This is a genomic window from Metabacillus sp. KUDC1714, from assembly GCF_014217835.1.
Lineage (GTDB): Bacteria > Bacillota > Bacilli > Bacillales > Bacillaceae > Metabacillus > Metabacillus rhizosphaerae.
This window is the reverse complement of record NZ_CP055263.1, coordinates 850,687-1,312,059: the sequence shown is the minus strand read 5'-3', so window position 1 is coordinate 1,312,059 and position 461,373 is coordinate 850,687. Positions and strand designations below refer to the sequence as shown.

General features: G+C 36.1%; 413 protein-coding genes, 33 tRNA genes, 5 rRNA genes, 1 other RNA gene, 8 pseudogenes and 5 riboswitches (2 of these 465 cut by a window edge). Of the genes and pseudogenes, 362 read left to right on the top strand and 98 right to left on the bottom strand.

The genetic code is table 11. From position 1 onward, the window contains the following. The 21 genes from HUW50_RS06400 to HUW50_RS06300 all read left to right on the top strand — a co-directional run. Positions 1-2,924 (top strand): 23S ribosomal RNA (locus HUW50_RS06400) (it extends 6 nt beyond the left edge of the window). A 77-nt stretch (positions 2,925-3,001) separates the two neighbouring features. Next, positions 3,002-3,117, top strand: a 5S ribosomal RNA gene (gene rrf / locus HUW50_RS06395). Positions 3,118-3,162: 45 nt separating this feature from the next. Further along, a tRNA-Glu gene (locus HUW50_RS06390) sits at positions 3,163-3,237 on the top strand. A 3-nt stretch (positions 3,238-3,240) separates the two neighbouring features. Continuing rightward, positions 3,241-3,316: transfer RNA gene (locus HUW50_RS06385), tRNA-Val, on the top strand. 14 nt (positions 3,317-3,330) lie between these two features. Further along, a tRNA-Thr gene (locus HUW50_RS06380) sits at positions 3,331-3,406 on the top strand. Between the two features lie 165 nt (positions 3,407-3,571). Next, a tRNA-Lys gene (locus HUW50_RS06375) sits at positions 3,572-3,644 on the top strand. Between the two features lie 15 nt (positions 3,645-3,659). Beyond that, positions 3,660-3,742, top strand: a tRNA-Leu gene (locus HUW50_RS06370). A gap of 18 nt (positions 3,743-3,760) precedes the next feature. After that, a tRNA-Leu gene (locus tag HUW50_RS06365) sits at positions 3,761-3,849 on the top strand. A 135-nt stretch (positions 3,850-3,984) separates the two neighbouring features. Next, a tRNA-Arg gene (locus tag HUW50_RS06360) sits at positions 3,985-4,061 on the top strand. A gap of 6 nt (positions 4,062-4,067) precedes the next feature. Continuing rightward, positions 4,068-4,144 (top strand) — tRNA-Pro (locus HUW50_RS06355). A 35-nt stretch (positions 4,145-4,179) separates the two neighbouring features. Then, positions 4,180-4,272 (top strand) — tRNA-Ser (locus HUW50_RS06350). Between the two features lie 187 nt (positions 4,273-4,459). Continuing rightward, positions 4,460-4,536: transfer RNA gene (locus HUW50_RS06345), tRNA-Met, on the top strand. Between the two features lie 73 nt (positions 4,537-4,609). Next, a tRNA-Asp gene (locus HUW50_RS06340) sits at positions 4,610-4,686 on the top strand. A 166-nt stretch (positions 4,687-4,852) separates the two neighbouring features. Beyond that, positions 4,853-4,928: transfer RNA gene (locus HUW50_RS06335), tRNA-Phe, on the top strand. 34 nt (positions 4,929-4,962) lie between these two features. Then, positions 4,963-5,046: transfer RNA gene (locus HUW50_RS06330), tRNA-Tyr, on the top strand. An 8-nt stretch (positions 5,047-5,054) separates the two neighbouring features. After that, positions 5,055-5,128, top strand: a tRNA-Trp gene (locus HUW50_RS06325). A 15-nt stretch (positions 5,129-5,143) separates the two neighbouring features. Then, positions 5,144-5,219, top strand: a tRNA-His gene (locus tag HUW50_RS06320). A 7-nt stretch (positions 5,220-5,226) separates the two neighbouring features. After that, positions 5,227-5,300 (top strand) — tRNA-Gly (locus HUW50_RS06315). Positions 5,301-5,311: 11 nt separating this feature from the next. Then, positions 5,312-5,385: transfer RNA gene (locus HUW50_RS06310), tRNA-Ile, on the top strand. Between the two features lie 19 nt (positions 5,386-5,404). Beyond that, positions 5,405-5,475: transfer RNA gene (locus HUW50_RS06305), tRNA-Arg, on the top strand. Between the two features lie 495 nt (positions 5,476-5,970). Continuing rightward, positions 5,971-6,114: a hypothetical protein gene (locus tag HUW50_RS06300; protein WP_185653784.1), complete on the top strand. Its 144-nt coding sequence runs from the start codon at positions 5,971-5,973 to the stop codon at positions 6,112-6,114. 408 nt (positions 6,115-6,522) lie between these two features. On the opposite strand, the gene HUW50_RS06295 is transcribed toward HUW50_RS06300, so the two are convergent. Further along, the gene (locus HUW50_RS06295; protein WP_185653783.1) at positions 6,523-7,899 is read right to left on the bottom strand and encodes an aminotransferase-like domain-containing protein; all 1,377 of its coding nucleotides are present in this window, start codon (positions 7,897-7,899) and stop codon (positions 6,523-6,525) included. A 159-nt stretch (positions 7,900-8,058) separates the two neighbouring features. On the opposite strand from HUW50_RS06295, the gene HUW50_RS06290 reads away from it, so the two are divergent. The 6 genes from HUW50_RS06290 to HUW50_RS06265 all read left to right on the top strand — a co-directional run bounded on the left by HUW50_RS06290 (position 8,059) and on the right by HUW50_RS06265 (position 16,668). Continuing rightward, positions 8,059-8,961, top strand: a complete 903-nt coding sequence (locus HUW50_RS06290; protein WP_066335640.1) for a DMT family transporter — start codon at positions 8,059-8,061, stop codon at positions 8,959-8,961. A gap of 561 nt (positions 8,962-9,522) precedes the next feature. After that, a complete protein-coding gene (gene lmr(B) / locus HUW50_RS06285) occupies positions 9,523-10,974 on the top strand; it encodes a lincomycin efflux MFS transporter Lmr(B) (protein WP_066335624.1) in 1,452 nt (483 codons plus the stop codon). Positions 10,975-11,334: 360 nt separating this feature from the next. Continuing rightward, positions 11,335-12,765, top strand: coding sequence for a PTS mannitol transporter subunit IIBC (locus HUW50_RS06280; protein ID WP_066335621.1), 1,431 nt, complete (start codon positions 11,335-11,337; stop codon positions 12,763-12,765). A gap of 224 nt (positions 12,766-12,989) precedes the next feature. After that, positions 12,990-15,095, top strand: a complete 2,106-nt coding sequence (locus HUW50_RS06275) for a BglG family transcription antiterminator (RefSeq protein WP_066335618.1) — start codon at positions 12,990-12,992, stop codon at positions 15,093-15,095. Between the two features lie 3 nt (positions 15,096-15,098). Then, positions 15,099-15,530: a PTS mannitol transporter subunit IIA gene (locus HUW50_RS06270; RefSeq protein ID WP_066335615.1), complete on the top strand. Its 432-nt coding sequence runs from the start codon at positions 15,099-15,101 to the stop codon at positions 15,528-15,530. Position 15,531: 1 nt separating this feature from the next. Next, positions 15,532-16,668, top strand: coding sequence for a mannitol-1-phosphate 5-dehydrogenase (locus HUW50_RS06265; RefSeq protein WP_066335613.1), 1,137 nt, complete (start codon positions 15,532-15,534; stop codon positions 16,666-16,668). A 213-nt stretch (positions 16,669-16,881) separates the two neighbouring features. Here the strand turns inward: HUW50_RS06265 and HUW50_RS06260 are convergent, their stop codons facing one another. Continuing rightward, positions 16,882-17,562: a GntR family transcriptional regulator gene (locus tag HUW50_RS06260; RefSeq protein WP_066335634.1), complete on the bottom strand. Its 681-nt coding sequence runs from the start codon at positions 17,560-17,562 to the stop codon at positions 16,882-16,884. 488 nt (positions 17,563-18,050) lie between these two features. Here HUW50_RS06260 and allD point away from each other — a divergent pair. The 7 genes and pseudogenes from allD to HUW50_RS06225 all read left to right on the top strand — a co-directional run bounded on the left by allD (position 18,051) and on the right by HUW50_RS06225 (position 24,939). Continuing rightward, a pseudogene (allD, locus tag HUW50_RS06255) lies at positions 18,051-19,063 on the top strand (ureidoglycolate dehydrogenase). A 19-nt stretch (positions 19,064-19,082) separates the two neighbouring features. Beyond that, positions 19,083-20,033 carry a sugar kinase gene (locus HUW50_RS06250; RefSeq protein ID WP_066335605.1) on the top strand — a complete coding sequence of 317 codons (951 nt, stop codon included), beginning with the start codon at positions 19,083-19,085 and terminating at the stop codon, positions 20,031-20,033. A gap of 20 nt (positions 20,034-20,053) precedes the next feature. Then, entirely contained in the window at positions 20,054-20,692 is a 639-nt protein-coding gene (locus HUW50_RS06245; RefSeq protein WP_066335603.1) for a bifunctional 4-hydroxy-2-oxoglutarate aldolase/2-dehydro-3-deoxy-phosphogluconate aldolase, read from the top strand. 67 nt (positions 20,693-20,759) lie between these two features. Continuing rightward, positions 20,760-21,779, top strand: a complete 1,020-nt coding sequence (locus tag HUW50_RS06240; protein WP_066335600.1) for a TRAP transporter substrate-binding protein — start codon at positions 20,760-20,762, stop codon at positions 21,777-21,779. 67 nt (positions 21,780-21,846) lie between these two features. After that, complete coding sequence (locus HUW50_RS06235; RefSeq protein ID WP_066335596.1) at positions 21,847-22,362, top strand: TRAP transporter small permease; 516 nt, start codon at positions 21,847-21,849, stop codon at positions 22,360-22,362. Then, a complete protein-coding gene (locus HUW50_RS06230) occupies positions 22,359-23,633 on the top strand; it encodes a TRAP transporter large permease (protein ID WP_066335594.1) in 1,275 nt (424 codons plus the stop codon). Before HUW50_RS06235 ends, HUW50_RS06230 begins: the two co-directional genes overlap by 4 nt. Before the next feature lie 571 nt (positions 23,634-24,204). Further along, positions 24,205-24,939 (top strand): IS110 family transposase, encoded by a 735-nt coding sequence (locus HUW50_RS06225; protein WP_185653782.1) that lies wholly within the window; start codon positions 24,205-24,207, stop codon positions 24,937-24,939. Positions 24,940-24,979: 40 nt separating this feature from the next. Here HUW50_RS06225 and HUW50_RS06220 read toward each other — a convergent pair whose 3' ends face one another. From HUW50_RS06220 to HUW50_RS06210, 3 genes are all read right to left on the bottom strand, one after another. Continuing rightward, positions 24,980-25,399 (bottom strand): GNAT family N-acetyltransferase, encoded by a 420-nt coding sequence (locus HUW50_RS06220; RefSeq protein ID WP_066335589.1) that lies wholly within the window; start codon positions 25,397-25,399, stop codon positions 24,980-24,982. Between the two features lie 53 nt (positions 25,400-25,452). Next, positions 25,453-25,962 carry a DUF6886 family protein gene (locus HUW50_RS06215; protein WP_066335583.1) on the bottom strand — a complete coding sequence of 170 codons (510 nt, stop codon included), beginning with the start codon at positions 25,960-25,962 and terminating at the stop codon, positions 25,453-25,455. 94 nt (positions 25,963-26,056) lie between these two features. Beyond that, positions 26,057-27,088, bottom strand: a complete 1,032-nt coding sequence (locus HUW50_RS06210; RefSeq protein WP_066335580.1) for a S66 family peptidase — start codon at positions 27,086-27,088, stop codon at positions 26,057-26,059. A 149-nt stretch (positions 27,089-27,237) separates the two neighbouring features. On the opposite strand from HUW50_RS06210, the pseudogene HUW50_RS26970 reads away from it, so the two are divergent. Continuing rightward, a pseudogene (locus HUW50_RS26970) lies at positions 27,238-27,345 on the top strand (AAA family ATPase); the annotation flags it as partial. A 264-nt stretch (positions 27,346-27,609) separates the two neighbouring features. On the opposite strand, the gene HUW50_RS06205 reads toward HUW50_RS26970, so the two are convergent. Continuing rightward, complete coding sequence (locus HUW50_RS06205) at positions 27,610-28,902, bottom strand: aminotransferase class I/II-fold pyridoxal phosphate-dependent enzyme (RefSeq protein ID WP_066335578.1); 1,293 nt, start codon at positions 28,900-28,902, stop codon at positions 27,610-27,612. 421 nt (positions 28,903-29,323) lie between these two features. On the opposite strand from HUW50_RS06205, the gene cls reads away from it, so the two are divergent. The 3 genes from cls (at position 29,324) to HUW50_RS06190 (ending at position 33,295) form a co-directional block, all read left to right on the top strand. Continuing rightward, entirely contained in the window at positions 29,324-30,772 is a 1,449-nt protein-coding gene (gene cls, locus HUW50_RS06200; RefSeq protein ID WP_066335576.1) for a cardiolipin synthase, read from the top strand. A gap of 291 nt (positions 30,773-31,063) precedes the next feature. Next, entirely contained in the window at positions 31,064-32,011 is a 948-nt protein-coding gene (gene manA / locus HUW50_RS06195) for a mannose-6-phosphate isomerase, class I (protein WP_066335574.1), read from the top strand. 261 nt (positions 32,012-32,272) lie between these two features. Continuing rightward, positions 32,273-33,295 (top strand): substrate-binding domain-containing protein, encoded by a 1,023-nt coding sequence (locus HUW50_RS06190; RefSeq protein WP_066335572.1) that lies wholly within the window; start codon positions 32,273-32,275, stop codon positions 33,293-33,295. Between the two features lie 154 nt (positions 33,296-33,449). Here HUW50_RS06190 and HUW50_RS06185 read toward each other — a convergent pair whose 3' ends face one another. Then, on the bottom strand, positions 33,450-33,890 hold the full coding sequence (locus HUW50_RS06185; RefSeq protein ID WP_066335564.1) for a cell wall hydrolase: 441 nt from the start codon (positions 33,888-33,890) through the stop codon (positions 33,450-33,452). A 678-nt stretch (positions 33,891-34,568) separates the two neighbouring features. Continuing rightward, complete coding sequence (locus HUW50_RS06180) at positions 34,569-35,417, bottom strand: TetR/AcrR family transcriptional regulator (protein WP_066335561.1); 849 nt, start codon at positions 35,415-35,417, stop codon at positions 34,569-34,571. Positions 35,418-35,606: 189 nt separating this feature from the next. Between HUW50_RS06180 and HUW50_RS06175 the strand changes: the two genes are divergently transcribed. The 17 genes from HUW50_RS06175 to HUW50_RS06095 all read left to right on the top strand — a co-directional run bounded on the left by HUW50_RS06175 (position 35,607) and on the right by HUW50_RS06095 (position 56,935). Further along, the gene (locus HUW50_RS06175; protein ID WP_185653781.1) at positions 35,607-38,792 is read left to right on the top strand and encodes an efflux RND transporter permease subunit; all 3,186 of its coding nucleotides are present in this window, start codon (positions 35,607-35,609) and stop codon (positions 38,790-38,792) included. Between the two features lie 296 nt (positions 38,793-39,088). After that, positions 39,089-39,712, top strand: a complete 624-nt coding sequence (locus HUW50_RS06170) for a DUF47 domain-containing protein (RefSeq protein ID WP_066329298.1) — start codon at positions 39,089-39,091, stop codon at positions 39,710-39,712. Positions 39,713-39,887: 175 nt separating this feature from the next. After that, on the top strand, positions 39,888-40,640 hold the full coding sequence (locus HUW50_RS06165) for a DeoR/GlpR family DNA-binding transcription regulator (protein ID WP_066329297.1): 753 nt from the start codon (positions 39,888-39,890) through the stop codon (positions 40,638-40,640). Positions 40,641-41,217: 577 nt separating this feature from the next. Then, positions 41,218-42,189, top strand: coding sequence for an ABC transporter substrate-binding protein (locus HUW50_RS06160; protein WP_185653780.1), 972 nt, complete (start codon positions 41,218-41,220; stop codon positions 42,187-42,189). Positions 42,190-42,266: 77 nt separating this feature from the next. Further along, positions 42,267-43,823: a sugar ABC transporter ATP-binding protein gene (locus HUW50_RS06155; RefSeq protein ID WP_260445665.1), complete on the top strand. Its 1,557-nt coding sequence runs from the start codon at positions 42,267-42,269 to the stop codon at positions 43,821-43,823. A gap of 6 nt (positions 43,824-43,829) precedes the next feature. Next, positions 43,830-44,816: an ABC transporter permease gene (locus HUW50_RS06150; RefSeq protein WP_066329286.1), complete on the top strand. Its 987-nt coding sequence runs from the start codon at positions 43,830-43,832 to the stop codon at positions 44,814-44,816. A 108-nt stretch (positions 44,817-44,924) separates the two neighbouring features. Next, on the top strand, positions 44,925-45,092 hold the full coding sequence (locus HUW50_RS06145; RefSeq protein WP_157094321.1) for a hypothetical protein: 168 nt from the start codon (positions 44,925-44,927) through the stop codon (positions 45,090-45,092). A 133-nt stretch (positions 45,093-45,225) separates the two neighbouring features. Next, positions 45,226-46,812 (top strand): peptide chain release factor 3, encoded by a 1,587-nt coding sequence (locus HUW50_RS06140; RefSeq protein WP_066329283.1) that lies wholly within the window; start codon positions 45,226-45,228, stop codon positions 46,810-46,812. A gap of 118 nt (positions 46,813-46,930) precedes the next feature. Continuing rightward, the gene (locus tag HUW50_RS06135) at positions 46,931-47,371 is read left to right on the top strand and encodes a GNAT family N-acetyltransferase (RefSeq protein WP_066329281.1); all 441 of its coding nucleotides are present in this window, start codon (positions 46,931-46,933) and stop codon (positions 47,369-47,371) included. Between the two features lie 33 nt (positions 47,372-47,404). Next, on the top strand, positions 47,405-47,638 hold the full coding sequence (locus HUW50_RS06130) for a CsbA family protein (RefSeq protein WP_066329279.1): 234 nt from the start codon (positions 47,405-47,407) through the stop codon (positions 47,636-47,638). A 411-nt stretch (positions 47,639-48,049) separates the two neighbouring features. Continuing rightward, positions 48,050-50,035, top strand: a complete 1,986-nt coding sequence (gene uvrB / locus HUW50_RS06125) for an excinuclease ABC subunit UvrB (RefSeq protein ID WP_066329276.1) — start codon at positions 48,050-48,052, stop codon at positions 50,033-50,035. Between the two features lie 7 nt (positions 50,036-50,042). After that, positions 50,043-52,916 carry an excinuclease ABC subunit UvrA gene (uvrA, locus tag HUW50_RS06120; protein WP_066329274.1) on the top strand — a complete coding sequence of 958 codons (2,874 nt, stop codon included), beginning with the start codon at positions 50,043-50,045 and terminating at the stop codon, positions 52,914-52,916. Between the two features lie 154 nt (positions 52,917-53,070). Continuing rightward, entirely contained in the window at positions 53,071-53,394 is a 324-nt protein-coding gene (locus HUW50_RS06115; RefSeq protein WP_066329272.1) for a magnetosome magnetite crystal formation protein family, read from the top strand. Positions 53,395-53,660: 266 nt separating this feature from the next. Beyond that, a complete protein-coding gene (locus tag HUW50_RS06110) occupies positions 53,661-54,746 on the top strand; it encodes a DUF4097 family beta strand repeat-containing protein (protein ID WP_066329270.1) in 1,086 nt (361 codons plus the stop codon). 11 nt (positions 54,747-54,757) lie between these two features. Beyond that, positions 54,758-54,955: a PspC domain-containing protein gene (locus HUW50_RS06105; RefSeq protein ID WP_066329269.1), complete on the top strand. Its 198-nt coding sequence runs from the start codon at positions 54,758-54,760 to the stop codon at positions 54,953-54,955. Between the two features lies 1 nt (position 54,956). Then, positions 54,957-55,319, top strand: a complete 363-nt coding sequence (locus HUW50_RS06100) for a phage holin family protein (RefSeq protein WP_066329268.1) — start codon at positions 54,957-54,959, stop codon at positions 55,317-55,319. A gap of 113 nt (positions 55,320-55,432) precedes the next feature. Continuing rightward, entirely contained in the window at positions 55,433-56,935 is a 1,503-nt protein-coding gene (locus tag HUW50_RS06095) for a metallophosphoesterase (RefSeq protein WP_066329267.1), read from the top strand. Positions 56,936-56,981: 46 nt separating this feature from the next. On the opposite strand, the gene HUW50_RS06090 is transcribed toward HUW50_RS06095, so the two are convergent. Next, the gene (locus HUW50_RS06090) at positions 56,982-57,677 is read right to left on the bottom strand and encodes an N-acetylmuramoyl-L-alanine amidase (RefSeq protein WP_185653779.1); all 696 of its coding nucleotides are present in this window, start codon (positions 57,675-57,677) and stop codon (positions 56,982-56,984) included. A gap of 209 nt (positions 57,678-57,886) precedes the next feature. On the opposite strand from HUW50_RS06090, the gene hprK reads away from it, so the two are divergent. The 13 genes from hprK to hisIE all read left to right on the top strand — a co-directional run bounded on the left by hprK (position 57,887) and on the right by hisIE (position 68,793). Next, complete coding sequence (gene hprK, locus HUW50_RS06085; protein WP_066329263.1) at positions 57,887-58,822, top strand: HPr(Ser) kinase/phosphatase; 936 nt, start codon at positions 57,887-57,889, stop codon at positions 58,820-58,822. A gap of 119 nt (positions 58,823-58,941) precedes the next feature. Continuing rightward, positions 58,942-59,760: a prolipoprotein diacylglyceryl transferase gene (gene lgt / locus HUW50_RS06080; RefSeq protein ID WP_066329261.1), complete on the top strand. Its 819-nt coding sequence runs from the start codon at positions 58,942-58,944 to the stop codon at positions 59,758-59,760. A gap of 29 nt (positions 59,761-59,789) precedes the next feature. Further along, positions 59,790-60,737, top strand: coding sequence for a nucleoside recognition domain-containing protein (locus tag HUW50_RS06075; RefSeq protein ID WP_066329259.1), 948 nt, complete (start codon positions 59,790-59,792; stop codon positions 60,735-60,737). Next, positions 60,727-61,368, top strand: coding sequence for a pyrophosphatase PpaX (gene ppaX, locus HUW50_RS06070; RefSeq protein WP_066329256.1), 642 nt, complete (start codon positions 60,727-60,729; stop codon positions 61,366-61,368). The genes HUW50_RS06075 and ppaX overlap by 11 nt, the downstream gene beginning before the upstream one ends. Position 61,369: 1 nt before the next feature. Beyond that, positions 61,370-61,894, top strand: a complete 525-nt coding sequence (locus tag HUW50_RS06065; RefSeq protein ID WP_066329254.1) for an acyltransferase — start codon at positions 61,370-61,372, stop codon at positions 61,892-61,894. A 478-nt stretch (positions 61,895-62,372) separates the two neighbouring features. Further along, positions 62,373-63,539 (top strand): ATP phosphoribosyltransferase regulatory subunit, encoded by a 1,167-nt coding sequence (locus HUW50_RS06060; RefSeq protein WP_066329250.1) that lies wholly within the window; start codon positions 62,373-62,375, stop codon positions 63,537-63,539. A gap of 25 nt (positions 63,540-63,564) precedes the next feature. Beyond that, positions 63,565-64,170: an ATP phosphoribosyltransferase gene (gene hisG / locus HUW50_RS06055; RefSeq protein ID WP_396652621.1), complete on the top strand. Its 606-nt coding sequence runs from the start codon at positions 63,565-63,567 to the stop codon at positions 64,168-64,170. Positions 64,171-64,174: 4 nt separating this feature from the next. Further along, positions 64,175-65,443 carry a histidinol dehydrogenase gene (hisD, locus tag HUW50_RS06050; protein ID WP_066329248.1) on the top strand — a complete coding sequence of 423 codons (1,269 nt, stop codon included), beginning with the start codon at positions 64,175-64,177 and terminating at the stop codon, positions 65,441-65,443. A gap of 13 nt (positions 65,444-65,456) precedes the next feature. Then, entirely contained in the window at positions 65,457-66,047 is a 591-nt protein-coding gene (hisB, locus tag HUW50_RS06045; RefSeq protein ID WP_066329247.1) for an imidazoleglycerol-phosphate dehydratase HisB, read from the top strand. A gap of 1 nt (position 66,048) precedes the next feature. After that, entirely contained in the window at positions 66,049-66,672 is a 624-nt protein-coding gene (gene hisH / locus HUW50_RS06040) for an imidazole glycerol phosphate synthase subunit HisH (protein ID WP_066329245.1), read from the top strand. Positions 66,673-66,674: 2 nt separating this feature from the next. Then, positions 66,675-67,412: a 1-(5-phosphoribosyl)-5-[(5-phosphoribosylamino)methylideneamino]imidazole-4-carboxamide isomerase gene (hisA, locus tag HUW50_RS06035; RefSeq protein ID WP_066329243.1), complete on the top strand. Its 738-nt coding sequence runs from the start codon at positions 66,675-66,677 to the stop codon at positions 67,410-67,412. Then, positions 67,409-68,167, top strand: coding sequence for an imidazole glycerol phosphate synthase subunit HisF (gene hisF, locus HUW50_RS06030; protein WP_066329241.1), 759 nt, complete (start codon positions 67,409-67,411; stop codon positions 68,165-68,167). The genes hisA and hisF overlap by 4 nt, the downstream gene beginning before the upstream one ends. Continuing rightward, positions 68,164-68,793 carry a bifunctional phosphoribosyl-AMP cyclohydrolase/phosphoribosyl-ATP diphosphatase HisIE gene (gene hisIE, locus HUW50_RS06025; protein ID WP_066329239.1) on the top strand — a complete coding sequence of 210 codons (630 nt, stop codon included), beginning with the start codon at positions 68,164-68,166 and terminating at the stop codon, positions 68,791-68,793. Before hisF ends, hisIE begins: the two co-directional genes overlap by 4 nt. Positions 68,794-69,040: 247 nt before the next feature. Here hisIE and HUW50_RS06020 read toward each other — a convergent pair whose 3' ends face one another. Next, positions 69,041-69,526: a hypothetical protein gene (locus tag HUW50_RS06020; protein WP_066329236.1), complete on the bottom strand. Its 486-nt coding sequence runs from the start codon at positions 69,524-69,526 to the stop codon at positions 69,041-69,043. A 405-nt stretch (positions 69,527-69,931) separates the two neighbouring features. Between HUW50_RS06020 and HUW50_RS06015 the strand changes: the two genes are divergently transcribed. The 13 genes from HUW50_RS06015 to HUW50_RS05955 all read left to right on the top strand — a co-directional run bounded on the left by HUW50_RS06015 (position 69,932) and on the right by HUW50_RS05955 (position 83,969). Beyond that, entirely contained in the window at positions 69,932-70,642 is a 711-nt protein-coding gene (locus tag HUW50_RS06015; RefSeq protein WP_066329231.1) for a GntR family transcriptional regulator, read from the top strand. 292 nt (positions 70,643-70,934) lie between these two features. Next, positions 70,935-72,032 carry an amidohydrolase/deacetylase family metallohydrolase gene (locus tag HUW50_RS06010; RefSeq protein WP_185653777.1) on the top strand — a complete coding sequence of 366 codons (1,098 nt, stop codon included), beginning with the start codon at positions 70,935-70,937 and terminating at the stop codon, positions 72,030-72,032. Next, complete coding sequence (locus tag HUW50_RS06005; protein WP_185653776.1) at positions 72,010-73,116, top strand: DgaE family pyridoxal phosphate-dependent ammonia lyase; 1,107 nt, start codon at positions 72,010-72,012, stop codon at positions 73,114-73,116. Before HUW50_RS06010 ends, HUW50_RS06005 begins: the two co-directional genes overlap by 23 nt. 1 nt (position 73,117) lies before the next feature. Next, positions 73,118-73,873, top strand: a complete 756-nt coding sequence (gene dagF / locus HUW50_RS06000; protein ID WP_185653775.1) for a 2-dehydro-3-deoxy-phosphogluconate aldolase — start codon at positions 73,118-73,120, stop codon at positions 73,871-73,873. Continuing rightward, positions 73,866-74,882, top strand: a complete 1,017-nt coding sequence (locus HUW50_RS05995) for a sugar kinase (protein ID WP_185653774.1) — start codon at positions 73,866-73,868, stop codon at positions 74,880-74,882. Before dagF ends, HUW50_RS05995 begins: the two co-directional genes overlap by 8 nt. Before the next feature lie 139 nt (positions 74,883-75,021). Continuing rightward, positions 75,022-76,347: a GntT/GntP/DsdX family permease gene (locus HUW50_RS05990; RefSeq protein WP_185653773.1), complete on the top strand. Its 1,326-nt coding sequence runs from the start codon at positions 75,022-75,024 to the stop codon at positions 76,345-76,347. A gap of 248 nt (positions 76,348-76,595) precedes the next feature. Beyond that, positions 76,596-78,050 (top strand): tetratricopeptide repeat protein, encoded by a 1,455-nt coding sequence (locus HUW50_RS05985; protein ID WP_066329210.1) that lies wholly within the window; start codon positions 76,596-76,598, stop codon positions 78,048-78,050. A 271-nt stretch (positions 78,051-78,321) separates the two neighbouring features. After that, entirely contained in the window at positions 78,322-79,272 is a 951-nt protein-coding gene (trxB, locus tag HUW50_RS05980) for a thioredoxin-disulfide reductase (RefSeq protein WP_185653772.1), read from the top strand. A gap of 974 nt (positions 79,273-80,246) precedes the next feature. Next, on the top strand, positions 80,247-80,705 hold the full coding sequence (locus HUW50_RS05975) for an 8-oxo-dGTP diphosphatase (RefSeq protein WP_066329206.1): 459 nt from the start codon (positions 80,247-80,249) through the stop codon (positions 80,703-80,705). A gap of 117 nt (positions 80,706-80,822) precedes the next feature. Continuing rightward, positions 80,823-81,728, top strand: coding sequence for an RNase adapter RapZ (gene rapZ, locus HUW50_RS05970; RefSeq protein ID WP_083964509.1), 906 nt, complete (start codon positions 80,823-80,825; stop codon positions 81,726-81,728). 3 nt (positions 81,729-81,731) lie between these two features. Beyond that, positions 81,732-82,700: a gluconeogenesis factor YvcK family protein gene (locus HUW50_RS05965; protein ID WP_066329204.1), complete on the top strand. Its 969-nt coding sequence runs from the start codon at positions 81,732-81,734 to the stop codon at positions 82,698-82,700. Between the two features lie 29 nt (positions 82,701-82,729). After that, positions 82,730-83,680 (top strand): DNA-binding protein WhiA, encoded by a 951-nt coding sequence (gene whiA, locus HUW50_RS05960; RefSeq protein WP_066329200.1) that lies wholly within the window; start codon positions 82,730-82,732, stop codon positions 83,678-83,680. Positions 83,681-83,711: 31 nt separating this feature from the next. Further along, positions 83,712-83,969, top strand: a complete 258-nt coding sequence (locus HUW50_RS05955) for an HPr family phosphocarrier protein (RefSeq protein WP_066329198.1) — start codon at positions 83,712-83,714, stop codon at positions 83,967-83,969. A 110-nt stretch (positions 83,970-84,079) separates the two neighbouring features. Here HUW50_RS05955 and clpP (HUW50_RS05950) read toward each other — a convergent pair whose 3' ends face one another. Next, positions 84,080-84,676, bottom strand: coding sequence for an ATP-dependent Clp endopeptidase proteolytic subunit ClpP (gene clpP, locus HUW50_RS05950; protein WP_066329197.1), 597 nt, complete (start codon positions 84,674-84,676; stop codon positions 84,080-84,082). A gap of 367 nt (positions 84,677-85,043) precedes the next feature. Between clpP (HUW50_RS05950) and HUW50_RS05945 the strand changes: the two genes are divergently transcribed. From HUW50_RS05945 to HUW50_RS05825, 26 genes and pseudogenes are all read left to right on the top strand, one after another. Continuing rightward, positions 85,044-85,119 (top strand) — tRNA-Arg (locus tag HUW50_RS05945). A gap of 143 nt (positions 85,120-85,262) precedes the next feature. Continuing rightward, positions 85,263-85,511, top strand: a complete 249-nt coding sequence (locus HUW50_RS05940) for a hypothetical protein (protein WP_066329195.1) — start codon at positions 85,263-85,265, stop codon at positions 85,509-85,511. A 224-nt stretch (positions 85,512-85,735) separates the two neighbouring features. After that, positions 85,736-85,823: riboswitch (cyclic di-GMP riboswitch) on the top strand. Between the two features lies 1 nt (position 85,824). After that, a complete protein-coding gene (locus HUW50_RS05935) occupies positions 85,825-89,676 on the top strand; it encodes an EAL domain-containing protein (protein ID WP_066329193.1) in 3,852 nt (1,283 codons plus the stop codon). A 321-nt stretch (positions 89,677-89,997) separates the two neighbouring features. Beyond that, positions 89,998-91,290 carry an RNA polymerase factor sigma-54 gene (gene rpoN, locus HUW50_RS05930; protein ID WP_066329192.1) on the top strand — a complete coding sequence of 431 codons (1,293 nt, stop codon included), beginning with the start codon at positions 89,998-90,000 and terminating at the stop codon, positions 91,288-91,290. 39 nt (positions 91,291-91,329) lie between these two features. Beyond that, positions 91,330-91,563, top strand: a complete 234-nt coding sequence (locus HUW50_RS05925) for a glutaredoxin family protein (RefSeq protein ID WP_066329190.1) — start codon at positions 91,330-91,332, stop codon at positions 91,561-91,563. Between the two features lie 146 nt (positions 91,564-91,709). Beyond that, positions 91,710-92,729, top strand: coding sequence for a sugar-binding transcriptional regulator (locus HUW50_RS05920; RefSeq protein ID WP_066329188.1), 1,020 nt, complete (start codon positions 91,710-91,712; stop codon positions 92,727-92,729). A 117-nt stretch (positions 92,730-92,846) separates the two neighbouring features. Next, positions 92,847-93,854 carry a type I glyceraldehyde-3-phosphate dehydrogenase gene (gap, locus tag HUW50_RS05915; RefSeq protein ID WP_066329186.1) on the top strand — a complete coding sequence of 336 codons (1,008 nt, stop codon included), beginning with the start codon at positions 92,847-92,849 and terminating at the stop codon, positions 93,852-93,854. A 339-nt stretch (positions 93,855-94,193) separates the two neighbouring features. After that, positions 94,194-95,378: a phosphoglycerate kinase gene (locus HUW50_RS05910; RefSeq protein WP_066329183.1), complete on the top strand. Its 1,185-nt coding sequence runs from the start codon at positions 94,194-94,196 to the stop codon at positions 95,376-95,378. Between the two features lie 399 nt (positions 95,379-95,777). Beyond that, a complete protein-coding gene (gene tpiA, locus HUW50_RS05905; RefSeq protein WP_066329182.1) occupies positions 95,778-96,539 on the top strand; it encodes a triose-phosphate isomerase in 762 nt (253 codons plus the stop codon). Beyond that, positions 96,532-98,067, top strand: a complete 1,536-nt coding sequence (gene gpmI / locus HUW50_RS05900; RefSeq protein ID WP_066329181.1) for a 2,3-bisphosphoglycerate-independent phosphoglycerate mutase — start codon at positions 96,532-96,534, stop codon at positions 98,065-98,067. Before tpiA ends, gpmI begins: the two co-directional genes overlap by 8 nt. A gap of 14 nt (positions 98,068-98,081) precedes the next feature. After that, positions 98,082-99,374: a phosphopyruvate hydratase gene (gene eno / locus HUW50_RS05895; RefSeq protein WP_066329179.1), complete on the top strand. Its 1,293-nt coding sequence runs from the start codon at positions 98,082-98,084 to the stop codon at positions 99,372-99,374. A 237-nt stretch (positions 99,375-99,611) separates the two neighbouring features. Beyond that, positions 99,612-100,571: a nuclease-related domain-containing protein gene (locus HUW50_RS05890; protein WP_185653771.1), complete on the top strand. Its 960-nt coding sequence runs from the start codon at positions 99,612-99,614 to the stop codon at positions 100,569-100,571. Between the two features lie 282 nt (positions 100,572-100,853). Further along, positions 100,854-101,087, top strand: coding sequence for a preprotein translocase subunit SecG (gene secG, locus HUW50_RS05885; RefSeq protein ID WP_066329173.1), 234 nt, complete (start codon positions 100,854-100,856; stop codon positions 101,085-101,087). 363 nt (positions 101,088-101,450) lie between these two features. Further along, positions 101,451-102,191: an alpha/beta hydrolase gene (locus HUW50_RS05880; protein ID WP_066329171.1), complete on the top strand. Its 741-nt coding sequence runs from the start codon at positions 101,451-101,453 to the stop codon at positions 102,189-102,191. Between the two features lie 15 nt (positions 102,192-102,206). Next, positions 102,207-104,564: a ribonuclease R gene (gene rnr, locus HUW50_RS05875; RefSeq protein ID WP_185653770.1), complete on the top strand. Its 2,358-nt coding sequence runs from the start codon at positions 102,207-102,209 to the stop codon at positions 104,562-104,564. Between the two features lie 403 nt (positions 104,565-104,967). Continuing rightward, positions 104,968-105,435, top strand: coding sequence for an SsrA-binding protein SmpB (gene smpB / locus HUW50_RS05870; RefSeq protein WP_066329164.1), 468 nt, complete (start codon positions 104,968-104,970; stop codon positions 105,433-105,435). A 204-nt stretch (positions 105,436-105,639) separates the two neighbouring features. Then, positions 105,640-105,979: a transfer-messenger RNA gene (gene ssrA / locus HUW50_RS05865) on the top strand. 341 nt (positions 105,980-106,320) lie between these two features. Further along, positions 106,321-106,497 (top strand): annotated as a pseudogene (locus HUW50_RS26965) (aldo/keto reductase); the annotation flags it as partial. Between the two features lie 366 nt (positions 106,498-106,863). Beyond that, on the top strand, positions 106,864-108,099 hold the full coding sequence (locus HUW50_RS05860) for an ABC transporter substrate-binding protein (RefSeq protein WP_066329162.1): 1,236 nt from the start codon (positions 106,864-106,866) through the stop codon (positions 108,097-108,099). A 17-nt stretch (positions 108,100-108,116) separates the two neighbouring features. Next, positions 108,117-109,871 (top strand): sensor histidine kinase, encoded by a 1,755-nt coding sequence (locus tag HUW50_RS05855; RefSeq protein ID WP_066329160.1) that lies wholly within the window; start codon positions 108,117-108,119, stop codon positions 109,869-109,871. Next, a complete protein-coding gene (locus tag HUW50_RS05850) occupies positions 109,872-111,044 on the top strand; it encodes a response regulator transcription factor (protein ID WP_066329158.1) in 1,173 nt (390 codons plus the stop codon). It abuts the gene before it with no gap. Between the two features lie 369 nt (positions 111,045-111,413). Further along, a complete protein-coding gene (locus HUW50_RS05845; RefSeq protein ID WP_066329156.1) occupies positions 111,414-112,793 on the top strand; it encodes an extracellular solute-binding protein in 1,380 nt (459 codons plus the stop codon). Between the two features lie 68 nt (positions 112,794-112,861). Then, positions 112,862-113,803: a carbohydrate ABC transporter permease gene (locus HUW50_RS05840; RefSeq protein WP_066329151.1), complete on the top strand. Its 942-nt coding sequence runs from the start codon at positions 112,862-112,864 to the stop codon at positions 113,801-113,803. Continuing rightward, positions 113,800-114,633, top strand: coding sequence for a carbohydrate ABC transporter permease (locus tag HUW50_RS05835; protein WP_066329150.1), 834 nt, complete (start codon positions 113,800-113,802; stop codon positions 114,631-114,633). Before HUW50_RS05840 ends, HUW50_RS05835 begins: the two co-directional genes overlap by 4 nt. Positions 114,634-114,645: 12 nt before the next feature. Then, complete coding sequence (locus tag HUW50_RS05830) at positions 114,646-116,079, top strand: glycoside hydrolase family 32 protein (RefSeq protein WP_083964507.1); 1,434 nt, start codon at positions 114,646-114,648, stop codon at positions 116,077-116,079. A gap of 392 nt (positions 116,080-116,471) precedes the next feature. After that, entirely contained in the window at positions 116,472-116,798 is a 327-nt protein-coding gene (locus HUW50_RS05825) for an MFS transporter (RefSeq protein WP_066329144.1), read from the top strand. Here the strand turns inward: HUW50_RS05825 and HUW50_RS05820 are convergent. Beyond that, positions 116,795-117,256, bottom strand: a complete 462-nt coding sequence (locus HUW50_RS05820) for an AraC family transcriptional regulator (RefSeq protein WP_066329142.1) — start codon at positions 117,254-117,256, stop codon at positions 116,795-116,797. The two genes, HUW50_RS05825 and HUW50_RS05820, sit on opposite strands and share 4 nt — an antisense overlap. A 190-nt stretch (positions 117,257-117,446) precedes the next feature. On the opposite strand from HUW50_RS05820, the gene HUW50_RS05815 reads away from it, so the two are divergent. From HUW50_RS05815 to HUW50_RS05795, 5 genes and pseudogenes are all read left to right on the top strand, one after another. Beyond that, positions 117,447-117,932: an HIT family protein gene (locus HUW50_RS05815; RefSeq protein WP_066329140.1), complete on the top strand. Its 486-nt coding sequence runs from the start codon at positions 117,447-117,449 to the stop codon at positions 117,930-117,932. A gap of 308 nt (positions 117,933-118,240) precedes the next feature. Then, positions 118,241-118,647, top strand: a pseudogene (locus tag HUW50_RS05810) (NUDIX hydrolase). A gap of 515 nt (positions 118,648-119,162) precedes the next feature. Then, positions 119,163-120,497 carry an amidohydrolase family protein gene (locus tag HUW50_RS05805; RefSeq protein WP_185654041.1) on the top strand — a complete coding sequence of 445 codons (1,335 nt, stop codon included), beginning with the start codon at positions 119,163-119,165 and terminating at the stop codon, positions 120,495-120,497. 46 nt (positions 120,498-120,543) lie between these two features. Further along, on the top strand, positions 120,544-121,356 hold the full coding sequence (locus HUW50_RS05800; protein ID WP_185653769.1) for a purine-nucleoside phosphorylase: 813 nt from the start codon (positions 120,544-120,546) through the stop codon (positions 121,354-121,356). 15 nt (positions 121,357-121,371) lie between these two features. Further along, positions 121,372-122,655 (top strand): NCS2 family permease, encoded by a 1,284-nt coding sequence (locus tag HUW50_RS05795; RefSeq protein WP_083964506.1) that lies wholly within the window; start codon positions 121,372-121,374, stop codon positions 122,653-122,655. A gap of 124 nt (positions 122,656-122,779) precedes the next feature. On the opposite strand, the gene HUW50_RS05790 is transcribed toward HUW50_RS05795, so the two are convergent. Next, the gene (locus HUW50_RS05790) at positions 122,780-123,541 is read right to left on the bottom strand and encodes a TrmB family transcriptional regulator (RefSeq protein WP_066329132.1); all 762 of its coding nucleotides are present in this window, start codon (positions 123,539-123,541) and stop codon (positions 122,780-122,782) included. A gap of 463 nt (positions 123,542-124,004) precedes the next feature. On the opposite strand from HUW50_RS05790, the gene HUW50_RS05785 reads away from it, so the two are divergent. The 7 genes from HUW50_RS05785 to HUW50_RS05755 all read left to right on the top strand — a co-directional run bounded on the left by HUW50_RS05785 (position 124,005) and on the right by HUW50_RS05755 (position 132,309). Continuing rightward, a complete protein-coding gene (locus tag HUW50_RS05785) occupies positions 124,005-125,996 on the top strand; it encodes a 5'-nucleotidase C-terminal domain-containing protein (RefSeq protein ID WP_185653768.1) in 1,992 nt (663 codons plus the stop codon). A gap of 427 nt (positions 125,997-126,423) precedes the next feature. After that, positions 126,424-127,701, top strand: a complete 1,278-nt coding sequence (locus HUW50_RS05780; RefSeq protein WP_185653767.1) for a NupC/NupG family nucleoside CNT transporter — start codon at positions 126,424-126,426, stop codon at positions 127,699-127,701. Positions 127,702-127,909: 208 nt separating this feature from the next. Continuing rightward, positions 127,910-129,088: a phosphopentomutase gene (gene deoB, locus HUW50_RS05775; protein ID WP_066329126.1), complete on the top strand. Its 1,179-nt coding sequence runs from the start codon at positions 127,910-127,912 to the stop codon at positions 129,086-129,088. A 49-nt stretch (positions 129,089-129,137) separates the two neighbouring features. After that, entirely contained in the window at positions 129,138-129,608 is a 471-nt protein-coding gene (gene rpiB, locus HUW50_RS05770; protein ID WP_066329124.1) for a ribose 5-phosphate isomerase B, read from the top strand. A gap of 214 nt (positions 129,609-129,822) precedes the next feature. Then, positions 129,823-130,113 (top strand): hypothetical protein, encoded by a 291-nt coding sequence (locus HUW50_RS05765; RefSeq protein ID WP_157094319.1) that lies wholly within the window; start codon positions 129,823-129,825, stop codon positions 130,111-130,113. A 126-nt stretch (positions 130,114-130,239) separates the two neighbouring features. Then, entirely contained in the window at positions 130,240-130,791 is a 552-nt protein-coding gene (locus HUW50_RS05760; protein WP_066329114.1) for an acyl-CoA thioesterase, read from the top strand. 429 nt (positions 130,792-131,220) lie between these two features. After that, a complete protein-coding gene (locus HUW50_RS05755; protein WP_066329107.1) occupies positions 131,221-132,309 on the top strand; it encodes a GerAB/ArcD/ProY family transporter in 1,089 nt (362 codons plus the stop codon). Between the two features lie 148 nt (positions 132,310-132,457). Here HUW50_RS05755 and HUW50_RS05750 read toward each other — a convergent pair whose 3' ends face one another. Together HUW50_RS05750 and HUW50_RS05745 are read right to left on the bottom strand one after the other, a co-directional pair. Further along, the gene (locus HUW50_RS05750) at positions 132,458-133,711 is read right to left on the bottom strand and encodes a multidrug effflux MFS transporter (RefSeq protein ID WP_083964512.1); all 1,254 of its coding nucleotides are present in this window, start codon (positions 133,709-133,711) and stop codon (positions 132,458-132,460) included. Positions 133,712-133,886: 175 nt separating this feature from the next. Then, complete coding sequence (locus HUW50_RS05745) at positions 133,887-134,243, bottom strand: hypothetical protein (protein WP_083964504.1); 357 nt, start codon at positions 134,241-134,243, stop codon at positions 133,887-133,889. A 338-nt stretch (positions 134,244-134,581) separates the two neighbouring features. Here HUW50_RS05745 and HUW50_RS05740 point away from each other — a divergent pair, with 338 nt between their 5' ends. The 6 genes from HUW50_RS05740 (at position 134,582) to HUW50_RS05715 (ending at position 142,624) form a co-directional block, all read left to right on the top strand. After that, positions 134,582-135,862: a Gfo/Idh/MocA family oxidoreductase gene (locus HUW50_RS05740; protein ID WP_066329098.1), complete on the top strand. Its 1,281-nt coding sequence runs from the start codon at positions 134,582-134,584 to the stop codon at positions 135,860-135,862. A gap of 292 nt (positions 135,863-136,154) precedes the next feature. Continuing rightward, positions 136,155-138,608 (top strand): glycosyl hydrolase, encoded by a 2,454-nt coding sequence (locus HUW50_RS05735; RefSeq protein WP_185654040.1) that lies wholly within the window; start codon positions 136,155-136,157, stop codon positions 138,606-138,608. Between the two features lie 273 nt (positions 138,609-138,881). Next, positions 138,882-139,346, top strand: coding sequence for a MarR family winged helix-turn-helix transcriptional regulator (locus tag HUW50_RS05730; protein WP_083964503.1), 465 nt, complete (start codon positions 138,882-138,884; stop codon positions 139,344-139,346). Between the two features lie 246 nt (positions 139,347-139,592). Beyond that, the gene (locus tag HUW50_RS05725; protein ID WP_066329088.1) at positions 139,593-140,078 is read left to right on the top strand and encodes a nitroreductase family protein; all 486 of its coding nucleotides are present in this window, start codon (positions 139,593-139,595) and stop codon (positions 140,076-140,078) included. A gap of 60 nt (positions 140,079-140,138) precedes the next feature. Beyond that, entirely contained in the window at positions 140,139-140,777 is a 639-nt protein-coding gene (locus HUW50_RS05720; protein ID WP_066329083.1) for an O-methyltransferase, read from the top strand. 1,166 nt (positions 140,778-141,943) lie between these two features. Beyond that, positions 141,944-142,624 carry an aspartate/glutamate racemase family protein gene (locus HUW50_RS05715; RefSeq protein ID WP_066329081.1) on the top strand — a complete coding sequence of 227 codons (681 nt, stop codon included), beginning with the start codon at positions 141,944-141,946 and terminating at the stop codon, positions 142,622-142,624. 291 nt (positions 142,625-142,915) lie between these two features. Here the strand turns inward: HUW50_RS05715 and HUW50_RS05710 are convergent, their stop codons facing one another. Both HUW50_RS05710 and HUW50_RS05705 read right to left on the bottom strand, forming a co-directional pair. After that, a complete protein-coding gene (locus HUW50_RS05710; protein WP_066329079.1) occupies positions 142,916-144,154 on the bottom strand; it encodes an ATP-binding protein in 1,239 nt (412 codons plus the stop codon). Positions 144,155-145,010: 856 nt separating this feature from the next. Next, a complete protein-coding gene (locus HUW50_RS05705; RefSeq protein WP_066329076.1) occupies positions 145,011-145,991 on the bottom strand; it encodes an aldo/keto reductase in 981 nt (326 codons plus the stop codon). Between the two features lie 190 nt (positions 145,992-146,181). Here HUW50_RS05705 and HUW50_RS05700 point away from each other — a divergent pair, with 190 nt between their 5' ends. The 4 genes from HUW50_RS05700 to HUW50_RS05685 all read left to right on the top strand — a co-directional run bounded on the left by HUW50_RS05700 (position 146,182) and on the right by HUW50_RS05685 (position 151,503). Next, positions 146,182-147,084 (top strand): AraC family transcriptional regulator, encoded by a 903-nt coding sequence (locus HUW50_RS05700; protein WP_066329075.1) that lies wholly within the window; start codon positions 146,182-146,184, stop codon positions 147,082-147,084. Positions 147,085-147,424: 340 nt separating this feature from the next. Then, entirely contained in the window at positions 147,425-148,858 is a 1,434-nt protein-coding gene (locus HUW50_RS05695) for a spore germination protein (RefSeq protein WP_185653765.1), read from the top strand. A 265-nt stretch (positions 148,859-149,123) separates the two neighbouring features. Continuing rightward, entirely contained in the window at positions 149,124-150,176 is a 1,053-nt protein-coding gene (locus HUW50_RS05690) for a hypothetical protein (protein WP_066329073.1), read from the top strand. A 580-nt stretch (positions 150,177-150,756) separates the two neighbouring features. Beyond that, positions 150,757-151,503, top strand: coding sequence for a MerR family transcriptional regulator (locus tag HUW50_RS05685; RefSeq protein WP_066329071.1), 747 nt, complete (start codon positions 150,757-150,759; stop codon positions 151,501-151,503). Between the two features lie 328 nt (positions 151,504-151,831). On the opposite strand, the gene HUW50_RS05680 is transcribed toward HUW50_RS05685, so the two are convergent. After that, on the bottom strand, positions 151,832-152,257 hold the full coding sequence (locus HUW50_RS05680) for an SRPBCC family protein (RefSeq protein WP_066329066.1): 426 nt from the start codon (positions 152,255-152,257) through the stop codon (positions 151,832-151,834). A gap of 421 nt (positions 152,258-152,678) precedes the next feature. On the opposite strand from HUW50_RS05680, the gene HUW50_RS05675 reads away from it, so the two are divergent. The 8 genes and pseudogenes from HUW50_RS05675 (at position 152,679) to HUW50_RS05640 (ending at position 160,309) form a co-directional block, all read left to right on the top strand. Beyond that, positions 152,679-153,557, top strand: coding sequence for an alpha/beta fold hydrolase (locus HUW50_RS05675; protein WP_066329060.1), 879 nt, complete (start codon positions 152,679-152,681; stop codon positions 153,555-153,557). Positions 153,558-153,665: 108 nt separating this feature from the next. Beyond that, positions 153,666-153,857: pseudogene (locus tag HUW50_RS05670) on the top strand (isocitrate/isopropylmalate family dehydrogenase); the annotation flags it as partial. 538 nt (positions 153,858-154,395) lie between these two features. Beyond that, on the top strand, positions 154,396-156,504 hold the full coding sequence (locus HUW50_RS05665; RefSeq protein WP_066329057.1) for a BglG family transcription antiterminator: 2,109 nt from the start codon (positions 154,396-154,398) through the stop codon (positions 156,502-156,504). A gap of 107 nt (positions 156,505-156,611) precedes the next feature. Beyond that, positions 156,612-156,920 carry a PTS sugar transporter subunit IIB gene (locus HUW50_RS05660; RefSeq protein WP_066329056.1) on the top strand — a complete coding sequence of 103 codons (309 nt, stop codon included), beginning with the start codon at positions 156,612-156,614 and terminating at the stop codon, positions 156,918-156,920. A 36-nt stretch (positions 156,921-156,956) separates the two neighbouring features. Then, positions 156,957-158,246 carry a PTS sugar transporter subunit IIC gene (locus HUW50_RS05655; protein WP_066329055.1) on the top strand — a complete coding sequence of 430 codons (1,290 nt, stop codon included), beginning with the start codon at positions 156,957-156,959 and terminating at the stop codon, positions 158,244-158,246. 31 nt (positions 158,247-158,277) lie between these two features. Continuing rightward, a complete protein-coding gene (locus tag HUW50_RS05650; protein ID WP_066329054.1) occupies positions 158,278-158,673 on the top strand; it encodes a hypothetical protein in 396 nt (131 codons plus the stop codon). 51 nt (positions 158,674-158,724) lie between these two features. Beyond that, entirely contained in the window at positions 158,725-159,591 is an 867-nt protein-coding gene (locus tag HUW50_RS05645; RefSeq protein WP_066329053.1) for a class II fructose-bisphosphate aldolase, read from the top strand. Between the two features lie 112 nt (positions 159,592-159,703). Beyond that, positions 159,704-160,309 carry a P-loop nucleotide/nucleoside kinase family protein gene (locus HUW50_RS05640; protein WP_066329051.1) on the top strand — a complete coding sequence of 202 codons (606 nt, stop codon included), beginning with the start codon at positions 159,704-159,706 and terminating at the stop codon, positions 160,307-160,309. A gap of 474 nt (positions 160,310-160,783) precedes the next feature. Here the strand turns inward: HUW50_RS05640 and HUW50_RS05635 are convergent, their stop codons facing one another. Further along, positions 160,784-161,716 (bottom strand): LysR family transcriptional regulator, encoded by a 933-nt coding sequence (locus HUW50_RS05635; protein WP_185653764.1) that lies wholly within the window; start codon positions 161,714-161,716, stop codon positions 160,784-160,786. Positions 161,717-161,849: 133 nt separating this feature from the next. Here HUW50_RS05635 and HUW50_RS05630 point away from each other — a divergent pair, with 133 nt between their 5' ends. Further along, positions 161,850-162,428 carry a LysE family translocator gene (locus tag HUW50_RS05630; RefSeq protein ID WP_185653763.1) on the top strand — a complete coding sequence of 193 codons (579 nt, stop codon included), beginning with the start codon at positions 161,850-161,852 and terminating at the stop codon, positions 162,426-162,428. Between the two features lie 201 nt (positions 162,429-162,629). On the opposite strand, the gene HUW50_RS05625 is transcribed toward HUW50_RS05630, so the two are convergent. Both HUW50_RS05625 and HUW50_RS05620 read right to left on the bottom strand, forming a co-directional pair. Next, positions 162,630-163,388: a YibE/F family protein gene (locus tag HUW50_RS05625; protein ID WP_066329045.1), complete on the bottom strand. Its 759-nt coding sequence runs from the start codon at positions 163,386-163,388 to the stop codon at positions 162,630-162,632. Then, on the bottom strand, positions 163,385-164,494 hold the full coding sequence (locus HUW50_RS05620) for a YibE/F family protein (RefSeq protein ID WP_066329316.1): 1,110 nt from the start codon (positions 164,492-164,494) through the stop codon (positions 163,385-163,387). Before HUW50_RS05620 ends, HUW50_RS05625 begins: the two co-directional genes overlap by 4 nt. A 396-nt stretch (positions 164,495-164,890) precedes the next feature. Here HUW50_RS05620 and HUW50_RS05615 point away from each other — a divergent pair, with 396 nt between their 5' ends. The 12 genes from HUW50_RS05615 to HUW50_RS05560 all read left to right on the top strand — a co-directional run bounded on the left by HUW50_RS05615 (position 164,891) and on the right by HUW50_RS05560 (position 175,672). Then, a complete protein-coding gene (locus HUW50_RS05615) occupies positions 164,891-166,393 on the top strand; it encodes a spore germination protein (protein ID WP_232328995.1) in 1,503 nt (500 codons plus the stop codon). Continuing rightward, a complete protein-coding gene (locus tag HUW50_RS05610; protein WP_083964501.1) occupies positions 166,390-167,568 on the top strand; it encodes a Ger(x)C family spore germination protein in 1,179 nt (392 codons plus the stop codon). The genes HUW50_RS05615 and HUW50_RS05610 overlap by 4 nt, the downstream gene beginning before the upstream one ends. A 17-nt stretch (positions 167,569-167,585) precedes the next feature. Then, positions 167,586-168,689: a GerAB/ArcD/ProY family transporter gene (locus HUW50_RS05605; RefSeq protein WP_066329043.1), complete on the top strand. Its 1,104-nt coding sequence runs from the start codon at positions 167,586-167,588 to the stop codon at positions 168,687-168,689. 812 nt (positions 168,690-169,501) lie between these two features. After that, complete coding sequence (locus tag HUW50_RS05600) at positions 169,502-169,915, top strand: IDEAL domain-containing protein (protein ID WP_185653762.1); 414 nt, start codon at positions 169,502-169,504, stop codon at positions 169,913-169,915. 26 nt (positions 169,916-169,941) lie between these two features. Next, positions 169,942-170,112 (top strand): Fur-regulated basic protein FbpA, encoded by a 171-nt coding sequence (locus tag HUW50_RS05595; RefSeq protein ID WP_083964500.1) that lies wholly within the window; start codon positions 169,942-169,944, stop codon positions 170,110-170,112. A 459-nt stretch (positions 170,113-170,571) separates the two neighbouring features. Next, positions 170,572-170,970 (top strand): DoxX family protein, encoded by a 399-nt coding sequence (locus HUW50_RS05590; protein WP_185653761.1) that lies wholly within the window; start codon positions 170,572-170,574, stop codon positions 170,968-170,970. Positions 170,971-171,117: 147 nt separating this feature from the next. Beyond that, positions 171,118-172,056, top strand: coding sequence for a ring-cleaving dioxygenase (locus HUW50_RS05585; protein WP_185653760.1), 939 nt, complete (start codon positions 171,118-171,120; stop codon positions 172,054-172,056). A 24-nt stretch (positions 172,057-172,080) separates the two neighbouring features. Further along, positions 172,081-172,689 carry a flavin reductase family protein gene (locus HUW50_RS05580; RefSeq protein WP_066329030.1) on the top strand — a complete coding sequence of 203 codons (609 nt, stop codon included), beginning with the start codon at positions 172,081-172,083 and terminating at the stop codon, positions 172,687-172,689. Positions 172,690-172,724: 35 nt separating this feature from the next. Continuing rightward, complete coding sequence (locus tag HUW50_RS05575) at positions 172,725-173,675, top strand: ring-cleaving dioxygenase (protein ID WP_260445702.1); 951 nt, start codon at positions 172,725-172,727, stop codon at positions 173,673-173,675. Beyond that, positions 173,672-174,277: an alpha/beta hydrolase gene (locus HUW50_RS05570; protein ID WP_185653758.1), complete on the top strand. Its 606-nt coding sequence runs from the start codon at positions 173,672-173,674 to the stop codon at positions 174,275-174,277. Before HUW50_RS05575 ends, HUW50_RS05570 begins: the two co-directional genes overlap by 4 nt. Before the next feature lie 332 nt (positions 174,278-174,609). Continuing rightward, entirely contained in the window at positions 174,610-175,011 is a 402-nt protein-coding gene (locus HUW50_RS05565) for a hypothetical protein (RefSeq protein WP_066329020.1), read from the top strand. Between the two features lies 1 nt (position 175,012). Beyond that, complete coding sequence (locus HUW50_RS05560; RefSeq protein ID WP_185653757.1) at positions 175,013-175,672, top strand: PspA/IM30 family protein; 660 nt, start codon at positions 175,013-175,015, stop codon at positions 175,670-175,672. Positions 175,673-175,749: 77 nt separating this feature from the next. Here HUW50_RS05560 and HUW50_RS05555 read toward each other — a convergent pair whose 3' ends face one another. Next, positions 175,750-176,589: an AraC family transcriptional regulator gene (locus tag HUW50_RS05555; protein ID WP_066329015.1), complete on the bottom strand. Its 840-nt coding sequence runs from the start codon at positions 176,587-176,589 to the stop codon at positions 175,750-175,752. Between the two features lie 136 nt (positions 176,590-176,725). Here HUW50_RS05555 and HUW50_RS05550 point away from each other — a divergent pair, with 136 nt between their 5' ends. From HUW50_RS05550 to HUW50_RS05535, 4 genes are all read left to right on the top strand, one after another. Then, the gene (locus HUW50_RS05550; protein ID WP_185653756.1) at positions 176,726-178,744 is read left to right on the top strand and encodes a beta-galactosidase; all 2,019 of its coding nucleotides are present in this window, start codon (positions 176,726-176,728) and stop codon (positions 178,742-178,744) included. Between the two features lie 293 nt (positions 178,745-179,037). Then, positions 179,038-180,633, top strand: a complete 1,596-nt coding sequence (locus tag HUW50_RS05545) for an FMN-binding glutamate synthase family protein (RefSeq protein ID WP_066329012.1) — start codon at positions 179,038-179,040, stop codon at positions 180,631-180,633. A 117-nt stretch (positions 180,634-180,750) separates the two neighbouring features. After that, a complete protein-coding gene (locus tag HUW50_RS05540) occupies positions 180,751-182,385 on the top strand; it encodes an acetolactate synthase large subunit (RefSeq protein ID WP_185653755.1) in 1,635 nt (544 codons plus the stop codon). A 19-nt stretch (positions 182,386-182,404) separates the two neighbouring features. Beyond that, the gene (locus HUW50_RS05535) at positions 182,405-183,844 is read left to right on the top strand and encodes an aldehyde dehydrogenase family protein (protein ID WP_185653754.1); all 1,440 of its coding nucleotides are present in this window, start codon (positions 182,405-182,407) and stop codon (positions 183,842-183,844) included. Positions 183,845-183,907: 63 nt separating this feature from the next. Here HUW50_RS05535 and HUW50_RS05530 read toward each other — a convergent pair whose 3' ends face one another. After that, on the bottom strand, positions 183,908-185,287 hold the full coding sequence (locus tag HUW50_RS05530; protein WP_185653753.1) for a Glu/Leu/Phe/Val family dehydrogenase: 1,380 nt from the start codon (positions 185,285-185,287) through the stop codon (positions 183,908-183,910). A 225-nt stretch (positions 185,288-185,512) separates the two neighbouring features. Between HUW50_RS05530 and HUW50_RS05525 the strand changes: the two genes are divergently transcribed. Further along, positions 185,513-185,869, top strand: a complete 357-nt coding sequence (locus HUW50_RS05525) for a globin domain-containing protein (RefSeq protein WP_066329000.1) — start codon at positions 185,513-185,515, stop codon at positions 185,867-185,869. A gap of 69 nt (positions 185,870-185,938) precedes the next feature. Here HUW50_RS05525 and hmpA read toward each other — a convergent pair whose 3' ends face one another. Then, complete coding sequence (hmpA, locus tag HUW50_RS05520; RefSeq protein WP_185653752.1) at positions 185,939-187,189, bottom strand: NO-inducible flavohemoprotein; 1,251 nt, start codon at positions 187,187-187,189, stop codon at positions 185,939-185,941. A 376-nt stretch (positions 187,190-187,565) separates the two neighbouring features. On the opposite strand from hmpA, the gene HUW50_RS05515 reads away from it, so the two are divergent. Continuing rightward, complete coding sequence (locus tag HUW50_RS05515) at positions 187,566-188,777, top strand: MFS transporter (protein ID WP_260445664.1); 1,212 nt, start codon at positions 187,566-187,568, stop codon at positions 188,775-188,777. A 134-nt stretch (positions 188,778-188,911) separates the two neighbouring features. Here HUW50_RS05515 and HUW50_RS05510 read toward each other — a convergent pair whose 3' ends face one another. Then, complete coding sequence (locus HUW50_RS05510; protein ID WP_185653750.1) at positions 188,912-189,913, bottom strand: histidinol phosphate phosphatase domain-containing protein; 1,002 nt, start codon at positions 189,911-189,913, stop codon at positions 188,912-188,914. Further along, complete coding sequence (locus tag HUW50_RS05505; protein WP_066328982.1) at positions 189,910-190,704, bottom strand: DeoR/GlpR family DNA-binding transcription regulator; 795 nt, start codon at positions 190,702-190,704, stop codon at positions 189,910-189,912. The genes HUW50_RS05510 and HUW50_RS05505 overlap by 4 nt, the downstream gene beginning before the upstream one ends. Positions 190,705-191,150: 446 nt before the next feature. Between HUW50_RS05505 and HUW50_RS05500 the strand changes: the two genes are divergently transcribed. The 33 genes from HUW50_RS05500 (at position 191,151) to HUW50_RS05340 (ending at position 214,315) form a co-directional block, all read left to right on the top strand. Next, entirely contained in the window at positions 191,151-192,359 is a 1,209-nt protein-coding gene (locus HUW50_RS05500) for a metallophosphoesterase family protein (protein ID WP_066328979.1), read from the top strand. Positions 192,360-192,427: 68 nt separating this feature from the next. After that, positions 192,428-192,613 carry a twin-arginine translocase TatA/TatE family subunit gene (locus HUW50_RS05495; RefSeq protein ID WP_066328976.1) on the top strand — a complete coding sequence of 62 codons (186 nt, stop codon included), beginning with the start codon at positions 192,428-192,430 and terminating at the stop codon, positions 192,611-192,613. Positions 192,614-192,958: 345 nt separating this feature from the next. Further along, positions 192,959-193,660, top strand: a complete 702-nt coding sequence (locus HUW50_RS05490; RefSeq protein ID WP_066328973.1) for a response regulator transcription factor — start codon at positions 192,959-192,961, stop codon at positions 193,658-193,660. Continuing rightward, on the top strand, positions 193,657-194,628 hold the full coding sequence (locus HUW50_RS05485; RefSeq protein WP_066328967.1) for a sensor histidine kinase: 972 nt from the start codon (positions 193,657-193,659) through the stop codon (positions 194,626-194,628). The genes HUW50_RS05490 and HUW50_RS05485 overlap by 4 nt, the downstream gene beginning before the upstream one ends. Before the next feature lie 406 nt (positions 194,629-195,034). Then, a complete protein-coding gene (locus HUW50_RS05480) occupies positions 195,035-195,805 on the top strand; it encodes an ABC transporter ATP-binding protein (RefSeq protein ID WP_066328964.1) in 771 nt (256 codons plus the stop codon). Further along, complete coding sequence (locus HUW50_RS05475) at positions 195,780-197,690, top strand: FtsX-like permease family protein (protein WP_185653749.1); 1,911 nt, start codon at positions 195,780-195,782, stop codon at positions 197,688-197,690. The genes HUW50_RS05480 and HUW50_RS05475 overlap by 26 nt, the downstream gene beginning before the upstream one ends. A 22-nt stretch (positions 197,691-197,712) precedes the next feature. Then, positions 197,713-198,330, top strand: coding sequence for a DedA family protein (locus HUW50_RS05470; protein ID WP_066328952.1), 618 nt, complete (start codon positions 197,713-197,715; stop codon positions 198,328-198,330). Positions 198,331-198,333: 3 nt separating this feature from the next. After that, on the top strand, positions 198,334-199,164 hold the full coding sequence (locus tag HUW50_RS05465; protein WP_066328950.1) for an undecaprenyl-diphosphate phosphatase: 831 nt from the start codon (positions 198,334-198,336) through the stop codon (positions 199,162-199,164). 81 nt (positions 199,165-199,245) lie between these two features. Continuing rightward, positions 199,246-199,968 carry a polysaccharide deacetylase family protein gene (locus tag HUW50_RS05460; protein ID WP_066328949.1) on the top strand — a complete coding sequence of 241 codons (723 nt, stop codon included), beginning with the start codon at positions 199,246-199,248 and terminating at the stop codon, positions 199,966-199,968. 106 nt (positions 199,969-200,074) lie between these two features. Further along, complete coding sequence (locus HUW50_RS05455) at positions 200,075-200,767, top strand: AIM24 family protein (RefSeq protein ID WP_066328948.1); 693 nt, start codon at positions 200,075-200,077, stop codon at positions 200,765-200,767. A 540-nt stretch (positions 200,768-201,307) separates the two neighbouring features. Next, positions 201,308-202,519: an MFS transporter gene (locus tag HUW50_RS05450; RefSeq protein WP_066328944.1), complete on the top strand. Its 1,212-nt coding sequence runs from the start codon at positions 201,308-201,310 to the stop codon at positions 202,517-202,519. Between the two features lie 529 nt (positions 202,520-203,048). After that, positions 203,049-204,598, top strand: a 16S ribosomal RNA gene (locus HUW50_RS05445). Between the two features lie 231 nt (positions 204,599-204,829). Next, positions 204,830-207,760, top strand: a 23S ribosomal RNA gene (locus HUW50_RS05440). Between the two features lie 209 nt (positions 207,761-207,969). Then, positions 207,970-208,085 (top strand): 5S ribosomal RNA (gene rrf / locus HUW50_RS05435). Together the 16S, 23S and 5S rRNA genes with 14 tRNA genes alongside form the textbook arrangement of a ribosomal RNA operon. A gap of 55 nt (positions 208,086-208,140) precedes the next feature. Continuing rightward, positions 208,141-208,229, top strand: a tRNA-Leu gene (locus tag HUW50_RS05430). 10 nt (positions 208,230-208,239) lie between these two features. Next, positions 208,240-208,316 (top strand) — tRNA-Arg (locus HUW50_RS05425). 32 nt (positions 208,317-208,348) lie between these two features. Further along, positions 208,349-208,424: transfer RNA gene (locus HUW50_RS05420), tRNA-Ala, on the top strand. Positions 208,425-208,451: 27 nt separating this feature from the next. Then, positions 208,452-208,528 (top strand) — tRNA-Met (locus tag HUW50_RS05415). Positions 208,529-208,532: 4 nt separating this feature from the next. After that, positions 208,533-208,609: transfer RNA gene (locus tag HUW50_RS05410), tRNA-Ile, on the top strand. 16 nt (positions 208,610-208,625) lie between these two features. Next, positions 208,626-208,718, top strand: a tRNA-Ser gene (locus tag HUW50_RS05405). 171 nt (positions 208,719-208,889) lie between these two features. Next, positions 208,890-208,966: transfer RNA gene (locus HUW50_RS05400), tRNA-Met, on the top strand. A 3-nt stretch (positions 208,967-208,969) separates the two neighbouring features. After that, positions 208,970-209,046 (top strand) — tRNA-Asp (locus HUW50_RS05395). Between the two features lie 174 nt (positions 209,047-209,220). Beyond that, positions 209,221-209,296 (top strand) — tRNA-Phe (locus HUW50_RS05390). 27 nt (positions 209,297-209,323) lie between these two features. After that, positions 209,324-209,399: transfer RNA gene (locus HUW50_RS05385), tRNA-His, on the top strand. 7 nt (positions 209,400-209,406) lie between these two features. After that, positions 209,407-209,480: transfer RNA gene (locus tag HUW50_RS05380), tRNA-Gly, on the top strand. Between the two features lie 12 nt (positions 209,481-209,492). Then, positions 209,493-209,569: transfer RNA gene (locus HUW50_RS05375), tRNA-Ile, on the top strand. A gap of 14 nt (positions 209,570-209,583) precedes the next feature. After that, positions 209,584-209,658: transfer RNA gene (locus HUW50_RS05370), tRNA-Asn, on the top strand. Positions 209,659-209,744: 86 nt separating this feature from the next. Beyond that, positions 209,745-209,818: transfer RNA gene (locus HUW50_RS05365), tRNA-Arg, on the top strand. 245 nt (positions 209,819-210,063) lie between these two features. Then, positions 210,064-210,459 (top strand): DUF2089 domain-containing protein, encoded by a 396-nt coding sequence (locus HUW50_RS05360; protein ID WP_066329703.1) that lies wholly within the window; start codon positions 210,064-210,066, stop codon positions 210,457-210,459. Continuing rightward, positions 210,440-210,823: an SHOCT-like domain-containing protein gene (locus HUW50_RS05355; protein WP_066329960.1), complete on the top strand. Its 384-nt coding sequence runs from the start codon at positions 210,440-210,442 to the stop codon at positions 210,821-210,823. Before HUW50_RS05360 ends, HUW50_RS05355 begins: the two co-directional genes overlap by 20 nt. Positions 210,824-210,828: 5 nt before the next feature. Beyond that, positions 210,829-211,107, top strand: a complete 279-nt coding sequence (locus HUW50_RS05350; protein WP_066329705.1) for a hypothetical protein — start codon at positions 210,829-210,831, stop codon at positions 211,105-211,107. A 93-nt stretch (positions 211,108-211,200) separates the two neighbouring features. Next, entirely contained in the window at positions 211,201-212,721 is a 1,521-nt protein-coding gene (locus tag HUW50_RS05345) for an MDR family MFS transporter (protein ID WP_185653748.1), read from the top strand. A gap of 193 nt (positions 212,722-212,914) precedes the next feature. After that, the gene (locus tag HUW50_RS05340; protein WP_157094338.1) at positions 212,915-214,315 is read left to right on the top strand and encodes an aldehyde dehydrogenase; all 1,401 of its coding nucleotides are present in this window, start codon (positions 212,915-212,917) and stop codon (positions 214,313-214,315) included. A gap of 85 nt (positions 214,316-214,400) precedes the next feature. On the opposite strand, the gene HUW50_RS05335 is transcribed toward HUW50_RS05340, so the two are convergent. From HUW50_RS05335 to HUW50_RS05325, 3 genes are all read right to left on the bottom strand, one after another. Next, the gene (locus HUW50_RS05335) at positions 214,401-215,051 is read right to left on the bottom strand and encodes a TetR/AcrR family transcriptional regulator (protein WP_066329707.1); all 651 of its coding nucleotides are present in this window, start codon (positions 215,049-215,051) and stop codon (positions 214,401-214,403) included. Positions 215,052-215,138: 87 nt separating this feature from the next. Beyond that, entirely contained in the window at positions 215,139-216,167 is a 1,029-nt protein-coding gene (locus HUW50_RS05330; protein WP_066329713.1) for an ABC transporter permease, read from the bottom strand. After that, positions 216,164-216,895, bottom strand: coding sequence for an ABC transporter ATP-binding protein (locus HUW50_RS05325; RefSeq protein WP_066329715.1), 732 nt, complete (start codon positions 216,893-216,895; stop codon positions 216,164-216,166). Before HUW50_RS05325 ends, HUW50_RS05330 begins: the two co-directional genes overlap by 4 nt. A 378-nt stretch (positions 216,896-217,273) precedes the next feature. Between HUW50_RS05325 and HUW50_RS05320 the strand changes: the two genes are divergently transcribed. From HUW50_RS05320 to HUW50_RS05230, 19 genes and pseudogenes are all read left to right on the top strand, one after another. Continuing rightward, a complete protein-coding gene (locus tag HUW50_RS05320) occupies positions 217,274-217,816 on the top strand; it encodes a glycerol-3-phosphate responsive antiterminator (protein ID WP_396652604.1) in 543 nt (180 codons plus the stop codon). 370 nt (positions 217,817-218,186) lie between these two features. Continuing rightward, positions 218,187-219,110 carry an alpha/beta hydrolase gene (locus tag HUW50_RS05315; protein WP_066329719.1) on the top strand — a complete coding sequence of 308 codons (924 nt, stop codon included), beginning with the start codon at positions 218,187-218,189 and terminating at the stop codon, positions 219,108-219,110. A 111-nt stretch (positions 219,111-219,221) separates the two neighbouring features. Then, entirely contained in the window at positions 219,222-219,653 is a 432-nt protein-coding gene (locus tag HUW50_RS05310) for an SRPBCC family protein (RefSeq protein ID WP_066329721.1), read from the top strand. Beyond that, complete coding sequence (locus tag HUW50_RS05305; protein WP_066329722.1) at positions 219,653-220,027, top strand: ArsR/SmtB family transcription factor; 375 nt, start codon at positions 219,653-219,655, stop codon at positions 220,025-220,027. Before HUW50_RS05310 ends, HUW50_RS05305 begins: the two co-directional genes overlap by 1 nt. A 68-nt stretch (positions 220,028-220,095) precedes the next feature. Beyond that, entirely contained in the window at positions 220,096-221,178 is a 1,083-nt protein-coding gene (locus tag HUW50_RS05300; protein ID WP_066329723.1) for a DNA alkylation repair protein, read from the top strand. A gap of 348 nt (positions 221,179-221,526) precedes the next feature. After that, positions 221,527-222,702, top strand: a complete 1,176-nt coding sequence (locus HUW50_RS05295) for an AGE family epimerase/isomerase (RefSeq protein ID WP_066329724.1) — start codon at positions 221,527-221,529, stop codon at positions 222,700-222,702. Beyond that, positions 222,699-223,880 carry a glycoside hydrolase family 130 protein gene (locus HUW50_RS05290; protein ID WP_066329729.1) on the top strand — a complete coding sequence of 394 codons (1,182 nt, stop codon included), beginning with the start codon at positions 222,699-222,701 and terminating at the stop codon, positions 223,878-223,880. Before HUW50_RS05295 ends, HUW50_RS05290 begins: the two co-directional genes overlap by 4 nt. 284 nt (positions 223,881-224,164) lie before the next feature. Beyond that, on the top strand, positions 224,165-225,181 hold the full coding sequence (locus tag HUW50_RS05285) for a substrate-binding domain-containing protein (RefSeq protein WP_066329730.1): 1,017 nt from the start codon (positions 224,165-224,167) through the stop codon (positions 225,179-225,181). Positions 225,182-225,380: 199 nt separating this feature from the next. Then, entirely contained in the window at positions 225,381-225,980 is a 600-nt protein-coding gene (locus tag HUW50_RS05280) for a YesL family protein (protein WP_066329733.1), read from the top strand. 461 nt (positions 225,981-226,441) lie between these two features. After that, a complete protein-coding gene (locus HUW50_RS05275) occupies positions 226,442-227,797 on the top strand; it encodes an ABC transporter substrate-binding protein (RefSeq protein WP_066329734.1) in 1,356 nt (451 codons plus the stop codon). Positions 227,798-228,015: 218 nt separating this feature from the next. Further along, positions 228,016-228,891, top strand: a complete 876-nt coding sequence (locus HUW50_RS05270; RefSeq protein ID WP_066329738.1) for a carbohydrate ABC transporter permease — start codon at positions 228,016-228,018, stop codon at positions 228,889-228,891. A gap of 2 nt (positions 228,892-228,893) precedes the next feature. Further along, on the top strand, positions 228,894-229,724 hold the full coding sequence (locus HUW50_RS05265) for a carbohydrate ABC transporter permease (protein ID WP_066329741.1): 831 nt from the start codon (positions 228,894-228,896) through the stop codon (positions 229,722-229,724). Positions 229,725-229,859: 135 nt separating this feature from the next. Further along, positions 229,860-230,789, top strand: a complete 930-nt coding sequence (locus HUW50_RS05260; RefSeq protein WP_066329743.1) for a glycoside hydrolase family 113 — start codon at positions 229,860-229,862, stop codon at positions 230,787-230,789. A gap of 312 nt (positions 230,790-231,101) precedes the next feature. Beyond that, positions 231,102-233,564, top strand: a complete 2,463-nt coding sequence (locus tag HUW50_RS05255; RefSeq protein ID WP_066329746.1) for a beta-mannosidase — start codon at positions 231,102-231,104, stop codon at positions 233,562-233,564. Positions 233,565-233,747: 183 nt separating this feature from the next. Further along, positions 233,748-234,815: a LacI family DNA-binding transcriptional regulator gene (locus tag HUW50_RS05250; RefSeq protein WP_066329750.1), complete on the top strand. Its 1,068-nt coding sequence runs from the start codon at positions 233,748-233,750 to the stop codon at positions 234,813-234,815. Positions 234,816-234,843: 28 nt separating this feature from the next. Further along, positions 234,844-235,163, top strand: a pseudogene (locus HUW50_RS05245) (acetylxylan esterase); the annotation flags it as partial. A gap of 54 nt (positions 235,164-235,217) precedes the next feature. Next, the gene (locus tag HUW50_RS05240; protein ID WP_185653747.1) at positions 235,218-236,195 is read left to right on the top strand and encodes a glycoside hydrolase family 113; all 978 of its coding nucleotides are present in this window, start codon (positions 235,218-235,220) and stop codon (positions 236,193-236,195) included. An 18-nt stretch (positions 236,196-236,213) separates the two neighbouring features. Continuing rightward, complete coding sequence (locus HUW50_RS05235; protein ID WP_083964534.1) at positions 236,214-236,837, top strand: SGNH/GDSL hydrolase family protein; 624 nt, start codon at positions 236,214-236,216, stop codon at positions 236,835-236,837. 603 nt (positions 236,838-237,440) lie between these two features. Beyond that, on the top strand, positions 237,441-238,388 hold the full coding sequence (locus HUW50_RS05230) for a nuclease-related domain-containing protein (RefSeq protein WP_066329758.1): 948 nt from the start codon (positions 237,441-237,443) through the stop codon (positions 238,386-238,388). A 5-nt stretch (positions 238,389-238,393) separates the two neighbouring features. On the opposite strand, the gene HUW50_RS05225 is transcribed toward HUW50_RS05230, so the two are convergent. Further along, on the bottom strand, positions 238,394-239,860 hold the full coding sequence (locus HUW50_RS05225) for a potassium/proton antiporter (protein WP_157094339.1): 1,467 nt from the start codon (positions 239,858-239,860) through the stop codon (positions 238,394-238,396). A gap of 337 nt (positions 239,861-240,197) precedes the next feature. Here HUW50_RS05225 and HUW50_RS05220 point away from each other — a divergent pair, with 337 nt between their 5' ends. The 16 genes from HUW50_RS05220 (at position 240,198) to HUW50_RS05145 (ending at position 258,832) form a co-directional block, all read left to right on the top strand. After that, complete coding sequence (locus HUW50_RS05220) at positions 240,198-240,878, top strand: sigma-70 family RNA polymerase sigma factor (protein WP_066329760.1); 681 nt, start codon at positions 240,198-240,200, stop codon at positions 240,876-240,878. Positions 240,879-240,907: 29 nt separating this feature from the next. Next, a complete protein-coding gene (clpP, locus tag HUW50_RS05215; RefSeq protein WP_066329765.1) occupies positions 240,908-241,492 on the top strand; it encodes an ATP-dependent Clp endopeptidase proteolytic subunit ClpP in 585 nt (194 codons plus the stop codon). A 444-nt stretch (positions 241,493-241,936) separates the two neighbouring features. Next, complete coding sequence (locus HUW50_RS05210; RefSeq protein WP_066329767.1) at positions 241,937-243,235, top strand: C40 family peptidase; 1,299 nt, start codon at positions 241,937-241,939, stop codon at positions 243,233-243,235. 388 nt (positions 243,236-243,623) lie between these two features. Further along, positions 243,624-244,814 (top strand): GTP-binding protein, encoded by a 1,191-nt coding sequence (locus HUW50_RS05205; RefSeq protein ID WP_066329769.1) that lies wholly within the window; start codon positions 243,624-243,626, stop codon positions 244,812-244,814. A gap of 45 nt (positions 244,815-244,859) precedes the next feature. Then, positions 244,860-245,009, top strand: coding sequence for a 50S ribosomal protein L33 (rpmG, locus tag HUW50_RS05200; protein ID WP_066329771.1), 150 nt, complete (start codon positions 244,860-244,862; stop codon positions 245,007-245,009). A 118-nt stretch (positions 245,010-245,127) separates the two neighbouring features. Further along, a riboswitch (cobalamin riboswitch) is annotated at positions 245,128-245,316 on the top strand. Between the two features lie 213 nt (positions 245,317-245,529). Next, positions 245,530-247,545, top strand: coding sequence for a DUF4430 domain-containing protein (locus HUW50_RS05195; protein ID WP_066329772.1), 2,016 nt, complete (start codon positions 245,530-245,532; stop codon positions 247,543-247,545). A 285-nt stretch (positions 247,546-247,830) separates the two neighbouring features. Further along, positions 247,831-248,676: a DUF4430 domain-containing protein gene (locus HUW50_RS05190; RefSeq protein WP_066329774.1), complete on the top strand. Its 846-nt coding sequence runs from the start codon at positions 247,831-247,833 to the stop codon at positions 248,674-248,676. Then, positions 248,676-249,563 (top strand): energy-coupling factor transporter transmembrane component T, encoded by an 888-nt coding sequence (locus tag HUW50_RS05185; protein ID WP_066329775.1) that lies wholly within the window; start codon positions 248,676-248,678, stop codon positions 249,561-249,563. The genes HUW50_RS05190 and HUW50_RS05185 overlap by 1 nt, the downstream gene beginning before the upstream one ends. After that, positions 249,536-251,185 (top strand): ABC transporter ATP-binding protein, encoded by a 1,650-nt coding sequence (locus tag HUW50_RS05180; RefSeq protein WP_185653746.1) that lies wholly within the window; start codon positions 249,536-249,538, stop codon positions 251,183-251,185. Before HUW50_RS05185 ends, HUW50_RS05180 begins: the two co-directional genes overlap by 28 nt. Further along, positions 251,164-251,853, top strand: a complete 690-nt coding sequence (locus HUW50_RS05175) for an ECF transporter S component (protein WP_396652619.1) — start codon at positions 251,164-251,166, stop codon at positions 251,851-251,853. Before HUW50_RS05180 ends, HUW50_RS05175 begins: the two co-directional genes overlap by 22 nt. Positions 251,854-252,044: 191 nt before the next feature. Continuing rightward, positions 252,045-253,172: a histidine kinase N-terminal domain-containing protein gene (locus tag HUW50_RS05170; RefSeq protein ID WP_066329789.1), complete on the top strand. Its 1,128-nt coding sequence runs from the start codon at positions 252,045-252,047 to the stop codon at positions 253,170-253,172. 224 nt (positions 253,173-253,396) lie between these two features. Next, positions 253,397-254,281, top strand: a complete 885-nt coding sequence (locus tag HUW50_RS05165; RefSeq protein ID WP_066329790.1) for a 6-phosphofructokinase — start codon at positions 253,397-253,399, stop codon at positions 254,279-254,281. Beyond that, positions 254,281-256,293, top strand: coding sequence for a transketolase (gene tkt, locus HUW50_RS05160; protein ID WP_066329791.1), 2,013 nt, complete (start codon positions 254,281-254,283; stop codon positions 256,291-256,293). Before HUW50_RS05165 ends, tkt begins: the two co-directional genes overlap by 1 nt. A gap of 324 nt (positions 256,294-256,617) precedes the next feature. Beyond that, complete coding sequence (locus tag HUW50_RS05155; RefSeq protein ID WP_066329797.1) at positions 256,618-257,562, top strand: DNA-binding transcriptional repressor DeoR; 945 nt, start codon at positions 256,618-256,620, stop codon at positions 257,560-257,562. Between the two features lie 166 nt (positions 257,563-257,728). Then, positions 257,729-258,253: a type 1 glutamine amidotransferase domain-containing protein gene (locus HUW50_RS05150; protein ID WP_066329798.1), complete on the top strand. Its 525-nt coding sequence runs from the start codon at positions 257,729-257,731 to the stop codon at positions 258,251-258,253. Positions 258,254-258,427: 174 nt separating this feature from the next. Continuing rightward, positions 258,428-258,832 carry a GNAT family N-acetyltransferase gene (locus HUW50_RS05145; RefSeq protein WP_157094340.1) on the top strand — a complete coding sequence of 135 codons (405 nt, stop codon included), beginning with the start codon at positions 258,428-258,430 and terminating at the stop codon, positions 258,830-258,832. A 123-nt stretch (positions 258,833-258,955) separates the two neighbouring features. On the opposite strand, the gene HUW50_RS05140 is transcribed toward HUW50_RS05145, so the two are convergent. Next, a complete protein-coding gene (locus HUW50_RS05140) occupies positions 258,956-260,056 on the bottom strand; it encodes a GerAB/ArcD/ProY family transporter (RefSeq protein ID WP_066329805.1) in 1,101 nt (366 codons plus the stop codon). Positions 260,057-260,389: 333 nt separating this feature from the next. On the opposite strand from HUW50_RS05140, the gene HUW50_RS05135 reads away from it, so the two are divergent. Further along, positions 260,390-263,419, top strand: a complete 3,030-nt coding sequence (locus HUW50_RS05135; protein WP_066329807.1) for an efflux RND transporter permease subunit — start codon at positions 260,390-260,392, stop codon at positions 263,417-263,419. 73 nt (positions 263,420-263,492) lie between these two features. Here HUW50_RS05135 and HUW50_RS05130 read toward each other — a convergent pair whose 3' ends face one another. Beyond that, positions 263,493-264,581 (bottom strand): sugar ABC transporter substrate-binding protein, encoded by a 1,089-nt coding sequence (locus tag HUW50_RS05130; RefSeq protein WP_083964537.1) that lies wholly within the window; start codon positions 264,579-264,581, stop codon positions 263,493-263,495. Further along, positions 264,581-266,287 (bottom strand): methyl-accepting chemotaxis protein, encoded by a 1,707-nt coding sequence (locus tag HUW50_RS05125; RefSeq protein ID WP_185653745.1) that lies wholly within the window; start codon positions 266,285-266,287, stop codon positions 264,581-264,583. The genes HUW50_RS05130 and HUW50_RS05125 overlap by 1 nt, the downstream gene beginning before the upstream one ends. A gap of 351 nt (positions 266,288-266,638) precedes the next feature. On the opposite strand from HUW50_RS05125, the gene HUW50_RS05120 reads away from it, so the two are divergent. The 4 genes from HUW50_RS05120 (at position 266,639) to HUW50_RS05105 (ending at position 271,671) form a co-directional block, all read left to right on the top strand. Further along, entirely contained in the window at positions 266,639-268,669 is a 2,031-nt protein-coding gene (locus HUW50_RS05120) for a methyl-accepting chemotaxis protein (RefSeq protein WP_185653744.1), read from the top strand. A 193-nt stretch (positions 268,670-268,862) separates the two neighbouring features. Further along, a complete protein-coding gene (locus tag HUW50_RS05115; RefSeq protein ID WP_066329812.1) occupies positions 268,863-269,153 on the top strand; it encodes a DUF3817 domain-containing protein in 291 nt (96 codons plus the stop codon). 629 nt (positions 269,154-269,782) lie between these two features. Beyond that, complete coding sequence (gene ltrA, locus HUW50_RS05110) at positions 269,783-271,042, top strand: group II intron reverse transcriptase/maturase (RefSeq protein ID WP_185653069.1); 1,260 nt, start codon at positions 269,783-269,785, stop codon at positions 271,040-271,042. Positions 271,043-271,344: 302 nt separating this feature from the next. Next, positions 271,345-271,671, top strand: coding sequence for a metal-sensitive transcriptional regulator (locus HUW50_RS05105; protein WP_066329813.1), 327 nt, complete (start codon positions 271,345-271,347; stop codon positions 271,669-271,671). 79 nt (positions 271,672-271,750) lie between these two features. On the opposite strand, the gene HUW50_RS05100 is transcribed toward HUW50_RS05105, so the two are convergent. From HUW50_RS05100 to HUW50_RS05085, 4 genes are all read right to left on the bottom strand, one after another. After that, positions 271,751-272,410: a PspA/IM30 family protein gene (locus tag HUW50_RS05100; RefSeq protein WP_066329818.1), complete on the bottom strand. Its 660-nt coding sequence runs from the start codon at positions 272,408-272,410 to the stop codon at positions 271,751-271,753. After that, on the bottom strand, positions 272,410-272,910 hold the full coding sequence (locus tag HUW50_RS05095; protein ID WP_066329822.1) for a COX15/CtaA family protein: 501 nt from the start codon (positions 272,908-272,910) through the stop codon (positions 272,410-272,412). Before HUW50_RS05095 ends, HUW50_RS05100 begins: the two co-directional genes overlap by 1 nt. A gap of 293 nt (positions 272,911-273,203) precedes the next feature. Continuing rightward, on the bottom strand, positions 273,204-274,580 hold the full coding sequence (locus HUW50_RS05090; RefSeq protein WP_083964538.1) for a sensor histidine kinase: 1,377 nt from the start codon (positions 274,578-274,580) through the stop codon (positions 273,204-273,206). Continuing rightward, the gene (locus HUW50_RS05085) at positions 274,570-275,244 is read right to left on the bottom strand and encodes a response regulator transcription factor (protein WP_066329827.1); all 675 of its coding nucleotides are present in this window, start codon (positions 275,242-275,244) and stop codon (positions 274,570-274,572) included. Before HUW50_RS05085 ends, HUW50_RS05090 begins: the two co-directional genes overlap by 11 nt. Positions 275,245-275,501: 257 nt before the next feature. Here HUW50_RS05085 and HUW50_RS05080 point away from each other — a divergent pair, with 257 nt between their 5' ends. The 3 genes from HUW50_RS05080 (at position 275,502) to HUW50_RS05070 (ending at position 280,245) form a co-directional block, all read left to right on the top strand. Further along, entirely contained in the window at positions 275,502-276,281 is a 780-nt protein-coding gene (locus HUW50_RS05080; protein ID WP_066329829.1) for a GNAT family N-acetyltransferase, read from the top strand. Positions 276,282-276,767: 486 nt separating this feature from the next. Further along, a complete protein-coding gene (locus HUW50_RS05075) occupies positions 276,768-278,669 on the top strand; it encodes an endonuclease MutS2 (protein WP_185653743.1) in 1,902 nt (633 codons plus the stop codon). Positions 278,670-278,916: 247 nt separating this feature from the next. Beyond that, complete coding sequence (locus HUW50_RS05070) at positions 278,917-280,245, top strand: FAD-dependent oxidoreductase (protein WP_066329833.1); 1,329 nt, start codon at positions 278,917-278,919, stop codon at positions 280,243-280,245. An 88-nt stretch (positions 280,246-280,333) separates the two neighbouring features. Here the strand turns inward: HUW50_RS05070 and xylE are convergent, their stop codons facing one another. Both xylE and xylA read right to left on the bottom strand, forming a co-directional pair. After that, on the bottom strand, positions 280,334-281,728 hold the full coding sequence (gene xylE / locus HUW50_RS05065) for a D-xylose transporter XylE (RefSeq protein ID WP_066329834.1): 1,395 nt from the start codon (positions 281,726-281,728) through the stop codon (positions 280,334-280,336). 340 nt (positions 281,729-282,068) lie between these two features. Beyond that, positions 282,069-283,400, bottom strand: coding sequence for a xylose isomerase (xylA, locus tag HUW50_RS05060; protein WP_066329836.1), 1,332 nt, complete (start codon positions 283,398-283,400; stop codon positions 282,069-282,071). Positions 283,401-283,723: 323 nt separating this feature from the next. Between xylA and fumC the strand changes: the two genes are divergently transcribed. Beyond that, complete coding sequence (gene fumC, locus HUW50_RS05055; RefSeq protein ID WP_066329838.1) at positions 283,724-285,112, top strand: class II fumarate hydratase; 1,389 nt, start codon at positions 283,724-283,726, stop codon at positions 285,110-285,112. Between the two features lie 115 nt (positions 285,113-285,227). On the opposite strand, the gene HUW50_RS05050 is transcribed toward fumC, so the two are convergent. Together HUW50_RS05050 and HUW50_RS05045 are read right to left on the bottom strand one after the other, a co-directional pair. Continuing rightward, entirely contained in the window at positions 285,228-286,574 is a 1,347-nt protein-coding gene (locus HUW50_RS05050) for a sensor histidine kinase (RefSeq protein ID WP_066329843.1), read from the bottom strand. Beyond that, positions 286,571-287,236: a response regulator transcription factor gene (locus HUW50_RS05045; RefSeq protein ID WP_066329846.1), complete on the bottom strand. Its 666-nt coding sequence runs from the start codon at positions 287,234-287,236 to the stop codon at positions 286,571-286,573. The genes HUW50_RS05050 and HUW50_RS05045 overlap by 4 nt, the downstream gene beginning before the upstream one ends. Before the next feature lie 142 nt (positions 287,237-287,378). Between HUW50_RS05045 and HUW50_RS05040 the strand changes: the two genes are divergently transcribed. From HUW50_RS05040 to HUW50_RS05005, 8 genes are all read left to right on the top strand, one after another. Then, the gene (locus HUW50_RS05040; protein ID WP_066329849.1) at positions 287,379-287,597 is read left to right on the top strand and encodes a hypothetical protein; all 219 of its coding nucleotides are present in this window, start codon (positions 287,379-287,381) and stop codon (positions 287,595-287,597) included. Positions 287,598-287,636: 39 nt separating this feature from the next. Beyond that, the gene (locus HUW50_RS05035) at positions 287,637-288,875 is read left to right on the top strand and encodes a S1C family serine protease (protein ID WP_066329851.1); all 1,239 of its coding nucleotides are present in this window, start codon (positions 287,637-287,639) and stop codon (positions 288,873-288,875) included. 201 nt (positions 288,876-289,076) lie between these two features. After that, on the top strand, positions 289,077-289,232 hold the full coding sequence (locus HUW50_RS05030) for a hypothetical protein (protein WP_185653742.1): 156 nt from the start codon (positions 289,077-289,079) through the stop codon (positions 289,230-289,232). Positions 289,233-289,352: 120 nt separating this feature from the next. Continuing rightward, positions 289,353-289,556 carry a YozQ family protein gene (locus HUW50_RS05025; protein ID WP_066329853.1) on the top strand — a complete coding sequence of 68 codons (204 nt, stop codon included), beginning with the start codon at positions 289,353-289,355 and terminating at the stop codon, positions 289,554-289,556. Positions 289,557-289,898: 342 nt separating this feature from the next. After that, positions 289,899-290,003, top strand: coding sequence for a YjcZ family sporulation protein (locus tag HUW50_RS05020; RefSeq protein WP_083964539.1), 105 nt, complete (start codon positions 289,899-289,901; stop codon positions 290,001-290,003). Positions 290,004-290,319: 316 nt separating this feature from the next. After that, a complete protein-coding gene (locus HUW50_RS05015; RefSeq protein ID WP_066329856.1) occupies positions 290,320-291,774 on the top strand; it encodes a PAS domain S-box protein in 1,455 nt (484 codons plus the stop codon). 108 nt (positions 291,775-291,882) lie between these two features. Beyond that, the gene (locus HUW50_RS05010) at positions 291,883-292,323 is read left to right on the top strand and encodes a GNAT family N-acetyltransferase (RefSeq protein WP_066329859.1); all 441 of its coding nucleotides are present in this window, start codon (positions 291,883-291,885) and stop codon (positions 292,321-292,323) included. A gap of 162 nt (positions 292,324-292,485) precedes the next feature. Beyond that, positions 292,486-293,283, top strand: coding sequence for a DUF2935 domain-containing protein (locus HUW50_RS05005; RefSeq protein ID WP_066329861.1), 798 nt, complete (start codon positions 292,486-292,488; stop codon positions 293,281-293,283). Between the two features lie 336 nt (positions 293,284-293,619). Here the strand turns inward: HUW50_RS05005 and HUW50_RS05000 are convergent, their stop codons facing one another. The 3 genes from HUW50_RS05000 to HUW50_RS04990 are packed head-to-tail and all read right to left on the bottom strand — an operon-like array spanning position 293,620 to position 294,866. Further along, on the bottom strand, positions 293,620-293,937 hold the full coding sequence (locus tag HUW50_RS05000) for a DMT family transporter (RefSeq protein WP_066329863.1): 318 nt from the start codon (positions 293,935-293,937) through the stop codon (positions 293,620-293,622). A gap of 4 nt (positions 293,938-293,941) precedes the next feature. Further along, the gene (locus tag HUW50_RS04995; RefSeq protein ID WP_066329864.1) at positions 293,942-294,283 is read right to left on the bottom strand and encodes a DMT family transporter; all 342 of its coding nucleotides are present in this window, start codon (positions 294,281-294,283) and stop codon (positions 293,942-293,944) included. Between the two features lie 4 nt (positions 294,284-294,287). After that, positions 294,288-294,866: a TetR/AcrR family transcriptional regulator gene (locus HUW50_RS04990; protein WP_185653741.1), complete on the bottom strand. Its 579-nt coding sequence runs from the start codon at positions 294,864-294,866 to the stop codon at positions 294,288-294,290. 218 nt (positions 294,867-295,084) lie between these two features. Here HUW50_RS04990 and HUW50_RS04985 point away from each other — a divergent pair, with 218 nt between their 5' ends. The 6 genes from HUW50_RS04985 (at position 295,085) to HUW50_RS04960 (ending at position 302,723) form a co-directional block, all read left to right on the top strand. Then, the gene (locus HUW50_RS04985) at positions 295,085-296,266 is read left to right on the top strand and encodes a D-alanyl-D-alanine carboxypeptidase family protein (protein ID WP_157094342.1); all 1,182 of its coding nucleotides are present in this window, start codon (positions 295,085-295,087) and stop codon (positions 296,264-296,266) included. Positions 296,267-296,376: 110 nt separating this feature from the next. Then, positions 296,377-296,547 carry a twin-arginine translocase TatA/TatE family subunit gene (locus HUW50_RS04980; RefSeq protein WP_066329867.1) on the top strand — a complete coding sequence of 57 codons (171 nt, stop codon included), beginning with the start codon at positions 296,377-296,379 and terminating at the stop codon, positions 296,545-296,547. Positions 296,548-296,739: 192 nt separating this feature from the next. Continuing rightward, a complete protein-coding gene (locus tag HUW50_RS04975; RefSeq protein WP_066329977.1) occupies positions 296,740-298,524 on the top strand; it encodes a M3 family oligoendopeptidase in 1,785 nt (594 codons plus the stop codon). 73 nt (positions 298,525-298,597) lie between these two features. Further along, positions 298,598-299,830, top strand: a complete 1,233-nt coding sequence (locus tag HUW50_RS04970) for a dicarboxylate/amino acid:cation symporter (protein WP_066329869.1) — start codon at positions 298,598-298,600, stop codon at positions 299,828-299,830. A 515-nt stretch (positions 299,831-300,345) separates the two neighbouring features. After that, a riboswitch (cyclic di-AMP (ydaO/yuaA leader) is annotated at positions 300,346-300,504 on the top strand. Between the two features lie 236 nt (positions 300,505-300,740). Continuing rightward, a complete protein-coding gene (locus tag HUW50_RS04965) occupies positions 300,741-301,397 on the top strand; it encodes a potassium channel family protein (RefSeq protein ID WP_066329872.1) in 657 nt (218 codons plus the stop codon). Positions 301,398-301,400: 3 nt separating this feature from the next. Then, positions 301,401-302,723 (top strand): TrkH family potassium uptake protein, encoded by a 1,323-nt coding sequence (locus HUW50_RS04960; protein WP_185653740.1) that lies wholly within the window; start codon positions 301,401-301,403, stop codon positions 302,721-302,723. Between the two features lie 43 nt (positions 302,724-302,766). Here the strand turns inward: HUW50_RS04960 and HUW50_RS04955 are convergent, their stop codons facing one another. Both HUW50_RS04955 and HUW50_RS04950 read right to left on the bottom strand, forming a co-directional pair. Continuing rightward, a complete protein-coding gene (locus HUW50_RS04955; RefSeq protein WP_066329984.1) occupies positions 302,767-303,492 on the bottom strand; it encodes a ZIP family metal transporter in 726 nt (241 codons plus the stop codon). 130 nt (positions 303,493-303,622) lie between these two features. Further along, the gene (locus HUW50_RS04950; RefSeq protein WP_066329874.1) at positions 303,623-304,627 is read right to left on the bottom strand and encodes an ABC transporter substrate-binding protein; all 1,005 of its coding nucleotides are present in this window, start codon (positions 304,625-304,627) and stop codon (positions 303,623-303,625) included. Between the two features lie 156 nt (positions 304,628-304,783). Between HUW50_RS04950 and HUW50_RS04945 the strand changes: the two genes are divergently transcribed. From HUW50_RS04945 to HUW50_RS04925, 5 genes are read left to right on the top strand one after another with little or no spacing between them, the layout of a single operon-like run. Beyond that, complete coding sequence (locus HUW50_RS04945; protein ID WP_066329876.1) at positions 304,784-305,788, top strand: FecCD family ABC transporter permease; 1,005 nt, start codon at positions 304,784-304,786, stop codon at positions 305,786-305,788. Next, positions 305,785-306,840 carry a FecCD family ABC transporter permease gene (locus HUW50_RS04940; protein WP_066329879.1) on the top strand — a complete coding sequence of 352 codons (1,056 nt, stop codon included), beginning with the start codon at positions 305,785-305,787 and terminating at the stop codon, positions 306,838-306,840. The genes HUW50_RS04945 and HUW50_RS04940 overlap by 4 nt, the downstream gene beginning before the upstream one ends. 44 nt (positions 306,841-306,884) lie before the next feature. Next, on the top strand, positions 306,885-307,703 hold the full coding sequence (locus HUW50_RS04935) for an ABC transporter ATP-binding protein (RefSeq protein WP_066329882.1): 819 nt from the start codon (positions 306,885-306,887) through the stop codon (positions 307,701-307,703). Beyond that, positions 307,696-308,442: an IucA/IucC family C-terminal-domain containing protein gene (locus tag HUW50_RS04930; protein ID WP_066329884.1), complete on the top strand. Its 747-nt coding sequence runs from the start codon at positions 307,696-307,698 to the stop codon at positions 308,440-308,442. The genes HUW50_RS04935 and HUW50_RS04930 overlap by 8 nt, the downstream gene beginning before the upstream one ends. 20 nt (positions 308,443-308,462) lie before the next feature. Continuing rightward, entirely contained in the window at positions 308,463-308,717 is a 255-nt protein-coding gene (locus tag HUW50_RS04925; RefSeq protein ID WP_066329887.1) for a YusU family protein, read from the top strand. Between the two features lie 286 nt (positions 308,718-309,003). Here HUW50_RS04925 and HUW50_RS04920 read toward each other — a convergent pair whose 3' ends face one another. Together HUW50_RS04920 and HUW50_RS04915 are read right to left on the bottom strand one after the other, a co-directional pair. Continuing rightward, a complete protein-coding gene (locus HUW50_RS04920) occupies positions 309,004-309,351 on the bottom strand; it encodes a spore coat protein (protein ID WP_066329888.1) in 348 nt (115 codons plus the stop codon). A gap of 11 nt (positions 309,352-309,362) precedes the next feature. Beyond that, the gene (locus HUW50_RS04915) at positions 309,363-309,641 is read right to left on the bottom strand and encodes a hypothetical protein (RefSeq protein WP_066329893.1); all 279 of its coding nucleotides are present in this window, start codon (positions 309,639-309,641) and stop codon (positions 309,363-309,365) included. Between the two features lie 230 nt (positions 309,642-309,871). Between HUW50_RS04915 and HUW50_RS04910 the strand changes: the two genes are divergently transcribed. After that, positions 309,872-310,789, top strand: a complete 918-nt coding sequence (locus HUW50_RS04910) for a proline dehydrogenase family protein (RefSeq protein WP_066329894.1) — start codon at positions 309,872-309,874, stop codon at positions 310,787-310,789. 64 nt (positions 310,790-310,853) lie between these two features. Here the strand turns inward: HUW50_RS04910 and HUW50_RS04905 are convergent, their stop codons facing one another. Next, positions 310,854-311,009 (bottom strand): YuzL family protein, encoded by a 156-nt coding sequence (locus HUW50_RS04905; RefSeq protein ID WP_185653739.1) that lies wholly within the window; start codon positions 311,007-311,009, stop codon positions 310,854-310,856. 186 nt (positions 311,010-311,195) lie between these two features. Here HUW50_RS04905 and HUW50_RS04900 point away from each other — a divergent pair, with 186 nt between their 5' ends. The 28 genes from HUW50_RS04900 to HUW50_RS04765 all read left to right on the top strand — a co-directional run bounded on the left by HUW50_RS04900 (position 311,196) and on the right by HUW50_RS04765 (position 339,681). Continuing rightward, a complete protein-coding gene (locus tag HUW50_RS04900) occupies positions 311,196-313,580 on the top strand; it encodes a 3-hydroxyacyl-CoA dehydrogenase/enoyl-CoA hydratase family protein (protein WP_066329900.1) in 2,385 nt (794 codons plus the stop codon). Between the two features lie 42 nt (positions 313,581-313,622). Further along, complete coding sequence (locus HUW50_RS04895) at positions 313,623-314,798, top strand: acetyl-CoA C-acetyltransferase (RefSeq protein WP_066329902.1); 1,176 nt, start codon at positions 313,623-313,625, stop codon at positions 314,796-314,798. 63 nt (positions 314,799-314,861) lie between these two features. Continuing rightward, entirely contained in the window at positions 314,862-316,646 is a 1,785-nt protein-coding gene (locus HUW50_RS04890; RefSeq protein ID WP_066329907.1) for an acyl-CoA dehydrogenase family protein, read from the top strand. Between the two features lie 452 nt (positions 316,647-317,098). After that, the gene (locus HUW50_RS04885; protein WP_066329908.1) at positions 317,099-317,458 is read left to right on the top strand and encodes an arsenate reductase family protein; all 360 of its coding nucleotides are present in this window, start codon (positions 317,099-317,101) and stop codon (positions 317,456-317,458) included. Between the two features lie 139 nt (positions 317,459-317,597). Next, complete coding sequence (gene gcvH, locus HUW50_RS04880) at positions 317,598-317,981, top strand: glycine cleavage system protein GcvH (protein WP_066329910.1); 384 nt, start codon at positions 317,598-317,600, stop codon at positions 317,979-317,981. Between the two features lie 126 nt (positions 317,982-318,107). After that, entirely contained in the window at positions 318,108-318,344 is a 237-nt protein-coding gene (locus tag HUW50_RS04875; RefSeq protein ID WP_066329914.1) for a YusG family protein, read from the top strand. 257 nt (positions 318,345-318,601) lie between these two features. After that, positions 318,602-318,949 (top strand): toprim domain-containing protein, encoded by a 348-nt coding sequence (locus HUW50_RS04870; protein ID WP_066329919.1) that lies wholly within the window; start codon positions 318,602-318,604, stop codon positions 318,947-318,949. Positions 318,950-318,971: 22 nt separating this feature from the next. Continuing rightward, positions 318,972-319,286: a thioredoxin family protein gene (locus HUW50_RS04865; protein WP_066329920.1), complete on the top strand. Its 315-nt coding sequence runs from the start codon at positions 318,972-318,974 to the stop codon at positions 319,284-319,286. 208 nt (positions 319,287-319,494) lie between these two features. After that, positions 319,495-319,812, top strand: coding sequence for an SCP2 sterol-binding domain-containing protein (locus HUW50_RS04860; RefSeq protein ID WP_066329921.1), 318 nt, complete (start codon positions 319,495-319,497; stop codon positions 319,810-319,812). 141 nt (positions 319,813-319,953) lie between these two features. Next, a complete protein-coding gene (locus HUW50_RS04855) occupies positions 319,954-321,267 on the top strand; it encodes an O-acetylhomoserine aminocarboxypropyltransferase/cysteine synthase family protein (protein WP_066329923.1) in 1,314 nt (437 codons plus the stop codon). A gap of 367 nt (positions 321,268-321,634) precedes the next feature. Further along, a riboswitch (SAM riboswitch) is annotated at positions 321,635-321,743 on the top strand. Between the two features lie 133 nt (positions 321,744-321,876). Then, positions 321,877-322,902: a methionine ABC transporter ATP-binding protein gene (locus HUW50_RS04850; protein WP_066329925.1), complete on the top strand. Its 1,026-nt coding sequence runs from the start codon at positions 321,877-321,879 to the stop codon at positions 322,900-322,902. Next, complete coding sequence (locus tag HUW50_RS04845) at positions 322,895-323,563, top strand: methionine ABC transporter permease (RefSeq protein WP_066329927.1); 669 nt, start codon at positions 322,895-322,897, stop codon at positions 323,561-323,563. The genes HUW50_RS04850 and HUW50_RS04845 overlap by 8 nt, the downstream gene beginning before the upstream one ends. A gap of 11 nt (positions 323,564-323,574) precedes the next feature. Further along, on the top strand, positions 323,575-324,420 hold the full coding sequence (locus HUW50_RS04840; RefSeq protein ID WP_066329934.1) for a MetQ/NlpA family ABC transporter substrate-binding protein: 846 nt from the start codon (positions 323,575-323,577) through the stop codon (positions 324,418-324,420). Positions 324,421-324,702: 282 nt separating this feature from the next. Next, positions 324,703-325,074, top strand: coding sequence for a carboxymuconolactone decarboxylase family protein (locus HUW50_RS04835; RefSeq protein WP_066329940.1), 372 nt, complete (start codon positions 324,703-324,705; stop codon positions 325,072-325,074). A 261-nt stretch (positions 325,075-325,335) separates the two neighbouring features. Then, positions 325,336-325,515: a YuzK family famiily protein gene (locus tag HUW50_RS04830; RefSeq protein WP_066329942.1), complete on the top strand. Its 180-nt coding sequence runs from the start codon at positions 325,336-325,338 to the stop codon at positions 325,513-325,515. 340 nt (positions 325,516-325,855) lie between these two features. Beyond that, on the top strand, positions 325,856-326,641 hold the full coding sequence (gene sufC / locus HUW50_RS04825) for a Fe-S cluster assembly ATPase SufC (protein WP_066329944.1): 786 nt from the start codon (positions 325,856-325,858) through the stop codon (positions 326,639-326,641). Between the two features lie 23 nt (positions 326,642-326,664). Then, a complete protein-coding gene (gene sufD, locus HUW50_RS04820) occupies positions 326,665-327,966 on the top strand; it encodes a Fe-S cluster assembly protein SufD (RefSeq protein ID WP_185653738.1) in 1,302 nt (433 codons plus the stop codon). After that, positions 327,966-329,183 (top strand): cysteine desulfurase, encoded by a 1,218-nt coding sequence (locus HUW50_RS04815; RefSeq protein WP_066329947.1) that lies wholly within the window; start codon positions 327,966-327,968, stop codon positions 329,181-329,183. Before sufD ends, HUW50_RS04815 begins: the two co-directional genes overlap by 1 nt. Continuing rightward, a complete protein-coding gene (gene sufU, locus HUW50_RS04810; RefSeq protein ID WP_066329948.1) occupies positions 329,176-329,613 on the top strand; it encodes a Fe-S cluster assembly sulfur transfer protein SufU in 438 nt (145 codons plus the stop codon). The genes HUW50_RS04815 and sufU overlap by 8 nt, the downstream gene beginning before the upstream one ends. A gap of 48 nt (positions 329,614-329,661) precedes the next feature. Further along, positions 329,662-331,059, top strand: a complete 1,398-nt coding sequence (gene sufB, locus HUW50_RS04805; protein ID WP_066329949.1) for a Fe-S cluster assembly protein SufB — start codon at positions 329,662-329,664, stop codon at positions 331,057-331,059. Between the two features lie 194 nt (positions 331,060-331,253). After that, positions 331,254-332,126, top strand: a complete 873-nt coding sequence (locus HUW50_RS04800) for a DUF72 domain-containing protein (protein ID WP_185653737.1) — start codon at positions 331,254-331,256, stop codon at positions 332,124-332,126. A gap of 5 nt (positions 332,127-332,131) precedes the next feature. Continuing rightward, positions 332,132-332,959 carry a sulfite exporter TauE/SafE family protein gene (locus HUW50_RS04795; RefSeq protein WP_066329952.1) on the top strand — a complete coding sequence of 276 codons (828 nt, stop codon included), beginning with the start codon at positions 332,132-332,134 and terminating at the stop codon, positions 332,957-332,959. Between the two features lie 72 nt (positions 332,960-333,031). Then, positions 333,032-334,432: a bifunctional metallophosphatase/5'-nucleotidase gene (locus HUW50_RS04790; protein WP_066329956.1), complete on the top strand. Its 1,401-nt coding sequence runs from the start codon at positions 333,032-333,034 to the stop codon at positions 334,430-334,432. Positions 334,433-334,502: 70 nt separating this feature from the next. Further along, on the top strand, positions 334,503-334,805 hold the full coding sequence (locus HUW50_RS04785) for a YunC family protein (RefSeq protein ID WP_066329985.1): 303 nt from the start codon (positions 334,503-334,505) through the stop codon (positions 334,803-334,805). Between the two features lie 83 nt (positions 334,806-334,888). After that, entirely contained in the window at positions 334,889-335,629 is a 741-nt protein-coding gene (gene yunB / locus HUW50_RS04780) for a sporulation protein YunB (RefSeq protein ID WP_066329958.1), read from the top strand. A gap of 73 nt (positions 335,630-335,702) precedes the next feature. Further along, positions 335,703-335,881, top strand: a riboswitch (Lysine riboswitch). 197 nt (positions 335,882-336,078) lie between these two features. Continuing rightward, positions 336,079-337,629, top strand: coding sequence for a Na+/H+ antiporter NhaC family protein (locus HUW50_RS04775; protein ID WP_066329959.1), 1,551 nt, complete (start codon positions 336,079-336,081; stop codon positions 337,627-337,629). A 433-nt stretch (positions 337,630-338,062) separates the two neighbouring features. Further along, positions 338,063-339,574, top strand: a complete 1,512-nt coding sequence (locus HUW50_RS04770; RefSeq protein WP_066330364.1) for a sodium-dependent transporter — start codon at positions 338,063-338,065, stop codon at positions 339,572-339,574. Next, positions 339,574-339,681, top strand: coding sequence for a methionine/alanine import family NSS transporter small subunit (locus tag HUW50_RS04765; RefSeq protein ID WP_083964563.1), 108 nt, complete (start codon positions 339,574-339,576; stop codon positions 339,679-339,681). Before HUW50_RS04770 ends, HUW50_RS04765 begins: the two co-directional genes overlap by 1 nt. Positions 339,682-339,733: 52 nt before the next feature. Here the strand turns inward: HUW50_RS04765 and HUW50_RS04760 are convergent, their stop codons facing one another. Next, positions 339,734-340,690, bottom strand: coding sequence for a M23 family metallopeptidase (locus tag HUW50_RS04760; RefSeq protein ID WP_066330374.1), 957 nt, complete (start codon positions 340,688-340,690; stop codon positions 339,734-339,736). A gap of 318 nt (positions 340,691-341,008) precedes the next feature. Here HUW50_RS04760 and lipA point away from each other — a divergent pair, with 318 nt between their 5' ends. Further along, positions 341,009-341,905, top strand: a complete 897-nt coding sequence (lipA, locus tag HUW50_RS04755; RefSeq protein ID WP_185653736.1) for a lipoyl synthase — start codon at positions 341,009-341,011, stop codon at positions 341,903-341,905. Positions 341,906-341,966: 61 nt separating this feature from the next. Here lipA and HUW50_RS04750 read toward each other — a convergent pair whose 3' ends face one another. Next, complete coding sequence (locus HUW50_RS04750) at positions 341,967-342,656, bottom strand: YhcN/YlaJ family sporulation lipoprotein (RefSeq protein WP_066330362.1); 690 nt, start codon at positions 342,654-342,656, stop codon at positions 341,967-341,969. A 116-nt stretch (positions 342,657-342,772) separates the two neighbouring features. Here HUW50_RS04750 and HUW50_RS04745 point away from each other — a divergent pair, with 116 nt between their 5' ends. Continuing rightward, on the top strand, positions 342,773-343,048 hold the full coding sequence (locus tag HUW50_RS04745) for a YutD family protein (protein ID WP_066330361.1): 276 nt from the start codon (positions 342,773-342,775) through the stop codon (positions 343,046-343,048). Between the two features lie 41 nt (positions 343,049-343,089). On the opposite strand, the gene HUW50_RS04740 is transcribed toward HUW50_RS04745, so the two are convergent. After that, complete coding sequence (locus HUW50_RS04740) at positions 343,090-343,356, bottom strand: DUF3055 domain-containing protein (RefSeq protein WP_066330360.1); 267 nt, start codon at positions 343,354-343,356, stop codon at positions 343,090-343,092. A gap of 268 nt (positions 343,357-343,624) precedes the next feature. On the opposite strand from HUW50_RS04740, the gene HUW50_RS04735 reads away from it, so the two are divergent. The 3 genes from HUW50_RS04735 to HUW50_RS04725 all read left to right on the top strand — a co-directional run bounded on the left by HUW50_RS04735 (position 343,625) and on the right by HUW50_RS04725 (position 346,329). After that, positions 343,625-344,935, top strand: coding sequence for an EAL domain-containing protein (locus HUW50_RS04735; protein WP_066330359.1), 1,311 nt, complete (start codon positions 343,625-343,627; stop codon positions 344,933-344,935). 71 nt (positions 344,936-345,006) lie between these two features. Then, positions 345,007-345,450: a DUF86 domain-containing protein gene (locus tag HUW50_RS04730; protein ID WP_066330358.1), complete on the top strand. Its 444-nt coding sequence runs from the start codon at positions 345,007-345,009 to the stop codon at positions 345,448-345,450. Between the two features lie 99 nt (positions 345,451-345,549). Beyond that, on the top strand, positions 345,550-346,329 hold the full coding sequence (locus HUW50_RS04725; RefSeq protein WP_185653735.1) for a TIGR01457 family HAD-type hydrolase: 780 nt from the start codon (positions 345,550-345,552) through the stop codon (positions 346,327-346,329). A gap of 202 nt (positions 346,330-346,531) precedes the next feature. Here the strand turns inward: HUW50_RS04725 and HUW50_RS04720 are convergent, their stop codons facing one another. Next, a complete protein-coding gene (locus HUW50_RS04720; RefSeq protein WP_066330356.1) occupies positions 346,532-347,032 on the bottom strand; it encodes a phosphatidylglycerophosphatase A family protein in 501 nt (166 codons plus the stop codon). 274 nt (positions 347,033-347,306) lie between these two features. Here HUW50_RS04720 and yutH point away from each other — a divergent pair, with 274 nt between their 5' ends. The 5 genes from yutH to thrB all read left to right on the top strand — a co-directional run bounded on the left by yutH (position 347,307) and on the right by thrB (position 352,939). Next, positions 347,307-348,308, top strand: coding sequence for a spore coat putative kinase YutH (gene yutH, locus HUW50_RS04715; protein WP_066330355.1), 1,002 nt, complete (start codon positions 347,307-347,309; stop codon positions 348,306-348,308). Between the two features lie 148 nt (positions 348,309-348,456). After that, positions 348,457-349,431 (top strand): 2-hydroxyacid dehydrogenase, encoded by a 975-nt coding sequence (locus HUW50_RS04710; protein WP_066330354.1) that lies wholly within the window; start codon positions 348,457-348,459, stop codon positions 349,429-349,431. Positions 349,432-349,665: 234 nt separating this feature from the next. After that, positions 349,666-350,964 carry a homoserine dehydrogenase gene (locus HUW50_RS04705; RefSeq protein WP_066330353.1) on the top strand — a complete coding sequence of 433 codons (1,299 nt, stop codon included), beginning with the start codon at positions 349,666-349,668 and terminating at the stop codon, positions 350,962-350,964. Next, a complete protein-coding gene (gene thrC / locus HUW50_RS04700) occupies positions 350,964-352,022 on the top strand; it encodes a threonine synthase (RefSeq protein ID WP_066330373.1) in 1,059 nt (352 codons plus the stop codon). The genes HUW50_RS04705 and thrC overlap by 1 nt, the downstream gene beginning before the upstream one ends. Continuing rightward, positions 352,019-352,939 (top strand): homoserine kinase, encoded by a 921-nt coding sequence (thrB, locus tag HUW50_RS04695; RefSeq protein WP_066330352.1) that lies wholly within the window; start codon positions 352,019-352,021, stop codon positions 352,937-352,939. The genes thrC and thrB overlap by 4 nt, the downstream gene beginning before the upstream one ends. An 87-nt stretch (positions 352,940-353,026) precedes the next feature. Here thrB and HUW50_RS04690 read toward each other — a convergent pair whose 3' ends face one another. After that, the gene (locus HUW50_RS04690) at positions 353,027-353,263 is read right to left on the bottom strand and encodes a NifU family protein (RefSeq protein WP_066330351.1); all 237 of its coding nucleotides are present in this window, start codon (positions 353,261-353,263) and stop codon (positions 353,027-353,029) included. A gap of 203 nt (positions 353,264-353,466) precedes the next feature. Here HUW50_RS04690 and HUW50_RS04685 point away from each other — a divergent pair, with 203 nt between their 5' ends. Next, on the top strand, positions 353,467-353,787 hold the full coding sequence (locus HUW50_RS04685) for a YuzD family protein (protein ID WP_066330350.1): 321 nt from the start codon (positions 353,467-353,469) through the stop codon (positions 353,785-353,787). A 52-nt stretch (positions 353,788-353,839) separates the two neighbouring features. On the opposite strand, the gene HUW50_RS04680 is transcribed toward HUW50_RS04685, so the two are convergent. Then, the gene (locus HUW50_RS04680; RefSeq protein ID WP_066330349.1) at positions 353,840-354,907 is read right to left on the bottom strand and encodes an NAD(P)/FAD-dependent oxidoreductase; all 1,068 of its coding nucleotides are present in this window, start codon (positions 354,905-354,907) and stop codon (positions 353,840-353,842) included. A gap of 347 nt (positions 354,908-355,254) precedes the next feature. On the opposite strand from HUW50_RS04680, the gene HUW50_RS04675 reads away from it, so the two are divergent. Continuing rightward, positions 355,255-355,491: a YuzB family protein gene (locus HUW50_RS04675; protein ID WP_066330348.1), complete on the top strand. Its 237-nt coding sequence runs from the start codon at positions 355,255-355,257 to the stop codon at positions 355,489-355,491. Positions 355,492-355,610: 119 nt separating this feature from the next. Here HUW50_RS04675 and HUW50_RS04670 read toward each other — a convergent pair. Next, a pseudogene (locus HUW50_RS04670) lies at positions 355,611-356,257 on the bottom strand (DUF2225 domain-containing protein). 261 nt (positions 356,258-356,518) lie between these two features. On the opposite strand from HUW50_RS04670, the gene dapF reads away from it, so the two are divergent. From dapF to HUW50_RS04655, 3 genes are all read left to right on the top strand, one after another. Beyond that, positions 356,519-357,379 carry a diaminopimelate epimerase gene (gene dapF / locus HUW50_RS04665; RefSeq protein ID WP_185653734.1) on the top strand — a complete coding sequence of 287 codons (861 nt, stop codon included), beginning with the start codon at positions 356,519-356,521 and terminating at the stop codon, positions 357,377-357,379. 57 nt (positions 357,380-357,436) lie between these two features. After that, positions 357,437-357,799: a HesB/IscA family protein gene (locus tag HUW50_RS04660; protein ID WP_066330346.1), complete on the top strand. Its 363-nt coding sequence runs from the start codon at positions 357,437-357,439 to the stop codon at positions 357,797-357,799. Positions 357,800-357,976: 177 nt separating this feature from the next. Next, positions 357,977-358,180, top strand: coding sequence for a hypothetical protein (locus HUW50_RS04655; RefSeq protein ID WP_066330345.1), 204 nt, complete (start codon positions 357,977-357,979; stop codon positions 358,178-358,180). A 66-nt stretch (positions 358,181-358,246) separates the two neighbouring features. Here the strand turns inward: HUW50_RS04655 and yumC are convergent, their stop codons facing one another. Next, positions 358,247-359,239 carry a ferredoxin--NADP reductase 2 gene (gene yumC / locus HUW50_RS04650; RefSeq protein ID WP_066330344.1) on the bottom strand — a complete coding sequence of 331 codons (993 nt, stop codon included), beginning with the start codon at positions 359,237-359,239 and terminating at the stop codon, positions 358,247-358,249. A 444-nt stretch (positions 359,240-359,683) separates the two neighbouring features. Between yumC and HUW50_RS04645 the strand changes: the two genes are divergently transcribed. From HUW50_RS04645 to HUW50_RS04625, 5 genes are all read left to right on the top strand, one after another. Continuing rightward, positions 359,684-360,907 (top strand): NAD(P)/FAD-dependent oxidoreductase, encoded by a 1,224-nt coding sequence (locus HUW50_RS04645; RefSeq protein WP_083964562.1) that lies wholly within the window; start codon positions 359,684-359,686, stop codon positions 360,905-360,907. Between the two features lie 256 nt (positions 360,908-361,163). Continuing rightward, positions 361,164-361,649 (top strand): NUDIX domain-containing protein, encoded by a 486-nt coding sequence (locus HUW50_RS04640; protein ID WP_066330342.1) that lies wholly within the window; start codon positions 361,164-361,166, stop codon positions 361,647-361,649. A gap of 147 nt (positions 361,650-361,796) precedes the next feature. Beyond that, positions 361,797-361,922 (top strand): YuiA family protein, encoded by a 126-nt coding sequence (locus HUW50_RS04635; RefSeq protein ID WP_185653733.1) that lies wholly within the window; start codon positions 361,797-361,799, stop codon positions 361,920-361,922. Between the two features lie 75 nt (positions 361,923-361,997). Then, entirely contained in the window at positions 361,998-362,318 is a 321-nt protein-coding gene (locus HUW50_RS04630; protein ID WP_066330341.1) for a YuiB family protein, read from the top strand. A gap of 218 nt (positions 362,319-362,536) precedes the next feature. Continuing rightward, positions 362,537-363,265, top strand: a complete 729-nt coding sequence (locus HUW50_RS04625; RefSeq protein ID WP_066330340.1) for a 3D domain-containing protein — start codon at positions 362,537-362,539, stop codon at positions 363,263-363,265. Positions 363,266-363,290: 25 nt separating this feature from the next. Here HUW50_RS04625 and HUW50_RS04620 read toward each other — a convergent pair whose 3' ends face one another. Then, a complete protein-coding gene (locus HUW50_RS04620; RefSeq protein WP_066330339.1) occupies positions 363,291-364,091 on the bottom strand; it encodes a cobalamin-binding protein in 801 nt (266 codons plus the stop codon). A 36-nt stretch (positions 364,092-364,127) separates the two neighbouring features. Beyond that, on the bottom strand, positions 364,128-364,610 hold the full coding sequence (locus HUW50_RS04615; protein WP_066330338.1) for a divergent PAP2 family protein: 483 nt from the start codon (positions 364,608-364,610) through the stop codon (positions 364,128-364,130). Between the two features lie 236 nt (positions 364,611-364,846). Here HUW50_RS04615 and HUW50_RS04610 point away from each other — a divergent pair, with 236 nt between their 5' ends. Then, a complete protein-coding gene (locus HUW50_RS04610) occupies positions 364,847-366,352 on the top strand; it encodes a leucyl aminopeptidase (RefSeq protein WP_185653732.1) in 1,506 nt (501 codons plus the stop codon). A gap of 463 nt (positions 366,353-366,815) precedes the next feature. Further along, complete coding sequence (locus HUW50_RS04605; RefSeq protein ID WP_066330336.1) at positions 366,816-368,150, top strand: Na+/H+ antiporter family protein; 1,335 nt, start codon at positions 366,816-366,818, stop codon at positions 368,148-368,150. A 238-nt stretch (positions 368,151-368,388) separates the two neighbouring features. On the opposite strand, the gene HUW50_RS04600 is transcribed toward HUW50_RS04605, so the two are convergent. After that, a complete protein-coding gene (locus HUW50_RS04600; RefSeq protein WP_157094355.1) occupies positions 368,389-368,541 on the bottom strand; it encodes a hypothetical protein in 153 nt (50 codons plus the stop codon). A gap of 183 nt (positions 368,542-368,724) precedes the next feature. Here HUW50_RS04600 and HUW50_RS04595 point away from each other — a divergent pair, with 183 nt between their 5' ends. Then, positions 368,725-369,276 carry a DUF6241 domain-containing protein gene (locus tag HUW50_RS04595; RefSeq protein WP_066330334.1) on the top strand — a complete coding sequence of 184 codons (552 nt, stop codon included), beginning with the start codon at positions 368,725-368,727 and terminating at the stop codon, positions 369,274-369,276. Positions 369,277-369,347: 71 nt separating this feature from the next. Here HUW50_RS04595 and HUW50_RS04590 read toward each other — a convergent pair whose 3' ends face one another. Then, positions 369,348-369,935 carry a biotin transporter BioY gene (locus tag HUW50_RS04590; protein ID WP_066330333.1) on the bottom strand — a complete coding sequence of 196 codons (588 nt, stop codon included), beginning with the start codon at positions 369,933-369,935 and terminating at the stop codon, positions 369,348-369,350. Positions 369,936-370,045: 110 nt separating this feature from the next. Here HUW50_RS04590 and HUW50_RS04585 point away from each other — a divergent pair, with 110 nt between their 5' ends. Further along, entirely contained in the window at positions 370,046-370,645 is a 600-nt protein-coding gene (locus tag HUW50_RS04585) for a sulfite oxidase-like oxidoreductase (protein ID WP_066330372.1), read from the top strand. Positions 370,646-370,742: 97 nt separating this feature from the next. Here HUW50_RS04585 and HUW50_RS04580 read toward each other — a convergent pair whose 3' ends face one another. From HUW50_RS04580 to HUW50_RS04560, 5 genes are all read right to left on the bottom strand, one after another. After that, entirely contained in the window at positions 370,743-371,189 is a 447-nt protein-coding gene (locus HUW50_RS04580) for a YndM family protein (protein ID WP_066330332.1), read from the bottom strand. A 143-nt stretch (positions 371,190-371,332) separates the two neighbouring features. Beyond that, complete coding sequence (locus HUW50_RS04575; protein WP_232329008.1) at positions 371,333-371,515, bottom strand: YjfB family protein; 183 nt, start codon at positions 371,513-371,515, stop codon at positions 371,333-371,335. 45 nt (positions 371,516-371,560) lie between these two features. Next, positions 371,561-371,806, bottom strand: a complete 246-nt coding sequence (locus HUW50_RS04570) for a DUF2164 domain-containing protein (RefSeq protein WP_066330330.1) — start codon at positions 371,804-371,806, stop codon at positions 371,561-371,563. Between the two features lie 97 nt (positions 371,807-371,903). Further along, positions 371,904-373,037, bottom strand: coding sequence for an alanine dehydrogenase (ald, locus tag HUW50_RS04565; protein WP_066330329.1), 1,134 nt, complete (start codon positions 373,035-373,037; stop codon positions 371,904-371,906). Positions 373,038-373,592: 555 nt separating this feature from the next. After that, a complete protein-coding gene (locus HUW50_RS04560; RefSeq protein ID WP_066330328.1) occupies positions 373,593-374,828 on the bottom strand; it encodes a sporulation transcriptional activator AdeR in 1,236 nt (411 codons plus the stop codon). Between the two features lie 183 nt (positions 374,829-375,011). Here HUW50_RS04560 and HUW50_RS04555 point away from each other — a divergent pair, with 183 nt between their 5' ends. The 7 genes from HUW50_RS04555 (at position 375,012) to HUW50_RS04525 (ending at position 381,532) form a co-directional block, all read left to right on the top strand. Then, positions 375,012-375,764, top strand: a complete 753-nt coding sequence (locus HUW50_RS04555; RefSeq protein ID WP_066330327.1) for a (S)-benzoin forming benzil reductase — start codon at positions 375,012-375,014, stop codon at positions 375,762-375,764. Between the two features lie 275 nt (positions 375,765-376,039). Next, positions 376,040-377,311, top strand: coding sequence for a sensor histidine kinase (locus HUW50_RS04550; protein ID WP_066330326.1), 1,272 nt, complete (start codon positions 376,040-376,042; stop codon positions 377,309-377,311). 228 nt (positions 377,312-377,539) lie between these two features. Next, the gene (locus HUW50_RS04545) at positions 377,540-378,070 is read left to right on the top strand and encodes an HD domain-containing protein (protein ID WP_066330325.1); all 531 of its coding nucleotides are present in this window, start codon (positions 377,540-377,542) and stop codon (positions 378,068-378,070) included. A gap of 602 nt (positions 378,071-378,672) precedes the next feature. Further along, complete coding sequence (locus tag HUW50_RS04540) at positions 378,673-379,353, top strand: zinc metallopeptidase (protein ID WP_066330324.1); 681 nt, start codon at positions 378,673-378,675, stop codon at positions 379,351-379,353. A gap of 322 nt (positions 379,354-379,675) precedes the next feature. After that, positions 379,676-380,791 carry an AI-2E family transporter gene (locus HUW50_RS04535; protein ID WP_066330323.1) on the top strand — a complete coding sequence of 372 codons (1,116 nt, stop codon included), beginning with the start codon at positions 379,676-379,678 and terminating at the stop codon, positions 380,789-380,791. 111 nt (positions 380,792-380,902) lie between these two features. Then, positions 380,903-381,124, top strand: a complete 222-nt coding sequence (locus tag HUW50_RS04530; RefSeq protein WP_066330322.1) for a spore germination protein — start codon at positions 380,903-380,905, stop codon at positions 381,122-381,124. Positions 381,125-381,283: 159 nt separating this feature from the next. Then, positions 381,284-381,532, top strand: coding sequence for a YueH family protein (locus tag HUW50_RS04525; RefSeq protein WP_066330321.1), 249 nt, complete (start codon positions 381,284-381,286; stop codon positions 381,530-381,532). 42 nt (positions 381,533-381,574) lie between these two features. Here the strand turns inward: HUW50_RS04525 and hpaB are convergent, their stop codons facing one another. Then, positions 381,575-383,029 carry a 4-hydroxyphenylacetate 3-monooxygenase, oxygenase component gene (gene hpaB, locus HUW50_RS04520; RefSeq protein WP_157094354.1) on the bottom strand — a complete coding sequence of 485 codons (1,455 nt, stop codon included), beginning with the start codon at positions 383,027-383,029 and terminating at the stop codon, positions 381,575-381,577. A gap of 765 nt (positions 383,030-383,794) precedes the next feature. Then, entirely contained in the window at positions 383,795-384,487 is a 693-nt protein-coding gene (locus HUW50_RS04515; protein WP_066330320.1) for a TerC family protein, read from the bottom strand. A gap of 265 nt (positions 384,488-384,752) precedes the next feature. Between HUW50_RS04515 and HUW50_RS04510 the strand changes: the two genes are divergently transcribed. From HUW50_RS04510 to HUW50_RS04470, 9 genes are all read left to right on the top strand, one after another. Then, positions 384,753-384,977: a hypothetical protein gene (locus tag HUW50_RS04510; protein WP_066330319.1), complete on the top strand. Its 225-nt coding sequence runs from the start codon at positions 384,753-384,755 to the stop codon at positions 384,975-384,977. Between the two features lie 371 nt (positions 384,978-385,348). Continuing rightward, entirely contained in the window at positions 385,349-385,489 is a 141-nt protein-coding gene (gene degQ / locus HUW50_RS04505) for a degradation enzyme regulation protein DegQ (RefSeq protein ID WP_066330318.1), read from the top strand. A 166-nt stretch (positions 385,490-385,655) separates the two neighbouring features. After that, positions 385,656-386,579 carry a polyprenyl synthetase family protein gene (locus HUW50_RS04500; RefSeq protein WP_083964560.1) on the top strand — a complete coding sequence of 308 codons (924 nt, stop codon included), beginning with the start codon at positions 385,656-385,658 and terminating at the stop codon, positions 386,577-386,579. 15 nt (positions 386,580-386,594) lie between these two features. Further along, entirely contained in the window at positions 386,595-386,753 is a 159-nt protein-coding gene (gene comX, locus HUW50_RS04495; RefSeq protein WP_083964559.1) for a competence pheromone ComX, read from the top strand. 30 nt (positions 386,754-386,783) lie between these two features. Beyond that, complete coding sequence (locus HUW50_RS04490; protein WP_066330317.1) at positions 386,784-389,090, top strand: histidine kinase; 2,307 nt, start codon at positions 386,784-386,786, stop codon at positions 389,088-389,090. A gap of 117 nt (positions 389,091-389,207) precedes the next feature. Beyond that, on the top strand, positions 389,208-389,858 hold the full coding sequence (locus HUW50_RS04485) for a response regulator transcription factor (protein WP_066330316.1): 651 nt from the start codon (positions 389,208-389,210) through the stop codon (positions 389,856-389,858). Positions 389,859-390,149: 291 nt separating this feature from the next. Next, a complete protein-coding gene (locus HUW50_RS04480) occupies positions 390,150-390,497 on the top strand; it encodes a PadR family transcriptional regulator (RefSeq protein WP_066330315.1) in 348 nt (115 codons plus the stop codon). Then, the gene (locus HUW50_RS04475; protein ID WP_185653731.1) at positions 390,484-391,494 is read left to right on the top strand and encodes an HAAS signaling domain-containing protein; all 1,011 of its coding nucleotides are present in this window, start codon (positions 390,484-390,486) and stop codon (positions 391,492-391,494) included. The genes HUW50_RS04480 and HUW50_RS04475 overlap by 14 nt, the downstream gene beginning before the upstream one ends. 446 nt (positions 391,495-391,940) lie before the next feature. Beyond that, entirely contained in the window at positions 391,941-392,333 is a 393-nt protein-coding gene (locus HUW50_RS04470) for a hotdog fold thioesterase (RefSeq protein WP_066330313.1), read from the top strand. A gap of 60 nt (positions 392,334-392,393) precedes the next feature. Here HUW50_RS04470 and mnhG read toward each other — a convergent pair whose 3' ends face one another. Genes mnhG through HUW50_RS04435 form a run of 7 tightly spaced genes read right to left on the bottom strand, consistent with a single transcriptional unit; the run spans position 392,394 to position 398,154 of the window. Beyond that, positions 392,394-392,750, bottom strand: coding sequence for a monovalent cation/H(+) antiporter subunit G (mnhG, locus tag HUW50_RS04465; protein ID WP_066330312.1), 357 nt, complete (start codon positions 392,748-392,750; stop codon positions 392,394-392,396). Then, positions 392,734-393,018 carry a Na(+)/H(+) antiporter subunit F1 gene (locus HUW50_RS04460; RefSeq protein ID WP_066330311.1) on the bottom strand — a complete coding sequence of 95 codons (285 nt, stop codon included), beginning with the start codon at positions 393,016-393,018 and terminating at the stop codon, positions 392,734-392,736. The genes mnhG and HUW50_RS04460 overlap by 17 nt, the downstream gene beginning before the upstream one ends. Then, positions 393,018-393,494, bottom strand: coding sequence for a Na+/H+ antiporter subunit E (locus HUW50_RS04455; RefSeq protein WP_066330310.1), 477 nt, complete (start codon positions 393,492-393,494; stop codon positions 393,018-393,020). The genes HUW50_RS04460 and HUW50_RS04455 overlap by 1 nt, the downstream gene beginning before the upstream one ends. 5 nt (positions 393,495-393,499) lie before the next feature. Next, positions 393,500-394,981 (bottom strand): Na+/H+ antiporter subunit D, encoded by a 1,482-nt coding sequence (locus HUW50_RS04450; protein ID WP_066330309.1) that lies wholly within the window; start codon positions 394,979-394,981, stop codon positions 393,500-393,502. After that, positions 394,974-395,315 carry a Na(+)/H(+) antiporter subunit C gene (locus tag HUW50_RS04445; protein WP_066330308.1) on the bottom strand — a complete coding sequence of 114 codons (342 nt, stop codon included), beginning with the start codon at positions 395,313-395,315 and terminating at the stop codon, positions 394,974-394,976. The genes HUW50_RS04450 and HUW50_RS04445 overlap by 8 nt, the downstream gene beginning before the upstream one ends. Continuing rightward, entirely contained in the window at positions 395,315-395,737 is a 423-nt protein-coding gene (locus HUW50_RS04440; RefSeq protein ID WP_066330369.1) for a Na(+)/H(+) antiporter subunit B, read from the bottom strand. Before HUW50_RS04440 ends, HUW50_RS04445 begins: the two co-directional genes overlap by 1 nt. 11 nt (positions 395,738-395,748) lie before the next feature. Further along, on the bottom strand, positions 395,749-398,154 hold the full coding sequence (locus tag HUW50_RS04435; protein ID WP_066330307.1) for a Na+/H+ antiporter subunit A: 2,406 nt from the start codon (positions 398,152-398,154) through the stop codon (positions 395,749-395,751). A 320-nt stretch (positions 398,155-398,474) separates the two neighbouring features. On the opposite strand from HUW50_RS04435, the gene HUW50_RS04430 reads away from it, so the two are divergent. Next, positions 398,475-398,702: a hypothetical protein gene (locus HUW50_RS04430; RefSeq protein ID WP_066330306.1), complete on the top strand. Its 228-nt coding sequence runs from the start codon at positions 398,475-398,477 to the stop codon at positions 398,700-398,702. Positions 398,703-398,932: 230 nt separating this feature from the next. Continuing rightward, the gene (locus HUW50_RS04425; RefSeq protein ID WP_066330305.1) at positions 398,933-399,490 is read left to right on the top strand and encodes a YufK family protein; all 558 of its coding nucleotides are present in this window, start codon (positions 398,933-398,935) and stop codon (positions 399,488-399,490) included. 46 nt (positions 399,491-399,536) lie between these two features. On the opposite strand, the gene HUW50_RS04420 is transcribed toward HUW50_RS04425, so the two are convergent. Both HUW50_RS04420 and HUW50_RS04415 read right to left on the bottom strand, forming a co-directional pair. Next, the gene (locus HUW50_RS04420) at positions 399,537-399,950 is read right to left on the bottom strand and encodes a thiol-disulfide oxidoreductase DCC family protein (protein ID WP_198165144.1); all 414 of its coding nucleotides are present in this window, start codon (positions 399,948-399,950) and stop codon (positions 399,537-399,539) included. A gap of 25 nt (positions 399,951-399,975) precedes the next feature. Beyond that, the gene (locus tag HUW50_RS04415; protein ID WP_083964558.1) at positions 399,976-401,793 is read right to left on the bottom strand and encodes a transglycosylase domain-containing protein; all 1,818 of its coding nucleotides are present in this window, start codon (positions 401,791-401,793) and stop codon (positions 399,976-399,978) included. 652 nt (positions 401,794-402,445) lie between these two features. Between HUW50_RS04415 and kapD the strand changes: the two genes are divergently transcribed. After that, positions 402,446-403,069, top strand: a complete 624-nt coding sequence (kapD, locus tag HUW50_RS04410) for a 3'-5' exonuclease KapD (RefSeq protein ID WP_083964557.1) — start codon at positions 402,446-402,448, stop codon at positions 403,067-403,069. Between the two features lie 107 nt (positions 403,070-403,176). Here the strand turns inward: kapD and HUW50_RS04405 are convergent, their stop codons facing one another. Then, a complete protein-coding gene (locus HUW50_RS04405; protein ID WP_066330302.1) occupies positions 403,177-403,566 on the bottom strand; it encodes a kinase-associated lipoprotein KapB in 390 nt (129 codons plus the stop codon). Positions 403,567-403,814: 248 nt separating this feature from the next. Here HUW50_RS04405 and HUW50_RS04400 point away from each other — a divergent pair, with 248 nt between their 5' ends. After that, the gene (locus HUW50_RS04400) at positions 403,815-404,018 is read left to right on the top strand and encodes a hypothetical protein (protein WP_066330301.1); all 204 of its coding nucleotides are present in this window, start codon (positions 403,815-403,817) and stop codon (positions 404,016-404,018) included. 70 nt (positions 404,019-404,088) lie between these two features. Continuing rightward, positions 404,089-404,655, top strand: coding sequence for a superoxide dismutase family protein (locus HUW50_RS04395; RefSeq protein WP_066330300.1), 567 nt, complete (start codon positions 404,089-404,091; stop codon positions 404,653-404,655). A gap of 84 nt (positions 404,656-404,739) precedes the next feature. On the opposite strand, the gene HUW50_RS04390 is transcribed toward HUW50_RS04395, so the two are convergent. Beyond that, complete coding sequence (locus tag HUW50_RS04390) at positions 404,740-405,906, bottom strand: MalY/PatB family protein (RefSeq protein WP_066330299.1); 1,167 nt, start codon at positions 405,904-405,906, stop codon at positions 404,740-404,742. 435 nt (positions 405,907-406,341) lie between these two features. On the opposite strand from HUW50_RS04390, the gene HUW50_RS04385 reads away from it, so the two are divergent. Continuing rightward, positions 406,342-406,602, top strand: a complete 261-nt coding sequence (locus tag HUW50_RS04385; protein ID WP_185653729.1) for a DUF1871 family protein — start codon at positions 406,342-406,344, stop codon at positions 406,600-406,602. Between the two features lie 53 nt (positions 406,603-406,655). Here the strand turns inward: HUW50_RS04385 and HUW50_RS04380 are convergent, their stop codons facing one another. Further along, positions 406,656-407,489 carry an alpha/beta fold hydrolase gene (locus HUW50_RS04380; protein ID WP_157094353.1) on the bottom strand — a complete coding sequence of 278 codons (834 nt, stop codon included), beginning with the start codon at positions 407,487-407,489 and terminating at the stop codon, positions 406,656-406,658. A gap of 213 nt (positions 407,490-407,702) precedes the next feature. Here HUW50_RS04380 and HUW50_RS04375 point away from each other — a divergent pair, with 213 nt between their 5' ends. From HUW50_RS04375 to yugI, 5 genes are all read left to right on the top strand, one after another. After that, entirely contained in the window at positions 407,703-408,203 is a 501-nt protein-coding gene (locus HUW50_RS04375) for an Lrp/AsnC family transcriptional regulator (RefSeq protein WP_066330296.1), read from the top strand. Next, positions 408,200-409,369 carry an aminotransferase gene (locus HUW50_RS04370; RefSeq protein ID WP_066330295.1) on the top strand — a complete coding sequence of 390 codons (1,170 nt, stop codon included), beginning with the start codon at positions 408,200-408,202 and terminating at the stop codon, positions 409,367-409,369. The genes HUW50_RS04375 and HUW50_RS04370 overlap by 4 nt, the downstream gene beginning before the upstream one ends. Before the next feature lie 243 nt (positions 409,370-409,612). Beyond that, a complete protein-coding gene (locus HUW50_RS04365) occupies positions 409,613-410,173 on the top strand; it encodes an RNA polymerase sigma factor (protein ID WP_185653728.1) in 561 nt (186 codons plus the stop codon). Next, positions 410,166-411,845: a hypothetical protein gene (locus HUW50_RS04360; protein ID WP_066330293.1), complete on the top strand. Its 1,680-nt coding sequence runs from the start codon at positions 410,166-410,168 to the stop codon at positions 411,843-411,845. The genes HUW50_RS04365 and HUW50_RS04360 overlap by 8 nt, the downstream gene beginning before the upstream one ends. Positions 411,846-412,047: 202 nt before the next feature. Next, positions 412,048-412,449: a S1 domain-containing post-transcriptional regulator GSP13 gene (gene yugI, locus HUW50_RS04355; RefSeq protein ID WP_066330292.1), complete on the top strand. Its 402-nt coding sequence runs from the start codon at positions 412,048-412,050 to the stop codon at positions 412,447-412,449. Between the two features lie 120 nt (positions 412,450-412,569). On the opposite strand, the gene HUW50_RS04350 is transcribed toward yugI, so the two are convergent. Further along, positions 412,570-412,797, bottom strand: coding sequence for a DUF378 domain-containing protein (locus tag HUW50_RS04350; RefSeq protein WP_066330291.1), 228 nt, complete (start codon positions 412,795-412,797; stop codon positions 412,570-412,572). Positions 412,798-412,940: 143 nt separating this feature from the next. On the opposite strand from HUW50_RS04350, the gene HUW50_RS04345 reads away from it, so the two are divergent. The 3 genes from HUW50_RS04345 to HUW50_RS04335 all read left to right on the top strand — a co-directional run bounded on the left by HUW50_RS04345 (position 412,941) and on the right by HUW50_RS04335 (position 416,270). Continuing rightward, the gene (locus HUW50_RS04345; protein WP_185653727.1) at positions 412,941-414,104 is read left to right on the top strand and encodes an iron-containing alcohol dehydrogenase; all 1,164 of its coding nucleotides are present in this window, start codon (positions 412,941-412,943) and stop codon (positions 414,102-414,104) included. A gap of 188 nt (positions 414,105-414,292) precedes the next feature. Then, positions 414,293-415,645 (top strand): glucose-6-phosphate isomerase, encoded by a 1,353-nt coding sequence (locus HUW50_RS04340; RefSeq protein ID WP_066330289.1) that lies wholly within the window; start codon positions 414,293-414,295, stop codon positions 415,643-415,645. Between the two features lie 217 nt (positions 415,646-415,862). Then, the gene (locus HUW50_RS04335) at positions 415,863-416,270 is read left to right on the top strand and encodes a YugN-like family protein (RefSeq protein WP_066330288.1); all 408 of its coding nucleotides are present in this window, start codon (positions 415,863-415,865) and stop codon (positions 416,268-416,270) included. On the opposite strand, the gene HUW50_RS04330 is transcribed toward HUW50_RS04335, so the two are convergent. Then, positions 416,260-417,255: a potassium channel family protein gene (locus HUW50_RS04330; protein ID WP_066330287.1), complete on the bottom strand. Its 996-nt coding sequence runs from the start codon at positions 417,253-417,255 to the stop codon at positions 416,260-416,262. The genes HUW50_RS04335 and HUW50_RS04330 overlap by 11 nt on opposite strands. A 6-nt stretch (positions 417,256-417,261) precedes the next feature. Continuing rightward, the gene (locus HUW50_RS04325) at positions 417,262-417,507 is read right to left on the bottom strand and encodes a hypothetical protein (RefSeq protein ID WP_066330286.1); all 246 of its coding nucleotides are present in this window, start codon (positions 417,505-417,507) and stop codon (positions 417,262-417,264) included. 435 nt (positions 417,508-417,942) lie between these two features. On the opposite strand from HUW50_RS04325, the gene HUW50_RS04320 reads away from it, so the two are divergent. Together HUW50_RS04320 and HUW50_RS04315 are read left to right on the top strand one after the other, a co-directional pair. Beyond that, entirely contained in the window at positions 417,943-418,338 is a 396-nt protein-coding gene (locus HUW50_RS04320; protein ID WP_066330285.1) for a secondary thiamine-phosphate synthase enzyme YjbQ, read from the top strand. Positions 418,339-418,544: 206 nt separating this feature from the next. Next, positions 418,545-418,784, top strand: coding sequence for a DUF2651 family protein (locus HUW50_RS04315; protein ID WP_185653726.1), 240 nt, complete (start codon positions 418,545-418,547; stop codon positions 418,782-418,784). 194 nt (positions 418,785-418,978) lie between these two features. Here HUW50_RS04315 and HUW50_RS04310 read toward each other — a convergent pair whose 3' ends face one another. Continuing rightward, positions 418,979-419,740, bottom strand: a complete 762-nt coding sequence (locus HUW50_RS04310; RefSeq protein WP_066330283.1) for a protein-glutamine gamma-glutamyltransferase — start codon at positions 419,738-419,740, stop codon at positions 418,979-418,981. Between the two features lie 208 nt (positions 419,741-419,948). After that, the gene (locus tag HUW50_RS04305; protein WP_185654038.1) at positions 419,949-420,746 is read right to left on the bottom strand and encodes an MBL fold metallo-hydrolase; all 798 of its coding nucleotides are present in this window, start codon (positions 420,744-420,746) and stop codon (positions 419,949-419,951) included. A gap of 205 nt (positions 420,747-420,951) precedes the next feature. Here HUW50_RS04305 and HUW50_RS04300 point away from each other — a divergent pair, with 205 nt between their 5' ends. The 11 genes and pseudogenes from HUW50_RS04300 to HUW50_RS04250 all read left to right on the top strand — a co-directional run bounded on the left by HUW50_RS04300 (position 420,952) and on the right by HUW50_RS04250 (position 434,175). Then, entirely contained in the window at positions 420,952-421,413 is a 462-nt protein-coding gene (locus HUW50_RS04300; RefSeq protein WP_066330282.1) for a MarR family winged helix-turn-helix transcriptional regulator, read from the top strand. 3 nt (positions 421,414-421,416) lie between these two features. Further along, complete coding sequence (locus HUW50_RS04295) at positions 421,417-424,542, top strand: MMPL family transporter (RefSeq protein WP_185653725.1); 3,126 nt, start codon at positions 421,417-421,419, stop codon at positions 424,540-424,542. 291 nt (positions 424,543-424,833) lie between these two features. Further along, positions 424,834-425,031 (top strand): cold-shock protein, encoded by a 198-nt coding sequence (locus tag HUW50_RS04290; RefSeq protein WP_066330280.1) that lies wholly within the window; start codon positions 424,834-424,836, stop codon positions 425,029-425,031. Positions 425,032-425,264: 233 nt separating this feature from the next. Continuing rightward, positions 425,265-425,975 (top strand): response regulator transcription factor, encoded by a 711-nt coding sequence (locus tag HUW50_RS04285; protein ID WP_066330279.1) that lies wholly within the window; start codon positions 425,265-425,267, stop codon positions 425,973-425,975. Continuing rightward, positions 425,965-427,371 carry a sensor histidine kinase gene (locus tag HUW50_RS04280; protein ID WP_066330278.1) on the top strand — a complete coding sequence of 469 codons (1,407 nt, stop codon included), beginning with the start codon at positions 425,965-425,967 and terminating at the stop codon, positions 427,369-427,371. Before HUW50_RS04285 ends, HUW50_RS04280 begins: the two co-directional genes overlap by 11 nt. A gap of 104 nt (positions 427,372-427,475) precedes the next feature. Continuing rightward, a complete protein-coding gene (locus HUW50_RS04275) occupies positions 427,476-428,372 on the top strand; it encodes a peptidylprolyl isomerase (protein ID WP_066330277.1) in 897 nt (298 codons plus the stop codon). Positions 428,373-428,709: 337 nt separating this feature from the next. Continuing rightward, a complete protein-coding gene (gene trpB, locus HUW50_RS04270; protein WP_185653724.1) occupies positions 428,710-429,876 on the top strand; it encodes a tryptophan synthase subunit beta in 1,167 nt (388 codons plus the stop codon). A 349-nt stretch (positions 429,877-430,225) separates the two neighbouring features. Then, a complete protein-coding gene (locus HUW50_RS04265) occupies positions 430,226-430,873 on the top strand; it encodes a sensor histidine kinase (RefSeq protein ID WP_185653723.1) in 648 nt (215 codons plus the stop codon). Between the two features lie 5 nt (positions 430,874-430,878). After that, on the top strand, positions 430,879-431,538 hold the full coding sequence (locus HUW50_RS04260) for a response regulator (RefSeq protein WP_260445663.1): 660 nt from the start codon (positions 430,879-430,881) through the stop codon (positions 431,536-431,538). A 39-nt stretch (positions 431,539-431,577) separates the two neighbouring features. Next, positions 431,578-433,296: pseudogene (locus tag HUW50_RS04255) on the top strand (PAS domain S-box protein); the annotation flags it as partial. Positions 433,297-433,452: 156 nt separating this feature from the next. Next, positions 433,453-434,175, top strand: a complete 723-nt coding sequence (locus tag HUW50_RS04250; protein WP_185653722.1) for a Crp/Fnr family transcriptional regulator — start codon at positions 433,453-433,455, stop codon at positions 434,173-434,175. 269 nt (positions 434,176-434,444) lie between these two features. Here the strand turns inward: HUW50_RS04250 and HUW50_RS04245 are convergent, their stop codons facing one another. From HUW50_RS04245 to HUW50_RS04235, 3 genes are read right to left on the bottom strand one after another with little or no spacing between them, the layout of a single operon-like run. Beyond that, entirely contained in the window at positions 434,445-436,103 is a 1,659-nt protein-coding gene (locus HUW50_RS04245; protein ID WP_185653721.1) for a b(o/a)3-type cytochrome-c oxidase subunit 1, read from the bottom strand. Next, positions 436,103-436,573, bottom strand: a complete 471-nt coding sequence (locus tag HUW50_RS04240) for a cytochrome c oxidase subunit II (protein ID WP_066330273.1) — start codon at positions 436,571-436,573, stop codon at positions 436,103-436,105. The genes HUW50_RS04245 and HUW50_RS04240 overlap by 1 nt, the downstream gene beginning before the upstream one ends. Positions 436,574-436,590: 17 nt before the next feature. Continuing rightward, the gene (locus tag HUW50_RS04235) at positions 436,591-436,716 is read right to left on the bottom strand and encodes a cytochrome C oxidase subunit II (protein ID WP_066330272.1); all 126 of its coding nucleotides are present in this window, start codon (positions 436,714-436,716) and stop codon (positions 436,591-436,593) included. Between the two features lie 162 nt (positions 436,717-436,878). Here HUW50_RS04235 and HUW50_RS04230 point away from each other — a divergent pair, with 162 nt between their 5' ends. Further along, on the top strand, positions 436,879-437,055 hold the full coding sequence (locus tag HUW50_RS04230) for a cupin domain-containing protein (RefSeq protein ID WP_260445662.1): 177 nt from the start codon (positions 436,879-436,881) through the stop codon (positions 437,053-437,055). Positions 437,056-437,142: 87 nt separating this feature from the next. On the opposite strand, the gene HUW50_RS04225 is transcribed toward HUW50_RS04230, so the two are convergent. Beyond that, positions 437,143-437,460 (bottom strand): winged helix-turn-helix transcriptional regulator, encoded by a 318-nt coding sequence (locus HUW50_RS04225; protein ID WP_066330271.1) that lies wholly within the window; start codon positions 437,458-437,460, stop codon positions 437,143-437,145. 212 nt (positions 437,461-437,672) lie between these two features. Here HUW50_RS04225 and HUW50_RS04220 point away from each other — a divergent pair, with 212 nt between their 5' ends. The 3 genes from HUW50_RS04220 (at position 437,673) to HUW50_RS04210 (ending at position 440,647) form a co-directional block, all read left to right on the top strand. Further along, positions 437,673-438,620, top strand: a complete 948-nt coding sequence (locus HUW50_RS04220; RefSeq protein WP_066330270.1) for an aldo/keto reductase family protein — start codon at positions 437,673-437,675, stop codon at positions 438,618-438,620. A gap of 13 nt (positions 438,621-438,633) precedes the next feature. Then, the gene (locus tag HUW50_RS04215; RefSeq protein WP_185653720.1) at positions 438,634-439,485 is read left to right on the top strand and encodes an NAD-dependent epimerase/dehydratase family protein; all 852 of its coding nucleotides are present in this window, start codon (positions 438,634-438,636) and stop codon (positions 439,483-439,485) included. A gap of 271 nt (positions 439,486-439,756) precedes the next feature. Then, positions 439,757-440,647: a 50S ribosomal protein L11 methyltransferase gene (locus tag HUW50_RS04210; protein ID WP_066330268.1), complete on the top strand. Its 891-nt coding sequence runs from the start codon at positions 439,757-439,759 to the stop codon at positions 440,645-440,647. A 142-nt stretch (positions 440,648-440,789) separates the two neighbouring features. Here HUW50_RS04210 and HUW50_RS04205 read toward each other — a convergent pair whose 3' ends face one another. Together HUW50_RS04205 and HUW50_RS04200 are read right to left on the bottom strand one after the other, a co-directional pair. Then, positions 440,790-441,473 carry a response regulator gene (locus tag HUW50_RS04205; RefSeq protein ID WP_066330267.1) on the bottom strand — a complete coding sequence of 228 codons (684 nt, stop codon included), beginning with the start codon at positions 441,471-441,473 and terminating at the stop codon, positions 440,790-440,792. 24 nt (positions 441,474-441,497) lie between these two features. Beyond that, positions 441,498-443,075 (bottom strand): ATP-binding protein, encoded by a 1,578-nt coding sequence (locus tag HUW50_RS04200; RefSeq protein ID WP_066330266.1) that lies wholly within the window; start codon positions 443,073-443,075, stop codon positions 441,498-441,500. A 1,189-nt stretch (positions 443,076-444,264) separates the two neighbouring features. Between HUW50_RS04200 and HUW50_RS04195 the strand changes: the two genes are divergently transcribed. The 3 genes from HUW50_RS04195 (at position 444,265) to HUW50_RS04185 (ending at position 447,650) form a co-directional block, all read left to right on the top strand. Next, positions 444,265-445,326: a DctP family TRAP transporter solute-binding subunit gene (locus HUW50_RS04195; protein WP_066340354.1), complete on the top strand. Its 1,062-nt coding sequence runs from the start codon at positions 444,265-444,267 to the stop codon at positions 445,324-445,326. A gap of 105 nt (positions 445,327-445,431) precedes the next feature. After that, positions 445,432-446,349: a patatin-like phospholipase family protein gene (locus HUW50_RS04190; RefSeq protein ID WP_066340349.1), complete on the top strand. Its 918-nt coding sequence runs from the start codon at positions 445,432-445,434 to the stop codon at positions 446,347-446,349. A 323-nt stretch (positions 446,350-446,672) separates the two neighbouring features. Beyond that, the gene (locus HUW50_RS04185) at positions 446,673-447,650 is read left to right on the top strand and encodes an LCP family protein (RefSeq protein WP_066340345.1); all 978 of its coding nucleotides are present in this window, start codon (positions 446,673-446,675) and stop codon (positions 447,648-447,650) included. Between the two features lie 147 nt (positions 447,651-447,797). Here the strand turns inward: HUW50_RS04185 and HUW50_RS04180 are convergent, their stop codons facing one another. From HUW50_RS04180 to HUW50_RS04165, 4 genes are all read right to left on the bottom strand, one after another. Beyond that, positions 447,798-447,992, bottom strand: a complete 195-nt coding sequence (locus HUW50_RS04180) for an IDEAL domain-containing protein (RefSeq protein ID WP_066340342.1) — start codon at positions 447,990-447,992, stop codon at positions 447,798-447,800. A 139-nt stretch (positions 447,993-448,131) separates the two neighbouring features. Next, positions 448,132-450,240 (bottom strand): carbohydrate-binding domain-containing protein, encoded by a 2,109-nt coding sequence (locus tag HUW50_RS04175; RefSeq protein WP_185653719.1) that lies wholly within the window; start codon positions 450,238-450,240, stop codon positions 448,132-448,134. A gap of 109 nt (positions 450,241-450,349) precedes the next feature. Further along, positions 450,350-451,033 (bottom strand): DUF4956 domain-containing protein, encoded by a 684-nt coding sequence (locus HUW50_RS04170; RefSeq protein ID WP_066340326.1) that lies wholly within the window; start codon positions 451,031-451,033, stop codon positions 450,350-450,352. A 29-nt stretch (positions 451,034-451,062) separates the two neighbouring features. After that, positions 451,063-451,764: a polyphosphate polymerase domain-containing protein gene (locus HUW50_RS04165; RefSeq protein ID WP_185653718.1), complete on the bottom strand. Its 702-nt coding sequence runs from the start codon at positions 451,762-451,764 to the stop codon at positions 451,063-451,065. Positions 451,765-452,129: 365 nt separating this feature from the next. Here HUW50_RS04165 and HUW50_RS04160 point away from each other — a divergent pair, with 365 nt between their 5' ends. From HUW50_RS04160 to HUW50_RS04145, 4 genes are all read left to right on the top strand, one after another. Continuing rightward, a complete protein-coding gene (locus HUW50_RS04160; protein ID WP_066340321.1) occupies positions 452,130-453,431 on the top strand; it encodes a dicarboxylate/amino acid:cation symporter in 1,302 nt (433 codons plus the stop codon). A gap of 102 nt (positions 453,432-453,533) precedes the next feature. Then, complete coding sequence (locus HUW50_RS04155; protein WP_066340320.1) at positions 453,534-454,622, top strand: NAD(P)H-dependent flavin oxidoreductase; 1,089 nt, start codon at positions 453,534-453,536, stop codon at positions 454,620-454,622. Between the two features lie 150 nt (positions 454,623-454,772). Continuing rightward, positions 454,773-455,702, top strand: a complete 930-nt coding sequence (locus tag HUW50_RS04150; protein ID WP_066340317.1) for a manganese-dependent inorganic pyrophosphatase — start codon at positions 454,773-454,775, stop codon at positions 455,700-455,702. A 293-nt stretch (positions 455,703-455,995) separates the two neighbouring features. Further along, the gene (locus HUW50_RS04145) at positions 455,996-456,769 is read left to right on the top strand and encodes an alpha/beta hydrolase (RefSeq protein ID WP_066340314.1); all 774 of its coding nucleotides are present in this window, start codon (positions 455,996-455,998) and stop codon (positions 456,767-456,769) included. An 87-nt stretch (positions 456,770-456,856) separates the two neighbouring features. Here HUW50_RS04145 and HUW50_RS04140 read toward each other — a convergent pair whose 3' ends face one another. The 3 genes from HUW50_RS04140 to HUW50_RS04130 all read right to left on the bottom strand — a co-directional run bounded on the left by HUW50_RS04140 (position 456,857) and on the right by HUW50_RS04130 (position 457,758). Next, the gene (locus tag HUW50_RS04140) at positions 456,857-457,132 is read right to left on the bottom strand and encodes a YkvA family protein (protein ID WP_066340310.1); all 276 of its coding nucleotides are present in this window, start codon (positions 457,130-457,132) and stop codon (positions 456,857-456,859) included. A gap of 99 nt (positions 457,133-457,231) precedes the next feature. Continuing rightward, a complete protein-coding gene (locus HUW50_RS04135) occupies positions 457,232-457,618 on the bottom strand; it encodes a sporulation protein (protein ID WP_066340307.1) in 387 nt (128 codons plus the stop codon). Between the two features lie 17 nt (positions 457,619-457,635). Next, positions 457,636-457,758 (bottom strand): FbpB family small basic protein, encoded by a 123-nt coding sequence (locus HUW50_RS04130; protein ID WP_083964817.1) that lies wholly within the window; start codon positions 457,756-457,758, stop codon positions 457,636-457,638. Between the two features lie 537 nt (positions 457,759-458,295). Here HUW50_RS04130 and HUW50_RS04125 point away from each other — a divergent pair. The 3 genes from HUW50_RS04125 to HUW50_RS04115 all read left to right on the top strand — a co-directional run. Beyond that, on the top strand, positions 458,296-459,582 hold the full coding sequence (locus HUW50_RS04125; protein ID WP_066340304.1) for a uracil/xanthine transporter: 1,287 nt from the start codon (positions 458,296-458,298) through the stop codon (positions 459,580-459,582). A gap of 262 nt (positions 459,583-459,844) precedes the next feature. Further along, complete coding sequence (locus HUW50_RS04120) at positions 459,845-460,567, top strand: (Fe-S)-binding protein (RefSeq protein WP_066340303.1); 723 nt, start codon at positions 459,845-459,847, stop codon at positions 460,565-460,567. A gap of 2 nt (positions 460,568-460,569) precedes the next feature. Further along, positions 460,570-461,373 carry the 5' portion of a LutB/LldF family L-lactate oxidation iron-sulfur protein gene (locus tag HUW50_RS04115; RefSeq protein WP_066340301.1) on the top strand. Its footprint extends 621 nt past the window's final position, so 804 of the gene's 1,425 nt are visible here — the first part of the coding sequence; it begins with the start codon at positions 460,570-460,572; its stop codon lies off the right edge, out of view.

Genomic DNA, 461,373 nt, shown 5'->3' with positions numbered 1-461,373 from the left:
GTTGTTAAGGGCGCACGGTGGATGCCTTGGCACTAGGAGCCGATGAAGGACGGTACTAACACCGATATGCTTCGGGGAGCTGTAAGTAAGCTTTGATCCGGAGATTTCCGAATGGGGAAACCCACTGCTCGTAATGGAGTAGTATTTTTACCTGAATACATAGGGTAATAAAGGCAGACCCGGGGAACTGAAACATCTAAGTACCCGGAGGAAGAGAAAGCAAACGCGATTTCCTGAGTAGCGGCGAGCGAAACGGAATTAGCCCAAACCAAGAGGCTTGCCTCTTGGGGTTGTAGGACACTCTATACGGAGTTACAAAGGAACGAAGTAAATGAAGAGGTCTGGAAAGGCCCGTCAAAGAAGGTAACAACCCTGTAGTTGAAACTTCGTTCCCTCCAGAGTGGATCCTGAGTACGGCGGGACACGAGAAATCCCGTCGGAAGCAGGGAGGACCATCTCCCAAGGCTAAATACTCCCTAGTGACCGATAGTGAACCAGTACCGTGAGGGAAAGGTGAAAAGCACCCCGGAAGGGGAGTGAAATAGATCCTGAAACCGTGTGCCTACAAGTAGTCAAAGCCCGTTAATGGGTAATGGCGTGCCTTTTGTAGAATGAACCGGCGAGTTACGATCCCGTGCAAGGTTAAGTTGATGAGACGGAGCCGCAGCGAAAGCGAGTCTGAATAGGGCGAAAGAGTACGTGGTCGTAGACCCGAAACCAGGTGATCTACCCATGTCCAGGGTGAAGTTCAGGTAACACTGAATGGAGGCCCGAACCCACGCACGTTGAAAAGTGCGGGGATGAGGTGTGGGTAGCGGAGAAATTCCAATCGAACCTGGAGATAGCTGGTTCTCTCCGAAATAGCTTTAGGGCTAGCCTTGAATTTAGAGTCTTGGAGGTAGAGCACTGATTGGACTAGGGGCCCCCAACGGGTTACCGAATTCAGTCAAACTCCGAATGCCAAAGACTTATATTCAGGAGTCAGACTGCGAGTGATAAGATCCGTAGTCAAGAGGGAAACAGCCCAGACCACCAGCTAAGGTCCCAAAGTATACGTTAAGTGGAAAAGGATGTGGAGTTGCTTAGACAACCAGGATGTTGGCTTAGAAGCAGCCACCATTTAAAGAGTGCGTAATAGCTCACTGGTCGAGTGACTCTGCGCCGAAAATGTACCGGGGCTAAACGTATCACCGAAGCTGTGGACTGTTCTTTTAGAACAGTGGTAGGAGAGCGTTCTAAGGGCTGTGAAGCTAGACCGTAAGGACTAGTGGAGCGCTTAGAAGTGAGAATGCCGGTATGAGTAGCGAAAGAGGGGTGAGAATCCCCTCCACCGAATGCCTAAGGTTTCCTGAGGAAGGCTCGTCCGCTCAGGGTAAGTCGGGACCTAAGCCGAGGCCGAAAGGCGTAGGCGATGGACAACAGGTTGAAATTCCTGTACCACCTCCTCACCATTTGAGCAATGGGGGGACGCAGAAGGATAGGGTAAGCGCGCTGTTGGATATGCGCGTCCAAGCAGTTAGGCTGACAACGAGGCAAATCCCGTTGTCACATAAGGCTGAGCTGTGATGGCGAGGGAACTATAGTACCGAAGTTCCTGATTCCACACTGCCAAGAAAAGCCTCTAGCGAGGTGAGAGGTGCCCGTACCGCAAACCGACACAGGTAGGCGAGGAGAGAATCCTAAGGTGAGCGAGAGAACTCTCGTTAAGGAACTCGGCAAAATGACCCCGTAACTTCGGGAGAAGGGGTGCTTTTTAGGGTGAATAGCCCGGAAAAGCCGCAGTGAATAGGCCCAGGCGACTGTTTAGCAAAAACACAGGTCTCTGCGAAGCCGCAAGGCGAAGTATAGGGGCTGACGCCTGCCCGGTGCTGGAAGGTTAAGGGGAGAGGTTAGCGTAAGCGAAGCTTTGAACCGAAGCCCCAGTAAACGGCGGCCGTAACTATAACGGTCCTAAGGTAGCGAAATTCCTTGTCGGGTAAGTTCCGACCCGCACGAAAGGCGTAACGATCTGGGCACTGTCTCAACGAGAGACTCGGTGAAATTATAGTACCTGTGAAGATGCAGGTTACCCGCGACAGGACGGAAAGACCCCGTGGAGCTTTACTGTAGCCTGATATTGAATTTTGGTACAGCTTGTACAGGATAGGTAGGAGCCTGAGAAGCCGGAGCGCTAGCTTCGGTGGAGGCGTCGGTGGGATACTACCCTGGCTGTATTGAAATTCTAACCCACAGCCCTTATCGGGCTGGGAGACAGTGTCAGGTGGGCAGTTTGACTGGGGCGGTCGCCTCCTAAAATGTAACGGAGGCGCCCAAAGGTTCCCTCAGAATGGTTGGAAATCATTCGTAGAGTGTAAAGGCACAAGGGAGCTTGACTGCGAGACCTACAAGTCGAGCAGGGACGAAAGTCGGGCTTAGTGATCCGGTGGTTCCGCATGGAAGGGCCATCGCTCAACGGATAAAAGCTACCCCGGGGATAACAGGCTTATCTCCCCCAAGAGTCCACATCGACGGGGAGGTTTGGCACCTCGATGTCGGCTCATCGCATCCTGGGGCTGTAGTCGGTCCCAAGGGTTGGGCTGTTCGCCCATTAAAGCGGTACGCGAGCTGGGTTCAGAACGTCGTGAGACAGTTCGGTCCCTATCCGTCGTGGGCGTAGGAAATTTGAGAGGAGCTGTCCTTAGTACGAGAGGACCGGGATGGACGCACCGCTGGTGTACCAGTTGTCTTGCCAAAGGCATAGCTGGGTAGCTATGTGCGGAAGGGATAAGTGCTGAAAGCATCTAAGCATGAAGCCCCCTCAAGATGAGATTTCCCATAGCGTAAGCTAGTAAGATCCCTGAAAGATGATCAGGTTGATAGGTCTGAGGTGGAAGCGCGGTGACGTGTGGAGCTGACAGATACTAATCGATCGAGGACTTAACCTAATAAAAGCGTTAAATGAAGTGAATTGAATTGTAAATCGTTATCTAGTTTTGAAGGAACAACCTTTCAATTAAATTTGTCTGGTAATGATGGCGAAGAGGCCACACCCGTTCCCATGCCGAACACGGAAGTTAAGCTCTTCAGCGCCGATGGTAGTTGGGGGTTTCCCCCTGTGAGAGTAGGACGTTGCCAGGCAAAAGCCCCTTATTCGGGGCTATTATTTTGTTTGTTTTTGTAATTGGCCCGTTGGTCAAGCGGTTAAGACACCGCCCTTTCACGGCGGTAACACGGGTTCGAATCCCGTACGGGTCACCATTTGGAGGATTAGCTCAGCTGGGAGAGCATCTGCCTTACAAGCAGAGGGTCGGCGGTTCGATCCCGTCATCCTCCACCATCTAAATTTATTGTGCCGGTGTAGCTCAACTGGTAGAGCAACTGACTTGTAATCAGTAGGTTGGGGGTTCAAGTCCTCTTGCCGGCACCACTTTATTATTTATATATGAGCCATTAGCTCAGTTGGTAGAGCACGATCGAATAAGCATCAAAGCGATACTTCAGCGCACATATTGAACTACTACTTGATTAGACTTTCTGAAATATGGGCGTCATCACAAGTGCAAAACAACATAATACTACTCATTTTTATAATGAGCCATTAGCTCAGTTGGTAGAGCATCTGACTTTTAATCAGAGGGTCGAAGGTTCGAGTCCTTCATGGCTCATCATATACACATCTTGCGGGTGTGGCGGAATTGGCAGACGCGCTAGACTTAGGATCTAGTGTCCTTGTGACGTGGGGGTTCAAGTCCCTTCACCCGCATTTCTACATTAGCAAAGTGCCGGGGTGGCGGAACTGGCAGACGCACAGGACTTAAAATCCTGCGGTAGGTGACTACCGTACCGGTTCGATTCCGGTCCTCGGCACCACTTAGAAAAGCGGAGAAAGCCCGCTTAAACCGATAGGATGTTGGAGCTTCTGAGAAGGAGTCGTTGTTTGACTCCGCAGGAAGAAGTGAAACAGCCGTACGGTTTGGCTTTCGTAGCTAGACAAATATATTTAATGCGCCCGTAGCTCAATTGGATAGAGCGTTTGACTACGGATCAAAAGGTTAGGGGTTCGACTCCTCTCGGGCGCGCCATATAACCGGGAAGTAGCTCAGCTTGGTAGAGCACTTGGTTTGGGACCAAGGGGTCGCAGGTTCGAATCCTGTCTTCCCGACCAGTCAAAGTTTTTGGTTATATAAGGTCCATATACTTGGAGGAATACCCAAGTCCGGCTGAAGGGATCGGTCTTGAAAACCGACAGGGGTGTCAAAACCCGCGGGGGTTCGAATCCCCCTTCCTCCTCCATACTTTTTTTAATTAAAATTTATATTTCTATTATCGCGGGGTGGAGCACGAACGAATATGCTTCATTGATTAACATCAGCGTACCGATTGAACAGCATCTTGAATTTACTTCCTGAAATCGGGACGGTCCGTATAAGCAGAAACAATATGCATAGGATATCTTTATTATTTTTATTATTTTTATTATCGCGGGGTGGAGCAGTCTGGTAGCTCGTCGGGCTCATAACCCGAAGGTCGCAGGTTCAAATCCTGTCCCCGCAACCAAATTCAGTTGACGAAACTCCGTTGCTCTTACTTCTTAGCAAGGAAACATAGGAGTGCTTTAGTGCAACCAAATGGTCCGGTAGTTCAGTTGGTTAGAATGCCTGCCTGTCACGCAGGAGGTCGCGGGTTCGAGTCCCGTCCGGACCGCCATTTTTATTTTTAAAACTCCCTTGTCTCAAGGAGAAGGGTTTCAATAAGCGAGAAGGTCGAGGAAGCGACTGAGCGAACACCGGAGCGTATGTAAATACGTGAGTGAGGATGTGAGCGATGGAGCTGATGAAGAGATTCGAAGCTTAGTGGAAGCCGTAAACTAAATGGCTCGGTAGCTCAGTTGGTAGAGCAATGGACTGAAAATCCATGTGTCGGCGGTTCGATTCCGTCCCGAGCCACCATTTAACATAAATTATCTAAATATTGAAAATACGTGGAGGGGTAGCGAAGTGGCTAAACGCGGCGGACTGTAAATCCGCTCCTTAGGGTTCGGCAGTTCGAATCTGCCCCCCTCCACCATTTAAAATAGGGGCATAGTTTAACGGTAGAATAGAGGTCTCCAAAACCTTTGATGTGGGTTCGATTCCTACTGCCCCTGCCAGTTTAAAATATAGTGGCGATTGTGGCGAAGTGGTTAACGCACCTGATTGTGGTTCAGGCATTCGTGGGTTCGATTCCCATCAGTCGCCCCATTTACTTGCGGGTGTAGTTTAGTGGTAAAACCTCAGCCTTCCAAGCTGATGATGAGGGTTCGATTCCCTTCACCCGCTCCAATTTTTAAAATGGGCCTATAGCTCAGCTGGTTAGAGCGCACGCCTGATAAGCGTGAGGTCGATGGTTCGAGTCCATTTAGGCCCATCATTTAATATTTTATTTTGTGCCTTTAGCACTGGATAGAGCAACAGCCTTCTAAGCCGTCGGTTAGAGGTTCGAAACCTCTAAGGCACGTTTAAACTAATCTAACTTGGATTAGTTTTTTTTTGCATTGAATTCTCTTTACAAAGCTGTAGATCGCAAATAAGAATAAACCTTTATAAGGGGAGACGTTTATTTCTTTAAATCTTCACTTTTAAATATTCTAACAATGTCTTTTCGCAGAAGTCCTTATGTGTCTCCTCCGACATCGGTCTTTAGCTATCGCTTCCAGCACGATCTCCAAAGCCATCCACTCAATTCGAAGTATTCTTACAATCATTCTCAGCATCAGCCATGAATTTCCCGATTTTTCTCTTAAAACTTGCAAAATTTTTTTCTGAAGAAATAGAAGGAATATCAGATCGAAGAGGGTGCAAATGAATAAATTTAATAAAATAACAGCCATCGCATCGAAGTACTTGCTTTGTTTTTCGTAGAAAATTTATAAAGATTTTTTATTTTATATGTATAAGATATTAATAGTTTGGGAATCATGTAGATAAGAATAAAGAAGGGAGACATGTATTGATGGAGAAAAAACATATTTTATCTGATTTTGTTAAGGGAGACCGATTTGAATTAAATTCTTATTTAACTTATTTATTTGATAAATTTAATGCTGATGTTAAGGATCATTCAAAAGATAAGCTGGTAAAACAATGGATTAACTGAACTGAAGGGAAAAAATTATGAGTGTAGAAATCGTATAAGCGACCTTTTTATTCTGATTAGAATAGAAATGGTCGCTTTGTTGTTTTTATTATATTTAGGAAATCTGCTGCAATTAAGATAGGTGATGAAGTGAAACTTACATTAGTTGAAAGATGTTACATTGGAACAGCTGATACTACCACCTCGTTTAATGTGCAAATCGGTAATGAGAATAAGCTTGGTAGAAATAACTCAAACTAACCTCAAAAGATAGAGTCGAGAAATGGAGTGCCTTTGAATAAGCTGATAAATAGATTGCAATAATATATCTTTTCAACCTAAGTTTCATAGACAACTGTTTTAAGCATATTTTCTTAGCGTTGAAAATCCGCATAATCCTGATGCTACCCTCAATTAAACTCACCCATACTACAAGAGTAAAAAGTTATTTGGAGTAATATGATTTTTTCTACTGTTAATTAAAGAAATACAATGAGCCAATCGCTCTACCCCTAGTTTAATTTGACTCTCGTTCACTTGTGAGATGCTTAATCGAAGGAGATTTTCCTTTTTATATTCTGGCAAAAACATTCTAGAGGCATCATCAACAAATATACGCTGCTCGTTTAGCATATGAACTACCTGTTTTGCTGTCACATTTTCGGGCAAACTGATGGATAGATAGAATCCTGAAGTCGGTTTTGAAAAATGAGTATCAGCCGGTAGCAATAACTCACAGGCTTCTTGAAGGATTTGCATTTTAGTATGGTATACCTCTTTTATTTTTTTGAGATGGCTAGTAAACATTCCACTTTTTAAATAGATTTCTAGAGCACCTTGTGAAAGTGCTGAACTATTAAAATCCGAACTAAATTTATATCGTAAAAAATTGTTAATCATTAATGTAGGAAGAACGATTGTAGCAATCCTTAACCCTGGGAGGAATATTTTCGAAAAGCTTTTAATATAAATCACTCTCCCTGAAGGATCGAAAGAAAATAAAGGATCGGATTTTGCATTTGGGTCAAGGTCTCCTAAAAAATCATCTTCCACTATATATACATCGTATTTTTCAGCTAACTCAACGATTTTTTTCTTTTCGCTATTCGAGTAACAATGTCCAAGTGGATTGTGAAATCTCGGGATTATATAGAAAAACTTTATATCGTTATTTCGAAAAATGTATTCCAGACGATCGAGATCAATGCCTTCCATCGATAACTCAATTCCAAAAGTATTAGCTTTTTGTATATTGATGGACTCAATGAATCCGAAATAAGTAGGCTGTTCAATTAGAATATTGTTTTTTCCATTTGGAAACGGCATAGAAACTAATAAATTAAGTGCTTGCTGCGAACCAGAAACAACAACTACTCTATCTGGTTGAGTGAACACCTGTAGATTCTGCAAATATTTCACTAACTGTACTCGTAATGAGTAAAGCCCTTGTTGATCAGAGTATGTAAAAAGCTCTTCTTTATATTGTTCAATTGCTTGATTCATACAATGTTGAAATTCAACATAAGGCATAACGTTTTTATCTGGACCAGCAGACAAGAAATCAATCACGTCATTTTCATTGGTCGCATGTTGAAATTCATTCAAAACAAAGTAGCCACTTTTAGGAACAGAATAAATTAAATGCTCTTTTTCTAGTTCTTCGTATGCTTTAATGACAGTATTTTTGCTACATGAAAAATGCTCAGATAGCTGACGAACAGAAGGAAGTTTACTCCCTGCAATAAGCGACCTATCTGCTAGCTGAAGCTTAATTTCTTCCATTATCTCAATATATTTTGAGCTCATACATTTATCCTCCTTCAACTGTACCAGTACAGATGGATAAAAAATGGTTTATTTTTATTGTGTGTACCTATTAATATGTTAATTATATCAGAACTGTTTTTTAAGAAAAGCAGAAAATGGTACAGATATAATACGAAGTAAAAAGGTAGGTAGGATATGATGCAGAGTGAAACCAGAGAGAAATTTGGGTTATTGTTAGGATTAGTAGGTGTTATTTGTTTTAGCTTAACGCTCCCTTCTACAAGTATTGCAGTAGAGTATTTTGGGACCATGGTCGTCGGTTTAGGAAGAACAGTTGTTGCCGCAATTTTAGTTGCTGGTGTATTCATTGTTCGTAAAGAAAAGCTCCCTTCTCTTCGCCAATTCAAAAGTCTACTTATTGTTGCTTTTGGTGCAGTTTTAGGATTTCCTCTCCTCACTTCTAGTGCAATGGAATCCTTGCCTGTTTCTCATGGAGCAGTGGAATTAGCTCTGTTACCATTAGCCACAGCCGGATTTGCAATGTTTAGAGCTGGTGAAGTCCCTTCTCTAAAATTCTGGATTTCTAGTATAATCGGCTCTTTAGCAGTTATTGTGTATGCACTTCATCTAGGGTTAGGTCAATTACAATTTGCCGATTTAGCTTTATTAGCAGCAGTGATTATCCTTGGACTTAGTTACGCAGAAGGTGGGAAATTAGCGAAAGAATTAGGGAGTTGGCAAGTAATTGCTTGGGCGATTATGATCGGTGCCCCATTTTTCATTATCCCAGTTGGACTAAACCTTACAACTGAAATGCTCCATGCTCCAATACAAGCTTGGGTCAGTTTTATTTATCTCGCAGTTGTTAGTCAATTTCTAGCATATGTTGCTTGGTATAGCGGAATGGCTATGGGCGGAATAGCAAGAGTTAGTCAGATTCAATACTTACAACCATTTTTGATGATACTATTTGCAACAGTTTTCCTCGATGAATCCATCACATTTTTCACTTCTGTAATAGCAGTGATTGTTGTCTTTTCTGTTATATTAGGCAAAAATGCTACCGTTTCAAAAAAAGGATCACTAACAGAGAAAAACTAACTACATGTTCAAGTGAGATAGCTAAATTTATAAAGATGAAAACAATGAATGGCATCGCATATAGCTTATGGAAGGAGGTTAAAATGCTCGTTAATATAGATTTATTTTATTTTAATAAAATAGAAGGTAAAGTGTTACCGAAACCTGCAACTATTATTGATAGCATTTTTCTTGAAAATGAATGGTTTTTCTGCTATATTTTTGTTTAGAAAGTATAAAGGTTTTAATCTATAAACCTTATTTACTAATTTAAAAAAGTTGAATCAAAAGTGATCTAACAAAACAGTCTAGAATAAAGAATATTACCTCATCTCCCCACTTTATGCAGGGAGTCTATAAAACGTATAATTACAGATATTTACTCTATAACTAAATAACATGCATTTCCTCCAAAAAGAGAAGTGATTTTTCACTTCTCTTTTTGTGCTTTAAAATGCTTCTTAATTGACAGCAAAAGAAAGAGTAAACTATAATTTACCGGTTGAATAAAAAAACAATATTTTACAATATAGACTGATTTTGTAAAGATCAAAAATAACTAGTTTGAGAGGAGAATTTATTTTGAATGCAACTGCAAGTGTATCAGCTCCACAAAGTGCTGATAAAGAGTATAAGGTAGTTCCGATTTTGGTTGCTTTTCTTATTAGTGGTTTTATTGGGTTATTCAGTGAAACAGCGTTGAATATAGCATTGAGTGAATTAATCCAGGTTTTTAATACGAATGCTGCAACTGTTCAATGGTTAACGACTGGATATTTATTAACATTAGGTATTTTAGTTCCGATTTCAGGGCTTTTGCTTCAATGGTTTACAACGAGACAGCTGTTTATTACGTCGTTATGTTTATCAATTATTGGAACGTTGATTGCCGCTATGGCACCTAGTTTTGAAATTTTAATGGTTGCCCGTGTGTTTCAAGCGATGGGAACTGCATTGCTTTTACCTTTAATGTTTAACACGATTTTACTGATTTTCCCTCCAGAAAAACGTGGAGGAGCAATGGGAATGATCGGTTTGGTTATTATGTTTGCACCAGCTGTGGGACCGACTTTTTCTGGATTGGTTCTTGAAAACCTTTCATGGCATTGGATTTTTTGGATGTCACTTCCGTTTTTAGTGATTGGTTTGTTAGCGGGTGTTTTTTATATGGAAAACGTCTCAGAAGTAACCAAACCAAAAATTGATATACTCTCTGTTGTCCTATCAACATTAGGCTTCGGAGGAGTGGTGTTTGGCTTTAGTAGTGCTGGTGAAGGACCAGAAGGCTGGAGCAGTCCTAAAGTGATTATTTTCATCCTTGTAGGAATTGTCTCTCTTGTTCTTTTTTGTTTACGTCAATTAAAAATGGAGCAGCCAATGATTAACTTAAGAGCCTTTCGCTATCCGATGTTTACGATAGGCGTAGTGCTCGTGTTTATTTGTATGATGGTCATTCTTTCCTCAATGTTACTACTGCCACTCTATTTACAAGGTGGAATGGTGTTATCTGCGTTTGTCGCAGGGCTTATACTTTTACCGGGTGGGGTTATAAATGGGCTTTTATCACCAGTTATGGGTAGGTTGTTTGATAAATACGGACCGAAGTGGCTTGTCATTCCAGGTTTAGTAATTGTGGCCGTAGTGCTTTGGTTTTTATCAGGAGTTACAACTGCATCAACGATTACATTAATTGTTACATTGCATATCTTTTTAATGATCGGTATTGCGATGGTGATGATGCCTGCACAAACAAATGGTCTTAATGAATTGCCAAAGCAGTATTATCCAGATGGAACAGCGATAATGAATACCCTGCAACAGGTAGCGGGTGCAATAGGTACCGCTGTTGCTGTAAGTATCATGTCTGCTGGTCAACAAGATTATTTAGGTACGGTAGAAGATCCTGCTGATCCAATCAACATCCCAGCTTCCCTAACAGCAGGAATTCAGGATGGCTTTATATTTGCGTTAATTGCTGCAGGGATTGCATTGATAATTGCATTTTTTATTAAACGCGTGCGAGTTGAGCATTAATAGATGTTTTTCTTAGAGTTAGAGCTTTTATTGAGCTTTAACTCTTTTTTTATGGTGAAATTGAGTATTTGCAAAATTATGAACCAAATTTGCAAAATTTATAGTAAAAGTTGCAAAATTATGATCTGAATCTGCAAAATTAATACTAGAATCTGCAAAATTATCACCATCTCGTGTGTAATTCATAAGAAAATAGAGTTCGTTTCCCTGTGTACAAAGTAAAAAAGCGCATAAAATACCTACTTCTTTCCAAAATTAATCTTGTCAACATCCTATTCGACAAAATCGTATTTAGTTTAAATTGTTTAAAGACTGTAATCGCTTTATTATTAAGTCAAGATATCAAAAGGGGTGACTTACATGGAAACAAACCAAAATAAAGGTGACTTCCGCGTTAAGATTCAACGTTTCGGAAGTTATTTAAGCGGCATGATTATGCCAAATATAGGAGCATTTATCGCATGGGGAATTATTACTGCATTATTCATTCCTACAGGATGGACGCCAAATGAACAACTCGCAACATTAGTAGGTCCAATGATTACGTATCTGTTGCCACTCTTAATTGGATACACAGGTGGTAAGATGATTTATGATGTTCGTGGTGGTGTCGTTGGTGCGACTGCAACAATGGGGGTAATCGTTGGCGCAGAAATCCCAATGTTCTTGGGTGCAATGATTATGGGTCCACTTGGTGGATATTTAATCAAAAAGCTTGATGGCTTATTAAAGGATAAAGTTAGATCAGGTTTTGAAATGCTAGTGAATAACTTTTCAGCTGGTATTTTAGGTGCTTTGTTAACATTAGCAGCACTAATGGGGATCGGCCCTGTTGTAGAAGGAATAAATAAAGTACTAGCTGGTGCGGTTCAAGCAATTTTTGATGCAGGTTTATTACCACTTGCAAGTATTTTCATCGAACCAGCAAAGGTACTATTCCTAAACAATGCCATTAACCACGGTATTTTAAGTCCGATTGGAATAGAGCAAGCTTCAAAAGCTGGCAAGTCAATTCTTTTCTTACTAGAATCAAACCCTGGTCCTGGGTTAGGGATTTTATTAGCTTACATGTTCTTTGGAAGAGGCTCTGCAAAACAAACAGCTCCTGGAGCAGTTATTATCCACTTCTTAGGTGGTATTCATGAGATCTACTTCCCGTATATTCTTATGAAACCAATGTTAATCCTTGCAGCGATTGCTGGTGGAATTAGTGGGGTCTTCACGTTCTCAATCTTTAATGCAGGCTTAGTTGCAAGTCCTTCACCAGGAAGTATTATTGCTTTACTTGCTATGACACCAAGAGGTAACTATACTGGTGTACTACTAGGTGTAATTGTGGCTACAGCTGTATCATTTGCAGTTGCTTCATTAATCTTAAAAGCTAGCAAGCAAAAAGAAGAAGATTTAACAGATGCAACAGCAAAAATGGAAGCATTAAAAGGTAAAAAGAGCTCAGTAAGTGAAACATTAACAACAGCAGAACCTGTAAAAACTGCTGAAGAATTTGATTTTAACAATGTTAATAAAATTATTTTCGCATGTGATGCGGGTATGGGTTCTAGTGCGATGGGTGCTTCTATCCTACGCAATAAAGTCCAAAAGGCAGACATAAAAGATGTAGAGGTGACAAATACTTCTATTAATAACATCCCAAATGATGCTGATATCGTGATCACACATAAGGACTTAACTGATCGTGCAAAAGCGAAACTGCCTAATGCACATCATGTTTCAGTTGATAACTTCCTTAACAGTCCAAGATATGAAGAGATCATAAACGAATTAAAATAACGAATTGAAGAAGGGGGATGCTGCTACTTTGTGTAGATGCGTCCTCCTTTTTAGTGTGAGGTTTGTTATTCGACAAAATTCGGGTGGTGACAGGCACCACAAACAATTAAAAAATGTCAGCAACCCATCTGAAAAAATCAACTTTACATTCCTTTGAAACAACCAATCATTCACATTTATAATTAAACTATGTCAATAACTCACTTTGAAACGAGTTGATAGCAATGATTGTTTCGGCGAGAGAACGTCTCATTTTGCAATTTTTAATGGATGAGGCGAACCAGGAAGTGACAATTAAAGAACTCGCTGAGCAAATCGATGTCAGCGAAAGAACGGTCCATCGTGATTTGAAAAATATCGAGTCGATTCTAAAAGAGTTTCAATTAGAATTAATCAAGCGTGCCGGTATTGGGATTAAGATCGTTGGAAATAAAGCAAATTTGCATGAATTAAGACTAGCAATTCAAAAGCAAGATTATAAGGAATATACCCCAGATGAGAGATTGATGGTTGCTCTTTGCACCCTGTTAGATCATCAGGAGCCAATTAAGTTGCTAACACTAGCAAATGAATTAGGTGTAACAACAGCAACAATTAGTCATGATCTCGACAAAATGGAACCATTTGTTCAAGAATATGGCTTAACACTCATAAGAAGAAGAGGGTACGGGATTGAACTTATTGGTTCTGAGGCAGCGAAAAGAAGGGCAATAAGTAGTCTCATCTCTGACCAATTTGATGTGACTGATTTTTTAAAAATGGTAAAAGGCAGTATTGAAAAAAAATCGACGAATAAAATTGATTCCATATCAGAACGATTACTCGGTCTCGTTCAAAAGGAAAAGCTTATTATCATTGAGAATTTAATTAATCAAATTAATTCACAGTTACCTTATCCTTTGGCTGATAGCTCTTACGTTGGATTAGTTGTCCATCTAGCGTTAGCTATTGAACGAATTCAGCGTGGTGAAAACATCACAATAAAACATGAATACCTTTCACAGCTCAAAAGCTCCAAGGAATTTCATTTTTCACAAGAAATCGCCCAAAGGCTTGAAGAAACCTTTCAATTAGCAATTCCAGAAGATGAAATTGGCTATATTACTATGCATTTAAGGGGAGCAAAACTCCGCTTCGAAGGAAAAATCGATATTCAGGATGAAAATGTTGAAATTGCTTATCTTGTGCAACGTTTAATCGAACAGGTTGAACACATTGCTGGAAAAAATCTAAAGCAAGACTCATCGTTATTTCAAGGGTTATTAGCACATCTACAACCTGCGATTTATCGCATAAAGCAAGGGATGAAAATTACAAATCCACTCCTTGTAGAAATCAAAAGAGATTATCGTGAGCTTTTTGATATCGTCACACAAGCAGTAGCAAATGCTTTTCCATTTGATGATGTACCTGATGAAGAAATCGGCTATCTCGTTCTCCACTTTGGAGCTGCGATCAATGAGCGGATAATGAAGGCAAAATTAAAGGTATTAATTATTTGTTCAAGTGGTATTGGTACATCAAAGATGCTAGCAACGCAAATAAAAAACCAAATCCCTGACCTTGCAGAACTGAAAAATATCTCTGCATTTGAGTTAAAGGATATGGATGTAAAGAAATATGATATCATCCTTTCTACGATTCCGATTGAGGAAATTTCAGTCGACTATTTGCTTGTTAGTCCGATACTAACACCTGATCAATTAGACATGATAAAGGACTTTATTCATCAAAAGGGAGTTACAATCACAAATAATCAAGTGAATGATAACAAGTATGAAAAAGCAGACATGTATGTAAGCTATGAGGCTTACAAATCTTTTACAGGTCAATCTCAATTACTTCTCGATTTATTAGAGGTAATGGAGGCATTTCAGATAGATCAAACGTTAAAGATAGAAGGTATCTTAAACAAAGTAAGTGAAATGCTAGTAGGTAAAGGGCTTGTTCATAACGGGAAAGAGCTTGTGATGGCCTTACTGCATCGTGAGCGTATTGGCGGATTAGCGATACCTGGAACAAAGCTTGCATTGTTTCATACTAGAAGTGATGCTGTTGCTCGAGCTAGCTTTCATACAATTGATTTGAACTCACCAATGACATTAAAAGCGATGGACAACGAGATAATCAATGTGAACAGAATCCTTTTATTATTAGCTCCAGAACAAGCAGATCCTAACGAATTAGAGATTATGAGCTTTATAAGTGCAAGCATTATCGAATCAAAAGAGAGTGTTCATAACTTTGAAACAGCTGCTAAAAGTAGCTTAATTCAATATATAAGCCAAAAATATTTTACAAACTTTGTCCAAAATTTAAGGAGTGAATAAAACATGAGTATTTTAAATGAAGCAAACATTGTATTAAATAAAAACCTTGAAAACAAAACAGAAGCAATTAAAGCAACTGGTCAAATCTTAGTTGATAATGGGTATGTAAAGCAAGAATATATTGAGCAAATGCTAAAAAGAGAAGAGTTATCTTCAACATACATGGGGAACTTCATAGCAATCCCACACGGAACGGAAGAAGCGAAGGAGGCTGTCATAGAATCAGGACTTTCTGTTATCCAAGCTCCAGAAGGTGTTGATTTTGGCGGCGGGAATATTGTTAAAATCTTAATCGGTATTGCTGGTAAGGGCAACGAGCATTTAGATATTCTTTCAAAAATTGCGATTGTCTGCTCAGAGGAAGAAAATGTTGAGAAATTAGTCCAAGCAAAGTCGAAAGAGGAAATTCTTCAGCTTCTAAGCGAGGTGAACTAATTTGAAGGCGACTCATTTTGGCGCTGGAAATATCGGGAGAGGCTTTATCGGTCTTTTATTACATCAATCTGGCTATGAAGTGGAATTTGTTGATGTGAATGAAACAGTAATCGATGAAATAAACAAAGAAAAGGCCTATCGTGTCATCCTTGCTAATGAAGAAAAACAAGCATTTCAAGTTAAAGGTGTATCAGGAATAAACAGTGGGCAAGCTCCAGAAGCTGTGATTCAAGCAATTTCAACAGCCAATCTAGTAACAACAGCTGTAGGCCCGCATATTTTAAAATTTGTTGCACCTCTTATCGCTGAAGGACTTAAAAAGCGCATGCAAGCTAATAGTCAGCCTGTTAATATTATTGCTTGTGAAAATATGGTTGGCGGAAGCAGCGAGCTTAAAAAACATGTTCTCGAAAAATTAACCGCAGATGAAGCAGCATGGGTGCAGGAGCATGTAGGCTTCCCGAATTCAGCTGTAGATCGGATTGTCCCTAACCAGCATAATGAAAAGCTTTTAGACGTTTTAGTTGAACCCTTCCACGAGTGGGTTATAGACTCTACTGAATTAAAAGGGACAAAGCCTGATATTAAGGAAGCTCTTTTTGTAGAAAATCTGCAAGCTTATATTGAGCGGAAGTTATTTACCGTGAATACAGGACATGCTGCAACAGCTTATCTTGGAAATTTGGCCGGACACACAACGATTGCCGATACAATTAGTGATGAAAAGATTAAGCAGGCAGTATTGGGTACCCTTGAAGAAACGGGTAAAGTACTTATCGCAAAATATGCCTTTCAGGCAGACGAACACCAGAAATATATCGAAAAAATTATCGGTAGATTCGCAAATCCAAATATCATCGATGATGTACAACGAGTAGGAAGAGCACCACTTCGTAAATTGGGTGCAAAGGATCGCTTAGTTGCCCCTGCGCTTGAATACATGAACGAATTTGATCAAGTACCAGAACACTTAGTAAATGTCATTGTTGCTGCGCTAAAATTTGTTTCTGAGGAAGATCAGGAATCCTTAACACTTAAGGAGAAGGTTCAAGAAAAAGGTGTTGGACCTGCTTTTAGTGAAATTACAGGACTTACGCTGGATCATCCGTTAGTTGAGAAAGTAGTAGCATTATATTAAAAAGAATTAGGTCCCCTTTAGGTATTTAATAAGCAAAGGGGATCTTTTTTAATTTGTAGAAGGAAAAAGGAGTCGATCATTGGATTGATTGGCAATTATCGAAACGATCAATTTTATCCCACCGCTCTAATAAGATAGGTATATTCAAATTTATCATGGAATTGTTTCCCTGTTTAGAAGATATGTCCCTTTATAAAAAAGTAAAGGGTGATATTAATTGGATTCATCAATTGGTCCATACAATTGTTCATTCCAATGTAACTTAGTGTCCTCTTTTAAGGTATGGTTGTGTTGTTGCAATGCATCAATTAAGGAGGAGAGATCACGATTTTTTAAAGCTTCTAGCATATTATGATGATCTTTATGTCTTTTTAAGCTGTGTTCAAAAACCTCACTGTAACCAACTCGTGCCAATGAAATAAGTGGATTAATTGAATAATAAATGTTTTGAACCTTTTGATTCATAGTCCATTGCACTAATAATTGATGAAACTCCATATCAAGTTTACTGTATGCTTCATACGAAAAGGGTTGTACGACCAATAATGCATCCATTTTTTTAATTATTTGGTTCCAATTACCTATCTGTTCATCTGATACAAGCTTAACTGCCTGTGCTGCGGCCCATGTTTCAACCATAAATCGAGCATCTAATGCTTCCATACAATCTTTGAAACGTAATTGGGTTATGTAAGTTCCTTTCCGTGGTAATATTTCAATTAAACCTTCGTGTACTAATTGATTAACTGCTTCTTTTACGGGTGATCGGCTAACGCCATATTTATTTGCTAATTCATTTATATCTAATTTATCTCCGGGGGCAAAAATCCCACTAATTATTTCTTTTCGAAGTACTTTATATATTTGTGTAGCAAGAGCTGAAGTTTCAATCATTTCGGCCAAAGTAACCCTCCTAATAGTTATAATTAACATGTTACATGTAACATCTTTTAATAAATTATAGGATAATTTGATAAATATAGTCAATTTCTTATGCAAGTTAATAACATAGATGACAATAATAATAAACTTTTATTTAAATTTTTTATAAAAGAATTGACGAATAAACTAGAAAGCTATAATATTAGTTCATAACATGTAAAGTGTGAAATGTTACATATCACATTTCGGAATATTAAAATATATTTCTGATTGCATGAGCTGCTTACACTATTAAATTCAGAATTCAATTATTAATGTAGACTCTCTTACTCTACGTTTTTCAATCAGCAATTCATCCGCTGATGATTGAAACTATGTATATTAAAAACTAAAAAGTAAGCGTTTTAAATGGTGTGAGCCACATCCAATATGGTCCAATTTTCTTGTATTTCGCAACACAGTTGAAAAAACATTGACTAAATTAAAAAGAGGGAATTTATATGACAACTACAAATGTTAATCACGAAAAATTAAAAGAATTAGTAATCAATAAGCTAGTTAAAGGTGGATTAGTAGAGGAGCACGCTAAAATCGTTGCCGATGTACTTGTTCATGCTGATTTGAGAGGTGTAAGTTCACACGGTGTATTGCGAACAGAGCACTATGTAAAACGTCTATTAGAAGGAGGTTTGAATCCAAATCCTGAATTCTCAATTAAAGGTACTGGTCCTTCTTCTGCTATTTTTGATGGTGATGATGGGATTGGGCATGTTATCGCTAAAGAAGCAATGGATCACGCGATCGAGCTTGCTAGGAAGAATGGTATTGGTACAGTTGCTGTTATAAACAGTAGTCATTGCGGTGCATTATCTTATTTTGTTAACCAAGCGGCAGAGCAAGGATTTGTTGGAATGGCAGTTACACATACTGATAAAGTGGTAGTCCCTTTTGGTGGTGCAGAACCCTATTTTGGTACAAATCCAATTGCATACGGTTTCCCAGCTAAAAAAATAAGCCAGTCATTTTAGATATGGCAACTAGTAATGTAGCTTTTGGTAAAGTGCTTCATGCGAGAGAAGCGGGAACATCTATACCAAGTGATTGGGGTGTTGATGAAAGCGGTTCACCAACTGCTGATCCTCATGAGGTAAATGCTTTATTACCTTTCGCTGGTCCAAAAGGATATGGTCTAGCAATGGTAGTTGATATATTATCAGGCCTTTTAACGGGATCAGCTTTTGGCCCTCATATTACTACAATGTATGGGGATTACGATAAAAAACGTAAACTAGGGCATTTCATGTTTGTAATTAACCCAGCCGTATTTACAGAAAGCGAAGCCTTCTTAGAAAATATGGATAGAATGATAGATGAAATTCATCATACAACGCCTGCTCAAGGGTTCACTAAAGTGATGGTGCCAGGAGAACCAGAGCAGCAACGAGAAGAGGAAAGGCTTATTAATGGTGTCCCTGTTACTCAAACTGTATACGACTACTTAAGTCAAAATTAAGAAATGGTGTGTGATGGTAATGGATGTTGTAACAATAGGAGAAACAATGGTGCTCTTTACACCTAACACAACTGGATTTATGAGATATGCTAATCAGTTTTCCATGAAGTTTGGTGGAGCTGAATCAAATGTTGCTATTGGTTTGGCGAGATTAGGACATCAGGTAGGCTGGATTAGCAAAGTAGGGAATGATGAGTTTGGAAAAGCGCTGGTTTCCTTTATTAAAGGTGAAGGCGTTGATGTAAGCAGAGTGAAAGTAGATCAAACACTACCTACAGGGATCTATTTCAAGGAACTTCGTCGAGCAAATGATGTAAGAGTCTACTATTATCGAAGAGGCTCTGCAGCAAGTGCATTATCAAAAGTAGATTTAGATGGTGAATATATTGCGAAGGCAAAGTACCTCCATGTTACAGGCATTACTCCAGCCTTAAGTGACTCTTGTGAAGACACAATTTTGGAAGCGATTGAAATTGCAAAAATGAATGGAGTGCAAGTTGTTTTTGATCCAAATCTAAGGAGGAAACTCTGGAGTGAAGAAAAAGCAAGAAGTGTTCTTTTAAATATCGCTTCTAAAGCAGATATCGTTCTACCAGGTATTTCCGAAGGTGAGTTTATGTTTGGAGAAAGTGATCCTAAAAAAATAGCCGAGTGCTATTTGAATAACGGTGCTTCGACTGTTGTAGTTAAACTTGGCGCAAAAGGAGCCTCGTATTATACAAATAAAGATTATGAATTTGTACCAGGATATCCAGTAGACCAGGTAGTAGATCCGGTTGGTGCCGGAGATGGTTTTGCGGCTGGGTTCCTTTCAGGACTTCTAAAAGGATTATGCCTTCAAGATGCAGTAAAACAGGCTAATGCTGTGGGAGCCTTTGTCACAACTGTGAATGGAGATGTTGAAGGTCTTCCAGACGCTGAAGAAATTGAAGGACTTTTCAATAACATAAATCAAGATGTTGATCGATAATTTGACAAGGTGGTATGGTGATGAACTTACTAGACAAGATTAAAGAAAACGGCATTGTAGCTGTAATCCGTGGTGCTGAACCTGAAAATATTGTCCCAATCGCTAGAGCTTTGAAAGCTGGTGGTGTAAAGACTCTTGAAATCACCGTAGAAACTCCAAGAGTATTAGAATTGATTCAAAGGGTTTCAAGCGAGATGGGTGATGAGGTGATAGTTGGAGCAGGAACGGTGCTTGACCCTGAAACAGCACGTTCAGCGATAATGGCAGGTGCCAAATTTATCTTTTCTCCAACTGTGAATATTGAAACAATAAAAATTACAAAACGCTATGGAGTTATTAGTATACCTGGTGCTTTAACACCAACGGAAATATTAACAGCCTATGAAAATGGTGCTGATATAATAAAGGTGTTTCCTGCAAATGTATTTGGTCCAAGCTATTTAAAGGACATTCATGGACCAATACCGCAAATCCCATTAATGCCAACAGGTGGGCTTGATGTGCATAATGTAGGAGAATATATTAAAGCCGGAGCAGTGGCGGCTGGAATCGGAAGCTCACTTGTAAATACAAAGAAATTAATGAATGATCAGTATTTCATTGACCTAGAACAAAAGGCAACACTATTTGTCGAAGCGGTTCGCAATGCAAGAGATTGATTAATATTCTAAGCAGGAGAGTAATATGCTATCCTGCCTCTACTTTCAAGATAAGGGAGGGCTTTTAATGAAAATGAAAGCGTTTTTAGCTGGTATTATTGCAACAGCATGCCTCTTCATGACAACTGGCTGTACCTTGCTGGAAACAGCAGGGAAAGCTAATTCAGACGGAGTTACTACTATTAAAATTGCACACTATTTCTCAGAAACACATCCGCAAAATATTGCACTTAAAGAAAAGTTTAAACCTATTATTGAAGAAAAAACAAATGGAAAATACAAAGTGGAAATCTATCCAGCAAATGAGCTTGGAGATGAAGCACAATTCACTAGCGGTGCACGCATTGGATCAATTCAAATGGCAATCACAGGGATGGGTTTACAAACAGCAAATCCGAAAATCGGGGCTGTCGAATGGCCATATTTGTTTGATAGTTATGACCAAGCAAAACGTATTTTGAACGGTAAAGTAGGAGAGGAAATCTCTGTATCCTTCCGAGAACTCGGGGTGGAACCAATCGCATGGACAGCAAATGGATTCCGTGTTGTATCATCCAATCGGGCTATTGAATCAAAAGAAGAGTTTAAAGGATTACGTCTAAGGATGCCTAACATTCCTATCTTTATTAATACGGGTAATGCTATGGGGGTAAATGTACAACCACTTGCGTTGTCTGAAGTATTTACTGCACTTGAACAAGGTGTTATCGATGGACAAGAGAACCCTTATGTAACTTTAAAAGAATCAGCATTGTATGAAGTACAGAGTCATGTCGTAGAAACAAATCATATGTTCAGTCCAAATGTTTATCTTATGAATAAAACATTTTTTGATAATTTAGATGAAAAAACGAAGGATATCGTTTTAGAAGCAGCCCAGGAATCAGCCAATTATGAGTGGGAGCTGCTACAAGAGTCAGAGGAAAAAGTAAAGCAAGACTTAAAAGAGGAAGGTCTTGAAATCATTGTTCCAGATGAACAGTTTATCGCTAATTTGAGGGAATCTATGGAACCTGTTTATGAAGAGCTTTATAAGAAATACGATTGGGCAGAAGAATTCATTCAATTAATTGAAAGTCAAAAATAGAAAAAATCTTCAGTCAATCTTGTTCATTTAAGTAGACTTTGAATGATTTTTGAGAGGTGAAAATAAGATGGAGAAAGTGTTAAAAGTTCTCAATAGCATATTAAATGGCGTCATCATATTGATCCTTGTTTCCATGGTATCACTGGTGTTTTTAAACGTTGTTCTACGTTATGCCTTTGACTCCGGGATTACATGGTCAGAAGAACTTGCTCGTTATTTGTTCGTCTGGGTTGTTTTTTTGGGAGCAGTTGTTGCAACAAAAGAAAAAGGTCATCTTGGTGTGGATCTTTTGATTAGCTCAGTCCCTAGAAAATTCCAAAAAGTTCTGTACTTTATAGCTAACTCTTTAATAGTATTTGTTTTAACCCTATTTATTGATGGTCTTTTCAAAATGATGGAGGTCAATAAAATGGTATCGGGTCCTGCGACAGGAATACCAGAAGCAGTCTTTTATTTAGCTGGTATTGTTGCCTCTATTCTCATGATTATCATAACGAGTGTACAAACAATTCGTTTTGTATTTTTTAATCAAGATGCTCCACTTTGGGCAAAGTCTGAGAATGAAATGGGGGACACAAAATGATCTTAGTATTTTTGCTAACCTTGTTTCTTTTCCTTCTAATAGGAGTTCCTGTTGCCATCTCTATGCTAAGCAGTGCGATAGTCATGCTAGCTGTGCTAGGTTTATTTGATACTGGTATTCTGGGTGATTATTTAGTAAAAGGGGCAAATAACTTTTCATTGATGGCCATTCCATTCTTCATCCTAACCGGTGAAATCATGAATGCTGGTGGTGTTTCAAAGCGAATAGTAGAATTCGCGAGTGCATTTGTAGGGCATATTAGAGGCGGACTTGGATATGTTGTCATTATGTCAGGTGTTATTTTTGCAGGGTTGTCAGGGTCAGCTGTAGCAGATACAGCAGCACTAGGTGCGATCTTAATTCCAATGATGATTGCAAAAGGTTATAACAAAAACTCTTCAACAGGTCTTGTTGCAGCAACAGGGATCATTGGTACAATTATTCCACCAAGTATCCCAATGATTTTATTTGGAGTAGTTGGAGGCGTTTCAATTACACAATTATTCATGGCAGGTATCGTTCCAGGAATCTTAATTGCTGTAGGACTTGTAGTTGTTTGGTACTTTGTATCAAAAAAAGATCAAAGTGAAACAGTGCCAAAAGCAACGGCTAAACAAAAATGGACAGCCTTAATACGAGCTTTTTGGGCGCTTATGCTTCCAGTCATTATTATTGTAGGGCTTCGTGGTGGCATTTTTACTCCTACAGAAGCGGGAGTAGTAGCAGCAATTTATGCATTGATTATTAGCTTTTTCTATAGAGAAATTAAATGGAGACAGTTGTCTAATGTGTTTGTGGATACTGCAAAAACAACAGGTATCGTTATGTTTGTAGCATCTACCGCTGTTGTTTCAGGTTATGCCATCACTGTTGCACAAATACCTAGAGAATTGGTTGAGTTTTTAAGTGGCCTTACAACCAATCCGACCATTTTATTATTGATTATTATGCTTTTCTTGCTGGTTGTTGGTTGTGTAATGGATTTAACACCTGCAATTCTAATCTTTACTCCAGTACTACTTCCTGTAGTGACCGCTGTTGGCATTGATCCAGTTTACTTTGGGTTATTAATGGTTATTAATCTATCGATTGGATTAATTACTCCTCCAGTTGGAACCGTACTTTATATTGGGTGTGGCATCAGCAAAATTAGTATTGTTGATATTACTAAGGGGATCATGCCATTCTTATTAGTACAGCTGGGGATCTTGATACTATTAGTTCTATTCCCTGAATTAGTGACTGTTCCATTAAGTTGGTTCACTGAGTAATAAACAAAGATGAAATTTTCTTTAACCAACTTTTTTAAAAAATATCCCAATAAGGTGAACCTTATTGGGATATTTTTTTGAAAGATTACTAGAATTATATGTCACTTTAGGAGTTATTTTGCATATATTTTAAGCGTTATTTTGCACTATAAGTAAATATAAAAAAGCCCAATTTCTCAGCATTAAAATTGAGAAATTGGACTTTTTTCGTTACTCCGGAAAAGCGCCCTTCGTATTATAAGGTCATCCAGATTGTTTTTTTATCTGGATGGCCTATTTTTTATAGGCTATTCTTTAGGTAGTCGGGGTAGGACGCAAGCGCCCTTGGGACTTCTGGTATCAAATAGATCCCGTCCGTTATACTGTCCACCCCCTACTTGTAGAAACATGTTTGAGGCTGGTTGGGGCTTAGACCCCGCATAACAAGCGAAGCTATGATACTACAAGATAGACAGGGGCTACCGACAAATCTAGTATGAGGAGATGTGATAAAGTATGGATCCAGTGATTGGCCTGGATGTCGCAAAAGGAGAAAGCCAAGTTCAAGCTTTCCTGGCAAGAAAGCATCCCTATGGACTATGGAAAGACCTTTAAGTTTAAGCATGACACTAATGGACTGTGTGATTTTTATGTATTTTATAAAGAGGTAGAACGACACGCTGACGCTGAACCAGTCATCATTTTTGAATCTACAGGTCATTACCACGAACCGATTTTACAGTATCTTGAGGAAAGAAAAATTACCTACTACTTAGTAAATCCGGTTGTTTCTTACGAAACGAAAAAAAGTAGACTTCGAAAAGTGAAGTCGGATCCTGCTGATGCGAAACATTTGTGTGAACTGTACTACAAAGAAGACTTAACAGCGTTTCATCGTAAGAGTGTTCAAACCATGAACTTGAGAAATTTGAGTAGACAACACGATTCATTAACCCGCAATTATGTTCAACTTAAACTACAGTTTCAAACCATTCTTGATCAAGTTTTCCCTGAATATAAAGGGGTTTTTAGTAATTTATATTCTCCTATATCATTAAAGACTTTACTCACCTATCCTACTTCTGATGACGTGTTGAAGGTACAAACTGATGAATTAGCTAAGGAGATGCATGGTCTAGGAGGAAAGAGATCATATGGTTGGTTTTTCGAAAAGGCATTGAAGTTAAAAGAGGCAGCAAAACGGAATCCATTTAAGAAAACACTGTATCAAAGCCATTTGGTTACTCTAAAAATGTATATTCAAATGCTTCTCCAACAACGAGAGTTTCTCAACGTACTAGAGCAGGAAATTGATCAAAGACATTAATAACGACCTTCCACTTTTGACCCCTAATCTTGAATAACTACTACTTTGATTTAAAGTATATGACTTCAGGATCTCCTTCATCTAAATTTTCTACTATGCCACTCTGAATAAATCCATTTGTATTAAATACTTTTTGCATATTAATGTTAGAACGATTAGTAGAAGAAAATACCTTCGTAGTAGGGGATGTACTCATCATATAATCCATCAGTAAGCTTGCATATCCTTTTCGTCTTTTGGACGGTGACACAATAATTAGTGATATAAAAGAACATTCAAAGAAGTTAGTATCGTAAATTAAAAATCCCACAATGTACTCTTCTTCTTTCGCTATTATACAGTGTCCTAGCTTAATGGCATTCTCAATATAGTCTCGTCTGCTTGTGTTGCCAATAACCTCACTGTCTATATTAACTATTTTTTCCAAATCTTCAATAATAGCCTTACACACGGTCTTCATCTTACTTCCTCCAATAGCTCCCTTATTCAATACTCCTGCCCTATAGCTTAATATTAGTGTGATGCATTCCTCATTCGAATGATAGAAAAGCTTACTGATGAATGTATGATTTCATCACGAAGCTTCCAGAGGGTTGGTGTAATTCGTAATTCTATGTTTGTTTGCACAAGTCTATCTAATAAATCTCCAACAGGGTCAACAGAAAGGGGGGTAACAGCTTTTCGAGAAACATAGTAACCAGCATTTACATCAAAGCACTCAAAAGTTTCAGATGGTAACGTGTAAGCATATAGTTCTGTTTCTCTAATACGTTTAAGCCAAGATGTTTCTATTGCGATAATTCGATTGACAGAAGTATGGCCAAAGAAACGAATTAAGTCGTCACCTGTAGTTTCTGAAGATGTCCAGAAAGCCACACGTGGGCATTCACGAGGAAAATAATAATGTGGTGCGTGCTCTTCATCAATTGCCCAGACAAATGATTCTTCCTTGGAATTGGTTTTGGGAACATGTGGTTCGAAGTAAGTAATATTAGGATTTTCACTAAAATGGAAAAGTTTCATTGATAATTCCCCCATGAAAATTGTGTGACAAACATATTTAATTAATTCGTTATTTGTTATGGAATTCCCAATAGAAACCGTTTAGAAAATTAATTTACTCCACTCCACTTTCTAAAATAAAGAAAGTCTCATTGTTACAGTTAATCTCTGCCATCGCGCCATATGGTAAAATAAACTTCGGTTCGGTATGACCAAAATTCAAGTTATAAAGAATCGGCAAATTTTCCAAATCATATTCCTTCATGACTTTTTGAATTTCTACTTTATATTCTTCGTAATACTCCTCGTCTTGTGGTTTACCAAAAATGATTCCATTCGCTTTTTGCAGAATACCTTGTGCAGCATAATTCCGCAGCCAATATTTTATATGTTCTGGTTTTGGCTTTTCTTCAGATGTTTCAAAGAAAAGAATGCTATCATCCCAATATTTCTTATCAGGCCAAATTTCTGTTCCTTTCGCGAACTCTAACACTTCAATACAACCACCAATCAAACGCCCTTGTACGATACCTGAACCTTGAAGTAATTCATAACCCGAATTCTGCTGCATCGTACGGCGCTTGTTCTTATTCGCTTCATCCCATTCCAAATACTCACTTGTCCATTCTTTAGCTGGTTGAATTTCACCGATAACTTCATTTGAAAAGAACATTCGCCTTACCCTTTCAATTGTGTATGTATCCATTTCAACATTTTCTGCAAAATCAACTAAAATCGCTGGGCCGTAAAAAGATGATATACCTGCTTTATGGCAAAACAAATGCGAAATCGTTACATCTGAATAGCCCATAAAAATTTTTGGATTCTCATGTATTACATTAAAATCAATATAAGGAAGTAAACGAATACTATCTTCTCCACCAATATTTGCAAAGATTCCTTTAATGCTCTTATCTTTAAATGCCGTCATCAAATCTTCCGCACGAGCTTGTGGATTCTTATAAAGGTAATCTCCACCTTTCAAACTATTCGGCATTGGGACAACCTTAAGACCGAAAACTTCTTCTAATCTCTTTACACCTTGCTCATAACGCCATATTAGCTCAGGATCACCTGCCCCTCCCCATGAAGGACTTATTGTTGCAACAATATCTCCTGGCTGCAATTTCTTTGGTTTTATTAACACATTAACTCCCACCCTTGTATAATTCGATTAACAACGACTATACGATTAAATTTCTACATCATCAACAAATTTACCTGCTGTTATGCAAGAATCTGGCCAGATTGTGGAACAAAATTAAAAAAGCGCTCTTTATCAAAAAAGCAACCTGTCTTCACCGTCTATTTACTCAAATTGAACTCGAAATAAATCACCTTACATCAATTACCACCGAAGTAGTAGAAGCTGCACGAAATAGTTTAGTGATTGGACATAATTAATGAAGAAACCCAGCTTATCTTCTAATGTGAAGGTTGTTGGGTTTTAATGTTGGGTGTGCAAAATAGTACTTAAAAAAGGTGCAAAATACCGTCTAAAGTGACAGAATTATAATAGTAGGGTGGATGGCAAGAGTAGCCGTCAAAGTATATGGTTGAGGTGAGGTCGATACAAAGGGGTAGTCTTTTTTTGAATGTATTCTTCTCTTTTAAGATAATATAAAGCCCGCCAATTCATTCATGGCGGGCATTTCTAATCATATATGATTACTGCAAGTCTGCTGCACCTTTAGCAATCAGATCAAATAATTCCTCTATGTCTGAGTCCTCAACACATGAGAATGCAATACGAAGATCTGTAGAATTGATTGAAATTGTTCCGACTCCGTATTTATCTAATAGGTGTAAACGAAGCTCTTCTGCGTTAATGTTGTTAAGTTTAAGGCACATAAAGTATCCAGAATTAAATGGATAGTATGTCCAGTACTTTTGGTATTCTTCTTTTGCAAGTACTTCTTTCGTTTTATCTGCTCTGCGTTTCATTAGCGCAAATTTTTGCTCTTTTTCTACATTGAACTCATTTGACTGTAATGATTGTAGAATAATTGATTGAGAAGGGTGTGAGCCACTTGAAATGGTTCCCCTGATGATTCCTTTTGTTTTTTGCTCTAATGCGTTTAGAACGGCAGCGCTTTTGCTAGCATATGTGATAAATCCAACACGGAATCCCCATACGTAGTTTTCCTTTGTTGCTCCATCTACTTTAATCGCGAGGATGCGTTCGTGTGCGTCAGCTAATAGGCTAAAGATTGATTCCTTAATTGAATCTTCGTAAAATAATCCAAAATACGCATCATCAATAAGTGCTACTACATTTATGCCTTCTTCAGCTGCTTCTTTAAGAACAGCAACAATTTCTTTTGCTTCTGATTCAAGAGGTGTGTAGCCGGTTGGATTGTTCGGGAAGTTTAATAACACGACAACTTTTCCAGCTGCTTTTTGCGATTGGATCGCTTCTCTTAAGCCTTCAACATTAAAACCGTCTGCTTCGTTGAATAATGGATACGTTGTAACCGTTCCTCCACGACGCACTTTAAAGGTAATGTTGTAATTACCCCAATATTTATCTGGAAGGATGATTGGGTTGCCTTCGTCGACAAATAAGTCAGCCACAATGCTTAATCCATGTGTAAGGGCATTTGTTACGACTGGTGAACCGACTAATTCTTCATTTAAGCTAGGGTTATCATTAAGAATTTTTTTCTTCCAAACTTTACGTAAATCTTCTTTTCCTTGTGGTGGTGCGTATGGGAAAAGGTCCTTAGGTGCGATTTTATCACCGAAAAGATTTTGAATGTGTTGAAAGTGCATCGGTTGATTGTTTTCAGTAGCGATACCAATTGTTGCATTGAAACGATGGGCTTTTTTCCCTGCTTCTGCAGATTGGCTTAAAATCCCCTTTGGATAAAACAATTCTTTCCCTAATTGAGACAACATATTATAGACATGTTCGTTGTCTTCTTTCATTGAATTATTTAAAGCTTGTGCTAATTCATTCATTATCTCGTTTCACCTCTATGGAAGATAAAAATTTTGAAAATTCATTAAGAAATATTTTAACATACTAAAGAGTATTCTCACAGTGTATTCGACAAAATATTAGGCTGTTTTCGCAAACTTTGTTGCTTTTAAAATAGTATTGGGTTGGTTGATTGCAGCGAGAGGATGCTCGCTTTCCGTGGGGCGGGCGATAAGCCTCCTCAGCGCGAAGCGCCTGCGGGGTCTCATCTGTCCCGCTACTCCCACAGGAGTCTCGCATATCCGTTCCAATCACCCTAATCAGTTTTGTTCAAAAACAACAATCTTTTAGAAAAGAGCCAAATATTATAAACTTCATTCTAACATTTACTGGTAGTTTATTTCTGAAATAGCGGTTTCCGCGATATACTATGTATATAAATATAGTAAGCGAGGATCATACATGCATATTGTATCAATTTTACTTGGAATTATTATTTTATTAAATATTGTTTTTGCAGTTGTTGTAATTTTTCGTGAACGCAGAGATGCTTCTTCGTCATGGGCATGGTTACTTGTGTTATTTTTTATCCCCTTGCTTGGGTTTCTGCTTTACTTGCTTTTTGGGCAAAACTTAAGTCGGTACCATATGTTTCAGTGGGAGGATCGGAAAAAGCTTGGGATTGAAACATTATTAAGCAAGCAATTAGAGCAAATACGGAACGATACGTTTGAATTTCGTAGTGAAACTGAGCGAGATAATAAACAGCTTATTTACATGCATTTGATCAATAATGATGCAGTGTTAACAAAAGAAAATCATGTAGATGTGTTTATTGATGGAAATAAGAAATTTGATAAGCTGCTAGAGGATATCGAAAATGCGAAAGATCATATTCATCTCCAATATTACATTCTAAAAAATGACCAGCTTGGAAATCGACTTATAAAGGCGTTAACCAAAAAGGCCCAGCAAGGAATAAAGGTAAGAGTGTTATACGATGATTTAGGTTCGAGAGGATTACGAAGTTCCTTTTTTGCCGAGCTAAGAGCGGCAGAGGGTGAGGTGGAAGAATTTTTTCCATCTAAGCTAAGATGGATTAATTTACGTCTTAATTATCGAAACCATCGTAAGCTTGTGATTATAGACGGTCAGATCGGATATGTAGGTGGCTTTAACGTTGGTGACGAGTACTTAGGCCTTGACCCTAAGTTTGGTTATTGGCGCGATACCCATTTAAGAATCCAAGGTCCAGCCGTTTATGCGATACAAACCCGATTTATCCTAGACTGGAACCAGGCAACACATAAGAGAAATATTTCGTACTTGCAAGAGCATTTTCCAAAGCCAGTGAGAAAAGGGGATAGTAGCTTACAAATTGTTACAAGTGGTCCTGATTCAGAATGGGAGCAGATTAAAAACGGATATATTAAAATGATTTCAACTGCGAGAAAGACGATTCGTATTCAAACACCTTACTTTATTCCCGATGCAAGTGTGCTTGATGCCTTAAAAATTGCCTGCTTATCTGGAGTGGACGTCAATATCATGATTCCCAATAAACCAGATCATCCATTTGTTTATTGGGCAACCATGTCATATATCGGTGAAATGTTAAGCTCAGGGGCACGTGTTTACATTTATGAAAATGGCTTTATCCATGCGAAAACGATTATTGTTGATCATGAAATCTCATCTGTAGGTACAGCAAATATAGATGTGAGAAGCTTTAAATTAAATTTCGAGGTAAATGCATTTATTTATGACACTGAGATTGCCCGAAAGCTTGATGATTTCTTTCAAAACGATATCGCATTATCCAGGGAGCTATCATTAGAAGCCTATCATCAGCGCCCCAGATTAATCCGCTTCAAAGAGTCGATCTCCCGTTTGCTTTCACCTATTTTGTAATCGGGATTTATTGATTCAAGCATTGACAACTTGAGAGACTAAACGATATAGTTATTTGAAGTTATCGATAAAGTAATCTATAATCAGAAAAGGGGGTTTCCATCTTGTCTCCCCAAACCCCCATTCTACTAAATAATTTCATGCTATAATGAAAGCGTTTATATGAGTGTTAGATACATAGAATAATAGATGAATAAAACCTATGATCGATCGTACCTAGAAAGGATTGTTGGAACAGTCCTATAGAGTGTTACTAGTCATAAATAAGTAGATTGTAAGGAGGAGAAATATGTGATCGAGCTACTCAAATTAAAACCGGTTTTTAAAGAACGAATTTGGGGTGGGACAACTTTAAAGGATTCCTTTGGTTATGAAATTCCTAGTGAACAAACTGGGGAATGCTGGGCGATTAGTGCTCATCCAAACGGAAATAGCACAGTTGAAAATGGACCGTTTGCAGGAAAAGAATTAAGCTGGCTTTGGGATCATCATCGTGAGCTCTTTGGTAATGTTAGTGGAGATCGTTTCCCACTTCTCACAAAAATATTGGATGCTAAGACAGATTTAAGTGTACAAGTTCACCCAAATGACCAATATGCGAAAGTAAACGAAAACGGTGAATTAGGTAAAACAGAATGCTGGTATATTATTGATTGTAAGCAAGATGCTGAAATGATTTTCGGTCACCATGCTCATTCTAAGGAACAGCTTGTGCAAATGATTCATTCAGGCAGGTGGGAAGATCTTTTAAGAAGAGTGAAGATAAAGCCTGGTGATTTCTTTTACGTACCAAGCGGAACAATCCATGCATTATGTGAAGAGACATTAGTACTTGAAACACAACAAAGCTCTGATACAACCTACCGAGTATACGATTATGACCGTGTCGATCAAAACGGTGAAAAAAGAGAACTCCATTTACAAAAGGCAATCGATGTGACAACAGTGCCTGATACTGAGAATAAAGCGAATTTCCAATCTGAAGTTCAAGGTGGAACAAAAATAACGACATTTGTAGAAGGAGAGTACTTCTCTGTTTATAAATGGGAGGTTGCTGGTGACTATCAATCTGAACGTGAAGCGCCGTTTTTACTTTGTAGTGTGATCAAAGGACAAGGTGAGGTAACAACTGGTCAAGAAACACTTCCAGTTAAAAAGGGTGATCACTTTATCCTAACTGCACACATAACACAGCTAACTGTAACAGGGACACTAGAGCTAATTGTTTCCCATCCATGATCACCGCATATGAATTTGTGTGGTCAAAGTTAAAGCTCCTTTAGGGGGCTATTTTTTTTGAATAAAGGCAAAAATAGAATAGTAACGAACCCTTTTTTCTAGTAATCAAGTCCTTTTAGTAAGTATTTCTTTTAAAGATAATAGAGCATTTAGATGCAAGTTACATTATAATAAATGTATATACAAGGAGAATTCCGTTCTAATTCAATTTACTTATATTAATTTAATTGTTTATTTCAGTGAGTGTCGGAGGTGGGTATTTTGGGGAATAATGTAACAATGAGAGACATTGCTGCTCGACTTGGTGTAAGTAGTGTCACCATTTCAAAAGCATTGAACGATAAAGAAGGTGTAAGCGATGAGCTAAAGCAAAAAATCAAAGAGGTAGCGGAAGAGATGGGCTATCGATTTAATACTTTAGCTAAATCAATGAAGGAAGGCCAAGCATACAATATTGGTGTTATTATTCCTGAGCGCTTTACGGGTGAAATACAGTCATTTTATTTGAAATTCTACCAGCATATTGCAAGAGTTTTGGACCAGCACCAGTATAGTGGTATTCTTCATATTCTTAGCTCTGAAGATGAGGACCACAATGTATTACCAAGAATCTACTATGATAAAAAAGTCGATGGACTTCTTATTTTAGGACAAATTAGTAATGACTATATAAATCTGTTAAATCGTATTGAAATCCCGATCGTTTATATAGATTTTTATAATGAGGATGCCGAGGCAGATACAGTTATCACTGACAATTTCTCTGGTGTTTATGAAATGACGAATCACCTTATAAAAAATGGTCACAAAGAGATCGGGTTTGTTGGAAATATCTATTCTACTAGTAGTATTCAAGATCGTTTTTTAGGATATTATAAATCGCTACTAGAGCATAAATTACCATTAAATCAAGCTTATATTATCAATGATCGTGATGATCGTGGCAAGTATATTGACTTGGAGATGCCCGAAAAGCTTCCTACAGCCTTTGTTTGTAACTGTGATCAAATCGCCTATAATTTAATTAACAAGCTGAATTCATTAGGTTATCGTGTACCTGAGGATTGCTCAGTTGTAGGCTTTGATAATGATATTTATGCGCAAATTGCTGAACCAAAGCTAACAACGGTTGAAGTAGATATCGAGGAAATGTCGAGAACCGCTGTAAATTTAATCATTTCTAAGCTGAAAAGTAAGCAAAAGAAATGGGAGCAAGTTTCTGTAAAAGGTAAAATTGTCTACAGAAACTCAGTTAAGCAATTAAATGAGTCACAAGGAAAATGAGTACCTGATCGTGTGTCTACATAAACGATTCTAATGATGATGACAAAAAAGCTTGAGGCAAATAAAAAACTCAAGCTTTTTGATTTGAAGTGTATATAGCTTATTAAATGCCACGTTAGTTGAAGAACAGGTAACAACTGTCGTCAAGCTTTCTTTAATACCTATAAGCACTTTCGCATGTATTAGCCTGTGGCTCATAATAACAATGTTGTTTATATTGACCTGCAAATGGTTGATTATACCATGTAGGTGGACACGTACCATACGGATTAAAATACCAAAGAGCATACTTAGAAGGATGTTGTCTCCAAAACTTTACTACATTTCGTGCCAATCTTCTCTCTACATCTCTTGCTGGACTATAAAATAAACTACCTTTTTGTACTGCTTCAAAAGAGTAATTTCCTCCTTGAACATGAAAAATTACATCCCGTATGGTTCTTAAATCCTTAAAATCTAAACAATCAACTACTGCTCGATTTACAATGACATTCCCAACCATAAGCATCCCTAGTCGCCCTTCACCCACAGCCTCTGCCCGCATCATCCGTGCAATTAAATCAATGTCACTATCTCTATGTTTTACTCTCGTCACTTTTCATCACCTCTATCAAGAATTGTATTAAAAACAGCCTACAAAAATGTCAAGTGGTTACATTTCATTGGGGGAATTAGGAAAGAACATGTTGTTGTACTAACGAAAAGAGCATACCAATTACTTTGATAATTGATATGCTAAATACAATGTTTCTCCACAAAAACGGAACTACTTACAAAATATGTTCAAGCGTTTTTTATTGTTTAGCGAAAACTAAATCATTCTTGTACTATGGATATGCGATCGACAACCCGATCCCAGTGATAAATGAAGTACATAAGATAACTTGTTTTGCATAGAGTATGCAGAAACATTAGGCTTTTTTAAAGGGCTTGTTATTTAATTTCCAGAATAATACAAGGTGAGGTTAACATATTGTTTTATAAGGATTTCTTACTTCTTATCAGAATACAAGCGTCCATAAAGGGGCTGATTGTTTTGAATAGAAATAGAAAGATGCTTCTAATCACTATTTTGTGTATTTTCCTAATAATAACACTTGTTGTTAATGTTATTCTCCATGTTAGAATTCATATTGTATATAGTTCGGGTGTAGGGCCCTTTTTATTTATAGGATTAATAATTTTGGCTATCGTTGTTCTCTATTTCAAACGTTAACAAAAAAGGATCTTGACTTGAAGATCCTTTTTTTTATCACTTATTTACTTATTGTAGCTACTTCAATTTGAAGAACTTTTCGATCATTGTGGTCAAATCATCTAGAGTAGGTTCATCTCTAATATTACCTAACATACCTTGTATGACAGGACTTCTTGGTGTCTCCCTCTCAATTTCTCCCTCTAGTACATCTAGAGTAATAATAATATCCTCGTTATCTATCTTGTCCTTAGAAAGCTTTATTTGTCTTACGATATCCTCCCGACTCGGCTCTGGATACAATTTAGACAATTTTTCTATACAATCAGCTGTTAAAATAGGTTCTTCATTTGAACTTGTAAATCCAGCTGCAAGATCATCCATTCTGTTAAGAATAAACCCCGCTAATTTGTGTAAATCAATGGTAGTTTTATCAAAGATAATTAGCTTTAAATAGGAATGAACAATACCTTGGAGAATTATGTTTAAATCATAAATAAAACGTTTAATGGCTGTGCCGTATATATTTAGTAGTGATTTATGATAAAAACTTCCGATCTCAGCACTGATTTTTCTAACAAATTCTTCGACCTCTGAATTGATCGGAATCGTTTGTTCACGAGTTTGCATAATGATAAATTCTTTATTTTTTTGAACTTCTTCTAGCTGTGTTACTAGCTGGGCAATAAATGTTTCGCGTGGTGTTAAATCCTTTACTGGCAAGGCATCTAGCTTTGATTGGATGGTTTGAAATTGATATTTAAAAGCTGCTAGTAATAGTGCCTCTTTCGATTTGAAATAGAGATAAAATGCTCCCTTTGAAATCCCGCAAGCATCGACGATTTCTTGGATCGAAGTTGAAGAATAACCTTTTCTAGCAAAAAGACTAATTCCTGCTTCAATAATTTTCTTTTCCTTTTCCTTCATCTTTTTCTCCTTAAGAGTTTCTTAGCAATTGTATTGGATATGCTAAAAGTATTATGACCTTTTGTTCACATTTACAAAAAATTAATGTCTGATTGTTTCCAGAAATGTTGACTATGACCACTTGGTCATTTATATTATTAGATATTGTGACCTATTAGTCAATTGATAATCAATATATTGGGGGATAACATGAATAGCATAATTAATTTTGTCTTACGAAACAAGTTTGCTGTATGGTTACTTACGATCATTATCACTGTAGCCGGACTGTATTCGGGGTTAAATATGAAGTTGGAAACAATACCTAATATTAACACTCCAATCATATCAGTTACAACAGTATATCCGGGAGCAACACCTGAGGAAGTTGCCGATAACGTATCCGTACCAATTGAGCAAATCGTTCAAAATCTAAATGGAGTCAATGTAGTAAGCTCAAACTCCATGCAAAATGCATCATCCATTCAAGTAGAATATGGATTTGAAAAGAATATGGATGAAGCAGAGGATGAATTAAACGACGCTTTAGCAGATATTGAATTACCAGAAGGTGCAAATGAGCCTGAAGTTTCTCGACTTAGCCTAAATGCCTTTCCTATCCTAGCATTAAGTATTGCAAATGATGAGCAATCACTAGCTGAGCTTACGACGATCGTTGAAGACCGCATCCTTCCTGCATTAAAAGGAGTTGACGGGGTATCTTCTGTTCAAATATCAGGTCAGCAAGTAGAGGAAGTAGAATTTGTCTTCAATGATGATAAAATGCAAGAGTACGGCCTTGATGAGGAAACGGTTCAAAACCTTATTAAAGGAGCTGACGTTAATTTTCCGCTAGGCCTATACACATTAGATAAGACAGAAAAATCAGTTGTAGTAGACGGTAATATTACAAGCTTAGAAGATCTGAAAAATCTAGAAATACCTGTTACACCTCAAAATCCAGGAGCTGGGCAAGCTGCAATGGGGGAACAAGCTTCAGGTATGACTGGTCAGTCAGGTATGGGTAATGCAGCTGCTGGTCAGGAGCAAGCGTCTCAAGCAGCACAAGCAGCACAAGCAATTGAGCTACCAACAGTTAAACTTTCTGAGATAGCTGAAATTAATTTAGTTGGTAAAGCAGAATCCATTTCTAGAACAAATGGGAAAGAAGCAATTGGTATCCAAATTGTAAAAGCAACAGATGCAAATACTGTAGATGTAGCAAAAGAAGTGGAAGCAGAATTATCTGAGTTTGAGGATGAACTGAAAGGCTTAGATATTGTGTATACACTTGATCAAGCTACTCCAATTGAAGAGTCTGTTAGCACAATGTTAAGTAAAGCATTGTTTGGGGCACTCTTTGCTGTTGTGATTATTCTCATCTTTTTAAGAGATATTAAATCAACATTGATTTCAATCATCTCGATTCCGTTATCATTGTTAATTGCGGTTATCCTGCTAAATCAAATGGATATTACACTAAACATGATGACCCTAGGAGCCATGACTGTAGCAATTGGCCGTGTCGTTGATGACTCTATCGTTGTTATTGAAAATATCTATCGAAGAATGTCTCTTAAAGGAGAGGTTCTTAAAGGAAAAGCATTGGTACGTGAAGCAACGAAAGAAATGTTCATGCCGATTTTGTCCTCAACAGTCGTTACGATAGCAGTATTCCTGCCATTAGCGCTTGTTAAAGGAATGATTGGTGAATTATTCTTACCTTTTGCCTTAACGATCGTATTTTCACTTTTAGCATCATTGCTAGTTGCTATTACAATTGTTCCAATGATGGCCCATAGTTTATTTAAGAAAAGCCTTTACGGCGAAACTAAGATTAAACATGATGAACATAAACCAGGTAAGTTCACTGGAATGTATCGCAGCATTTTAAATTGGACATTAAATCATAAAGTGATTACGTCATCGATTGCTATTTTAATGTTAGTTGGTAGTTTGTTCCTTGTTCCAATTATTGGCGTGAGTTTCATATCATCTGAGGAAGAAAAAATGATGATGGTTACGTATAAACCAAAACCAGGTGAAACGAGAGAACAGGCTGAAAAACAGACAGCAATTGCCGAAAGCTTCTTTATGGATCGAGAAGATGTAAAAACTGTCCAATATTCATTAGGAAGTGAAAATCCTATGAATCCTGGTGATACAAATAGTGCGATCTTCTTCGTTGAATATGAGGATGATACAGAAAACTTTACTGAAGAGAAAGAAAAGGTAATTGAAGACTTAAAGGCTACTGCAAAGGGTGGCGGAGAGTGGGCTTCACAAGACTTCACTTCTACTGGAGCAAGTAATGCGATTACGATGTTTGTATATGGGAACAACATGGAAGACATCGAGCCAGTTGTAAAAGAAGTACAAGAAATTATGGAAAGTAATGATTCATTAAAGAATGTCGAATCAAGTATGTCTGAAACGTATGATGAATATACGTTTGTTGCAAATCATGAAGAGTTAAGCAAGCTTGGATTATCTGCAGCACAAATTGGTATGGAACTAAGTCCAACAAGAGAACGTCCTGTTTTAACAAAAGTTGAAAAGGATGGAGAAGAATTAAATGTTTATCTACAAGTAGAAGAGGAAGACTATGAAACAATAGATGACCTAACAGATAAAACGATTCAATCACCACTTGGAAAAAAAGTGAAGATTGGCGATGTTGTTGAGGTGAAAGAAGGCGAAACCTCTAATACGGTCACAAGACGTGATGGGAAAATCTATGTTCAAGTTTCCGGAGAAATTAAGACTGATGATGTAGCTAAAGTATCGGCAGATGTTCAAGCTGAAGTAGAGGATATCGATGTTCCATCCTCAATTGATATTAACATGGGTGGAGTAACCGAAGATATTCAAGAATCGTTTACACAGCTAGGTTTAGCAATGTTAGCAGCAATCGCGATCGTGTATTTCATTCTAGTTATTACATTTGGTGGTGGTTTGGCACCATTTGCGATCTTGTTCTCGTTACCGTTCACGGTCATTGGTGCATTAGTAGGACTGCTAATTGCAGGTGAAACGTTAAGTGTAAATGCGATGATTGGTGCATTAATGCTTATCGGTATCGTTGTAACGAATGCTATTGTCTTAATTGACCGAGTGATCCATAAAGAGAAAGAAGGACTAAGTACGCGTGAGGCGTTATTAGAAGCTGGAACAACTCGTCTCCGTCCAATTTTAATGACAGCTATCGCGACAATCGGTGCATTAATTCCATTAGCATTAGGTCTTGAAGGAAGTGGGATTATTTCGAAGGGACTTGGTGTAACTGTTATTGGTGGTCTTACAAGCTCTACACTGTTAACGCTTGTCATGGTCCCAATTGTTTATGAATTATTGAGTAAGCTTCGTCGTAAAAAGTCATTAGTTGAAGAAGAATAAAAATGTAGGATCTGGCTTTCATTAGTCAGATCTTTTTTATATTAGAAAAAGCAATCGCTTTCATGTACAATAATTGTACCTCATGTTTTACCTCTTCATATTAAAGACAAGACATGATGACATTGTAAATTTTTTGTAAAGTATTCGACAAAATCTATCAAAACTCGTCAAAATTCTATATAATTCGTTAAGGATGTGAAATTTTCTTCGTTTACAAAGAACGAAGATTTTCACCATTTCTTACGAGAAGCAACAACGTTTTCTAATTTTTTTGGGTTTCAATGGGGGAAAAGACAATGGTTTTTTTTAGGGGAAAAAAGGATAAATTCTCAGAATTACTATTAAAAATGACAGATAATTTACAAAGTGCAACAACGTTTTTTTTGGCACAAGATATTTCAAGTAATCAAGGACTACAGCTCTTATTAAAAACAATAAAAGAGTATGAAGTTAATGGAGATAGATATGTAGAAACAATTACGAAAGAATTAAGCCATACCTATATTACTTCAATTGAGCGTGAAGATCTCTTACAATTGGCGGTATACTTGGACGATGTATTAGATGGTATGGAGCATACGGCTGGTTTATTAGAAATGTATTCTGTTACAAAGTCTACAGAGCATATGAAGAAATTTGCTCAAAAAATTCATGACAGCTCAATTGAAATTTCAAGTGCTATCAATCTTTTATCCAGGAAAAAGTTACTTTCTATCACACCGTATTCTTTAAAAATAAAGGAACTAGAGTCAGATACGAATAATCTTTTGCGAATGTCGATTAAAAATTTGTTTGCAACCATGAAAGACCCGATTATGATTATTCAATACAAAGAAATATACGAATCTCTTGAAGGTATCGTAAATGATTGCTGTAAAGTTGCCAAAACACTTGATACGATCATCATGAAAAATGCATAGGTATAACCATTTTTAGGCAGTTAATGACTGCTTTTTTTTATGGGTAATTTTAGAAATTCTGCTTAGCTAAGAAAAGTCATATTCGAGAAACCTAATTTGTCCTAGGAAGATTTTTAAGCATTTCTATACTATACTAAAGTAAAAAGATAATTAACATTGTTTGGGGGGAGTTTTTTTGCTTATAACTGAGCGTCATCGTTTGATATTAGAGCTTTTAAAAGAAAAAGAAAATGTTAAAATTCATGATTTAGTCGAGTTAACAAATAGCTCAGAATCCACTTTGAGACGTGACTTGGATCAATTAGAAAAGCAGAACTATTTAAAGCGCGTACATGGTGGTGCTTCACTGTTACAAAGAAAACGTGAAGAACTAAGTATGGTTGAAAAATCAACTCAAAATTTAAAAGAAAAAAGCATGATAGCAAAATATGCAGCTAAGCTAATTGAAGATGGAGATTGTGTCTACCTAGATGCAGGGACAACAACCTACCAAATGATCCAGTATTTAGAAGGAAAGAACATTGTTGCGGTTACAAATGGGATTGACCATTTGGATGCATTACTAGAAAAGGATATAAATACATATATCATCGGAGGAAGTGTAAAAAAAGTAACAAGAGCGATGATTGGCAGCAATGCATATGAAAGTATTCAAAATTATCGTTTTGATAAATGCTTTATCGGAACAAATGCAATTCACTATGAACTAGGTTTTACTACTCCTGATCCTGAAGAAGCACAACTGAAAGCAAAGGCTATTGCCCTCTCTCGTGAACCGTTTATCCTTACAGATCATAGGAAATTTGGAGAGGTTTCCTTTTCAAAATTTGCTGATCTACATCAAGCTAAAATTATTACAAATGAAGAGGAGTCAATAAACCTGGACAAGTATAAGGAGAAAGTGGAAATTTACAGTGTAGCTTTTTAAAAAGCTTTCATTGTTTTACATAAACCGTTTAAATTTGGAGCTGACTCGTTTGTCTACTGATTGACAGATAGGGTTTAAAGCTCTTTTTATTTTGCCTTCATTATGCAACAACTCGAAAAAAATTCTTTTTTACATAGATAATTTCACAAAAATAAATATTTTGAAAAATCGTTTTATCAGAATTTGAAAGAGATTTGCTCAGAAATTCTTATTAAAACACAGGTTGTGTACTAGTCGTAAAAGCTAAAAATTTAGTATCCTCACATAATTTACTGAATTTTCCTAATGTGTTGACAATTGTAAATGAGCGTAATATAATCAAAATCAATCAAAAGTAGTCAATAATAAGCAATATTGAATTTAAAACAACCAATAATAATCATCCTGTGAGTTAATCTTTGAGAAAAATATGTAAACGGTAACAACTACTCAACAGCACTTTTAACTGAATCATAATTGAATGATTTAAGGAGGTGAAATAGTTATAGTTTTGTAAGCGTTAACAGATTAGATTGCCAATGTTGTAGTTCGTAAAAAAACGGTATTATAATTTTTTAATTTTCTAGGGGGTTCACAAATGAAAAAGAATGTAAAAAGCTTATTAGTGCTAGTGTCAACAATTGTAATGGCCTTAATGTCAGCTTGTAGTAGTGCTAGTGAATCATCAAACGAAGGCACTGGCGAGAAAAAAAGTGATGATCAGTTAAAAATCGGATTAACTGTAGGTACTTTGGCAAATCCATTTTTCGTTGCAATGGGAAAAGGTGCTGAGGAAGCAGGGAAGGAATTAGGTGCTGAGGTTCTTGTTGAAAGTGCTGAATATGATCTTGCAAAACAAACCTCGCAAATTGAAGACTTTATTACAAAAGAGGTAGATGTCATTTTATTAAATGCTGTTGATACGAAGGGGATCGCTGCCGCTGTTCAACAAGCAAAGGGAGCAGGAATACCAGTAATCGCAGTTGATACAAATGCTGAAGGGGGCGTTGATGCAACAGTCACTTCAGATAACTACCAAGCTGGTAAACTTGCTGGTGAGTATGTGGTTGAACAATTAAATGGCAAAGGAGACATTGTCATTATTGATGGACCTCCAGTTTCAGCAGTTGCCGATCGTATTAAAGGATTTGAGGATGTAATTAAAGATTCTGAAATTAAAGTAGTTGCGAAGCAAAATGGTGAGGGGAACCGTGAAAAAGCATTAACTGTTATGGAAAGTATTTTACAAGCAAATCCTTCTGGATCAATTGACGCTGTTTTTGCAATCAATGATCCTGAAGCAATCGGGGTAGAAATTGCTCAAGAGCAAGCTGGACGTAAGGATGAGTTTTTCGTAGTTGGCGTTGATGGTGCTCCCGAAGCAGCCGATGCCATGGCAAAAGAAGGAAGCACGATCATGGCTACTTCAGCTCAATCACCTAGCGAAATGGTGAAAAAGGCAGTTGAAATTGGCATGAAAGTAAAAAATGGGGAAGATGTCGAAGAGCTTATTAAAGTACCTGTTGAGCTTGTCACTCAGGATACATTAGATTCTTATCAGGGGTGGTAAGTCTTTAAACCAAAGGGGACAGTCCCCGCCTGTGGGGACTGCCTGTGTGGACTGTCCCTAACAAGGGGTGATTACATATGGCGATTAAGGAAAAGGTAATAAAAAAGCAACACTCGATAAAAATGCCGGTACTGAATATGGAAGGAATAAGTAAAACCTTCTCAGGAGTAAAGGTATTAAACAATGTGAGAATGGAGCTTTATCCAGGTGAAGTACACGCATTAATGGGTGAGAACGGTGCTGGGAAATCAACGTTTATGAAAATCCTTGCAGGGATCCATTCTCCTGATCATGATGGCGGGACGATCTATTTAAAAGGTCAACCTATATCATGGAAGGATCCTGTTGATGCAAGGAACAAAGGAATAAGTGTAATTCACCAGGAGTTAAATCTCTCTCCTAATCTAACAATCAGTGAAAATATTTTAATGGGATCAACTTTTCCGAGAAACCGACTAGGAATGGTCAAATGGGATGAGGTACATGAACGTGCACAAAAGGTATTAGATTCGATGGGCTCTAATCTAAGTCCCCGTCAACTCGTATCAACCTTGAGTGTTGCACAACAACAAATGGTCGAGATCGCACGAGCGTTATCCTTTAAGGCAGAGGTTCTAATTATGGATGAACCAACAGCTTCGCTAACAGATAAAGAGATTTCGAAGCTGTTTCAAATTATTGCCGATTTGAAAAAACAAGGAGTTGCGATCGTTTATATTTCGCATCGGATGGACGAAATTTTTAAGATTTCTAATCGATACACTGTATTACGAGATGGGGAGTGGATCAGAAGCGGACCAATTGAAGAGACAAATCCCGACCACTTAGTCAAGCTTATGGTAGGTCGTGATCTAAAAGATTTATTTAATCGAACAAAGGTCTCTGAGGCGCCACTTTCATATGGGGCTACCCCAGTTCTTGAGCTGAAAAATGTATCTGACAACACCATAGTAAAGGATGTTTCATTCAAAATTTATCCTGGTGAAATTGTTGGTTTAGCAGGACTTGTAGGTGCAGGCAGAACAGAGCTGGTTAGAGCACTATTTGGTGTATCGACATTGAAGAGTGGAGAAATATACGTTGATGGAAAGCTTGTAAACATAAAATCGCCAATTAATGCGATGGCAAATGGAATTGCCCATGTTCCTGAAAGTCGGAAAGAACAAGGTTTATTCTTGTCGATGTCAGTAAAGGAAAATCTTTTAATGGCCGAATTGAAAAGGCATTCCAAATCAGGAATTGTTAATTGGAAACAGGTTAATGCCAGTGCCGACCAGTTTATCCAAGAACTAAATATAAAAATAGCCTCTCCCGAACAGCAGGTCTCAAACCTAAGCGGTGGTAATCAACAAAAGGTAGTTATTGCTAAATGGTTATCTATTTCACCAAAGGTTTTACTCCTCGATGAACCAACGCGAGGTGTTGATATTGGTGCAAAGACTGAAATACACAAAATTGTCTCAAAGCTTGCAGATGAAGGTTTAGCAGTATTAATGATTTCTTCTGAGCTGCCAGAAGTTCTAGGGGTTAGCGATCGAATCCTTGTCATGAGTGAAGGGAAATTAACGGGAGAACTGTCGAGAGATGAAGCTACACAGGAAAAAATTATGCACTTAGCTACTAGAGGGGAGTAAAGAAAAATGAGGGTAAATACTCAAACCGCTTCACCATCTCAAAGCATTCAATTAGGCAAAATCTTTCATGCTTTATGGAATCGTCTTGGCATGATTATGATTCTATTATTATTATGTGTTGTTCTTTCGTTTACAGCACCAAACTTTTTAGATACAGCAAATATGTTAAATGTTCTAAAGCAGGTTTCGATTATTGCAATATTAGCAGCAGGAATGACGATTGTTATTTTAACAGGTGGAATTGATTTATCAGTTGGTTCGACAGTTGCCTTATCTGGCGTTATCTCTGTAATGGTTTCTGCTGCAGGAGTCAACCCAATTATTGCGATGCTATCAGGTGCAGCGGTAGGTTATGCAGTAGGACTTATTAATGGCTTTTTTACAGCAAAAACCAAACTACCTTCATTTATCGTTACATTAGGGAGCTTTACATATGTTCGTGGTCTTGCTTATGTCATAAGTGGTGGTTATCCAATTGTTTTGCAAGATGAAACCTTTAAATTTATTGGTGGTGGAGCTATTTTAGGAGTACCTACACCGATCTATATCATGCTTCTTGTCTATGGTGTGATGTTTTTTGTTTTGAAATATACAATGTTTGGCCGTCATATTTATGCAATTGGTGGAAACGAAGAAGCAGCACGCTTAACAGGAATCAAGGTTGAAAAATCATTAATAAATGTTTATTCCATTAGTGGCTTATTAGCTGGTTTAGGTGGCGTTGTATTAGCAGGAAGATTGTATTCTGGGCAGCCAACTGCAGGACAAATGTATGAACTAGATGCCATTGCTGCAGTTATTTTAGGTGGAACAAGCTTAACTGGAGGAAAAGGTAGAATTCAAGGGACGATTATTGGAGTTCTCATCATGGGTGTGATTAGTAATGGATTAACACTTATGGATGTTAATTATTATTGGCAATTAGTTGTAAAAGGCGGTGTGATTGTAGCGGCAGTGTTATTAGATCGTTTAAGAGGTAGTAGTGCTGCGTAAATGTCAGTTCATTATCAAGAAATAAATTTCCCCCCCAACAAAAACTTTTACGCATGTTTTTAGCGCGAAAACATATATATGGCTACAAGGATGATTGGGGGAAATGATATGAATGAAATCTTGTTTTTAATTGTCGCGCTTTTACTTTTAAGCCTTATTACAGGATTGAGAATGCTAATCCATGTATGGGGGAAAAAATATCGCTACAAAAGTTCATGGGATATGCTCTACTCTGATGGAGATCCTATCAGCAATTATAAAAGAAAAAAAGGGTAGGAAAGATGAAAAGCAGGGGCGAGCTCCTGTTTTTTTCTGTTTCAAAGAACAATTTCCATCTATATAGAAATTGTTCTTTCCTTATCTTTATAGTATATTTGAAACACGAATTTATTTAAAAGAGGTATTGCTAATGAGCTTACAACAGGAAATAAATAAACGACGTACGTTTGCTATCATTTCTCACCCTGATGCTGGTAAAACGACGTTAACAGAGAAGTTATTATATTTTGGTCAGATTATTCGTTCTACTGGGACAGTAAAGGGAAAGAAAACTGGTAAATATGCTGCATCTGACTGGATGGAAATTGAGAAAAAACGTGGAATTTCTGTTACATCAAGTGTAATGAGCTTTCCATATCATGAGTTTCATGTAAATATTTTGGATACACCTGGACATGAAGATTTCAGTGAGGACACGTATCGTACATTAACAGCGGTTGATAGTGTAGTCATGATTATTGATTCGACAAAGGGTGTTGAGCCGCAAACGATTAAGCTTTTTAAGGTTTGTCGCATGAGAGGTATTCCAATTTTTACGTTTATTAATAAGTTAGATCGTGAAGGAAGAGAGCCATTAGAGCTTCTTTCTGAAATAGAAGAAGTACTTGGGATCGAGTCATACCCAATGAATTGGCCGGTTGGTAGTGGAAAACGATTTTTAGGAATTTACGATCGTTTTAATGATCAATTTGTCCGTTTTAAAGGTGATGAGGAAGAGGAAGTTTTCCCTATCAGTGAAATTGCCAACCATGGATTAGCAGATGAACCTGTTTATCAAGATACATTAGGTGAAATCGAACTCCTTGAAGAGGCTGGAAATGAGTTTACAACTGAGCGTGTTCAAAAAGGCGAGCTTACACCTGTCTTTTTTGGTAGTGCTTTAGCTAACTTTGGTGTACAAACCTTTTTTGATACATTCCTACAATTTGCTGCACAGCCACAGCCACGTAAAACAGACCAGGGCTTGGTAGAACCAGAAAAGGATCAATTCTCAGGCTATATCTTCAAGATTCAAGCGAATATGAACCCGGCTCACCGTGATCGTATTGCCTTTTTCCGTGTGTGTTCAGGTAAGTTTGAGCGTGGAATGAGTGTAAACCTAAGTCGTACAAATAAAACGATTAAGCTGAACCAAACACAAGCCTTCATGGCAAAAGACCGTGATACGGTGGATGAAGCTTATCCTGGAGATATCATTGGAATTTATGATCCAAATATTTATCAAATCGGGGATACGTTAATAGAAGGAAAAGGGCAGTATCATTATGAAGAGCTCCCACAATTTCCACCTGAACTATTTAAACGAGTTCAAGCGAAAAACGTCATGAAGTCGAAGCAATTCAGAAAAGGAATTGAACAGCTTGTTCAAGAAGGTGCCATTCAGTTATTTAGACAGGAACTAAATGATTCAATGATCCTTGGTGCAGTTGGTCAGCTCCAGTTTGAAGTGTTTGAATACCGGATGAAGGCTGAATACAATGTCGATATCGAGTTCACATCACTTGGGGAACGAATTCCTCGATGGATTAAAAGTGAAAAGTTTGAAAAACGTTTCTTCGATTCAAGAAGCATGCTAGTCCGCGACCGTTTTGGTGCCTATGCTGTTCTTTTTGAAAATGAATTTACACTAAGATACTTCCTAGAAAATCAAAAGGAAATTGAGTTAGTTGATCTTTTAGAAGAGAATGACTACCAAGGTGTCACATCACAAAAATAATGTTTATGGCTAATTCTTCGGAGTTAGCCTTTTTAATTTAATAGTCTTTATAAAATAGAACATGGTATGATTATTTGTGAATTCATACATAGTTTTAAATTGAAGCGAGGGATGCTAGTTGAAAATTTTTCGTGCAGCTTTGAAAGAGATAGATCTTGTGTCAACCTTATTTAATGAGTACAGAATTTTTTATGGCAAGCAAGCTGATCTTGAAGGAGCAAAGACCTTTATTGAAGAACGTATGAGATTTAATGAATCCGTTATTTTTCTAGCAATGGATGGAGAAAGTCCAATGGGGTTTGTTCAACTGTATCCCATTTTCACATCAGTAGGTATGAAACGTAAATGGCTGCTTAATGATTTATTCGTAGCCGAAACATATCGTCGCCATGGTGTTGGTAAAGCATTAATGAATCAGGCAAAAGAGTTTGCTTTAGAAACAAAAGCTGCTGGAATTCTTTTAGAAACAACAAAGGATAATACAAAGGCTCAAGCTCTTTATGAACAGTTAGGCTATGTGAAAGAGGATGCTGTATTTTTCTACAACCTTTCTCTGTAACATCCAAACTATTTTTCGAATAGGAGATCAATAATGGTTTTAAAAGTTATATTAGCGTTATTCCTTCCGTTTTTACTCGTTATCCTCTTTACTAGAGTGTGCTATAACCACTATGTTGGTACATCCTTAACAGCGGCTCTACTTATAGCTTCATATGTAAGAGGATTTACAGACGATCCGCTTATCATTGCATTGGACATTATCTCACTTGTCGCAGGATATTTATATGCGCGAAAAATGAAAGCAGAGTTAATAAGGAAGAAATAGGTTTGAGTATCGTCAAAAGTAGATATACTTAATAGAGAGATGGGAGCTACCTGGTGGTGCTCTTTTTTCTTTGGTTGAAGGTAAAGGATGGAGTAGTTGCAAGATTATGGGCGGAATTTGCAAGATTATCATGAAAATTTGCAAGATTATGAGCAGAAGTTGCAAAATTTCATCCAAAGTTGCAAGATTTCCCCAAGTTTGCAAAATTCTAAGCTAAAGTTGCAAGATTAACATAAAAAGTTGCAAAATCCAAAGCCAAACTTGCAAGATTAAATTAACGATTAACATCCGAATTACACCGATCTTACATACCTAAATAAAAAATACGAACTATAGTTCGTATTTTTAGTGATTTTCCATATAAATGTGGTAAACTATTACTATTGAAACTTTCTGAATGGAGGCTTTTGCGTGAGCGAGCAATTTGAATTAGTCTCGAAATACAAGCCACAGGGTGATCAGCCTAAGGCGATCCAGTCATTAGTCGATGGAATTCAGCAAGGAAAAAAACATCAAACATTGCTAGGTGCAACTGGAACAGGTAAAACCTTTACTGTTTCAAATCTTATAAAAGAAGTGAATAAACCCACATTGGTTATTGCCCATAACAAAACATTAGCTGGGCAGCTATATAGTGAGTTCAAAGATTTTTTCCCAAACAATGCTGTTGAGTATTTTGTAAGTTATTACGATTATTATCAGCCTGAGGCATATGTTCCACAAACCGATACATTTATTGAAAAAGATGCAAGTATTAATGATGAAATCGATAAGCTTCGTCACTCAGCTACATCGTCTTTATTTGAACGTAATGATGTCATCATTATTGCCAGTGTTTCGTGTATCTATGGCCTCGGTTCTCCAGAGGAATATAAAGAGCTTGTTGTTTCTTTAAGAACAGGCATGGAAGTTGAAAGAAACCAGTTATTGAGAAAATTAGTTGATGTTCAATATGAACGCAATGATATAGATTTCCGCCGGGGTACTTTTCGGGTTCGTGGGGATGTTGTTGAGATCTTCCCGGTTTCCCGAGATGAGCAATGTATTCGCGTTGAGTTCTTTGGTGATGAAATCGACCGGATTCGTGAGGTCGACGCATTAACAGGTGAGATTTTAGGAGAGCGTGAGCATGTTGCGATTTTCCCTGCATCCCACTTCGTAACTAGAGAAGAAAAGATGGAGAAGGCCATCGTCAATATTGAGGCTGAGCTTGAGGAACGTTTAGCCATAATGCGCGAAAATGGCAAGCTTCTTGAGGCACAGCGTCTTGAGCAGCGAACAAGATATGACCTTGAGATGATGAGAGAAATGGGCTTTTGCTCAGGGATTGAGAACTATTCACGTCATTTAACACTTCGTCCAGCAGGCTCAACACCTTATACATTGCTTGACTTCTTTCCCGATGATTTCTTGATTGTCATCGATGAATCACATGTTACATTACCGCAAATCAGGGGTATGTTTAATGGTGACCAGGCTCGTAAGCAAGTATTGGTTGATCACGGCTTTCGCTTGCCGTCAGCTATGGATAACCGTCCACTTCGCTTTGAAGAATTTGAAAAGCATATTGAAAACATTGTGTTTGTTTCTGCAACACCTGGTCCTTATGAAATGGAACACACTCCAGAAATGATCGAGCAAATTATTCGCCCAACAGGACTTTTAGATCCAACCATTGATGTCCGTCCTATTGAAGGACAAATAGATGATCTAATTGATGAAATCCATGCTAGAGTGGCGAAAAATGAACGTGTACTAATCACAACACTAACGAAAAAAATGTCTGAAGACTTGACGAACTATTTAAAGGAAATTGGGATAAAGATAAATTATCTGCATTCAGAAATTAAAACATTAGAGCGGATTGAAATAATAAGAGAGCTTAGACTTGGTAAATATGATGTTCTTGTTGGGATTAACCTGTTAAGAGAAGGGCTAGATATTCCAGAGGTATCATTAGTCGCGATCCTAGACGCTGACAAAGAAGGATTTTTACGTTCAGAGCGTTCCCTTATCCAAACAATTGGTCGTGCAGCACGAAATGCAGCAGGGCATGTTATTATGTACGCAGATAAGATAACGAATTCAATGGAATTGGCCTTAAATGAAACGAAACGCCGCCGTGAAATTCAACAGGCATACAACGAAAAACATGGCATAACACCACAAACAATTCAAAAAGATATTCGTGAAGTAATTCGTGCAACAGTTGCAGCTGAAGAACTGGAAGAGTATGAAACATCGATCACGAAGAAATTGACAAAGATGACGAAAAAGGAACGAGACAAAGTCATTTCAGAAATGGAAAACGAAATGAAGGAAGCGGCAAAGGCTTTGAACTTCGAACGTGCTGCTGAATTACGTGATTTAATTTTAGAGCTTAAAGCGGAAGGATGAAACAATTATGGCAATGGAACATATCGTTGTGAAGGGAGCGCGTGCTCACAACCTAAAAAATGTAGATGTCACCATTCCGCGTGATAAGCTTGTTGTTTTAACTGGTTTATCAGGTTCAGGTAAATCTTCGTTGGCTTTTGACACCATTTATGCAGAGGGACAAAGACGTTATGTTGAATCCTTATCAGCATATGCGCGTCAATTCCTCGGACAAATGGATAAACCTGATGTAGATGCGATCGAAGGACTGTCACCTGCGATTTCAATCGATCAAAAGACAACGAGTCGAAATCCACGTTCTACAGTTGGAACGGTAACGGAAATCTATGATTATTTACGTCTATTATTTGCAAGAGTTGGTCGACCAACATGTCCAATCCATGGAATTGAAATATCTTCGCAAACGATTGAACAGATGGTTGATCGGATACTAGACTATCCTGAACGAACAAAGCTTCAAGTTCTTGCACCGATTGTTTCTGGTAGAAAAGGGACACATGCTAAGGTATTTGAAGATATTAAGAAACAAGGTTATGTCCGTGTTCGTGTTGATGGTGAAATGCAGGAGCTATCTGATGAAATTGAATTAGAGAAAAATAAAAAACATTCGATAGAAGTTGTGATTGACCGTATTGTCGTCAAAGAAGGTGTTGCCTCTCGTTTAGCAGACTCCCTTGAATCAGCATTACGACTTGGTGAAGGGAGAGTTATAATTGATGTGATGGGTGAAGAAGAGCTGCTTTTTAGTGAGCACCATGCTTGTCCACAATGTGGCTTCTCGATAGGAGAACTAGAACCAAGAATGTTTTCATTTAATAGCCCATTTGGTGCTTGTCCTGAATGTGACGGACTTGGAACAAAGCTTGAAGTTGACTTGGATCTAATTATTCCGAATAAAGATCTTTCGCTTCATCAGCATGCAATTGCACCGTGGGAGCCAACAAGCTCACAGTATTATCCACAATTGCTTGAGGCAGTATGTAATCATTATGGAATTGATTTGGAAATTCCAGTTAAAGACATTCCAAAGCACTTGCTGGATAAAATTTTGTTTGGCAGTGACGGAGAAGAAATTTATTTCCGTTATGAAAATGATTTTGGACAAATTAGAGAGAACTATATTCAATTTGAAGGTGTTGTTCGAAATGTTGAACGACGATTTAAAGAAACGAGCTCAGACTATATCCGTGAGCAAATGGAAAAGTATATGGGTCAGCAAAATTGCCCTTCTTGTAAAGGATATCGTTTAAAGAAAGAAACGCTCGCTGTTTTAATAGATGGAAATCACATTGGTGAGATTACGAAGCTGTCTGTACAGGATTCCCTTACCTTTTTCGAACATGTTTCGCTATCTGAAAAGGAAAAGACCATTGCAAACCAGATCTTAAAAGAAATTAGTGAGCGCCTAGGGTTTTTAAATAATGTTGGACTCGATTATTTAACCTTGAATCGCGCAGCTGGTACTTTATCTGGTGGAGAGGCTCAGCGGATTAGGCTTGCCACGCAAATTGGCTCACGATTAACAGGTGTTTTGTACATACTTGATGAGCCATCAATTGGCTTACATCAACGTGATAATGATCGCCTGATTGGGACGATGCAAAACATGCGTGACATTGGCAACACGCTAATTGTTGTTGAACATGATGAAGATACAATGCTTGCTGCTGATTATTTAATTGATATTGGTCCAGGAGCAGGAATTCATGGGGGCCAGATTATTTCAGCAGGGACACCGGAAGAGGTTATGAATGATGCTAACTCGTTAACCGGTCAATACTTATTAGGTAAAAAGTTTATTCCATTACCATTTGAACGTAGGAAGCATGATGGACGATATATTGAGATCAAAGGTGCCAAGGAAAACAACCTTAAAAACGTAAGTGTAAAGTTCCCTCTAGGTACATTTATTGCTGTAACAGGAGTATCAGGATCAGGAAAAAGTACATTAGTTAATGAAATTCTTCATAAATCACTTGCGCAAAAGCTTCACCATGCAAAAGCCAAGCCTGGTGAGCATAAAGAGGTAAAAGGAATTGAACACCTAGAAAAGGTAATTGATATTGATCAGTCTCCGATTGGTCGAACACCAAGATCAAATCCTGCGACATATACGGGTGTGTTTGATGATATCCGCGATGTATTTGCAACAACGAATGAAGCAAAAGTACGTGGATATAAAAAAGGCCGCTTTAGCTTTAATGTGAAGGGTGGACGATGTGAAGCTTGCCGTGGAGATGGAATCATTAAAATCGAAATGCACTTTCTTCCTGATGTGTATGTTCCTTGTGAGGTATGCCATGGCAAACGCTACAATCGTGAAACTCTTGAAGTTACCTATAAAGGGAAAAACATTTCAGACATTCTTGAAATGACAGTAGAAAATGCTGTGGAATTCTTTGAAAACATTCCGAAGATTAAACGTAAGCTTCAAACCATCTTTGATGTGGGCTTAGGCTATATCACACTAGGGCAACCTGCAACAACATTGTCCGGCGGTGAAGCACAACGAGTAAAGCTAGCTTCAGAATTACACAGACGCTCAACAGGCCGTTCCTTATACATTCTTGACGAACCTACAACAGGACTACATGTAGATGATATTGCTCGTCTCTTGAAAGTATTACAAAGACTAGTAGAAAACGGTGATACTGTATTAGTCATTGAACACAATCTAGATATTATTAAAGCGGCAGACTATCTTGTAGACCTAGGTCCGGAAGGTGGAGACAAAGGCGGACAAATCGTTGGCGTTGGAACACCAGAAGATATTATGAACAATGAGAAGTCCTACACTGGAAAATATTTAAAACCAGTAATTGAACGTGATCGTGACCGAATGAAAAAGTTAATTAAAGAGAAAGAGGAAGTTGCGCAGTAAAAAGTTGATTTCCTAAGGTATCCAGTTAGAGAGAGCATCGAAGTAACAATCGATGCTCTCTTTTTTTGAAATATATTTTAACAAACCTAAAAAATAAAATAGTGAAACCTCTCCAACTTTCATACGTATTAAAGATAAGGAGAGTGAAAAGAAATTGGATAAAACGAATAAAGCGCTAGCATCATTGAATTATTTTAGTGTGTTTTTTGCACCGTTTCTTTTGCCGATTGCGATCTATTTTATTGTCGACCATAGTGAAGTGAAGCAGCATGCTAAGAAGGCACTTATCTCTCATATTATTCCCTTTTTATCGGTGCTGGGCGTGATAGGGATGATTGTGTTTAGCGGTTTTTCTAATCCTTCTGAAGCAACCTTTTTAACCGTATTCTTCGGAGGTTTTCTTGTTGTTGGGTTAATTAATCTGATTGTTTTTATTTGGAACATTGTTAAAGGAATTAAACTCTTATCAGGAATATAAGCTTTTTTAGAAAGGCTGACTCGCAAACTTTGTTGTTATTTACTAAGTGAAGCGATGTGGTTGATTTCCGCTCCAGATGCTCGCTTTCCGCGGGGCGGGCGGTGAGCCTCCTCGGCGTAAACGCCTGCATGAGTCTCACCTGTCCCGCTACTCCCGCAGGAGTCTCGCACTTCCGCTCCAATCAACCTGAAATAGTTTTTGTTTTTAAAGTAACAATCTCTTAGAAAACAACCTTTAGAAAACGTTAAATCAGGGGAGGAAATATGATGAAAGAACAAAGAATACGAATTTTAAAACTTGTTGAAGATGGAAAGTTATCTGCGGACGAAGCATTGTCTTTAATTGAGGCTCTAGATCGTGATGAACAATTAAAAGAAGAAAAGATAACAGCATTATCAACAGAAGTCATTGATTATAACCATGAAGATAATGCTAAACAACCCCATGAGAAGCAATCATCATTAGGTACGAAATTAATGGATTGGGTTGATACAGCGGTGAAAAGGGTAAAGGAGCTCGATCTTGATTTGAATTTTGGGAAATCGATTGATATCCACCATATCTTTCAATTTCAAGGTGCATCCTTTCATGACATCGATATCAATTTTCCAAATGGTAGTGTGAATATCCAACCATGGACTGAGCAGGATATTCGAGTAGAATGTGATGCGAAAGTGTACCGTGCAGAGAATATGGAGCAAGCACGACAAAGTTTCTTATCTGAAGTTGAATGTACACTAGAGGGAAATCGTCTTATTCTTCATTCTGATAAAAAAACAATGAAAATCAATGTCGTATTGTATGTTCCAGAACAAGCATATGATCAAATAAAGATAAAGCTGTTTAATGGTCCAATAAGAGGGGAAGATTTAAATGTAGACACTATCAAGGCAAAGACTGCAAATGGTGTATTATCATTCTCTTCTATTAATGGTAAGCATGGTGAGTTTGAAACAGCTAATGGTCAAATTAAGCTTTCAAATTCTAAGTATGAAAAGGTAGAAGTAGAATCGATCACTGGAATCATTCAGTTCAATGGATCTGCTGAGAAAATTGATGCACAAAGCTTTAATGGCAACCTTCAATTAACACTAGCAGATATGGCATGTGAAGCACTTTATGCAAAAACGACAACTGGGAATATTGAAATAAATATCCCAGAGGAAAGCAAAGTTATAGGTGAGTTTAAATCCAACCTTGGTGCATTATCAGCACAACTAAAGGATATCGACATTTCACTTGAGAAGAATGAAACGATTCAAAAGGAATTAAGGTTCAGAACAGCAAAGGAGACAAAGCTTTCTATGTTTGCTGATTCGAAAACCGGATCAATTTTGACTAAAAATATGTAAGGGTGAAGAGTATGAAAAAATTACACCGATCTCGCTCAGATCGAAAGCTTTCTGGTGTACTTGGAGGCTTGTCAGATTATTTGGGTATTGATGCTTCAATATTAAGGATATTATTTGTCATATTGCTTATACCTACTGGATTTTTTCCATTAGGTATTATCTATATTGCGTGGATATTCCTTGTGCCAGAAGAATCGGACATTATTTAAGATGATGAGATGGCTAGTTAGCATTCTTGTGAATGCAGTCATATTAATTGTCGTTTCTGGCTATTTTGATTCATTCTACTTAAGTGGGATCGGAGCGGCTTTAGGGGCAAGCTTCATCTTATCGGTTTTAAATGTACTTGTTAAGCCGTTTCTCATTCTGCTAACATTGCCTGTAACAGTTGTAACTTTAGGGTTATTTCTCTTTGTCATTAATGCGGTCACCTTGATGATTACTGAGGGTCTTATGGGGGACGCCTTTAATATCGATGGTTTCAGCACAGCCATACTTGCAGCCGTTGTTATTTCATTGCTTCATCTGATGATCCAGAAGGCGATCATTGAGCCGCTGCAAAAAAATAAATAAACGTTTGTTTAAATTTGAGTAGAGAGTCTGTCTCGCTCTTTTTTTATAGGTAATCCGCGCTTTCTAATGGTAAAAAAGCTAATTTCTGCACATACTACCATTGGGTGAAAAGCATGTACAAATTTAACAGTGTTTTTTTTGTCATATGTATCATGATTCTAATCTTTATACCAACACATCTTGTGAAGAGTAACACGATAGATCTGGTTAGTGTTGAGATCAATGGGAAAAATTTTTATCATGCTCATCAATATACTTCCGCAAAAAAGAATCACATACTTGTTAGTGAAAATGCAACAAGTACTGAACCACCGAAAACTTTTGCCCCAAAAGGAGAAAAGGAATTTTCAACTAAAAAATACTTTGCGCTTAAGGAAAATGACAGTGAGTCAAATAAAACTAAATCAGTAACAAAGTTTCCTTATCACCGTTTTGACGTTAAGGTGAATAATGATATACAACCATCAGATAATATTACTGTCCATTGGGAAGGAAAGTCTTTACCAGGAAGACAGGTAACAATGTATGGTTGGAATGTTGCGAAACAAAAGTGGCTGGAGATTGATCGGAAATTAGCCGGAAAATATCAGTTTGATCTTAATGGAACGGTCTCAGCTGGTGAATATGTAAAAGATAAAAAGATAAGTGTCATTGTTCAGGATCAAGTAGGATCATCACAGTCAAAAAGCTATGATTACTCTTTTGTCTGGATGTCTGATACTCAATATTATGCACAAGATCATCCTGCCGTGTTTAAGACATTAACAGAATGGATTTCACAAAATAAAGCTGTGATGAAAATTAAATATGTCTTTCATACTGGTGATATCGTCAATAAGGGTGGCGATGAGAGGCAATGGAAACGTGCTGATTCTTACATGAATACATTAGACGTAGCGAAAATCCCATATGGAGTACTCCCAGGAAATCATGATAAAGGTGACGACTTTAAGCAGTATGAGCGATATTTCGGAGAGAATCGATTTTATGAAAAATATTATTATGGTGAGTCGTATCAAAATAATCATGGCCATTATGATCTAATCTCTGCGAATGGTAAAGATTATGTTTTCCTTTATATGGGCTGGGATATCGAAGAAAAGGACATAGAGTGGATGAACAAGGTATTAAAGCGTTATTCAGACCGTACAGCGATCTTAGCGTTTCACGAATACTTAGAAAAAAACGGTAAGAGAAGTCAACAAGGCAATGAAATTTTTGAAAAGGTAGTTGTACCAAACAAAAATGTTGTTGCGGTTCTTTGTGGACATTATCATAATAGTGAATTATTAGTGGATGAAATTGATGATAATTTTGATGGGATTTTCGATCGGAAGGTTTATCAACTGCTTGCAGATTACCAAAAGGGACCTAAAGGTGGTAACGGCTTTATCCGTCTTCTTCATATTGATGAGGAGACGAATTCAATTGATGTTCAGACATACTCACCCCACCTGGATCAATATTTCTATTACGATCCCGATAAATACCCTGGTAAGGATGCATTTTCAATGGACATAGATGTAAAAAGAACGGAAAAAATGATTGCGACAAGTTACTTTGAAATAAATGTTTATAAGAAAATACGAGATGAAAAGGTTGTTTTTTCACCTTGAAAAAGCCAAATTCAAATAGCTGAATTTGGCTTTTTCGTAGGGTAGCTTAACTAGTCACAATGATAGCTTCATAACCCTTGCTTTTTAATTCCTCAGCAAGTTTTTTTGCATTTTCCTTTTCGTTAAAAACACCGACTTGCACCTTGAAAAAATCGTTTTCGGGAGTTGGATTTTCTATTTTACTCTTTCTTTTGAGCTTGTAATATGAAACAATTCCCTTTACAATCGCCTCTGCACATCGATTCCGATACTCACTTGTACGTAGTAGACCTGCTTCAGCTTTGTTGGTCATAAATCCACATTCACAAAGGATTGCTGTCATGCTTGTTGTTTTTAACACATGAAAATTAGCAGTCTTGACGCCACGATCTTTCCTAGAAGTTTCTTTTACAAGGTTAGCCTGGACAATTTTTGCTAATTCATAAGCAGCCTTAGGTTTCGATGAATAAACATATGTCTCGATACCAGCGGCTGACGTCCATTCTTTCCCGTTTCCATGTGCATTCGCATGAATTGAAACAAATAGATCAGCCTTCGCTTGATTTGCCTTAGCAGTCCTTTCACTTAATGGAACATCTTTTTTGTCTGAATGTGAAAATTGCACGGTTACATGTTCGTAGGTTAAAAAAAGTTTTTTCATTTCATTTGCAACAGCGCGATTAAATTCGTATTCCTTCATCCCATCTACCGTTCTTTTTCCAGGTGTTTCATACCCATGTCCTGCATCAATCATGATTTTCATTAATTTACCCTCCTATTAGTTTCTTCACTGTTTATATAGGGAGTTTAGTGCAGGAGAGTAGCGTTAAAGTAAAATAATATTTTGGAATGTTATGTTCTAATGCTAAAATATAAACAGAGTCTTTCTTAACATTTGAAAAGGAATACAAGGGTATATCCAAGCTTGTTATAAACTATAGTGAAAGCCCTTGTCATAAAGGAGGATAAATCGTGCCTAAAGTTCGCACAAAGGATCTTATTGATAAATTTAATTTTGAGGTAATTAGTGGAGAAGAGGGAATTAATCGACCAATCATTACAAGTGATTTGTCTCGTCCTGGTATTGAAATGGCTGGGTTCTTTACATATTATCCAAAGGAACGAGTTCAATTGCTCGGAAAAACTGAGCTTTCATTTTTTCATCAATTAACAGAACAAGAGAAAAAGCATCGAATGGACGAGCTTTGTACAGATGTTACACCTGCAATCATTCTTACGAGAGAAAATGAACCACCTGCTGAATTAATTGAAGCTTCAAATCGTGATGGTGTTCCTGTTCTACGATCACCAATGAAGACGACAAGATTATCTAGTCATTTAACAAACTTTCTCGAAGGAAAGCTAGCTCCAACTACTGCAGTACATGGTGTATTGGTAGATATTTATGGAGTCGGTGTATTAATAATTGGTAAAAGTGGCGTTGGTAAAAGTGAAACAGCTCTTGAACTAGTAAAACGTGGTCATCGTCTTGTTGCAGATGATTGTGTTGAAATTCGTCAGGAAGACCAAGATACATTAGTTGGTAGTGCTCCTGAGTTAATTGAGCATCTTTTGGAAATTCGTGGGTTAGGAATAATCAATGTCATGACATTATTTGGAGCAGGCGCTGTTCGTAGCTTTAAGCGGATTACACTTGTCATCAACCTTGAGCTCTGGGATCAAAATAAACAATATGATCGCCTTGGTCTTGAAGAAGACAAAATGCGAATTATTGATACAGATGTGACAAAGCTAACTGTTCCAGTTCGACCTGGACGAAATTTATCTGTCATTATCGAGGTTGCTGCAATGAATTACCGATTAAAGCGTATGGGTGTAAATGCTGCAGAGCAATTTACAAATAAGCTCGCTGGTGTCATAGAAGATGCTGATCGCGAGGAAGAATAGGATTTTGTTTTAGAAAGGGTCAGACCCCTCATATCTAAGGGTGTTGTTTTGAGGGGTCAGACCCTAAGATAGTACATAGATTATATATATTAAAAATAAGTATAGAGGGAGTTGAGAGAATGGAAGAGAATTTACAGCCTCTTGATCCAATATTTCTTGAATTAGGACCGATACAAATTCATTGGTATGGAGTCATTATTGGTGTTGGAGCATTACTCGGGCTTTTACTTGCAGTTAGAGAAAGTGAGAGAAGAGGGTTACATAAAGACACGTTTGTTGATGTGGTGTTATTTGCAATCCCAATGGCAATTTTAGGGGCAAGGGCATACTATGTCATTTTTCAATGGGACTATTATTCTCAAAATCCCGGTGACATTATAAAAATATGGAATGGTGGTCTCGCTATTCATGGTGGGCTTATTGCGGCAATTATTACTGGTGCAATCTATGCTAGAGTAAAGAAAATTTCCTTTTGGCAGCTTGCTGACATCGGTGCACCAAGTATTCTCCTAGGTCAGGCAATTGGTCGTTGGGGGAACTTTATGAATCAAGAGGCACATGGCGATACAGTTTCAAGGGAGTTTTTAGAGGGATTAATGCTGCCTGATTTTATCGTAAATCAAATGTATATAAATGGCGCTTATTATCATCCAACCTTCCTATATGAATCCTTGTGGAATTTTGCTGGAGTTATCGGTTTGCTGTTGTTAAGAAAAGCTAATTTTAGACGTGGAGAGCTGTTTTTAACTTATGTCATTTGGTATTCGGTCGGTCGCTTCTTTATAGAAGGTCTCCGAACAGATAGCTTGATGCTTACAGAGACTTTACGAATTGCTCAGGTTATTTCGATTGTTTTAATTGCAGTTGCTGTAGGAATCATGATTTTCCGCCGAGTAAAAGGACATTCTAACGTAAGATACTTAGATTCAAGTCAATAAAGGTATTACACATCAAGGAGAGGTTGGCTATGGGGAATAGTTTAAAAAGTGGCTTTCAAGCTGGGATCCAGACAACCTGGACATTAGGAAAGGTGATCTTTCCAATCACGTTAATTGTTAGTTTGCTACAGCATACGCCTGTACTAGATTGGTTGGCAACGCTGATTACCCCGATTATGGGAATCTTCGGTTTATCTGGGGAAGCGGCAATCCCGTTAGTCATCGGCAATTTTCTTAATCTGTATGCAGGGATTGCGGCGATTTTATCGCTTGATTTAACTGTGAAAGAGGTTTTTATCTTAGCTGTCATGCTATCCTTTTCACACAATTTACTTATTGAGTCATCTGTTGCAGCAAAAGTTGGTCTTAAGCTGTGGGTAATCCTATTTGTAAGGATTGGTCTTGCCTTCGTATCCGCCATCGTTGTGAACCTTGTCTGGCAGGGTGGTGGAGAAATGGCCCAATATGGTTTTGTAAGCAAAACAGAGGTTGTCCCAAACGGTTGGTTGGAAATCATTGGTTTGGCCATACAAAAGGCAGGCTTAGGTGTTCTCCAGCTAGCATTAATTGTAATTCCATTAATGATTGTGATTCAATTTTTAAAAGACTTAGGTTTATTAACTGTTTTCACAAAATGGATGGCACCGGTGACAAGGATGTTAGGGATGAAAGAAAATACGTCGATGACATTAGTTGCAGGACTTACAATTGGATTGGCATATGGAGCAGGTGTGATGATCCAGGCTGTAAAAGAGGATAATGTAAGTCGCAAAGATTTAACGTTAGCGTTTATTTTCCTTGTTGCATGTCATGCGGTTGTTGAGGATACACTTATTTTTATTCCATTAGGAATTCCTGTTTTACCATTGCTTGCAATTCGTCTAGTTGTGGCAATCCTATTAACAATAACAATTGCGACGATCTGGCGGAAGGTAGAAGCTGTACCAAGTAGAAAGGAAGCGTCTTATGAAAATTAATACACTGTTATTTGATTTAGATGGAACATTAATTAATACAAACGAGCTCATTATTGCATCGTTTCTTCACACGTTAAATTCATATTTCCCAAGCAAATATAAACGAGAAGATGTTCTACCGTTTATCGGTCCAACTCTTTATGATACGTTTGGCAGTGTGGATCAAGATCGAATGGATGAAATGGTTAAAGTTTATCGTAAATTTAATCATGAACAGCATGATACCCTTGTAACCGAATATGAAACTGTTTTTGAAACAATTAAAACACTCAAGGAGCAAGGTTTTAAACTAGGGATTGTTACAACGAAAATTCGTGACACCGTGAATATGGGATTAAAGCTAACTAAGCTTGATCAATTTTTTGATGTAGTCGTTACCCTTGATGATGTTGAAAATGCGAAGCCACATCCTGAACCAGTTTTATTGGCGTTAAAGCAGCTTGATTCATCACCTGAGGAAGCAATCATGGTTGGCGATAATCATCATGATGTTGAGGCAGGGAAAAATGCTGGAACGAAAACAGCAGGAGTAGCTTGGAGTATTAAAGGTAGAGAGTATATTAGTAGCTATAACCCAGATTATTTATTAGAAAAAATGAGTGATTTACTACCAATCGTCGGAGTGGAATGATGTGAGAAGAACGACTAGATACCCAGTTTCTGGCGCGAATTCATTATGGCATGTTTATAAGACAGTACCATTTTGGAAGGTTGTCCGAAACTTTATTGTCATTCAGCTCGCAAGGTATACACCATTTTTATCCGTGAAAAACTCTCTTTATCGAACCTTTTTAAAAGTGAAGGTAGGAAAACATGCTTCATTTGCACTAATGGTGATGCTTGATGTGATGTTTCCTGAGAAAATATCAGTAGGTAGAAATTCTGTGATTGGCTATAATACAACAATTCTAGCTCATGAGTATTTAATAAACGAGTATCGCCTAGGAGATGTAAAGATTGGCAACGAGGTGCTAATTGGTGCCAATTCTACCATCCTCCCTGGTGTGATCATCGGTGACGGTGCTATTGTCTCGGCAGGAACACTCGTCCATAAGGATGTTCCTGCAGGTGCATTTGTTGGTGGAAATCCAATGCAAATTATTTATACAAAAGAAGAGCTGGCAAAAAGGGACCTGGAGGCTGCTAGTAAAAACTAGTGGCCTTTTTGCATAATTCTGTATTCTCAAACTTGGTTGCTATTTACCAAGTAATGCAGTGTGGTTGATTGCAGCGAGAGATGCTCGCTTTCCGCGGGGCGGGCGGTGAGCCTCCTCGGCGTATACGCCTGCATGAGTCTCACCTGTCCCGCTGCTCCCGCAGGAGTCTCGCACTTCCGCTCCAATCAACCTTAAATAGTTTTCTTTTTAAAAGAAACAATCTTTTAGAACTGAGCCTTTGCTTAATAATGGGCCAAGCTATTGTCTGAAAACATAGGAAGGCCAAGCGTTAATCATGATTTAAATAAACGTTTGTTTAACTATATTTTAAAAAGACTGAATAAATAAACAATTAATAAATAGCGAAGGTTAGCCAAATTGTGTAATTAATTTCTTGAAAAAACTCCTTCACTTTGGTAGTATATTAGCATATTAGCGAAGTAAAGCATTCTGAAAATTACGACGGGGGTACAGAAACATGTTTATGTTTGAGAAACCGCTTGGAATGGTTGATACATTACCAAATCTATATGAAGTAAAGAAGAAAACGCGTCATGCGATGACAAATGTCATTGAGCAATGGGGCTTTCAATTTATTGAAACACCAACTCTTGAATACTATGAGACAGTTGGGGTTCAATCCGCGATACTTGATCAACAGCTTTTTAAACTATTAGATCAGCAAGGTCATACATTGGTGCTCAGACCAGATATGACAGCACCTATAGCTCGAGTTGCTGCATCTAAATTATATAATCATCTTTACCCTTTACGACTTGCGTATTCTGCAAATGTTTTTCGCGCACAGCAGCGAGAAGGTGGTCGTCCCGCTGAGTTTGAACAGGTTGGGGTGGAATTAATCGGTGATGGAACAACAAGTGCAGATGCTGAAGTGATTGCATTGATGATTGCTTCACTAAAGGAAGCTGGACTTGAGAATTTTAAAATTGCCATCGGCCATATTGGCTATGCAGATGCCTTGTTTAAAGAGGTTTTAGGAAATCAAGAACGTGCCGATGTTTTAAGGCGCTTCTTATATGAAAAAAATTATGTAGGCTATAAAGAGCATGTTAAAGGGCTGCCGCTATCTTCAATTGATAAAGAGCGCTTATTTAGTTTATTAACTTTACGTGGAGGCATTGATAAAGTAGCAGCAGCTAAAGATTTAGTCTCATCAAGGGCTGCACGTGACGCATTAGAAGAAATTACTCAGTTATGGTCTACACTAGAAGCATTTCATGTCACAGATTATTTAAAGCTAGATTTAAATATTGTCAGTCATATGAGCTATTACACTGGGATTTTATTTGAAGTCTATGCAGACAATGTTGGCTTTCCAATAGGTAGTGGTGGAAGATATGATCATCTTTTTGAAAAATTTAATCGAGCAGCACCAGCAACTGGATTTGGTTTACACATTGATCGCATTATAGAGTCTCTAAAAATGACAGATGAACAACAGCTACAATGTGTGATCTATAGTCTGGAACGCCGTACAGAGGCGATTGCCCATACAAATGAGCTTCGCATGAACAATAAACGAGTTGTCATGCAAGATATAAATGGAATTAAAGATGTTGATGCATTTACAAAGCATTTTGAAGAGGTAGTCTATTTTATCGGTTCAAGAAAGGAGGAGCTGTGAGGTGAAAGATGTGTTAACGATCGCGATGCCAAAAGGAAGAATTTTTGAGGAAGCTGCAGATATGCTTCGTAAAGCCGACTATCAGCTCCCACCTGAATTTGATGAATCAAGAAAGTTGATTTTAGATGTCCCAAATGAAAATATTCGCTTTATTTTAGCAAAGCCTATGGATGTTGTGACATATGTAGAGCATGGTGTTGCCGATGTTGGAATTGCGGGTAAGGATGTCATGTTAGAAGAAGACCGTGACGTTTATGAGGTTCTTGATTTAAAAATTAGTGAATGCTATTTAGCGGTTGCCGGACTTCCAAATGCAAAACTAACAGATGTTGCTCCTAAAGTGGCAACAAAATATCCGAATGTGGCATCAAGCTACTTCCGTGAACAAGGAGAACAAGTTGAAATCATTAAATTAAATGGTTCAATTGAGCTAGCACCATTGATTGGTTTAGCAGATCGCATTGTTGATATTGTTTCGACTGGAAGAACGTTAAAAGAGAATGGTTTAGTTGAGCTTGAGCATATTTGTCACATTACATCTCGTTTGATCGTAAACCCTGTTAGCTATCGTATGAAGGATGAGCCAATTGATGAACTAGTTGAACGGTTATCGAAAGTCATTGGAGGTTAATGCAATGAAAATTACCCGTATTACTGATAAAAAAGTATCGTTAAGACGAACAATTGATACTGGGACAGAAGAACAAAGGAAAATCGTTCAATCGATTATTTCAACCGTTCGATCTGACGGAGACAAGGCGCTTTTTTCCTACACAGAAACATTTGATAAAGTATCATTATCAAGCTTAAAGGTGACAGAAGAAGAATTTACAGCAGCATATGAAGAGCTGGATAATGAATTAGTTGAGATTATTCGTGAAGCAGCAGCCAATATTCGCTCTTTTCATGAAAAACAAAAGCGTGAATCTTGGTTTAGCTATAATGATGAGGGAACAATGCTCGGACAAAAAATCACAGCACTAGATGCAGTGGGGGTTTATGTACCAGGTGGAACCGCAGCATATCCGTCCTCTGTATTAATGAATGTGATTCCTGCACAAGTTGCTGGGGTAAAGCGGATTGTTATTACATCACCTCCAAATCAACAAGGTACACTGCCAGCAGGTGTTTTAGTTGCAGCCAAAGAACTTGGCATTGCTGAAATTTATAAGGTTGGTGGAGCACAAGCAATCGCAGCGTTAGCATATGGAACTGAAACGATTGCTGCTGTGGATAAGATCATGGGTCCAGGAAACATTTTTGTTGCGTTAGCAAAACGAGAAGTATTCGGTATTGTTGATATTGATATGATCGCAGGTCCAAGTGAGATTGTTGTCTTAAGTGATGAAACAGCAAGGGCAAATGAAATTGCTGCAGATTTATTATCACAGGCAGAGCATGATAAAAACTCATCTAGTATTCTCGTGACAACGTCGATGAATCAGGCTGAGGAAGTAAAGCTTGAAGTAGAAAAACAAGTTGCTACTTTACCTCGAAAAGAGATTGCTAAGGCATCTGTTGATACGTATGGTCATATTTACGTGACTGATGATCTAGAAACAGCAATTGCTGTTGTGAATGAGCTTGCTCCAGAGCATCTCGAAGTACTAACAGAAAATCCATTAGCGATTTTAAATGATCTAAAGCATGCAGGAGCGATTTTTCTTGGACGATATAGCTCAGAACCTGTAGGTGACTATTTTGCAGGTCCTAACCATGTGTTACCAACAAATGGTACAGCACGTTTTTCTAGCCCGTTAAACGTCGATGATTTCATGAAAAAATCGAGTATTATCTCATACAGTGAAAAAGCATTTACTAATAACTATGAAAAAATTGCAAAATTAGCTAGGCTCGAGGGATTAGAAGCCCATGCTCGTGCTTTGGAAGAAAGACGAAAATAAGGAGGAAATACTAATGACAAGAACGGCATCAGTTGAGCGTAATACAAAAGAAACACAAATTTCCTTATCATTTAACGTAGATGGAACAGGTCAGTCTTCACTTAAGACAGATGTTCCGTTTATGGACCACATGCTCGATCTTTTTACAAAGCATGGGCAATTTGATTTAACAGTAGAGGCAAATGGTGATATTGAAATCGATGACCACCATACAACAGAGGATATTGGTATCTGTTTAGGTCAGGCTCTGCGTGAGGCATTAGGTGATAAAAGAGGAATTAAGCGCTATGGAAGTGCGTTTGTACCAATGGATGAGGCCCTTGCACAGGTTGTAGTTGATTTAAGTAATCGTCCACACTTAGAGTTCAAAGGAGAGTTACCGAGTCAAAAGGTTGGAACATTTGATACAGAAAATGTTCATGAATTTTTATGGAAGTTTGCCCTTGAAGCACGTATGAACCTTCATGTGATCGTTCATTATGGACATAACACACACCATATGATTGAGGGAATTTTTAAAGCATTAGCAAGAGCTTTGGATGAAGCCACGATGGTTGATCCACGCATTGAGGGTGTTCTTCCTTCTACGAAAGGAATGTTATAAGATGATCGCCATTATCGATTATGGAATGGGGAATTTATATAGTGTTAGTAAAGCGCTAGAGCGAATGAACGTCGACTATATTGTTTCTCACGAGGAAGCTGTGTTAGAAAAAGCGGATGGCTATATCCTCCCAGGTGTTGGGGCGTTTAAGGATGCTATGGCGATATTAACGGAAGCTGGTTTAACAAGCTTTATTCAAAAAATCGTTGCAGAAGGCAAGCCACTCTTAGGAATTTGCTTAGGTATGCAGCTTTTGTTTGACGAGAGTGAGGAAAACGGATTAACAAAAGGTTTATCACTTTTACCAGGTAAAGTTGTGAAAATTCCTGACACGATAGAGGGAAACACGCTTAAGGTTCCACATATGGGGTGGAATGATTTGAACATACGAAATCAAAGTCCTTTACTTCAAGGTATTGATAGTGGCTATGCTTATTTTGTTCACTCTTACTACATTGATACTGAGCAAGGTGACACGCTTTTAGCAACAGCTGATTATGGTGTTGACGTTCCAGCCGTTGTTGGAAAAGGAAATGTGTATGGTACCCAATTTCATCCAGAAAAAAGTAGTGAGCTTGGGTTAGCCATTTTAAAAAATTACATTAAGATCGTGGAAGGAGAATGAAGATGAGCCAATTTATTATTTATCCTGCAATTGATATGCGAGGTGGCAAGTGCGTAAGATTGCTTCAAGGTGATTATGACAAAGAAACGGTATATGGCGATTCTCCTTTTGATATGGCAAAACAATTTGATGATCAAGGGGCAAGCTGGATCCATATGGTTGATCTAGATGGTGCTAAAGAGGGAAAGCTTGTGAATCATCAGCATGTAATTGACGCAGCTACAAAGCTATCAGCAAAAATTCAAATTGGTGGCGGCATTCGTACGGAAGAAGATGTGGAATTTTATTTATCAAATGGAGTCGATCGTGTCATCCTTGGTAGTGCGGCAATATCAAATCCTGAATTCGTAAAAAAGATGCTTGCTACATATGGTGAAAAGATTGCAATTGGCATTGATGCAAAGGATGGCTATGTTTCTACAGAGGGTTGGTTAAATACGTCAAATGTAAAAGCAACAGACCTTGGTAAAGAACTTGCTAATGCTGGTGCAGAAGTATTTATCTTCACTGATATTGCAACAGATGGCATGCTTTCAGGACCAAATGTTGAGGCAATCGTTGAAATGGCTAAGGCAACAAATAAGCAAGTCATTGCCTCTGGTGGTGTGAGCTCGTTAAAGGATTTAGAAACACTTTCTGAATATGAAAGTGAAGGAGTATCTGGTGCGATTGTAGGAAAGGCGCTCTACACGAATCAATTTAGTTTAACAGAGGCATTGAAGGTAGGAAATCCATCATGATCACAAAGCGTATTATTCCTTGCTTAGATGTAAAAGAAGGTCGAGTTGTAAAGGGAATCCAATTTTTAGGATTAAGAGATGCAGGAGATCCAGTTGAGCTAGCAAAGTTTTATGATCAAGAGGGTGCAGATGAGCTAGTCTTTCTTGATATTTCTGCGTCACATGAAGGACGGAAAACAATGGTTGATGTTGTTGAGCAAGTAGCAGCACAGCTTGCGATCCCATTTACTGTTGGTGGCGGCATAAATTCACTTGAAGATATGAAAAGAATACTGCGAGCAGGTGCTGATAAAGTATCATTAAATACAGCTGCTTTACTAAATCCAGAGCTAATCACAGAGGGAGCAGGATTCTTTGGTTCTCAATGTATTGTTGTCGCAATTGATGCGAAATATGATGAAGAATTAGGCAGCTGGCGTGTTTATACCCATGGTGGAAGAAATGCAACAGAATGGGAAGTTGTTCAATGGGCACAGGAAGCTGTTAAACGTGGTGCCGGAGAAATCCTACTAACAAGTATGGACAGTGATGGTGAGAAAAACGGCTTTAATCTCGCATTAAATAAAGCGGTAAGTGAAGCAGTAACTGTCCCTGTGATTGCCTCAGGTGGGGCAGGAAATGCAGAACATTTTTTAGCTGCCTTTGAAGAAGGAAAAGCTGATGCAGCACTAGCAGCATCAATTTTCCACTATAAAGAAACGTCCGTAAAAGAAGTAAAAGTTTACTTAAATCAACAGGGGGTGAATGTACGATGATTGAATCGATTAAATTTGACCAAAATGGGCTAGTTCCGGCAATCGTACAGGATGCGGCAAGTAAAGAAGTATTAACTTTAGCCTACATGAACGAGGAATCGTTAAAAAAGACGTTAGAAACGAAAGAAACATGGTTTTATAGCCGTTCTAGACAAGAGCTCTGGCACAAAGGTGGCACATCAGGAAATATTCAAAAGGTTGTTGAAATGAGATATGATTGTGACCAGGATGCGATCTTAGTTCTTGTACAACCAGCTGGACCTGCATGTCATACAGGTGCATACACATGCTTTAGTGAAACAATTGCTAAACAGGAAGTATCAGTCGTTCAAGATCGCTTTCAAATTTTTAACACATTAGAAAAACTTATTGCAGAACGTGAAAATGAACTTCCTGAAGGCTCTTATACAACCTATCTTTTTAATGAAGGTGTCGATAAAATCCTGAAAAAGGTTGGCGAAGAAGCATCAGAGGTTATTATCGCGTCAAAAAATAGAGATGCTGAAGAACTTAAATGGGAAGTAGCTGATTTGCTATTTCATTTAATGGTATTGCTGAGAGAACAAAAGCTTCCATTAGATGAGGTGTTAAGTGTGTTAGAAAAGAGACATGTTGCGAAGGACTAATGAAGTTGGTGAGAAAGAGTCTTTTTAGGGTCTAATACATACCTGATTTCAGATGCAACAACAGTCTTAGGTTTGAAAGATCAAAATGATAGATAGTATGTTAAATAAGCTTATTTAATGAAAGGGCGCTATCCTGGAACAAGGATAAGCGCTCATTTTTCATTTTTAGACCATTTAATTGAGTTTATAAACTAAGAAATGAATGCTTTATACAGGTTTCCAATATCTTGTTTTCAATAACCTATATTTATGACTCTTTTCGTAATAACTTTAAATGCCAAGGTAACCAAAAACCAAAAACAATAATAAATACAGGGATAGACCACCAAGTTTGCCATCCTTTTAATTTCATGTATCCAACTTGAACAAGCATCCATTCAGATAAAAAGGACAAAAGTGTAAAAAGAGCAACATATAACCATTTCTTTTCTGGTTTAAAATGGTTAAGAAATATTACAGCGTAACAAGAAGGGATGATACCATAACTTATCAAATCACCAATTCCTTCTTGCTTTGGATCACGGCCTAGATCAAAGATATCAAAGTAATTTAACATAAAGAACATATCTATTATTAATGCTACATAACCAATCGTACCAAAGATAAGATAAATTTCTCTCCAATTTAACCGTTTTGGCATGAAAAGTATGTAAATCAAAGCGATAGTACCTAAAGTAATAGGAAACCATATCCCTTTTGCTGACAAATCTAAGTTTTGTATAAACTTTTCCATGGTGTGTCTCCTTTAAGATTGGTTATATCTAAAATTTATTCATTATTATTTGATAATTTAAAATAAATATGCTTATAAGTCTTAAAAACATTGGTACTTCCTAAAGAATTTTAAAATTATTAATGAAATATATAGATAAAAGCAAATCAAATCCTAATTATTAATAAAGCCAATGACCATTCTCATTAGTTATGTAAATGCATGGTGCTTTGTAGAGCAATTAATCCTTCAACTTTCAAAAAGATACAACATTTATACAATTACTGGTACAATAAAAATGAATGTTCACTTTTATGAACAACAAAAATTTCATATGTAAAGGAAAAGCATACCAGTTGCTTCTTTAGACAATATTTGAACATTGTTTGATTTAAGATTAGAAACGTTGGAAAGGTAGATATCTTTATGAGATTGTTACGTAATAAGGGACCATTTTATATTCAAGTAAAAAATGAATTAAAAGAACGGATCATAAAAGGAGAATATCCAAAAAATTCGTTAATCCCACCTGAACCCGTATTAGAAAAGGAATTTGGTGTCAGTAAAATCACGATCCGCAAAGCTGTTGAACAATTGGCAATGGAGGGCTATGTGGAAAAACATAGCGGTATTGGTACGAAAGTATTGGATAATCGTGCAATCTCTAAATTATCAAAGGGTCAGGGATTTTCTGAATATTTATTATCGACAGGATATACGTTAAGGAAGGGCAACGTAACGATCTCTAAAGTTGATGTTTCAAACCATCCAATTTTATCTACAAACTTTGAAAGAGAGTGCTATTGTATTGAGCGGATTTATACGTTAAATGAACAACCATATATTCATTTTACACACTATATTCCTGATCGATTTTCACTTTCATTAGACCCTGAAACAGTTAAAGATTCCTTATATGAATTGTTATATAAAAAGGGAGTATACTTTAATCGATTTCAAGATGAATTTGGTGTAGAAACACCAAATGAAAAAATTGCGAACTTGCTAAATATAGAATCGAAACCGCTATTTCAAAGAACTCGTTTTTCATATGATATCAATGAACAATTAATCGAATACTCAATCGGATACTATAATACCGATATTCATAAATATGTTGTGAATTTAAATGTATAGGAGAAAAAGCTAAGTTACCCAATTAAGTTCTTAGCTTTTTTCTGTTATTCAGATATTCATGGTTTGGACATGGAATATTTTACATGTAAATTCAGTTAACAAACATTATAACGTTATATTTACTTTGTTGATTTTCTGTGTTATCTTATCGTTATAACAATCTTAACCTTATTGAATCATCAAACATTATAACGTTATGATTATTTTATTTTTTCTCTCACACAACCTATGTTATGGGAGGAATAGGTCTACAATATAAATTGTAAGCGCGTTTAAATTAGAGGTGAATGAATTGAAAGACTTCGTATTGAGCCAAGTAAAGACAGTAAATGGAGAAGAGATTGATATTGTCATAGAGGCTGGTGAAGTTACCCAGGTGACTAAGGCTGGGTATGGACAAGGAAAGCTTGTTTTAGATTACTCAGGTGTTTATGTATCTAGTGGCTGGATTGATTTACATGTTCATGCATTTCCTGAATTTAATCCGTATGGTGATGAAATTGATGAAATTGGAGTTAGTCAAGGTGTAACGACAATCGTGGATGCAGGGAGCTGCGGAGCTGATCGAATTTCAGATTTGGTAGCAAGTAGAAAAAAAGCTAAAACGAACGTATATGCATTTTTAAATATTTCTCGTATTGGTTTAAAAAGAGTGGATGAACTATCCAAGTTAGAATGGATTGATGAAGAGAAGGTTGTACAAGCAGTTAATGATTATAAAGAAGTTATCGTCGGTTTAAAGGCGCGGATTAGTAAAAGTGTTGTTAGTGAAAGCGGTATCGAACCATTAAGGATCGCTCGTACTCTTTCTAGTGAAACATCATTGCCCTTAATGGTCCACATCGGTTCGGGACCGCCAACTATTGATGAGGTTATTTCACTCTTGGAAAAAGGGGATATCATTACGCATTATCTTAATGGAAAACAAAATAATCTTTTCGATGCACAAGAGGAGCCTCTCCAAGTGTTCAAGGAAGCAATTGAACGCGGTGTGCATTTGGATGTTGGTCATGGTACGGCGAGCTTCTCATTTAAAGTTGCTGAAGCTGCCAAACGACATCACATCGGTTTAAATACGATCAGTACAGATATCTACCGTGGGAACCGATTGAACGGTCCTGTATATAGTTTGGCCAATGTACTGACTAAATTTCTTTCCTTAGGATATTCGCTGGAAGAAGTGATTACAGCGGTTACAACAAATGCAGCTAATTGGCTTAAAAAACCTGAACTTGGCCGGATAAAGGTCGGAGACGTTGCGAATTTAACACTTTTTACCGTTCGAAATGAACCGATTACACTAACTGATTCCGAAGGAGAAAAGCGAGTAGCGGATCGAAGAATTGAAACAATAGGAGTGGTTGCAAATGGCGAATTCATTGAATGCTAAATATGGTCTTAAACGTGTGATTAATGCAAGTGGACGAATGAGTATCTTAGGTGTATCAGCTCCGACCGATACGGTTATGGATGCGATGAAGCAAGGTGGACAAAGTTATGTTGAGATTGCAGATTTAGTAGATAAAGCAGGTGATTACGTAGCACGCATTCTAGGTTCAGAGGCAGCGGTGATCGTCAACTCGGCGTCAAGTGGTATTGCACTTTCTGTTGCGGCAATTGTGACACAGGGGAATCGTCGTAAAAGTTTGCGTCTGCATCAAGAAGATATTTCTAAAAGTGAAATCATAATGCTAAAAGGTCACAACGTTCAATACGGTGCACCTGTTGAAACGATGATCTATTTAGGCGGAGGAAAGCTTGTTGAAGTTGGCTACGCTAATGAAGGAAGAGCGGAACATATAGAGGATGCGATTTCTGAAAACACAGCAGCTATCCTATATGTCAAATCACACCATGCCGTTCAAAAAAATATGATTTCTGTGGAGGAAGCATGGGAGATTGCTGATCGAAACGGAGTTCCACTCATTGTGGATGCTGCTGCAGAGGAAGACATTCAAAAGTACGTGAAATACTCTGACCTTGCAATCTACAGCGGTTCGAAGGCCATTGAAGGTCCAACTTCAGGGATTATTGGTGGTAAGCAAACCTATATTGAGTGGGTGAAAGTTCAATTACATGGGATTGGACGCAGTATGAAGGTTGGGAAAGAAACATCATTTGGATTACTTCAAGCTCTCGATGAATACGGCCAAAAAGAAGATAAAAGCGAACAAGAAAAGGAATTATTACAATCATTAATGCCATTGAATGAACTTGAAGGCGTCACTGTGACGATTGTTCAGGATGAAGCGGGTCGAGCGATATTCCGTGCAAGGATTCAAATTGATCCGAAACAAGCACATATAACAGCAAAAGAAGTCAATTATTGTCTGCGCGAAGGTGAAATTGCCATCTATACACGTGATTATGGTGTGAGACAGGGTTATTTCGATATCGATCCCCGTCCACTGCAAAATGATGATATTGAGGTAATAGAAGCTAAGATACGTGAACTAGTAGGGGGAGGAAAATAAGATGTCAAACATTACAAAACGTTTTTACAAGAACCGTGTCGCATTAAATGTTTTAGCAAATAGTGTAGAGAATGCCAAAGAGGTATACGAAGCAGCTGAAGGTCTTGTTTTAGTCGGTGTTCTTTCAAAAGACTACCCAACGATAGAAGAAGCAGTAGCAGCTATGAAAAACTACGGAAAAGAAATTGATGAAGCCGTATCGATTGGTTTAGGAGCTGGTGACAATCGCCAGGCTGCTGTAGTAGCAGAGATTGCGAAACATTATCCTGGCAGTCATATTAACCAAGTATTTCCTGCTGTTGGAGCAACACGTGCCAACCTTGGTGAAAAGAAGAGCTGGATTAATAGTTTAGTGTCTCCGACAGGACGTGTAGGTTATGTGAACATTTCAACAGGACCAGTTAGCGCTGCGCAGGACGAGCATGCGATTGTACCAATTAAAACGGCGATTGCGCTTGTACGTGACATGGGCGGTAACGCATTGAAATACTTCCCAATGAAAGGGTTAAGCACTGAAGACGAGTTCCGTGCAGTTGCACAAGCATGCGGGGAAGAAGGATTCGCATTAGAACCAACAGGCGGGATCGACAAAGAGAATTTTGAAACCATCCTGCGTATTGCATTAGAGGCGAATGTGCCACAAATTATTCCACACGTGTATTCATCGATTATTGACAAAAACACAGGAAAAACAAATGTCGAAGATGTACGTGAATTACTTGAAACGATAAAGAAATTGGTTGATCAAAATGCCTAAACATGTTGCAGCATTTGGAGAAGTAATGATGCGCTTGCAGGTGCCAGGATATGAACTCCTGTCACAAGCAAGCACATTAAACTATTCTTTCTCCGGTACGGGAGTAAATGTAACCGCAGCTTTAGCACGCTTTGGGCATACTGGGTATCTCGTGTCTACATTGCCAGCGAATGCAGTTGGTGATGCAGCAGTATCATATCTACAAAAATTAGGTGTTACACAATCGTTCATTATGCGTGACGGAAATTACGTTGGAATGTACTTTTTAGAAAATGGATTCGGTGTACGACCTAGTCGGGTAACCTATTCCAATCGACTTGAGAGCAGTTTCAATACAGCATCTGAGGGAACGTATGATTTCAATAGAATGGCAAAGAAAATGGATGTTGTTCACTTTTGTGGAATCACGCTTGCGATGAATGATACTGTCCGTCATCACATGAAAACATTCGCTAAAGCAGTTAAAGAAAATGGAGGTACTGTTGTTTTTGACTGTAACTACCGTCCATCCCTCTGGGGCGAAGACGGATATGAAAAAGCAAAACCACATTATGAAGAAATGCTTCATTTGGCGGATATTGTCATGATGAATGAAAAAGATGCAATGTTTGTCCTTGGTATGAAAACAGAGAAGGAAGACCGCGGAAAGCAGCTCATGGAATTGATTCCAACTGTAGCGAAAACATACAATATTTCTGTCATTGCTGGAACGCATCGTTCAATCAATGGTGACAATACCCATTCTTTACGCGGTTTCATTTTCAAAAATCAAACATTCACATTTTCAAAAACACTCACGTTTTCTGTCTATGACAGAATAGGTGCAGGAGATGCCTATACAAGTGGAATTTTACATGGAGAAATGGAAGGGTTTTCGCTTAAGAAAACGGTTGAATTTGCCGCAGCAGCAGGAATGCTTGCACATACAATAGTAGGCGATACCCCGATGTCATCGGAGAGTGATATTCTACGGGTGATGACAGACTCAGTAGGCGATATAGAAAGGTAGTAAAGATCAAGGTAGTACCTTACAAAAATGCTTATTTGTGTAGTGAATTATAGATAGAGAAATTACGAGAATTGAGAAAAGCTCCTTTTCTCGCTAAGGATTTGTAAACGTTTACGTACTGGGAGAAGGGGGAAGAACGATGGAATTATATTTATTATCAATTACATTGCTTTCGATTGTGATTGTCATTTTAGGAGTAGCTTGGTGGAAATGGCATGCGTTCATTAGTTTAACCGTTGCTAGTTTGTTCTTAGCGATTATGTCTGGTTTATCGATGGATAAAATCGTTAGTGCATATGAAACCGGTGTTGGGAGCGTCCTAGGTCATTTAGTAGGAATCTTGGCGTTAGGGACGATTTTAGGAAAGTTGATGTCAGATTCAGGTGCAGGAATGCAAGTGGCAGATTTCTTTATTCGGATCTTTGGTGTAAAAAAATTGCCTTGGGCGATGTTGCTCTCAGGTTTTATCATTGGGATCCCAGTATTTTTTGACGTAGGGATCGTCATGTTATTACCACTAGTTATTTCAATTTATAGAACGACAAAACAAAACATTTTATTAATTGCCATACCTGTTCTTGCTGGGTTATCTATTGTTCACGGTCTTGTACCTCCACATCCGGGTGCAATGACGGCAATAGGTATCTATAATGCTAATATAGGAAAAGTCTTGGTCTACTCACTCATCATTGCTCTGCCAGCAGCCATCATTGCAGGGCCATTGTTTGCAAAGTGGGTTAAAAATCGCGTGATTCCTGAAGGTGAGCCACAGTTAATTCGAGTAAGTAATACGTCAGAAAAATTGCCAAGCACAGGCATTTCATTTTTCATTATCTTATTACCAGTTCTATTAATGGTGTTATCAGTCGTTGCACCGTATCTGTCACTGCCTAGTGGTGTGCTAAAATTCTTTCTGTTTATTGGAAGTCCTGTCATCGCACTTTTAATTTCTTGTTTCGCAGCATTTTACTTCCTTGGCATTCGTCAAGGTATGGATAAAACATTCATTCAGAAGTTATCAGAAGAGTGCTTGCTGCCAGTTGGTTCAATTATTTTAATCATTGGTGCAGGCGGTGGATTTAAACAAATCCTTATTGAAAGTGGCGTAGGAACATCCATTGCCCAAATGTCCGAGCATTTTTCTCTCTCACCAATTGTGTTGGCGTTTATTGTAGCAGGATTAATACGTATTGCTACAGGTTCAGCTACAGTAGCATTAACAACAGCAGCTGGAATTGTTGCACCAGTTATTGAACACATGTCAGGTGTGAACCTAGAATTACTCGTTATCGCAACAGGTGCAGGATCGCTAATGTTCTCACACGTAAATGATGCTGGTTTCTGGATGGTAAAAGAATATCTGGGCTTATCAGTAAAAGAAACATTTAAAACGTGGACGGTATTGGAGACATTGCTTTCATTTATTGCTTTTGGGACGGTTTTATTGTTCGATATGTTCGTTTAAAACAAATCTCCTTTTCTACACATTGTAGAGGGAGTCAAACTCTCGACAAATGGGGTTCGGAATGTCTAGTTCCGAATCCCTTTTGAGATTTTTTACGAATTCACTCAAAATTAAGGAGAGTGATCTATAGTAAACGATGAAAATCCGTGTAAAGCTGTGTTTTGGAATGTTTTGTATCCCCTCTATTATTCGACACTTATCTTATGGTATACTAACCTACGGTGAAATGAATGAAATGGAGGATTTCAGTGGGAAAACAATTGAGCAAACAACAACAAAAAGCACAGGTTGTCCCGTTTCTCCAAGATGGACAATATTATTATAATAAAGGCCTGAAGGCTTATCGAGAGCAGAACTTTCCAAAGGCAAGCAAATATTTGCAAAAGGCAGTTGAGTTAAATCCTAAAGATTTAACAATGCTATCCCAATTAGCAACGATTTATACAGATATGGGGAAGTATAGCCAATCAAATGAATTGCTTTCATATATACTTGATGAAGTTGACAAAGAAATGACAGAGTGCCACTATTTTATGGCAAATAATTTCGCACATCTTGGATTATTTCAGGAAGCATATAAGTGTGCAACTGAATATGCAAACAAAGAACCTTATGGTGAATTTATAGAGGAAAACGAAGACCTCATTGATCTCCTTACAATGGAAGATGATGGGGAGGAACCGTTTTTAAAGGATCCAGATGATTTGATATTAAAACAGGATGCCGCAAAATCTCTATTAGAAAATAGTCAGTTTGAAGAGGCTATTTTACTACTTGAAGAGATTGTCGTGGAGTACCCTGAATTTTGGTCTGCCCATAATAATTTATCGCTAGCTTATTTCTATGTTGGAGAAGTTGATAAAGCGAAAGAATATTTGCAAACCGTACTTCAACGTAATCCTGGTAATCTACATGCGTACTGCAATTTATTAGTTTTTTATTTTTATGAACGCCAAGATGAAAAGGTTGAAGAGCTTACAAAAATACTATCGACTGTTCATCCGCTTCTTTACGAGCATCGTTATAAATTAGGGGCAACCTTCGCGTTAGTAGGGTATTATCCACTTGCATATAAATGGCTTCGTTCTCTTCATAAGTCAGGATTTGAAGGTGATGACACCTTTTATTATTGGCTATCCTATTCAGCTTATTTTACAGGACATATTTCTTTTGCTGAACAGATGTGGGAGCGTGTGTTAAAAGAAAATAAAAGTAAGGCTGGTTCTGAGCCATGGAATCATAAGGTTGACAGAGCTTCCGGGCGAGCAACGAGTATGACGTTAGAAGAGCGCTTGTATGCTATTTTTCTTGCAGCTCAAACGAATAATTATGAGCAAATTAATGATTACAAAGCATCAAATGTTCCACAGTCACAATTAGAAAAAGAATTTATCAAGTTATCCTTATCGAAGGATTTTAATGCTTATGATAAAATTACCTCTTTTTATCAGATTGCAAACTCTTTATTTGTACACTCTGAGCATGATGAGCTATTTTTATTTTCGTTTAAAATTCTTATAAAAGCATATAAACGTGACTATTCGCTAAAAAACCAACTTGGTTGGGCAGCAGCGTTAGATTACGTATGGAAAAATCAAAGTAATGAGCAAGTAAGCCAAGCTACAGTAGCAAATATGTATGGTGTATCGGTTTCTTCGGTTGGGAAGTATGTAAAGCTTATTAAGAACATGACTGACATTTAGCATTTAACGACAAGTCTTTATACTTAGTTTTGGAGTCTAGCTCCAGCGCCTAGACCCTCGGGGTCATAAGCCACTCAGGAATTGAAGACAAAGAACGTCTTCTATTCCTGAGCGTCTTATGCCTGTCGGGTCTGTTCAAGGCGCTTGCGCTTTTCTTAGTTTGAGCAAAAAAATGGCATGAATCGTCATTATTTTATACGATGTTTATAGGGCAAAATGAAGAAGATATCGTACAGATCAAAGTAAACTTTCTTGTTAGGAGTGAACATTCGTGTCAGAAGAAAAAATATATGACGTGATTATCGCAGGTGCGGGTCCAGCAGGTATGACTGCAGCTGTTTATACATCACGTGCAAACTTATCAACACTTATGATTGAACGTGGGGTGCCAGGTGGGCAAATGGCAAACACAGAAGAAGTCGAAAACTATCCCGGCTTTGATCATATATTAGGACCTGAGCTATCAACGAAAATGTTTGACCATGCGAAGAAGTTCGGTGCTGAATATGCATACGGTGATATTAAAGAAGTGATTGATGGCGTAGAGTACAAAACGGTTATAGCTGGAAAAAAAGAGTATAAAGCACGCGCAGTTATTATTACTACTGGTGCAGAATATAAAAAGATTGGTGTACCAGGTGAAAAAGAACTAGGTGGACGTGGCGTTTCTTATTGTGCAGTTTGTGATGGTGCATTCTTTAAAGGAAAAGAGCTAGTTGTAGTTGGTGGCGGAGATTCAGCTGTCGAAGAAGGTGTGTATTTAACACGTTTTGCTTCTAAAGTTACAATCGTTCATCGACGTGAAGAATTACGAGCGCAAAAAATTCTGCAACAACGTGCATTTGATAACGAAAAAGTAGATTTCATTTGGAACCATACTGTGAAAGAAATTCATGAACAAGATGGTAAAGTAGGGAAAGTAACATTAATCAATACTGTTAATGGTGAAGAACAAGAATTTAAAACAGATGGTGTCTTCATATATATTGGAATGGTTCCTTTATCAAAACCATTTGAAAGTCTTGGTATCACAAATGAGAATGGGTATATTGAAACAAATGATCGCATGGAAACTAAGGTTGAGGGGATCTTTGCAGCTGGAGATATTCGTGAAAAAATGCTTCGCCAAATTGTCACAGCAACTGGTGATGGCAGTATTGCAGCGCAAAGTGCTCAACATTATGTAGAAGAGTTAGCGGAGAAGCTAAAAGCAGTTAAGTAAGGTAAAATTAGTTTTACTTTTGCGCTTTTGTTTTGTCGCTTTGGAAATTATAAAATTCTAGATCTGTGATAAGCGCACGACATCCAGCTCCAGCGCCTAGCCCCTCGAGGTCATAAGCCAATTTAGAATTGAAGGCAAAGAACGCCTTCTATTCTAAATCGTCTTATTTGCCTGAGGCTGAACGAGGCGCTTGCGCTTTTGTAAAAAGTAAAGAAAGTATTAATATTTATACTTAGTTTGGGTGTCTAGCTACAGCGCCTAGCGACTAGTGAACTTCACACTCCTCCTTGCGATAAGTCAACATCGAATCGCTGACGCTCTTCGTGTTTCCTTTATCTCATACGGAGTGCTCCAGTTCATACGTCGCTGAACAAGGCGCTTTCGCTTTTCTAATTAACAAATTCGTAATTCTGTTTTAACTCTCCTGTAACATGGGTGAAACAATTATAGGTTATTATTGAGTTAGTAATTGACCCCCTTTTATAAATAGACTTATTTTAGAGCATGGGCGCCCTTTCCCATGCTCCCTTTTTTTGTCCTCACAACTGTTTTATTTTTTCAAGTACAGAAGTAATACAGTGATTTTTACCTACCTCTTTAGAATGAAGTTCAATTCACTATTAATATGAATTTTGTGTGACATCGTTAGTTTTACCTTAAAAAGTGAAACTGTTTTGATTTTCATTCGTATATACATATAGAAAGACCAACATTTACAACCAATCGACTTCGTTGTTAAGACCAAATTAAAATAGTATAATAAATGAAAGTGAAGAACGTAACAAACAAGATTAGACTTTTGTACTTAGTATAGGTGTCTAACTCCTGAAGAGGAAAAATAAAACCTTTTTTTCTAGGGACCGGTCACATATTAATAGAAGGTAAAGAATCCCTTCCTTATATGCAAATGCCCCTAAGAAGCTGAGTATTCGCTTATGCTTTTCTAAAGTCATGTGAAAATAGAGGTGAAGAAGGTGCAACGAGTTACAAATTGCGTCTTAGTAGAAGGAAACAAAGTACTTCTCCTACAAAAACCAAAAAGAGGCTGGTGGGTAGCTCCTGGTGGAAAAATGGAGCTAGGTGAATCTGTTAAGGATACCGTAACCCGTGAATATCGCGAGGAAACTGGCATATACATTAAAAACCCTCAGTTAAAGGGAGTTTTTACCTTTTTAATTCAAGACGGCAAAGAAATTGTATCTGAATGGATGATGTTTACGTTCTTAGCATCAGATTATCAGGGTACAAATGTCCTTGAATCGGAAGAGGGAACAATTAAGTGGCACGAGAAGGAAGCGATTCAACAATTGCCAATGGCTCCAGGGGATCATCACATATTGGATTATGTCATTAAGGGGACGGGTATGCTATATGGAACTTTTACCTACACACCTGACTATGAATTAATCTCCTATCGTTTAGATCCACAATAAATTAAACTATCTCCTATGAGACAATTTAATTCAATACATTAATAATATGTGGGAACTTTGACAATCCATATATTTTAATAAATAGAGCTAGGTATCAGTAGAGAGGAGGAAAAGGCTATGACGATTGAAAATAGTGAACAACAAATTTCAACTCAAGAAGTACAGATGGTGATTATCACAGGGATGTCAGGTGCGGGTAAAACTGTGGCGATTCAAAGTTTCGAAGATCTAGGGTATTTTTGCGTTGATAATTTACCGCCTACATTGCTGCCGAAATTTTTAGAGCTAATGAAAGAATCTGGCGCTAAGATGAATAAGGTTGCATTAGTTATGGATTTACGAGGAAGGGAGTTCTTCGACCATCTTTTCCAAGCACTTGATGATTTGTCAGAAAGTACTTGGCTTACACCGCAAATATTATATCTTGATGCGAAAGACGCTACACTAGTAACAAGATACAAAGAAACGCGGAGGTCACATCCGCTAGCTTCAAAAGGGCTTCCATTAGAGGGGATTGGACTTGAACGTGAACTTCTCGAGGAGCTTAAAGGAAGAGCACAGCTTATCTATGATACTTCAGACTTGAAGCCAAGAGATTTAAGAGAAAAAATCCTGAAGCAATTTTCTTCAAGTGTTGAGCATACATTTACTGTAAATGTGACTTCATTTGGATTTAAATATGGTGTACCAATAGATGCTGATCTAATGTTTGACGTAAGATTTTTGCCAAACCCGCACTATATTGACCATATGAGACCAAAAACTGGATTACAAGAAGAAGTGTCCTCTTATGTGTTAAAATGGAGTGAAACACAAAAGTTTTTAGAAAAACTCATCGATTTGCTTACTTTTATGCTTCCTTATTATAAACGGGAAGGTAAAAGTCAAATCGTCATTGCGATTGGTTGTACGGGAGGACAGCATCGCTCGGTAACACTTGCAGAATACATTGCAAACCATTATAAAAATGACTATCATACTCAAGTTTCTCACCGGGATATTGAGAAAAGAAAGCAACATTAATTAATGGTGAATGAACATTTGCCAAAGGTTGTCATCATTGGCGGGGGTACTGGTTTATCAGTCCTTTTACGAGGATTAAAGCAGTTCCCCTTAGACATTACAGCAATTGTCACAGTCGCAGATGATGGCGGGAGCTCAGGCAGGCTCCGAAATGAATTAAACATTCCTCCTCCTGGTGATATTCGCAATGTATTAGCAGCTTTGTCAGATGTTGAGCCTCTTGTCGAGGAGCTTTTTCAGCATCGTTTCAATAAAGGCAATAATTTAATTGGACATTCATTAGGAAATCTTATCCTAGCTGCTATGACAAATATTACTGGTGACTTTGTCCATGCAATAAAGGAAATGAGTACTGTGTTAAATGTGCGTGGGAAAGTATTACCTGCTGCAAATACCAGTGTCATTTTAAACGCTGAAATGGAAGATGGAACCATTGTTTCTGGTGAGTCCAAAATTCCTTTTTCAGGAAAGAAAATAAAGCGGGTCTTTCTTAGTCCTGATGATATTGAGCCGTTACCTGAAACAATTGATGTGATTAGAGAAGCGGATTTAATTATAATTGGGCCTGGAAGTCTGTACACAAGTATTCTCCCTAACCTTCTTGTTCCAAAAATAGGCGAAGAGGTTTGTAAAGCAAAAGCAAAAAAGGTTTACATTTGTAATGTGATGACACAAGCAGGAGAAACATTGAATTTTTCTGCAAGTGATCATGTTAAAGCATTATATGATCATATGAGATGCACATTTATGAATACCATTCTTGTTAATGAAGAAGAAATTCCTGATCATATCAAATCGTTATATGAAGAGGAGCTTGCAAAGCCAGTACATTTTGATATCGAGGCATTAAAATCATTAGGCCTTGAGGTCATCACAGATAAAATTGTAAGTTACGAAAATAGTGTTATTAGACATGATACAAATAAAGTGGCAAAGCTACTTTATGGAATCCTTCAGCAAGAAATGACATAAGTGCATGTCTTAGAATGGGGGTGCAGAGGTTGTCATTTGCATCTGAAACAAAAAAGGAACTAACAAACTTAGAACTAAAGCCTTGCTGCCTAAAAGCAGAGCTATCTGCACTTATTAGAATGAATGGATCCCTTTCATTTTCAAACCGAGTGATTATGGTTGATATTCAAACAGAAAATGCAGCTATTGCAAGGCGTATCTATATATTATTAAAAAAGCAATATGATATCACAGTGGAATTACTAGTACGTAAAAAAATGCGATTGAAAAAGAACAATGTCTATATTGTTCGCCTAGCTGAAAAGGCAAAGGCTATCTTAGAGGATTTAAATATTTTAGAGGAAGATTTTACCTTTGTAAGGAATATATCAAGCTCACTGGTGAAAAAGAAATGTTGCAAACGCTCTTATATTCGTGGAGCATTTCTTGCAGGAGGCTCTGTTAACAATCCTGAAACTTCCTCTTATCATCTCGAAATTTTCTCTCTTTACAAAGAGCATAATGATTCTCTTTGCGAGTTAATGAATACATTTGATTTAAACAGCAAGACGTTAGAACGAAAAAAGGGCTTCATTACGTATTTAAAAGAAGCAGAAAAAATTACCGAGCTTCTTAATATAATCGGTGCCCATCAAGCATTACTTCGTTTTGAGGATGTAAGAATTGTCCGAGATATGAGGAATTCTGTTAATCGTCTAGTGAATTGTGAAACAGCCAATTTGAACAAAACGATTGGTGCTGCACTAAGACAGGTTGAAAATATTCGATTCATCGATAATAAAATTGGGCTAGATGCATTACCCGATAAACTTCGAGAAATTGCAAAGCTACGAGTCGAATATCAGGATGTTACATTAAAAGAACTGGGTGAAATGGTAACAAGCGGAACAATTAGCAAATCTGGTATAAACCATCGCTTACGAAAATTAGACCAAATTGCAGAACAACTACGAACAGGCCAACCGCTATCATTAAAATAATAAATTAATTAAAAGAGAAGAGGAGATAACTATGGTTGAAAAAAAAGTTGAAGTTCACCTGAAAACTGGTTTACAAGCTCGTCCAGCAGCACTATTTGTTCAAGAAGCAAACCGGTTTGCATCAGATGTTTTCTTAGAGAAAGACGGAAAAAAGGTAAATGCTAAAAGCATTATGGGGCTTATGAGTTTAGCAATAAGTTCAGGATCTATCATAACACTAATTGCAGAAGGTAATGACGAAGAAGAAGCAGTAGATACATTAGCTAACTATGTACAGCAAGAAGGATAACAAAAGGCAGCACACCGCTCAGGAAATAGAGACGGTGTGCTATTTTTTACCCTATTTAAATAACAGAAAAGAAAAAAGCTTACCTTCAATGGTAAGCTTTTTACTATATATTACTTTTCGCCAATTGGGCTACGGTCTAATACTTTATCAATTAAACCATACTCTAGAGCTCGACTAGCAGTCATGAAATTATCACGCTCTGTATCACGCTCAATGACATCTAAGGACTGACCAGTACGGTCTGAAAGAATTTTGTTTAATTTGTCACGCAAGAAAAGAATACGCTTTGCAGCAATTTCAATTTCTGTTGCCTGACCTTGTGCTCCGCCAAGTGGTTGGTGAATCATTACTTCACTGTTAGGAAGTGCATAACGTTTACCCTTTTCACCAGCTGCAAGTAAGAATGCACCCATTGAAGCGGCCATACCGATACAAATTGTTGAAACTTGTGGTTTAATAAATTGCATCGTGTCATAAATCGCCATACCAGCAGTGATTGATCCACCAGGTGAGTTAATATAAATGGAAATATCCTTTTCTGGATCCTCTGCTTCTAAAAATAATAGCTGAGATACGATTGAGTTTGCTACGTTATCGTCAATTCCACTTCCAAGCATAATAATGCGGTCTTTCAATAGACGAGAGTAAATGTCGTAAGCACGCTCACCACGATTTGTTTGTTCAATAACTGTAGGGATTAAATTCATTATTCTATTCCTCCTTCGTAATAAGAAAGATTGCACTAAAGGATAAACTTATACCAGTATGTAATCCTTTAGAACATAATACTAAACATGCATCTAGCAGTTGTATTACTTTATGTATTTCCATCATACAACTAAGGTCAATAAAGGTCAAACGAAAAGGTCAAAGATCCTTATTGACCTTATTTATACTATACTATGTATTTGTTAATCATAACATGTTTATCATGTTTCCCACATTTATTGCATTTCAAACGGTATAAATAGTCGAAATTGGATTAGGAATAGAATATAGTGTTTGCTATAAAAAGACAGTTGAAATTATTGTAAAGTTCACGTATAATTTTCGTTACTGATGTATGAATATTTTGCGCTCGTAGCTCAGTCGGATAGAGCGGTGGTTTCCGGTACCACGTCTGCCGGGGGTTCGAATCCCTCCGAGCGCGTCATAGATGTTAAGGATAGCAAGGGTTTGAGTGAATCTCAGGTCCTTGTTATTTTTTATGGACAAGTTTCTTGTTTATTATTTTAGTTTATCTAAATTTAGAAACCTTTTCTTTATCCTTTTAACAATAGAGGAGGAATAAAAATGCATAAAGAACAACCTCATTCAGTCACAACAGTTGATTATAAGAGAATTGATGATAATAAGTGTTTTGTAGAAGTGAAAGGCTATGATGCGATATTAGGTTCTGAATTTAAAGGTGTCATAAAATTCTTGAATGGTGAACCTTTTGGGGATATTATTCATCCTTTAAACAGCTCGCTATCTCCAGATTGCCGTGTATTTGTTACTACCTATTTAATAACCAAGTACAATGAAGGTGAATATAATTAACAAAAAGCTTATCAAGTATGTATGAGTTATATTTAAGCTTTATTGCACTTTAGAACGTCAAACCTAACGGTGGGATCCTTTGATAGGATCCCTTCGATTTTTTAGTACACATGTTTCAGTTTAACCACTTAAGTGTCTAAATTTTAACTTTCAGGAATATAAAAATTTTTTTGTGAAATTTACCATCTAAAATCAGGATTAAATGACGATAAAAGTAATATAATCTTCGATAATGGCAAACCCAGCGAAAGTTGGTGACGCAAAGCTACGGACCTAAGGAGAATTTCTTTTTACTTTACTTGAGGTGAACTAAGTGATTAATTCATTTTTTGCTAACTATCATCCATTACTTGTTGTTGTTTCATTTATTATTGCTATCTTATCTTCTTATACTGGTTTTGATATACTTTACCGCCTTTCAAACCAAAAGGGGCGAAAGAAAACAATTTGGATATGGTATGGTTCTTTTACTATTGGTATTGGGATTTGGACGGCGCATTTTTTAGGAATGCTTGCTTTTATACCCTTTCATTCATTTGACTTATCTCATGTGTCTATTTCTTTAATAGTTGCAATAAGTCTTATGTATTTAACATTAATCATCAGTGCAAAAGCTCAAAAAAGTAGGGCTCATGGCAACTTAGCAAGTCTTATTTGGGGGATAAGCTTTCTCGTACTTCATTTTAGCGGAATGGAGTCATTTCATGGTCAAATTGAATACAATTTTTTCTCAGTTTTAGTAGCGACACTATTCGCCTTATTACCGACCTTTTATATTCTAAAAATGTTTATGCGGAATATGTTATCTCCTTCATTAGGCATTTTTCGTATGAAGATGATTAGCGGAATTCTTATGGGAATTAGTTTAATGTGTTTGCACTTTTTATCAATGGTAGGAATGACAAGCCATCTTGCTGCTTCTGAACATGTAACCATCAACCATAATATTTACTTAACCGTTGGAATAGGGATAGGTAGTGTAGTTATTCTTTTCTTTTTTATTTTGATTTCTGTAATAGATAGAAAATTCACCAGCCAGTCACAAAAGTTAGAACGTACTGAACAGGTGGAGAAGGAACTGATTGAGAGTGAAGAACGTTATCGTAATCTTATTGAGAAATCCCCCATGGCACTGCTTGTAATTCAAGATGACATAATTGTTTACGCAAATCCTGAAGCGATTAAATTATATGGTGCTTCTCATGATAAGCAATTAATTGGAAAATCAATTAAGAAAATTGTTCATCCTGATAGTATCGAACACTTTAAAAATTCAGTGGATAATCTATTTAAAGGCAAGGAACAACATTTTCAGGAATATAAGCTTTTTACACTTGATAAAAAATCTATTATTGTAGAGGGTTCTGGAGCAAAAGTTATGTATAATGGTAAGCCAGCGCTTTTAGCAATGGGGAAAGATCTTACCGAACAGAAGGTGCTCATCGAACAATTAACGATCAACGAACAACGTTATCAGTCTCTCTTTGAATATAACAAGGATGCTGTCTACTCATTTGATTTAACAGGAAATTTTACTAATGTTAATAAAGCCAGTGAACACCTGACAGGTTACAGTTCAGCTGAGTTATTAACTATGTCATTTGAGGAGATTATCCATCCGGATGATATATCAAAAGCAATGACTGCTTTTGATAATGCAACGAAAGGGAGTACCGATACACTTTATGTAAACGTTGTTCATAAATCGGGGAAACTAGTTTATGTTAATGTAACAAATATACCGATTGTTATTGAAGAGAAAATTGTGGGCATTTATGGAATTGCAAAGGACATTACAGAGCAAAAGAAAGCACAAGCTTTGGTACAGCATATGGCATACCATGATCATCTGACTGGGTTGCCAAACAGAAGTATGCTTGAGAAGTGTTTGTCGACTGGATTAGAACTTTCAACGAGAAAAGCAGTCCTGTTTATTGACCTAGACCGTTTTAAAGTTATAAACGATACATTAGGCCATACGATAGGCGATCTATTGTTAAAAGAAGTAGCTCAAAGCTTAAAGCGCTCTGTAAATGAAAACGATATGGTATTCCGACAGGGCGGCGATGAGTTTATTGTGATTTTGGAAAATGTGGATCGTGATCAAGCCGCAAAGATAGCAGAACGAATAATCGAAATGCTAACTAAACCTTTCAAAATTAACGAATATGATATTTTTACTTCTCCGAGTATTGGGATTAGCTTATATCCTGATGACGGGGAAACGGGAGAGATCTTAATTAAACATGCGGATTTTGCGATGTATCAAGCAAAGTCAGCTGGAAAGAAAACGTATAGATTTTATTCTTCATATGAGGAAGAAGGAACATATAATTCTTTAGAAATGGAGATGGCATTGCACAAAGCAATCCAACGTCATGAGCTTGTCTTGCACTATCAACCAAAAATAGATCTTAAAACAGGTAAAATCTCTGGTGCAGAGGCATTAATTCGCTGGAATCATCCTGAATGGGGGATTGTTTCTCCTGAAAATTTTATCCCAATTGCAGAAGAAACAGGACAAATTATTCCGATTGGAGAATGGGTCTTGTATACAGCCTGTGTTCAAAACAAGACTTGGCATAAAAAAGGATTTCCAAACTTAGTTATGTCTGTAAATTTATCAGCACGGCAATTTTCTCAGGCAAACCTTGTTCAAACAGTTGCAAAAATATTAAATGAGACTGGGCTTGATCCGCAGTACTTGGAGATTGAAATTACCGAAAGTATGACAACAGATATTGAAAGGACAATTACTACTTTAAAGGAATTAAAACGTTTAGGAGTACGAATTAGTATTGATGATTTCGGGACAGGCTTTAGCTCATTGAATTATTTAAAACGTTTCCCTGTTGATACATTAAAGATCGATCAATCCTTTGTTCGTGAACTCCATAATAATCCTAGTGACGAAACAATTGTAAAAACAATTATTTCGATGGCTCACAACTTAAATTTAAACGTTGTAGCTGAGGGGATTGAAACGAAGGAGCATTTAGTGTTTCTTCAACAATATGTTTGTAATGAAGGTCAGGGATATTATTTTAGTAAACCCGTTCTTGCGGAAGAATTTGAAAGCAAGTTTAAGGACATTGAAAAAATAGTAATCTCATGTGGGATTTCTCAAGATCTGAATGATCGTTTATGGGCTGAGGAATTAATTCAAAATGCACGAAAAGAACTTCAGGAAACTGTGCGGTTACAGCAAGGAATGACCATGAAGTTCAAAAAAGTGAATGGACGATTTATTCATACCTTATTCGACGGAGAACTAGCTTATCAACTTGGCCTAGTTCCTGAACAAACGATAGGAAAAGAACTAATTGATTTTATACCAGTTGAAAAAGCAAAAGAGAAAACAAGATATTATCAAAGAGCATGGGATGGCGAGGAAAATGTAACGTACGAAGGTGAGCTTAACGGTATCTATTATCTTGCTGCTTTAAGTCCGATTAAAAGAGGCGGAGAAATTGTAGAGATTATTGGCTCATGTATAAACATTACGCAATTAAAAGAAACCGAAAAAGCATTACGTAAAAGCCAAGAAATGTATCGCCTAATGGCTGAAAATATGAAAGATCTCGTCTCAATTTATGATGTAAACGGGACAATGGTATACGCTTCTCCTTCTCATGAAAATGTACTCGGTTATCCTCCAAGTCATTTTGAAGGTAGGAAAATATATAGTCTTTTCCCTGAAGCTGATCAGAACATGCATAAGTTTTCTTTTATGGAAATGGTAAAAACAAAGCAAGCAAGTCAGAAAGAAATTAAATTCAAAAAGCTTGATGGTGGCATTTGTATATTTGAATCAGTATTAACACCGATTTTGGACGAAAATGGAAATGTTCAGCATGTCATTGGGGTGGCAAGAAATATTACTGAGATGCTAAAAGCAGAAGAGCTTTTACGGAAATCTGAAAAGTTAACAATTGCCGGAGAAATAGCAGCTGAAGTTGCCCAAGAAATAAGGAACCCGATGACATCAATAAAGGGTTTGTTCCAGTTACTTCAAAAAGGAATCTATAAACCAGAATACTTTGATATCATCCAGGTTGAAATTACATTGATTGAAGAGATCATTAATGAGTTTCTTAAACAGTATAAGCACACGACTTCCACTAAGGACAAAAAAAGTAAAAATGTGGATGAGGAAGATGAATAATAATTTAAGTGGTAAATTGAATTACGACCAATCAAAAGAGGCTGATCAATAAATGGTCAGCTTTTTTCGTTATTTATTGTATTGATGACTATTGGCCTAAAGACAGGATTTAGCCATTCTCTAGCGAATAATACAAAAAACCTAATTCCAGCATTTTTTTGTGACAGAAACATAATCATGTAGTAGGATTATAATTAAGAAGTTTGAGGATAGTTTTGTTGAAAAGGAGAATACGTCACTAAATGTAAGCGTTTCCTTTATGGCTATACTGTACCTCTTTTCTTAAACTTTGAGTAGTATGTAAAATAGGGGGAAGCTAACATGAAAATTGGGTTAATGCAAGAACAAACATTAAAAATGAAAATGACTCAAGAATTACAGCAAGCGATTACTTTATTACAATATTCCTCAGTTGATCTCCTTTCTTATATCCAGGAACTCACAATGGAAAATCCCCTCATTGAAGTAAGAGAAACCTACAGTTCTCCATATCGTAAGTCCAGCTCAAAATCAGATAAGCAATCATTTATTGAGAATTCCTTCGAAGAAAAGCCTAGCCTTAGAGAGCATTTGCGGAATCAGCTAATTGATTTTTCGATGACCACTAACGATAGAGCTTGTCTTGATTTATTAATCAATGCTCTTGACGCAAATGGATATTTGAAGGACAACTTAGTAGACCTTGCTCGAATCGTTAACGTTAGCGAAGAATTGCTTGAAAGCAAGTTATATATGCTTCAAAGCTTAGAGCCTGCAGGTGTTGGTGCACGTTCTCTGCAAGAGTGTATTTTATTACAGTTAAGGCGATTGCCGATTAGAAATGAACTCGCGGAAACAATCATATTAGACCATTTCCGGAGCTTTGCTGAAAAGTCTTGGAAGGACTTAGCTAAAAAATTAAATGTCTCAATAATTGAAATCCAGGAAATACAGCACGAAATAAAAAAACTTGAACCGAGACCGGGGCTAAAATTTGAAAGTGATGAATCAACATATGTAACTCCTGACATGATCGTTAGAAAGACAAATAATGAGTTACAGGTAATTTATAATGACGAGCTTATTCCGCAACTATTATTTAATCAGACCTTAGAACCAGCTATTCTGAATACGATGGATTCAGAGACAAAGGATTTTTATTCTAAAAAGCTAACACAGGGAAGATGGCTGCAAAGAGCGATTGAACAGCGTAAAGAGACAATGTTAAATGTAATGAAGGTGATCATTCAAAAACAACACGAATATTTTTTATATGGAAAAAGCCTTCTGAAGCCACTAACATTAAAGGATATCGCAGAAGCCTTGGACATTCATGAATCGACGGTTAGCAGGACGGTAAAGGATAAATTCATCCAAACACCTCATGGCTTAGTAAGTATGAAATCATTTTTCTCAAATAAGCTTGATGAAGAAAGTGGTGAGGTTTCATCTGCCTCTGTAAAAATGAAACTGATGGAAATGGTTAATTCTGAAGATAAAAAGAAACCTTTATCAGATCAAAAAATTGCAAATGAGTTAAAATCTCGTTATGGTATAAATATTTCAAGAAGAACAGTTACAAAATATCGCGAACAATTAAACATTTCATCATCAGCGATAAGAAAGCAGTATTAATAAATATAGTAGTCAACAGAATGGAAGGGTTAGTGAATCATGAAAAAGGTTATTTTCTACTCAAAGGAAAATTGCTCTTTATGTGATAAGGGCTTAGCGATTTTAAAAGACATTCAAAAAGAAATTCCTTTTGAATATGATATTGTGGATATTTATCAGGATGATGAACTTTTGGAACTATATCAAATTATGATCCCCGTCGTAAAAATCGATGATGAAATCGCTTCTTATGGAATATTGGAAAAAGATAACATAAGAAAGCGGTTACTTTAAAAAGTCGTAAAACATCCCTTGAATATAAAATTTTACCCTGTTAAAATAAAGATGTAGCAGGGGAGATTTTTTTTTGAGTAGGTGGGACATAATAAGTCATAGCGGGACATTAAAAGTCCAGATCGACTCAGAAAGGGATAGCAAAGATGAAATCATTAATAGAAGTACAAAAGAAATTATTGCCTGACCTTTTACAGGTTATGCAAAAACGCTATCAAATTCTGCAATACATTCGGTTAATGCAGCCGATTGGACGAAGAAGTCTCTCAATTAGTCTAGGATTAAGTGAAAGAGTCCTTAGGAATGAAGTTCAATTTCTGAAAGATCAGAATTTAGTTGAAATTCACACCTCGGGTATGAACTTAACGAAAGACGGAACATCTCTATTGACTGTTCTCGAAGAAATGATGAAAGACGTATTAGGATTGACTCTTTTGGAAAATACATTAAAAGAGAAATTTAATCTTAACAAAGTGATCGTCGTTTCGGGTGACAGTGATCAATCCCCATGGGTACAAAAAGAAATGGGAAGAGCATGTGTATCATGTATAAAAAAGCGATTTGATGCAAAAAATATCGTCGCTGTTACTGGAGGCACAACCCTTGCTGCTGTTGCAGAAATGATGACTCCAGATAGCAAAAATCGCGAACTTCTATTTGTTCCTGCACGTGGAGGACTTGGAGAAACAGTTGAAAATCAAGCGAACACAATTTGTGCAAAGATGGCAGAGCGTGCTAGTGGAAATTACCGACTTTTACACGTTCCAGATCAGCTTAGTAAGGATGCTTATCAATCAATCATTGAAGAGCCTTCTATTAAAGAACTCTTAGATATGGTGAAATCCTCAAGTATGGTTATTCATGGAATTGGAGACGCTAAAACGATGGCAGAGCGCCGGAGAACTCCGGAAAAGGATTTCCTTAAAATAGAAAAAGGAAATGCTGTAGCAGAATCGTTTGGTTATTATTTTGACCAAGAGGGTAATATCGTACATAAGGTTCAAACAGTAGGAATTCAGCTAGAGGACATTGATGAGGTGCCAAATGTTATTGCCGTAGCAGGTGGAGCATCAAAGGCAAAGGCAATTAATGCCTATATGAAACAAGCATTAGACTCTGTTTTAATAACAGATGAAGGTGCTGCAAATGAGTTAATAAGGGATTAATTATCCCTGATTATATATGTTCATTTCTTTAATACTTTTTGAGAATTGAACAACCTTAGTAATGTAGCGTTCAAGGGTGTATCACCTATTGAACACAATTAAAGGAGGAAATTAATCATGGCAGTAAAAATCGGTATTAATGGTTTTGGTCGTATTGGTCGTAATGTATTCCGTGCAGCATTAAAAAATCCTAACGTTGACGTTGTAGCAGTTAACGATTTAACAGATGCTAACATGTTAGCTCATCTTTTAAAATATGATACAGTTCACGGAAAATTAGATGCAGAAGTTTCTGTTGACGGTAACAACCTAGTAGTAGAAGGAAAAACAATTCAAGTATCTGCTGAGCGTGACCCAGCTAAATTAACTTGGGGCGAGCAAGGCGTTGATATCGTAGTTGAATCTACTGGTTTCTTCACTAAGCGTGCAGACGCTGCGAAACACTTAGAAGCAGGCGCTAAAAAAGTTATCATCTCTGCTCCAGCAAGTGACGAAGATATTACAATCGTTATGGGTGTAAACGAAGATAAATACGATGCAGCTAGCCACGATGTAATTTCTAACGCTTCTTGTACTACTAACTGTTTAGCTCCATTTGCTAAAGTATTAAATGATAAATTCGGTATCAAACGTGGTATGATGACAACTGTTCACTCATACACAAATGATCAACAAATCTTAGATTTACCACATAAAGACTACCGTCGTGCTCGTGCGGCAGCTGAAAACATCATCCCAACTACAACTGGTGCTGCTAAAGCTGTTTCTCTAGTATTACCTGAATTAAAAGGTAAATTAAACGGTGGAGCTATGCGTGTTCCAACTCCTAACGTTTCTTTAGTTGACTTAGTTGCTGAATTAGATAAAGAAGTAACTGTTGATGAAGTAAACGCAGCATTACAAGCAGCTGCTGAAGGCGAATTAAAAGGTATCCTTGGATACAGTGAAGAGCCATTAGTATCTGGTGATTACAACGGTAACATTAATTCTTCTACAATCGATGCTTTATCTACAATGGTTATGGAAGGTAGCATGGTTAAAGTTATTTCTTGGTATGATAACGAAAGTGGCTACTCTAACCGTGTAGTAGATCTTGCTGAATACCTTGCGTCTAAAGGTCTTTAATTCTTAAAGAATTCTCAGATAGAGAATTAATTGAATAAGACTTAAATGTATGAAAAAATGGGGAAAGGGGATCATCCCCTTTCCTTGTTTTGTTTTTAAGGCATAAGTTTTTAAGACACTTTGGCTTATTACTAAGTTTTTGTGTCTAGCTGCAGCGCCTAGCCCCGAAGCACAGGACGTGCAAGTGCAGTTACAGCGACAGGACGTCGCGTTCGTAACTGCCTCGAGGTCACAAGCCAATCCTCACTGAAAGGTAAAGAACACCTTTCTGTGAGGGTCGTCTTGTGCTTGTCGGGGCTGACCAAGGCGCTTCCGCATTTCAGAATAGGAGGGCTTTTCATGAACAAAAAGTCAGTTAAAGACATTGATGTAAAAGGAAAAGTCGTCTTTTGTCGCGTTGATTTTAACGTTCCGATGAAGGATGGACAAGTTACAGATGATACACGTATTCGTGCAGCTTTACCTACGATTCAGTACCTTACTGAGCAAGGTGCAAAGGTCGTATTAGCAAGTCATTTAGGACGTCCAAAGGGACAAGTAGTTGAAGAGCTACGTTTAAATGCAGTGGCAGAAAAGCTACAGGCACTTTCAGGTAAGAATGTTGTGAAAACAGATGAAGCTTACGGTGAAACTGTTAAAGCTGAAATTGCGAAGCTAGAAGAAGGTGGCGTTCTATTATTAGAAAACGTTCGTTTCTACCCTGGTGAAGAAAAGAATGATCCAGAACTAGCAAAAGCATTTGCTGACTTAGCAGATATTTATGTTAATGACGCATTTGGCGCTGCTCACCGTGCACATGCTTCAACTGAAGGAATTGCAAAACATATTCCAGCTGTTGCAGGCTTCTTAATGGAAAAAGAGCTTGAAGTATTAGGTAAAGCTTTATCAAATCCTGAACGCCCCTTTACAGCGATTATCGGTGGTGCGAAAGTTAAGGATAAAATTGGTGTTATTCAACACTTACTTGATAAAGTTGATAACTTAATCGTCGGTGGTGGATTAGCTTATACATTCATCAAAGCATTAGGCCATGATGTAGGTAAATCACTTTTAGAAGAAGATAAAATAGATTTAGCAAAATCATTCCTAGAACAAGCAAAAGAAAAAGGCGTTAATTTCTACGTGCCTGTTGATGTCGTTGTTGCAGATGATTTCTCAAATGACGCAAATACTCAAATTGTACCAATCGACAGCATTCCTAGTGATTGGGAAGGTCTTGATGCAGGTCCAAAAACACGCGAAATCTATGCGGATGTTATTAAAAAATCTAAATTAGTTATTTGGAATGGACCAATGGGTGTGTTTGAATTAGATGCATTTGCAGGTGGTACGAAGGCTGTTGCCGAAGCACTTGCTGAAGCAAATGATACATATTCAGTAATCGGAGGAGGAGATTCAGCAGCGGCTGTAGAAAAGTTTGAGTTGGCAGATAAAATGAGCCATATTTCTACAGGCGGTGGAGCTTCTCTTGAATTTATGGAAGGTAAAGAACTTCCAGGTGTTGTGGCATTAAACGATAAATAAGAAAAGCGGAAGCGACCGTTTAGCGACGTAGAAAAAAGAGCACGCCGAATGAGATAAAGCGAGACTTCCATCAGTGGTTTTCTGATGGATAGCGAGACTTATCGGACCTTTACGGACAGTTATTATTTACTGACCGTTTAGGTGCGGCAAAGGAAACACGAAGAGCGTAAGCGATTCGATGTTGACTTAGCGTATAAGGAGTGTGAAGTTCACTAGTCGTTGGGAGCTGGAGCTAGACACGAAACTAATTATAAAATCGTGTCTCAAGTTTTATGTTTGTAAAATAAGAAACCAAGATTAGTCGCGACATCTTGACTATTATTTTTACACAAGCATTTACCTTCATTTTTTATCGTGGCGTTATTAGTCATAGGAAATTTGAAAAGGGACGGTGTAATCGTGAGAAAACCAATTATTGCAGGTAACTGGAAAATGAACAAAGTATCTTCTGAAGCAAGAAGCTTTGTTGAAGAAGTAAAAGGTTTAGTACCTACTGCAGCTAATGTTGACTCAGTAGTATGTGCTCCAGCACTATTTTTAGAAAGCCTAGTAGGCTTAACTGAAGGTAGTGACCTAAAAGTAGGTGCGCAAAACATGCACTTTGAAGGAAATGGCGCATTCACTGGCGAAATTAGTCCAGTAGCACTTAAAGATTTAGGTGTTAGCTATGTTGTTTTAGGGCATTCAGAGCGTAGAGAAATGTTTGCTGAAACAGATGAAACAGTTAACAAGAAAACACTAGCTGCTTTCAAACATGGTTTAACTCCAATTGTTTGCTGTGGTGAAACGTTAGAAGAACGTGAATCTGGTAAGACAAATGATCTTGTAGGTGAACAAGTGAAACAAGCATTACAAGGTTTAACTGAAGAGCAAGTAACTCAAACTGTTATTGCGTATGAACCAATTTGGGCTATTGGAACTGGCAAATCTTCATCTGCTCAAGATGCAAATGAAGTATGTGCACATATCCGCCAAGTTGTTGGTGAGCAATTTTCACAAGCTGCTGCACAAGCTGTACGTATTCAATACGGTGGTAGTGTAAAGCCTGAAAATATTAAAGAATATATGGCGCAACCTGATATCGATGGTGCACTAGTCGGTGGAGCAAGTTTAGAAGCACAATCCTTCCTTCAGCTTTTGGAGGCAAGTAGCAATGAGTAAAGCACCAGTTGCACTAATTATTCTTGACGGCTTTGCTTGCCGTGAAGAATCGAAAGGAAATGCAGTTGCTCATGCTAAGAAGCCAAACTTTGACCGTTTCTGGAATCAGTATCCACATTCGCAATTAACGGCTTCTGGTGAAGCGGTAGGTCTTCCTGAAGGACAAATGGGGAACTCTGAAGTAGGGCACTTAAATATTGGTGCAGGTCGTGTTGTGTATCAAAGCTTAACACGTGTAAACGTAGCAATTCGTGAAGGAGAATTTGAAAAAAATGAAACTTTCACAGCTGCTATTGATCATGTAAAACAAAACGGTACAAACCTACATTTATTTGGTCTATTATCAGATGGTGGCGTTCATAGTCATATCCAGCATTTATATGCTCTTTTGCAGCTTGCAGCTAAAGAAGGCGTGAAAAATGTGTACATCCATGGCTTCCTTGATGGTCGTGATGTAGGACCAAAAACTGCTAAAACATACTTGAATGATTTACTAGAAAAAATCACAGAATACGGTGTCGGGGAAATTGCGACTTTATCAGGACGTTACTACTCAATGGACCGCGATAAGCGTTGGGACCGTGTAGAAAAATCATACCGTTCAATGGTGTACGGAGAAGGTCCTACTTACAGTACTCCAATGGAATGTATCGATGATTCTTATAACAATGGTATTTTCGATGAATTCGTACTTCCATCTGTTATGACGAAGGAAGACGGTTCACCTGTTGCAACTCTAAGTGATAACGATGCGGTAATTTTCTATAATTTCCGTCCAGACCGTGCAATACAAATTTCAAACACGTTTACAAATGAAGATTTCCGTTCATTTGATCGTGGAGAAAAACATCCTAAGAACTTACACTTTGTTTGTTTAACACATTTTAGTGAAACAGTTGATGGATATGTTGCTTTTAAACCAACAAACTTAGATAATACAATTGGAGAAGTGTTAGCACAAAATAATTTAACACAACTTCGTATTGCAGAAACTGAAAAATATCCACACGTAACCTTCTTTATGAGTGGTGGTCGTGAAGAGAAGTTTCCAGGTGAAGAGCGTATTTTAATTGCTTCACCAAAGGTTGCAACTTATGATCTTCAGCCAGAAATGAGTGCATATGAAGTAACGGACGCGTTACTTGCCGAAATTGAAGCTGATAAATTTGATGCAATCCTTTTAAACTTTGCAAATCCAGATATGGTAGGACATTCTGGAATGCTAGAGCCAACAATTAAAGCAATTGAAACAGTTGATGAGTGTCTTGGAAAAATAGTTGATGCAATCATCGCTAAAGGTGGAAAAGCAATCATTACAGCTGACCATGGTAACTCTGATGAAGTTGTAACATTAGAAGGTGAGCCAATGACAGCTCATACGACAAATCCGGTTCCAGTCATTGTGACTGAAGAGGGTGCTACACTTCGTGAAGGTGGAATTCTTGGCGATTTAGCACCAACAATGCTTGATCTATTAAATGTCGAATTACCTAAAGAAATGACAGGAAAAACATTAATCCAAAAATAAAGGAGAGAAATTAAATGCCATACATTGTAGACGTATATGCACGCGAAGTATTAGACTCACGCGGAAATCCAACAATTGAAGTAGAAGTACACACAGAATCAGGTGCGTTCGGACGCGCAATGGTACCAAGTGGTGCTTCAACAGGTGAATACGAAGCAGTTGAGCTTCGTGATGGTGACAAAGAGCGCTATTTAGGAAAAGGTGTTCTAACAGCTGTTAAAAACGTAAATGAATTAATCGCTCCAGAATTACTTGGTTTCGAAGTAACTGAACAAGTTGCAATTGACCAAGCTTTAATCGAGCTTGATGGTACAGAAAACAAAGGTAAATTAGGTGCGAACGCAATCCTTGGTGTTTCTATGGCTGCTGCTCGTGCTGCTGCAGATTTCTTACAAGTACCTTTATACCAATACCTTGGTGGATTCAGCGCGAAAACATTACCAGTACCAATGATGAACATCGTTAACGGTGGTGAGCACGCTGATAACAATGTTGACATTCAAGAATTCATGGTTATGCCTGTAGGTGCTGAAAACTTCCGTGAAGCTCTACGCATGGGAGCAGAAATCTTCCATAGCTTAAAATCAGTTCTTCATGGTAAAGGTCTTAACACTGCTGTAGGTGATGAAGGTGGATTCGCTCCAAACTTAGGTTCAAACGAAGAAGCTCTTCAAACAATCATCGAAGCAATCGAAAAAGCTGGTTACAAACCAGGTGAGCAAGTTATGCTTGCTATGGATGCTGCTTCTTCTGAGTTCTACAACAAAGAAGACGGTAAATACCATCTTTCAGGTGAAGGTGTTGTCAAAACATCTGCTGAAATGGTTGACTGGTATGAAGAAATGTCTTCTAAATACCCAATCATTTCAATCGAAGATGGTTTAGATGAAAATGACTGGGAAGGTCATAAATTATTAACTGAGCGTCTTGGCGGTAAAGTTCAACTTGTTGGTGATGATTTATTCGTTACAAACACGAAGAAGCTTGCTGAAGGTATCGAAAAAGGAATTGGTAACTCAATCTTAATCAAAGTGAACCAAATTGGTACATTAACTGAAACATTTGAAGCAATCGAAATGGCGAAACGCGCTGGTTACACTGCAGTAATTTCTCATCGTTCTGGTGAAACAGAAGATACGACAATTGCTGACATCGCTGTAGCAACTAACGCTGGCCAAATCAAAACTGGTGCTCCATCACGTACAGACCGTGTTGCGAAATACAACCAACTTCTACGTATCGAAGATCAACTTGTAGATGCAGCAAGATATGATGGAATCAAAACATTCTATAACTTAAAGAAATAATTTTTGGGAAAGGGACTGCTGAGGCAGTTCCTTTTTTAATATTCTGTTCGGGGGTTTTGGCGAATTTTGACGGTCTATGTCTAATCGTTGATAAATTGCGAGAATCGAAGATAAATTTGAAAAATCGAAGATAAACTCATCAAAATCGTAGATAAATTATTAATGAAGAAAAATAGAAGCAGGATTTCCACTAGAATTGGCGAAGGTTTTAAGCAAAATATTATATGGAGTGAGAAAATGATCTTAAAACACCGCGAATTCCCCCTTACGATTGAAAAATTAGAAGCATTACTTCTAAGACTTCCTCTAAAACATCCAAAAATCCCAATTATTATTGAAGATTTGAAAAAAAGAATGGCTGGCTACAGAGGTGAAGAAGCTATTGACTATTATTTAAGCTTCCTTGAAGAAAAAGACTACTATATTTTTCATGACATAAGGCTAAAAGGTAAAAATCATTACTTCCAAATTGATACCCTTATCTTAACTCGGAAAATTGCAATAATCATTGAGGTGAAAAATATATCAGGAACTATTTACTTCGATCCGATATTTAAACAACTGATTCAAACAAAAGACCAAACGGAAAAGGCATATCAATATCCGCTAATACAATTGGAACGGCAAGAATCACAATTAAAAGAATGGCTAGTAAATAATAATTTAAAAGAAATGAAAATCACCTCAATTGTTGTCATAAGCAACCCATCCACAGTAATTCGCTCTTCTCCAGACGACCAAATTATTCACCACAAAGTAATCCGCAAAGAAAACCTTCCCGCTAAAATTATTCAATTAGAGAAATCCATCAATTCACCAGATATTGAAGAAAAGGAACTAAAAAAGATCTCTCGAAAGTTACTCAAAAAGCATACTAATGCAGATTTTTCTATATTAGCCCGCTTTAAAATAAATGAAAGTGAAATTCTGAATGGTGTGATATGTTCTAGTTGTAATTACCTTCCCTTAATTAGAGTAAAGGCTAACTGGCATTGTCCAAAATGTAATAGAAAAGATAAACAGGCTCATATTCAGGCCATAAAAGAGTACAAACTGTTAGTAAAACCAACAATTTCAAATGCTGAAATGAGGTATTTTTTGAACATAACTTCCCCGGCAATAGCGAATAGACTACTTAAATCAATGAACCTCAGGTACACAGGGAGTAATAAAGATCGTGTTTATCAATTAGACTAATGATGGATAGTGAGTCTTTGTCGATTTTTGTCTAATGGTTGATAAAAACGAATAATCGAAGATAAATTCTCCAAATCGAAGATAAATCACAAAAATCGAAGATAAATCTCCCATAATCGAAGATATCCCCTATAGTTGGTCCACCAGCTTATGATTTTCCATAGAATCTGCGAATCCATGAGAACACTAATATGCCCAATCTAAACTTGTATTGTGAATTACGAATAGATATGATACATTAAAACTATCTAGTTGTGCGTATATCAGGAGGTGTCGTTTTTCATGCATACAGCATTAATTATCCTACTTGTTTTAGTATCAGTCGCTTTAATTACAGTTGTATTATTACAATCTGGTAAGAGTGCAGGTCTATCAGGTGCAATTTCTGGTGGTGCCGAGCAGCTTTTTGGTAAGCAAAAGGCTCGTGGTCTTGATTTAGTTTTACACCGTGCGACAGTTATTTTATCAGTGCTATTCTTTATTTTGACTATCTTGGTAGCATATATCGTTAAATAATCTTTAAAACAAAGGGTCTGATGCTTCAGGCTCTTTTTTTAGTTTTAATATTTCATTATGACGCTATAGTACCTAGTTTTTGTGTCTAGCTCCAGCGCCTAGCTACTAGTGAACTTCACACTCCTTATACGCTAAGTCAACATCGAACGCTCGTGCTCTTCGTGTTTCCTTTATCTCATACGAAGTGCTCTTTTTTCTACGTCGCTGAGCAAGGCGCTTCCGCTTTTCTTTCAAGCAAACCTTTTGGTAATAAATCAAACGTTTGTTTAAATAGATATATGGCATAAAGCGCAAGATGTACTACTGGAAGTTAAAGTGGGATAAACTAGTTAAAAGATCTTTATTTTGAAGGAGTTACTTAGTATGAAAAGAGTATTACCAAAGCCGTTTACGTTTGAGGGCGGAGAGAAAGCAGTTTTATTATTACATGGATTTACTGGGAATACAGCAGATGTAAGGATGCTGGCTCGTTATTTAAGTGAAAGAGGCTATACTTGTCATGCACCACAATATAAGGGGCATGGTGTTCCTCCAGAAGAGCTAGTACATACAGGTCCTGAGGATTGGTGGCAAGACGTCCAGCAAGGTTATGATCATTTAAAGAATATGGGGTTTGAAAAGATAGTAGTAGGAGGTTTATCACTTGGCGGAGTGTTTTCCCTTAAATTAGGTTACACTGTACCTGTAAAGGGTATTGTCCCAATGTGTGCACCAATGTATATAAAAAGCGAAGAAGTAATGTATCAAGGTGTTCTTGAGTATGCGAGAAATTATAAAAAGTTTGAAGGAAAATCACCTGAACAAATTGAAGAAGAAATGGATGAGTTTGCGAAGTCTCCAATGAACACATTAAAAGCTTTGCAGGAGCTAATTGCAGACGTCCGAAATAATGTCGATATGATCTATTCACCAACGTTTGTCGCACAAGGTAGACATGATCACATGATTAATACCGATAGTGCAAACATTATATATAACGAAGTAGAAACCGATCAAAAGCAAATAAAATGGTACGAAGAGTCTGGACATGTTCTTACACTAGATAAGGAACGCGACCAGTTGCATGAAGACGTCTACCAATTTCTAGAAAGCCTTGATTGGTAAAAAGGAGGATACTACATGGATCAAGATATACAAGTACATATCAATAAACTACTAGCTTTCATGAAGGAAGAAGCATACAAGCCTCTTACCGTTCAAGAACTAGAGGAAGCGTTTGGAATAGAGGATTCAACTGAATTTAAAGATTTTGTCAAAGCGTTAGTAGCGATGGAGGATCAAGGATTAGTTGTTAGAACGAGAAGTAACCGATATGGCTTACCAGAAAAAATGAATTTATTAAAAGGGAAGCTTATCGGCCATGCAAAAGGATTTGCTTTCGTAGACCCTGAAGATACTAGCTTAGATGATGTATTTATCCCACCTACCGAACTAAAAACAGCGATGCATGGTGATATTGTTTTAGTAAGAGTAAGCGCTAAGTCTGCAGGTGGATCACGTCAAGAAGGTACGATTATTCGTATTTTAGAACGCGGCGTAAAAGAAATTGTTGGGACATATACAGAAAGCAAAAATTTTGGCTTTGTGATTCCTGATGATAAGAAAATTGCCAATGATATTTTCATTCCAAAAAATGCTGCAAATGGGGCAGTAGAAGGCCATAAAGTTGTTGTAAAACTTACAACTTATCCTGAAGGACGAATGAGTGCAGAGGGTGAAGTAATCGACATTTTAGGTCATAAAAATGACCCAGGTGTTGATATTTTATCTGTTATCCATAAACATGGACTACCTGGTCCGTTTCCTGAAGAAGCGATTCAGCAAGCAAATGATGTACCTGAGTCAATTAATGAAGAAGATTTAAAAGACCGTCGTGATTTACGTAATGAAACAATTGTGACAATTGACGGAGCGGATGCAAAGGATTTAGATGATGCTGTTACCGTTCAAAAATTAGCGAATGGAAACTACAAGCTAGGTGTTCACATTGCCGATGTAAGTCATTATGTAACCGAGCAGTCCCCAATCGATCGTGAAGCATTAGAGCGTGGGACAAGTGTGTACCTTGTAGACCGTGTAATTCCAATGATTCCTCATCGTCTCTCAAATGGAATATGTTCATTAAATCCAAAGGTAGATCGACTAACCTTGTCATGTGAAATGGAAATAGATGAAGCAGGAACAGTTGTAAAACATGAGATCTTCCAAAGTGTCATTAAAACGACTGAACGGATGACCTACTCTGATGTGAAAAAAATCCTCGAAGATCGTGATGAGGCACTTCTGCAAAAGTATGAAAAGCTTGTACCAATGTTTGAACAAATGGGTGAACTTGCACAAATCCTACGCACAAAACGAATGAACCGTGGCGCAATTGATTTTGATTTTAAAGAAGCAAAGGTGCTTGTAAATGATGAAGGCCACCCACATGATGTTGTGATTCGAGAACGTTCGGTTGCAGAGCGGTTAATTGAAGAATTCATGTTATTAGCAAATGAAACGGTTGCTGAGCATTTTCATTGGATGAACGTGCCATTTATTTATCGAATTCATGAAGATCCAAATACTGAAAAGCTTCAGCGTTTCCTAGAGTTTATTACAAATTTCGGATACACGGTTAAAGGTTCTGCTAACGAAATCCATCCTAGAGCATTGCAAAATATTTTGGAGGAAGTAGCAGGAACACCAGAAGAAACGGTGATATCAACGGTAATGCTTCGTTCAATGAAGCAAGCAAAATATGACCCAGAAAGCTTAGGTCACTTTGGATTATCAACGGAATTTTACACACATTTTACATCTCCAATCCGTCGTTATCCTGACTTAATTGTCCATCGATTAATTCGAACATATTTAATTGAAGGCAAAGTTGATGAAGCGACCCGTTCGAGATGGGGAGAAAGCTTACCTGTCATTGCAGAACAAGCATCAAATATGGAACGCAGAGCGGTTGAAGCAGAGCGTGAAACAGATGAGTTGAAAAAAGCAGAATACATGCTTGATAAAATTGGCGAAGAATATGACGGCATGATAAGCTCTGTTACTAACTTTGGTATGTTTGTTGAGTTACCAAATACAATTGAAGGTCTCGTTCATGTTAGTTATATGACGGATGACTATTATCGATATGATGAACGTCATTACGCAATGATTGGCGAACGTACAGGAAATGTGTATCGAATTGGTGATGAAATTACGGTTCGAGTCGTAAATGTTAATAAAGAAGAGCGCTCTATCGACTTTGAGATCGTTGGCATGAAGGGAACGAGAAGACCGGAAGCGAAAGATAGACCAAAGGTTATTATAGCTGGTAAAGGTAGAAAAGATGCAAATCAAAAAGGTAATAGAAGCGGTAGTGGAAAAGATAAGGATAAGGATAAGGATGGCGACTGGTCAACCCGTCCACCACGAAAAAAGAAGAAAAAGCACTATGAAAATGCACCGAAAGCGAAGCGGAAAAAGAAAAAGAAAGCTTGATCGTTTAAAGATGGGTCTGGCACAGGCAATTTGTGTCAGACCCTCTTAAGTTGTGGAACAAATTTACTTTGGAATAATAAGAATGGATAGTTGCAAAAAAAGGTGGCTGCGAACTCATTGGAAGTTGTAAAAAATGGGCTGGGCTGCGAACTTATTGGAAGTTGCAAAAAAAAGAACGAAGTTGCAAAATAAATAATGAAAGTTGCAAAATAACAACCGATATTTGCAAAAAAACCAAAGTAAGTTGCAAAAAAATAATCAAAATTGCCAAAAAAACCATCTAAGTTCCATCATTTCATTCGTTTTTGTTCGAATTAACACGTAAATATTGAGGAAAAGTCCAATTTTTGCTAAAATGTAATTTATCGCTATATGAAATAGCTATTAAAGGGAGGGTCAAGCAATGCCTAAAGGAACTGGAAAAGTATTAGCTCAAAACAAAAAGGCTAATCATGATTTCTCAATTGAAGAAACTTATGAAGCCGGCATTGTCCTTCAAGGTACTGAAATAAAATCAATTCGTAACGGTCGAGTACAATTAAAGGATTCCTTCGCACGAGTGGAACATGGCGAAGTATATTTGCACAATATGCACATTAGTCCATATGAGCAAGGGAATCGTTATAACCATGAACCCTTACGTACAAGAAAGCTCTTATTGCATAGACGTGAAATTGTAAAATTAATAGGTGCTACAAAAGAAGAAGGCTATGCATTGGTACCATTGAAAATGTATTTAAAAAATGGTTACGCTAAGGTTTTAATAGGCCTTGGTAAGGGTAAAAGAAAATACGATAAACGTGAGGATTTAAAGAAAAAAGAAGCTAAGCGTGATATCGAACGTGCCTTTAGAGAACGTCAAAAGGAATAGTAGGAAAAACCTTACAATTGCATTCTTGTATCAGTCTGTTATAATAGATTTTGTAAGACAGTCACTTACAACTCTGATGGCAGATAAACACGTCATCAAAAATGAGGGTTAACTCCTTCACAACAATTTCATAAGCAATTAAGCTTTAACTGCTTTATCTCCCGTATTCCCTAGCTGGTATAATACGGCTTATCATGGGGACGTTACGGATTCGACAGGGGTAGTTCGAGCTTAGGTTGCGGGCCGAAGGGATCGTCTTCGTTAAAACGTCACGCCAATAATAACTGGCAAAACTAACAATAACTTAGCTTTCGCAGCTTAATAACTGCGTAGCTGTTCCTCCCTCCATCGTCCATGTGGTAGGGTAAGGGACTCACTCTTAGTGGACTACGCCTAATTCCTCCGTCTGGGGATGATGGAAGAGACCAATCAGACTAGCTACTCTGACGCCTGTCGATAGGCATAGGAGTTAGCGAAACTGCGAATATATCGACTACGCTCGTAGACGCTTAAGTGGCGATGTTTCTGGACGTGGGTTCGATTAATTATTAGTCGCCTTATGTGGTAACACATAAGTGAAAATTCGGCTTTATCGGTGAAACCTAAGTCACAAAAATGTGATAGGGCAATGCCGAGCGGTATGTGGAGTAATCCAACAGCCGTGTATCGACTTATAGGCTGCCATGATTGGTAGTACTAGGATACGAAAACCAGCCTGATTAAGTTCAGGTAAATCTATGTTTCGTATAAGACGCCGAAGGACCTGTATCTATCAGGTTCAAGATATAGTCAGTGCCATATCGAAAGTATGGAATAGCACGTCCCACCGTCTCCACCAAATACATATTTGGTGGTTTTTGTTTTGTCTTGAGACTTCAAGCATAAGTTTTCCTAAATTGGCATTATCAACTAGGAGCCATCCAATTCCTAAATCTTCATCTCCTGAACGACAACTTGAAATATATCAATCTTTGATTTTCTCTAAAGGAAACAGAAATGAGCGCGATTGCAGAATTAGCTCGCCCAGATGGTAGAATTAATGATCAAGATCCGGCTGATTGAAGAATTCTAAACCATATATAAAACAAAGCGGCGAGGCTGGGACATAACTAAATTGACCATTCTTAAAGCCGAATAATTTTTAATTTAATTAAGCGATATAAATAAAAAACCCAAACTATTACGAAACTCTAAATTAGAATTTCGCATGATAGTTCGGGTTTTTCTTTGGCTGAAATACTTTTGTCCCAGCCTCGTTTTTTTGATTTCGTTTGTACAAAAAAACCTTTTTGCTACTGTACTTAGTTGAATTATCAAATTCGATAACATGAAATTGGAAAAAGGAGACATTGCTTAGCAAAACAGTGAGATTTATAGTATACATAAAGGATAAACAAAGTATTAGTTAGATATTATATAGGAGGGTATATGAAGCAATTTCTTTCTATCAGTCCCATTCTTATCATTCTCTTGTTAGCCGGTTGTACAGGAAATGAATTAGATCAATCTCTCATAAAAGAAGATAAGATTGAACTTGAATTTTTTTCACCGAAACCTGAAACAGAAGTGATCTTTAATGAACTCATTCAAGAGTTTGAAGAGCTGCATCCTAAGGTTACGATTAAGCAGGTCATTGTACCTGAACCGATGACAGTGCTAAAAGCAAGAATTGCAAGAGGTGATATTCCAGATCTTTTTATTACTTATCCGATCGAACAAGATTATAAAGTAAGAGCTGAAAAAGGATATCTGCTTGATTTATCAAATGAACCCTTCATTAAAAATATCCAACCCACTATCCAAAATCGTTATCTTATAAACGGAAAGATGTACGGTGCTGCCTTAACGCAAAATGCGGTAGGAGTTCTATATAATAAGGACCATTTCGAAGAATTAAATTTATCGGTTCCTAACAGTTGGAATTCGTTTGTTCAAGTTTTGGAAGAGTTAAAGTCTAATGGAAAAACAGCTTTAGTCATGCCAAACAAAGATGCAAACCAGGCGAGTATTTTTAATCTAAACTTAGTCGCAAATGAATTCGAAACGAGTTATTGGGAAAAGGGTGAATTTTCAATTGTATCTGATCCGAGGTGGAGGGAAATAACAGAAAAAACTCTTACTGTGCTGTCATATGTCCAGCCAAATTCTTTTGAAGACAGCTATTATGATGTAAATAAAAAATTTGCAAAAGGTGAAGGTTCTATGTACATTATGGGAACATGGGCGTTAACGATGATCGAAAAGTCGAATCCTTATTTAAATTATGGCATTTTTCCATTCCCAGCATCGAATCAAAAGGATCATAATGTATTGGGAGGAGTTGATATCGGCTTTGCCATTTCAGCTGATACGAAACATCCTGAAGAAGTAAAAGCATTTTTAGCGTTTTTAATAAAAAGGGAAAACGCTCAAAGAGTTTCCGATTTTGAAGGTTCGATCAGTGCTGTTAAAGAAGTTACAAACACCCATAAAGAAGGTCATTTAATAAGAGAAAAAATTGCAAGCGGGCAAGTAGTAAACTGGCCAAATCATTACTGGGCAGGAGGAAACGCTGCAGAATCCGAGTTTCGAAAATATACGGCACAGTTTTACTATGATCAAAATATGGATGATTATCTTAAGAATCTAGAAAAGATGTTTAACCGCTATTCGAATGCTAAATAAAAGAATTAGGTGCCGATATGATAAAATTTCAGCATAAGTTAATTATAGCCTTTATCTGTTTTGTGTTAATTCCGATTATTATACTAGGGGTTGTTTCTTACAAAATTTCATCCACCACGTTACAAAAAAATATTAGTGAGCAAATGATCCAAACTTTAAAGGCGGTTGATCGAAATTTATTAGCCGCTGTTTCTGAAGTGAATTCCTTTTCTGACTATGTTGTTTCATCAAGTGCTATTCAGGACTATTTAAATACACAAAATACGTCCACGATTTATGAATTTTACAGCGATCAGCAGGAAATCGCCGGAAAGATGTATGGAAATTCACAGATTGATAATCTTGTTCTTTATACGCTTGATGGTAATGTGATTACTTATACCGATGATAAGGTTACGAGCTTAGATGCGCTTCGCTCAAGTTTGTTTTTGGATGAGGTTTTACAGCAGAAAGGTCGTCCGGTTTGGTTAACTCCATATGAAAATCAAAACCTTTTTTTTAGTCAGGACTATATTTTAACTCAATCAAGAGTCGTAAAGGATCTTAACACGCTTGATAATTTAGGGTATTTAATACTACAGCTAAAACTAGATTTATTTGATCCGATTTTTAAAGATATTTATGGAGGTCCCAGCCATGAATTGATTGTAAATAAAGAGGGGACCGTGCTTTATTCATTAAATCGGAATTTCATTGGTAAAACTCTGGACATTCAAAGTTTGTCTGAATTTCCAACAAATAAAAGTGGTTACCTCACTGATGAATGGGACGATGAAAAAAGTTTGATTACTTATATGCCGTCTAGTTTTGAAACAGGAGGTAACTCAAAGCTCATCCTAGTATCAATAAAGCCTTGGAAAATAATTTCCAGTGATATCGTCAATATCCGAAACACCATGTTAGTCGTTGTAGGGTTTACGGTGTTAACCGCGGGTTTATTTAATTTATTGTATTTAAAAAGTATTTCTCGTTTTATTCATGAACTGTTAATACGCATGAAACAAGTTGAAAGCGGCAGGCTCAGCAAACGAATGGGGAGATTTAAATTTCAAGAATTACAAAACATTTCTCAGGGCTTTAATAACATGATCGGAAAACTTCAACAATTGATGAGCGACATTGAGACAGAACAGGAACGCAAGCGAGAGGCTCAGTTTAAAGTGCTGCAGCAGCAAATCAATCCTCATTTTTTATACAATACGCTTGAATCAATTAATGCACTCTCCGCTTTAAACGGGCAAAGGGAAATTAGTAAAATGACGATTAACCTCGGTAAGCTGCTGCGCATCAGCATTAATGGAGGTTATGAAGTGAAAGTAAAAGATGAGATCCGTCATGTGATCAGCTATCTGGAAATACAGAAAATAAGATTTGATAATCGTTTTTCTTTCGAAGTAGATGTAGAGGAAGAACTGAATAATTATCCGGTCCTTAAACTAACTCTGCAGCCGCTCGTAGAAAATATTTTAATCCATGCGTTTTCAAACAGAGATGATGAAGAAGGGCTGATTAAGATTAGAGGTACGGTTTCAAACGGCCAAGGTGAGTTTTGGATTGAAGACAATGGTAAGGGTATTGATGAACGTGTACTAATGGAATTAAATAAGTGGAAACTAGAAAATTATCATACTCAAACAAGTAATGGTCACGGTGTACGCAATGTTGATGAGCGGATAAGACTTTTTTATGGAGAGAAATATGGTCTCATCATTTGTTCGACGAAAAATGAGGGTACGTTAATTAAAATTTCATTTCCGATTAAAGGTGATTGAATGGGATATAAAGTAGTAATTGCGGATGACGAAAAATTAATCTTAAAAAATCTTGCACAAATCATCGATTGGCAGGGATTAGACTGTGAAATTATTGGGACAGCTCAAAATGGACAAGAAGTCATGGAGATCATCAAAAATCAACAAGCAGATCTACTATTAACAGATATTTCAATGCCAGAAATGAGCGGGATTGAATTGTTAAAGACATTAAATCAGATCAATAATAAGCCAATGGTTATCTTAATAAGCGGTTATGATGATTTTGAATATGCAAAAGAAGGAATTAAAAATAACGCGTTCGACTATATTTTAAAGCCGATTGATTATGACGAATTGGAAGATTGCGTTAAAAGAGCGCTTAACAAATTAAAAGAGCAAAAAGTAAGTGTGTATGAGCATGAGAAATATGCGATTTATGAGCTGATTACATCAGGGAAAGTGGACGCTCAAATCAACAACAAACAAGCTCTTTATTTCTCAATGATTGTAAAAAACTATAAGGAAGACATCGAATTAATTTTTACAAAAAATGAAGACTTTCTTTCTAAGTGGAATCCGAACCTATTTGTTTACAAGCTGTCAGATAAAGAAGTGATGGTAGTCGTTGAAATGGCAAAACACTTCATCAATCAAGCAGCGGATATTACCGATGCATTTTCACAGCATCTTCTTCATGAAGGCTCTGATCAATGCATCGTCTCGGTTGGTAAAGTAGGTGATCAGTTATTTGAAATAAAGCATTCCGTTGATGCTGCCAAGGAATTACTAAAATATGAAAACTATATAAGCGGAAATGTTCTGACAGAAGAGCGGTTAAAGAAAGAATATAAGCCCAGCCGATCAGCTGCAGATATGATGGAAGAGGCACTCGGCTTTATCCGAAATAACTTTCAAACAGATCTTGGCGTGGAACAGACAGCCGAACAAGTAGGATTAAGTGTTAGCTATTTTAGCCTGCTTTTTAAACAAAAAACCGGTCTTACCTTTCTCGATTATTTAACAAATGTCAGAATGGAATATGCATGCCATTTCCTGCAAAATACAGATCTTAAAACATATGAAATTGCCGAAAAAGTCGGCTATACCGATCAGCGCTACTTCAGCCAAGTATTTAAAAGGAAAACGAAAAAAACACCAAGTGAATATCGTAAACTAGTAAAAAATAAGTAGAGGCTGGGACAAAAGTATTTCAGCCAAAGAAAAACCTGAACTATCATGCGAAATTCTAATTGAGTTTCGTAATAGTTTGGTTTTTTTATTTATATTGCTTAATTAAATTAAAAATTATTCGGCTTTAAGAATGGTCAATTTAGTTATGTCCCAGCCTCTTTTTGTTTATTGCCTTGTGCTTGTCGACGATAAGTGGGCGCCTTGCGCTTTTCTTCTTCAATAATAAGAATTTAAACATTTTTTAGAGAAATGCCGCATTTTGAAAGCGTTGTAAATACCTTATCATTAACTTATGAAAGCGCTGAACTAAATCGCATTTCAATAATGAAAGCGCTTGATAAGATGTTAAAAAGAACGAGGGGGAGAAGTATGAAAAAGTTAATGTTGTTTGTTTCAATACTGTCTTTAGTCTTTTCGTTAGCAGCTTGTAGTTCAGACAAAACTAGCAGCAGTGACAAAATTGTAGTTTGGACACAAGCCGCAGCAGATCATCCAGAAGGAAAGATGTTTGCCGACCGAGTAAAGAGCTACAATGAGGCTCATCCAGACGGACCTATAGTCGAAATACAAAACATCACACGTGCAGGAGCTGGTTCAGGCTACATAGATAAGCTGAATGCAGCAATTACAGCAAATGACATGCCTGATATTTTCACATTAGACGGACCTGATATTGGGGCTTACGTTGATTCAGGATTACTTGGTGAACTAGATGAATACATGAGCGAAGGATTCAAAGATGGATTCACGCAAGCGATCATCGACCAAGGAACAGTGGACGGGAAATTCTACGGAATGGGTTATTCAGACTCAGGCGTAGCCATCATGTATAACGAAGACATGATCAATGCATTACCTGAAGATGTAAAAGCATTAGTTCCTTCACTTGATCAAGATTGGACATGGGATCAATTTATTGAGTTATCAAGAAAAGTGGACGAGTTTGCAAAAACGTCGGATGATCCTGCGTATGCAAATTATGAAGTGGCTGTAAGTTTATTACTAACAGACATTACTGCAGGTGCCTATGAATTAGGAACATACTACTTCACACCACTTCTTTGGGGAAATGATGCAAACATCGTCGCTGAAGATGGTGTAACAGTTGATGGCGTATTAAACAGTGACAAAAGTGTAGAAGCATTAACAAAGTATGCGAAATTATTTGCTGAACCAGTACTTGCTAGTGCGACAGAATCAGAAAAAACATTCCATTCAGGAAAATCAGCACTATCTGTTAGCGGATTCTGGTATGTAAATGAACTTATCAATAATTATCCTGATTTAAAATTCAAAACGGTTCGTTATCCAAAAATGAGTGAAGACTTCGACGGGTTATATACACCATCAGGTTCTTGGGCATTTGTTCGTAACGGACAAGAAGAAGACGAAGAACGCATCAAGCAAACCGTTGAAGTCATGGAATGGTTAAATAACGACGAAGCATCAAAAGAATATTTCGCTAAAAACGGTTCCATTCCAACAAGAATCAATTCCGTTGACGCGATTGATACAAATACAGACAACCCATATCACAACGATGCATGGACAGTTTTAAAGTATCAAGTGGAAAACACAAACAAATCTCGTCCTGTATCACCTGGATATCCTTATCTTTCTGAAACCTTTGCAAAAGACGTCATTCTAAAAATCGCTCAAAACAAAGCGACAGATGAAGCAACGATCAAGCAATATTTAGACGATGCAGCGAAGAAAATTGAATTAGAATTTGCAAAGTACAAAAAATAATCGTTTGTAAAAGTAGGAGGTGAGGCGGTGACCTCACCTCCTACTTTTTTTAAAAAGGGGTGTAAACCATGAAGCAATTCATCAAACGTTTTGTAAAAGTGAGAAATACAACCGAACACTTCAGACAAAGCGAGCATCATAGAAAAAGAGATATCGTGTCCGCTTACGGATTTTTAACACCTGCTTTAATTCTTGCGATTCTCTTCATTGTCTTACCAATTATTCTAGCATTTACGTACGGGTTTACGGATTACTATTTATTAAAACCAAACGATAAAGAATTTATTGGGCTTGAAAACTTTAAGCGAATGATGACAGATGAAGTGTTGATACAAAGTTTCATGAACACGATTAAGTTTGTGGTGTTTGTTGTTCCTCTGCAACTATCGATGGCACTAGGACTTGCGCTCATTGTCAACAAAAAAATCAGAGGCGTAGGGTTCTTCCGTACCGCCTATTTTTCACCAGCTGTTTTATCTCTTGTTGTCATCTCAATCCTATGGACGGTTATGTTAAACCCAACATCTGGATTAATTAATGAACTCCTTGAAAATGTCGGAATTTCCAAGCAGCCTTTCCTCTCAAGTGCGTCTCAAGCAATGTATACGATCATTGCGATCTCTGCATGGTCAGGGTGTGGGTATCAAATGATGATCTTTTTAGCAGGACTTAAAAATATTGATGGAAGTCTTTATGAAGCAGCGGACATTGACGGAGCCAATGCGTTCCAAAAGTTTTTATTTATTACCATTCCGTCATTAAAACCCATTCTGATGTTTTTGGTGATCACCACCACGATTCAGGCGTTTAAACTCATTGTTCAACCGATGGTTATGACAGGTGGAGGTCCGGATTACTCAACGATTACCATTTTGCAATACATTTATGAGTATGGATTCCGTCACCGAAACATTGGATATGCAAGTGCGATTACATTAGTATTCACGATTTTCTTAGTCGTTATCTCAATCATTATTAAAAAGCTATTTAGAGAGGAGAAAGTAGCATGAAAATTGTAAAGAAAACCTTGTTTTATATCTTGGCGTCTCTTGTGGCATTACAATTTTTACTTCCTCTTATATGGATGATTCTTTCTTCATTTAAAATCGATGAAGTGATTTACAAAGATATTGATACAATATTTGCCTTTGTTCCAAGATTTTCTGATCTTTCGTTTGATTCCTATGTGGAGTTATTAGGTTTTTATAACATCTTTAAAAACGTTGGAAATAGTTTGATTTATGCATCCGTTACAGTAGTTGTAGGATTAACCATCAATTCATTGGCAGGATATGCTCTAGCAAGATTTAAATTCCCATTTAAAGATTGGATTTTAATTTTTATTATCGCTCTTATGATTGTGCCAATTGAAGCGACCATTCTTCCATTGTTTTTAGTGGTAAATGAAATGGGATTAATCAACACGATTCCAGGTTATTTGCTGCCATTTATCATCAATGTGATGAACATTTTCTTATTCAGACAACACTTCTTATCTTTCCCTGGTGAATTGATTGAATCAGGAAAAATCGATGGACTAAGTGAAGTCGGATGTTTCTTCCGAATCGTCATGCCGTCAAGCTTAAATATGTATATTACTGTTGGAATTTTAACGTTCTTAGCTTCATGGAACGATTTTCTATGGCCGGTTATGGCGTTATCAAACGCAGATTTAATGCCAATTCAAGTTGCCCTAAATGCTGTTTTTGCAGACACGTATAACATTTTCACAAGTCACATGATGGCAGCACTAACAATCGTAACGATTCCAATCGTTATTCTTTATATCATTTTCCAAAAATACATTGTGGAAGGTTCCATGCAAAGTGGAATTAAATAAAAGAGGTGCCCTATGAATCGACTACAAAAAGCAAACGACTATATCAAAGAAAACAAACATAAAACAAATAACCGACCCCTTTTTCACTTTTCACCAGAAATCGGATGGATCAATGACCCAAATGGTTTTTCATTCTACAAAGGGAAATACCAGCTCTTTTATCAGTATTACCCGTATGACATTGTATGGAATGACATGCATTGGGGACATGCAACAACAAATGATTTTGTCAATTGGGAGTACCTTCCCGTAGCGATGGCCAATGACAAAGCGTATGATGCAAACGGATGTTTTTCTGGAAGTGCGATTGAAAAGGATGGGAAGCTCTATCTAATTTATACAGGTCATATTGATCCTAACTTAGGGTTTGATAAAGATGAATCACAAATTGCTGAACGTCAGTGTGTTGCAGTGTCAGAGGATGGTATCCATTTCAAGAAATCCAAATTAAATCCTGTGATTGGCGAAAAAGAATTGCCAGATGGGTATCTCATTTGTGATTTCAGAGACCCTAAAGTGTTAGAGCGTGACGGGGAATACTACTGTGTATTAGCGGTAAGAAATGCGAAACGACGTGGTGAAATCATCATGTTCCAATCAAAAGATTTACTTCAGTGGAGCTTTCATTCTTCTATTTTTCAAATGCCATGTAAAGAAAATACGTTACTAGAATGTCCAGATCTCTTCCACTTAGATGGAAAAGATATATTGATTTTCTCAGAAATGCCATGCGACCCTGAATTTGACGGAGAAGTAGAGAAAAAGACGTCTTATGTGATTGGACACATGGATTTTGAAAACGGAGCATTCAATCCTGAGGCAAAGGGCTTGCTAGATTATGCAACGTTTTACGCACCACAAACAACGGACGGTCAAAACGGAGAGAGACTTTTAATTGGATGGATGCATCGTTGGACAAAAGCAACACCACCAAAAGAGTACGGCTATAACGGCATGATGAGTTTACCAAGAAAGTTACACATCAAAAACAACACATTGATTCAACAAGCTTATATTAGTCATGACGATTATTTCACACCTGTTGCTGTTCATGAACATGTTTCATTAAATGAGGACTTGCACATTGAAAGCGGAAGAACAGGATATTTATCCCTATCACTATTATCTAAGAGTGGATCGTTTGTTGTTGAATTAAACAAGAAAGAAACAACAGCAACACGCGTGAGTGTCGATCCATCATCCAATTCTGTTGTGATTACTTCTGATTATGGAGATAGTGAACCAATTACCGTACGTGACTGTTTTAACAATGAAGAAAACACACTAGAATTTTATGTGGATCTTCATTCAATTGAAATCTTTGTGAATAAGGGCGAAAAAGTCGCAACATTTACGGCATATGAAAAAGAAAAAGGAACAAGCATTGTCCTTTCCGGAAAAGGAGCCCAATTAAAAGAAGTTCGTTATGAGGCGTTTAGTTCTTAATAAACGAAATAAAACAGCTCTGTTTAACAACAGGGCTGTTTTATTTAAACATATAGGATGTAACTTGTATATTTATTTTGCACCTGCATATGCCGTAGGTGGCATAGTTGCTATTATTTCTCCAGTTTTTATAGGCATGATTACAGATCGATTTGTCCCTTCACAAAAAGTGTTAGGTCTAGTTAATCTTGGGGGAGCATTCTTTTGTGGTTACTTCCAGCACAAATTAATTCAGGTAACGGTAAATCATTTGTTTGGCTTATGTTTATTTATATGCTTTTGTTTAATCCAACTTCAAATAATATAAGCATTAGAAATATGGGATATTCTGTAAAACCTCCCAGTCATTCGTGTGTGTGGAACAATTGGTTTTATCGCTGTAGGAGTTCTTATTGAATTTAATTCCTTTCTTTTTCCGTAAATTGGGATTTAAATGGATGTTTATAATTGGAATGCTGACATGGGTGCTTCGTATGTCGTTGTTTGCACTAAGTGCAACAGAAGGAATTGTAGTATTCATGCTAATCGGTATTGCTTTACACGGATTTTGTTGGGACTTTTTCTTCGTAACAGGCTATCTCTATACCGATAAAGTGGCAGGTGAAAAAATAAAAGGACAAGCACAAGGTTTAATCATCATGTTTACTCAAGGTATCGGTATGTTTATAGGTTCTTTTTTTTCTAATTATACACTGCCCGAACAAGTAATAATGTACTAATCAAATGGTAACGATTTTACAGGTACACATATTTCACAATAACCGTTGTTAATCATATCACCAGTGTATCTTTCTAAAATCGGTTTGTTGTCAATTTGGTATTCACTGTTTTGTATGGTTGAGAGAATTTCAGCCCATGCTTTTTGAATATCTTCCACTGTATGTTTGACTTTGCTAATAACATATTTTCCACCTGAAATTTCACTTTCACAAATTGAATCATTAAGTTGAAAATCCTCTGATATGGCAATACAAGCATCATATCTACAGTTTTCAGGAAGTGTTGTTTCAGGGTTATCTTGTGGAATTCCCAAAATAATCGCTGATTTAATAAGATTATTCTCCTCAGCCCATTTCTTTAACTTTTCCATTGCTTGAATGTTGTTAGGACCATATGGACCAACTTGTCGCACATAGGCAATGCGATACTTTGGAATGTTTTCGACATTAGCATACATAGTTTTTCCCCTTTCTTTACTAAAATTGTTATTAAATTTGAATGCTATCATGATATAAAAATATTATCATGTGAATTTTTAAAATTGATAATATTCAATAATATGAGGCTTTGCTTTTCACTACTGTGTAGTCTTGAAGAAGGCTAAAGGGTAGAGATTCCCATGAAATATAGAATAGGAGGAGCAGATCGTGCGACAAATAACTTTATCAAATGGAAAAACAGTAGAAGTAAAGTGTTTAAGTTGTGCAATAACAAGTGGATTGATTGAGCCAGATGGTGGTGTGGTGCTTGAAACTGAGTATTTTCACGCTCATCAAGATGTTGCTTATCCTATAAAGGGACTAATAATATTAGCTTCTAAGCGACATATAAAATGTTTTGATGAATTAACAGAAGAAGAAAAGATAGATTATATAAAGGTTCTGTCAAAGATCAGGGAGGCTCAAAGAACTGTTTTAGGAATAAAATATGTTTATTATTTTTATAATGAAGACACAACCCATCATTTCCATACTTGGATGGTTCCAAGATATAAATGGATGTATGAATTTGGTCGCTCAGTTGAATCTGTTAGACCTACTCTACTCCACGCTCGAAATGAAGTGAATAGCAAAGAGAATATTCAAGAAGTAATGGATGCGATTGCGTCTTTAACTAAAGAGTTAAATAAATAAGATCATTATTAAACTATCGGATAGCGTTAACTTTAGATACGCATTCTGCTCTAGAAATTCCTTTATTATTAGTTTTCATATTAGAACTAAGTAGTTTATCTTTTAAAAAAGTTTTTATAAAAAAATTTACTGAGGAACATTTGTAGCAATAATTGTTAAATAAATGAAGGGTAAAAAGCAATAATGATCTTAAGCATCTGAAAAAATTCACTATGAGATTTGCCATTTTATATTTGCTTAACCTTAAGGAGGATTACTTACTAAAATATAGAATTGACATATAGCATTAACTTTTAAGGAGGTTAAATATGTCACCACCAAAACATATCGTTTCGGCAGCTACTATTGTATTAAATAATCAAAATGAAATTTTATTAATTAAAGGTCCACGTAGAGGATGGGAGATGCCTGGTGGGCAGGTTGAAGAAGGGGAATCGTTAAAGGACGCTGCTATCAGAGAAACAAAGGAAGAATCGGGTATTGATATTGAAGTAGTTAGATTTTGTGGTGTATTTCAGAATGTAAGAGGCTCAATATGTAATACATTGTTTTTGGAGTACCTATAGGTGGAGAATTAACTACTAGTTCTGAAAGATTAGAAGTAGGTTTTTTTCCAGTAAGTAAGGCACTAGAGATGGTCACCTGGAAAAATTTTCGGCAAAGAATAGAATATTGTTTAAACGACAATCTTCAACCCTTTTATGTTGAATTCTAATGCAGGAAAGCATCAATATATATAATTAAATACTTTAAAAATTGGGTGCTTTCCTTTAACAAGGATGAGCACTTATTTTTATTGTGCCATTTTTTTGGAGTAAGATAAGAAATCCAACCTGCATGAGCACCAGGCATAACTAGCTATCGTGAGCAGACTATTTTTATAAATAAGTAAGAAAATACCAATCATACACCTCATCAATACTTTTTCTATTCTAAGAACATCTAGAATAACTCCACAGATTCTAGAATCCCCATACAATACTAAAACCATATAAATATTTAAAGTTTGTAAAATTTATATTTGACAACAATATTCTAACCATGTAACCTATTCTTAAGATAAATAGTTACCATTATGGTGGTAACCTAATTGGGTGTGGAAGGGATTTCCCTATTTCAGGAAATAATGTAGTCAATTAAGAAAGGGGTAAGCGGATACAAATGCGAGGAATCTCTTAGTAGATAGAGTAAACAATTAGAAGTATGTTTTTATTCAGAAAAAATTTAAAAATGACTGATTTTGGAGGAGTTTTAGATTTGAAAATAGCTTATGTTAACGCTACTTTTTTTACTTTAGATAAGGATAATTTAATTTTTGAAAATGGAATGATGATTACAGAGGATAATTCCATATCCTACATTGGCCAGCAATTATCGGAATTAATAGATGTAGAGCAAATAGTGGATTTAAAAGGGAAATGGGTTCTTCCTGGACTAGTAAATACACACTCACATATTCTTATGACTCTTTTGCGTGGTAAAGGAGATGATATGCTGTTAAAACCATGGTTAGAAACTAAAATATGGCCACTGGAACAACAATATACTACAGAAATTGCTTCTGTAAGTGCTCAACTTGGAATATTGGAAATGTTAAAAACTGGGACAACTACATTCTCAGACATGTTTAATCCTAATGGAATCGATTCGGATGAGATAATGGAATCTATTTTGAGTACAGGGATTCGGGGTGCTTTTTCCCATACAATATTTAGCATGGGATCTCAGATAGAACAAAAGCGGAATTTAGTAGAAGCTGAGCGTTTTGCTAAAAAGTATAAGAGGGTGGCTGATGGACGTTTAACCACTATGGTTTCACCGCATAGTCCGTATGCGTGTAGAACAGAAGCCCTTCTAGAAAGTCTAAGGATTGCCAAAGAAAATGAATTAATGGTACACACGCATGTCTCTGAAACTGAAAATGAAGTCTATGAAATTGAAAAACGTTATGGTGTTCGTCCTGTCGAGTATCTTCGTAGTTTAGGGATTTTTAATCAACCAACTATTATGGCACATGGAGTAGTCCTTAACGATGAAGAGCGAGAAATATTAAAACATTACGATGTTCGAGTTGCCCATAACCCTATTAGTAATTTGAAACTAGGATCCGGGGTTGCCGATATTGTTAGTCTTTTAGATAGTGGTATTAAGGTAGGAATTGCAACCGATAGTGTTGCTTCAAATAACAATCTGGATATGTTTGAGGAAATGAGAGTTGCTGCATTGCTTCAAAAAGGAATGTATAAAGATGCTACTAAGTTGCCTGCTGAAAAAACCTTAGCTTTAGCAACTAGAATAGGAGCGGAAGCTATTGGTATGGGGAATACTGGTTCCTTAGAAGTTGGAAAGAAGGCTGACTTTATAACAATATATCCTTACGATAAAGAGCATTTACAACCAATTAGTGCGGCATATTCACATTTATTATATGCTGCACATGGAAATGACATTTGTGATGTTTATATTGATGGTAAAAATATTGTAAAAGACAGAGTCTGCTTAACAATTGATGAAGAGAAAGTAATAGCAGAAGCAAATCGTTTGCAAGGTAAACTAGTTTGCTAAAAAAATATAAACATTATAATTTTTTTAATTTGAAAGGAGAAAAACAATGAAGAATAGTGAAAAAATTCAACAAACAAAGGAATATTTATTATCTAAAATTAAGTTTTGTCCATCGGTTGGGCTTGTTCTAGGTTCTGGACTTGGGATATTAGCTGAGGAAATTGAAAATCCCGTCTATATTAACTATGATGAAATTCCACATTTTCCTGTTTCAACAGTGGAAGGTCATGAAGGTCGCTTGGTAATCGGAAACTTAAGAGGTAAACGTGTCATTGCAATGCAAGGACGCTTTCATTATTATGAAGGACATTCTCTTGATGCTGTAACGTATCCAATTCGCATAATGAAGGCTATTGGAGTTCAGCAAATTATTGTAACAAATGCAGCTGGGGGGATTAATCCATCATTTAAAACGGGTGATTTAATGATTATTAAGGATCATATTAATTTGACCTCTCAAAATCCGCTAATTGGTCCGAATAGTGAGGGATTAAGGTTCCCTGATTTGACTGAGGCTTATTCAAAGAGTTTAATTAATTTGGCAAAAGAAATTGCAAATAAAAACAAAATAAATGTTTTAGAAGGTGTTTATGCTGGAATGCCGGGACCTAGTTATGAAACACCAGCAGAGATAAAGTTTTTAAGTGTAATAGGTGCGGATGCAGTTGGAATGTCGACAGTTCCAGAAGTAATAGTAGCTAAACATTCGGGATTAGAGGTAATAGGTATTTCTTGCATTAGTAATATGGCTGCTGGTATATCTGAATATTCTTTGACTCATGAAGAAGTGATGGAAACGACCGAGAAAATCAAAGCTCAATTTTTAATATTAGTAAAAGAAATTGTGGCTGATATGTAGATGGAGGAATAGAAAATGATTCAGCGAATAATTCAACACTTTCAACTAGAAGAGAATAATACTACCTGGAAAAGGGAATTAATGGCCGGTTTAACATCATTTTTTACATGTGCCTATATCATCTTAGCCAACCCCCTAATCTTAAAAGATGCCGGTATTCCTATTGGTACGACAGTAATAGCAACCATTGTCGCATCAATTATAGGTTGTTTACTGATGGCTATTTGGGTAAATGCCCCTATTATTGTGATTCCGGGCATGGGAGTCAATGCTTTCTTTAGTTACACTATGGTTCAATCATTAGGACTTTCTCCGCAGCAAGGACTTGTTGTAGTCATATTAGCAGGACTATTTTTCTTTATTGTTAGTATCTCTACTTTTGGCAATAGAATTTTAGATTCAGTCCCCGCCTCTTTAAAGCATGGAATTACAGTTGGTATTGGTCTATTTCTTACTTTTATCGGATTACAAAAAGGCGGAATTATTCAATCTAGTGAAACCACAGTTGTTGCCCTAGGACACTTAGGTAGTCCTGTCACGCTCTCGACAATAGTAGGGATAATCATCACACTTATATTATTTGTACGGAATGTAAAAGGCAGTTTGCTAATCGGAATTATTATTACTAGTTTCTTGACGATTACATTTACTGAGGGTAACTCATCCAATGTAGTTGACTTTCAAACACAAAGCAAATATCTATTTACTTTTAGCGAATTAAATATATTTCAAATTCCATTTTGGATCGCTGTTTTCTCTATGACGATGATTGTTTTATTTGAAAATATGGGGTTATTAAGTGGGATGTTACCCGATATAAAGAAATTCCCTCGGGCTTACAAAGCTGTAGCAATCTCTACAGTAGCTTCGGGATTAGTAGGTACAAGCCCTACAATTGCTTCTGCTGAGAGTGCTGCAGGAATTACTGAAGGTGGAAAAACAGGGATACCTGCTTTTATCGTCGCTATTTTATTTGGTTTCTCTATAATAGCTATGCCTTTAATACAACTAATTCCTGGAAACGCTGTAGCACCTGTGCTGATTATCATTGGAGCACTTATGATGAAGTCAATCCAAGACATACCTTTCCATGACTTTTCAGAGGGATTTCCGGCATTTTTAATTATTATATGTATACCTATGACATCCAGTATTGCAGATGGGTTAGCGTTTGGATTTATTGTGTATCCAATAGTCAAAATAGCTATCGGTAAATGGAAGCAAGTTTCACCTCTAGTGTATCTGATTTCTATTCTCTTTCTATTAAATATTGTCGCTTCTGCCTTACTTATACATTAGGACTATACACTAGCGTCATTTATAAAGAATACACCTTAAAGTTGATAAAGAGATAGTCAACTTTAAGGTGTAGTTTAAATTAACAATCTAATTTTGGAAATGTAGTCAGTAGGTGTATTCTTGATTAATAGCGTAATTTCATTAGAATGCTTTTTATTTCAGAATCATTCATTAACAAATCGTAATGTTTTTCATTAATCTTTGCTAACGCAAGATCATGGTAAAAGAATTCTGTAAAAATCTTTATAAATGGTTTTGACATTGTCTTTAATGCTTGCCATGAGTTCTCTTCCATACCTGCAAAAATAACTTCTTTTTCATCTACAATAATTAATCGAAACAGTTCTAGGGACTGATGTTCAGTTGCAGGAATTAGGGTGTGCGTATTCGATAAATTTGTTTCTAATTCACCTACAACAAGTACTTCAACATCTACACCTTGCTTTTCCTTTTCATTTAATAATGGTAAATATTCCTTTAGGTCATCATTCCAAGATGAAATTCTAATAGATTTTTTTGCATCTTGAACAAGTTGTTTACTTTGTACCCGAATTGATGAGTCAACTTTCAAACTCCATACGTGTTCATCATAGTATGACTTTTTTTTAGTATTGTTGTTTTGTAATTGCTTTATATTGCTTTGAAATTCATTATTCAATTTTTCAATAGCTAGTGATAAGGGTAATCCGATATATAGCTTTTTATTTTCGGATACAGAATCCAATATCATTCCTTTTTCAATCATCCGTGATATGACCTCATATACTTTTGATTTTGGAACTCCCGAATACTTAACAATGTTAGTAGCATCCATGGGTTCCTCACTTGATACTAGGACTTCGTAAACACTACTTTCATATTGTGAAAAACCAAACTTTTGTAACATCTAATATATATCCTCCTATAGAGCTTCAATTATGTAAACATCTAGTAGATTATTCAAGTGCATTTATCTGTATAGGTGCCACTATTTATTTCTATTACCAATAATAATTTAAAACCCAGTTATATTTCAATATTATGCATTCCTACAATATTTTTATTATTTCTTTAAAATTCTTTTGTCTAATTTTGATATTTGAATTTTCTAATTATAATTGACAAAAAGAAATTAACTAAAGTAATATATTTATAGGTTACCAATATAGGGGTAACCAAATGTGCATTGGAGGTAAGATGTAAGAAAGTACTTAGCTAAAAGTAAAAATGAAAGCGATAACAATTAGACCATGAGTATGAAAGGGAAAGGTGGTAGTTAGATATAGTATATACCTAAAATTATATTTTATCTTATATCTTGATTGATTCGGATCAACAATATTTAAAGTTTGGATCATGGGGGAGTCTATATGTGGAAAAAGGGATTTAAAATAATTTTTACTAGCTTACTAGTTTTTCAGCTCACGATATCGTCTGTGTTTGCAGTTGAACCTTCTCAAAACCAACAGGAAGAAAGTTTAGGCGATTATATTAATTTCCAAATGCTATCTATTAACGATTTCCATGGCAATCTTGAAACGAAAAGTCAGCTAGAAGGAAAAGAAGTTGGTGGTGCTGCATATTTAGCTACACAATTAAATAAGCAGCAAAATGATTTTGAAGAACAATCTACAAAAGTGGGGCGGAAATTTCACACCCTTCGTTTACATGCAGGTGATACCGTCGGGGCAAGTCCATCGCTTTCTTCCTTGCTTCAAGATGAACCAACTATGGAAGCAATTAATAAAATGGGCTTTAAATTAGGAGTATTAGGAAACCATTCATTTGATGAAGGGATTCCAGAGTTCAAGCGTTTACTCTATGCAACATCTGTTCATCCTAATGTAGCAAAATATACAGAAGGATTGAATTACGAGTACCATGGGATAGATGATGATTTCAGCTATTTAGCAGCAAATGTTGTCGATAAGAGTTCTGGTCAGCCTATTTTTGACCCTTATATTGTCCAAGACATTGAAGGCGTTAAAGTCGGATTTATTGGTATCGTTACAACAGAAACACCTAAGTCTGCTATGCCAAAATATACAGAACCCTACCAATTCTTAGATGAAGCTAAAACGATTAATGAATATAGTGAAAAGTTAAAAGAAAAGGGAGTTAAGGCAATAGTTGTTGTTGCTCATGAAGGTGCAGCAACAATTAAAAGCGTAACCACTGGAGTAATGGCAGATGTCGCAACAAAAATAGATGATGAAGTTGATATCATATTTGCAGCTCACAGTCATGAATACGCAAATGGTGTTGTTGATGGAAAACTCATCATTCAAAATTATAATTATGGACAAGCTTTTGGAGATGTTCGCACACAACTTGATCCTATGACAGACGATTTTGTTAAAGGTTCAATAAAAGCAGAGAGAATTCTAAATACACGTAATGTAACACCAGATCCTGAAATTCAGGCAATAGTGGATGAAGCAAAACAAGTGACAGAAAAAGCGTCTAAACAAGTAATTGGACAAGCAGCAAGTGGTGATCCCATTGGAAAACGCAAGCCTGAAGACGGAGAAAATGAGCTGGGAAATCTTGTTATCGATGCTCAACGTATCATGATGTCAGATGCTGATTTTGCGATTACCAATTCAGGAGGAATTCGTGAAGCCTTAATTCCAGAAACAAATGAAAAGGGTGAACATAATCTAACTTGGAAAGCAGCTTATGCAGTACAACCTTTTAATAATTATATACAACTTATTGAATTAACAGGTCAGGAGATTAAAGATGGTTTAAATCAACAATGGCAAAGTCCTGACGAAATAATATTTTTGCAAATTTCTGGATTCAACTATTCGTATGTTGACGGAAGTAAGGCTACTGACTGCCATCTGGTATACTGTGTGAAAGATGTATTTTTGGAAGATGGAAAAACGAAAATGGCTATGAGCAAAACATATAAAGTAGCAATGAATGAGTTTTTAGCAGATGGTGGTGACGGTTTTACAGCATTTGCAAATAATAAAGTACTAAAAAACGGTAGTACAGATACTGACATATTTGTTGCTTATATTGAAAGGTTAGCAGCGGAAGGTAAAAAAGTAGACCCTAAATTAGAAAGTCGAGCAATAATAATCGAACCAATAAATAGTAAAGACTCTATTGAGAAAGATAAAGATAAAACGGAGGATGAGACTGAAATAGAAAAAGAGACGACAGATAAAATAGATAAGAACGACAGTGAAGGAAAACAAGGGCAAAATAGTAATGGAAATAGTGATGATAACTCAGCTATTGGTCATAAATTGCCTAAAACAGCAACGAATATATATAACTATTTAATGTTCAGTGCATTATTAGTCGCTGTAGGAGTTAGCATTTTAGTTTATCGTAACAAAAGAGTATAAATATTTTTCGGAAAGTGCCTTAAATTTAGGAGATTTCTATATTTCCAGAACTATTAATTCTCTAACAATTTCTATAATTTATTATGAAAATATTGGAAGTCAAATGGCAGATAAACTGTCACTAAGTAGGTTAGCATGGGATTTATGAAAAATTCACTAACTAAATTATAAGTTATACATTTCTAATAAATTCAAAATCTTGTTTGACAAACTCTATTTGGTTAATGTAATCTATACTTACGTTGGTTACTAATATGGTGGTAACTAATGAAAGCGTATGAATAATCCTTCACTATCATGATAATGAACTTTCTATAATGACATCAAGTTAAAGAGGTCAGACCTCCGACAAATTATAGTGAAGTTTTTTAAAATGATATGAAAGGGATTTCAAAAAAGAATAAGATAAAAAAATGGGGGAAAAGAAATGAATTTTCTTTGGGGAGTTTTGGGGATTATTTTTATTTTAGGGATTGCTTTCTTACTATCAAATAACAAAAAATCAATTAATTTACGTACGGTTTTTGGTGGGCTCTCAATTCAAATCATATTTGCCCTTATTGTTTTAAAATGGGATCTTGGGCAAACAGCTCTTAAATGGCTATCATTAAAGATTCAAGATATCATCAACTATACTAATGAAGGTGTTACGTTTTTATTCGGTGGTTTAATTGGTAATGAGGGTATAGGATTTATTTTTGCATTTCAAGTTTTAACCGTTATGATTTTCTTTTCATCCTTAATTTCTGTCTTATATTATCTTGGGATTATGCAATGGGTTATTAAAATAATCGGTGGGGGACTTTCAAAGTTATTAGGGACAAGTAAAACGGAATCAATGTCTGCAGCTGCAAATATTTTTGTTGGTCAAACAGAAGCACCTTTAGTCATTCGACCTTACATTGAAAAAATGACACAGTCAGAGCTTTTTGCAGTAATGACAGGTGGGCTTGCTTCAGTCGCAGGATCTGTTTTAATTGGATATTCTTTAATGGGCGTCCCTCTTGAGTATTTATTAGCAGCAAGTTTTATGGCAGCACCTGCAGGGTTAATCATGGCAAAAATCATGGTTCCTGAACCCAAAATAACTGTAATAGAACAAACTGCTGCAACAGCTGAATCGTTAGAGATGTCCAAAGATATTGAAGTAACTGAGGTATCTGAAGGAAGTAATAAGGAAAAGGATCAAGAAGCGACAAATTTGATCGATGCTGCAGCACGAGGTGCAACTGATGGTCTAGGCCTTGCACTAAATGTTGGTGCTATGTTACTTGCTTTTATTGCTTTAATTGCACTAATTAATGGAATCTTAGGTGGTGTAGGTAGTTGGTTTGGATTTGATACATTTTCCCTTGAATTGATATTAGGTTGGGTATTTGCTCCAATTGCTTTTATAATTGGAGTTCCGTGGACTGAAGCACTTCAAGCTGGAAGCTATATTGGGCAAAAAATTGTTCTAAATGAATTTGTTGCATACGCAGCATTTGCACCTGAGATGGGAAATTTATCTCAAAAAACAAATATAGTTGTAAGTTTTGCTCTATGTGGCTTTGCAAATATAGGTTCACTTGCCATTCTTCTAGGTGGATTAGGTGGTCTGGCTCCGAACAGACGCCCAGACATTGCTAAGCTCGGTGTCCGTTCTGTAATTGCAGGCGCATTGGCTTCACTTTTAAGTGCGGCAATTGCGGGGATGTTATTTTAAGTGAATTCACGACAGGAATTAAAGTGAGATTGGATAATCATACTTGATCTATTTATTTTCTATTAAAAGTACATGGATTTAATATTTCTATGATTATTAATTAAAAAAGATATACCGATCTGACGAAATTGTTGGGTTGGTTATTTTTTCAACATAGAGGTATGACGTCTGACAAATATAAAACTTAATTTTGAAAGGGATGAGAATCTTGGTTAACAGATTTAAACGAATTTTTTTAATTGTAATGGATTCTGTGGGTATTGGTGAAGCTCCTGATGCTAATAGATTTAATGATGAAGGTGCAGATACATTGGGGCATATAGCGGATTATATGAATGGTCTATGTCTACCAAATATGGAGATGCTTGGACTTAGTAATATCCGTGAAATAAAAGGTGTAAAAAAATTAGAGAGACCATTAGCGCATTATACAAAAATGGAAGAAGCATCTAACGGAAAAGATACTATGACAGGCCACTGGGAGATTATGGGCCTATTTATTGAAACACCTTTTCTAACCTTCCCAAAAGGATTTCCGAAAGAATTAATTAAAGAAATTGAAGTGAAAACAGGGAGAAAAGTAATAGGTAACAAGCCTTTATCAGGAACAAGTATTATTGAAGAACTTGGCAAGGAACATATGGACACTGGAGCATTAATTGTATATACATCAGCAGACTCAGTTTTACAAATATGTGCACACGAAGAGATTATTCCAATAGATGAATTTTATAGGATATGTGAAACTGTTCGACAAATTACTAATGTCGATAAATATAAAGTTGGTCGTGTAATTGCGCGCCCTTTTATAGGAGCACCTGGTGATTTTAAGAGAACAGTAAACCGTCATGATTATGCCTTAAAACCATATGGGAGAACTGTGATGAACGAATTAAAGGATGCAAATTTTGATGTCATTACTATTGGTAAAATCTCAGATATTTATGATGGTGAAGGGGTAACAGAGTCATTCAGAACTAGATCAAACATGGATGGCATGGACAAACTCAATAGGACATTAGAAATGAACTTTACTGGCATAAGTTTTCTAAACCTTGTTGAATTTGATGCCGAATATGGACATAGACGTGATCCTCAAGGCTATGGAAAGTCACTTGAAGAATTTGATTCACGGTTACCTGAGATAATTTCCAGAATGAAACATGATGATTTACTTATTATTACAGCTGATCATGGAAATGACCCTACCCATCCAGGAACTGATCATACAAGAGAGTATGTACCTTTGCTTGTTTATAATGAGCAAATAAAAGTAGGAAAACATCTTGAGATCCGAAAAACGTTTGCTGATATTGGTGCGACAATTGCGGAAAACTTTGACGTACCTATGCCTCAATACGGAAAAAGCTTTTTAAATGAAATCTGAACAAGATTAATAGTCTATAAAAATTCATAACCAAAAAGGTGGAAGAAGAATGAAAGTAGTAATTGCATCTGATCATGGTGGCATCAATATTAAGAGAGAAGTAACTGAGTTAATGAAAGCAATGGCTATTGATTATGTTGATTTAGGATGTGAATGTAATTCTTCAGTTGACTATCCTGATTATGCAATTCCTGTAGCTAAAATGGTAGCATACGGCGCAGCGGATCGAGGGATTTTAATTTGTGGAACAGGAATTGGAATGAGTATTGCCGCGAATAAAGTAAATGGTATAAGGTGTGCGCTTGTACATGATACTTTTAGTGCAAAAGCAACAAGAGAGCATAATAACACCAACATTTTAGCCATGGGAGAACGTGTAATCGGCCCAGGATTAGCTCGAGAAATAGTAAAAATATGGTTAACTACCCCATTTGAAGGTGGAAGACATGAAGTACGTATCAATAAGATAAATGTGTATGTGAATAGGGCTAATAAAGATATTGATAGTTTATTTAACTAAATTTCATGTTCAATTTATTAAAACTTTTAAAGAACAAAGTGTCTTTATTGTTCTTTAAAATATAGATGTCTATTCATAATTAGCGCGCACATAAGGAGACAGTAAACATGAATAAAATCAGAAAATTATTACTTTTATTTCTTCCAATAATATTCTATTGCACATTCTTATCTGGTTGTGAAAGCAGGAGCGAGTCAATACCCTGGAAAGCAAAATGAGATTTGGGTTAATGTTATCTGGCGTTGGGCTGGGAGACCGATCTTTCATTGACGCGGCTTTTCTTGGGCTCGTTAAGGCTAGAGAAGAAAAGATTCCTCCCACTCTTCCGAATGAGGCAGCTAAGCCAGAGCCTGCTGGAGCAACCTTGAAATTGAAGACCTTGATGCTCCACTTTTGGCGCTTTCCAGTAACAAGGATGAGCGCTTATTTTCATTTTATGTCTGGATTCAGTAGCTCATACGATGATGAAGGTATTGAAATTAACTGGTTTCCTTCAAAGGGTTAGTCACCCTCTCTTACTCAATTTAATAGGTATATTTACCTGTTTTACTCACTATCTATAATATAACAACAAATTAATAATACATCTGTTATAATACAATTTATATTTACTATATTATGAGGTGATATTATGGATGCTAAACCCTGTAAACTTTCGCGTTGTGTCAAAGCCAATGTTGTTCTTCCACCAGATACGCAGCATCACCACACATTATTCGGTGGTAGACTCATGCAGTTAATAGATGAAGTGGCTGTATTATCTGCAACCCGCCATGCAAGAAAACCTTGTGTCACAGCTTCTACAGATTCTGTCGATTTCCTTTCCCCGGTTCGAGTAGGGGATTCAATCTGTTTAGTAGCTTATGTAACATGGACAAGCAGAACTTCGATGGAAGTTTTTATTCGCTCTACTGCTGAAGACTTGATGACAGGAGAAAGAAGAATTGCAGCTGTATCGTTTCAGACTCTTGTAGCTATAGATGACAATGGAAAACCAGTTCCTGTACCAGAAGTAATCCCTGAGACAGAGGAAGAGGAGTATTTATTTAGAACTGCTCCGATGCGTGCCATTTCACGAAAAAAACATAGAGAGGAAACAAAAGAACTAATTGAAACTTTAACTTATATCAACACAAATCATCTTGATGTGAATGAACAGTTATATGGTGTTGTGACAGGATAATCAGAATTGATAATCAAGCTTTCCTACATTGTATTTGCAAATTTCTATTCCTTTACTCAAGAATAACGCTATTATAATTCTGAATATTTAGAGTACATAATCAATTTACGCAGTGCTTCAATTAAGAAAAAAATAAGATTAATAGTCTATTTTAGTTGGAATTATTTATACTTCTATTAAAGAACGTATACATAATTCTTATTTTTTTTGAGTGGAAATAAATAGAAATCCAATCCGTCAAATTTAGTAAGAATTATAAATAATTGAGTAGCAAAAACATTGGAAACATCTTCACTTATTGATAAATGCACCTTTCTGAATATCACAATAGAATAGAAATTCCACTAACGGATAAAATAACCAATATGAGTAAGGGGTATTACGTAAAGTTCCAAAAAATAATTTATCAATATCCTCTAGGGTGATAATATGAAACACGAAAAAATAAGTCCTCTACAGTTATTTTATGTGATACTAGGGTTTCAAATTGGTAATACGTTTGTTTTTGGATTAGGTGGAGGGGCAAAACAAGATGCTTGGCTAGTTATTTTGGTTTCGATGCTAGGTGGGTTTATCTTGATGTTAGTGTATACAAAATTATCGAACTATTATCCAGATGATACATTGATCCAGATGATTCCAAAAATTATCGGAAAGTTTTTGGCCATCCCATTCATTTTGATTTATATCAGCTATTTTACATATCTAGCCGCTCGAGCTTGTAGAGACTTCGCAGAAATTCTCGCTGCATCAATGTTAGTCAAAACCCCCTTGGTGGTTGTAATAGGAAGTTTTATGGTTTTAATTGTATATTGTTTTCGAGGTGGAATTGAATCATTTTGCAGAATGGGAGAAGCCGTTATTCCTTCCTATATTATGGCCTTGAGTATCATTTGGATTCTGTTGCTAACTGTTGATGAATTTGATATAAACAATCTTTCCCCCATCTTAGGAAATGGCCCAAAACCTATATTAAAAGAAGTATTTCCAAAAGTATTAACCTTCCCATTCGGAGAGTCAATCATCATCACTATGTTTTTCCCTTATTTAAACAATATGGGTAGAAAAGGAACTGTTGGAATGGCAGCTATACTACTTACAGGTGTTTTAATGACAGTAAATCTGATCTTGGTTTTATCAGTATTAGGACCAGAAATATACAGTCGGAATTTTTTTCCTCTTCTTACAGCTGCTCAAATGGTTTCGATTGCGGATTTTCTGGAACGATTTGATGCATTGGTTATTTTAACGATGTTAGCAGGCGTGTTTTTTAAGATTGGTGGATGGACATTCGGTTCAGCTATTGGGATTGCTCAATTATTTAAATTAAAACAAAATCGTTCTGTATTCCTTGGCATAGGGACTATTCTTACCCCATTATCCCTTTTAATCGCACCAAGCCAAATTCGACATAATGAAATTGGGTTAGATTTTTTTACTTTATACTTTCATATCCCTTTGCAGATTGTTTTTCCTATCATGCTGCTCTGCATCGCATTTATTCGGAAAAAAATTTAATCTTCTAGTATAAATATAGTCTTTGGAAAAACTGCAGTTATGTAAAAATGAGTCCGGAAAAAGTGATTGATATTGTTAAGGACCAAGATTTAACAAAAACAAATAGGCATTGATCAAAAGAAACAATGCCTATTTATATTTCATATTCCTACATTGATACAGAATTTGAATTTTGCTTAGATTCATGTTCTCTACGTGGGGCGAGTAAAAGATAAGATAGGATCGAGCCAATACTAACTATAATAATTACTATTCCCATCGTTATAGCTGAGTTATTTCCTAAACCAACAAGAGGGGAAGCAATTCCTCCCAAAAGTAACATTAATACACCAAGTAATGCCGAAGCACTGCCTGCTGATCTTCCTTGGTTTTGCATTGCAAGAGAAGATCCAGAAGTACTGACTATTCCGATACTTGATACGACAAAGAATAGAGGAAGTAATATTGTCGATAATCCGATATTCAGGATTAACATAATTAACAATGTAATTGCTCCGATGAAGGCAATAATTAGCCCCAAAACGAACAGTCTTCTTTCACTGATATGACCAGCTAATTTTCCTGTTATTTGACTTGCAATCACAATCCCAATTCCGTTAATGGCAAAAATGATGCTGTATTCTTGGGGAGACACATTATAAATATTTTGTAATATGAAAGGTGATCCTGCAATATAAGCAAACATGGCAGCATATATTAAACCTTGCGAAAGGGCGTATCCTATGAAACTACGATCAACTAAAAGGCTCTTAAACGTTGTTAGTGTTTTTTTAATACCACCCTTAGACCGTAATTCATTAGGTAAAGTATCTGGTAAACCAAATAATACAATGAAAAACATTACTAGGCCGATTAAACTCAAGGTAACAAAGATACCTTGCCAAGGTGCAATATGTAATAGTTGGCTCCCAATTACAGGCGCAACAATCGGTGCAACACCATTAAATAAAGCTAGTAGAGAGAAAAATTTCGTTAGCTCTGAACCTGAGTAAAGATCTCGTACTACTGCACGGGAAATGACCACACCGGAGGAAGCTGCCAACCCCTGAATAAACCTCAAAAATATAAATATCCAGATTGATGGGCTAAAAACGCATAATAAAGAAGCAATAAAATAGATGACTAAGCCAATAAGCAAAGGTTTTCGACGTCCATGGACATCACTTAATGGTCCGGTAAATAATTGGCCAAGTGATAAACCAAGTAAGAAAAAAGTTAAACTAAGTTGGATAAGCGAAGGGGTAGTTTTTAACTCATTAGCCATCTGAGGCAGGGCAGGTAAGTACATATCGATTGAGAGTGGTCCAAAGGCTACTAATGTTCCAAGTACAAAAGCGATCCATAAACGCTTGGACTTTTTAGGTTTGTTCGTCGCGATATCTAATTTACTTAGAGAATTAATCATCAATATTTTCATCCTTTCGAAGAATTACCGTATTGATTTTAGATAGTCCTGTTGAAGTTTGAGTTTAATAGTTGAAGGTTAATAGAAAATAGGTAAGGAACTGCCCAGGCACTCCCACGATTTAGTTAAGGTGTTTAATTCTGTCATAGGTGACTTTCCTAATTTTATCCTGTTATTCATTCCCATTAGGAAGGCTATTTTCAGCTGAACCATAATCTTCTTTACGTTTGATTTCATCTTCGTGAATTTCAAATAATTGAGTAAATTCATTTATGATTGATTCGACCGCTTTTAATTCACCTACTAAAATTGGATTAATTGATTGCAGCTCTGGTGATTCTAGTTGTTGTTTTAAGGTTGTACGTTTTACATTCATTCTGTCTAAAAATTCAATAGCTCTACCTCGGCGAAATGTTTTTGCGCCACGCTTGTGCCCACCACCTTTGCCATGACGATGTTCTTCACGATTGTGTTCACCGTTTAAGTGTCTTTCATCTCTTTTGTATCTTCTTCCGTGTTTATCGTTCATTTTCCTCATCCTTTCAGTATACAAATGTATACATAAGTTATTGTATACATTTGTATACTCGTTGTCAATATTATGTTTTCCCTTTCATTTTTTATAGAGTGGCATTACTAATTAATATTCAATTATTAAAAATGATCATCTATTTTATCATTATCACCCCAAATTTGCCTTTTTCAAAAAAGTACTATTGCTGGAAATTTATCAAGATATTAACGTAAGAAGAGAGATGATTATTCTGTCTCGTCTTTTGGTAACTTTTCTTATTTGTCTAACAATCAATTAAATAATTCAAATTAGAAAAGGAATTTGTTCCTTAAAAAATAAAGGGGGAGAATCAAGTGAAAAAATATGTATTAGTTGGAACTGGTGGAAGAGCTGAATTTTTCTATGGAGCAATTGTTAGAGATTTTAATGAAACTTGTAATCTAGTCGCTTTCTGTGATTTGAATCAAACTAGAATGGATTATGCGAATCGTTTACTCGAAGAAAAATATAATCATCCTAAAATTAACACGTACATACACACTGATTTTGAAAAAATGATTACGGAAGAAAAACCGGACACGGTTGTGGTTACTTCTGTTGACCGTACACACCATACGTACATTATTAAAGCATTGGAATTAGGCTGTGATGTTGTTACTGAAAAACCAATGACAGTGGATGCTGAAAAATGCCAAGCGATTATTGACGCGATTAATAGAACTGGAAAAGAAGTTCGCGTTGCTTTTAACTATCGTTATGCACCACACAATACGAAAATTCGTGAGCTAATTATGAATGATGTGATTGGCCAAGTAAATTCCGTTCATTTTGAGTGGGCGTTAGATACTCAGCACGGTGCAGACTATTTCCGTAGATGGCACCGCGATAAGCGCAATAGTGGTGGATTACTTGTTCATAAATCAACACATCACTTTGACTTAGTGAACTTTTGGCTCGATACAAAACCAGAAATAGTTTATGCATCTGGAGGGCTACGTTTCTATGGTAGAGAAAATGCAGAATCTAGAGGTGTTACACAATTTTATCAACGTGCATATGGAAGTGAGTATGCGAAAGATGATCCTTTCGCAATTGACTTGGAAAGCAATGAGCACTTAACAGCTATGTATTTGGATGCGGAAAAAGAAGATGGTTACCAACGTGACCAAAGTGTTTTTGGAGACGGAATTAACATCGAAGATACACTTGGTGTTATGGTAACCTACAAAAATAAAGCGATCTTAAACTATTCTCTAAACGCTTATTTACCATGGGAAGGCTACATTGTTTCCATTAATGGTACAAAAGGAAGAATTGAAGTTCGAATTCGTGAACAATCTTACATTAATTCGGGTGGTAGCAAGGATGACGAAGGAAAAGTTAAGGAGAAATCAATCATGGTTATGCCAATGTTTGGTCAGCCTTATGAAGTAGATGTTGTCGAAGGAAAAGGAGGACACGGTGGTGGGGATCCGATCCTTTTACAAGATATTTTCGGAACTCCAGTTGAAGACGAATTCAAACGGGCAGCTTCTCATGTTGATGGTGCGATGTCCATTTTAACTGGAATTGCAGGAAACATCTCGCTTAACACAGGTCAAGCAGTAAAAGTAGACGAACTAATTAAGTTCTAATTCGAGCACCTTAGACGATTTGGACAAGAAGGATCTGTTTTCGAATGGTTGTTTTCGCAAACTTTGTTGCTATTTACCAAGTAATACGGTGGTTGATTGTCGCTTTCCGCGGGGCGGGCGGTGAGCCTCCTCGGCGTAAACACCTGCGGGGTCTCACCTGTCCCGCTATTCCCGTAGGAGTCTCGCACTTCCGCTCCAATCAACCTGAATTAGTTTATGTTAAAAAAGCAACAATTTCTTAGAAAACAGCCTTTCGAATTGACACAAAATAGAAAGGGGTTGGGAAATAGTGATGAGCGCGTTACGTCAACAATTCTTGCATCCTCCAGAGGAGTTTACTCCGATTCCTTTCTGGTTTTGGAATGATTCCTTAACGAAAGAGGAAATTATTAGACAAATCAACGATTTCTATGACAAAGGGGTAATGGGATTCGTTTTACACCCAAGGATTGGGATTCCTGAGGAAATCGTATATTTGTCGGATTATTTTATGGAATTAGTCCAAACAGCCGTAGAAGAAGCGAAACAGTTGGGGATGTTAGTTATTTTATACGATGAAGCGATGTATCCTTCTGGGTCAGCTAAAGGATTAGTTGTTAAAGATAATCCAGAATATGCAAGTAGAGGCTTAAAAATGATCGAGTATCCATGTAACATGGATAATGAAATAATGATTGATTTAGTGGAGGGAGACTCATTTGTTTCGGCTCTAGCAGTTAAAAAGCTATCACTTAAAGCAATAGATTCATCGACATCCCAGGTGTTAGATTGCGTAAATGGCAGAGTGGAGTTTAGTGCTCCAGATGACGATAACTGGTCCATACTCGTGTTCGTCGAAACGTATTCGGGTGGAAATATCCGTGGTATCCATTTTGGTGAAGACGATGGTGAGGAGAATGCTCCAGCATCTGCTGATTTACTAAATCCTGATGCAGTGGCAAAATTTATCCGCATCACACATGATAATTATTACGATAAGTTAAAAGACTACTTCGGAAATACGGTGATTGCCATGTTCACCGATGAGCCAGACATTTTGGGAAGAGGTTCGGCTCGAGATTTGAAGCCATGGACCAGAGATTTTCTCAGCTTTTATAAGCAGCATGGAAACAAGGAGGAGCATTTGGCCTCTTTGTGGTTTAATGCCGGAGTGGAAACTGAAACAAATCGAAGCAACTATCGAAAAACCGTCAATAAAAGACTAACAGAAGCTTACTATAAGCAAATTAGTGACTGGTGTGCAAGCCACGGTATTGCCTTAACAGGACATCCTGCGAAAAGTGATGACATTGGTTTACTCGATCATTTTCAAATCCCTGGTCAGGATGTTGTGTGGCGTTGGGTTGCACCAGAGGATGAAAAAGCTTTAGTAGGGGAACACTCTACAGCCGGAAAGTGTTCAGCCGACGCAGCAAGACATAGAGGAAGACGAAGAAATTTGAATGAGTTTTTAGGAGTTTGTAGCAAAGAAAGTCCTTGGGCGCTTACTCCAGGTGACATGAAGTGGTATATAGATTGGCTACTAGTCAGAGGTGTCAACCTTCTCAGTCCACACGCCTTTTATTTTTCAATTGAAGGAGAACGGAGAAGTCACGAGCGCCCACCAGATGTTGGTCCGAATAATCTATGGTGGCCGTATTATAAACAATTTGCCCAATACATGAAGCGTTTAAGCTGGTTAATGACCGATAGCACGAATCAAACGGCTGTATCTATTTTGTGTGTGGAAGATCATTTGCCATGGAGGGTTGCAAAACCATTATTTGAAAATCAAGTGGAATTCAATTATCTTGAGGAGTCTTTGTTTTTATCATCCAGTCATCTAAGGGATGGGAAAATAGAGATCGCGAGTCAATCCTATCAAACCTTGGTTATTGAGGATAGCTTAAAGCTTGAAGCAGCTGTAATCGATAAGCTCGAAACTTTTATTCAAAGTGGAGGTGAGATAATCGTACTGACAGATGAACATGCATCTTCACCGATGAACGGGGCAAAAGCGGTTCAAAGGCCTGAAGATGTTGTTGATATACTATCTTCAATTCACCGTGAAGAAGTAGTGATCTCCCCTGCCAGCAAAGACATAAGAGTCAGTAAAATCGTTAAAGATTGTCAGCTTTTTTATTTCTTTGTTAATGAAGGGGAGGAAAACTATAAAGGGATCTTCCACCTGAAGGAAGAAGGAAGTGTCGAAAAATGGGACGCTTGGACTGGTGAAATCGAACAAGTAAACCTAAAACGCCAAAGTGGTGGATTAGTAGCTCCATTGAATGTCGACCGTAGATCTTCAGTTGTGTATGCTGTCGATACTGATCAAAAGCCTTTGATTGACGGATCAGTTATACCGATCTTTAAAGTGGAAAGCCTAGAGCTTGATAATAATTGGATCATTGATAACAGACAAAATCTCGCATTGGAATCGTGGCTTCATTGGGATGGTATGCAATCCTTCTCGGGAACAGTAATCTATGAGAATCAGTTTATAATAGAAGAAAAGAATTCAATTATAAAAGTCTACCTAGATTTAGGAGAAGTACATGAAATCGTAAAGGTGACAGTAAATGGACATGAGGTTGGTGTGAAAATGTGGGCACCTTATCACCTTGAAGTTAATCCAGATTATCTTATAAAAGGTGTTAATAAACTAACTGTTGCTGTCACTAACAATCGCGCAAATGAAATGGATGATGCACGTTTAACTTCTGGATTACTTGGTCCTGTTACACTTGAGATATGTTGTGAAAAATAAAAGAAGTTATTTGAAAATTTTAAATAGATAGGGAAAGTTACTAATTGGAGTATTTCACAATAGGCACTTGATAAAATAAGCCGATCGTAGAGCTTGCTATAATCAATAACAAGTTATTAGTGTAATATTTTTTGGACATCATGATAGTTTTCATGATGTTCTTTTTACTTCGTGATTTTTCCTACTTAATTGATACTCCTAATTGGGAATCAATTTATCCACGTATTGACAAGTTATTTAGGATCGCTATATAATTTATTTGTGAGGTGGAATATGATGGAATCACGTGATAAGCAGCTGGAGCAATTTGTAGACTGCTTTCAAGCAATTGGGCGGTTTATGAAACGCAATCAATGGAGTAACCAAGGAGCAACTGAAATTACAAAAACACAATGGCTAATCCTGCGTTTTCTGTGGAAACACGACGGTTGTACGATTGGTCAGCTAGCAGAGCGTCTAGAGGTTCGTTCGAGTTCAATGTCGCAAATGATTGACCGATTAGAGTTAGCGGGAACGGTATTTCGTGAACAAGATAAGAATGATGCGAGAACACGAATTGTTAAATTAACAGACACTGGTAGAGAAACGATTACAAGCATGAAAAATGCTCAAGTTGAGATGTTGGCTGGTCCGTTTAATCAGTTAACACTGGAGGAACAGACGGCACTTGTCGAGATAATGCAGAAGATGACAAGCTCTCTAAAACCACAAGGACGACAACGCCAAGAAGGAAAATAGCCAGGATTGTTGTGCGTATTAGTTGACCCATTATTTAGGGTCGCTATATAAAGTGGTGAAAAAGATACGGATGCTGGACAATCAAGGGAAGTTTCTGCATATATTTTAACTTTAGGACAGAATGTTCGCGGTTACATAACAATTGTCACTCATGGATTTCATTTACCTCATCATTTCAATTTTAGAACTAGGAAATTAGATAAAGGCGTTTCATTTTTAAAATTAAACTAATTGGAGGAATATTTCATGAGTATTATAGAAATCATCAATTCTCGACGCACTATAAAAAAATTCAAATCAGATCCGGTCAATATGGAGCAAATCAGCAAATGGCTGGAGGCTGGTACGATGGCTCCAAATCATAAAATGACTGAACCATGGGAAGTGTATGTGGTTGGACCGGAGACAAGAGAAAAGTTAAATCATAAAGCAAATTTCTTCAATGCTCCTGTAGTACTAGCCATTTTATCCAAGCATGGTGCTACACAAATTGAAACAGAAGAAAATGTAATTGCTACTGCTTGCTTCGTGCAAAATTTTAATTTAGCCGCTTGGGAAGAAGGAGTTGGAACGTTCTGGTCATCAATGGGAGGTGCTCAGAAAAACCGCGAAATTCTAGGTGTTCAAGATGGATATGATGTAATCGGAGTATTTGGTGTAGGATATCCAGAAGAAATAAGTGAGCCAAAAGAAAGAACGCCGATTCAAGACAAAATACAGCACTTATCGTAAAAAAGGAAACGATCATCTACCAGAGAGAGTTCAACCGATTTAAATTCAGGAGGGAAATGGATGAATGTAGAAGAGTATATCCACTCTTTATTTACGAAAGATGATGCTATATTAGACAAAGTGTTGGAGAGTATTCATGCTAACGGTATGCGAAATATATCAGTACCACCAGAAATCGGAAAGCTGCTTACTCTATTGGTGAAAATTTCTGGAGCCAAAGAAATACTGGAAATTGGAGCACTTGGAGGATATAGTGGAATTTGTCTTGTTCGTGGCCTTCGGGAAGAGGGGCATTTAACCTCTTTAGAGCTAAAAGAAGAATATGCTCAATTGGCACATGAAAATCTACAAAGAGCTGGGTTTGGTGATCGGGTTACTTATTATACGGGAGAAGCATTAAAGAGTTTAGATCAACTTGAGAAGAACGAAAAAAGGTTTGATTTCATTTTTATCGATGCGGATAAGGAAAATTATCCGAACTACCTGGATCGTTCAATACGTTTAGCCAATCCTGGAGCTTTAATTGTTGGGGATAATGTTTTGCAACGTGGACAGGTATGTGACGCCTCTTATGTTGATTTGCGAACTGAAAACATGCGTGCATTTAATCAACGTATGGCGAATGATCCTGATTTAGAATCGATTATACTGCCGGTTGGACAAGGATTATCAATTGGTCGGGTAAAGGAATCAAAATGATATTAATTGAAGGGATACCAATTGGTTTATTACTGATGGTATCTTTTTTTATTTCACAGTAACGATGATAAATCAACGTTGTATAAAATAGTACATAATCATAAAAAATAAAAAAACGGTTGGTCAACAATTAGAAACTTTTGTTCTATTAATCTTTACAAATGTAAGCGTTTTCAGTTATAATATTAATGGGATGGATGGCACGCGTGGCCGTCATAGTATTTGGCGTAGGTGGGGCCGATACAAAGGGTAGTTCATTATTTTTATTTTATGTCATTCTTCTCTTATGAGATGCTATGTGATAATTGATTAAATTGCTCCAATTTTACATTTAGAACATTAAACTAATATATACATAGTCATATATTTAGTTGATAGAGAAAAGATTTGAGGAATTGATTTCCTATGGAAAAGACTTTACTAATATAACAAAATAACTTGAGATAAAAACGCAATAGAATAGAGAGTTGTTCTTAAGCTTCATTTATACACAAAACAATTGTTTTCAATAGAGGATATGAAAATTAGCATTTTTATGCAATTGTAAATCTCCTTTAGGAGATGAAAATGTTGATTTTTCAACGAATTATGTGTAAAGGAGGTTTTTACATGAATGAAACAATTGAAAAGACAGCACAATCGAATTTGAAATTTTGCCCTCAATGCGATAAAAAAAGGCCATATGTAATAATTTATGTAACAGGCTCTATTCGTTGCGCTAATTGCGACTATTATCATCTAAAGCAATACTAATAAGAAAGATGTACATACACAGGTATGTGACGCCACTTATGTTGATTTGCGAACTGAAAACATAAGTGCATTTAATCAACTTATGGCGAATGATCATGATTTGGAATCGAGGACAAGGATTATCAATTGGTCGTGTAAAGGAAAAAAATAATATAAACAAAGAAAGGTTACCGATTGGTTATCGCCGTTGGTAACCTTTCTATGTTTATATTAGTATTTTCTGATTCTGCTATAACTAAAATAACATAAAATTTAGGTCATGTAGACTAACGGCATATCTTTATAATAATACAATCTCTTTATTCCACAATCGGAGCCATTCAGTGGAATAAGAGGAAGGGTCTCTATCTCAATTTTAATAGACAGTTGGATTCGTATACTGATAGAATAAGCAGAAATATATTAAAGGTGGAATGGAATTGAAAAAAAGATTAGGATGCTTACACGCCCATTATTCGAATATAGAATATATAGAAAATGCACTTTCCCCATATAACATAGAATTAATCCATTTTGTTGACCCCGCATTAATGTATCGAGTTACATCAGATGAAAATTTTCAAGAAGCAGATGCTCAAACTAAAGTTAAAGAGCAAATAGAATGGATTGCCAAATGTAATGTTGATGCTATCCTTATTACTTGCACAAACTATATTGCCATCTTACAGGAAGATCAACTCTCGATATCAGTGCCAATTATTAAAATTGATGAACCTTTCTTTGATTACATCTGCAATATACAGCAACCTCAGACAATTCTTTTTACAAATCCTGCAACTGTTGAAGGTACAGTAGAACGTCTTAAACAACATGCTAATAACCATCAAAAATCTTTAGATTTTGAGGTTGTTGTTATAAATAATACTTTTGAATTGATAATGCGAGGACTAAAAGAAGAATACAACCAAGAAATTTCAAAGTTCTTAAATCAAATCATTAAAGATGGGAAGAAAGTTATCTCCGTTGCTCAATTATCTATGGTTGATGCATCTCAGCAAGTCGAGTATGAAACATCTAAGACTATTATTAACCCATTGAATACACTAGTATCTTCGGTTGTTAATCAATTAGAATTAGAGAGGATAAATCAATGATAGACTGATGTGTCCTTCTCCAGCTAAAGGGCGCCATTCTTGAATAAGGATGTCGCTCTTTTTCATTTATAGAGCCAGATTGTTGAGGATCAATCACAAGAAAGTTAATTATTTAACGAGTGAAATTAGAACAAGCGCTGTCCATAAATAAGGATAAGCGCTTGTTATTTTTAGGTCTTGTTGGGAAAAAACTATGCTTAACGGTAATCCGTCAGGCTGTTAAATATCATATGAAAAATACGATTGTTTAGTGTCACAATTACATAGCCATAAAAAAATGATGTGTTATTGTTAAACGGGAATAGTTATCATAAATGTTGTGCCTTTTCCCTTTACACTTTGAACTTCAACTTTTCCTTTCAATTTATCAATTGTACTGTATACCATTAGCATGCCAAGACCAGTTCCTTTTTCTTTTGTTGAGTAATATGGTTTACCTAAACGTAAAACTTCTTCTTTTGTCATTCCGATTCCTGTATCTTGAATTTTGATCAAAATGTTTTGCTTTTGCTCAGAAATATCTATGAGTAGAGTCCCTCCACCTTTTTCCTTCATCGCTTCAATTGCGTTTTTATACAAATTTATCATACATTGTTGGATTTGATTTTTATCATAATTTATTTTTAACGAATTGTTAAAACAATATTGAACATTGACTTGATGCATATTCGCAAAGGGTGTAATTAGATCTTTTGTATATTCTGTCTCGACTTCTAAATTGGAATAAATCATATTTTTTGATTGTGGCTTAGCTAGTGTTAGATAATCACTTACTATTTTTTCAGCTCGAATTAATTCCTGTAATGCAAACTCGACATATCTCTTTTCATCTTGAGATAGGTTCTTGGATGATTTTAAAAGTTGTAGAAATCCATTTGTAACAGTAAGTGGATTTCTTATTTCATGGGAAACACTAGCTGATAATTCACCAATAACAGATAGTCTTTCTGTATGGAAAAACCTTTCACGATTTTTAATATTGATAATAATTCGCTCTATTAAGGTCATAATGATGAGCATCATCCCTACATGAGTAGTTAATGCATTTATTGTTAATATCCAAAACTCTCTAGTTAATGAATCAAAAAATGTACTTAAAATAAAAAGGTAAAATCCCATAGTAAAAAAAGAAACAAATGTTGCGAAAAATATTCTATTTTTTGATTGTAGTTGACTAAACTTTTTGCTTAACAAAGGTACTATAATGAATATTACTGTTGAAAAAAGAAAGGATTGAATAGTTCCCTCCCCACCTAAGTAGAATCGATAAATATTTAATACGAGATAAAGGGGGAAAGCGTTTTTGTAACCACCAAAAAGGGCAACGACAATAAAAGGAATATATCGCAAATCAAAAATAAAGCCGATATCTAATCTAATTGGAATGGTCATACAAAGAAACATTGTTACGGATGAAAGTAATATCAGAATTATTTTATTATATGTATATTGTTTGTTTTCAAAGAAAATCAGAAATATTACAACAGGTAAAAGTAAAAATAAGAAATTCACTAGCAATGTTTCAAACAAGGGAATGACTTCCTTTCGTCTTCTATATCAACTTAAAAAAGTATACTATATTTTTGGTAAGAGTTTGTTCAATTATTTCATATTTCTAGTCTTATAGGAAAAAAATGTGAGGATAAATTTCCCTGAAATCTTCTAATCGTCAAAATTATTGCCTTCAATATCAATCTTCAGTAATCAAGCGCCTTTCTGGACATGGAAATGCGCTTATTTCAGTTTAGGGCCATATTGTAAAAGATCAAAAGTTGGCCTCGATTTCAAATTAGTACTACATGTATGATAAGTGATGAAACTTTGTTATTTCCCCAAACGAAAAAAATAGGTAAATATGTTAAATTATTTAAATGAGAGGAGTTTTTTTATGGCACAAGGTGGATTTAATACAGGAGACATAATCTTTTAATTATTAATGATTTTAAGCGTTATAGGTATTCCAATAGTAATTGTTGTTGTATTTTTAATTATGAATAAAAGAAATAAACGACTAAAACGAGTAGAAGAAAAAATAGATAAGCTAATAGAGGAAAAAGAAAATAAAAACACTTAGGTATCTATTTTTTAATATTGATCTTCGGTCAAACCAGCTAATAGAAATAAATTGTGATCTTCAACAATCAAGCGCGATTGCGGAAGAAGGTTGAAATGATCAAACATTATTATAAAACAAAACTAAAACTGCTAGATAAGAATCCATTTTGATCAATTTCTTTTGCAAAATGGATTCTTATTATTTACCCTAAATATGAGTTTGTGTGGTATTTTTCTTCGGAAAACAGGACGATGGTTGTCGGGAAAGATTTGCTGGAATGCCTGAATTTGTTCTTTCGACATTTCAATCGCTGCTCTAAAAATATCGAAACTAGTTATGACCTACTATTTGATGTGGTACATATGGCTCTTCAAGAAAAGCAATTTCTTCAGGTGATAGCTTTACCGTTAAAGCACCTACAGCATCCTCAAGATGTGATATTTTCGTTGCCCCGATAATTGGTGCTGTTACTGTCTCTTTTCGTAATAACCAAGCAAGTGCGATGTGTGTACGAGGAACACTGTGTTTTTCTGCAATTGATGCTACTCGCTCAACGACTAATCGGTCGGCATCGGTAGTCGCATCGTATTTTGATTTTTGAATTTGATCGGTCTCAGAACGATGTGTGGTTACTGACCAGTCCCGTGTTAATCTCCCAGAGGCAAGAGGGCTATATGGAGTTACACCAATTTTCTCTTCCTTACAAAGAGGTAGCATTTCCCTTTCCTCTTCACGGTAGATGAGGTTGAGGTGGTTTTGCATGGAAACGAACTTCGTCCAACCATTTTTTTCTGCCACGTGTAAAGCTTTTTGGAATTGCCAAGCGAACATCGCAGAAGCACCAATATATCTTGTTTTTCCTGACTTCACAACGTCATGCAATGCTTCCATTGTTTCTTCAATAGGAGTATTGTAGTCCCAACGATGGATGAGATAAAGATCTACATAATCTGTTTCCAAACGCTTAAGGCTATTATCAATTTCACTCATTATGGCTTTTCGAGATAGGCCTGAACCATTTGGACCTTTGTGCATTTGACCGTGGACTTTCGTTGCGATTACAACTTCATCACGATTTGCGTAATCTTTCAGGGCTCGCCCAAGATATTCCTCACTTGTGCCAAGTGAGTATACATTGGCAGTATCAAAAAAATTAATCCCTAATTCAAGGGCTTTTTTTATTACGGGGCGTGAGTCCTGTTCGTTAAGTACCCATTGGTGAAGCCATTTAGTTGCATCACCAAAACCCATACAACCAAGACAAAATCGAGATACATCTAAGCCTGTATTACCAAGTTTCACATACTCCATTCGATTGTTCCCCCTCTTTAGTTTATTTGCCACGTTTATCGTGACCTCTTTAGAAATAATTATGTCATAAATAATAAGGAAACCCTTATCCCATTCCTACCAAGTTTTTGCCTAATCCTATCAACTCCTCTTACCTAAACAACGAATATCAGATAATATAAATGTAGATGAAGAAAGGGAGAAATAAATAATGTCTGAGAAAACCTACAAACAGCAACTAGAACTTGCTAATCTCATAGAGAACTTTTCAAAACAGGATGGTGTCCACGCTACATCTATCCCCTCTTTATTTCTCATCCGTGAATCCATTATTACTGAACCAATTTCAAGAGTTAACGAGCCTTCTTTTTGCATTATCCTCCAAGGGGAGAAGGAAGTATTATTGGGAGAAGAGCGATTCTTGTACAGTCCTGGTCATTATATTGTGGCTTCTGTTGATTTGCCAGTAACAGGGCAAGTAAGAAAGGCCTCTACAGAAATTCCCTATTTAGCTCTCAAGCTTGAATTTACAACGAAACAAGTTTTAGAAGTTTTAAATGAAACAGATATTCCATTTCATCAGAGAAAGAACTCGAAACGAGCTATGTTTGTTAGCGAAGTAGAACCATCTTTGTTGGATGCAGTTTTAAGATTAGCTTGTTTATTAGAGAATCCAAAGCACATTCCTGTTCTTGGTCCATTATTAACAAAGGAAATTATCTATTGGATCTTACAAGGTCCACATGGAGAAGCACTAGAACAAATAGCATTAGAGGGTAGCAATGCATCTAGAATAAGAGAAGTGATAGACCATATTATCAAAAACTTTCAAGAACCCTTTCGAATTGAAGAGCTTGCTAAAATAGCTAATATGAGTGTGTCATCTCTTCATCGACATTTTAAAGAGGTAACAGCTATGAGTCCTATTCAGTTCCAAAAACAATTGAGATTGCAAGAAGCAAGGCGCTTGTTATTGGCTGATCCAACAGATGTAGCTAATGTTGCATTCAAGGTGGGGTACGAAAGTCAATCGCAATTTAGTCGGGAGTATTCCCGAATGTTTGGCTGTTCACCTAGAGTAGATATAAGACGGATGAGAGAAAACTATAATTAACGATTCTCGAATAGAAAAATATCTTCCGTAGTAATTAAAATTTGTCAGACACTCATACTGCAAAGGTTTCCATTATGAGTATAAATGTGACGTCTTAAATCCTGGGTAATATTGGATTGAGGCGTCTTTTTAATTATAAAAATTAACGATAAGGAAAAATATCCGAACTATCTAAACTGGGTGTATTTTTAATAAAACTCGTTAGTTCAACTGATAACATTGCTTATGTGAACTGGTTATCACAGATCTTGTTCAACAATCGGGCATATTGTTGATTAGGAATAAATAAAAAAGCTCCTCACATAATAAGTTTAAATTCTTTAACCCTGAGGAGATAAAAGTGGATAATATTGAAAAAAAACTTGAAGACAATATCGATCATATAAAGAACTTATTTAATCAAACATCTGATTTAGTTGTAAGAAAATTAAAGTTTGGTATTGAGAAGTCAGAACATGCAGCCATTATTTATATTGATGGTATTATTGATTCGGAAATAATACAGGATTTTGTGATTAGACCATTACTTGATTTTACAAAAACATCTGAAAAAAACGATATTATAAATTTAGTCAGTGAAGTTATTGAAACGGCTGATGTCAAAATGGGTACAAACTTTCAGGAACTAACAGATGCATTAATTAATGGCAAAACAGCTATTTTATTTGAAGATCATGACATTGGAATTATTGTAGATACTCCAAAGTGGAATGAAAGAAGTCTTGAAGAAGCTCAAGGTGAACGTGTACCACATGGACCCATTATTGGTTTAACAGAAAAACTCAAAACGAATATTAATATTTTACGTTCAATTATTAAATCCCCTAAGCTATGTGTAGAAAATAAAGAGATTGGACTAATTTCAAAAACACACATATCAGTTATTTATATGTATGGACTCGTCGATAAAGGAGTATTAGAAAAGGTAAAATCACGTATAAGCAATCTCTCAGTTAAATACATATTAGAAGCCAGAATTATTGACGAGGCAATTGAAGGACATAAAAGTATTTTTACCTTAAACAAAACAACAGAACGTCCTGATGTTCTTGCATCCGCTTTGTACGAAGGAAAGGTAGGAATTATTGTGGATGGTACTCCTTTCGCTATTATTACACCATCCTTATTTATAGATGCCTTTCAAACCCCAGATGATTATTATTTTAAAGCAGGTCGATTTACAACCCGATTTATCCGTTTTATTGGCTTTTTCTTATCTGTTTATCTGCCTGCAATATATGTAACATTAGAAAAATTCCATCAAGGTGAGTATTCCAAAAAAGTAGTAAAGTCATTGTTCTCTGATGGTGAATTATTACCCGCCTTTTGGGAAATGTTGTTTTTGATGTTTTTATTAAAAATTCTTACGGATGCTTCTTTCCGGATTCCTAAAAGCGCAATCATTCTAGTATCGTTAGTTGCAACAATTGTTATTGGTGAAACAGCTGTTACAGCTAAAATCATTCACCCTGCAAGCCTAATTACCATAGGAATTACTTTTTTAGCAAGCTTTCTCATCGTATATAGAGGATTAGCCGATGCAGTGGGGACATTGCGTTTCCTTTTTTTACTAATTGCTGTTTTTTTTGGATTCACTGGTTTAGTTGCTGGAACAACAATCCTCATTTTGTATATGACAAATCTAAAGTCTGCAGGGGTTCCCTATCTTTCTCCATTAATTCCTTTTAGATACGAAGAGTTAAAAGATACTCTTTATAGAGGTGATTTACGATCCTTACTTAATAGTAAGCACTCATACCCTGACAATAACTAGTTGTTAATAGTCAATTCAATATTTTCTTCAACAATCGAGGCGCTTATCGGTAAAAAGGTAAGTGTCTTTTTTATTAAATTAAAGAAGGATTATTATTATCATTCTTAGAATACCTCAGATAAAAGCTAATACAATGTATAAACATAATATGTTTCCCCTCCTTACATAGCATTGTCGAATTAGCGAGAGGAGTGAAATTAATGGAATTTTTTCAAGAAATACTGGATTGGGATTTTCAGAGGCCTCTAAATTTAGGGAGGGTGAAATGGAACCGAAAATAAATATCAATAATTCTACACATTTTTCCTGGCTGTCACGTTGGCCTCAGTGGACTGGGTATGCAGCTGCTCTATGGTCCCTACTATACGGGTTACTCGGGCTGTACTGGTTATTAGGTGGCAATGGATTTCCTTTCGGTAAAAACGATTCACGGGCAGAAATGATGGGATCATTTTTATCAAATCTTAATGTTGATGTCGGGGGACCAGTCATTGCCATAGCTGGATTGGTAGGTACAGTGGTAGCTATAGCGATGATAATGACATGGGGAAGTCGTTTTCCTCGTTCAATATTTCTCTCCTTTGCTTGGATAATGAGTGTGACGCTTATATTTATCATTCCAGATTCGCGAATTGTGCAGAACTTTGCTTATTTGTTTTTGCTTCACTTTGATCTGCTGGATTGGAGAGTTATTAATCAAGTTTTTTGTATAGTTGGTGGGTTCATATGGGGCGCATCTGCAATAGCATATTTTCGTCTTACACAGAATGCTTGCGGCAATTGTGGCAGGAATGACGCTACAGTAGGATCATCAGCAAAAGCAACAGCAAAGTGGGGAAAGTGGTTTACCTATTTAGCCGTTATTATGGCATTGCCATATGGTATTGTCCGATGGGCGTGGGCGTTAGGGATTCCTTTGGGGACAAACGACTCATCAATGGTTGGAAATGAAGACAATGTAATAGTTGAAGCAATACTGGGAGGATTATGTATTGGCGGTGGAATTCTAACTCTTGGACTTATTCAGAGGTGGGGAGTGATTTTTCCAAGGTGGTGTTTTTTTCTAGCAGGTAAACAAATTCCAATTTGGTTTGTTATGGTTCCTGCAATGTTGATGTCGGCTATTATCACGATAACGGGGCTAAAGCTCAGTCCACAAATCATATTTATGATGGTTAATGGCTCAATTACCAATGAAAATTGGGGACAATTTGTTCCTTTTTTGTTCTGGTTGCCATGGGGAATATCTCTAGGGATAGCAATTTTAGCCTATTATTTAAAAAGGCGGGGACGATGCAAGCATTGTGGTAAACTTTAACTCATCATTATAATGGTCATTTAACATGGCTCTTTTCTAAAAGATTGTTGTTTTTGAACAAAACTAATTAGGTTGATTGGAACGGATATGCGAGACTCCTGTGGGAGAAGCGGGACAGATGAGACCCCGCAGGCGCTTCGCGCTGAGGAGGCTCATCGCCCGCCCCACGGAAAGCGAGCATCCTGGAGTGCCAATCAACCAACCCAATACTATTTTAAAAGCAACAAAGTTTGCGAAAACAGCCTTTAACATAAATAAAACCAAATGTCTGCGAATTTAGATTACTTATAGATTGTATGTTTCTTGAACATATTAGAAGGAAAATTATCCGAACTATCTAGATCTTTCATTACGTTTATCCAATCCTGGTGCATAATTGTTGGGGATAACGTTTTACATCTCGTACAGTTATGTGACGCATCTTATGTGGATTTACGAACTGAAAATATGCGTGCTTTTAATCAACGCATGGCGAATGTCGTTTTTCCATAACTTTCACCCATTTATTAATTAACATTTTCTAGTTGACTCTCACGTTACGTGATACCTTAAAGTAAAGATTAAAGGGAGGTACACAGCTATGAAAGTGAAGGAAGTTGCTGACTTGGTCGGCATCAGTGTGCGCACACTGCATCATTATGACGAAATAGGGTTATTGAAACCGGAACAGACGTCTGAAGCTGGTTATCGTCTATATTCCGATGAAAATCTTGAAACCTTGCAACAAATCCTGTTTTTTAAAGAGCTTGACTTCCCTTTAAAGAAAATAAAGGAGATCATCAATCGTCCCTCCTTCGATCGAAAGGAAGCACTCAATTTCCATCGGAAAATACTGGTGGAAAGACGCTTGCGCATCGATAAGATGATCTCGACGATCGATATGACAATTGAACATATGAAAGGAACGATCGCAATGACCAATAAAGAAAAATTCGAAGGGTTCGACTTTAGTCATAATCCATATGAACAGGAAGCACGTGAACGTTGGGGTGATGAAGCAGTCGATAAATCAAACGCTAACCTGGCTAGTATGACAAAAGAGGAACAAAAAGCGATGCAAGAAGAAATGAACGCCATCTATCGCAGCCTTGCCTCTCTTCGTCACACTTTACCAGAATCAGATGAAGCTCAAGCAGCAATCCAAAAATGGTACATCTTTTTGAACAGTAATATCGGAATCCATTATTCACTAGAGGCATTCAAGGGCCTAGGTGAAATGTATGTCGAAGATGAGCGATTCACGGAAAGTATCGACCAATTCGGTGAAGGACTGGCACAATTCATGCGAGATGCTATGGCTTACTACGCTGACAATAATAAAAAGTGAATGAACGAAAAAGGGTTGTTCTTCGTATAGGAGGCCCTTTAGCGGAGGTTATTTAAAAAGTTATTCAGGATAAAGAGAATTAATTTTTGGCAGAAATAATACATCACGCCAAATAAAATAAACGCATGACACGAAAAAATGTCATGCGTTTTTGCAACTCAATTAAGACGCAAACAGCTCAAAAGCTGTTGTACCTACAATTGTAAGTACTCCGATGATAGATACTATACCTGATTGGAGGAAAGAGGCGTATTTAAGTCATCAACCTATTGACTCGCCTGTAATGGCTAAAGATGTTGTAGAAACTGTTATCTTTTTATTATGCTTTTTAAATGGTTGTTTGCTCTGCATACTTTTTAAAATTATCTAGAATTGCCTGCCATCCTTGTTGTTGTAACTCAATTGAATTTGTAGTTTCAGCATCAAAGATTTCAATTACTTCGGTTTCGTTATCTTGACCTTTAAAAGTAATTTTAACTTTTCTTCCATCACCCATTGTATAAGCAATAACCTCATGTAATATCACTTCATCATAAATTCCACCAAAATCGAAACCAAAACTGCCATCTTTGGCTTCCATTCTTGAAAGGAATTTCCCACCTGCTCTCAAATCATTCTCAGCAACTGGTGTGTGCCACTCATCTGAAGCATTGTTCCATTTCTTTATATGAGTTGGCTCTGTCCAATATTCCCATACCTTTTCTACTGGTACGTGAACTGTTGTTTCTACTGTAATTTTTTTAGTTGTTTCCATTACATTTACCGCCTCTCTTAATACGAATATTTTTTAAGAAAGTTGTACAATAGGTGTCTGACTATATTGTAGAGTATTTCGAATATTTACGCTACTTCTTCATTAGTTCCTTTTATCGCCCTCGTAATCCGTTAAATTAATATAGAAACTCAATGAAGCAGGAAACTTAAATCTATTGTTATAAAGAAATTGTGATGAAAAAAGGAATCATTTTGCCAGTTGGACAGTGGTTATAAATTGAACGTGTGGAGGGATAAAAACTTGAAGGGATACCTACTGGTTTAGTTGCCGATGGTATCCTTTTTAGGGCGATATAACTGAAGATCACATTCTACAAATAAAGAAAGATGAAACTTTTAAAGGATAGTTAACGTAAAATCTAAATAGAAGGTTATATTTGGAATATGAATCGAGGTGTATCATGAGGGAAACATCAATTTACAAAAGTACAGAAGGAAAAAGAAAAATTGATCAGTACTATGAAAATTATATAAAGACTTTTACATACGATATTGAAAGATTTTATATTGATACAAGTTTCGGGAAAACTCATATGCTTGTTGCGGGTCCGACTGAAGGTAAACCTTTGTTTATACTTCAAGGAGGAAATTGTATTAATCCGATGACACTGTCATGGTTTTTACCTCTTATGGATAAGTATAGAATCTACGCACCAGATACTATCGGTCACCCTGGATACAGTGAACAAAAAAGGATTTCAGCAAAGGACAATAGTTTTGCTCAATGGATAACAGAGCAAATGAATTATTTTAATATTGAAAAATGTGCATTTATCGGTCCATCTTATGGTGCTGGAATTATTCTTAGATTAGCTGCATTTATGCCAGATAAGATTGATTGTTCAATTTTAGTCTCTCCAGCAGGAATACAGTTGGGATCTAAGTTTAAAATGATTAAGCATATTTTACTTCCATTAATCCTATTTAATGTCACTTCTTCTGAAAAACATCTCAATAATATTACTAACATTATGTCTTCTAATAGCATGAAAGAAATTGATAAACGCATTATTGGAGATATTTTCAAATATATTAAACTTGAACAAGAAATGCCTAAATTAACAAAAAAGGAGGAATTAATGCAGTATAACTCTCCAACCTTGATTATTACAGGAGAAAAAGACATCTTTTTTCCAGCCTATCGGTTAAACAAAGTAGCAAGAGAAATCATATCAAATTTAATAGACGTCAAAACAATTGATATGGGACATTTTCCTTCAGAAGAACATTTAATCGAAATTAACAATGAAATTAGGGAATTCTTAAATACACACTACTAATAAAGTAAATTTAGTATGGGTGCAAAGTCTTGCTTACTTCAAACAAACTCCTCCTACCGATGGTAAAATAAAAAAGTAACAATCGAATATAGAAGGAATAGATAACACTTTTTACTTACAGTAGCTTCTAACTTATTTGCTGACATACTTTCGGATTTAGGAAGCGCACTTGCTGGAAGCTTAGGTTTAGCTGCCAGTGCTAACCTTAACCCTGAAGGACGTACACCAAGTATGTTCGAATCTGTTCATGGATCAGCACCAGATATTGCAGGGCAGGGAATATCAAATCCTATGTCGAAATTTGGTTTCTAATAACCTTTGGATTTGAAAGCGTTTTCAATTATAATGATTATGGGTTGGATGGCACGCGTGGCTGTCAAAAGTATTTAGCGTAGGTGGGGCCGATACTAGGAACGAGGTCTGGAAGTTTAAGGAGATTTTACTTTGTTCCATTAGGAAGTTTAGATGTATAAAAGAATGATAGATTGAAAATCATAAAGATATGGATGTAAATATAGGAGGTAACAGGATTTAAAATTGAGAGAAAAAACAAATTAACATTAACTGATTTTGTATAAAAAGATCGATTTGAAATTGATTCTTACCTTACATAATGTTTCAATAATCTTGTAATACTGTTTCAAAATGAGTGGAAATAATAATAAGTATGAAAATAGGCTAAGCGACTTCATTATTCTAATTAGAATAATGAGGTCGCTTTTTGTCGTTGTAAAAAAAGTGTTAACGCTTACATTTTTGCAAATTGAAGTTGCAAAAAGATGTACTAAACTATTTAAATATTACAATTTATAATCAAATTATGAAAGGAGTTACTATCATGAAAGAACGAACTCAACGAGTACTAACAAGATTTTTGACAGTAAATACCTTTTTGACTTGTGAGGATTTAAGTAAAGAGTTCAATATTAGTGAGCGTACTTTCCGAAATGAATTGGTCCTAATTAATAAATACCTAGAAGAAAATAACTATCCGTCGATTACGACGACAAGAGGGAAAGGGTTGAAATTAGAGCTGTCAGAGATGGATCGAGAAAAGCTCCTGTCTAAAATTGGGGATGACAGAGAAACAGATTATTATAGGCCCAATGAACGGTTTCTTGCCTTACTTTTAGATATTGCCGATACTACAAAAACGACATTGCTTTTTGAAATGGAAGAAAAACTGCAGGTATCGAAAAGTACATTAGATGAGGATATGAGAAAACTACGTCAGTTTTTAAAGGAGTATGGTATTTCTGTAGTGAGTTTAACGAAGCAAGGAATTGTATTAAAAGGTGATGAACGATCAATACGCACTATGTTGTACGACGTGATTAATAGTATGACAGATATTGCAAATCTCTTGGGATACCGAGATATTGATGCAGTGAATACCTTTGCAGACCGATTTGTTCTTGATTATTTGGATACAAGTGCATTGAGGGTCATTGGAGAACATTATGACGATGTCTTTGAAAAGTCAAGAGTAGAGATTAATCATGTATATCGAAATCAAAGCATTCTATTTTTAGGGATATGGGTAAGGCGGTTGCAAGAAGGAAATACCCTTAGGGAATTAGCCAAAGTAAGAGCCGAGATAAGAGAAGATCCAGTCAGAAACTTTGTCGATTCCATCTGTATAGAGTTTGGTTTATATCCATCATTAAATGAAATTAAATATACTACCTTTACAATCGAATCGTTTAATCCAAAAGATATGAATAATTCATTCGATTGGGTTACAGCACAATTATTAGCTATTCAATTAATTGAACATGTAGAAAAGGTAACCAGAATTCCTTTTTCTCAGAGAGAAGAAGATTTGTATGAAGGTTTGTATAAGCATATCACAGGGTTATTAAGCAGGGCGAAGAATGATTTACAGGTATTTAATCCGTTAAAAGACACTATTAAAGAATCCTATGCCGAAATTTATCAGGCAGTCACTTACTTTAGTAAGCAAATAGAAGACTACATCAAAAAGCCATTATCAGAAGATGAGATCGGGTTTTTGACCGTTTATTTTTCAACTTCTGCTAGCCAGATAAAGCAGAAAGAACAATATGTTTATCAGGCGGTTGTGCTTTGTAATCATGGGATTTCAACTGGAAAGCTATTGGCTGCAAATTTGAAAGAGCAATTCAATATCGAGATTGTAGCTGTATTGAGTTCGTATGAACTAGCCTTTATTGACAAGCTGGATGTTGATTTAGTTTTTACAACCATTTCAATTGATTATCCAAGAAAACCTGTATTATTACTTAATCCGATTTTAAGAGAAAGTGATAAGAAGGAAATTAAAGATTTTTTACTCAAAAATAAGAATAAGAGAAGAATCGTTTCCAATAAGTTAGATGCCACAAAGCTAATGCAGGATATTCTGATGTTAATTGTTGAAAGCGGTGGGAAGGTAACACAGGAGAGCTATCACAAAGTAGAAGATACTTTTAAAGAACATCATTTGAAAATTAATACAAGGGAGATACAGCCGATGTTGCAGGATATTTTGAGGGATTCCAACATTCTACTAAAGCAAGAATGCAAAGACTGGAAAGAGGCGATTACGAAGTCTGCCCAGGTATTGTTAACAGAAGAGGTCATTGAAGAACGATATATAGATGCCATGATTAAATCTGTGGAAGAGTATGGGCCTTATATAGTAGTAGGGAAGCATTTAGCGTTAGCGCACGCAAGGCCGGAAGATGGAGTAAATAAATTAGGTGTAAGTGTTATGACATTAAAGGAACCGGTGAATTTCGGAAATCCTGATAATGATCCGGTGAAAATTGTCTTTTGTCTAGCAGCAGTGGATTCTTATTCGCATCTAAATGTGATGAAAAATCTGATTGAGTTAATTAATGATGAAGAGAAATTGGACCAATTGATTACAGCACAAAATATAAACATGTTTAAGCAGGTGTTATATGGAAGTGAAGTAATGGAGTAAGGAAAGCTGTGGTTATTAAAATTGATGTAGAAGAACTTATATAAAACAAATGATTTTTCTAGTACCAAATAAATATATAATCCAAAAAGTGTATAGGAGTGAGTGAAATGAAAAAAGTAAATATCTTATTTGTATGTGGAGCAGGTTTAGGAAGCAGTTTTGCTTGTCAAATGGCGGCAGAGGATGTATTAAGCAAATTAGGTGTCAATGCCAAGCTAGATCATAGTGATATCTCGTCTGCTGTTTCAGTAAAACCCGATATTATTATTACGGCACAGAATTTCAAATCCCAATTTGAAAAATTTTCAGTTGATCCGAAACAAACGACAATTGTTTATTTGAGAAATATTGTATCTAAGCCAGAGATTGAAGAAAAAATCACCCCAGTATTAAGGGAAAAAGGCGTTATAGCTTAAAAATAAATAGAGATAGCTAGAAATGGGGGGGGAAACATGGGTGTAGTTAATTTTATTATCGAGAATATTTTGACACAGGCATCAGTCACCATCGCGTTGATTGCTATGTTGGGATTAATTTTGCAAAAGAAGTCAACAGGGCAAGTTATTTCTGGTTCGTTAAAGACGATGTTAGGGTTTATGGTATTGTCAGCCGGTTCTAGCATTATTGTTGGTAGTTTAATATATTTCGGTCATATTTTTACAGAAGGTTTCCATATGCAAGGGATTATTCCTTCGATTGAAGCTATTAACGGTCAAGCAATGAATGAGTTAGGTTTAGGTCGTGATATCGCACTAACTTTCTTAGCTATCTTTGTTTTTAATATCATCATTGCACGGTTCACTAAATGGAAATACATCTTTTTAACTGGTCAGGCAATTCTTTGGATGGCTACTATGACAACAGTATTTGGTTACTTTGCAGGTTTACGTGGTCTTGCTTTGATTTTAGTAGGCGGTTTCATTGGGGGTGTCTTTGCGGTAGCAATGCCTGCAATTGCACAACCATTTGTTCGTAAAATTACTGGAATGGATGATATTGCTTTAGGTCACTTTTGTACAGTTGGGTATGTGTTTGAAGCAGGAGTAGCGAAACTTGTTGGGGGAAAAGGCGATAAGAAAAAATCTGTTGAAGATTTGAAATTACCAGCTCAATTTGAATTCTTACAAGATACCTATCTATCTTTGATGGTGGTAATGACTCCACTTTACATTATTACAGCAGCGTTTGCAGGTGAAGAGTTCGCTTCTACATTATCAGGAGATACCCACTATTTAATGTTTGCGTTCTTACAATCTATCCAATTCGTAGTTGGGGTGTATGTATTATTAGCAGGGGTTCGCTTACTACTAGGTGAAATTGTTCCGGCATTTAGAGGGATTGCCATGCGATTGGTTCCAAATGCAAAGCCTGCATTAGATTGTCCAGTCCTATTCCCTTTTAGCCCCAATGCAGTCATTGTAGGGTTTATCACAACTACTATAGGCTCGATTATTGCAATGTTTGTATTACCTGTCTTTGGGTTAGCAATGATCTTACCAGGTATGCTTACAGCTTTCTTCGCGGGTGGTACTGCCGGTATATTCGGTAACTTAACAGGTGGTATTCGTGGAGCAATTATTGGTGGTATTGTACATGGTTTCTTCATTACATTATTACCAGCACTGTTAGTAACGACTTTCAATTCTATGGGATTTGTCAATGCAACAGCTACAGATGTTGATACAGTAACAGCTGCTTTACTATATGCATGGCTCATTGGTCCACTTTTAAAAGCTTTCTAGAATGTGGGAAGAGAAAGGGAGGTTTTAAGTAATGTTTGGATTTGGTAAGAAAAAAACGAAAGAACCGAAAAAAGAAACAACCGAAGAGATAGTGTTAACAGCAGAACGAAAAGAAGCGTTATTACGGACCATCTCTATTAAAAAAGAAGACATAAATCAAACATCTAGAGAAGAACAAGCAAAAATTTATGAGGAGATTGGCTTAGCATTTAATGAACTTGGCGATGAAGATAATGCTATTGATTCGTTAGAAAAAAGTATTCAGGCCAAAAAGTCATTAGGAAATGGTTACAAAACGTTATTAAAACTTTATAACAAGAAGCGTGCAGAAGCAGCAAAAGTGAATAATGAAGAATTATTACAGGTATATCTAAAGAAAATGGATCAAATGATGCAAGTTTCTAAAGAGGTTACACGCGGTGTTTGATAAGGAAGAAAATGAAAATAAATGATTAATATAAAAGGAGAGTAATTGACCATGTATACAACATTAAAAGACGTAACACTTAGAGCTGAAGAATTGAATTATACAGTTGGTTCATTTAATGCACATAATTTAGAGATGTTACCGGATATGATCCGTGCAGCAAAAGAGCAAGGAGCGCCAATTATTATACAAACAAGTATAGATACTGCGAAATATATTGGTCATGAAAATATCGTTGCTGTATGTAAAACGATGGCTACAAATGAAATGGTGGATGTGGTATTGCATTTAGACCATGCAAGGGATTTTGATGATATTAAAGAGGCAATCAATAAAGGATATACATCAGTGATGTTTGATGGTTCTCATTTACCATTCAAAGAGAACATTATGAAAACAAGAGCAGTAGTAGAATATGCACACAAATATGGTGTTTCAGTCGAGGGCGAACTAGGAACTATTGGCGGTACAGAAGAAGGGATACATGTAGATGAGAATGATAAGGTTTACACGGACCCAAAAGATGCAGAAGAGTTTGTTAAAGCAACAGGAGTAGATGCTTTGGCCATTGCAATTGGTACTAATCATGGTCAATATAAATCCAAAACAGAAGTTAATTTACCACTATTAAAAGAAATCAACGCTGTAGTAGATGTACCTTTAGTTATTCACGGAGGTACAGGTGTTAATGAAATGGATATACATGAGTTAATTAATAACGGGATTCGTAAATTTAATGTGGGTACTGAATTATTAGTAGCATGGACGAAAACAGCAAAAGAAACATTCGGAGAAACAAAAGTAACTAAATCATTACGACATAATATTATTCCATGTAACCATGCAGTAAAAGAAATTGTCAAACATAAAATCGGAATCTTCATGAATAAAGAAGACCGTACCCTTCAAGTAAAATAATTACAATAAAAGTTCATAGTCTTTTTCATAAGAGTTTGAGAAAATATGACTAATAAAGAAAGAGAGTACGGGGAATTCCTTGTACTCTCTCTTTAGATTATGAGGTGGTAAGATGGATAAAGTCTTAATCTTATTAGCGGGTTTACCAGGAACAGGAAAAACCTACTTGAGTAATATCATCAATAGTACATTAGGGTTATTTTATAATCTTTCTCAGGATAACTTGAAAGAATCTTATTGTGATATGTATGGTTATCGTAATTTAGAAGAAAAGCAGAAGATTGAAAAAATAGCATGGGCGAAGTACTATGAAATAATGGAACAGCAAATGCAAGTAGGTAGCAATATTATGTCTGATTATCCTTTTAGTCAGAAACAAAAACCCCATATTCAGCAATTAGTAGAAAGATACGGTTATGAGGTTGTTACTATTCGATTAATTGCAGATTTAGATGTTTTATTTGAACGACAAAAAAACCGAGATTTAGATCCGACAAGGCATTTGAGTCATATCGTAACTTCCTACAAAAAAGGGGATCACTTAGCTGATAGAAGAAATGCTGATAACTTATTAAACTATGATGAATTTATAAAAAGATGTACAACTAGAGGATATGATACGTTTGAATTAGGTAAGTTATATGAAATGGATGTATCAGATTATACAAAAGTGAATTATTCTAGGTTGTTGGAAGATCTTTTAAAGATGGAGAATTAAAATGGTTGAAAAAAAATATATAATAATTAGCAATTCTGGAATTCATGCAAGACCTGCAACCTATTAAGTTTGGTTAGGGTCACCAGTGATCAATAAATTTAAAAGGAAGTAGCTAGGTAATAAAATGAAGATATATAAGCTTAAGAATGATTTTAAAGGTCTAAAAAAGGGAACACAATTCTATTTGATTGCTGAATCTGAATTTATAGGTGTCAGAGATTTTGTTTTACGAACTAAAGACTTGGCAATTAGGATATCGATTAATGAAAGGGAGCTGCATAACAATTTTATTTTATTGAGAGATGGACGAACGGTTTGACCAGTTAATAAGGGTCTTTAACAATCAAGCGCTATCCTTGATCAAGGATTAGCGCTTATTTCCTTTTTAAAAGCTGAAACAATTATAAGCAAGCTAGGTAATGATCTATAATAGTGCTGTTCATGGAAAATACTGTTATAGTTTTGGAAGGTTTTTTAGCTTTGCTTGATTAATTCTATTTCTTGATCTTGAACAAACATATCTTTATCAGTTTCACTAATCGAATTTATAACAAGTTCCACAAAAGCTTCTATAGCAGGAGATAACCACTTTTTCTTTTTGATCAGCATATGAGAATAAATTGGTTCAAATTTTTCAGAATGAGGCAAGACTTTTAGATTACCATTCTCTACATCTTCTTTAACTGTCATATATGGCAAGGCAGAAAATCCAAGTCCACTCATAACAATCTGTTTGATTGCTTCTATACTCCATAGCTCCATTGTTTGAAAGTTGTGCACTCCATGCTTTAAAAGATATCTTTCGAACATTGACCGATAACTACAACCTTCTTCATTTGTAATGAAATAATGGTTGGTGTTATTTTTTTTATATTCATCAAAGTGTGCTGGACCGCTATTTCCATTTACAAGAACGATTTTTTCCTCAATTAACGAATAATGAATGCATTTTTCAGGTTTTATTTCTGGATAGACCATGAATGCAACATCTACTCGTCCACTCATTAAGTCAATTTGGTTTTGCCCACAAGTACCGTTGGTTAATATTAATTTAACATTAGGATATTTTAAGGAATATTCCCTTATTATTGGGCCTAACCTAGAGATTGTTAAAGACTCTGGTGCAGCCACTTTTAGTACTCCCTTAACCTGGTTGGTGCTTCGCATGTTCTTAATCTGTTCGTGAGTGGAAAGTAAATCCTCGGCTAAAGGTATTAATTCTCTCCCTAAATGAGTAAGATGCAAATTTCTATTTATATAAGTAAAAAGCTCCCCATCAATCTCACGTTCAAGAGCCTGTATATGTGAAGTTAGTGTAGATTGAGTATAACCTAACTTCGTAGCAGCCCCTGTATAACTTCCTATTTCTACAATAGCTTGAAATGTTATAAGGTGTCTAATTTCCATATCATTTCTCCTTATGTTGTATGATGTATTGAAAAAAATGATAATGAATTTTTAAATTTCAATTTTATTTATAGCTATGATCATCATACAATAAAAGCTGTTCGATCGTAAATTAGTAAATGAAGGTGAGTCTATGAGTATAATAGCGTTTCTTTCGTATGTGATTATTACATCAATTACACCGGGGCCAAGTAACATCTTAATGATGAATGAAGCGAGAAGATTTGGCTTTTTAGGGTCATGGAGGTTTATGATTGGTATCTTGGCAGGATTTGCGGCACTTGGGATTATGAGTGGAGTATTTACAACTGGTCTATACAATTTAGTTCCAATTATAGAGCCATATTTTAAAATTGCCGGTGCAATATATCTACTCTATTTGGCTTGGCAGGTGGGTCTTTCAAAAAGTTCCAAGGAGAATTTTAGTGATGTGAAATCTTCCTTTTTATCAGGCTTTATCTTTCAAATTATAAATGTTAAAAGCATATTGTTCTTTTTAACAGTGATGAGTGCTTTTATTCTGCCGTTCAATCATTCTAGTAAATCTATTGTCTTCTATTTATCTTTAGCCATTTTTCTAGGTTGGTTAGCGTTGCTTCTATGGTCAGGGTTTGGCTCGCTATTCAAAAGTTTTTTTACCAAACATGATAAGTCATTTCGGTTCATTATGTGCTTGTTATTGATTTATTCTGCGGTTACTATTTTTCTGTGATAACCCAATAGCTTATAATAAAAGGAAAAGATAATGAAGGTTTGTAATTAGGTTGACTGGCAATATACATTAAGGATTTTCAAAGATTTAGAAGAAAAACCCAACCTTACCATTATGGAAGATTGGGTTTCCTTCATTTATCAGCAAAATTAACTATTGGATGTGGTACATATACTTTATTGTCATAAAGCCTATTTAAGGTTATTCTCTTGTTTTCACAAAAAAATAGGCAGTTATCAACGAAGTAATTGGAATAACCAGAGCTATACCAATTCCGGCACAAAGTATAGTGATCATTTCAACACTAAATACTTTTGAATTTACAATTTCCCCAATAGAATAAGATAAATCTTTAAACCAGATAATTAATGCCAGATAGCCTCCAAAGAAGGCGAAAAATAACGTATTTGTATTTGTTCCTAAGATATCCTTCCCAATACTTAATCCAAATGTGAATAAATCCTTCCTACTAATTAATGGATTATGATGAGATATTTCGCGCATTGGTGATGCAATGGAAATGGCAACATCAGTAATCGCACCTATTGTACTCATGATAATCATGGCAGCTCCAACTTTAACAAAGTCTACTCCAATATAAATGGAAAACATGCTAAGCTCCTCTATTTCTTCTTCACCAAACCCCTGAATCATGGAATTTTCTGTCACGATAACAATAAAAAAGAGTGAAATAACAATAGTGATAATAGTAGAAATGAATGCTGCTGTTGTTTTGCGGTTCACTTCATTAATATAAAATAGAGTTATACAACTAATCACTGTAGATGAAATCACTGTTAAGGTAATCGGATCAACATTTGGATCTGTCATAAAAAGAATAGTAAGAAAGAGTACACCAAAGTTTAAAAATAAAGCAATAAAAGACCGTGCCCCTTTTTTTCCACCAATAAGGATCATCAATAGAAATAAAATGGCAGCCATTAATACTAATACACTCATAATCTTGCCCTCTTTCTATTAACGAAAAAAATAGATGTATATAAACCTATCGGAATCGTTAACACGATTCCAATACCACCCGCTAAGGCTCGAGCTAATTCCAATGAAAGGTTCATGGAAAGTGTAAACGCCAATGGAGAATCATTCGTCAAATATAAAATAAGCATTGGGATGGAACCACTTATATATGCAAAAAACAATATATTTGTCATGGTTCCCATAATATCTTTACCAATATCCAATCCTGACGTTTTCAGTGCTTTTATTGGGATGCTATTATTATTTTCATATAACCCAAAGATAGAAGAAGACATTGTAATGGCTACATCCATTACGGCTCCTAAAGATCCGATTAATACCCCTGCCATAAACACCATTTTATAAGGCCGGGTTAGAAATTGCATTTCTTCATATCGAAGTCCTTCTTCAGCAGTTAACCACATAACAAGATAGGTAATTAACAGCGAAATAAAAGTTCCTAACAAGGTCGCAACAATAGCTGCAAATGTTTTTTCATTAAAACCGTTAACGAGTAACAAAGAAATGCCTGTAAATAAAATAACACTTATACTGCATATCAATAACAAACTCATGTTTGATGTTTTCAGATAAATATCTAATGAATATGATAATAAAATGGCATTGACTGCCAAACTTATGATAGAAAACAACCCTTGTTTTTTGCCAACGAAAAGTAAAGTGAAGATAAAAATCCATGCAATAATCAAAACATATTTATCACGTTTAACGTCATTTATGGTTCCAGTTAACTCTTTATTTTGTACTGTGTTTGAATCAATCGAAACAAACAAATCATTCCCAACATGATATTCTTGATCATAGCCTCCGGATGATGAATACTCATTAGTTAAGTGGATAAGATGTCTTTTTTCTTCTCCATTTTTCAATTCGGCTATTATACTCTGAGTGAATATCTTATCCTCGTTATCATGGATATCAATACTTTCAGTTGTATCTTCCAAGTTCGTTTCGATGACTTTGGCTATAGGACGTTCATAGAATGAATAATTGTGATTAACAAAAACAATTGAGACGGCAAAGCAAAGTGTTAGTATGGTGTAAAAAAGAATTTGTTTATAAGTCATTCTCTTAAATTTATTTACAATAACATTCTTCAAAAAAAAGCCTCCAACTATCAGGATGGATAAAATTTTAGATTTATTAGTTACAGAAACTAATTGAGATTTTCGTGATTTTTGCAAAAAAAAGGCATTGTTCCGGGGAGCATGGTGTCTCCACTACACAAGCCTAATGACGGTACTCAGCAATGGACTTAGAATAACAGGAATGTTTTTTAACAGTCAATAGTTTCTCCGATTCAATTCGTCTCTTATTACGATATGTAGAAATTTCTATGACTTATTTCAAAAATATTTATTCGTATTTCCTCTCCTCTTAAAATCTAAATCATAATTAAGATTATTCCGGGAAACATAATAATGATCTAAAATGTATGGCATTTCATCTAAAGGGGATTTATTGTGTTACGAAAAAATAATAATTTTATTCCAATTAGCGAGAATGTAGATGAAAATATCCAAAACCTAGAGAATGAATTCGGAAACAGTGCCGATTTATCTATTAGAAAACTCAAATTTTCCACTAATTCAAATGTTTCCATCATACATATTGAAGGTATAGTAGACGAACAAAGCATAAATGAAAATGTGATCAAACCACTTATACACCTTCTTAAAGAAATCGAGTCTACCAATACTACAAAAGACTTGGTGGATCAAATCATTCAAATTATATCTGTAGCCTCCATCAATATTATTTTAGACTGGTCTGAACTCTTAGATCGTATTTTGGCTGGAAATACAGTGATTTTGATTAATGGCAATACAAAGGCAATAACTGTTGGTACACAAAAAATTCAATCCCGTTCTATTACTGAACCAACTACCCAAACAGTAATTAAGGGTCCAAAGGATAGTTTTACAGAGAATATAAGTACAAACATTTCATTAGTTCGTGCACGAATTCAAAATTCAAAATTAAGGCTTGAACGTACAAAAGTAGGAAGCGTGACAAAAACGGATATTGGCATTATGTATATTGAGGGAATTGCGGATAAGAACATGGTTATGGAAGCTATGTCCAGGATAAAGAAGATTGAGTTAAACGGTATACTTGATTCCAATTATATAGAAGAGGTTATTCGAGACAACAGAAATACAATTTTTCCTCTTTTGCAGAATTCTGAGAGGCCAGATACTGTTGTTGCGAATTTATTAGAAGGCAGAATTGCTATTCTCATACAAGGGACACCATTTGTCTTAATTATACCGGTATTCTTCATCCAGTTTTTTCAATCATCAGAAGATTATTATGAAAACAGTATTTTTAGTTCTTTTGTAAGATTGATTCGAATTGGCTCATTTTTTGTGAATATGTATGCATCTGCAATCTATTTAGCTTTAATCACACACCATCATGGATTAATCCCCACTACATTAATGGTTTCGTTAATGGCCCAAAGAGAGAGGGTTCCGTTTCCAGCAATCGTTGAATTATTAATTATGGAACTAGCATTTGAAGTGCTAAGAGAGGCTGGAGTACGTATGCCTAGAGCAATTGGTCCTGCTGTTTCTATTGTAGGAGCACTCATTTTAGGGCAAGCAGCAGTTGAGGCTGGATTTGTTTCAGCTGCAATTGTTATCATTGTAGCCACTTCTGCAATTAGTAGCTTTACGATTCCGAATACAAGTATTGTGAATATTGCGAGAGGGCTACGTTTTATGATAATTTGCAGCTCTGCTTTTATTGGTTTTTATGGAATTTTACTAATTTCATTATGTATTTTACTACATATATGTAGTTTACGATCGTTAGGTGTACCTTATTTCGCTCCTTTTGCACCTTTAAGAATAGATGAACAAAGAGATGGTTTAATTCGTTTTCCAATTATTTCAGCGCTTAGGAAATCACCGGTAAATAAATCAAATGAAACTCGCGTGAATATAAGAAGGGATCAAAAATGAAGAAAATCTATATAATGATGCTTCTATGTATGATGTTGTTTACTGGGTGTTCCAACTATCGAGAATTAAATGAATTAGGTCTGATTATTGCTATGGGAATAGATCGCTCTCAGGATGTAGAAAATGGATACCGTGTTACCTATCAAGTGATGAATCCAAGCCAATTATCGACAACAGGCCCTTCTAATGGAATACCAGTTACGAATTATACAGTTGAATCTAAAACGATCTATGATGCGATTCGAATGGCATCTACCGTCATTCCGAGAGAAAACGACGTCACACATCTATCTCTATTAGTCATTGGTGAAGAGGTGGCGAGAGACGGACTAAATTTATTATTTGATTCGTTTGAACGAGGGGAAAATGCTAGAACGTATATGCCTGTTTTTATTGCAAGAGGTTCGACTGCTGAAGACATTTTAGGGGTAATTGAACCTATTGAGTCAAACCCAACAAAAAGCATCATTAGTACAAGTGAAAACAATCAAAAAATGTATGCGAGTGCAAAGGTTAAGCCTGTATATGAAGTCATTTCTGCCCTAACTAGTGAAGGAACAGATCTTCTATTAACTGGGATTAAATTAAATAAGGACCTAAAATCGAGAAACCAAACTAAAAATTTACAAGATATAGAACCAGCAATTATAGAAGTTAGTGGTTTAGCGATTTTTAATCATAATAAATTAGTAAATTGGTACGATAGAGAAATGGCTCGTACTGCTCATTTAATTCTATCAGAATTAGAAAGTACGTCATTTCCTATATCCTGTGATGAAAATAAGCACATTACATTTATGACCAAAGGAAGTAAGAGCTCAATTAAAACTGTTTTAAAACCTAGTCCAACTTTACAAGTTAACGTAACATTAAACAGTGAAATTGGTGAAACAAATTGTAATATTGATATTAGTAAAGCAAAAGTGTTGAAAAAGTTGGAAAATGATTTAGAAAAAGAAATCGCAAACCAAATAAAACAAACCATTCAAATCGCACAAGATGCTGGATCAGATGTTTTTGGGTTTGGAAATAAACTATCAAAGGAAGACCCTGAATATTGGAAAAAACATAAAAAAGAGTGGGACAAAATATTCACTAATGCAGGTGTTGATGTCCATGTGAATACTTTTATCAATAATTCAGGAATGATTACAGATCCCTATGAAACTAAATAACCAAGAGGTGAGTTGTTTTGTCAAAAGTTAAAATTGATGGCATTCAATTATTCTGTATGATGGTTCTTTTCATGTTTGGGACTACGATTTTTTTAGATCTAGGCAGTGGAGCAAAACAAGATGCGTGGATCGTAACTCTAATCTCTCCTATTGCGGGATTGATTGTGTTTACAGTTTATTATCAACTCCACAAGCATTTTCCGGATTTACCTTTAACAGAATATGTTAGGAAGATATGGGGGAAATACATCGGAGGTATAATTGGGTACTTTTATATCATTTATTTTATTTATATCGCTTCAAGAGTTTTACGAGACTTTGAGGAATTATTAATTAGTGCCCCATACAATAAAACTTCAATTATTACAATTGGTATCTGCATGACGTTTGTCTTAATCTACGCAGTGAATTTTGGTATAGAAGTATTCACAAAGGCAGTTTGCATTTGTTTTATTATGATTGCTTTCACATTATTAATAATAAATATCTTTTATGTAATAGGTGATTTAATCCATTTTGAAAATGTAACACCCGTTCTTGTAGAGGGATGGAAACCGATACTAAAAGAATTAATACCGTTAAATATTACGGTTCCTTATGGGGAATTAATTATCTTGTCTATGATATTCCCTTATATAAATAAACAAACGAAAATAATGAAGGTTGGAGGTATGGCGGTTGTATTCGTGGGTTTGTATTTAACATTAAACACGCTTTTATTAATTTGCATACTAGGAACTGACGTCGTATCAAGATCTGCTTTTCCTGCACTTACAGCAGTTGGCTATATAAATATCGCAGGATTTCTCCAGCGATTAGATACTTTTATCATCTTATTAGTTGTGATTCTAGCATTTATAAAAATATCAATATTTTTCTTTTGTGCAGTCATTGGAATGAACAACATGTTCAAATTAAAACCTAGTTCGTTTCCTACTTATTTTGTAGGAGCAATTATTTATATATCGTCGATTATTATTGCACCTAGTTACCAAGATCATTTAGATGAAGGGCTAAAAGAAGTCCCTTATCTTCTTCATATACCTTTTCAAATAATCATCCCGGTACTTTTATTAATTTCAGTATTTATAAAAGGAAAAATAAAACAAGTTACTTCATAAAATAAATAGAGGTTATTTCTTTCCGCGTAAATGGTACCAAAATAATCGTAGAAATAAAACAATAAAAATCGTGATAAGAAAATAATCTTCTCCTCTTGCTACTTTCAAGATATTTTTAAGATTAAACCAAGCTTCGAATATATCATTACCTTGCATTATATCTAGAAAGACAATAAGAACGAAAGTACTAATCAATATGGAGATAAGAATGCCTAACGTAAGCACATGATTCACCTCAAGCTATTATTTATTTGTAAAAAAGAAATCTAAAAGAATTTATGATCACAGGTTTACTTTAATATGTTTAACATGTTTTATCATTCATAACCAATATCTAAGTCGCTTTATCCTTATAGAGTGGTTTTTCAGGAGTATCAGGTAACAAGAATAAATAAATCATTATTCTTAACTTCTAGATAGATTAAGAACAAGAGATTCTCTTGACAATGAGAATGGTTATCAAATATAACACAAAAAAGATAATGATAATCATTATCATTTGTTTTTAGAATAAAAGAAATAGGTTTAGAAAGGTATAGAAACTATGTTGATTTGTGAATGGTGTGCTTTTAGACAAGAAATTGTTGATGACCAGAATTTTGCCTATACTCATTGTACATGTTGTGGACTGGAGCTTATCGAAGCCTGTTTTCTTTCGTTATACGAGCATTAAATATGTCTTTTGTTGAGAATTATTATCATCTGGTGATGAAATCATTCTTTTTTCAAGAGTGGCAATACAGAGTTAATAGCCTAATAACCCAGGATGTTACATATCACAGTTGGTTATTTTTCAAAAAGGAGATAAGTGTATGAGCAGATATTTTATTGCTGAAATTATGTTTGAACATCAAATTGACTGTTTTTGCCCAGATGGCGGGCATGCAGATGTCGTGACAATAAGTAAGGGAGATATTTTGGAAGTAACGAACGAGCGCAGATACATCGATGACTTCGGCTGGTACTTTCTAATTTTTATTAATAAAAGCAGAGACTTTTTTATAGCGATTGAAGATTTGGAACATTATTTCAAGTGTGGATATATTTTGTCGTTAGTGGATTTAGATTTAAAAGTAAACTATTTACAATTTAAGATCGATCAAACTCTGGAAAAAGGTGATGAAGAATCATTTCTACAGTATACAAAGAAATTAACAGAAGCGAGTAAAAATAAATCAAAATTAGACATTTACGTGCAGCGATACGAAGAAAACTTATTCATTTAAATTTCTTTTTCAAAAGGCGTGAAAATATGAACAATATTTCTATCAAAGCAATGATGAATCCGAAAGAAAAGATGATTCAAAAGTTGTTAAAGATGAAAAGGTATAAATCATCTGATAATCGTCAGTTATATGAGTTGACCTTACCTGAATTAGAAAATGAGTATAAGACTGTGGAGAGTCGAAACAATGCAATTTAATATCAATTCATGATTGCAATGAGATTGGAAACAGCCTTTTTGCTTTCTTTATTTTGCATGTTTAAATTCAGTCAGATTATTCAAGGCTCATACTGGAATTTGACCATACCAATACTTTCTTAATCAAGATCAATTGCATCTAAGAAGGCTGAACAAAGCATTTGTATATATGTCACATTTAAATTGAGAGGACATAGTCTACATGATTGGATTAGATAATACAATTTTTTTAGACTTTCGAAAAGCTATTGACAAAAGAAAATATAGATTATAAAATTATCTCATATTCAAGATTAATTAATTCGAGATAAATTGCGAGGAATTCAATAAGGAGGTGTCTCATGGAAAGAAAGTGCACGAATCATCCATTTATATTGCTAATGCTGATTGGAAAAATAAATTTTTATAATCATATATCTCGAATTCAAGATAAAATAAATTAATTGGAGGAAATTAATTATGATAGATATTGGATTATTAATAATTAGATTGGTAATTGGTGTTTTATTTATTGGTCACGGTGCTCAAAAATTGTTTGGTTGGTTCGGTGGTTATGGATTAAAAGGGACAGGAGGATGGTTTGAGTCAATTGGCATGAAGCCAGGAGTAACTATGGCTCTGTTCGCGGGATTAGCAGAACTTATTGGAGGAATTTTATTCGCTTTAGGATTCTTAACTCCACTTGCTGGAATTATGATTGCAGGAACTATGTTAATGGCTATTGTTAAAGTGCACGCTCCAAATGGATTATGGGCAACATCAAATGGATACGAATATAACCTAACCTTGCTTGCGGTTGCTATCGGCATAGCTTTAATAGGTGCTGGTCAGTATAGTCTCGATGCTTTTTTATTTTAATATATCTTGAAGTGAAGATGTTTTGATTAAAGGTATATGTGTGAGTAAATGGCAGATTTATATACTAGAAATAGAGGGTACCGTAAACCAGTTAGCGAATTTTTATTAAGAAACTATTTGAAATTTTAAAATAGGAGTTGAAATAAAATGAGTAAAAACACAATGGGTATTCACCACATTACAGCAATAGTTGGTCATCCTCAAGAGAATGTTGATTTCTACGCAGGTGTTTTAGGTCTACGTTTAGTGAAACAAACAGTCAATTTTGATGACCCAGGCACTTACCACCTTTATTTTGGTGATGAAGGTGGCAAACCAGGTACAATCATTACTTTTTTTCCCTGGGCTGGAGCTAATCAAGGAGTTATAGGAGACGGTCAAGTAGGAGTTACGTCATTTGTTGTTCCAAAAGGAGCAATGAACTTCTGGAAAAACAGACTAGAAAAATTCAATGTATCTTTTACTGTTATGGAGAGATTTGAGGAACAATATTTGGAATTTGATGATCCACATGGGCTTCACTTGGAAATTGTTGAAAGGGAAGAAGGGGAAGAAAATTCATGGAACTTTGGAGGAATAACTCCGGAAGTTGCTATAAAAGGATTTGGTGGAGCAACACTATTATCCACTCAGCCAAATAAAACTGCGGAATTATTAGAAAAGGTTATGGGATTAGAACTTATTTCAAAGGAAGGGGATTTTATCCGTTATCGTTCTTCTGCAGAAATTGGAAATGTAATTGACTTGAAAATAACCCCAATAGGACGTGGGCAAATGGGTGTAGGAACAGTACACCACATTGCTTGGCGAGCAATTGATGACCAAGACCAATTGGATTGGCAAGAGTATATTGCAGAGAATGGCTATGGTGTAACTCCTGTAAAAGATAGAAACTACTTTAATGCCATTTACTTTAAAGAACATGGGGAAATTCTCTTTGAAATTGCAACAGATCCTCCTGGATTTGCACACGATGAATCCGTAGCGACAATGGGAGATAAATTAATGTTACCAGAACAGTATGAACAATTTAGAGGACAGATTGAACGAAGTTTACTAAAGTTTGAAGTAAGAGAGTTAGAATAAGTTTCATGTGAAGGAGTGATTTCTTTGCTATCAATTGACCCTGCTAAAAATACAGAAAGAGAAAATTATAAATTTCTAATAGGTAGCATCATACCTAGACCTATTGCTTTTGTCACAACCCTATCAAAGGATGGCGTTTTAAATGGTGCACCATTTAGCTACTTCAATATCGTATCATCCAATCCACCGATGATTTCATTATCAATTCAACGTTCAAAGGGAATACAAAAGGATACAGCGAGAAACATCATTGGTTCAAAAGAATTTGTTATCCATATAGTTGATGAGCAAAATGTTGAAAAGGTGAATGAAACAGCGGCTAGCCTTCCTCCTGATCAAAGCGAAATAGAGCTAGGTAAATTAACACCAGTTGATAGTGATAAAATCTCGGTACCTGGTGTAAAAGAAGCAAAAATTCGAATGGAATGTATTTTAGAACATTCTTTAGAATTGGGAGGATTGGACTCACCTGGGTGTGATCTTATCATCGGTAAAGTTGTTCAATTTCATATTGAAAACAGCATTTATGAAAATGGAAGAATTGATCCAAGGGGCTTAGCTGCTGTGAGCCGATTAGCAGGAACAAATTATGCGAAAATAGGAGAGATTTTTTCCATAGAGCGACCAAATTGAATTCTAGAATCAAACCCGTGAAAAGAATGGAGATGATGAAAGTGCAAAAAACACCTGGTATCCACCATATAACAGCGATGGTTAACGATGCCCAAAGAAATATTGACTTTTATGCTGGCGTACTTGGGTTAAGACTTGTAAAAAAGACGATAAATTTTGATCGTCCAGAAGTGTATCATCTCTATTTTGGTAACAAAACTGGTGAACCAGGAACTGTTATTACTTTTTTTCCATGGGCTAATCAGTTAAAAGGTCGAATTGGGACAGGACAGGTCGGAGTCATTAGCTTTATTATTCCAGGAGGATCCATTCATTTCTGGGAACAACGTTTACAAAAATTCAGTATTGAATTTAGTGATTCTGAACGCTTTGGTGAACGGTATTTGCAATTCACTGATCCTGACGGGCTCCAGCTTGAACTTATAGAACGAACTGAAGGACCAAAAAATAATAGGAACTTTGGGGGTATTCAAGCAGAAAATGCGATTAAAGGTTTTGGGGGAGCTGTTTTAATTTCAGCACAACCTAATAAAACTGCGGAGGTTCTAGAAAATATATTGGGACTCGAATGCATTGGTGATGAAGAGGGATTTCTAAGATTTAGATCTGAAGGGAATCTAGGAAATATAATTGATATTAAGCTATCTCCTTCGGTTCGCGGGCTAATGGGAGCTGGAACTGTTCACCATATCGCATGGAGGGCAAAGGATGAAGAAGACCTTCTCAAGTGGAGATCACTGCTACAAGACAAGGAATATTATCCGACTGAAATACGTGACCGAAACTATTTCAAAGCAGTGTATTTCCATGAAGGTGGAGGCATACTTTTCGAAATAGCGACCGATCCACCAGGCTTTTCAGTTGATGAACCTGTCACTGAAATTGGAAATAAACTCATGTTACCATCATGGCTAGAGTCAAAGCGAGAAGAATTAGAAGAAACCTTACCTAGTGTGGAGGTTCGTGTTCTGGAGGGGGATAAATGATGAAACATATTTTTAATAAAGGAAAAGATCTAACAAAACCAACGTTACTTTTACTTCATGGTACTGGTGGAAATGAATTAGACCTTTTACCTCTTGCGGGAAGAATTGATGATGAGGCTTCCGTGTTAAGTGTTAGAGGGAATGTATTAGAAAATGGTATGCCCCGATTCTTTCGAAGATTAGCTGAAGGTGTGTTCGATGAAGAAGACCTTGTTTTTCGCACGAAGGAATTAAATGAGTTTCTTGATGAAGCAGCAGAAAAGTATAGTTTTGATCGAGAAAATATGATTGCGATTGGTTATTCTAATGGGGCCAATATTGCTGCAAGTTTATTATTTCACTACCAACGTGCATTAAAGGGTGCAATTCTTCATCATCCAATGGTACCGAGAAAAGGAATTGAACTTCCTGATTTGTCAGGAAAGTCGGTATTTATTGCAGCAGGGAAAAATGATCCAATCTGCTCGCCAATGGAATCTTCTGAACTTCAATCGTTACTAGAGAAAGCAAATGCAAAAGTAGAACTTCATTGGGAAAATAGAGGTCATCAATTGACAATGGAAGAAGTTGAAGCTGCCGCTCAGTGGTATTGTAATTTGTAATCAAGAAAATAGTAACTTTTGCGGATCACGTGATACAAAACTACTTACGATTGTTTGTTTTGGATACTAAGAATGAACTCTCCTTACAGCTGGAGCTTGTTCTTAATAAAGCTTAATTTGGCAAGACAATATGAGATTATTCATTTGAAATTCTTCTATTAAAATGAGTCCTCTTCCAATCGGAAGCGGGCTTTTTTATTACGCCCCACTAAGGTGCAAGACCCTACCTCGCTTGATAGAAAAATTTTTGCTATCCGTTTATCCCTTTCACCGATTTTTCACCAAACTCTACTAAACTATAATCATCAAGAATGATAGGAGGAAAGAGAACGATGAATTTCAAGTATAAGAAAACAATTTTTTGGGGTGCAATCATCACTCCAATGGTTTTGGGAGTCTACTTCCTGTTAGGGGGATATAGTGCCCTTGCAGCAGGACCACATGGACATGGTCCAGAAAGAATGGGACCACGAGGAGGTTTTGGAGGCGGTCATATGATGAACGGCCCTCATCATGGAGGATTTTCATGGATTGGATTACTAGTATTCCTTATTATCGGGATTGCTATTTTGGTTTTCTTAGTGAAATGGCTAAGAAAGAAATCAAAGGCTTCTTCGATGCAACAGCTTATCGATACATCTTTAATGAGTTCACATAAACCGATGATAAACCAAAATGTAAGTATTTTAGATCAGTGGGAAAGAAACATAACAAATAAAAAGGAGAATGACTAATATGGGTATTTTTAAAAGAATAAAAACAATTGCAAAGGCTGATATTAACGGACTACTGGATGGAATGGAAGATCCAATAGCTATGTTAAATGAGTATTCGAGAGAGATGGAGCAAGAAATGGCGAAAGCTCAGAAGGCTCTTTCTCGTCAAATATTTGTAGAAAATAAACAAGCAGCACTTATTCTGGAAACAAAGAATGTAGTGGATAAAAGAACACGACAAGCAAAGCTTGCCATTGAGCAGGAAGAGGATATGATGGCGAAATTAGCTGTGCAAGAAAAATTAACGCACGAAAAGCAACTCAGTCTCTATCAACAGCAATATGAAGCGATTCAAGGACAAACGGAAATACTTAAGGAAAAATTATATGAATTACAAGAAATCTATAACGAATTACAGCATAAGAAAGTATTATTAGCATCGCGTGCGAATGTGGCTCAGTCTATTAAACATATTCAGCAAGCAACTGTTTCCTTCCAAGCCGATACAATAGTTAGAGGTGTTGCCCGTGCAGAAGAACGAGTTTTATTAATGGAATCAGAGGCACAAGCTGGTAGCCAATTTGCGAATTCCTTCGCAATTCATGATGCTGCATATCGTAACTATGTGAATGAAGAGGAATTAAATAGAGAAATCGAAAAGCTAAAAAGTGAAAAATAGTTCGTTTATGGAAGGCTAATGTAAAAATATTTATTTAGAAGCACTAGCAGATTAGGTTATGTGCTTCTTTTTCTGAATCAAAATACACCATTTAAATGCCGGTATTTTTCTGGAGGAATCCCGACCATTTTTCTGAAAGTAGCCACAAAATGGCTTGAGGAACGAAAACCGACTTGCAGGGCAATTTCACCGATTGTAGCTGAATTGTTTTCTAAAAGGAGTTTTTTAGCTTGCTGAATTCGTAAATTCACTAAATAGGCATAGGGTGTTACGTGAAAGTTCTTTTGAAACAACGAATTCAAATGGCGTTTTGATGTATTAATAAAGAGAGCCATTTCATCAAGGCTGACATCTGGGTTGGAAATATGGGATTTCATCCAGTCAATGAGTGAATATAACGTAACTAAGTTATTGGTTTCTTTCAAGCTACTTTTATCGGTTTTCCCATACTTTTTTAAAAGCAAGAGAAATTCATAGACATGGGAAGAGGCGCTTATGCTAAAGCTGTCTGTTGTCTCGTCACTTTGTTTTAACACTTTCGTAATGAATGTGGAAATTGGTGCTTCTTGTTCCCAGTGAAAAAAAGCAGATTGATAGAGTCCAAGTGTAATCAAAATCTCTTTTACCATCATCCCGCCAAATGTTACATAAAGTGTTTTCCATGGAGTAGAATCACTTTGTTCATTTTTATACGAATGTGCCATATGCGGTAGAAGGAGGATCCCGTTATTAGCCGTGAGGTTGATCTGTTGATTTTGAATCATGATAGAACCTTGTCCGCTAACAGTTTGAATCCAATGGTAATAAGGATAACCATTTGGCCGTGTAATATTTTCTTGTGTAGGATTGAAACCAATCGTTTCAGCAAAAAGCGGCAGTTTACTTTCATTTAATGGGATGAGAAAATGTTTTTTCATTGGTACACTCCTTTCGAGGAATCGTTGTTTAATCAGTGCCTTTTTCTTATATCGCTTTCCATTATATTATATATAATCCTGTTTTGTAATCGTATACAATGGAACTAAAATGATATAAGGAAAAAGGTGATTAAATATGATTAACGAAAAGCTTCCAAAAATTTGGTATGGCGGAGATTATAATCCAGAGCAGTGGGGAAAAGAGGATTGGGATGAAGATGTCCGTATGTTTAAACTAGCAGGAATTGATGTAGCAACATTAAATGTTTTTTCTTGGGCATTAAATCAGCCTAATGAAGAAACATATGATTTTGCATGGCTGGATGAACAAATTGAGCGTTTATATCAAAATGGAATTTATACGTGTTTGGCAACTAGTACAGCGGCGCATCCAGCTTGGATGGCAAAAAAATATCCAGACGTACTAAGGGTTGATTACCAAGGAAGAAAACGGAAGTTTGGCGGTAGACACAATTCCTGTCCAAACAGCCCAACCTATCGAAAGTATGCAGAACAGATGGCAGACCGGTTAGGTGAAAGATATAAGGATCATCCTGGAGTATTAATTTGGCATGTTTCCAATGAATATGGCGGCTACTGTTATTGTGACAATTGTGCTGAGAACTTCAGAAAATGGCTTCAAGAAAAATACGGAAACTTAGCGAGCTTAAATAAAGCATGGAACACTCGCTTTTGGGGTCATACGTTTTATGATTGGGATGAAATTGTCCCTCCGAATGCTTTAAGTGAAGAGTGGAATGGGGATTCTACTAGCTTTCAAGGAATATCTTTAGATTATCGAATTTTTCAATCCGATAGCTTACTAGAATGCTTTAAGCTTGAGAGGGATGTCTTGAAAAAGCATACTCCTACTATCCCAATCACAACAAATTTAATGGGTACCTATAAAGAGCTCGATTATTTTAAATGGGGCAAAGAAATGGATGTTGTTTCTTGGGATAACTATCCTGCTTATGACACACCTGAGAGCTTTACGGCGATGAGGCATGATCTTATGAGAGGCTTGAAAAGCGGCCAGCCTTTTATGCTAATGGAGCAGACGCCGAGCCAGCAAAATTGGCAGCCATATAATTCGTTGAAACGGCCGGGTGTTATGCGCTTATGGAGCTATCAAGCAGTGGCCCGTGGTGCGGATACGGTCATGTTTTTCCAATTGAGAAGATCAGTTGGAGCCTGTGAAAAATACCATGGAGCAGTGATCGAACATGTTGGTCATGAGAATACTAGAGTTTTCCGGGAAACATCTGCACTTGGCAAGGAACTGTCGAAGCTTTCTAATACATTGCTCGATGCACGTGTAAAAGCTAAAGTAGCGATCGTGTTTGATTGGGAAAACCGCTGGGCAACGGAATTATCAAGTGGCCCTTCAAAGGCATTGGATTATGTAAATGAAGTTCATAAATATTATGCCGCCTTATTTGGAGAAAATATTTCGGTTGACATGATTGGTGTTGATGAAGATTTAAGCAAATATGAAATCGTCTTTGCGCCCGTGTTATATATGGTGAAATCAGGGTATGCCAATAAGGTAAAAGAATTTGTTCAAAATGGAGGAACATTTGTGACAACGTTCTTTAGCGGAATTGTGAATGAACATGACCTTGTCACCCTTGGCGGTTATCCAGGAGAACTGCGAGATCTCCTTGGCATTTGGGTTGAGGAAATCGATTCTCTGCCACCTGAAGAAAAAAATCAAATTGTCGTCAAAAAAGAAGCAGGCAGCCTAACCGGTAGCTATGAGTGCAGTTTATTGTTTGATATTATCCATTCAGAGGGTGCAGAAGTGCTGGCTGAATATGGTTCTGACTTTTATGCGGGTACACCGGTGATTACGTGTAATTCCTATGGAAAAGGGAAAGCGTATTACGTAGGAACATGCCCTGACACAGCGTTTTTAACGGATTTTGTGAAAACGATTTGTGATGAAAAGGAAATAAAACCATTACTTGATGTTCCAAAAGGGGTGGAAGTGACAGAGAGAAGCAAGGATGGTTTCTCTTACTTATTTGTCATGAACCACAATGCATCAACAATAGAATTCGAGATAAGTGAAGGAACAGACCTGTTAACAGGTAAGGAATTTAACGGGACAACTTCATTAGATGGATATGGAGTCATGATTGTAAAGAAATAGGAAAAGAGACAGCGTCAATATCAGCTTGAGCTGGAGTTTGTTAAAAATGATTCGGATCAACCTAGGGGGCAAGACCTCTAGGTTTTTTGTCCTAATTAAACATCATATCGATATAACGCAATCGGACGCATTTCATATAGTGAAATGGGTCTTTTTTTAATTGGGTTTTATAAAATTAATGGATAAATTTACCCCATTTCGAGAATCTTAACTATAAATACTAATCTAGGACCCAGGCAATTTATCTGATTTAAATAAGCCTATAACCATTTTTATTTAGGGGGAAATGAAGTGTGAATTTAGCAAACGTTTTAACAATAATTGGTTTTGTTTTTTTTGCTGTCATTTTTTTAATCTGCCTAGTGATTGTCATTTATTTATATATTGTCGATCGAACGCAAAAGCAGCATCCTATTCTGCGAAATTATCCAGTAATTGGACGAGCGAGGTATTTTCTGGAGCAGATTGGTCCAGAGCTCCGTCAGTATTTTTTTAACAATGATAATGAAGGGAAGCCTTTTTCGCGTAAGGATTATCAACATATTGTTAAAAAAGCAAAATATAAACGGGATGTGATCGGGTTTGGGTCACAGCGTGATTTTGAAGAACAAGGTTTTTATATAAGAAATTCAATGTTTCCAAAATTAACGGAAGAGTTAAAAATGGACCAGGATACTAAGGTAACTACAAATCGATATTTATTATTAAAGGACCCTTTATTTACGCAGAAAAAGGAAGAATTAGAGAAACATGAATCATCTGCCTATTTATTAGAAGATGAAGATGCGATTGTTATTGGCAAGGATACGAAGTACCCCTTTATCGTAAAGGGCCAAATTGGTATGTCTGCAATGAGCTATGGTTCATTAGGTGATCGCGCAATTACTGCACTTTCAGAAGGGTTAGGAATAGCGAAAGGAACATGGATGAATTCAGGGGAAGGTGGCATTTCTGACTATCACTTAAAGGGTGGTGTTGATATTATTATGCAAATTGGCCCAGGTTTATTTGGGGTTAGAGATAAACAGGGGAATTTTAGTTGGGAAGCATTATCGGAAAAAAGTAAAATACCTCAAGTGAAAGCATTTGAAATTAAATTAGCTCAAGGAGCAAAAACACGGGGAGGTCATATTGATGGTGAAAAGGTAACAGAGGAAATTGCAAGAATACGTATGGTAGAACCATTTAAATCAATTGATAGTCCAAATCGATTTAGAGAATTTAGTGATTTACCTTCATTATTTGATTTTATTGAGCGGATCCGCGACCATACCGGGAAACCTGTAGGAATGAAAGTTGTCATTGGAAGTCATCATGAAGCAGATGAATTAGCAAGAATCATGAAAGAGACAGGGAAGGGACCTGACTTTATTACGGTAGATGGTGGTGAAGGTGGTACGGGTGCTTCCTATCAAGAATTAGCTGATAGTGTTGGTTTGCCTATTAAATCTGCGTTACCACTTGTAAACAACGCATTAATGAAACATGGAGTTCGTGATCGAGTGAAAATAATCGCATCAGGTAAACTGTTTTCCCCAGATCGAATAGCAATAGCCTTAGCAATGGGGGCAGATTTGGTCAATATCGCACGAGGATTTATGATAACAGTCGGTTGTATCCAAGCATTAAAATGCGAATCAAATGCTTGTCCGGTAGGTGTCGCAACAACCGACCCAGAATTACAAAAAGCACTTGTTATTGATGAAAAAAAATATCGCACAGCTAACTATTTAATTACAATGCGTAAAGGTTTGTTTAGACTAGCCGCAGCTGCTGGACTAGATTCCCCAGTTCATTTTAATCGAGAACATATTGTTTATAAAAATGAAAAAGGGGAAGTTTGGCCACTAGAGGATCTTTATCAAACAATCGTTTACAAAGGAAGCTAAAGATCTATTCGGTTTTAATTATTAGGCACTAGACTCGGTTGTTGATTTCCGCGGGCAGTCCGGGAGCCTCCACTAATTATTAACTAGCAGATAATCATACTACAAAGGGTGTTTTTAATGAAAGTTGCTGAATTATTAATTAAATGTCTTGAGCAAGAGGGTGTTGAATATATCTTTGGTGTGCCTGGTGAGGAAAATATTGATATTATGGATGCTCTTCTTGATTCAAGTATTCAATTCATCGTAACAAGACATGAAACGAGTGCGGCATTTATGGCTGGTACATACGGAAGACTTACTGGAAAGCCTGGTGTCTGCTTAGCCACCTTAGGACCAGGAGCAACAAATCTACTAACAGGTGTAGCCAATGCGAACATGGATTTAAATCCAATTGTTGCAATTACTGGTCAAGCTGGTTTAGACCGTCAACATAAGATTAGTCATCAGTATTATGATTTGATCCATATATATGAACCTGTTACAAAGTGGAATGCTCAAATAAAAAAGGGTGAAATTGTACCTGAAGTGATTCGTAAAGCGTTTCAAGTAGCAACTCAAGAAAAACCCGGTGCAACCCATATTGATCTCCCAGAAGATATTGCTGAGTTGGAGGTTAATGCTTCCTCTCCTTTAGAAGTAACTAAACACACGTTATCAGAAGCAGGAGATCAGGTTATAAAAGAGGCTGCTAAACTCATCGAACAGGCGAAGCATCCAATTATTTTGGCAGGTAACGGGATAACTAGAGGCCATGCTTCAGACCAATTACGAACTCTAGTTGAAAAGATAAATATTCCAGTCGTCCATACATTTATGGGAAAAGGGGCACTTTCCTGGACAAATGAGCTTAGTTTACTTACAGCAGGATTAGCAGGAAAGGATTACATTACTTGCGGTTTTAAGGATTCTGATTTAATTATCGCAATTGGTTTCGACATCGCTGAATTCTCTCCAGAAAACTGGAATCCTGATGGAGCGACACCAATACTACACATTGACACAGAGGAAGCTGAGACAGATGATTGCTATCCAGTGCAACTAAATGTGGTTGGAGATATTAATGAGAACTTTAAAAAATTACAACAAGCTCTTTCACCTAAAGAAAGAAACAATGCTTGGGTAGCTAACGTTCGCAAAAAAGCTCTAAATGAATTAGAACAATTTAAAGAGGATACAAGCTTCCCGCTTAAACCGCAAAAGATCATTTCTGATTTACGTTCTGTTTTAAAAGAAGAAGATATCGTTATTTCTGACGTTGGCGCACATAAAATGTGGATGGCTCGAATGTACCATACGTATCAACCAAATACTTGTTTGATTTCAAATGGTCTCGCATCAATGGGAATCGCTGTACCTGGAGCAATTGGTGCGAAAATTGTCCATCCAGAGCGTACTGTTGTTGCTGTTTGTGGCGACGGATCCTTCCAAATGACAGGTGCCGAGCTAGAAACAGCGAAAAGACTTAATCTACCAATTATCGTTTTATTATGGAGAGATGATGGGTACGGCTTAATCGAATGGCATCAGCTGAAAAAGTTTAATCGTTCTTCCAATATTAAATTTGGAAATCCAGATTTTATTCAACTCGCCTTATCCTATGGTTTTGAGGCTCTCCAAGTAAAAAAAGGTGAGGAGCTTAAAGGCATTTTAGAAAAAGCAATTTCACTTAAAAAACCAGTTCTTATCGATTGCCCAGTTGATTATAGTGAGAATATGAAATTAACAGAAAAACTAAGAGATATTAATTGTTAATTGAAAGGAGGAATCCAACATGCGACTTGGCTCAATAATTAATGGACAAGAGAGAAGTGAAAGTAATCGAGATACACTCGAGGTGAAAAACCCGTTCAATCAAGAAATAGTAGCGGAATTAGCATTAGCAAAAAAAGCGGATCTTGATGAGGCAGTAACGAATAGCTTTGAAACATTTCATTCTACCATGAAAAAGATGCCTGCTCATCAACGTGGCGAAATATTACGAAATGCTGCCGATTTATTAGAAGAAAATGCGGAGGATTTTGCTCAAACGATTGTCCAGGAAGCTGGAAAGCCGATTAAATATAGTAGAGACGAGATTGCACGTTCAGTTCAGGTGATTCGATTTGCATCTGAACTAGCAAAAAATATTACCGGAGAAGTTATCCCAATGGATGCGGCAATTGGTGGAGAAAATCGTATGGGACTTATAAAGCGGATACCATTAGGTGTGGTCGGAGCGATTACACCATTCAACTTCCCGTTAAATTTATCTCTGCATAAAATTGCACCAGCTATTGCAGCTGGTAATACCATCGTTTTTAAACCTGCTGAAAAAACGCCAGTATCTGCTTATAAGCTAGTTAAGTTATTCCAACAAGCAGGTCTTCCAGATGGTGTGTTAAATCTATTAATGGGAACTGGAGAAGAGATTGGCAGTCCTCTTGTCACTCATGAGAAGGTACACAAAATTACCTTTACGGGAAGCTTGCCAGTTGGAAGGAAAATTCGCGAAACAGCTGGCTTTAAGAAAGTTACACTTGAATTAGGGTCAAATTCACCTAATATCATTTTTGAAGACGGTAATATCCAACGCGCAGTAACTGAATTAGTTAAAGGGGCATTTGCCTTTTCAGGGCAGGTTTGTATCTCTGCACAACGAATTTATGTTCAGAAAAGTATTTATGGCAGATTTCTAGAACAGTTTATAAAGGAAACAAAAGCCTTAACAATTGGAGACCCAACGAAAGAAGAGACCGACATTGGGCCAATGATCAAGGAGGAAGAAGCCAAACGTGCAAAGCTTTGGATAGATGATGCTGTGAATAATGGCGCTAAAATAGAGGTGGGTGGCACCCGAAATGGTGCGATTCTCTCCCCAACAATCATGACAAATGTTGAGCATACGATGAAAATCGTTTCCGAGGAGGTATTTGCACCGATCGTATCTGTGATCCCCTTTGATAATGAGGATGAGGTAATTAGAGTAGCCAATGATTCCATATATGGTTTACAAGCAGGGGTATTCACTAAAGATATTGATCGTGCGATGCGTGTCGCAGATCAATTAGAAATGGGCGGGGTATGGATTAATGAAATATCAACGTACCGGCAGGATAATCATCCGTATGGAGGTGTTAAGAAAAGTGGAATTGGTAAAGAAGGCATTAAATATGCAATTGAAGATATGACAGAAATGAAATTTATCGGTATGAAATTAATGCCAAAAGACTAGAATACCTACTTAATTAAGGTTAACAATGGGGGAATAGAGATTTCCTCTCCCCCATTATAAATCTTAATACAATTTACCCTGACGATACAAAATCGTGCATAACTTCATAACAGCATGAATATAGCAGTTTTGACGCAAAGAAAATGGATCACCAAAAAACTGGGGGAGAATTGTATCCATTGTTACTTCCATCTTGTCAAAAAGCAGCTTAAACACTTCTTCTTCACTGTAAAATTGAGTTTCACGGCCTTGGAGCCATTCAAAATACGAAACGATGACCCCTCCTGCGTTTGCAAGAATATCAGGGACAATAATGACACCTTTGTCACTCAGGTACTTATCTGCTTCACCGGTAACTGGTGCATTTGCTCCTTCTACAATCATTTTTGCTTTCACCTGCTCCATATTACTTTGGTGAATTTGATCCTCCAATGCAGCCAAGATCAATACATCAATATCAAGATAAAGAACTTCATCTCGGGTTTTAATCTCAGCTTTAATTTTATTCTGAGACAGCTGTTCTTCTGTAGTAGGGAGGTCTCCTCCATTCTTCGTTGTAAACTCAACTAATGCTGGGATATTTAATCCATCTGAGTTGTATAAGGTAACATTACGGTCACTTACAGCAACCACTTTATTTTTTAAATGTGTACAGTGGTAAGCCTCAAGAGCCGTTATGGACCCTACATTTCCAAACCCTTGAACTGCTACTTTTAGTGAGCGATCAGCGAGAGCTAATGCTGTTTTGGCAAAGCTATTATTAGTTTCAGTAAGCCACTTGCTATGATCTTTCAAGAAATCGTAGAGCATGAAACGAAAGGTAAAATAAACACCTTTACCTGTAGCTTCTCTTCGTCCTAATGAACCGCCATTAACAACACTCTTCCCTGTGAAACTACCTCTATACGGTTTACCAGGTCGGATGCTTTTATATTCTGCCATCATCCAGTCCATTTCACGATCCCCTGTACCAACATCGGGTGCGGGGATATCCTTGTCAGGCCCTAGAATATCACTAAAGTATCGAACATATTTTTCACATATTAAATGCAGTTCCCTTTCAGTGAAATCTCTTGGATTAATGACAACGCCTCCTTTTCCTCCGCCAAAAGGAACTTCATGAAGCGCATTTTTCAACGTCATTAAAGCAGCGAGATTTACAACTTCATCTTCATTCACCGATTCGTGAAAGCGAATCCCTCCTTTATAAGGCCCAAGTGTGTCATTATGTTGAACACGAAAGGCAGGGATGCGTACAATTTTCCCTTTTTCTAATGGGATTCTTAAAAAGGATTTATGTACATGATTTGGAGTTGAAAGAATTGCTGCCAATGATGTAAATGCTTGTTCTCTAGCGCGATCAGGTAAATTAGGTAAAAAGGATTTATCTTCAAGTAAAGCATCTAATGCATGTTGGACAATAGCCCCTGTTTGGCTCGCCATTTTTAAGAAACCTCCATTTCTTTCGCGTATATTTAAGTATTTAAATTGTGATTTTTATTTTTGGTCTTGAAACCATCCTATTTTCGTTATGGTAAGGATATGCGCTATATAACACTTTAAAAATAAATTAATCGTTCAATAATTGTGAGCTATCTCACTTATCTCCTTAACTATTTCCACTATAATGAAGGCAAAGAATTTTATTAATAAAAAGGGGAATGCGCTATGTCTAATATTTTAGAACAGGGGCAAATTGATGAGGTGGTAGAACGATTTTACAGCAAACTTACTAAAGATGCCTACTTCAGTTCAATGTTTGCAGAGAGAGGTGTAGACATTAATCTACTTAAAAGTAGACAAAGAGTCTTTATAGCTCGCCTGGTTAATACAGATTCTTCTAAAGATCAAGCTATTAATATATCAAAAGTAACTGAAAGACACCCATTTCAAACATCTCCTGAACGGGCTAAAATATGGTTGGATACGATGGAAGAAACACTTAACGAAATGGAACTAAATGTTTCTATTAAAGAACACTTATTAAGTCAGATGAATTTTTTAATGAATAAAATATTGAAGTGATAAAGGATAGATAAAAGGTGGACAACGGTATTGGATGTCCACCTTTTATATTTGATTAAGTTTACGATTCTAATCATCAAGTGCAGGTTCAAAGTCGCCATCTCCCTCTAATGTTCCAGCAGGACCAAAGAATTCATAATGAATATGCTCTTCTGATACTTGCCATTGCTTTAAAGCTCCATAGACTGCTTTCATAAATGGGATGGGTCCACAAAAATAAAAACTTGCTTCATTTGAAGGAAGAATGGAATGTAGCCAATTTAAATCAAGATATCCTTCTTTATCATAATTCTTATTTTTTTGATCGTCTTCTGTCGGCTTTTCATAGCATACAAAAGACTTGATATTGTCATGTTCGGATGAAAGCTTTTCTACATGGTCTTTAAAAGCGTGGTATTCACTATTAATTGCAGAATGGATGAAATAAATATCTTTCCTCGATTGAGAGTCAACTAATGAATTTAACATACTCATTAATGGAGTTACACCAACACCACCACTAATAAGCACAACTGGTTGGTTCGTATTCGTATCTAGAGTGAAAACCCCAGCTGGTGCACTAATTTCAATCGTATCTCCTTCTTGTATTTTGCTATGTAAATAATTAGATACAACACCTTCGGGACTATTATTCATTTCATCTTCACTCTTTACGCTAATACGATAATAATTTTTCCCTGGGGAATCAGATAGGCTGTATTCACGGATTTGGGTATATTTTTCATCAGGCACTTCAACCTTCACGCTTATGTATTGTCCTGGTATAAACTGAGCAATTTCCTTTTGATCTTTAGGTTTTAAATAAAAGGATGTAATGACACTACTTTCTTCGACTTTTCGATCAACGACAAATTTCCGGAAATCTTTCCACCCACCTGGTTGTTCGCTTGCTTGTTGGTAAAGATCTGCTTCAATTCCAATAAATGCATCGGCAATCATGTTATACGCATCACTCCAGGCATCAATGATCTCATCTGTAGCTGCATCTCCTAAAACATCTTTGATTGCCTTTAATAAATTCTCACCGACGATCGGATATTGTTCCGGTTTGATGCCTAAGCTTCTATGCTTGTGAGCAATTAATTTCACCTCATCTAGTATTTCTCCAAGATTTTCAATATGCGAAGCAGCTGCATAAACAGCGTTTGCTAAAGCTGTTTGTTGTCTGCCCCTTTTTTGATTTGCTTGATTAAAAACATTAAGAAGCTCTGGATGACTTTCGAAAAGTAATTGGTAAAAACGTGTTGTAATCTCTACTCCATGCTTTTCTAATACAGGGACTGTTGATTTTATTATTGCTATTTTTTCGGGACTTAACATTATATCCACCTCTCGTAAATACAGTTCAATTTGTAGTATCCCTCTGTATTCTTTTGATCATACGGTGTAGAAATGAGTTTTTTTGTCGATTTTTGTCTAATAGTCGATAAAAGCGAAAAATCGAAGATAAATTCCCGAAATCGAAGATAAATATCCAAAATCGGTTCACAAGCTTCATGATTTTCTGGTGAATTACCAATTTCTAATAAGACCAACCTAAGTAGATACATTTCTATTTTTCTTTAGTCATAATGATAAAGAATACGGACTTACCAATACGGTGAGTCCGTTTTGTGTTAATGAGCAATAAGAGGAAAAAGGCTTAATATTATAGAAGTAAATACTAGTCATGTTTTTTAGAACAGGAGGACAAAACTTGAACACTAACCATTCTACTCAAAAAATCTCATTATACTATCATCTTTTTTTCGTCGTTATTACGTTTATCTATTGGTTTTCGTTATATATTTATGTTCCTATTTTTGTTGAATATCTAGATTATCTTGGCGGAGCCTATACTTTAATTGGATTTATTGCAGGTAGCTATGGAATTATGCAGATTTTATTAAGGTTTCCGCTTGGAATCATCTCTGATAAAATGCAAATTCGTAAGCCTTTTATCATTGTAGGGCTTGTTACCGGTGTGATTAGCTGTTTTGGGTTTGCGTTGACTGAGAGCTTAAGCTTTGCATTTGCTTCTCGAGTGATATCTGGAGTTACTGCTTCAATGTGGGTTGCTTTTACAGTTTTATATGCAAGCTACTTTAGAGCTGAAGAAACGACGAAAGCAATGGGGAATATTCAGTTTGTTACAGTGGCTTCCCAGTTAATAAGTATGGGGTTGAGCGGGTATCTTGTAAGTGAATGGGGATGGAAGACACCCTTTTGGTTAGGCGGTATTTTAGGTTGTATCGGTATTGTTATGTCGTTTTGGGTAAGAGAAGTGGGGAATCAAACAAGCAATCAAAAAATTGAATTCAAAGAATTACGTGATGTGATAAAGGAGCCTTTAGTCATAAAGGTCGCTTTATTATCTGCATTAGCTAATGGAGTGTTATTTATAACAATGTTTGGGTTCACACCTACATATGCTTTAAATATTGGGGCGACAAAGGACAGTTTAATCGTACTTGTTTTTAGCTTTATGATCCCACATGCTGTTGCGCCTATAATTACAGGGAGATATTTATTAAATCGCTTTAATAAATGGTCTATTTTACTAGTAGGATTTTTAGGGACATTTCTATTTTCAGCTGTCATCCCATTTATTACGAATCTTGAGATATTATATGTAACACAAATGTTAAATGGCTATGCTCAAGGAATGACGATCCCTCTCCTAATGGGGATGGCAATTCAAACGATCCCTTTAAACAAACGAGCTACAGCTATGGGATTGTTTCAAGCCATCTATGCAATTGGGATTTTTGTTGGGCCGTTTGCAGCAGGGGCGGTTAGTCAGAATATCAATTTTGCTACTGTATTTTATCTTGCTGGAGCAATCGGATTATTGGGTCTAGCTTTATCGGTCGTATGGGGAAGAGAAAAATCTACACATGCCGTTCCATTAAAACAAAAATCAATATAATCGATACTTTCTAAAGGACTTACCGAATACGGTGAGTCCTTAATTAACTAATACAGAGTCTTTGAAATGGTGGATAAAATATAAAAGGATTGAAGGGACACAAGGGGTCTAGGTTCCTTCAATCCAGAATGCTTTTACAATGACAAAGGCTTCATTACTCGATTTCTCTTTTCAAAAGTAGCAATTTCCTTGACTCCCTTTTGCTGCAGCATCTCAATATTTTCGTGTACGAAAGCACCGATATCTTCAGGGAAATGAGCATCAGAAGAAATGAGCAAGGGAATGTTTTCCTCAATCAGCAAATCTAAAAATGTTTCATTTGGACATATTTCCTTTACTGGGAACCTGTAATATAAACCAGCATTAATCTCTGTAGCTACATTCATTTGCTTCAAAGCCTTTACGACCTTTTTATATAGAGGTATTAGTTCAGATTCATTTGGACGATATCCGAAAACCTTTAAATTATCCAAATGGGAGATAAAATCAAACAAGCCGCTCCTTGTGGCATTTTCTATAGTTTGAAAGAATTCCTTGTATAACTCATATAAATCATATTTTTTAAATTCATCCTTCGTTTGAGGATTATCAAATCCCCATCCGCGAACAAAATGAACGGACCCATGGATAAAATCCCATTCATGTTTACCAAGTATTTCTGTTAATTCATCCTCTCCAGCTTCAAAATAATCAGCTTCCAGTCCTATTTTTAATTTGATGCCTTGCTTTTCCCATTTTTCTTTACTAGCTGTTATTGCTTTTACAAAATCACCCATACTTTCTGTCATTACGAGATCGAGCCATTGCTTTTGTAAAGACCCTAGGCGACTGTCGTCAAGCAAGATATGTTTTTTGAAGTAGTTCCTGCTTTCTGTAAAGCGATATAGGTGATCGACAATTCCTACCTCTTTTAATCCTTTCTTTTTCGCATTCTCTAGATAGAGGTCGAGCCAACTTGGATCATATGCACCTTTTGCCATTCTTTCTGATAACAAAAGCAAGGATTCGCTAAGCCATTGTTTCGAATGTTTTAATTCTGATATTGGTTGTCCAGTTAATAGATTATGATATGTTTTCTCTAACCATCGAAATGAATAGGGGCCTTCCTCAAGATGAACATGGTAATCTATTTTCATTGCGAATCACCTACATTTACCCAATTCAGCCCCCTAACCATTGCATCTTTCGACCAATCGTTGGGCATTTCTGAATCAGTTATGACATAATCGATAGATGAAAATGAACCGATTTGAAAAAGTGCTCTCTGATTCATTTTTGAGGAATCGGCTACAACAAAAACTTGGCTTGCTTTTTTAATCATGATTGAAGATGCAGCAGCTTCATCAATATTGAAATCGCAGATTCCATCTTTGTTTACTCCTCCACATGATATAAAGGCTTTATCAAAATAAAAATTCTCTAACAACATATTTGTTAACGAGCCACTAATTGAACGTTGCAGTGGATTGGTTGTGCCCCCAAGGACAATGACCTTTCCATCAAATAAGCGGTTTTCTAAGCGATTATTTAAAATTTCCGCGGCAGCTAAAGAGTTGGTCACTATCGTGGCATTTTGAACATTCTTAATTGAACTAGCAATATGTAAGGTTGTTGACCCTACATCTAGTACGACGGTTTCTCCATCCATAATGAACGTTGCGGCAGCTTCACCAATCAATTTTTTTTGATTGTGAGAAATTCCGACTTTTTTATTGAAATGAGGTTCCTTAATTAATCCAAAGTATTGGATTGCACCACCATGAATTCTCCGTAATTTCCTTTTCGCTTCAAGTGTGCTTAAATCCTTTCGTATCGTTTCAGGTGTTACGTTTAACTTTAATGCTAAGTCTACGACACTAATTTTATTTTTTATCTCGAGTTCTCTTATTATTATTTTTTGTCTTTCAGTCATATACGATGTATTCATTATTCCTCCAGAGCATTTTATGATTTTTTGATTTGTTTTGTTTTAATCCATTATAAAAACTGAATATAAAAAAAAGACTACGAATATATTAACTTTTGTAAATTAAACAAAAATGACAGTTGAAGCAAAACAAATAAACATCTATTTTATCTATCTTTTCTACTAGAAAAACTTGAGAGTTTTCTATTAGAAAGGGGATGAATGTCGCTTTCTGTGTTTTTTTTGTTTTTTGTCTTTTCTGTGTTTTTTTAACTTACCTTTCTAGCATGATTAATAATCTATTAATATTTTTATCCTACTATGTAGAAGAAGAGCACGCTAAGAGACAGTTTATTTTATTAAGTATTTTTAGCTGGTCTTGGTTGGGCGTGTGAAAAAGAATTCTTAAATTTTTTCATTTTTCGATTACTGGGTCCGATTAATTAAGAAAATGGAGGTAGGTAGGAATGAGTAACATGGATCATACCAAAGGGTTAGACAGAAGGAGCTTTTTGAAAATTGGCGGAATGAGTACACTTGCCTTAACACTTGCGACAACAGGATTACCAGGTGATTTACTGACCAATACTGTACAGGCAAAGGGCCAAGAGCATACGAAACTTCAATTTAATTCGAATGGAAAGTTTAAAGTCGTCCAATTCAATGATACTCAAGATGACGAACGAATTGATCGAAGAACAATTGAGCTAATGGAGAAAGTTCTTGATTCAGAGAAGCCGGATTTTGTTGTAATTAATGGCGATTGTATAACAGGGGGCTGTGATACGGAATTAGAGATGAAACAAGCTCTTAACAATGTGGCTCAGCCAATGGAAGAAAGAAAAATTAAATGGGCAGTTACGTTTGGAAATCATGATGAAGATTCTTCATCAAAAAGTGGTATGTATGAAGAGGATATGCTGAAATTTTACATGAGTTACAAATATAATATGAACGAACCTGGTGAAAAAGGCATTACTGGAACTGGAAATATGAACCTCCTCATTAGACAGTCAAAAGGCAAAAATGCTGCGTTCAACCTGTGGCTTCTTGATAGTGGCAGATATGCCCCATCGCAAATAGCTGGGCAAGATTTTAAGGGATACCCTACATGGGACTGGCTTCGTTTTAATCAAATAAATTGGTACTATGAGAAATCTAAAGGAATTGAAAAGCAATACGGCTATAAAGTACCATCACTTGTGTTTATTCATATTCCATTATGGGAACATCGATTTATGTGGTATGGAAGTGTTGATAGCAGAACATCTGCTAGCCATGATCTTGCAATGAAAAGGCATAATATTGTCGGAGAAAGAAATGAAGACGAATGTCCTGGTCCGGTGAATAGTGGCTTGTTTTCAGCAATGTTAGATAGAGGTGACGTTAAAGGGGTTTTCTGTGGCCATGATCATATAAACACATATTGTGGTAACTATTATGGAATCATGCTTGGATATGCGGGTAATACGGGATTTGGTACTTACGGGCTATCTGGTGCTGAAAGAAATAGACTTCGCGGAGCAAGAGTGTTCAATTTAGATGAAAATAAAGAGGGCGTGCTAGTTGATACGCATATGGTATTCGCAAAGGATTATGGAATTGATTTAACTGCGAATGATCAAAGCATCGATCCTCTACCATTAATTAATGAAAAGGAAAAAATAAAAGGATAACAACTAGAAGAATAAATAGCATTTTTCAAGTTTACCAGTAGAAAAAACATATTTTTGGAGGTAACAACTTGCTACAAAATATTGGCGTACCCGGTCTCATTTTACTTTTAATTCTTGCTCTTATCATATTTGGGCCATCTAAGCTACCTGAAATTGGTCGTGCATTTGGAAATACATTAAGAGAATTTAAAAATTCAGCAAAAGATTTAATGTCAGAAGAACAGGAAAAAGTAGATACTCGTCATTCTAAGTAAGAATATTTTAAAGCTTTGAAAAAACAATGTTTAAAGTTTAAACGATATGAATTATTCAAAATCGGTATATACTAAATGTAGGTTTGAATTTGATCATCACCCTATTTCACTCCCCGTAAAACAAGAATCAGTATTCAATAGATACTGGTTCTTTTTTGATATAGATGTTAACTTCACTGGCATATAGTGAAATTAATCTCCGTTGCAATATTAATCTACTGTAGTGTTCTATTTCATTTTTCGAAAGTCTTAACATTAAATAATTCCATCATCTTCCTATTGAAGTTATACTTACACTGGGGAAATAAATACATACTAATAACAAAAGGTAGAGGAGATATCATCATGTTCAAAATTTTTATAGTGGAAGATGATGGAAAGCTAGTTTCACTGCTAGAAGACTTTCTAACTAAATATGAATACGAAACTTACTCAGTTAAAAACTTTGATACAGTTTTACCACAATTTGAACAGATTGAACCACATCTTGTTTTACTCGATGTTAATTTACCGAAATATGATGGGTATTACTGGTGTAGGCAAATAAGGAAAATATCGACATGCCCAATTTTATTTGTATCTGCTAGAGACGCTAAAATGGATCAAGTGATGGCGTTGGAGAATGGGGCAGATGATTATATTACAAAACCATTTGATTATGAAATTGTTCTTGCAAAAATAAAAAGCCTTTTAAGAAGAGCATATGGTTCATATGCAACAAATCAAAATGGCTGGAATGTAAATGTTAATGGTTTGATTTTGGACGTAGAAAGGCTTGAATTACGGCTTGGGCAACAAAAGATCGAGTTGAGTCATACTGAGGCAAGAATATTAGAAGAGTTAATGAAGAAAGCAGATCGGGTAGTTAGTCGTGACCGTTTGCTAGAAAAAATATGGGATGAACAAGCCTTTGTCGATGACAATACGTTAAATGTTTACATAACAAGAGTGCGTAAGAAGCTGGCACAGTGTCATATTAATGATGCATTGCAAACTGTTAGAGGAAAAGGGTATCAATTGAAGGCGAATTGGAGTATAGAATCATGAAACTGTTTATTCGTGATCATCTACCATTAACCTTCTTTTATTTTATTCAACTTTTGGTTGTTCTCCTTCTTTTTTTGCTAGATGGTTTTGATCATTGGGCAACAATGGTATACGCTTGTTTTCTAAGTACATGTATATTTATCGGATACCTATTCCTTCGTTATGTAACGAATCGGTCTTTTTATAAAAGGCTATCAACACCGCCTTCTTCACTTAGTGATGTAAATATCGAATTACAATCAGCTCCATTACCCGAAAGCTTGGATCGATTTCAAAAACAACAAATGCAAAATTATAAACAAGAGCTATATACATACAAACATAAACTCGATCATCATATCCAATTTATTAATCAATGGGTTCATCAAATGAAAACACCCATTTCTGTTATTCATTTAAGTATTCAAGATTTAGAGGATGAGCTTTTGGAATCGATTGATGAGGAGCTTGATCGTCTAAAAAAGGGGCTAGAGATGGTCTTGTTTAGTTCAAGACTAGATATGTTTGAAAGAGATTTTCATGTGGAGACCATTCAGTTAAAAGAATTAGTTCGGAAATTAACTTCTAGTCAAAAACGTCTATTTATTCGCAATAGAGTCTACCCTGAACTTGCTATCGATCCTTCAATAAAAGTTGTTTCAGATGAAAAATGGCTCTCTTTTGTTGTTTCACAACTTATGACCAATTCTGTTAGGTATACAGTAGAAAAAGGGAAGAAAATTGTGTTTCGAGGTAGTCGGAATGAAAATAAAACTGTTTTAGAGGTGATCGACCAAGGGGTTGGTATCCCAAAAAGTGACCTACCACGTGTATTCGATCCATACTTTACTGGAGAAAATGGTCGAGATTTTCAAGAGTCTACAGGAATGGGACTTTATCTTGTAAAACAAATTTGTGATAAATTAGGTCATCGAGTAGAAATAGAATCAGATGTGAATTCAGGTACGATTGTGCGGATAGTGTTCTAGAATGATAAGTTTTTAGAGTTTTAATGGTAAGTATTTTACCGCTGACCAAGGCGCTTTCGCTTTTCGACTTGTCCAGCTCCAGCGCCTAGCGCCTACTGAACTTCACACCCCTCCTTACGATAAGTCAACATCGAATCGCTAACGCTCTTCGTGTTTCCTTTGCCGCACATTAACGGGCAGTAAATGATATAACTGCCCGTAATTGTCCGATAAGTCTCGCTATCCATCAGATAACCCACTGATGAAAGTCTCGCTTTATCTCATACGGGGTGCTCTTGTTTCTCGCCGCTGACCAAGGCGCTTTCGCTTTTCTTACAATATTGTAAGCTAACTGTAATATAACGACATGGTAGAGTCATTCCATTCTAGATAATATATGAGGTAGAATTAACAAGGAGTGAAAGGGTTGTCGATATTACAAGTACGCCATTTAACGAAAATATATGAAGGTAAAATTGCGCAGACTGCTTTAGATAATATTAGTTTCTCGATTGAAAAAGAAGAATTTGTTGGGATTATGGGTCCATCAGGGAGTGGTAAAACGACCTTACTAAATTTAATTGCAACGATTGACCAGCCAACATCTGGTGAAATTTTAATCAATGGTAAAAATCCGCATCACCTGAATCGTAAGGATACAGCTTTATTTAGAAGGCATGAACTTGGCTTTGTTTTTCAGCATTATAATTTGTTAGATACTTTAACAGTTGAAGAAAATATTGTTTTACCACTTACATTAGATGGTGAACAGGTTGAAGAGATGGATAAAAAGGTTACCTATTTAGCTAAGAAATTAGGGATCGAACAAATTCTAGGAAAACGAACGTATGAAATTTCCGGAGGGCAAATGCAACGAACGGCGATCGCACGGGCTATTATTCACGAACCGTCGCTTATCTTAGCAGATGAACCAACGGGTAATTTGGATTCAAAAGCATCTAAAGATGTAATGGATACATTATCTTCCCTTAATAAAGAGGAAGGTGCAACAACCTTAATGGTTACACATGATCCAGTGGCAGCGAGTTATTGCAATCGAGTAATTTTTATAAAAGACGGAAAACTTTATAACGAAATTTATTGTGGTGAGAATAGACAAACCTTCTATCAAAAAATTATTGATATGCTTTCTTTGTTAGGGGGAAATAGTCATGACCTTTCCACAATTCGCTTATAGAAATGTCATTCGAAATAAACGTACATATGCTGCCTATTTTTTAAGTAGTGCTTTCTCTGTTATGATCTTTTTTGTCTATGCACTCTTTATTTTTCATCCTGATATCCAAAAAGGGGTTACCAATTCTGTTGCTGTTCAATTGATGACAGCAGCTGAATTAATAATGTACTTTTTTTCCTTCTTTTTTGTCTTTTATTCCGTGGGGACCTTTTTAAAAACGAGAAAACGTGAATTTGGAATTTTAATGATGCATGGAATGACTAGAAGGCAACTTAATTGGCTCGTATTTTTAGAAAACATGCTGATTGGTATAGGGGCAGTTATAGTAGGAATCGGCTCAGGATTAATAATCGGTAAACTGTTTTTAATGATCAGTTCTGTGATGCTAAATATTAAGTCACTTTCCTTTCATTTATCCTATCAAGCATTAATCTTAACAATAGTCGCTTTTTTGTTGCTATTTCTGTGCATCTCTCTCTTTACAACGATTCTTGTTGGGACAAATAAGTTAATCGATTTATTTCAAGCAGGACAAAAACCAAAAAAGGATTTGAAGGTTTCTTCCTTCTTGTCGTTCGGAGCTGCAGTTCTCCTTTTTACTAGTTATTATCTATCCGCTACGACAACAATGGAGTCATTATTATATCGAATGCTTCCTGTTATAGGCATGACGATTGTGGGAACGTTTTTTTTCTACACACAGTTATCCGTGTTTATTATTAAATGGTTACAGAAAAAGAAACGCATATTCCGGAAGAAAACAAATATGATCACCATTTCTAACTTAGCGTATCGAATGAAGGATAATGCTAGAATGTTTTTTATGGTAACAATCGTTTCAACGGTGGCTTTTTGTGCGGTGGGAACATTAGCTTCGATGAATGTGATTAATAAACAATTTGAAGTGGATTATCCTGCAGCCATTAGCTATGTAGCAAAAGATGAGCAATTAGCCCACCAGCAAAATGTTCAACAAATCGAATCAGAATTAAATGAAAACAAGTTTACTTTTTCAACGTTACAATTTCCGATTATTTACGTTGAGGTTGTTTCAGCTTCTGACCGATCTTCTCCTGAAAAGCTTCCTGTGATTTCTTTTTCAGATTATAAAATGGTAGCGTTATTGGCAGGCTTTGAATTCCATGAGAAGCCACCTGCAAATAATAAAGTATTAGGAATGACGACACATCGTTTTGAAAATGACATTGGCAAGTATACCTATACATTAGGACAAAACAACATAAAGGTGCAAAGAAACGATTTCACAGAACATGTCGTTATTCCGCGGGAACTCGTTGAAGACGAAGGTCTCATCGTAAATGATGATTTATTTAGAAAATTACAAGTAGACGTAAAGAAAGAATTATTTACTGGTTTTTTTATAAAAGATTACAAGGGTACAAATGGAATGCTTGAGGGATTCGTAAATGAAGGTAAGGTCATGCATGAAGAAAACAAGTCATATGCAATGACTGTAAGTGGAACGTTACTTTATAAACAAATAAGCTTGTTTAACATGATGTTGTTTATTGCATTGTTAATTGGAGCGGTCTTCTTCATTGCTGCAGGAAGCTTCTTATACTTCCGCTTATATGCAGATATGGATTATGATGTACGACAATATTTGACGATCATGCGAGTTGGTCTAACTGACCAAGAGTTGACTAAAATTGTCACACAACAACTGCTTTTATTATTTTTTATCCCGATTATTGTTGCAACTATTCACAGTCTTTTTGCTTTTAGAGCACTACAAAGCTATTTCACTTTATCTATTGCAAATGAAACGATTGTTGTACTTGTTTGTTTCTTTCTTGCGCAGCTTATTTATTTCTTCTTTATCCGAAAAATGTATGTAAGAAAGTTGAAAAAATCCTTGATTTGATCAACCACTATAGGAGGTTATAATGGAAAACTGGATTACAGATATTATTGAACAATTTGGTTATATGGGGATCTTTCTTATGATTGCTTTAGAAAATGTATTTCCTCCGATTCCATCAGAAGTTATACTTACATTCGGGGGAATGTCGACGAACTTTACTAATTTATCAATACCAGGAGTTGTTTTGTCTGCAACAGCTGGTTCACTTGTTGGGGCAGCAATCCTGTATAAGATTGGTAATCTATTGGATGTAGAGAGACTTGAGAAAATTGTAGATCGGTGGGGGCATATTCTTCGAGTGAAAAAGAAAGATATCCATAGAGCTGATCACTGGTTTGATAAATATGGATACTGGACAGTGCTCGTTTGTAGGATCATTCCATTAATTAGAAGTCTTATATCAATTCCGGCTGGAATGTCTCGTTTAAATTTTTGGTTGTTTCTACTCTTTACTACAATTGGAACATTAGTATGGAATATCATTTTAGTTTCAGTTGGTGCTAAATTTGGCGAGTCATGGGAAGAAATCGTTCATTTTATGGACATTTACTCTAATATCATTTATGTTTTGATAGGGGTTGGGATGATTGTGGCCCTGCTACTATTTATTAAAAAAAGAAATACTTATAAGGGAGAATAATTTATGGATTTTCTAACACTTTTAAAAGCAGTCATCCTTGGATTAGTAGAAGGATTGACGGAATTTGCGCCAGTTTCTTCAACAGGTCATATGATTATTGTTGATGATATGTGGTTACAGTCAGAAGAATTTTTGGGGAAATATGTAGCGAATACATTTAAAATTGTGATTCAACTTGGTTCTATATTAGCTGTTGTTGTTGTCTTTAAGGATCGATTTATTGATTTACTAGGGTTAGGGCGTATAAACAAAAAATCAGGTTCAAATCAAAATCGTCTTAAGCTTTCACAGGTTATCGTAGGCTTGATTCCAGCTGGTGTATTAGGCGTACTTTTCGAAGATTATATTGATGAACATTTATTTTCAATCGAAACAGTATTAGTAGGTTTAGTGATTGGGGCCATTTTAATGATTTTAGCAGACATATTTGGTCCAAAGCAGCCTAAGATTGAAACAGTGGACCAAATCACTTATAAACAAGCGCTGTCTGTTGGATTCATCCAATGCTTATCACTTTGGCCTGGCTTCTCTAGATCAGGATCAACCATTTCAGGCGGAGTTTTACTAGGGATGAGTCATCGCGCAGCTGCTGATTTTACATTTATTATGGCAGTTCCAATTATGGCTGGTGCTAGTGGTATATCATTGTTGAAAAACTGGCAATACTTTACACTTGATGCGATGCCATTTTTCATTGCTGGGTTCATTAGTGCGTTTGTGTTTGCGTTAATTTCTATCCGCTTTTTCCTGAAGCTGATTAACAAAATTAAGCTTGTTCCATTTGCGATTTACCGAATTGTATTAGTGTTTGTTATTTATCTTGTTTATTTTTAATGTATGAGGGCTAAGATTTGCACAAACATTGTGCTTTCTTAGCCTTTCATTCTTTTGTATGAAGAATTATGGGAGGGAAAAATGAAGAAAAGTATAAAGGTTTTCATCATACTCTTTGGCCTACTCATTGGATTGTGCTATTGCTTTTTGCAAGTAATAAACTCGACAAGCTATCAATTATTCGGTGAAATTGTAAATAAGGTAGACACCAACGAGAAGGTTGTTGCCTTAACATTCGATGATGGGCCAACAAGTAAAACAGATGACATATTGGAAATACTCGATAAAAATAAAATTAAGGCTACCTTTTTCTTAACTGGAAGTGAAATTGAGGAAAATTTTGTAGAGGCTAAAGAAATTGTAAAAGCAGGACATGAAGTCGGAAATCATACGTATTCCCATCAAAGAATGGTATTCAAATCACCATCCTTTGTTAAAGAAGAAATAGAAAAGACGGATAAACTGATTAGGGAAGCGGGATACCAAGGAGAGATTCTATTTAGACCACCTTATGGGAAGAAGTTCATCTTTTTGCCAAAATACTTAGAAGAACATAATCGACCATCAATAGTATGGAATATAGAGCCGGAAACAGATGGAAATATTGGAGCCGATTCTGAAAAAATCATTGATCATGTTCGTTCCAATGTTGAAAATGGCTCAATTATCTTATTGCATGTTATGTATGAAAGTCGAAAAGAATCACTTGAAACAGTTGAGGGGATTATCAAAGAGTTACATGAACAGGGGTATGAATTTAAAACCGTGACTGAACTCCTTGAATATGAGAGGACTAGTAATTAGTAGGTTTTGTCAGAAATTATTTTGACATTTTTTTATTAAGGAAATTATAAATGAAACATAGCAAGGGGTTACACGTATATACAAGTATAGAAAGGACGTGTAAGCATTGACTAGATATTCTATTGATGAATTTATTAAACAAACTGAACAAGAGGATAAAGGTGAAGGGTTGTTTGAATTAGAGAGTCCACGTATTCTCGAAGTGAACCTAGAAAGTCAAGTTTGGGCTAAAGCTGGATCAATGATCGCATATAACGGAAGAATTAAATTTGAACGCGAAGGTATTTTAGAGCATGGACTAGGAAAATCATTTAAAAAGGCACTAACTGGTGAAGGTACTTCTTTAATGAAGGCAACTGGTCAAGGAAAGTTATATCTTGCAGATGAAGGGAAAAAGGTGATTATTCTTCAATTGCAAAATGATGTAATCTTTGTGAATGGTAATGATCTACTCGCATTTGAACAAAGCATACAATGGGATATTAAACTTATGAAACGTATTGCAGGTATGATGGCTGGAGGCTTGTTCAATGTTCGGTGTGAGGGAACAGGGATGGTCGCTATTACCTCTCATTATGAGCCACTCACATTAAAGGTAACACCAGGAAGACCTGTTATCACTGATCCGAATGCGACGGTGGCCTGGTCAGGAAATTTACAACCAGAATTTCAAACAGATATTACGTTAAAAACATTTTTTGGACGTGGGAGCGGTGAATCGATACAAATGAAATTTGAGGGGGATGGCTTTGTAGTTGTTCAGCCGTATGAAGAGGTTCACATGAATCCGAATAGGTAAAACTAGTTTTTCGTTTTAAAAGCAACAATCGCTTAAAAAAGAGCCTTAAATAATCATTACTATTTTCGAACGTTATGGTTCATTTCAGAAATGATAATAGGTAGACTAACAATATTATTATCTTGACTTTTGTTTGGCTTATTGTTTAGTATAGAGTTATTAAAAAGTGGAAGGGTGTAGTAAGTACATGATTTTATAATCCTATTTTCAAGAAAAACATTCGTTATAAGTTGCATTGATGTTTTTTTGAATGGGATAATCTGTACTTTTTAAGGTCGATAAAACCCTTAATACGGAATAAGATTTTAAGTGCTCTTTTCCTGTTCAGAAAATCAATCTGTTTTTAGCGATATCTTTTCTGGATAGGATTAGTAGTGTGCCTATATAGACAAAATGAAATTTATTAATTATTTCTTTTGCTGTATGACATTGCCTCCTGTTCAGATTTGGATGGGAGGTTTTTTATGTTTCATTGGAGATATATTAATCAAAGAGCATATCCCAAATTAGAATTCAATATGGAAAGAGAGGCTGTCACACATGTCAGCAGAGCAAAGGAAAAAGATGATCATTTTAATGATTAATATGTTTATTGCGATAGGAAGTTTCGGAATTATAATCCCGATCTTACCAGCATATTTAGAGTCAATTAATCAAGGGGGAACAGCTGCGGGGCTTATGATTGCTATTTTTGCAGGAGCTCAATTGATTTTTTCTCCAATTGCTGGAAAATGGGCTGATCAATATGGACGTAGAAAGATGATAATTTACGGACTAATAGGTTTAACCTTATCAATGTTTGTTTTTTATGCGGTTAATTCTATTTGGTTGTTATATGCTTCACGTGTTATCGGAGGAATTGGAGCTGCCTTACTAATACCAGCGATATTTGCTTATGTGGCAGATATAACGACGTTGGAGCAACGTGCGAAAGGGAATAGCTTAGTATCTGCAGCAATGTCACTTGGAATCGTCGTTGGACCAGGTATTGGCGGATTCTTAGCTGATTTTGGATTAAAAATCCCGTTTTTAGTTTCTGCAATTGTTTCACTTTTTGCAGTGGCATTCTCTGTTCTTGTTCTGAAGGAAAGTGAAATAAAACAAACCTCTACAGCGAATAATTTGCCAAAGGATGACGAATCAATGGTAAGAAAAATCGTTCGGTCTGTTAAGATGCCATTCTTCATTCCGCTGATTATTACCCTTGTGATGAGTTTTGGCTTAATGGCATATGAATCAGTTATTGGACTTTTTGTTGATAACCAGTTCGGTGCAACGCCACAGGAAATTGCGCTTATGATTACGTCAACGGGTATTGTTAGTGTTATTGTGCAGCTTTTTGTAGTAGATCGAATTGTAAGTCGGTTTGGAGAAGGGAATGTGCTAAATATCTTTTTGGGAGTTGCAGCTATTGGCTTTTTTCTTTCCCTATTTGCTACAAGTTATGGGTTTTTCTTTGGAATCTCTTTATTAATATTCCTTGCAACGTCTATACTTCGTCCGGTTTTGAATACTCTTATCTCAAAGATGGCAGGCAACGAGCAAGGTTTTGCTATGGGTATGAATAATGCGTATATGAGTATCGGGAATGTTTTAGGGCCAACACTTGCGGGGATGTTATATGATGTTCAAATAACCTATCCATTCATTTTAGGGCTTATCCTTTTAGTTGTAACACTATCAATTGCAATGGTCTGGCAAAAGCGCTTATTAAAGCAGCAAAATATGCAGATTAAACCAGAGAGAGTGTAGAAGTGCTTATACTATAGAAGAAACTCGTATTTAGTAGATATTTTTTATAGAAGTGGTATGCATTTAAAGAATCATTCTACTAATTTCATTTAAATACACTTTAATCATTCCGATAAGAAGGGTCTATACAAGACCTTTCTTATTTTTTGTAGAAAGGTAATTGCCTGTAGCTTATAAATATAAGTTGCAAAGGAGTTAATTATTTTATAATTGTTTATTGACTTTAATTTGATTCTGTTATATTATTAAATTCCTGTCGAATTGATAGGCAAATGTCTTCCGAAGTGGTTTTAAAAAATATGTTGACTTTAAAATTTAAATTTGATATATTATAAAGGTCGCTTCTGAGTGAAATGACACAAGCAAATGATCTTTGAAAACTAAACAAAACCAAGCGTGCCAAACGTTAATTTTAATTAACAAAACAACGTACTATATAGTACAAAAAAAGCTAAGGAACTTCTGCTAAGTTCCGTCACGTCCTGTGACGAACGCAGAAGTCAGCACATCATGTGCAAGTCAAACTACTTTATTGGAGAGTTTGATCCTGGCTCAGGACGAACGCTGGCGGCGTGCCTAATACATGCAAGTCGAGCGAATCAATGGGAGCTTGCTCCCTGAGATTAGCGGCGGACGGGTGAGTAACACGTGGGTAACCTGCCTGTAAGATTGGGATAACTCCGGGAAACCGGAGCTAATACCGGATAACATTTTGAACCGCATGGTTCAGAATTGAAAGATGGTTTCGGCTATCACTTACAGATGGACCCGCGGCGCATTAGCTAGTTGGTGAGGTAACGGCTCACCAAGGCAACGATGCGTAGCCGACCTGAGAGGGTGATCGGCCACACTGGGACTGAGACACGGCCCAGACTCCTACGGGAGGCAGCAGTAGGGAATCTTCCGCAATGGACGAAAGTCTGACGGAGCAACGCCGCGTGAACGATGAAGGCCTTCGGGTCGTAAAGTTCTGTTGTTAGGGAAGAACAAGTACCAGAGTAACTGCTGGTACCTTGACGGTACCTAACCAGAAAGCCACGGCTAACTACGTGCCAGCAGCCGCGGTAATACGTAGGTGGCAAGCGTTGTCCGGAATTATTGGGCGTAAAGCGTACGCAGGCGGTTTCTTAAGTCTGATGTGAAAGCCCACGGCTCAACCGTGGAGGGTCATTGGAAACTGGGGAACTTGAGTACAGAAGAGGAGAGTGGAATTCCACGTGTAGCGGTGAAATGCGTAGAGATGTGGAGGAACACCAGTGGCGAAGGCGACTCTCTGGTCTGTAACTGACGCTGAGGTACGAAAGCGTGGGGAGCGAACAGGATTAGATACCCTGGTAGTCCACGCCGTAAACGATGAGTGCTAAGTGTTAGAGGGTTTCCGCCCTTTAGTGCTGCAGCAAACGCATTAAGCACTCCGCCTGGGGAGTACGGTCGCAAGACTGAAACTCAAAGGAATTGACGGGGGCCCGCACAAGCGGTGGAGCATGTGGTTTAATTCGAAGCAACGCGAAGAACCTTACCAGGTCTTGACATCCCACTGCCCGGTATAGAGATATACCTTTCCCTTCGGGGACAGTGGTGACAGGTGGTGCATGGTTGTCGTCAGCTCGTGTCGTGAGATGTTGGGTTAAGTCCCGCAACGAGCGCAACCCTTGATCTTAGTTGCCAGCATTTAGTTGGGCACTCTAAGGTGACTGCCGGTGACAAACCGGAGGAAGGTGGGGATGACGTCAAATCATCATGCCCCTTATGACCTGGGCTACACACGTGCTACAATGGATGGTACAAAGGGCTGCAAGACCGCGAGGTCAAGCCAATCCCATAAAACCATTCTCAGTTCGGATTGCAGGCTGCAACTCGCCTGCATGAAGCTGGAATCGCTAGTAATCGCGGATCAGCATGCCGCGGTGAATACGTTCCCGGGCCTTGTACACACCGCCCGTCACACCACGAGAGTTTGTAACACCCGAAGTCGGTGGGGTAACCGTAAGGAGCCAGCCGCCTAAGGTGGGACAGATGATTGGGGTGAAGTCGTAACAAGGTAGCCGTATCGGAAGGTGCGGCTGGATCACCTCCTTTCTAAGGAAAATGAGGCACACTTGGTTTTTGTTTAGTTTTGAGAGATCATACTGATCTTTCAATATGTAAGAAAAGACATAGGAGTTTAAATGCATCTAGCATTTGCACATCCTGTGCTTTATGTTCCTTGAAAACTAGATAACGATAACAATTCAAGTAATTCACTGAGTTTAAACGCTTAGTTTAGTGATTCTCTTAATGATTGATTTAAATGACATTTTTAATGTCGAAGGTTAAGTTGTTAAGGGCGCACGGTGGATGCCTTGGCACTAGGAGCCGATGAAGGACGGTACTAACACCGATATGCTTCGGGGAGCTGTAAGTAAGCTTTGATCCGGAGATTTCCGAATGGGGAAACCCACTGCTCGTAATGGAGTAGTATTTTTACCTGAATACATAGGGTAATAAAGGCAGACCCGGGGAACTGAAACATCTAAGTACCCGGAGGAAGAGAAAGCAAACGCGATTTCCTGAGTAGCGGCGAGCGAAACGGAATTAGCCCAAACCAAGAGGCTTGCCTCTTGGGGTTGTAGGACACTCTATACGGAGTTACAAAGGAACGAAGTAAATGAAGAGGTCTGGAAAGGCCCGTCAAAGAAGGTAACAACCCTGTAGTTGAAACTTCGTTCCCTCCAGAGTGGATCCTGAGTACGGCGGGACACGAGAAATCCCGTCGGAAGCAGGGAGGACCATCTCCCAAGGCTAAATACTCCCTAGTGACCGATAGTGAACCAGTACCGTGAGGGAAAGGTGAAAAGCACCCCGGAAGGGGAGTGAAATAGATCCTGAAACCGTGTGCCTACAAGTAGTCAAAGCCCGTTAATGGGTAATGGCGTGCCTTTTGTAGAATGAACCGGCGAGTTACGATCCCGTGCAAGGTTAAGTTGATGAGACGGAGCCGCAGCGAAAGCGAGTCTGAATAGGGCGAAAGAGTACGTGGTCGTAGACCCGAAACCAGGTGATCTACCCATGTCCAGGGTGAAGTTCAGGTAACACTGAATGGAGGCCCGAACCCACGCACGTTGAAAAGTGCGGGGATGAGGTGTGGGTAGCGGAGAAATTCCAATCGAACCTGGAGATAGCTGGTTCTCTCCGAAATAGCTTTAGGGCTAGCCTTGAATTTAGAGTCTTGGAGGTAGAGCACTGATTGGACTAGGGGCCCCCAACGGGTTACCGAATTCAGTCAAACTCCGAATGCCAAAGACTTATATTCAGGAGTCAGACTGCGAGTGATAAGATCCGTAGTCAAGAGGGAAACAGCCCAGACCACCAGCTAAGGTCCCAAAGTATACGTTAAGTGGAAAAGGATGTGGAGTTGCTTAGACAACCAGGATGTTGGCTTAGAAGCAGCCACCATTTAAAGAGTGCGTAATAGCTCACTGGTCGAGTGACTCTGCGCCGAAAATGTACCGGGGCTAAACGTATCACCGAAGCTGTGGACTGTTCTTTTAGAACAGTGGTAGGAGAGCGTTCTAAGGGCTGTGAAGCTAGACCGTAAGGACTAGTGGAGCGCTTAGAAGTGAGAATGCCGGTATGAGTAGCGAAAGAGGGGTGAGAATCCCCTCCACCGAATGCCTAAGGTTTCCTGAGGAAGGCTCGTCCGCTCAGGGTAAGTCGGGACCTAAGCCGAGGCCGAAAGGCGTAGGCGATGGACAACAGGTTGAAATTCCTGTACCACCTCCTCACCATTTGAGCAATGGGGGGACGCAGAAGGATAGGGTAAGCGCGCTGTTGGATATGCGCGTCCAAGCAGTTAGGCTGACAACGAGGCAAATCCCGTTGTCGTATAAGGCTGAGCTGTGATGGCGAGGGAACTATAGTACCGAAGTTCCTGATTCCACACTGCCAAGAAAAGCCTCTAGCGAGGTGAGAGGTGCCCGTACCGCAAACCGACACAGGTAGGCGAGGAGAGAATCCTAAGGTGAGCGAGAGAACTCTCGTTAAGGAACTCGGCAAAATGACCCCGTAACTTCGGGAGAAGGGGTGCTTTTTAGGGTGAATAGCCCGGAAAAGCCGCAGTGAATAGGCCCAGGCGACTGTTTAGCAAAAACACAGGTCTCTGCGAAGCCGCAAGGCGAAGTATAGGGGCTGACGCCTGCCCGGTGCTGGAAGGTTAAGGGGAGAGGTTAGCGTAAGCGAAGCTTTGAACCGAAGCCCCAGTAAACGGCGGCCGTAACTATAACGGTCCTAAGGTAGCGAAATTCCTTGTCGGGTAAGTTCCGACCCGCACGAAAGGCGTAACGATCTGGGCACTGTCTCAACGAGAGACTCGGTGAAATTATAGTACCTGTGAAGATGCAGGTTACCCGCGACAGGACGGAAAGACCCCGTGGAGCTTTACTGTAGCCTGATATTGAATTTTGGTACAGCTTGTACAGGATAGGTAGGAGCCTGAGAAGCCGGAGCGCTAGCTTCGGTGGAGGCGTCGGTGGGATACTACCCTGGCTGTATTGAAATTCTAACCCACAGCCCTTATCGGGCTGGGAGACAGTGTCAGGTGGGCAGTTTGACTGGGGCGGTCGCCTCCTAAAATGTAACGGAGGCGCCCAAAGGTTCCCTCAGAATGGTTGGAAATCATTCGTAGAGTGTAAAGGCACAAGGGAGCTTGACTGCGAGACCTACAAGTCGAGCAGGGACGAAAGTCGGGCTTAGTGATCCGGTGGTTCCGCATGGAAGGGCCATCGCTCAACGGATAAAAGCTACCCCGGGGATAACAGGCTTATCTCCCCCAAGAGTCCACATCGACGGGGAGGTTTGGCACCTCGATGTCGGCTCATCGCATCCTGGGGCTGTAGTCGGTCCCAAGGGTTGGGCTGTTCGCCCATTAAAGCGGTACGCGAGCTGGGTTCAGAACGTCGTGAGACAGTTCGGTCCCTATCCGTCGTGGGCGTAGGAAATTTGAGAGGAGCTGTCCTTAGTACGAGAGGACCGGGATGGACGCACCGCTGGTGTACCAGTTGTCTTGCCAAAGGCATAGCTGGGTAGCTATGTGCGGAAGGGATAAGTGCTGAAAGCATCTAAGCATGAAGCCCCCCTCAAGATGAGATTTCCCATAGCGTAAGCTAGTAAGATCCCTGAAAGATGATCAGGTTGATAGGTCTGAGGTGGAAGCGCGGTGACGTGTGGAGCTGACAGATACTAATCGATCGAGGACTTAACCTATTAGAAAAGCGGAAGAAGATTAGCTTTTATCCATAGGGAATTGGAGCGATCGAGAAGAAGTCGTTCTTTGACTTCGTACGAGAGAGTGAAATTAACGTAGGATTTGGCTTCTGTAGCTGGACAAAGTAAAAGCGTAAACTAAACTTAGTGAATTGAATTGTGAATCGTTATCTAGTTTTGAAGGAATATCCCTTCAATTTAATATTTTATCTGGTAATGATGGCGAAGAGGCCACACCCGTTCCCATGCCGAACACGGAAGTTAAGCTCTTCAGCGCCGATGGTAGTTGGGGGTTTCCCCCTGTGAGAGTAGGACGTTGCCAGGTAAAAGCCCCTTATTTGGGGCTATTATTTTGTCGAATTTTATCCTATTTTTAGTTAGCCGGGGTGGCGGAACTGGCAGACGCACAGGACTTAAAATCCTGCGGTAGGTGACTACCGTACCGGTTCGATTCCGGTCCTCGGCACCACTTACAAAATGCGCCCGTAGCTCAATTGGATAGAGCGTTTGACTACGGATCAAAAGGTTAGGGGTTCGACTCCTCTCGGGCGCGCCATTAAGTTTAAAAGTAGTCTGAAGATTTATTTTGGGGCCTTAGCTCAGCTGGGAGAGCGCCTGCTTTGCACGCAGGAGGTCAGCGGTTCGATCCCGCTAGGCTCCACCATATAGTTAAATAATAAATTTCCATTTTGGCGGTGTAGCTCAGCTGGCTAGAGCGTACGGTTCATACCCGTGAGGTCGTGGGTTCGACTCCCTCCGCCGCTACCAATTTGGACCTTTAGCTCAGCTGGTTAGAGCAGACGGCTCATAACCGTCCGGTCGTAGGTTCGAGTCCTACAAGGTCCACCAGTTTCCATCATATTACGGAGGAATACCCAAGTCCGGCTGAAGGGATCGGTCTTGAAAACCGACAGGGGTGTCAAAACCCGCGGGGGTTCGAATCCCCCTTCCTCCTCCATATTTTTAAAATTTTATATTTTATTATCGCGGGGTGGAGCACGAACGAATATGCTTCATTGATTAACATCAGCGCACCGATTGAACTGCATCTTGAATTTACTTCCTGAAATCGGGACGGTCCGTATAAGCAGAAACAATATGCATAGAATATCTTTATTATTTTTATTATCGCGGGGTGGAGCAGTCTGGTAGCTCGTCGGGCTCATAACCCGAAGGTCGCAGGTTCAAATCCTGTCCCCGCAACCAAATGGTCCGGTAGTTCAGTTGGTTAGAATGCCTGCCTGTCACGCAGGAGGTCGCGGGTTCGAGTCCCGTCCGGACCGCCATTTTTATTATGATAATATTTACTTTTTTACTAATCTTAAGTAAAAGGGTTTCGGTAAGCTAAAAGGTCGAGGAAACGACTAAACGAACACCGGAGCGTATGTCAATACGTGAGGATGTGAGTGCAGGAGTTGACGAAGAGATTTGAAGCTTAACGGAAGCCGTAAACAATTTATGGCTCGGTAGCTCAGTTGGTAGAGCAATGGACTGAAAATCCATGTGTCGGCGGTTCGATTCCGTCCCGAGCCACCATTTTTTAGATTAAATTTAACTCTTGTGGCGATTGTGGCGAAGTGGTTAACGCACCTGATTGTGGTTCAGGCATTCGTGGGTTCGATTCCCATCAGTCGCCCCATTTACTTGCGGGTGTAGTTTAGTGGTAAAACCTCAGCCTTCCAAGCTGATGATGAGGGTTCGATTCCCTTCACCCGCTCCAATTTTTAAAAGGGGGCCTATAGCTCAGCTGGTTAGAGCGCACGCCTGATAAGCGTGAGGTCGATGGTTCGAGTCCATTTAGGCCCACCATTTCATATTTTTATTCCGCAGTAGCTCAGTGGTAGAGCTATCGGCTGTTAACCGATCGGTCGTAGGTTCGAGTCCTACCTGCGGAGCCATTTTACTTGGAGTAATCCTCAAAATGGCTGAAGAACACCTCTCTTAGAGTGAGAGTTTTGAAGTTTTCTTCTACTGTAAATATAGTGCGCCTTTAGCTCAGCAGGATAGAGCAACAGCCTTCTAAGCTGTCGGTCAGAGGTTCGAATCCTCTAAGGCGCGTAATCACAAAAAGCAAAAACTAGTCAACCATACAGGTTGGCTTTTTTTATTGGAAAAAGATACTATATGTTAGATTAAAGGCTTTTCTATATGTTAACCTCCAAAAAGTGATTGGATCCATAATGTTTATAATATGATTTCAAAAATTAATTTATTTATATAAATTAATTAAAGTATTTAATAATAAACTTGAATTATTTAATTTTTGTATTAAAATATAGATATAAACGTGAAAGGGGAGAATCATGGCTTATCCATTGATAACAGATTGTCCAGTATGCACTAAGAAGTTGAAAGTTACAAAATTACATTGTTCAAATTGCCAAACAACTATTGAAAATGAATTTGAGATGTCTAAATTTTTTTCTCTAGAACAGGAGCAGCTTCAATTTATCGAAGTTTTTTTAAAATGTAGGGGAAATATTAAAGAAGTAGAAAAGGAGCTATCCATATCTTACCCTACAGTCCGTGGAAAACTAAATGAAATTATTGAAGCGCTTGGATATGCTGCACAATCAAAAAGTAAGATCGATAAGAAAAAGGTAATTTCAATGCTAGAATCGGGTGAAATAACTCCTGAAGAGGCAATTAACATGATTAAGGAAGGTGAGGCGGATGCATATGAAAGAGGAAATAGCTAAAGTGATGGCCATGGTACAAGAAGGAAAGCTTGATGTAGAAAAGGCAGCTGAACTTCTACAGGTGATGAGAGGAACAGAAACAAGAAATCTAGCGGAAAAAGAAGTAGATTACAATAAAAAGATGCTCAGAGTACAAGTTGTATCTACTGAGGGAGATAATATTAATGTGAATGTGCCAATCAATCTAGTTAAAGCTGTTTTAAAAGCTGGCCATGGAATTGCGAGCAAGGTTCCGCAAGCAGAAATGTATGTAAAAGACATTGATATTGATCTTCTTCTGCAAGCGATAGAAAACGAAATAGACGGACAAATCGTTGATATTACCTCTGCAAACGGCGATAAGGTATCCGTTATTATTGAGTGAGATAAATGATTAAAGTAACGATTGTAACAAAGAAAAATTATCACTTTGTTGTCCCAGTTCCTTATTTTGTTTTGAATTGCTGTGGCTCTCTTTTATCGTCACATGCTTTTTGGAAACAGGTAAAAAAATGGACAAAACAAGATTCTAAAGTAAGTGTATGGCTTCCTGATTCATTGGATAAAATGACATTTAAAGTATTAGTGTCCTCCTTGAAGGCTCACAAAGGATTACTGTTAGTGGATGTCAAATTGAATGATAATATGAAGGTTAAAGTGAAATTATAATGTTGTAGATTTTAAGAGTGTAGGCTAATGTCTTCATTTAGTGATTATATAGTATTAAGGAAACAACATAAATAGATTAAAGGAGACACACATTTGAATACTGAGAATAACAAAATAGGCTTTGTTGTTGCTGGTTTGCTATTAGCTATATTGATGTCATCGATGGACAATACGATTGTAGCAACAGCGATGGGGACAATTGTTTCAGATTTGGGTGGCCTTGATAAATTCATATGGGTAACTTCTGCCTATATGGTAGCTGAGATGGCCGGTATGCCAATCTTTGGGAAGTTGTCTGACATGTTTGGACGCAAACGATTTTTCATCTTAGGGATTGTTCTTTTTTTATTCGGTTCCATTCTTTGCGGTACAGCACAAAGTATTGAGCAGCTTAGCGTTTATCGAGCTATACAAGGAATTGGCGGAGGTGCGCTAATCCCAATCACCTTTACCATTCTTTTTGATATTTTCCCACCAGAAAAACGAGGGAAAATGACAGGCTTGTTTGGAGCAGTTTTTGGACTTTCAAGTATTTTTGGTCCGTTGCTAGGTGCTTATATTACGGATTACATAAGCTGGCATTGGATTTTCTACATTAATCTTCCGCTCGGGCTAATTTCATTCTTTTTAATTTTTAAATATTATCAAGAATCTCTAGAGCATTCTAAGCAAAAGATTGATTGGATTGGTGCTTTTACCCTTGTGGGTGCGGTTATTTGTCTTATGTTTGCATTAGAGCTTGGTGGAAACGAATATGATTGGGACTCAATTAATATTATTAGTTTATTTGTAGGCTTTGTCATTTTATTTATAACATTTTTAGTTGTCGAAACGAAAGCATCAGACCCGGTTATTTCGTTTAACATGTTTAAGGACAGATTATTTGCTTCTAGTACTCTTGTAGGCTTGTTTTATGGAATAGCCTTCATAGTCGCTTCAATCTATATCCCTCTTTACGTACAAGGTGTCACAGGGGGAACTGCTACAAATTCTGGACTTATTCTTCTGCCTATGATGCTAGGTGTTGTCGTTTCTAGTCAGCTGGGGGCAATCTTAGCGTCAAGGATTGGATATCGGAATGTGATGATGGCTTTCGCAGCTATCTTCATTATTGGAATCTACCTTCTAGGTACACTGACAGTGGATACACCTAAATTGATCTTAACGTTGTACATGATTATTGTTGGTCTTGGAACAGGAGCTTCCTTTTCTGTATTAAGCATGGCTGCGATTCATCATATGGATGCAAGACAAAGGGGCTCAGCCAATTCAACAATCTCTTTTGTACGACAACTTGGAATGACAATTGGAATAACAGTTTATGGAATTATCCAGCGGAACATCTTTTCAGAACATATGAATGACTCTTTCGAAGGCAGCGGGCAAGCGTTTCAGGGAAGTGATCCACGGTCTCTTTTATCACCTGAAGCAAGAAAAGCAATTCCTGAACCAATACTTGAAAAAATCACAGATGCATTATCTAGTTCAATTGCCCAAACATTTATGTGGGCGTTGATCCCTGCTGCTCTTGTTATTGTTTTTGTTTTTATGTTGACGAATGACAAACTTGCAATGTCCACTCCTGCAACAAAGCAGGAACCACAGACTGAATAGCGAAAATTATTAATAAAGTAGTAAGAGCTTATTCACATTAGGATAAGCTCTATACTTTGATGCCTATCAAGATGGAACAGACTCAAAAAATTACTAGGTTACCTTGAATCTGAAAATCTACTTCGTTAACAGTTTGTATATCATTTAAATTCAATTTGTGTTAATGAAAGCTAAATAGGTAGGAGGGATTTCATTGCCTAAAACAATTACTAATGATCATACATTAGATTCAGTCCATTCAAATGTTCTATTGCAGAAAAAATTCTTCCATAGTGGTCAAACAAAACCAATCGAAATTAGAGTGAAAATGCTTGAAAATCTTGCTAATCTAATCCGTTCCAATGAGGAGCAAATATGTGAAGCGCTAAAACTCGACTTAAATAAATCAAAAACCGAAGCATATGTTACTGAAATTGGATTTTTGCTTGAAGAGATCCGCTTTACTTTAAAAAATATCAACAAATGGATGAAACCAGAAAAGGTAAAAACTGCAAAGACCCATATTGGATCAAAAGGATACAAAATTGCTGAGCCTTATGGTGTCACACTAATTATTGCGCCATGGAATTATCCTTTCCAATTACAGCTAGCTCCGTTAATAGGTGCAATTGCTGCGGGTAATACAGCTATTTTAAAACCTTCAGAATTAACCCCACATACTTCCAGCTTGCTTGCTAAGGTAATTAGTGAGGTGTTTGATCCAGCATTTATTGCAGTAATGGAAGGCGGAGTAGAAACGACTAGCCACTTACTTGAACAGCCGTTTGATTATATTTTTTTTACAGGGAGTGTACCGGTTGGGAAAATCGTGATGCAAAAAGCAGCTAATCGATTGATTCCTGTTACGTTAGAGCTTGGGGGGAAAAGCCCTTGTATTGTAGACGAAACTGCAGATATCGGATTGGCTGCTAAACGAATTGCATTTGGAAAATGGACAAATTCAGGACAAACTTGCATAGCTCCTGACTATTTGTACATTCATAAAAACATTCAAAATAAGTTTATCGAAGAATTAAAAAAAGTTGTTGTTGATTTTTATGGACAAAATCCAATTGAAAACGAAAAGTATCCCAAAATTGTGAATCAACGACATTTCAATCGTGTAAGAGGGTATTTAAATGATGGAGAAATTTTGTTCGGTGGACAAATTAGCGAAGAAAAACATAAGATTAACCCCACATTGATAAAGCCTAGAGGTATGTCAGTCCCTGTAATGACGGATGAAATTTTCGGTCCAATTTTGCCGATAATTGAATATGAACATATTCAAGACGTAATTGATTTTGTTACAAGTCGTCCAAAGCCATTGGCGCTTTACATTTTTACCACAAATGAAAAGATTGAAAGTGTGGTTACAAATTCTATTTCATTCGGAGGAGGATGTGTCAATGATACGTTAATGCACATAGCGACACCTTATCTTCCATTCGGTGGAGTAGGAGAAAGTGGGATAGGTTCATACCATGGTGAATCTAGTTTTGTTGCCTTCTCACATTACAAAAGTGTTCTCAAACAAACGAATCGTTTTGACTTGCGTTTTCGTTATCCAAATGCAAAAAATAGTTTAAAAATCATTAAGCGATTTATGAAATAGTTGATAACAAGGAAGGCTGGTCAAAATCTTATGGACTAGCCTACCTCGTTACTTTTTGCAGGGACTTTAATTACATAGAAAACCCTTACTTTATAGGAGATAACCCGTGCATTAAAAACTGTACCGTTCTTTCGATTTCGGCCTCATCGTCCCATTCTGCTTCAGGCACTAGCAAATAGCGGGCAATAACATAGCCAAAGATCGTTGAAGCTGTCATCCGGATAACGCTAAAAGGTGGCATGTCAATGATCTGTCCTTTAGCCTGGTAATGTGCAATCACCTTTTCGAACCGTTCAAATATTTTTTTCGCAATATGTTCTTTAAATTGTTCTTTTAATTCTGGATGAAAAGGAATTTCTTGAATGAGTATTCTAAAAAGTTGCATGTTACTCATAAGAAATTTTGTGCGGTTCTCAATCATCGCTCTCACGAAGTCTTCAAAGTGTTCATAATCCTGGTTTAGTACTTTATTAAAATCTTTTATAACAAAAGGTGCTATTAGTTTTGCCATCATTGGGGCTACAATGGTTAGCAGTAATTCCTTCTTCGTTTTATAATGCCTAAAGATTGTTCCTTCTGCTACACCAGCTTTTTTCGCAATCTCACTTGTAGAGGTAGCCGCATAGCCCTTCTCTGCAAAGGACTCAATTGCAGCAGCTAAGATTTTTTTCTGTTTTTCTGTTAACTCCTCATCATGATTAAACAATTCATCGATCATTTTATCTTGTTCAGACATTTTGTGCTCCTTTGTACCTTGAATATAAGTCTATAATAAATGATTTTTACTAGTAGGTGAAATTCAACATTTCGTTTATCCGCGAATCTATATTTTCCGGTACTTTTTAAGCGCTGAGATGTTTAACAGTATAAATAAGATGGAGAAGCCTGCTAATGCAAGGAGGTCCAGTTGGATTTTATCCCAGCCATAGCCCCTAACCATTACTTCTCTTAGTGCATCTGCAGCATAGTATAATGGTGTGATTGGTCCAATCCAACTGAGCCAGTCTGAAATTGTTTCTAAGTTAAACAATCCTGAAAAGAATATTTGCGGGACAACGATAATTGGTATAAACTGAATCATTTGCAGTTCATTATTAGCAAAAGATGAAAGTAAAATTCCTAAAGTAAGAGCTGTTAACGAAAGGAGTAAGGTTATTAACATGACATAGACGAATGCTCCTTCCATCAGCATCCCTAATACATAAATAGCATAAGCGGCAATGATTGACGCCTGAACCATGGTAAATATACCAAAGCCAAGTAGATAGCCAATTACGATTTCCCACTTTCTCAATGGACTTGATAGAAGTCGTTCAAGTGTTCCTGTTGTGCGTTCTCTTAAAAATGAAACACCTGCAATAAGGAAAACAAAGAAGAAAACAAAAAATCCAAGTAGAACTGGTCCAAAATAATCAAACTGTCCCATTTCACTGGAACCGTGTAAATAATCAACTTCAAGGTCAAAAGCTGCACTATTTCCTTGCAGAGATCCTAAAGCGGTTTGGATCCATTTAACTGTTGCTCCATTAACACTTGGATCACTACCTTCAAGAAAAATTGAAGGAACTTGGTTGTCAAATCGGATATAGCCATCGATTTCTCGATCAGAAAGATCCCTTTTAGCATCCTTTTCATCATTATATTGAGTGACTGTTGCGTCATCTAGCTCAAGTTTATCTACGACTGTTTCTGGAACATTTACTAGACCTACCTTAGGGTTATAATCATCAGTATTAAAAACGAAGTGAAGCATCGTTAAAACAAGAATCGGAGCGAATATTAACAACCCCATCGTTCTTTTATCACGAACGATTTGTCGTAAAATTCGAATGATTAATGCTTTTATTCTCATAAGTAGGCACCTCCATAGACGAGAAATGCTTCTTCAATTGTCGTGGTCTTTGTTTTTTCTTTCAGTTCCTTTGGTGTACCAACTGCAATCAGGCCACCGTTTCGCATTAATCCTAATCTGTCACATTTTTCCGCTTCATCCATGACGTGTGTCGTCACAATTATCGTTGTACCCTTTTTCTTTAGGTCATAAAATGCTTCCCAAATGCTTCTTCTTAAAACTGGGTCAATCCCCACGGTAGGCTCATCGAGTATTAGAATATCAGGCTCGTGGAGAAGTGAAATAGCTAATGATAGCCTTCTTTTCATGCCACCAGAGTAATTAGAGACGAGTTTAGTCATGTGATCTGTAAGTTGAACAACTTCCATCACATCAGTCATTCTTTGTTGCTGCTTCATGCCTTTTAACCCATAAAGTGATGCAAAAAATTGAAGATTTTCCTTTGCTGATAATTCTCCATAAAGTGCATCAGCTTGGGCCATATATCCGACTCTTTCGATTAATTTTAATGATGGCATTTTCTCTTGAAATAGAAAGTTTTCTCCTGATGTGGGTAGATCCAAACCAACCAACTGTTTGACTAGTGTAGTTTTACCTGCACCTGAGGGTCCAAGCAGTCCAAAGATCTCGCCTTCATAGATATCTAGACTAATATCGTTTAAGACCTGCTGTTTACCAAATGCTCTTGAGATATGTTGAATTGAAACAATCTCTTTTGTCTGTTTCAAAATTCTTCACCTCTTCCTATAAAATGAGTGATTACTCACTTAAATAATAAACCTTGTTACTTCTCTTGTAAAGTGAGTAATCACTCATTAACGAAATGGTGTAAGTTATGACTAATTCAAATATTAAAATAATAGTTTTTTATGAGGACTGCTGTGGAAAACAACAAGATTAATGGTACAATATTGCTAATAATTTTGTTTAATGATAGATAATTAGTAGGCAATACCCTTAAAAATGACGAGTAGTAATTAGTATTGATGATTGTACCTCGAGAGGAATTTGTGATAACAAAGGAAGCCATATACTTATTAAAAATACCCCTATTCAACAATGTGCGATTATTAATATAGCTAAATGAAAAGGTGAAGACTATGCAAATGCAAAAAATATTACCGGCTTTTTCTACTATTAAGCAATTTGAAAAGTTTTTACAAAGTAATTATGAGATCGGTGTATTCTTAGAAACTCACATTTCACAATTAATTAATATCCATAAGCTTGCAAAGCAATATAATAAAAAAATTATTTACCATGTTGATCTCATTCATGGGCTGAAAAATGATGATTATGCAACAGAATATATCTGCCAGGAGTTTGAACCATATGGACTGATTTCAACTAAATCCTCTGTTATTATTAAAGCGAAGCAAAAGGGAGTTATTGCGATTCAACGGATGTTTTTAATTGATTCACATGCTCTGGAGAGAAGTTATCGCTTAGTTGAAAAAACAAAGCCTGATTATATTGAAGTATTACCAGGCGCTATGCCATGGATGATTAAAGAGGTAAAGGAAAGAACAAACATTAAGATTTTTGCCGGAGGTCTTATCCGTAGTACTCGGGAGGTTGAGGACGCACTGTCAGCGGGTGCTGAGGCAATTACAACTTCAAAAAGAGAGCTTTGGGAGTACTTTAGATAACTTTTTAAAACAAATATTGGCGTATCACGTAATTTGTATTGCGCTTTTTTCTGTTATGCAATGTTAAGGGATGTTATAATTTAGTTAAGTAAATAAGACCGTAGGAGACTTGAAGAGACCATGCTACATTATAGCGATTGTTATAATGATAGTTCCGGTCTCTTTTTTAGTCGTTAAGGAAATTATAAAATTCTTGAACTGTGGATAAGCGCACGACATCCAGCTCCAGCGCCTAGCCCCTCTAGGGTCTAGATAATTTAGAATTGAAGTCAAAGAACGCCTTCTATTCTAAATTATCTTATTTGCCTGAGGCTGATCAAGGCGCTTGCGCTTTAGTTGATAAGAACCTAGTGAAAAGGGGATGCTTAGTATGAATCAGAAAAAGTGGTTAACAATGTCTGATGGCCATGAGGTTTATTTGCTTAAATGGTATAAAGAAAATGTTAAGCCAAGAGCGATCTTACAAGTATCACATGGGATGGCAGAGCATATAAATCGATATCACGAATTTGCCATTGCACTTGTTTCAGCAGGTTTTTTTGTTTATGGAAATGACCATCGTGGACATGGAAAAACAGGTGAAAAAGCCGGGACTTTAGGTTTTTTTGCTGATGGTGATGGATTTGAACGAGCTGTTGAGGACCTAGGGGAAATAAACGATTTCATTCACACTGAGTATCCAGATACACCTATTTTCATAATGGGACATAGTATGGGATCATTTTTAGTTCGACGTTTTGTACAACGCTTTCAAAAACAGGTTGATGGAGTGATCATCTCTGGAACAGGTGGAGATCCAGGATTGATGGGGAAAATCGGTAAAAGACTAGCAAAATCTCAGGTTAATAAATTGGGTGAGCGAACTGAGAGTCCATTCATGAACAAGCTAACCTTTGGTGGGTATAATAAGAAGTTCTCCACGGTTGAAACTGATTATGATTGGCTGACAAGGGATCGAAACGAGGTACAAAAATATATAGAAGATCCTCATTGCGGATTTATTGCTACAACTAGCTTTTATTATGATTTACTTTCTGGATTAGAAACAATCCATCGAAACGGTGAAGTCAAAAAAATTGAAACGGATCTACCCTTCTTCTTTTTCAGTGGGGATCATGACCCGGTCGGTAATCAAACAAAAGGTGTTATCGGTGTTATCAAACAATATAAAAAACATGGAATTAAAAATATAGATTATATGTTTTATAAAGAAGGACGTCATGAAATGCTGAATGAAACAAATCGAAAAGAAGTAATAACTCATATCATTCAGTGGTTAGAGGAACAATTGTAATTATTCCCTAATGTAATGATTTAAAATTCTTATTGACACATAACCAAAAGGTTTCGTATTATTGTTGTTAGGAAACCATTTGGTTACATAATATACATGGAGGCAATACACATGACAAATAATCAAGAAAAAGTACCAGAAATTCGTAAAACAACAGTATTTAATGCATCAATTGAAAAGGTATGGCAAGCAGTTTCATCTTCAGAGGGAATTGCTGAATGGTTTATGCCAAATGATTTTGAGCCAAAGGAAGGTCATGAGTTCACGCTCCATTCACCATATGAGAAATCACCGTGTAAAGTGTTAGAAGTGAATCCGCCAACTGGACTTACATTCACTTGGGGCGTATTTGGCTGGAAAGTTTCGTTCGAGTTAAAGGAATTAGAAGGAAAAACAGAATTTACACTTATCCATTCTGGCTGGGGGGCACCAAACGAAGTGGTCGGGCCAGCAGGTGAGACACATACTGTCATAAGAGATCGAATGAACAATGGTTGGGAAGGAATTGTTAATGATCGTCTTCGCAAAGTAGTTGAGGGATAATGACAGCCGTTCAAAAATATGATGTTTTCCAAGCGATTGCTGATCCTTCTCGCCGCAAAATGCTAAAGCTACTCGCGAATCAGGAATTACCTGTGACCGTAATAAGCAAGCACTTCCCGATGAGTCGTACGGCTGTGTCCAAGCATTTACGGATACTATCTGAAGCTAATCTTTTAAGTGTAGAAAAAGTAGGAAGAGAAATAAGGTACAAGCTGCAGCCAGATACTTTGCTTGAATTAAAGGACTGGCTTTCCTTTTATGAACAATTTTGGGATAACAAAATTTCAATGCTAAGACATCTAGTAGAAAATGAAGAAACATGCGGGTTGAAGGCAGTCGAAAAGATAGATCGTTTTGATAATAATGAAAAGTAGCCTACTTTGATAGTAGGCTAAACTGATTCAATCGTTAATAAGCCAATTATAGACAGAGGAGAAGGTAAATGGCAGAAGAATTAAGAAATTTATTTGATAAAGACTATATTAATGAGCTTTCAACCTCAATTAAATCAGAATATCGAAATTTTGATTCTCGCTTATTTCAATCGCTAATTTATGATGATATGTGGAATGAATTAGCATTAAAGCAACGAGTAAGACATATCACGAATTGTCTTCATAAAACATTAGCTATGGAATTTATAGAAGTACTAGAGCTATTAAAAAAGGTCGCTCCACATTGTAGGGGGGGATTAACTGGCATTGTCTTTCCAGATTATGTAGAGGTATATGGACTTGAGTTTTGGAATGAATCGATTAAAGCTCTTGAATACTTTACGCAATTATCAACCTCTGAATTTGCAGTAAGACCTTTTGTTATGAAAAACCAATCACTTATGATGGATCAATTTTTAAAATGGAGCAAACATCCGAATGAGCATGTAAGAAGATTAGCAAGTGAAGGCTCTAGACCTCGACTACCATGGGGAATTGCATTAACAAGCCTCAAAAAAGATCCAACTCCAATTTTTCCAATCTTAGAGAATTTAAAAGCGGATCCATCTTTATATGTTCGAAAAAGTGTAGCAAACAATTTAAATGACATTTCAAAGGACCACCCAGAGCTTGTCCTTGAAATCGCTCAAAAATGGTATGGCGACAACATTGATACGAATTGGATAATCAAAAGAGGAATAAGAACCTTAATGAAAAAGGGAGATCAACAAGCGCTAGAATTGTTTGGTTTTGGTACGAATCCTAATCTAATTGTAGAAGAGTTAACTGTGACAGATAAACTAACGATTGGTGATGCGTTATCTTTTTCTTTTCAGCTTATATCATCAGATGAAAAGCCTACAAAGATCCGGGTTGAATACGCACTTGATTTCGTGAAGGCTAATGGAAAGCATTCAACGAAGTTATTTAAAATCGCTGAAAATGTGATAAACTCTGGTGAAAAAAAGGTTTATACGAAGAAACATTCATTTAAAGATTTAACAACACGAAAACATTATCCAGGAAAACACAAGATTTCCATTGTGGTGAACGGGGAAACAAAGGCAAGCGAATATTTCTTAGTGGTTTGAATTAAGTTCATGTTATAAAGAATACAAATTTAAGTAAAAGACAAATAAGAACATAAATTAATAAGTTTAATAAAGAGAGAATTAACCTTCAAATTGTTTTAATGGGTTAATTCTCTTTTTGTTTTTTCGCAACGCCTGCAGCGGAATTCAACCGCACCTCATTACTTGGTAAAGAGCAACTGAGTTTGCGAAAACAGCCTTTATAAAAATATAGTTTAAAAGACTACCTATTAGCAAATACGATCTGAAGTATTGAAACCGCTTTATAATAGATTGACAAATATCAAGTTACAAAGTAACATAATAATTAAGTTATCGGTAAACTAAAGTTTGGAGGTTTTTTATATTTTGAGTAAACTAAAAAGTGAAATAGAAAATCATTTACTTAATCATATTTTACCGTTTTGGATAAATCTTAAGGATGAACAAAATGGTGGTTTCTTTGGCAAAGTTAATTATGATCTAACTGTTAATAAAGAAGCCGATAAAGGTGGTATTGCTGCTTCGCGGTTTTTATGGTCGTTCTCAGCAGCTTACCGAGTGACAAAAAGACCTGAATATTTAGAATGCGCACATCATGCTTACTCATTCTTAGTTGAGAAAATATATGATCATGAACACCAAGGTTTATTTTGGCAAGTCGATTATAAAGGGAATCCTGTTGAAGACCAAAAACATGTTTATACTCAATCATTTGGTGTTTATGCATTAAGTGAATATTACCTTATAACAAAAAGTGAAGAGGCACTACAATACGCAAATAAAATTTTTAATTTAATCGAAACAATAGGCTTTGATAAGGATAACAATGCATATAAAGAAGAATTTGATCGGGAATGGAACGAGCTTCCAAATGAAAAGCTGAGTGAAAATGGTGTTGTAGCAGAAATTACGACTAACACACATCTTCATGTTTTAGAAGCCTATACAAATCTTTATAAAGCATCTGCAGAAGAAGTGGTTAAGGAACGATTAACAAATTTAATCGAGATTTTCTATGAAAAGATTTATGACAAGGATACAAAATTCTTAAACGTATTTTTTGATAAACACTGGAACTCTTTGCTCCATTTAAAATCATTTGGACATGACATCGAAGCAAGCTGGTTAATTGATGATGCACTTAATGTGTTAGGTCTTGAAGATGAACGTTTTGTTCAAATGGTTATTGATATTGCCTATAACATTGCAGATGCAGCAATTCTTGAAGATGGTTCTCTTGCAAATGAACAGCATAATGATGATGTTGACCTTACACGCATTTGGTGGGTCCAAGCAGAAGCAATGGTTGGCTTCCATAATGCGTATGAAAGAACGAATGATGAGAAATTTTTAACATTAGTAAATGGATTATGGGAGTACACGAAAAATAATATTGTCGATTATCGTGACGGTGGAGAATGGTATTGGTCTGTTGAACCAGATGGCAAGCCAACGGAAAGAGCAGTTGGAGAACCATGGAAAACACCATATCATAATTCAAGATTTTGTTTAGAAATGATGGAGAGGATTGAAAACAAATGATACATGAAAAGTATTTTGAATTAGTTGAAAAACAAAATGAACTATTAAACAAAAAAAATGAGAAAAAGGCAGACTTTTATAATGGAATATATGATCGTTATGATAACCCGGTTGTAACTCGTCACCATGTTCCATTACATTGGCGCTTTGATTTAAATATAGAAACAAATCCTCACTTTATGGAGAGATTAGGAATAAATGCAGCTTTTAACCCAGGTGCAATTTATTTAAATAATAAGTTCTATCTTGTTGTTCGTACTGAAGGCTTAGATCGTAAATCGATTTTTGCGCTAGCTGAGAGTGACAATGGCATAGATAACTTTCGATTCATTGATACACCATTGACATGGGAAGATATTGATGAAAAAGAAACGAATATTTATGATATGCGTTTAGTTCAGCATGAAGATGGTTGGATTTACGGGATTTATTGCTCTGAAAGCAAGGACCTAAATGCATCTGAGTTTGATACATCTAGTGCTATTGCCCAAGCGGGGTTAGTGCGGACAAAGGATCTTAAAAAATGGGATCGTCTCCCTAATATTGAAACTCCATCACCACAACAACGTAATGTGGTTCTACACCCTGAATTTGTTGATGGTAAATATGCATTTTACACTCGTCCACAGGATGGATTTATTTCAACAGGCTCTGGTGGTGGAATAGCATTTGCCTTATGTGAAGATATTTTAAATCCAATTATAAAAGAAGAACAGGTTATGCATGAGAAGCGCTACCATACGATTTACGAGGTTAAAAATGGGCAAGGACCAGCACCAATTAAAACGGATAAAGGCTGGATTCATATTGCACATGGAGTGAGAAACACTGCAGCGGGTTTACGTTATGTCCTTTACACACTTGCAACTAGTTTAGAGGATCCATCGCAAGTAATTGCAACACCTGGTGGCCATTTTATTGCACCCTATGATGAAGAGCGGATAGGTGATGTATCAAATGTTGTCTTCTGTAACGGAGCTGTAGTAAATGAAAATAATGAAGTGTTTATCTATTATGCATCAAGTGACACTCGTATTCACGTGGCAACGACAACAATAGAAAAGCTTGTTGATTACACCTTTAATACTCCTGAAGATCCTTTTCGCTCTTTAGAATGTGCTGCACAGCGTAAGGAATTGATTGAGCGGAATTTAGAATTACTTAAAGAGATTAAGTGATTGTTTATATAGGCTATTTTTTAAGAGATAGTTGCTTTTAAAACAAAAACTATTTCAGGTTGATTGGAACGGATTGCGAGACTCCTGCGGGAGTAGCAGGACAGGTGAGACCCCGCAGGCGTTTACGCCGAGGAGGCTCACCGCCCGCCCCGCGGAAAGCGAGCATCTCTCGCTGCAATCAACCACGCTGCATTACTTGGTAAATAGCAACAATGTTTGCGAAAACAGCCTTATATACATTACTAGCAAAATGAGATAAGCAATTTGCTCGGAGGAAATGAAAAATGAAAAACAATGTGACGATGAGGGATATAGCCGATCAATTAGGCGTAAGTAGTGTTACTGTTTCAAAGGCACTTAACGATAAAGATGGAGTGAGTGAGGAGCTTAAACTTAAAATTAAACACCTTGCTGAAGAAATGGGCTATCGCTATAACGCAATGGCAAAGTCTATGAAAGAAGGATTATCTTATAATATTGGCGTTATCGTTCCTGAGCGTTTTGCAGGTATGGAACAATCATCGTTTTATTTAAATGTATACCAAAGTATATCAAGGGTTTTGGAGAACCATGGTTACTATGGAATACTCCATATTTTAAATAGTGAAGATGAAAAAAAGCAAAACCTTCCAAGAATTTATTATGAGAAAAAAGTAGATGGTTTCATTATTCTTGGGCAAATAAGTAAAAAATATATTGAAAAAATCCAAGGTATCGAGCTTCCAAAAGTTTTTCTTGATTTCTATGATGAGCATGCAGATATTGATTCAGTTATTACAGATAACTTCTATGGAGCCTATGAAATTACGAACTATCTTCTTCACAATGGTCATCGTGAGATTGCTTATGTTGGGAATTTATATTCAACTAGTAGTATACAGGACCGTTTCTTAGGCTATTTTAAATCATTACTTGAGCATAAAGTTGAGTTAAAGCAAGACTATATCCTAAATGATCGCGACGAACATGGTACTTATATCGATATTACAATTCCTGAAAAGCTTCCAACTGCATTTGTGTGTAACTGTGATCAGGTTGCACATAATTTAGTTCACAAGCTAACAAAATTAGGATATAAAGTTCCGGAAGATTGTTCGGTCGTAAGCTTTGATAACGATGTATATGCAACGATAACAGAACCTGGACTAACTACAGTTGAAGTTGACATAGAAGAAATGGCGAATAACGCAGTGAGCTTCACTTTAGAAAAAATAAAGGATCCAAAGAAAAACTTTGGACGTGTATTAGTAAAAGGAAAAATAGTCTATCGAAAGTCAGTTAAAAAAATAACAACAAGGTAACATTATACCTTGTTGTTATTTTTTTAGTATACTAAATGTGTAGATGAATGTTATTTTAAGAAGCCTTTTCCAAGTTTAATTATTTTTTGGCTCTGTTAAGCTCACTGTTGATTTTGGCACTTTGTTGATTGGAGCGAACGCCCGCAGCGGAAATCAACAACCAAGTTTAATAGAGCTATTTATAAAGGTAGTGAAAAAAATGAATAGCAAAATCGTTTTGTTTTTTCAATATATGTATAAATATTTTCAAGTAAGTTTATGCTTTTGGCTATCGCTATTAAAGGGTTTAGTTGTATATAGTATCGTCCCGAGCTTTTGTACACTGTTTTTAGTGTTGCGTGACATAAATAAGGGTGAGGATGAGGAGAAAAATAAAAATGTAAAGCTTCTTTTTAATCATTATTATGAATCATTTAAAATGTATAAGGTGACATCTTTTATCTATACTTTTAGTATGATCATTGTTTATACATGTCTTTTCTTTGTAAATAAGCAAACAAATGCATTTTCACTTGTCCTATCTATTTTATTAATCTATTTCTTGGCAATGGTATTATTGATGTTAACTTATAGTACGGCATTTCTTGCTTTTAAAAACATGAATGTAAAGGATGGCAATATCCATGCCTTCTTAGCCATTATCAAAAATCCAATAAATTCGGTCTCAATTTTAGTGATAATTATTCTACTATTTATTGCTGCTGGTTATAATCTTGTATTTTTTGTTGTATTCGGTCCCTTTTTATATGGGCTAGGTGTTATTTTTTCATTAGTTAAGGTTTTGGAAGTAGAAAAATAGAGTAGTTAATGAAATTGCTAGTAGGGTTACTCACGAGGGCATACATGTCTCTCTATGAGAGTAACCCTATTTTGTTTGTTATAAATTAAAAGAATAAACTGAGAAGGTTTACTTGAGAATAATTAAACGAGGAATAATTAACTTAACGTTAACTTTACATATAGGATTATAAACAGAGTGTAATAAAGAAACAGAGAAGTATGTGAAAGGGACAAGGGTTTATTTTATGCAGAAAAGGTGGATTTTTATTGTATATTACAGTCATAAAATAACTAGTAAATGTCGAAATAAACAGTGGTTATTAAAGAGATTACTATTAATTTAGAGTGAAAGTTTAAAAAATTTGTAGAATGTTGAAAATATTAAAAGAAAAGTCATTGACAAGAAAGCGTTACCATCATACAATTAATTTGTAACCTATACGGTAACTTAAAAGTGAATTAAAGAGAGGAGTTAATAGAATGAAAAAAACTAGATTACTAAGCTTACTTATGGCTATGGTACTTGTTGTACTTGCAGCTCTTACTGGTTGTTCATCTACTTCAAAGGAAGATGATGGGAGCGCAAATGGTGGTTCAACTGAAGCGGATGTAAGTTGGAAAGATAAAGATCCTAAGGAAATTGAAGGGGAAATTACATTCATTACTCAAAGAACGGATATTGTTGATACGGTATTCCCTGAGTATGAGAAAGAATTCCAAAAGATCTATCCAAATGTTGAAGTGAATTTCGAGGCATTAACAGATTACGGCGGACAAATAACACCGCGTATGAACACTGAAGATTATGGTGATGTGCTTTTAATGGCTCCACAAGTTCCAATTGAAGATATTCCAAATTTCTTTGAGCCACTTGGAAAACTTGCTGAAATGGAAAAGGATTATATGGGTGTTGAAGAAAGAGCAGTAGATGGTACAGTGTATGGTATTCCAATTGCAGTAACTTACACTGGTGTCGTTTATAACAAAAAGGTATTTGCAGAAGCTGGAATTGAAAAAACTCCTAAAACAATAGATGAGTTTATGGAGGCTTTAAACAAAGTTAAAGATAATACTGATGCAATTCCAATGTACACGAACTATGCAGCTGGATGGCCGTTAACACAGTGGCAAGGTGCTATAACAACTGTTGCTGGTGATGCTGCATACTATAACCAAACACTAGTAAACGAAAAGGATCCATTAGTACCTGGAAAACCTCAATATGAGCTTTATAAAATTATGTATGATATCGCTAAACAAGGTTTGATTGAAAAAGATCCATTAACAACTGATTGGGAATTATCAAAAGAGATGATGGGTAAAGGTGAAATTGCTACGATGGTATTAGGTTCTTGGGCAATTGACCAAATTAAAGGTGTTTCTGAAAACCCAGATGATATTGGTTATATGCCATTCCCAACGAATGCGGAAGAAGTAATTTTCCCATTAGGAGCAGACTTGCAAATCGGTGTTAATAAGCATACTGAGCATAAAGATGCTGCATTAGCGTGGGTTGACTGGTTCATTCATGACTCTGGATATGCTGTTGAGCAAGCTGGTGGTATTAGTGCAGCTAAGAGCGTTCCACTTCCAGAAGAGTTAAAAGCATATGAAGAACAGGGAGTTGTATTCTCATTACTTGAACCGGCTAAAGAAGGACAAGAAGGTTTGCTTGACCAAATTGATAAAGAATCTGAAGTTGGTTTCTGGTTAGAAGATAATAAGAAGCGTATTATTGAAGCGGCTATCGGAAATAGAGATGAGACTTATGAAGATATAAATAAAGAATTAAATGCTGATTGGAATGAAGCAGCAGAGAAAATCAAGGGTGAGTAGTTAAGGATACCCGATAACAAAATGTGTTAGAGAAAAGTGCATGTTATGCACTTTTCTTAACTTAAATACTAAAGTTTACTCTTAGCGCCCAGTCCTAAAAGGATATAAGCCACTCAGGAATTGAAGGTACTTTAACACCTTCCATTCCTGAGCGACTTATTTGCCTGAGGCTAAGCTTATGTGAATTTCGCTTTTATTACTGCCGGGAGGTGTAGTCTGTGTTCAAATTCTCAAACCTATCTTATGACGCGCAAAGAAGAGTCATTATTATTCTTTTCTCAATTGTTCCGGTAGCATTGTTAATTACTTTTGCTTATATACCGGTAGCGAATATGTTCTATTACAGTTTCACAGATTGGAATGGATTTAGTGATAAGGAGTTTGTCGGATTTGAAAATTACCTGACAATTTTTACTGATCCAGAATACTTTGTTGTTTTTAAAGTAAGTTTGTATTATTTCTTTGCAACGTTTGTGCAAATGGGATTAGCGTTATATTTTGCGACAATTTTAAGTTTTAACGTGCGTTTTAAGAATTTCTTTAAAGGTGTTTTGTTTTTTCCTTACTTATTAAATGGTGTTGCGATTGGTTTTATGTTTTTGTTTTTCTTTAGACCTGAGGGAACATTGGATACGGTTTTAAATACTTTAGGATTAGGCGAGTTTATTCAACTTTGGTTAGGAAACCCAGATATTATTAATATTTCTTTAGCAGGAACTTCTATATGGAGATATATGGGTTTTAACTTTATCATCTTTTTAGGAGCGATTTCATCGATTCCTAAAGATGTATATGAAGCAGCGGAAATTGATGGTGCGAATAAATGGCACCAGTTTAGATATATTATTTTACCGAGTATTCGCAGAATCATTCAGCTTAATTTAATTCTAGCGATAAGTGGAGCACTTTCTTCGTTTGAAATTCCTTACATTATGACAGCTGGTGCTAACGGTAGTAAAACGTTTGTTATCCAGACAGTAGATATTGCGTTTAAGTATGGTAAGGTCGGTCTAGGTTCTGCGATGGCTGTTGTGCTTATGATTATTGTTATCGTTGTAACGCTTATACAGAAAAAATTCTTTAAGGAGGACTAGAAGTGTATAAATTAAAGTATACGTTAGGTAGCGTAGTTAAATATGTATCACTGCTTCTAGGATTATTCGCAGCTTTAATTCCAATTGCGGTCGTATTCTTTGCCTCTTTTAAAACAAGTAGTGAATATAAGAGTTCAGGACCTTTAACACCGCCTGAAAATTGGACAAACTTCGAAAATTACACAAGGGCATTTGTTGAAGGAAATATGATGGTGGGGTTTGTAAATACAACGATAATTTTACTTGTTTCGATTGTAGGTGCAACGTTAACAGGTTCAATGATCGCATTTGTATTAAATCGTTTTAAATTCAGAGGTAGCAATCTATTAATGGGTGCCTTTTTACTTGCTACACTTATTCCAGCTGTTACAACGCAAGTTGCAACCTTCCAAATAATTGAGGGGCTTGGGTTGTTTAATACAAGAGGAGCGGCAATTATTTTGTACATGAGTACAGATATTATTGCAGTTTATATTTTCTTGCAGTTTATGGATTCGATTTCAGTTTCATTAGATGAATCAGCAATGCTTGATGGTGCGTCATATGTAACGATTTTCAGAAAAATTATTTTACCTTTACTTAAGCCGGCTATTGTTACGGTTATCATCGTTAAAGGTGTAAATGTATATAACGATTTTTATACACCGTTTCTCTATATGCCGAAAAAGGAGCTTCATGTTATTTCAACCGCGCTGTTTACGTTTAAAGGACCTTATGGATCACAGTGGGAGGTTATCTGTGCTGGGATTATGATTGCGATTATCCCGACGTTGATTGCTTTCATCTCACTTCAGAAACATATATACAACGGAATGGCAGGTTCAGTTAAGTAATTATTCATCGAATGGTCCTGTCTGGGATAGTGTTGGAAAGTCATATTTTTGAGACGTTATTTTTGTAATGGGAAACCGTAAGGGACTGAATTTTAGTTTTGATGTCAGCCCTTATTTTGTAAGGAGGAGCCGTTTTTGGAATTCATCAAAGGTTTTACGTATGGTTGGATGAGTAGAAAAGGAGATTTTAAGAAGCCTGAAGCGAAGGAGTCTATGAGGCTCTTAAAAGAACGAACAAATACAGATTATGCAATTATTTCATTAGCAGCTTTACAGGATGGTGCCCATACAACAGTAGTTGATTATACTGGGGAACACATGGTTTCAGATGAAGAATTAGTAGACATGATTGAATATGCTCAGTCGCTTGGCCTGAAGGTGATCTTAAAACCTACAGTGAATTGTAAGGATGGTACATGGAGAGCGCATATTAATTTCTTTGACCTAGATGTTCCTTGTGAACCTAAGTGGAAAGATTGGTTTAAGAGCTATACGGAATATCAAATGCATTATGCTGCAATTGCTCAGAAAACAAATTGTGACATGATCATTGTTGGTTGTGAAATGGTACAAACAGAACGTAAAGACAAAGAGTGGCGTGCTTTAGTAGATGAAGTGCGTACGGTTTATAATGGGGCTATTACGTATAATACTGATAAATACCAAGAAGGAAATGTGAAATGGTGGGATGCGTTAGATGTGATCTCGTCCAGTGGTTATTATCCAATAAATGATTGGGATAATCAGTTAGATCGTATCGAAAAGATTATTAAACCATTTAATAAACCGTTTTTCTTTGCGGAAGCTGGTTGTCCAAGTCGTTCGAATTCGCCGTATGTTCCGAATGATTGGGGTCTCGAAGGTGAGACGGACCTGAAAGCGCAAGAGGATTATTATAAAGTAATGTTCGAAAAAACAAAGGATAGAGACTGGGTACAGGGTTTTGGTCTGTGGGACTGGAAAGCTCTGCTTCATATGGAAGAAAACGCGGCAAATAATGATGATTATGCTGTTTATGGAAAACCAGCAGAGAAGGTAATTAAGGCTTTTTATGCAACTAAATAATGATGAAGGTGAACGATCCTTAAGGTAGCAAACTCTTGTTTAGGGGGCTACCTTTTTTGTCGAATATTTTAGGATGAAAATATGTTTGTTATGTCTTTACTATAATTGAATATTAGTATAAAGTTAGTTTTATAATAACAAATAAAATAACTAAAATAACAAGAGGGGTAAATGTACTTGATTTGTAATAATATAGGTTGAATTAATATATTGCTTAACTAGTGGAAGTTTAAATGATTCTATAGATATCTATATTTATCTAAAACTACTCAAAAAAACTAACAAAAATAACAGATTAGAAGGGTGAGAAGAATGAAGAAAATAGATTTAAATGGATCTTGGAAAATGAAGTGTACGAATGAAACTGAATGGTTAGATGCAATCGTTCCAGGTTCTGTTATGAATGACTTGTTAAGGCAGGGGAAAATTGATGATCCTTTTTATCGTGATAATGAAGACCATGCTTATGAAATAGCTGCAAAGGATTATGAATTTACTCGTGAATTTTCAGTTGATGAAGAACTACTTAGTCATAGCCAGGTTGCGATTCGATTTGATGGTCTTGATACACTTTCAAAAATAATGGTTAATGGACAATTAGTTGCAAAAACAAACAATATGCATCGTACCTATGAATTTGATATTAAGGCTTATTTAGTGAAAGGAACAAATCATTTACAAGTAACTCTCCTCTCACCAATTCAGTATATAACTGAAAAGCAGAAAGAAACGAAATTATGGGGAGTAACCGATGCCGTTGAAGGGTATCCACATATACGAAAAGGCCATAGTATGTTCGGTTGGGACTGGGGTCCTCGAATTCCTGATTTAGGAATTTGGCGTACTGTTTCTCTGCTAGCTTGGAATGATAGTCGCATTGAAGATGTGTATGTTAGTCAGGATCACCATGAAAATGAGGTCGGTGTAAATGTACGTGTGAAAGTAAAGGATGTACAGAAAGAAATCGTAAACCTTGAGGTGAAGCTTACAAGTCCAACGGGTGAAATAAATTCAACAAAAATCACGGCTATGAAATCGGAAGAAACAATTACGATTGATGTAGCAAATCCACAATTATGGTGGCCAAATGGATATGGAGAACAGCCATTATATAAGGTAGAAGTCCTTGTTTCAAATGAGGAGGGCTTGTTAGATGAAAAAGCATTAACCATTGGACTGCGTACGATAAAAGTAAAACATGAACCTGATCAATGGGGAAAATCATTCGAATTTGAAGTAAATGGTCTCTCAATTTTTGCGATGGGCGCGAACTACATTCCAGAAGATAATTTGTTAGCGAGAAATTCATCAGAAAGAACCGAACGATTAATCAATGATTGTGTGGAAGCTAACTTTAATATGATTCGTGTCTGGGGTGGTGGAATTTATCCTGAGGATTATTTCTTTGATTTATGTGACGAAAAAGGGCTAATCGTTTGGCAGGACTTTATGTTTGCTTGTAGTATGTACGAATTAAATGATGAGTTTAGAGAAACCGTTGAACAAGAAGTAATCGACAATATGAAGCGGATTCGTCACCATGCAAGTCTTGGAATTTGGTGTGGAAATAATGAAGTTGAAGAAGCCTGGGTATATTGGGGAGATATGCCTAATGATGATTACAAACATAAAGCAGACTATATCAAGCTTTTCGAATTTATTATTCCTGAGCTTGCTAAGGAACTTGACCCTCAGACCTTTTACTGGTCATCATCCCCATCATCTGGTGGAGGATTTAATGAACCGCGTAATCCAAATGAAGGTGATATGCATTATTGGGAAGTATGGCATGGATTAAAACCATTCTCAGAATATGAGAAGTTCCATTTCCGCTTCTGTTCGGAATTTGGTTTTCAATCATTCCCATCAATGAAAACGATTGAAACCTTTACAGAGCCTGAAGACCGCAATATTTTTTCATATGTCATGGAAAAGCACCAGAAGAATGGAGCTGCGAATGGGAAAATTCTCTTTTACCTTTCTGAAAACTTCCTTTATCCAAAAGACTTTGATTCTTTACTATATGCCTCCCAGCTATTGCAGGCAGAAGCAATTAAATATGGGGTAGAACATTGGAGAAGAAATCGCGGTCGTTGTATGGGGTCACTTTACTGGCAGTTAAATGACTGTTGGCCGGTTGCTTCTTGGTCTAGTATTGATTATTACGGTCGCTGGAAAGCGTTGCATTATTTCACGAAGAAGTTTTATTCGCCAGTTTTGTTATCACTTAGAGAAGATGGAACAGATGTAGAAATCCATGTGACAAACGATTCTTTAGCAAATGTAAATGCGCGAATTGAATGGAAATTACGTAAAAATACGTCAGAAGTTCTTCAAGAAGGAACAGTGACTGCAACTATTGAAAGTCTTACGGCTAATCAATGTGAGAAATTATCATTTGGTGAATTTTTGACTTTTGATGCAATGAGAAATACGTACCTTGAGTGCATATTGTATGTAAATGGTGAACAAACAACTGTAACAACCCTGTTGTTTACGAAGCCGAAGCATTTTACTTTCCTAAATCCAGAACTATCAGTTGACGTGACAGAAACAGATGAAACATTTGAAATTGTTGTATCCTCGATAGCTTTTGCAAAATACATTGAACTTGAATTAGTCGCAGCAGATTGCAAGTTTAGTGACAATTACTTTGACCTTTCGGCAGGAGTTAATAGAACGATTGTCGTTCAAAAAGAAAGTTTGAGTGAAGATCTAAGTCTAGGTGCATTTAAGCAACAGTTATCACTTCGCAGTGTTTTTGATATTGCATAGAAATTACTGAATGACTCTCATATCCCTTCGTCATTTTGATAATAATAGGCCGGGTAATTCTACTCTTGAACATTAGTGATAGAAGACACTGTCTGTAGCGGAAATCAACAACCGAGTTTAACAGAGTCTTAAAAATAAATACATGAAATATGATCAAATACGTTGGTGGAGTGAGATAAAAGCATGGCAAAAAAAGTTACGATGCAGCAAATTGCCGATTACTTAGGTGTATCAAAGTTTGTTGTTTCTAGAGCACTGTCTGGAAAAGAAGGGGTCAACCCTTCGACAAGAGAAAAAGTGTTCCAAGCTGCCTCAAAGCTTGGATACTTCGCTCAAAGGAATATGAAAATTGAAGATATACATGATCAACAACAAAATGAGCAGCAAACGATCGATACTACTGTGACAAATAACAAAAGTGTGTTAGTGCTTATGCCAAATATCCGCTTCCAAAACAAAGAATCACGTTATTGGGGGCGGATATTAGATGGCATTGGAGAAATAGTAGAAACAATCGGAGCTGGCATGGTTGTTCTTACAGAAAATAACGTAGAAAGCCTTGGGAATGTTTTGAATCCAAGGGGCTTTTTAGGTGTGATTAGTATAGGGGTTGTCTCTACTGCGTTATTACTCGAGGTCCATCGCTTACATATACCATTAATTATGGTGGACTATGAGGATGCATTAATTCCGTGTGATTCGGTTTTTAATAACAGCTTTGATTGTAGCTTGAATTTAACAAATCATTTAGTAGGACTTGGTCATCAACACATTCAATTTGTTGGAAACATTGAATACTCCCGTAGTTTCTATGATCGCTGGCTTGGATACAGAAGTGCGATGGAGAGGAATAAGCTGACTTTAAAAGGGGATACCATTGTCTATTCCGAGGGTGCTGATCGAGTGCGCGATGAAATTAAACAATGGTTAAAAAAACAAACAAAACAAACTATGCCTACTGCATTTGTTTGCTGTAATGATAATGTGGCGAAAAGAATGATTACAGAGCTAGAAGAAATAGGTTATCACGTACCAAATAAAGTCTCAGTTGTAGGTTTTGATAACATGGAATTTTCTTATTCGATGACACCAACAATTACAACTGTTGATGTTGCAAAAAAAGATTTGGGAAAACGAGCAGTTGAAATGCTAATGAGAAGAATGAGAGAAAAACATTTACCTTTTGAGAAGGTGCTACTGGCTGGAACAATTTTGCTTCGTGAATCAACAGCTAGACTAAATAAAGTGTAAATGCCGAAAAATTAATAATTTTGGCTATCGGGTTTGGGATATGGATATGAATAATTCAGCATACGCAGAAATCGCCGAGTATTTCCGTAATTTTGATCCACATCATGAACGAGAAGAAGAGATCTTCACAAAGCTAGGTTACATTGATATTCAACATTTTGCTGAACGAATTAAAGCAAAAACATTATGGATAACAGGGATGATTGACATGATATGTCCGCCTTCCTCACAATTTGCTGCATACAATAAAATTACGGCAGAAAAAAACTGCTTCTATATCATGAATTTGGCCATGAGTTCCTGCCCCATTTATCTGATAAAGTATTGCAGAGATTTTTAACTTTATAGTCGGATCCCATCAACAGATGGAATGCGAATATTGATAATAGAGGAGAAAAAACAATGAAAGAGATTTTCGTGAAAGGGATGACATATGGCTGGAACACATCTCGTGGAGCTTATCGTACCCCTAAAGCAGTTGAATCACTAGAAAAATTAAGGGAAACAGGCAGTGAGTGGATTGCATTGTCCTTTTTTACGTATCAAGATACATATTCATCTACCGAGATCGCATTTGATTATGGATTTACAATGACAGATCGCGATATTGAATTTGCGGTAAATAAAGCGAAGGAACTTGGTATAAAGGTTTGCTTAAAGCCTGTTGTGAATTCAAGAGATGGATTATGGCGAGCGCGAATTGGATTTCCAGAGGATGCAACAGAGTATTGGGATAAATGGTTCAGATCTTATGAGAATTTCCTCCTTCACTATGCTGAGCTTGCAGAAGAGCTTGGCTGTGAGATGTTCTGTGTTGGTTGTGAAATGATTGGAACTGAGTCAAGAACAGAACAATGGGAGCAAGTGATTGCAAAGGTAAGAGGGGTTTATAACGGACCGATTATTTATAATGCGAACCACGGGAAAGAAGAAGGAGTAGCATGGTTTGACAAGGTCGATATCATCGGGACAAGTGCTTACTATCCAGTAGCTGAAGGACCTGGAGATAGTGAAGAAAATATGATGAAAAACTGGGAAAAAGTGAAAGTGAAATTAGTGAAGCTTCACGAAAGGTTTAACAAGCCAATTGTCTTCATGGAAATTGGTTGTCGAAGTGCTGAAGGTTGTGCGACGATGCCTTGGGATTTTGAACATACAGAGCTTCCGTATAGTGAAGATGAACAAGCAAACTTTTATAGTTCGGTTATGAAAGTATTTTGGGACGAGCCTTGGTTTGGTGGCTTTTTCTGGTGGGACTGGAGTACAAAACTTTATCCATTAGCAGAAGCTAAGTCAAATACTTACTTTGACATTTATGGTAAAAAGGCTGAAAACGTTTTAAAGGAATGGTATCGAAAAGATGTTCAAGCAAAGAAATAGTATGTGGGAGGTTATGAAGTGGTAGAGAAAAAGGTTTTACTGATCGGTGATAGTATAACTGAGTGGGGAAGACATGAGGACCATGAAAACTTAGGCTCAGGTTATGTAAGACTTATTCATGATTATTTTGTTACAACGTATCCAAACCAAGCCTATCAATTTCTAAACAGAGGTGTTGGTGGCGATCGCATTACCGATTTAGCTGAAAGATGGCAAAAGGACGTCATTGACTTAAAACCAGATTATATTTCAATTTCTATCGGAATAAATGATGTATGGAGACAATTAGATCATCCTGACATGGAGCAAATACCAACGGAACAATTTCAACAGCTATATACCGATTTATTAACGCAAATAAGAGAAAAAACAAATGCAAAAATCATCCTGATGGAGCCGACGATTATTGAAGAAGATGTAAAAGCTAAAGGAAACCAACTATTATTTGACTACGTTGAGATTGTTCATAAAGTAGCAAAAGATTTTCAGGCAACAGTTGTTCCAACACATAAAGCATTTATTAACTATTTACAATCTGGTAACGACTACAAATTAACAACAGATGGTGTTCATATGAATCCAGCAGGAAATATGCTAATGGCGAGAACTTGGATAAAAGCGGTTGAAGATCAGTTGAAATGAAGGTTTTATCTGGTACAATGATGAACCTGTAGCTGGATATTGAAATAGAAAATTTACGACCTCCTGACACTATATTTAGGGAGGTTTTTTTATGGTGGGGTTTAAAAATTGGTTCAATCGGCTTGGAAAGCGTGGTGGGAAAATGGAGTTGGTTCAATAAATGAGCAAAGAGGTTCAATAGAGAGAGAAAGTGGTTAAATAGTAAATGAGCGTGGTTCGAAAAAAAGAAAACCTGGTTCAATCTACTAGGAATGCGTGGTGGGAAAATGGAGTTGGTTCAATAAATGAGAAAAGAGGTTCAATAGATAAACAAATTGGTTAAATAGTAAATGAGCGTGGTTCGAAAAAAAGAAAACCTGGTTCAATCCACTAGGAAAGCGTGGTGGGAAAAAATGAAGTTAATTCATTAACCTGATTCAATTCACTAAAAACGTATGAAAAGGTAGAAATTTCAGTCTGGTTTCATCAGTAAAGCAAACTGAAATGGTCTACTTTTTTAATAAAATACATTTTAAAATGATTAAAATAGTTGCAGGATAACTATCAATTATAGCGAATATCATTTTTGATACGTAATCCAAAACATAAAGGAGTGAATATCCCCTGATTATTAAAGAACAAAAAAAGTCTTCTGAGCTATTAAAGTTAGAGGCGATAGTAAATAGACTCCGGAAATCGCACAGTAGCTATCCCATTTTAGAGAAAGATTATGCAAAAAAACTTGCAGGATATAAAGGAGAAAAGTCAATTGACTACTATTTAAGTTACATCAATGATAATTATCTTATTTTCAGTAATATTAGGCTAAAAGATAAGAATCATTTTTTTCAAATCGATACACTTATTGCTTCACCATTCTTTATTTGCAACCTCGAAGTGAAAAATATAGCGGGAACTTTATATTTTGATGAAGAATATGATCAGATGATACGAACGTTAGATGGGAAAGAGGAAGGCTTCCCAAGCCCCCTGATTCAAATACGGAGGCAGCAATCCCATCTAGAGAATTGGCTGGAAAATCATAAATTTCCACGAATCCCTTGTCAAAGTTTTGTTGTTATTAGTAGTCCTTCTACAATTATAAAAGCCCCAAAGTCACTCAAATCCCAAATCCTTCATAGCGCAAACATTCCTTACAAATTAGGAGTTCTAGAAAAGAAGTTTAAAGAACAGTTATTAACGAAACCTACTCTTAAAAAGTTATCTAAAACACTTATGGAAAAGCATACAGAAGAGGATGTTGACTTATTTGCCAAATATAATATTTCAAAGAATGACATTCTAACTGGAGTGCAATGTCCAGGCTGCGGCCAATTTCCTGCTAAAAGAACCCAAGGTTTTTGGCGATGTTCATTTTGTAAACATAAAGCGAAGGATGCTCACCTCAGAACTCTAGAAGAATACAAATATCTTTTTGGAAATAAAATATCAAATCAACAGCTCCGGTCATTTCTTCACATCTCATCACGTACTAGTGCAACAAAGTTTTTCAGTACATTAAATTATGTTCATGAAGGAAGAACAAAGGATAGAGTGTATTTTATACCTTAAAAACTTCATTCAACATTCAGCAACTCCTTCAAATCAGGAATACTCTTCTTATCAGCAAGAATATACAATATATCATCCTTTTTAATCGTTAAATCCTCACTGGGTGGCAAAAGGTCCTTGTTCCTAATAAGGGCATTCACCCATACCTTTTCAGGAAACGTAATATCCTTCACTTCCTTATTTAACAAACTGCATTTTTGACTAACAATGTATTCAATTAATTCTGCATTTACCTTGCTCAGTGAAATGACTTCAAGTAAATCAGGTGAAATATCCTTTTCTGGTTCAGTAAGTCCAAGCTTTTTTGCAACTAATGGAATAGTAGATCCTTGCACAAGGGCTGAAGTTAAGACAACGAAGAAAACAATATGAAAGATAATATGACTATTTTCCACGCCATCAATGAATGGAAAGGTTGCAAGTACAATTGGGACAGCTCCACGTAATCCTGCCCATGATATAAAAAGTAATTCCTTTGAAGAAAATGGAAAGTATGATAGTGCAGCATATACAGCTGCAGGGCGTGCGATCACAATAAGAATCACTGATAAAAGCAAAGCTCTCCAAATTAAATCCAAATCAAATAACTGAGAAGGGGAAACTAATAAACCGAGAATAATAAACATTAAAATTTGCATCATCCAAGCCAATCCTGAATGAAATCGCAAAATTGAGTTTCGATATGTAAGATCTTTATTGCCGATTACAAGTGCAGTTACATAAACAGCAAAAAGCCCGCTTGCGTTAAGCATAGAAGTGACACTATATGAAAGGATCGCGAATACTAAAGTAAAAACAGGGTATAACCCGTTAAAGTCTAAATTGATTTTATTAATTGATTTTGAGGCTAGCCAACCAAGTCCGTAACCAAGAAGAAGCCCGATGCTCATTTGCCAGAAAAATGATAAAATCAGCATGACGATATTAGCGTCATCAGAAGTCAGTAACTGGATTGTGGATATGGTTAAAAACATGGCCATAGGATCGTTTGTTCCTGATTCAGCTTCTAATACAGAAGTAAGTTTTTCTTTCACATTTTGTCCTGCTAAGATCGCAAATACTGCTGCTGCATCTGTTGAACCCACAATTGCTCCAATCAAAAAAGACTCGAGCCAGTCCATTTCAAAAATCACTTTTGCTCCTATAGCAGTAATTAAAGTCGTAATTAGGACACCAATTGTTGCTAATGATAGAGATGGGGCAGCGACCTTCTTAACAGAACTCCATCTCGTTTTTAGTCCTCCTTCAAATAGGATTATGACTAACGCTATAATCCCAATAATTTGGGCAATTTTCACATCGCTAAAATAGATAATGTTTAATCCATCACTACCCATAACCATTCCTAACCCGATAAACAACACAAGAGCAGGAACGCCGATTTTAGTAGAGAATTTTGTTGTAATAACTCCTAATAATAAAAGCAGTGACAGGAGTAAAATTAGATAATCTGTTTCGAAATGTTCCAGCATTTTGGCCTCCTAAGGTTAAATGAAAATGGGAGTTTTTAAAAACAATACCCTTGATTAAAATGTATCAAACAAGTTACATATGATGGAATTAATCATGTGGTTATATACAAGTAATAATTAATTTATAAAAATGGCTCTGTTAAATCTCATTGTTGATTTTGGCACTTTGTTGATTGGAACGGATACGGTAAGGCTCCCGTACCGCCCGCGGAAAGCGAACACCAAAGCGTAAATCAACAACCAAGTTTAACGGAGCTATAAAAATATAAATGACCCCATATCTTTTTTTGCCACCTTATTCGTTATATAACTGAGAGTGTTTAAAGGAGTGAATGGAATGCAAAGTAATGTAATGAAAGAATTAAAACTCAGGGCACGTGTAAAGATCGAAGACTATATTCCAGCGCTGGTTGCATATTGCCGATTTCTAACAAATAGTAGCTGGGATGGTGAGGATATCGCCCAAGAAACGGTGATGAAGGCAATTGAAGCGTACGGTCAAAAGACTGAATTGATCTCACCTGCTTTGCTTAAAAGAATTGCTTATAATCATTGGATTGATACTGTTCGTAAGAGAAAAAAGGAGACGCTTGAATCCGATATAACATATAACGAGGCAAAGTATGAACGTACAGTTGAAGATGCCTTTGACATCGTGCAGTATTTAGTCAAACATTTCACTCCAAAGCAAGCAGTGATTCTCTTTCTGAAAGAGGCTTTTTGCTATCGGTCCTCTGAAATTGCTAATATTCTTGGAACAACTGAAATGGCGGTCAAGTCGATTCTTCATCGCTTGAGAAAGCGGATTGAAAATAATGGGGGGAACGGCTTGACGCTAATCTGGGAAAAAGAAGAAGAACAATTGCTTTCAGAACTTTTCTACGAAGCTCTAACACTGCAGGACCCAACAGCACTAATTCGTAACATCCCGACATTTCACTCTTTAATGAAGGAAGCTGTTGCTCCTGTACCTTCAAAAACACTCTCTCCTTCAAGTGGACTTTGCATGGCTGCTTAATTTGAAACAATGATAAGGAGGGTTTTACAATGACAACAATTCCATATGTTATTGACCAATCAAATCGAGGGGAACGTTCATATGATATTTATTCGAGACTTTTAAAGGACCGGATTATCATGCTTGGAGATGAGATTAATGATCAGGTAGCTAATAGTATTGTTGCACAAATGTTATTTTTAGCTGCCGACGATCCAGAAAAGGATATTTCATTATATATCAATAGTCCAGGTGGCTCTACATCTGCAGGGTTTGCAATTTTCGATACGATGCAATATATAAAACCTGATATAAGAACAATTTGTACAGGAATGGCAGCTTCATTCGGTGCTACCTTGCTTTTAGCAGGTACAAAAGGTAAACGCTATGCTTTGCCAAATAGTGAAATCATGATACACCAGCCTTTAGGTGGAGCAAAAGGGCAAGCGACAGATATCGAAATTACAGCAAGGCGTATACTAAAGCTGAAAGAACATGTGAACAATTTGTATGCAGATATCACCGGCCAGCCAATTGAAAAGATAAGAATTGATACAGAACGGGATTATTTTATGAGTGCAAAAGAAGCAGTGGAGTATGGGATAATTGATGCGGTTCTCAATCCAACTAAATAAAGGTAATAGAGGCGATTCCATCTTATTTGGAATCGTCTTTTTTTATTATTACAACTCCAGCCTCTTAGATATAAGGATACTAAAAACAAACATCCTGTCTTCCTAGTTTTGCACTTTGGCCCGTGAGTACTGGTTTTACGATGCTAGAACTAGTAAAAACTAGGGTATTTGCCCCTTTTATTTACATGACTAATAGGTCCTAGAAATAGATTTTGATATATGTTAGAGTATAGTTTGTGGGTTTTATAGTAGAAAAAAAGGGTCTTTTGTTATATTTGAAATATAATTGTAATATTAACAACATGATTTTGTCACTTTTTGATGATATACTACTTATTGTGGCTAAATAAGTAAAAAGTATGATAATTTTTTAATGTATTGAAGATAAATAGATATATAGAATTAGTATTCATACATATAAGATTTGAAAGTAGGGGAAGAGAAATGTCGAAAAAGAAACTACTAGTCATGAGTTTAGCAGTCATGATTGGATTAGGCAGTTCATTTGCTATTCCTTCAGCTAAAGCTGAAACAGCGGAGAGCTTATCTGAAATTCAGCAACAGCGCACACAAGTTCAAGAGAAAATTGAAAACGCTGAGCAAGAGCTAAATGATGTTCAGAAAGAACTTGCTAAGTTAAATGAGCAAATTGAACGTGTTGATCAGGCGATTGCAGATAACAACACTAAAATGGAACAAACGAAAAAAGACATAACTGTTGCTAATGAAGAAATTAGCAAAATGCAAAATGAAATCGCAGTTTTAGAAGAGACAATTAAAAATAGAACAGAAATATTAAAACAACGTGCTATTGCATATCAACATAGTGGTGGAAATGTTGACTATTTTGACGTATTAGTTGGTTCTTCTAGTTTCAGTGATTTTGTTAACCGTGCGATTGCAGTCGGGAAAATTGCAGAAGCAGACAGTGATCTTATAAAGCAGCATGAGGAAGACCAAGCTACCTTAAAGGAAACACAAGCTGCAAAGGTAAAAAGACTTGCAGAACTAACAGAGATGAAAACAGAATTAGAAGGTATGCAAGCTCTTGTTCTTGAGCAAAAGGAACAAAATGATCAATTAAAAGAACAGCTTAAGAGTGAAGAATCAGCAACATTAGCTGCTAAAGCTAGCATGCAACAGCAAGATAGTAATCTTGCATTACAAGAGTCTAGTGTCCAACAAAGCTTAGCTCAAGCAGAAACCTCAGCATCAACATCTGTAGAGTTAACAAGTGGAACTAATGGAGAAAGCTCTAATTCAAAAGCAAACTCAAACTCTAATTCAACATCAAGCTCAAAAAAATCTACAAGCAGCAATAAAACTGTTGCTTCAACACCTGTAAATCCAAATGGTACTGTTAACGACTTGATTCGCGCAGGTTATAAATATATTGGTAACTCTGTCTATGTATTTGGTGGCGGTAGATCTTCTTCCGATATAGCAAATGGAAGATTTGACTGTTCAGGTTTTGTAAATTGGGCCTTTTCAACAGTTGGAGTTAGCTTAGGTGGTAATACGGATTCATTAAAGCACGCAGGAACTCAAGTTTCAAGAAGTAATATGCAACCTGGAGATCTTGTTTTCTTTAATACTTATAAAACAGATGGCCATGTTGGTATTTATGTTGGCGGTGGTAAATTCATCGGTTCTCAAAGTTCAACTGGTGTAGCAATCGCTAATATGAGTAGTGGTTATTGGGCAGAGAAATTTAATGGACGTGTTGTGCGCGTAAATTTATAAGTTTTGATTAGAGCTGGCATAAATGAGTCAGCTCTTTTTTGTCTTAATTTTTTAATTCCCATTTAAATAGCTTGCTAAACATAGAATATAAATATTTCGCGCATGTAATTTTAATTAGATCAGGATGGAGGTAAGATTAGGCATTATTGTCTACTCCTAAAGAGAATGATAGCAAGGTTACTATGTCTTTAATCTAAAGTGGTGCTTGCAAAAGAACCAATATTATTATAAAATTTAAATCGTAATTATTACTGTTTGTGATGTTGCCACAAGATATTTAATTACGACCAATTACACATAATTAAGGATAGCAGTTGTGCGTAATAAATAGGTAGGAAAAATACAGACTTTAAATCGTAATAATAACGATCTAGAAAGAAGGGTTCAAATGAGAAAAAAGAAAATACCAGTAACAGTCTTAAGTGGTTATTTAGGATCTGGAAAAACAACTTTATTAAATCATATTTTAGCTAACAGAGAAAATAAGCGAGTTGCAGTAATTGTAAATGATATGAGCGAGGTAAATATTGATGCCTCATTAATTAAACAGGGTGGTTTTTCTCAGACAGAGGAAAAGCTAGTCGAGCTACAAAATGGTTGTATTTGTTGTACATTGCGCGAAGATTTAATTTTTGAAGTTGAGAAGCTTGTAAAGCAAGGAGATATTGACAATCTTGTCATTGAATCAACAGGTATTTCAGAGCCTGTTCCAGTAGCACAAACATTTACATATGTGGATGAAGAGCTCGGGATCAATCTATCAGAGCTATGTAAATTAGATGCAATGATTACGGTAGTAGATGCAAACCGCTTTTGGTACGATTTTGCTTCTGGAGAGACACTTTTGGATCGAAAGCTAGCAACTGATGAAACAGATACGAGGGAAGTCGTTGATCTGTTAATCGATCAAATAGAATTTGCAAATATAATTGTTTTGAATAAAACAGATTTAGTCCATAGGGAAGATATTGACGAATTAAAGAGAGTTATTAAAAAATTAAATCCTGAGGCGAAAGTGGTAGAAAGTGTGTTTTCTAAGGTCGACATTAACGAAATATTAAATACCCACCTGTTTAATTTTGAGAAAGCAAGTCAAGCTGCCGGATGGATACAAGAGCTTATGACAGAACATACGCCAGAAACAGAAGAGTTCGGCATTTCTTCATTCGTATACAAGCGTAAACGACCATTCCACCCTGAAAGATTGATGGCTTGGCTTGAGGATTGGCCAGTTGATGTTGTCCGTGCCAAAGGATTCTTTTGGTTAGCCTCTCGAAATGATATGACTGGATTACTTTCTCAGGCAGGACCCTCTATTATTATACAGGGAGCAGGAGCGTGGATCGCAACTTATTCTCAGCAGGAACAACAACAAGTTCTAATAGAGGAACCTGAACTATTAGAAAAGTGGGATGATAAATATGGTGATCGTATGACAGAGCTCGTTATGATTGGTATTGATATGAATCGTGTTGAAGTTGAGGAATCACTAGATCATTGCTTATTAACGGATGAAGAAATGAATCAAGATTGGTCAACGTTTATTGACCCAATACCTTCATTTACCGTTGCTATTTAGATTCGTAAGAAAATCAAACTAAATTTTTTATTAGGAGGAAATAAAATGAGAATAAATATAATATTAGCGTGTACTGAAACCGGGGATCGAAATTATATAACAACAAAAAATAAACGAAATAATCCAGATAGAATTGAAAGAATGAAGTACTGCCCACGATTAAAAAAACATACATTGCATCGAGAAACAAAATAATTAGTCAGGAAAGGTACTCCAGGGGTTTGGTCCTGGGAGTGCCTTTTTTAAATTGAGAAAGAGACGAATATTGACACCCTTTTTATACTAGACTATTATTAAGTAATCTTAAATGTAACTAAATACGATAAAAATAGGTTGATAGATCTAGTAAGTCTATCATGAAAAGGGAAGACCGGTGAACAATCCGGCGCGGTCCCGCCACTGTAAATGGGAGCTCTTTGCATTATGCCACTGTTCATAATGGGAAGGTTGTAAAAGAGTGTTGATCATGAGCCAGGAGACCTGCCTGTTTTTTTAATCACCAAAACTTACGAGGATAGGGATGGTGTTTGAGCACAGGTATACATATGTACTTTACTGTTTTTTTACCCTGTGACAAGCACACATCTCTGTATAGTGATGTGTTTTTTTATTTTTTAGGTACACAGAATCCTACTTTGGATAAGCGCGCAAGGTATCGTAACTCTCGTGCTTTTATTCTTATAGAAAGAAAAACATAATTAGGGGGCTTTTTACTTTGAACAAACGAAATTTGTCAAAACGAGGTATAGCTTTATTTTCTATTACCTTATTAGTTCTTTTTCAAGTTTTATCATTTTTCCCTCAGCAGGTTGATGCAGCAGTATTAACAAATGGTGCAACAATTTCAGCAGTAGATAAAGATGGAAATAAGATATTGCCTTTGACTGCAGTGGAGATTGAAGAAGGTGAAACAGCTTTTGATTTATTAAAAGAAGTTACAGAGGAACAGGACGTTATTCTAGACTATGGTGAGGATCCTAATTTTGGAGCATTTATCAATAGTATTGGGTCTGTTATTCCAGAAGGTGATCATTATTGGGGCTTTATGATTAATGGTGAAGGAGCACAGGTTGGAGCATCAAGTTATGTTGTAGAAAAGGGAGATAGCCTACTTTTTAAAGTGATTAGTTATCCAGCCGAAACAGTTGATATAACAGTTTCTGCGGTCGACAAAAATAAAAATGTAGTATTCAGAGAAACGGTATCAGTTGTGAATGGATCAAGTGCATACGATGCTTTAAAACTAGCTGGTAAAACGGCAGAAGTTAGTGTAGATACATCCATTGATTCTGAATTTTTTGCCTATGTAAATAACATCGGCAAGGTTGAATTAGGTGACTATGATTACTGGAGCACATACTTAAATGACGAATACATGCAAGAAGGGATTACTTCTACTATTGTTAAAAATGGGGACCATTTAAAGCTTGTTGTAGAATCATGGGGACCTCCACCGGATGAAACTGGTGAAGATGAGCAACCTGTAACAGATGGTGAAACACCAGAAGATGATACTGGGACAGAAGAACCAAAACCAGATCAAACTCCAGTCACGCTAGAACAAGTAAGAACTGCTGTTCAATCAACGAAACAATATTTATCAAAGAAAGCTATAAATGACGATTTTACTGCAATAGCTCTTGAAGTTGTTGGAGGAGATGTACCTCAAGAATATATTGATAGATTAAAAGAGGATATCATAGAAAAAGAAGGCATTTATCGAAATGTAACAGATTATGAGCGGTTTGTAATTGGATTAACGGCAGCTGGAATTGATCCTACGAACTTCGCAGGATACAATCTAGTTGAAAAAATTCACTCGAATGAGCGGATGATAAAACAAGGTAATAATGGTGTAATCTATGCACTGCTAGCATATGATAGTGGAAACTATGAAATACCAAGTGATGCAAAATGGACAAGAGAAAAACTTGTAAACTATTTACTTGATCAACAGCTTAATAAGGGCGGCTGGTCCCTATTTGGTACATCTCCTAGTGTGGACATTACTGGAATGGCGCTTGCAGCATTAGCACCATACAAAGAACAGGAGAATGTACAAGCTGCTATCAATAAAGCAGTCGAATGGTTCTCTAGTGTCCAAGATAGCAATGGTGGGTTTAGTGATGATACAAATGGTGGTGACGCTAGTGAAACAACTGCACAGGTCATCATTGGTTTAGCATCTGTTGGTGTGGATCCAACCGATGAGAGATTCACCAAGCAAGCAGGAGACCTGGTTGTTGCGAGCCTTGATTCAGGAGCTTCAACAGGCGTTAATCTTATTCAGCATCTTCTTACATTTAAGCAGTCAGACGGTGGTTTTGCTCATCTAAGCGGTGGTGATACTAACACGATGGCGAGTACTCAAGCTCTGTTAGCGTTAACTGCATATGATTATCTCTTAACAGATAAAGGTTCGATTTATCGATTTAGTAAACCAAAAGTAGTCGTAGATTCTGATGAAATCGTTGATAATGAAGTAACGCCAACACCAGAAAAAACAGCTGAAATTGAGGAATCGTTGAACGAAGTAAAACAACCAGAAACAAAATCAGAAGCTACTACAGTAGTAAATAAAAAGGAAAGTGCTCAAGAAATAGTAAAAGGGCAACCTCTTCCAAACACAGCTACCCCACTATTTAATTTATTAGCAGCGGGTGGTACTTTACTAGTGATTGGTTCGACAGTTCTTGTTTATTCAAATAGACGTCAAACAAATAAAGTCTAAAGCGCAAAAAAATGCCCTCTCCAAATTGGAGGGGCGTTTTCCTGTTGTTTAGGAAACTATAAAATTCTTGTACTGTGGATAAGCGCTTGGCATCCAGCTCCAGCGCCCAGCGACTAGTGGACTTCCCTCACCTCTGTACGATAAGTCAACATCGAATCGCTATCGCTCTTCGTGTTTCCTTTATCTACTACGGCTCAGTCCAGTCCATACGTCGCTAAACGGGCGCTTGCGCTTTTGGTGTAGCATTCTTAGAATTAAATTAATAAATGATTGGAGGTACTTATAATGCGGATGTATAAAGTGATAATTATTGCTATTTTATCAGTTATTTTAATTTTATCAGGTTGTGAAAAAGATGAAGTGGTACCAATTGCTGAAGAAAAAACAACAAATGTAGAGCAAACTACTTCAGAAGCTCAGGTTGAGCAAAAGGAAGAAACCACAACTATAGAGGTACAAGCGGAACAATCAAAACAAGAACAACAGGAATCTACTGAGAGCACATCAACCACAAATGATTCGAGTGATGATTCAGATACAGTAGTAACAACGAAAGAGGAACCAAAGGAACCGACCAAGGAATCAACAGCTCAAAAGTCAACAACAGAATCTTCAACCAATCAAACAATTACAACGGAAAAAGAAGAAACAGTAACAAATAAGACGTCAATTACTACACAAAAAACGCAAACAATAGCTGAGAAAAAAATCACAACAAATGAACAAAGTTCTAATCAAACAGAGACAGAAAAAGAAAAAGAACAAACAGCTACACCACCAAAAAAGGAAGCACCAAAACAAACTGTTACCATTTCAATTGTGGGAGATCAACAAAAAGGGACAATTCTTTCATCAACAAAGGTAGAAATGGAAGAAGGGAATACGGTTTTGGATATTACAACAAAAATTCTTAAACAAAAAGGTATTCCTATCAGTGTTACTGGTGGCGGATCAGGGGCGTATGTAGAGGGAATCGCCAACCTATTTGAATTTGATCACGGGCCTTTAAGTGGTTGGACAGTCAAACGTAATGGCGCCAAATTAGACAGAAGTTCTGGTGCTGTTCAAGTGAAAAGTGGTGACTCTATTCAGTGGATCTACACTTCAGATTATGAAGAGGATGGTAAATAATGACGAGAGGAATCCATTCTTTTCATCCATTCGTTAGTTTAATTTATTATGTTGGAGCGACTGCACTGGTCATGCTTTATAAGCATCCGGTGTTTTTACTTGTTGGAGCAATTTTGCTCATTTTATTTAATTTTCGGTTAGATAAAGGGAAGACCTTAAAAAGTTGGATGATTATGCTAACTTTCCTTGCTTTGTTTTTCTTGATCATTAATCCCCTAGTCAACCACCGCGGTACACATATTTTATTTTACTTGTACAGTAACCCTATTATGCTGGAAGCGATCATTCAAGGTGTGATCTCGGCATTATCAATTTTTACGATTATGATCTTATTCACTTCTTATAATCTTGTTATTACAGCTGATAAATTTTTATTCTTATTTTCGAGATGGCTGCCTCAATGGGCGTTATTAGCAATGCTTTCGATGAGATTTGTCCCTCTTTTAAGAAGAAGGTTAAGGGAAATTGAAACAGTCCAAAAAGGAAAGGGACTCTCTGTAACTGAGGGAAAACTAAGAACTAGAGCTAAAAATGGAATTTTACTTGTACAAATTTTATTAACCTGGTCTCTTGAGGAGGCTATTCAAACAGCTGACTCAATGGCAGCACGGGGATATGGGGTTAAGAAAAGAAGCAAATACACACCATATAAAATGGTTTTAAGGGATTGGCTAGCCATTATTTATCTGCTAATTGTTGCTGCAATTGCTGTTGTAGGTTGGTGGTTAGGTGATGGAGTTTTAAGTGTTTATCCAGTATTAGAAACAATGTATATCCAAGGTAGAGAGTGGTTTTACTTGAGCATATTTATGGTGTTTATTGGTTCACCACTTATTATAGAGGCAAAGGAGGTTGTACTATGGCATTCTTGGAAGCGAAGCATATAAGCTTTACATATCCTGAAGAAAAGCAATGTGTGCTTAAGGATGTTTCTTTTACAATCGAACAAGGTGAGTTTATTGTGCTTTGTGGCCCTTCTGGAAGTGGGAAATCAACGCTTTTAAGGTTAATGAAACGTGAAATTGCTCCACATGGGAAAAGAGTAGGTGAATTCTTCCTCAACAAGGAGTCGCTATCCACTGCACCACTTGAGCAAATGGCAAAAGAAGTGGGAATGGTTTTTCAGGATCCTGAAAATCAAATTGTTATGGATAAAGTGTTAGAAGAGCTTATATTTGGTATGGAAAATATGGGTGCGACGACTGAAGAAATGAGAAAACGTGTTGCAGAAATCGTTCACTTTTTTGGTTTAGAAGGATTACTTAATCGGAAGACACATGAGCTTTCTGGAGGACAAAAGCAGTTAGTGAATTTAGCTTCTGTGCTATTACTAGAGCCTAAATTGTTGTTGCTCGACGAACCGACGGCACAATTGGACCCGGTGGCAGCTAGAGAATTTATTAGTATGCTGAAGACGATGAATGAAGAATTTGGCATTACTGTCATTATTGCAGAGCATCGATTAGAGGAGCTATTTGCGATAGCAGATCGGACAATTGTCTTGGATAAGGGTGAGATTATTGCTTTTGATATTCCTAAACGGGTTATTCATACTCTTAGTCAAGATCTAAATCATGCTATGTACAATTATTTACCTAGTGCTGCACGATTATATATTGAACACACTTCAAACATCATTAGTGAGGCAATCCCATTATCGGTTAAAGAAGGCAAGCATTGGTTGAAGCAGCATCGGATTGAAGGAATCAATACAGATGAACGAAATGATCATGATAATAAGGAGCTTTTAAAGTTAAGACAGATTGATTTCCAATACTCGAAAGAGACTGACAAGATATTGAATAATTTGTCATTAACTATTAATGAAGGGGAATGGCTTTCAATAGTGGGTGCGAATGGAACTGGAAAATCAACGTTATTAAAGATCATGGCAGGACTTGAAAAGGCGCAACGTGGTTCAGTTATATATAAGGGAAAAAAGGTAAAGAAACAGCTTCCTGAAGAAATTGGTTATCTCCCACAAAATCCAAAGTTGTTTTTTATCCAAGATACAATTGAAGCTGAACTAAAAGAAATCATAAACTTTCGTCAAATTGATTCCGGTGATGAGAGAATCAAAGAACTTTTATCTATTTTTCAAATGAGGGACTTAAGAAATCGACACCCATATGATTTGAGTGGCGGGGAATTACAAAAAGCGGCACTTGCTGGTGTTTTGCTTCCGCAGCCTAAGCTTCTTTTAGTTGATGAACCAACAAAGGGGCTTGATCCCGAAGCAAAACAACGATTTGGAGATCTGTTACAATCGTTACAAAAGCAGGGGCTTACAATTGTTATGGTTACCCATGACATTGAATTTGCTGCAAAGTATGCAACACGATGTGCGATGATGTTTCAAGGTTCGATCACGATTGAAGCCCCTTCGAAGAGTTTTTTTCAAGGGAATGCATTTTATACTACAGTTATTAATCGTATTACAAGAGGAAGCGATGTTCCAGATGTTTTAACAGTAGAGGAGGCTCGGAGATCTTGGCGCGTTCACGAGTAATCCTTTTATCAATAGTTGTCATAGTTAGTGTTATTTTAGTAGCCACACCACTAATTGCTAACCAACATTTTTTACTAGTAAGTTTGTTGTTTATGACATTGACCTTTGTCCCTTTTATCATTCGCTTTGAGAGGAGAAAGGTTGCTGGTCGGGAGCTAGTTATTCTTGCAGTTTTAGCAGCGATTGCAGCAGTTAGCCGTGTCCCTTTTGCATCGATTCCAAGTGTCCAGCCGACAACCTTTGTCATTATTGTTACAGGTATCGCTTTTGGAGCGGAAAGTGGCTTTGTTGTAGGAGCGCTTGCTGCACTAGTTTCAAATCTATTTTTAGGTCAGGGACCATGGACTCCTTGGCAAATGTATGCATGGGGAATGATTGGGCTGGTTGCCGGTTTTTTACGAAATACTTGGTTGATAAAGAAGTCATTTGGTAGGATAATATTTGGGTTTTTCAGCGGGATATTATTCGGCTGGGTAATGAATTTATGGTACTTTGTAAGTTTAGGTGATCAAGTTAAATTTGCGGAGATTATCGCTTATTATGGGGCGAGCATGTATTTTGACTTAGCACACGCGTTATCTAATGTATTTTTCTTAATCGTTTTTGCAAACAGCTGGATTAAAATTTTACAGCGTTTTAGAAAAAAATATGGGTTATTGGATGGATAAAGTGTTAGCTCACTAGGTAGGGCTAACACTTTTTTGATGGAACTAATTACCGTTTAGTTTTAGTCATTTGTAATATAAAATATATTTTTCGAAAAATAAATTTGAAATTCAAAAAAAATAAAGAAGGTTTTTATCAAGTTTTGTCTAAATTTATTACTAAATATCTGAAACAATGAAAGTGGTGGTATTATTTGAGTTTAGCATCTGAATCAGAGGTTTTAACAAAAGAAAAATTGATTCAATTCCTTGAAGAGGCTGAAGAAGCTTTTCTGACATTATGGGAAGAAAGTATCATCATACATGAAGAAGATATTTATAAGGAAAATGTCACGCAAAATGGTTACCAAATGTATATGTTAATTAAACGTTCCATTACACAATCTGTATTGGACGAAGAAGTAAAAGAGCTTGCTTATAAGGTGGCAAAGGAGCGTGCTTTAAGTAACAGCAATATTGGGGAATTTGTCTATAATGTTAATTTAGGAAGAAGTGCAGTCATAAAATACGTTACTAAATCAGGTATAACTATTACGGATTTACAACCTATCATTGATAATATTAATGAACAGTTTGATCGCTTTTGCTACCATGCTGTAACAAGATACACAGAATTAAAAGATTTAGATTTAAAGGAAAAGGTGGTATTTATCAACCAATCTCACAAAGATCGATTATCCCTCCTTGGTCAAATGTCCTCGAGCTTTGTTCATGAGTTTAGAAATCCTCTAACAGCAGTAATAGGCTTTATTAAGCTTTTAAAGATGGAAAACCCCTCTCTTAAATACATGGAAACAATAGAGCATGAACTCGATCAGTTAAAATTTAGGATTACACAATTCCTACATGCGTCTAGACTTGAGATTGTTGATAAACATCAAGAAGAAATCAAGATGGAAGACTTATTTAATGAAATTCTTTCATTTTTATACCCGAGTATCGTTGATGGTGATGTGGACGTTAAAACAAACATAGACTCAACCTGTAAAATTATCGCAGTAAAAGATGAAGTGAAACAAGTTCTAGTTAATATAATTTTAAATTCAATAGATGCATTAAAGCATAGATCATCCAACCGTCAATTGGCAATTTCTTGTGAAAATAAACAAGAATCAATTGTATTTACAATCACTAATAATGGTCCTGAAATTCCTGTTGAAATGAAGGAGGCTATATTTGAACCCTTTTATACGACGAAAAGTTTAGGAACTGGTATAGGACTATACGTATGTAAAACACTAATTGAAAAGCATAAAGGCTTGATAAACTGTGAATCAAATCAAGAGTCTACGTCATTTATTATTAGGTTACCAATGGTGTGATTTAATATTAATAGGATATGACGAACATGCTTATAATAAGAACGACCACTACAAATGTGTGGTCGTTCTTTGTGTTCAGTGAGTGAATTTCCTAATCCTAATAAGTTTTTTGAAAATTAGTGTTTTTATGTATTTATCTTTTTCTTCATATCATGTATACTAATCAATGTAACAAATGTTCAGTTAGTAGTGAACGAAATTTCTTTCTAAAGGGGGTAACGTAGATGATAGGTGTAGTTCATTTTGGTTGGGCTTCAGCAGGTACAGCTCAGATCGTTCGTACCCTTATAGAAGGACTATCCAGACAAGAGAAAACGATATATGCAATCGAATGCAATCGAATGTCAAAAGATATAGAGCTCAGAGAATTAAAAACTGAGGGCATAACAGCAAATTTAGGATCAGATAGCTGTGTATTACGTAGTTTTCCTATTGATATTTGGAATGAACGATCCCAAGAAATAGCAAATAAGCTATCAAAATTGAATAAAATTATTTTTTTAGGTGGAAGTGAAGTTGAAATTAATCAATCTTCACCGAAGCAATTACACGTGCCAGTAAGTATTTTTAATAATGTAGATGGATCGCAATCAACCTTAGGGTATGATACTGCATTAAACTCTATAGTTAAAAATATTGAAAGTGTTAGAGATACTGCTAGTTCATTATCATATGGAAAAGTGAGAGTATTTAATGTGCAAATTCCTGGATTTGGCTCATCCAACTTATTGCTGAATTCAGCATTAGCAGTTGAAGCAGAAGTTGTGACAAATGCTAACGAGGAAGAAATTGCTTACATAAAACAGCATATTAGGAAGAAAGAAGCGAATAAAGAAGGGTATACTTTCTTATTGATGGACCACACAGTGGATCCGGTTAAATTAGAAGTACACTTTGAAGAATTTGATCTTGATTGGAAAATAGTTGAGATCGATGAATCCCAATGCGGAGGACCATATCCTACCGCATTAGACAGACTTATTGCTAATCAATTGAAAAAGGCAGTAGTTGATTGGAGTTTATCTGATCAGCCTTCAGGTCAATTAGTTATTCAAGACAATCAAGTAATGTATACACAAACAAATAAAATCTCGGAGGTTACAAAATAATGAGTGAATTAACACAAACAGAAAAGTTATCAATTGAAACAATTCGTACATTATCTATTGATGCAATTGAAAAAGCAAATTCAGGACATCCTGGAATGCCGATGGGTGCAGCACCAATGGCTTACACTCTTTGGACAAAATTTATGAATATCAGCCCATCAAATCCAAGCTGGTTTAATCGTGATCGTTTTGTTCTTTCTGCAGGTCATGGATCAATGCTTTTATACAGCTTACTCCATTTAACTGGTCATGACTTAACGATTGACGATTTAAAATCATTTAGACAATGGGGTAGTAAAACTCCAGGTCACCCAGAGTACGGTCACACTGCAGGTGTTGATGCAACAACTGGTCCATTAGGACAAGGAATTGCGATGGCAGTAGGTATGGCAATGGCTGAGCGTCACTTGGCAGAGACTTACAACAAGCCATCTTACAATGTTGTTGATCATTTCACATATGCAATCTGTGGTGATGGGGACTTAATGGAAGGTATTTCTTCAGAAGCAGCTTCATTAGCAGCTCATTTAAAATTAGGCCGTCTTGTTGTTCTTTATGATTCAAATGACATTTCATTAGATGGTGATTTACACAAATCATTCTCTGAAAATGTAGAGCAACGTTTTACTGCACAAGGATGGCAAGTCATCCGTGTTGAAGACGGAAATGATCTGAACGAAATTTCAAATGCGATTGAACAGTCGAAGCAAGATTTAGATCGTCCAACATTGATCGAAGTTAGAACAACAATTGGATACGGTTCTCCTAATAAATCTGGTAAATCTGCTTCACACGGTTCTCCACTTGGTGCAGATGAAATCAAATTAACGAAAGAAGCGTATAACTGGACATTTGAAGAAGATTTCCATGTTCCAAGTGAAGTATATGATCACTTTAATAAAACAGTTAAAGAAGCAGGAGCAGCGAAAGAAAACGAGTGGAATGAATTAGTAGCAGCATATGAAAAAGATTTTCCAGAGCTTGCGACACAATTCAAAACTGCAATTAGCGGTGAGCTTCCTGAAGGTTGGGATAAGGATATTCCAGTATATGAAGAAGGGTCAAGTCTAGCTTCACGTGCATCTTCTGGTGAAGTATTAAATGGAATTGCGAAAAACCTTCCATCATTCTTTGGTGGTTCAGCAGACTTAGCTGGTTCTAATAAAACAACAATTAGTGGTGCAGGAGATTTCTCAAGTGCGAATTACGGTGGACGCAACATTTGGTTCGGTGTGCGTGAATTTGCGATGGGTGCTGCTTTAAATGGTATGGCACTACATGGCGGACTACACGCATTTGGTGGTACATTCTTTGTATTCTCTGATTACTTACGCCCTGCAATACGTTTAGCAGCTTTAATGAATCTACCTGTAACATATGTCTTTACACATGATAGTATTGCTGTTGGTGAAGATGGACCAACACATGAGCCAATCGAACAGCTTGCATCATTGCGTGCAATGCCTAACCTATCTGTAGTTCGTCCAGCAGATGGTAACGAAACGGCTGCAGCTTGGAAAAGTGCAATTGAATCAACTTCAACTCCAACTGCACTAGTATTAACTCGTCAAAACTTAAAAACAATAAAAAATACAAAAGAAACTGCCTATGAAGGTGTTCAAAAAGGTGCGTATGTAATCTCTCCTGCAGGTAAAGAAACAGCAGATGTTCTTCTATTAGCATCAGGATCAGAGGTTGGTCTTGCTGTTGAAGCTCAAGCAGTATTAGCTACAGAGGGAATTGAAGCGGCTGTTGTAAGTATGCCAGCATGGAATCGTTTTGAAGCTCAGTCTGATGAATACAAACGTTCTGTTCTTCCTAAAGAAGTGAAGAAACGTTTAGCAATCGAAATGGCTTCACCACTTGGTTGGGACCGTTACACAGGTGACGAAGGCGATATTTTAGCGATTAATACCTTTGGTGCGTCTGCTCCAGAAAGTAAAATTTTAGCTGAATACGGTTTTACTGTTGATAACGTTGTTGCTCGTGTGAAGAAACTTATTGAAGCATAATAGGAATATTAAGAGGCTGACGTATACGTAATTTTGTCAGCCTCTCTCTTTTATTGCGGCTCTTTTCTAAAAGATTGTTGTTTTTGAACAAAACTGATTAGGTTGATTGGTGCAGAAGGTGCGAGACTCCTGTGGGAGTAGCGGGACAGATGAGACCCCGCAGGCGCTTCACGCTGAGGAGGCTCATCGCCCGCCCCACGGAAAGCGAGCATCCTCTCGCTGCAATCAACCAACCCAATGCTATTTTAAAAGCAACAAAGTTTGGCGAGTCAGCCTTTATTTTAAAAGGGTCAATCAAATTATTATAATTTAGGTGCTGTGTAAATGGAAAAGGACAAGCTTAATAAAATAATTGAAGTCGCAAGGCTCTACTACCAATTAGATTATAGCCAGCAAGAGATTGCAAAAAAATTAGATGTGTCAAGACCAACTGTTTCAAGATTATTAAAGCAAGCAAAGGATTCTGGAATTGTCGAGATAAAAATTCATAATCCTGTTGAAGCTGGCGAGCTATTATCTGAAAGGTTAAAGGATAAGTTTTCCCTGAAGGAAGTTGTAGTTGCCTCAGTTTCAGAGTATGACAATACGTTAATTAAACGGCATTTAGGAGAGACAGCAGCAAGCTATTTAAATAAAATTGTTAAAGATCATGATGTCATTGCTACATCCTGGGGAACGACTGTTTATGAGCTAGCTACAAAGTTAAAGCCAAAGCCAATTAGTCATACAACAGTTGTCCAGTTAAATGGTGGGGTGAGTCATTCAGAAACAAAGACCTATGCTTCTGAAATTATTCATTTATTCGGTGAAGCATTTCATACACAAACCTTTTTGTTACCGTTACCAGCAATTGTTGACCATATTGTAGTAAAGCAAGCGATAGAAGCTGATCGACATATCCGAAAAATTCTTGACTTAGGTAAACAAGCAAACATTGCTATTTTTAGTGTTGGAACTCCTGTAGTTGATTCGGTTTTATTACAAGCAGAATATTTCTCAGAGGAAGATAAACACTTAATTCAATCAAAAGCTGCTGGTGAAATATGCTCAAGATTTTTTGATAAAAATGGGGAAATTTGTGTAGAGAATTTAAATAATCGCACGATTGGAATTGAGCTTCATGAACTAGCTAAAAAGGAGAAATCAATTCTTGTAGCGGGTGGACCGAAAAAACTTGAAGCCATATATGGTGCATTAAAAGGCAAGTATGCAAATGTATTAATAACTGACGAGCATACTGCAAGTTTATTAGTTGATATGGAATATTAGCCATAGAGGTTGAAAATGACCTTTATGGCTTTTTAGTAGAAAAAGGAACAGCACCGGCTTATAAATTATGTTAAGAATTGCAAAGTGATTATATTCAAACAATTTGTATTTCCCTGCTACATGGGTTAAGTTAAGATTAAAGAAAATTCAAGGGGGAGCGAATTAAATGAAATTAGTAGGTAAAAAGGTATTAAGCTTCGTTCATGAGGATTTTGAAGATTTAGAGCTATGGTATCCGATCCATCGCTTACGTGAAGAAGGGGCAATCGTTGATTTAGCAGGAGAAGATGCAGGATATACATATAAAGGGAAATATGGTGTACCAGCTAAATCTGATTATGCATTTCAAGATATTGACCCAAGCGTATATGATGCCTTGCTAGTTCCAGGAGGATGGGCTCCAGATAAGCTTCGCAGGTTTAAAGAGGTAATTGACATTGTGCAACATATGGAAGAGAAAAAGAAACCAATCGGACAGATTTGTCATGCAGGATGGGTTTTAATCTCTGCTAAAATATTGAATGGTAAAACCGTAACAAGCACACCTGGAATTCGTGATGATATGGAAAATGCAGGGGCTAAGTGGCTAGACGAAGCGGTTGTTGTCGACGGCCATCTGATTTCAAGTAGACGTCCACCAGATCTTCCCGATTATATGAAAGCCTTTATTGAAGTTTGTGAAGGAAAGTAATAAAGGTAGTTAACATAATTCTATAATACTGACCTCTAATGCATGGTATGTATTCATTCAAAGGAATACTCTTCTGTAAATTTAGAGGTCTATTTTTTTCGTTATCTTCCCATGAAAATACTGAACAGCTAATTATTATTTCGGTAATAAATACTTTTAAGAAGGAGAATGATTATGACTGTACAAATAACCTATAAAGTTAATGCGGAAATAAACGCTCTGGAATTATCATCGGTTTTCAGAGCATCTGGAATAAAACGGCCAGTAGATGATCTACCAAGACTCGGACGAATGATCGAGCACGCAGACATCCTCATTTCAGCATGGGATGGTAATCAGTTAGTTGGGATTGCCAGGGCGATTACGGATTTTAGCTATTGCTGCTATTTATCTGACTTAGCAGTTAATAAAAACTATCAGAAAAATGGGATTGGTAAAGAACTTATCTCCTTGGTAAAGGATGAATTAGGAGAAGAAGTAGCATTATTATTATTAGCTTCACAAGAAGCAATGAAATATTATCCGCGAATCGGCTTTAATGAAATCGACAATGGCTTTAAAATTGCAAGAAAAAGATAAAACATGGAATAAGATAGATGCAAAAGTAAAGATATGTTCAACTTTTATATATTGAGTACTCAGGTCTTAATATATAAATTGAGTCCCATTAAAAAGCCATTCTCTAAAAGTGTGAGAATGGCATTAAACTTTTGCATTAAACTTTTTACGGATAAAGGCGATACATAACAATAGTATTGGTACAATAATTTGTAATGGGATATGTAAATAGATCGTAATGAATTCTTTACCAACCTCTATAGCTTTAATAAAATCATTACCATATAAGAGTGATAAAGGAATAATAATTGTACCCATTGATAGTAATATTGAGCGGTTATCCTTTATGTTAAATAATTGAGAAATACCTACAGAAGCACCGTACGTCCACCCACCTACCTTAAAAAATACACCTGATACAATCAGTAAAATGATTAATGCATCAAATCGTTCAAGAAAATCGGCAATAGAAACTTGTTTTGTAGATGCAAGAAGTGGGAATAGCTGGTTGGCATAAACTTCTGGACCTAAAACTGAGATGTTCAAAATTGAATTTATGGTTAACAAAATACCCCCAATCAAAATTACCGCTATACCTACCAACTTGGTGTTCTTTTTTTTATTCAAAATAGGAAAAAACATTGTAATAATGATGGTTTCACCAAATGGGAAAGTGATCGTATAAGGGAAAACTTCTTTTAATACTGGTTTTACACCATTACCTAATACAGGAGTAAGGTTATTAAGGCTGAATTCTTCCACACTTAATAAAAGCAACCAAACGACTATGGTTGCCATCATATAAACTGGAAAGACTACTTCCCCCATACGTCCAAACGTCTCAACACCACCTCTTAGGCAATAAATCATCAACACCATAAAACTCCCTATAATGATAACAATTGGGGTTTCAACTAAGATCGATGAGACAATCAGCTCCCCAAAATCTCGGCAAGCAGTTGAGGCGAGAAAAGTAAAATAAAGGATATAAATTAAAATTACTGGGTATGCAAGATACTTACCAATAATTTTAGGGATCATCTGGATTATAGTATCATCAGGATAATAATCAGATAATTTAGTATAGACGAACATTAATATCAGACCGCATAACATGCCTGCTCCAATTGCTATCCAAGCATCCTGCTTTGCTCCTGATCCAATCCCAAATATCATTGTATTTCCTATTTCAAAACCAATGATCACATAAAAAAGTTGGAGTGCACTTATTTTTTCCTGCTTCATTTTTATCACCATAAAGGTTTTCGAATTATTCTAAATCTAAACATTGACTTTGATTCTGTTATTATATCCCAGTATTACAATGCATTATGCAACAGGTATCTGAGTTTCTGGATATTCGTAATATTTGATATAACAATTGGCGCTTACTCTTTTCCAATATACGTCTTAAGCCTTAGAAGGTTTTACACCTTAAGTCATTTAACTCTTCCACATTTTGTTATTAAAATAGTGACTGTAGTAACTAACTGAATATGACAAAATTTCCCTATGATTAGGGAGGAGTCAAAGAAAACAATTTTAAAGGAAAAGAAATTTGGAAGGAGTTAATATTAAATGTCTTGGTTTACGAAATGGTCATTTAGGAACAAAGCTGCTATTGCCATAATGTCTCTGCTTATCTTAGTAATGGGGGTTTTAAGTTATTTTCGATTACCGATGGAGTTTTTACCATCTGCTGATCAACCATTTATTTCAGTTGTTGCAATGGGAGAAGGATTAGATGCAAGCTTGATGGAGGATCAAGTAACGAATCCGATTGAAAATGCTGTAGATAGTGTTAATGGAAAGACCAATGTGTTTTCTACCACTGGGGATGGCTATTCATCCGTTGATATTCACTTTGAGTCAAATGTCGACAAAAAAGAAGCAAAGCGTGAAATTGAGGATGCATTAGCAAATGTACAATTACCAACAAATGTGATGAAACCAAATATTGTTCAATTGAACACGTCTATGATCCCTGTTTCCTACATTGCGTTAACGTTTGATGAAGGAATTAATCCTGAAACCATTCAATATGCAGAAGATGAAATTGTCCCATATTTTAAAGAAATCGATGGTGTTTCAGATATTCAAACGAATGGAACGATTCCTTCATATGTATCTGTTGAATTAGACGAAAAGAAGATGGCAGAAAAGCAAGTCACACTTGAAAATATCATGCCACTGCTCCAGGGTCAAAATATTGCAACTGCAGTTGGTGAAAAAAATATTGATAATAAGGCAGCAAATATAAAAGTTGTTGGTGATATAAATACGATTGAAAAACTTGAGGATACAGAAATTATTCCGAAAGTACCACTAAAGGATGTAGCAAGCATTACAGTTGATAAACAAGAAAATAATCTTACACGTGTCAATGGTAAGGATGGATTACTATTCGTCATCACAAAAGATAGTAATTCAAATGCGGTAACAATTAGTAAAGAAGCGGAAAAAGTATCAGAAGAAGTGAATGATAAGTACGATAATCTTGAAACAACCGTTGTATTAGCTTCAGCTGATTCGGTAGAGTCATCTGTTCACAGTATGATAAAAGAAGTCTTATTAGGTGCACTTTTTGCGACAATCGTGATTATGCTTTTCTTACGAAATCTACGTTCAACACTTATTACAATTGTGTCGATCCCGCTTTCATTAGGATTTACTTTATTCCTTCTTGCACAGTCTGGTGTAACGTTAAATATCTTAACACTTGGTGGGGTAGCTGTTGCTGTAGGTCGTCTTGTAGATGATAGTATCGTAGTCATTGAGAACATTTTTAGAAGAGCACAGAATGAAAAATTCACGATCAAAATGGTCATTGAAGCAACTAAAGAAGTTGGCTCAGCAATTACATCGTCCACTCTGACAACTGTTGCTGTATTTTTACCAATGGGATTATTAAGTGGAAGCTTACAGGATTTCCTACTTCCTTTCGCCTTGACGATTACGTATTCACTTTTAGCTTCTTTAATCGTAGCGATTACAGTCGTACCTGTTATGAGTGCTGCCTTACTTAAACACGCAAAAATTAAAGAGCACAAACCATCTCCAGGATTTGCAAAGTTTTTAACATGGTCATTAAATCATAAATGGGTTGTTTTAGTAACAGCTATCATTTTGTTCGCCGGATCAGTCGGAGGGTATTTGGTACTTCCAAAAGGTTCTGTAAACAAAACAAAAGCTGATTATGTATTTGTTTCGTTAAAATACCCTAATGAAACCCCAATTGAAAAAGTAAAAGAAGAGTCTTTGAAACTTGAGGAATATGTGTTAAAACAAGATGGCGTTGATAAATTATATTTGCAGCTTGGAAATTCAGAAGATGCTGCTAAATACGGTGCCGTAGGTAATCCAACTCAAACGCAAATTATGACGATTTTAGAAGAAGATGCTGATATGGGAGCCTTTATAGATAAAGTAAATACTCAAAAAGATGAGTATGATAGTGCTACATTAGAGGTTACTGAGGCTACACTAATGGGCGGTGGTTCTACATCAATCACGATTGATGTCATTGGTGATAATGAAGATGAACTTATTTCTGTATCAGAAAAAGTTCAAGCCGAGATTAATGATATTGAAGGGATTGAGAAGGTAAGCTCCAACCAAGATGAAACCAAAGCAGTCTATTCATTTGTCGTCGATCCAGGATTGGCAAAAGCAGATCAAGTTGCGCAACAAGCTGCGGTCATGCTAAATCAAACACCGTTGGGTACAATTGAAATGAATGGACTGCAAACGATGGTTATGCTTGAACCAGTCTTCAATCCTGACACTGAAAAAGAATTATCAAATGTTCCGATTATGACAGCTAGTGGTATGACTTCCATTTCGAAGGTAGCGGAGTTAAAGCAGACAGAAGAACCTACTAGTACATTCCACAAAGATGGTGAGCAATATGTAAGGGTTACAGCAACGGTAGATCCTGAAAAACTATCGACGATTTCAACTGAAATAAATAAACGGATCTTAGGAGATAAGACAGAAGAAGGATTAAACATTCCTGATAATATGGAAGTACTTGTTGGTGGGGCTAGTGTTGATCAAGCCAACGAATTTAATGATTTATTTATGACAATGCTTGCATCGATTGGAATTGTATTCCTAATTATGGTGATTACCTTTAAAACAATCCGTGCACCTATCGCGATCCTATGCTCTTTACCACTTGCAGCGATCGGGGCAATTTTAGGAATTATAATTAGCGGCATTTCTGTAGATATTACAGCACTACTAGGGGCTCTGATGTTAATCGGTATTGTTGTGACGAATGCAATTGTCCTACTTGACCGAGTGAAACAAAATGAACAATCAATGATTATTAGAGATGCAATTGTCGAGGCTGCTACAATTAGAATGCGTCCGATCATTATGACAGCTGTAGCAACAATCTCAGCAATGCTTCCATTATTGTTTAAAGAAGCTGAAGCGGGGAACTTGGTTTCTGCAAGTCTAGCTGTTGTTGTAATTGGAGGACTAAGTGTCGCGACTATTTTAACGTTAGTGGTCATCCCAGTTATTTATGAGCTACTACACTTTAAAAAAGCAAAACGCCAAAGAAAAAAAGCAGAAAACTCTGATGAAACGTTAGCAATTTAAGAGTATAAAGCAAAAAGAGGTTCAACTCAAAAAATGAGTTGGACCTCTTTTTTATGGGCTGAGTCTATTTTTCTTACTTTGAATAAACTTCTTCTTCAGTTAAATACCCATCTTTAATAACTGTACTGTTAATCGTTTCTTTTGTAACAGTTGTAGGTTCAAGCAAGATTGTTGGCACTTTAACTTTATTATTATCAATTGTAGTATCTGTTTTTATTTGTTTCCCAATTGCTATATCGTAAGCCATTTTAGCTGCTTTAGTTGCGATGACGTTTATTGGCTTATACACTGTCATTGTTTGTGTCCCAGCTATAATTCGCTTAATACCACTTAATTCGGCATCTTGACCTGAAACAGGTACCTTACCAGCTAATCCGACAGAAGTTAAAGCATTGATAACACCACCAGCATTCCCATCGTTAGCAGCAACTACAGCATGAATATCATTCTTCGTTTCCTTTAATGCCAGTACCATATTTTGTTCAGCGATGGTTGGCCTCCATTCATCCGTATATTTATCAACAACTAACTTAATATCTCCTTTATCAATTAAAGGCTGTAACACTGACATTGCACCTTTTCTAAATAACAGAGCATTGTTGTCTGTTTCAGCACCACCAATATATGCAAAGTTGCCTTTTGGTACCCTTTTAAGAATTTCAGTTGCTTGTAATGCTCCAACCTTTTCATTGTCAAAGGAAATGTAATAATCTAAATCACTATTTGTAATAAGTCGATCATACGAAATAACCGTAACATCGTTTTGATGTGCAAGCTCAACAATTTTTGCTGCAGCCTCGGCATTGTGTGGAACAACGACAAGAACATCTACACCTTCTTCAATCAATAGCTGTGCTTGTTTTAATTGAACCTCATCAATTCCGTTTGCAGCCAATGTTTTTACCTGTCCACCCAGGGATTGAACTTGATCTTCAAATAATTCCTTATCTTTATACCATCGTTCCTGTTCAAGAGTGTCTAATACAAAACCAATATAAGGAACGGATTCATCTGCTTTTAACTTTACTGATTGCTCGCTTGAAGCTTCCTCTGATGTTGAACAAGCAGTAGTAATTAGGACAAAAAAAGTAAACAAAAGTCCAAAGCTTGCATGTTTAAAAAATGTAGTCACTTTAATCCCTCCACCAATTAAATCGTTCATTATACTTTAAATTTACTAATCATTTCGTTCATACGCACAACCATATTGGATAACGTGTATGCACTAGTTGAAATGTTATCAATTGATTGAGTTTGCTGATAAACAGCAGCAGATATTTCTTCTGAACCTGCTGCTGACTCCTCTGAAATAGCAGCGATATGCTCGACAGACTGATTAATCTCATGACTAGTCTTCTCAAAATAATTAAAGGCTGAGGATATATTTTTTACCCGATTGGTCATATCGGTAATTTTATCTTTTATCTCAGAAAAATATTGACCGGTTAATTGAATCTGTTCTGTTCCTTCATTCACCTTTTGAAAACCACTATATAATTCATTAGACATTGAGGTAGTTTCTTCCTTAATGCTAGTAACAAGTGAGGTAATATTTTCGATTGAACTTGATACTTCATTTGCTAGTTTTTTAACTTCGGAGGCTACTACAGCAAATCCTTTACCACTTTCACCTGCTCTTGCAGCTTCTATAGATGCATTAAGGGAAAGAAGGTTTGTTTGTTCAGCGATTGATTTAATGACAGTAACAAGCTCGGTAATAGATTGAGTTTTCGTTTCAAGATTCTTAATCTTTTCAACAGAGCGTTCTACAATAGAATGAATGAGTTTCATTTGTTCTAGTGATTGTTTCATTTGTTGATCCCCGTTCACAGATACGAGTAGCACTTCATCGGAGAATTGAACTAATTTACTACCATCTTGGTTTACCTCAACTAATTTGTTACTAAATTCTTTAATATTTTCGGAGATATCAGATACCTCATTTGCTTGGTTATTCACTCCAGTTGCTAATTCTTCAATTGTATGTGCAACTTGAGAGCTGCCTTGCTTTAATTCTGATGAAGATTGCGCAAAAGTTGCAATTTCGGAATCAACATCTGAAGCAATATGAGAAACCTCTAAAATCATTTCACGTAAACGGGTACCCATGTGGTTTATCGATTGTGAAAGCTGACCAATTTCATCTGAGCTAACAACTTTTAAAGGTTTAAAATTAAGATTTCCGTTTGCGATTTCTTCGCTTGTAAGCACAACTCTATTCAATCCTGCTGATATCCGCTTACTGATAACAAAAAGTAGAATGACAGAGATTAACAATGAAATAACCCCTGATATTACTAATAAAAAGATCGTCTTCTCGATAGCAGTTTGTGATTTTGTTAGTGACGCTTTATTAGATTCTGTGGCAATCTCCTTAAGCTGATTACTCAATTCGGTCGTCTCTACCTTTATTGCATTGGCTTCATTTTGAAGCTTATTAAACTCAGCTGTATTAATTTGTTTCACTTTAGGGACTATCGTACTGAAAAAATACTCATCCAGTTTATGATTGTTTTCAATGATTTTATGGAAAATAGCTAATTGCTCTTCATTATCTAATTGCTGTTTTAATTTCTTTGCAGTAGAAACAAATTCTCTACTATCCTCTAGATATTCCAAAAGCTTTTTATCATCGGATAATAAAATATATTCAGGAATAAGATTGTATTTTTCATGGTAGAGTGAAACTAAATCTGCACTATAAAGAGCAATTTCATTTTTCACTAGTGTATTTTTCATCGATTGACTTGTTTGTTTCAATAAAGAAAATGTGATGATTATAGATAGTAGAAAAGTAATGGCAACAACTAAAAAAACATAAAAGTACTTACCACCAATTTTGGTATTTTTCCATCTCAGGTGTTTCAAAAATATCCCTCCAGTATGACTAAGTTGATTTGGTGTTAAATTCTCTTATTGTATCGACAAATTTCTACAAATATTTAGTTTTCGAGCTAATAGAATTATTAAAAGTTTATTAGTTATTAAAGTCCTGAATAAAAAACAGGATAATATTACTAGGTTTAGTCGAAAAACAAATATTTTTATGCTGAAAAACGGTCGAATTATAGTATAATTGAAAACGGATACATACGTGGGAGAATACTAGAAGTAAATAACGTTTCTTACTAGCCTAATATAGTGAGGAAGTAGATTCATATTTATTTTATTTTAACTTGACGGAATATTAGGAAAATATATTCAAAGGGGTTAGCGATATTGAAGAAAAAAGCTAATAATAACAAGGATTCCACTCATAATATACAAAAAGAGAAAAGAACGAGAACAAAATTTTTTCCTAATCTAAAGGGGATGACACTTAAATCTAAAATAATCTTTTTCTTACTTTTATTTACGATCATTCCAAGTGTTATCATCGGAAATGTTGTTTATATTGTTTCTTCGAATACAATTGAAAACAAAGTATCTGATATGAATGAAGATATAGGTGTTCAAGTCACGAAAAATGTAAATCATGCACTAAAAGAATTTGAAAATATTACATTAGTTCCCTTCTCAAATATGGACTTAATAGAACAATTGGATAATGATGAAGGATTGACGGAGTATGAACTTTTTAATAGGCAAAGAGAAATAACGGAGTATTTTTCAAGTATTACCTTTACTAACAAAAATGCAAAGGCCATACTCTTTGTTAATGACGAAAAAACAGTTTATGGTAAAACAAATGCTGCAGAAGAATTTGACATCGAAAACTATCTTAATTCCGACATCCCTGAAAAAGTAGAGGAATTATCTGGTTCGGTATTTTGGGCTTCTGGTCTAGAAAATAATTATAAAAATATTTACTTGATTAGAGAGTATGATAACATTGGGACCCTTATCCTTATGGCTGATGTACAGCTATTTCAAGAGGTCTTTGAAAATGATGAGAAGAATTCTGGGAGAGATATCTCCATTATTAATGAAAACGGCATTATCATTTCTAGTAATAAAAAGGAATTAGTAGGTAGTAAATATGAAAATCATAAAAATAGTGAAGAATATTTAGTATCCACAATTGAAAGTGAAAATGGCTGGCAGGTTTCTGTTTCAACCTCAAAATCATATTTATTAAAAGACATACATGATGTTATTTATCTTGTTTATATCATAAGCTTGGCATTTGTTCTTTTATCCGTTTTTGTTAGTATCTTTATTGCGAAAAGTATGATCAGACCAATTAATAAAGTTGTCACGATCATGAAAGAGGCTGAAAAAGGTGATTTAACACATAGAGCTGATTACTTATATAAAAATGAAGCAGGCCAGCTGGGACAAAGTTTTAATAACATGATTGACAATATCACGTTGATGATCGAAGAAAATAAAAAGGTTTCGACATATGCTGTTAATCGTGCAAATGATCTCAAGAGGATTGCAGAAGAATCCGCTTCCTCATCTGAACAAATTGCTAGCGCAATTGAAGAAGTTGCAAAGGGCGCAGTTAGTCAGGTTGACTATTCTGAAAGAACGAACCGAGAAATGAAGGAGCTTTCTAGTGAAATCGTTGAAGTAGCCAACAATATGGAAAAAGTATCAACGATCACAGAAACGACGAAAAAGCTTAGTAGCCAATCGATTGAAACGATAAAAGACTTAACGGATAAAAATAATGAGATGGGTGCAAATATCGGACAAGTGGATATGACGATGAATGCCTTAAATAAGGAAATTACTCAAATAAAAGACATCGTGGAAATGATTAAGAGTGTTAGTGAGGAAACGAATTTATTATCTCTTAATGCAAGTATTGAGGCTGCTAGAGCTGGTGAGGCTGGTCTTGGATTTGCTGTTGTTGCTAAGGAAATTCGTAAGCTGGCTGATCAAACAAAGAGCTCTTCCATGAGAATTGAACAAGTCATTGCAAGTATTTTAAATCAAACAAAACGATCAGTTGAATTAGTTAAAACAACGATAACGTTATTTAACGAACAAACAAATTCGATTCATCATACCCAAAAGTCATTCGAAAATATCCTAGAGGGAACAGATTCAATTATAAGCGAAATTAATTATGTAGAGGCGTCGATTGGAAAGATTAACACAAATAAAGAAAAGGTTGAAATAGCAATCAATGAAATGGTTGAGGTTGCAGAAGTATCCTCATCAACAACAGAAGAGGTAACTGCCACAACAGAAGAACAGGCAGCAGCTGCTGAAGAATTAGGGGATTTAGCTGCTTCACTATCAAGCACGATTTATGAACTAGAAGAAATCATTCATAAGTTTAAAGTGAAGGGAAATTAGTCGTTTTTGTCTAGATTGTATGATACGGGATATATGTAGAAATGAAATGGGATAGACACACTGCAACGATACATATGGTTGTACTGTGTCTATTCTCTTTTTCTGTTGGGAAATTGTCAAAGATTATCGTTTTCGGAAGTGGAGATGCATGTATAATAAATAGTATAAATCGGATAATATTGGAGTTGATAGGATGTTTAACACATCTGTTGGGATATTGCGTTTTTTTGGTATATTAGAGGGTATTTCTTATTTAGTCCTTCTGTTAATTGCAATGCCATTAAAGTATTTTCTTGATCTTCCAATTGCAGTTACAATTGTTGGGGGTTTGCATGGTTTCTTATTTGTTTTATATGTCATCATGATAGCTTTTGTTAAGTTTAAAAAGCGGTGGTCTTATTTATGGGGGATTTGGGCCGTTTTCTTAGCATTCATACCGTTAGGAACATTTTATTTAGATAAACAATTGAAAACAAAGGAATAATAGGTTTAACCAATGAGCTGACGTAAAGTGGGAATTGAGAAGGGCTGACAATTATAGATGTCAGCCTTTTTTAAGTGCGCCCAGCATGGGTGCAGTCTATAGGGTGAAAGTCCCGAACTGTGAAGGCAGAAGTAGCAGTAGCTTAACGCAAGGGTGTCTGTGGTGACGCAGAATCTGAAGGAAGCGAGCGGCAAACCTCCGGTCTGAGGAACACGAACTTCATATAAGGCTAGATACCATTGGATGAGTTTGCTTAACAAAACAAAGTCCTTTCTGCCGAAGGTGGTATATAGTAAATGAAGCAGATAGATGGAGTGAAAGACTGTACTCTTACCTGGGGAGGTCTGACTGATAAGCCAAGCACTCTTGGTAACCTATCTAGTGATAGATAGCTGAACAGTCAGAAGTCAGCAGAGGTCATAGTACCTTTCAAACTCGAGAATGAAAGGGAAGGACTGAACAAGTTAGGAAGGATGAGAACTAGGCGTTCATAAGTAGTGTAGAAGCAGACAATCTCTTACGAGACTTACTTGAAGGAAGAAGTGGTGAATACACAGGGGACTTCAAAAGGGTGGAGCTACTAATGGCACAAATAGAACATCTCATTCACGTAGAGAGGATATATCTTAATGTTAATGGAACGAATTCTATCACGAGAAAACTTACTGAACGCTCTTAAACGAGTGGAACGTAACGGAGGCAGTCACGGTGTAGACAAGATGTCGACCCAATACCTGCGTTCGTATATTGTCGAGCACTGGGACGAATTGAGAAAGTCTCTCCAACAGGGAACCTATGAACCTCAACCCGTTCGTCGTGTCGAAATCCCGAAACCAAACGGCGGAGTTAGATTACTAGGAATCCCTACCGTGATAGACCGTTTCATTCAACAAGCGATTACTCAAACATTAACCCCAATTTATGACCCAACATTTTCTGAAAACAGTTATGGGTTTCGTCCACAAAGGCGAGGGCATGACGCTGTACGGAAAGCGAAAAGATACATCGAAGATGGTTATAGGTGGGTAGTCGACATAGACTTAGAGAAATTCTTCGATAAAGTGAACCATGACAAACTCATGGGGCTACTGTCAAAGCGTATTGACGATAAAGTTCTACTAAATCTTGTTCGAAAATATCTCAATGTCGGGATTATGATGGGTGGCGTGGTCTCACAAAATACAGAGGGAACTCCACAAGGAGGTCCGCTAAGTCCACTACTTTCAAATATCATTCTAGATTTGTTAGATAAAGAATTAGAGAATAGAGGGCATAAATTCGTGAGGTATGCGGATGATTGTAATATTTACGTGAAATCTAAGAAAGCTGGCTTACGAACAATGGCGGGTGTAACGTCTTTCATTGAAAAGAAGCTTAGTTTAAAGGTAAATCGTGAGAAATCAGCCGTAGATCGACCATGGAACCGAAAATTCTTAGGCTTTAGTTTTACTAACAGAAAAGAGCCGAAAATACGTATATCCAAACAAAGTATCAAGAGATTTAAACAGAAGGTTAGGGAAATAACGTCAAGAAAATCACCGATACCAATGGATGTAAGAATAAAGAAATTAAATCAGTATTTAGTGGGTTGGTGTGGGTATTACGCATTGGCAGATACTCCAAGTATCTTTAAAGGTTTGGAAAGTTGGATTCGAAGAAGACTGAGATTGTGTTACTGGAAACAGTGGAAACTTCCTAAAACAAGGATAAGGAAACTTATAGGACTAGGAATTGATAAACACAAAGCATATGAATGGGGAAATAGCAGAAAGGGCTACTGGCGAATAACCAGTAGTCCAATCCTTCACCGTGCCCTCAATAACTCTTTCTGGAGAAAAGAGGGTCTCAAAAGTCTATCTGAACGATACGAAACTTTACGTCACACTTAATTTGAACCGCCGTATACCGAACGGTACGTACGGTGGTGTGAGAGGTCGGGGGTTAGTCACCCCCTCCTACTCGATTCGTTATGAATGCACTTCACCTTGTCTAATATGTTTTGAGAAGTTTCTTCAATACCGTATTACTTGGTAAATAGCAACAAAGTTTGCGAAAAAAGCCTTATACTAACTAAAATATGGCTAGAATCTTTTTTTGTTTTTATATTAAGTAATATAAATAAGTAACCACTTGGAATAGTCCCAGGGGGTATATTAAAATAAAGGAAATAAGAGTTTAAGGGGATGGTTCAATGAGTACAGAGAATGATTGTCACGAAAGCTGTAGTAATAATGAACATAGAAACAGTCATCATTCAGACAAAGTGAAAAAAAATCTTGTTACCCGTTTAAATCGGATTGAAGGTCAAATTCGCGGGATAAAAGCTATGATTGAAAAGGATACGTATTGTGATGATGTCATTACTCAAATCTCAGCAACACAATCTGCCTTCAATGGTGTTGGTAAGCTGTTGCTTGAAGGACATTTACGGACATGTGTTGTTGAGAGAATCCAAGAGGGGGATGAGGAAATCATCGATGAGTTATTAGTAACGGTACAAAGATTAATGAAAAAATAGGAGGCAACCACATATGGAGATTCTGCCCAATTAAAAGGGAAAAGAACCTGTCCTATTTTTGAGCAGGTTCTTCGCTTTATTACGCTTGTTTTTCATTGAGCGCCTCTTTTGCTTTAATAAATTCCTCTTCTACCTCTACAGAATACGTCTTTTCTTTTAAATGATCTTTTTCATACAAGTAATCCTGAGCACTTGCTTGAGCCTCTAAGTGTAGTACTTTATCTTCCATTCTAGCAAAGCCATTCAAGATATTTTCAGATTGAGAAGAGTATAGTGTGCTTTTAATCTTATAAGTTGTTTGTGCGGTATTTGCTCTTGATATGAGTAATGCTTTACGATTTTGTAATTCAGCGTAAGTATCCTTTAATTTTACAACTTGTGCTTTTAATTGTTTTGTTTGATTTTTAATAGACGCTAGTTGTTGCTCAAGGGCTTGTAGCTTTTTCTCATGCTCAATTCGATCATGGATTGCTAGCTTAGCCATATCGTCATTATATTTTTCTAGTGCTAATTGTTGTTGTCTTTTACGATTTTCAATTGCTGTTTTAACTTGTTCAATTAACCCTTCATGTTTTTGTTCAAAATAAATTTGATTTGCTAATGCAGATTGTGCCTTTTCAAGTTCTGTTTCAAGCTCTCTAATATACTGCTTTACCATACTTATTGGATCCTCAAACTTGTCCAATTTGTGGTTCATATCAGCAACTGCTATTGTTTTTACACGTTTAAAAATTCCCATTATTTATCATTCTCCTTATTTGTTTTACGTTCCCAATTATCTAGAATATCGTGAGTAGTTGTATGATATGAAGGGGATGTAACCATAATTGGTTCATCTATAAAATCTGTACCCGCCTTTTTTTGTTTAAAAGCGAGATAAAATGCTAGTAATAACACTGGAATAGCAATAATTAGTGGTAAGATTGAAAACAACCCAACAGTTAGCAAGAAAATACCTACCCATTTCTTCACTGATTCACCATCAGCTTTTTTCCAAATCCACCAGCCTAAAGCAATTAATCCTATAGAAACAAGAAACGGTAAAAGTGAAAAGTCAAACATGTTTATGTTGTTTCTAAATCCTGCACTTCCATGATGAAAGACACTACCTCGTCCATATTCCATATGTTGATGGACAGTAGCTAAATGACCTATAACATTTAATATGATCGTTAGGACAATTAGTCCAAGTATGGCAATCCCAATCCAAAGTAAAGGACTTTTTCTAGTTCTCTTCATTTCTCCACCTCCTTTCAAATTGTACTTAACTTGCTATAGGTATAATTTAATAGAGTTTGGTGAAAAGACGGTGAAAAATAGAAGAGCGAGTAAAAAAAGTAGTAGAAAGCGAGAAAAGTAGATTTTTGTCGAATGGTCGATAAATTAGAAAAATCGAAGATAAATTTAAATAATCGAAGATAAATTGGACATTTTCGTAGATAAATAGAGAATCCTTGTACTTCCTAAAAAAAAGAGTGCAATCTATGTACATAATTTGTTATGTGTAAATAAAAAAGCCTGTAGAATTTTCTCTACAAGCTATCCTTATATGGAATTTTCACTAGAAACGTACTACCTTCACCAACGCTACTTTCTACATTTATTCGACCACCGTGTATGTCTACAATCCATTTTGCAATGGATAAACCTAGTCCATGCCCACCAAGGTGTCTTGTTCTAGCTTTATCTACACGGTAAAATCGATCAAATATATGGGCTAGATCTTTAGCAGCGATCCCAATTCCTGTATCCTTCACAGAGATAAAGATCAAATTTGATTCTTTCCATAAGGACAATGATATTGAACTAGAATCGTGAGAGTATTTTATAGCATTATCAAGTAGAATATAAAGTAGCTGGGTCAAACGTTCTATATTTCCATTGATCTGAATAGATGCGGGACTCTTTAGCTCAAGCTGGATATTTTTTGTATGTGCATGAGCTTCAAAAGAATCGATTGCTCTTTGCGAAATAGGAACCAAGTCAAATACTTCAAATGAAATCTTTTGATCATCTGAATCAGATCTTGCTAAAGTCAGTAAATCCCCAACAAGACCTGTCATTCGTTTCACTTCTTCCTTCAAATTACCGACCATCTTTGTCGAAACCTCATTTTGGTGCTGGTCCTCCATTTCAAGTATATCTAAAGAAGACAACATGACACTTAATGGTGTCCTTAATTCATGGGACGCATCAGCTACAAACACCTGTTGTCGCTTAAAAGCTTGCTCGATTGGAATCATTGCCCGTTTGGACATTACTCTACTTAAATAAAAAGCAACACCTGAAAAAATAAGAGTTGAAATCAACAAGATCCTAAAAAGTCCATTTAAAAGGTTAGTTAAATCAGTGATATTTTGACCGATATAGAGATAGCCAACAAGTTGGTTTCGGTCATAGATTGGCTTTGCGATCATAAGCAGCTCCAGCTGTTGATTTTTAGGTCCATAGGTTGAAAATCGGTTTTTCTCCTCATTTTGCATGAGTTCTTTACGATTAATGAAGATCTCCTCATTCTGTAATTCTTCCCGTTGTGGCTTCCACTCTGAAATGATCGTAATAAATTCAGTCTCGAGAAGGGGAAGCTGCTCATTTTGTAAAACTAATTCACCTCGAGTGTTCATTACATAATAAAATAATTGATCACTATCAGTGGTCACGAATTGAGGATTAGCCTTCCGATCGTTAGGTCCATTGTCGTAGTCCATAGACAAAAATGTTTCAACTAAATTTGCCTCATGCTGTACTGTATCTCGTAATTCATTTTTCTCAGCAGTTGTAAACCAAATATAAACAATTGAATAAAGAATAATGATAAATAATAATAGAAACAAAATGATGAGTAAGCTGTACTTTACTGTTAACATTTGCTGGGTTTTCGAGAATAGGTCATGTCGTTTACGTATCAAGCTTATATCCAACCCCTCTGATACTTTGTAACCAATCGCCTTTTTGAAACTTGGTTAGCTTTTTACGAAGTAATTTCACCGTAGCATCAATTGTTTTATACGAAACATCGGTTTCATTTCCCCATATCCGATCAAAAATAATGTCTCTTGTTAACACTTGTCCTTTATTTTGTACCAATAAATCTAGTAGCTGGTATTCTCGTGGGGTTAATTGTATCACCTGTTGTTCCATTTGTAGGGATTGGCTTGTTCGATTGATTGAAAGGCCTTCAATCGTAAGTATTTCTTCACGAATTGGTGAAAAATTACGTCGTGCTAGTGCTCGAAGTCTTGCTAATAACTCATCAATCTCGAAAGGTTTCACAAGATAATCATCTGCACCAGCATCTAGGCCAACAACACGATCCTGAAGAGCATCCTTAGCTGTTAACATTAAAATTGCTCCACCATAGCTATCGTTTCTTAGCCGCTTACAAATTTCAACTCCATCACCATTAGGCATCATCCAATCCATAATAATGACATCATAATGAGAAGCACTAGCATAATCATAAGCATCCTCACCAGTTTGAACCCATTCAACCTGATAATTTGCCTTTTTCTCTAGCATATATGTAATAAGCTCGCCAAGCTTAACGTCGTCTTCAGCTAACAAAACATTCATCGCTTCTAACTCCTTTCAATAAAAACAGTTTAACCTATCCTATCATTAAAAAATGAAAAATTAGAGAAAAAAGTTGCGTGAAGATCACATGCATTATGAAATGGGTGGAAAACCTAAAAAAATTAATCCTTTCCATTTGCTATTTCTGAATCATTGTCCACTCATGACATGATCAAAAAACAGGTGGTAGATTGATATGCATAACTGCTATGATAAGAATAACAAATCAATAATATAAACCTTGGGGAGAAGACACGATGATCGAAAAATATATTGAAGCGTTAGATATTGCGTATGTTTCTTCGTTTTCAACAAAAATAGAAACAAGCTGGGGCTATCTTTTTTATAATAAAAATCAACCAAACTATTATGATGCAAACCATGCACATATTTCTTCCTACGTTGGTGATTATGAAAAGATCATTGATGAGGTTATTTCTTTTTATCAGGCTCAACAATTAATTCCAAGATTTTATCTTTCCAACTACGAAGGGCATACAGGTTTTATTAGTGCTCTGAAACAAAAAGGATTCGGGTTTGAAGAGTTTGATTGTCCGGTTCAACTTTGGAAAACAAAGGTCGATTTCGTGAAGGACCCAAATGTAACAATTGAAAAAGTAACAAGTGAAAATAAACTAGATGCTATAAATATCGAATGTCAAATTCAAGAACTAGGCGGGTCAATTAGGGAAAAAGCTTTTGAAGAGGAATTTTCACAAGAGGCCTATACTCACTATTTATTAAAATATGATGGTGTCCCTTGTTCAACCGCATGTATATTCCAGTATGAACAGGATGCTAGACTAGAAAGTGTAGCTACACTGGAAGAGTACCGAGGTAAGGGATTGATTGGACAGCTCATTCATCATATTCAAGAGGAAGTAGAAAAGAAACATGTAGAACGATTTTGGGTGATGCCGATAAGTGAAAGAGTTGAGAAGGTTTATAAGAAATCAGGTTTTGAAACAATCGCAAATTTGAAAACTGGTCATGCCTTTTTAGGTGGAAAAAGCATTGAAGAGATCCGAAATAGCTAAAAATGGGCTTCAAATGATTATCCTTATATTGACAGTTAATCATGAGTTCTGTTATTTTATAGGTAACAATATTTTAGGAGATGTTTTTTGTGAGGGTTTCTGTTCTTAACTAATCGAAGTAAATACTTCATCTACATGACTAAGCTTTGAAAAACTTTTATGATTTTAAAGGTTTATTTGAGTATGTTTCTGTAGAAGGTTAAGAACAAAACGGTTATCGTACACAATTTGCGATCTCTTTGCATAGTGCCCGTATTAATCCGTGCTTTTGTTTAAGCACGTTTTTTTATGCTATCAAATTATTCTTTAAAGATGATAGCAGAAGGAAAACTTAGGCTTTTGCGATTTTTAAGGCGAGTTTTTCTAATGGGCAAATATGTTTATTAGGCATGGTCTGCTTAATAGATAGAGGTTTTAAAAGGTGATGAACAACCATGTTCATCGCCTTTTTTTTTATGTCAATAAATACAAATGGAGGTTCAAACATTGAACAAGACCAAAATCGAAAGTTTAGAATTTGATAAAGTATTAGCTTTACTATGTGATTTCGCAATGAGTGATGCAGCAAAGAAAAGAGCGATAGAGCTCTTACCAATTCATGATGAGAAAAAAATAAGAAGATGGCTTAATGAAACGACAGAGGCATGTACAATCATTGAAAAGTCTTCAAGTATTCCTGTCAACTCGCTTCATGGCGTAGAACAAATCATTGCTTTAGTGGATAAAGGGTATTTACTCACACCAGAGCAATTCGGTTTTCTAGCTACGTTTTTAGATAGTGTTAAAAAAATCAAACGGTTTATGATGAAGCAAGATTATCATGCACCAACGATTAGCTCGTATGCCTATTCACTTTACGAATTATCAGAAATAGCAGATGAAATCTCACGTTGCATTCGCAATAATCAAGTGGTTGATTATGCGAGCAGGTCATTAGCGAAAACAAGAAACAAGATTGTTTCAATAGAAGAAAAGATCAAAGCCAAGCTAGCTCAAATTATGAAAACCGCTTCTAGTTATCTACAAGAACAAGTAGTAAGTGTGAGAAATGGAAGATATGTTGTCCCTGTGAAAAATGAATATAAGCGAAAATTTTCAGGGACAATCGTCGATCAATCTTCGAGCGGGCAAACCGTATATATGGAGCCGAAGGATCTTAATAAGCTGCAGGATGAACTTTTATTTTTGAAGGTTGAGGAAGAACTCGAGGTTCAGAAAATTCTTGGACAATTAACTGATCTAACGGCAACGTATAAACAAGAACTGCTTATTAATATTGAAGGAATGATATCCTATGATTTTATCTTTGCTAAAGCAAAATTAAGTAAATTCATGCATGGAAATGAAGTTCAACTACAACAGGATGAAGGCTTTCAGATCTTAAATGCCAGACATCCTTTATTAGGAAGGGATGCTATCCCATTAACAATGTCATTAGGGAATGAGTATATGGCATTGGTCATTACTGGACCGAATACAGGAGGTAAAACGGTTACAATTAAAACTGTTGGTTTATTGTCGATGATGGTTCAAGCAGGACTTCATATTCCTGCAGATCGTACTAGTAGCTTTTGTATTGTAAAGAATATTTTTGTAGATATTGGTGATCATCAAAGCATTGAGCACTCACTAAGTACGTTTTCTTCACATATTCGAAATGTAATTGATATTCTTCAAAAGTCTCGAGAAGATACATTAATTATTCTTGACGAAATTGGTTCAGGTACAGATCCAAGGGAAGGAATGGGGTTAGCTATTGCTATTTTAGAAGCATTATATAACTCAGGGGCGATGATAATTGCTACTACCCATTACAGTGAGATTAAGGAATTTGCAGAAAAAGCGAACGGTTTTCAAAATGGATCAATGGACTTTGATATTGAAACACTTCAACCACTTTATAAACTTATAGTTGGAAAAGGTGGAGAAAGTCAGGCATTTTCAATTGCACAAAAGCTAGGAATGCCCGCATCAATCATTAACAGAGCGAAGGAAATTTCCTATGATCAGCCTAAAGAGGAACGCAACATTACACCAGCTACCTTTAAAAGGGATAATCAAAAAAGACAAAAGAAAAAGGCAATACAAAAAGACAATCTATCAATGATTACGTATCAAATCGGTGATGCTGTTTGGATTTCACAACTTCAAACAAAAGGAATTGTTGTCTCAACTCCTAATTCGATGGGAGAAATGGAGTTATTAGTAAAGGGACAAAAAATGACATTAAATCATAAACGGGTAAAACCATTTATTGACGCTGAAGAATTGTATCCAGAGGAATATGATTTAAATCAGGTCTTTGATTCTAAAGATGTGCGTAAGAAGAAAAAAATGATGGATCGGAAGCATGTTGAAGGTTTAACAATCGATCATATCGAGGAATAGAGAGGGGGGTAACCCCTTTCTTTTCATAAACTCGATATAAAACCTGAATGATAAACACATCCCTTAATTAAGATGTAAAGCCTTGCTACACTTGAGTTTTACTTCGGTAAATACACATTTTGTGAAAAACTTCACAAAGGGTATTGCAGTTTTAAAAAAGGTGGATTATAATAAAGTCATCAATCATGTGAATCATTTCACAAACTCATGTGAATATATTCACAATCTTTTGTAGGAGGAATTTAAAATGAAAATTGCGGTTATTGGATGTACTCATGCTGGGACAGCAGCTATTTCAAATATAATTAAACTTTACCCAAATGCAACGATAAATGTTTACGAAAAGAACGATAATATTTCTTTTTTATCTTGCGGAATTGCTTTACATGTTAGTGGAGTAGTAAAGGATGCGAATGGTTTATTTTATTGCACTCCTGAGGAACTAACTGAATTAGGTGTAAATATGTTTATGAAACATGAAGTACTGGACGTAAATGTTGAAGAGAAGTCACTTGTTGCAAGAAATCTTGTAACAAATGAAGTGATAAATGAGACATTTGACAAATTAGTGATCGCAACAGGGTCTTGGCCTGTTATTCCAAAAATTGAAGGAATTAATATGGAGAATATTCTTCTTTGCAAAAACTTCCATCATGCAAACACAATTATTGAGAAAGCAAAAGACGCTAAAAATATTGTTGTTGTAGGTGCAGGCTACATTGGAATCGAATTAGTAGAAGCATTTGAAATGAGCGGGAAAAACGTTACACTTATTGATGGGGAAAGTAGAATATTGAGCAAATACTTGGATGAGTCTTTTACAGAAATCATTGAAGAGGATTTTCAAAACCGTGATATACGCTTAGCCTTAGGTGAAACAGTTACCCGTTTTGTAGGAAGTGAAGAAAAGGTTACAGCAGTTGAAACAACAAACGGAACGTATGAAGCAGATCTCGTCATCTTATGTATTGGTTTTCAACCTAATACACATTTAGTTAAAGGGCAAATCGAAATGCTTGAAAATGGAGCAATTAAAGTAGATGAGTATATGCGCACAAGTAATCAGGATGTTTTCGCAGCAGGTGATAGTTGTGCAATCCGTTACAATCCAACTGGTCAACATGCATATATTCCACTTGCAACAAATGCTGTTCGAATGGGGACATTAGTTGCGAAAAATTTGATGAAACCGACAATCCGATATATGGGCACACAAGGTACATCTGGAATTAGGATTTTTGACCAAAATATCGCGACAACTGGTTTAACGGAAATGATGGCACTTCGTATGGGGATGAATGTGAAAAGTATCACAATCTTAGAGCATGATCGTCCAGAGTTTATGCCAACATATGAAGATATCAGGTTAAAGGTGGTCTATGAGGAAAACACAAAACGGATCGTTGGTGCACAGGTTATGTCTAAAGTAGATGTCACACAGTCTATTAATACATTATCTGTTTGTATTCAAAACAAGATGACAACAGATGAACTTGGCTTTGTCGATTTCTTCTTCCAACCGCATTATAATAAGCCGTGGAATTTTTTAAATCAGGCTGGATTACAAGCACTATAATGTCTTGTTAAATAGGGAATCCTATAGTTTACTAAAAATAGGCAGTGGAACTCCAAAGGGTTTATAGGAGCTTCACTGCCTTTATCATTTATGCTGATTTCTTATCTTTTTGCCATACTATCTCCATTTGTTCTAGTGTTTTTCCTTTTGTTTCAGGAACAAACTTCCAAACAAATATCGCTGATAAAACACTCATTAGCCCATAAAAACCATAAGTCATTCCACCGCTGTACTCCATCATCATAGGGTAAGTTGATGAAATGAAATAATTTGCGGCCCATTGTGCAGCTACAGCAACGGCAACGGCCTGTCCACGAATTTTATTTGGGAAGATTTCAGAGATTAATACCCAACAAATTGGCCCCCATGACATCATAAATGATGCTGTGTAAACAATAATGAATAGTAAAGTGCTAATCCCGATCACGTTCGCAAACGCCATCCCTGCAACACCAAACATACCAAGTGCCATACCGATGGAACCTACTATTAATAAAGGTTTACGACCCCATTTATCAACAGTTAATATTGCAACAATAGTGAATAATGCATTTACAAATCCCATGACAATTGTTTGGAGCATAGAAGCATCTTTCGCAGCTCCCATGCTTTCAAATATACGTGGAGCATAATATAATGCAACATTAATCCCAACAAACTGTTGGAAAACGGAAAGTAAAATTCCGACAATGATGACAAATTTTCCATAAGAGAATAGTTTATCTTTAGGGATCGTAACAGTTTGCTTAATTTCCGAGAGGATCGCTTTAGCCTCTGATGAACCGTTGATCTTAGTTAAAATGTCTAAAGCTTTTTCATCTTGCTTTTTCATAGCTAAATAACGTGGTGTTTCTGGTACAAAAAGCAAAAGTACGGCAAACAGCAATGCTGGGATTGCTTCTGAAGCAAACATATATCTCCAGCCAACATCATTGATCCATTCCAATGATTGTCCTTGGGCAATGCCAAAATTGACAAAGTAAACGACTAACATTCCAAAAATAATGGCAAATTGATTAAATGATACTAAACGACCACGAATGTTAGCGGGAGCAATTTCACTTATATACATTGGGCAAATCGCAGATGCTAAACCTACACCAATTCCACCCAAGATTCGGTATAGATTAAATGTTAGTAACAATGAAAGGGTTGGCTCACCTTTTGTGAAAAATAAAAATTCAGGATAAGCTGAACCTAATGCTGAAAGTAAGAATAGTACAGCCGCTATTAATAGAGAATTTTTTCGACCAAAATTAGAAGCAAAGTAGCCTGATATTAATCCACCAACGATACATCCAATTAATGCACTTGATGTTGTAGCACCGTGTATGAAAGAATCTAATCCTAAACTGTCAATAAAGTATACTTCTAAAGATTTTTCAGCTCCGGAAATTACTGCGGTGTCATAACCAAAAAGCAAGCCTCCAAGAGTTGCGACTAGAGTAATGACAATAATATAAAGAGAATTTGATTTTTGCATAGTTGTTTTTTAAGAGACAAATTTAACAACAGAAAGGGAGGAGTTAAATATAAATTTGATAACGCTTTAATAATATGGATACCTTATGATCATTTCCTATCTAGGTATATTTCTATTATTTTTAGACTAGATATCAATTGTTGTTACGCTTACATTTCCCTTTTTATTGTTAAACATTTTAAAAAGTTGTCTCTATTCTCCTTTCTCTTAGGATTGGAAAAATAATTATTATCCAATCATGTAGTAATTGTATAGCATTCTATTAATAAGATAGTCAACTAGAAGTATTATGTGCTGGAGCAGTATAGCTACCAGCACATCCTTAATTCTTAAAAATCTATTAAACCGTTACACGAGAAAGCGTTTCAAGTAAATATTGGTTTACAATCCCTTTCAATCGTTCTTGTCTACCAGATTCATTCTTAATCTCATTTAATTGAAGCGCATAAGCCTCTAACTTATGAAAATCAGTTGTTCCTTCAACAATATCAAGACCAATGCCCTCTGAATAGCTGCTATAACGTTGGTCTACAAAATCGTCTAAAACTTTGTCTTCGATCAACTTATTCGCAACCTTTAAGCCAATTGCAAAGCTGTCCATACCTGCAATATGTGCGTGGAAAAGATCCTCAGCATCAAATGAACCTCTTCTTACTTTCGCATCAAAGTTAAGTCCACCTTTGCCTAAACCACCATTTTTCAAAATTTCATACATTGCAAGAGTTGTAGAATACAAGTCTGTTGGGAATTCATCCGTATCCCAGCCAAGTAACGTATCTCCTTGGTTCGCATCAACTGAACCTAACATATTGTTAATACGCGCAGTGCGTAATTCATGCTCAAACGTATGTCCTGCAAGAGTTGCATGGTTTGCTTCGATATTAAACTTAAAGTAATCTGTTAAATCATATTTTTGTAGGAATGCTAATCCTGTTGCCACATCGAAATCATATTGATGCTTCGTTGGCTCTTTTGGTTTTGGTTCGATTAAGAATGGTGCATCAAAGCCAATTTCCTTCGCATAATCAACTGCCATATGGAAGAAGCGTGCTAAATTATCTTGCTCAAGTTTCATATTTGTATTTAAAAGCGTTTCATATCCTTCACGGCCGCCCCAGAATACATAGTTCTCTGCACCAAGCTCTTTACCAACCTCTAAACCTTTTTTAACTTTTGCAGCGGAATAAGCAAATACATCAGCATTATTTGACGTAGCTGCACCGTGTACATATCTAGGATGTGTGAACATATTTGCTGTATTCCATAAAAGCTTAGTTTTGCTAGTGCTCATATATTCTTTAATCATCGCAACGATAGTATCTAAGTTTTGATATGTTTCTTTTAATGTTGCTCCTTCTGGTGCGATGTCAACATCATGGAAACAGAAGAATGGAACATTTAATTTTTCAAATAATTCAAATGCAGCCTCTACACGAGCTTTCGCTAAGTCCAAGCCTTGTAAATGATTCCAAGGACGGATAGCTGTTCCTACTCCGAATGGATCTGATCCATCTGCAGTAAATGTATGCCAGTATGCAACAGAAAAGCGTAGAATTTCTTCCATTGTTTTTCCATTAATCATTTCTTCAGGATTGTAGTATTTAAAAGATAGGGGATTTTTTGAGCTTGCACCCTCATATTGAATCTTATTAATGTCTTGGAAATATTTCATAATAGTAGCCTCCAATTTTTAAGTTCTAGAATTATTATTTACTTTGCTGTTATCGCTTACACAATAGCTAACTTAATAAAGTGTTCTTGTAACTTTTTTCATTATAACAGGGCAAACTTAGTTTGTCTATCCGATAAACTAAGTTTTTATTAAAATTTTTAAATAAAAATTTATTCGATTATTATATCTTTTAAAGCTTAATTATCTAGTTTTGTAACAAGTAACTATGTTAATTAAAGGAAATCTATTTTGTGTTTTCCTTTTAAAAAGGCAAAAAAAACCATACACTAAGAACATGAGGTCATTTTTGGAGGTGTATGAGATTGGATTTTCGTATTGAAAAGGACACAATGGGTGAGATTCAAGTGCCTGCTGAAAAGTATTGGGGTGCTCAAACACAGCGTAGTAAGCAAAATTTTAAAATCGGTGGAGAGAGAATGCCAAATGAGGTAATCGTTGGTTTTGCGATTTTAAAAAGATGTGCAGCTATTGTAAATGATTCACTTGGTAAGCTACATAAAGAAAAAGCACAGGCAATTATCATTACATGTGATGAAATAATCGAAGGTAAATTAAATGATCATTTTCCACTTGTTGTATGGCAAACAGGAAGTGGAACACAAAGTAATATGAATGTAAATGAAGTGATCGCTAGAAGAGGGAACGAATTACTTACAGAAAAGGGAATTGATGCTACGATACATCCGAATGATGATGTCAATATGAGTCAAAGCTCAAATGATACCTTTCCCACTGCCATGCATATAGCAGGTGTGTTAGCTGTTGAAACTAAGTTGTTGCCAGCTATTGATAGGCTTTCAGTCACATTAGATAAAAAAGTGCAGCAATTTAAAGATGTCGTCAAGATAGGCCGTACACACTTACAGGATGCAACGCCATTAACTTTAGGACAGGAAATTAGTGGTTGGGCACAAATGCTTCATCAAACAAAAGAAATGATTCAACAGGCCACCGGATATATGAAGAATCTAGCAATTGGTGGAACAGCAGTTGGAACAGGGATTAATGCTCACCCGGAATTTGGCAGTCGTGTTGCAAAGGAAATAAGTGAATATACAAAGCATGATTTTAAATCTTCGGTTAATAAATTTCATGCCTTAACAAGTCATGATGAAACAGTCCATACCCATGGAGCGATAAAGGCATTAGCTGCAAATCTGATGAAAATTGCAAATGATGTTCGCTGGTTGGCTAGTGGACCTAGGTGTGGAATTGGGGAAATTACGATTCCAGAAAATGAGCCTGGAAGTTCAATTATGCCAGGAAAAGTGAACCCAACTCAAAGTGAAGCATTAACTATGGTTACAGTACAAGTAATGGGAAATGATGCAGCGATCGGTTTTGCTGCAAGTCAAGGTAATTTTGAATTAAATGTATTTAAACCAGTTATTATTTATAATTTCCTTCAATCAGTACAGCTTATTTCAGATGCAATTATCTCTTTTCATGATCACTGTGCTGTAGGAATTAAGGCGAACCTTCCAGTCTTAGAACGCTATGTAAATGATTCATTAATGCTTGTAACAGCTTTAAATCCTCATATAGGATATGAAAATGCTGCTAAAATTGCGAAGCTTGCTCATAAAGAAGGGGTAACACTAAAGGAAGCTGCAAGTAAATTGAATTTGCTAACAGGTGAACAATTTGATCAATATGTGAAACCAGAGGAAATGACTTATCCTAAGAGTTAGAAAAAAGGTCTAAATATTTAGTAAATGGTTTTATTAGAGGAGTAAACAATACAAACTAAAGGGACGGAGTTGTAATTTTATCTCTTTAGTTTGTATTGAAATAGTATTTATTTACTTACTTTGCATTAACTTCAACCAACGGAATTTCTGTGTAAAAAGCCACACCATTTTCCTCATTTGTAGCCCAGACCTTTGAAGCATGTAAATCGGCAATTCGTTTCACGATGCTTAATCCTATACCGAATTCACCTTTATGCCCCTTTTGAAACGGTTCAAAAATCTGATCCATTATAGCTTCATCAATTGATGGTCCATCATTCCATAAACGTAACACAATATGTTGACTTGCTTTTGTAATCGAGATTGAAATGGTTTGATTCGCATACCGCAATGAATTTTCAAGAAGATTCTCTACAAGCTTTTCCCATTGTTCTTCATCACCTAGTATCGTTGCTTCATCTAGGTGAAGCTGCCAATCGAGTTTAGACTTAGCCCATTTGATTCGATCTACCTCATCATGGATCAGCTCATCGAGACGAAATGCCGTTTTTGTTGGCTTACGTGTGGACAAGAAATCAAGCTTTGTTAAATAAAGTAAGTCCTTTATTTTTTTCTCTAGCTTTTCAGATTCCTCTTCAATGACATCCATTGTACTTGTTAAGTCACCCTTTGGGAAAATACCATCATTGACTGATTTGGCATAACCGCGTATCACCATGACAGGTGTTTTTAAATCATGAGAGATATTTTGCAGTAATGTTTGCTGGGCTTCATCTTTTCGAACAAGATGCTGCCTCATTTTTTCAATCGTATGACCAAGTTTCCCAATTTCATCATTTCGGTCTACCTCTACTGGCTCATGCCATTCTTGCTCTGAAAACTTTTTTACATGTTTCTCAAGTGTAACCAGTGGCCTTGATAAGTATTTAGCTAGCCAAATAGATGGTATCCAACTAAATAAAAACACAATAAACATAACTAACATTAATTGACGAAATAGCGTAAAGACTAGATCATTTCGATAAGAATCCCAAGAATACGATAATAGATAGCTTTGTTCCCCATTAACTGTTAACTTTCGAATCACATAAAAGAGTGTTTGGTTTTTTAAATTCTTTTCATAGCGCTCCACTGATCTTGATTGGTTTGTTGCAAGTTCTTGTGTTTGCTTAATAAAATCAATTGGTAATTCCTCAGAATATAAGAAGTATGGACTTTGAATAGGTAGTACCAAATGTGAGACAGAACGATCTTTTTGTTTGGTATCACCCAAGTCATGATTATTTCCTGGATTTCCATATTCGGTTAGAATAAGCTGTTCATTCTCAATTGTTTTATAGATTTCCTTTGTGAAGAAACCTCTTAACGTTGTTGGAAATAGGATTACTAATAATATGGATATAGCTAAGAGAATACCTGAGAAAACAAACCATATTTGAAATGCTAATGACTTATTTTTCATCCTTTTAACATCCTATAGCCATAGCCATAAATCGTTTCAAGCTTAAGATCTGGCATTTTTTTCCGTAATCGTCTCACAAGATCATCTACTACCCGATCTGTGCCAAAATAATCTGATCCCCATAGATTTGTTAAGATTTGTTCTCTAGAAAAGGCTTGACCTTGATTGTGTAGAAAAAGCTGTAACAAATCAAACTCCTTCGAAGTTAAGTTTACTTCCTGACCATTTAGGTAAGCAATTCTCACCTGTTCATCTATTTGATAAGGGGAGAGGTTAATGAGTGTACTTACTTCTTCAGAATATGTCCGTGACAATAGCTTTTGTACCCTAATCACTAGCTCTCGTGGTAAAAAGGGTTTAGAGATATAATCATCACTTCCTAGTTCTAGCCCTAATACACGATCAATATCGGCATCTCTAGCTGAGATGAAAATAACTGGCACATCCGGTGTAGCAGCTTTTATTTCTCTTATTAATTGGTAGCCATCAATATCAGGAAGCATAATATCTAAAATCCATAAATGTGGAGGCTGATTGATTAAACTTCTTGCTTCAGTACCTGTTAAGCAAGAAGTTACAGACCAGCCTTCATTTTTTAGGTACATAGTAAGTAATTCATTTAAGTTTTTCTCATCTTCCACTATATAAATGGTGTAATTCATGCTTTCACATCCTCTTTAGGCACTATTATACAACGTACCTTCAAGTTCGTTCGCTCTTTTCACAATTTCCCACAATTCTTTCATTATTCTCCCAAACTCATTTTGTATAGTTACATTATAAGAAAAACGGATGACCTTAGTCATGTTTAAGCAGATGAAACATTGGCATTCAAAAACGCTTCATTCATTATATAACTGCAGTTTTTCTGAGGAACTATACACGCAAACTAAATTGAAACTTTCATTACTTATTATGAAGAAAGAAGGGTTTACAAGAATGAGAGCACTTATTTTTACAGGAGTTTCACTATTATTAATTTTAATTGTAATTGGTGGATATGTAAGTTCACAAGGAGTATAGAATCCATTCACATAAATAAAAATTTAGGAGGAAGACATTATGGGATATTATGATGAAACAGAAATTACACGTGACAAGGTAAAGCCACGTAAAAGTATAAAACCATTTTTTACATCACTTCTCAGTGGCGTGGTCGGTGGTGCTCTTGTATTAGGAGTAACCACATATACCGATCAACAAGCACCAAATGCAACAGAAAATAAAGCTACTATTGAAACAGCGGTAAAGAATAATGATACCGAAACGACGACACCAGTTTCAACACAGGAACTATCTAGTAATGCCAATTCCATTGCAGATATTGTTGACAGTCTTTCACCAGCAATTGTTGGTATTACAAATATGCAATCACAAATGAGTGGAGACATATTTAGAAATTCTGAGAGTGGTAGTGTAGAAAGTGGGACAGGATCAGGAGTCATATTTAAAAAGGAAGGCGAATCAGGCTATGTGATTACAAACAACCATGTTATTGAAGGAGCAGAATCGATTCAAGTAACCCTTTTTAGTGGAGAAAAAGTAACCGCAGAATTAGTTGGAACTGATGCGTTAACAGATATTGCGGTTTTAAAAATCAATGCAGAGGATGTAACAGCTGTTGCAGAGTTAGGTGATTCATCGTCACTTCGTACAGGTGAGAATGTGATCGCGATCGGGAACCCACTTGGTGAAGAGTTCTCAAGAACAGTAACACAAGGAATCGTTAGTGGTGTTGATCGTACAATCGATGTGACAACATCAGAAGGTGATTGGGCGTTAGATGTACTTCAAACCGATGCAGCCATAAATCCTGGGAATAGTGGTGGCCCACTTATCAATATGAGTGGCGAAGTAATCGGTATTAATAGCTTGAAAATTAGTGACAGTGGTGTTGAAGGACTAGGCTTTGCCATTCCGAGTAACGATGTTATTCCAATTGCCGAAGAGCTAATGAAAAATGGGAAAATACAAAGACCATTTATTGGTGTTGGCCTTGTTGAAATGAGTGAAATTCCTCAGTATTATTTGCAAGAAAACATGAAGCTCCCTGAAGATTTAAAGGAAGGGGTAATTGTAGGAAATGTTTCACAAGGTTCACCGGCTGATGAAGCAGGCTTACAACAACAAGATGTTATTGTCAAAATGAATGAGACCGCGATAACAAATGCAAGTGAATTACGAAAATTTCTTTATTCGGAAACAGAAATAGGTGAAGAAGTACAAATAACCCTTTATCGTGCAGGGGAAAAAAAGACAGTCACCATTAAGCTGACAAATCGTGATGCAACGAATGCTTAATTAGTTATTGGGAATAACTCGTTACTCTTTACTATAGATATCTTTTTGCTGACCTAGGCGTGAGTATCGTCCACCTTGGATGGACATTCACCTTAGGTCAGATTTTTTTTTGAAAACGAATTGCATTATTCATTGTAATAATAAAGCTCTTGTATATTCATAATAACTTCAGGGAATAGTTTATATTCGAGGAGTGATGACATGAAAAAGGATAGACAACAAGTTGATGAAGATAAAATTGCACCTGGTATGGATGATGACTTTGAATTGAATGAAAAAGCAACGCAAGAGGAAATTGGAAAAGGTGAGTCAACGAAGGTTGTAACCTTATCTTATGATGAGGTAGACCCATCTTAGTGCTAGGTGGATAAAAATCTCTCACTTTGCAAATGTAGTTTTTTCTTCAGATGGAATGAGTAACAAATGGTCTTTTAGCAAATAGTATACATAAGAAATTGATAAAAGGAGTGATCGAAAGTGGAGAAAAAAACGAAATTAGAAAGTAGTCAAATCGCAGGAAGACAATACGAGGTAGAAGATTACAAGCGCCAGGACGAGTTATCATCTGGACTAGCTACTACCCATGAACAAGCATCTGATGATTATATGGAAGGTACAATCGATGCAATGTTTGAAAAGAATGTTGATAATCCGGAAAGTATATCTAAAAAAGAAAAGTAGTAAGCATTTTACATAGTATTGTTAATTAGGTTGAACCGTCCTTGTAGAAGGAGTTCAACCTTTTTTGTTGATTAAGAAATAATAGTATTCTTGAACTATGGATAAGCGCACGAAATCCAGCGCAAGCGCCTAGCCCCTCTAGGGTCTAGATAATTTAGAATTGTAGGCAAAGAATGCCTTCAATTCTAAATCATCTTATTTGCCTGAGGTTGTTCAAGGCGCTTGCGCTTTTCTTAACAAAATGGGTTATTCTCTAAGCAATTGTCTTTAACGATAAAAGAAGTTCAGCATATATTGTTTATGTATTGTATTTTTACACTTATAAAGAAAGAGGTGAACATAATGGGTTATGAAGGTGGAGGATATGCAGGAGGTTTTGCATTAATCGTTGTCTTGTTCATCTTGTTAATCATCGTAGGTGCTGCTTACGTTGGTGGCGGATACTAATTTTTACAATTTTAAGATGTAGAATACAGGGAGAGCCTACTTTTATGTAGGTTCTTTTTTAATATGAGGCTCCCAGGCCGCCCGCGGAAAGCTAACGCCAAAGCGTAAATCAACAACCAAGTATAACAGAGTCTAATAGAAGGAAGTAACAATTATATTTTAGACATCCACCGGGTAACCACAGAAAATAATTTAAAGTGTTTGAAAAATAAATCATGTAAACTTAGAATATAAAGTAACTAAGCAACTTTTACATACTAAAAAACACATAGTAGTCTATTTAGTGATTATGAAAAAGCTATGGAAGGAGAACAACATGAATAGCGTGATGGCTAGTATAAAGAGAGAAAAGCTTAAAGTTTTCTTAATGAATAGCGGTTTTTTTAATCAACAAATATTCGAGGAACATCCTGAAGGTTATTATGCCTTAGATTTAGACGGAAGATTTGTCCAGGTGAATAAGCAATGTGAAATCGTAACTGGTTATGTGAAAGAAGAACTGTACGACTTATTTTACAAAGATCTTCTTACAAGTGATTGTGTTGAAATTGTAAACGCTTCTTATGATAAGTCTCTTATGGGGAAAATACAAAATTATCAATGTACGATTATGACAAAGAATCATATGAAACTAGTTTTGGATGTTACAAATGCACCAATTATTGTTGATGATGAGATACTTGGTGTCTATGGGATTGCAAAAGATATTACGATATATTATGAACAAAAAAGGAAGATAAAAGAAAGTGAACAGTTGCATCGTAACCTAGTAGAACATTCACCAGATGGGATTGTCGTCATTCGAGATAATCGATTAGTCTATACAAATCAAGAAGCGGCAAGGTTACTAGGAGCTAGTAATAAATTGGATTTTATTGGGGAAAGTATATCGAAATATATTCCAATAAATCATAATAGCGCTATTTTAAATTACCTTGAAGAGGCAGCAAAAGGTTTTCCGTCAGCACTTAATGAAGAGAAAATCATCCAGGATTCTGGGAATGAACTTGATGTTGAAGTGAAAGCAATTCCAACCATTTTTGAAGGATGTCCAGCAGTTTATTTAATTATTAGGGATATTACTGAGAAAAAGATAGCACATGAAATAATGATGAATTCTGAAAAGCTATCTGTAGCTGGACAACTTGCTGCTGGAATTGCGCATGAAATCCGTAATCCTATTACAGCAATTAAAGGATTTTTACAGCTAATGGAGGGAGGATTACAATATAAGAAAGAATTCTTTTCTGTTATATCCTCTGAAATTAATCGAATTGAATTAATCTTGAGTGAATTATTATCCCTAGCGAAACCTCCTCTAGATAATTATCGCCATAAAAACATAGGTAGTATTTTACAGCATGTTGTCGCTCTTACGCGTTCACAAGCAACTTTACATAATATTCATATCACTACATACATAAGAGACAAGGATTTAAATGTTTTATGTGATGAAAATAAATTAAAGCAGGTTTTTATTAATTTTATAAAAAACGCAATTGAAGCTATGCCTAATGGGGGAAATATAACAGCAAGTGCCGAGCAAAGTGGGAAGGGATCAGTAATCATAAAAATTATTGATCAAGGAACAGGTATTCCGACAGAGATGTTAAGAGAAATTGGAAAACCCTTTTTTACAACAAAAGAAAATGGAACCGGGTTAGGAATCATGGTTAGCTATGAAATTATTAAGCACCATAGTGGTGAGGTAAAGATCGATAGTAATTCAAATGGCACAACGATCTCTGTCATTCTTCCAATCTCGAAATAGCATCTTTCGTAAACCAATACCTGATAACTCCCTCTCATATATTGAAACAATTTGGTGAAATTGTGCTTGTTTCCTACCGTTATTCGAAGATAGAAAGAGGAATGAAACATGGAGATTACGACGGAACGATTAAAAATAGTACCTTGTAAAGAAGATTTACTTAGTGAAGATATTGATGTTGGTGACCATGTACACTATTACTTACATGAAATTGAAATAAATCCAAGCCTTATTGGTTGGGGTGTATGGTTTGTATTTTTAAAAGAAAATGATCAATTTATTGGTGATATTGGCTTTAAAGGTAAACCACAAAATGGTGTGGTGGAAATTGGCTATGGAATCCAAAAAGAAGCACAAAATAACGGATATGCAACAGAAGCAGTAGAAGCATTGGTTAATTGGGCTTTCAATACAAATAAAGTATTAAAGATTACAGCGGAATGCTTACGTAATAACAATCAATCGATCAGAGTTCTTGAAAAACTAGCAATGATGCGAACAGATGAAGAAGATCAGATGATTTACTGGGAAAGAAATCTTCAGCATTAGTCTAAAAAGCACAATAATCTTCAGCTATCATGAAGAATATTGTGCTTTTTTCTTCATACAAGGTTAGGATCCAAACTAAAAATCAGAGTCAAAAACATCCTTTTAATAGGATAAGCTTTCACATCATAAAAATTAAAGAATAACAATAGGGAGGATAAACCAATGAGAACATATGAAGAGATAGCTGCCTTTGAACATCAATTTTGGCTTCAAATATTAGGTGATCACGCAAGATTTATTTTAGATTCTTTAGCAGTTAGTCAGCGAGAAGATATTGAAAAGGCAAAGAAATTCCAACAGATTTTTGACACATTATTAAAAAAGGCAAGGGAACAAACTGATTTTTCTGCTTTGACATTAGAGGCAGACGAATATGCTCAAGAGCTTCGTGATTTTAAGCTCTCCTTAATAAGAAGACATATTGCTGGTAAGATCACCATTCATTTACCACCTTCATTTATTAACCACATGGTCAATGAACTGGAGGAATACTTACTTGTTTTAACGTATTTAAAAAAGAAAGAAAAGCCACCGATTTTCCATGAGCTACATCATCATTTGGTGTGGTTGTTAGACGCCGCGGGTCATGCTGGTGCGATATCAGATACTCTTGATCGTGCAGAGAAGGATCTTAAGCTAAAAAGTGAACTGTTTGCAAAACAGTTTGAGGATTTTTATCTTAAAGCGGTTGAGTTGTCAGGTTACTTAAGAGCAAATATAGATTCATTTCCAGCATTAACGAAAATGAACAAGGATGTTAAGCTTGAAATCGAATTGTTTAGAGGCTTTTTAGCTGAAGTGGAAGAGATGGAATTAACCAATCAAATGTTAAGTACATTTTCAGCTTTAATGGCTGATCATATGATGCGTGAGGAATGCTATTACTTAATGAAGGTAGCCCAATCAACTAATACAAATAAGCCTGATTGTGATCCGACAAAACCTAGGTTAGAAGCATAATAGAAGAGTTCCCTTATTTTATTATAGGGGACTCTTCTTTTCTCACCTCTGAAAGCTGCGCCGATAATTGTCGCGAGACCTGTACCAATTGAAAAAAGTAAAACAGGTAAAAGGACCCCAAAGAAACCCAAAAGACTACCATATTTCCATAAGCCATCACCTAAAGAACCATTTATAATGAAATTAGGTGAAAGAATAATTAATAAAGATAGATAAATCTAGTAAGCTATTAGTCAAGCCGCCACCTGCAAGAATTGTACCGATAAATATAATGATCTTGCACAAAGCTTTTCCTTACTAAGCAGGCAATAAAATGAACCGACTTACAAACCATAGTTAATACGGGATAAATTTAAGACCAATTGTAGCGGAAATAATCATGGAAATAAACAATAATCGTTTCCAACCTGCTGATTCTCCTAAAAATATGATTCCAATTAATGCACTACCTACCGTACCAATTCCTGTCCAAACAGCATAGGCGGTACCCATAGAAATAGTTTTCATTGCAAATGAGAGAAAGAAAAAGCTCATGGCAAATCCAGCTATCATATAAAGAACATGAATGACCGATTTTTTCTTATTAAATTTGGAGATAGCTGCAACACCAGCAACTTCACAAAACCCAGCTAAAATGAGAACGATCCAATCCATCTTCTCACACCTCCCCTTTCGTTGCGTCACGTTCAGGTGTTACTACTTTAAGACCAATTACTCCTGAAATGAGAACAGTACATAAACCAATTTTCACCCAACTAAAAGATGTACTGTAAAAAAGAATTTCCACGAGAACAGTTCCAACTGCGCCTAATCCTGTAAATACCGCATAAACAGTACTAATAGGTAATGAATCTGTCACGCTAATTAATATATAAAAACTAATAATAATAGAAAAAATAGTTCCAATCCACGCTAGTGGATCTTCAGCATGCTTTAAACCAGTAACCCAGCATACTTCGAAAAATGCCGCTACAAAAATTAGCAACCACTTTTTATTCATGTTGTTATTCCTCCTTAGAACGAATACCTTGCCAATAAACTTTCCAACATGCATTTAGCCTGCGTTGAAAACGATCGTTTCCACTATATAGCAGCTCGACTAATACAGAATCAGTTAGTCCGATAAATGCGATAACTGCTTCATTTACCGGTGTGAGTATGGAGTCCTTATGATTGATAAATATCTCGATTAGAATTCCTTCCAATTCATCATAATATTTATAAAGACTAGCGATTACTTGCTGATGGAGATGGGTTGGTGGAAGAAAGCCTATTCTTAGCAAAAACCTAGTTTCCGCTTGTGATTCATAACGCTTGCTATATTCTTGTAAAAATTGAAAAAGCTTCTTTTCTAAAGCGAGAGTGTTATTCTTTGAGAAAAAGCTCTTGATATAACTAGTCTCTTGAACTAGTACCTCCTCCATTATCTTTAGAAATAAATCATCCTTATTCGCGAAATGTGCGTATATCGATTGCTTTTTAATTCCAACATCACTTGCTATAGCAGATAAAGACGTGCCATCATATCCACTACTCGCAAAATGATTCAACGCATATTTTTTAATTTCGTTAGAAGACATCATAATCATCCCTTCCTGACGTTCGTTAGTTTCCTAGTATAAATGTCCGTGAAAAAAGAGTCAATGGCTAATCAATAGATCACCAGAAATTAGATATTAATACCTATCGCTTCAATTTACTGACATTGATTTTTTGGTGTTTACCTTGTTATTCTATTAGATGGTAGACTAATTACCATTTCACATCAGTCAGTAAATGTATTTAAAGAGGAGTAAGCATCATGAAAAAAACCATATATAGTTCGATTCTTTTAATTACTTTTTGCTTCTTCTTATTTCCAACTATGATAAGTGCAAGCATAGAAAACGATGAGTTACAGCTAAATAGTGAAGCCGCTATTTTAATAGATGCCCAATCAGGTCAAGTGATTTACGAAAAAAACAGCAAAGAAAGGCTATCACCAGCGAGTATTACGAAGATTGCAACATCTATATATGCAATTGAAAATGGAAACTTAGATGAACTTGTTACTGTAAGTGAAAATGCAAGAAATGTAGATGGTACAGTGGTTTATTTAGAGGTAGGAGAGCAGGTACCTTTACTGAAGCTAGTCCAGGGTCTTCTTATCAATTCAGGTAATGATGCAGGGGTGGCAATCGCAGAACATTTAAGTGGGTCAGTAGATGAATATATTATCGACTTCAATCAATATTTACAAGAACAAATTGGTGTAGAAAATACGTATTTTACAAATCCACATGGACTCTATGACCCAGAGCATTTAACAACTGCTGAAGATATGGCTAAGATTACACAATACGCATTAAATAATGAAGTATTTCGTGACATTTTTAAAACTAAAGAGCTTCCATGGGATGGAGAAACCTGGGATACAACCCTTATTAATCACCATGTTATGGTACGCGACGAATCTTATGAAGGAATAACAGGTGGCAAGAATGGCTTTGTTACTGAGTCTGGTTTTACGCTTGTAACGACAGCAGAACGAGAAAATTTGAGCCTAATTGCTGTTACGTTAAAGTCTAAATCTGATGACCAAACTTATGCTGACACATCAGCACTACTTGATTATGGGTTTCAACATTTCGAAACTGATAAAATTATAACGAATGAACAGTTTGAAGATAATCAGGGAAATATATTTGTAACAAATCAAGATATTTCCTATACAAAAAAAATAGGTGAGTCTGTTGAAACGGAAATTAGTCCTTCAGGAGAGCTAGTTATAGAAGGTGAGGATGGCAGAGAGTTGCAAAGACAAAACCTTGTAAAATTAAAAAGTAAAGAAAATGATGAACAAATGAAAAGTAAAGTAGTGGCTTCCCCGATAGCTGGAGATGAAATAAAAGCTGAAACCCATTTGCGCTTCATCGTGCCACTTGCACTTGTGATCACTTTCTTTATTTCAGGGATATTTTTCATCAATGTAAGAAGATTATAATTATGGTTTTTAAAGCACAAGATAATTACGAATCATTTTGCAAATTTTTGTTCATTCATATATAATTTAGTAAGATTTCTACCATTCTCTTAAGAAAGAAGTGTTATTAGATGAACTTAGGTTTCGGAGAAATTATGCTTATTGTATTTGTCGCTCTATTATTATTTGGTCCAAAGAAATTACCTGAGTTAGGTAAGGCTGCAGGAAAAACATTAAGAGAATTCAAAAGAGCAACAAAGGGACTTATGGACGATGATGAGGACTCTTCTGTTAAAAAATAACTATAAAGGTTTTAGGATATAAGGATGAGGGGCAGGGCAATTTGTCAATGTCTCTTTTTTTATGGATAAAAATGCGTAATAATGGTATTAGCTTTATTTTTTGCGTTACCATTTCTATGTTAGCGACAAAAAACATATTATGTGAGTATAATACTTTATAGGGGGGCGTTATTTTTGAAGACACCTATTTACATGAATACTTGGGATTTAGAATCTCTGTTTAAAGATGGTAGTCAATCTAATGAGTTTAAACAGTACATACAGGAAATTGAAAACCTAATTAATGAATTAGACCAATCAGTGACAAGCTGGCCAAAGAGCTTTTCATCAAAATCCATAAACATACTCTTAGTGACATTAGAAAAGATTTCTTACATAAAAATGAAATTAGAACAAGCTAGTTCATTTGTAGGCTGCCTGCAGGCTCAAAACACGGCAGATGTACATGCTAATCTTTTGCGTTCAAAGTTAACTACAATAAGTACAGCGTTTTCAAAAAGTTTGCTGACGTTTGAACAATTACTTGGTGATATAGAACAAGATGCTTGGGATGTGTTGATCAAAGACTCGCGGTTAGTCGAGCTTACATATGTTTTAAATGAAATGCGAAATCAATCAAAAGAGAGACTTTCGGTTGATAAGGAGCAGTTAATTCACGGGTTATCTGTCGACGGTTATTATGCTTGGGAGCAGCTATATGATCTTTTCGTTGCAAAAATCCAAATTCCTTTTAACGAGAATGGTGAAACGAAGACTTTGTCTGTTGGCCAAGCTTCAAATAAATTTTCAGATCAAAGCCCTATAAAACGCAGAGAACTATTTGAAGGATGGGAAACAGCCTGGGGAACACATGCAGATGTGTTTGCTGAGACACTAAATCGAATAGCTGGGTTTCGATTAACTGTTTATAAAGAGCGTGGCTGGGATGATCCATTAAAAGAACCGCTTGCCATAAATCGCATGAAACAAGAAACCCTTGAAACGATGTGGAAAGTAATTTCTGAAAACAAACAGCCGCTTGTAGAATATATGAAGAGAAAAGCCGAGATCGTAGGGGTAGACAAACTAAATTGGTATGATATAGAAGCCCCTGTTGTTGAGACAACAACAAATTCGACAGTAACATATCAAGAAGGATCTCAGTTCATTTTAAATCAATTTCGCCAATTTGGACCTATGTTAACTGAATTTACAAAAAATGCTTTTGAAAAGCAATGGATAGAAGCAGAGGATCGGCCTGGTAAAGCGCCAGGTGGATTTTGTACAGGTTTTCCTGAGAGCAATGAATCAAGAATCTTTATGACATTTTCAGGTACACCATCAAATGTATCAACACTTGCTCATGAACTAGGTCATGCTTTTCACTCATATGCAATGAGTGATGTCCATCCTTTAAATTGTGATTATGCGATGAATGTAGCAGAGACCGCCTCTACATTTGCTGAAATGATTGTCGCAGATGCAGCTGTAAATCAAGCAAATGATAAAACAGAACGCCTTACCTTGCTTGAAGATAAATTACAACGAAGTGTAGCCCTCTTAATGAATATCCATTCTCGCTTTCTATTTGAAACTAGATTTTATGAAGAACGGAAGCATGGCTACGTATCAAGTGAAAGATTATCGGAGTTGATGGTAGAAGCTCAGAAGGAAGCATATTGTGATTCGCTTGAAGAATACCACCCACATTTTTGGGCGTCTAAGCTTCATTTCTTTATTACAGATGTACCATTTTATAACTTTCCATATACTTTTGGTTATTTATTTTCACTTGGAATTTATGCAAAAGCGCTCGAAGAAGGTGAAGCGTTTGAAAAGAAATATATTGCTTTACTGAAGGACACAGGGTCTATGTCTGTTGAAGAATTAGCAGCAAAGCATTTGTCAGTAGATTTAACAAAAAGAGATTTCTGGGATCAAGCAGTGAAAATGGCTGTAAGTGATGTAGAAGAGTTTATACAGTTAACAAATAAATAATCTTTTCAAAATAGGTTTTCACCTTAAGGGAAAAAGGGAAAAGATTATAAATTATAGAACAGGGGTGGTTAGCTTGAAGCTAGCAACAAAAATTATTATTGGTTTAATATTAGGGGCAATTGTTGGATTAATTTTAAACCTTGTTTCACCGGATTTATTTAAGACGCTTAATACATTTTTATTTACACCATTAGGAAAAATATTTTTGAATTTAATTAATATGCTTGTTGTCCCAATTGTCTTTTTTTCAATTACACTTGGGGTTGCAGGCTTAGGTGATCCTAAAAAGCTTGGCAGGATTGGATTTAAAACAATCACTTTCTTTTTAGTGACTACTGCAATAGCGATCGTTATTGGTCTAACACTTTCAAGTGTGATTCAACCAGGTAATATTGGAACCTTTGATACAGCGGGGGCAGAATTTGAAGCGGGGGAGGCACCATCTACTGCTGAAACCTTGCTTAATATTATCCCAACTAATCCAATCAAAGCCTTTGCTGAAGGGAATATGCTCCAAATTATTGCGTTCTCTATCTTTGTTGGATTTGGGATTACGATGCTTGGAAAAAAGGCAAGCACATTACTTACTGTAGTTGAGCAAGGAAATGACTTAATGATGTACTTAGTGAATTTAGTGATGAAGTTTGCTCCTTACGGTACATTTGGATTAATTGCTACCGCAGTTGGTAGTCAAGGATACTCAGCTATTAAAGCAATGGGGTTATATATGATTGTTGTTGTTTTAGCTCTTGTTATTCATGCAGTCGTAACATACGGTTCAGCCGTTTTCTTCCTAGCTAAATATAATCCATTTACGTTTTTTAAAAAGTTTTCACCAGCAATGAGTGTTGCTTTTAGTACGTCAAGTAGTAATGCAACATTACCTGTTTCAATGGAAACAGCTCAAAAGGAGTTAAAAGTACCAGAGTCAATTAGTAGCTTTGTTCAACCTTTAGGTGCAACGATTAATATGGACGGAACAGCGATTATGCAAGGTGTTGCAACGATTTTTATTGCTCAAGTTTATGGCGTGTCTTTAACTCCGATAGAACTTGTTACTGTTGTGTTAACAGCGGTATTGGCAAGTATCGGAACTGCTGGAGTACCAGGAGTTGGCTTAATCTTACTTGCAATGGTTTTAAATTCTGTTGGCTTACCGGTTGCAGGTATTGGCTTAATTTTAGGAATTGACCGCTTATTAGATATGGCTCGTACAGCAATTAATATTACAGGTGATGCAGCATGTGCATTAATTGTATCTGAAACAGAGAAGAAGCATATGAATACTAAAGAAGCCAATCTTTAATATTGACCAAAAAATGTTAGCCAGAGTTCTGGTTAACATTTTTTCTTTATGTAGCATAAAAAGAGAAATTCAAATTTATTTAGGCTCTTTTCTAAAAGATTGTTGTTTTTGACAAAACTGATTAGGTTATTGGTACGGATATGCGAGACTCCTGTGGGAGTAGCGGGACAGATGAGACCCCGCAGGCGCTTCGCGCTGAGGAGGCTCATCGCCCGCCCCACGGAAAGCGAGCGTCCTGGAGTGCCAATCAACCAACCCAATACTATTTTAAAAGCAACAAAGTTTGCGAAAACAGCCTTTATTTAAGATCAAATAACAATTTTGAAAAATAAAGAGCGGATAAGCAAACTAATTATGTAAGCGCTTAATCGTGTGTTTTTAGGTTTATTTGAGATTTTTAAGTTAAATTCGATCCTTTACTGTAAAACACTTCAGGAGTAATATACATTCATGAAATATTTAAGATCATACTATTAAGGATTGATCTTTATTTAATTTAAAAAACAGGAATATACCATTCAAAATCGCTTAATCCTAATTATAGGAGCGGAGGAACCAATGTTTGAGTCGATCTTTCTTCGACTAGGGGTGAATCAAACGTAATGTTTCGTTTGTAGGGCTACTCTTTTGCCCGAATCCGACAGCTAACTTCGTAAGCGTTAGAGAGGGAGTGAACGTGTGATATAGGTCACAGGGGTTCATTATGCCTCTGTGTCTTTTTTTGGTCTTGAATTCTATGGTGTACTTAGTTTTGGTGTCTAGCTCCAGCGCCTAGACCTCGGGGTCATAAGCCACCCAGGAATTGAAGACAAAGAACGTCTTCTATTCCTGAGCGTCTTATGCCTGCCTTAGTCTGATAAAGGCGCTTACGCTTTTCTTATTAATTTGAAAGTGAAAGAAGGAATTTTGTGTGAAAAAGCAGTTCGCTGTATTTGGTTTAGGTCGTTTTGGAGGTAGCTTAGTGAAAGAGTTCCATGAGCTTGGGATTGAAGTACTTGCCATCGATAAAAGTGAAGAAAAGATTCAGCAGTATGCACCATATGCGACACATGCTGTTAGAGCTAATGCTATTGATGAAAATGCCTTAAAGCAGCTAGGAGTTAGAAATGTTGACCATGCATTTGTATCATTTGGTGATGATATTGAAGCAAGTATCTTAACATCTTTATTACTCAAAGAATTAGGAATCCCTCAAGTATGGGCAAAGGCTCAAAATGATTATCACCAAAAGGTGTTAGATAAAATTGGAGTTAACCGTGTCATTCACCCTGAACGAGATATGGCAAAGAGAATTGCGCATCACATTATTTCAGAAAAAATGATTGATTATATTGAGCTTTCAAGAGAATATAGCATGGTTGAGGTTGTCGCAACAAAGAAATTATATAACAAAACACTTTCAGATTTAGATATACGCTCAAAGTTTGGCTGTAATATTGTAGGCATTCAGCGTGGCGAAGAAATCTGTGTATCTCCTAGTGCAGATGAAAAAATTGGCTTAGGAGATGTCTTGTTGATTATTGGGAAAAACAAAGAAATCATTCATTTTGAAGAAGATGGAATGTAAAAGATGAATATGAAAAAGGTCATTAAGCTTAATCCATCGCAACTTTTAGTGCTGGTGTTTATTGTCTCGATCATGGTTGGAACAATTTTGCTGAAATTGCCTTTCTCTACACATCAATCAATTAAGTGGGTAGATGCTTTGTTTATAGCGACTTCGGCAATGACGGTTACTGGCCTTGCTACTGTGGATCCAAGTTCAACCTTCACTACTCTCGGTCAATTTATCATAGCGTTGCTTATTCAAATTGGTGGATTAGGGATTATGTCTTTTGCAGTTTTGATTTTTATTATGCTAGGGAAAAAAATTGGAATAAAAGAAAGATTGTTAATGCAGCATGCTTTAAATCAAACATCTGTAGGCGGGGTAATAAAGCTCGTTAAATATTTATTTATCTTTTCTTTTACAATTGAAATGATTGCGATGGTTTTCCTCGCATTTCGGTGGATCCCGCAATTTGGTTTTTCGAAAGGCTTATTTTATAGCTTCTTTCACTCAATATCTGCTTTTAACAACGCAGGATTGGCTTTATGGCCAGATAATCTCTCCCAGTTTGTAGGAGATCCGTTAATCAATATTGTCATTTCAACGCTTTTTATTATTGGCGGAATCGGCTTTACTGTATTAGTAGATATTTGGCATAAACGTTCTTTTAGAAAGTTTTCACTTCACACAAAATTGATGGTAGTAGGAACATTGGTTATCAATGTAATTGCGATGCTATTTATATTCTGTGTAGAGTATAGTAATCCCAATACACTAGGAGAACTTTCAATAGGTAAGAAACTTTGGGCTTCCTATTTTCAAGCTGTATCACCACGAACTGCGGGTTTTAATACAATTGATATCGGAAGTTTAGATGAAACAACGATATTTATTATGATTATTTTAATGTTTATTGGTGCAGGTAGTGGATCAACAGGTGGAGGAATAAAACTTACAACAGCTCTAGTAATTGGTTTAGCGACCATTTCATTTTTAAGAGGGAAAAGTGAGATTGTTATTTCAAGGAGGACGATTAATTCAGGTTATATTTTAAAAGCTCTAGCCATTACAATGGTTAGTATCGTCTTTGTTATTATTGCAACTGTGATGATGAATTTAACTGAAAAGGCACCGTTTATTGATTTAATGTTTGAAGTTGTCTCAGCATTTGGAACTGTTGGTCTTTCAACTGGAATTACAGCAGAATTAACAACTATAGGAAAACAAATTATTATTTTCATTATGTTTGTAGGAAAGCTCGGGCCTTTAACGTTAATGTTCTCTTTAGCAAAACCTTCGAAAGAGAAAATTCGTTATCCACAAGAAGATATTTTGACTGGGTGATAGCGGTCAAAATAGAAATGGGGCATCATCAGATTTGATGCCCTTATATATGTGATAAAAATAATGAACATAACAAACCAAGTGAAGCAATCAACCCAACAATAGCTCCGCCCTCTTCAAATGCTTCTGGCATCATTGTTGAAGCTACCATTGACATAATTCCTCCAGCTGCAAATGCAGATATAAATGAGAGAATAGTCGTTGAAGCGTCCCGAAGAAGTGAATAACCAAGTAAAGAGCTTAATGAGGCTAGTATTACGACAACCATCCACATCAAAACAAGTGTTTTCTTACTATATCCGTCCCTTTTTAGTCCAACTGTGCTAGATAATCCCTCTGGAAAGTTACTTATGAAAACAGCAATCACCATTAAATAACTCACAGTCCCTTGTTCGAGCAAACTAACTCCAATAATCACTGACTCTGGAATCGCGTCTATAATTGTACCGATAAAAATAGAGAGACCAGAGTGATTACTGGTTTTCTTGTTTGTGCGTTTTCTTTCATGTCCGCCTCTTTTTGTAATCAATAGTTCTGAGAATGTGAAAATACATGCCCCAGAAAGAAAACCAATTGATGTAACTAGTAAGCCACCTTCATTTACTGATTCAGTAAGTAGCTCAAAGGAAGCTGCACCGATTAAGACACCAGTTCCAAAAGACATAATAAGTCCAGTTATCCTCTTGGAGAGATCTTTAAAAATTCCCAGTAGAGCTCCTATTAAAATGGAAGACCCAGCAAACGCTCCCCAAAGTGCAGCTTGAAGCAACATTCTCATCTCCTGTCCTTTTTTAGATTATTTTCCCCATTTAATTTAGAAAAAACGATTCTGCGGTAAATTTAATCAGCGGAAAATGCAAAAAAAAAACGACTGACAAATGTCAGCCGCATTTTACATCTTATTCAGTTATAATTTTTTCAAGATCATCGAGCAGCTTATTTGCAGCAATTACGCCACCTGCAGTGTTCCAAATCGCGTCATCTACCTTATAGGCTTTTTCAGCTTTTACTACATCTAAGTTTTTCCAAAGTGGATCATTCGTCCATTCTTCTTCTGTTTTAGTAGCTTCAGTATCTCCAGGTGGTGCATAAGTAAAGTAGAACAGAATATCAGCATCCATTTGTGGAATAACTTCTTTCCCCACTTCACGAACAAACAAGTCATCAGGATTATCAGCAAATAACTCTTGAACAGAACTAGAATGTTTTAATCCAAGCTTGTCAAATATGACGCCAGAAAATGTATCGGTATAATAGACTCTTGTTAAACCTGCCATAAAGCGAACAACAGATACTTCCTGGTTTAATTTATCACCAGCTGTTTCTTTAAGCTCGGTAATACGTGCTTCGAAATCATCAATAACCTTTTGACCTTCTTCTTCATGATTTAGTGCTTTTGCATATAATTTGAAGTTTTCTTGCCAGTCACCTCTTAATGTTTCTGAAAAAACAGTAGGGGCAATGGCGCTTAATTTGTCATAAATTTTTTCCTGACGCATTTTGTTACCGATAATAAGATCTGGTTTAAGAGCAGCGATCGCTTCTATGTTTACTTCACTTTCTGTTCCAACAACTTCTACGTCTTTCATATCGCTTGAAATGTGGTCATACCATGGTTCACCTAACCACGATTGTACAGCACCAACTGGTGTTACCCCCATTGAAAGAAGTGCTTCTGTACCTTCATTTGTTAAGATAACAACCTTTTGTGGTGTCCCAGTAATTTCAGTATTTCCCATTGCGTGTTCAATTGTATATGTTTCTTCTGCTGGAGCATCGTTACTGCCTGTAGTACCTTCTGTTTCAGTATTTTCTTCTGTGTTATTCCCACAAGCTGCTAGTAGTAACATAGTTAAGCCAAGTAAGAATAATGATAGCGATGATTTTTTGTATGTAGATTGCATTGTTAACCTCCTAATTGTTTTGATAATCATTTTCATTTACTAAGGAAATGATAAGAGTTATCAACTAAAATGTCAACGATTAATTGAAAATGATTTTCAAATTCATTTAATTTTGATAAAATGAAAGTAGATATAAGAAGTTATAGGGAGTACATTATGTTATCAAAATCAACTAAATTAAAAATAACCGTCCTATTACTAGGGTTTGCAATACTTCTATTATTAATGTGTGGAAGTCTTATCTTTGGTTATGCAAATACAAACTTGAAAATAGCGTATGATGCATTTACTAGCTTTGACGGTTCTAATGAACATATTATTATTCATAATGTTAGGTTGCCGAGGGCTCTAATAGGAGCAGTCGTTGGTGCAAGTTTAGCTATTGCTGGTGCAATCATGCAAGCATTAACAAAAAATCCGTTAGCCTCACCAAGTGTATTTGGAATTAATGCAGGAGCAGGTTTCTTTATAGTAGTGGCTGTTTCCTTATTTTATGTGGATTCTTTACAGGCTTATACATGGATTGCATTTGCTGGAGCAGCTACAACTGCGTTTGTCGTCTATTTCATCGGCTCATTTGGAAGAGAAGGATTAACTCCAATGAAGTTGACATTAGCAGGAGCTGCAATGGCAGCTTTATTTTCCTCTTTAACACAAGGGTTGCTTGTTGTGAATGAATCAGCTTTAGATCAAGTCCTTTTTTGGTTAGCTGGCTCTGTTCAAGGACGGAAAATGGAAAGCTTGCTTTCAGTTTTACCTTATGTAGCACCTGCAATTATCTTAAGTATGATCTTGTCGCAGAAAATAAATGTGTTAACAATGGGAGAAGATGTGGCAAAAGGATTAGGTCAACGAACTGGGTTTGTTAAACTTACAGCTGCTCTAATCGTTATTGTGCTTGGTGGAGGCTCTGTTGCAGTAGCTGGTCCCATTGCATTTATTGGGATTGTTATACCGCATTTTGCAAGGTTTTTAGTAGGGAATGATTATCGTTGGATTATTCCTTATTGTGCTGTGCTTGGCGGGGCTCTTTTAGTATTTGCTGATATATTAGCAAGATTTATCGTCATGCCTGAAGAGGTGCCAGTAGGAGTAATGACAGCCTTAATTGGAACTCCCTTTTTTGTCTATATTGCACGTAGGGGGTTCGGTCAAAAATGAAAAAGTACTTCAAACTACGTATTGCCTCAGATAAATTTTCGTTTTTAATAGATAAAAAAACAGTCGTGACATCAGCAGTATTAAGTGCAGTTGTTCTTGCAATTTTTATCATTAGTACTGGAGTCGGTGAAGTCATTATCAGTCCATTGAATGTAGTTAAAACATTATTTGGCTTCGGCACTGAAATGGATAATTTATTTATTTTCTCATTTCGATTACCAAGGATTATTATTGCTTTGTTAGTTGGGATCTGTTTAGCGGTGGCAGGAGCAATCCTTCAAGGGCTGATTCGGAACCCGTTAGCATCGCCTGATATTATTGGTATTACAGGTGGGGGTTCGGTAGCTGTTGTTGTATTCTTTATGCTGTTTAGTAATAAGAACAATGCCTTAACAGTGAGTATTGAATGGATCCCTGTGGCAGCATTTTTAGGTGCTACAATTTTAGGGTTGCTAGTGTATCTTCTTTCGTGGAAAAATGGCTCATCTTCTATAAGGCTAGTTTTAATAGGTATTGGTTTATCAATGCTTACTCAATCATTAACAACCTTATTTATGATTAAAGGACCGATTTACCAAGCAGCACAAGCAAATGTTTGGATTACTGGAACAGTATATGCAGCTAACTGGGAACAGGTACGAATTATGCTACCAGTTGTGCTTATATTATTGATCATCAGTATGATCTCAGTAAGAAATGTTAATATACAAGAGCTCGGAGATGAACTTGCAACTGGTGTTGGAAGTGCAGTTCAAAAAAATAAGCTTTTCTTGTTAATTTTAAGTACAGCACTAACAGGATGTGCTGTAGCGTTTGCAGGTGCAATTGGTTTTGTTGGACTAATGGCACCACATATTGCAAGAAGGTTAGTTGGATCTTCTTTCGGCTCATTACTACCTGTTTCAGCTTTAATAGGAGCTCTTCTGGTTATGGTAGCAGATTTAATTGGCAGAACATTGTTTTCTCCGTTAGAAGTTCCTGCCGGTGTTTTTACCGCAGCTATCGGGGCACCATATTTTATATATCTATTATTTAAAACGAGGAATTCCTAATTAAAAACTTATATTTTTTTACTATTGAAAAGGAGCGATTTAGTATGCATTCTATTGAAACAAATGCGCTCACACTTTCTTATGGTGACACAATTATTATAAATGAGTTAGATGTGAAAATTCCAAAAGGTGAAATTACCGTTTTTATAGGAAGTAATGGCTGTGGGAAATCAACATTGCTTCGCTCAATTGCAAGACTGCTAAAGCCAAAAGAAGGCTCTGTTTTACTCGAAGGGAACGCAATTGCTAAATTACCTACAAAAGAAGTGGCAAAACAGCTTGCGATTTTACCACAAGGTCCTGTTGCTCCTGAAGGTTTGACAGTTCTTCAGCTTGTTAAGCAGGGGAGATATCCATATCAAAGTTGGTTAAAACAATGGACAAAAGAAGATGAGGCTGCTGTTACTAGTGCCCTAGAAGCGACAGGTATGCAGGATTTTGCTGAAAGACCTGTTGACTCACTTTCTGGTGGTCAAAGGCAACGTGCATGGATCGCCATGACTTTAGCACAAAAAACAGATATTATCTTGCTGGATGAACCAACAACATATCTTGATATGACACATCAAATTGAAATATTGGATCTTTTATTTGAATTAAATGAACGAGAAAATCGAACCATTGTTATGGTACTACATGATTTGAACTTAGCCTGTCGCTATGCTCATAATCTTGTTGCCCTTAAAGATCAAAAAATATTTGCTCAAGGCAAACCTGAGGAAGTAATAAATTGTAGTTTAGTTCAAAATGTTTTTCAAATGAATTGTGAAGTGACAGTTGATCCGTTATTTGGAACACCATTATGCATCCCACATGGAAGAGGTAGATGCATCGTTAAAGAAGTTGGCATTGTTAATGGCTAGACTTACTGAAATCGAAATCAATGCTCTAAAGAAGTATCGCTTAAATACAGAAACAGTTGTACCAAGCCTAACAATTAAGGGTGTTGATTTGCTTAGTGAGGAACGACTTAATAAGATTTTTAAGGAAGAACTTCAGGGGAAACTTAATACGGACAAATCTAATGTAATTGGCTCGATGCTTGTAAAAAGATATGCTTTTATAGCTGCATTAGTGTTGTATTCAATGAGTGCATTTGATAAAGGAATTAATGGCTCAATTCAAAATGTTTCCCTCCAAACAGATGAATCTGATCCATTATGGTTGCCAAGCTTTTATTTTGATCACTTGGAGGTAACGACTCCAGAAATAGATAGAACTGAGTGGAGAACAAGTGTCGTACAATCACTCTTTTTAGAAAATATCGTAAAAGTTATTACCTCTATATCAAAGCAAGCAAAAGTTGCTAAAACAATTCTATGGGAAAATATTGCGGTATATATTTTTTGGATGTATGAAACGTTACTACAAGATGACAGTTTTTCACAAGAACAATTAGTAAAGATTCAAGAGGATTTTTATTATGTTATACATGATGCACCACCACAGCTGTTTGGAACAAAAGCACTAAACCCATTTTCTCAATATGATCTTCCAAAACAAAATGACGTCCGTATGCGAAAAACTTGCTGTTTATTTTATTTAACGTCAAAGAATGATGATCGTTGTACTACATGTCCTATTAAATGTAAAAGACTATGAATCAGTAAGGAGGACATTAAATGGATAAAGAACTTACTAAACAGTTTGATGGTTTATTGGAAAAGTATACAGAACTATTAATTGGGGAAGTATCTGATGAATTGACAGAGAAGGTAAAAATGTGGGCATTATACACACATATAGCAAAGTCAATGCCACCATTAGCGAAGCATTGGAATGTGACATATCCTGATGCCAAAAATGAAATGAGAACAATCATCCACGAAATTAAAGCTCTTAATGAAAAACATCGTGAAAATGCAAACCAAAAATAAACAACTCAGCTTCCTGTTATTGAAGCTGAGTTGTTTTTGCGCTTTGACATCAAGCTCCAGCGCCTAGTAAACTTCACACTCCTCCTTATGATAAGTCAACATCGAACGCTCGTGCTCTTCGTGTTTCCTTTGCCGCACATTAACGGGCAGTAAATAATATAACTGCCCGTAAAGGTCCGATAAGTCTCGCTATCCATCAGAAAACCCACTGATGGAAGTCTCGCTTTATCTCATACGGAGTGCTCCAGTTCATACGTCGCTGATCAAGGCGCTTACGCTTTTGTAATTACTGAGACATTCCACTACTATAAGGTGATTGTTGCACGATATAGTTTGAAAATTGCTGATGTGATTGCTGAAGCTTTTGTGTGTCAGCGGCTTCAAGTGCGTACCATCCATTTCTAAACATAAGATTGTATAGGTCTCGTTGTGATTGCTGTGTTTCGTTGAAGATGGTTAGTATATCTTGGTAAAGTGCTTGGTGACTTGCTTCGTTCAAAGCAGATGAGTAGGAAGCAGTCATGTATTTTTCTGTAGATAAAAGATCATTAACAAAATCACGATCATTCATTTGTGGTCCTTTTTGTATTTGTGTTTCAGGGTTGGTTATTTTTTGTTGTTGATTGATATTCATTTCCATCACTCCTATTGAAGTTGTGATCCAGCTGAAGGTTGTTGTTGATTTTGTAAGTGAGTTAATATTTTTTGATAATGCTGATGATGCATTTGACCGACTTGATCTAGTTGATTTTTTATTTCTTGATTTTGACATTGGGACGCAAAAAAATGAGCCTTTTTCATTGCTAAAAGGTTCCAAGAGAGCATATCTGTTAAGTAAAGCTGATCTTTTGTTGTTACAATGCTTGGTGGCTGCTGCATCATTGTTTGTTGCTGTTGCTGTTGCATGTTCTGTTGTTGTTGCATAGTTTTGTAACCCTCCTCACATATTATCATCATTATCGTTCCACGAAATAACGGATCTATACACCGTCTGTTTTAACAGATTTTTTTAGTGGACATATAGATAATATAGGAAGAATACAGTCTTTAGTAAGGGAGATTTTATGATTGCGCTTTATACAAGGTCTTTGGCTTAACAACCAAAGGCCTTCTATATATCAGCTGGGCATGAAAACGCTATAGGAGGGGTTTATTTGGAAAAACTACTTCGAAACTCTTTCATGTTTTTATCCAGAAACAAGATGATGACAAAATTAGCGAAAAGGTATGGTTTAAGGTTTGGTGCAGCAAGATTTGTTGCGGGAAATACAATTGAAATGGCAACTAAGGTAATTGAAGAATTAAATAAAAAAGGTCTTGATGTAACATTGGACTATCTAGGTGAGTTTATCCAAGATGAACAAGAAGCAAATGAAATGGCTAACAACACAATAAAAGCAATTGAAGCAATAGGTAAAGAAAATCTACAATCACAGCTATCATTAAAATTAACATCTATGGGATTAGACATATCGGATGAAGTTGTTTTACAAAATATGAGACGAATACTGTCTGTTGCTAAGCAAAATAAAGTATTTGTCACGATTGATATGGAGGATTATTCAAGATGTGAAAGAACTCTTGAAATTTATAAAGAGCTTAGAAAAGAATTTAACAATGTTGGTACGGTTCTTCAAGCATATCTATACCGTACAGTTATGGATATTGAGGAGTTAGCCGAGTATCGTGCTAATTTGAGACTTGTAAAGGGAGCGTATAAAGAATCTTCAAGGGTTGCATTTCCGGAAAAAAAAGCAGTAGATGAAAATTTTAAACAAATCATTAAGATGCATTTATTGAATGGAAATTTTACTGCCGTAGCAACGCACGATAATGCGATAATAGATTATACAAAAAAACTTGTGAAAGTGCACAAAATACCTAAATCACAATTTGAATTTCAGATGCTCTATGGCATTCGTCCTGAAAAGCAGCTAGAACTCGTAAAAGAAGGGTACCGAATGCGTGTATATGTTCCGTATGGGACTGATTGGTATGGGTATTTTATGAGGAGGCTTGCAGAAAGGCCTGCAAACGTAGCTTTTGTGTTGAAGGGAATAATTAAAAAGTAATATGTAAGCAGGGCCAGACCCCTCCAATAGTGTAAAAAAGCGGAGGGGTTAGACCATTGAAAAATTACATGTTATCATTTCCCATATTATGTTGCTTATATTGCTGGTTTTGGCTTGTGCGTTTTCCGCCACCTGCTTTTTCATTTGTAGGACCAGCGTTGCCCTTAACACTTGCAGCACTAACACCAGCTTTTGAAGGATCCTTTTTTAAACGTGCCATGAACTATCACCTCCTAAGAAACTAGCTTTCCCAAAGTGGAATTTGATTATTTAGGAAAAAATATCATAAATGTATTGAAGAAATTTTCAAAATCTTTTATATTAAGAATAAAGGAACTAATTCGCAAGGGTCATTTTTTTTGGGAGAAAAATGAATGAGTATTCATTCAAAAAAGGGGGAAAAAGCATGAGCCAACATATTAAGAAAGCTGCAGTATTAGGTTCAGGGGTAATGGGCTCAGGAATTGCAGCACATTTAGCTAATATCGGCATCCCTGTCTTACTATTGGATATTGTGCCACGTGAATTGAATGAGGATGAAGTTAAGAAGGGGTTAACCTTAGAAGATAAGTCAGTTCGAAACCGTAATGCAGCAACATCTATAAAAAAGCTGCTAAAACAAAAGCCAGCTCCATTAACAGTAAAGGGAAATATTGATCTTATAGAAGCAGGCAACCTTGAAGATGACCTACCTCGCCTTGCTGAAGTTGATTGGGTAATTGAGGTAGTTGTTGAGAATTTAGCAGTAAAACAAAAGGTTTTTGCTGAAGTTGATAAACATAGAAAACATGGTAGTATTATTAGTTCAAATACATCAGGAATATCTGTTGAAGCAATGGCAAAAGGTCGTTCAGAGGATTTTAGAAGGCATTTCCTTGGAACACATTTTTTCAATCCACCACGTTATTTAAAGCTATTAGAAGTGATACCAACAAAGGATACCGATGAAAAGGTATTATCGTTTATGAAAACATTTGGAGAGGATGTTTTAGGTAAAGGTGTTGTTGAAGCAAAGGATACACCTAACTTTATAGCTAATCGCATTGGTACGTATGGATTACTGGTAACTGTCCAACAAATGCTTAAAGGGGGATACAGTGTTGGTGAAGTTGATTCTGTAACAGGACCTCTTATTGGCAGACCGAAAAGTGCAACCTTTCGAACACTTGATGTCGTTGGTTTAGACACGTTTGCACATGTGGCTAGAAACGTCTATGACCAAGTAGATGGCAAGGAAAAAGAGGTATTTGAGGTTCCGGCATTCATGCAAACAATGCTGGATAATGGTTGGTTAGGAAGTAAAAGTGGTCAGGGGTTTTATAAAAAAGAAGGCAAAACAATTCTTGAATTAAATCCTGAAACGTTTGAGTATGAAGAGAAAAAGAAAATAACGTGTCCATCAATGGAGCTTGCTAAACAGGCTAAGGGATTAAATGATAAATTGAAAGCGCTTATATATTCTAAGGATCGGGCAGGGCTTCTTTTACAAAATATCACCATTCCGACGCTCATCTATTCTGCAGAGCTGCTTGGAGATATTGCCGATGATATTGTCGCGATCGACAGCGCTATGAAATGGGGATTTGGTTGGGAAGTTGGTCCGTTTGAGCTTTGGGACGCAATTGGTGTTAAGCAAGCCATAGAAGTAATGGAAACAAGGGGATTTACCGTTCCTGCTTGGGTAAAAGAGATGGTTGAGAAGGGCTTTGAGACATTCTATCGAAAAGAAAATGGTGTACTATTCTTCTATTTTAATGGAGAATATCGCCAAGTTAGAATAAATGCAAAAGTAATTGATTTAAAAACACACAAAGAAGTCAATGGCGTCATAAAGAAAAACAGTGGTGCAAGTTTGATTGATCTAGGGGATAATGTGGCATTGCTTGAATTTCACTCAAAAAGTAATGCAATCGGTCTAGATATCATCCAAATGATTAATTTTGCTATCGATGAAGTAGAAAAAAATTATAAAGGACTTGTTATTGGAAACCAAGGCAAAAACTTCTGCGTGGGAGCAAATCTTGGCATGATATTAATGGAAGCTCAAGACGATAACCTCTTTGAAATCGATATGGTTATCCGCAAGTTCCAACAAGCGATGATGAGGATTAAATATAGTAATAAGCCTGTTGTAGCTGCACCATTTGGAATGGCACTAGGTGGAGGTGCCGAAATTTGTTTACCTGCTAGCCGTATTCAAGCATCCTCTGAAACATATATGGGATTAGTTGAAGTTGGGGTAGGATTAATCCCAGGTGGGGGAGGAAATAAAGAGCTCTATATTAAGCAATTAAACAATATGCCTAAAGGTGTAGATTTTGATTTACAAGCAGTTGCAAATAGAGTGTTTGAAACAGTTGCAATGGCAAAGGTTTCAACATCAGCTGCAGAAGCGAGGGAAAATCAATTTTTAAATGACGGTGACAAGATTAGTATTAATGGTGATCACCTATTATACGATGCAAAACAGCGCGTCATTGAACTGCATGATAATGGCTACCAACCTCCTACTAGAAAGAAAATACCTGTTGTTGGTGAAACTGGCTATGCAACATTACTACTTGGTGCACAATCTATGTACCTTTCAGGCTTCATTTCTGATCATGATTTAAAAATTGCCAAAAAACTTGCTTTTGTTATTGCTGGTGGAAGAGTTCCATTCGGTACTGAAGTAGATGAACAGTATCTGCTCGATTTGGAAAAGGAAGCATTTTTAAGTTTAGTTGCCGAGGGCAAATCTCAACAACGTATGCAACATATGCTCGTAAAAGGGAAGCCGCTTAGAAATTAAGAGAAATATAACGAATAGTGTGACAAAGGGAGGTTTTAAGGTATGCGTGAAGCAGTCATTGTGGCAGGTGCTAGAACACCAGTAGGGAGAGCAAAAAAAGGAACATTAGCGAATATGCGCCCTGATGATCTTGGTGCGTTAGTTGTAAAGGAAACATTAAAACGGGCAGGGGATTACCAGGGGAATATCGATGATTTAATTATTGGCTGTGCTATGCCTGAAGCAGAGCAGGGGCTTAATATGGCAAGGAATATTGGGGCATTGGCTGGTCTTCCATATACAGTACCAGCAGTGACGATTAACCGTTATTGTTCATCTGGCTTACAAAGTATCGCATATGGCGCAGAAAAAATAATGCTGGGTCATTCTGAAACTGCTATAGCAGGTGGTGCGGAATCAATGAGTCTTGTTCCGATGATGGGGCATGTTGTTAGACCTAATGCTAGACTAGCTGAGGATGCACCAGAATATTATATGGGAATGGGGCATACAGCTGAGCAAGTCGCTCAAAAATTTAGTATTTCCAGAGAAGATCAAGATGCCTTTGCAGTAAGAAGCCATCAAAGAGCAGCAACCGCAATTAATGAAGGGAAATTTGCTGAAGAAATTGTGACGGTTGATGTTCCCATTAGAACAGTTGATTCTAATCATAAACTTAGAGAGCGGGTTGTACAGTTCAGACAAGATGAGGGAGTACGCTCTAATACGACAGCTGAGGTTTTAGCAACGCTACGACCAGCTTTCTCTACAAAGGGTTCTGTTACAGCTGGTAACTCTTCACAAACTAGTGATGGTGCAGCGGCGGTCATGTTAATGGATCGAGAAAAAGCGGGCTCACTAGGGTATACACCAATGGCAAAGTTTCGTTCATTTGCTGTCGCAGGAGTGCCACCTGAAGTGATGGGGATTGGTCCAGTTGCTGCTGTACCATTAGCATTAAAATATGCAGGATTAGAGCTTTCAGATATCGGATTATTTGAATTAAATGAAGCGTTTGCTTCTCAATCCATACAAGTTATTCGGGAGCTTGGTCTGGATGAAGATAAAGTTAACGTCAATGGGGGGGCAATTGCGCTAGGACATCCACTTGGTTGTACAGGTACTAAACTAACGCTATCACTCATTCATGAAATGAAACGTCGCAATGAACAATTCGGTGTTGTCACAATGTGTATAGGTGGAGGTATGGGAGCAGCAGGTGTATTTGAGTTAATATAATAGATTTATAGGGAACTAAATTTAGTGCACTTTAACAATACTTAGACAATGGGGGAATTTTTTATGTCAAATACAACTAACTCTAGTCTTAAAGGTGGTAGCTTTTTAATTGAAGATGTTTCATATGATCGAATATTCACACCTGAGGATTTCACAGATGAGCATAAAATGATTGCAAAGACGACAGAGGATTTTGTTATAAATGAAGTATTGCCTCATCTTGAAGATATCGAAAATCATCAGTTCGAAAAGTCAGTGAAGCTCCTAAAACAAGCTGGTGAACTTGGGCTATTAGGTGCAGATGTTCCTGAAGAATATGGTGGATTAGGACTTGATAAGATTAGTTCTGCTTTAATAACCGAAAAGATCTCAAGAGGAGGAAGCTTTTCATTATCCTTTGGTGCCCATGTAGGAATTGGCTCACTGCCAATCGTTCTGTTCGGCAATGAAGAACAGAAGCAAAAATATTTACCGGATCTAGCTACTGGGGAAAAGCTAGCTGCATATGCACTTACTGAACCAAACTCAGGTTCAGATGCACTTGGTGCAAGAACAACCGCAAAGTTAAATGCTGAAGGTACACATTATGTGTTAAATGGAGAAAAGCAATGGATCACCAACTCAGGATTTGCTGACGTCTTTATTGTCTATGCAAAAATCGATGGAGAGCACTTCTCTGCATTTATTGTTGAAAAGGAATATCCAGGTGTTTCAACTGGGCCTGAAGAAAAGAAAATGGGGATAAAGGGATCTTCGACAAGAACATTAATTTTAGAAGATGCGATGGTACCTAAAGAAAACTTATTAGGTGAACTTGGTAAAGGGCATGTGATTGCTTTTAATATATTAAACATTGGTCGCTATAAATTAGCTGTAGGAACAATTGGTGGTGCAAAGCGGGTAATAGACGTTTCTGTTCAATATGCAAACCAGAGACAACAGTTTAAAACACCAATCTCTCGGTTCTCACTTATCGGGGAAAAGCTTGCTAATATGGCAGCTAAAACCTATGCAATGGAAAGCTCAGTATATCGAACTGTTGGATTATTCGAGGATCGGATGAGCCGTTTAACCGATGAACAGATAAAAGATGGTAAAGAGGTAGCTGCATCAATTGCAGAATATGCAATTGAATGCTCATTAAATAAAGTATTTGGCTCCGAGACACTCGATTATGTAGTGGATGAAGGAGTTCAAATTCATGGTGGATATGGATTTATGGCAGAATACGAGGTTGAGCGTGTGTACCGAGATTCGCGTATAAATCGAATCTTTGAAGGTACGAACGAGATTAATCGTCTATTAGTCCCTGGTACTTATCTACGAAAAGCAATGAAAGGTGAGCTCCCTCTATTCCAGAAAGCTCAAAGCTTACAAGAAGAGCTAATGATGCTAATGCCTGAGGAGGTTGGTGAGGGCACTCTTGAGCAAGAAAAATATCTGCTGAAAAATGCTAAGAAAATCGGTGTGCTTATTGCTGGATTAGCGGCACAAAAGTATGGAAAGGAACTTCAAAAAGAGCAAGAGATCCTTGTCAATATTGCTGATATTGTAAGCAATGTGTATGCGATGGAATCAGCAATTTTACGCACAGAAAAAGCAATTGCAAAAACAGGAGAAGAGAAAAATAAACAAAAGCTTCTCTATACTCAAGTTTACTGCCAGGAAGCTTTCAATGAAATCGAAGCACATGCTAAAGAATCATTGATCGCAGTTGAATCAGGGGATTCATTAAGAATGATGATTTCGGCATTACGTAAGTTTACCCGTCATACCCCAATTAATGTGATTGGAAAGAAAAGAGAAATTGCAGCTGCAATAATTGATAAAAATGCGTATTTAGCATAGGCTGTTTTCGCAAACTTTGTTGCTTTTAAAATAGTATTGGGTTGGTTGATTGGCGCCCCAGGATGCTCGCTTTCCGTGGGGCGGGCGATGAGCCTCCTCAGCGCGAAGCGCCTGCGGGGTCTCATCTATCCCGCTACTCCCACAGGAGTCTCGCATATCCGTTCCAATCACCCTAATCAGTTTTGTTCAAAAACAACAATCTTTTAGAATAGAGCCTTAGCATAAAACGAAGAGGTAAAGAAGACAATCGTTACTTTGGATTGTCTTCTTTCAATTTTAAGGGAGCCTGTTGCCATTAAGCCTGCTAAGTCATTTCTCAAGTTTTTACGAAATGACAGAGTGTCTGAGTTATTTATAAAATGTATGAAATTAGAATATTTCTAATTAGGTTTGTATGAGTGGATATGATAAGATAAAGTTAAATGAAAATGTAGTTTGGGTGGTGATATGGTATGTCTTTAGATTTTTATTGGTATCCTAAATGTGGTACATGTCGTAAGGCGAAAAAATGGTTAGAAGAACACAATGTTGACTTTAATGAAATACATATAGTTGAGAATCCACCATCTAAGGAGGAACTTTCATCTTTTTATAAGAAAAGTGGTTTGGAGCTTAAAAAGTTCTTTAACACGAGCGGACAAAAATATCGCGAGCTTGGGCTTAAGGATAAATTAGCTACAATGTCTGAGGAAGAGATGATTGAATTATTATCTTCAGATGGTATGTTAATTAAACGACCAATTGCAGTTGGAGAAAAGGGTGTCACAGTTGGGTTTAAGGAAGAACAGTATGCAGATAATTGGAAAAATTAAAAGATACTTCTTGCATACTCTGCTATAAACTGGTAAAACAATATTGACTAACTCAATAATTGTAATCAAGTAATTAGAATCTAGGTCATCCCTTGTATATGACAACTAAAAATTGAAATGAATGCTGGAGGTAATGAAAATGAACACACCAAAAGAACTTCGTTATTCTGAAGAACATGAATGGGTAAAAGTAGAAGGAGAAAAGGTTCGTATTGGTATTACAGATTTCGCACAATCTGAGCTTGGCGATATCGTTTTTGTAGAATTACCAGAGGTAGGCGACGAGGTTAAAGCGGACGAGCCATTCGGTAGCGTTGAGTCAGTGAAAACTGTATCTGAGCTATATGCCCCAATCAGCGGTAAAGTAGTTGAAATTAATGAAGATCTTGATGACAGCCCTGAATATGTAAATGAATCTCCATATGAAAAGGCTTGGATGATTGTGGTAGAACCTGCTAATGTGGCTGACGTAGAGAATTTAATGACAGCTGAACAATATGAAGAAATGACAAATGAAGATTAATTAACATCCGACGAAGGACAGTATGTGGCGTTTTATGCACTACCATATCAGTGGAATGAAAAAAATCCCACTGAATGAAGTCATATATTAAGGACATCCTACAAATAGGTAAAGGAGGGTGTCCATATGTCTTTTGAAAAGCAACGTTTAGATATAACAGATCGAGTTGTAGGTAAATTTACTGATGGGCAATTAAATCTTTATCTTGAAAAAGAAATGATTGGCCAGATGGTATCAGAAAATAATTATGATTTAAAAACTGGCTATGAATTCAATAATAGTCGGTTTTATCAATTTGCAGATGTTATAACAGGATCAGACCAAAAATACGTTGACTGTGATGACGAAAATGGCTGGTGCTAGAAGCAGTGGATTGCTCCACTGCTCTTTTTTGCACACTGTTTTCCAAATGGTTGATGTTTTAAACACTTCACAGGCACTTGCGCTTTAGTTATGTGGTCGTTTCTTTCAAATCGTTTTTTCGGTAATTCGTGTTTATTTAAAGTGTTTTTTAATACCTTAAATAAAACTTAAGAAAAAACATTTAATAAAGAGGAAACAACCTCGACAAATCGAATAGTTTATAGAAAAGACTTTTACTATAAAAACAGGTGATGTTTATGTCGTTAGTTGAGGTTGAAAAAGTGTTAATTGTCGAAGGGAAATCAGATAAAAAGAAAGTTCTAAATGTGTTAAACGAATCAATCGAAATTATCTGCACAAATGGAACGATAAGTGTAACAAAGCTTGATGAATTAATTGATGAATTATTTTTAAAAGATGTCTATATTTTAGTGGACTCTGATGATGCAGGGGATCGACTTCGTAAACAATTCAAGAGGGAATTTCCAGAGGCATCGCATATTTATATCGACAGAGCCTATCGTGAAGTAGCGACTGCACCAGATCACCATGTTGCTTCTGTTTTACTAAGTGCAAATATTGATGTGGATGCGAAATTTCTTTAGAAAGGTGTAACATTATTTAAATATGATTGAATGGGAAGAGAAACAGCTTACAATACAAAGAGATGGTCTAATGGTTTTCTATTTATACACTCCGATGTGTGGAACATGTCAAGTAGCTAAACGAATGTTATCTGTCGTAGATGAATTAGTTCCCGCTATTCACATCTATTCTGTTAACTTAAATTACTTTCCTAACGAGGCTAAAGAGCTTGGAATCGAAAGTGTACCTTGCTTACTCATTTATGAAAATGGCCAAGAAAAGGAAAAGATTTATGCGTTTCATTCAGTTGGATACTTACTTGAAAAAATAAAGCAATATTCCACTATTAATGGATAGGAAGCATGACCTATGATTCATAAAACAAATAAGATAGGTAGTATAAAGATTCAGGTAAGTCTTGCTAATATGACATATTTCTTGGGAAATATTAATAATCCCACAAATAATGAATAAATAAGCAGAAACTGTCGACTTATTAATAAAGGATTCTTCCGTGATTCAATGAAGTTATTAAATAGCTTGATTGATATCGGAGGTTTTTTTTATGTATATGACAACGTTTATTTCTAATTTTAATAAAGCTCGGTTTTTAACTCCAATACTTTTGAATCAAACTCTAATAGTAGAAATAAAACCTCAGCAAGAGATTAGTCATTTTATTGAACTATCATCAAAAGGGGCTAAAACGTTACATACTCAACCTTCGAAAATTGACTTTGTCATGGAAGGAGAAGGCTATGACCTCGAACAAGTATTATTAAACACTGTAAGCTTAAAGCAATTAATTGCTTTTGGGAAAATTACGATCAAAGGGTCTTATCGTAATTTTTTAAAATTCGAGGCAATCATAAAGTTAAGTTGATAAGGGGAAATCCTTGAATCTGAAGTTTGAAATCGTTTACTATATAGGTAGACTAATAGGTATAGGAATTTGCATCTTAGAATTCAAAACCAACAGTGAAGTATTTTTTGATAAATACATCTTGTAATAGGAGGAGTTAAGATGCAAGAGAAAAATTACCGGCCTGAAACGGTCACAATTCACGGAGGGCTAAAGAAAGATTCAATGACAGGTGCCAGGTCTGTGCCTATTTATCAATCAAATGCTTACTTATTTGAGAATACTGAGCACGCAGCTAACCTCTTTGGTTTAAAAGAACCAGGATATATTTATACCCGAATTCACAATCCAACTTCAACTGTTTTTGAAGAAAGAATTGCACAGCTTGAAGGTGGCATAGGTAGCTTAGCGGTATCTAGTGGAATGGCGGCGATTACACTTTCGGTTTTAAATATTGCTGGAGCAGGTGATGAAATTGTATCTGCTTCAACATTATACGGGGGAACTTACAATCTTTTTGCAAATACTTTACCGAAATATGGAATAGATACAGTGTTTGTTGATCCGAAAAATCCTGAAAACTTCCGTTCTGCTATTTCACCTAAAACAAAAGCTATATTCGCTGAAACCATTGGAAATCCAAGTTTAGATGTACTTGATATTGAAGCTGTCGCGAATATAGCTCATGAAGCTGGGATTCCGTTAATTGTAGATAATACATTTGCTACACCTTATCTTTGCCGGCCGATTGAACATGGTGCAGATATCGTTATCCACTCAGCAACAAAATGGTTATTAGGAAATGGGACAACTCTAGGAGGAGTAATCGTTGATGGTGGGAAGTTTGATTGGAATAACCCTAAATTCCCTGGTTTTACGACCCCTGATCCGAGTTATCATGATCTAGTATATGCAGAAGCATTAGGCGAGCAGGCATTCATTATTAAAGCTAGAGTTCAATTGCTAAGAGACTTAGGTCCCGCAATTAGCCCATATAATGCATTCCAATTCACACTAGGTTTAGAAACTCTTCATGTTCGAATGAAAGAGCATGTTGCTAATGCTAGAAAGATGGTTAAGTATTTAGTGCAGCACCCTTCTGTTGAATGGGTTCTATATCCTGAACTTTCGGATCATCCTGCAAAAGATTTAGCAGCAAAATATTTACCTAATGGTGCTGGATCCGTTATCGTTTTCGGAATAAAGGGTGGACGAGAGGCAGGAGCTGCTGTTATTAATAATGTAGAACTGTGGTCACACGTTGCGAACGTAGGGGATGCAAAAAGTTTGATCATCCATCCTGCTAGTACAACCCATCAACAGTTAAATACAGAGGACTTAAAAAGATCGGGAGTAACGGAGGACTTAATTCGCTTATCGGTTGGAATAGAGCATATTCAAGATATCATCGATGATCTTGATCAAGCTATTTACAAAGCAACTGGCGTTAAGGGAACCGAAAGTGTACATATTTAAATATTGAATATAAAGGGATGACTTTCATGCAAAGTCATCCCTTTTTTACCAGGAAATTATAAAATTCGTTGAATTGTGGATAAGTGCACGACATTCAGCTCCAGCGCCTAGCCCCGACAAGCATAAGCTAATTTAGAATTGAAGGCAAAAAACGCCTTCTATTCTAAATCATCTTATGCTTGTCGGGGCTGATCAAGGCGCTTGCGCTTTTGTTCCTGGAGTTATCCTATAATAGTTTATCACTAAAATAAAATGCAATTTTTAGAAAAAAGAGAATTTGTTTGACATGATTTTTAATTGCATGATACAATCACAAACGTACTTAAGCTCACTAAAATTTAATTTAACTTTAATTATATACGTAGTTCTCTTATCAAGAGAGGTGGAGGGAAGTGCCCTATGAAGCCCGGCAACCATCAACATTTGTTGAAGTGGTGCCAATTCACACAAAGCTGTTTAGCTTTGAGAGATGAGAGAAAGGACATTTTTGTGCCTTTCTGCTCATTGCAGAAGGGTTTTTTTCTTTATCAAAATACTATATTGCAACATGAATTTTCCATAAAAGTGATAGATTGAAGTGAGGTATTCGAACTGAAAGAAGGTGACAACTTGATTACATTAAAGAATGTTAATAAAGTTTATCAAACAAAATCAGGTAATGTAACGGCTGTTAATAATGTGAATCTAAAAATTGATAAGGGTGAAATTTTCGGGATTATTGGATATAGTGGAGCGGGTAAAAGTTCACTAATCCGGTTGTTGAATGGACTAGAAAAACCAACCAGTGGTGATATTAGCGTTGCTGGTAGTCAAATAGATTCAATTGGTGGAGTGAAATTACGAAAAGCGCGTTTAGAAATAAGTATGATTTTTCAGCATTTCAATCTTTTATGGTCTCGAACAGTGAGAGAAAATATTGCTTTTCCATTAGAAATTGCAGGTGTAAAAAGAGCTGAACGTTTGAAACGAGTGGATGAGCTGATCAAGCTTGTAGGACTTGAAGGTCGTGAGAATGCATATCCCTCACAATTAAGTGGTGGGCAAAAGCAACGTGTAGGAATTGCGCGAGCATTGGCTAATAACCCTAAAGTATTATTATGTGATGAAGCTACATCAGCTTTAGATCCCCAAACAACGGATTCTATATTAGATTTGCTTGTAGATATTAATAAACGACTTGGACTTACAATTGTGCTGATTACTCATGAGATGCATGTTATACGAAAAATATGTCATCGTGTAGCTGTGATGGAAAATGGGGAGGTAGTTGAAGAAGGGGATGTACTCGACGTTTTTAAGCATCCTAAACAACCAATTACTAAGCGCTTTGTGAAACAAGTTACAGAACCAGAGGAAACGAATGAAGTAGTGGCAAATCTTTTAGAGAATTATCCAAAGGGTAAGGTTATTCAATTAACCTTTGTTGGTGAATCAGCAGAGCAACCATTGATAACAAATCTAATTAGAAAGTTTGCAATCGATGTGAATATTTTACAAGGGAAGATTTCACAAACACAAAGTGGATCATATGGAAGTCTGTTTATTCATTTAGATGGAGATGAACAAGAATTAAATCGAGCATTAGAGTTTATTTATAATCAACACATTGAGGTGGAGGTGATTGCCAATGCTTGAACAGCTTCTACCTGAAGTAGATTGGGAAAAGGTTTGGCTTGCAACAAAGGAAACAATCTATATGACAAGCTTATCGGTTGTGGCGACATTTATTTTAGGAATTATTCTAGGTTTACTGTTATTTTTAACAGCAAAGGGAAACATATGGGAAAGTAAGTATGTTAATAATCTAGTTGCAGGAATTGTTAACATATTTAGATCAATACCATTTATTATTTTAATTATTTTATTATTACCTTTTACAAAAGTACTTGTTGGAACAATACTCGGTGCAAATGCCGCATTACCAGCGTTAATAATCGGGGCAGCTCCTTTTTATGGGCGCATGGTCGAGATTGCTTTAAGGGAAATTGATAAAGGTGTCATTGAAGCTGCTAAATCTATGGGTGCTAAAACAAGCACAATTATTTGGAAGGTCCTTTTACCCGAAGCGATGCCAGCGTTAGTTTCTGGTATTACAGTTACCGCTATTGCGTTAATAGGGTATACAGCAATGGCAGGTGCTATTGGTGCTGGTGGATTAGGGAATCTAGCATTTATGGAAGGTTTTAACCGTGGGAATAATCAAGTAACATTAATAGCAACGGTTATCATATTAATTTTCGTGTTTATCATCCAAATTATTGGAGATATCATAACTAAATCAATTGACAAACGATAGGAGGAAGAACGATGAAAAAAGCTTTATTAGCAATTATATTTACGATTTTTACAACAGCACTTGTTGCTTGTGGTGGGGCGTCACAGGAAGGAACTGAAGGTTCCGAAGGAGAGGCAAAAACATTAAAAGTAGGTGCATCACCTGTACCACATGTTGAAATATTAGAAGAAGCAAAACCTTTATTAGAAGAAAAAGGGATTGAATTAGAAATCGTAGAATTTACAGATTATGTTTTACCAAATAAGACATTAGCAGAAGAAGAGTTAGATGCTAATTACTTCCAACATGAACCTTACTTAGAGTCTCAAATTGCTGATAATAATTATAAATTTGTGAATGCTGGTGGAGTCCATATCGAACCAATTGGTGTTTATTCAAAACGCCATAAGTCATTAGAAGATCTACCAAATGGAGCAAAAATTATTATGAGTAACTCTGTTGCTGATCACGGTCGTATGCTTTCTTTATTAGAAGAAAAGGGATTAATTACGATTAAAGAGGGCGTTGAAAAAACAGCAGCAACAATAGAAGATATTGCAGAAAATCCTAAAAATTTAGTGTTTGAAGCTAATATTGAGGCACCAATGCTGACAAAGGCTTATGAAAATGATGAAGCTGATGCTATTTTAATTAACGGTAACTATGCACTTGATGCTGAATTAAACCCAGCTAAAGATGCAATTGCACTAGAATCACCAGAGAACAACCCTTATGTTAACCTAATTGTTGTTCGTGAAGGTGACGAAGACAGAGAAGAAATTAAAGCATTAGTAGAAGTATTAAAATCAGAAGAGATACAAGAATTTATCGAAACAAAATACAAAGGATCTGTTATTTCCGCAGCAAAAAGTGAATAAATAGAAAAAGAGGCCGACATGGTATTTGTTGGCCTTTTTTTGTTCTTATCTCGGAATTAAAAAATGCTTGTACTGCGGATAACACTTTGACATCTAGCTCCAGCGCCTAGCCCCTCGAGGTCATAAGATGATTTAGAATTGAAGGCAAAGAACGCCTTCTATTCTAAATCATCTTATTTGCCCGAGGCTGTTCAAGGCGCTTGCGCTTTTGTTCAGTTTAGCATACATTTTTTTATTTAAAGCATACTAACCGTGAAAAAATCCTGATTGGAGTTGTGGGAAATGGAACATATTCATGAACCGAGAAATTCAACTGAAGCTGCTTTACTCGAATTCAAAAGTGGTATAGGAACATTCACACAAAAAATGCCAGAGATTGCTCATCATTACAATGCATTTACTGAGGCTTGTTTTAAGGAAGGGAAATTATCACAAAAGCAAAAGCATTTAATTGCTTTAGGAATTAGTATTCAATCTCAAGATGAATATTGCATGGTCTATCATACTAAGGGCTGCCTAGATCAAGGAGCGAGTGAAGAAGAAATCTTAGAGGCAATTGGTGTAACTGCTGCATTTGGCGGTGGGGCAGCTATGAGTCAAGCTGTAACACTTGTACAAGAGTGTATAACGGAACTAAATCAATTAAAACAATAAAATCTGTTATAGAACCCAGGAATCTTTAGTGGAGATTGTTTCAATATTAATTGAAGCAAAATAATCTTAAGTGCGAGTAATCCAGAGGATGTTTGAGGAAATGTATAAAAACACGGTTTAATTTTACTAAATGAATAATAATCGATCTCAAAAGATTGTCACATAATCTGACGCACTTTGAGTTATTTGAATATTCTTGATAAACTTTTTATGTAAATTAAAAGTTGAAAGGATTGATTCATTATCCACTCGAGTCAAGAAATGCTAGAACTCAACTACACAACTGAAATGGAAAAGGCAATGCATAATTCCCATGGCATTGGGTATGCTGAGTACTCACAAAAGCTTGAAAAAAGAATGGATGTAGAATTAAGTCGTGAAGAGGATTATCGCAAGAGTCAGTTGATTCATGCGGAAATCGAAAGAAGAATGAAAAAGTAAGCATTATTATGTTAAATAGAGAAATTGAAAGGACCAGTCGCAGACTGGTCCTTTTACATATATTAACTCAGGTGGGGTTATCCTTTTACAGAATGTTTTTTAAAAGGAAGTAAAAACTAATCTAGGTATGGAGGTAGATTCACAGATCAATGTGTTATATAGTAGAAAAAGGCTCTTTTCTCACTCTATATACATATTGATTTAATACAGCTAGTTATTTCAATCCTAGACAAAATTCGAGTCTATTCCTTAAAGGTTGTATTCACTTTTGATTTGTTATAAGATTAGAATGAGAATAAATTGAGAATAAGTAAACTTTATATATTATGGAGGTATAGTTATGGCAGGTTCTACATTAATCATTAAGGATTTACACGTAGAAATTGATGGGAAAGAAATTCTAAAAGGTGTAAATCTCGAAATAAAAGGCGGAGAGTTCCATGCGATCATGGGGCCTAACGGAACAGGTAAATCAACATTATCATCTGCAATTATGGGTCACCCGAAATATGAAGTTACTAGTGGAAGCATTACTTTAGATGGTGAAGATGTATTAGAAATGGAAGTAGATGAGCGTGCACGTGCTGGTCTATTTTTAGCAATGCAATATCCAAGTGAAATTAGTGGTGTTACGAACGCAGACTTCTTACGTTCATCAATCAATGCACGCCGGGAAGAGGGCGAAGAAATTTCTTTAATGAAGTTTATCCGTAAAATGGATGCTAATATGGAAGAATTAGAAATGGATCCAGATATGGCACAACGTTACCTAAATGAAGGTTTCTCTGGTGGAGAGAAAAAACGTAATGAAATTCTTCAATTAATGATGATCGAGCCAAAAATTGCGATTCTTGATGAGATCGATTCTGGTCTTGATATCGATGCTTTAAAAGTTGTAGCAAAAGGTATTAATAAAATGCGTAACGAAGATTTTGGTTGCTTAATGATTACTCATTATCAACGTTTATTAAATTACATTACACCAGATAAAGTGCATGTAATGATGCAAGGCCGTGTTGTGAAATCAGGTGGACCTGAGTTAGCACAACGCTTAGAAGCAGAGGGTTATGACTGGATTAAACAAGAATTAGGTATTGAAGACGAAACTGTTGGGCAAGAAGCATAAGCGCAAGGGGGAGTATAGGACGTATGGAAACGAAAACTTACAATCAGGACTATGTCACAAGCTTTTCAAAGCAGCTTGGTGAACCGGACTGGCTTACAGATCTTCGCTTACAAGCACTTGCAAAATCAGAGGATCTTCCAATGCCTAGACCGGATAAAACGAAAATAGACAAATGGAATTTCACTAGTTTTAAGGAACATATAGTTACTAGTGAAAAACTAAATTCTTTAAATGATTTACATGAAGATGTAAAAGCCTTAATTGATATTGAGTCAGCTAACAACAACTTATATGTTCAATTAAATAATACAGCTGCGTATACAACTCTTTCGAATGAGTATAAAGAGAAAGGTGTTATCCTAGCTGATATTCATACGGCTGCAAGTGAACATTCTGAATTAGTTCAAAAATACTTTATGAAAGATGGCGTAAAGGTTGACGAGCATCGCTTAACAGCTTTACATGCAGCGCTTTTAAATGGTGGGGTCTTCGTTTATGTTCCTAAGAATGTAGAAGTTGCTGAACCAATTCAAGCAGTGTTTGTGAATGATAATCCTAATACTACGCTATTTAACCATGTAATTGTGGTTGCAGAAGATAACAGTTCTGTTACGTATGTAGAGAATTACATTTCAACTATAAAAGATGTTGAAGGTGTCTTTAATATTATTACAGAGGTATTTGCTAATACAAATGCACGTGTAACCTACGGAGCAGTTGATACACTTGCAAAAGGTATAACAACATATGTAAACCGTCGTGGAATAGCTGGCCGTGACGCTCGAATTGAGTGGGCATTAGGGTTAATGAATGATGGAGATACAATTTCTGAAAATGTAACGAATCTAATCGGTGACGGTTCTTTCGGTGATACAAAATCAGTTGTTGTTGGTCGTGGAGAACAAAAGCAAAACTTTACAACAAAAGTTGTACACTTTGGTAAGCACTCTGAAGGTTATATCCTTAAACATGGTGTTATGAAGGACAGTGCTTCTTCTATTTTCAATGGTATTGGGAAAATTGAACATGGTGCTTCTAAATCAAATGCAGAGCAGGAATCTCGCGTACTTATGCTAAGTGAAAAAGCACGTGGTGATGCAAACCCAATTTTATTAATTGACGAGGACGATGTAACAGCAGGTCATGCAGCATCTGTTGGTCGTGTTGATCCAATTCAACTTTATTATTTAATGAGTCGTGGCATTCCTAAGGTAGAAGCTGAACGTCTAGTGATTCATGGCTTCTTAGCACCAGTAGTAAACGTACTTCCAATCGAAGGCGTGAAAAAGCAGTTAGTTGAGGTTATTGAAAGGAAAGTTAAGTAATGAATATCACTGATATTCGTCAGCACTTTCCGATTTTGGATCAGCAAGTAAATGGTCGGGACCTAGTTTATTTAGATAGTGCAGCTACTTCCCAAAAACCATTAGCTGTTATAGAAGCACTATCCACATATTATCGTGAATATAATTCTAACGTTCACCGTGGGGTGCATACACTAGGTACAAAAGCAACAGATGGATATGAAGGAGCCCGTGAAAAGGTTAGAAGATTTATTGGGGCAAAATCTACACAAGAGATTATCTTTACCCGAGGTGCGACAACCGCGTTAAATATGGTTGCTCAAAGCTATGGTTTAACGCATGTTAAAGAAGGTGACGAAATTGTCATCACATACATGGAGCATCATGCTAATGTTATTCCTTGGCAGCAAGTAGCAAAAGTTACTGGTGCGACGTTAAAATATATTCCTTTACAAGAAGATGGTACACTTGATTTAAAGGATGTTGAAGAAACAGTTACTTCTAATACGAAAATTGTTTCAGTCATGCAGGTATCAAATGTACTTGGTACAATCAACCCAATCAAAGAAATCGCTAAAATTGCTCATAAGCATGGCGCGGTTATGGTCGTTGATGGTGCTCAAAGTTCGCCACATATGAAGATCGATGTGCAAGATTTAGATTGTGATTTCTTTGCTTTTTCAGGTCATAAAATGTGTGGCCCAACAGGAATTGGGGCTTTATATGGCAAGAAAGAGCTTCTTGAAAAAATGGAACCAGTTGAATTTGGTGGAGAAATGATTGATTTTGTCGGTTTACAGGAATCAACATGGAAAGAGCTTCCTTGGAAATTTGAAGCTGGAACCCCAATCATCGCTGGAGCAATTGGTCTCGGTGCGGCAATTGACTTTCTTGAACAAATTGGCTTAGATCAGATCGAAGCATATGAACATAAATTAGCTCAATATGCGTTAGACCAACTAAGCCAAGTAGATGGTTTAACAATTTATGGACCAAAGCATCGTGCTGGATTAGTTACTTTTAATATAGAGGATGTTCATCCACATGATGTTGCAACAGTTTTAGATGCTGAGGGAATTGCTGTACGTGCAGGCCACCATTGTGCACAGCCTCTTATGAAGTGGTTAAAAGTTTCTGCAACAGCAAGGGCTAGTTTTTACCTGTATAACACAGAAGAGGAAATTGAAAAATTAGTTTCTGGTATCATTAAAACAAAGGAGTACTTCAGTAATGTCTAATCATATTAATCTTGACACTTTATACCGTCAGGTCATTATGGATCATTACAAGAACCCTAGAAACAAAGGGATTCTTGATAACAGTCTAACTGTCGATATGAATAATCCTACTTGTGGGGATCGTATCCGCTTAACACTGGATCTTGAAGATGGTGTGGTAAAAGATGCTAAGTTTGAGGGGGAAGGCTGCTCCATCTCAATGTCATCTGCATCGATGATGACTCAAGCAATTAAAGGAAAAACACTTGATAAAGCTTTAAAGCTTTCTGATATATTTTCGAATATGATGCTAGGAAAAGAGTATGATGACGATATTGATTTAGGTGATATCGAAGCATTACAAGGTGTAACTAAATTTCCTGCACGTATTAAATGTGCCACATTAGCTTGGAAAGCAATGGAAAAGGGCATTAACAGCAACAATGAATAAGTCATTAGGGGTATCCCTAATATTCTAAATGGATAGGAGTGAATGTAGATGGCAAAAAAGGCACCTGAAATAGGCGATTACAAATACGGGTTTGCTGATAAAGATGTTTCTATCTTCCGTTCAGAACGAGGGTTAACGAAAGAGATCGTTGAAGAAATCTCTCGTATGAAAAATGAACCACAGTGGATGTTAGATTTTCGTTTGAAATCATTAGAACATTTTTATAGTATGCCAATGCCACAATGGGGTGGCGATATGGCTTCACTGAATTTTGATGAAATTACGTACTATGTTAAACCATCTGAAAAATCAGAGCGTTCATGGGATGAAGTTCCTGAAGAGATTAAGAGTACATTTGATAAGCTAGGTATTCCAGAGGCAGAACAAAAATATTTAGCAGGTGTATCTGCGCAATATGAATCAGAGGTTGTTTACCATAATATGAAAGAAGACCTTGAAGATCTTGGAATCGTCTTTAAGGATACAGATACTGCTTTAAAAGAAAATGAAGATATTTTCCGTGAGCATTTCGGTAAGGTAATTCCACCTACTGATAATAAATTCTCTGCTCTAAATTCTGCAGTATGGTCTGGTGGATCATTCATCTACGTACCAAAAGGTATTAAAGTTGATACACCATTACAAGCCTACTTCCGTATCAACTCTGAAAATATGGGTCAATTTGAGCGTACACTTATCATCGTAGACGAAGGCGCACATGTTCATTATGTTGAAGGTTGTACGGCTCCAGTTTACACAACAAATTCACTTCATAGTGCTGTTGTAGAAATTATTGTTAAAGATGGCGGATATTGCCGTTATACGACGATTCAAAACTGGGCAAACAATGTATTTAACCTTGTAACAAAGCGTGCTGTTTGTGAAGCGAACGCAACAATGGAATGGATCGATGGCAACATCGGATCTAAACTTACAATGAAATATCCTGCGGTTATCCTTAAAGGTGAGGGAGCTCGCGGAATGACTTTATCTATCGCGATTGCAGGTAAAGGTCAGCATCAAGATGCTGGTGCGAAAATGATTCACTTAGCACCAAATACTTCATCAACGATTGTTTCTAAATCCATCTCTAAACAAGGTGGTAAAGTAACATATCGTGGAATCGTACAATTCGGTCGCAAAGCAGATGGGGCAAGATCAAATATTGAATGTGATACACTCATTATGGATAATCAATCTACATCAGATACGATTCCTTATAATGAGATCATGAACGACAATATTTCTCTTGAGCATGAAGCGAAGGTTTCTAAAGTTTCTGAAGAACAATTATTCTATCTTATGAGTCGTGGTATCTCAGAAGAAGAAGCAACAGAAATGATTGTAATGGGCTTTATTGAGCCATTCACAAAAGAGCTTCCAATGGAATATGCAGTTGAGATGAACCGTCTAATCAAGTTCGAAATGGAAGGTTCTATCGGTTAATAAAATGGGGACTGACATAATTGTCAGTCTCTTTTATCTTCAATTAATTAAGCTAACTTAAACACCTCATTAAGTAATTCCTCATAAAATATACGCATCTTTTTCAAACCCAGTTCGATGTTAATCACAGCATGTCATGGTATAGTAGATTTAGAAAAACTTAAAATTTTAACATGTTCCAAAGGATGATTTGATTGACGACAGTTCAAATTGGTCTAACGGGGTGGGGAGATCACGATTCACTCTATCCTTCAAAAACGAATCCTACAAATAAATTACAAGAATATGCTGCACATTTTCCTACAGTTGAAATTGATGCTAGTTTTTATGCCATTCAACCAGAACGAAATATTGCGAAATGGTTAAGCGATACTCCCGATACTTTTCAATTTATACCAAAGGCTTACCAGGGAATGACTGGACATCTTCGTGGAGAAAACCTCTTTGAAACGAAACAAGCTATGTTTAAAGCATACATAAAATCAATAGAACCAATAAAAAGGGCTAATAAGCTTGCAATGGTTTTATTTCAATTTCCTCCATGGTTTCAATGCAATAAAGAAAATGTTTTGTATTTAAAATGGTGTAGAGAACAAATGAGTGATTATGACGTAGCACTTGAATTTCGCAATCGATCATGGTTCTCGCACGTCTATTACGAAAGAACGCTACAGTTTATGGAATCTGAAAAATGGATACATAGTATTGTCGATGAACCACAAGCAGGGGAGAGGTCGATCCCAACTGTTCTTCATCCTACTGATTCTAGTAAAACGCTTATTCGTTTACATGGAAGAAATGTACATGGTTGGAATAAGCCAGCTTCTGGTGACGATTGGAGAGATGTCCGATATTTGTATCGGTATAATCAGGATGAGTTACTAGATTGGAAAGATCATTTAAGTTCACTTCAAAACCAATCAAAGACGATTTATATGCTCTTTAATAATAATTCAGGCGGAGATGCGGCAGAAAATGCAAAAATGATGATAAATCTATTAGACATCACTTATACTGGATTGGCAGAAAAACAATTAAGCTTATTCAATCTTGAAGAGGAGCAGTAAGAAATATGGAGTGGATAATCTTAGTGGTTGTAGGTATTGTTGCAGGAACAATCGGAAGTCTAGTTGGTTTAGGTGGAGGAATTATCGTTGTTCCGATGCTACTAACTTTAGGATCCTACTTACCTGGATTTGAAAGTGTGTCACCACAGGTAGCAGTTGGTACATCATTATTAGTTGTGATCTTTACTGGACTTTCATCCACACTAACGTATATGAAATATAAAAAAGTTGATTATAAGAGTGGACTTATCTTTTTTATCGGAAGTGGACCAGGTGGAATCGTAGGTGCATACGCAAATAAGTTTTTTAATACGACTTCTTTCTCAATATGGTTTGGTTTATTTATGATCTTCGTTTCAATTATTTTAATTGTTAAGGATAAACTTCCTCAATGGAAACAACAACCTGGTATAAAGGTGAATCGTTCGTATATTGGTGAGGATGGTAATGAAATCTCTTATTCCTTTCAGCCAGTACTAGGCGTTTTAATAGCATTTGTTGTTGGGTTCATTTCAGGATTATTTGGGATTGGCGGTGGTGCTCTGATGGTGCCGGCGATGATCTTGTTGTTCATGTTCCCACCGCACATTGCAGTTGCAACATCAATGTTTATAATATTTCTTTCAGCTTCTACTAGCTCAGTTACTCATATTGCATTAGGGAATATAAACTGGCTATACACAGCAGCACTAATTCCAGGTGCATGGTTTGGAGGCAGATTTGGAGCTGTTCTTAATACAAAATTAAAAGACAAGACAATTGTTAATTTATTAAGAATCGTGTTAATCATTGCTGGCTTAAAATTAATATTTGAGGGTTTCACTGGAACATAAAATTTAAGCAGTAAGAGATAAAAGAGTACACGGGTAGCATCAGTTACACCTTACGAATAAGGGGAGAGGAACATGCTAGAGAAAATTCACCTTTACCATACAAATGATTTACATAGTCATTTTGAAAATTGGCCAGCTATCGTCCAATTTTTAAAAAATAAAAAGAAACTACATGAACAAAATAAAGAGCAAATGCTTCTTCTAGATATAGGTGATCATGCAGACCGTTTTCATCCAATAACAGAAGCAACACAAGGCAAGGCAAACGTGACTTTATTAAATATGCTTCAATATGATGCAGTGACAATAGGTAATAATGAAGGGATTACTTTTTCTTATGACGACTTAAATTCGTTATATGATGAAGCGAACTTTTCAATCGTCATATCAAATTTATATACAGAGCTCGGGGAACGACCTCCTTGGGTTGTCCCTTATAAAATGGTGACATTAAATAATGGGGTAAAGTTGGCAATTTTAGGAGTTACGGTATTTTATGAAAAATTTTATGAGTTACTTGGTTGGAAAATAAAAGACCCCTTCCAGAGCTTATTAGAAACAATAAATCAGGTAAAGGAACAAGCAGATATCATTATTCTTCTCTCCCATCTTGGTATTAGTGATGATGAAATCATTGCAAGGGAATTTCCTGATATTGATATTATTATTGGCGGTCATACACATCATGTATTACCAAATGGTGAAAAGATTAATCATACGTTAGTTGCTGGTGCTGGAAAGTATGGACAATATGTCGGTCATATCTCACTTACGATCAATAACAAACAGAAAATGTTGGTAGATCGTAAAGCTTCTATTTATCCTATGGATGAACAAAAGGAAGTCTGTCAAGAAACAGAGGAATGGCTACAACTTAAATTAGCAGACAGTGAATCTAAGCTATCTGAAGTAGTTGGATTCCTTCAGGATGAGTTAACACTAGATTGGTTTAATGAATCGTCCTTTCCATTATTCTTAGTCCGTGCAATACGCGAGTGGTGTGACGGAGAGGTTGGGATGGTTAACTCAGGAATGTTATTAGAGCCTTTAAGCAAAGGTCCTGTCACGAAAAAGGATCTCCATCGAATATGTCCACATCCTATTAATCCATGTAAGGTCTATTTAAAAGGTGATGTTTTAAAAGAGGTGATTGTCCAAGCAAGAGAAGAAAGAATGGAACACCTAAAATTAAAAGGTTTAGGTTTTAGAGGGAAAGTAATGGGGAGAATGGTATTCGACGGGATTGAGGTAATATCTGAGGTACTTTCAGATGGTAAACATCATGTTACAGATGTGTTAGTCCATGGTAAGCCTATTGATCCTCACAGAGTTTATTCTGTTGCTACAGTTGATATGTTTTCCCTTGGACCATTATATCCTGAAATAAGTCACGCGGAGAAAAAAATCTTTTATATGCCAGAACTATTAAGGGACCTTTTAGCTTGGAAGTTAGGTGAAAATACACCATCTTAAATAGGCGAACAATCTACACGTATCCTTTACTTGCTCATAAAGATATAGTAAGAAGGGAGTGTAGATAGTGATGGTTACCATGACTCCAATTGTCATTGAAGGAATACAATTTACAGCAATCACAGTTGCTTTACCTAAAACGAACTTTATGGCAGTCACCAACGACAAAGGGTATATTATGTGTGGTGCGTTAGATGTCGCTTTATTAAACGAAAAGTTAAAAGATAGAGGTATTATTGCAGGTAGAGCAGTCGGTGTTAGAACAATTGACCAATTACTTGAGGCGCCATTAGAATCTGTCACATATGAGGCTGAGAAGCTTGGGATTGTTGTTGGCACAAAAGGAAAAGATGCCTTACTGAAGATGGCATGAATCTTAGAATGTAAAAATGATAAAAAATGATGCTTACATCCCTCTTTACATGCATAAACATAGCTTGTAAAGGAGGGATTTTTTTGGCTAAGTTCCGCGGTCGTCGTCCGCGTAGAGGGCCTTTGCCTTTTCGCTATGTGTTATTACTAACTTTGGTTATTTTTATAATTTTAACAGCAACAAGTTTTTGGATAGTTAATGTTCAGATTGAGTCAACAATGATGAAAATCGCAAGGTTAGAGGCAAATAAAGTAGCAACAACAATTATTCATGACGCAGTTGAAGAGGAGATCCTTACTAAAGAGGAACAACAGGATTTAGTGATTATTGATAAGGATAATGAGGGGAACATCAATTCCTTTAGCTTTAATCAACGAGCAGTAACTGCAGCCAAAAAAAGGGTAACTGACAATGTAACTAAGAAGCTTGGTGAGATTGAAAGAAATAATTTCCATGATATAACCCCTGAACAAGCAAGAGATACTGGAATTATTTATGAGATACCATTAGGTAAAATAACAGATAATGCAATTTTAAGTACACTTGGTCCCGGTATTCCAATAGAATATTATTTAATAGGTGATGTTTTTACAGATATTAAAAGTACGACAGAGGAATATGGGATTAATAATGCAAAACATGAAATCGTAATTTATGTTGAAGTGAGTGTACAGGTTGTTATTCCATTTGCTACAGAGGTGGTAAAAGCAGAAAATACAATTCCAGTTATTATCCAGACTGAACAAGGAGACGTGCCACAATATTATAATGGAAGTGGCAGTGAAGATGCTGATCACTCAATAGAATTACCAAAAAAACCATAGTTGCTACTTAGTCTATACTTTGTTAAACTATAAAATGTTGAAAATCAAATATTGACCTAACCACCTTATCTCAAGATGAGGTAGAGGAGCGAAAAACATTAGTACAATATGTGAGAATGACACCAATGACCATATTGCAAAGGGCTTTTCGCCGAAGTAAATGAATAAGTCATGATTCATTTGCTGGTATTACTTTGAACAAGGGTAATACTGTCATTATAGAGTTTTCTATAATGGAGGGCTACTGATCGGGATGGAGGATAACATAACATTATTCCTAGAAAGAGTAATGATAGTTATTTTCTATCATTGCTCTTTTTGTGTGCATTTTTTTACAAAATACACAGAAAGGACGTTGAAAATTAGTTATTTACTAATAGCTAATTTTATCCTTGCATCGTCAATAGAACCTTCCAAACTATTAATAATCTAGGGAGGCTTAACACAACATGTCAGGCACTATTTATTCAATTATTCCTCCTCTTTTAGCCATCTTAATGGTTATATTAACGAGAAGAGTATTACTTTCCCTCGGAGTAGGAATTCTTTCAGCAGCATTATTAATCACAAATTTCTCAATCGTTAAGACTGGAGTTACTATTTTTGAAGCGGTTAAGGCTATTTTCATTTCAGATGGTGAGCTTAATACTTGGAATGTGTACATCTTATTTTTCTTACTTATTTTAGGTGTCGTCACAGCTCTAATTTCTATTTCAGGTGGAAGCAGAGCCTTTGGTGAATGGGCAGAAAAGCGTGTGAAAACACGTGCTGGTGCTCAATTTACCGCAGCATTATTAGGGATGTTAATCTTTATCGATGATTATTTTAATGCTCTTGCGGTTGGTCAAGTGAGTCGTCCGATTACTGATCGCCAAAAGGTTTCTCGTGCAAAGCTAGCATATATCATTGATTCCACCTCTGCACCAGTATGCGTTATTTCACCAATCTCAAGTTGGGGAGCTTATATTATTGCCATGCTTGCTACAATTTTTGCGACACATGGTGTCACTGAATTTACTCCTTTAGGTGCGTTCATGACAATGGTTCCAATGAATTATTACGTTTTTGCTGCATTGGTTCTCGTTTTTGCCGTTGCCTATTTCAACATAAATTTAGGAAGTATGAAGGTACATGAAGAGCGTGCGATTAAAACTGGACAAGTTGTTGATCCAGCTAAAGAATCTCTAGGTGATGTAAAAGAGGATCTACCAACAAGTGACAAAGGTACGATCGGGAATCTTGTATGGCCAATTCTTGCTTTAATTGTGGGTACAGTAGCATCTATGCTTATTACCGGCTACACAACGATTGAAGACAAAACAGGAGCAACGATCTTTACTATTTTTGAAAACACAGATGTATCTGCTTCGCTTTTATATGGTGGACTATTTGGTCTAGCTGTAACAATTTTATTATTTTTTATTAGGGGCATTAAGGCTAGCTATTTTCCGTTAGCTGTAAAAGAAGGCATAAAATCAATGCTACCTGCTATTTATATTCTTATGTTTGCTTGGGTAATTGTAGATTTAATTGGTCAATTAGAAACAGGGGAATACTTAGCTAGTTTAGTCGAGAAATCGAATATGAATGTCGCCTACCTGCCGGTTATTCTTTTCCTTTTAGGTGGATTTATGGCATTTGCTACTGGTACATCTTGGGGTACATTTGGCATCATGCTACCAATTGCAGCCGAAATCACAGCTGCAACAGATATTAATATGTTATTACCAGCAATGGCTGCTGTACTTGCAGGATCAGTGTTAGGGGATCATTGCTCACCAATTTCTGATACCACAATTCTTTCATCAACAGGAGCAGGAAGTCATCATATTGACCATGTCATGACACAGCTGCCATATGCTTTAATTGGTGGTGGTTTTGCCACAATTGGCTACCTTGTTTTAGGTGTAACAGGGAATGGTATAGCAGGTTTGGCTGTTGTGATTCTGTTGTTAATCGGTTTTATTTTCTTTTTTTCCAAAAGAACGAAAGCTGCATAAACAAATGAAAAGGGTATAGGCTCAAGCCTATATCTCTTTTTTTCTAATAATTACCAAATTATACTATTAAATAATAGTTTTGTATGCTGAGGGAAGATATATTAATATTACTATTTGATATGGATGTTTAAAAAGTGAAAAATATTATGTAGCTATTCCTAATAAGTAGTTTCTTTAATAAGGTAATAAACCAAAGAAAAAGTTAAAATTGAAATTAAAAATATTATTTAAATATGATATATCCATATTTTGTTTATGAAAATTGGAAAGTTCTGAATATATTATATTAAAATGATTTTTTTGATATTTTTTTATAGACATAGGAATAAAGTCCATTTATACTATGTATAGATTATAGTAAATAATCAGAAAATTATATAATTTCAAATTGTTTCCATATTTAAAGGTGCTATTTGAAAAGGGGGAAATTTTGATGGAAAATCGTCCACAGTGGGGGACAAGGGCAGGCTTTATTCTAGCAGCCGTTGGTTCTGCAGTTGGTTTAGGTAATATTTGGCGTTTCCCAGCAACAGCCTATGAAAATGGAGGAGGAGCGTTCTTCCTACCATATTTATTTGCTTTATTAACTGCTGGTATCCCATTACTAGTTATGGAGTTTACATTAGGACATAAATATCGCAGTTCTGCTCCGATGACATTTGCAAAATTAAGCAAAGGGAAAGAATGGCTTGGTTGGTGGCAATTAGCTATATCATTTGTTATTTCTTGTTATTACCCAGTTATCATCGCTTGGGCATCATCCTATTCTATTTTTTCATTCAATCAAAACTGGGGTAGTGATACAGAAGGATTCCTTTTTGGTGAATATTTAAAATTAGCTGAAACTCCTGGTGATTTCGGTGGATTAGTACCAGGCGTATTAATTCCATTAATTCTTGTTTGGGTAGTTACTTTGGGTGTACTATTTGCGGGAGTTAAAAGAGGAATTGAAGCTGTAAATAAAGTTTTCATTCCAGTATTAGTGATTATGTTTACAATCATTGTTATTCGTGCACTTACACTTGATGGTGCAGCACAAGGCTTAGAGGCATTCTTTAAACCTGATTGGAGTAAAATCCTAGACGGTAAAGTTTGGGTTGCAGCTTACGGTCAAATTTTCTTCAGTTTATCAATTGCATTTGCGATTATGATTACTTATTCAAGTTATCTACCGAAAAAATCTGATATTACAAATAATGCATTTATCACAGGTTTCGGTAACTCAGCATTTGAAGTTCTTGCAGGGATCGGAGTATTTAGTGCCTTAGGATTCATGGCAGCACAACAAGGTGTGCCTGTAGCAGAAGTAGTTTCTTCTGGCGTTGGCTTAGCATTTGTTGTATTCCCGCAGATTATTAATGAATTTCCAGCTTTTAACGGTCTATTTGGATTTTTATTCTTCGGTTCATTAATATTAGCTGGTTTAACATCATTAATATCAATTATTGAAACATATGTTGCTGGTATTCAGGAGAAATTTAACATTTCTCGTACAAAAGCTGTTGCAATCGGTGGCGGTTTAGCAGCTATTGCTTCATTATTATTTGCAACTAGAGGCGGACTATACTTCCTTGATTCAGTTGATTACTTTATCAACACATTCGGTGTAACATTAGCTGGCTTAATTGAAGTGTTAGCTATTGCTTGGTTTGCTAAGGAATTGAAAAACATTCAAAAACATGCAAATGATTTATCTGATATTCAAATTGGAACTTGGTGGAGAATTTGTTTAAGTGTTATTACACCAATCGTTTTAGGTTATATGATGTTCGATAATTTAAGAACAAATTTAACAAGTGAATACGGTGAGTATCCACGTGAATTCTTATTCAATTGGGGATGGACAGTTGCATTAGGTGCAATCTTTGTAGGTGTACTATTCTCAATCGGGCGTAAAAAGAAGGAAGAATCATTAGCTTCGTCAAATAAGGAGGTTTCTCGATAATGAGTGCATCTGCTATTACAATGATGGTAATCGGTATTGTGGTTGTTTGGGGAGGCTTAGCTGCAAGTATTACAAATGCAGTCGTAAAGGCAAAGCAAAGTAAATAATTGCAAATAATAGGCTGACATTAATGTCAGCCTATTATTTTTTTTGTGAAAATTATCTCTTATTTCTCTCAGCACGCTCCCATGCTTTTAAATGTGGATAAGGGTCAAATGACCACTCGGTTCTCCCATTATCCTTATAAAGACCGTAATGTAGGTGTGGAGGGAATTTCCCTGCAGTACCTGGAGGTCCGTAGCCTGAGCTTCCGACTGAACCGATTAGTTGTCCTGGTTCAACAATCTGTCCAGTTTGAAGACCGTCAGCGAAACCATTTAAATGAGCGAAATAGTGATACGTATTATCAATATCTCTAATCCCAACTCTCCAGCCGCCATATCGGTTCCAGCCCTTCATTTCAATAACGCCAAAACATGTAGCCCGTACAGGAACCCCGTAATTAGCAAATATGTCTGTTCCTTCATGAATACGTCGCCCCCCCCAACCTCGAGCATCACCCCAAGTGTTATTGTAGCTATAATTATGGTTAAGAGGGACAGGAAATGCGTGTTTATCTAAATCTAATCGGCCATACTTTTTATACAATTTCATATGACCTAAAATAAGTCCTACTGCCTTATCACGTTGATAATAATCCCATAAGCCAATTTTTAGGTTTTCAATATCCGTCCCATATGATTGTAGAAAATGTGCAAATGAATAAAGGATATCTTCGTCATTTTTAGGATCAGCACGTTTATCGCCATTACCGTCTTCACCAATTCCTTCAAACAACCCGATAGTTATAGGGTTTTGATCTTCTTTGTTAGGATTAAGAGGACCACTCCAAACCTCTGGCTTGAAATATATCTCAATTAATCCCTCGGCTTTGGGGATATCATTGCGGGAATGGCGAACATTTCTCTCATATTGATCAATGGACGCTAATACGTACCAAGGTATATTTGTTACAGTTTCTGTCTTTTTATATAAGCTCATTAGCTTTTGGTATTCTTGATTTTGATCAGTTTCAGCACCAAAAGCTAAAGATTGAGCTGAAAAACTAATCACCATAAAGATAATAATGGAACATAGAACTTTGCGCACAGTAATGAGCTCCTTTCAGCCATTTCATGTATTCCGCATTAACTGGCAGTTTTACCTGTTCTATTCCGCTTACTGTCATAAAAGGGATAGACCTGCCAAAAGGGAAGTTTCTCTTAATAGTTTGGTTTTCAATTGGTTTTTCATTAATAGAAAATGTTAGAAATTGCAAAAGGCCCTTTCCCTTGTCCGCTCGGGTGTCATATGTTAAAGTGGATACGGATATAAAAAACTTAAAGAGAAAACGTAAAAATTATATTTTAGATTACATAACTGGAGATGAATCTGATGGCGAAAAAGGAAGAATATTTACGTAAGCCAGAATGGTTAAAAATAAAATTAAATACAAATGAAAATTATACTGATTTAAAGAAACTTATGAGAGAAAAAAATCTTCATACCGTTTGTGAGGAAGCAAAATGTCCAAACATACATGAATGTTGGGCAGTTCGTAGAACAGCAACATTTATGATCCTAGGTGATACTTGCACCCGTGCATGCCGTTTCTGTGCTGTTAAAACAGGGCTTCCTACAGAACTTGATTTAGCAGAACCAGAACGTGTTGCAGACTCTGTTACGTTAATGAATCTAAAGCACGCAGTTGTTACCGCAGTTGCTCGTGATGATTTAAAGGATGGTGGTGCAAAAGTATTTGCTGAAACTGTCCGTGCCATTCGCCGTAAAAGCCCATTTACTTCCATTGAGGTTCTACCTTCAGATATGGGTGGGGTTTATGAAAACCTTAAAACCTTAATGGACGCAAAGCCTGATATTTTAAATCATAATATAGAAACTGTTCGTGAGCTTACTCCAAGAGTACGTGCACGTGCTAAATATGACAGATCATTAGAGTTCCTAAAACGTGCAAAAGAAATGCAACCAGACATTCCTACCAAATCTAGCTTAATGATTGGATTAGGCGAGACGAAGGAACAGATCATTGAGACAATGGATGATTTAAGAGCAAATAATGTTGACATTATGACAATTGGTCAATATCTACAGCCAACCAAAAAACACTTAAAGGTACAAAAATATTATCATCCAGACGAATTTGCAGAACTACGTGAAATTGCTATAAGTAAGGGCTTCAGCCATTGCGAAGCAGGTCCTCTTGTACGTTCTTCTTACCATGCAGACGAGCAAGTTAATGCTGCTGCAAAGCAAAAACAAGCACAAGCTTAAACAGTATTCAGACTACGTTTTACAAAAAAAGGAAGAGGTATTCACTCTTCCTTTTTTGTAGTTATTCTTTTGTCTTCTTATTAAATCTTGTCTTTTCATAGTTATCCTTCATATCATCATCTAGTTCTTCATTCATTTCACCGTAGCCTTCTCCATTTTCATTTTCACCCTTATTTAAGGCACGCCCTTGCGGTGATTTTAACATTTCTTTTATTGTCTTGTTTAAAATTTGGTCAATATCGCGACTATTGGAATCCAAAGGACTAAATGCTTCAATTTGTTGAATCATATTCACTTCATCTGATACATAGACGTGGTAATACCTTGGGACTGCAGATGAAGCGGTTTTCTTAACTTGGTCCGCTGTTTCAAAGCGATTATCAGAATCTGTCTCATAGGCAACCAATACTTCTTCATCGGTGACTAGTGTCGCAACATCTTCTACATTTGGTAACTGGACAATTAAGCTGCTAATCGTGTTTGCAGCTTGCTCTCTATCTAAGCCTGGAGTTCGGTTAAACGTTACATCCTGTGCAATGCCACTTTTTTGATGACGTACATATCCAAAGTTGGCTGATTTGCTATTATTTAAATTTGTATGACCTTCCTCATTGTAAAGGTCGGTTCGATCCTGTACATTTATTGTATTACCACTTTCATGTAAAAATTGAGCATCCTCTTCAGCGCCATACTGACAAGCAGTTAATAGAGATAAACCAACAACACTAATCGCTAATTTCGTTTTTATCACTATTAGCACCTCCTCAACATTAGGATGACCAAAGATAATAGAAACTTTCTTAGTAATTGATGGTTGGGTATGATTAGATTATTATAAGAATAAGGAATATGATGAGGTGAATTATAATGATTTGTGTTCAGAACCAATGTTTTGAATTAGTAAAAGAAGAAAAAAGTGGTTTTAATGAAGATGCATTTAAAGAAAGATACAGCGATATCTTAAATAAATATGACTTTATTGTTGGGGATTGGGGATATAATCAGCTAAGGTTGCGTGGCTTCTTTGATGATCAAAACCAAAAGGCATCCTATGACACCAAGATAAGCACACTGGATGAATATATTTTTGAGTATTGCAATTTTGGTTGTGCTTATTTTGTATTGAAAAAGTTAAAAAAATAAAACGTGGCTAAGCCACGTTTTCCTTGAGGGGAAATGACAAATTAAACAAGTTGATATAAAAAGTCACGTAATTCCTCAGCATCCTCTTCACCTAGCTTATAGGCAAATTCTAAATATCCTGGTTCTTTTAGATCATCCTCGCCAATTATTGCGAATCGATTACTTTGGATATCGAGAACAATCTGTTTGCCATAGTATCGATCACTTTGAATAATTGCTAGGTCAAATCGTTGATTTTCTCCCATAAAACTCACAAATCTCGTTTTCGTATCTACTGTATCATCGTATAAAAAAAAGCGTTCAGACATGAGTATCTCTCCTTTTAAGTTGATCATTTCGTTTTGGCACATAAAACATACATTGAGAGATTCTTCAGACTTACTTCCAAGAATCATGTACAACTTTCAATTAAAAGATAAGTACATCATAACAAATTGAATGTAATTTTTTAAATAAAAATAAAAATAAAAGGAAACCAGAGTTCAAAATTAATTTTCCATGAAATTAGTCGAAATTTCCATAATTGTGTTAAAATATGATTACGTAAACGGTGTCTACCAGAAGGGTTGAGTATTCATGAACAGTGGCTTTTGGGATATGCAATTCAGAAGAATTAAAAAGTGGAATAAACTTTTTTTACCACATCACAAATTACGTTATTACCCACCAAAATTTGTACTCAGAGACCCTGTATTAGAAGGAGTCTATCGTGCACTGTCAAATGGTCAGCAGGTCGCGGTAGTCGTTATCTCTACCTCAAATCTTCGAGAGTTATCCCAACAACTTGAACTTAATCAACTAAACGAGTATAAAGAGGAACTTAGAATAGGGTTTAAACATATTTTTGAGGACTCAATTTATAGTAATGATTTACTTGTTGTTCATGATTATTATAGCGATGGATTGACAATTTTTCTTAAAATAAATGACGAAAAACAAAATGTCATGCAGATTGAGAATATGTTAAGGACATTAACACCAAAGTTAGAAAAATGGATTTATACAAAATACCCGTATTTTAATCATACATTTGATATTGGATATATGTTTATAGAGAGGCTGCATTACACGACACAGGATGCTCTTTATACAGCACAACAACAAGCAGTGGCAATGGCAGAAAAGCGGATCCAATCTCGGTATATCGAAACATTAATCGAGATGCGGGATATCATTCAAAAGCGTGAAATTACATTATTAGCACAACCAATTATAGATTTGTCTACAAATAAAATTAAAGCGTGGGAAGTTTTAACAAGGGGACCAAAAGGAACTGTACTTGAGAACCCCCTGCAATTATTTTCCCTGGCAAGACAATCAAACTTAAACTACGATTTAGAGTTATTAGTGTTAGAAAAAGCATTCAAGTTGATTAACCGAGTTCGCTGTTTAGATGATGTTTTTATTAATTTCACGCCACTTACATTAGGGAACAAACGCTTTATCCCTGCACTTAATAAGCTTTTAACGAACTATCCAGAGATTAAACCTAATAAAATTATTTTTGAAGTAACAGAGCGGGATTCGATAGAGGGGTTAACGTTTTTTCATGATAACATTAAACAATTGCGACAAAAAGGATTTCGGATTGCTGTAGATGATACAGGTGCTGGTTATTCAAGTCTTCATACTATAAGTGAACTACTACCAGATATTATCAAAATTGATCGGTCTGTCATACAAGACATTGATACAAACAAAGTAAAGGAATCTATGCTAAAAGGATTAATTTTGATTGCGAAAGAAACAGGTTCACTCGTAGTTGCAGAGGGAATAGAAAAAAAAGAAGAAGCAGACGTTCTAGTAAGAAATCGAGTCGACCTAGCGCAAGGATACTTTTATGCAAAACCTGGGACGTTAGAGAAAGAAAGAGTTGCGTTCTTATAACTTATTGAATCTTAACGGTCAGTCGAATCCGATATGCCAGTTAAGAATAGGATAATGGATGGTGAAAACAAATGTACTTTGTTGATCGAGAACAAATTGAAGCCAAATTAAATTTTCTAGAAAATCAGTTAGATCTTTTTATAAGTCAAGCAGATGAATGGACTAGCGCTATTGAGAAAGCGGCTCTTGAAAGAATCTGTCATATGAGCATTGAAACTATTCTTGATGTTGGGAATGCTATAATCGATGGCTTTATTATGAGAGATCCAGGAAGTTATGAAGATATTATTGATATCCTACTGGATGAAAAGGTAATAAACAATGATGAAGCAGTTGGTCTTAAAGAAGTAATTCACCTTAGAAAAGTGTTAGTACAAGATTATTTAGATGTTGACCATGAAAAGTTAGTACTTACGTTTGTAACTAATGAGAATAATCTAAATGGGTTTCCAACCAATGTACGGAATTACATAAAAAACGAACTCGGACCAGTCACAGCTTTTAAACCAGTCTAAATAATTGAAATATTGCATGAAAAAGAACATGCACAAAAGGGTGACTCTAAAATAGTCATCCTCTTTCAAATTGGAAATAAAAGGAAAGAAGTGATTCAAGTGAAGCAGTATAAAGGGTATTTAATTGATTTAGACGGTACGATGTATAGAGGAACAGAACAAATTGAGGCAGCAAGCGAGTTTGTTGCTTATTTAGTAAAAAATCAAATCCCTTACTTATTCGTTACAAATAATTCCTCACAAACACCGGAACAAGTAGCGAAGAAGCTAACACAATTTAATATTCATGCAACAAAAGAACATGTTTTTACTACTAGCCAAGCTACTGCTAACTTTATATGGGAGAAAAAGCGGGGAGCTAGCATATATGCTATTGGTGAAGTAGGGCTAAAACAAGCATTGGAGAATAGAGGCTTAATGCTTGTAGATCAAGCCCCTGATTTTGTTGTAACCGGGATTGACCGAGAAATCACGTATGAAAAGCTGGCAATGGCCTGTATTGCAGTAAGAAACGGTGCTACATTTGTTTCTACAAATGCAGATATTGCACTTCCTACTGAGCGAGGTCTCTTACCTGGGAATGGTGCGCTTACGTCTGTTGTTTCAGTCTCAACAAATACTCAGCCAATTTTTATTGGGAAACCAGAAGCAATCATCGTTGAACAGGCATTACAAGTGTTAGGAATAGATAAAAGTGACACATTAATGGTCGGAGATAATTATGATACTGATATAAAGGCTGGTATCAATTGTGGTTTAGATACGTTGCTTGTGCATACAGGTGTGACATCTAAAATCCAGTTAAAAGACTATTCAATTCAGCCGACATATACAGTGGATTCATTAACAGATTATGTGCGTGGGGTAATTCGAAATTAAAAATAAAAGCAATTGGCGACATGACCAATTGCTTTTTTCTCGTATCAGAATTAATAGCTTTTCTTACTCAGTGTTAGTGTCTAGCTCCAGCGCCTAGACCCTCGGGGTCATAAGCCACTCAGGAATTGAAGACAAAGAACGTCTTCTATTCCTGAGCGTCTTATGCCTGTCGGGTCTGAACAAGGCGCTTGCGCTTTTCTTATTATTCAACATCACGAGCTCGGTGTGCTAGTCTGCTTGAGGCAGCTGCTGCAATCGCTCCTACGATATCGTCTAAAAATGTATGGCATTTTCCTGATGATTTATCATTTAAGTATTGCAGAATACCAGGTTTAAGCTTGTCAATGTATCCATAATTTGTGAAGCCGATTGAACCATAGATGTTGACAATTGAAAAAGCTAGAATTTCATCTACTCCATATAAGCTTTCATCAGTCTCAATGATATTCTGTAATGGCTCCTCCAATTGGCCTTTTTCAGCTAACACATCAAACTGGATACCTGTAAGAACAGCATTTTGGACCTCTCTTTTCGTAAGAACGCGGTCAACATTTTCTAAGCATTCTTTCATTGTTAAATCAGGGTGATACTTTTCCTGTAAAAAGTATACTAAATCAGCAATATCTTCAAGTTTTACTCCGCGTTTAACCATCCATTCCCTTGCTGTTTTTTCAACGAGATCCATCTTTTCTTCACTTTTCATTTAACCATCACCCAATTCTTTATGTTTTGAGCATTTATTTAGTTTATGACGCATATATACCAAATATTCCAGTAATAAGTCTGACACTCATACAATTCTTTAACTAGAGGGGGAAAAATCAATACTCTGTTAACAGTCTAAACAAATTTAATAAGAATAAACGACTATCCTTATATTCTTCTACAAAACATCTGTACTCCCTGCTTTAATTGATCATAAACTTAAGAAAAATGGATTACGATAGAATAAGGATATTTGTGCAGGAGGGATTAAGATGAAGAAAACAATTTTCGAAGAGTATGGAATAAAAGTTCAAGAGATGACAAAGCTGGGCAACTATGACTCTTTTTATCTGCACCAAACCCATTTCCTACTAATACCTGTCTCACATATAGATGAAGAAGAACTATACGAGTTATATCAATTAAGTCAATTTATGTTAGAAAAAAGGGAGCCTTATATTTCAAGCTTTGTTTTAACGAAAAAAAACCATATGTTTTTTGAGAAGGATGAAGCAAAATATGCAATAATCAAATGTTCATCCTATACACAAGGGAGGTTTAATCAAATTGGTAGAGAATTAGCTCGTTTTCATCAAAAGGCGAGATCTTATCCCTATCAAGTGTCAAAAACACAGCGAATTGGTCAATGGAAATTTCTTTGGGAAAAGCGCTTAGATCAATTAGAGTCATTTTGGATGGGGAGGGTGCATAATCAACCGCTAAATCAGTTTGAAAAAATGTTTGTAGAGTCTTTTCCCTATTATTTAGGATTAGCAGAAAACGCAATTCAATATTTAGTAGATACAGAACTAGATGAAGAGCCACAACCGATTGACTCAGGAACTATTTGTCACCATCGTTTCAACTCTACAACATGGAATCCAAAAATGTGTGTTAAATTACCAACTGAATGGGTTTTTGATCATGGTAGTAGGGACATTGCAGAATATATGAGACATCTTTTCTTTGAAAATCATGAGGAATTAAAAATAAATGGTTTCAGTTTTTTAGAAGATTATGATCGTACAACACCACTTTCAGCATTCTCATGGAGACTTATTTATAGTAGATTATTATTCCCTATTCATTATTTTGAGTGTGTAGAAAATTATTATTTGTCACAAGAAGAAGATAAACCATTTTTTGAAGGGGAAATGAATGAAATATTGAAAAATTCAAGTCAGTATGAATCATTCTTGCGAGGGTATTCGAGTATGTTGTCTATTAAAACAAAAAGAATTGTTGTACCAACTGTTGAATGGATGTCATCGTAAGGAGCAAAAGCATATATGGAAATTAAGGTGGCTGATTCAATTTCTTTGAAATTCGGGTCAGTCATTCTATTTATATTAATAAAAAGTACATTTAGTAGGGCTTGTGGTAAAATAAGGGTACCAACTATAACTTTCTGAGGTGATCATATTGACTACAAGACCTTATATTTTTGTGACAAGAAAATGTTCAGAACAACAGCTTCAACCACTTTATGAAATAGCAGATGTAGAAATGTGGCCAGAAGAGGAAACACCTTGTCCAAGAGATTTATTACTTGAGAAAGCAAAAAAAGCTGATGCACTATTAACAATGCTCTCAGATTCAATTGATAAACAATTATTAGATGTAGCTGGGCAGTTAAAAGTCGTAGCAAATCTAGCAGTTGGATATGATAACATTGATGTTCATTATGCGAATGATTCAGGAATTGTTGTCTGTAATACTCCAGATGTATTAACAGATACTACTGCGGATCTAACATTTGGTTTAATTCTTGCAACAGCACGCCGATTACTAGAAGCAGCAGATTATGTGAAAGAGAATCAATGGAAAAGCTGGGGACCATTACTTTTAGCCGGGGTTGATGTCCACCATAAGACAATTGGTATTGTTGGCATGGGGAAAATTGGACAAGCAGTTGCAAAACGAGCAACAGGCTTTGACATGAAGATTCTCTACCATAACCGAACAAGAAATGAGGAGGCAGAGACTAAACTTGGTGCCATCTATTCTACGTTTGATGAATTGATATCAAATGCTGACTTTGTCGTTTGTTTAGCACCTTTAACCGATGAAACACGTGAGCTTTTTAACAAGGATGCATTTATAAAAATGAAAAACTCTAGTATTTTTGTCAATGCAAGCCGAGGTGCCGTTGTGAATGAGGTTGACCTTTATGAAGCACTAATCAACAATGAAATTGCTGGTGCTGGGCTTGATGTATTTTTGCAAGAGCCGATCGAATCGAGCCATCCATTAGTAGGATTACATAATGTTGTTGCATTACCACATATCGGAAGCGCAAGCCTTGAAACAAGATATACGATGATGAATTTATGTGCAGATAATATTGCATCTGTCCTAAAAGGAAATTCGCCAAAAACAGAGGTCATCGTAAATTAAGTATAAATAATATATTGAAAAACTTTATACATAACAAAATTGAGTTTGAATTTTAAAAAATGTAAAAAAAATAAAACCCTTATACAGCAACAAAGGTAGCGTTTTCATTATAAAAACTGAAAATTCGCCCTTGTAAAACAGTTCTATGCATTTTATAATGACAAGTATATTAATGGTGTCTTTTATGAGGGTACAGTTGTACTCTCTGGATGAACATGAAAAGGAGTGGAACTTGTGGAAGCAATACATGTTGGACTTTTAGGTCTTGGAACGGTTGGAAGTGGTGTTGTTAAGATTATCGAGGATCACCAAGATAAATTAATGCACCAAGTTGGTTGTCCAGTAAAAGTTAAAAAGGTATTAGTAAAAAATATGGATAAAGAACGACAAGTCCACATTGAAAAAGAGGTCTTTACCACAAATGTAGATGATGTAATAAAAAACCCTGATATAGATGTTGTTATTGAAGTAATGGGCGGAGTAGAAGAAACTCGTCAACATTTAATTGAAGCGCTAAAAGCAAAAAAACATGTTGTTACAGCGAATAAAGATTTAATGGCAGTGTACGGAACAGAACTACTTTCGATTGCTACAGAGAATGGCTGTGACCTTTTCTATGAGGCTAGTGTAGCAGGCGGAATCCCAATTTTACGTAGCCTAGTAGATGGCTTAGCTTCAGATCGAATTACAAAAATGATGGGAATTGTTAATGGAACAACGAACTTTATTTTAACAAAAATGACGAAGCTCGGAAGTGCATATGACGAAGTTTTAAAGGAAGCTCAAGATCTTGGGTATGCGGAAGCTGATCCGACATCAGATGTAGAAGGCTTGGATGCAGCTAGAAAAATGGCCATTCTTGCTCGCTTAGGCTTTTCAATGCATGTTGACTTAGAAGATGTAAAAGTAAAAGGAATCTCAAGTGTTACTGATGATGATATTGGTTATAGCAAGCGTCTTGGCTACACAATGAAGTTAATTGGAATAGCACAAAGAGAAAATGGGAAAATAGAAGTTGCTGTTGAACCAACCTTACTACCTGAATCTCATCCATTAGCTGCTGTAAATGACGAATATAACGCAGTGTATGTTTATGGTGAAGCAGTTGGTGAAACGATGTTCTACGGTCCTGGAGCGGGAAGTCTTCCTACTGCAACATCAGTTGTATCTGATTTAGTAGGCGTTATGAAAAACATGAGACTTGATGTTAATGGAAGAAGTGCAGTTGCTCCTCAATTTGAAAAGCAGTTAAAAAGCCCAGAGCATATTTACGCACAGCATTTCTTAAGAATTACAGCGAAGGATCAAGTAGGTGCATTCTCAAATATCACATCCCTTTTCTCTGAAAGAGGAGTTAGTTTTGAGAAAATCCTTCAGCTCCCAATTAAAAATAGCAATCTAGCAGAAATTGTGATTGTTACACATAAAGCAGCTCAAAGCGATTTTGAAGAAATTTTACAACATTTAAATGACTTAGAAGTAGTAGAAGAAGTAAAAAGTACGTATCGAGTAGAAGGGAACGGTTCAATATGATGTGGAAAGGTCTTATCCAAGAATTTGCAGAGTTTTTACCAGTAACAGATAAAACACCTAAATTAACTCTTCAAGAGGGGAATACACCTCTTATCCATTTACCAAAGCTTTCTGAAAAGCTTGGAGTTGAATTATATGTGAAAACAGAAGGTACAAATCCAACTGGTTCATTTAAAGATCGTGGAATGGTAATGGCAGTGGCAAAAGCTAAAGAAGAAGGTAGTGACACAGTTATTTGTGCGTCAACTGGTAACACCTCTGCAGCGGCGGCTGCTTATGCTGCAAGAGCAAACATGAAATGTATCGTTTTAATTCCAGACGGGAAAATCGCATTTGGAAAGCTTGCACAAGCGGTTATGTATGGAGCAGAAATTTATGCGATCCAAGGCAATTTCGATCATGCACTAACAATGGTTCGAAACATAAGTGAGAAACTACCGATTACTTTAGTTAACTCGGTAAATCCATATCGAATTGAAGGCCAAAAAACTGCTGCATTTGAGGTGTGTGAACAACTCGGTAGCGCACCAGATTATCTTGCAATTCCTGTAGGAAATGCAGGTAACATCACAGCTTACTGGAAAGGTTTTAAAGAGTATAATGAAAAGAAACAAACAGGTTTACCGAAAATTCATGGCTTCCAAGCTGAAGGTGCAGCTGCTATCGTTCGTGGTGAACCAATTGAAAATCCTGAGACAGTTGCTACAGCTATTCGTATCGGAAACCCAGCAAGCTGGGAAACAGCTGTAAAAGCGAAGGAAGAGTCAAATGGTAAAATTGATTCTGTTACTGATGAAGAAATCCTAGAAGCTTATCAATTAATCGCACGTGAGGAAGGTGTATTTGCTGAACCTGGCTCTTGCGCATCAATAGCTGGCTTGATCAAGCATCGTAAATTGGGTCTTATTAAAGAAGGTAGCAAGGTTGTTGCAGTTTTAACTGGTAATGGTTTAAAAGATCCAAATACTGCGATCGATATTTCAGAAATCAAACCAATTGTTCTTCCGAATGACGAGGAAGTCTTCTTACAGCAATTAAATGGAGTTACTGTTCAATGAAAGAAGGCGACATGTTAAAAATTACGGTACCGGGTAGCACGGCCAATTTAGGACCGGGATTTGATTCTATTGGGCTTGCGCTCGGTAAATATTTAACACTTGAAGTGACAAAAGCAGATCAACTTCTTTTTATCCCAATGACTGAGCATGTTAAGGAACTACCTACAAATGAGGATAACTTAATTGCTAAGGTAGCTAATAAGACAGCTTCTAAACATAATAAAAAATTGCCAGTTTGTGAAGTAAAGGTATGGAGCGATATCCCGATGGCAAGGGGGATTGGCAGCAGTGCCTCAGCGATTATTGCTGGAATTGAGCTTGCAAATCAGCTTTGTAACCTTCAATTAACAAATGATGAGAAATTAAGAATAGCAAGCCTTGAAGAGGGTCATCCAGATAATGTTGGTGCTTCCCTTTTTGGTGGGTTAGTTGTCGGTCTTCATCAAGAGGATCAAACAGAATTAGTTTGTGTAAAGAATATAGATGTAGACACAGTTGTTGTTGTACCTAAATATGAGGTATTTACAAGTGATGCTAGAAACGTCTTACCAGAAGCACTTGACTACAAAGCAGCAGTAGAAGCAAGTGCAATTAGTAATATGTTAGTCGCTGGAATCCTTACGAACAATTGGAAGCTAGTAGGACAAATGATGAACAAAGATCTTTTTCATCAGCCGTATAGAAGTAGTTTAATCCCAGAAATTGCTGCAGTTCAAGAAAAGATACGTGATCTAGGTGCATACGGTTCAGCCCTTAGCGGTGCAGGTCCTACGGTTATTTGTTTCGTTGAAAAAGGAAAAGGTGACTATTTAGCTGAAAAATTGGCAAGTGAGTTTTCAAACTGTGATGTTGAGCGTCTAGACATTGACTTTGAAGGCTGTAGAGTAGAGCAGGTTAAAGAAGTGAAAAGTGTATAATAAAGATTGTGAAAAAACTGGTTGAAACATCAGCCAGTTTTTCTAATAAAAGAAAAGGACTAACCACTTGGCTAGTCCTTTCCTTTATTAAAATACCTGTTCTACTTCTATAACACCTGGTACTTCCTCTAATAAAGCACGTTCAATACCAGCCTTTAATGTGATTGTTGAACTAGGGCAGCTTCCACAAGCACCTAATAGGCGAAGCTTTACAATGCCGTCTTCTACATCTACTAATTCACAATCTCCTCCATCACGAAGTAAGAATGGACGCAGTTTATCTAATACTTCTTGAACTTGTTCAATCATTACTGTTTCAGTCATACAAATCGACTCCTTTCCTTATTTTATATTATATTTGAAATGTCGTGAAAAATCTAATCGAAAGATTGGATATAATAAAACTTAATACAGCTTATTTTATCATATTATTTCAATTTTAAAAATGGTACATCTAACTAACGATAAGATGGAAATCTTTCATCTAGTCGAATACAATGGAGAAAAAGAATTGTGGTGGGGATAGAATGAAATCAGTTGAGATTTGTGTATATGGGGCGGAGATTCTTTGTCCTAGCTGTGTGAATTTACCATCAGCTAAAGAAACATATGAATGGCTTGATGCAGCTTTAAAAAGAAAGTATCAGAATCAGCACTTTACAATTACCTATATTGATATTCACCAGCCTCCAAACAACCCTAAAAAGCAGGAAATGGCTGAGAAGGTATTAAATGATGAATATTTCTATCCGCTTGTTGTCATTGATGGTACGGTTGTTGGCGAAGGAAATCCGCGGTTAAAAAAGATTTATGAAACGATGGAACAACACGGGTATGAGAGTAAATAGTCAATAATAAATAAGCGGAAGTCTCAAACTTCGAGTCTTCCGCTTGTTCTATTTAACCATTATGATATTTATACATCCATAATACCCCGGATTTTAATAAACGTGGTACTCTTCCCATTAGTGGTCGATCGTTTACTAAACCAAAGCCTTGTTTTTTACCAAGAGAGCCAAGAACACCTTTAAGTTTAAATGGAGGGAATGATTCTGGAAGAGGCTCCCCATTCCATTTTTTTTGTAAGACTTGGACAATTTGTTCTGCTTGCGCTTCTGCTAGTTGAGCACTTGGGGCATGTGGAAGACTAGCACAATCACCTACGACAAATGTATCCTCATAATTTGGAATATAGTGCTGAGTCGTTAGGACGACACGACCTTGAGCATCCTTTTCAACTGGAAGGTCACGAACGATTTTATTAGGTTGAATACCTGCTGTCCAAACAATCACATCACAATCAAAGGGTTGATCATGGTTATAAACAACATTAGGTTCAACCTTTGTGATATTAGCACCATTAATGATTTCCACTCCGTGCTCAGTAAACCATCTTTCCACGTAGCTGCTTAGTCGCTCAGGGAAGCTAGCTAAGATATGCTTTCCGCGGTCAAATAACTTAATATTTAAATCCTTACGACTTTCCCTTAATTCACTAGCAAGCTCCACACCGCTAAGCCCTGCTCCAACAATTGCTACAGTAGCATCAGCATTTAAATTGTTTAATTTTTGATACGCATCACGTGATTGATCAATCGATTGGATGCTATAAGTATATTCATTTGCGCCAGGAACATTATGATACTTGTCCTCACAGCCTAATCCAATGATTAAGTCATCATAAGGAACAATTTCTTCTTCATTTATGACAACTTCTTTTTTGTCAAGATTTACAGAAGTCACTTCCCCAAACTTTGAATGGAGACGTGGATGTTCAGGAAAAGAAACACGAATGTGATGATCAGAAATTGTACCGGCTGCAAGTGCATAATACTCGGTTTTAAGACAATGATATGGATTTTTATCTATAAGTGTAATTTGAACATCTTCTGGCAAATGGTTTGGTAACAATCTAAGTAGAATTCGCATTCCACCGTAGCCACCGCCAAGAATCACTAGATTCTTCATCTACGATACCCCTTTTTCCCCACGTTTTTGATGTTGATGATATAATAAAAATCAAGAAATAATACGTTAAATAATTCAAAATTTCATAAAAAGTATAACGAATTTAAGCTGAAATCACAACACATTATCAGAAAAAGCTTTAATTAAATAGTGAGATTTACTCGTAGAACATAACTGTTAAACACAAAGATGGATTATTTAGTTAGTGTTTACAAGAAAATAATCTTTTTTCAAGAAAAAATTTCCCATCCAAGATATGTGCCTTGACCTCAATATAATAGTATAATAAAGTTTGGACGTAAGTGTTTATTCCTATGGTAATAGGGAGCAGTAGAGAGGTGTAAAAAATGAAGCCGATTATTGAGTTTTGTATAAGTAATTTAGCAAATGGAGCTCAAGCTGCATTAGAACAGCTTGAAAAAGATCCCAATTTAGATATTATCGAATATGGATGTTTAGGATATTGCGGTAAATGTAGTCATTCCCTTTATGTATTGGTTAACGGAGAAATTGTTACGGGTACAAATCCTAATGAGCTTGTTGAAAATATTTATATTTTTTTAGAAGAAAACCCAATGTTTTAATAATCAATACCGATTGGCGTATTTTCGCAACGATATAAATGTAAGGTAATGATTAGCTAAAAGTCCATTTCCTTCATAATCATAAAAAGGAGCTTTTTAATACAAGCTCCTTTTTGTCTTTATCCTAATTTCTTTTCTCGCATTTCTGCCCATCGATCCTTCGCCATTTCAACAATACCTTTTTCAATTGTTTCTTTTTGCTTTTCTATGACACGTGAGAAGTATTTTGTTGCCTGTTCTCTCATTCCGAGTCTTCTACTTAAGTCTCCAATGATATATAGGAGCTTTATTTCAGAAAGGTGTGTATCTGCAAAATCACCAATCATATAAGAGTTCACATATTCAGTAAGTGCTAATCGTAAAAAACGTTTTTCCTCTTCTAGATTTATTTTTTCTGTACGATATAGCCATGCTAATCGTAAATAGAGTCCAGCTAGCGCTATATGCTTTTCATTTTTTAGTGTGGCACAATAGATTGCCAATTTATAAGAATTAATCGCCTGTTCTAGTGAACGTTCAATACAGTAGTCCGCACCAGTCCATTTTGCACATATATTTGCTTGAATTGTGTTTAAAGTAGTGGAGGAAAATAGGATGAAAATTCTTCAGACGAAGAAAAACCACAGGTCGTACATACTTGAACATAGTATAGTAATGGGTTTTTCTTTGTGGACATATAGTATGAGCAAAAATCAGTATCATGTTTATTGGCTCTGACATATTTAGATAAAACCTTTTTTGTTGTATACTTTTCTTGACAGATCATGCATGTAACAGTTTTATTATATAAATAATCTAGTTCTTTTGTTATGTGTGACCACCATTATTTTCGTTTGATAAGTAAAGTATACCAAAAAGATAAGTAAAAAGAACTAGCTGGAATGTAAATTAAAAGAGGAAAAACAATAAAATAAAAGCCTCCTACAACGGCAGGAAGCTTTTACTTCTATAAAACGGGGGATAATTTTATTGTGTTCATATTTCCAACATTTTATACTAATAAAAATAAAATCTTTTGGAGGATAAAATGACTTTATTTAAATTCACAAAAATGCACGGACTAGGTAATAATTATATATATGTTAATCTTTTTGAGGAGCAGCTTGAAGAAGCGAAATTACCTGAAATCGCTAAACAAGTAGCAAATGTTTATACTGGAATCGGCTCTGATGGATTAATTTTAATCTGTCCTTCTGATAAGGCTGAAGTGAAAATGAGAATTTTTAATAATGATGGCTCTGAAGGTAAAAATTGTGGCAATGGTTTACGATGTGTTGCGAAATATGCTGTTGAGCATAAATTAGTATCAGATACAGAATTTAAGATTGAGACGTTATCAGGTCTTGTAGAAGCAAAAGTACAGCTTGAGAACGATCAAGTAAAATTAGTAACTGTTGATATGGGTGAACCACGATTATTAAAGTCTCAAATTCCAATGGCTGGTGATGGTAATGAAAAAACGATTAATGAAAAAATGGAATTTGACGGACAAATATATGAAGTAACAACTGTATCAATGGGAAATCCACATGTGATTTTTTATGTAGATGACATAAATCAGGCACCTGTAACAACATTAGGACCAATTGTTGAGAAGGACGAACGCTTTCAAGAAGGTGTAAATGTCGAGTTTGTACAAGTGGTATCAGAAAAAGAACTTCATTTTAGAGTATGGGAAAGAGGTTCAGGCGTAACACAAGCTTGTGGTACAGGTGCTTGTGCTGCAGTTGTTTCATCTGTTCTAAACAACTATACAAATCATGGGGAAGAAACTACCGTCCATCTAGCTGGAGGAGATTTACAAATAAAATGGACGAAGGCAGGAACTGTTTTAATGACTGGGCCAGCAGAGGTTATATGTGAAGGAACCTATTATTTGAGTGAGTGAAGACTAAGTTGTATACTAAATATATAATCATTTCATACTGAATAAGGAGGTAAACGGATGAATGATGTAGTTATAATTACAGAAGCTGCTGCTTATCAAATAAAAGATATGATGAAAGACCATGAAGAAGAAAATGCTTATCTTCGTGTAGGAGTAAAAGGTGGAGGCTGTAGTGGTCTATCCTATGGAATGGGATTTGAACACGAAATCACTGAAGAGGATCAGGTTTTAGAGCAACATGGATTAACGGTTCTGGTAAAAAAAGAAGATGCACCTATATTAAATGGAACTAAAATTGATTACAAGCAATCAATGATGGGCGGGGGCTTCACAATCGATAATCCTAATGCAATCGCTAATTGTGGTTGTGGGTCATCGTTTAGAACTGCGGCAAATACAGGTACTCCTGAAGAGTGTTAAAAGACTTACTGAAAATGGATGCCACTAATCCCTAGATAAGTAATGGAACCAGACCATCTATAACTATGAATTTTTCTATTCATAGTTATAGATGGTCTGTTTTTTTTTATGAAGGTAGGAGTTTTCATTTCTCCTATCGAATAAAGATTAAGATAATGATTAGGAGAGTGAGAAGAAATGAAAATTAAAGTTATCATGAATAGTGGCAAAGAGTACGTGGTAGTAGAAGATAGTTATTCAGTAAATGACTTTAAAAACACTCTTTACAATGAACAACCAAATGGAAGGGTACTGCATAACGGTTTCATCTATCTTGATCATGAAAAGAAAATTACGATTAACCCTACTCATATCTCCTCAATTGAAGTATTACAAGAATAAACAAGTCCGATAATAAACAAAACGACTGATCCATTTCAGTCGTTTTGTTTTATAAAAAGAATACAATTAGTTAAACAAACTTGTACTATGTAAAGGCTGGACACGTGCTTTTGGATCCATAAATGCTTTTGCATTATTAACAGCAGTTGGAGCTTCACCAAATCCGCTTGCAATAAGCTTAACCTTCCCATCATATGTACAGATGTCACCAGCTGCATAAATCCCTTCAATATTTGTTTCCATTTTAGAATTAACTATAATAGAGTTTTTCTCTATTTCTAAGCCCCAATTTTTTATAGGTCCAAGTGAAGAAACAAAGCCATAGTTAATAATTAAATCATCAATATCAACCACTACTTTACGATCTCCCTTTACTTCCTCTAACACGATCTGTTCTATGTTGTCCTCACCAATAATCTCAGTCGGAACATATGGAGTTAGAATATTTACCTTTGAATTCTTTAATAACTCTACACTATGTTCATGTGCTCTGAATTTATCTCGTCTGTGAATAAGGCTAACACTTTCTGCGATAGGTTCAAGCATAAGGGCCCAATCAACTGCGGAGTCGCCTCCACCACAAAGTGCAACACGTTTACCGGCAAATTTATTTAAATCATCTACAAAGTAATGTAAATTTTTGTTTTCATAGTTTACAGCTGTATCGAGCTCTAGTTTTCGAGGTTGGAATGCTCCATTACCTGCAGTTATGATAATTGTCTTCGTATAATGGATTTCGTTGTTTGTTGTTAGCTTAAATACACCGTCAGCCTGTTTCTCTACATGTTCAACAGCTTGCTCTAGAGCAACAGTTGGTGAAAATAGTCCCATTTGTTCTTTGAGATTATCAACGAGCTCCTGGGCTCTCACTTTAGGAAAGCCTGCGACATCATATATGTATTTTTCAGGATATAATGCGGAAAGCTGACCACCCAGTTGGGGAAGACTTTCAATGATCTTGACGCTTGCTTGTCTCATTCCGCCGTAAAAAGCAGTAAATAAACCTACAGGTCCTCCACCGATGATGGTAATATCATAAACCTTAGTATCTTCTTTCACATGTCATCCTCCTCTGTTTAGAGTATACAAAACCTATGTAGAAATCTTACCATAAGTGAATTGACTATTTCATTTACTTTTACTTGCTTGTTCTAAATATCATATGACAAAGTTTGGTTTTAGTTGTGGTGAATGTTGTTATATTTAAGGGCATTAAATAGTATTTTCCATAAAAATATAAGATTATAAAATATTTTCAGATAAATTAATACTCTTTTGTAAGAAAAAATTACTTGAAAAAATAATTTTAAATAGATAATATGGAATATAGGTGTAATTATATATTTTTTTATGTATTATCAAGGAAATATACCTTCTTTATGCGAAGGTAAGTGAATGATTTCACAAAGTTTTATCTTTCATATCAAAATAAAATGTTGTATTTCAGTGGATTATAGTAATAGACATAATTCGATTTTTACAACAATTTTAAAGAAAAGGTGGATGTTTTCGGTGAGAAAGCCAAGAGTTGTCGTATTAGGTGCAGGGTATGGTGGATTAATTACAGTAACTCGTTTACAAAAGCAAATAGGTGTAGACGAAGCAGAAATTACATTAGTGAATAAAAATGATTATCACTATGAAACAACATGGTTACATGAAGCATCAGCAGGTACTTTACATCATGATCGTGCTCGTTATCAAATCAAAGATATCATTGACAACAACCGTGTGAAATTCGTGAAAGACACAGTTGTTTCAATTGATAAAGAAGCTAAGAAAGTCGTTTTAGAAAATGGCGAAGTTGAATATGACTATTTAGTTATTTCCTTAGGTGCACACCCTGAAACGTTTGGTATCAAAGGCTTGAAGGAATTTGCTTTTGGTATCACAAGCATAGATTCTGCACGTCAATTACGTGAGCATATTGAATATCAATTTGCTACTTATAATATGGAAGCAGAGAAAAAAGACGAGCGCTTAACAATTGTAGTAGGTGGAGCTGGATTCACAGGTATCGAATTCTTAGGTGAATTAGGTAACAGAGTACCTGAGCTTTGTAAAGAGTATGATATTGATTTCAAAAAAGTACGCATTATCTGTGTTGAAGCTGCACCAACAGCATTACCAGGCTTTGATCCTGAGTTAGTTGATTATGCAGTGAACCATTTACAGAAAAAAGGTGTAGAATTTAGAATCGGTACAGCGATTAAAGAATGTATCGAAGACGGTATCATTGTTGCGAAAGATGATCAAATGGAAACAATTAAAGCTGAAACTGTCGTATGGGCAGCTGGTGTTCGCGGAAACAGTGTTGTTGAAGAAGCTGGATTCGAAAACATGCGTGGACGTGTAAAAGTTGATGGTTACTTACGTGCTCCAGGACATGATGAGGTATTCATCATTGGAGATTGCGCTTTAATTATAAACGAAGAAATTAATCGCCCTTACCCACCAACAGCACAAATTGCGATGCAACAAGGAGAAGTTTGTGCTAAAAACTTAGCAGTTGCAATTCGCGAGCGTGGGGAAATGGGTACATTCACACCAGATATTAAAGGTTCTGTTGCATCTTTAGGCGAAAATGATGCAGTTGGAGTAGTATTCGGTAAAAAATTAGTAGGAACGAAAGCATCATTCATGAAAAAAGTAATTGATAACCGTGCATTATTAATGGTTGGTGGACCTACATTAGTATTGAAAAAAGGTAAATTTAACTTATTATAAGAACAAAAGCGCAAGCGCCTTGATCAGCCTCGGGCAATAAGATGATTTAGAATAGAAGGCGTTCTTTGCCTTCAATTCTAAATTAGCTAGACCCTAGAGGGGCTAGGCGCTGGAGCTGGATGTCGTGCGCTTATTCACAGTTCAAGAATTTTATAATTTCTTAAACGATTATAAAACGGTTTTATGATGAAAAAGGGACAAGAGCTAAGTGCTTTTGTCTTTTTTTACATGGTAACTAAAGGGGGAAAACAATGACATGACACAGTCAAAGCGGGGAAACGTGTGGTTAGCTGTATCCGGTATTGTTCGGAATGAACAAAATGAATGGCTTGTTGTTAAGAAAAAATACGGTGGGCTAAAAGGAAATTGGTCCTTACCAGCAGGCTTTGTTGAACAAGGAGAAACAATAGATGAGGCGGTTCTTAGAGAAATTCAAGAAGAAACAGGAATAATGAGTAAAGTTGAAGGAGTTATTGGCATTCGTTCTGGAGTAATTAAAGATGTGATTAGTGATAACATGATCATTTTTACCCTTAGAGCCACAACAAATGCTATTACTGTTCAAACAGATGAGCTCGAGGATGTAGCATTTATCGATCCTCAAATACTCCTTCATGATCCAGCTTCCTCTTTGTTGCTTAAGAGTTTTGCTAAAGCATCCTTTGAAACAGAGCTGAAAAAATATGATCACTATAATCCTGGCGATCATTTTGGTTACCGTGCTTATACCCTATTTTTATAATTTTCTTAATTATATGAAAAAACTAGCTAATTAAAGAAAAACCTAAATGTATTCGCTTACATGAATAACAACGTAAGATTATCTCCCTTTTAAATTGTCAGAATAATTGATATATTAATAGGACCATTAACTAAAGGAGAGACATTTATGAATACAACAACTGAAGTTGAAACAAAAGAATGTCCTTATTGCACTGGAAAAGGCTATTTTCAGTTACTATTAGGTGGATCTGAAACTTGTAATAGCTGTGAGGGAACTGGGAAGAAGTCATAAAACGTTCACTGAGTTGGCATTGACTGTCTATCGTTAGTTCAGTACACTAAAATAGGTGTAATGGAGGTGATAGGCATGTTAAGCTTACCGGTTTTATTAATTTCAATGCTTTTATTTTTAGTTTTATTTTTTGGAATTGGATTTTTATTAAATATGCTTTTACGAATGTCTTGGATCATGGCAATTGTGTATCCTATTGTTTGTATTTTTATTATAGATAATGTTAGGTTTATCGAATATTTTCAAAGTCCTAGTGAATCCTTTGCTGCTTTGGGCAATAAAATTGTTTCATTAGCGCTTGCAGATATACTTATTTTAGCTTGTGGCCTGTTTGGAGCGATCATTTCTGGAGTTGTTATTAAAATGCTCCGTAAAAGAGGGTACCAAATGTTTTAGGTGAATCTTTTTATACTTAAATGAGAAGTCTGACACTTTAGGGTGACAGGCTTTTTTGTGTTTTCTATTTTGAGTATTTACTTAGAAATTCCTCCTTTATTATTAAAGATTTTAGTGGACGCTTTTAAACTGTTAATATATGTATTTTTCCTGTTTGTGAATATTCTCTCTCTAATGTGGGAACGAATAGATTTGTGAGAGGAGTGAATAGGAAATAAATGATAAGTATAAAGAGAGTTAGTAAAAGGATGTTTATGGCCTTATTATTTTTAGGGGCATTAACAACAACGTTTGAAGCGATATCAGGTGTAGAAGCAGAGGACGTTAAGAACTGGTACGATCTTAAAGTTTCAAGTTCAAGTGAAACCCTCGATCATGTAAATGTAAATGAGGATGATGATTCCTTCAGAGTTTTAGGGTTAACGTTTAAATCAATGAATAATGAACCAACTATTGAAACACAGGTTTCCTCAAGTGTTGAAACAATTAATCACGATGTATCACTTGAAGATGCTTTTGATTGGTCTCAGTATCCTACAAAAAAAGTTATCGCAACAGGTTATACAGCAGGTGTAGAATCTACTGGTAAATATCCCAACCATCCAAGTTATGGAATTACATATTCAGGTGTAAAAGTAAAACGTGATTTATACTCGACTGTTGCTGCAGATACAAGTGTATTTCCGATTGGGACTATTCTTTTTATTCCAGGATATGGTTATGGAGTCGTGGCAGATATAGGCGGTGCAATAAAAGGTAATAGATTAGATCTCTATTATGAGACGGTAACAGACGTATACAATAATTGGGGGAAGAAGCAATTAGATGTATATGTTGTGAAAATGGGCGAAGGTAAATTAACGGAAGAACAATTAGAGCGTTTGAATGAAGAGGAATCAATGCAAGTTTTTAGGCAAAAGTATATAAAAAGTAAAACAAAAAGCTAGTATTGCCTACTAGCTTTTTGTTTTATTACGTTTCTATTGGATGAGATGCTGGGAAATAGTCTGGATGTAATAAGTATGAGAGCTTTTGTAAACCAACAAGCAAACGAGGAGAGGGTCTACAGAATAATGATTCTTCAAGTAAATGAATTTGATCATTTTGTACAGCTTGTAAGTCAGCTGCGTCTTTTCTCTTCATAACATGCTCACGCTTCATTCTAGATTGCTTTACACCAACCCATGATAAGCAGATATGCTCTGGATTTCTAGCGACAACATCCTCCCATGTTGTTTGCACACTAGCAAGTTCAACATCATCAAAAATATTTCGAGCCCCTGCTAATTGACTTAGTTCAGTTAGCCAGTTGACTTTTCCTGGAGTGAAAATCGGATTTGGCCACCATTCAAAGTAGATTGTCTTAGGTTGGTGGATCGTAGCAGCTATGTTTCGATATGTATCAAGAGTGTTGTTAAATGTTTCAATTGCAAGTGTCGTTTCTTTCCTGTTTCCAATGATATCTCCTAATGTTTGAAGATTTTCTGCGATATCTTGGAATGTTTGTGGATCAAATACAATATGAGGGATATTTCGATTCTTTAAAGCTTCTACGTTTTTCTCCATACCAGGAACACTAAGGGACGCCAGCACTAAGTCTGGTTTATAAGTTTCGAGAAGATCCATATTAATTGAAAGGTCAGGTCCTAATCTTGGAAGCTGACAAAGCTCTTCTGGCCAATCAGAAAAGTCATCTAATGCTACGAGGTTATCTTTTAAACCGAGATATACAGCTAGCTCTGTGTTGCTAGGACAAATTGAAATTAGTTTCATTTAGATCCTCCTACTGGCAAAACTAAAATTATGTAATCAAGCCATCACAAAAATGAAGTATAAACAAAGTGACAAAACAATACCTGTTAATCCACCGAAGAAAACTTCAATTGGCTGGTGCCCAAGGAGTTCCTTTAGCTTTTTTTGCTTCTCTTTTTCAGCTTGTTGCGGCCAAACCTTTGCTTCTTCAACAAATCTATTAAAATCAAGGACAAGCTGATTTAAAACAGTTGCTTGTTCTCCAGCGTGTCTTCTTACTCCTGTTGCATCAAACATAGTAATAATAGCAAAAACAGCTGAGATAGCAAAGATTGAAGAGTCAAGCCCATGATCAAGTGCAACCCCTGTTGAAAGGGCAGTAACTGCTGCTGAATGAGAGCTAGGCATTCCACCTGTGCTTGTCACAAGGGACCAATCCCATTTTTTTGTAGCGATAAATTGAATAGGTACTTTTACGAATTGTGCAAAGAAGATTGCTGCTAAAGATGAAAGTAAAGGGAAATTATAAAATAATTCCAAAGTGTCTACCCCTCTCATTGATGTGAATGCTCAGGATTGCGCTTCCATTTCAAAAGCTGTTTTGTTCTGATACAATACAGTATGTATTCATTAGGTAAGGTTTGAGCTCTTTGTATACAGTGGTATATAAGCTGCTAAAATGAAAGTGTGAAAAAGATTTTCTTCATTATAGCACATCTTGGTAATGTTCTCAGACATCATTATTTGTCTTTTCACTAAAAATGGAGGTGTTGTAAATGTTTAATGTACATAATCAATTAGAACTGAATGAAAAGCATGAAACACTTGTGATTGGATTATATCAACAAAACAGTAAACTATCAGGACTAGCTGCTGAATTAGATAACCAATTGGATGGGCAAATTACTGAATTAATGAAAGCTGGGGACCTATCTACAAAGCGAAAGTTGATTACTAAAGTACATACCCTTGGAAGGCTAACGATAAAACGTATATATTTTGTTGGATTAGGAAAAGAAAAGGAAATAAAATTCGATTCAATAAGAGAAGTATTCGGAACCTTATTTAAAGCGATTCAGGACGCAAAAATACAGGATGTCACAATTGCGTTAGACACGTTCGTTACAGATAATGTGGATCAAAGTGAAGCTGCCCATGCACTAGCAGAGGCATTTGCATTATCTACATACAAAATAATCGATTACAAACAGAAAGCAAATGATCCTGAAAAGAACATTGAAAAGATTCATGTTGTAGCAAATACAGAAGAGATGGATGAGATTAAATCAGGATTAGAGGTTGGCTATGCGTTTGGTATGGGGACAAATAGTGCAAGAACCTTAACAAATATGCCTCCGAATCTATTAACAGCAACAGAACTTGCCGCATACTCAATTGAGTTAGCGGAAAAGTATCAGTTTGAAGTTGAAATTCTAGAGAAGGAAGAAATGGAGCGGCTTGGAATGGGAGCATTACTCGCCGTGAATAAAGGTTCTGAAGAACCCCCAAAGATGATTGTTTTAAAATATCAAGGAAAAGAAGAGTGGACCGACGTCATCGGCTTAGTCGGAAAAGGAATTACTTATGATACAGGCGGTTATTCAATTAAACCGAAGGATGGCATTGTCGGCATGAAAACCGATATGGGTGGAGCTGCAGCAGTACTAGGGGCAATGGAGATCATTGGGGAAATTAAGCCAGAGCAAAATGTTGTAGCTGTTATTCCTTCAACAGACAATATGATTAGTGGTGGAGCTTTTAAACCTGATGATGTCATCGTTTCATTAAGTGGAAAAACAATTGAAGTATTAAACACAGATGCAGAAGGTCGTTTAGCTCTTGCAGATGGTATTACATATGCCAAGCATCATGGTGCTGATTATTTAGTTGACATTGCAACTCTCACAGGTGGAGTGATCATAGCATTAGGGACTGAGACAACAGGTGCAATGACAAATAATGAAGAATTGTTTGAACAAGTGCTACAAGCATCACATGAATGTACTGAGCCAATCTGGCGCCTGCCAATTACTGAAAAAGACAAAAAGCGCGTTCGAAATAGCAAGATGGCAGACTTAAATAATTCACCTGGACGAGAAGGTCATGCCATCATGGCAGGAACCTTTATAGGAGAGTTTGCTGAGAGTACGCCATGGGTACATTTAGATATTGCTGGTACAGCTACCACCTCTAAAGATAGTGATCTTGGTCCAGAAGGTGCAACAGGGGTAATGGCAAGAACACTAGCAGCATTTGTAGAGCGGTTTGAAAAAGGTAAATAAGTAACAGACAAGGAATCGGCTGGAATGGTCGGTTCTTTGGTTTTTTCTCCAGTAAAATGTTAGTTGCAAGATAAAGTAGTAAAGTTGCAAGAAAAACTTCAGAATTTGCAAGATAAAGTAGTAAAGTTGTAAGAAAAACTTCAGAATTTGCAAGATAAAGTAGTAAAGTTGCAAAAAAAATTAAGAATTTGCAAGATAAAGTAGTAAAGTTGCAAAAAAAATTAAGAATTTGCAAAATTAAAGACCAAAGTTGCAAAAAAGGGACTTAAATAAAGATAAAAATATTTCTCCCAACTTATTTTATATCCTGAATCTATTAAAATAGTGACACGTCCCTATAATTTAGTCTACTAATTAGATAAATTCACCATTGACACAAGAAAAAAGGATATGGTAAATTTAATTCTGTTATTTTATTTCTCTACCACATTAGCAAACTAAAGGATTTTTGGGGGTTTTAATTTTGAATGCTGTTGTAATAGCTGTTATTGTGATGCTTATTTTGAGCTTATTAAGAATAAATGTAGTCTTTGCTCTCGTTATTGGAGCTTTTATTGGTGGATTATCCGGTGGATTGGATGTAGCAACGACAATCCAAACATTTACAGATGGTTTAGGTGCAAATGCAAATGTTGCGCTTAGCTATGCTCTGTTGGGAGCTTTTGCTGTTGCTTTATCAAAAACAGGCCTACCAGATGCAATGGTTTCTGGTGCGATCAAACTAGTAGGTCGTGAAGGTGAGACGAAACGCAAAACTCTTTCAAAAGTACTCATTATCTTTATGATCCTTATTATGGCGATTTTTTCTCAAAATGTAATACCTGTTCATATAGCGTTTATTCCAGTCCTGATCCCACCATTATTGAAAGTGTTGAATGAGCTTCAAGTGGACCGCCGTTTAATTGCGACTGTTTTAACTTTTGGGCTTATTACACCTTACATGTTTTTACCAGTTGGATTTGGAGCGATTTTCCATGAGATTATGCAAAAAAACATGGAGGAAAGTGGTTTGATTGTTTCTTTAGCGGATATTCCAACAGCCATGGCCATTCCTGCGCTTGGAATGATAGTTGGACTTTTAGTTGCTGTGTTTTTCACTTATCGAAAAAACAGACAATATGAAACACGTGAAGTAGTCGGACAAGAAATGAATAATCCGTACACTAAGAAAACGCTAAGTATTGCAATCATTTCAATCATTTTGTCACTTTCAGTTCAGCTTTATCTTTCACAAAAGCTTGGGGTTGAAGGCATGATATTTGGCGCTCTAGCTGGATTAATCGTTTTATACATTAGTGGTGTCTTAAAGCGGAAAGAAGCAGATTTCGTTATTACAAATGGTATGAAAATGATGGCGTTTATCGGATTTGTTATGATTACAGCATCTGGATTTGCAAGTGTCTTACAGGAAACAGGTCATGTTGAACGATTAGTAGAGGATGGAGCAAACTTAATTAATGGTAATCAAGCGATCGGTGCATTGCTGATGTTGATCGTCGGTTTACTTGTAACAATGGGGATTGGTTCTTCATTTTCAACGATACCAATCATCACAACAATCTTTGTACCATTATGCCTTGAATTAGGATTTAGTCCTATGGCGACAATTGCGATTGTTGGGACCGCATCTGCTCTGGGTGATGCTGGTTCACCAGCGTCTGACAGTACACTTGGTCCTACATCAGGTTTATCAGCAGATGGGAATCACAATCATATTTGGGATACCTGTGTTCCAACCTTTATCCACTATAATATTCCATTAATTATCTTTGGATGGATTGCAGCAATTATTTTATAAGACTCTTTAGATGGTGCTTATACTCTTAAAAAAGGTTGCCTAATCATTTGGAAATTATAAAATTCTTGAACTGTCGATAAGCACACGACATCCAGTTCTAACGGTTTTGTACTTAGTTTTGGTGTCTAGCTCCAGCGCCTAGACCCTCCGGGACATAAGCCGATTTAAAATTGAAAGCAAGGAACGCCTTCTATTCTAAATCGTCTTATGCTTGTCGGGGCTGAACGAGCTTTTGTTCTTAACGATTATGATTAATTCTCTCCAGTAACTCCTCATCATCCCATTCTAGTACGATTTCTACTAATTCAGGATTCTTCTCTATGATTTCTTTCTCAAGTTGTTCTCTTTTGTTTATGTCTAAAAAATATTTTTTGAACACTAATGTTTTCATCGCTTTCACACCCTCTTCATGGACTCTACTAATTTTATTGACAAAACTAGTATTAATTATACATTTAATATGAAAAAATAGTAAAATAGTATGATTGCGAGGGATTTCGACAATCCTTACTCTTGTGTTCATTGTTTAGCTCGTTGTATCATTGAATTATCCTATTTTTAGGAGGAGTATGTAGTGACTTGGATAAAAGAACATAAGCTAATTTTTACTAGTATACTTGTTTGTGTAATTTGTTTAGGGTTTTTAGGTGTTATTGTAGTTGATATGATTGATCAGAAAGCGGTATCTTCCTCACCTGTTGCTTCAAAAGAAGATAGCACCTCTAAATCTAAAAACAATCAAAAAAGCGAATCAACAGCATCAGAAACGATTACAGATAACCCTTTTGGTAGTAATAGCTCGTCTTTGACAGAGGATGATGTGCTAAATTATATGCATGGAATGTCACACCAAAAGGTTGAAGCCGAAGAGAAATGGCTTCATTACGAAATGACAAATGATCGAATTCAATTTTTAATTGGAGTTGTTGAAAGTGATCGTTACGAAAAAAGCGATCTCTATTTAGATATACTTAATCGCTGGGCTGAGGGAGATTTCTCAAAAGCTGACAAAGATCATAATGCGATTTGGAATTTACAAGGTGGCACAATAGGAAAGGCAACAGGAGTATTGTCTACTGAAGAAGAGAAGCAGTATTTAGAAGATCATAAGGGGAGTATCCAGTAAAAAAGACAGCTGATAGCTGTCTTTTTTAAGAGATAAGACTTAATTTAGTTGTCTAACTTCCGCAATTCTCATTAGGCAGCAATTCTTTTGTTTGTTGCTCTTGTGACAGCGAAATAAATTCGTGGGGCAATTAGCGCACCTAAAATGGTGAATGCAGCATCTTTTACGATAAACCATGCCATTACAGCCCAGGCTGTTCCGTATGACATTGGGGCATTTATCCAAACGTTTAATGCTAACCACATATAAGTTGTACCGATAATGTAGATAAGAATAATTCCAACAAATGAAGCAGTGAAGAATGTGAATTTTTTTTTCTCTTTACTTAATTCTAGGATTTTTCCTACAGCATAAGCAGTAAAAATATAAGAAATAATAAAGCCACCAGTACTGCTGAAAATAACACCTATCCCACCATTAAATTGTGCGAATACAGGTGCTCCAGCAATCCCGATTAATGCATAGATGATCATTGATAATGCGCCAAGTCTGCTGCCTAAAAGGAGCCCTGCTAATATACAGAAAAAGGGCTGCATGGACAAAGGAACATTTGCGATTTGAAGAAATGGCGCCCAAGATGTAATATTAGCACCAACTGCCATTAAAGCAGCAAACATTCCAACTAAGGTTAGATCATATGTACTTAACTTTCTTTTCATTATTATCCCCCTTATCAAGACAATTTCCATACTGAAAGAATAATCGAGGACTCAGTTTATGTCAACTTTATTTTTATATAAGTTAACAAAAGGTGAAAGGTATGATTACTATGTATTTTGGCAAAAAAAGAAACACCTCTACATCAGATCGGGTACCACCTAATCAAAATGTTACAACAACATTTCCTGTTCTACATAATGGTAATGTACCTTATTATGATGATATTTCGAAATGGAATTTACAAATATATGGTTTAGTCCAACATCCGAAGCTTTACTCACTAGAAGATATTCTGACACTGTTTCCACAGGTGGACCTTTCCAATGATATTCACTGTGTAACAGGTTGGTCAAAGCTAGATGCAAGCTGGCAGGGAATAAGAGTGAGGGACATTGTAAAGGACGTGAAGATACAAGAGAATGCCCATTATGTCATTTTACATGCTGAGGAAGGATGGACAACCAATCTCCCGGTAGAAGATTTTTTAAAAGAAACAAGTCTCCTTGCACATTCCTTTAACAATGAACCGTTAACACCAGAGCATGGTTACCCGCTTCGAGGGGTATTTCCGCATCTTTATTTTTGGAAAAGTGCAAAATGGCTTCGAGGTATTCAGTTTACAGAACACGATCATCCTGGGTTTTGGGAACGGAATGGATATCATATGAAGGGTGATCCGTGGTTGGAACAGAGGTATAGTTTTGATTAACTAAATATAACAGGTGATCCTATATTTAAGAGCACCTGTTAATCCTTCTTACTAAGTTATACTAAAAGTTTTTTGAAGTGGGAAGCAATTAATAACTTTAATCATTATCCCTTTCAAGTCTCCTTTTATCAGGAGCTAGTTCCTCTGAAGCTTCTGTGTGATACCGCAAGTTGTTCACTTTTTGAGTAGATTCCTCAACTCGTAAAACATTTGCTCTCATATATCTATGGAAGAAGCTTTCAAATAGGGCAACACCAATTGCAGTTAACAATGAAGCCATAAACACATTATTAGTATTGGCGGTTATATTTGAGAGAAAAAACCATGTTAAAAGCATGGCTAGTGCAAAATCTGATATTGTTGCGGTTAGATTGCTCGTTCTTGGAAGTAATAGCAAATCACCTAGGATATAAGAAATAACTCCTAATAGAAACGTTAAAGCTAATATATTCCCAAAGGAGTAGTTAAAGCCTATTCCTAGAATGACATATATTAGAACTAAAGAAGCGACTGTCTTAATAGCAAGCGCCTTAATATGTTGCACACAAATCACCCTTCCTTTTGAGAGTTATTATGTGCGTTGGTTTACATGGTTATGCTAAAAAAAGAGACTGAATCAATAGCATAAGCACCTCCTATGTTAGAAAATAGGATATGTAACATAGCTTTCAATACAGTCACTTCTTATCAGCCTTTTAAATCAATTGATTTACCTATAGATGGGTGTGGGGCTTCTAACATCTTTAGCATTTCTTGACTATTTTGCTGTGCGGCCTCCATTGTTTTCTTAGCTAAAGCGATGCCAACGCTTTGTCCGAGAGAAGCCTGGTTTAGATTAATTGATAATGCTGCGATATCCAAAGTGTTCACCCTCCTAATTCTTCTATCGGATTATGTTAGTTAAAAGTAAAGCAATTAACGAGAAACGTTTCGTTTTAATGAATGTAAATCTTCCTCAGCATTCATGTTGCGTTCATTGATAATTTTAATCGCATCCTGTACGCCCTCATTATAAAAATAAGGTCCAAGCTTTTCTAAACAAAAATCAAGAAATGCTTCTGCTGCAATCTCACCGATTTCCTCATCTCTTTCTTCGTAAAAAAAGCTGATTATTTCTTCTTTTATTCCATCCTTTGTTTCTTTTGGTAATTTAATATACATATTAGAATCTCCTTTATGTATTCATAAGTTAAGGCATCTCGTCCCTCTCCAGCAAACAAAAGGAGACAGACTAAAACCTCATCTGTCACATTCAATTCTAATTCATTAACTGTTCATTTTCTAATACATCTTCTAAGTTTTTGTATAAATATCCAAGATCTCTGGCAACTGCTTCATATGTCACTTGTCCAGCGATTACGTTTACGCCAGCTCTTAAAGCGGCATTGTCATTAATTGCACGATATACGCCTTTGTTGGCAATTTGTAGAGCATATGGTACTGTTACGTTTGTGAGAGCAATTGTAGATGTCCGTGGTACTGCCCCGGGCATATTTGCTACAGCATAATGTATTATTCTGTGTTTTTCATATGTTGGGTTGTCATGTGTTGTAATATGATCCACTGTTTCAACAATTCCACCTTGGTCAATGGCAACGTCTACGATGACAGAACCAGGCTTCATTGCCTGCACCATTTCTTCTGTTACTAAGGTTGGTGCTTTGGCACCTGGGATTAGTACTGCGCAAATAAGTAAATCTGCTTCTGCCACAGCTGTTGCAATATTTACTGGGTTTGACATTAATGTTTTGATTTGCGTTCCAAAAATATCATCTAATTGACGAAGACGTTCTGCACTTAAGTCAATAATTGTTACATCTGCACCTAGGCCAATTGCCATTTTTGCAGCATTTGTCCCAACGACACCACCACCAATAATTGTCACTTTTCCTCGGCTGACACCAGGTACACCAGCAAGTAAAATTCCTTTTCCACCCTTTGGCTTTTCAAGGAACTGAGCACCGATTTGAGCAGCCATACGACCTGCAACTTCACTCATTGGTGTTAACAATGGAAGTGTATGATTCACTGTTACTGTTTCATAAGCAATAGCCGTCACAGCTTTATCCTTTAAGCATTTAGCTAGTTCTGGTTCAGCAGCTAAATGCAAGTAAGTAAATAAAATGAGACCTTTTCGAAAGTAGCCGTATTCTGATGGCAGTGGCTCTTTTACTTTCATGACCATTTCAGCATTTGCCCAAACCTTTGCTGGATCCTCAACCAATTCTGCACCTGCTTTGACGTAATCCTCATTTTCAAAGCCGCTTCCTATACCAGCATCTTTTTCAATTAATACACGATGACCACAAGCAACAAGCTGGGTCACGCCACCAGGTGTTAATGCTACACGATTTTCATTGTTTTTAATTTCTGTAGGAACCCCAATAATCATAAAAACTCATCCCCCTAGAAGCATTTTGTTGCATGAATAGTACTTTGATAAGCGCTTAGACATCAGCTTTAGCGCTTTTGTTATTGTTTAGAAAGTAAAAGTTTTTGTACTTAGTTTTGGTGTCCAGCTCCAGCGCCTAGCCCCTCGAGAGCATAAGCCACAAATGAATCGAAGACAAAGAACGTCTTCTATTCATTTGCGTCTTATGCTTGTGGGGGCTGATCAAGGCGCTTGCGCTTTTCTAAGTGTCTAGCTCCAGCGCCTATCGCCTATCAAACTTCAGATCATCTCCCTACGATAAGTCAACATAGGTTCGCTTCGCTTACCGTGTTTCCTTTGCCCCACTTTAACTGCCCGTAAAAGTCCGATAAGTCTCGCTATCCATTAGGATGAGGCCCTAATGGAAGTCTCGCTTTATCTCAGTCGATGCTCCTCCAGTTTGTACGGCGATGACCAAGGCGCTTGCGCTTTTCTTATATAAAACAAGTATATTGAAAATGCTTCTAAACATCTTTGTTTAAAAAAGAGAAAGATTTTTCTTCCTTTTGTGAAATTTCACAAAGACATGCGATCAAGCTTTATATCTAAGTAGATTGTCATTTTTTGATTTAAGCTTTTGAGGTTCAGCTCAGATATTTCAGTTATTCTTTTTAAGCGGTAATTTAGTGTGTTCACATGAATATTTAAAGCTTTTGATGCATCATGAACATGGCTGTCATTGTCTAAAAATATTTCAAGTGTTTGGACTAAATTTGTCTTGTGATGCTTATCATAATCGATTAATTTTTGTAAGGAATAGTTCATTAATCCTTGTTGTTTTCGTTGTTCATATAAAATGTCTAAATATTGATAAATACCCATCTCTGAAAAACTATGTAATTCATGTGTTTCGCTCGGAAACCGATTTTTAATTGTTAGTACAGCTAATGCTTCCTTATAGCTTTTTTCAATAAAAAGAGGTTGTGTAGATATCCCGCCGATACTTGCAGTTACATTTGTAAAGGTAAAACGTTCGTTTAGCTGACGAATCGTAAACAGAGTGAACAGTCTTATATCTGTGAGAGGTGCATCACTTTTTGCTGATAACAGGATAATTAGTTCATCAAAATCAACAGTATATAGAACAATATTTACTTGCTGTGTTGTTTGTAATAAATAGGAAAGCTTTCTTTCTGCTGCTTCATTTAACTTATGAGGGAATTTAAACACTACGATAGAAAAAGGAATAGGCAGATGTAAGTTCAATTCTTGAAACCCTTCATTAATTTCAACTTCAGTGGAAATATGGCCTGTCAATAGCTTCCAAAAAAACTCCTGATTTCGTTCGGCCTTTTTTGTCTTACGTATTTGCAAATTCAACAGTTTATTTTTCACTGCTTGGGCAGCTTTTTTTAAGAGCATGAGTTCTTCCTCTTTAAGGTGTTTATTTATTTCTAATGCCCAAATAAATCCTAGTACTTCATCATTTTTCCAAATTGAAATGGCAATCCGATTTCCTAAACCAACTTCATCAATCTGACTTACCCTTATTGGCTCATCTGTGCTTAATAATTTTGGGATCGTACCATCCTTCCATAAGCTATTAATGACTTTTTCAGGAACGCGTCTTCTGATAATCGTCGAAATTCTAGCTGGATCTGTACTTTCATCATGCGTACTATAAGCTAGTAACCTATGATTAATATCTTCAATTGTAATTGGACATTGCAATACTTCACTTATTCGATCAGCAACATCTTCTAATCTTTCAAAATGATAATATTTAAATGGATCATTTGAAAATTCACTCATTATATCCCTACTTTTTTAATAATACGTGAGAAGTGGATTATGTCCGAGAACACTAGGTGTAATTAGAGTTCTCTTATCATTATATTTTATCGTTTCTAATTCTTGCTTTTCAATATAGGCTATGATAAAAATGACAATTGAATATAGCTTGAACGGAACAAGTGAAAAAGGAGAGGAATAATAATGGACTATTATATTATAACTGGTGGATCTCGAGGTTTAGGAGAGGCGATTATAACAGAATTGCTTGATAAGGATAAAACGATCTTTTATTTATCAAGAACAAATAATTTAACTCTTGAAGGGTTTGCTAGAGGCAAACATGCTTCGATTTATTATGAAGAATGTGATCTTTCTGAAGTAAGTCAATTAAAAGCAAAAATAAAAAGTATTTTTTCAAAAATAGATCTTTTAAAGGCTAAGAAAATTACTTTGATCAATAACGCAGGAATCGTAGATCCAATAAAAAATGTAGGTGATGCGATTGAAGAGGAACTTAGCCTAAATGTAAAGCTTAATTTGCTTGCTCCAATGATCATGAGCGAATATTTTATTAATGAAACGAAGGAATTTGCCGGTGAAGTTGTCATTGTAAATATAACATCTGGTGCTGCAAATCGACCTATTGCCGGGTGGAGTGCATATTGTAGTACGAAAGCAGGTTTAAACATGTTTACAAATACAATAGGTTTAGAACAAGGTGAGCGTGAGAATAAAGTGATGGCGATAGCATTTTCCCCTGGCATTATGGATACAGAAATGCAAGGGGTGATACGCGCTGCTGAAAAGAAAGATTTTTCCTCCATTGATCAGTTTAGAGAGTATCATCAAAAAGGAATGTTACGAGCACCAAGTTTTGTTGCTAATATTCTCGTAAAGCTTTTATCAAGTTCTTTAGAAAATGGTCGAGTATATGATATAAAGGAGTTTGTTTAGTCTTTTTGTAAAGGAAATAAAGTTGTCTTTTAGATACAAAATTTAATAAAATTTATAAAAAATTGTAAAAAAGATTCGCAAAAATTGTCAACTGATGCAATAATATATATGAAGGAAATGGGCAAGGAACACTAATTTTTTATTATTACCATTGTATTTTAATTTAAACAATTTAGTTGACGGAACATGCCATTTTCCATTGTATATAGTAAATAGTTTAGAGGTGGCTGAATATTAACAGAATAAAACAAAAAAAGTTTGCAGTCATCATCTCCGTGACAATTTTGATCATCACTTTACTATCTTCATTAAACTTGTATGCTACTTATTTTAATACACGTAAGACGATTGAATTAACGATCGCAAATCAAGGAATATCAACAGCTCAAGCTGTATTGAATCATTTCGATATAAATACATATGAAGCATATTTACAAGACCAAGATTCAACTGCTAAGCTTCGTAAGCTTGAAGATGAGCTTGGAAAAGCAATAAGGGATACAGGTGCAACATTTGCTTATATTCTTAAGGCTGATGATAAAAATCAACCAAGGATAATTGTAGATGGATTTCCAACAGATGATTCGGTAACCATTAGTGGAGATTGCTGCATACTTACTAATGAAATTAAGAGTGAATATAAAGAAAATCAACCATTCTTTACAAGGATTGAGGATGATTCAGTTGGAACATACGTGTCATCTGGTGTGCCTATTGTAGGTAATAAAGGGGAAAGCATTGGATCACTTGTAATAAATGAAAGTGTTGCAACCGTGGATAAAATAACAGATGAAGTATTAAAAAACAGCTTTCCGTTTTTTATCTTCAGCGGGTTGTTTGTTCTTTTTTCATTTAGTATTTTTGTGATTTTTCAAGTGTGGTTACGTAGGGAAGTTACAACACAAGTTGGAGATACAGAAGAAACCTATCAAGGTGAATTTCAATCAATGCTACAGACAATGAGATCGATTCGCCATGATTTTATCAATCATATTCAAGTCATTCAAGGATTATTAAAGCTTAAACGAGAAGACCGTGCATATGAGTATGTGAAATCTTTAACTAGTGAAGTAGAATCAATGGAACTACCACTGAAAATAACTAATCCAGTTCTGTATATTTTGTTACAATCTAAGTGGGTACGAGCTCAAAATGATAAGGTGGATATGCATTTACTAGTAGATGACCATACTTTTCAAAAAATAAAATCAATCGATTTAATTAAAATTTTATCAAATCTTATCGATAATGCTTTTGATGCAACATTACTGCTACCAGAATCAGAGCGGTTTATTAGCATTGAAGCAAAATCCGTTTCTACTATGTACTTGTTTAAAGTTGAAAACATAGGACCAAAGATTCCGAAAGAAATAGTAGACAAAATTTTCAAAGCCGGTTTCTCAACAAAGGAAGAAAGACGTGGGGTTCCAAGAGGTGACGGACTGAGTATTGTCAAACAAGTAGTAGACAGATATGGAGGAGCAATTAATGTTCATTCCAATAAAAATACCACAACCTTTAGTGTGAAAATACCGGTTAAATCTTGAAGGAAGCTACCATATGGTAGCTTCCTTTTTCGTTACCTAAGTTAGTCTAATAGCATAATAATCCTTTCTATTTAATAAAATTGTTCCAATCTTTCCTTTTTCACATATATATATAATAAGATACTTTTATTAAATAAATAAATTTGTAAGAAAAACTAACCTTTTGGTTGAAGAGGTTATCAAAATATGTTACATTATTCTGAATATTTAAAACAAAGGAGGATTACCATGCGACGAGTGATGATCATGGATGTATTTAACCATCCAATTGCACAAAAGTATTTAAATCGTTCAGGTGTTTTACATGCGATTAGAGTTGCCGGATATGCTGTGCAGCTCGCCATTAAGCATGATGTAAATCCGGACATAGCAGCTAAGGCAGGTTTGCTTCATGATATAGGCCATTACGAATGGTATACAAATGGGGAATGGGATTATGAGGAATATGTGAAAAATGATATTCATGCGATTAAGGGCGCTGAGCGTGCGCATAAACTGTTAATTCGCCTTGGTGAGGATCGCCAATATGCAAAGGAAATTGCGTTAGCTATATTGCTTCATACAGATTCATATTTACCAGAAAACTCGATGAAGAAAACCTCGCTTCAACAAATCGTCCGTATGGCTGACGAAATGGATGAAGAGCCTCTAGGTAAACACCATTATCGCAAAATTAGCCGAGAAGATGCGATCAAGAAAATTGAGAGGCTGGATCAAGAAATTGAACGCCTTATAACTGAATATCGTAAAACAGTCTAAGCAATAAAGGAAATGAACCCCCCTAAGCCAAATCACCACTATTAGTATTAATTTATAGGACACCTGAGTTTACTTCAAGCTCAACACGATAATGTAGGAGAAACTAACAATATAAATAAGCCCGTCTATGAACGTGTTTAGCTAGACATAAGAATTGGTTTAAGCGGGTTTATGTCCCTTCCCTTTATTACATAAATCGTATTTATATATAACCTTATACATCTAAGAAGGAACAGGCTATTTTACATTGAAGTAGCCTGTTTTTCCTATTTCGTAATATGGATTTACAATAAAACAATATTGGAACATTTTATGTCTAAACTTATAATGGACGAGGAATTTCAAACTGTAACGTTTGACTGTACAGCTTTTAAAAGCTAAGATTATAACGAAACAGCTGTATTTTTTTATTAAAAGGAAAATGTATTTGTTATTTAAGTCTCTTTTCTAAGAGATTGTTGCTTTTAAAACGAAAACTGTTTATGTTTGATTGGAGCGAAAATCAACCACGCTGCACTACTTGGTAAATAGCAACAAAGTATGGCGAGTCAGCCTAATTAAAAGTATATAAATAAATGAATAAGCGAAAGGAGTTTGGTTTTATGGGGATTATTTTTTATTTCATCCTAATAATGGTGGGTCCGATATTAATTCAAGTATACTTAAAAAAGACATATTCTAAATATCTGAAAAGAGGAGCTTCATCTGGTTTAACAGGTGCTCAGGCAGCCCGCAAGATTTTAGATGAAAATGGTCTTTACAATGTTAAGGTTGAGGAAGTGCGAGGAAGATTATCGGATCACTATGATCCAAGATCGAAAGTCGTTAGGCTATCAAGTGATAACTATCATGGTACTTCAATTGCCTCGATTTCTGTAGCGATTCATGAGGTTGGTCACTCTTTACAACATTCTCAAAATTATGCACCATTAAATATTAGACATGCTTTAGTACCAGTAGCCAATATTGGCTCTAACTTTTCGTTCATTTTAATTTTTATCGGTATCATTCTTTCATCAGCAAACTTATTGCTACTTGGAATCATAGCAATGGCTGCTGCAGTCCTGTTTCAGGTTGTTACACTTCCAGTTGAATTCAATGCTAGCTCAAGAGCATTAAATGCAATGGTTGGTTCTGGCTTAATCAGAAATGATGAAGAAGGTGGAGCTAGAAAAGTTTTAAATGCAGCAGCATTAACCTATGTCGCAGCGACTGTTGTAGCAGTAGCAGAGCTACTACGTTTTGTGTTAATGTTTTTTGGAATGCAAAGTGATGAGGATTAATTAAATTAGTTGAATAACTTTATGTTTATAGAACACAAAAAAACGCAAGGAATCAATTCCTTGCGTTTTTTTCATTATAGATAAAGTAATTATCTTTAGAAGATAGAACATATTGGAAAACTGTAGTTAAATATTGTACATTTGTAATAGATAATAAGTATTTTTCTACTATTTGAAACCATTTCTACTAACCATCCGTATACATAAGCAAAGGTGAGGAAAACCATTATAAGCTCTTTAAAGCCTATATATGAGTAATTCTGTCTATACTACATAAAAGAGATATAGAAAAAGAGGTTGTTACGAAACAGGAGGAAGAACTGTGTTTAAAACGAAGACCCATTTTTGGACATTACAGATTTTATTGTTGTTATTAATTGTTTATGTCGGTACAAAGGTTTCCTTTTTATTTGAGCCAATCATTGTATTTGCTTCAACTTTATTTTTTCCGATTCTTATTGCGGGAATTTTATTTTTTATTTTCGCTCCTTTAGTAAAGCTACTTGAAAAAGGCAAGGTACCAAGAACATTAGCTATTTTAATACCCTATCTTGTGTTTATCGGTGTTATTTCGGCACTTGTTGCCTTTATCGGGCCAATTTTATCTGAACAGCTAACAGACTTAATTACAAATTTCCCAAGATATGTGGATGAGTTTAGTGAATTTATCTTAAATATGTCGCAAACATCGTGGTTTAAATGGGTGATGGAACAACAATATGTATCATTTGAACAAATAGAAGAAACACTAACTGGTTATGCAACTAGCTTGCCTGAAAACATTACCTCAAGCTTTTCAACAGTTTTAGGCGTAGTGACAAATATTACATTAACGATTATTACAGTGCCGTTTATTTTATTCTATATGTTAAAAGACGGACACAAGCTACCTTCAACAGCAGTGAATTTTGTACCTACTTCATATCGTAATGAAGCGTTAAAGATATTTCAAGATTTGTATGAAACACTTGCAGCATATATACAAGGTCAGTTAATTGTGTCACTAGCAGTAGGGGTAGGCTGTTTCATAGGTTATACAATTATCGGACTTGAATATGCATTAGTTCTTGGAATCGTTGTAGCGGTTGCGAATATCATTCCTTATATTGGACCGTTTATAGGTGCTGCACCTGCAGTGATTATTGCTTTACTTGATTCACCCACAAAGGCGTTACTAGCTGCAATTGTTGTTACAGTAGTTCAACAAATTGATGGGAATTTCTTGTCCCCACTAATCATCGGAAAACGATTAAATACACACCCTTTAACGATCATTTTACTATTAATTGGGGCAGGTAGTTTTGGTGGGGTCCTGGGCATGATCTTGGCTGTACCAACATATGCAGTTTTAAAAGCGGTGACGTTAAATATTGTAAGGCTTATTAAATTAAGGAAGAAATATAAAGCCGAGCTTAAGATAGAAAAAGTTAATATCTAGGCAGAACTCTTCCTCCTTTTAACCATATAATAGCAGTATGTTCCTTTTAACATTCAATAATGATAGTTAGTTTGGACATTACTTTGGTAGCTAATGAAAAGGAGGAGGAATATGCCTGCGTTTGTCGGACCAGTTAAATTAAATTCGATTGGAGATAGTGCAATCTTTAAAGTGGGGGATACATTTAGTTTATCACCAAAAAGTGCAAATAAAACATCGGTTGGTTCAGGTGCAGCCAACACAGGTGATTTTATCGAAACACATAACTTATTTAATATAACGAATTTTAGTGATCTAGATCTATTTGATCAATCAATGACTATAAATAAATAACTAATAGTTTAAGACTGATAATAGGTAAAAGTAGGATTTTAATAAAAATTCCTAGTTGTCCCTAAAATCAGTTTTTTCGCTTATTAAGAAACGAATCACTGAAAAAAAACAATACTTCTACTATAATAAAAGCAGTTAGAACAGAGAGGAAGAGATTAAATGAAAATAAGAAAAGCAAATGTACATAATGGTAAAAATCTTATAACAAATGTATATATATATGAAAATAAAAAGCTGGAGTTTAGTATGATCGCAATACCTGAAGTAGAGTGGTCTACTACAGTTCAATATGTGGAAGAACGAGATGTTCTTAAAGCTCGACTTTTAGATTCGTTGTCAAAAAGAGTCGAGAATGAAACTGCGGAAGAATTGGCGGACAAAATGATTCATTGGGTTGGAGAAATGTAAAAGTAGTTTAATTCAATTTAATCCTCATAAAGAGGCTCTAAATTAGTGAGCCTCTTTATTTATCTCTAAAAAATCTTCAACCAGATTCATATACTCATGTCTTGGATAGCCATTGTATAAATTTGACGTTAGTTTAACAGGGTCACCAAAGAAGTAACGTTCATACTGCGTTTGGCGGGTTCCAAATGCACTCATTGTTAAATCCCAAGCAAGCCTAAAAATTTTCGTCTTTGTGTCTGCATTACAGGCAGCTCCTTGACAATACTTCTCTATATCTTTGACTAAGGGAGAATGAAAATCTTCCTCTGTCGGTATGGCGACTAATCCACCTGCACCAATTAGTTGTAAAATTTCAATCATGCGCGGATAGAGCTTTGAAAACATTGTTACTGATATATATAAGGAATTGGTATTCGGCACCATTGTACCCCATTCATCTTCATTAGCATGCAGTTCAGCTTGATCTAACAACGCTTTCATCGTTTCTAATCCAATGATGATTTCACTTATTTTTCCTTGAATATGTTGGTATTCTGATAGATTTAAAGTTGTCACCATCTTCTGCGCCAGACCAAGAATGAACTCTGTTTTTGTTATTTGTCTGATAATAACTTGATGTAGTGTAAGTGGTGTAAAACTACTTCTTAAAAAAAGCTGATGTGCAATATCTTGACGATGATAAAAGAACACACGGTCCCAAGGAACCAAAACATTATCAAAAATAATCATTGTATCCATCTCATGAAAACGAGATGAGAGTGGATAATTAAAAAAAGAAGACCCTTGATAATAGGATTCACGACAAATAAACTTAAGGCCATCAGTATCCGTAGGAATTGAAAAGGAAAAGGCATATTCATTATCTGTAACCTTTGAACTAGATGGCAAGACTAGTACTTCATCAGTTATTCCACCTTGAGTTGCCAAAAGTCTTGCTCCTTTTATAACAATTCCATTTGAATTTTTCTCAACAATTTTGGTTGCAATTGGTTGAGTAGACAACTCGGTATAGTCTGAAGAACGATCGACTTGAGGATTAATAAAGCTATGGGTAAAAGATAGATCATGATCTCGTGCTGTTTCATAAAGGTTTGTAAGATTTTTACTAAATTCTTCATCTTGGTCATCTAGAATACTCGCTGAAGCAGCCAAAGTCATTAAAACAGTATTCAAATAGTCGGGGGTTCGCCCCATCATTCCTGCAGTTTTTGTCGCCCAGATATTTATCATATGTCTACGAGCTTCTAGGTCTTCCTTTGATTTAGGTTGTAGGAAGGAAATACCTACCCGTTCATTAGTTCTAGGGGAACTATACGTCATTTTCTCGATAAAATCTGGATGAACTTGTGTATCGTAAAGTGATGCCTTTGTTAACATAGCCCCTTTATACGCTGGATGCTCTGATAATTTCCCTTGTATTTGTTTACCTTTCATCCACACATTTGGCTTTAATTGATCCATACGATCTAGGTATTCTTTTCCACTAATGGCAGGCACTCTCTTCACTCCTAACCAACTAATTTGTAACACTATATGCGCTTTAAACAGATAAGGTGAAATTTCATATGAAGAAGGAAAGTGCATTCATGAAAACTATGTAAGAAATTGATGAACGTTTTTCAAAGGAATTAAGCTTCTTAATAATGAATAAAGATAATAGGGAAAAGAAATAAATAGTTGTAAACGCTTTCTAAATGTTTAAATACCTGCACCGAGGAAAAAATAAAGGTTAAGATCTAATTTTGAGAGGTGTGAGTTGTATGCACGAAGAAAACTTTTTTAAAGGAATGATTTGGGCAACATTATTAAGTGTACCATTATGGTTATCTTTTTTTGGTTGGATGAAACTAACAATTAATTTAATAAAACATTTGTAAAGATATTAGGATGTATCACATCTTCGTTTATAGATCTAAATACCTATAGCAAACACACAACTTCCGTCTTTTATAAATCGCTTTTTCCTCATATATTAGAAAAAATAGTTAATTACTCATGCGATTTCTGTTAAAATAAAGAAAACAGAAATTGGATAAGGGATACACTTTTACCTTCACTTATTTTACTTTTCACATTATATTTAAGCACTTACATCAGTTTCTTGCATTAACATCTTTGCTCAATCAATAGCATGCAAGTAATTCTATTTGAAGTGGCTGATATCTTTCAACTAATCGTTTCCTTTCTTCTTGTGAGGATTCTAAAAAGTCAACTTTTATTATGTCAATATATTTAAAGTGGGGGGCTAGTTAAACCTTAAGGTTAACTAGCACTTTTTTCTTTTTCATGGTTTGTTTCTTTTCCACGCTTTATTTTTAGATATCCAATACTGATTAATACAGCAACGACAATAAACTCAAATGCATACTGTACCCACACATCAGCAAAAATATTTTTCACTAAGGGTTCTTTCGCAATCATTTTCGTTGCTGTCCAAGCCACTACTGCTGCACCAATTAAGATAATGATTGGGTATTTCTCCATAAATTTCAGAATGACTGTACTTCCCCAAACAACGATTGGAATGGAAATAAGTAAGCCTAAAATAACCAATAAAAAGCTACCGTGTGCAGCACCAGCTACTGCTAAAACATTGTCAAGGCCCATCGCAGCATCAGCTATGATGATTGTTCGTATAGCTGCCCAGAAACTATATCCAGATTTAACCTCATGTGTTTCTTCTTCGGTCATTAATTTATACGCAATCCATAATAATATAATCCCTCCAATAAGAAGCAGTCCAGGGATTTTTAATAAATAAACTACTATCATAGTTGCGAGTGCTCTAATGACAATAGCCCCTACCGTCCCTAAAAGAATGACTTTCTTTTGCTGATCTTTAGGAAGGTTTCTGGCGGCCATCCCAATGACAATTGCATTGTCACCAGCTAGAACTAAGTCAATGACAACGATTGACAGAAGTGCAGTAAAAAAATCCATCGAAAATAGATCCATGTTTTTCACCCCACTTGTACTATTTTTAATCGAATGATGAAAAATATCCAAGTAAAGATTTAACACAAAGTTATGGTTTATGAATATGATTTTTGTGCACAATAAAAGGAAATAAAAGTACAGGTTTATTATTTTGAGAAATTTTAATAATTCTAAAGATAAAAAAGGAAATAAACCCCTTCTGTCGAAAGTAGTAATGTACTCAACATACTACTCAATTGTTCTTTTTTATGTAAAAGAGCAATAAAAGGAGGTCTTTATCTCTATGGGAGGGCAACCAACGTTTTTTGTGTTGGATGATAAGATGGTTGCGGTTTTTTCGGTTATAAAAGACAATTGCAAAGTAAAGATGGAATGCTTGTTTTCAAAAACTGGAATTGAAGACTACACCTTAGAGTATCAGGGACCAAATGAAAGAAAAGCGGAATTAATTGAATTAGCCATTCTAAGAGCGCAGAATATATTTGAACATAATATTTTAACTGTATAAGAAAAGGTAAATGGTTGACTTACTTGCTTTCCAATTGAAAGCTAATGTAGTCAACCATTTGTTTTTTTACATAAATTTGCGTATATACCCCACTTTATTCCTAAAAGTAATCGTATAATCTAAAGGGAAATTAAAGTAGAAAACAGTAAGACATATAAATACAAAGTAAATCAGGTATAAAGATGTATTTAAAATATATATTTTGGACTATTGCGTTTATGTTGCGGTATCGCGCATTTGAGTATTACGTATTATTTTCGGTGAAAATAATACTCATTTAGATTAGAATTTTAAGTAGAGAAAGCAAATGATTTTGTGTATGTACGTTGGCCATGCGCATTCGCTTACCAACATATAAGGAGCGTGAAACGATGGATCAGCAAAAAATTGAAGAAATGACGAAATTGTTACTAAAATTGGAACAAGAGATAAAGGAAACAAAGGAATCACTACACAGTATAAATAAAAGTATAGATAAGTATGATAAATATGCATTTTTAAACGTCTCTTAATTAAGTAATCCATTAAAAACTTGGCAGTGTGCCAAGTTTTTTTTGTGTTATATATTGACATTTATTAAATAAATAGGTAAAAATGTAATGAGGTAGGAGGTATTTTATACTATTTTTACTACTCAAAATCCCAGATGTATAGTAAGATAAAGCCAGAGGGGGGATTGTGATAGAAGAAGTAGTCATTCAATCTTTGAAAAAGCAAATGATGCAGACAATTGCCATACAAACCAAGAATACAGAGCTACAAAAATTATTACTGTCCTTTGTAAATGGGAAAAAAATTTTGAATTTTGGTCAATTAGCCATTGTTCATCATGAAGCATTTAGTGGAAAAGACCTAGAAATTCTTCAACTTGCAGCAGCAATCGAACTTCTAATTTTATCATTTGACATATTTGATGATCTTGAAGACTTAGATAATGTGAAGGAGCCTTGGATGCAAATAGATCCTTCTATTGCTTTAAACGCTGCAACAACGCTTTACACAATAAGTCAACAAGCTGTTTTAACACTATCCTCTCCGTTTAAACATCAAATTCTACATGCTTTTTTTAAATACTCCATTCAAGCAATGGAGGGTCAACACGATGATTTGCAAAACTTGATAAGCACAGAAGAGGAATGTTTAAATGTGATGAAGCGTAAATCTGGCTCTCTTATTGCATTAGCATCAGTAAGTGGTATGCTGCTAGCCAATGCGGATTTTCCCGAAGTTGAAGAATATTCGTATCAAATTGGCATTGCCGCACAGTCTGATAACGATTTCAGAGATTTATTCAATCCCCTGAAAAATGATATATCAACACAAAAAAGATCACTAGCAATGATCTATTTACAAAAAGGCTATAATGAACATGCCCTTGATGTGTTGCGTTTTTTTGCAAGTGGTAAGGATTTTAATGAGGAATTTGGCAATATTGTAAACTATAAGCAAAAACTTATAGATTCTGGAGTTGCTCAATACTTAAATGTTATTAAGCAAATTGCCATAAATCGTGCAACAAGAATAATAGAAGAATTAAAAATAGATTCATATCATATTGAGAATATAAAATCTCATTTGATCATAAATAAGAAAACCAACTAATAAGGAGAGCTAATCATGCAAGAAATCGTAAACTTTTTAATTGAAAATCCAGACGTATTAGAGAAGGTTGTAAATGGACAAGCTAGTTTATTAGGTGTGGATTTGGATGATGTTTTAGGAGTTATTGAGGGTATTCTATCGAGTGAAAAACTAGTAAATTTATATTGGTACTGATTTATAGCTTAAACTTAGAAAGGTGTTTTTATGTTTAAAATTAATAACAGGTTTTATTACCTAGTCATTGCTATTAGCTCAGTTTTGGTAGTGTATATGACTTGTATAAATATACTATATCCATATTTAGGTGCAATGGCGAAAGAAAATAGTAAAGGGCAATTTGAAATTACTTTAATGGAACCTAAAGGCTGGGCTGAAAAAGCAGGATTAGAACCTGGAGATATAATAACTGAAATAAATGACAAGGACCCTCAGGAACATGATCCGTTAGTAAAGTTTGGGGCATTAGAAAAAATAAATTCATTAAAGGTAATAAAGGGGAGCAAGGAATACAAATATTCAGTATCTGATGAGATAATAAATTATCAAAGCTTTTTTCTGAATGTAATTCCTAATACTCTTTTTTTACTATGTGTATTTTGTAGTTTCTTTATCTATAATTCCAATAAAAGATTAAAGTTAACATCTGCACATATATTAAATCTATTTCTGTTAACAATATCGCTAGCTTACATTAGTGCAGGTGGTTCTTCCCGCGGAGATTTAAACAGTCGATATATAAATCTATTAATGTTTTTATCTGTACCTGTTCTATATATGCACTTCATTTACCAATATTTTATGGAATTAGGAAAGAAACTCTATTCAATATACTTTGTTTATTTTGGGTATATGCTTGTAATATTTAATGTTTGTTTTGAATTTATGAGAATGGCTTCAGAGCAATATAATTCGACCTATAATATAGCCAAGTCTCTAAATTTATGCTCTTTCCTAATCTTATTTATTTTAACATTTCTTTTGAAATTATTTGGATTAAAAAGGGTCAGGTACTCAGAGCAAGAATATTTAGTTAAAGTAATTATTACCACGAACATAGTTGCGTTTGCACCATTTTTATTATTATATGCACTACCATATGTAATTTTTAGAGTGCAAATATTTCCTCCAACTGTACTAACAGCATTTGTACTTCTAATACCATTTTCTTTGGTGTATCAATTCTTAGCTACAAAAATTTATGACATTGAATTTATTTTAGGTAGAATAAGATATTATGCCTTATTAGCTATTTTACCTACTTTTGCATTAGTATGTATTGCTATATTACTAAAAGACAGCAATATGAAATTCTATTCAATAAGATTATCAATATTATTTTATATAACTTTACTTTTAGTTTTCTACGGAAAAGAAATCTTTGATTTCAGATTTAGATTAAAAAGATTTTCAGAAAAATATAATTACCAAGATAGTATCTTTAAGTATACACAAAGTATTCGAAAAGCAAGTAACTTAGATCAAGTAGTTTCAGAACTAAAGTTAGTTATTGTGGATGTTTTACTCGTAAGCAAAGCATATTTTATTGAAGTTAATCGAGAAAAACATCTTACTTCTATTGACTTACATGCTAAAGAGTCTGACTATAGTCCATATATTAAGGAAGTAAAAGATGTTTCATACGAAATAGGAAACATCATTGAAGTTGATAGGGGCTTTGTGATAAATATTGGTGAAACGGAAGGCAAAAACTATATATTACTTTGTCTGTCCACTTTAAATACACCTAGACTAACTCGAGATGAAATCTCTTGGCTAAAAACTCTATCGTTCTACACAAATGTTTCCTTAGAAAACTTCTTGAAAATAGATGAGTTAATGCAGCATCTTCAAAAGGTTGAAACAGAGGGGCAAAACCCAGCATGGCTTACAAAACTGTTGTTTTCGATAGAAGAAAAGCAACGTTCAAACCTTGCGAAGGATTTGCATGATTCAGTTCTGCAGGACTTAGTTTCTTTAAAAAGACAGTGTGAACTTGCATTATCTGAAGTAGATGTTGAATCAACTGATTTAATAAATAAACTTCATGATATGAATACCAACATGACAAAAATTATCAAAACAACACGGGAAACTTGTCAAGAGTTGCGCCCGCAATTGTTATATGATTTAGGGTTAGTTAAGGCTCTAAACAAGCTTGTTATGCAATACGAGGAGATTGTTGATTTTGATATAAGGTTAAATACAGGCAACTTTACATTGAACCTTGATATTGATACTCAGCTAAATCTTTATCGCATTGTTCAAGAATTATTAACTAATGCAAATAAACACTCAAAAGCATCACATGTATTGATTATTCTTGTATGTATAAAGGAAAAAATTGTACTTCATTATGAAGACAATGGATTAGGCTTTGAGTATAATCATATGTATGATAAAACTGAAAGTATGGGGTTATCCGGAATAAGTGAGCGTGTGAAAGCTTTAAAGGGCTCAATCAATATCGAAACTTCAAAAGGCAATGGATTGAAAATAGATGTTGAGATATAGTGAATGGGACTTGGCAATTGCCAAGTCTTTTTAGCCCATTATTAATGGGCATTTAAACCCAACTATTGACCATTAATCTATTGAAGATCTTTAAGGACTTTTTAAAGGGTGAAGAAAATGAAGGAAAAGGTTAATATTTTAGTCATCGATGATCATCCGGCAGTAAGAGAAGGTACAAAAGCTATTCTTGAAGCAGAACCAGGGGTTCAAGTAACTTGTTTAAATCCTCCTTATACGGAGGAAGCTTTTGAAAAAATTGATTTTACCCCATTTGATGCTATTCTTATGGATTTAAACCTGGGGGAAATAAATGGGATACAGCTTTCAAAAACAATCTTAAATATGGAACATTCATGTAAAGTTATTCTTTACACTGGATATGATGTGGCGGATTATTTCGAGGAGGCCATTGCTATTGGCATCCATGGTGCGATTAGTAAGACTGAGTCTAAGGAAAGACTGTTATCATTTATACGCCATTCAATAAACGGTGATATTATTGTACCATACCAATATTTCAAGAAGATGCTTTTTCATAAACAATCAAAGGTTGTGGAGACACATTCAATTAATAATGTTTTTAATGACCGTGAAAAGGCGATTTTACAAGAAGTTGAAAAAGGTTTAACCAATCAGGAAATTGCTGACAATCTTCACTTAAGTAAAAGATCAATTGAATATAGCCTGACGTCAATTTTTAATAAATTAAATGTAAGTACACGTACTGAGGCAGTTTTAATTGCAAAGGCAGAAGGAATTATTGAATAACAAGCTTAGCAGTTGATACTATGACGACTTCTTATAATATGTTGGAAGGAAACCACTTGAATTCTCAGGTGGTTTTTTCTTTTGCGAAAATAAAATAGAAATTACGATTAGTATTTAAAACGTATATTAATGCCTAATTTTACGTTCTTTTTCTTAGATTAGTTAGTAAATTAACAGTGAAAATTAAATAATAATACAAATCGATAATTGTTATTGGAACTATAATAGTGTATGATGCATAGTATAAAATATAGTGTATGACGCATAGTATGAAACAGAAGAGGTGGATGAATGAGTAATTTACTAAATACACTAACGACGGAGTTGCGAAGAGGGACATTGACATTAGCTGTCTTAAGTCAGTTGCGTACACCACAATATGGATATTCGCTTGTCCAATTATTAGAGCAATGTGGAATTTCGATTGAACAGAGCACGTTGTATCCTTTGCTACGCCGCTTGGAAAAACAGGAGTTAGTAACAAGTAGTTGGGATACAACTGAAAGCAGGCCGCGTCGATATTATGTGTTAAGCGAATATGGTATTGAAATATTTCAGCAATTGAAGAAAGAATGGGAAAAAACGTCCCAAGAGCTTTCCATTTTATTAAAAGGAGAGGAAAATAATGAATCTGATTGAGCTTTATATTCATGAAGTAACTCGGAGGCTCCCAGAAAAAGGTCGTGAGGACATTGCACTTGAGCTTCATTCAACAATTGAGGATATGCTGCCAGATAATTTTACGGAACAAGATGTTAAGTCTGCCCTTTCAAAACTTGGAAATCCTGCCATACTTGCAAGTGGTTACCGGGATCGACCGATGCATCTAATTGGACCGCGTTATTATGATATATATATAAGTTTATTGAAAATGATTTTGCCAATTGCTTTAGCAATTTCGTTTATATCGTTAATAGCTGATAATATAGTCTCATATTCTAGTGATAATGCGGTATTAAATGTTATTCTCTCCATAATCGGAGAAGGAATTTGGAGAATTTTGAGTACAGCTATTCAGGTCTTTTTCTGGCTCACATTGCTATTTTCAATTTTAGAAAGAACAGATCATGCAAAAAAACAAATTCCATTAACATCTAGTTTTAAAGAATGGTCACCAGAAGACTTGAAGAATATTTCATATGTCCCTATGGAAAAGGCTATTTCGAAGTTTGAAGTTTTTGGCGGCTTACTTTGGACAGCAATCTGGGCAACTATTTATTTTAACGCAGCTAATCTTATTGGTGTGTATGAAAAAGGTCAAGAAGGTCTAGAGTTTATAACTCCAACATTTAATCAAGCGATATTGCATTCTTATTGGCCACTAGTGGTACTTGTTATTGGATTGGAACTTGGTTCAAGCATTTATAAATGGATAACAGGACAATGGACAAAAAAAGTAGCATTTCTTAACACCGTCTTCCATTTCGTATCTTCAGTTGTATTTATTACCATCTTTAGCAATCCCGATTTATTTAAAGTATCATTCATTGCTTATATGAACGACCTATTTACTACTACAAATGAAGTGAAAGAATGGATTTTTTGGGTAGCTGTTTTTACATTCGTTTTATTTGCAGCAATAGACTCATACCAGGGCTTTCGAAAAGCAAATATTCATAAAGGGGATACAAAATGAATCCCCTGAAACTTAGATATTATGATTAAATATCATTTCATTTCTTTTCAAATCAGGATGCGCTATCTAATAACATGATAGCGTTTGTTTTAATAGAGGATAAGAAAGTAAGGATTTGTTACAAATGACCTCTCAATAGAATCTAATTTTACTATACTAATTTACAAAAACTAAACATAGTCTCAACATAGCCATGATGTTCATCCTTTAAGATGTTATTTATATCCTTGTCGATATAGAAAGCGTTTACAGTTGATGGGAGGTTATAATGGACATTATGGCTGTTTTACCTACTTTATTATTCTTATGTGTATATTTTGTTTTCGCCGTAGCGGTCTTAAGAAGATAAGATATTGTTTAAACGTAAATATGTCTATTTATGCTATACTCGCCATGTGTTCTACATAAAAAATCATTTCATTTTGAAAGATATGAGGGGATATAAAATGGATTATAATGTGAAAAATACATTAATGGAGGCTTTAGGTATTACTGTTACATCAGTTTCAAATGATGGTGTAGTCGCGACAATGCCTGTGGACCATCGGACACATCAGCCATTTGGGTTATTGCATGGAGGGGCATCTGTTGCATTAGCAGAAACTGCTGCAAGCATAGGTGCATACTATTTGGTTGATCATGAGACAGAAACATGTGTTGGTTTGGAGATAAACGCCAATCATATCCGCGGGAAAAAATCGGGAACTGTAACTGCCCATGCTAAACCTGTGCATCGCGGAAAAACAACCATGGTATGGGAAATTAAAATAGTTGATGAAGAGAATGAACTAATTTGTATATCACGTTGTACGATGGCGGTGTTAAAAAAGAAGAATTAACTCAAAGTCTGATTTCCTTTTACTAAATACTAGTAAGAAAAAAGTAGATGAGCAAAGCGCTCACCTACTTTTTTCAACTTTTCTGGCCTTTTTTAAATCATCTTGAACACTTTTTTCCCATAAAGGAACTCCACTATTATATGCTGCTCTCATAATGAGATGACCAGCAACAGGAGAGGTTAAAAATACGAATATGATACCTAAAAGGATTCGTGCATTAGCATGATGATCAATAAGTAAATAATACATAAATAATCCTAAAAGAATACTTATAACCCCTAAGGTCGCACTCTTAGATGCAGCATGGTTACGAGTATATGTATCAGGTAACCTTACAACACCAATTGCTGCAATTAAACTAAATAATGCACCAAGGAGAATGAGAAAACCTACAATGAATTTACTGATCTCTATCATTTTCGATGATTTCTCCTTTCTCCAGCCATTTAGAAAAGGCAACCGTCCCAATGAAGGCTAGAATTCCTAGTAATAGAATAATCTCAACAAAAGCATTGGAATTAATAGCAATAGAGATGATCGCCGTTATTGCAATTAAGTTTATTCCGATTGCATCAAGTGCAATAACTCTGTCAGGTGTAGAAGGCCCCTTTACAAGGCGATATACAAATAGCAAGGTTGAAATCGCAACAATGAGCAATGAGAGGCCTATGACAATTTTAAACATTAACGGCTTACCTCCTTGATAGCTTTTTCAAATGTATTCTTAATATCTAGTCGTGCTTGCTCAACATCATCAATATCCATTGCATGGATATAAAGTGTTTTATTGTCTTCAGATACTTCTAATACGAGAGTACCTGGCGTTAAGGTAATTAAATTAGAGAGAATTGTGATTTCCCAATCCTTTTCAAGTTCAGTTTCTAATGCAAAAATACCTGGTCGCATCGAAAGTCTTGGAGATAATATTACTTTTAGTACCGCAATATTTGCTTTTATAAGCTCACTACAAAAAATGAAGAAAAGCTTGATGACAGCAATCACGTTAATTAAATAGAAGCGATGATCAAAGAACCTTCTAAGTGCAAACATTATGAGCCCGCCAAAAAAATAACCTTTAAAAAATGCCAACGATGAATAATCATTAGATAGAAACATCCATATAAACGCTAGAAAAAAGTTAAGTAAGATTTGAAATGCCATATTCACTACTCCTTCAATACGGCTTGTATATAGAGTGTTGGATCAAGCAAAGTATCGGCAGCTTGAGAAATATAAGGTGAAAGCCATTCTACCCCAAAGCCATATGCAACAGTTAAAGTAATTAGGATAACAATTGGTAATAGGAGACCTTTTGTCGATCCTTTCCGAGTAATTATCTCTTCTTTCGGTTCACCCCAAAAGCCATTTATAAAGATTTTCATAACCGAATATAGTACAAGTAAGCTCGATAGCAGCACGATAAATGCAATTGTGTATTCGCCTGCTTCAAATCCACCTTGGACGATTTTTAGTTTTCCTACGAAACCGCTAAACGGAGGAATTCCTGCTAAAGACAATGCTGCAATAAAGAACATCCAACCTAGAAATGGGTGACTTGCGATCAGCCCACTAAACTTTCGTAAATTACTTGTACCAGTTACAGCGATAATTGCTCCAACTAAGAAAAACAATGCCCCTTTAATGATCATATCATGGACTAAATAGTAGACAGAACCTTCAACAGCTTCTGGTGTGTTAGCCGCTATTCCAAACAGAATTACTCCGACTGCAGTGATAATATTGTAGATAACAATTTTCTTAATATCCCAGTAGGCAATAGCTCCGATGACACCAAAGATGATCGTCAAAGCTGATAACCAAGCTAAAATTTGATGTGTAAAAGAAGGATCGTGATAAAAAATAAGTGTGTAAACGCGTGTAATCGAGTAAATTCCTACTTTAGTTAACAATGCCCCAAATAGAGCAGTAACGACTGACGGTGGTGCTTGGTATGAACCAGGTAACCAAAAATAAAGTGGGAAAAGCGCTCCCTTAAGACCAAATACAATTAAAAATAAGATCGAGATAACGGTTAGTAATCCCGATTGTCCCATTTCAGCTATTCTCACACTTAAATCAGCCATGTTTAACGTACCAGTTACTGCATAAAGGTATGCAACAGCAATAACGAAAAGCGCGGAAGAAATAACATTGACAAGGATGTATTTGATTGATTCACGTAGTTGTATTTTCGTACTTCCTAGAACAATTAACAGATAGGATGACATAAGCATAACCTCGAAGAAAACAAACAGGTTAAAAATGTCACCAGTAAGAAAAGCGCCAGATACACCTAAAATAAGAAATTGTACACCTGAATAAAAGTAATACTTTTCTCTTTCGGCACTTATTGATGAAAAAGCAAACAACAATGATGTAAAAGCAATAATACTTGTTGTTAGCACTAATAAGCTAGAATACATATCTGCCACAAATACAATGCCGTAGGGTGGCTTCCAGTTCCCTATCTCTAACGTCTGGATTCCGTTTATGTGAACAGTTTGAACAATGGAACCAGCAACAACGACTCCAGCAAGTGAGGCAATAAGACTAAGCCACTTCTGGATCTTAATGTTTTTGTTGAAAAAGATTAAGATAATCCCGGTTAATAACGGTATGACGATTGGTAAGATTATTAAGTTACTCATATTGATCATTTCCCCTTAGTTGATCCATATCATCTGTTCCAAGCTCCTGATAGGAGCGATACGCTAGAACGAGGAAAAACGATGTAACCCCGAAACTAATAACAATTGCCGTTAAAATAAGAGCCTGTGGAAGTGGATCAACATAACTTTGAGCATGCTCACCAAGTAGTGGAGCAGCTCCTTGTTTTAGTCCACCCATTGTTAATATTAATAGATGTGCACCATGGCTCAGCAAACCAGTGCCAATAATGATGCGTAATAAGCTTTTAGACAACATTAAATATACGGCAGCACTAAACAAAATTCCAACAACAATAGACATTAATACTTCCATTATTCCGTCTCTCCAATCGTTTGGATAATGGTCATTGTGACACCAATAACAACGAGATAAACACCGAGGTCAAATAGGACGGCTGTTGCTAATGATGTTTTTCCAAGGACTGGGAGATCTACATAGCTAAATGTATGTGTTAAAAATGGAACATCAAAGAAAAATGAGCCAATCCCAGTTAATAAAGCAATAAGTAAGCCAGTTGCCGTCATTTTAATATAGTCAATTGGCAAAGTATTCACAACGGTTTTTATATCAAATGCTAATAGTAAAAGTACAATAGCTGAAGCGGTCATTAATCCGCCAATGAAGCCTCCACCAGGGGTATAGTGTCCCGAAAAGAAGAGGTGTAACGAATAAATAATAATGATGAACACGACAACCTTTGTTACGGTTTGAAAAATGAGATCGTTTGTTTTAATGTTCGTTTTTTTCACCCTTCTTCCTCCTTTTTGACATGCAGACGAATCATGCCGTAAATTCCTAATGAGGCAATTCCGAGCACTGTTATTTCAAACAAGGTATCAAATCCTCTAAAATCTACAAGGATTACATTGACCATATTTTTACCACCTGCTAACGTGTAGCTGTTCTCAATGAAATACTTAGAGATTGTATCTGAAACACGTTGACTGTTAGCTGATAATGCAATTAGTGTAACGATTGTTCCGACACCTAACGAAATAAGCAAATTAGTTAATTTAAAGTGAAGCTTTTTTTCCTTCCTTTTAAACTCAGGTAAATGGTAAAAACAAAGTAAAAACAGAGCAACAGAGACGGTTTCGACACATAATTGTGTAAGTGCTAGATCAGGTGCTCGAAATAGTACGAAAAAGAGCGATAAGGAATAACCTACTGAACCAAGCGCGATGATTGCTGTTAAACGTGATTTAGAAAACAAGACCGTAATGGTCCCTATCACCATAACAATAGCAAGAACTGCTTCATAAATTCCAATTGGTGCTGTTCCAGCTAATGAAAATGAAAATCCATCCTTAACAACTAGTGCAGTCCCTAAAATAACGATAAAGAATGTGAAGATATATGCTAAATAATCACGGATAAAACCTGTCATGTAGAACCTTGTTAGTTTAAACGACGATTTATCAAGTTGATACAAGGCTGCATCATAGCCTTTATTTAACGTTAGTTTTTCAGGTACGATACGATAAATACCTCGCCATTTTCTTAGTAAGTAGTAGCCAAGTGTTCCTAACAGAATTACACCAATTGTCATGTAAAGCTCTAAATTAGGACCATGCCATTGACTGATGTGAACATGGAAATGATTCTCATCTCCTAGTAGACTCGGCAAAATTGAAGCCATTGCTGGTTCAATAATTGTGTAAGCTAGCAAGTTAGGGAAGAAAAAGAAAATAATCACAAGTGACGCTAGGATAATCGGTGAAATAAGCATACCGATTGGTGCCTCATGTGGCTTTTTCTCAAGTTTTTCAGGCTGATATTTTCCTGTAAATGTTTTAAATACTAGAACCATGCTGTAAATAAACGTGAAGATACTTCCGATCCAAGCAATAATAGGGAACAAAATTCCAAGTGTTTCTAAGTTGAAAACATCCATATCAAGTACGCGTATCATACTTGTAAAGAACATTTCTTTACTTAGAAAGCCGTTAAAAGGCGGTAACCCTGCCATTGAGAAGGCCCCAATGATTGAAATCGTAAAGGTAATCGGCATGAAGCTCATAAGTCCACCAAGTTTTCGGATATCACGAGTACCTGTTTCGTGATCAATGATTCCCACGACCATAAATAAGCTTCCTTTAAAAGTAGCATGGTTGATTAAATGGAAGACTGCTGCAAGTGTTGCAACTGTATAATAGCTATCATCGATTGCATCAAGTGCAAGGGCAGCTGACCCAACACCCAACATTGACATAATCATTCCTAATTGACTGACTGTTGAGAAGGCCAAAATCCCTTTTAGATCTGTTTGTTTAACAGCATTAAAGGAACCCCAGAACATTGTAAAGATACCAAAGGATGATACAATCCAAAACCATTCAGGCTCACCTGAAAATACTGGGCTAAATCTGGCAACTAAATAAATCCCTGCTTTAACCATTGTTGCTGAGTGTAAATAAGCACTTACAGGTGTAGGTGCCTCCATGGCATCTGGTAACCAAATATAAAATGGAAATTGAGCAGATTTCGTAAATGCACCAAAGAGGATAAGAACTAATGCGGGAACGAATAAGTCATGCTGAGCAATCTCAGGAACTTGTTCAATAATTTCCCTTATGCTAAAGGAGTTTGTCATGATGTACAACATGATAAATCCTCCGAGCATAAGCAGTCCGCCAAAGATCGTAATCAACATTGATTTTTGTGCTCCATAGCGCGATTTCTCACGTTTATACCAATAACCAATTAAAAGAAATGATGAAAGTGATGTAAATTCCCAAAACGTATAAAGGACAATTAAGTTATCCGATAATACGACACCTAGCATAGCACCCATAAACAATAACAAATAAACATAAAAAGTATTTAGTTGTTCTTTTTCTTTTGATAAATAATAAATCGAATAAAGAATTACAAGTGCACCAATTCCAGTGATGAGTAAGGCAAATAGTAATCCTAAACCATCTATGTATGCAGTAAAGTTAATGCCAAGAGACGGAATCCAATTGGCCGTATTGCTTATTGTATCACCGTTCATTGTCGTATCAATGAATTGAACAAAGTAAACAAAAAGCAGAATTGGTAAAACTAAAACAAACCAACCTGTATGAATGTTACGAAAACGTTTATACAGAAAGGGAACAAGTATGGCAAAAATAAAAGGTGATAAAATTGCCACATGTAGTAATGTCATCTTTTAACCTCCTTACAAAATGGGCAATAATAATAATAGTTGTCATACAAAACGATTGGGACGTAATACTGCATCCCGGCAAAATGACGGGAAATTTGGGTTATGCAACAGCATCAGTTTAAATTAGATTGGCCCAAGTGAGCTTACACAAAATTGGTGTTACTTTTTCTGATTTATTATGTTCCAGTTACTAGGTTACTATGAAATAATCGAGAAATATGCATCATTTCAAGTTCATATGAACATAAAAATGATAACAAATTTCTGCTGACTTGTATATTCCTAAGATTATGGAGCATCCTAAAAATTGAGGTGATTCCATGAAAAAAATGAATATATTTGTTGCAGGGTGCATATTTTCATCCATGTTTGGTAGTGCTTGGTATATGAATGAAAAAATAAAAAGAGATTATGTTGATTCATCTACATTTGAAGAGTCAATATTTCAACTAACAAATACAGAAACACCAATAGGTTTTTTAACAAAAGAAGCAGATGTATTCGAAAAATTTAAATCACGTGAATATGTTCGCGTTGTTGCTCGTTAGCAGGATGTAAAGAATTAGACATTCTGTTTTTTTATTGAATTGAATCTAGGAATTAATTTTCAGGTGTGAAAAACCTAAATTTACAGAGAGAATGTATCCACTTATATAATTTGTGGGGGAATCTTCAATAATCTGTCAATTTTGCTTGTCAAATTGAGATGACTGATACATAATAATGTAGAAATTTATTGAAAATGTTGAAGGTTATTTAACGAAATTGGGGATTGAAAATGAGAAATACATATTTTACTAGTTACTTTCCACTAATAACAATCTTATTGTTTAGTACATCATTATCGATAGCTACTGTCATGATCGTCATTGATTATTTGCAAGTGTTAGGAATTTATGATGGAATGTTGGAATTCTTTTCGAATAATGGGATCAGGTTAGCATTATTTACGGTATTTGCCTTACTGTACTTCATGGTTTTTTCAGCACTGAAATTAATTGCAAATACAATTACTGAGCTTTCACTTTTATTTTTTTCAAAAGATGTTGCTGGTGAGAATCTTACACAAATAAGAGGCGGATCAGCATTTTACTTAATCGGTGGCGCTATTTCTTTAATTGCAATTCAATATCCATTAGCAATAATCGGGATTTTCCTCGTAGCAACAATCTTTTACTTTGTGTATATTGTTTATAAAATTAGCAGTTCGCTTACGTCAGCTTCATTGATTGGTTTAGTATTATTTCATGTGTTAGTTTGGTTTACTTTTATTTTAGGGACTTTATATTTATGTTTTAGACTTTATAATAGTATAATGGCTAGCTTGCCCGTATAAGAAAGATGGAGTCGATTAAATATCGACTCCATCTTTTGGTTAGAAACTATGATAAAAATCGTTTGCGAACTTCGGGGGTAGGAATCATACATTGCTTATTCTTGCCGAACCATTTGTATCTATTTTTTGCAACAAAATTGTAAATTCCATCGCGAAGCGGCTTAGGTGTCACAATAAATAAGTAAAGAATTCGCCATAGTCCACCTAATCCTAAGCAAACCTGTAATACTGCAGCTGATTTTGTGTAGCATGAATTCCCCTTTACCAGGACGAAGCTACTATAGTCATTTGTTGGGAGGTTATACTTCTTTAAAAGTTCTTGTCCTACTGACGATTGTAAAGCTGCAAATTTAAATTTTCCATGTTTATCATGACGAATGACAAATTGTACAGATTGATTACAAAAACTACATACCCCATCGAACAGCAAGATTGGGTCAGCTAATGTTTTCATGAGCATCCCTCTTTCATTGAAGATGATTGAATCACTTCATGACATCTCTCCATATAAGCATTTGTGGACCTTGATTATATATATTACTTACATTTCCACCCTTATCCTTACCTACCCAAATACCAGCTGTGTACGTATCTGTTAATCCTACAAACCATAAATCCTTATAATCGTTAGAAGTCCCGGTTTTGCCTCCAACATATGTGCTTGAAACAGATGCTTTTTGTCCAGTTCCACTCTTCACGACAGCAGCTAATAACTTTCGCATTTCCTCGTTAGTAGATTCCTTCCAAACCCGTACAGGTGTATCGTTCCATTCATAAAGTGTTTTTCCAGTTAAATCTGTAACTTTAAAAATTGTATGGTTTTCATAATAGAGCCCGTTATTTCCGAAAGAGGTATACGCACTAGTCAATTCCAGTGGTGAAACTCCATATTGAAATCCTCCGATTGCCACGGCAAGGTTATTATAATCATCTTTAGTTATAGACGAAAAACCAAATGGTTGTAAATAAGAAAACCCTTTATTTAACCCAATCTCGTCAAGCATTCGAACTGCTGCAGTGTTATACGAATATTTCAATGCTGTTTCAAGTGATACCATCCCATAGTTTTTCTCACTATAATTTTCTGGACAATATTCATTTTTACAAAAAGCTCCTGCATCAATTTTCGATTTTGCTGTTGCTCCAGTTATATCAATATATGGAGCATAGTCGAGAAGCGGTTTAATCGCTGAACCTGGTTGTCTAAATGCTTGAAAAGCTCGATTGAATGAGTATTTTTCATAATCCTTTCCTCCAGATAATGCAACGATTTTATGGGAATGATGGTCGATGACAGCAGCAGCTCCCTGCACTTGATTAGAAGGAAGATGCTGATCAATAGCGTTCACAAGTTTCTTTTGTATGGTAGATTCTAATGCTGTATGGATGATGATCCCTTGACTAAGAACTTTGTTTACACGTTCTGTGAGTTGTTTCTCAATTACTTCTTTGTTTTGTGCATCAGCTAGTTTTTGAGTATAGCCTTCGCTTTCTGAAATTAATTGTTTTAATTCTTGATGAACGTACGTAACATAATCAGCTTGGGTATCGACTCGATCTTTTATAGAAAGAGTAATGGGATACTTGAGCGCATCCTCCAATTCCTGTTTTGTAATTGTATCGTTTTGATATAGCAAGTTTAGTAATCGTTCCTGACGATCCTTTGTATTGTCAAAGTTTTTTATTGGATCATACAAGGTTGGATTATTTGGAATAGCACTGATAAACACAAGTTCAGCTAAATGAAGCTCTTGAATTTGCCTATTAAAGTAGTGTGTTGCCGCAGTACCAATCCCATAAGTACCATTACCAAAGTAAATCGCATTTAAGTAGCCTTCAAAAATTTGTTCTTTCGTAAAGTTTTTTTCAAGTTGATAAGAATAGAGAAGTTCACTTAGCTTTCGATTATAAGTTTGTTCAAAAGATAAATAAATATTTCGAGCAAGCTGCTGCGTAATCGTACTTCCACCCTGCTCAATAGATTGAGATTTCGCATTAATAAAAACTGCTCTCAGCATTCCAGCAGCATCAAATCCTATATGTTCAAAAAAACGTTTATCCTCAGACTCAATATATATGGTTTTAACAACCTCGGGAATATCACTGTATTTTATATACATCCGGTTTTGCTGCTGTGAGGATATTTCCGAAATAAGCTGTCCATCATGATCAAAGATAAAGCTGTTTTGTGGTAGTTCAACAGATTCGATTGGAATCTTCTCATCTAAAACAGTCCCTAACCCTTTAACAGCTTTTGATTCCTTACCAGCTATGAAACCACTGAAAAGAAAGATTGGAACCATTATTATTACACAAATCCATCCAAATATACTTCTCAAGTCAAGTCACACTCTTTCTAATTATTCATTCTAATCTTATCCCAATCATAACAGGCAGTAAGGACCTCCACCTCAAGTATCTAGCTATATAAGCAATGAAGAAAGATAAAGGTAAAACTGCCTGTAAAGATCCGATAAGTTTCGCTACCATTCAGAGGGGATGTCCCCCCTGAATGAAGTCTCACTTTATCCCATTCATAACAGGCAGTAAGGACCTCCACCTCAAGTATCTAGCTATATAAGCAATGAAGAAAGATAAAGGTAAAACTGCCTGTAAAGATCCGATAAGTTTCGCTACCATTCAGAGGGGATGCCCCCCCCTGAATGGAGTCTCACTTTATTGTAACCGATTATTTCTTAATGGCGGACTAATTTTTACCTTTCACTAAAAATTGGTTTTTAGGAGTCAGAAATTAGCCTAGTTTTGGGCGATTTAACTTTCAAATTTATGCTTAAATGCTTGTCCTTATGAAATCACCCCATTTCATCCTTCATACATAAAAAATAGACAAGGGATAATTCATTATTTTTTGAAAAATTGAAGTTAAATCAGTAGCTGCGATGATATAATAATAGAAATGAACGTTGATTTTAAAGGAAGGAGGCGTGAAATAGTTTGGAGGGACAAGAGCGATTATTATTTATTGATTTTGAATTTACGATGCCCGAGGGAAAAGCAAATCCTAAAGGATTCTATCCAGAAATAATTGAAGTTGGAATTGTTTCTGTTCGAAACCATAAAGTAGAAGAACAATTTTCCTCATATGTTAGACCAGTACGATTCCCCTTATTAAGTGAGCGTTGTAAAACTTTTCTTCAGATTTCACAAGCTAAAATTGATGAAGGAATTTCCTTTTCAGAATTACTAACTACCTTGAATAAATACAATGAACATTCTCCTGCAACAGTCATAACTTGGGGGAACATGGATATGAAGGTTTTACGTCAAAATTGTCAAATGAACAATGAATTGTTTCCATTTTCAGGAAAGTCAAGAGACCTTTCAATGGAGTATAAAAAGTTTTTTGGTGATCGAAACCAAACTGGACTTTGGAAGGCTGTTGAGGAATATGGGAAAAAAGCTACTGGGAAGCATCATTGTGCTTTAGATGATGCCTTAACTACCTATAATTTATTCAAGCTAGTTGAAGAGGACAAACGATACTTACAAAAACCAACACCTCCTACAATTGGTGACAGAATTGATTTGTCAAAGGTACTAAATAAATATGCAACCTAACCGAAAGCAAAGCTATGAGAAAAACATATATGACTTACTCAATAACAATATTTGTCATTGTGATTTTTGAAAAAGTAGATATTGTTATTGAGTGATGTTTATCCTTTTTATTTGCTACTAAGAAAATAATCTGCTTCTAATGTAGATAATAGTTCAAGCGATTTTTGCGCCCATGAAGTATCTAATTGCAATAATTCATCCTTTAATGTGTCCAAAGCTTGTTTAAGTGATTCCTTATAATCGGGAATAGGATCTGCAAAAGGCTTTACCATTTGTTTAGGAATATTTGTTTGTTCATTGAACGCCAATGCTCGTCTTTCATGAAAAAACTGAACGTCTGCTTGTTTTGGATTATGTAAATCTCCCTGCTGTGGATGCTTAAGCACAGCCTTTACTTTGACTAAATAATGCATTTCACGTATGTCTGTTATTTCACCAATATATTTACCTGTTTTGTATAGACCTGTTACAATTTCTCCTATTTTTTTATCTTCCATTTACTTCATTCCTTTTTAAAAATCCATTATTTTTTATACATCATTACCCAATTATTAACTGTAAAAAGGCTTTCTTTATCTTAACACGGAAAAATGAAAAATAATAATCTTTAACGCTTCTTGCTTGTTTCATAAAACGATCAGTCTATTCTTCTTTTAAATCATTACGTTGAAGAGGCTTTAAAATGTTGCCTAGTGAATTAAGTGAAAACTTGTTATAGTAAATAGATAAGAAAGGTCGTGAAAAAATGAATCAATTAAGCGTAGTTTTAGGCTTGTTTTTATATTTTCCAGAGGATAAAACTGAATATATTCCAGCTGCTATTACAATGGTGGTATTTACGATCGCTGCTTTTTTTGCATTCCGTTTTATAGTAAAACACTCGAAAAAGGAACAGGGAAAAGTGGACGAGCTCTTAAAACAATCACCTGAGAATAAGGGGAAAGAATAGCATATTCGTATAAATATAAGAGCTAAGGCAAATAATACCCTTTAGCCAACTTATTTTAATGGAGGGTATTATGAAACGAAAAATGGCCTTGTTATTTGTTTTGCCTTTTATTTTATCTGGTTGTATGGAGAAAACCATTACAAAGATGGATGTTGAAATGTTTAATCAAAGTGGTGATTCTCTTGGAACAATTAAGGTTTCTGAACAATCTGAAGGAGTAAAGCTAGAAGTACTATTAGAAGGGTTACCACCTGGTGAACATGGTTTGCATATTCATGAAACAGGGAAATGTGATGCTCCAGACTTTAAAAGTGCCGGGAATCACTTTAATCCAGACGATAAACAACATGGTTTATTACACCCTGAAGGTGCACATGCCGGTGATTTACCGAATATTATTTCAGAGGACGGAAGAGTTGATGCAGAACTAATGGCGCCTCAACTCACACTTAAAAGTGAGCAAAAAAATTCTTTACTTGGTAAAGAGGGAACAGCTATTGTGATTACTGAAGGTAAAGATGACGGAATGACACAGCCTGCCGGTGAATCAGGTCAACGAATTGCTTGTGGAGAAATTACAGAAAAAGAAGCCGATAGACAAGATAAAAAAGAGGTAAAACCAGAAGAAGAAGAATGAAAAAATGGGGGTGACATTTATAAGTCATCCCCATTTTTATTGTTGGCAATATAAGATAGAAGTAAAACCCGCACTTGATTAATTTTATGTTAATGCATTCTTTAGTCGGTCTAATCCATCTTTCACCGTTTCTCGTGGACAAGCTATATTCATTCGTAAATATCCAGCTCCATTTTTACCGAACTTTGAACCTGGTTCTAATGCGATTTTTCCCTTAGTTAACAGAAGGTTTTTTAATTCATCGTCAGTTTTCTTAAGATTACGAGCATCCAGCCAAACGAGATAGGTTGCTTCTGGCCTCATTACTTTTATATCTGGAAGGTGCTCGTTTAAGAAATTTTCGATGAAGCGAACATTTCCCTCTAAATAATGAATAAGTTCATTTAGCCATTTTCCTCCATGTTTATATGCTGCCTCCATAGCATCTGAACCAAATGTATTTACTGTCATAAGACCGTAAAGCTGAAGAACTGCGTTATATTTTCGCTTAAGAGTATCGTTTGTAATTAGCACAGCAGAAGCTTGAAGTCCAGCTAGGTTAAAGGTTTTACTAGGAGCAATACAAGTTATCGTTTGCTCGGCAAACGCCTTATTAATTGATGCGATTGGTGTATAATGGCTGTCAAATAACAATAAATCAGAGTGAATATCATCAGAAATAATTAGTACATCATGTTTGATACAAAGCTCACCAATTTTTGTTAGTTCCTCTTTACTCCATACTCGGCCACCAGGATTATGGGGATTACAAAGAATAAACATTTTCGTCATATTGTCTGAAAGCTTTTCTTCAAGATCTGCAAAATCAATTTCATAACGATTATCACTGTTTAATATAAGTTGATTGTAAAGCACCTCGCGTTTATGTTTTTTTGCCATTTCAAAAAATGGATAATAAACAGGAGGTTGAACGACAATCTTGTCTTCAGAACCAGTATAAGCTTGGATCGCGATACTAATGGCTGTTACAATACCGGGACTATATGTAATGATATCCTTATCTATTTCCCAATTATGGCGAGTTTTTAACCAACCTTGTATCGCAATCTCCGTGTTGGTACCAGGCATTGTATATCCAAATATACCATGATCGGCACGTGAGTGTAATGCATCGATGACTTCATCAGGTGCAGGAAAGTCCATGTCAGCCACCCACATAGGCAAAACATCTTCCATTCCGAAAATTTTCTTTGTATCCCATTTTACAGAATTCGTATTCTTACGATTAATGACTTGATCAAATCGACTCACTTACTTCACCTCATTTTAATGTTTTAGCTGTTTTCGCAAACTTTGTTGCTTTTAAAATAGTATTGGGTTGGTTGATTGGCGCTCCAGGATGCTCGCTTTCCGTGGGGCGGGCGATGAGCCTCCTCAGCGCGAAGCGCCTGCGGGGTCTCATCTGTCCCGCTACTCCCAAAGGAGTCTCGCACCTTCTGCACCAATCAACCTAATCAGTTGTGTTCAAAAACAACAATCTTTTAGAAAAGAGCCATGTTTTAGACAATCGGTGTTGCTCCAGAGCTTTTTCCTTTGAGTCATAAGTTATCATGAATTTAAGTTGAAAGGATCGTCTATATATCGCCTATGCTTGTCGGACTTAAGTAAGGAGCTTTAGCTTTTCAACTATAATCATAAATGTGATACAATGACAGTGCAAAAAATAAGATCATAAAAGGTGAAAACATGGAAGCGCAGCAAACAAATATTAAATTGATGGAACTATTATTACAATGGGATCCCTTAGGTTATGGCGATGGAAGTTATGAAACAGAAGTGGTTGATGTCCTTCAAGCCGTTCATTTATATGACAATGAAGTTTTACTAGCTAGAAAAATCCAAGCTATTTATGAGTTTTCATTTGAGGAAATCATTCCTCTCCAAAAATGTAAAAACCTCTCTCAGCAACTTCTCCTTATTAAAAATAACTTTAGCTGTGAAATATAAAATTTTAGAGGCCTAAGGGCTATAGAAGTACTCTCTTAAGCCTCTAAATAAACCTAATTAGCCTGACAGAATTCAAATATTTTTTCAGTTACGTGCTCTGGTCTTTCTTCGGGTACTAAATGACCAGTATTCTGGAATGAAAAAAAGCTTGAGTTTGGTAAGTCGTTTTTAAGCCTCTCCCCAACTTGCATAGGAACGACTTTATCCTCATTTCCCCAAATCAGAAGACTAGGTTGTTCAATTAGTTTTAATTCCTCTGGTGAAAGATCTCCTTCATGGTCTCGAATCATTCTGGTTAACGCCATGAAAATTCGATCATCATAAAATGGCTCCATGTATCCATCCATCATTTCTTGGTCGATAAGAGACCTATCGTATACGACATTATATAAGTTTTTCAATATCCCCTGACTAGCTAGCCAATGCTTTATACATAAATAAAAGTAAGGCATGTAAGAACCGAATATTAAAGTTGGATGAACTCGTTTCATATAACCAGAACTGCAGAGAAGCACAATTTTTTCAAATAAATCTGGTCTTTCCTTTGCTGCAATAAGCGAAACTTGTCCACCCATTGAATGACCAACAATATATGCTTTTTTTATTTGTAACCCTTGAACTAATTCAATCACTAATTTTGCCATATTTTTATAGGAATGAACAAATCTTGTTGATTTTTCTGTTTTCCCAAATGGAGGCAGATCAATGGCAAGAAGATTAAATTCGTTCTCTAGAAGTGGAATAATCTTACGATAGCAAAAGGAAGATGATAGAAATCCATGTATTAACACCAATGTTGGCTTCGAAGGATTTTTCTCATAAACCTCATAATGAACGTTTACACCAAGAATGTTCATGGTACTACAATAATAATGACTCTTTTCCATAAGCATTCACTCCGTTTTTCCTATTAATAATTATTGAAGATATGATAAAATGAAATGTCGATTAACAGCTATAAACATTTTTTATATTTTTACCGAATTTAATTAAAACACACATGTAAAATCTACCCGTATATCTTTCGGTGAAACATATGAAAAACAAGCAATAGAGTGGTATAATTGTCTGAAGATTTGAAAAAAGTGGGAGTGGTGAAAATGAAGTTTACAGAGAAGGAAGTCGAGATTTTAGAGATCTTAGAGGATGACTGTCGCCTGTCTGCAGAACAAATCGCCAAAATGATTGATTTAACCGAAGCTGAAACGAAAGAAATGATTCAAAATTTAGAAGATCAACGCATTATTGTTGACTATACAGCCCAAGTGAATTGGCGTAAGGTTGATGGTCATGAAGGTGTTAAAGCTATGATCGATGTAAAAGTTCAGCCAAAGCGTGGAGTAGGCTTTGATGATATAGCGAGCCGTATTTATCGTTTTAACGAAGTGAAATCTGTCTATTTAATGTCTGGTGCATATGACTTATCTGTCATTATCGAAGGTAAATCAATGTCAGCTATTGCTCAATTCGTATCCGAAAAACTTTCAACATTAGATTCAGTCCTATCAACAACAACTCATTTTATCTTGAAAAAATATAAGCATGATGGAACAATATTTGAACAAGATGATGAGGACAAGAGAATTGTGGTGTCACCATGATAGAACCCTCGCATTACCTTTCTAATACGGTAAAAGATTTAAAACCATCTGGAATACGAAAGTTTTTTGATTTAGCTGCTGGTATGGAAGGTGTTATTTCTTTAGGTGTTGGTGAACCAGACTTTGTAACTCCTTGGAATGTTAGAGAAGCATGTATCCTTTCACTTGAGCAAGGTTATACATCTTATACAGCAAATGCTGGCTTAATCGAATTGAGAAATGAAATTAGCTATTATTTAAAAGAAAAAACAAATATTGATTATAGCCCAAAACATGAAATATTAGTAACTGTTGGGGCAAGCCAAGCACTTGACGTTGCTTTAAGAGCGATTGTAAACCCTGGTGATGAGGTAATCATCATTGAACCTAGCTTTGTTTCTTATGCATCACTTGTTTCATTAGCAGGCGGTGTTCCTGTGTCGATCCAAACTAGTGGGGAAATGGAATTTAAACTGCAGCCTGCTGAGCTTGAAAAGGCAATCACTGAAAAAACAAAAGCGATTATCTTATGTTCGCCAAATAACCCAACAGGTACAGCTCTTGTTAAAGAAGAGCTAGAGCGAATTGCTGAAATCATTGAAAAACATGATTTACTTGTCATTTCTGATGAAATCTATGCAGAGCTTACATATGATGATGTGTATACAAGCTTTGTTTCAATTGATGGGATGGCAGAACGTACGATTCTTGTTAATGGATTTTCAAAGGGCTTTGCAATGACAGGCTGGCGTTTAGGATATGTAGCAGCAAATTCCGAATTTTTAAGTGCAATGTTAAAAATTCACCAATATTCAATGATGTGTGCTCCTACAATGGCTCAATACGCTGCAATAGAAGCGATGAAAAACGGCAAAGAAGATGTTCTTCATATGAAAAAGAGTTATAGACAGCGTAGGAATTTGTTTGTTGGAGCGTTAAATGATATCGGATTAACTTGTCATGTACCTGGTGGAGCATTCTATGCGTTTCCATCGATTCAAATAACAAATCTTTCTTCAGAGGAATTTGCTGAACAATTGTTACTAGAAGAAAAAGTAGCAGTTGTTCCTGGGAATGTATTTGGTGAGTCTGGAGAAGGTTATATCCGTTGTTCCTATGCATCTTCATTAGATCAGCTTCAAGAGGCTTTAAAAAGAATGAAACGCTTTGTTCAGAAGCGAGTTTAAAAACAAACCAAAAAAAGCTGACCAATTATTTCTGGTCAGCTACATAGAGAAACGAAAGGGGGGGATACTAGAAAGCCTTATGCTTGTATTATTCCCCCTTTTTGTGCGCTTTAAACCTATTTCTATAGTTTTTACTTATAGTTTTTTCCTCTAGTAAGTCCTACAAATAAAACCAAATTTAGCCTTGATGAAACAAAATTATGCAATGTCTCGTTTTATAAATGTAAGAGGAGGGTAGTAGAAATGACTGAAGAAGAACTGATAAAAAAAGCAAAGCAAGGAAACATGAACGCATTCGGACAACTTGTAGAACTTCATTATCCTGTCGTTGAAAAGTTCGCCTACCAATTAGGAAATCGCCAAGATGAAATCGAAGATATCACGCAGGAGGTATTCATCCGTGTTTATCGGTTTATTGACCAATTTACTAAGGCGAAATTTTCAACCTGGTTATATAAGATTACGTTAAACGTGACGAGAGATTTTGCGAGAAAACGCCAATCAAACCTGCGAAAGGTTTTTAAGATACAACAAGACTTTCGACAAGATGGTTATCCTGAAATAGAATCAACAGTAATCAGGAACGAAGAAGATCGTATTCTACACTTAGCTATTCAAAAACTTGATGAAAAATATCGAGTGCCGATTGTATTATATTACTTTCACGAAAAAAAATATGAAGAAATTGCTGAAATTATGTCAATTACCTTATCAACTGTAAAAACTAGAATATTACGAGGAAAGACAATGCTGAAAAAAGTGATGGAAGAGCTTAATAAAAAAGAAGGTGACATAAATGGATGACAAACTATTTGAGCAACGAATGCAGAAGTTAAAAAAATCATATGAGCATATTCCCACAATATCTTCCTCTGAAAGGATATTGCAACAACTTAAGGAACAAGAAAAGCCAGTGAAAAAACGGATGTTATTACAATTTCCATATGTTGCCTCTTTTATTGGTGTTCTTCTTATCGGTGGTTTTTTGGCCATTCAATTACTTTCACAAATCAATTTAAATAGTGGGGAACAAACGCCGACTGAAAATAGAGAGAATCAACCAATAACTGAAGCAGATATCGAAACGGCTATTAATGAAACTCGAGGTTATTACGAACGTAGGGTAGATGAGCTTATAGATAAATTAGGCTTCGAGGATGTTGAACAATATGGATTTGTACAGGAAGCAAAAATAGTCGTCGAAAAATTTGAAGAACGAAAAAGTTATGAATCACAAGCCGAGCTTACAAACTATATGGAAAGGGTTAAGGAGATTATAACCTCTAGAGTCTCAATGCCTCATGAAGAATATAAATTAATGAAGAAGGCAGTAGATAATGGCGAAGCAATTAGTGATAGTCAATTATATGGGTATATAGATAAATTAGACATGCTTCATGAGCAATTTTATGAGCAATGGATAAAGATGTATCAATCTAATCAGTATACAATGACAGATATTGAATCCTATTTAGAAGAATTAAACACAGGGAATATAAAAAATGGTAATCAAGATTATATAGAGCTTACGAAAACATTAACAGCTTATGGTTATTATTTCTTTAATGATGGTGAGGGAACTATTAATTTTGCTCCAAATTATTTAAAAATCCATAATCAATTAGAAAAATCTTTAAAAGAAGATGCTAAGGTATATTTGAAAATCAAGTCTGAGAAGAAAGCCTTATCAGATGGGGCGTTAGCAATTAATCATGATGAGTTAGGTGAGCGATTACTTGAAATTGAAGATTTTGTTTTAAATAATCCATCTTCTCCTAAAGTAGATGAATTTAAAGTACAGTACCGACTTTATATTGATTTCTATTTAAAAGGAACGAATAACACGTTGCTTGTATCTGATAATGGCAAAATAAAAGACGAAGTGAAAATAAATTTCGAAACCTTAATTACTGAAAATGAATATTCGGAAACAGCTAAAATTGTAAAGGGATTTTATAATAAGCTTAAGGAAAATCAATTTACATTAACAAATGAATTAAGAGAGCAAGAAATTGAAGTTTCTAAAATGTTAAAGCCAAATCCGGAAGAATATGCAATTGAAAAAAACTTATTGCCAATAACAAAAGAAATGGCAGCCAAATATGAGGATTTCAAAAATAAAGGCGATATGACTATTTTTAATGATGGTTTTGCAGGTCTAAATTCGATTGATTTGACAGTTGCAAGAATCTATATGTATGCCATTGAAAAAGGAGATTTTGAAACAGCCTATCGTCTCTCATATAATGGAGCGAATTCGAAGCTTCCAGAAAAAGAGGCTTTTATTAAGGAAATGCAAAAATCTCCAATTAATTATCAAGCTCTTTCAAATGAAGTAATTAAGGTCAGATCAATTTATGAACAAAACGGAGAAGATATTGAGCATATATTAATTAAAGAGAATGAAGATACTGTTAGTTTTCGAATGAAACAAGAAAATGGTTTTCCAAAAGTTGAATATAATCCTCTTTCATAATAAGGTTTGCTCAAAAGTGTCAGTCCTAACATACAATAGCTATGTATCTTAAGGGCTGACACTTTGCTTTGAGTCAGCCCTTTTTGGGTATAATAAAAATGAGAACAAATATAATTGTTTTTGAAAAAAATTAAAAGATGTGATATAATTTTATATTGCGTATAAAAGGACATATAAATATAAGAAATTGGGAGTGTTATACATGACAACAAAGTACGAATTAGGTAGTGTGCATACAGGTAAAGTTACAGGAATTCAACCATACGGTGCGTTCGTAGCACTTGATGAAGAGACTCAAGGTTTAGTTCACATTTCAGAAATCACTCATGGTTTTGTTAAAGATGTTAACGAACATTTGAAATTAAATGATGAAGTACAAGTGAAAGTACTTTCAGTTGACGAAAATTCAGGGAAAATTAGCTTATCAATTCGTGCTACTCAAGAAGCACCTGTTGAAGAAAAGAGAGAAGCAGCACCTAAAAAACCAAAAAAACGCCAAGCTACTGTTAAAACTGAAACAGAAACTCCACAAGGTTTTAATACATTAAAAGATAAGCTTGAAGAGTGGATCGAGCAATCAAAACGAGAAGAAGTAAAAAAATAAGCACTGATTAAAAAGGATGAAACGTTGATACGTTTCATCCTTTTTTCTATATTGGTCTTATTAGCAATCATTGATAAATAAAAAAGGGCCAAGTAATCAGCCCAGTTCTTATCCTACCATTTATCGAATTTCAGTACGTGGTTCCCTTGCAACTTCTGCTGAAGGCTTGAAGAGTAAACCAAGGTTTAGTAATCCTGCTATTCCAACAAGACCGTAGATGATTCTTGTTAATGCTGAATCATCGCCGAAAATTGCTGCTACTAAATTGAATCCGAAAAATCCAATAAGTCCCCAGTTTATTGCCCCGATTATTGTAAGTAACAATGCTATACGTTGAATTGCGCTCATCTTAGTTACCTCCTTATATAATGACTACATTATTAGATTGCGAAAAAAGTGAAAAACTATTCAGTGAAAAATTATGGTAAAGGCAGTTTTCTTTACAATAAATTTTGAAATGTACATAATCTAATTACGGAGGCGATAATAAAATGGAAAACTTTACATACTACAACCCAACAAAGCTTATTTTCGGTAAAGGACAGGTAGCTCAACTAGAAAAGGAAGTCCCGAATTACGGCAAAAAAGTTCTTCTTGTTTATGGTGGAGGAAGTATTAAACGTAATGGTCTCTATGCTGAAGTTGTAAAAGTATTAGCGGAAAATGATAGCCAAATATATGAATTATCTGGAGTCGAACCCAACCCTAGATTGTCAACTGTGCACCGTGGTATAGAGATTTGTAAGGCAGAAAACATTGAATTTATTTTAGCTGTAGGTGGCGGTAGTGTAATCGACTGTACAAAAGCTATTGCAGTAGGAGCAAAATATGATGGAGATGTATGGGATATTGTTACAAAAAAACACTTCCCTACAGATGCATTACCATTTGGTACTGTGCTAACCTTGGCTGCTACAGGCTCTGAGATGAATTCAGGTTCTGTAATTACAAATTGGGAAACAAAAGAAAAGTATGGATGGGGAAGCCCTTTAACCTTCCCGAAATTTTCTATATTAGACCCAGTAAACACATTTACTGTCCCTAAAGATCAAACAGTTTATGGTATGGTCGATATGATGACACATGTTTTTGAACAATATTTCCATCATACGAAAAATACACCACTACAGGACCGCTTTTGTGAATCACTTCTAAAAACGGTAATTGAGACTGCTCCTAAGTTAATTGAAGACCTTGATAATTACGAGCTTCGTGAAACAATCCTTTATTCGGGGACGATTGCTTTGAATGGTCAACTACAAATGGGCTACCGCGGTGATTGGGCTAGTCATAACATAGAGCATGCTGTGTCAGCTGTTTATGACATTCCACATGCTGGTGGATTAGCAATAATATTTCCAAATTGGATGAAACACAACCTCGATGAAAATATAGCTAGATTTGTACAGTTAGCTACCAATGTTTTTGATGTTGATCCTAGTGGAAAAGATGATCGATCTATCGCGTTAGAAGGAATTAGCAAACTTCGAGAATTCTGGAGTAGTATCGGTGCGCCAAGTCGTTTACAAGACTATAATATTGATGGTGAAAATATCGAGCTAATGGCAGATAAAGCGATGATAAATGGTGAATTTGGAAACTTTAAAAAGCTTAATAAAGAGGATGTAACTGCAATTTTAACTGCATCCTTATAATGGGAATTTTTAAAAAGCACGGAGCTACAGAACTAGTTACTCCGTGCTTTTTACGTGAATAAAAGGTTAAGACATAATAAGTTAAGTTGGATACGCTTACATTCTGAACTTTGCTTGATTTACTTCAATACTTTAGATAAAGTGATAGTAGCTATAATAATAATGATGAATTAATGGAGGAAAATGTTATGACACATGTACGTTTTGATTATTCAAATGCACTCACTTTTTTTAACGAACATGAAATTACATACTTACGTGACTTTGTGAAAGTTGCACATCATTCTATTCATGAGCAAACAGGGGCTGGAAGTGACTTTTTAGGTTGGGTCGATCTTCCAACAAACTATGATAAAGAAGAGTTCTCTCGTATTCAAAAAAGTGCTGAAAAGATTAAATCTGATTCTGAAGTCCTTCTTGTTATTGGAATCGGTGGTTCATACTTAGGAGCTCGTGCAGCAATTGAAATGCTTAATCACTCTTTCTACAATGCTCTTTCAAAAGAACAAAGAAAAACTCCACAAGTGATTTTTGTAGGAAACAATATTAGCTCTACATATATGAAAGATTTACAAGATTTACTTGAAGGAAAAGATTTCTCAATTAATGTGATTTCTAAATCAGGTACGACAACTGAGCCTGCTTTAGCATTCCGTATCTTCAGAAAAATTCTTGAAGAAAAATATGGCAAAGCTGAAGCGAAACAACGTATTTATGCGACAACTGATAAAGCTCGTGGTGCTCTGAAAACTCTAGCTACAGAAGAAGGTTATGAATCCTTTGTTATTCCTGATGATGTTGGAGGTCGTTTCTCTGTTCTAACTGCTGTAGGTTTATTGCCAATCGCGGTAACAGGTGTAGATATTGAGGCAATGATGAAGGGTGCTCAAGCTGCAAGTGAAGACTTCAGCAAGTCTGAGCTAGAAGAAAACGCAGCTTACCAATATGCAGTTGTACGAAATGTTCTTTACAACAAAGGGAAAACAATTGAAATGCTTATTAACTATGAGCCAGGCCTTCAATACTTCTCTGAATGGTGGAAGCAATTGTTTGGCGAAAGTGAAGGGAAAGATCAAAAAGGAATCTATCCTTCATCTGCAAACTTCTCAACTGACTTGCATTCATTAGGACAATATGTTCAAGAAGGACGTCGTGACATTTTCGAAACAGTTATTAACGTAGAAAATTCACGTCATGAATTACTTGTTGAGGAAGAAGAAAGTGATTTAGATGGATTAAATTACTTAGCAGGTAAATCAGTTGATTTTGTCAATAAAAAGGCATTTCAAGGTACAATGCTAGCTCACACAGATGGCGGAGTTCCAAACTTAGTTGTGACAATTCCAGAAATGGACGAGTATACGTTTGGATACTTAGTGTATTTCTTCGAAAAAGCATGTGCAATGAGTGGCTATTTACTTGGTGTGAACCCATTTGACCAACCAGGTGTTGAAGCTTACAAAGTAAACATGTTTGCTTTACTTGGTAAACCAGGATTTGAAGAGAAAAAAGCAGAGCTTGAAAAGCGATTAGATAAATAAAAGACGTACTATAAGAAGGACTGGCATTTTGCCAGTCCTTTTTTGATGGGAAATTGACTTAGTAGTAAGAGTGAAAATAAGAGATGAAGTGAGCCGAATGTGGATATCTTTGTGTTTTCAGTTGATTATTTCTTAAATCGGACTTAATTTAACCAAGTACTTAGTAAGAATGTTTTTTCTTCATTAGGAAAATCTATAGAAAAAGGGGGTTTTCCAAGTGATTGAAATTCCGTCAAAGATCGATGGTCAAACAGTTGAATTATATGATCTTGAGCAAAAGTTGAAACCGTTAGGATACTCGATAGGTGGAAATTGGGAGTATGACCATGGGTATTTTGATTATAAAATTGCTTCAGAAGTAGGCTATCAATATTTAAGAGTTCCCTTTGAAGCAACAGATGGGCAGCTTGATTCACCGAATACGATGGTTCAAATTGGTACACCGTTTCTTTTATCTCATAAATATCAAATTGGATTAGATGATCATGCTACGATTGGAAATTTTAGTGCCTCAATTAATCAGTTTCAGGAGCCACAAGATAAGGATGCTACCTTCCCAGAAAAATATATTGAGATCGGGAAGGAGCTTGTACAAGAATTAGAAGGTAGCCTGCTTAATGAGTAAAAATAATTAATGTATCTAACGGACGTATTTCATAGGAGAGGGGCGGATTCACTTTCGTTTCCTCTCCTCTTTTAATTCCAATTAATATTGATTCCTTTTCTAGGAGCTCATGACTAGCTTCTTTGAACGTTTTTCCAATGAGGTTTTCGGTTACAGGCAGAACTTTAAAAAGATTTCCGCTAGCAGGATTAAGCTCTGAGTAAAATTTTGACAGTCCATTTTTAGCTAAGTAACTGCTCATAATAAAATGACTTGTGAGCTTATAAGATTTAATAATTTCATCTGCTCCAGCTCTATCTGCATTTTTTGTTTGTAGCTCAGTTAAAATCTCTATGACACAATATAGATTAGGATTCATTCCTTTTAAAGTTAATAAAACAATGATGGAATTCATGTCAGCTTCCTGCTCATTTTTGTGTTGATCTGCTGTTATGATCGCAGCATCAGCTTCTAAAATATTTGCCTTCAGTAATGTTTGATCATTAGACGGATTACCTTTTATAAAGTGAACATTTTCAATTAGAGGGGATTCCTTTAAAGTTTCATCAATTAAGACTATTTGTTTATATGGCTTAACCGAATGGAGGGATTCAATCATTTCATTGGCTTTTTCATTCCATCCAATTAAGACAACATGATTATTGCCTTTAAACGGCACAGCTCCTTCTGCATATGAATTTTGTCTTTTAATCGCTGCAGCAGAAATAGTAGCAAAATAAGCTGTAACAAAGCTCGCACCTGCTAGTATCATTATCATAGCAATTCCTTTACCTAGATAGGTTTTGGGAACATAATCGCCAAATCCAACAGTTGAAACTGTAACAACAGCCCACCATATCCCGTCAAAGATTGTCGGGAATTCCTTTGGCTCAACTAAGGAAATTAGTTCACCAAAAACAAGAATAATAAGAAGAACGAATATTGTAATTCGATAATGAATCGGCCATCTTAACCAATGGATCATCGATTTATTTGACTTAGCCATACACAATCACCCCTTCTTATTAGGTAGAAATGATAAAACTTCTCTAATAATCGTGTTTATTTTCGTTGTGACCTCTTCTTTTCCATAAGTATCAATTGCATGTTCAATTATTTCAATTGTTTCTTCAGAGAACTCAATTAAGGCCTTATCCTCTTCAGAATCATTGTAAAATCCTATAAAAGCATCTAACCCCTCATTCATTTTATCAATTGCTTCACTAAGCAGCTTCTTTTCTTCTTCATTTACCTTCAATTGATCACCACTTTCTACTAACACTATCATCTTGGATCTATAAAATATAATTTTACATGAAAGAAATATACACTATTTAGTATGTACACTTCCTTTAATACCTTGCGAAAAAACTCTAAACTTAATGGGGAATAATACGATGTAGAATTAATGAAATCGATCAAACTATTATAAAGGAAGTCCAAAGAGGACAATTTTTAGTGCTTCAGTATCACTACACAAAGAAAACAAAGTAGTAATATATAGATAAAATCAGCAAATACTAGGAGATATTCATAAAAAATATTTACTATAATTAGTTAAAAATGTAATGGTGCAGCTTGAAGTGTGGTTCAGGTCCAACGAACAGCCTACTGGTCGAATTTCATTTAACATCTAACATCCATCAATATATACTTAATATAATTATGTTCTTAAAGAAGGGTGTTGCTAGAAATGCTTAAACAACAAACAATCCAAACTAGTATGCGTGACGAAATGATTGATGTAACAAAGATTGTCCAAGCATTTGTAAATGAGAGCAGAATACAAGAAGGAACAGTATTAATTTATTGTCCCCATACAACAGCTGGTATCACAATCAATGAAAATGCTGATCCTGATGTAAAAAGTGATATGATGAGACGTTTTGATGAAATTTATCCATGGAATGTAGTAAAGGACATGCATGCTGAAGGAAACACGGCAGCACATATGAAAGCGAGCACGGTCGGTGCATCACAAACAGTTATCATTTCAAACGGACGATTGCTTTTAGGAACTTGGCAAGGTATTTACTTTTGTGAATTTGATGGTCCACGACAAAGAACCTTTTACATGAAATATTCCTAGACCTTAACCCATTCAGAACGATCCATGAAACTCCTAATCTCAGGATTCGGTTGAGGTCTTGAGAATAAGTGAAGGATAACTACCCGAATCGATTCGACAAAGGACATGTTTGGGTCTGGCGAAGCCACTGTATATGGCGATTTAAGCGTAATAAGTCACTTTTGTGGTAAAATAAGGTAAATTAGAAGTGTAGTATGAGGTGACATATGGAATTTATGCTTATTCTTTTCATCTTTCCAGCAATTGTGTTAATAATGTCAGTGGTTGGTTACGTATTAACTAAAAAAAGCTATGTTACGCCGGCTTTAATTTTTGTTTTATCCTCATTCTTAATGCTTCTGTTTTTTAATGAATCATTTTTTATTTGGGTAATTGTATATACATTATTATCGGGAATTTTGACTCTAATGATGGCCTTTTTTACAAATAGAAAAGAAGGAAAATAAAACACAGTCGTAGTTGAAAAATAACGGGTTCTGTCTTCGAGTACTAAACATTAAGTAACACACTTAATTAGGAGTCCAATTCTCATACGAATTGGACTTTCTTCAAGTAAAGGTTGGGATAGTTTGGAATACTTGGGTTAATCGGGGTGATAATGTTATTGTGCTGTAAAATATTATATACTTCGAAACAAAACTCATTTGTACCGTTTATGAGCTCCACTAGCGAACTGATACAAATAGTAGTCGTCTAATCGAGTGACTTGTGATAAGAGATAGGCAGACTCTGTCGCGTGTGGATTTCTTCGCTTATTCAAAGCCTCAAGGATGCCTTCCGCTGGTTTAATGCCTATTCCATGTGCGAAGAAAAGCTTATTCCCTAAATCAATTGCATTTTCTCCCCGCCATTGAGGAGTTTTGGGATTGAACTGTGGATTATTAAAATACAGACAATCACCAGGTAAATAATCATTTCCTCTTCTCGTGTAGATTGGAAGATCGTCATCTGATTGCCAATCACGTAAATACATGCCTAGATAAATACGATTGAATTGCTCAAAATTGATTGAGTCTAATACAGCTTTATAATAAATAATTACCATTGCTGTCGCGCATTCAAACCCATACAAAACCCCATTTTGAAATATATCATTTATGGCATCAGACGGACGAATGCCTTCTCTAAGTTTAAAACCACCTTGATTTGTTAATCGCCAATATCGCTCATTACAATGTGAAGTTTCAAAGGTAGTAAATTTTGCCTTGCTGTTAAATAAACTTCTTGATGCATGAATAATGGCTGAACGAAGATGAAGAACAAACTGAAAGTGATCTTCATTTAAGAAAAAATATTTTTCCTGATATTGATTCATACGATCAATGATTTCATTTTCCTCAGCAGTTAATGTGGTTGATTTCAATTGATTGCCACTAGCCAAGTTGTTACCGATAAAGATCATATTCCCCCACCTTTGGTGTTAGTCATAATAAAGTGTATGGCCATTTGGTGGAGGATAGAGATATTTATGAAAGTTTCATTAAGGAAAATTCTAAAGATCAATAAACATTTGAAGGTATCTTAGATGCGATTTGAAAAACTCTTATCCTCTTGAATACCACATCACATCCAGATATACGTCGCTAAACGTGCGCTTGCGCTATTGTTCCTCATTTTTTTCTATTTTCAGGTATTTCATTTTCAAAATTAGCTGAAAGTCTTTCAAGTTCTATTCTTAACTCATCATCAGTCATCGGGAGTCCGTGACCCGATATAGCTATCGTGGGCTTTAAGGCATCTAGTTTTTTGACGGAATCCTTGGCAGCCTGCCAATCTGTTGTAAAGTATGCTGGTGGACCATGCATCTCTTGTTTCTGTGTGATCACATCATACAAAGATTCCTGTTCAACAGTTGTAAAAGCATCTCCAACAATTAAAGCACTGTCTCGGTCTCTAAAAAGTGAAATATGTCCAGGTGTATGTCCGGGCGTATGGATATAGTGCCATTCGGGTAAATTTGGAATTAATCCATCGTCACTTAATAGTTTAAGGTTAGGTTTAATATCGATGCTGTGCCTAGGGAACATCGGTGACATTTTAGCAACAAGTCCATCAACTTTAGGGTTTGGTGGTGGATAATCACTTTTTCCTGTTAAATAGGGTTCTTCTAAAGGATGGGCATAAACAGGTACATCCCATTTACTGATCAATTCATGTAAAGCACCCACATGATCAAAGTGACCGTGAGTTAGGATAATGCTATTTAACTTGCAATCTGCGCCAAATCTTTTTTCAGCTTCCTCCATAATGAACTCATATGATCCTGGCATTCCAGCATCTATTAAAATAAATTCATTCGTTTCTCGTGGATTTCCAATAAAGCAAACATTTACAATTTGAACAGACAAACAAAAGAGATCTGGTAGAAGCTCAATTCCCATCCCGCTCGTAACTGAGGTCAATGGCATTTTTTCCACGTATATACCTCCAAGTAAATTTATTCCCTGATAGTATTTCTTAAAGTAGGCAAAAGTAATCTTTACGGTGTGCTCTTTTTTCTACGTCACTAAACGGTCACACTGAACTTTACTTCTTGACAGGAAAAGATGATCGTTTTATAGTTAAACACGTGAATAGTTAAATCATTTAACTAATAGAGAGGTGGCTCCTTTCATGGAGGAAAAACAAATAGAAGAATTGATTAATCGTTACATTTCAGTTTCCTTTTCTGTTACAAAAAAAGGTGAAAATATGATAAAAGACAGTATTGGTGACTATATTACAAATGATCAGCATTATACATTACGATATATTCATCTTGTAGGTACATGCACTTCTACTGAGCTTTCAGAAGCCTTTGAGGTGAAGAAAAGTGCGATTACTGCGATCATAAATCGATTAACTGAAAAGGAGTTAATCAAACGAACTCGTGATGAAAATGATCGCCGTGTCATTTACTTAACGTTAACTGAAAAAGGAAATGATTTATACTTAAAAACAGAAGATAAAATTAAAAAATTAGTAGAATCGATCATTACTAGCTTTGAAGAAAGTGAAATTGTGTCATTTATTGAGACATATGAAAAGCTAAATACCTTATTAGATCAACGTAAAGATTGTAAAATGGAGGAATAAGTTGTGAACAAAATCATTAATGGAAAGTGGTTTGTTATTCTTGCATGGGTTGCTGTAGTCGTAGGGTTATTTTTAGCTGCACCTAATATGGCAGAACTTGTACGAGATAAAGGACAGGTCAGTGTACCAGACGGATATTCTTCATCTTTAGCTAGTGAAATTCTTGATGCTGTCCAAAAACAAGAAAATGTTGAAGATGAAACACAGGTTGCTCTTGTTTTTCATAATGAAAATAAGCTAACAGACGAAGAGGTGAAAGAGGCTGAAAAAGCGATTCGCTTACTCGAAGACAGCAAAGAGCTTGGTGTTACAGATATATTAACTCATTTTAATGAGGAAAGCTTAAAGGAACAATTGGTTTCAGAGGATGGTAAGACAATTTTGGCGTCTGTTTCGGTAAGCTGGAATGATCGTGAAGCGAAGGAAGTATCTGACTTGCTTTACGAAAAAATTAAAGATGTAAAAGTTGATCATTATTATACAAGTGGATGGATGATTGATGAAGATGTCATGGCAAGCTCTGAGGAAGGCTTAAAGAAAACAGAAGGAATTACGGTTGTTTTCATTTTGGCTGTTCTTTTACTCGTGTTTAGATCAGCGATTGCTCCACTTATTCCGCTCATTACTGTTGGAATTACTTATTTAGCATCACAATCAATTGTTGCGATATTAGTTGATAAAGTGAACTTTCCAATCTCAAATTTCACACAAATTTTCTTAGTCGCTGTTTTATTTGGAATAGGAACAGACTACTGTATCCTGCTTTTAAGTCGGTTTAAAGAGGAATTGGCACATCGTGAAAGTGTGACAGATGCGATTGTTGAAACATATCGCAATGCAGGGCGTACGGTTTTCTTTAGTGGATTAGCTGTCATGATCGGCTTTGCTGCAATCGGATTTTCCCAATTTAAGCTCTATCAATCTGCATCTGCAGTAGCGGTAGGTGTTGCTGTATTACTTATCGCATTATTTACGGTTGTACCATTTTTTATGGCAATACTAGGTAATAAAATTTTCTGGCCTTCAAAAGGGACACTTGAACATAAGGATAGTAAACTATGGGGTGTAGTTGGTCGCTTTTCATTAGCACGACCACTTATTGCACTAGTTATCGTTGCAGTGGTATCTGTCCCGTTTTTGTTACTTTATGATGGTGAATTATCCTATAATTCATTAGAGGAAATTAGCGATGATGTAAACTCAATTAAAGCTTTCAATGCCATTGCAGATAGCTTTGGTCCAGGGGAATCGATGTCCACGCAAATTGTCTTGAAAAATGATGAAAAAATGGATTCAACAGAATATATCGGTCTTGCTGAAAAAATTAGTAAAGAGCTTGAAACAGTAGAGTTGGTAGACTCAGTTCGCTCTGTCACACGACCAACAGGAGAAATGATCGAAGACTTTTATGTAGCAAAGCAAGCAAAAACTCTTGAAGAGGGACTTGGAGAAGGAAATGATGGGATCTCTCAAATTAGTGAAGGGTTAGCAGAAGCAGAAAGTGAGCTTTCTAAATCCTCCCCACAGCTTAAAGATGCGACAGACGGTATTAATGATTTGATTTCTGGAACAACTGAATTATATTCAGGGATATCTGAAATTCAGGAAAATCTAGCAAAAATTGAGGATGGAATTCGTCAAGGATCTCAAGGTTCAGATGAAATTAAAAAAGGCTTAGCTGAAGCGAAGGCAGGAGCTGAAGAACTTCAAGCCGGTAGCAGTCAATTGCTTGCTGGATATCAAGAAGCAGAGGGTGGAATCGGGACTCTGCATGATAAATACCAGGAGGTAATTCAAGGGATTATAGGACTTTCAGGAGCTCTTACTCAATTAGACTCTGACTTTACAGCTCTTGAAAATAATAACGCATATCCAGGTCTTGAGGCAGATCCTAATTATGGGAAAATTAAAGGAACTGTACAGGAAGTAGCTAAAACTCAGTTACCTACATTAGCAAACGGGATTAGCAGATTAAATACTGAATTAAACAAGGTTAGCGAAGGTGTAAACCTGGCGAATAGTAATTTTACTGAACTTGTTGAAGGTCAAAGACAGTTCTCTGAAGGATTATCATTACTTATAGAGGGAATTGAGCAACAACAAGCAGGCTTAGATCAATTAGCAAACGGTCAAGGTCAAATTGTAAGTAATATACCAAAAATATCTGATGGTCTGTCAGGTGTAACCAATGGTCAAAAACAGCTATTAGATGGTTTTGGTGACCTTGATGGTCAAATGAATCAATTAACAGATGGCTTAGGTCAAAGTGTTGATGGGTTAAACCAAGTATCAGACGGACTCGGTTCTGCTCAAGACTACTTAGCTGATTTATCAAAAACGTCAGAGACATCAGGCTTTTACTTACCAGAAGATGTATTAGAAAGTGAAGACTTCGAGCAAGCACTTGACACATATTTATCAAATGACCGAAAAGTAATGACATTGGATGTTATCTTTGGAGCTAACCCTTATTCCAACGAAGCAATTAACCAAATTGATGAAATTAATGCTGCAATTGAACGTGCAACAAAGGATACAAAGCTTGAAAATGCCAAAGTTGCCATTGGAGGAATTACTAGTATTAATGCTGACTTAAATACAATGTCTAATAATGACTATACACGTACAGTTATTTTAATGCTTGTCGGTATTTCTATTATTCTTGTATTTTTGTTTAGATCAATTATTATGCCGCTTTATTTGATAGGATCATTGATTTTAACGTATTATACAGCACTTGGAATCAATGAAGTCATATTTGTGAATATTTTAGGGTATACCGGGATTAGCTGGGCAGTTCCATTCTTTGGTTTTGTTATTCTTGTTGCTCTAGGTGTAGATTATAGTATTTTCTTAATGGACCGTTTTAATGAATATAAAGACATATCAGTAGAAGATGCGATGCTTTTAGCAATGAAAAAAATGGGAACAGTCATTATTTCAGCGGTGGTTATACTAGGGGGTACATTTGCTGCAATGATTCCTTCAGGCATGCTATCACTTATTCAAATAGCATCGATTATCCTGACTGGATTGTTGTTATACGCATTTATTGTATTACCACTATTTGTCCCAGTCATGGTGAAAAATTTTGGTGCTGCAAACTGGTGGCCGTTTAAGCGAGTATAAACTGATAATGAACAAAGCAGTTGATTTCTAGTTGAAATTGGCTGCTTTTTTTTGAGCTTTTGTTCATATACACAAAGCAATAAAATAGGTATGATTCTATTAATCTATTATTGTCAGAAAATAGAATTAACTTGATTTTAAAGAAAAAAGGTGCTAAAATGGTTTTAATTATTTTTGTTCGGATAAGGATGAAAGATGGAAATTGCTTTAAAAGATTCCTCTTGAAAGGTCGTTGTCTAGCAAGAATAGTAATACAAAGTGGACTAGATTTTCCACACAGGAGGAAAAACAATGTTAGAAGGTAAAGTTAAATGGTTTAATTCAGAAAAAGGTTTCGGATTTATTGAAGTAGAAGGACAAGACGATGTATTCGTACACTTCTCTGCAATCCAAGGTGAAGGTTTCAAAACTTTAGAAGAAGGCCAAACAGTTACTTTTGAAGTTGAGCAAGGAGCTCGTGGACCACAAGCTGCTAACGTACAAAAATAAGTATAACGCTGCATAAGCAGCTCTTATAAAAGACTCCCTTTTGGGGGTCTTTTTTTATGTTATTCTTTATTTGTTAATTAGTATTTAAATAGTTTACAAATGGAATGGAGTATTTGGAAAGAAAGTTATTTCTAGACCAAACAGTTGATTAGACCAGTTTAATTTGTGTGTTGTATAAGAAAACGTTAAAATTGATAAAAAGAAAAAGCTTTTACACAACTGGTGGGTGGAAAATGAAAGTTCTTGTTATTGAAGATAATCCAAGTGTTTGCTCTATGCTCGAGATGTTTTTTTCGAAGGAAGGAATTACGGGTGAATTTGTACATAATGGTTTGGAAGGGTATGAGCGTTTTAAAGGGAATGAGTGGGATTTAATGATCCTCGACTGGATGCTTCCTGGGATGGATGGTGTGTCACTTTGTCGAAAGATTAGAGAAGAAAAAAGCTCAATTCCAATTATTATGCTGACAGCAAAGGATAGTGAGTCTGATCAAGTATTAGGTCTAGAAATGGGAGCAGATGATTATGTAACAAAGCCATTTAGTCCATTAGCCTTAATGGCAAGGATTAAAGCAGTGACTCGTCGCTATCAGATAGCAGAAATTGATCAACAGTCTAATATTTCTGATCTATTGCAAACTGACAATTTTAAAATTAGTAAATCAACTAGAGAGGTATATTTACAAGATAGAAAGATAACAAACCTTACACCAAAAGAGTTTGATCTCCTTTATTACTTTGTAAAAAATCCTCGTCAAGTGTTTACGCGAGAACAGCTGTTAGAACGAGTTTGGGGCTATCAATTTTATGGTGATGAACGTACAGTAGATGTTCATATTAAACGATTAAGAAAAAAAATCGAAACACCGACACACCCATTTTTTCATACAGTTTGGGGCGTAGGTTATAAATTTGATGAAGCAGTTGAAGTAAATGAGAATTAAATACATTTATCAGCTATTTATTAGTCATATTAGTATTCTTATCATCGCGTTTATTATTTTAAGCCTCTTGTTCGCCCACTATGTCGAAAATTTGGTGTACGAGAACAAAGTAAATGAATTAACCGTGTATGGTGAGAATATTTTAACTGAATTTGAACAGACAGGACAAGAGTTCGTTTTGGCACAATACAACCAGGTATTGAGCTCGCAAAATATATTTTTTAGTATCTTTGATCAACAAGGCCGAATTGTTTACCCGATTTCAACGACCTCACCCAGAACAAGAATAACGGAAGAAGATTGGAACAAGCTTACCAATGGGGAGAAAGTGGTTACAAAGCATAACATCAAATGGGCTGACCAGGAAGTTTCACTAGTTGCATTACCCTATATTGGTAGAGGAGGTCTAATTGGAGGGATTTTACTCATTTCTCCTATTAGTGGTTCGCGGGAAATGATCAGTGAAATGAATCAATATTTGCTCTACACTGTAATCATCGCGTTATCGGTGTCATTTTTGCTTAGCTGGATTCTCTCAAAGATACATGTGAATCGTATTCAAAAAATAAGAAAAGCTACTTCGAAAATTGCACAAGGTGATTATGATGCATATATTCCTGCATCTAACTTTGATGAGATCGCTGAAATGGCAAATGATTTTAACGAAATGATTGATCAATTAAAATCATCAAACGAAGAAATTGATAGTCTCGAAAAACGGCGAAGACAATTTATAGCCGATGTTTCACACGAGCTTCGGACACCACTAACAACAATAAGCGGTGTGATTGAAGGACTCAAAAATAATATGATTGAAGAGGATGAAAAAGAAAAAGGGATTCAGTTAGTTAGTCATGAAACTAAAAGATTAATTCGACTTGTTAACGAGAATCTAGATTATGAACGAATTCGATCGAATCAAGTTAAGCTTATTAAAGAAAGAATTCAGCTTAAAGAAGTATTAGAAGTGATAAAGGATCACTTACTTTTTCAAGCAGAAGAAAAAAATATTAACTTAATTATTCAAGCAGATGAACAAAGTATGGTTTTCGCTGACTATGATCGACTTATCCAAATCTTAATAAATATCACAAAAAATAGTATTCAATTTACAAATCAAGGTTCAGTTTGGTTGCGTGGTTACCAAACTAATGAAGAGACGATCATTGAAATTGAGGATACTGGAATAGGTATGGACAAATTAGAGGTGGAATCAATTTGGCGGAGATTTTATAAGGCAGATCTATCGAGAACAAGTAATCAATTTGGTGAATTTGGTTTAGGTCTTTCAATTGTTAAGCGCTTAGTAGAGCTGCATGAAGGAAAAATTGAACTCACTAGTGAGCGAAATCAAGGAACAAAGTTTACGATTACGATTCCGATTAAGAATGATTAAACTTTTCTAATTTTTAATGCTTTGTTCATAGTTTATTCATATTTATTCGTTAAGATAGAAGAATGATATCAGACAGACTATATATGATTGAGGAGACATAAAAAATGATAGAGAGATTATTTTCAAGTAAAAAAACAATAGCAATTCTCGCTGCTCTTGTAGTAGTGGCAGTTGCAGTATTTATTTTTCTTTCAACTCGAAGTGAAGTTGTTGCAAAGGTTGGTAAACAATCAATTACAAAGGATAACTTATATACATTTTTCGTCGAGCAAAATGGTGAAGCAGCCTTAGAAACTCTTATTACCAAGAACGTAATTGAGCAAGAGGTAGAAAAAGAAAAGGTTTCAGTATCTGAAAAAGACATAGATGCAGAGCTTCAAGGGCTAATTGAATCATATGGTGGCGAAGAAACGTTTAACCAACAACTAGCAACAAGTGGTTTAACAATGGAGGACGTAGAGGAAGATGTAAAAACGAACCTTCAAATTGAGAAATTACTAGAATCACGTATTAAAATCACAGATGAAGAAATGAAAACATACTTTGATGAAAATAAAGATTCTTTTGCCAAAACAAAACAGGTAAAAGCAAGTCATATATTAGTAGCTGACGAGGCAACTGCTAAAGAAGTAAAAGAAAAGCTGGATGCAGGCGAAGACTTTGCGGAATTAGCAAAAGAATATTCAACAGATGGATCAGCTGAATCTGGTGGAGACTTAGGATTCTTTGGTGAAGGTAGTATGGTAGCAGAATTTGAAGAAGCTGCATTTTCATTGGAAGTTGACGAAATAAGTGAACCAGTTAAAACAGAACATGGTTATCATATCATTAAAGTAACTGACAAACAGGACGCAGCTGAAGCGAATTTTGATGATAGTAAAGAAGAAATCAAAGACATTTTATTCGATGAAAAAATGGCTACAGAATATACAACCTGGTTAGAAGAGAAAAAAGAAGATTATAAAGTGAAAAATTATTTAAGTGAAGATGAGGAAGAATAATAGACATAAAAGCGGGCTCCTAATGGGGTCCGTTTTTTATCGTATTCAAATCACAGTAAGATAAAACAATTTTGAAATATTCTCTTCTTCACTGCATCTTTACTATAGAAGTCATTCTTTAGAGGTGGAAGTTTCTATGAAAAAAACAATTCATATATTCATTTACTGCTATGGACAAATGTCGTTCTCCTAGACTTACTACTATGGTGCTTATATGAAATTAAAACGTAAAAATTTTTTTCTAATTTCCCACTTGTCCTAGGCTAGAATGGTATAATAATTAAAGATTATTAATTCTGAATTTTCACTATTATAGTTAATAGGGAGGAGAATAGATATGAAAAAAAGTACGATGGATAAAGGTTATTTTGGGGAATTTGGTGGTAGTTTTGTACCTGAGGCCTTAAAGAATGTATTAGATGTTTTAGATGAGAACTTTGAAAAGTACAAAAGTGATCCAGAATTTATTGAAGAATTTAATTATTATATGAAAGAATATATCGGTCGAGAGAATCCACTTACTCTTGCAGAGAACTTAACAAAGCAAGTTGGTGGAGCGAAAATCTATTTAAAACGTGAGGATTTAAACCATACAGGAGCACATAAAATTAATAATGCGATTGGACAGATTTTATTAGCAAAACGTATGGGAGCAACACGGATCATTGCAGAGACTGGGGCGGGACAGCATGGAGTTGCCACGGCTACAGCATGTGCGATTGTAGGTGGAATGGACTGTACGATTTACATGGGGAAATTGGATACAGAAAGACAAGCACTAAATGTGTTCCGTATGGAATTATTAGGTGCAAAGATTGTTTCTGTTGCGAAGGGACAAGGAAGACTAAAGGATGCTGTTGATGAAGCGTTAAATGATTTAGTAGCAAACTATGAAAATACATTCTATCTTTTAGGTTCAGCCGTAGGACCTCATCCATTCCCAACGATGGTAAAGCATTTTCAATCGATTATTAGTGAAGAATCGAAAAAGCAAATCCTAGAAAAAGAAGGCAAGCTCCCGAAAGCAGTTGTTGCTTGTGCCGGTGGTGGAAGTAATGCAATCGGTGCTTTTGCACATTATATTAACGAAGAATCTGTCCGTTTAATCGGTGTTGAACCTACTGAGGCACCAACATTAACGAAAGGTACCCCTGCAATAATTCATGGCTTTAAATGCTTAACGCTATTAGATGAAAATGGTGAACCAGAGCCGACATTTTCGATTGCAGCAGGGTTAGATTATCCTGGGATTGGTCCAGAGCATAGCTATCTAAAAACAACCAATCGAGCAGAGTATGTAACAGTAAGTGGGCAAGAAGCGTTAGATGCCTTCCAGGTTCTTTCTAAAGTTGAAGGGATTATCCCAGCACTAGAGAGTTCACACGCAATTGCACATGCTATGAAACTAGCAAAAGAGCTTGATCGTGAAGATTCAATTATTGTCAATCTTTCTGGAAGAGGAGATAAAGACGTAGAGCAGGTTTATAAAATGCTTCAAGAATAGAATTGTATGACAAGGGGGTAACATATGTTATCCTTTTTTGCGTCCAGAAAATTATAAAATTCAAGTACTCTGGATAAGCGCTTTGACATCCACTCCTTCCTAGCGCCTGCGCTTTTGTTCTTTTGCGTCAAACAGGCCAATCTTCGTTTTAATGCTCTGCAATCCCTTTAGTGCATAGGAATTCTTGTGATGTTTGTCACATCATTCCCTGCATAAACCAATTAAGATTACAGTAAGGAATTGCCTTATTTATACCTTATTTGTTAACACAAAAGCTTACTTCAAAATATCCTTCACTTTACTCAAGATAATTTCCAAATTGTAATGAAAATGAACAAAGGTGGATAACATGAACATCAACATCAAACAAGAAGTGATAGACGCTCATATTATAGAAAATTATGAGAATGAATTAAAGGGGATCTCTATCTTTTTACATGAAGGAATCGCACAGAACCTGTATGCTGTGTTTAATCATTTGCAATATTTGCAACAGCATATTGTCGATAAGGATGATAGATCAACAATCGATGACATGGTAATATTAATGAAAAGAACGATAGAAGATGTTCGAGTTCTTTCAAATGATATCCATCCCTTTTCTCATAAAGGAATTGATGGTGCCTTAACGACGCTATTAAATAGCTTTAGTAAAAAACATAATATCTCTATACATTATCAAGGAATCGGTGAAAAACAACGTTTACCACTATTATCAGAGTTAATCGTGTACCGAACGTTTAAGGACCTCCTCACTATGGTTGCTTTACATTCACCTCCACTACGTATTAAAGTGACATCATTTTGGGGAGAGGCAGTAGAGATAGATGTGGAATTAACTTGGGACAACCAAACGACTTTTCAACATGAAAAGTTCTTACTCGATATTCTTGGATTTGAAAAAAAACTTAAGTTAGTAGGAGGAGCATTTAATGTAACGAGTCCCTTTGATCCAACTAAAGTAGTGAATTTACTTATAAAAATGAATGTGAGGTGAATGGAGTGACAACGTCAATATTATTAGTTGATGATCACGCAGTAGTACGAACAGGTCTCAAAATGTTATTAAATGAAATTGATAATATGGAAGTGGTAGGGGAAGCATCTGAAGGGGATGAAGCAATTAAAAAGGTTGAGGAGCTGCAACCTAACGTTGTCTTAATGGATCTTAGTATGCCACACGGCAGAGACGGTTTATCAGCAACAGTAGAGATTAAAAAAAGATGGCCTAATGTACAAATTCTAATCTTAACGATGCATGATGATGAGGAATATTTATTTCGTGTCATACAAGCAGGTGCTTCAGGATGCATCTTAAAAAGTGCCCTTCATAACGAACTTGTTCAAGCGATATCCATTGTTGCAGATGGTTCAGCGTATTTGTATCCTACTGCTACTAAAAAACTAATGGAGGATTATCTTGATCGTCTACGAAATGGTGGAGATGGTGATACATATTCTCTTTTGTCCGCCCGTGAAAAAGAGGTTCTTACGTTAATCGCTAAAGGCTTTTCTAATAAGGAAATTGCGGAAAAGCTAGTCATTAGTGTAAAAACTGTAGAGAATCACAAGTCAAATATTATGGAAAAGTTAAAACTGAAAACGAGACCTGAACTTGTAGAATATGCTTTAAAAAAGGGATTATTAGGATATGGTATATAAAGGTAGCCTAGAAATCCTCTTAGAAAGGAATATCATTTACAAATGGCCCAAGAACAAAAGGAAGCAATGATTATAGTAAGCAAAGAAGGAATGATAGAATCCTTTAATCAGGCTGCTGAGCAGTTATTTGGCTATCATATGAATGAAGTGAAGGATAAGCGTATTTCTTTGCTATTTCCAGATATAAATAGTCATATTTTATTTCAAAAAACCTCGTTATTTTGTGAATCAGTGGCACGTCTCCAAGATCAAACATACTATTCAATGAAGATTTCTTGCGAAGTTGTTGAGCTTCTTAATCACCCGTTTTGTGTCTTAACGATTAAAAACAATGTGCATATGCAAGCGATGGAAGATGAATTAGATGCTTCATTATCAGAATTGGTTGATTTTAAGTTTGCTTTAGATGAATCCTCGATTGTTGCGATAACAGATCAAAAGGGGATTATCACATATGTTAATGATACATTTTGCAAGGTTTCCAAATATAATCGAGAAGAATTAATTGGTAAGAGCCATAAAGTTATTAATTCAGGATATCATCCAAAGTCATTTTTCAGTGAGCTTTGGCGGACAATTGGATCTGGTAAGGTCTGGAAGGGTGAAATTAAAAACCAAGCAAAGGATGGAGCCTATTATTGGGTAGATACAACGATTGTTCCATTTTTAACGAGACAAGGAAAACCATATCAATATCTTGCGATCAGAAATGAGGTAACTTCAAGAAAACGTGCTGAAGAAGAGTTAAAAGAGACGTTATCAGAGTTATATGATTTAAAGTTGGCATTAGATGAATCTTCAATCGTAGCCATTACAGATCAAAAGGGAATTATTACGTATGTAAACGATACATTTTGTAAGGTATCAAAGTATAATAGGGAAGAGTTAATTGGGAACAGTCATAAGATTATTAACTCAGGATATCATCCAAAGTCATTTTTCGGTGAGCTTTGGAGAACAATTGGTGCTGGAAAGGTCTGGAAGGGTGAAATTAAAAACCAAGCAAAGGATGGAACCTATTATTGGGTAGATACAACAATCGTTCCATTTTTAAATATACAGGGGAAGCCTTATCAATATTTAGCGATCAGAAATGAAGTTACAGCAAGGAAACGAGCTGAAGAAGAGCTTCAACGAATGATGAGAAAGCTGATTGGTTTACAGGAAGAAGAGAGAAAAAATATTTCTAGAGAACTACATGATGGAATTGGTCAGAATCTTTATAGTTTACTCATCATGATTAATCGAACAAAGACGGATCCTCTTTTAGTTGATCAAATGGAAACTGAAATTTCGAACATTATTGAAGAAATAAGACAAATTTCCTGGCAATTACGACCTTCTATATTAGATGACCTTGGACTAGTTCCTGCAATCCGTTCATTTATTAATAAATTTTCAGAACATTACGGTTTAAAAACCTGTTTTACATATGAATTACAAAGAAGGCTTCATTCAGAAGTTGAAACAAGTATTTATCGAATTGTCCAAGAAGCAATCACTAATGCCCGGAAATATGCGAATACACAGGAGATATTTTTATCAATCATTGAAAAAGAGGATTATTTAGAGGTGGTCATTACTGATCACGGGGTTGGTTTTGATACACAAACAAAGCAAAATGGAGTTGGTTTATTTAGTATGGAAGAAAGGGCTCGATCCATTAATGCTCAGTTTAAAATCAATTCAATTAGAAACAAAGGAACAATGATTACCGTGAAGGTTCCTTTTCTTAAAAACGATCAGGGCATCAGCTAGTTATAGCTTGGTGCTCTTTTTTTGTTATAGGATAGCGCATTGCTTTATGAATAGGGGAATTATAGAATGTAAATAAGGGAATTCCCTGATAACATTCACTCCAATATTTCTTTACAATGAAGATAAGAAAAACGAAGTGATGGGGCGGCGAGGAAAATGACAGCTACAGTTTTAAAAATGACAAATGAAAAAGTTGTTAATACACATATATTTTCGAAAGATAGTATTAATATTTTAAAGCAAAAAATGAGTACAATACACGTTAGAAGTGGAGATTATTTGTATTATGAAGGTGATTCAATAGATAAGATTTATTACATTTTAGTTGGTTCAATCAATCTATATAAAAGTACAGAGGATGGAAAAATTCTAACGTTAAATTATTTTGAAGCGGATGATATGTTTGGCGATTGTACGTCGAGTAGCAAGCGAGGTTCAATGGAGAATGCAATGGCCATCGAGGATTCGGTTGTTGGTGTGATTGATAAACATGATATTGAAATACTTCTTTGGGAAAATCGTAATTTTTCCATGGAATTCACAAAATGGGTTAGCTTTTCTCAACAGCTTACACAAACAAAGCTCCGTGACCTAATGTTTTTTGGAAAGAATGGCGCGTTAGCATCTGTCCTTATCCGTATGACAAACACATATGGAATACAAGAGGGTGACATGTGGAGAATTACAAAAAAATTCACACATGACGAAATATCCTCATTTATTGGTACACCAAGAGAAACGGTAACGAGAATGCTTAATCAATTAAAAAAAGATGGGATTATACAATATGAAAAAGGCTATTTAACAGTCTATAATCTTAATAGCCTTCGTCAAATATGTCGCTGTGATGATTGTCCTTTGCAAGTTTGCAGACTATAAAGCTTATAAAAAATAATGCCCTGTTAAGTTTCGCTGTTGATTTTCGCACTTTGTTGATTGGAACGGAAGAGAACGTCTGCTGCGGCTGAAATCAACAACCAAGTTTAACGGAGCCAAAAGTATAGAAAGAGCAAAGCTGATTATGCTTTGCTCTATTTGTATTTATATTAAAAGTCCTCTTCTTTTGTCGTAAGATCTACAATGATAGCTGTAAGAATCGTTGTAACAACAAGTAAAGCAAAGGTTATTGAAAACATGTTTATCATCTCCTACCATGTTTTATATCCAGATGATCCAGGTGGAGCATGATGAATCATCTCGCTTAAAGGAATCGTGTAAGCAAACGCGATTAAGGCAAAGGCAATGCAAATCCATATCCACCAATTTTCTAGATATTTAGGTGTTTGTTCCAGATCGCTTTCTGCCATCGGGAATTCAACCTGCTCCTTTTCTGTTGTAGCCTTGGGTGCGAAGAACAACGTATTAAAGACAATATAGATTAAGAGCATAGCAGATAAAAAGAGAATCGTACCACCAATAGCCATTGTCACATGGTTTGAAAGGATACCATTGAACCATTCTAAAGCAGTTGGATCCTTCATATAACCAGCATAAGATGTTCGTCTAGGTGCTCCTAGTAAACCCAAAATATGCTGAGATGTACTCATAAGTAGCATTCCGGTTGACCAGGAAATAACCTGGATAAAGGCGAGTTTTTGAATTGATTTTGTTAATCTTCTTCCAGTTAAATAAGGAATTAACCAAAATGTAAGACCCATAAAGGTCATGGCAACCGGAGTTCCGACCGTAATATGAAAATGTCCAACTACCCACAATGTATTATGAATAACCTCATTTAGCTGGAAGCTTGCGTTAATAATCCCTCCTGCACCACCAGGTATGAAAAAGAACATCGCAATAAAAAGTGAAGTAAAGCGAACATCCTTCCATGGTAATTTAAAGAACCAGCCAAATAATCCTGTTGCTCCTTTTTGTCTACCTGTTTTCTCAAACGTTCCGAACATCGAGAAGGCAGTCATCAATGATGGGATAATAACCATAAACGTTAAGACCGTTTGAAGGAACTTCCAAAAACTTGATATACCAGGCTCTGTAAGCTGATGGTGAAAGCCGACTGGAATTGAAAAAAGAATAAACAAGACAAAAGATAAACGTGCTAAGGAATCACTAAACACTCTACCACCAATAATTTTCGGAACAATAACGTACCAAGCCATGTAGGCTGGAAGCAGCCAAAAATAAACAAGTGGGTGACCGAAGTACCAGAATAGTGAACGGCTTAATTCAACATTTATTGTATCTACCCAGCCAAATGCCCAAGGAATAAATTGAAATAAGACGGTAGCTACTACTCCTAAACAGGCAATTAACCAAAGAATAAGTGTGGAAATTGTCATAAACGCAAACAAGGGACTTAACTGCTTTTTATGTTGTTTTTTCCACTTAACATAGTGCCCAATTAGTGCGAAGCTATAAATCCATGTTCCGACTACAAATAGAGCTAAACCTACGTAGTACCAGCCACTTGCTTGCAATGGTGCATAAAACGTGTAGAGAACAGAAGCTCTTCCTGCTAAAATTTCAACTATTGCAAGCAATGTACCAGCAGTTGTAATGATAAAACCAATCCAAGAAAATAGTCGAACTTTTGGTCCGAAAGCTCCTAATGAATGACTCATACCAGAAATCAAAAATCCAAAAATAAAATATGTTGTAAAGATAAGTGCTAGTAAGACCCCGTGTGCTGTTAAAACTTGATAATAATCTAGCCAAGATGGTAGAGTAAGAGCATCATTTCGAATAAATACTTGAAGCAATCCACAAAACGTTCCTATTAAAAATGCAATATACGCAAAAACAATGTTGGTCAAAGCTAATTTTCGATCACCAATACTAATTTGTTTCATTACTCAATCACCTCGATTGACGTTTTCATAAAGTGATGCCCTGTTCCACAATACTCATTACAAATCACTAAATATTGCCCGGGCTTATCAAAAGTATATTCTTTTGTATTAATCTGACCAGGAATCACCATCATGTTTACATTTGTATTGACAATCGAAAAGCTATGACTTACATCAGCACTAGCAACCTTAAAAATAATCTTTTTTCCAGCTGGAACCTTTATTTCTGGAGGATCATAGCCGAATGTTTTGGCAACAATCACCACTTCATACGTGTCCTCATCGATTTGATGGACACCAGGATGATCAAATGGTGCAGTTTGCTCTAGCTTTTCTGGATCAATTGTCTCCATGCCACCTGCTGGATGGTGATTAAATGCAAAGGCTGTTACACCAATAATGCTTAAAAATAAAACCAATGAAAAAATTCCAAATCCAAGCCAAATCTTCTCATATTTATGAATATGCATAAGTCAAACCCCCTAAATTAACGTGAAAGGTAAAAGAAATAAACACTAAACCACATCACCATTATGATTAGTCCAATGGAAAAAACGCTTATCAACGTTCCTTTTAATTCGTTATTGTCTTCATGTTTGATTTTTTTGCTCATGAAAATCCCCCTCAGCTTAGCTTTAATGTTAGATTAATGGTTTTGTATTATTTTAGATGTGATATAAGTCACACATTTTAGGAGTGAACAATCCGGATTTTGTTGGATTTGTCGAGTGTGAGAAAATAACTAGAGAAAGGGAAGGAAACTCAATAAGGAGATGTGGGGATTTTACCTGCAGGAACAGGGCATAAACGACTTTTTTCATCAAGTGATTATAAAGTTGTCGGGGCATATCCAGAGGGAATGAACCAAAATTTGAGAACTGAGGATCGAAATGATGTGAAAGATAGAGAAGAAATTGAAAGAGTACCGATACCTAATCAAGGTGGTAAATAAAGGCTTAGAATTGAGTGAACTTCAAAAAGAAATTGAAGTTCACTCAAGATAGTTTCAAATGATACAATGCAAGAAGAGAATGCTAACTCATCCCCACTGAGCACCCCATTTTTTCATTTCCTTCAACAACTTATTAAGTGAGTGCCCCTTTTCAGTTAATGTATATTCAACTGTAACTGGGACTGTTGCAAAGGTTTCGCGAGTTAATACTCCATGACTTTCTAAATGACGGAGAGTATCGGTTAGCGCTTTTGGACTTATTTTGGGAATTGAACGCTGTAATTCTCCGAAACGTCTTGTCCCATCAAAGAGTTCTTTAATCACAAGAAAAGACCATTTCCCACCAATAATATCAAGTGCTTTTTCGATTGAGCATTCAATTAGTATGCCATCCAATTTCTCCATAGTATCCTCCTTGTAGTAACTATAAATTTTATAGTAGATTACATAATTTTTATTATATCAATAATATTTCAGTACTTGTATACACTATTCAAAAAATTTATAATTCTAGTGAAGAAAGATTTATCCGTAGGTAGAAACAAAAAAGTGTAACCGTTATCGATAAGGAAACACCAATTGTTATAGCTTTTTCTTTAGAAAGGGGAGATGGGAACATGAAATACAGACGTGTAGGAGGATCAGGGTTAAAGGTCAGTGAGGTAAGCTTAGGGAGTTGGTTAACATTTGGAGCTTCTACTGAAAAGGATAAAGCGATTCAAACAATTGAAACCGCTTACGACCTTGGGGTGAATTCATTTGATACAGCAAATGTATATGCAAGAGGTGAATCAGAAAAAGTAGTCGGTGAAGCTCTTAGCAAATATAATCGCGATTCTTATGTGCTAGCAACAAAAGTGTTTGGACAAATGGGAGATGGACCAAATGATCGAGGCCTTTCGAGAAAACATGTTTTTGAACAGCTTCATGCTAGTTTAAAACGGTTGAAAACTGATTATGTAGATATTTATTACTGTCATCGCTATGATCCAGAAACACCAGTTGATGAAACCTTAAGAACAATTGATGATCTGATCCGTCAAGGTAAGATTTTATATGCTGGGGTAAGTGAATGGTCGGCACAACAAATTCAAGAAGCAATCGGTACATCAGATAAGTATCTATTAGATAGGATAATTGTTAATCAATCAAACTATAATATGTTTCATCGTTATATTGAAAAAGAAGTACTACCAGTAAGTGAGCAGCATGGAATAAGTCAAATTGTCTTTTCACCATTAGCACAAGGAGTGTTAACTGGGAAATATAGCGTAAGCAATCGTGCGCCAGAAGGAAGTCGTGCAACAGATCCGAAAGCGAACATGCATATGGGTCAATTCTTAAATGATGAAATCCTGTTAAAGGTTGAAAAATTAAGTGGAATTGCGAATGAACTTGATATTAGTTTATCTCAATTAGCCATTGCTTGGATTTTGCGTCAACCTGGTGTGGCAAGTACATTAGTTGGTGCGACAAAACCTGAACAAATAATTGAAAATGTTAAAGGTGTGGGTGTGACATTAACGAGCGATGTCATTTCACAAGTAGAAGAAATTTTACAGTAAGGGAGAGAATTATTTGAAAAAAATAGTCGTTACTGGCGGAAGTGGCCTTCTTGGTCACTGGGTAATTAAGGAATTTCTTGATAGTGGATATGAAGTAGTTAATGCAGATGTGAAGCATCCAATTGCTCCACTTTGTAAAACTATTATAACCGATTTACAAAACTTAGGTGAAGTTTACGGGGTGCTTGCTGGAGCAGATGCGGTCGTACATCTTGCTGCCATTCCAGTTGCGTATTCACATCCAAATGAAGTTACCTTTAAAAATAATGTCATGTCTACATACAATATATTAGAAGCTGCGGGAACACTTGGTATTAAAAAAGCAGTCATATCGTCAAGTGAGTCTTCATATGGAATAGTATTTGCGGTTAATGAGCTGTCTCCGCAATATGCTCCACTCGACGAAGAGCACCCACAATTACCAGAGGATAGCTATGGGTTATCTAAAATCGTCAATGAACAAACAGCAGATATGATTCATCGACGAACTGGAATGCAGGTTGTATCCATGAGATTAGGAAATGTGATTGCCCCAAATATGTATGGAAATTTTCCAGGATTTATAAATGACCCTGAACAGCGGAAAGTGATCATGTGGAGCTATATTGATACAAGAGATGCCGCAGTGGCCTATCGACTAGCAGTTGAAACGGATGGTCTTGGCTCTGTTGCACTAAATATCGCAGCAGATGACACAAGCATGGATATTGAAAGTAAGCACCTAGTAGAGACAATCTATCCAACTACTGAAATTCGTAAGAAATTGGAAGCATACGAAACATTATTTTCTAATGAAAAGGCAAAGAAGCTATTAAATTGGCAACCTATGCATAGTTGGAGAGAATATGTGAAGGTTAAGAATTAAGTTTATTTTGAGGGTAATTCAATTGGTGTAGATCAATTGAATTACCCTCTTTTTATTGAAAAAAATAGGAGGAAAAGAGTGAAATATTGGGATAGATGGCTCCTAAGATATAAATTGTAGAAAAACACCCTATCTAGAGAAGCTATTAAATCCAATTTATCTTACTTAGAAATGAAAAACAATTTGCTATCCTAATTCAATCTATATTAAACTGTGATAGGACAAAATGTAGCCAATTATGTAGTTCACACAAAAAGAGAGGAATCGATCCATGTTACACGAATTTACAATAAATATACCTTATAAAGAAATTGACCAATACACAGACACGTTAAATGCAACAGGAATTTATAACTTGTACTATGAATCCCCGATTGAAATCATCAAAGTCCAAAATGGATACGGATATGAAGAAAGGGAAGACCAGCAAGTTGATTTGAAAATTTACGCAAGTGATATGGAAGTGAAGAATCTACCAGAAGCGTATTATTCCTTACTAGAAACGACTCTTTCTATATCAAGGAAAGATATAAGCTATTCCTCACATGAAGAAGCCAATTGGGAGCAATCATATGAATTTGAAGACGTAGATTTAGGAAATGGGTGGGTTATTTCGTATCCCAATTCCAAAGAACAATATCATGATAGAAACGTTCTTAAATTTGACCCATTAGCTGCATTTGGAACTGGACTCCATGAAACAACCCAAGGTTGTTTACGAATGATCTTAGATAAAGACCTTACAGGGAAAAGCGTTCTGGACTTAGGAACTGGTTCTGGTATGCTTACAATAGCAGCATCTCTGAAAGGTGCAAAAAAGGTTATTGCTGTTGATTATGAAGAAGTTGCAAGAGAGCTTTATCATAATGCCGAACTGAATAATCTAAACAATGACCTTAAGGTAGTACAAGCTGATTTAATTACAGGGGACTACACTATTGAGGATGTATATGATCTAATTTTAATCAATATTGGTGCAAATGAGACAATGAGTATCTTGAAAAAACATGATCTATTAAAAAACAGCAATAATTTTATCATCTCTGGTTTAGTGGAATGGCATATTGACCAGCTGATAGCGGATTTCCAAGCAGGTGGTTTTTCAATTCATGAAAAAGCACAGACGAATGAGTGGGTAACGATTCATTTTTCTAAGCAATAAAAGTGAGGATTGTTAAAGGATCTGTTCCTTTAACAATCCTATTCTATTTATAGTATCAGAATTTATAAATTTTCTTACTGAGTTTTGGTGGCTAGCGTAAGCGCCTAGAACCTCGGGTCTGATCAAGGCGCTTACGCTTTTCTTAGGTAATAATCAAATACCTATTAATAGGACGTCCAATTCCACCATACTCAATATGAATCTTTACAGTGCCAGATTGTTCCATATATTCAAGGTAGCGTCTAGCGGTCACACGGGCTATTCCAATGCCTTCCGCAACTTCTTCAGCAGAAATAGCTTGATTTTGTTCTTGTAAATGATTGATTATTTTCTCAAGGGTCAGAGCATTGAGTCCTTTAGGTAATTGTTTATTTTCTAACTTTTTTGGTTGAAAGAGGAGACGATCCAATTCTTGTTGGGTGATCGATTCCTTTTCTTGTAGCTTACAATAATAGTTAAGATAGTTTGTAAGTGCCTGTTTGATTCGATCGAATTTAAAAGGCTTCATGATGTAATCAATAGCTCCTAATTGCAATACCTGCCGAACTGTTTCAATATCACTAGCAGCCGTAATGGCAATTACATCAGTTTCTAAACCCTCTAAACGAATTTGTTTTATCGTTGTGATACCATCCTGATTAGGCATGAAAATATCGATTAGAGCTAAATCAGGTTTTTCTGTTTTAATAAAATCGATGCCTTCTTTGCCATTAGATGAAGTGCCAATAACAGTAAATCCATCAACTTCCTCAACAAATTGTTTATTAATTTCTTGAACCATTGGGTCATCTTCAATAAGTAAAACGCGAATATTTGAAGCTTTCATCTAACATTCCTCCATACAATCGTCTTACATATAAAAGGTAATCATAAAGGAGGTACCTCGTTCAGGATATGACTCTATATGAATGGTACCATTTGCTTTTGCGACAATTTCTTTTATTAGAAATAAGCCAATTCCTCGGTTAGAGCCTTCCTTTGTAGTGAATCCTTCTTGAAAAACTTGGGTTTCTACTTCCTTTGAAATACCAGATCCATTATCCTCAATCAGGATGGATAAAAGCTCTTTTTGCTGTTCAATGCTCACATAGATCTCTTTTTCTATTTCATTACTATCTTTAAAGGCGTCAAACGCGTTTTCGATTAAGTTTCCAAAAATGATTACAAAATCATGAACGTCTAGTGAAGGTGGAAATGACTCTAATCGGCTATGGCGATCAATATGAACGGTGATTCCTAGCTCCTTCCCACGACTTACCTTACTTAGCAGGAGACCAGACAAACTTTCACTCTTGATATTTTTTGATAGAAACCGAGTTAACTCTTCATGCTCCTCAGTAATTTGAAAGACATACTCTAGCGCTCTATTTTTATGATCGAGTTGTAGTAATCCTGCTATCGTATGCAGCTTGTTCATATGCTCGTGATTTTGAACTCTCAGAGCGCTTACAAAAGCTTTTACTCCAGTAAGTTCTTCTGCTAGTTTTTTTACTTCTGTACGGTCTTGGAATATCGCAACTGCGCCGACTGTCTTTTCGTTTACTTTAATAGGAATTCGATTACTAACAATATTTAAATTACGAACAGTTAACTCTCTATTGTAAAACGGCTTTTGCAACTGTAGGATCTCTGGAAGTCTTGTATCAGGAATAATCTCATGGATTTTTTTACCGATTACCTCACCTACTATTCCCATCATTGCTTTCGCTTTATCGTTAAAAACAGTTATTTTTTCATCTGTATCAATTGCAATGATTCCTTCATGCATTGCATTAAAGGTCTCTGTTCGTTCTACCACCAATCTCGCTATTTCATGTGGCTCTAGATTAAACATCTCTTTTTTTATACGCGAAGCCAGTAACCATGCACCCCAGCCACCAAATAATAATGAAATCGCACCAGTTAACAGGATTTCCATTCGTAAATTCCAGATGATTTCAAAAAACGTAGGTAACATATACCCAACTAATACGACGCCAACCTGGTGATGCTCTTTATTAATAATCGGAACGAATCCACGAATGACAGTTCCTGCTTCACCTTTAGCCTTTGTCGTATATGTAAGTTCTGCAAAGGCAGGATCCTCATCAGTGCCTTGTGACTTTTGACCAATTAGATGAGGGACAGGATGTGATAAGCGAATATGATTCATGTCCATCACCACAATATAATCAGCATGATGAATCATTCTCATTGTTTCAACACGATCATTAATCTTGCTTCGTTCTTTTGTACTACCGGTAATCATCGCACTGATATCTGGAACCTCTGCAACAGTTCTAGCAGTTAGAAGTGCTCGTTGCTTTAAGTCATCTTCTCCAGAATCAATAAAATTGCTTATAATAACGATGCCAGCGAGAAAAAGGGAAAATCCCACAATAAAAAAGATTAAACCCATTATTTTTGTTTGTATGGATAAACGCTGCATAAAGAGTTCCTTTCTTTTTTTAGGCTCTTTCTAAGACTTCTTCCTAAAGGAAGTTGAACTTTACCCCACATTAACTGGCAGTATTCTACTATTCTTTACATAAGAGAATAGATAGAAGCTCGATATGAGTGAAACTGGCAGTAAATGTCCGATAAGGTCAACTAACCTTCAGTGAGAATGAAAAGACTTCTCCCTGAAGGAAGTTGAACTTTATCCCACATTAACTGGCAGTATACTGACCTATTCATTACATGAAAGAATAGATAGAAGCTCGATACGGGTGAAACTGCCAGTAAATGTCCGATAAGGTCAACTAACCTTCAGTGAGAATGAAAAGACTTCTCCCTGAAGGAAGTTGAACTTTATCCCACATTAACTGGCAGTATACTGACCTATTCTTTACATGAAAGAATAGATAGAAGCACGATATGAGTGAAACTGCCAGTAAATGTCCGATAAGGTCAACTAACCTTCAGTGAGAATGAAAAGACTTCTCCCTGAAGGAAGTTGAACTTTATCCCACATTAACTGGCAGTATACTGACCTATTCTTTACATGAAAGAATAGATAGAAGCACGATATGAGTGAAACTGCCAGTAAATGTCCGATAAGGTCAACTAACCTTCAGTGAGAATGAAAAGACTTCTCCCTGAAGGAAGTTGAACTTTATCCCACATTAACTGGCAGTATACTGACCTATTCTTTACATGAAAGAATAGATAGAAGCACGATATGAGTGAAACTGCCAGTAAATGTCCGATAAGGTCAACTAACCTTCAGTGAGAATGAAAAGACTTCTCCCTGAAGGAAGTTGAACTTTATCCCACATTAACTGGCAGTATACTGACCTATTCTTTACATGAAAGAATAGATAGAAGCACGATATGAGTGAAACTGCCAGTAAATGTCCGATAAGGTCAACTAACCTTCAGTGAGAATGAAAAGACTTCTCCCTGAAGGAAGTTGAACTTTATCCCACATTAACTGGCAGTATACTGACCTATTCTTTACATGAAAGAATAGATAGAAGCACGATATGAGTGAAACTGCCAGTAAATGTCCGATAAGGTCAACTAACCTTCAGTGAGAATGAAAAGACTTCTCCCTGAAGGAAGTTGAACTTTATTTTACCATGGAAAATGACGCGTGTTACAATTACTATTACATAAATATGGGGGTAGTTAGAGAGATGAAGTATTTAATAGGCTCGAGTTTCTTTGTGATGATCATGATCTTAGCTATCTTTTTTTATCCTTTTGATCGATTTAAACAGGAAGAAATTAGTTTTGACGATGAACAAGAGGGATTGTCAGATCAAATCATTATTCGATTTAGCCACGTTGTTGCTGAAAATACGCCCAAAGGTTTAGCTGCGCAGAAATTTGCTGAATTAGCTGATGAAAAAACAGATGGTTTAGTTAAAGTAGAGGTGATCCCAAATGGTACTCTATATACTGATGAACAAGAGTTAGATGCGTTAATGAATAACGATGTTCAAATGATTGCACCGTCCTTATCAAAAATGACAAAACTAGCACCTGAATGGGGACTATTTGATCTACCCTTTTTGTTTCAAAAAAACGAGGATATCACGTCTGTCTTTTCTAGTGAAATTGGAAACAGCTTTTTACGGCTCCATGAAGATGAAAACATAACAGGGATGGCATTATGGAGCAATGGCTTTAAACAAATGACAAGCAGTGAAAGTTCATTGAAAAAGCCTGAAGATTTTAAGGGTCAACGTTTTCGGATTATGCCAAGCGCTATGATTGAAGAACAGTTTGAACGCCTAGGAGCTGAGCCGATCGTTATGCCTTTTGATCAAGTCTATATGTCATTAGAAGAGGAAAAGTTTGAAGGACAGGAAAATACAATTTCTAATATATATTCTAGACGTCTATATGAGCTTCAAAATTATATGACAATAAGTAACCACGGTTTTTTAGGCTATGCTGTGTTAATGAATAAAGAGTTTTGGGATCATCTCCCTGAAGATGTTCAATCTAGTTTGACAGATGCAATGGATGAGACAACTACCTGGATGTTAGAAGAGTCGATGAAAATGAACAAAGCTCAATTAGGTGTGATAGAGAGAGAATCCTCAATTGACATTCATTATTTAACCGAAGAAGAACAGGGGAAATGGCTTGATAATCTTCAGCCGGTATATCAATCGTTTCTTCAGCATGTGACTGAGGATTTTGTAAAAGAATTTGTAGAGGAAAGAGTTAAGGATATGGAGAAGCAGTAGTATTGTACCTTTCTTCATGTTGTAAAAGGTTTGTACGCCTCTATATACACAAATAATATCGTAAATCTATATAATATATTAACTCTAATAGAAAGGAGGCAAAAATTGAAGATAGATGCGGTTTTTGAAGGTGGTGGGGTGAGGGGAATTGCTTTTATTGGAGCGATTCAAGCCATGGAAGAGGAAAACGTAGAATGGGAAAGACTAGCAGGAACATCAGCAGGTGCCGTAATAGCTGCTCTGTTAGCAAGCGGTTTTAAAAGCTATGAAATTAGAGATAGGTTTAAAGAAATGGATTATTCTAAATTTCGAGGGTTGACAATCCTGAATCGAATTCCCCTTATCGGCAGCTTTTTGGAGCTAATGGTCCATCTTGGAATTTATAAAAATGATTATCTTGAAACATGGATGGATGCTATTCTTTCAGAAAAAGGCATTAGGACATTTGCAGATCTACCAGATGGGAAATTAAAAATTATCGCTTCAGATGTTTCAAATGGACAAATGCTTATTTTGCCAGATGATTTGGATCGCTATGGGATGACTCCTGCTGATTTAAAAGTTTCAACCGCGATTATGATGAGTGCTTCAATACCATTTTTCTTCCGTCCGGTTATTTGGAAATCTAAAGACAACAACAAATCCTATATTTTAGATGGGGGATTACTTAGTAATTTTCCAATATGGTTATATGATACTGATAACCCCCGTTTCCCAACGTTCGGCTTCCGTTTTGTAAAAGATGAAGTTGATATTGGGGCTGTTATACCAACCCCGTTACACCTTTTTAAAAATATTTTTAAAACGATGCTTCAAGCACATGATTTGCGACATCTCAACGAAGAAACGAATGAACGTACGATTAAAATTCCGACTGGCGGTATCACCACAACTGATTTTGAACTAAATAAGGATGAAATCGAATTTCTCTATCATTCAGGTTATACTTCCGCTAAGGAATTTTTATCGAAGTGGGATTTTGAAAAGCATAAGGCTAAACGAAAGCAAAAAGAAAAGATTTAATATAAAGAAATAGTGCTATTGCTGCTAAAAGGCCAGGATGAAATCACGTCCTAGCCTTTTTTAGATACTCTAAAATCTGTAGCGATGTCAAAGACGAGAAAAATGTAACCTAAATTTTAAACAAATGTAATCATAATTACGAACAAATGAAAACTTGTTATGGGAGAATGATTACTTCATGAGTTGATTTTACTATATATAAGTTATTAACAAGATAGGTATTTTAGTATTTTGTCGTTAACCTTAAATAATTAGCAGTAGTCCTTTTACGATAAAAGAAACGAGGGCTCGTAATGTGTTATTACGTTTAGGTGGTGTAAGTTATGGGAGAGCTGAAAAAGAAAAGAAAGAGAGTAAGACTAAGATGGGGAAGAGTATTTGGAGCGCTTCTTATTCTTTTTGTCTTCATTATTGGAGTATATAGTGTTTATCAGTACATACAAGGGACATTAGAAGGTAACAATAAAACTTTTAAAAATGATCAAGGAAACCATGCTTTTCAAGGGAAGAAAAATGAAATAGGTGATGTAAACGTTCTTTTATTAGGTAGTGATTCTAGAGGGGAAAAACAAGCTAGAACGGATACGATTATGGTAGCACACTATGATCAACGTACTCATTCGGTTAAACTTATTTCGTTTATGCGTGATATGTATGTATCAATTCCAGGACATGGGAAGCAAAAATTAAATGCTGCTTATGCATATGGAGGTCCAGAATTACTGAGGAAAACCATTAAAGAAAATTTTAGTCTAGATATTAATTATTACGCGATTGTAGATTTTAAAGGATTCGAAGAGGCTGTAGATATTCTCGTTCCAAATGGCATTCAAGTGGATGTACCACATTTAATGACTTCTGGAATCGGAATGGAGATAGAAAAAGGTAAGCAAACCCTTCATGGGAAAGAGCTGTTGGGCTATGTCCGTTATCGCCAAGATCGTTTGAGTGATTTTGGAAGAGTACAAAGACAGCAAGAAGTTGTTTCAAAAATTGTGGAGGATTCTGTAAGTCTTCGTAATGTAGCGAAACTCCCTAAGCTATTGGGTGTCTTGAATTCATATGTGGATACAAATATTGAAACTACTACACTATTTACGATCGGAAAAGACTTTGTGACAAATAATAAAGGAGATTTAGAGACTCTCCGTATCCCTGAAAATGGCAGTTTTCAAAATATACGTTATGAGGATATTGGAGAAGTATTAGAGGTGGATTTTCAACAAAATAAGGAAGCTATTAAAAAATTTATTGAGGGAGAAAATCATAATAGTGACGGTCAAAATGAAGAGGATAAGTGAGATGGGGAATGAATCTAATTCCTGGTAGTCACCAACACATATAAACAAAAGAAGCCCAATCTAAATGTTTTAGGTTGGGCTTCTTGATTATTATTAAGCTAAGCATATTTCTTTTACTCTCAAACTTATTCCTACCCTATAGAATAATTAAGAAATGTTCTTTAATTCTTCTGTATATCGTAGGAATTCGCTTTTGTTTCGGTCTCGTAAGGACTGGTCAATTTTCTCGTGGATTTTCTCTTTTCGGAAATTAAGCAAAGCATTGTCTAACACCATTTCAGCAAATAAAGAGTCTATGACATTTACCTCGGGTTGTGGTGAATTAAGCAAATTCTTTTCCATGAAGAATCACTCCTTGACCTTTTTTCTATTATACTATCCATTTTCATACTATTCAAAACATTTTGATTGGTAATTCGATAATTCAAAAAATAGTAACACAAACTTTGTATCAGTTTGTGCTACTATTCTTGGTCTCACTTTATTGATCTTGTCCTGCTTCTGTCTGTGTGTTTTGATCTGCGTTAAATGGATTTCTTTCTTCCATACCGCTACGACCACCGCCGTTACCGCCAAATCTTCCATTTGCCGGTGCTTCTGTTACACCGGATTCGTCTAAGTACGTCATCACACCAGATAATGTATATTCTACAGATTGTGAACCTGCTTTATATTCTGCAGTATTATACACTCCGTCTCTATTTTCACCCGTTAAAACACCACCTGAGCTGAGCGTATACGTTTGTTCATTTTGTAGCTCTGGTGTGCTAATTAAAATGGTTTGATATTGTTTTTCAGGAGCAATTGCAAATACTTGTTCACCATTGCTATCCTCGACATACATTGTTGTTCCTGCTTCTTGGAATTCAGTGAATGTCATCATGATGGCATTTTGATTGGAGTCTTCTGAAATACCTTGTGCCATACCACTACTACCAGCAGCAACTAAAGTACCACCCTCAATAATGAAGGACTGATCGTAATCTAGAGACCCATTCCCAGATGAAGAAGGTCCATATACAAGAACCGTTCCACCGGTCATTTTTATTGCTGTATTTGAATCAAGTCCGTCACCATTCGCATTTACATATAAGTAGCCACCCTCAATTAATAATTTACCTTCTTCAGACGTTTCTTCTGCGGCTGTCTCTTCTTCAGCTGTTTCTGTTTCTTCGGAAGCTCCAGATACGTTCATCGCCATACCAGGCATACCGAATTCACTACTACCTCCATTATTATTGACTCCATCATCTGCTGCATTAACGTGAATGGTACCGTCAGCAATCGTAATATTCATTCCTTCGATACCTTCTTTGCTTTTATCAATATTAATTTCTCCACCGTTAATCGCTACATTTGCATCGCCATGAATACCGTCATCTCCGGTAGAAATAAGGACCTTGCCATCAGAAATAGAGACATCTTGATCACTATGAAGTGCATCCTCAAGGGAGTCAATTGTAAATGTTCCACCAGCAATAATAATTTCAGTACCTGCTTTTATACCTTTTGTACTGATTGTATCCTCTGAATCTGCTTCTTCCGTAGCTTCATCAGTTGGTCTTTGTGGTGGTTCACCTGTCATTTCCTCAGGAGGTGTGCCACCGCTTGGCATTTCTGCTGAGTTTGTTCTTACCTCATTTGTACCATCGTTATTAAATTCTCGATTACCGAAAGCACCACCAATTTCAGAAGCGCTCTCGATTGTTTCTGGGCTACCGCCACCTGCTACAATGGAATATTCACCGTCTATTACAGTTACTGCCTTCTCAGCTTGAACGCCATCACCTTTTGCTTGAACAGTTAAAGAACCACTTTCCAAAATAATGTTACCTTTTTTCTCGTCTTCATCGTTTGAAGCTTTCACACCATCACCAGTTGCTACTACTGAAATAGTGGCATTTTTCATGGCTAATAAATCTCGACCAACAATCCCATCATCTACAGAAGTAACTTCTAGGTTACCACCTGTAATTTTTAAGTTATCGCGACTTGTAATACCATCTTTAAAATTTCCTGATACGTTTAACGATCCAGAACCGTTGATCGTCAAATCATCTTTACTAAAAATTGCTGCTTCTGGTTCATCTGCTGCTTCTGGTTCATCTGCTTCTTCATCTTCATAAACATATTCTGTTGCATCAGATAGGATATTTTTTGTGTTTTTCTCAAGAGATATCACCGTTTTATCTGCTTGCTTTACATAAATGGGTGCACTTGTTGAAGAGTTAATCGTTGCTCCATTTAATATGATGCGAACGGTACCTGCATCTTCTGCATCTACAACAATTTGTCCATCCTTTAAAGTTCCTTCTACAACATAAGTTCCGGTTGTTCGAATCAATATTTGATTATCTTCAACAATGACACCATCATTCTCAGCCACAGTTGCTGTTGTTTCACTCAACTTAATAAATGTCACATTATCTTCTTGCCAATCAGTATATAAATCATCACTGGCATAAGTAACTAGATTATTTACTAGTTCAGAGGCCTGTGTACTACTTGTCTTCGTATCGCTACTACAACCACTGATGATTAAAGCAATACCAAACAATAATGGAATGAACCTATTAACTTTTTTAATCATCCTCTTAATCATCCTTATTTAAGTATCGTAAGCTGTTTGTTTACTCGATACGTTTTATTATGAAATAAAGTAGATCTAAAATGCTAAAGATCTACTTAGGATCATTTACTTAGGCTGTAAAGTTGCCATCATAGCTTAGCATGACTGCGGAACGCACGCCTTGAATAGTAGATATTTCTGATGCAATTTCCGCATCGTTTTCTTTTACACGAATTTCATATGTCACTTCAATCTCATAATCTTGAATAATAGATTTAGATTTTAATGAGAATTTTTTCGTTTTTTCACTCATAATCTGTTCAATTTGTTCTCCGACAGAGTTTTTATCAAATTTCACAACTAATAGATACGGGTTGTCCACTTTAATTTTGTTTGCAAATAAAATAATAACAAGACCAATTAGGACCGAACCGATGATAGCTAATAAAATAAATCCTGCACCACTTAAAATACCAGCAATGACTGACCAGAATAAGTAAACTAAATCCATTGGATCTTTTATTGGCGTACGGAAACGAACGATAGATAATGCTCCAACCATACCAAGTGATAATAATACGTTTTGACTAATTCCCATAATGACTAGAGCTGTTGCCATTGTCATAATAATTAATGAAATATTGAACGAATGTGAGTAAATAACACCGTTAAATGTTTTCTTATATACTGCATAAATACACAGCCCGACTAAAAACGCTACACCTAGTCCAAGTAGTGAATCAATTAATGAAAATGAAGAGGTTGTTTCTAAAAAGCTTGATTTGAAAATATCTGAAAAATTAGTAGTATTCATTTTTTACTCTCCTATTATGTTTTTATCCATTATCCATACATGCGACTTAACTGATATTTTGAATACGCTTCTTGCCTTGTGTCTGTTAGCTGAAGTAAATATTTAATAACATCTGGCAGGTATTCATCATATTTAACTTCTAAGATGACTAAATTTGGTTCTAACACATCTATCATCGGTAAATGTTTATTGAACATATCTGTGTTTTGTAAGCTGGATTGCACCTTTATATCGAAAGTGACACGAACATTACCATAGGGGTACATAAAGGCTTCACGTTCATAATCAACCACTGTTTTCGGTTTGATTTGGTGATTTTGAATTTCAAATAATAAATCACGCATAAGGGCTCTCTCGTCTTTTTCCATCCAATGAATGTCACCAATGCGCATTTTTTCAAATTCCTCACGCGTCATTTTACATTTTGATTTGAATGTTAAATTATTCCGCTTACTTTTGCGTTCAAGATTAACCACCGCATCGTTCTTCCCATATATACGAACACGGTATTTATCGCGATTTAAATAACCTTCTTTTTTTTCGTTCAAAATTTTATTATCAAAATTATCAAAGTAAGTTGAACGAATTAAATATTTGCCATTTGCTCCTGCGTTTGAATCTCTTCTCATAAAGTGCAGAAGTTTACTACGTAACACGCGATATTCCGCTACTGAAATAGCGTGCTTAAACTCATTACGACCTTTCGGATTAAATGAGGTCTGAATTGGCATTATCTCTCCTCCTTCTCTATAAACTTCTTTTTGTTAGGATGTACGTTGGCTAATTGATTGCCTCAACAATTGCTAGTTTATATGCTGAATGTGTCAGCGAGATGTCAAGTAAAGTTTTTGTAAAAACTTTATTAAGGTTTCGGAAAAAATCATTGAGTGATTATATATATAGCGAAAGCGAGCAACTGGAGAGGAAATCAACCACACCGAATTACTTGGTAAATAGCAACATAGTTTGCGAAAATAACTTATAAAAAGACCAAAAAGAACAAAAAGACCATTATCACCATAAATATAAACTTTCTAAATTATCAGTTAACATAAAGGGAGTATTTGAAAGCGTTAACAAAAGGGGTGAATGGTTAATGAAAATAAATTTCAAAAATTTAACTGTCCAAGTGGTCATCGGTATTCTTCTCGGTATTACGATCGGATTTATTTTTCCAGAGTTTGGAGCACAGCTAAAGGTGTTGGCTGACATCTTTATTAAGTTAATTAAGATGGTTATTGCACCAATTATCTTCTTCACTATTGTCATTGGAATTGGTAGTATGGGAGATTTAAAAAAGGTTGGTAGAATTGGAGGTAAGGCATTACTTTATTTTGAAGTCGTGACTACCTTTGCATTAGCGATTGGAATATTAATCGTTTCGATTCTTCAACCAGGTAATGGATTTAATACAAGTGGGGCAGAAGGGGCAGATGTTTCTGAATTTACGAAACAAGCTGAAGAATCAAGTCATGGGTTTATGGACTTTTTGATGGGAATCGTTCCTGAAAATGCGGTTGCAGCTTTAGCAGGTGGAGAATTGCTGCCAATCTTATTCTTTGCCGTATTATTCGGACTAGCAACAGCTTCAGTTGGTGAGAAAGCTGCACCTGTCATCTCTTTATTTGAAAAATTAACTGAGATTTTCTTCTCAATTGTAAACATGATTATGAAAATATCACCAATTGCTGCATTTGGGGCAATGGCATACACAATAGGTAACTTCGGAATAGGCTCTCTCGTTTCATTAGGTAAATTAATGGGCTCGGTGTATATCACAATGTTTTTGTTTATCGTCCTTATTCTTGGTGGCATTGCGAAATACTATAAATTTAGTGTTTTTAGCTTTATTAAATATATTAAAGAAGAAATATTACTTGTGTTAGGTACATCTTCCTCTGAATCTGCCCTACCTAAACTGATGCAAAAGCTTGAGAGATATGGTTGTTCAAAGTCAGTAGTAGGTCTTGTTGTACCAACAGGCTACTCATTTAACTTAGATGGAACCTCTATCTATCTCTCAATGGCAGCAATGTTTATTGCTCAAGCATATGGTGTCGATCTATCAATCTGGCAGATGGCAACATTATTAGGTGTATTAATGCTGACATCTAAAGGGGCTGCAGGTGTTACAGGTTCTGGATTTATTACGTTAGCTGCTACATTAGCAGCATTCCCAATGATACCAGTAGAAGGAATGGCACTTATTCTAGGTGTTGATCGTTTTATGTCAGAAGCACGTGCAATCACAAACCTAATTGGCAATGGTGTAGCTACAGTGGTTATTTCTAAAATGGAAGATGAATTTGATCCAGAAGGCTATGTTGAGGTAGAAGCAGAACCTGAAACAAGCTCTTCTAGTATTGAAACATCTGTAGGTGTGGTAGCAAATAGATAGACTAAATAGGCTGACTCTACCTGAGTCAGCCTATCTTTATACTATTAAAAGAAGGTAACAACTTTCTGATGCAGAATTCTTGAATATAAGGAGGGAGAAAATTTGCAAAATAATAAGCAATCAAACCTATGTAAAATCCTTGGAATCGATTACCCAATTATCCAAGCTGGAATGGCGGGTGGGGCAACAACAGCTGAGTTAGTTGCAAAAGTATCTGAGACAGGTGCCTTAGGTACATTAGGAGCAGCATATATGAGGCCTGTGGGCATAAGAACAACAATAAAAATGATAAAAGAACAGACAAATCGTCCCTTTGCTGTTAATTTATTTTGTACATCTATGAAGGATGACTTTTCAGGAATGACAGAGGTGCAGTCTGTGCTAAATACGTTTCGAGAAAAGCTAGGAGTGCGAGTAGATGAGGACAATGTAAAAACAATAGATGATTTTGAGGAACAATTTCAAGTATTAATGGAAGAAAATGTACCTGTTATTAGTACAGCATTTGGCATCCTTTCTCCTGAAAAAGTCCAAATAGCTAAAAGTAGAGGTGTAAGGGTAATCACAATGGTTACAACTGTTCGGGAAGCAAAGATCGCTGAACAGGCAGGAGCGGATATTATTGTTGCTCAAGGGAGCGATGCAGGTGGCCATAGAAGTACATTTGATATTAAAGAACACCCAAATGGTGCAAATATCGGAACATTTTCATTAATCCCTCAAGTTGTCGACAATGTGAATGTACCAGTAGTTGCAGCAGGAGGTATCATGGATGGTAGAGGAATGCTTGCGGCAATGGCTCTAGGTGCACAAGGGATACAAATGGGAACACAATTCCTTACGTGCAAGGAGTCTGGTATTCACCACTTATATAAAGCGGCCTTATATCAAAGTACAGAAGAAAGTACAGTCATTACGAAAAGCTTTTCAGGACGTCCAGCTCGGGGTATTAAAAATGAATTTATTACTCATTTTGAACAGTCAGGTATTCCTCCTTTACCATTTCCTAGTCAAAACACATTAACAGCAGATATCCGAAAAGCTGCTGCTGTACAAAATGAGATAAACTTTATGTCTTTATGGTCAGGGCAGGCAACTAGGTTATTAAAGGAAGATAAACCAGCTGAAGTGATCATACGTGAAGTGCTATACGAAATGGAAGAAGTATTGAAGACCTTAAATAAACAATAACAGACTCTTTTACTGGCTTAAAGGATCGTTAAGCCAAGTATTCCTATCAAATTTTCGATAATATTTGATATTTTTCATAATTGATGGTTAATTTAATAGTAGAATTTATGTTATGATAGAGTATATTTTGATTGTGTAAAGGAGCTAATTATGGAAAAAGTACTTGTTTTTGGTCATAAAAATCCGGATACAGATACAATCTGTTCTGCCATTGCGTATGCTGAGTTGAAAAATAAAACCGGACAAAATGCTGAGCCTGTTCGCTTAGGTGAAGTAAACGGTGAAACACAATATGCACTTGATTTCTTCAAAAAAGATGCACCTCGTCTTGTTGAAAAGGTTGCTGGTGAAGCAAAAGAAGTTATTTTGGTTGATCATAATGAGCGTCAACAAAGTGCAGATGATATTACGGAAGTTCGTGTACTTGAAGTAATCGATCATCACCGGATCGCTAACTTTGAAACAAGTGATCCAGTTTACTACCGTGCTGAGCCCGTTGGTTGTACAGCTACAATTCTTAACAAATTGTATAAAGAAAAAGGTGTTCAAATTGAGAAGGAAACAGCTGGATTAATGTTATCTGCGATCATTTCTGACTCTCTTTTATTCAAATCTCCAACTTGCACACAAGAAGATGTAGATGCAGCAAAAGAATTAGCTGAAATTGCTGGTGTTGATGCGAATACATACGGCTTAGATATGCTTAAAGCTGGTGCAGATTTAAGCGATAAATCTGTTGCGCAATTAATCTCACTTGATGCAAAAGAATTCCAAATGGGCTCAAGCAAAGTAGAAATTGCTCAAGTGAACGCAGTTGATACAAACGATGTACTTGTTCATAAAGCGGAAATAGAAGCAGCACTATCAAGCGTTATTGCTGACAAAGGATTAGACTTATTCTTATTCGTTGTTACTGATATCTTAACAAATGATTCAGTTGCCTTAGCAATTGGTAACGAAACGAATAAAGTAGAGCAAGCATTCAATGTGAAACTAGACAACAACCAAGCTACACTTAAAGGTGTTGTTTCACGTAAAAAACAAATTGTTCCCGTGTTAACAGAAGCATTTACGAAATAAGATTAAAAAGCCACAGTCCATCTTTAAATTGGATGTGGCTTTTTTGATTTAATTATAAGGTGAAGAAAGTTTCAATAATTATATTTAATTAACGGGGCTTTATTTCAACAAGAACTACCATTAAACGCGACACCGCCAGTAAAAAACGCAACAAGATCATAAGTGACATATTCATAGCAGAATAAGTCCTATCAAAACGAAGTATATTAAATGAAAACACTTACAAAAATAAACAATACATATTAAAATAGAATCATAGATTCAATAATTTCGAACATAAAGGGGAAATGGGAATGGCGTTAATTCAATGTCAATTTTATTCTGACGTTTTATCATTAAGCACATCGATGACAGTGATCTTACCTCAACAAACTACATCACAAATCGGGATGCAAAATAAGCAAATTGGTGATAAGCATAAAACACTCTTTCTTCTCCATGGTTTTAGTGATGATGATACAATCTGGACTCGTCGTACCTCAATCGAACGATACGTCGCCCCACTTGGATTGGCAGTTGTAATGCCACAGGTTCATCAAAGCTTTTATACGGATATGAAATATGGTAATCGCTATTGGACATTTCTAACCGAGGAATTACCACATATCGCACGTTCTTTCTTCCCATTATCTGCAAAAAGAGAAGACAATTTTGTTGCTGGTTTATCAATGGGAGGTTATGGCGCATTAAAATGGGCGCTTCGCCATCCTGAAAACTTTGCCGCAGCAGCAAGTCTTTCTGGTGCCGTTGATATGGCGAATTGGATCAAACAAGATGGACATTTAGACAATGTGTTCGAACTCATTTATGGTGATGAGGATATAAAAAATACAGAGAATGACCTTTTATGGCTTTTGGAAAAAGGAGACAAATCTCCAGAATTGCAAAAACCAGCGATCTATCAATGCTGTGGGACAGAGGATTTTTTATTTGAAAGCAATGTAACGTTTAAAGAAAAATGTGAACAAACGAGCTATTGTTTAACAACAGATTTTGGACCAGGTGCTCATGATTGGCAGTATTGGGATGATAAAATACAAGATGTGTTGAAGTGGTTACCTCTGTAGACTATATACATAAGACTTAAGTAAACTAAAACAAGGTGGTTCCCCCTTAGGGCGGATAGCCACCTTGTTCAATGTCATTTATTTTAATTACCGTATCTCATATTTATCCTTAAGAGACTCCGGAGCCATCTTAATCATTCTTTCTAAAACAAATGTAGCAATCACGATATCATCGACAACCCCGATAAGTGATAAAAAGTCTGGTATTAAATCAAATGGAAAAAACGCATATGTTAGTATTAATAACACGCCAATTGCTTTTTTGTGTACCTCAACCTCTTTTGATATAAAAAAATCTTTTAAGAAGGGGATAAACTTCCAAAACTTAATGATAAATTTAATTCTTTTAAAATATTTAAACAAACGAATCACCTCTTTTATGATCGGATCGAATAGCTTTGAATGGTTGACACTATACTATTATGAAATCTAGGAGGGTTATTCGTTTCAATTGCAATTTCCTTAGATTACTTGAATGATATCCTGATCTTTACTTTCGATACCTTGATTAAAAGTTAATCTCGTTTTAAAGCGGTAAGATATTCTTTCTGATGAAGTTGGAATCGTTTCAGGTAACTTAAAAGTAAATGAAACTTGATTGTCTTCTTCAGAGTTAATCAGTTTAGAAGACAAAACGGTTGCTGTATCAATGACCTTTTCCTGCTCAGTTGATTGATCAAGCATGACTAAATCACATTCAATTCTTTTTAGTTGTTGTTCAATTGTTCCACCTTTTATATAAAAATGTCCGTTAATTAGTTCACCTCTACGATATGATTCCCTTGGTAAAATAAGATCAATGATCGCTGAACCTACTCCTAATAGAGACATATATTTTCTCAGTAACATTCAAATTCCTCCTCATTTTATTTACTTTGTTTAATATATTTTTGGTCTATTCGTTTTTCGATTTTTTCAAGTTGATTTTTATCTTTGAGAAGTTCTTCTTTGTTTCTTTTCATTAACTCCATGAATGACACTTTTTTCATTTTGAAAGCTCCTTTTGTCGTTCCCCGAGTAGGAAAAGGGATATAAAAAAACCTTTACCATCATTGGTAAAGGTTTTAGAAACAAATAAAGACCTTTACCGATAAGTAAAGGTCTTGCTAACAACATTACGTTGCCAACAAAGCCGAGAGTGGGAAAACTCCGTAATGACGACTTTGTTGTTAAAGCTACTCCCCTTTAGGAGATACGATTTAATTATTTGAGTTAATCATAAGGTATTTTTAATAAAGCGTCAACAGATAATTAGCGGATTATCCAGGAAAAATGTGACAATTTTGTTAATTGATCTTCTGATCTGTATGATAGCCTAAACAAATGTTAAAGTTAATAATCTATTCATAGCTTTGTGAAAAAGATTTTTTTAAGATAATATTAGAAAAGAAGACATTATTATTTATATAGGAATGAATATAGCTTTTTATAGTTGTTTTCAGAGTGTAACATAATATTTCCTATCTAAAGGGAAATGACATTTTCATATTATAAGAGATAAAAGATTCAGGAGGAAAAGAAGAAAAATGCTTAAAACGTCCTTAACAACTACGTTTGGGTCATTGCAGTGGTTGTTTTTTATTTTTGCAAATGTTGTTGTAGTCCCAATCTCAATTGGTGTTGCATTTGAATTACCTTCATATGAAGTGGCGACAATCCAACGAAGCTCTTTTATTTTTACTGGTGTTGCTTGTATGCTCCAAGGATTAATCGGGCATCGTTTTCCAATTATGGAGGGACCTTCAGGAGTCATTTGGGCACTAGTTCTTAATTTGAGTTTTTCCGCATCATCACTTGGAATGAGCTTGCAAACAATTGGTGGAGGAATTGCAACAGGGATGATTGTAGCAGGTATTTTTACTATCATCATTTCTGTCTTTCGTTTATATTGGATTTTACATAAGCTCATTACACATATGGTTATGAGTGTTTATTTATTTTTACTTACCTTTCAACTTATCATGATATTTTTTATGGGGATGTTAAAAATAAATGAAGATGGAAAACTCGATTTACCTATTACACTATTTTCAATAGGAATCGTCATCTTTGTGAGTATGCTAAATATAGTAGGAAATAAAGGGATCGGGAATTTTTCTATTTTAATAGGAATGATAGTAGGCTGGTTAGGATATTCATTATTATTTTCTACAGAAGTACAGAATATAAGTAGGGGTGTTTCACTTACATTATTTCCACTTGGTCAGCCGAACCTAGAAATAGGTATTATCGCGATTACCTTTTTGGGCTGCTTGGTTAACTTAAGTAATACAACAACCTCTGTTGAAGCAACAGCGAAACTCTATCAAGATCATGAACTACCAACTGAACAGAGGTACAGAAGCTCTTATTTATTAACAGGATTATACGCAGCCCTTGCTCCGCTATTCGGGCTTATTTCCTATTCACCATATGCTTCATCAATTGGCTTTTTGGAGAGTACAAAAATGCTTAAAAAGAAACCCTTTCTAATCGGGGGGGCACTAATGGTTCTTCTAGGAATTATTCCTGCTCTAGGTTCTCTACTGGCTACACTTCCAATTACTGTTGGGAATGCGGTTTTGTTTGTTGCTTATATTCAATTATTCGGAACTTCTATAAAAAGCTTAAATGGCTATACCTTTACATCTAAAACAATATATAGGCTTGCTATACCGGTATTAGTAGGAGTTTGTATTATGACATTAGACAGCAAGATATTTACTAGCTTGCCGATTTACCTCCAACCATTAATCGGGAACGGATTTATTATGGGTGTACTACTGTCCGTCTGTTTAGAAAAAATGATAAATTGGGAGAAGGTTATAGAGTGACAAGAATAAATACCTATCAATCGAAGGGCTGACAAAATTCAGCCACAATCATTAGGGAACTTCCCTAATATGGTTAATTGAAAGCGTTGTCTAATTACCATCTTCCTCTTAGAGAAGTATAAGGATAAACAAAAGTCAAAGTAAACAAATATATTTCCAATAAAAACAAACAAAAACGGGTATCAAAACAAAAGGAAAAGTAGTATAATCATTAAAAAGATAGCTTAGAAGAAATTGGTTCATTTTGAATGGAGGTTAATAGATGAAGGTCTCTCTTTTTATTACTTGCTTAGCAGATGTTTTTTATTCGAACGTTGGGAAGCATACAGTAGAGCTTTTAGAGAAACTTGGCTGTGAAGTAGATTTTCCTGAACAACAAACATGCTGTGGTCAGCCTGCTTATAATAGTGGTTATCATAAGGAAACAAAGGAAGTTGCAAAACATATGATTCGAACGTTTGAGGATTCAGATTATGTGGTTGGACCATCTGGTTCATGTGTAGCAATGCTACGTGAGTATGGTCATTTATTTGAAAATGAACCTGCTTGGAAAGAAAAAGCAGAAAAATTAGCAAGTAAATCATTTGAATTAACACAGTTTATTGTTGAAGTATTAAAGGTAGAAAACGTGAATGCGAGTTTACCAGCATGTGCTACCTATCATAAATCTTGTCACATGACACGGCTGCTCGGGGTGAAGGATGCTCCTGGAAAGCTTCTAGATCATGTAGAAGGCTTGGAGGTTAAACCACTTCCGAATAGCCAAGATTGTTGTGGATTTGGTGGAACGTTTTCTGTGAAAATGGTGCCAATATCTGAACAGATGGTAGATGAAAAAGTACAGCATGTTGAGGAAACTGGAGCAGACATTTTAATTGGTGCTGATTGTGGTTGTTTAATGAATATCGGTGGAAGAATTAACCGAAAAGGAAAACCAATCAAGGTTATGCATATTGCTGAAGTACTGAATAGTGAGGTGAAATAACCATGGCAATGAAAATTGGTGAAGATAAGTTCTTTGAACGAGTAGATAAAGGGGTTCAAAATACATTTATGCGTAATGCTGTCGTCTCTGCTCAGGAGCGGATGCAAGGCAAACGCTTAGCAGCTGTAGAAGAGCTAGGTAATTGGGAAGAATGGCGTAAGCTTGGTGAGGAAATCAGAACTCACACGCTTGAAAATATTGATTATTATTTAGAACAACTTAGTGAAAATGTAACAAAGCGTGGCGGTCACGTATTCTTTGCTTCAACAAAGGAAGAAGCAAATGAGTATATCTCGAAGGTAGCAAAAGAAAAGCGAGCAAAGAAAGTCGTAAAGTCAAAGTCAATGGTAACAGAGGAAATTAATTTAAATGCAGCTTTAGAAAAAGCAGGCTGTGAGGTGATTGAAACAGATTTAGGAGAATATATCCTCCAGCTTGATGATCATGATCCTCCATCACATATTGTTGTACCTGCACTGCATAAAAATAAAGAACAAATTCGTGACACGTTTAAAGAAAAACGAGGCTATGATAAATCAGAAATTCCTGAAGAACTTGCACTTTTTGCAAGGGAACAGCTCCGTCAAGAATTTCTAAGCGCAGATTTAGGAATAACAGGCTGTAATTTCGCTGTCGCAGAATCAGGTTCAATTAGTCTTGTGACAAATGAAGGAAATGCAGGTCTTGTAACCGCTTTACCGAAGACGCAAATTACAGTAATGGGAATGGAGCGAATTGTTCCTACGTGGGAAGAGCTAGATATACTTGTTAGTTTACTTTGTCGAAGCTCTGTAGGACAAAAATTA

Coding starts and splice junctions, on each gene's coding strand:
- HUW50_RS06300 (WP_185653784.1), top strand. CDS start 5,971: ATGGAGAAAAAACATATTTTATCTGATTTTGTTAAGGGAGACCGATTT.
- HUW50_RS06295 (WP_185653783.1), bottom strand. CDS start 7,899: ATGAGCTCAAAATATATTGAGATAATGGAAGAAATTAAGCTTCAGCTA.
- HUW50_RS06290 (WP_066335640.1), top strand. CDS start 8,059: ATGCAGAGTGAAACCAGAGAGAAATTTGGGTTATTGTTAGGATTAGTA.
- HUW50_RS06280 (WP_066335621.1), top strand. CDS start 11,335: ATGGAAACAAACCAAAATAAAGGTGACTTCCGCGTTAAGATTCAACGT.
- HUW50_RS06275 (WP_066335618.1), top strand. CDS start 12,990: ATGATTGTTTCGGCGAGAGAACGTCTCATTTTGCAATTTTTAATGGAT.
- HUW50_RS06270 (WP_066335615.1), top strand. CDS start 15,099: ATGAGTATTTTAAATGAAGCAAACATTGTATTAAATAAAAACCTTGAA.
- HUW50_RS06260 (WP_066335634.1), bottom strand. CDS start 17,562: ATGATTGAAACTTCAGCTCTTGCTACACAAATATATAAAGTACTTCGA.
- HUW50_RS06250 (WP_066335605.1), top strand. CDS start 19,083: ATGGATGTTGTAACAATAGGAGAAACAATGGTGCTCTTTACACCTAAC.
- HUW50_RS06245 (WP_066335603.1), top strand. CDS start 20,054: ATGAACTTACTAGACAAGATTAAAGAAAACGGCATTGTAGCTGTAATC.
- HUW50_RS06240 (WP_066335600.1), top strand. CDS start 20,760: ATGAAAATGAAAGCGTTTTTAGCTGGTATTATTGCAACAGCATGCCTC.
- HUW50_RS06235 (WP_066335596.1), top strand. CDS start 21,847: ATGGAGAAAGTGTTAAAAGTTCTCAATAGCATATTAAATGGCGTCATC.
- HUW50_RS06230 (WP_066335594.1), top strand. CDS start 22,359: ATGATCTTAGTATTTTTGCTAACCTTGTTTCTTTTCCTTCTAATAGGA.
- HUW50_RS06225 (WP_185653782.1), top strand. CDS start 24,205: ATGGACTATGGAAAGACCTTTAAGTTTAAGCATGACACTAATGGACTG.
- HUW50_RS06220 (WP_066335589.1), bottom strand. CDS start 25,399: ATGAAGACCGTGTGTAAGGCTATTATTGAAGATTTGGAAAAAATAGTT.
- HUW50_RS06215 (WP_066335583.1), bottom strand. CDS start 25,962: ATGAAACTTTTCCATTTTAGTGAAAATCCTAATATTACTTACTTCGAA.
- HUW50_RS06205 (WP_066335578.1), bottom strand. CDS start 28,902: ATGAATGAATTAGCACAAGCTTTAAATAATTCAATGAAAGAAGACAAC.
- cls (WP_066335576.1), top strand. CDS start 29,324: ATGCATATTGTATCAATTTTACTTGGAATTATTATTTTATTAAATATT.
- HUW50_RS06180 (WP_066335561.1), bottom strand. CDS start 35,417: ATGAAGGAAAAGGAAAAGAAAATTATTGAAGCAGGAATTAGTCTTTTT.
- HUW50_RS06175 (WP_185653781.1), top strand. CDS start 35,607: ATGAATAGCATAATTAATTTTGTCTTACGAAACAAGTTTGCTGTATGG.
- HUW50_RS06170 (WP_066329298.1), top strand. CDS start 39,089: ATGGTTTTTTTTAGGGGAAAAAAGGATAAATTCTCAGAATTACTATTA.
- HUW50_RS06160 (WP_185653780.1), top strand. CDS start 41,218: ATGAAAAAGAATGTAAAAAGCTTATTAGTGCTAGTGTCAACAATTGTA.
- HUW50_RS06155 (WP_260445665.1), top strand. CDS start 42,267: ATGGCGATTAAGGAAAAGGTAATAAAAAAGCAACACTCGATAAAAATG.
- HUW50_RS06150 (WP_066329286.1), top strand. CDS start 43,830: ATGAGGGTAAATACTCAAACCGCTTCACCATCTCAAAGCATTCAATTA.
- HUW50_RS06145 (WP_157094321.1), top strand. CDS start 44,925: ATGAATGAAATCTTGTTTTTAATTGTCGCGCTTTTACTTTTAAGCCTT.
- HUW50_RS06140 (WP_066329283.1), top strand. CDS start 45,226: ATGAGCTTACAACAGGAAATAAATAAACGACGTACGTTTGCTATCATT.
- HUW50_RS06130 (WP_066329279.1), top strand. CDS start 47,405: ATGGTTTTAAAAGTTATATTAGCGTTATTCCTTCCGTTTTTACTCGTT.
- uvrA (WP_066329274.1), top strand. CDS start 50,043: ATGGCAATGGAACATATCGTTGTGAAGGGAGCGCGTGCTCACAACCTA.
- HUW50_RS06110 (WP_066329270.1), top strand. CDS start 53,661: ATGAAAGAACAAAGAATACGAATTTTAAAACTTGTTGAAGATGGAAAG.
- HUW50_RS06105 (WP_066329269.1), top strand. CDS start 54,758: ATGAAAAAATTACACCGATCTCGCTCAGATCGAAAGCTTTCTGGTGTA.
- HUW50_RS06100 (WP_066329268.1), top strand. CDS start 54,957: ATGATGAGATGGCTAGTTAGCATTCTTGTGAATGCAGTCATATTAATT.
- HUW50_RS06095 (WP_066329267.1), top strand. CDS start 55,433: ATGTACAAATTTAACAGTGTTTTTTTTGTCATATGTATCATGATTCTA.
- HUW50_RS06090 (WP_185653779.1), bottom strand. CDS start 57,677: ATGAAAATCATGATTGATGCAGGACATGGGTATGAAACACCTGGAAAA.
- lgt (WP_066329261.1), top strand. CDS start 58,942: ATGGAAGAGAATTTACAGCCTCTTGATCCAATATTTCTTGAATTAGGA.
- HUW50_RS06075 (WP_066329259.1), top strand. CDS start 59,790: ATGGGGAATAGTTTAAAAAGTGGCTTTCAAGCTGGGATCCAGACAACC.
- ppaX (WP_066329256.1), top strand. CDS start 60,727: ATGAAAATTAATACACTGTTATTTGATTTAGATGGAACATTAATTAAT.
- HUW50_RS06060 (WP_066329250.1), top strand. CDS start 62,373: ATGTTTATGTTTGAGAAACCGCTTGGAATGGTTGATACATTACCAAAT.
- hisG (WP_396652621.1), top strand. CDS start 63,565: ATGCCAAAAGGAAGAATTTTTGAGGAAGCTGCAGATATGCTTCGTAAA.
- hisD (WP_066329248.1), top strand. CDS start 64,175: ATGAAAATTACCCGTATTACTGATAAAAAAGTATCGTTAAGACGAACA.
- hisB (WP_066329247.1), top strand. CDS start 65,457: ATGACAAGAACGGCATCAGTTGAGCGTAATACAAAAGAAACACAAATT.
- hisH (WP_066329245.1), top strand. CDS start 66,049: ATGATCGCCATTATCGATTATGGAATGGGGAATTTATATAGTGTTAGT.
- hisA (WP_066329243.1), top strand. CDS start 66,675: ATGAGCCAATTTATTATTTATCCTGCAATTGATATGCGAGGTGGCAAG.
- hisF (WP_066329241.1), top strand. CDS start 67,409: ATGATCACAAAGCGTATTATTCCTTGCTTAGATGTAAAAGAAGGTCGA.
- hisIE (WP_066329239.1), top strand. CDS start 68,164: ATGATTGAATCGATTAAATTTGACCAAAATGGGCTAGTTCCGGCAATC.
- HUW50_RS06020 (WP_066329236.1), bottom strand. CDS start 69,526: ATGGAAAAGTTTATACAAAACTTAGATTTGTCAGCAAAAGGGATATGG.
- HUW50_RS06015 (WP_066329231.1), top strand. CDS start 69,932: ATGAGATTGTTACGTAATAAGGGACCATTTTATATTCAAGTAAAAAAT.
- HUW50_RS06005 (WP_185653776.1), top strand. CDS start 72,010: ATGGCGAATTCATTGAATGCTAAATATGGTCTTAAACGTGTGATTAAT.
- dagF (WP_185653775.1), top strand. CDS start 73,118: ATGTCAAACATTACAAAACGTTTTTACAAGAACCGTGTCGCATTAAAT.
- HUW50_RS05995 (WP_185653774.1), top strand. CDS start 73,866: ATGCCTAAACATGTTGCAGCATTTGGAGAAGTAATGATGCGCTTGCAG.
- HUW50_RS05990 (WP_185653773.1), top strand. CDS start 75,022: ATGGAATTATATTTATTATCAATTACATTGCTTTCGATTGTGATTGTC.
- rapZ (WP_083964509.1), top strand. CDS start 80,823: ATGACGATTGAAAATAGTGAACAACAAATTTCAACTCAAGAAGTACAG.
- HUW50_RS05965 (WP_066329204.1), top strand. CDS start 81,732: ATGGTGAATGAACATTTGCCAAAGGTTGTCATCATTGGCGGGGGTACT.
- HUW50_RS05955 (WP_066329198.1), top strand. CDS start 83,712: ATGGTTGAAAAAAAAGTTGAAGTTCACCTGAAAACTGGTTTACAAGCT.
- clpP (WP_066329197.1), bottom strand. CDS start 84,676: ATGAATTTAATCCCTACAGTTATTGAACAAACAAATCGTGGTGAGCGT.
- HUW50_RS05940 (WP_066329195.1), top strand. CDS start 85,263: ATGCATAAAGAACAACCTCATTCAGTCACAACAGTTGATTATAAGAGA.
- rpoN (WP_066329192.1), top strand. CDS start 89,998: ATGAAAATTGGGTTAATGCAAGAACAAACATTAAAAATGAAAATGACT.
- HUW50_RS05925 (WP_066329190.1), top strand. CDS start 91,330: ATGAAAAAGGTTATTTTCTACTCAAAGGAAAATTGCTCTTTATGTGAT.
- HUW50_RS05920 (WP_066329188.1), top strand. CDS start 91,710: ATGAAATCATTAATAGAAGTACAAAAGAAATTATTGCCTGACCTTTTA.
- gap (WP_066329186.1), top strand. CDS start 92,847: ATGGCAGTAAAAATCGGTATTAATGGTTTTGGTCGTATTGGTCGTAAT.
- HUW50_RS05910 (WP_066329183.1), top strand. CDS start 94,194: ATGAACAAAAAGTCAGTTAAAGACATTGATGTAAAAGGAAAAGTCGTC.
- gpmI (WP_066329181.1), top strand. CDS start 96,532: ATGAGTAAAGCACCAGTTGCACTAATTATTCTTGACGGCTTTGCTTGC.
- eno (WP_066329179.1), top strand. CDS start 98,082: ATGCCATACATTGTAGACGTATATGCACGCGAAGTATTAGACTCACGC.
- HUW50_RS05890 (WP_185653771.1), top strand. CDS start 99,612: ATGATCTTAAAACACCGCGAATTCCCCCTTACGATTGAAAAATTAGAA.
- secG (WP_066329173.1), top strand. CDS start 100,854: ATGCATACAGCATTAATTATCCTACTTGTTTTAGTATCAGTCGCTTTA.
- HUW50_RS05880 (WP_066329171.1), top strand. CDS start 101,451: ATGAAAAGAGTATTACCAAAGCCGTTTACGTTTGAGGGCGGAGAGAAA.
- rnr (WP_185653770.1), top strand. CDS start 102,207: ATGGATCAAGATATACAAGTACATATCAATAAACTACTAGCTTTCATG.
- smpB (WP_066329164.1), top strand. CDS start 104,968: ATGCCTAAAGGAACTGGAAAAGTATTAGCTCAAAACAAAAAGGCTAAT.
- HUW50_RS05860 (WP_066329162.1), top strand. CDS start 106,864: ATGAAGCAATTTCTTTCTATCAGTCCCATTCTTATCATTCTCTTGTTA.
- HUW50_RS05855 (WP_066329160.1), top strand. CDS start 108,117: ATGATAAAATTTCAGCATAAGTTAATTATAGCCTTTATCTGTTTTGTG.
- HUW50_RS05850 (WP_066329158.1), top strand. CDS start 109,872: ATGGGATATAAAGTAGTAATTGCGGATGACGAAAAATTAATCTTAAAA.
- HUW50_RS05845 (WP_066329156.1), top strand. CDS start 111,414: ATGAAAAAGTTAATGTTGTTTGTTTCAATACTGTCTTTAGTCTTTTCG.
- HUW50_RS05840 (WP_066329151.1), top strand. CDS start 112,862: ATGAAGCAATTCATCAAACGTTTTGTAAAAGTGAGAAATACAACCGAA.
- HUW50_RS05835 (WP_066329150.1), top strand. CDS start 113,800: ATGAAAATTGTAAAGAAAACCTTGTTTTATATCTTGGCGTCTCTTGTG.
- HUW50_RS05830 (WP_083964507.1), top strand. CDS start 114,646: ATGAATCGACTACAAAAAGCAAACGACTATATCAAAGAAAACAAACAT.
- HUW50_RS05820 (WP_066329142.1), bottom strand. CDS start 117,256: ATGTATGCTAATGTCGAAAACATTCCAAAGTATCGCATTGCCTATGTG.
- HUW50_RS05805 (WP_185654041.1), top strand. CDS start 119,163: ATGACTGATTTTGGAGGAGTTTTAGATTTGAAAATAGCTTATGTTAAC.
- HUW50_RS05800 (WP_185653769.1), top strand. CDS start 120,544: ATGAAGAATAGTGAAAAAATTCAACAAACAAAGGAATATTTATTATCT.
- HUW50_RS05795 (WP_083964506.1), top strand. CDS start 121,372: ATGATTCAGCGAATAATTCAACACTTTCAACTAGAAGAGAATAATACT.
- HUW50_RS05790 (WP_066329132.1), bottom strand. CDS start 123,541: ATGTTACAAAAGTTTGGTTTTTCACAATATGAAAGTAGTGTTTACGAA.
- HUW50_RS05785 (WP_185653768.1), top strand. CDS start 124,005: ATGTGGAAAAAGGGATTTAAAATAATTTTTACTAGCTTACTAGTTTTT.
- HUW50_RS05780 (WP_185653767.1), top strand. CDS start 126,424: ATGAATTTTCTTTGGGGAGTTTTGGGGATTATTTTTATTTTAGGGATT.
- rpiB (WP_066329124.1), top strand. CDS start 129,138: ATGAAAGTAGTAATTGCATCTGATCATGGTGGCATCAATATTAAGAGA.
- HUW50_RS05765 (WP_157094319.1), top strand. CDS start 129,823: ATGAGATTTGGGTTAATGTTATCTGGCGTTGGGCTGGGAGACCGATCT.
- HUW50_RS05760 (WP_066329114.1), top strand. CDS start 130,240: ATGGATGCTAAACCCTGTAAACTTTCGCGTTGTGTCAAAGCCAATGTT.
- HUW50_RS05755 (WP_066329107.1), top strand. CDS start 131,221: ATGAAACACGAAAAAATAAGTCCTCTACAGTTATTTTATGTGATACTA.
- HUW50_RS05745 (WP_083964504.1), bottom strand. CDS start 134,243: ATGAACGATAAACACGGAAGAAGATACAAAAGAGATGAAAGACACTTA.
- HUW50_RS05735 (WP_185654040.1), top strand. CDS start 136,155: ATGAGCGCGTTACGTCAACAATTCTTGCATCCTCCAGAGGAGTTTACT.
- HUW50_RS05730 (WP_083964503.1), top strand. CDS start 138,882: ATGATGGAATCACGTGATAAGCAGCTGGAGCAATTTGTAGACTGCTTT.
- HUW50_RS05725 (WP_066329088.1), top strand. CDS start 139,593: ATGAGTATTATAGAAATCATCAATTCTCGACGCACTATAAAAAAATTC.
- HUW50_RS05720 (WP_066329083.1), top strand. CDS start 140,139: ATGAATGTAGAAGAGTATATCCACTCTTTATTTACGAAAGATGATGCT.
- HUW50_RS05715 (WP_066329081.1), top strand. CDS start 141,944: ATGGAATTGAAAAAAAGATTAGGATGCTTACACGCCCATTATTCGAAT.
- HUW50_RS05705 (WP_066329076.1), bottom strand. CDS start 145,991: ATGGAGTATGTGAAACTTGGTAATACAGGCTTAGATGTATCTCGATTT.
- HUW50_RS05700 (WP_066329075.1), top strand. CDS start 146,182: ATGTCTGAGAAAACCTACAAACAGCAACTAGAACTTGCTAATCTCATA.
- HUW50_RS05690 (WP_066329073.1), top strand. CDS start 149,124: ATGGAACCGAAAATAAATATCAATAATTCTACACATTTTTCCTGGCTG.
- HUW50_RS05685 (WP_066329071.1), top strand. CDS start 150,757: ATGAAAGTGAAGGAAGTTGCTGACTTGGTCGGCATCAGTGTGCGCACA.
- HUW50_RS05680 (WP_066329066.1), bottom strand. CDS start 152,257: ATGGAAACAACTAAAAAAATTACAGTAGAAACAACAGTTCACGTACCA.
- HUW50_RS05675 (WP_066329060.1), top strand. CDS start 152,679: ATGAGGGAAACATCAATTTACAAAAGTACAGAAGGAAAAAGAAAAATT.
- HUW50_RS05665 (WP_066329057.1), top strand. CDS start 154,396: ATGAAAGAACGAACTCAACGAGTACTAACAAGATTTTTGACAGTAAAT.
- HUW50_RS05660 (WP_066329056.1), top strand. CDS start 156,612: ATGAAAAAAGTAAATATCTTATTTGTATGTGGAGCAGGTTTAGGAAGC.
- HUW50_RS05655 (WP_066329055.1), top strand. CDS start 156,957: ATGGGTGTAGTTAATTTTATTATCGAGAATATTTTGACACAGGCATCA.
- HUW50_RS05650 (WP_066329054.1), top strand. CDS start 158,278: ATGTTTGGATTTGGTAAGAAAAAAACGAAAGAACCGAAAAAAGAAACA.
- HUW50_RS05645 (WP_066329053.1), top strand. CDS start 158,725: ATGTATACAACATTAAAAGACGTAACACTTAGAGCTGAAGAATTGAAT.
- HUW50_RS05640 (WP_066329051.1), top strand. CDS start 159,704: ATGGATAAAGTCTTAATCTTATTAGCGGGTTTACCAGGAACAGGAAAA.
- HUW50_RS05635 (WP_185653764.1), bottom strand. CDS start 161,716: ATGGAAATTAGACACCTTATAACATTTCAAGCTATTGTAGAAATAGGA.
- HUW50_RS05630 (WP_185653763.1), top strand. CDS start 161,850: ATGAGTATAATAGCGTTTCTTTCGTATGTGATTATTACATCAATTACA.
- HUW50_RS05625 (WP_066329045.1), bottom strand. CDS start 163,388: ATGAGTGTATTAGTATTAATGGCTGCCATTTTATTTCTATTGATGATC.
- HUW50_RS05620 (WP_066329316.1), bottom strand. CDS start 164,494: ATGACTTATAAACAAATTCTTTTTTACACCATACTAACACTTTGCTTT.
- HUW50_RS05610 (WP_083964501.1), top strand. CDS start 166,390: ATGAAGAAAATCTATATAATGATGCTTCTATGTATGATGTTGTTTACT.
- HUW50_RS05600 (WP_185653762.1), top strand. CDS start 169,502: ATGAGCAGATATTTTATTGCTGAAATTATGTTTGAACATCAAATTGAC.
- HUW50_RS05595 (WP_083964500.1), top strand. CDS start 169,942: ATGAACAATATTTCTATCAAAGCAATGATGAATCCGAAAGAAAAGATG.
- HUW50_RS05590 (WP_185653761.1), top strand. CDS start 170,572: ATGATAGATATTGGATTATTAATAATTAGATTGGTAATTGGTGTTTTA.
- HUW50_RS05585 (WP_185653760.1), top strand. CDS start 171,118: ATGAGTAAAAACACAATGGGTATTCACCACATTACAGCAATAGTTGGT.
- HUW50_RS05575 (WP_260445702.1), top strand. CDS start 172,725: ATGAAAGTGCAAAAAACACCTGGTATCCACCATATAACAGCGATGGTT.
- HUW50_RS05570 (WP_185653758.1), top strand. CDS start 173,672: ATGATGAAACATATTTTTAATAAAGGAAAAGATCTAACAAAACCAACG.
- HUW50_RS05565 (WP_066329020.1), top strand. CDS start 174,610: ATGAATTTCAAGTATAAGAAAACAATTTTTTGGGGTGCAATCATCACT.
- HUW50_RS05560 (WP_185653757.1), top strand. CDS start 175,013: ATGGGTATTTTTAAAAGAATAAAAACAATTGCAAAGGCTGATATTAAC.
- HUW50_RS05555 (WP_066329015.1), bottom strand. CDS start 176,589: ATGAAAAAACATTTTCTCATCCCATTAAATGAAAGTAAACTGCCGCTT.
- HUW50_RS05550 (WP_185653756.1), top strand. CDS start 176,726: ATGATTAACGAAAAGCTTCCAAAAATTTGGTATGGCGGAGATTATAAT.
- HUW50_RS05540 (WP_185653755.1), top strand. CDS start 180,751: ATGAAAGTTGCTGAATTATTAATTAAATGTCTTGAGCAAGAGGGTGTT.
- HUW50_RS05535 (WP_185653754.1), top strand. CDS start 182,405: ATGCGACTTGGCTCAATAATTAATGGACAAGAGAGAAGTGAAAGTAAT.
- HUW50_RS05530 (WP_185653753.1), bottom strand. CDS start 185,287: ATGGCGAGCCAAACAGGGGCTATTGTCCAACATGCATTAGATGCTTTA.
- HUW50_RS05525 (WP_066329000.1), top strand. CDS start 185,513: ATGTCTAATATTTTAGAACAGGGGCAAATTGATGAGGTGGTAGAACGA.
- hmpA (WP_185653752.1), bottom strand. CDS start 187,189: ATGTTAAGTCCCGAAAAAATAGCAATAATAAAATCAACAGTCCCTGTA.
- HUW50_RS05510 (WP_185653750.1), bottom strand. CDS start 189,913: ATGAAAATAGATTACCATGTTCATCTTGAGGAAGGCCCCTATTCATTT.
- HUW50_RS05505 (WP_066328982.1), bottom strand. CDS start 190,704: ATGAATACATCGTATATGACTGAAAGACAAAAAATAATAATAAGAGAA.
- HUW50_RS05500 (WP_066328979.1), top strand. CDS start 191,151: ATGAGTAACATGGATCATACCAAAGGGTTAGACAGAAGGAGCTTTTTG.
- HUW50_RS05490 (WP_066328973.1), top strand. CDS start 192,959: ATGTTCAAAATTTTTATAGTGGAAGATGATGGAAAGCTAGTTTCACTG.
- HUW50_RS05485 (WP_066328967.1), top strand. CDS start 193,657: ATGAAACTGTTTATTCGTGATCATCTACCATTAACCTTCTTTTATTTT.
- HUW50_RS05475 (WP_185653749.1), top strand. CDS start 195,780: ATGACCTTTCCACAATTCGCTTATAGAAATGTCATTCGAAATAAACGT.
- HUW50_RS05470 (WP_066328952.1), top strand. CDS start 197,713: ATGGAAAACTGGATTACAGATATTATTGAACAATTTGGTTATATGGGG.
- HUW50_RS05465 (WP_066328950.1), top strand. CDS start 198,334: ATGGATTTTCTAACACTTTTAAAAGCAGTCATCCTTGGATTAGTAGAA.
- HUW50_RS05460 (WP_066328949.1), top strand. CDS start 199,246: ATGAAGAAAAGTATAAAGGTTTTCATCATACTCTTTGGCCTACTCATT.
- HUW50_RS05450 (WP_066328944.1), top strand. CDS start 201,308: ATGTCAGCAGAGCAAAGGAAAAAGATGATCATTTTAATGATTAATATG.
- HUW50_RS05360 (WP_066329703.1), top strand. CDS start 210,064: ATGGCTTATCCATTGATAACAGATTGTCCAGTATGCACTAAGAAGTTG.
- HUW50_RS05355 (WP_066329960.1), top strand. CDS start 210,440: ATGAAAGAGGAAATAGCTAAAGTGATGGCCATGGTACAAGAAGGAAAG.
- HUW50_RS05350 (WP_066329705.1), top strand. CDS start 210,829: ATGATTAAAGTAACGATTGTAACAAAGAAAAATTATCACTTTGTTGTC.
- HUW50_RS05335 (WP_066329707.1), bottom strand. CDS start 215,051: ATGTCTGAACAAGATAAAATGATCGATGAATTGTTTAATCATGATGAG.
- HUW50_RS05330 (WP_066329713.1), bottom strand. CDS start 216,167: ATGAGAATAAAAGCATTAATCATTCGAATTTTACGACAAATCGTTCGT.
- HUW50_RS05320 (WP_396652604.1), top strand. CDS start 217,274: ATGCAAAAAATATTACCGGCTTTTTCTACTATTAAGCAATTTGAAAAG.
- HUW50_RS05315 (WP_066329719.1), top strand. CDS start 218,187: ATGAATCAGAAAAAGTGGTTAACAATGTCTGATGGCCATGAGGTTTAT.
- HUW50_RS05310 (WP_066329721.1), top strand. CDS start 219,222: ATGACAAATAATCAAGAAAAAGTACCAGAAATTCGTAAAACAACAGTA.
- HUW50_RS05305 (WP_066329722.1), top strand. CDS start 219,653: ATGACAGCCGTTCAAAAATATGATGTTTTCCAAGCGATTGCTGATCCT.
- HUW50_RS05300 (WP_066329723.1), top strand. CDS start 220,096: ATGGCAGAAGAATTAAGAAATTTATTTGATAAAGACTATATTAATGAG.
- HUW50_RS05290 (WP_066329729.1), top strand. CDS start 222,699: ATGATACATGAAAAGTATTTTGAATTAGTTGAAAAACAAAATGAACTA.
- HUW50_RS05285 (WP_066329730.1), top strand. CDS start 224,165: ATGAAAAACAATGTGACGATGAGGGATATAGCCGATCAATTAGGCGTA.
- HUW50_RS05280 (WP_066329733.1), top strand. CDS start 225,381: ATGAATAGCAAAATCGTTTTGTTTTTTCAATATATGTATAAATATTTT.
- HUW50_RS05275 (WP_066329734.1), top strand. CDS start 226,442: ATGAAAAAAACTAGATTACTAAGCTTACTTATGGCTATGGTACTTGTT.
- HUW50_RS05255 (WP_066329746.1), top strand. CDS start 231,102: ATGAAGAAAATAGATTTAAATGGATCTTGGAAAATGAAGTGTACGAAT.
- HUW50_RS05250 (WP_066329750.1), top strand. CDS start 233,748: ATGGCAAAAAAAGTTACGATGCAGCAAATTGCCGATTACTTAGGTGTA.
- HUW50_RS05240 (WP_185653747.1), top strand. CDS start 235,218: ATGAAAGAGATTTTCGTGAAAGGGATGACATATGGCTGGAACACATCT.
- HUW50_RS05225 (WP_157094339.1), bottom strand. CDS start 239,860: ATGCTGGAACATTTCGAAACAGATTATCTAATTTTACTCCTGTCACTG.
- HUW50_RS05220 (WP_066329760.1), top strand. CDS start 240,198: ATGCAAAGTAATGTAATGAAAGAATTAAAACTCAGGGCACGTGTAAAG.
- clpP (WP_066329765.1), top strand. CDS start 240,908: ATGACAACAATTCCATATGTTATTGACCAATCAAATCGAGGGGAACGT.
- HUW50_RS05210 (WP_066329767.1), top strand. CDS start 241,937: ATGTCGAAAAAGAAACTACTAGTCATGAGTTTAGCAGTCATGATTGGA.
- HUW50_RS05205 (WP_066329769.1), top strand. CDS start 243,624: ATGAGAAAAAAGAAAATACCAGTAACAGTCTTAAGTGGTTATTTAGGA.
- rpmG (WP_066329771.1), top strand. CDS start 244,860: ATGAGAATAAATATAATATTAGCGTGTACTGAAACCGGGGATCGAAAT.
- HUW50_RS05190 (WP_066329774.1), top strand. CDS start 247,831: ATGCGGATGTATAAAGTGATAATTATTGCTATTTTATCAGTTATTTTA.
- HUW50_RS05185 (WP_066329775.1), top strand. CDS start 248,676: ATGACGAGAGGAATCCATTCTTTTCATCCATTCGTTAGTTTAATTTAT.
- HUW50_RS05180 (WP_185653746.1), top strand. CDS start 249,536: ATGGCATTCTTGGAAGCGAAGCATATAAGCTTTACATATCCTGAAGAA.
- HUW50_RS05165 (WP_066329790.1), top strand. CDS start 253,397: ATGATAGGTGTAGTTCATTTTGGTTGGGCTTCAGCAGGTACAGCTCAG.
- tkt (WP_066329791.1), top strand. CDS start 254,281: ATGAGTGAATTAACACAAACAGAAAAGTTATCAATTGAAACAATTCGT.
- HUW50_RS05155 (WP_066329797.1), top strand. CDS start 256,618: ATGGAAAAGGACAAGCTTAATAAAATAATTGAAGTCGCAAGGCTCTAC.
- HUW50_RS05150 (WP_066329798.1), top strand. CDS start 257,729: ATGAAATTAGTAGGTAAAAAGGTATTAAGCTTCGTTCATGAGGATTTT.
- HUW50_RS05145 (WP_157094340.1), top strand. CDS start 258,428: ATGACTGTACAAATAACCTATAAAGTTAATGCGGAAATAAACGCTCTG.
- HUW50_RS05140 (WP_066329805.1), bottom strand. CDS start 260,056: ATGAAGCAGGAAAAAATAAGTGCACTCCAACTTTTTTATGTGATCATT.
- HUW50_RS05135 (WP_066329807.1), top strand. CDS start 260,390: ATGTCTTGGTTTACGAAATGGTCATTTAGGAACAAAGCTGCTATTGCC.
- HUW50_RS05130 (WP_083964537.1), bottom strand. CDS start 264,581: ATGAACGATTTAATTGGTGGAGGGATTAAAGTGACTACATTTTTTAAA.
- HUW50_RS05115 (WP_066329812.1), top strand. CDS start 268,863: ATGTTTAACACATCTGTTGGGATATTGCGTTTTTTTGGTATATTAGAG.
- ltrA (WP_185653069.1), top strand. CDS start 269,783: ATGTTAATGGAACGAATTCTATCACGAGAAAACTTACTGAACGCTCTT.
- HUW50_RS05105 (WP_066329813.1), top strand. CDS start 271,345: ATGAGTACAGAGAATGATTGTCACGAAAGCTGTAGTAATAATGAACAT.
- HUW50_RS05100 (WP_066329818.1), bottom strand. CDS start 272,410: ATGGGAATTTTTAAACGTGTAAAAACAATAGCAGTTGCTGATATGAAC.
- HUW50_RS05095 (WP_066329822.1), bottom strand. CDS start 272,910: ATGAAGAGAACTAGAAAAAGTCCTTTACTTTGGATTGGGATTGCCATA.
- HUW50_RS05085 (WP_066329827.1), bottom strand. CDS start 275,244: ATGAATGTTTTGTTAGCTGAAGACGACGTTAAGCTTGGCGAGCTTATT.
- HUW50_RS05080 (WP_066329829.1), top strand. CDS start 275,502: ATGATCGAAAAATATATTGAAGCGTTAGATATTGCGTATGTTTCTTCG.
- HUW50_RS05070 (WP_066329833.1), top strand. CDS start 278,917: ATGAAAATTGCGGTTATTGGATGTACTCATGCTGGGACAGCAGCTATT.
- xylE (WP_066329834.1), bottom strand. CDS start 281,728: ATGCAAAAATCAAATTCTCTTTATATTATTGTCATTACTCTAGTCGCA.
- xylA (WP_066329836.1), bottom strand. CDS start 283,400: ATGAAATATTTCCAAGACATTAATAAGATTCAATATGAGGGTGCAAGC.
- HUW50_RS05050 (WP_066329843.1), bottom strand. CDS start 286,574: ATGAAAAATAAGTCATTAGCATTTCAAATATGGTTTGTTTTCTCAGGT.
- HUW50_RS05045 (WP_066329846.1), bottom strand. CDS start 287,236: ATGAATTACACCATTTATATAGTGGAAGATGAGAAAAACTTAAATGAA.
- HUW50_RS05040 (WP_066329849.1), top strand. CDS start 287,379: ATGTTTAAGCAGATGAAACATTGGCATTCAAAAACGCTTCATTCATTA.
- HUW50_RS05035 (WP_066329851.1), top strand. CDS start 287,637: ATGGGATATTATGATGAAACAGAAATTACACGTGACAAGGTAAAGCCA.
- HUW50_RS05030 (WP_185653742.1), top strand. CDS start 289,077: ATGAAAAAGGATAGACAACAAGTTGATGAAGATAAAATTGCACCTGGT.
- HUW50_RS05020 (WP_083964539.1), top strand. CDS start 289,899: ATGGGTTATGAAGGTGGAGGATATGCAGGAGGTTTTGCATTAATCGTT.
- HUW50_RS05015 (WP_066329856.1), top strand. CDS start 290,320: ATGAATAGCGTGATGGCTAGTATAAAGAGAGAAAAGCTTAAAGTTTTC.
- HUW50_RS05010 (WP_066329859.1), top strand. CDS start 291,883: ATGGAGATTACGACGGAACGATTAAAAATAGTACCTTGTAAAGAAGAT.
- HUW50_RS05005 (WP_066329861.1), top strand. CDS start 292,486: ATGAGAACATATGAAGAGATAGCTGCCTTTGAACATCAATTTTGGCTT.
- HUW50_RS05000 (WP_066329863.1), bottom strand. CDS start 293,937: ATGGATTGGATCGTTCTCATTTTAGCTGGGTTTTGTGAAGTTGCTGGT.
- HUW50_RS04995 (WP_066329864.1), bottom strand. CDS start 294,283: ATGAATAAAAAGTGGTTGCTAATTTTTGTAGCGGCATTTTTCGAAGTA.
- HUW50_RS04990 (WP_185653741.1), bottom strand. CDS start 294,866: ATGATGTCTTCTAACGAAATTAAAAAATATGCGTTGAATCATTTTGCG.
- HUW50_RS04985 (WP_157094342.1), top strand. CDS start 295,085: ATGAAAAAAACCATATATAGTTCGATTCTTTTAATTACTTTTTGCTTC.
- HUW50_RS04980 (WP_066329867.1), top strand. CDS start 296,377: ATGAACTTAGGTTTCGGAGAAATTATGCTTATTGTATTTGTCGCTCTA.
- HUW50_RS04975 (WP_066329977.1), top strand. CDS start 296,740: ATGAATACTTGGGATTTAGAATCTCTGTTTAAAGATGGTAGTCAATCT.
- HUW50_RS04960 (WP_185653740.1), top strand. CDS start 301,401: ATGAATATGAAAAAGGTCATTAAGCTTAATCCATCGCAACTTTTAGTG.
- HUW50_RS04950 (WP_066329874.1), bottom strand. CDS start 304,627: ATGCAATCTACATACAAAAAATCATCGCTATCATTATTCTTACTTGGC.
- HUW50_RS04945 (WP_066329876.1), top strand. CDS start 304,784: ATGTTATCAAAATCAACTAAATTAAAAATAACCGTCCTATTACTAGGG.
- HUW50_RS04940 (WP_066329879.1), top strand. CDS start 305,785: ATGAAAAAGTACTTCAAACTACGTATTGCCTCAGATAAATTTTCGTTT.
- HUW50_RS04935 (WP_066329882.1), top strand. CDS start 306,885: ATGCATTCTATTGAAACAAATGCGCTCACACTTTCTTATGGTGACACA.
- HUW50_RS04930 (WP_066329884.1), top strand. CDS start 307,696: ATGGCTAGACTTACTGAAATCGAAATCAATGCTCTAAAGAAGTATCGC.
- HUW50_RS04925 (WP_066329887.1), top strand. CDS start 308,463: ATGGATAAAGAACTTACTAAACAGTTTGATGGTTTATTGGAAAAGTAT.
- HUW50_RS04920 (WP_066329888.1), bottom strand. CDS start 309,351: ATGAATATCAATCAACAACAAAAAATAACCAACCCTGAAACACAAATA.
- HUW50_RS04915 (WP_066329893.1), bottom strand. CDS start 309,641: ATGCAACAACAACAGAACATGCAACAGCAACAGCAACAAACAATGATG.
- HUW50_RS04905 (WP_185653739.1), bottom strand. CDS start 311,009: ATGGCACGTTTAAAAAAGGATCCTTCAAAAGCTGGTGTTAGTGCTGCA.
- HUW50_RS04900 (WP_066329900.1), top strand. CDS start 311,196: ATGAGCCAACATATTAAGAAAGCTGCAGTATTAGGTTCAGGGGTAATG.
- HUW50_RS04895 (WP_066329902.1), top strand. CDS start 313,623: ATGCGTGAAGCAGTCATTGTGGCAGGTGCTAGAACACCAGTAGGGAGA.
- HUW50_RS04890 (WP_066329907.1), top strand. CDS start 314,862: ATGTCAAATACAACTAACTCTAGTCTTAAAGGTGGTAGCTTTTTAATT.
- HUW50_RS04885 (WP_066329908.1), top strand. CDS start 317,099: ATGTCTTTAGATTTTTATTGGTATCCTAAATGTGGTACATGTCGTAAG.
- gcvH (WP_066329910.1), top strand. CDS start 317,598: ATGAACACACCAAAAGAACTTCGTTATTCTGAAGAACATGAATGGGTA.
- HUW50_RS04875 (WP_066329914.1), top strand. CDS start 318,108: ATGTCTTTTGAAAAGCAACGTTTAGATATAACAGATCGAGTTGTAGGT.
- HUW50_RS04870 (WP_066329919.1), top strand. CDS start 318,602: ATGTCGTTAGTTGAGGTTGAAAAAGTGTTAATTGTCGAAGGGAAATCA.
- HUW50_RS04865 (WP_066329920.1), top strand. CDS start 318,972: ATGATTGAATGGGAAGAGAAACAGCTTACAATACAAAGAGATGGTCTA.
- HUW50_RS04860 (WP_066329921.1), top strand. CDS start 319,495: ATGTATATGACAACGTTTATTTCTAATTTTAATAAAGCTCGGTTTTTA.
- HUW50_RS04855 (WP_066329923.1), top strand. CDS start 319,954: ATGCAAGAGAAAAATTACCGGCCTGAAACGGTCACAATTCACGGAGGG.
- HUW50_RS04845 (WP_066329927.1), top strand. CDS start 322,895: ATGCTTGAACAGCTTCTACCTGAAGTAGATTGGGAAAAGGTTTGGCTT.
- HUW50_RS04840 (WP_066329934.1), top strand. CDS start 323,575: ATGAAAAAAGCTTTATTAGCAATTATATTTACGATTTTTACAACAGCA.
- HUW50_RS04835 (WP_066329940.1), top strand. CDS start 324,703: ATGGAACATATTCATGAACCGAGAAATTCAACTGAAGCTGCTTTACTC.
- HUW50_RS04830 (WP_066329942.1), top strand. CDS start 325,336: ATGCTAGAACTCAACTACACAACTGAAATGGAAAAGGCAATGCATAAT.
- sufC (WP_066329944.1), top strand. CDS start 325,856: ATGGCAGGTTCTACATTAATCATTAAGGATTTACACGTAGAAATTGAT.
- sufD (WP_185653738.1), top strand. CDS start 326,665: ATGGAAACGAAAACTTACAATCAGGACTATGTCACAAGCTTTTCAAAG.
- HUW50_RS04815 (WP_066329947.1), top strand. CDS start 327,966: ATGAATATCACTGATATTCGTCAGCACTTTCCGATTTTGGATCAGCAA.
- sufU (WP_066329948.1), top strand. CDS start 329,176: ATGTCTAATCATATTAATCTTGACACTTTATACCGTCAGGTCATTATG.
- sufB (WP_066329949.1), top strand. CDS start 329,662: ATGGCAAAAAAGGCACCTGAAATAGGCGATTACAAATACGGGTTTGCT.
- HUW50_RS04795 (WP_066329952.1), top strand. CDS start 332,132: ATGGAGTGGATAATCTTAGTGGTTGTAGGTATTGTTGCAGGAACAATC.
- HUW50_RS04790 (WP_066329956.1), top strand. CDS start 333,032: ATGCTAGAGAAAATTCACCTTTACCATACAAATGATTTACATAGTCAT.
- HUW50_RS04785 (WP_066329985.1), top strand. CDS start 334,503: ATGGTTACCATGACTCCAATTGTCATTGAAGGAATACAATTTACAGCA.
- HUW50_RS04775 (WP_066329959.1), top strand. CDS start 336,079: ATGTCAGGCACTATTTATTCAATTATTCCTCCTCTTTTAGCCATCTTA.
- HUW50_RS04770 (WP_066330364.1), top strand. CDS start 338,063: ATGGAAAATCGTCCACAGTGGGGGACAAGGGCAGGCTTTATTCTAGCA.
- HUW50_RS04765 (WP_083964563.1), top strand. CDS start 339,574: ATGAGTGCATCTGCTATTACAATGATGGTAATCGGTATTGTGGTTGTT.
- HUW50_RS04760 (WP_066330374.1), bottom strand. CDS start 340,690: ATGGTGATTAGTTTTTCAGCTCAATCTTTAGCTTTTGGTGCTGAAACT.
- lipA (WP_185653736.1), top strand. CDS start 341,009: ATGGCGAAAAAGGAAGAATATTTACGTAAGCCAGAATGGTTAAAAATA.
- HUW50_RS04745 (WP_066330361.1), top strand. CDS start 342,773: ATGATTTGTGTTCAGAACCAATGTTTTGAATTAGTAAAAGAAGAAAAA.
- HUW50_RS04740 (WP_066330360.1), bottom strand. CDS start 343,356: ATGTCTGAACGCTTTTTTTTATACGATGATACAGTAGATACGAAAACG.
- HUW50_RS04735 (WP_066330359.1), top strand. CDS start 343,625: ATGAACAGTGGCTTTTGGGATATGCAATTCAGAAGAATTAAAAAGTGG.
- HUW50_RS04730 (WP_066330358.1), top strand. CDS start 345,007: ATGTACTTTGTTGATCGAGAACAAATTGAAGCCAAATTAAATTTTCTA.
- HUW50_RS04720 (WP_066330356.1), bottom strand. CDS start 347,032: ATGAAAAGTGAAGAAAAGATGGATCTCGTTGAAAAAACAGCAAGGGAA.
- yutH (WP_066330355.1), top strand. CDS start 347,307: ATGAAGAAAACAATTTTCGAAGAGTATGGAATAAAAGTTCAAGAGATG.
- thrC (WP_066330373.1), top strand. CDS start 350,964: ATGTGGAAAGGTCTTATCCAAGAATTTGCAGAGTTTTTACCAGTAACA.
- thrB (WP_066330352.1), top strand. CDS start 352,019: ATGAAAGAAGGCGACATGTTAAAAATTACGGTACCGGGTAGCACGGCC.
- HUW50_RS04690 (WP_066330351.1), bottom strand. CDS start 353,263: ATGACTGAAACAGTAATGATTGAACAAGTTCAAGAAGTATTAGATAAA.
- HUW50_RS04685 (WP_066330350.1), top strand. CDS start 353,467: ATGAAATCAGTTGAGATTTGTGTATATGGGGCGGAGATTCTTTGTCCT.
- HUW50_RS04680 (WP_066330349.1), bottom strand. CDS start 354,907: ATGAAGAATCTAGTGATTCTTGGCGGTGGCTACGGTGGAATGCGAATT.
- HUW50_RS04675 (WP_066330348.1), top strand. CDS start 355,255: ATGAAGCCGATTATTGAGTTTTGTATAAGTAATTTAGCAAATGGAGCT.
- dapF (WP_185653734.1), top strand. CDS start 356,519: ATGACTTTATTTAAATTCACAAAAATGCACGGACTAGGTAATAATTAT.
- HUW50_RS04660 (WP_066330346.1), top strand. CDS start 357,437: ATGAATGATGTAGTTATAATTACAGAAGCTGCTGCTTATCAAATAAAA.
- HUW50_RS04655 (WP_066330345.1), top strand. CDS start 357,977: ATGAAAATTAAAGTTATCATGAATAGTGGCAAAGAGTACGTGGTAGTA.
- HUW50_RS04645 (WP_083964562.1), top strand. CDS start 359,684: ATGTTTTCGGTGAGAAAGCCAAGAGTTGTCGTATTAGGTGCAGGGTAT.
- HUW50_RS04640 (WP_066330342.1), top strand. CDS start 361,164: ATGACACAGTCAAAGCGGGGAAACGTGTGGTTAGCTGTATCCGGTATT.
- HUW50_RS04635 (WP_185653733.1), top strand. CDS start 361,797: ATGAATACAACAACTGAAGTTGAAACAAAAGAATGTCCTTATTGCACT.
- HUW50_RS04630 (WP_066330341.1), top strand. CDS start 361,998: ATGTTAAGCTTACCGGTTTTATTAATTTCAATGCTTTTATTTTTAGTT.
- HUW50_RS04625 (WP_066330340.1), top strand. CDS start 362,537: ATGATAAGTATAAAGAGAGTTAGTAAAAGGATGTTTATGGCCTTATTA.
- HUW50_RS04620 (WP_066330339.1), bottom strand. CDS start 364,091: ATGAAACTAATTTCAATTTGTCCTAGCAACACAGAGCTAGCTGTATAT.
- HUW50_RS04610 (WP_185653732.1), top strand. CDS start 364,847: ATGTTTAATGTACATAATCAATTAGAACTGAATGAAAAGCATGAAACA.
- HUW50_RS04600 (WP_157094355.1), bottom strand. CDS start 368,541: ATGAAAACATTAGTGTTCAAAAAATATTTTTTAGACATAAACAAAAGA.
- HUW50_RS04590 (WP_066330333.1), bottom strand. CDS start 369,935: ATGAAAAGAAAGTTAAGTACATATGATCTAACCTTAGTTGGAATGTTT.
- HUW50_RS04585 (WP_066330372.1), top strand. CDS start 370,046: ATGTATTTTGGCAAAAAAAGAAACACCTCTACATCAGATCGGGTACCA.
- HUW50_RS04570 (WP_066330330.1), bottom strand. CDS start 371,806: ATGTATATTAAATTACCAAAAGAAACAAAGGATGGAATAAAAGAAGAA.
- ald (WP_066330329.1), bottom strand. CDS start 373,037: ATGATTATTGGGGTTCCTACAGAAATTAAAAACAATGAAAATCGTGTA.
- HUW50_RS04560 (WP_066330328.1), bottom strand. CDS start 374,828: ATGAGTGAATTTTCAAATGATCCATTTAAATATTATCATTTTGAAAGA.
- HUW50_RS04555 (WP_066330327.1), top strand. CDS start 375,012: ATGGACTATTATATTATAACTGGTGGATCTCGAGGTTTAGGAGAGGCG.
- HUW50_RS04545 (WP_066330325.1), top strand. CDS start 377,540: ATGCGACGAGTGATGATCATGGATGTATTTAACCATCCAATTGCACAA.
- HUW50_RS04540 (WP_066330324.1), top strand. CDS start 378,673: ATGGGGATTATTTTTTATTTCATCCTAATAATGGTGGGTCCGATATTA.
- HUW50_RS04530 (WP_066330322.1), top strand. CDS start 380,903: ATGCCTGCGTTTGTCGGACCAGTTAAATTAAATTCGATTGGAGATAGT.
- HUW50_RS04525 (WP_066330321.1), top strand. CDS start 381,284: ATGAAAATAAGAAAAGCAAATGTACATAATGGTAAAAATCTTATAACA.
- HUW50_RS04515 (WP_066330320.1), bottom strand. CDS start 384,487: ATGGATCTATTTTCGATGGATTTTTTTACTGCACTTCTGTCAATCGTT.
- HUW50_RS04510 (WP_066330319.1), top strand. CDS start 384,753: ATGGGAGGGCAACCAACGTTTTTTGTGTTGGATGATAAGATGGTTGCG.
- degQ (WP_066330318.1), top strand. CDS start 385,349: ATGGATCAGCAAAAAATTGAAGAAATGACGAAATTGTTACTAAAATTG.
- comX (WP_083964559.1), top strand. CDS start 386,595: ATGCAAGAAATCGTAAACTTTTTAATTGAAAATCCAGACGTATTAGAG.
- HUW50_RS04490 (WP_066330317.1), top strand. CDS start 386,784: ATGTTTAAAATTAATAACAGGTTTTATTACCTAGTCATTGCTATTAGC.
- HUW50_RS04485 (WP_066330316.1), top strand. CDS start 389,208: ATGAAGGAAAAGGTTAATATTTTAGTCATCGATGATCATCCGGCAGTA.
- HUW50_RS04480 (WP_066330315.1), top strand. CDS start 390,150: ATGAGTAATTTACTAAATACACTAACGACGGAGTTGCGAAGAGGGACA.
- HUW50_RS04475 (WP_185653731.1), top strand. CDS start 390,484: ATGAATCTGATTGAGCTTTATATTCATGAAGTAACTCGGAGGCTCCCA.
- HUW50_RS04470 (WP_066330313.1), top strand. CDS start 391,941: ATGGATTATAATGTGAAAAATACATTAATGGAGGCTTTAGGTATTACT.
- mnhG (WP_066330312.1), bottom strand. CDS start 392,750: ATGATAGAGATCAGTAAATTCATTGTAGGTTTTCTCATTCTCCTTGGT.
- HUW50_RS04460 (WP_066330311.1), bottom strand. CDS start 393,018: ATGTTTAAAATTGTCATAGGCCTCTCATTGCTCATTGTTGCGATTTCA.
- HUW50_RS04455 (WP_066330310.1), bottom strand. CDS start 393,494: ATGGCATTTCAAATCTTACTTAACTTTTTTCTAGCGTTTATATGGATG.
- HUW50_RS04450 (WP_066330309.1), bottom strand. CDS start 394,981: ATGAGTAACTTAATAATCTTACCAATCGTCATACCGTTATTAACCGGG.
- HUW50_RS04445 (WP_066330308.1), bottom strand. CDS start 395,315: ATGGAAGTATTAATGTCTATTGTTGTTGGAATTTTGTTTAGTGCTGCC.
- HUW50_RS04435 (WP_066330307.1), bottom strand. CDS start 398,154: ATGACATTACTACATGTGGCAATTTTATCACCTTTTATTTTTGCCATA.
- HUW50_RS04430 (WP_066330306.1), top strand. CDS start 398,475: ATGAAAAAAATGAATATATTTGTTGCAGGGTGCATATTTTCATCCATG.
- HUW50_RS04425 (WP_066330305.1), top strand. CDS start 398,933: ATGAGAAATACATATTTTACTAGTTACTTTCCACTAATAACAATCTTA.
- HUW50_RS04420 (WP_198165144.1), bottom strand. CDS start 399,950: ATGCTCATGAAAACATTAGCTGACCCAATCTTGCTGTTCGATGGGGTA.
- HUW50_RS04415 (WP_083964558.1), bottom strand. CDS start 401,793: ATGGTTCCAATCTTTCTTTTCAGTGGTTTCATAGCTGGTAAGGAATCA.
- HUW50_RS04405 (WP_066330302.1), bottom strand. CDS start 403,566: ATGGAAGATAAAAAAATAGGAGAAATTGTAACAGGTCTATACAAAACA.
- HUW50_RS04400 (WP_066330301.1), top strand. CDS start 403,815: ATGAATCAATTAAGCGTAGTTTTAGGCTTGTTTTTATATTTTCCAGAG.
- HUW50_RS04395 (WP_066330300.1), top strand. CDS start 404,089: ATGAAACGAAAAATGGCCTTGTTATTTGTTTTGCCTTTTATTTTATCT.
- HUW50_RS04385 (WP_185653729.1), top strand. CDS start 406,342: ATGGAAGCGCAGCAAACAAATATTAAATTGATGGAACTATTATTACAA.
- HUW50_RS04380 (WP_157094353.1), bottom strand. CDS start 407,489: ATGGAAAAGAGTCATTATTATTGTAGTACCATGAACATTCTTGGTGTA.
- HUW50_RS04375 (WP_066330296.1), top strand. CDS start 407,703: ATGAAGTTTACAGAGAAGGAAGTCGAGATTTTAGAGATCTTAGAGGAT.
- HUW50_RS04370 (WP_066330295.1), top strand. CDS start 408,200: ATGATAGAACCCTCGCATTACCTTTCTAATACGGTAAAAGATTTAAAA.
- HUW50_RS04365 (WP_185653728.1), top strand. CDS start 409,613: ATGACTGAAGAAGAACTGATAAAAAAAGCAAAGCAAGGAAACATGAAC.
- HUW50_RS04360 (WP_066330293.1), top strand. CDS start 410,166: ATGGATGACAAACTATTTGAGCAACGAATGCAGAAGTTAAAAAAATCA.
- yugI (WP_066330292.1), top strand. CDS start 412,048: ATGACAACAAAGTACGAATTAGGTAGTGTGCATACAGGTAAAGTTACA.
- HUW50_RS04350 (WP_066330291.1), bottom strand. CDS start 412,797: ATGAGCGCAATTCAACGTATAGCATTGTTACTTACAATAATCGGGGCA.
- HUW50_RS04345 (WP_185653727.1), top strand. CDS start 412,941: ATGGAAAACTTTACATACTACAACCCAACAAAGCTTATTTTCGGTAAA.
- HUW50_RS04340 (WP_066330289.1), top strand. CDS start 414,293: ATGACACATGTACGTTTTGATTATTCAAATGCACTCACTTTTTTTAAC.
- HUW50_RS04330 (WP_066330287.1), bottom strand. CDS start 417,255: ATGGCTAAGTCAAATAAATCGATGATCCATTGGTTAAGATGGCCGATT.
- HUW50_RS04320 (WP_066330285.1), top strand. CDS start 417,943: ATGCTTAAACAACAAACAATCCAAACTAGTATGCGTGACGAAATGATT.
- HUW50_RS04315 (WP_185653726.1), top strand. CDS start 418,545: ATGGAATTTATGCTTATTCTTTTCATCTTTCCAGCAATTGTGTTAATA.
- HUW50_RS04310 (WP_066330283.1), bottom strand. CDS start 419,740: ATGATCTTTATCGGTAACAACTTGGCTAGTGGCAATCAATTGAAATCA.
- HUW50_RS04305 (WP_185654038.1), bottom strand. CDS start 420,746: ATGCCATTGACCTCAGTTACGAGCGGGATGGGAATTGAGCTTCTACCA.
- HUW50_RS04300 (WP_066330282.1), top strand. CDS start 420,952: ATGGAGGAAAAACAAATAGAAGAATTGATTAATCGTTACATTTCAGTT.
- HUW50_RS04290 (WP_066330280.1), top strand. CDS start 424,834: ATGTTAGAAGGTAAAGTTAAATGGTTTAATTCAGAAAAAGGTTTCGGA.
- HUW50_RS04285 (WP_066330279.1), top strand. CDS start 425,265: ATGAAAGTTCTTGTTATTGAAGATAATCCAAGTGTTTGCTCTATGCTC.
- HUW50_RS04280 (WP_066330278.1), top strand. CDS start 425,965: ATGAGAATTAAATACATTTATCAGCTATTTATTAGTCATATTAGTATT.
- HUW50_RS04275 (WP_066330277.1), top strand. CDS start 427,476: ATGATAGAGAGATTATTTTCAAGTAAAAAAACAATAGCAATTCTCGCT.
- trpB (WP_185653724.1), top strand. CDS start 428,710: ATGAAAAAAAGTACGATGGATAAAGGTTATTTTGGGGAATTTGGTGGT.
- HUW50_RS04265 (WP_185653723.1), top strand. CDS start 430,226: ATGAACATCAACATCAAACAAGAAGTGATAGACGCTCATATTATAGAA.
- HUW50_RS04250 (WP_185653722.1), top strand. CDS start 433,453: ATGACAGCTACAGTTTTAAAAATGACAAATGAAAAAGTTGTTAATACA.
- HUW50_RS04245 (WP_185653721.1), bottom strand. CDS start 436,103: ATGAAACAAATTAGTATTGGTGATCGAAAATTAGCTTTGACCAACATT.
- HUW50_RS04240 (WP_066330273.1), bottom strand. CDS start 436,573: ATGCATATTCATAAATATGAGAAGATTTGGCTTGGATTTGGAATTTTT.
- HUW50_RS04235 (WP_066330272.1), bottom strand. CDS start 436,716: ATGAGCAAAAAAATCAAACATGAAGACAATAACGAATTAAAAGGAACG.
- HUW50_RS04225 (WP_066330271.1), bottom strand. CDS start 437,460: ATGGAGAAATTGGATGGCATACTAATTGAATGCTCAATCGAAAAAGCA.
- HUW50_RS04220 (WP_066330270.1), top strand. CDS start 437,673: ATGAAATACAGACGTGTAGGAGGATCAGGGTTAAAGGTCAGTGAGGTA.
- HUW50_RS04210 (WP_066330268.1), top strand. CDS start 439,757: ATGTTACACGAATTTACAATAAATATACCTTATAAAGAAATTGACCAA.
- HUW50_RS04205 (WP_066330267.1), bottom strand. CDS start 441,473: ATGAAAGCTTCAAATATTCGCGTTTTACTTATTGAAGATGACCCAATG.
- HUW50_RS04200 (WP_066330266.1), bottom strand. CDS start 443,075: ATGCAGCGTTTATCCATACAAACAAAAATAATGGGTTTAATCTTTTTT.
- HUW50_RS04195 (WP_066340354.1), top strand. CDS start 444,265: ATGAAGTATTTAATAGGCTCGAGTTTCTTTGTGATGATCATGATCTTA.
- HUW50_RS04185 (WP_066340345.1), top strand. CDS start 446,673: ATGGGAGAGCTGAAAAAGAAAAGAAAGAGAGTAAGACTAAGATGGGGA.
- HUW50_RS04180 (WP_066340342.1), bottom strand. CDS start 447,992: ATGGAAAAGAATTTGCTTAATTCACCACAACCCGAGGTAAATGTCATA.
- HUW50_RS04175 (WP_185653719.1), bottom strand. CDS start 450,240: ATGATTAAAAAAGTTAATAGGTTCATTCCATTATTGTTTGGTATTGCT.
- HUW50_RS04170 (WP_066340326.1), bottom strand. CDS start 451,033: ATGAATACTACTAATTTTTCAGATATTTTCAAATCAAGCTTTTTAGAA.
- HUW50_RS04165 (WP_185653718.1), bottom strand. CDS start 451,764: ATGCCAATTCAGACCTCATTTAATCCGAAAGGTCGTAATGAGTTTAAG.
- HUW50_RS04160 (WP_066340321.1), top strand. CDS start 452,130: ATGAAAATAAATTTCAAAAATTTAACTGTCCAAGTGGTCATCGGTATT.
- HUW50_RS04150 (WP_066340317.1), top strand. CDS start 454,773: ATGGAAAAAGTACTTGTTTTTGGTCATAAAAATCCGGATACAGATACA.
- HUW50_RS04145 (WP_066340314.1), top strand. CDS start 455,996: ATGGCGTTAATTCAATGTCAATTTTATTCTGACGTTTTATCATTAAGC.
- HUW50_RS04135 (WP_066340307.1), bottom strand. CDS start 457,618: ATGTTACTGAGAAAATATATGTCTCTATTAGGAGTAGGTTCAGCGATC.
- HUW50_RS04130 (WP_083964817.1), bottom strand. CDS start 457,758: ATGAAAAAAGTGTCATTCATGGAGTTAATGAAAAGAAACAAAGAAGAA.
- HUW50_RS04125 (WP_066340304.1), top strand. CDS start 458,296: ATGCTTAAAACGTCCTTAACAACTACGTTTGGGTCATTGCAGTGGTTG.
- HUW50_RS04120 (WP_066340303.1), top strand. CDS start 459,845: ATGAAGGTCTCTCTTTTTATTACTTGCTTAGCAGATGTTTTTTATTCG.